This window comes from Pseudomonas sp. TWR1-1-4 (genome assembly GCF_049897165.1).
In the GTDB taxonomy this organism is placed as follows: domain Bacteria; phylum Pseudomonadota; class Gammaproteobacteria; order Pseudomonadales; family Pseudomonadaceae; genus Aquipseudomonas; species Aquipseudomonas canadensis.
In genome coordinates, this window is record NZ_JAFCVS010000003.1 from 450,556 (window position 1) to 789,594 (window position 339,039).

The window sequence follows — 339,039 nt, forward strand, 5'->3', positions numbered from 1 at the left end:
CGATGTTGTGCACGTCATTGGTCCACAGCGCAAAGATGCTGTAGCGCCCCCAGCGCCGGCCTTCGACTTTGGTGGGTGCCAAGTCCTTGTTGTGCAGGCGTGGGCTGAGCACCAGCGGGCCTGGCTCGATGGCTTCGGGCTTCAGGGAGGAGGGCAGATCCAGTGCGATGTTATTCGAGAGGCTTGTACGCATTCCGGCAGGCTCCAGCGCATCGGCAGCCAAGCCGCAGATGGCAAAGTGTATGTAGGTTTTGTATTTATTGTATACAAAGCGCATTTCACCTTAAGCCACTTGCGTGCCAGTTTTTGATCTATGAAAACTGTGGGTAATTTCGTTTTTATAGGCGAAGGAAATAACTAGCTGAATTCAAAGCGATATAAATTGACCGTTTGAACAGCTATTTATTTTGTTGGGTGAAGTGTGTGCAAAACAGCGAGGGTGTTGAGGCGGGGAAGAATGTAACTTTTCGGTGCGTAATTTTATAGGTGCACACAAGAATGGCACTAATGGTGACATTCTTGTGTACAGATCGAGGGTCATGCCTTGCTGATGATATTCCCCGCATGCAGCCCGCATTCCTTCTGGGTGGCTTCTTCCCACCACCAGCGGCCTTCGCGTTCGTGCTGGTTCGGCAGCACCGGGCGGGTGCAGGGTTCGCAGCCGATGCTGATAAAGCCGCGCTCATGCAGGCTGTTGTAGGGCAACTCCAGCATACGGATGTAACCCCAGACTTCCTCACTGGTCATCTGCGCCAGCGGGTTGAACTTGTACAGGGTGCGCTCCGGGGTGGAGAAGGCTGTGTCGATTTCCAGCGCCGCCACCTGGCTGCGGGTGCCCGGGCTCTGGTCACGGCGCTGGCCGGTGGCCCAGGCACTGACGCCGGAAAGTTTGCGGCGCAGCGGCTCGATCTTGCGTACGCCGCAGCATTCGCCATGGCCGTCCTTGTAGAAGCTGAACAGGCCCTTTTCTTTGACGAAGGGTTCCAGTTTGCTCTGGTCCGGCGAGATCAGTTCGATGTCGATTTTATAGAACTCACGCACCTGCTCGATAAACCGGTAGGTCTCCGGATGCAGGCGGCCGGTGTCGAGGCTGAACACCTTGACGTTCTTGTTCAGCTTCCAGGCCATGTCCACCAGCACCACGTCCTCGGCGCCGCTGAAGGAAATCCACAGGTCATCACCGAACTGGCTGAATGCCAGTTTGAGAATGTCTTGGGCAGATTTGTTGGCGTAAGTCGCGGCGAGTTCAGCGACGTCGAAGGCTTGGTTCATCAGGACGGTTCCTACAGGTCAGTGGCGCTGAGCGCTCTATAGGGGAGCGATGGTATCAAAATCCGCTCTGCGTTGCGGCGGCGAGCTTGAATCGCTAGAGTTCGGCAGTCCTTTTGCTCGCTCAACCGATAACATCAACAATGGGAGTGTCTTGTGGAAATTGCCTGTCTCGACCTGGAAGGGGTGCTGGTTCCGGAAATCTGGATCGCCTTCGCCGAAAAAACCGGTATTGAATCCCTGCGGGCCACCACTCGGGACATTCCCGACTACGACGTGCTGATGAAGCAGCGCCTGCGGATCCTCGATGAACACGGGCTCAAGCTCGCGGATATCCAGGCAGTGATCGCTACCCTCAAGCCGCTGGACGGCGCTGTCGAGTTCGTCAACTGGCTGCGCGAGCGCTTCCAGGTGGTGATCCTGTCGGACACCTTCTATGAGTTCTCCCAGCCGCTGATGCGTCAACTGGGTTTCCCGATCCTTCTGTGCCATCGCCTCATCACCGACGAAACCGACCGCGTGGTGAGTTACCAACTGCGCCAGAAAGACCCCAAGCGCCAATCGGTATTGGCCTTCAAGAGCCTGTACTACCGCGTGATTGCCGCGGGTGACTCCTACAACGACACCACCATGCTGGGCGAAGCCGACCGTGGGATTCTGTTCCATGCGCCGGAAAATGTGATCCGTGAATTCCCGCAGTTTCCAGCGGTGCATACGTTCGGGGATTTGAAGAAAGAATTTATCAAGGCGTCGAATCGGTCGTTGAGCCTGTAGGTTATCCGGCGCTACTGATAGCCTATTCGCGAGCAAGCCCGCTCCCACAAATGTGGGAGCGGGCTTGCTCGCGAAGGGGCCAGTAAAGTCACCGTATATATTCCAGTTAAACCCCTGCAAGCAAGCGCTCATAAGGAATACTCAGGCCTTCGTGCAAGCGCTTGATCATCGACAAGCTCAACTTGCGCTTGTGATTGAGCACTTCGGACGCCCGCCCGCTGGTGCCGATAAATGGCTCCAGGTCCCGGGCGGTCATGCCCAGTTGCTCCATGCGAAATTTGATCGCTTCCACAGGGTCCGAGGGCGGCATCGGAAAATGCTCTGCCTCGTACTTCTCAATGAGAACAGCAAGAATTTCCAGCTCGTCACCCTCAGGTGAGCCGATTTCCGCTCCCCATATCTGCTCCACGCGCGCAAGCGCAGCAGTTAGATCCTCATGGGAATGTATAGGTTTGATGTTCATCACACGGTCTCCGCGTTGATCTGATCGTACTGGGCATGAGTCCCCACGAAACGTATGAACCCAAGTTGTCGCTGATAGTCGATCGCCAGTATCACTCGATACTTGTTGCCGCCCACGTTGAAGACAACCCTGCCACTTTTAAGAATGCTTGCCGCTCTAAGCTCTGCTTTGAGCGCTTGCGGCGTTGGGTAATTCGCCTTTTGCATAGGGCGATACAGCTCGACAAGAGGCGCTTTGGCGTCGGAATAAGCTGAGTGGCTTTCCCAGAATATTCGCAAGGTAGAGAGAGCGATTATTCGCATCGCTGCCACCTCCCAATTTGGGAGGTAATGGGTGTGGTTGGGTCGAGATGCAATCTCGGAAATAATTTCTGACGAGTAAGCAGACGCTTCATGTGATCCCTCACAAACGGCGGGTGGACGGTCGGAGCTGGACGCTATCTTCCAGTTCACTCACCGTCCACACGCGTTCTGAATCAGGATCTTTCTTGCTGCCTGGCCCTATGTTACAGAGCCAGGAGGAGCTTGGGGGCTACAGGTTTTCCAAAGTTTGTAACAGCACCCGCACCTTGGTCAGCGACTCCTGATACTCCGCCTCCCACTGCGAATCCGCCACAATCCCGCCGCCGCCCCAGCAGCACACCTGCCCATCCTTGACCAACAAACTGCGAATGGCGATGGAGCTGTCCATCTCTCCCCGCACATCGAGATACACCAGCGACCCGCAGTACAACCCGCGTCGCGTCGGCTCAAGTTCGTCGATGATCTGCATCGCGCGGATCTTCGGCGCGCCAGTGATGGAGCCGCCGGGGAAGCTGCCGGCGATCAGGTCGAGGGCGTCTTTGCCATCGGCCAATTCGCCGATGACGCTGCTCACCAAGTGGTGCACGTTGGGGTAGCTCTCCAGGCTGAACAGCTCCGGCACGCTCACCGAGCCGGTACGGCAGGTGCGGCCAAGATCGTTGCGCAGCAGGTCGACGATCATCAGGTTTTCGGCGCGGTCCTTGGGGCTGGCCAGCAGTTCGGCGGCGTTGGCGGCGTCGTCTTCGGGCGTCAGGCCGCGGGGGCGGGTGCCTTTGATCGGCCGGGTTTCGACGCGGCGCTCGCTGATATGCACAAAGCGCTCGGGCGACAGGCTCAGCACCGCGCCGTCGTCCGGCAGGCTCTGGAATCCGGAGAACGGCGTCGGGCAGGCTTCGCGCAAGGCGCAGTAGGCAACCCAGGGATCGCCCGTGCACGACGCTCGGAAGCGCTGGGCAAAGTTGACCTGGTAGCAGTCGCCGGCCTGGATGTAGTCCTGGATGCGCACGATAGCCTGGCGATAGGCCTCGGCGCTGAGGTCCGGAGCCATGGGGCCTTTAAGCTTGAAGGTCGCCGCGTTGCTGGCTACCGGCTGGCCGAACAGAGTGATCAAGCGGTGTTGCTCGCTCTCGGCCAGTGCCGGATGAAACACAAGCTGGCTGGTCTGCGCCTGATGATCGCTGATCAATGCCCAGGCATATAGCCCGAAGCGCGCGTCCGGCAGGTGCAAATCGTCCGCGGCAAGGTGCGGCATGTGCTCAAGATGGCGACCAAAATCATAGCTCAGGTAGCCGATCAGCCCGCCCGCAAACGGCAGCTCATAGCCCGCGGGCAGATCCGCCTCGCCCAACTGCGTAAGGTTTTCCCGCAAGCGTTGCAGGAAATCACCACCGCTTTCGTCAGGTGAAACCGTCAATGTCGCTTGTGGCCAAGCGCTCAGCAGGTCATAACGCCCGCGCTCAGCTGCCGGTCGGCCGCTGTCCAGCAGCACCGCGCCAGGCGCATTGCGAATCGCCGCAAAATACGCAGCGGGGTTGGCCTGGTAAGGCAGTGGGTATACAGAGCAGGTCGACATGCGAGGCGAATCAGCTATGGGCATAGAAGGGGCGGCAATTGTACCGCATTCCACTGTAGGAACCGGCCTGCCGGCGATGCGATCTTCAGCCTTCCACAGGTGGAATATGCCCAAACATTTCCTGCACGAACTTCACGCGTTCTTCCGGGGTTTCCGTCACGCCGGCGGCTTTCAGCTCTTCTAGCCGGGCTTCCACTGCATGGGTGCGCAGGGTCAGGCCACAGTCGTTGGCGATCTGGATATTCAGCCCAGGCCGCGCATTCAGCTCCAGGATCAGCGGGCCTTTTTCTTGGTCGAGCACCATGTCCACGCCGATATAGCCCAAGCCGCACAGCTCATAGCAGCCCGCCGCAAGCTTCATGAAACCGTCCCAGTTGGGCAGTTGCACGCCATCCACCGCGTTGGTGGTGTCGGGGTGTTTGGTGATGATGTTGTTTAGCCAGGTGCCCCGCAGGGTCAGGCCGGTCGCGAGGTCGACACCCACGCCAATCGCCCCTTGGTGCAGGTTGGCCTTGCCGCCCGACTGACGGGTCGGCAAGCGCAGCATGGCCATCACCGGGTAGCCCATCAGCACGATGATGCGGATGTCCGGCACGCCTTCATAGCTGATGCTCTTGAAGATCTGGTCAGGCACCACGCGGTATTCGATCAACGCACGGTCGCGGTGGCCGCCCAGCGAGTACAGGCCGGTGAGGATGCTGGAGATCTGGTGCTCGATCTCTTCATGGCTGATGATCTTGCCGGACACCGTGCGATAGCGCCCTTCAAAGCGGTCTGCCACCACCAGGATGCCGTCACCGCCGGCGCCCTGGGCCGGCTTGATCACGAAGTCGCTGCGCCCGCCGATGATATCGTCGAGCTTGTCGATCTCCTTCTCGGTGGAAATCACCCCGTACATCTCCGGCACATGAATGCCGGCGGCCAGGGCGCGCTCCTTGGTGATGATCTTGTCATCCACGATCGGGTACAGGCTGCGCTTGTTGTACTTGAGCACGTAGTCGGCGTTACGCCGATTGATGCCCATGATTCCCCGCGCTTCCAGGGCTTTCCAGGTCTTCCAGAAACCGAACATTACTGGTCAGCCTTCAGGAAGGCCTTGAAACGCACCAGCTCGGTCAAGCGGTAGCCGCGATAACGACCCATGGCCAGCATGAAGCCCACCAGAATCAGCAGGATTGCCGGGAAGGTAAACACGAAGTACACCAACTCCGGCACGCTCATGATCAGGTGCGCCAGGGATGCGGCGAACAGCGTACCAATCGCCACTTTCAGCGCATGGTTGGCGCCGCGCTCTTCCCAGGTGATCGACAGGCGTTCGATGGTCATGGTCAAAATCACCATCGGGAACAGCGCCACCGACAACCCGCGCTCCAGCCCCAGTTTATGGCTGAACAGGCTGATCGCCGCGATCAGCACCACCACGAACGTCAGCACCACCGACAACCTCGGCAGCATCTGCAATTTCAGGTGTTCGAGGTACGACCTGAGGGACAGCCCCAGCGCCGTGATAATCGTAAACAGCACAATCCCGAAGCCCAGTTGTGTCTCGCGGAACGCCAGGGCGATCAGCACTGGCGTGAACGTGCCCAAGGTCTGCAGGCCGATCAAGTTGCGCAGGATCAAAATCACCAGCACGCCAATCGGGATCATCACCATGATCATGAAGGTCTGCTGGGTTTGCAGCGGCAGGCCGTACAGCGAATATTCGAGGAAGTTGGCGTCGGTGTTCTCGTCCGTCAGCTTGGCCAGGCGAATCGCGTTCATTTCGCTGTTGTTCAGGCTGAAGGTCACCATGGCCTTCTTGCCGCCATCGACGGTGATCAGGTTTTCATCACCGGTCCACCACAGCAGGCGGTCGGTGGGCAGGCCCTGTTCGCCGGTTTCCGGGTTGAAGTACAGCCAGTCATTGCCATTGAAGCTGCGCAGCCAGAGTTCAGGGGTTTGCGGCTGGTCGGCCACCAGGCGGATGGTGTGGACCTTTTCCACCGGTACGTGGGCGATGGACAGCAGCAACTCGACGATCTTGGCCTTGTGCGGGATGGAGGGGTCGCCCGCCAGCAGCAGCTTCACATTGTCGTCATTGAGGTTGTTGGTGCGCTTGATGGCTTCGCTGATAAAGGTCTCGACGTCGGCCGAGTGCTGGCGGATCGGCGCCAGCAGGGCTTCGGCGGCGATTTTTTCCGGGCCTTCCACGGCAATGCTGTCGCGGAAGGTCGGGCCCTTGACCTTGACCTTTTCACCGCTGTAACGCTTGGTGAGGACCAGGCGGTAATACAGGGTCTGGTTGCCCTTGGCGCGGCGTGCCGACCAGGTCACCTTGCGGTTGCCGTCGGTGCGGTTGACGCTCACGCCGTAGTTGTTCGAGATAAAGCTCTCGTTGAGGCTGACGAAGTCGCGGCTCAGGGGCGGCACGAACATCTGGATCTTCACCGGGTCTTTCGGGTTGGCGACGAACTCGACCTTGGCGTCGATGTTCCACAAGTCGTCGGTGGCGTCCTCGGTGACGGGGATCCCCAGCACGAAGATCTGGTAGGCGGTGACCGAAATACCCAACACCACCAGGATGGCGATGAGGATTTTCAGGTGCAGGGTCAGAGAGCGCATTCGGTTTACTCGGCGGTATGAGCGTCGGCGGCGCAGGCGGGTTTGCCTGCTGCGTATTTAAGACTGGGGTCGACCAGCGCATCAAAGCGTTTCAGCGCTTCGGAGCCGATCAGCAGCGGGTATTGGAATGCGCTGCGGTCAGTCAAGTTCACTTCGATGCTGCGTAAAGCGGTGCCCATGCAGATATCCAGAGCAATCACCGGACGGGCGGTGTAGTTCTTGTCCTCATCGGGGTCATAGTCACCGGCGCGGCGCTTGATCTTGCTGACGCGGGCCAGGGGGCGTTCAATGGGGTGGGAATGGGCGGTGTCGATGGCCAGGTAGAAACGCACCCAGGATTCACCGTTGCGCTTGAAGCGCTTGATATCACGGGCACTGAGGGAGGCGGTCTTGGCGCCGGTGTCCAGTTTGGCGGCGACTTCCAGGTCGATCCCGGCCAACTGGGCGTATTCGTTGAGGCCGTACACGGTCTTCTGGGCGGCGACGCCAAGGCCCGGTGCAGCCAGGAGGCAAATCAATAGAAGGAAGGGCTTGAGTCTCATAAATCCCGAGGCGGTGCAGTGCGATGTTCAATTCAAGGCGACTGGCATTACTGCGCAAGCTCCCTCGTGCGCCGTTTCATCTCGCGATGTCAGGCAAAAGTGGCGGGCATTCTAACATGATGCTTTTTTGGCGCCAGCGCTGGCAGGCGGCCATGCCCTGCAAGGGTGCATCGGCGGTTATTAGACGATTGTCGACAATATGGATTTATTCTTTGACTATCCAGGGCTGATTGGCTAGTTTTTGCGGCATTGCTTTTGAAGGTGTCGACAATATGTTGGATCAGCTGGAATCCCCAGTGGTGGCGCAAGACGATTCCCAGACCATGTCCGAGAACGTCTTCCGGCGTATCCAGGCCGCCATCGTCAAGGGTGAGATCGCTCCCGGCAGCAAGATCTCCGAGCCGGAACTGGCGCGCACCTATGGCATCAGCCGCGGCCCGCTGCGCGAGGCAATCCATCGGCTGGAAGGCCAGCGGCTGCTGGTGCGCGTGCCGCATGTCGGCGCGCGGGTGGTTTCATTGAGCCACGCCGAGCTGATCGAGCTCTATGAAATCCGCGAATCCCTCGAAGGCATGGCCTGCCGCCTGGCCGCCGAGCGCATGACCGATGCGGAAATCGAAGAGCTGCGCCAGGTGCTGCATACCCATGAGCGCGATGAAGCCTTCCAGGCCGGCCTTGGTTACTACCAGCAGGAGGGCGACTTCGATTTTCATTACCGGATCATTCAAGGTGCCGGCAACCGCACCCTGACCCAAATGCTCTGCGGCGAGCTGTACCAATTGGTGCGCATGTACCGCATCCAGTTCTCCGCCACCCCCAATCGTCCACGCCAGGCCTTTGCCGAGCACCATCGCATCCTTGACGCGATTGCCGATCGCGACGGTGAACTGGCCGAACTGTTGATGCGCCGGCATATCGGCGCATCCAAACGCAACATTGCCCGTCACTTCCCGGACGGCACTGCCCAATCACGAGGTGAATGATGAGTTCCAATAATAAGACGACTCCAGGCCAGCGTTTCCGTGACGCGGTCGCCAGCGAGCATCCTTTGCAGGTGGTCGGTGCGATCAATGCCAACCACGCGCTGCTGGCCAAGCGCGCCGGTTTCAAGGCGATCTACCTGTCGGGTGGCGGTGTGGCTGCCGGTTCTCTTGGCGTGCCGGATCTGGGGATTACTGGCCTGGATGACGTGCTGACTGACGTGCGCCGCATCACCGACGTCTGCGACCTGCCGCTGCTGGTGGACGTGGACACCGGTTTCGGCTCCTCGGCGTTCAACGTGGCGCGCACGGTCAAGTCGATGATCAAGTTCGGCGCGGCCGCGATCCATATCGAAGACCAGGTCGGCGCCAAGCGCTGCGGACACCGCCCGAACAAGGAAATCGTGTCCCAGCAGGAAATGGTCGACCGCATCAAAGCTGCCGTGGATGCGCGCACCGATGACAGCTTCGTGATCATGGCCCGCACCGATGCCCTGGCGGTGGAGGGGTTGGAGTCTGCGCTGGAGCGCGCCGCCGCTTGCATCGAAGCCGGCGCCGACATGGTGTTCCCGGAAGCCATCACTGAACTTGAGATGTACAAGCTCTTTGCGTCAAAGGTGAAGGCCCCGATCCTGGCCAACATCACCGAGTTCGGCGCCACGCCGCTGTACACCACCGAACAGTTGAAATCTGCCGATGTTTCCATCGTGCTGTACCCGCTCTCGGCCTTCCGCGCCATGAACAAGGCCGCCGAGAATGTCTATACCGCGATCCGTCGCGATGGCACCCAACAGAACGTGATCGACACCATGCAGACCCGCATGGAGCTTTACGATCGCATCGACTACCACACCTTCGAGCAGAAGCTCGACGCGCTGTTTGCCGCCAAGAAATAAATGCCTGACGAACAACTGTAGGAGCCGGCTTGCCGGCGATTGCGCCTTCGAACCTGGCGCAAGCCTCAAGGGCCTATCGCCGGCAAGCCGGCTCCTACAGGGCCGCGATTAACCAAGGCCTCCTTATAAATACAAGATTGGAGAAGAAAAATGGCTGAAGCAAAAGTATTGAGTGGCGCCGGCCTGCGTGGCCAGGTGGCCGGGCAGACTGCACTGTCCACCGTGGGCCAGGCCGGCGCCGGCCTGACTTATCGCGGCTACGACGTGCGCGAACTGGCCGCCGATGCGCAGTTTGAAGAAGTCGCTTACCTGCTGCTGTACGGCGAACTGCCGACCAAGGCCGAACTGGCCGCCTACAGCGCCAAGCTGAGCAAGCTGCGCGACCTGCCGCAAGCGCTGAAAGAAGTGCTGGAACGCATCCCCGCCGACGCTCACCCGATGGACGTGATGCGCACCGGTTGCTCGTTCCTGGGCAATATCGAGCCCGAGAAAGATTTTGGCGCGCAGCACGACGTCACTGACCGCCTGCTGGCCGCCTTCCCGGCGATCATGTGCTACTGGTATCGCTTCAGCCATGACGGCAAACGCATCGATTGCGTGACTGATGAACCCTCCATTGGCGGCCACTTCCTGCACCTGCTGCACGGCAAGAAACCGAGCGAGTTGCACGTCAAGGTCATGAACGTTTCGTTGATCCTCTACGCGGAACACGAATTCAACGCTTCGACCTTCACTGCGCGGGTGTGTGCGTCAACCCTGTCCGACCTGTATTCCTGCGTCACCGCCGCCATCGGCTCCCTGCGTGGCCCGCTGCATGGCGGCGCCAACGAAGCGGCGATGGAGATGATCGAGCGTTTCTCGTCCGCTGAAGAAGCGGTCGAAGGCACCCTCGGTATGCTGGCGCGCAAGGACAAGATCATGGGCTTCGGCCACGCGATCTACAAAGACAGCGACCCGCGTAATGAAGTGATCAAGGGCTGGTCGAAAAAACTCGCTGACGAAGTAGGTGACAAGGTGCTGTTCCCGGTCTCCGAAGCCATCGACAAGACCATGTGGGAGCAGAAGAAACTGTTCCCCAACGCCGACTTCTACCATGCCTCGGCGTACCACTTCATGGGCATCCCGACCAAGCTGTTCACGCCGATTTTCGTGTGCTCGCGCCTGACTGGCTGGGCTGCCCACGTGTTCGAGCAGCGTGCCAACAACCGCATCATCCGTCCAAGCGCCGAGTACACCGGCGTAGAGCAGCGCAAGTTCGTGCCAATCGAACGTCGCTGAATGGGAACACCTCGATCCCTGTAGGAGCCGGCTTGCCGGCGATGGCGGTCTCAAGGGCCTCATCGCCGGCAAGCCGGCTCCTACAGGGGAAGGGGCAACCCTGAAACCTACCGTGACCGAGTCCTGACCGATGAACACTGAATTCCGCAAACCGCTCCCCGGCAGCCGCCTGGACTACTTCGACGCCCGTGCGGCGGTCGAGGCAATCACCCCCGGCGCCTACGCTACCTTGCCTTACACCTCCCGCGTACTCGCGGAAAACCTGGTGCGTCGCTGCGATCCGGCCACCCTCAACGCTTCCCTCAGCCAACTGATCGAACGCAAGCGCGACCTCGACTTTCCGTGGTTCCCGGCGCGTGTGGTGTGCCATGACATTCTCGGCCAGACCGCGCTGGTTGACCTTGCCGGCCTGCGCGATGCCATCGCCCAGCAAGGCGGCGACCCGGCCCAGGTCAACCCGGTGGTGCCGACCCAACTGATCGTCGACCACTCCCTGGCCGTCGAAGCCGGTGGTTTCGACCCGGACGCGTTCGAGAAAAACCGGGCCATCGAAGACCGTCGCAATGAAGACCGTTTCCACTTTATCGAGTGGACCAAAAAGGCTTTCAAGAACGTCGACGTGATCCCGCCCGGCAACGGCATCATGCACCAGATCAACCTGGAGAAAATGTCTCCGGTGATCCAGGTGCGTGACGGTGTGGCATTCCCGGACACCTGCGTCGGCACCGACAGTCACACCCCTCACGTTGACGCGCTGGGCGTGATCGCCATTGGCGTCGGCGGCCTGGAAGCGGAAAGTGTGATGCTCGGCCGCGCTTCATGGATGCGCCTGCCGGAAAGCGTCGGCGTGGAACTCACCGGCAAGCTGCTGCCGGGCATCACCGCCACCGACATGGTGCTGGCGCTGACCGAGTTCCTGCGTAAGCAGAAAGTGGTCGGCGCCTGGCTGGAGTTCTTCGGTGAAGGCGCTTCGGCACTGACCCTGGGCGACCGAGCGACCATCTCTAACATGGCCCCGGAATACGGCGCCACCGCGGCGATGTTCTATATCGACCAGCAGACCATCGCCTACCTCAAGCTCACTGGCCGTGAAGACGAACAAGTCACCCTGGTTGAGCAATACGCCCGCCACACCGGCCTGTGGGCGGATGACCTGAAAGGCGCGCAATACGAGCGCGGCCTTACGTTCGATCTGTCCAGCGTCGTGCGTAACATGGCTGGCCCGAGCAACCCGCATGCCCGTGTTGCCACCAGCGACCTGGCGTCCAAGGGCATTTCCGGCCAGTGGGACCAAGTGCCGGGGCAAATGCCCGACGGCGCGGTGATTATCGCGGCCATCACCAGTTGCACCAACACCAGCAACCCGCGCAACGTGATTGCTGCAGGCCTCTTGGCGCGCAATGCCAACAAGCTGGGGCTGACGCGCAAACCATGGGTCAAATCGTCCCTGGCGCCCGGCTCGAAAACCGTGGCCATGTACCTGGAGGAAGCGGGTCTGGGCCACGAGCTGGAAAAACTCGGGTTTGGCGTGGTGGCGTTTGCCTGCACCACCTGCAACGGCATGTCCGGCGCGCTCGACCCAGTGATCCAGCAGGAAATCATCGACCGCGACCTGTACGCCACCGCCGTGCTTTCGGGCAACCGCAACTTCGACGGGCGTATCCACCCGTATGCCAAGCAGGCTTTCCTGGCGTCGCCGCCGCTGGTAGTGGCCTACGCGATTGCCGGCACCATCCGTTTCGACATCGAGAAAGACGTGCTTGGCCTGGACGCCCACGGCAAGGAAATCCGCCTGCAGGACATCTGGCCGAGCGACGAAGAGATCGACGCGGTGGTCAAGGCCTCGGTCAAGCCAGAGCAGTTCCGCGCGGTGTATATCCCGATGTTCGCCATCCACGAAGACACTGGCCCGAAAGTCGCGCCGCTGTACGACTGGCGCCCACAAAGCACTTACATCCGCCGCCCGCCTTACTGGGAAGGCGCGCTGGCCGGTGCTCGTCCACTCAAGGGCATGCGCCCGCTGGCGGTGCTGCCCGACAACATCACCACCGACCACCTGTCGCCGTCCAACGCAATCATGCTCGACAGCGCCGCCGGCGAATACCTGGCGAAAATGGGCTTGCCGGAGGTCGACTTCAACTCCTACGCGACTCACCGTGGCGACCACTTGACTGCGCAGCGCGCCACCTTCGCCAACCCGAAACTGTTCAACGAAATGGTGGTGGAAAACGGCAAGGTCAAGCAGGGTTCCCTGGCGCGTATCGAGCCTGAAGGCCAGGTCACGCGGATGTGGGAAGCCATCGAGACCTACATGGAGCGCAAGCAGCCGCTGATCATTATTGCCGGTGCCGACTACGGCCAGGGCTCGTCCCGCGACTGGGCGGCCAAGGGCGTGCGCCTGGCCGGTGTTGAAGCGATTGCCGCTGAAGGTTTCGAGCGCATCCACCGCACCAACCTGGTGGGCATGGGCGTGTTGCCGCTGGAGTTCCTGCCGGGCACCGACCGCAACACCCTGAAGATCGATGGCAGCGAAACCTATGACGTGGTCGGCGCACGCACCCCGCGTGCGCAGTTGACGCTGGTGATCAACCGCAAGAATGGCGAACGTGTCGAAGTGCCGGTGACCTGCCGCCTGGACACCGCCGAAGAAGTGTCGATCTACGAGGCGGGCGGCGTGTTGCAACGTTTCGCCCAGGACTTCCTGGAATCGGCGGCGACGGCCTGAGAGGACACCATGGCACACGTAGCGCAAATCAAGATTCCCGCCACCTACATGCGTGGCGGCACCAGCAAAGGCGTGTTTTTCAGCCTCAAGGACCTGCCCGAATCGGCGCAGGTGCCAGGTGCCGCGCGCGATGCCTTGCTGTTGCGGGTGATCGGTAGTCCCGATCCCTACGACAAACAAATCGACGGCATGGGTGGCGCCACCTCCAGCACCAGCAAGACGGTGATCCTGGCCAAAAGTACCCGCGCCGAGCATGACGTGGACTACCTGTTCGGCCAGGTCTCCATCGACAAGCCGTTCGTGGACTGGAGTGGCAACTGCGGCAACCTGTCGGCCGCTGTCGGCTCCTTTGCCATCAGCGCCGGCCTGGTCGACCCGGCCCGCGTCCCGCACAACGGCGTGGCCGTGGTGCGAGTGTGGCAGGCCAATATCGGCAAGACCATCATCGCTCATGTGCCAATCACCGACGGTGCGGTGCAGGAAACCGGTGATTTCGAACTGGACGGCGTGACCTTCCCAGCCGCCGAAGTGCAGTTGGAGTTCATGGACCCGGCGGCGGAAGAAGAGGGTGGCGGTGGTTCGATGTTCCCCACCGGCAACCTGGTCGACGAGCTGGAAGTGCCCGGCGTCGGCACCTTCAAGGCCACGCTGATCAACGCCGGCATTCCGACGATCTTCATCAACGCCGAAGACCTCGGCTATACCGGCACCGAGTTGCAAGGCGCGATAAATAGCGACCCGAAAGCCCTGGCGATGTTCGAGACGGTGCGAGCTTATGGCGCCTTGCGTATGGGCCTGATCAAGCACCTGGACGAAGCCGCCCAGCGCCAGCACACGCCGAAGGTGGCGTTTGTGGCCAAGCCTTTGGACTACGTGGCGTCGAGTGGCAAGGCGATCAAGGCCAGTGATGTGGACCTGCTGGTGCGTGCGCTGTCCATGGGCAAGTTGCACCACGCGATGATGGGCACCGCTGCGGTGGCGATTGGCACGGCGGCGGCAATTTCCGGGACTTTGGTCAACCTGGCGGCGGGTGGTGTTGAACGCAATGCAGTGCGCTTCGGGCACCCGTCCGGCACCTTGCGTGTGGGCGCAGAAGCCACCCAGGTAAACGGCGAATGGGTGGTGAAGAAAGCCATCATGAGCCGCAGCGCGCGAGTGCTGATGGAAGGTTTCGTCCGCGTCCCTGGTGACGCCTTCTAAGGTTCAATACTGGACCCGTGTGGGAGCGGGCTCGCTCGCGAATGCGGTGGAACAGTGACATTTCAGTGCCTGACACACCGCCTTCGCGAGCAAGCTCGCTCCCACAGGAGATATCTATTCCAAGGCAGGCATCCAAGATCTGCTTTTTGACAACCGTGAGCCCGAGGACTGATCCCAACCCTCTTCTTGGAGTACTGCCATGAGCGCCAACGTCGACCAGAACAACCGTCCGGACTACGATCAGGTCCTGCAGGATATTGCTGACTATGTCCTGAACTACCGGATCGACTCCCGGGATGCACTGGACACCGCCCGCAACTGCCTGATGGACACCTTGGGCTGCGGCCTGCTGGCCCTGCGTTTCCCCGAGTGCACCAAGCACCTGGGGCCGATTGTCGAGGGCACGGTGGTGCCGTTTGGCGCGCGGGTGCCGGGCACGTCGTTTCGGTTGGACCCTGTCAAGGCCGCGTGGGACATCGGCTGCATCGTGCGCTGGCTCGATTACAACGACACCTGGCTCGCCGCCGAATGGGGCCACCCCTCGGACAACCTCGGCGGCATCCTCGCCGTGGCCGATCACCTGTCGCAGAAACGCGTGGCCAATGGCGATGCGCCGCTAACCGTGCGCGCAGTGCTGGAAGCGATGATCATGGCCCACGAAATCCAAGGCGTGATTGCCCTCGAAAACTCCTTCAACCGCGTGGGCCTTGACCATGTGCTGTTGGTGAAAGTCGCCTCCACGGCGGTCACCGCCAAGCTGATGGGCGCCAACCGTGAGCAGTTGCTGGCGGCGCTGTCCCATGCGTTTGTCGATGGGCAGGCATTGCGTACGTACCGGCATGCACCGAATGCCGGCTCGCGCAAATCCTGGGCAGCGGGCGATGCCTCCAGTCGGGGCGTGCGCCTGGCGGATATCGCCATGCGTGGCGAGATGGGTATTCCGGGTGTCTTGAGCGCGCCGCAGTGGGGTTTCTATGACGTGCTGTTCAGCCACACCAACAAGGACCTAGCGCTCAAGCCGGAGGACAAACGCGCGTTCAGCCTGGCCCAATCCTACGGCACCTATGTGATGGAAAACGTGCTGTTCAAGATCAGCTTCCCCGCCGAATTCCACGCGCAAACCGCCTGCGAGGCTGCGGTGACGCTGCATCCGTTGGTGAAAGACCGCCTACAGGAAATCGAGCGCATCGTGATCACCACCCATGAATCGGCGATTCGTATCATTTCCAAAGTCGGCCAACTGGCCAACGCCGCTGACCGCGATCACTGCCTGCAATACATGACCGCCGTGCCGTTGGCATTCGGCAACCTGGTGGCCGAGCAGTACGAGGATGAATTCCACGCTGCCCACCCGATCATCGATCAGTTGCGCGACAAAATGGTCATCGTCGAAGACCCACGTTACAGCCGCGAATACCTGGAGGCCGACAAGCGCTCCATCGCCAATGCCGTGCAGGTGTTCTTCAAGGATGGCAGCAGCACCGAGCAGGTGGCGGTGGAGTACCCGATTGGCCATCGCCGGCGTCGGGTGGACGGCATTCCGTTGCTGGAAGACAAGTTCAAGGCCAATCTGGCCACACGGTTTACCGCGCAGCGCAGTGCCGAGATTTTTGCGCTGTGCAAGGATCAGGCACGGCTTGAAGCCACACCGGTCAATCGGTTTGTGGACCTGTTCGTGATCTAATTGGCATCACGTATTCCTCTGTCGGAACCCGATCAATGTGGGAGCGAGCAAGCCCGCTCCTACATTTTTTCACTACCAGTGCCATCGTGTCCGGGCCAGGCGTTATTCAAACCGCAGGATCACCCGGCGGTTGTGCTTACTTTTCTTCTCGATCTTCTCGCAAAACACCCGGCCGATTTCTTCGGTGTTGATCACATGGGTACCCCCACACGGCTGGATATCAATGCCGGCGATTTCAATCACCCGTACCGATCCCTGAATCACCGGCGGAGCCACTGCCTGTGTACGCGTGATCTGTAGCAGGGTCGAATATTCGGAAGCCGGCATCGACAAGGTTTTCACCGCGTGAGCCTGTTCGATCAGCGCATTGAGGTCGCGGGTGATGCTGTCTTTATCGAGCGTCATTTCGGGCAGGTCGAAATCCAGCCGGCCCTTGTCCGCACTGATGCTGCATCCGGTGACCGGCGCATCGATGATCGAACACAGCAGGTGCAGGCAGGTGTGCATTTTCATGTGCTGGTAGCGCCGGTCCCAATCGAGGCCGGCATCCACCTGTACCCCGGCGGTCAGTTGCGCGGGGCAGTGTTCCACTTGGTGCCAGATGATCGAGCGCAGCACCGGGTCGCGCACCGTGCCGGTCACTTCGACCCGCGTACCGTCGGCCAGTGTGAGGTGGCCCGTGTCGCCTGGCTGGCCGCCGCCCGTGGGGTAGAACAGCGTGTGCTCCAGGGCGATGCCGTGTTCGCTGATGGCAATCACTCGGGCGCTGAAGGCGTTCTGGTAGGGCGCGCTGTCGAACAGCGCCAGGGTTTCCATGGTGTGCACGGACATGTTCAACCTCCGACGATCAGTGGGCTGGCTTGCAGCAGGGAGCGCACCATTGCACTCAGGCCAGGGGGGGAGAGCAGGGTGATTTCGAATTCCGGCCCGCAGACTTTCAGGTTCAGCGGCAAGCGCGGCAATGGAGTGCCCGACTCGACACGGTGCAGACGAAATTGCAGGTGGTGGCGCTCCTTGACCGTGGGCTCTAGCATCAGCCCCGGCAGGGGGTGGAAATCGGCGTCCAGCACGGTCACCTTATGGCTGGCGTTGATTTCGCCCACCACATGCAATCGCTCATCCAGGGCGAAGGCTCCGAGGTAGTTGCTGTGGTCCGATTCATCGTTTTTTTGCAGCTGGATCTGGTTCACCACCTTCACTTTAGTGCCGGCGGGGACGTCCTGGGTGATCACGCAGGACGGGCTGATAAACACGTTGTCGCCAATCAGCACATAACCCAGCACGCGGGCACCGGAGCCGACCTCGACGTTGTTGCCCAGGCGTGGGTGACGCTTGCCGTCGGGGTTGTTGGCGATGCCTCGGGCGCCCAGAGTCACGCCGCAGAGGATGTAACAGTCGTTGCCAATTTCGCAGGTTTCGCCGATCACCGTGCCGTAGCCGTGGTCCAGCACGAAGCGTCGGCCGATGCGCGCCGCCGGGTGAATCTCGGCGCCGGAAAGCACCTTGCCCTGGTTGCTCAGCTTGAGGGCAATGCGCGAAAACACGCCGTTGGTCTGGTCGGGAAAATTCCATACAAGGTGCGCCAGGCGGTAATACAGCACCGCCTTGAACGAGGCGTAGGACTCCAGGATCAACTCACCGCGCCCGCGTGAAGCCGGATCACGGTAGGCGTAGGCGATCAGGTCTTCGGCTACTGCCTGGGCAGCATTCTGGATCAGGGGCGCCAGATGCGGTTCCAGCTGCTTCATCTGTAGGGGCGTAAGGGTTTTGATGAGGTGAGTGATCAACTCATCGTGCAACTGTTGCATGTCGATAAAACCGCCCATGGAGGCACCCCTGCATTCTGGTTGGCTGGAAACCCGTTTATTCGAAACTGGGCAGGTAGCTGTCGGCATTGTCGTAGACCATGGTCAGCACCACTGTTTCGGGCGGCAGTTCGGGGGCGAGCTTGGCAATGGCCACCATGTTGGCGGCGGAAGACAGGCCCAGGCTGATAGCGTCGGTGCGCATGATGCGTTTCATCATGTCGATGCAGTCCTGGCGCGAGACCTTGAGCATGCCGTCGATCACGTCCAGGTTGAGAATGCTCGGGATCAAACCGATCGACAGGCCCTGAATGTGATGCGGTGCGTGCTGGTTTTTCAGCAGGTCGCACTCCTCCGGTTCCACGCCCATGACGCGTAGTTGCGGCCAGGCGGATTTCAGGGTTTCACCGATGCCAGTGATATGCCCCCCGGTGCCGATGCCGCTGACAAAGTAGTCGGCGCGCAGCTCACCGAAGGCACGCAGGATTTCCGGTGCGGTGGTGTCGCGATGGGTCTGTGGGTTGGCGGCGTTGCGCTGCTGGTTGAGCATCACGTAGCTGGGGTTTTCCAGCTGCAGTTCCATGCACTTTTCGCCGTGAGAGTTGTTGCCCAGGCGGCTGTCCGACAGCACCACCTTGGCCCCGTATAAACGCAGCAGCTTCTGTTTTTCCGGGCTGTAGTTGTCGGGAATCACCAGCACCACTTTGTAGCCCAATACATTGCCCGCCATCACCAAGCCGATGCCGGTGTTACCGCCACTGGGCTCGATGATGGTCTGCCCGGAATCGCGGATCAGCACGCCTCGGCGCTCGGCGTCGAGGATCATGCCCAAGGCGATGCGAGCCTTGTGGCTGCCGCCTGGGTTGAGGGATTCGAGCTTGGCGTAGACCTCGATACCGAGGTCTTCGGAGAACTGCGCCAGACGCACGATCGGCGTCTGGCCGATCACGTCGAGGATGGAGTTATGCAACATCATTCAGCCCCCGGCTCAATACAACGGCATGTCGGGTTCGACGTCACGAACCCAATGTTTCATGCCGCCCTGCAGAACTTTGGTGTTGGCGAAACCAGCCGCCAGCAAGGTACTGGCGGCTTGCTCAGCACGGGTGCCGGCGTAGCAGATCAGGTAATGGGTATTGTCCCGGCTGAGGCTGTCGAGGTGGCCGTCCAGTTCGGCCAGGGGGATATGCACCACGCCCGGCAATTTGCACACTTCCAGTTCGCTGGCGTCGCGCACATCCAGCAGCACATCGGCGCTGCTGGGGTGTTCGAGTACTTGCTTGAGTACGTGCGGCTTGATGTAGCGTTCTTCGGCCAGCGACGGTTGGCTGGGCACGGCATCCGCGCAGGCGGTCGGTGCCAGGGTTTCGCTGTGGCGCGCCTCGGAGCAGCATGGGCAGTCGGCGCGGCGCTTGAAACGGATCTCGCTGAACTTCATCGCCAGCGCATCGAAGCGCATCAAGCGGCCTGACAGCGGTTCGCCGATGCCAATCAGCAACTTGATTGCCTCGGTGGCCTGGATCATCCCGACCACACCGGGCAGCACGCCGATCACGCCCCCGGCGCTGCAATTGGGCGCCAGCTCGGCGGGCGGCGCGCTCGGAAACAGGCAGCGGTAGCACGGCCCGCCTTTATAGTTGAGCACGCTGATCTGCCCGTCGAAGCGGTAGATGGCGCCGTACACCAAGGGCTTGCCCAGTTGCACGCAAGCGTCGTTGACCAGGTAGCGGGTGTCGAAATTGTCGGTGCCGTCGATCACCAGATCGTAGGCGCCTACCAGTTCCAGGGCGTTGTCGGCATTCAACGCGGTGTCGTGGGCGTTGATCTGGATATGGCGGTTGAGGTCTTGCAGGCGCTGCTTGGCGGATTCGACTTTGGGCATGCCGAGGGTGCTGTTGCCGTGGACGATCTGGCGTTGCAGGTTGCTGCTTTCCACCACATCAAAGTCCACCAGCCCCAGGGTGCCGACCCCGGCAGCCGCCAGATACAGGCTGATCGGCGAGCCCAGACCGCCGGTGCCGATGATCAGCACCTTGGCTTTCTTGAGGTTCAACTGACCTTCGCGACCCACACCGGGCAGGGTGATGTGGCGCACGTAGCGTTGTACTTCTTCATTGCTCAGCGCGTCGACGTCCATGCCGCCGGACGTGGCCAGCAGCACCTCGATTCTGGCTTTCTCGGGCAGTGGGTCATCCGCGCCAACCAGCTCTTCCTCGGCGGTAAACAGGAAGTGCTCCTTGAGCTGGTTGTTCTTCTCGTGAAACAGGTGCGGACGCAACTGTGGGTGACTGCTGCAGAGGTTTTCAATGACTTCGCGCAATGTCGATCCGGTGCCCTCGAGGGTCGATTCCGGCAGCTTGGCCACGCGGACCAGAATGTCGGGGAAAGAGACAGCGTTCATGGACAACTCCGTGTGCAGGTCGTTGAAAGGTTGAAGGGCGAAATGCTTGCCATCCCAGGCAAACAGCTTGGAACCAAGGGGCTGGCCCTGGCGAACGTCGACCACCAGGTAGCTGACGGGGTAGATCGGCTCGCCCATGAACAGCGCCTTGTCCTGGTCTTCGTCGCTGAAATAGGCACCTACATCCGGGTGCGAGTGGTAGATCACTACCACCGGGTTGTCGCTGCGAAACGCCTTGTTCATCAACAGGGTGTCGGCCACCGAGAAGGTGTAGCCGTTGGCAGCGCTGCGCGGATACATCTCGGGGTTCTTGTGGTGCAGTTCATTCTGGATATTGCTGCCCAGGTACACGCTGCCGTCGGCGAAGACAAAACCACAGCATTCTTCGGGGTAGCTGCGGCTGGCGTGGGCGTAGATCTGTTCCAGGGCTTTGGGGCGGAGGACGTCCATGTTTCTCTCGCGTGGTTGTAGAAGGGTCAATTTTTCTTGGCCAGGAGTTTTTCAACCGGCAACTTGGTGATCGCAAAGCCGGCCAGCAGGATGGCCGAATACAGCATCAGGTCGCGGGAAATCGACACGCCTTCGTACCAGGCGCCGATGATCACCGCGAACACCGGGAAGATGATGAACACGAATGACAGGATGATCGGGCTCAAGCGCTTGAGCAGCATGAAGTACACGATGAACCCGCCCACCGAAGCCACCAGGCCCAGGTAGAACAGCGCACCCCAGGAGCGCAGGGTGATGGCGTCGAAGGTCGGCGCTTCAAACCACAGCCCGGCGACGAACAGCATCAGCCCGGCAATGCCGATGGGCAGGGTGTTGTAGGTGATCACACTGATGGCGCTGCCTTTCTGCTTGGTAATGACATAGCACAAGGCATGCATGATCGCGGCGGTCAGAATCGCCAGCACCCCGAAGAACTCCGCGTGGTCCAGGTGCAGGCCCTGGCTCCTGATGATCATGTAGAGGCTGCCGAAGCCGATACCGATGCCAACCACCTGGGAAAAGTAGATGCGCTCACGCAGGAACAGCGCAGAGAAAATCAGGATGAACACCGGCATGCAGCTGAACAGCAGCGCGGTCAGGCCGGACGAGACATGCATCTCGCCGTAGTTGAGCAGGTAGTAGGGCACGCTGAAGTAGGACAGGGTCACGAACACGAAGAACCAGCGGCTCTCGCGGGGGAACAGGATCGGCTCGCGGCGCACCATGGCAAAACACAGGAACAGCGGGAAAGCGATCAGGAAACGCAGGCCCGCGGACGTCAGTGGCGGCACGCTCTCCACGGCAATCTTGATCCCCAGCCACGTGGTGCCCCAACTCAGACAGACGATCAGGAACATCACGCTGGTGATCAGCCCGGCCAACCACTGTTTTTGGGTTTTTGTCTTGGCGGTATTTTCGAGAACGGCGGACATTGGCATCGTTTATTGCTTCCCTGAGCCGAAATTGAACTCTATATTGAGCTTGTAATGAGTTGTAAAATCCGGCGATTGAACCCGTAAAAGCACACTATTAGGGCGAAAGATGGCTGTCAAAACAAATATTGACATGGTGTCAATTATGCGTGAGGGGTTGTCCAACGGGCAGGGCGTGAAGTACAAGCGCCTGTCCGATGTCATGGAACGGGGCATCCTCGAAGGCTTGATTGAACCAGGACGAAAACTGCCGCCCCATCGGGTGCTTTCCGACAATCTGGGTGTGACGATCGGCACCATCAGCCGGGCCTACGGCGAACTGGAGCGCCTGGGGTTGGTGGTGGCGCGGGTTGGTGACGGTACTTTCGTGCGCAAGCGTGGGATGGAGCGCCAGCGCGATGAGGGTTTTCGCAACTTCAGCGAAGAGCCGCGCCAGTACTTCGACATGAGCCGCAATATGCACATCCCCGGTCAGGAAACCGTGTTCCTGGCCCAGAGCTTCCAGACCCTGTCGACCAACGCCAAATTCCTCCAGGACATCAGCGCCTACACCCCGGACGCCGGCCTGCCGCGCTACCGTGAAGCGGGCGCGCAATGGCTGGTGCAGCGTGATTTTCATCCGATCCCCGAGCAGGTCATCTGCGTCAATGGCGGCCAGCACGGCTTGCTATGCTCAATGATGGCGCTGTTGCGGGCCGGCGATACGGTGGTCACCGAGCAACTGACGTATCCAGGCCTGATTACCGCCGCGCGGATGCTGGGTATCCGTTTGATCGGCCTGGAGATGGATGAAGAAGGCGTGCTGCCGGGCGCGCTGGATGAAGTCTGTCGAAATCACCGGGTTTCAGCGCTGTACTGCACACCGACGATCCAGAATCCGACCACGGCGGTACTTTCGGTGGCGCGCCGCGAAGCCTTGGTCAAAGTGTGTCGCGAGCACAACCTGCTGATTCTTGAGGACGAGGCCCACGGTGTACTGGTCGAGGACCGGCCGCCGCCCCTCAGCCATTTCGCCCCCGAGCGTACGATTTTGATCAGCAGCCTGAGCAAAGCCGTATCGGCCGGGCTGCGTGTGGGTTATGTGCACGCGCCACCGGCGTTGGTCAGCCGTATTTCGGCGGCGCTGCGTTCGACCTGCTGGATGGCTACGCCCGTCACCTTGGAGCTTGCTACCCAGTGGATCGAAAACGGTACGGCGGAGTACCTGCTGCGCCAGCAGATCAACGAAATCAGCCGGCGCAAGGCCCTGGTCCGTGACCTACTGATCGGCCTGGAGTACCGCACCCACCTCAACAGCCCGCACTTCTGGATTGAAGTACCGGAGCCGTGGCGGGCGTCGGAAATCGAGGCGGAGCTCAAGCAGAATAATTACCTGATCGCCACCGCCGAGGCGTTTGCGGTTGGGCAGACGGCGGTGCCGCAATTTATTCGGGCGAGTATCTGCAACACGTCGGGAGATGACCAGCTGTTGCGGGCGGGGTTTGATGCGTTGGCAACGGCGTTGGGGCAGGGGGGAGGGAGGTTTCAGTTGTAGGCCTTGATCCTTGTGGTGAGCGGGCTTGCCCCGCGCGAGGCAAGCTCGCTCACCACAAGGTAATAGGCAGACAACATTATTTGAAGCGCCGCTCCACGCCCTTCTCCACCAGAATCTTCGCCGAAATCTCTTCCACCGAAAAGTGCGTGGAATTGATGTGCGCAATATTCTCGCGACGGAACAGATTTTCTACTTCTCGCACTTCGAACTCGCACTGCGCATAGCTGGAATAGCGGCTGTTGGGCTTGCGTTCATTGCGAATCGCCGTCAGCCGATCCGGATCAATGGTCAGCCCGAACAGCTTGTGCGAATGCGCGCGCAGGGCGGCCGGCAGCGTCAAATGCTCCATGTCGTCCTCGGTCAGCGGATAGTTGGCCGCGCGGATGCCGAATTGCATGGCCATGTACAGACAGGTGGGCGTTTTGCCGCAGCGGGACACGCCCACCAGGATCAGGTCGGCCTTGTCGTAGTAGTGGGTGCGGGCGCCGTCGTCGTTGTCGAGGGCGAAGTTCACCGCCTCGATACGCTCCATATAGTTGGAGTTATGGCCAATGGAATGGGACTTTCCTACCGAGTACGACGAATGTTCACTCAGCTCTTGTTCCAGTGGCGCGAGGAACGTCGAGAAGATGTCGATCATGAAACCATTCGACGTTGCGAGAATCTCACGAATGTCTTGATTGACGATGGTGTCGAAAATGATCGGACGAAAACCGTCTTTTTCGGCCGCCAGATTGATTTGTTGTACCATGGCCCGCGCTTTATCCACGCTGTCGATGTACGGTCGCGTGAATTTGGCGAAGGTAATGTTTTCGAACTGCGCGAGCAGGCTTTGACCCAATGTTTCGGCTGTGATGCCGGTGCCGTCGGAGATAAAGAAAGCAGATCGTTTCATTTGAGCCCTGGGCCTTAAGCTGATGGCGAATCTTGGATATGATAGGCGCGATTTTGCCGTCCCGCAGTGGGCCGCATTCTCACTTATTTTCCAGGTCCAGGCCACAAGCGCTGGCACTCGCTCCTACTGAGCAGCCGGCGTCCTGAGCTTTTCCAACACAGTTAGTGGAGAGATCACCTTGGTAGAGTACGTAGTTTCCCTCGATAAGCTCGGCGTCCATGATGTAGAGCACGTGGGGGGCAAGAACGCATCCCTCGGCGAGATGATCAGTAATCTTGCAGGCGCTGGTGTGTCGGTGCCCGGTGGTTTCGCCACCACGGCCCAGGCTTACCGCGATTTCCTCGAACTGAGCGGGCTCAACGCTCAGATCCACGCCGCGCTGGACGCCCTGGACGTCGATGACGTCAATGCCCTGGCCAAGACAGGCGCCCAGATCCGCCAATGGATCATGGAAGCCGAGTTCCCTGAGAAGCTCAACGAAGAAATCCGCACCGCCTTCGCCGCGCTGTCGGCCGGTAACCCGGACGTCGCCGTTGCCGTACGCTCCTCTGCCACCGCCGAAGACTTGCCGGACGCTTCCTTCGCCGGCCAGCAAGAAACCTTCCTGAACATCCGCGGCGTTGAAAACGTGATCCGCGCGGCCAAGGAAGTGTTCGCCTCGCTGTTCAACGACCGCGCCATTTCCTACCGTGTGCACCAAGGTTTCGACCACAAGCTGGTGGCCCTGTCTGCCGGTGTGCAGCGCATGGTGCGTTCGGAAACCGGCACTGCTGGCGTGATGTTCACCCTCGATACCGAATCGGGCTTCCGTGACGTGGTGTTTATTACCGGCGCCTACGGCCTGGGCGAAACCGTCGTACAAGGCGCGGTCAACCCCGACGAATTCTACGTACATAAGCACACCCTTGAAGCCGGCCGCCCGGCCATCCTGCGCCGCAACCTGGGCAGCAAGGCCATCAAGATGATTTACGGCGACGAGGCCAAGGCCGGTCGCTCGGTGAAAACCGTTGAAGTCGACAAGGCCGAACGCGCGCGTTTCTGCCTGACCGACGCTGAAGTCAGCGAACTGGCCAAACAAGCGATGATCATCGAAAAGCACTACAAGTGCCCGATGGATATCGAGTGGGCCAAGGACGGTGACGACGGCAAGCTCTACATCGTGCAGGCCCGTCCGGAAACCGTGAAAAGCCGCACCTCGGCCAATGTCATGGAGCGCTACCTGCTCAAAGAAACCGGCACCGTGCTGGTGGAAGGCCGTGCCATCGGCCAGCGCATCGGCGCCGGCAAGGTGCGGATCATCAAGGACGTGTCCGAAATGGACAAAGTCCAGCCAGGTGACGTGCTGGTTTCCGACATGACCGACCCGGACTGGGAACCGGTGATGAAACGCGCCAGCGCCATCGTCACCAACCGTGGCGGGCGTACCTGCCACGCGGCGATCATCGCCCGTGAACTGGGCATCCCTGCAGTCGTGGGCTGCGGCAACGCGACCCAGCTGTTGAAAGACGGCCAAGGCGTCACTGTTTCCTGCGCCGAAGGCGACACCGGTTTCATCTTTGAAGGCGAGCTGGGCTTCGATATCAAGCAGAACTCCATCGACGCCATGCCGGACCTGCCGTTCAAGATCATGATGAACGTCGGCAACCCGGACCGCGCCTTTGACTTCGCGCAACTGCCAAACGCCGGTGTGGGCTTGGCCCGCCTGGAGTTCATCATCAATCGCATGATCGGCGTGCACCCCAAGGCTCTGTTGAACTACGACGGCCTGCCGTTGGATATCAAGGAAAGCGTCGACAAGCGTATCGCGGGCTACAACGACCCGGTGGGCTTCTACGTCGAGAAGCTGGTGGAAGGCATCAGCACCCTGGCGGCGGCGTTCTACCCGAAAAAGGTCATCGTGCGTCTGTCGGACTTCAAGTCCAACGAATACGCCAACCTGATCGGCGGCAAGCTTTACGAGCCGGAAGAAGAAAACCCGATGCTGGGCTTCCGTGGCGCCTCGCGCTACATCAGCGAAGCGTTCCGTGACTGCTTCGAACTCGAATGCCGCGCCCTCAAGCGCGTGCGCAACGAGATGGGCCTGACCAACGTCGAGATCATGGTGCCGTTCGTGCGCACCCTGGGCGAAGCGAGCCAGGTGGTGGACTTGCTGGCTGAGAACGGCCTGTCCCGTGGTGAGAACGGCCTGCGCGTGATCATGATGTGCGAGCTGCCGTCCAACGCCATCCTGGCCGAAGAATTCCTGGAGTTCTTCGACGGTTTCTCCATCGGCTCCAACGACCTGACCCAACTGACCCTGGGCCTGGACCGTGACTCCGGGATCATCGCTCACCTGTTTGACGAGCGAAATCCTGCGGTCAAGAAGCTGCTGGCCAACGCCATCCAGGCCTGCAACAAGGCCGGCAAGTACATCGGTATCTGCGGCCAAGGCCCTTCCGATCACCCGGACCTGGCCAAATGGCTGATGGAACAGGGCATCGAAAGCGTCTCGCTGAACCCCGATTCCGTGCTGGAAACCTGGTTCTTCCTGGCGGAAGGCCAAGCGTCCGCCTAAGATCGTCACGTCAAAAGTGCCGGTCACCCTTCGTGGGTGACCGGCATTCTTATCTGTACAGGGCGGGCATCCTCGCGGACGCCGCCCTTTTTTGTGCAAGAGCATTATGCAAAGCAGCAGCAACCTGTTTCCCGTCGCCCTGATAAGCGCTGAACGTCGTGGCGACCTGAGTGAAGACGTGTATCGCCTCAAACCCGGTAACAGCCCCGACGGCACCGTCGAGCTGGCGGTTACCCGTTTAGGCCTGGCCGACGTCCCGGAAAACCGGGGCATCCCAGTTATTTTATTGCACGGCAGTTTTTCCAACCGACGCTTCTGGTATTCGCCCAAGGGGATCGGTCTGGGCGCTTACTTGGCGCGCGAGGGGTTTGATGTCTGGATCCCGGAAATGCGCGGTCATGGCCTGTCCAAGCGCAATCATGACTACGCCCGCAACCGAGTCGCTGACTATGCGCGTTACGATTTGCCGGCCATCGGCGCATTCGTGCGTGAACAAAGCGAGCAGATTCCTCACTGGATTGGCCATTCCCTGGGTGGCACCAGCTTGGCAGCGGCGCTAGGCGGTCAGCACCTGGGCACGCCGGCCGTGGCTTCGGTGGCGCTGTTTGGTTGTCAGGTCAGTCGCACCCATTGGCCGTTGAAACTGCCGCCAGTGGAGTGGACCGGCCGCTTGCTGTTGAAGCGCTTTGGCGAAGTGTCCGGCTCGCGCCTGAAACGTGGTCCCGAGGACGAACCGGCGGGGGTGATGATCGAAGCCATGCGCTGGAATGGCCTGTTTGGTCGCTTTGGCGAAGGTAAAAACGATTGGTGGAAAGGCTTGGCAGAGGTCGATGTGCCGCTGTTGGCGGTCAGTGCAGCCGGGGATCATCAAGACCCCGACTGGGCCTGTCGCAAGCTGTTCGAGCAAGTCGGCTCCGAGCACCGTCAGTACCTGTGCCTGGGCCGACAGCAAGGCTTTACAGGGGATTTTGGGCATGTGGAAATGCTGGTGAGCAAAGCCGCCCAGGCCGAAGTGTGGCCATTGGTGGCGCAGTGGTTGAAAGATCCGCTCACACCATTGTCCGGTGCGCAGGCGCAGGTGTTGGCCACGGTTTGACGCAGCGCTCTGCCAAGGGCGTTTCGCTCGTGTGTGGTTGCGGCTAAGATATGACGCGTTAAACGCTTCTGGTCATATTCAGTCGCGCAGTGGCTATTGCGTTGCGGCGAGGCGAATGGGATGTTTCGCACCTGCTCTGGCTGGCGCTTCTTTCGAAAGACACCTCTTTGACGGAAAGGAATTTTTCAATGAACCATTACGTGACCCCCGATCTGTGCGACGCCTACCCGGACCTGGTGCAGGTGCTCGAACCGATGTTCAGCAACTTCGGCGGCCGGGATTCCTTCGGCGGCGAGATCGTCACCGTCAAATGCTTCGAAGATAACTCCCTGGTCAAGGAACAAGCCGATCAGCCGGGTGCCGGCAAGGTGCTGGTGGTCGACGGTGGCGGCTCCCTGCGTCGGGCGCTGCTGGGCGACATGATCGCCGAGAAAGCGGCGAAAAACGGTTGGGAAGGGCTGGTGATCTACGGTTGCATCCGCGATGTGGACGTCATTGCCCAGACCGATCTGGGTGTACAGGCCTTGGCCAGCCATCCGATGAAGACCGACAAGCGCGGTATTGGCGATTTGAACGTGGTTGTTACTTTCGCGGGTGTGACCTTTCGTCCGGGTGAATACATCTACGCCGATAACAATGGCGTGATCGTTTCTCCCAGCCCGCTGAAAATGCCCGAATAAGACAGGAGTAAGGATGTTCGAGGAAGAAAACGCGCAATGGGGCCTGGTGCATGCCCTGGTGCTGGACGGTAAAGGCGGTGCGCGTTCGATTGCCCGGACAGAGCTCGACGACTTGCAACTGCAGCCCCAGGAGAGCCTGTGGCTGCATTGGGATCGCAGCCATCCGCAAACCCAGACGTGGCTGCGCAAATCCAGCGGTTTGAGCGAATTTGCCTGTGACTTGTTGCTGGAAGAGAACACCCGTCCGCGCCTGTTGCCGCTGCCGGAATCGGAATTGCTGCTGTTCCTGCGCGGGGTCAACCTAAACCCCGGTGCGGAGCCGGAAGACATGGTCTCGGTACGCATCTTTGCTGCCGCCAGCCGCGTGATTTCCCTACGTCTGCGCCCGTTGCGCGCCACTGATGAACTGTTGGTGCAACTGGCGGACGGCAAGGGGCCTAAGACCGCGTCGGAACTCATCCTTTATATGGCGCAGTACCTGACCAATAAAGTGCAGGATCTGGTCTCCGACCTGTCTGAAATCGTCGATATCGAGGAAGAAAAACTCGATACCGACGAACGGTATACGCCGGAACATGGCAGCGTGTTGCAGATCCGTCGACGAGCGGCTGGGCTGAAGCGATTTTTGGCGCCGCAGCGGGATATTTTTGCCCAGCTCACGCGAATCAAATTGCCGTGGTTCTGTGACGACGATGCCGACTACTGGAACGAATTGAACAACAGCCTGACCCGCTACCTGGAAGAACTCGAATTGACCCGGGAGCGCGTGGGGCTTGTGCTGGAGGCCGAAGACCGGCGTTTGAGCGTGCGTATGAACCGCACCATGTATCGCTTCGGGATCATCACCGGAATCTTTCTTCCGATGAGTTTTTTGACTGGTCTGCTGGGGATCAATGTGGGCGGTATTCCGTTCTCCGCCAGCCCCTATGGATTCATGGTGGCGTGCCTGTTAATGGTCTCGGTTGCACTCGGACAATGGTGGCTTTTTCGACGATTGCGCTGGGTTTGAGCTGAATATGACCTGAACGTACGTACGGTCCTATGTGACCTCAAGAATTTTACCCTCGTCTTTTAAATCACTTGCGAGAGGTCTTTATGCACGATCCGTTCGAACAGTCTTTGCGTGACATGCTCAATGCCTCGCCGTCCAACCGCGACGACGATGCCTGCCTGGGCCGCGTGTTGAAAACCGCCAACCGCCAGGTCGGTGCGGGTGACCTGTTCGGTCTGCTCGGCCGCTGGCTGCCGGCGTTGATGATGGCCCTGAACAACGGTTCGGCCCATGTATCGCCGGTTTCCCGTCGTAAACCTCTTGCTCGCACTGCTGATAAGGCTGATTGAATATGGAACTTGATCTCTGGACTCAGAGCCTGGTCACCGCGATGACCGCATTGTGGACCAAGGTGGCGAACTTCATTCCCAACCTGTTTGGTGCTCTGGTCCTGGTATTGCTGGGCTTTGTCGTGGCCAAGCTGCTCGACACCCTGCTGTCCAAACTGCTCGCAAAACTGGGCCTCGATCGCCTGATGGCGGGCACCGGACTGACCAAGCTGCTGGGGCGTGCCGGGCTGCAAGTGCCGATCTCTACCTTGATTGGCAAGATCGTTTATTGGTTTGTTTTGCTGATTTTTCTGGTTTCTGCGGCTCAATCCCTTGGACTTGAGCGAGTTTCAGCTACGCTCGACATGCTGGCGCTGTATTTGCCGAAGGTTTTTGGCGGCGCGCTGGTGCTGCTGGTAGGCGTTTTGCTGGCGCAACTGGCCAATGGGCTGGTGCGCGGTGCCGCTGAAGGCGTGGGGCTGGACTATGCTGCGGGCCTGGGGAGAATTGCCCAGGGCCTGGTGATTATCATCAGTATTTCGGTCGCGATCAGCCAGTTGGAGGTCAAGACTGACCTGCTCAACCATGTGATTGTGATTGTTTTGATTACCGTTGGTCTGGCCGTTGCGCTGGCCATGGGCTTGGGAAGCCGGGAAATTGCCGGTCAGATTCTTGCGGGAATCTACGTGCGTGAGTTGTATCAAGTGGGGCAACAGGTGCGTGTGGGCGAGGTCGAAGGGCAAATCGAGGAGATCGGCACAGTCAAGACGACGGTGCTGACCGATGACGGCGACCTGGTGTCGCTGTCCAATCGGATTCTCCTGGAACAGCAGGTCAGTAGCCGCTAATCCGGCAAACCCTGCTAATGTACGCCGCCGCTGGCCCGGCTGACCGGGTTGTGGCGGACATTGACCTGACTGTCGGCACGACTTGTTTTGAATAAAGCCCAAACGCTGTCCACGCGCTATGACCCCCGTGAGCTCTCTGATGAGGAGTTGGTCGCGCGCGCGCACACGGAGCTGTTTCACGTAACTCGCGCGTACGAAGAATTGATGCGCAGATATCAACGCACTCTGTTCAACGTTTGTTCAAGGTATTTAGGGAACGATAGAGATGCGGATGATGTCTGTCAGGAAGTGATGCTCAAGGTGCTGTACGGCCTGAAGAACTTCGAGGGCAAATCGAAGTTCAAGACGTGGCTATACAGCATCACGTACAACGAGTGCATCACGCAGTATCGGAAGGAACGGCGAAAGCGTCGCTTGATGGACGCGTTGAGTCTGGACCCCCTTGAGGAAGCGTCTGAAGAGAAGGCGCCGGCACCCGAGGAGAAGGGCGGACTTGATCGCTGGTTGGTGTATGTGAACCCGATTGACCGGGAAATTCTGGTGCTACGATTTGTCGCAGAGCTGGAATTTCAGGAAATCGCTGACATCATGCACATGGGTTTGAGTGCTACAAAAATGCGTTACAAACGTGCTCTTGATAAATTACGTGAGAAATTTGCGGGCGAGACTGAAACTTAGTGCGTGGCAAATATCTCTTACGTGTAGGCAAGTTCTGTTAGACTTGTCGCCGAGTTGTCCCCCGGTTTGTGGGACTGCTTTACAATCACCAGATGGGGATTTAACGGATGAAACTGAAAAACACCTTGGGCTTGGCCATTGGTTCTCTTATTGCCGCTACTTCTTTCGGCGTTCTGGCACAAGGCCAAGGCGCAGTTGAAGGCGAGCTGTTCTACAAGAAGCAGTACAACGATAGCGTCAAGCACATCGAAGACGGCTTCAATCCTGGCGCTCGCATCGGTTACTTCCTGACCGACGACCTGTCCTTGAACCTGTCCTACGACAAGACCAACCACACCCGTTCGAACGACGGTACTGGTAACCAGAAGATCAAAGGCGATACCGGCAGCCTGGTTGCCCAGTATCACTTCGGTCAAGCTGGCGTAGACAGCCTGCGTCCATACGTTGAAGGCGGTTTCGGCCACCAGAGCCGTACTAACGTTCAAGCTGACGGCCACAGCGGTCGCGACCAGACTACCTTCGCTACCGTTGGTACTGGCGTGAAGTACTACTTCACCAACAACCTGTACGCTCGTGCCGGTGTTGAAGCTGACTACGGTCTGGACAACGGCAAGTGGGACTACTCCGCACTGGTCGGCCTGGGCGTAAACTTCGGCGGTAACGCTGGCGCAGTTGCTCCAGCTCCTACCCCAGCACCAGCTCCAGAGCCAACTCCAGAGCCAGAAGCTCCAGTTGCTCAGGTTGTTCGTGTTGAGCTGGACGTTAAGTTCGACTTCGACAAGTCGGTTGTTAAGCCTAACAGCTACGGCGACGTTAAAAACCTGGCCGACTTCATGGCTCAGTACCCAGCTACCAACGTAGAAGTTGCTGGTCACACTGACTCCGTCGGTCCAGACGCTTACAACCAGAAGCTGTCCCAGCGTCGTGCTGACGCTGTTAAGCAAGTCCTGGTTAAAGACGGCGTTGCTCCTAGCCGCATCACCGCGGTAGGTTACGGCGAATCCCGCCCAGTTGCTGACAACGCAACTGAAGCTGGTCGTGCTGTTAACCGTCGCGTAGAAGCGTCGGTAGAAGCTCAAGCTCAGTAATTACTGAGTGGTAGAAAAAAGCCCGGCTTAGGCCGGGCTTTTTTTCGCCTGGAATTTGCCTCAGGCAGTAGCTGCTGCGAGGTATGCGGCCTGTTCGCTGCCGGCGACACGGCCGATCACCAGGATTGCCGGGCTCTTCAAGGCAAATGCCTGTGCATCTTCATGCATACGCCATAGTTCGCTGCGGCATTCCCTTTGCTGGGGCAGCGATGCATTCTCGATCATCGCCACCGGCATATCCGCCGCCATTCCGCCGTCGAGCAGTTGCTGGCGGATTTCCTCCAGTTTCGCCACGCCCATGTACACCACCAACGTAGTCCCGCCCTCGGCCAGGGCGCGCCAATTCAGGCGGCTGTCGTCCTGGGTATGCGCCGTGACCAAGGTCACGCCACGACTCACCCCACGCAACGTCAACGGCACCGCGCAATTCGTCGCGCCCGCCAGGCCTGCGGTAATACCGTTGACCAATTCCACCTCGACACCCTGTTCACGCAGCCACATCGCCTCTTCGCCGCCGCGTCCGAAAATGCACGGGTCGCCGCCTTTGAGCCGCACCACGCATTTGCCCTGGCGCGCATAGCGCAGCATCAGGCGGTGGATAAAATCCTGCGGGGTCGACCGGCAGCCGCCGCGTTTGCCCACTGTGACCACGCGCGCGTCCGCGCAATGTTCCAGCACTGCCGGGTTGACCAAGTCATCGATCAGCACCACATCGGCCTCACGCAGGGCGCGCACCGCCTTGAGGGTCAGCAGTTCCGGGTCACCCGGACCCGCGCCTACCAGCCAGACTTTTGCATTCATAGGGTGTTCCTCGTCCAGGGATGACGTCAGCGGTGAAAGAGTGAGTACAACAGCACCAGATTGATCAATAACGAGAGCAGCGCCAGCGTGCGCCAGACCTTCATGGGCTCCCGCTCCAGCAAAGGCCGGGGGCGAATGCTCATTTCCTGGCGGTCAGCCTGTTCCAGTACGCGCAACCACTCTTCGGCGGTTTCATAGCGATGGGCGGGTTGGGCCGCCACGGCCCGTTCCAGGCTGAGGGGCAGCCAATCCGGCAGGTCGGGACGGTAGCGGCTGGCGCTGACAGGCTGAGTAAACCGGGGCCGTTGGAAGGCCTCGATTTCGCCGTAGGGGTAATGTCCGGTCAGCAGGTAATACAAGGTAACGCCGACGCCGTATAAATCCTGTTGGGCCGTAGGACGCTCGCCGTTGAAGGCTTCAGGTGCAATAAAGCTGGGCGTGCCTGGCAGCGCATGAGCGCCGTCTTCCGACAGGCCTGGGCAATACGCCAGGCCGAAATCCAGCACTCGCAACTCTCCGTCGTCTCCCAGCAGCAGGTTTTCCGGCTTGATATCGCGGTGCAGGATCTGCCGCCGATGCAGCATGCCCACAGCCCGCAGCAGACGCTCGGCAATCGACTGCCATTGCGCCAAGGGCAAAGGGCCTTGATGTAGGAACAGTTCGGCCAGGGTCTGGCCGGAATATTCACGCATCACGTAGTACAAATGCTGGCGCCCGCTGCCGGCATGGACTTCAGGGAATGCCCGCCCCGCAACCCGACGCAGAAACCATTCCTCCGACAGCAAGGCTTGGCCGGCATCGTGATCGTCGTCACGGCTCAACGGCAGGGTTTTCAACAGCCAGGGTTGTTGCTGGGCATCGCGCACCCGGTAAAGCAGTGACTGCCGGCTTTGCGCCAACACGCTCTCCACCTGCCAGCCTTCAAAGTGCTGCCCGGCTTTCAACAGCGGTGGCAGTGGCCATTGCTGCAACTGTACCAGCGCATCGCCGAGCGTGGCTGCGCCGAGGGCGTCGACACGTACCAACAGCGCGCTGGCATTGTCCTGGCTACCCGCAAGGTGTGCGGCGTTGACTAGGGTGTTGACCGCCACATCCAGGTTGGTTTGTTCGCGCAAAATCGCCTGGATACTGTGATCGCCCAGCGTTGCCCACACGCCATCACTGAGCAGTAGGAAACATTCGCCTTCACGCAACTGGCCATCGAGAAAATCCACCACCAGATGTTGATCCAGGCCAAGGGCGCGCTTGAGCACATGCTGCATGCCCGGTTGCTCCCAGACGTGATCCTCGGTGATGCGCTGCAATTGGCCGTCGAGCCAACGATACGCTCGGCAATCGCCGACATGCGCCAGGGTGAAGCGCTGGCCGCGAAACACCAGCGCACTCAGGGTGGTCAACAGAGGCTGACCACCACCATTGGCTTGCAACCAGCGATTCTGTGCCAGCAGCAAACGCTCCAGGGCCTGAGCCACGCCCCAGGTTTGCGGCGTGGCGTAGTAATCCAGGGCGAGGGCCTGCAAGGTCGAGCGCGCGGCCAGGCCGCCGTCGGCGCACTGGCTCACGCCGTCGGCGATGGCGCACAGGTAGCCCTTGCTCGCCGCCAGTTCGGCTACGGGTGTGACCACCCGCAACGCGTCCTGGTTTTCCGCCCGGGGGCCAGTGGCACTGGCTTGGGCGACGCTCAGTTGCAGGCTCATCAGACCCGCGCAGCCGTCACGGCAGCCGAGCCCCAGGTGGTTCTCCAGCGACGCTTCACGCCGTGCAGGCCGAACCAGGCCAATACGCCCAGGCTGGCGAACAACCACAACGCCATCTGATAGCTGCCGGTACTTTGTTTGATCGCGCCCATGCCGGCTGCCAGGGCAAAGCCGCCGATACCGCCAGCCATGCCGATCAGGCCGGTCATCACGCCGATCTCACGGCGGAAACGCTGCGGCACCAATTGGAACACTGCGCCATTTCCTGCGCCGAGACCCAGCATGGTGCAGACGAAAAGCGCCAGCGCTGCGTAGGAACTCGGCAGATTGAAACCCACCGCCGCGATGCAGATCGCCGCCACGCTGTACATGCCCAGCAAGGTTCGAATCCCGCCGAAGCGATCCGCCAACGCGCCACCCAGCGGGCGCATCAGGCTGCCGCCGAACACGCAGGCGGCGGTGTAGTAGCCGGCTGTCACCGGGCTCAGGCCGTATTGGTCATTGAAATAGCCGGGCAGGGCGCTTGCCAGGCCGATAAAGCCGCCGAAGGTCACGCTGTAGAAAAACATGAACCACCAACTGTCCCGGTCACCCAGGGCCTTGAAGTAGTCGGCCATGGACTTCGCCTTCGGGCGTTCCGGGGCATTGCGTGCCAGCCAGGCAAAGACGATCAGGGTCAGCACCAGGGGGATCAGCGCGAAGCCGAACACGTTGCTCCAGCCAAAGGCGGCCGCCAATACCGGTGCCAGCAACGCGGCGAACACGGTGCCGGAGTTACCCGCACCGGCGATACCCATCGCCTTGCCCTGATGTTCAGCCGGGTACCACTGGGAGGCCAGTGGCAGCGCGACGGCAAACGATGCACCGGCCATGCCGAGGAACACACCCAGCAACAGCGCTTGTTCGTAGCTATGGATCCCGAGTTTCCAGGCGCCGAACAGGGCGCAAATCACAATCACCTGGCCAATCAGGCCTGCCGTCTTGGGCGACAACTTGTCCGCCAGCATACCCATCAAAAAGCGCAAAATCGCACCCGCTAGGATCGGCGTTGCGACCATCAGGCCACGCTGCTGAGTGGTCAGGTGCAGGTCGGCGGCAATCTGTATCGCCAAGGGGCCCAGCAGGTACCAGACCATGAAGCTCAGGTCGAAATACAGGAACGCGGCAAACAAGGTCGGGGTGTGCCCGGATTTCCAGAAGCTTGATTTCATCACGCACCTCAACGGTTGGGAGTCTTGTAAGAAGGCCAAAACGAAAAAACGCCGCCACCGGGTTCGCGAGGGCAAACCGGGTGTGCGACGTCTTTGTCGGGGAGGGGCAACCGCCGTTGGCTACCTGTGGTGAATGCTTAGCAAGAGCTGCGCCAAATCAGCCGAGCAACTCGCTCATGGCGATAATCTGCTCCGCCACCTGGATCAGCTTCTGCTGGCGGCTCATGGCCTGGCGGCGCATCAGGGTGTAGGCCTCTTCCTCGTTGCAGTCCTTCATTTTCATCAGCATGCCCTTGGCCAACTCGATACGTTTGCGCTCGGCCAACTGCTGGTCGCGGGCTTGAAGCTGCGCGCGCAAGGCCTGATCGCTTTCGAAGCGGGCCATGGCCACATCAAGGATCGGCTGCAGGCGCTGGGCCTGGATGCCTTCGACGATGTAGGCGCTGACGCCGGACTTGATCGCCTGGCGCATCACGTTCGGGTCGTGTTCGTCGGTGAACATCACGATGGGCCGGGGTTGGTCACGGCTGACCAGCACCACTTGCTCCATCACATCGCGCCCCGGTGACTCGGTATCGATCAGGATCACATCCGGGCGCACCGTTTCGACGCGTGCGGGCAGGTCAATGGTCAGGCCGGACTCGTCGATCACGTCAAAACCGGCTTCGATCAGCGCAGTCTTGAGTCGGCCTACCTTGCGTGGGGTGTCGTTGATCAGCAGGATTCGCAACATGGAGGTCCTCCTGTCAGCGCAAGGCTTGGCGGTGGGTCGGATCGGCCAGCGCATGCAGCCGGAAGCTGCGGGCATAGCCGGCGGGGTCGGAACCGTCCCAGATTTTGCCGTCGATCAGTTGGCTGCTGCGCATGTCCTGGTCGTTCGTGGCGATCCCCAGTCCATCGGCGGCCTGGCGATACAGCGCCAGTTGCTGCACCTGGCGCGCAACACCGAGGTAGTCGGGGTCTTCGCGCAACAGACCCCAGCGCCGGAACTGGGTCATGAACCACATGCCGTCAGAGAGGTAGGGGAGGTTGACCTCGCCGTCGGCAAAAAAACGCAGCGCGTGGGGATCCTGCCACTGATTGCCCAGGCCGTCGTCATAGATCCCCAGCAGGCGTGGCTCGATGCAGTCGAGCGGGGCATCGAGGTATTCGCGGCCACTGAGCAGTTGTGCGGTGGAGCGGCGGTTTTCGCGGCTTTCTTCGATAAACCGACTGGCTTCCAGGATTGCCCTCACCAGCACGCGGGCCGTGTTCGGGTTTTGATCCACGAACGCCTGGGTGCAGCCGAGCACCTTTTCCGGATGATCCGGCCAGATAGCCTGGGTCGTCGCCAGGGTAAACCCTTGGTTCTGTTTGACCGCGCTGGCGCACCAGGGCTCGCCGACGCAAAACCCATCGATGCGCCCGGCTTGCAGGTGCGCAACCATTTGCGGTGGTGGGACCACTACGCTGTCCACATCCTGTAATGGATGAATGCCCTGGCTTGCCAGCCAGTAATACAGCCACATCGCATGGGTGCCTGTGGGAAATGTCTGGGCGAAGGTCAGTTTTGTTCGGCTTTGGTGCACGTGGCGATCCAGTGCCTCAGGAGTGATCACCCCCTGTTGTTGCAAACCGTGGGACAGGTTGATGCTTTGGCCGTTCTGGTTGAGCCCCATCAGCACGGCCATGTCGGTGGGCGCGACACCACCGATACCCAGGTGCACGGCGTAGATCAGCCCGTACAGGCTGTGGGCGGCGTCCAGTTCGCCGCTGACCAGTTTGTCGCGCAGGTTGGCCCAGGACGATTGGCGCTTGAGGTTCAAGGTCAGGCCATAGGGTTGCGCGAAGCCCTGGGTGGCCGCCACCACCATCGAGGCGCAGTCACTCAAGGCCATGAAGCCCAGGTCGAGGCTGCCTTTTTCCGGTGCATCACTGCCGTTGACCCAGGCCAGCGGGTCGTTCATCGGGCTGTTGCCCACCGAATCGTTCATCTACACCTACCTTTTCTTTCAAAAAAAAGCGTCGTTCCCTCAGATGGCGATGTAAGCCAATGCGGGTAACGACGCCTTTGTCCGTAAGCTCGCTCCGCCTTTGGTGCGTGCTCTGATACAGAGTTCATAGCAAGGCACATGCCACGGCCGAGTGGACCTGGAGACTCATCAACTTTCCATCAAGATTGAAAGCGGGCGGGCTCTCAGTATGGCGACTCTCCCACTGCCAGACCGCCGAGGAACGCCCACGGTGTACGCCGAAGTCCCAGCAACGATGCCTCGCCTCTGGCTATACCGTCGACTGTTGTTTGTCGCGCTGCTCTTGATCAACACGCGGGCCTGGGGCGAGCTTTACCAAGCGCAGGACCAAAGCCTGCATACCGTGTTCACTGCGCTGTCGGTGCCACTTGGGTTGCCCATCGTTGTGAGTCGCGAAGTCGCACGCAAACGGCTCAGCGCAGCACTGGATTTCGATGCGCCACAACAGGCTCTGGAGGCGCTTGCACTTGAGCAAGGGTTGATCTGGTACAGCGACGGGCAAGCGCTGCATGTCTATGACGCAGGCGAAGCAAAAAGTTCTGCGGTGACCTTGCGGCATATCTCGGTCGACAGGCTACGTAGCCTGATGCGCCGCTCCGGCCTCGATGAATCACGTTATCCATTGCGTGAAAGTGGAGCGCGCACGTTCTATGTGTCCGGACCACCGAATTATATCGACCAGGTACTGCGCCTGGCTCAGTTGATGGACCGCAAAAGGGCTGACTTGCGAGTGGGCGCTCAGTCCTTTGCCGTCGTCCAAGTGCTCAATACCGATGTGGTGGATCGACAGTACGGCACGCGCGACAACCCGGTCACCGTGCCGGGGATGGCGACGATGATCGAGACCCTGTTGGCCAGCGAGCAAAAGGGGTTGCTCTCGGACAAGAGCCTGGGCGTGATCGCGTACCCGGACAGCAACAGCCTGTTGATCAAGGGCAAGCCGGCCCAAGTGAGTTTCATCCAGAAACTGGTGGCGGAACTCGACGTGCCCAAGCGAGCGATCGAGGTCTCGCTTTGGCTGGTGGATGTTGAACGCGATGAATTGAAGAAACTGGGCCTGGACTCGGATGAAGAACCGAAGGCGTCGACCACGCGAGTCTTGGCCCCCTTGGACGATAGCCTCCTCATGGCAAAGGTCGCTGCATTGGAGCGTCGCCGACGAGCGAAGGTGGCGACGTTGCCGGTGATTCTCACCCAGGAGAATGTGCCGGCGGTGTTCCAGGACAACCACACGTTTTACATGCCGCCCCGCGGAGACAATCGCGCCGACTGGAAACCGCTGCGTTATGGCACCCAGGTCAGCGTGCTGCCACGTTTTGCGCAGGGTAACCAGATTGAAATGCGCCTTGAGGTGGACGAAGGGCGTCAGATGAGTGAGGCGGGGCAGCGTGAAAAAAACGCGGCGGTGGGGCGGGTGGGTATCAACAGCGTGGTCCGAGTGCCTCAGGGCAGACGCCTATGGCTAGGTGCGTTTCAGCGGGAATCTGAAGGGCGGGGGGCGGGTCGTCCAGCCCAAGTACGCCTGTTTGTGATCCAGGCCAGGGCGGTGGGCAGCGAGTTGAAGGGGTTGGAAGAGGCAGGAGGGCCACCACCCCTGACTGCGGCGCAATACGAGCGTGTCCAGCGTGCATTTGTGCGACCGCAGCGCGATGTCTCACCGTAAACAAGGTGTTAACTCATGCATCTGGAAATTCTTCTACAGGAACAACTGATCAGCCGCAGGCGGCTGGCTGCCTTTGCGCCCGGAAAGGTGTTGCCGCTGATGCCGGAGATCATCCACTGCGTGGAGGTTCGGGTGAATGGGCAGTTGTTGGCGTTGGGCGAGTTGGTGCAATTGGAAGACCGGCTAGGGGTTGAGTTGCATGAGGTATATCAGGCGTGGCTGCCTGTCGAAGAGGGATAGCGAAACGTCTTACAGCATGTTTTCAAAAGCCGCTGGATATATGGGTTTTTTCCTAGCGTGAGTCGTGAGCCGGTTTTTTATAGTCGTGACATGGGCACATGAGTCAGTGATTGAAATGAGGACGTCAATGTCAGCAGTTGGATGCCGAGGTAACCATGGCCGTCATGGATGATGGAGGGACGGCGGTTTCCCTGGTGTTTGCGCGTTGGACCCTGCATGACCACGGTCGCCTGACGGGCGAGGGGTCGGATGTCCAGTTACCCCCTAAGGAGTGGCAAGTATTACGGCTGCTGTTGGTCTCTGATGGTACGTTGATGACCAAGGATCGCTTGCTCGAACTGGGCTGGCCGCAGGGAGAGGTTGCCGAGGAGTCGTTGACGCGCTGCATCTACTCGCTGCGTAAATACCTCGGTGCAGATAAGGGGTTTATCAAGACGATCTACGGTCGGGGATATCGTTTTACCTGTCCGGTGAGCACGGTGTCGGGGCGTGCGCAACAGGTGTGTTCGGCCTGCGGCCAAGTCAGCCAGGGGTTGTTGAAGCGTGGTTAGGTTCTGGAGCACGGGCTGGGTGTTGGGTGCCATGATGGTCAGTCAGCAAGCGTTGGCCTACTGTTGGAAAGAGGCCGCGACGCAATACAACATCGAGCCGGAGTTGCTGCAAGCGATCGCGGTCGTGGAGTCGGGTAATCGTGCGCAAGTGATGAATCATGCCAACCGTAATGGCACCCGAGACATCGGCCTGATGCAGATCAACAGCATTCATCTGCCACGCTTGCTCAAGCAGGGCATTACCGAGGATCGCTTGATCAATGAGCCCTGCCTGTCGGTTGAGGTGGGGGCTTCGATCCTGGCCGAGTTCATCCAGCGCTTTGGCTACAACTGGACGGCAGTGGGTTCCTACAACGTGGGGACAGGCACCGGGCCCGAGCGCGAGGCGTTGCGCATGCAGTATGCGCAGAAAATATGGGCGTATTACGAGCAGTTGGTCGCGCACCGTCACTGACTATTGAGGTTCACGCCTCGCGCGCTACCTGTCACCCCGGCTATAATCGCCGCCACCTTTCGCCGCCACCGAGTCTAGCCCGCCCATGTATACCCTGGCCCGCCAGCTGTTGTTCAAACTTTCCCCGGAAACTTCCCACGATCTGTCCCTGGACCTGATCGGTGCCGGTGGACGCCTGGGGCTCAATGGCCTGGTATGCAAGGCACCGGCGAAAATGCCGGTCTCGGTGATGGGGCTCGACTTCCCCAACCCGGTCGGGCTGGCGGCCGGTCTGGATAAAAACGGTGCGGCCATCGATGGCTTTGCGCAGTTGGGTTTCGGTTTCGTCGAAATCGGCACCGTGACCCCACGACCACAGCCGGGCAACCCCAAGCCACGCATCTTCCGCCTGCCGGAAGCCGAGGCGATCATCAACCGTATGGGCTTCAACAACCTGGGCGTTGATCATCTGCTGTCGCGGGTTCAGGCGGCGAAGTACAAGGGCATCCTCGGTATCAATATCGGCAAGAACTTCGATACGCCGGTCGAGCGTGCCGTCGATGATTACTTGATCTGCCTGGACAAGGTCTACGCCCACGCCAGCTATGTCACGGTCAACGTCAGTTCGCCCAACACCCCGGGCCTGCGCAGCCTGCAGTTCGGTGATTCCCTCAAGCAATTGCTCGAAGCCCTGCGCCAGCGCCAGGAAGACCTGGCCGTGCGCCATGGCAAGCGCGTGCCGCTGGCGATCAAGATTGCCCCGGACATGAGCGACGAAGAAACCGTATTGGTCGCCCAAGCCCTGGTGGACGCTGGCATGGACGCGGTGATCGCGACCAACACCACCCTCAGCCGCGTAGGTGTCGAAGGCTTGGCCCATGGTGACGAGGCGGGTGGCCTGTCGGGCGCGCCGGTGCGTGAGCAGAGCACCCATATCGTCAAGGTGCTGGCCGCCGAGCTGGCTGGACGTTTGCCGATCATCGCCGCAGGAGGCGTCACCGAAGGCAAGCACGCAGCCGAGAAGATCGCCGCGGGTGCCAGCCTGGTGCAGTTGTACTCTGGGTTTATCTACAAGGGCCCGGCGTTGATCCGCCAGTCGGTGGACGCGATCGCAGCATTACCGAAACAGTAGGAGTCCGGCTTGCCGGCGATGGTGTATCCAAGATCAACGTCGATTCCTAAGGCCTCATCGCCGGCAAGCCGGCTCCTACAGGCCCATTAAAAAGGGCTCCATTAAGGAGCCCCCTGGGCCGAAGCCCGCCGCCCGGATAGGACGTGCGTGGTTAAGTCGTTACATCTTCATCGGTGGTGATGTCGGAATGAGTTGCCCTTGATTAGCCGACGGCGTGAAGTTCGTTGAGTCTGTGGATTCCCGCAGTGCCAGTCATACCGTCCCAGTTGTCGCCGCGTCCTTCTCGCCAGCCGTTGATCCAGGCTTGGCGTACCGACGGTAGAGTAAATGGGCAAAGCTCACGGGATTTGCCATGAACGCCATATTGATATCCGCGTAAAAATGCTCTTTCCAACGGATCACGCTTAAGTCTTCTCATAGGGTGTTTCCCTCACTTGTTGACTGTCTTGATATCCTTCGGCCCCGCGTAGGGCCGGGCAGAGTTTTTCTGCCGTTGGTGGGCTCGCTGCCGGCGTGGCGAGCCTGTGTGTCGGCGTCGTTACGGCGCCAACCTGTGTTGAGTTCTAACCAATAGGTCACATGGATTCAATGATCGTTTTGTCATAAGCACGTAACGATAACGATGCTATAGCCATAAGCTGGGATGGCTTTTCGCCCCATTTATCTGGCAAAGCCAGCTATGATGCACCCTGCAAAGAGGATGGGTTTAATCCTTTAGTGAGAATGTCCGCTCGTTGCAGTCGGTTATTATTCGACGAAGGGTCGGAATATTTCTTTTTGTTACAGCCAATTGTTTATCTGCCCTGTCAATAAACGCCCAAGGGCCTGTCGGACGGGGTGGGACGGCACATTCGTGCCACGCGAGCACTCTTCAAGAAAAGTGCTTGATTGAAAACCGAGCCGGCGATGCGTCGCCCGTTCATTTATTGCTGAAAAGCCTGGAATGCCCCATGTCGGACCGTTTTGAACTCTTCCTCACCTGCCCCAAGGGCCTCGAAGGCCTGCTGATCGAGGAAGCCGTCGGGCTTGGCCTTGAGGAAGCCCGCGAGCACACCTCGGCCGTGCGCGGCATGGCCGACATGGAAACCGCTTACCGCCTGTGCCTCTGGTCGCGCCTGGCCAACCGCGTGCTGCTGGTGCTCAAGCGCTTCCCGATGAAGGACGCCGAAGACCTTTACCACGGCGTGCTGGACATCGAGTGGGCCGACCACATGGTGCCGGACGGCACCCTGGCCGTTGAGTTCAGTGGTCACGGCTCGGGCATCGACAACACCCACTTCGGCGCGCTGAAGGTCAAGGATGCGATCGTCGACAAGCTGCGCACCCCGACCGGCGAACGCCCGTCCATCGACAAGATCAACCCGGACCTGCGCATCCACCTGCGCCTGGACCGTGGCGAAGCCATCCTGTCCCTCGACCTGTCCGGCCACAGTCTGCACCAGCGCGGTTACCGTCTGCAGCAGGGCGCGGCACCGTTGAAGGAAAACCTGGCCGCCGCGATCCTGATCCGTGCCGGCTGGCCGCGCATTGCGGCTGAAGGCGGCGCGCTGAGCGACCCGATGTGCGGCGTGGGCACCTTCCTGGTGGAAGGCGCGATGATCGCAGCCGACATGGCGCCCAACCTGAATCGTGAACTGTGGGGCTTCACCACCTGGCTGGGTCACGTCCCGGCGCTGTGGAAGAAGCTGCACACAGAAGCTACTGAACGTGCCGCCATCGGCATGAACAAGCCGCCACTGTGGATCCGAGGCTACGAAGCCGACCCACGGTTGATCCAACCCGCGCGCAACAACATCGAACGCGCAGGCCTGAGCCATTGGATCAAGGTGTACCAGGGCGAAGTCGGCACTTTCGAGCCGCGTCCGGACCAGAACCAGAAAGGCCTGGTCATCTGCAACCCGCCGTACGGCGAGCGTCTGGGTGACGAAGCCAGCCTGTTGTACCTCTACCAGAACCTCGGCGAGCGTCTGCGCCAGGCCTGCATGGGCTGGGAAGCGGCGGTGTTCACCGGTGCGCCGGACCTGGGCAAGCGCATGGGTATCCGCAGCCACAAACAGTATTCGTTCTGGAACGGCGCGTTGCCGTGCAAGCTGTTGCTGATCAAAGTCAATCCGGACCAGTTCGTCACCGGCGAGCGTCGTACCCCGGAACAGCGTCAGGCTGAGCGTGAGCAAGCCGCTTACGATCAAGCCCCGGCTGAGCCGCAAGAGCGCCAGTACAACAAGAACGGCAACCCGATCAAACCTGCTCCGGCCCCGGTGGTCGAGCAGGCGCGCCTGAGCGAAGGCGGGCAGATGTTCGCCAACCGCCTGCAGAAGAACCTCAAGTTGCTGGGCAAGTGGGCCAAGCGCGAAGGCGTGGATTGCTACCGTGTGTACGATGCTGACATGCCGGAATACTCCATGGCCATCGATCTATACCACGATTGGGTGCATGTGCAGGAGTACGCTGCGCCGAAATCCATCGACCCGGAAAAAGCCTCCGCGCGTATGTTCGATGCGCTGGCGGCGATTCCCCAGGCGCTGAACATCGACAAGAGCCGCGTGGTGGTCAAGCGTCGCGAGCGTCAGAGCGGCACCAAGCAGTACGAGCGCCAGAGCGCCCAAGGCAAGTTCACCGAAGTCAGCGAAGGCGGCGTGAAGTTGCTGGTCAACCTCACCGACTACCTGGACACCGGCCTGTTTCTCGACCACCGCCCAATGCGCATGCGCATCCAGAAAGAAGCCGCCGGCAAGCGCTTCCTCAACCTGTATTGCTACACCGCCACCGCCAGTGTGCACGCGGCCAAAGGCGGCGCGCGCAGCACCACCAGCGTCGATCTGTCCAAGACCTATCTGGACTGGGCGCGTCGCAACTTCTCCCTCAACGGTTTTTCCGACAAGAACCGCCTGGAGCAGGGTGATGTGATGGCGTGGCTGGAGGCCAGCCGCGATGAGTTCGACCTGATCTTCATCGACCCGCCGACCTTCTCCAACTCCAAGCGCATGGAAGGCATCTTCGACGTGCAGCGCGACCACGTGCAGTTGCTCGACCTGGCCATGGCGCGCCTGGCACCGGGCGGCGTACTGTATTTCTCGAACAACTTCCGCAAGTTCGCGCTGGAGGACAACCTCAGCGAACGTTATGCGGTCGAGGAAATCAGCGACAAGACCATCGACCCGGATTTTGCGCGCAACGCGAAGATCCATCGGGCGTGGAAAATCACCGCACGCTGATCGCTGCACCAAAAAGCCGCAAGCCTGGATTATTCCGGGCTTGCGGCTTTTTTACGCTGGTCAAACACAGGGCCGATGGCTATAACTTAAGGCCTAGCCAAAGTGACACCCCCCGCACGCTGGCGTTGTGAGTGTTGCCTATGCCGTTGCAAGCCGTACGCCCGAAAATCCTAGGCTTTATCAGTGAGCAGGCGTCGGCTTGGCTGGTGGCATTGGTGGTGTTACTGGCAGGGTTTGCCTTGACGGCGGTTGTCGCCTGGGCGGCCGCCGACCTCTATCAGCAACAGGTGCGCCAGCGCTTTCAATTGCTGGTCAATGAGCGCTACACCCGCCTGCAGGAACGTTTCGAAGACCAGGAGCAACGGCTGAACAGCCTGCGGCGCTTCTTCGTCAATTCCGATGATGTGTCCCGCGAAGAATTCGACGGTTTTGCCCAGCCTTTGTTGTTGCGCGCCCGTGCGTACTCATGGGCGCCACGGGTGTACCGCGAGCAGCGCAGCCAGTTTGAGCAGGACGTCTCCCGCCAGCGCGGCCTGCCTTTCGTGATCCGCGAACTGAATACAGCCGGTGAGCTGGCCCCTGCGCCCCAGCGTGAGGAATACGTGCCGGTGCTGTACAGCCAGACTCAAAGCCTGTTGGGCGCGCCCCTTGGCTTTGATCTTTTGGCCCAGCCCTTGCGGCGTTCAACCCTTGAGCGTGCGCAAAAGACCGGCAAGCTGGCGGTGTCCCAGCCTATGCAATTGGTGGGAGTGGAGCCGGCCTATGCCACCGGGGTTTTACTGGTCGCGCCGGTGAGTCAGCTGCCCACCTCCGATCAGTCGCAGAACGAGCCCTACGGCTATGTGATGGCAGTGATCAGCATGCGCCAGCTGGTGGCCGACGGTCTGCCCAAGCCCGAGCGGGACAACCTGGTGATGCAGATCATCGACACGTCCGACCTGCAGAAACGCGTGCTCTTCGAATCCAGCAATGACGTCGGCAGCAGCGACCTGGTCGGTGCGCGTCGTCTCACGCTGGGTGACCATGTGTACGCCTTGAAACTGCGCCCCAGCCAGGTGTTCGACCAGGCCAACCATTCCTCGCTGAACACCATCCTGACCATGGGCTGCCTGCTCAGCCTGCTGCTCAGTGCCTTGCTCTATGTGCTGGTAAGCCAGCGTCAGCGCGCCGTGAAGCTGGTGGAGCAGCGCACTGCCCAGTTGCGCCTGCGTGAACAGGAACTGCGCGGTGCCCATGGCCAATTGCGCAGCGTGCTGAACGCCGCGACTCAGGTGGCGATCATTGCCACCGACCTGCGCGGCGTCATTAATACCTTCAACGCCGGCGCCGAGCAGATGCTGGGTTTCAAGGCCGAGCACGTGGTAGGCACGCACACATTGGAGAGCCTGCACCTGGCGTCGGAGCTGGAAGCGCGCGCGGCCAGCCTGAGTGTGGCGTTGGGCAAGCGTATTCCCGCCAGCCAGGCGATGCTGGTGGAAAGCCCGGACACCCTGCACGAAGCCCGCGAATGGAGCTTGATCCGCGAAAACGGCACTCAGTTGACCGTGAACATGCTGGCCACGGTGTTGCTGGACGACCATGGTTTGTGGATCGGCCACTTGGCGATTTACCTGGACATCACCGAACAGAAACGTGCCTACGAGGCCTTGGCGGCCCGCGATCGCCTGCTCAAGAAGCTCAGCGCCCATGTGCCCGGCGGGATCTTCCAGTTCACCCTGGAGCCCCAGGACAACTGGAAATTCATCTACGCCAGTGACGGCATGCGTGACATCTATGAAATCGAACCCAAGGTATTGCAGCAGGATGCGAATAAAGTGTTCGAGCGCATCCACCCGTTGGATGCGGAGCGGGTGCGCGCTTCGATTCGCTTGTCAGCATTGCAGTTGAGCCATTGGCGCGAGGAATACCGCGTGTTGTTGCCGCAACGCGGCCTGCGTTGGATTCGTGGCGAGGCGACGCCGGAAGAGTTACCCGCAGGCGGTACGTTGTGGCATGGGTACGTGTCGGATATTTCCGATCTGAAGCGGGTGGAAGAAGAGCTGCGTGCGCTGTCCATCACAGACGCTTTGACTGGCATTCATAACCGCCGCTATTTCCAGGATCGTCTCAAGGCCGAAATGGTGAGGCTCAATCGCACCTCGGGTAACTTGTCCGTGATCATGCTGGATATCGATCACTTCAAACGCATCAACGACCAGCACGGGCATGCCGTGGGCGATGGGGTGCTGCAGGAACTGTGCAAGCGCATCAGCCAGCGCCTGCGCCGCACCGATGTGTTCTGCCGCCTGGGCGGCGAGGAGTTCATGGTGCTGTGCCCGCACACCGATGGTGCACAGGCCTACAGCCTGGCGGTGGAGTTGTGGACGGCGCTGCGCAGTGCGCCGATGGAACCGGTAGGCATCGTCACCGCCAGCTTTGGCGTGGCCAGTTGGCGGGTGGATGAGGGCATTGACGGGTTGCTGCTGCGCGCCGACTCGGCCGTGTATGTGGCCAAGCAGGCGGGCAGGGATCGGGTGGAAGTTGTGGCGAGGGAGCTTGCTCCCGTCGGACCGCGCAGCGGTCCCGTGCAATAAATCAGAGGACTGGAGCGGCCGCCACTGCCTTCGGCTGACGATACAAGTCCAGCAGCACCTGATCCAGCACCGACGAAGCACCCCATGGCTTCGGATCGTTGAGGATTGCCACCACGGCCCAGGTATTGCCGTTGTTGTCGCGGCTGAACCCGGCGATGGCACGTACGGTGTTCAAAGTACCTGTCTTGACGTGGGCTTCGCCGCGCATGGCAGTGGTCTTCAGGCGTTTGCGCATGGTGCCGTCGGTGCCGGCGATCGGCATCGAGCTGATGTATTCGGCGGCGTAAGGGCTTTTCCACGCAGCTTGCAGCATGGCCGCCATTTCGCGGGCGCTGACGCGTTCGGCACGCGACAGGCCAGAGCCGTTCTCCATTACCAGGTGCGGCGCGGTGATGCCTTTCTTCGCCAGCCACTGGCGCACCACACGTTGTGCCGCCTTGGCATCGTCGCCATCGGCGTCGTTACGGAACTGCGCGCCCAGGCTCAGGAACAGTTGCTGGGCCATGGTGTTGTTACTGTATTTGTTGATGTCGCGGATGATTTCCGCCAGGTCCGGTGAGAACGCCCGGGCCAGCACCTTGGCATCCTTGGGCACGGGTGCCTGGATGTCACGGCCCTGGATGGTACCGCCCAGTTCCTGCCAGATCGCCCGCACGGCGCCGGCGGTGTAGGTGGCGTGATCGAGCAAGGACAGATAAGTCTGCGAGCTGCAGCCATCGGCCAACTGGCCGCTGACCGTCACTGTCACGCTGCCATCGGCGGCGGTCACCGGGTTATAGCGTACATCGCCAGTGCACTGCTTGGCGTTGGACACCTTGACCTGATTGTCGATGCGGATGCTCGCAATCGGCGGCTCGACCGACACCAGCACGCGGCCGGAATCATTCCGCGTCACAAAACGCAGGGCTTTGAGGTTGACCAGCAGCGCGTCCGGCTTGACCAGGAACGGTTTGTTCTCGTCGTTGCCATCGTCATTGAATTCCGGCAACACCGGTTGGTTGAAGAAACTACGGTCCAGCACCAGGTCACCAGTCACTTGCTGCACGCCGTTGGCGCGCAGGTCGCGCATCAGCAGCCAGAGTTTTTCCATGTTCAGCTTGGGATCGCCGCCGCCCTTGAGGTAAAGGTTGCCGTGCAACACGCCACCGCTGAGGGTGCCGTCGGTGTAGAACTCGGTTTTCCACTGGTGATTGGGGCCGAGCATTTCCAGGGCCGCATAAGTGGTGACCAGCTTCATGGTCGACGCCGGGTTCACAGAAACGTCAGCGTTGAAGACAGTCGGCGTGCCCGGACCGTTCAGGGGGATCATTACCAAGGACAACGCAGTGTTTTGCAGCTTGGCTTTGGCCAGCGCCTGTTGAACATTGGGCGGCAGGGTGTTGTTGACGGGGGCGGCGGAGACGGAAAAGGCAAGTGGCAGAATAAGACCGGCGAAAAACACTGAACGCAAAGATTTGATCATAAGAAGTAAAACCCTACTGCTGAGGAGGGTGAAAAAGGCGAGGGGTAAATAAGAAAAATCCCTCAATGGTCATGAAAGTGTCGGCATTATGCCCCAAGGTGGATCCACTTGTAGCTGAACGATAGCTGGAATTCGGCGTTTTTTTACACGCAAAGTGCCGCCTGTCCCAGAGAGTCGGGCAATCGCCGCCTTAAACTGCTAAAGTGCCGCCCGTTATTACTTATGAGGATTGTTCCAATGGCGACTAACCGTTCCCAGCGTCTGCGCAAAAAACTGTGCGTTGATGAATTTCAAGAGCTGGGTTTCGAACTGAACCTGGACTTCAAAGAAGACCTGAGTGAAGAAGCTACCGACGCTTTCCTCGAAGCATTCATCAAAGAAGCCATGGAAGCCAACGGTCTGGGCTATGTTGGCGGCGATGACTTCGGTCTGGTTTGCCTGCAGAAGCGTGGCTCGGTCAACGAAGAACAGCGCGTAGCTGTTGAAAGCTGGCTCAAAGGCCGCAGCGAACTGAAAAGCGCTGAAGTCAGCCCACTGCTGGACGTGTGGTATCCGGAAAAGCCGATCAACGCGGCTAAGTGATACTAAAAAAACGGCGACCTCAGGGTCGCCGTTTTTTTATGCCTTGCGCCAGTTCAGAATCAGCAACGTCAACACCCCCGCCACGATTCCCCAGAACGCCGACCCGATGGAAAACAGCGTCAAGCCAGACGCGGTGACCATAAAGGTGATCAGCGCCGCTTCCCGTTCCTTCGGCTCATTCATGGCGATGCTCAAGCCATTGATGATCGAGCCAAACAGTGCCAATGCCGCAATCGACAGCACCAGTTCCTTGGGCAAGGCTGCGAACAACGCTGCCAAGGTCGCGCCGAACACCCCGGCAATCCCGTAGAACACTCCGCACCACACGGCGGCGGTGTAGCGTTTGTTACGGTCTTCATGAGCATGGGGCCCGGTGCAGATGGCCGCGCTGATCGCCGCCAGGTTGATGCCGTGGGAGCCGAAGGGCGACAGCACCAATGAGGCCAGGCCGGTGGCGGTGATCAGCGGCGAGGCGGGAACGTTGTAACCGTCGGCCCTGAGCACGGCGACGCCGGGCATGTTCTGGGATGTCATCGCCACGACGAATAGCGGGATGCCGATGCTGATGGTGGCAGCCAGCGAGAAGTGCGGCGTGGTCCACACCGGCGTCGCCACTTCCAGGTGAAAACCACTGAAGTCCAGCAGCCCCATCAATCCGGACAATACGGTGCCGATCACCAATGCCGCCAGCACTGCATAACGCGGCGACAGGCGCTTGATCACCAGATACGTGAAGAACATCCCCAGTACCAGCCCGGTGCGATGCTGCGCGGCGACGAAGATCTCGCTGCCGATCTTGAACAGAATCCCTGCCAGCAAAGCGGCCGCCAGCGAGGCCGGGATGCGCTTGACCAGTTTTTCAAAGCTGCCGGTCAACCCGCAAATTGTCACAAGGACGGCGCAGGTGATGTAGGCACCGATGGCCTCGCCATAACTCACACCGCCCAGGCTGGTGATCAGCAGTGCCGCGCCCGGCGTCGACCAGGCAATGGTGATCGGTGTGCGATAGCGCAGGGACAAGCCGATGCTGCACACCGCCATGCCGATGGAAATCGCCCAGATCCATGAAGAAATCTGCGCCGTGGTCAAACCGGCGGCTTGCCCGGCCTGAAACATCAGGACCAGGGAGCTGGTGTAGCCGGTCATCATGGCGATGAAGCCGGCGACAACGGCCGAGGGAGAAGTGTCGGCCAGCGGGCGCAAAGGCGCTTGGGTGGCGTCGTTCATGGAGAGGTGTTCCTTTTACCTGGATTTTTGCCGTTGTCGGCACGGATTCAAGCCTAAACTCAAACGTAACGACTCATTGCAATACAGCCGACGGCGCAAACAGCCGTACAGTGTGTTGGCGCATCCGGTTGTGTACAATGTGCCCTGATTTTAGGTGATACTTGCCAGCGACACGCTGTTGCCGTATTACCGTTAATTCGCCGCCGTTCTCCAAACCCGAGTGCCCATGAACGAACAGTTGCAACCTCTCAAGAAACAACCGCGTGCCGGCAAGGCCGGTCGCAGCGGAACCCAGGACGATATCGTCTACGCGCATATCTTCGAGGCGATCCTCGAACAACGCCTGGCACCCGGCACCAAATTGAGTGAAGAGGCACTGGGCGAAATCTTCGGCGTGAGCCGCACCATCATTCGCCGCGCCCTGTCGCGCCTGGCCCATGAAGGCGTGGTACTGCTGCGGCCCAATCGCGGTGCGGTGGTGGCCAGCCCGAGTGTCGAGGAAGCGCGTCAAGTGTTCCTTGCGCGGCGTCTGGTGGAGCGGGCGATCACCGAGTTGGCCGTGCAACACGCCACGGCTGAACAACTGGCCGAGCTGCGCCAGATGGTCAACGACGAGCGCGACAGCTTCTCCCGTGGCGATCGTGGCGCCGGTATCCGTCTCTCCGGCGAATTCCATCTCAAGCTGGCCGAAGCGGCGAAGAACGCGCCGCTGATCAGCTTCCAGCGCAGCCTGGTGTCCCAGACTTCATTGATCATCGCCCAGTACGAAAGCGGCAACCGCTCGCACTGTTCCTACGATGAGCACACCCAGTTGATCGATGCGATCGAAGCGCGGGATGCGGCGCTGGCGGTGAACTTGATGATGCATCACATGGACCATATCGACAGCAAGCTCAACCTCGATGAAGAGAGCGCGTCGGATGATTTGCATGCGGTGTTCTCACATCTGTTGCAGACCAAGAAGCCGGGGCGTTCCTCGATCAAACTCTGACCCTCTTCCTTGTAGGAGCCGGCTTGCCGGCGATGAGGCCCTCAAGTCCTGCGCCGAAGCTGATAACGCCATCGCCGGCAAGCCAGGCTCCTACAGAGAGGGTGCATATAAAAATCCCCGGTTGATAGCCGGGGATTTTTTTTGGGATTAGCGCTGGTGCACCAATTGCCCGGCCGCATAGGTCTGCAACACCGTCCGGTCATCCCCCAGCGTCATCAGTACAAACAACGTCTCGGCAATATTCTTCGCCTGCTTCAAGCGATAGCTCAGCAGCGGCGTGGCGTTGTAGTCCAATACCAGGAAGTCCGCATCGGTGCCCGGTTGCAACGTGCCGATCTTGTCTTCCAAGCGCAATGCACGCGCACCACCCAACGTCGCCAGGTACAGCGATTTGAACGGGCTCAACCGCGCGCCCTGCAATTGCATGACCTTGTACGCTTCGTTCAGGGTTTGCAGCAGCGAGAAACTGGTGCCGCCGCCCACGTCCGTGCCCAAGCCCACATTCAGTTTGTGCTTCTCAGCCATCGGCAGGTTGAACAAACCGCTGCCGAGGAAGAAGTTCGAGGTCGGGCAGAACGCGACAGCCGAACCGGTTTCCGCCAACCGCGCACATTCGTCATCACACAGGTGCACGCCATGGGCAAACACCGAGCGCTCGCCCAGCAGTTTGTAGTGGTCGTACACATCCAGATAGCCCTTGCGCTCCGGGAACAGTTCCTTCACCCACTCGACTTCCTGCTTGTTCTCACTGATGTGAGTCTGCATGTACAGGTCCGGGTATTCCCCCAACAGTTGCCCAGCCAGCGCCAGTTGCTCGGGTGTGCTGGTCGGTGCAAAACGTGGGGTGACCGCGTAGTGCAGGCGACCCTTGCCGTGCCAGCGTTCGATCAGTGCCTTGCTTTCCTGGTAGCCGGATTCGGCGGTGTCGGTCAGGTAGTCCGGCGCATTGCGGTCCATCATCACCTTGCCGGCGATCATGCGCAGGTCGAGTTTCTCGGCGGCTTCAAAGAACGAATTCACTGACTGCGGGTGTACGCTGCCAAACACCAGCGCGGTGGTGGTGCCATTGCGCAGCAGTTCCTTGATGAAAATATCCGCGACTTCTTCGGCGTGGGCCTTGTCGGCGAACTGGCTTTCGCACGGGAAGGTGTAGGTGTTGAGCCAGTCGAGCAACTGCTCGCCATAGGCGCCGACCATGCCGGTTTGCGGCAGGTGGATGTGGGTGTCGATCAGGCCGGGCGTGATCAGCGCGTCCTGGTAGTGGGTGATTTCGATGTCGGCAGGCAGGGTTGGCAGCAAATCGCTGGCATGGCCAAGGGCACTGATCTGACCGTTTTCGATCACCAGCAGGCCGTCTTCGAAATATTCGTAGGAGGCTTCTATCCCCACTTCAGCAGGGTCGGCGATGCTGTGCAGAAGGGCGGCACGGTAGGCTTTGCGAGTCAAAGGCATGGTGATCTCAATTCAAATGGCTTGGCTGCGACGTGAAGCCGGCAGCAGTTTGGCAATAGGTTCGGCGCTGGCGGTGTGCTGGCCGAAATTGGCGTTGTAGGTGGCGATGATTTCGCCTGCGATGGAGATGGCGATTTCCACCGGCAACTTGCCCTTCACCTCGGTGAGGCCCATGGGGCAGCGCATGCGTTGCAACTGCGCGGCATCGAAACCGCGATCACGCAGGCGGTGTTCGAACTTGACGCGTTTGGTCTTCGAACCGATCAGGCCGAAGTAGGCAAAGTCATTGCGTTTGAGCAGCGCGGCGGTGAGTTCCAGGTCCAGCGCGTGATTGTGGGTCATGACGATGCAGTAACTGCCCACCGGGAGGTCGGCAATTTCGTCGACTGGCTCTTCGCTGACGATTTTACGCACGCCCTGGGGGATATGTTCCGGAAACTCCTGATCCCGCGAATCGATCCAGCGCACCCGGCACGGCAGGCTCGCCAGCAATGGCACCAGCGCACGGCCGACATGGCCGGCGCCAAACACCGCGATCTGCGCTTGCACCTGGCCCATGGGTTCGAACAGCAGCACCGTTACGCCGCCGCAGCACTGGCCCAGGCTGGCGCCCAGGCTGAAGCGCTCCAGGTGGGTGTTCTGCTGACCGCGCACGAGCATCTCGCGGGCGATCTGCATCGCCTTGTATTCCAGGTGCCCGCCGCCGATGGTGTCGAAGGTCTGCGCGCCGCTTATCACCATCTTCGAACCGGCATTGCGCGGCGTGGAGCCGAGCTCTTCGATGATGGTCACCAGCACGCAGGGTTCACCCCGGTTTTGCAGGTCTGCGAGGGCGCTGATCCAGTTGTTCATAGTCACCTCTTGTGGTGTCTGTCAGGCCGTCATCGCTGGCAAGCCAGCTCCTACAGGGGGTGGGGTTGTTTGCAACTGCCGCATTTGTTCGCAGCCCCACAACACCCGTTCCGGCGTCGCTGGCGCATCGATCTTGGGTTGATGGCGATAGTCACCCAGGCTCGCTACCGCGTCCTTGATCGCGCACCACGAAGCAATCCCGAGCATGAACGGCGGTTCGCCCACGGCCTTGGAATGGAACACCGTGTCTTCCGGGTTCTTGCGGTTTTCCACCAGCTTCACCCGCAGGTCCAGCGGCATGTCGGCCACGGCCGGGATCTTGTAGCTGGCCGGGCCATTGGTCATCAGCTTGCCCTTGTTGTTCCACACCAGCTCTTCCATGGTCAGCCAGCCCATGCCCTGGATAAACCCGCCTTCTACCTGGCCAATGTCGATGGCCGGGTTCAGCGAGGCGCCGACGTCGTGGAGGATGTCGGTGCGTAGCATCTTGTATTCGCCGGTCAGGGTGTCGACGATCACTTCGCAGCACGCCGCACCGAACGCGAAGTAGTAGAACGGCCGACCACGGGACTGGCTGCGGTCATAGAAGATTTTCGGGGTCTTGTAGAAGCCGGTGCTCGACAGCGAGACCTGGGCAAAATACGCCTGTTGGATCAACGCTTCGAAGGTGAGGATCTGGTCACGCACGCGCACGTGGCCGTTGTGGAATTCCACATCCGCTTCACTCACGTCGTATTTGCGTGCGGCGAATTCCACCAAGCGTTGCTTGATGGTTTCGGCGGCGTTCTGCGCAGCCTTGCCGTTCAAGTCGGCACCGCTGGAAGCGGCGGTTGGCGAGGTGTTGGGCACCTTGTCAGTGTTGGTGGCGGTGATCTGTACACGGTCGATGTCCACTTGGAACACTTCGGCCACCACCTGCGCGACCTTGGTGTTCAAGCCTTGGCCCATCTCGGTGCCACCGTGGTTCAGGTGGATGCTGCCGTCGGTGTAGATATGGATCAACGCACCGGCCTGGTTGAGGAAGCTGGCGGTAAACGAAATGCCGAATTTCACCGGGGTCAGCGCCAGGCCTTTTTTCAGGATCGGGCTGTGGGCGTTGTACAGGCGAATCGCTTCGCGGCGCTCGGCGTACTGGCTGCTGGCTTCAAGCTCGGCGGTCATCTCTTCGAGCATGTTGTGCTCGACGGTCTGGTAGTAGTGGGTGACGTTGCGCTCGGTCTTGCCGTAGTAATTGACCTTGCGCACCGCCAGCGGATCGAGGGCCAGGTGGCGGGCGATGGCGTCCATCACTTCCTCGATGGCAACCATGCCTTGCGGGCCGCCGAAACCGCGATAAGCGGTGTTGGAGGCGGTGTTGGTCTTGCAGCGGTGGCCGTTGACCGTGGCATCGCCCAGGTAATACGAATTGTCGGCGTGGAACATCGCACGGTCGACAATCGAGTTGGACAGGTCCGGCGAACAGCCGCAGTTACCCGCCAGCTCCAGGTTGATCCCGTGCAGGCGGCCGCTGTCGTCGAAGCCCACGTCGTATTCGATATAGAAGGGGTGGCGCTTGCCGGTCATCAACATGTCTTCGACGCGCGGCAGGCGCATCTTGGTCGGCTGACCGGTCAGGCGCGCGACTACCGCGCACAGGCACGCCGGGCTGGCCGCCTGGGTTTCCTTGCCGCCGAAACCACCGCCCATGCGGCGCATGTCCACGACGATTTTGTTCATCGACACGTCCAGCACTTCGGCCACCAGCTTCTGCACTTCGGTGGGATTCTGCGTGGAGCAGTAGACAATCATGCCGCCGTCTTCGGTGGGCATTACCGAGGAAATCTGGGTTTCCAGGTAAAAGTGTTCCTGGCCGCCGATATGCAGCGTGCCTTGGATGCGGTTTTTTGCGGTGGCCAAGGCGCCGGCCGAATCGCCGCGTTGGTGAGTGTGGCTGTCCAGCACGAAATGCTTCTTGCGGAAGGCCTCGACCACGTCCAGCACCGGCTCCATGTCTTCGTATTCGATCACGGCGACCATCGCGGCCTTGCGTGCGGTTTCCAGGTCGCGGGCGGCGACCGCCAGTACGACCTGGCCGACGAACTGCACGGTGTCGATCGCCAGCAATGGATCGCCCGGCATCAATGGGCCGATGTCTTTTAGCCCCGGCACGTCTTCGTGGGTGATGACAATGCGCACGCCTTCAAAGGCATAGCAGGGCGTGGTGTCGATGCTGATGATGCGGGCGTGGGCACGGTCGGACATGCGCGCATACAGATGCAGCTGGTTAGGGAATTCCAGGCGATCATCGATGTACTGCGCTTCGCCGGACACGTGCTTGGCGGCGCTGTCATGCTTGACGCTGCGACCGACCCCGGAGGTGAGGTCCTTGGCGAACAGCTCGGCGAGTTCGGCCTGGGTTTTAACGACGGCGTGATGGTTAGACATAAGCGGTCACCCGAGTCTCGATGTGCGGCGTTTGCAGTTCGATGAAGTATTTGCGCAGCAGGTTCTGCGCGCTGAGCAGGCGGTATTCCTTGCTGGCGCGGAAGTCCGACAGCGGGGTGAAATCCTCGGCCAGGGCGGCGCAGGCCTTTTCCACGGTGGCGGAGTTCCAGGTGGCGCCAACCAACGCGGCTTCGCAGCTCTTGGCACGTTTTGGCGTGGCAGCCATGCCGCCGAACGCGACGCGGGCGTCGTTGATCACACCGTTTTCGATCTTCAGGTTGAATGCGGCGCACACGGCGGAGATATCATCGTCCAGGCGTTTGGAGACCTTGTAGGCGCGGAACAGCGTGTGGCCTTTCGGCACGATGATCTTCTCGATGAACTCGCTGTCCTGGCGCGCGGTGACGCGATAATCGATGAAGTAATCTTCCAGCGCCAAGGTGCGGCGGGTTTCGCCTTTGCACAACACGATCTGCGCGCCCAAGGCAATCAGCAGCGGTGGTGAGTCCCCAATCGGCGAGGCGTTGCCGATGTTGCCGCCCAAGGTGCCCTGGTTGCGGATCTGCAGGGAGGCGAAGCGGTGCAGCAGCTCGCCGAAGTCCGGGTACTCATGGTGCAGCGCGGTGTAGCAGTCGGAGAGGGCGGTGGCGGCGCCGATTTCCAGGCGGTCGTCGAAGTCGTCGACACGTTTCATTTCTTCAATATTGCCGACGTAGATCATCACCGGCAGCGTGCGGTGGAACTGGGTGACTTCCAGCGCCAGGTCGGTGCCGCCCGCCAACAAGCGAGCTTGTGGGTAGGCGTCATAGAGGTCGGCCAGGTCGGCGACGGTCAGCGGCACGAGGCAGCGTTTGTCGCCGCTGTTGAGTTCACCGGTTTGCGTCGGCGCGATGGCTTTGAGGCGGGCAATGGTCTCTGCCTGCCGGCTGTCGAACTGGTCCTGGGGCTTGTTGCAGCAGGCCTGTTCGGCGGCCGCAAGAATCGGGCGATAACCGGTGCAGCGGCACAGGTTGCCGGCCAGGGCTTCGTGGGCTTTTTGGCTGTCGGGCGCGTCACTGTTCTTTTGCAGGGCGAACAACGACATCACGAAGCCCGGGGTGCAAAAGCCGCATTGCGAGCCGTGGCATTCGACCATGGCTTGCTGGACGCTGTGCAGTTGGCCCTGGTGCTTGAGGTCTTCGACGCTGATCAGTTGCTTGCCGTGCAACGACGACACAAAGGTCAGGCACGAATTGAGACTGCGATAGCGAATCTGCTCGGCGCCTTGATCATCGGCGTGCAGTTCGCCGACCACCACGGTGCAGGCACCGCAATCGCCGCTGGCGCAGCCTTCCTTGGTGCCGGATTTGCCTAGATGCTCACGCAGATAGTTGAGCACCGTCAGGTTGGGGTCCAGGGCGTGCTCGCTACGGAGTTCCTGGTTAAGTAAAAACTGGATCACGGAAGGCCTCGCAGACTCATTATTATTGTTAACCGCTTTGCGCCGAATCTAGTCATGTCTGACTTTTCGGTCAACGATTTTCTGACCAGAAGGTCAAGAAAATGCAGTCACAACACTTTCAATTATGGTCCAGTCTTCTAGAACCGGTGTTTTTGGGGGCTTGTGGGTGTTCATTGCTGCTTATTCCGTGCCAAATTCTGAAAGGTGGGCGTAGCGCCATCAGCCAGCCAATGCGCTACACTGCCGCGCTTGTACCGATAGAAGATTTTGAAGGGAAAACATGACGTTCAAGGCGCCGGACAGTCTCGCCGAGCAAATTGCTCACCACCTCGCCGAACGCATCATTCGCGGCGATCTCAAGCCTGGGGAGCGGATCCAGGAGCAAAAGGTCACGCTGGCACTCAATGTCAGCCGTGGTTCCGTGCGCGAAGCCTTGCTGATCCTCGAACGCCGCCACCTGATCGCGATCCTGCCGCGCCGTGGCGCCCACGTCACAGAACTCACGGCGCACAAGGTGCAGAGCCTGTGCACCTTGATGGGCGAGCTGTATATCCTGCTCGGCAATGCGGTGGCTCAAGGCTGGCAGACCCAGGCCGACATGGCGCCGTTCATGCAGATCCAGCAGCGGCTGATCGCCAGCTTCGAGCGCCAAGACATCCGCGCCTTTGTCGAAGAAAGCTTCAATGTGATGCGCGCCGCCTATCCCTTCGCCAACAACCCGTACCTGCAGGAAACCGTCGAGAACCTGCAACCGGCGATGAACCGCGCCTACTACCTGGCGCTGGATCAACGCAAGGCGTCCATGAGCGAGTACCTGGCGCTGTTCGAACAACTGCTCGCCGCCGTACTGGCCCGTGACCTGCCGCAGATCCGCCAAGTGCTGTCGGCCTACGGCGAGCGCAGTTGCTCGCTGGTCATCGCTGCGTTGGCGGACGCCTAAACGTGCGGCTCAAGTGCATCAAACTGGCGGGGTTCAAATCCTTCGTCGACCCGACCACTGTGAACTTCCCCAGTAATATGGCGGCGGTGGTCGGGCCCAATGGTTGCGGCAAGTCGAACATCATCGACGCCGTCCGTTGGGTGATGGGCGAGAGCTCGGCTAAAAACCTGCGTGGCGAGTCGATGACCGACGTCATCTTCAACGGCTCAACCAGCCGCAAGCCGGTGAGCCAGGCCAGCATCGAACTGGTGTTCGATAACTCCGATGGCACCTTGATCGGCGAGTACGCGGCCTACGCGGAAATTTCCATTCGCCGCAAAGTGACCCGCGACAGCCAGAACAGCTATTTCCTCAACGGCACCAAGTGCCGCCGTCGCGACATTACCGATATTTTTCTCGGCACAGGTTTAGGCCCACGCAGCTACTCGATCATCGAGCAGGGCATGATCTCCAAGCTGATCGAAGCCAAGCCCGAAGACCTGCGTAACTTTATCGAAGAAGCGGCCGGCATCTCCAAGTACAAGGAGCGCCGCCGCGAGACCGAAAACCGTATTCGCCGCACCCATGAAAACCTCGCCCGCCTGACCGACCTGCGCGAAGAGCTGGAGCGCCAACTTGAACGCCTGCACCGCCAGGCCCAGGCCGCCGAGAAGTATCAGGAATACAAGGGCGAAGAACGCCAGCTCAAAGCGCAACTCTCGGCCCTGCGCTGGCAGGCGCTGAATGATCAGGTCGGCCAGCGCGAAGCAATCATCGGCACCCAGGAAATCAGCTTTGAGGCCCTGGTAGCCGAGCAGCGCAACGCCGACGCCAGCATCGAACGCCTGCGTGACGGTCACCATGACCTGTCCGAACGCTTCAATCTGGTGCAGGGCCGTTTCTATTCGGTGGGTGGCGACATTGCCCGCGTCGAGCAGAGCATCCAGCACGGCCAGCAGCGCCTGCGCCAATTGCAGGATGATTTGAAGGAAGCCGAACGCGCACGCCTGGAGACCGAATCCCACCTGGGCCACGACCGCACCTTGCTGCTGACCCTTGGCGAAGAGCTGGACATGCTCACCCCCGAACAGGAAATCACCAGCGCCGCCGCCGAAGAAGCCGCCGCCGCCCTGGAAGAATCCGAAACCACCATGCACGGCTGGCAGGAGCAGTGGGACACCTTCAACCTGAAGTCCGCCGAGCCACGCCGCCAGGCCGAGGTGCAGCAATCGCGCATCCAGCAGCTGGAAACCAGCATGGAGCGCCTGGCCGAGCGCCAGCGTCGAATGCAGGAAGAGCGCGCATTGCTGTCCGCCGACCCGGAAGACGCGGCGATCATGGAGCTGAGCGAGCAACTGGCCGAAAGCGAAATGACGCTGGAAGAGCTGGAAGCCAGTGAAGAACAACAAGTGGAGCGCCTGGAGCAATTGCGTCAGCAACTGCAACAGGCGACCCAGGCGCAGCAACAGGCCCAGGGCGATTTGCAGCGGCTCAATGGTCGGCTGGCTTCCCTTGAAGCCTTGCAGCAAGCCGCCTTGGACCCCGGTACCGGCACCGCCGAGTGGCTGCGTGACCAGCATCTGGCCGAGCGCCCGCGCTTGGCGGAAGGCTTGAAGGTAGAGGCAGGTTGGGAGTTGGCGGTTGAAACGGTCCTCGGTGCCGACCTTCAAGCCGTGCTGGTGGATGATTTTGGCGGTTTCGACCTGGCCGGTTTTGCCCAAGGCGATTTGCGTTTGCTCAGCCCAGCGGCGGACGGCACGCGGGTGCCGGGCAGTCTGCTGGATAAGGTTGAAGCGGCGATTGATCTGTCGCCGTGGCTGGGCCAGGTCAAACCGGTCGAATCCCTTGAGCAGGCGTTGGCCCAGCGCGGCCAGCTCGGCGCCGGTGAAAGCCTGATCAGCCGCGACGGTTACTGGGTCGGCCGCCATTTCCTGCGCGTACGTCGCGCCAGTGAAGCCGAAAGTGGCGTATTGGCCCGTGGCCAGGAAATCGTCAACCTGATCGCCGAGCGTGAAGAGCGCGAAGCCACCCTGGAAAGCCTGGAAACCGAACTGCAAACCCTGCGCGCCACCCAGCGCCAGCAAGAGACCGGTCGCGAACACCTGCGGCGCCTGTTGCAGGACGAAGCGCGCCAGCAAGGCGAATTGAAAGCCCAGCTTTCCGCGAGCAAAGCCAAGGTCGAGCAACTGACCCTGCGCCGCACCCGCCTCGACGAAGAAGTGGCAGAGATGGGCGAGCAACGCGCCCTCGAACACGAACAGATCGGCGAAGCGCGCCTGCAGCTGCAGGAGGCCCTCGACAGCATGGCGCTGGACACCGAACAGCGTGAACTGCTGCTGGCCCAGCGCGACAGCCTGCGCGAACGCCTCGACCGCGTGCGCCAGGAAGCCCGTCAGCACAAAGACCATGCCCACCAACTGGCGGTGCGCTTGGGTTCGCTGAAGGCCCAGCACGCGTCCACGTCCCAGGCCCTTGAACGCCTGGAGATGCAGTCCGAGCGCCTCACCGAAAAGCGCGAACAACTGAGCCTCAACCTGGAAGAGGGCGAGGCGCCGCTGGAAGAGCTGCGCCTCAAGCTGGAAGAATTGCTCGACAAGCGCATGACTGTCGACGAAGAGCTCAAGACCGCACAGATCGCCCTGGAAGACGCCGACCGCGAACTGCGTGATGCCGAAAAACGCCGGACCCAGGCCGAGCAGCAATCCCAGTTGATCCGCGGCCAGCTCGAACAACAGCGCATGGAATGGCAAGCCCTGACCGTGCGCCGCAAGACCTTGCAAGACCAGTTGCTGGAAGACGGCTACGACCTGCACGGCGTGCTCAATACCCTGACCGCCCAGGCCAACGAGAAAGACGCCGAAGAAGAACTTGAGCGGATTGCTGCGCGTATTCAGCGTCTGGGCGCGATCAACTTGGCGGCCATTGACGAATACCAGCAGCAATCCGAGCGTAAACGTTATCTGGATGCCCAGGACGCCGACTTGGTCGAAGCCCTGGACACCCTGGAAAACGTGATCCGCAAGATCGACAAGGAAACCCGCAACCGCTTCAAAGATACCTTTGATCAGATTAATGGCGGTTTACAGGCCTTATTCCCAAAAGTTTTCGGCGGTGGCAGCGCTTACTTGGAACTGACGGGCGAAGATCTACTCGATACAGGGGTGACGATCATGGCGCGGCCTCCGGGCAAGAAGAACAGCACCATCCATTTGTTGTCCGGCGGCGAGAAAGCCCTGACCGCATTGGCCCTGGTGTTTGCCATCTTCAAGTTGAACCCGGCGCCGTTCTGCATGCTCGACGAAGTTGACGCCCCGCTGGATGACGCTAACGTTGGACGGTACGCACGGTTGGTCAAAGAGATGTCCCAGACCGTGCAGTTCATCTATATCACCCACAACAAGATCGCCATGGAGATGGCGGATCAATTGATGGGCGTAACGATGCACGAACCGGGCTGTTCGCGTCTGGTGGCGGTGGATGTGGAAGAAGCGATGGCAATGGTGGAGTCTTGATCCATGCCGGGACAGAATTTTTATAGCGCGCTGTAAGACGCTTTACCGGTCTGGCGAAAGTGGCAAATGGACATATTTGTTCAAGGCATTTTGACAGACGGTGTAAAGTTATCTTTGGTCGTGCTAGTTTAATGTCAAATTTTCGTATGCGTGGGCAAAACGTCAGTCAGAACATAGAGTTGGCGCCACGTTTTAAAGCGGTTTGCACGTTGCTAAACCCCTTATTTTTCAGCATTTTTTATTAGAGGCACGGGATTACATGGAAATCGGTCTGCGCGAGTGGCTGATCGTCATCGGCATTATTGTCATTGCCGGTATTCTTTTTGATGGCTGGCGCCGTATGCGCGGTGGCAAGGGCAAGCTCAAATTCCGTCTGGACCGCAACCTGTCCAACTTACCCGACGACGACGGCGCCGCCGAGTTGCTGGGGCCGCCGCGTGTGCTGGATACGCATAAAGAGCCGCAACTGGACGAACACGACTTGCCGTCGATGAGCGCGCCGGTGCGTGAAGCCCGTGAGCCGTCCTCCAAGCGTGGCAAGCGTGCCAGTGCCGCCGTGGCTGAACCGCATCAGGGTGACCTGAACCTCGACGTAGATGAGGGCCCGAGCTTCAGCAGTCGCGACGATGATTTCCCGGATGAAAACCTGGGCAAGACTTCCGCCGCGCCGCGCCAATCGGTCAACGACCAGCCTGCCGCTGAAGAAGTGTTGGTGATCAGCGTGATCTGCCGCGACGCCGCCGGCTTCAAAGGCCCGGCTTTGTTGCAGAATATTCTGGAAAGCGGCCTGCGTTTCGGTGAGATGGATATTTTCCATCGCCACGAAAGCATGGCCGGCAACGGCGAAGTGCTGTTCTCCATGGCCAACGCGGTCAAGCCGGGCACCTTCGATCTGGACGATATCGACCTGTTCAGCACTCCGGCGGTGAGCTTCTTCCTCGGCCTGCCAGGTCCGCGTCACCCGAAACAAGCGTTCGACGTGATGGTGGCTGCAGCCCGCAAGCTATCGCAGGAACTGAATGGCGAACTCAAGGACGACCAACGCAGTGTCCTGACCGCCCAGACCATCGAGCATTACCGTCAGCGCATCGTCGAGTTCGAGCGTCGCGCCCTGACACAAAAACGCTGAGGATTGCTCCTCGGCGTTGTCGGATAGAATAAGCGCACTAACATATTGAGCAGCTTCGGCTGCTCTTTTGCTTTCTGAGAGAACACCCATGACCGCCGCCCACACCCGCATCCTCGAACTGCGCGCTGAACTGGATCAGCACAACTACCGTTACCACGTCCTCGACGAACCGAGCATTCCCGACGCCGAGTACGACCGGCTGTTCCATGAACTCAAGGCCCTCGAAGCCGAGCACCCAGAGCTGGTCACGCGCGATTCTCCGACGCAGCGGGTCGGCAGTGCGGCGTTGTCGGCGTTCACCCAGGTCAAGCATGAGATCCCCATGCTCAGCCTCGGCAACGCCTTTGACGAAACCACCATGCTGGAATTCGATCGCCGGGTCACCGAAGGACTCGACCTGCCGGCTGGCGATCTGTTTGGCGGTGGCGCGGTGGTGGAGTACAGCTGCGAACCTAAGCTGGATGGCCTGGCGGTCAGTCTGCTGTATCAGGACGGCGAACTGGTGCGTGGCGCCACCCGCGGCGACGGCACGACCGGCGAGGACATCAGCATCAACGTGCGCACCGTGCGCAATATTCCGTTGAAACTGCACGGCAGCGGCTGGCCGGCGACCCTGGAAGTGCGTGGCGAAGTGTTCATGTCCAAGGCCGGTTTCGAGCGGCTCAACGCCTCGCAACTGGAAGTCGGCGGCAAGACGTTCGCCAACCCGCGCAACGCCGCTGCCGGCAGCCTGCGTCAGTTGGATTCGAAGATCACCGCCAGCCGACCCTTGGAGTTCTGCTGCTACGGTGTAACCACCGACATCAGCGACACCCACATCGGCAACCTGCAACAGTTGCAGAAATGGGGCATGCCCATCAGTCACGAACTGAAGCTGGCCAAAGGCATTCAGGATTGCCTGGACTACTACCGCGATATCGGCGAGCGGCGCAACAGCCTGCCGTATGAGATCGACGGCGTGGTGTTCAAGGTCAACAGCATCGCTTCCCAACGAGAGCTGGGCTTCCGTGCCCGCGAACCGCGCTGGGCCATCGCGCATAAATTCCCGGCCCTGGAAGAGCTGACCGAATTGCTCGACGTGGAATTCCAGGTCGGGCGTACCGGCGCCGTTACGCCGGTGGCGCGGTTGAAGCCGGTCAAGGTCGCGGGTGTCACCGTGTCCAATGCCACCTTGCACAACATGGATGAAGTGGCGCGCCTGGGCGTGATGATCGGCGATACCGTGATCATTCGCCGCGCCGGGGATGTTATCCCGCAGGTGGTCTCGGTGGTGCTTGAGCGCCGTCCGGAAAACGCCCGTGCGGTGCCGATCCCCGAGAGCTGCCCCGTCTGCGGTTCCCACGTGGAGCGCACGCAACTGGTCAAGCGCAGCAAGGGCAAGGAAACCGTCAGCGAAGGCGCGGTGTACCGTTGCGTCGGGCGTCTGGCCTGTGGCGCGCAACTCAAGCAGGCGATCATCCATTTCGTCTCGCGCCGCGCCATGGACATTGATGGCCTGGGCGACAAAACCATCGAGCAACTGGTGGATGAAAAGCTGATTGGTTCGCCGGCCGACCTCTACAAGCTCAAGTACGAACAGATCATCGACCTGGAAGGCTTTGCCGACATTTCCAGCAAGAAGCTGATCACCGCCATCGAAAACAGCAAATCCCCGACCCTGGCGCGCTTTATCTACGCCCTGGGCATTCCCGACGTCGGCGAGGAGACCGCCAAGGTGCTGGCGCGCTCCCTGGCCTCCCTGGAGCGCGTGCAGAAGGCCTTGCCGGAAGTGCTGACGTACTTGCCGGACGTGGGCCTGGAAGTGGCGCATGAGATTCATAGTTTCTTTGAAGACAGCCATAACCAGGACGTGATCGGCGCGCTGCTGTCGCCGCAGGAATGCGGCCTGCAACTGCAGGATCAGGGCGACCTGAGTGCCGAATTCGCCGCCAGCGCCACCTTGGGCGGTTTGCTCGACAAGTTGCACGTACCGAGCGTCGGCCCCGGCGCGGCGCAGAAGCTGGCGGACAAATTCGTCACCCTTGAAGGCGTGATCAAGGCCGACTGGCTGGACATGCGCCAGGCCCTGCCCGAGAAACAAGCCAAGGCCGTGCGCGAGTTCTTCGATAACGCCGACAACGCGAGCCGCGCCCTGGCCATCGAGCAGCAGCTCAAAGACTTCGGCATGCATTGGAGCAGCGAGAAGAAGGTCGTCGAAGGCTTGCCTGAGGCTGGGCACACCTGGGTTCTCACTGGCTCCCTGGAACTGATGAGTCGCGACGTGGCCAAGGAAAAACTCGAAAGCCTCGGCGCCAAGGTGGCGGGTTCCGTGTCGGCGAAGACTCATTGCGTGGTGGCGGGGCCGGGGGCCGGTTCCAAACTGGCCAAGGCCAGCGAGTTGGGCCTGAAGGTATTGGACGAAGAGGCTTTCGTCGCCTTCTTGGCCAAGCACAACATCACTGTCTGATGTGGACTGTGGGGTAAACAAGCGTGTTGTGGTGAGCGGGCTTGCTGTGGTGAGCGGGCTTGCCCCGCGCTGGGTGGCGAAGCCGCCCCAACAAGGACGCCGAAGTGTTTCGGATAGACCGAAGTGCCGGGTTTGGGGCCGCTACGCAGCCCAGCGCGGGGCAAGCCCGCTCACTACAACAATGTGGAACGATTCTGAAGCGAAAGTGATCTAGTCTTGGGCACCCCAGGGAGAGATCGCCATGTTTCGCTACTTCGAGCAACTCAGTTCGCGCATTGCCGCACCGTTCGTGGCCGGCTCGTCTCGTGACAGCAAGGTCTGGCAGTGCCGTTGCGGCCAATCCCTGTTCTTTCGCAACAGCCAGTGCCTGGCCTGCCAGGCGCTGCTGGGCTACCAACCCCAACAAGCCCGGTTGGACTCCCTGCGGCCCGGCCCGGTGGAAGGCACCTGGCTGCAAGATGGCAGCCTCGACGCCGGCGCTTTCCGTCGCTGCGCCAACCTCGACACGCCGGCCGCCTGCAATTGGCTGATCCCGGCTCACAGCACCGCGCCGCTGTGCGTGGCCTGCAGCCTCAATCGCACCATCCCTGACCTGTCGATCGTAGAAAACCATGAGCGCTGGCGCAAAGTCGAAACCGCCAAGCGCCGCTTGGTCGCGCAATTGATCAGCCTTGGCCTGCAAGTGGTGCCCAAGAGTGTCGACGAAGACAACGGTCTGGCCTTCGACTTCGTCGGTATCGACCTGGAGGGCAACGCGCCGATGACGGGCCACGCGAACGGCTTGATCACCCTCGACATCAAGGAAGCCGACGACGCCCACCGTGAAAAGGTACGCGTACAAATGCGCGAACCCTACCGCACGCTGCTCGGTCACTTTCGCCATGAGGTTGGCCACTATTACTGGGATCGCCTGATCGCGAATACCCACTGGCTCGAACCGTTTCGCGCCCTGTTCGGCGACGAACGCGCCAGTTATGCCGATGCTCTCGACCAGCACTACCAGAACGGCCCACGACCGGACTGGCAGCAAACCTGCGTCAGTGCCTACGCCACCATGCACCCCTGGGAAGACTGGGCCGAAACCTGGGCGCACTACCTGCACATGATGGACGCCGTCGACACCGCCCTCGGCTTTGGCATGAGCGCCCGCGAGATGGACCTGGATTACCAGCCATTCCCGCTCACCACCCTCTACGACCCCGAACACCCCGGCGGCGTGGCGTTCCTGTCGTTCGTCAACGCCTGGATCGAGTTGGCCGGCATGCTCAATGAACTGTCGCGCAGCATGGGCCAGCCGGATTTCTATCCTTTCGTGCTGCCTCCGGCGGTAATCGCCAAGCTGCACTTCATCCACCTGGTGATCCAGGAGGAAGGTGGCCGAGCAGACGAAGCCGTCACCCTGTAGGAGCCGGCTTGCCGGCGATGGCCGCCCCGCGATAGACACAAGTGCTTGAACCATCGGATATTTTTAATCCGGCCCCAACGGTTGTAACTTCCGATGAGATCGGTACAATGGCCCCGCTTGCCGAGAGGCAGGCGTCGTTATGGTGACCCCATCGGTCCCCCCGCAACGATTACCCGTGAACCTGGTCAGAGCCGGAAGGCAGCAGCCACAGCGGGAACATTGTGTGCCGGGGTGTGGCTGGTGGGGTTGCCTCCATAACGCTCTTCCTTGCAACACCTCCTCAAATTCAATTCAAAAAAATGCTTTCAAGCCATCTGCCATCGTGCAGTCCATGGCGGCATACTCCAGTGCCTGGCATCCGGAGACAACACACGTGGAAAAAGTCGACGACCTCACGCGCGAAAAACTGCGGGAGTGGCAGATGCGGCGCCTGGAGATCAAGGACCGCATCCAATCCCATCCTGAACAGACCCTGGAATTGTCGCGGGTGCTGGACCTTATGGACGACGAGCACGCGGAAATCCTCAGCCAGGCGGAAATGATCCGGTCTGCGGACGTGGCCAATGAGCCCATGCCGCCGCCACTCACTGGCGCCTACACGCTGCAGTTGAATGTAGCCGCACAGAGTGCCGAGGACCTGCGCCGGCTGCTGGATATGGCGGTGTTCGAACTCCAGCAGCAGGTCAATGCGATGACCGCCACGGCTGACGCGGGTCCCCATCGCGGCAATATGTCGGGCTCCCTGGGGGAGTATCGGTTTGAACTGGGCGGTCATGGCAATGCCTGATTCCCTGGTGGCGAGGCACTATGCAACCGGAACACTTTGACTTATCCAGCCCTGTCTTCCTGCCTGTCACGGAGGAAACCTGCACGGCCCTGCTCGGCGCGGACGGCGCCAAGGCCCTGGTCGGTCTGACAGACCCAGAGCTGGCCGCCGTGCTGGTTATCCAGAACCTGGCCCAAGCGGCCGAAAAGGACCTGACCTGCGCGGGCGCCGAGCGCATCTTGGCCAAGTTGCTCGACTGGGCGGTCGATACCCGCGGAGCGGGCGCCGCCACGTTGTTGTCAGAAGCCCAGCGGCTGTTCGATCCACGCAAGTTGTACTTCGGCTTCAACGCCCTTAAAACGGTCAATCTGCGCCTGTTGTCGGTTGAAGAAGTCGCAGAGCGGAATTACCTGTTGCCTACTGGCAAATGGGATATCGGCTACAAGGTCCGCCATCTACGTAGCAATGATCCGTTCAGCCAGCAGATGGTCACGCCCCGGCACCGTGAGCGCTGGCTCAGCCCGGCGCAGGACAAGCTGGTGCGGACTTTCCGTGCCAACCTGAACGAAGACCTGCATGTCCAAGGCTACGCCGGCATTGGCAAGAGCCACCTGCTTGGCGCCTTGATGGAGTGCCTGCGGCCGGCCCAAACCCTGATACTGGCGCGCACCGGGGCAAAACTCGCGACCCTGCGTGAACGCATGGGACTGGCCAAGGACAGCAAGACCGGTTCGACCTTTGCTGCCTTCGCCAAGGCGCTGTTGCAGGGGCAACGACCCGCCGCGCAGGCCACGCCAACTCGGTTGCCCAGCAAACACGAAGTGTCGCAGACCCTGAATATCCACGGCTGGCGTGGTCACGATGGCGCGGCAACGCTCGATATCTGCCTGAAGGTGCTCGACAGCTACTGCCACTCCAACCATCACAGCCTGTCGGCCAGGCATTTGCCGCATTTCAAGCAAGCCTTGTCCAGCGTGGACGCCCAGGCGTTGCTGGAGTATTCCAGCCGGTTGTGGACGTATCTGGACGCCAACCCGCAGTGGGCCGGTCAGACGGCCTTCGCAGCCTTGTTGCTGATCAAGCGCGCGAGCCTCGATGGATGCGTGGTGCCGCCGCGGTACACCCATGTGCTGATCGATGAAAGCCAGGACATTCCACCCTCGTTGTTGCAGATTATCGAACGTGGCCGCCAGGTGCTGATCACCCTTGGCGATGAGTACCAATTGGCCAGCGGTGTAATGGTCAGGCGCAAGCGTGAAGTCCGGCACACCGATATCAATTACTCGGTGCGCTCGGGCCGCAACGTCGAGCGCCTGGTCAACCCGCTGATCAGCGTGCACTCGCAGAAGGGCAAGACGCCCTTCGAAGGCGCGCGGGATGCCGACGTTGGCATTGAGCATTACCCTCAGGGTTTCGTGCCACCCGAAGGCTGCGTGGTGTTGACTGCGTCCCTTTGGGACACCATGAAATGGGCCATTCAGTTGCAGCAGGCTAACTGCCCGTTTGGCTTCCTCGACAGTGGTGCGCAACAGGATTTGCAGCGCTTCATGATCAGCGTCATCGCGCTGTTCAAGCCAGAGTTCTACAGCAACGAGCACAACGACAACGGCCCCCATGCTTACTTCAGCGACATGGACGACTGGCAACAGGTGCGCGATGCCAGCCAGTACGACGAGTCGTTCCTGTGGGTCGAGAGCGAGCTGGAAAAAGGCTTCAACGTTGCCGATATCACGCGCTTGAACCGCCTGAGCGGCGTCCCCGGCAAGCGCTGCCTGCTGATGCTGGCGGAGGAGGCGGGCGGCATGGAGTTCGACCGGGTGCTGCTGACGCCCGAACTGCTGACCAACGTGAAGTTCAAGGACGCCTACGCGTTCGACCAGCGGCTGTGCGCGGTGTACATCGCCATTTCCCGAGCGCGGATGCAGCTTTACCTGCCTTACGACGTGGTCGAGTGGATTGATTTCCACACCTACCAGAAAACCCGTGAATTCCACGGTTACTGATTTATTTAATTCGGCTGTTTCACAACTTTCAGCGGTCGCTCTGGACAACCTAAAACCACCTTGTTAGTTTCCGCCAGCCACTTGTTTCAGAGTATGACAAGGGTGTGCGGTTGATATTGAAGTGCCATCACTTCTTTAACTAACAAGGATGTCTGTGATGAAAAGCCTGCAAGGGTTGCCCCGTCTTATCAGTGCTTCAGTAGGCGCGCCCGGTAAAGCCCGCAACTTGCCTTCCGATGTGCAGTGCATCCAATATTTATTCAATCTGATCATTCCCAAACTGGGCTTCCCACTGGCCGAAAACGGCAAGTGCGACGGTCAGTTGGTGCAGTGCATCAGCCAGTATCAGTTCCGTCATCTCAAATACGCGCACCCCGATGGTGTGATCGACCCGACCGGTAAAACCTTCAACAGCCTGATCGAAGAGGCGGTGAAGGTACCGGTGAAGGCCTTTCCGAGCATGCGCATTCCAAGCTTTCTGAATGCATTCGGTAACAACCAGGGTGACGCGGTGCAAGCCACCGTCAACGTGTACCTGGACCGTATGCGGGCAATGATCGAGGCTGAGCGGCGCAATCGCCAATTGATGCTCCAGGCCACGTGCGATGGCGGCATGACGCTCACCGATACGGATTTTCAGAATGCCGCCAAGCAGTTAGGCAACGGCATTTCGGTGAATGTCATCAGGGCCTTCGCCACGGTGGAGTCCGGTGGTCGCTCGGGATTCGGGCCGGCCAAGTTACCGATCATTGCGTTTGAAGGGCACCAATTTCGCAAGTACACCAAGCATATCTACGACCAGGCGCATCCGCTGCTTTCGTACATCTATGTGAGAAAGGCCGGGCCGCAGTGGCAGGTCAATAACAAGGATCAGGTCAAGGCCTGGGAAACCATGGCCACTGCATTCGCCCTGGACCAGGAAGCGGCGTTGATGTCGGCGTCGTGGGGCATGTTTCAGACCATGGGGTTCAACTACGCCTCATGCGGTTACAAAACGGTGTTTGAGTTTGCCGCGGCATTAAAAGTGAATGTCGGTAACCAACTGAAGGCGTTCCTCGCGTTTTGCGCTAACAGCCCGGCGTTGATGACGGCCATGAAAGCCAAGGATTTCACTTCGATGGCCCGTAACTATAACGGCAAGGACTACGGCAACTATGACGTCCTGATGAAAGAAGCCTACGAGAAACTTGAAGGAAAAAAATAAGATGATCCGTTTTCTAGCAGTGGGTGTGTTGTCGTTGTGCGCCGTTGGCCCCGCATTTGCCGGTTCGCCTGCATTGCATTCCGGAAAATACGAAGGGCTGATGCTGGCGGTGACGCCTGAGCATCAGGTGGAAGGCTATTACGCGGAAGAGATGGGCGAGGGCGTTACTCGCAGCTGCACGTTCTACCTGCAAGGCAAGCCCTCAGCGCTGACCACCTGGAACGACACTGCCTATCCCGGCAGCGTGGCGCCTTCTTCGGACGGCGTGACCCTCACCGTGGCAGAAGGCCGTCAGCATCCGGGTTGCCTCAATGTGCTGATGCCGGAAATTGCCACCGGCCTGGACCTGACCCAGACCGCCAGCAAAAAATGGATCGGCCTGGTCAAGGTCTCAGCCGACAAGGCTTACCTGCTGAAAAATCCAAGTGCCAAGGCGGCTAAACGTCCCTACATCGTCAAGAACGACGTGGTCGGTGTGCTGGCATTCAAGGATGGCTGGGCCCAGGTCGAGTTCATCAACGCAGAGGGTCGCTCGTTTACGGGGTGGATCAGCCAGGATCAATACGCGCGGTTGGCGGCCCCCAAAAGCTGATCTCGAAAACGGCAAAAATCTAGATGTGGGAGCGGGCTTGCTCGCGAATACGGAGTGTCAGTCGCTGGATGCAGTGACTGAGCCACCGCTTTCGCGAGCAAGCCCGCTCCCACATTTTGGATCTTCATCAACCGAATATTTCGCGGAGTAACCCGGCAAACGCATCCCGTGCCAGATGCCGCTGGGTGTCCTTGTGCCAGAACAGCAGGTTGTCCACCGCCTGCAGTTCATCGAACCGGTACGATGCCAGCTGATTGGCCTGCTCATAGCGGGCCAGGATGCCTTCCGGCGCCAGCGCCACGCCAATCCCGGCACTCACGCAACCAATGATCGTGCCCCAACTGGCATAGCTGGCAATGGTCGGCTTGAACGCATGGGGCTTGACCCAGTTCTCCAGCGCTGCCCGATAAGGGCAACCCGGTGGCCATACCAGCAAGGTGCGGCCGGCCAGGTCTTCGGCGCTGCGGATCGGTTCGCTGGAGGCGCTGGCGATCAGCACCAGGCGCTCGCTGTAGACCACGCTGTGTTCGAGCTTTGCGCGTTTGTTGCCAGCGGCCACCAGCGCCACATCCAGGCGATGGTGTTGCAGGTCATCGAGCAGCTCGCCCCAGGCGCCGGTCACCAGTTCCAGGCTGACATCCGGGTAGCGTCGGTGGTATTCCGCCAGCAGCGGCGGCAGACGGCCACTGGCGCTGGACTCCACTGCGCCGATGCGCAGGGTGCCACGGGGTATGGCGTTGGCGTCCACGGCGCGTTTGGATTCGTCCACCAAGGCCAGGATGCGTTCGCAGTATTCGAGGAAAATCTCCCCCGCCGCACTGATTGCCAGCCCACGCCCGGCTCGGATGAACAGCGGCGTGCCCAACTCGCTTTCCAGTTGCTTTATCCGCGTAGTGATGTTGGACGGCACGCAATGCAAGTGCACGGCGGCCTGGGCCACGCTGCCGGTTTGTGCCACGGCTCGCACCATTTTCAGTTGGGCCAGTTCCATTGCTCAGTTCCAGTGATTTCAGAAGTCAGAAACGGTTAATTGTCCTGCGTCTTGTGCGGGCCAAGACTGACGGTATTCCTTCTCTGTTTTCGGATGCCGTCGATGAACACCCCGTCACCCCTGAAGCTTACGCTAGTCATCGCCAGCGTCATCCTCTGTTGGGCCTATTCGCCGATTGGCGTGCACATGGGGCTGCACAGCTACAGCCCTGGCCAGTTGGCGTTGCTGCGGTTCTTGATTGCCTCGATGTTCATGGCGTGTGTGGCACTGGTGATGGGCATTGGCAGGCCGCGCCTGCGGGATCTGCCGTGGCTGCTGGTGTTGAGTTTTTTCGGGGTGTTCCTGCATCACACCAGCCTCAATTACGGACAGCAATTCGTGACGGCAGCGGCGTCCAGCGTGCTGGCGCAATCGGCGCCACTGTTCAGTGTGTTAATCGCGTTCTTCTGCTTGAAGGAGCGGATCAGCGTCTGGCGTTGGAGCTGTGTGTTGCTCGGCCTGCTGGGTGTGCTGGTGGTGATCTGGGGCGATCACGGCCTGGGCGATATCGATCCGCGCGGTTTGTTGATCCTGTTGGCGGCGGTGTCGTGGAGCCTGTACTTCGCCATCCAGAAACACTATGCCCATCGCTATAGCCCGTTGACCATGGCGTGTTACATGGTGTGGGCGGGCACCTTGATGCTCTGCGTGAATCTACCGGGCCTGCCCGCTGCCATGATGCAGGCGCCATTGCCGGAAAACCTCGCGGTGCTGGTGCTGGGGATCTTCCCCAGTGCCCTGGCGTACCTGGCCTGGGGTTATGTGTTGAAACATGTAGAGGTCAGCCGTGCCTCGGTGGCGATGTACCTGATCCCGCCCGTGGCCATGACGATGGCGGCGACGCTGCTGGGCGAGCATATCGCCCTGCAAGTGGTGCTGGGCGGTTTGATCGTGTTGGCCAGCGTGGCCGCCATCAGCCTGGAAGGGCGCTGGCGGTCACTCGCTCAGGCAAAACGCGCGCAGGCGGTGGCCGTCGAGGTCCTCGGCGACGAAGGTGTAGCCGAAATCTAGGGTGGTCGGTGACTGGATAATCGTTGCGCCGCGCTCTACCCACAGGTCGTGCAGGGCATCCACGGCGGCCTGGTCGGCCAGGGACAACCCCACTTCGCCGCCACCGCCCGTGAACTGCGCTGCCGGTTGCACGGTATGGCGTGACCACAGTCCCAGCTTCACGCCATTGTCGAGAATGAACAAGGCGAACGTCGGGTTGAGTTCCACCGGCGGCTTGTCCAGCAGGCGGCTATAGAAGTTGGCGCTGGTGGCCGGGCTGTCGACGTAGAGCAAAAAGTAATGGGCGACGGTGTGCATGCGGGCTCCTTGGAAGCGCGTGTGGTGAGGGAGCCGAGTCTATAAGGCAGTGCTGTCAGTTCCTGTCAGGAGTCTCTCCGGTGTACAGCTGGATGATCTGGTCGATCTCGCCCGACATCTTCATCCGCAACAAGGTACGCAGGATCAACTGCACCGGCACGTTCGGGTCATTGCGTACGGTGCAGCCCAGGTTCTGTTCATCGATCACCGCCACCTTGTGCAGGCGTTTGCCCACCGGCATCCGCTGGTTGAAGCGGTCGAGTATCCATTCATTGACCACTGCGAACTTGAAACGCCCGGCCACCAGTTTGTGCAGCACCTGCTCTTCGCTGCGCGCATCGTCGCGGCTGAGTTGGCCGCCGGCAAACAGCGGGTCGAGGGTGACGTAGCGGTAATTGAGCACGGTGCCGATGGCTTGCGGCGCGAGCTGGTCGATGTGTATGGGTTGCGGGGGAATGTGGGTGCTGACCAACAGGTTGCGCTGCACCATCAGCGGAATGCTCCAGGTGTAGTCGCCGGACTGGTCGTCGACCCAGGCCTGGGTGACATAACAGCGCACATCGATATCACCGTGTTCCATGGCGCTGGAGATGCGCGCCCGTGCCAGTACATGGAATTGCGCAGGGCGGCCGACCTGGGTGGCCAGGCTTAACATCACGTCATACCAAATGCCCTGGGTAGGCCGGCCATCTTCCAGTTGCACCATGGGCATCGCCCAACTGTCGGAAACCGAGAAGCGCAGCGGTGCGGGTGCTGCAAGGCTGGCCGTGGCAATCATCCATAAAACGCCCAGGACTGCGCGCATAAGCTCTCCGGGTTCAGGCCTTTTGGGGGCCAGTCACATGAGCTTAGTCAGATTAGGCAAGCGTGCCGGATGCAATTTCCCCCTTGCTCCGCTAGCATTACCGGCTTCTGTTTCCCAGTTGCGACGGTTTTCGATGAGTTATCAGGTTCTTGCACGTAAATGGCGTCCGCGCTCGTTCCGCGAAATGGTCGGCCAGACCCATGTGCTCAAGGCTCTGATCAATGCCTTGGACAGCCAGCGGCTGCACCACGCCTACCTGTTCACTGGTACGCGGGGGGTGGGCAAAACCACCATTGCGCGCATCATCGCCAAATGCCTGAACTGTGAAACCGGTATTACTTCGACGCCGTGCGGCACCTGTTCGGTGTGCAAGGAAATCGACGAAGGGCGTTTCGTCGACCTGATCGAGATCGACGCCGCGAGCCGCACCAAGGTCGAAGACACCCGCGAGCTGCTCGACAACGTGCAGTACGCGCCGAGTCGTGGCCGCTTCAAGGTCTACCTGATCGACGAAGTGCACATGCTCTCCAGCCATTCCTTCAACGCCCTGTTGAAAACCCTGGAAGAGCCGCCGCCCTACGTCAAATTCATCCTGGCCACCACGGACCCGCAGAAACTTCCTGCAACGATTCTGTCGCGGTGCTTGCAGTTCTCGCTGAAAAACATGACCCCCGAGCGGGTGGTCGAGCATTTGACCCACGTGCTGGGCGTCGAGAACGTACCGTTCGAAGACGACGCGCTGTGGCTGCTCGGCCGCGCTGCCGATGGCTCGATGCGTGATGCCATGAGCCTCACCGACCAGGCCATCGCCTTTGGTGAAGGCAAGGTCATGGCCGCTGATGTGCGCGCCATGCTTGGCACCCTCGACCACGGCCAGGTATTCGACGTGCTGCATGCGCTGATCGAAGGCGACGCCAAGGCGTTGCTCGAAGCTGTGCGTCACCTGTCGGAGCAAGGCCCGGACTGGAACGGCGTGCTCTCGGAAATCCTCAATGTGCTGCACCGCGTTGCCATCGCCCAGGCGCTGCCTGAGGGTGTCGACAACGGCCATGGCGACCGCGACCGTGTGTTGGCCCTGGCCCAGGCGTTGCCGGCCGAAGATGTACAGTTCTACTACCAGATGGGCCTGATTGGCCGCCGCGACCTGCCGCTGGCGCCTGACCCGCGTGGTGGCTTTGAAATGGTGCTGCTGCGGATGCTGGCGTTCCGGCCCGCCGATTCGGCCGATGCGCCGAGACAGCCGCTAAAGCCAGTGGGGATCAGCCAGGCCACAGTTGATTCCGCCAAACCAGTGGCTGGCGCGGCGGTGGTTGCGCCAGTGGTTGCTGCGCCTGCGCCGGTTGCTGCGGCGCCCGAGCCTGAGCCTGTGGTCGCTGCGCCGCCCGAGCCTGAGCCTGTGGTCGCTGCGCCGGTGATCGAGCCCGAATCCGTCGTCGAACCTGAACCGGTTGTAGACCTGCCTTGGAATGACCCGGTAGACGCTGAAGTCGAAGCCGAGCAAGCGCCCGCCGTGGAGCCCGTGCTGGAAACCATCGGCGAGCAGCCCGAGCTGACCCCGATGCCCACGCCGACCCCGGACAGTGTGGTGCCGGACGCGCCCGAATGGGTGTCGGCGCCGGTTCCCGAGCCGACCGTGGCCCAAGTGGAAGCCGCCACGCCGGGCATCGACCTCGACGACGAACCGCCGCTGGACGAAGACTACATCGAGCCGGACATGGATTCGGCCTACAGCTACTTGGACGATCTGGCCAGCGAACACACCGCCGAGCCGGCCCCCGAGCCTGAGGCGGAACCCGCTGCCGCGCCGGCCACCGGCCTGGCCCTGCAATGGCTGGAATTGTTTCCGAAGCTGCCGATTTCCGGCATGACCGGTAGCATCGCCGCCAACTGCACGCTGATTTCCATCGATGGCGATCACTGGCTGCTGCACCTGGACCCGGCCCACAGCGCCTTGTTCAACGCGACCCAGCAACGCCGCCTGAATGACGCACTGAACCAGTACCATGAGCGCACGCTGACCATTACCATCGAGCTGATCAAGCCGGAGCAGGAAACCCCGGCCCAGGCCGCGACCCGCCGGCGTATCAACCGTCAGCGTGAGGCCGAGGACTCGATCCACGGTGATCCGCTCATCCAGCAAATGATGCAACAGTTCGGTGCGGTCGTCCGTCACGATACTATTGAACCTGTCGAAGCCCCGGTGCCCCAGGCGTCCTGACACCGGGCTACTAACTTGATCCACGTACTTTGAGGTGATTCCCATGATGAAAGGTGGCATGGCCGGCCTGATGAAGCAGGCGCAGCAGATGCAGGAAAAAATGGCCAAGATGCAGGAAGAACTGGCCAACGCCGAAGTCACCGGTAAAGCCGGTGGCGATATGGTCAGCGTGGTGATGACCGGTCGTCACGACATCAAGCGCGTGAGTATCGACCCAAGCGTATTGCCAGGCGTCGGTGAAGATGACTTGGAAATGCTCGAAGCCTTGTTCGCTGCCGCCGTCAACGACGCCGTGCGCAAGATCGAAGCCAACAGCCAGGAAAAAATGGGCGGTGTGACCGCTGGCATGCAATTGCCACCGGGCATGAAGCTGCCGTTCTGATCCGGTAGCTTTAGCTAGACTCCAATGCCAGGCCTTGTGCCTGGCATTTTTGTTTGTGCCGAATCTGATCGAACCCTGGCACGGCACGCATGGTCTGCACCCTATACCGATGGATTCGATAAAGGAGCCCTTTCATGCCTCAAGAACCAACCCTGAACCAGCGCATTGTCCTGGTCTCACGCCCCCAAGGCGCACCGACCCCGGAAAATTTCCGCCTGGAGCGCGTGAATCTACCGGAGTTGGCAGACGGCCAAGTCCTGCTGAAGACGTTGTACCTGTCTTTGGACCCTTACATGCGTGGACGTATGAGCGACGCACCGTCCTACGCCGCTCCGGTGGAAATCGATGAAGTGATGACCGGTGGCGCTGTCAGCCGTATCGAGCAATCGCGCAGTCCGAAATTCGAAGTGGGTGACCTGGTAGTCGGTTCCACCGGCTGGCAGAGTCATAGTATTTCCGATGGCCGGAACCTGATGCCGGTGCCCAAGGGCCTGGCCAGCCCGTCCATGGCCCTGGGTGTGCTGGGCATGCCGGGCATGACCGCCTACATGGGCCTGATGGATATTGGCCAGCCCAAAACTGGGGAAACCCTGGTCGTCGCCGCAGCGTCCGGCGCAGTGGGCTCGGTGGTGGGGCAGGTGGCCAAGCTCAAGGGCTTGCGCGTGGTCGGGATCGCAGGGGGCGCGGACAAGTGCCGCTACGTGGTGGAGGAGTTGGGCTTCGATGCCTGCGTCGACCACAAAAGTGCACACTTCGCCGACGAATTGGCCCACGCCTGCTTCAAGGGCGTCGACATCTATTTCGAGAACGTCGGCGGCAAGGTATTCGACGCCGTGGTGCCCTTGCTCAATCCCAAGGCCCGGATTCCGCTGTGCGGGTTGATCGCCGGCTACAATGCCCATGAAGCACCCAGCGGACCCGACCGGTTGCCGGAGCTGCAGCGCACGCTGCTGACCAAGCGCGTGCGGATCCAGGGCTTTATCGTGTTCGATGATTACGGTGATCGCCAGCCCGAATTCCAAAGCGCCATGGCGCCGTGGGTGCGCGACGGCAAGATCAAGTTCCGCGAGGATGTGGTCGAGGGCCTGGAGCGGGCGCCCGAGGCCTTTATCGGTCTGTTGGAAGGGCGCAACTTCGGCAAGTTGGTCGTGCGCATTTGACGCTTATCCGGGGCGCGGGTATAAACCGCGTCTCGTTGTTTTGTCGGACCCTTCGCCCATGAGCTTCAGCCCCCTGATTCGCCAACTGATCGACGCCCTGCGCATTTTGCCGGGTGTCGGCCAGAAAACCGCCCAGCGTATGGCGCTGCAACTGCTGGAGCGTGATCGCAGCGGCGGCGCCCGGTTGGCCCAGGCCTTGAGCCAGGCCATGACCGGTGTCGGTCACTGTCGCCAGTGTCGCACCCTCACTGAAGAAGAACTCTGCCCGCAATGCGCCGACCCTCGCCGCGACGACACGCTGCTGTGCGTGGTAGAAGGGCCGATGGATGTGTACGCGGTGGAGCAGACCGGCTATCGCGGCCGTTACTTCGTACTCAAGGGCCACCTGTCGCCGCTGGACGGTCTGGGCCCGGAAGCCATCGGCATTCCGCAACTGGTGGCGCGCATTGAAGAACAGGGCACTTTCACTGAAGTGATCCTCGCCACCAACCCGACGGTGGAAGGTGAGGCGACCGCGCACTACATTGCGCAATTGCTGACCAACAAAGGCTTGATCACCTCGCGTATTGCCCATGGCGTACCGTTGGGTGGCGAGCTGGAGTTGGTGGACGGTGGAACGTTGGCGCATTCCTTCGCCGGCCGCAAACCCATCGCCCTCTAACGATGATCCTGTAGGAGCCGGCTTGCCGGCGATGCGGGCGACGCAGTTTTCCGCATAGGCCGTGGTGATGCTATCGCCGGCAAGCCGGCTCCTACACAGCGCCAGGCTTGAAAACCAAGCAAGCGCTTGGTAAGTTCGCTCCACCTCACCGTGGAGCTTGCCGATGTCTGCCTATCAGGACTACTTCGACCCCAGCCACCAATTGGTCCGCGACAGCGTGCGCCGTTTCGTCGAGCGCGAGATGTTGCCGGGCATCGAACAGTGGGAGGAGGCGGAAAGCTTTCCCCGCGAGCTGTACCTCAAGGCCGGCGCGGCGGGGATTCTTGGCATCGGCTACCCCGAAGCTCTCGGTGGCAGTCATGAAGGTGATCTGTTCGCCAAGGTGGCTGCCAGCGAAGAATTGATGCGTTGCGGCTCTGGCGGCGTCGTCGCAGGGTTGGGTTCATTGGATATTGGCTTGCCGCCTATCGTCAAATGGGCCCGGCCCGAGGTGCGCGAGCGCGTGGTGCCGCAGGTCCTGTCCGGTGAAAAGATCATCGCCCTGGCGGTCACCGAGCCGGGCGGCGGTTCGGATGTGGCCAGCCTGCAAACCCGTGCCGTTCGCGAGGGCGACCATTACCGCGTCAGCGGCAGCAAGACCTTCATCACCAGCGGCAGCCGCGCCGACTTCTACACCGTGGCCGTGCGCACGGGTGGACCGGGATTTGCCGGCATCAGCCTGCTGCTGATCGAAAAAGACACCCCCGGTTTTACCGTTGGCCAGCCTCTGAAGAAAATGGGCTGGTGGGCGTCGGACACCGCTGAATTGTTCTTCGACGATTGCCGCGTGCCCGTCGGCAACCTGATCGGCGCTGAAAACATGGGCTTTGCCTGCATTATGGGCAACTTCCAGAGCGAGCGCCTGGCCCTGGCGCTCATGGCCAACATGACCGCGCAGTTGGCCCTAGAGGAAAGCCTCAAATGGGCCGCCGAGCGCGAAGCCTTCGGCAAACCCATTGGCAAATTCCAGGTGATCAAGCATCGCCTGGCGGAAATGGCCACCGCCGTGGAAGTCTCCCGCGAATTCACCTACCGGCAGGCGGCAAAGATGGCCGCCGGTATCAGCGTGATCAAGGAAATTTCCATGGCCAAGAACCTTGCCACCGACACCGCCGACCGCGTCACCTACGACGCGGTGCAGATCCTCGGGGGCCAGGGTTACATGCGCGGTAGCCTGGTGGAGCGGCTATACCGCGACAACCGCATCCTGTCCATCGGTGGCGGTACCCGCGAAGTGATGAATGAAATCATCAGCAAGCAGATGGGACTTTGATCACTGTTCGGTCAGCGCAAATTGCGTCAAACAAAACGTCGGAATCCCCATGTCTTCCAGACGCTGCGACCCACCCAGTTCCGGCAGATCAATAATCGCCGCCGCTTCAAAGATCTTCGCGCCCATGCGCCGCACCAGGTTCGCCGCCGCGATCAGGGTGCCGCCAGTGGCTATCAGGTCATCGAACATCAATACCGAATCGCCCTCGCACAGGCTGTCGGCATGCACTTCGAGGAACGCTTCGCCGTACTCGGTCTGGTAACCCTCGGCCAGCACGTCAGCCGGCAGCTTGCCTTGCTTGCGGAACAGGATCAGCGGCTTGTTCAGTTGGTAGGCGATGATCGAACCGATCAGGAAACCCCGCGCATCCATCGCGCCGATATGCGTGAACTCGGCCTCGACATACCGATGGGCAAAGCTGTCCGCCACCAGGCGCAGGGCGCGGGGCGATTGGAACAATGGCGTGATGTCACGGAAGATCACCCCAGGCTTGGGGAAGTCGATGACGGGGCGGATCAGGGATTTGATGTCGAACGAATCGAAGGTCATCGTCGAAGAGTCCTGGGGCTGGAAACGGACTCGAAGTATACCTGCGGCCTTGCCGGTTGGCGCGGCCGCAAGTGTCTGCATCAACCTTCTAGCGAGCCACCGGCCAGCGCACACAACTGGATCGGGTCGAGGATATGCACTTCTTTACCTTCGGCGGCGATCAGTTCGTTTTGCTGGAAGCGGGTAAACACACGGGACACGGTTTCCACCGCGAGGCCCAGGTAGTTGCCGATTTCATTGCGCGACATGCTCAGGCGGAACTGGTTGGCCGAGAAACCACGGGCACGGAACCGCGCCGACAGGTTGACCAGGAAGGTCGCGATGCGCTCGTCGGCGGTTTTCTTCGACAGCAGCAGCATCATTTGCTGGTCGTCACGGATCTCGCGGCTCATCACACGCATCAACTGACGGCGCAGTTGTGGCAACTGCAGGGCCAGTTCGTCCAGGCGTTCGAAGGGGATTTCGCAAACGGATGTAGTCTCCAGCGCCTGGGCCGACACTGGATGAATCTCGGTGTCCATGCCCGACAAGCCCACCAGTTCGCTGGGCAGGTGGAAACCGGTGATCTGCTCTTCGCCACTGTCGCTCAGGCTGAACGTCTTCAACGCACCCGAACGTACTGCATAAACGGAATCGAACTTGTCGCCCTGGCGAAACAGGAACTCGCCTTTTTTCAGCGGGCGGCCACGTTTAACGATGTCGTCCAGCGCATCCATGTCTTCCAAATTCAACGAAAGTGGCAAGCAGAGGGGCGCCAGGCTGCAATCCTTGCAATGAGCCTGGCTGTGAGCGCGCAGTTTAACTGGCTCGGACATTTCTTAAATCCTTGTGGGAAAACACACATAAGACGTAAGGGTAACGCACTGGGGGGCGGTGAGGCCAGCCTGTACAAAAAACCGGCAGCGGTATAAAGGTTTTTGTATCGGGGCCGATACAGCAGGCATACCTATTGAGTCGGAGCTTGGATCATGTCTGTTATAGCTGCCTACAACCCTGCCATCCGCATTCCGACGGTGCCGGATGCAAAGCCAGCGGCTGAGGCCCAGGAAAAAGCACCTGAGGTTGAAACGACCACTGCACCCAAAGTGGTGGAAGGTGTGACGGTGACTATTTCCGCCGATGCATTCAAGGCCGCCGGTGCAGCCAAGAGCTCCAATGCGGATATCGATGAAAGTGGCCTGGACGACAACGTCAAACAGGTGCTGAAAATGATCCGTCAGTTGAAACAACAGATCGCCGAAAAACAGGCCGAGCTGGCGGCTGTTGCAGCGGCCACTAATCTTTCCCCTGAAGAGGCCCGCGCAAAGGCCAGCGCTTTGCAGAGCGAGATCAGTTCTCTGCAGGCGGGCCTGATGTCGGCCCAGACTTCACTCGCTAAGTCGATGAAAGGGATGAGTGCCGAGGATTCGATGAAGACTGCCTCGCTGTCGATGTAATCAAATCACCCGGGAAAATCGCTGCCTGTTCTGGTGCTCCAGATAGGCATCGAACACCATGCACACCGAACGCACCAGCAGTCGCCCGGCTGGCAACACGCGAATGCCTTGGGCGTCGAGTTCGATCAGGCCATCCTCGGCCATCGCCGTCAGTTGCGGCCAGATGTCGTCGAAATACCCGCGAAAGTCGATGTTGAAGGCCTGCTCGATCGTCTCGAATGCCAGGCTGAAATTGCAGATCAACTGCTGGATTACTTCCCGCCGCAACCGATCGTCCGTGGTGCAGACCAGGCCGCGACTGGTAGCCAGTTGCGCGCCGGCCAGGGTGTTCTGATAGCCGTTGAGGTCGCTGCTGTTCTGGCAGTACAGGTCACCGATCTGGCTGATCGCCGACACCCCGAGCCCGATCAAGTCGCAGTGGCCGTGGGTGGTGTAGCCCTGGAAGTTGCGTTGCAGGGTGCCTTCTTCCTGGGCAATGGCCAACTCGTCGTCGGGCAGGGCGAAATGGTCCATGCCGATGTAGCGGTAGCCGGCCTGGGTCAGTTGCTCGATGGTGGTTTGCAGCATCAAGAGCTTTGACGCAGGGGAGGGCAGTTCGTCGGTGCTGATACGCCGCTGGGGCATGAAACGCTCCGGCAGATGCGCGTAATTGAACACCGACAGACGGTCGGGTTGCAGCCTGATGACTTCTTCCACGGTGCGCGCAAAATTGATCGGTGTTTGCTTGGGCAAGCCGTAGATCAGGTCGATATTGATCGAGCGAAATTGCAGGGTGCGCGCCGCATCGATGACCGCACGGGTTTCCTCCAGGCTCTGCAGGCGATTCACTGCCCGTTGTACCTCGGGGTCAAGGTCTTGCAGGCCGATGCTCACGCGGTTGAAGCCAAGTTCACGCAGCAGGCCCATGGTCGCCCAGTCCGCTTCACGGGGGTCGATCTCGATGCCGTAGTCGCCGGAATCGTCATCCAGCAAATTGAAGTGCTGGCGCAGGCAGCCCATGACCTGGCGCAGTTCATCGTGGCTAAGAAAGGTCGGGGTGCCGCCGCCGAAGTGCAGTTGCTCAACCCGCTGTTTCGGATCGAGGTGGCAGGCCACCAGTTGGATCTCTTGCTCCAGGCGTTGCAGGTAGGCCTGGGCGCGGCCACGGTCCTTGGTGATGACCTTGTTGCAAGCGCAGTAGTAGCAGATGTTCGCGCAGAACGGCACATGCACATACAGCGACAACGGTCGCACGGCTTTGCGGCTGTCGCGCAGGGCGTGGAGCAGGTCGAAAGTGCCGACCTGGCTGTCGAATTGTACGGCGGTGGGGTAGGACGTGTAACGCGGTCCCGCCAGGTCGTAGCGGTGAATCAGATTGGTGTCCCAACGAATGGCGTCGAGCATGCGGGCGTTCCCCCGGATAGGCTAGTGGGCCGAGTCTAGGGGCGTGGCGGGGATGGCATCTTGATTTGCATCAACGGGGAGCGGCGCTATGCCACATGGCGCTTTAATGGCCCATCAACCAGTGCTGGTGCGGGCCGGGCAACGTCCAGATACCGAAGAGTATGACCAGCACGCCACCGGTCATCCGCACGCTGCGTTTGCGCAATAATGCAGTGACCCGTTCGGCGGCCAGGCCGGTAGCCAACAGAACCGGCCAGGTCCCCAGCCCGAACGCCAGCATCAGCAACCCGCTGTCCAGTGCATTGCCCTGGCTCGCTGCCCATAGCAGCGTGCTGTAGACCAATCCGCACGGCAACCAGCCCCACAGCGCGCCCAGCAGCAAGGCGCGCGGTACGCTGGACACCGGCAGCAAACGGTTGGCGACTGGCTGGATGTAGCGCCACAGGCCGCGTCCGAGGCTTTCGAGACGGGTGAGGCCGCTCCACCAGCCGGCCAGGTACAGGCCCATGCTGATCAACAACAACCCGGCCAGTACGCGCATGAACATCGCCGCCGGGCTGTTCGCCACTGCCCAACCGGCCAGGCCGATCAACACCCCGGCAGCGGTATAGCTGAAGATGCGCCCCAGGTTGTAGGCCAGCAGCAGTTTAAACCGGCGACCACGCTGCTCCTTGGGGATGGCCAGGGTCAGCGCGCCCATCAGGCCACCGCACATGCCCAGGCAATGGCCGCCGCCGAGCAGGCCGAGGATCAGCGCGGAGACCAGCAGTGGCGCCAGTTCAAGCATGGGGCGGGTCTTTCGGCGGTTGTTCGGAGTGGTTGGCCTCTTCGATGCCGGCCAGGTGGTTCGGGTCCTGGTCGTCGAACAGCACGCTATGGGCCGGGCCGTCGAGGTCGTCGTACTGACCGCTGTCCACCGCCCAGAAGAAGATGTAGATGGCCACGCCCACTAACAGCAGCGCCGCCGGAATCATCACGTATAAAGCTGGCATCTGCACTCCATGGTCGTGCGGCTCACACCGGCAGCGGGCGGGTTACTGAGGGGGCTCGGACCGTTGGCGCGCTCGGCAGGCGAGTCAGGCGCAGGGCATTGAGCACCACGGTCAACGAACTGAGGGACATGCCCACTGCGGCCCAGATCGGGGTGATCCAACCCAGGGCGGCGAACGGCAGCATAAGGCCATTGTACAGCCCGGCCCACAGCAGGTTCTCAATGATCACTCGGCGGGTGCGCCGCGCCAGGGTAAAGGCTTGTACGAGGGCGTCCAGGCGATTGGACAGCAAGACCGCGTCGGCGCTGGTCTTGGCCAGGTCGGTGGCCGTGCCCATGGCCACGCTGATATCGGCGGCGGCGAGGACGGGCACATCGTTGACCCCGTCGCCGAGCATCAGCACCTTGCGGCCTTCCTTGTGCAGTTGTTGCAGTACGTGCAGCTTGTCATCGGGGCGCAAGCCGCCGTGGGCTTCGTCGATCCCCAGTTCGGCGGCGACGCTGGCGACCATCGGCGAACTGTCGCCGGACAGCAACAGCGTGCGCCAGCCACGTGCCTTGCACGCGGCGAGCAGGGCCGGCGCGTCACTGCGCAGACGGTCATCGAGGACGAACCAGGCCAGGGCGCCTTCACGGTCGCCGAGCAGCAGCCATTGGCCCGAAACCTCAGGCGCGGCTGGGATCGGGCAACCACTGAGTTCACAGACAAAACCCGGTTGGCCAATGCGCAATACGCGCTCGCCGACACGCCCTTCAAGGCCCAGCCCTGGCGAACTGATGACTTCATCGGCGGCCAGTGGCGCACGGCCAAAGGCGCGGGCAATCGGGTGTTCGGAGCGGTTTTCCAGGGCAGCGGCGAGGCTCAGGCACAGGTCGGTGCTCAAGCTGCCCAGGGGGCGGATAGCCCTCAGCGCCAGGCGCCCTTCGGTGAGGGTGCCGGTCTTGTCGAAAATCACCGTGTCGATCTGATTCAAGCCTTCCAGCACATGCCCGCGGGTCAACAGCAGGCCGAGTTTGTGCAAGGTGCCGGTGGCGGCGGTGAGGGCGGTGGGGGTGGCGAGGGACAGCGCGCAGGGGCAGGTCGCCACCAGCATCGCCAGCACAATCCAGAACGCCCGCGACGAATCCAGTTCCCACCACAGCAGGCCGATCAACACTGCGGCGATCAACGAGCACAACAGGAACCACTGCGCGGCACGGTCGGCGATCTGCGCCAGGCGCGGTTTCTCGGCCTGGGCCCGCTCCAGCAGGCGAACGATGGCGGACAAGCGTGTGTCGTGGCCCAAGGCGCGTACTTCGACGGTCAGCGCGCCTTCGACATTGAGGGTGCCTGCGGTGACCGCGTCGCCGGTCTGGCGGGGCTGCGGCAGGTACTCGCCGGTGAGCAGGGATTCATCGACGCTCGATTGCCCATCTAGGATCACGCCATCGGCTGGCAGCACAGCGCCTGGATGCACCAGGACGCGATCGCCCAGTGCCAGTTCCGGGAGCAGGATGCGTTCACTCTGGCCATCGGCCTTGAGCCGCAGGCACGAGGCGGGCAACAGGTTCACCAGCTGTGCGGTGGCGGCGGCCGTGCGCTCGCGGGCGCGGCGCTCAAGGTAGCGACCGGCCAACAGGAACAGCGCAAACATGCCCACCGCATCGAAATACAGCTCGCCCACGCCGGTGATCGCGGTCCAGATCCCCGCCAGATAGGCGCCACCGATAGCCAATGACACCGAAACGTCCATGGTCAGGTGACGCGTGCGTACGTCGCGCATAGCGCCCTTGAAAAACGGTGCGCAGCTGTAGAACACGATGGGCGTTGTCAGAAACATTGCCACCCAGCGCAGGATCACGTGCAGCTCCGGGCTCAGATCGATATTGAATTCCGGCCAGGTGGCCATGGTTGCCATCATCGCCTGGAACCACAGCAGGCCGGCCACGCCCAGTTGGCGCAGGGCCAGACGGTTTTCGCTAGCCAGTTGCTCGGCGGCGCGGTCCGGCTGATAGGGGTGGGCGGCGTAGCCGATGTGGCGCAACTCGCTGAGCAGTTGGCTCAGCGGCAGTTGGCCGTCTGCCCAACGCACCTGCAGTCGATGGTTGGACAGGTTCAGCCGCGCCTCGGCCACGGCGGGCAGGCTGCGCAGGTGTTTTTCGATCAGCCAGCCGCAGGCCGCGCAGCTGATGCCTTCCATCAACAGGGTGGCTTCGGCGAGTTCGCCTTCGTGGAGCACAAAGGGTTTCTGCACATCGGCTCGGTCGTACAGCGCCAGCTCATCCACCAACTGCACCGGCAATGCCTCTGGGTTGGCCGAGGCTTCGCTACGGTGCTGGTAATAGCTTTCCAGGCCGCCGGCCACAATGGCTTCGGCCACCGCCTGGCAGCCTGGGCAACAAAGCTCGCGGCGTTCGCCGAGGATCACTGCGGTGAAGCGGCTGCCCGGCGGAACAGGCAGGGCGCAGTGGTAGCAGGGGATTGGGCTGGTCATGGGTATGAATCTTAGTCGGCTGGGAAGGCCTCATCGCCGGCAAGCCGGCTCCTACAGGTCTAACGCGGTCCCTTGTAAGAGCCGGCTTGCCGGCGATGCGCGAAGCGCAGGTGTTTATTTTTTCAGGTCTTCGGCACCCTGCAACGGTTCATCGCCCAGCAGCAAGTCCTTGTCGTGGCTGACCTGTTCTTCTTCGAACATGCGCCAGGTACGGTCGCCTTCCACACCCAACAACTCGACGAAGCGACGGCCTTCGACCTTGTCGGTGACCTGGCCGATGTAGCGACCGGGTTCGCTGTCGCTGCGGGCCAGGTTGATCTTGCGATCCTTCTCCGGCTGCGTCGGGGAAATCAGGTTCAATTCCAGGGTGGTCGGGTTGCTGTTGCCGGTGAGGTTCACTTCGACTTCACCGGTCAGTTCATCCAGGTGCACCTTGGCGCGCAGTTGCAGGGTCTGGGCCAGCAGTTCGCGGTCCAGGGAGCGGTTGATGCCTTTGCCGGCCTCGTAGTAGTTGTCGTTGACCAAGTTATCCGGGTTGTTCACCGCGATGGTCACCATGGACAGGGTCAACGTCACCGAACAGGCCAGGATCCCAATAATGATCCAGGGCCAGAGGTGCTTGTACCAGGGGCTTGCGGCAGTGGCTACGGACATTGTTCTGCTCTCTTCTAACGAACTTGTGGGCCGATGAATCGGCTCTTGGCTTCAATATGGACGCTGGCGTCATCGGCATCGGTGAGGATGAATTTCACCTCGTTGGTACTCGACGGCAACTGTTCTGGGGCACTCGAGAGCTCGACCGGCATGCTGACGATATCACCAGCAGCGACCTTGATTTCGCGGCGACCTTGCAGCTTGAGGTCTGGCAATCCGGACGCATCGAGCACGTAGGTGTGGTCGCGCTGGTCCTTGTTCATGATCTTCAGGCTGTAGACGTTTTCGATGCGGCCTTCGGCGTTTTCGCGATACAGCACACGGTCCTTGCTCACGTCGAAACCCACCAGCGAACGCATGAAGAATGCTGCCACCAACAGGCTGATCATCGCCAGCAGCACCAGTGCATAACCAATCAGGCGCGGGCGCAGCTTGTGGGTTTTCTGCCCTGACAGGTTGTGCTCGGTGGTGTAGCTGATCAGGCCGCGTGGGTAGTCCATCTTGTCCATGATGTTGTCGCAGGCGTCGATACAGGCGGCGCAGCCGATGCACTCGATCTGCAGGCCGTCGCGGATGTCGATACCGGTCGGGCACACCTGTACGCACATCGTGCAGTCGATGCAGTCCCCCAGGCCCTGGGCCTTGTAATCGATGCCTTTTTTGCGCGGGCCACGCAACTCTCCACGGCGCGGATCGTAGGAGACGATCAGGGTGTCCTTGTCGAACATCACGCTCTGGAAGCGTGCGTACGGGCACATGTAGATACACACCTGTTCGCGCAGCCAGCCGGCGTTGCCGTAGGTGGCGAGGGTGAAGAAACCGACCCAGAAATACGACCAGCCATCGGCCTGGCCCGTGAAGAAGTCGAACACCAGTTCGCGGATCGGTGAGAAGTAGCCGACAAAGGTCATGCCGGTGACAAAACCGATCAGCAGCCAGAGGGTGTGCTTACTGAACTTGCGCAGGAACTTGTTGGCGCCCATCGGCGCTTTGTCGAGTTTGATGCGCTGGTTGCGGTCGCCTTCGGTAACCTTTTCGCACCACATGAAGATCCACGTCCACACGCTTTGCGGGCAGGTATAGCCGCACCACACACGCCCGGCATACACGGTGATAAAGAACAGGCCAAATGCCGCGACGATAAGAATGCCCGAGAGCAGGATGAAATCCTGGGGCCAGAAGGTCGCGCCGAAAATAAAGAACTTACGCTCCGGCAGGTTCCACCACACGGCCTGGTGGCCACCCCAGTTCAGCCATACCGTGCCGAAGTAGAGCAGGAACAGTCCGGCACCGCCGAGCATGCGCAAATTGCGGAACAGGCCGGTGAAGGCGCGGGTGTAGATTTTCTCTCGCGAGGCGTAGAGGTCGACAGTTTTGGCAGGCGGGGTAACGTCATGTACCGGTATTTGGTTGCTCATCATTGCATCCCACGGCGGTGGAGATTTGCCTCGGCCAGTACGTGCCAACCGGGGTCAAATTAGGGGTGTTGCAGTGGCCTAATGATACGCCCCCGATGGTGTGCAAAGGGTGCGACCTTTGGTCGCGTTGGGGGAAATCAATTGATGGTGTACGTGATCTGGATCAATTGACTTGGTAAGTATGGACGGTTTTGGTGGGTAAGCAGGTCATTCGTCCCATGGATTGATCAGTGGAACGCCGCTGGCTTTGAAATCGCTGATGTTGCGCGTTACCACGGTCAGCCCGTGAACCAGAGCGGTAGCGGCGATCAGTGCATCACTTTCATTGGTCCGGTCAGGCACATGCAGATGTGCACAACGCAGGGCGACTGCGGTATCCACCGGCAGAATCCTGGAATCAAAAGCGGGCATTACATGGCGCTTCAGCCACGTTCTTAGCACCTTGCCTTGTGCCGGGTCTCGGCGCTCGATACGCAAGACCCCGGTCTCCAATTCTTTAAGCGTAATCGCAGAGATAAACATGCGTGGAGCGATGACACTTTTTGCCCATGCGACTACTTTTACGTCGGCGTGGGGTTTGCGAAGTTCAGAAATAACGTTGGTGTCGAGTAGATACATCAAGAGAGGTCCACAGGTCGATGAGTGATCACGGCGCGTTCGGTTTCGAAGTCGATATCGGCCGCTTCTGGCATCACTAGCAGATCAACGATGTCGGCATTGAGCCCTGTCAGTTTCTGGTAGTCCTCAATGCTTAGCAGTACATGGGCGGGCTTGCCGCGATCGGTGATAAAAACCGGCCCTTGGCGGGCGGCTTTTTTGGCACCACTTGTGTCTTGATTGAATTCGCGGCTGGAAATAGTCGTGATGGTCATGGGGTACTCCCCCTTAGTCAGGCTGGATGTAGTTACGTTACTACTTGGCTGTCAAAAACCGCAAGTATTAGGCTACAAGTGGTAGTGGGTTCCTGCTTACATAATCCCGAGAGCCAGAAAGAACAAAGCCCCGCCAGCTTTAGCTGCGCGGGGCTTTGATGTTTCAAGGGCTTACTGCTCTTCAGCCTTCTTATCCCCATGGGACAAGCTGTACACATACGCCGCCAGCAAATGCACCTTGTCATTGCCTTGCAGTTGTTCCTGCGCTGGCATCTGGCCCTGACGGCCCCAACGGATGGTCTGTTGCAGTTGCGCGAAGCTCGAACCGTAGATGAACGCACCTGGGTGGGTCAGGTCAGGCGCACCCATGGCAGGGGTGCCTTTGCCGGCCGGGCCGTGGCAGGCCACGCAGTTGGCGGCGAAGAGTTTCTCGCCGTTGGCCACATCGGCTTTCACGCCTTCGGGCAGCTTGCGGCCGTCAAGGTTGGTGACCACGAACGCGGCCACATCGCTGACGCCTTGTTCCTTGAGGATATCCAGCCAGGCCGGCATCACCGCATGGCGGCCCTTCATGATGGTTTCCTTGATGGTGGCTGGCTCGCCACCCCAGCGCCAGTCGGCGTCGGTCAGGTTGGGGAAGCCATAGGCGCCTTTGGCGTCGGAACCGTGGCACACCGAGCAGTTGGAGGCGAACAGGCGGCCGCCCATCTTCAAGGCTTGCGGGTCCTTGGCCACTTCCTCAATCGGCATCGACGCGAATTTGGCGAAGATCGGGCCGAACTTGGCATCCGACTTGGCCATTTCCTTTTCCCATTCGTGTACGCCTGTCCAGCCGGTCTGGCCGTTGGCGAAGGGGGTTTGTTTGTCGGTGTCGAGGTAGTTGTAGCCCGGCAGCAGGCCCTTCCAGTTACCCAGGCCGGGGTACAGCGCCAGGTAGCCGAGGGCGAAGATGATGGTGCCGACGAACAGCATGAACCACCATTTCGGCAATGGGTTGTCGTACTCCTCAATGCCGTCGAACGAGTGGCCGACGGTCTCGTCGGTTTGCTCGGCGCGCTGGCCCTTGCGGGTCGACAGCAGCAGCCAGGTCAGGGCGAAGATGGTACCCAGACTGAGGACTGTGACGTACAGACTCCAGAACGTAGTCATTCTTTGTTACTCCTAGAAGCTTGCTCGACGTGCTTGATGGCTTCGGGATCATCCGCAAAAGGCAGCAAGGTCGCGTCTTCAAACTCCGACTTGCGCTTGGGGCTGAACACCCACAACGCCAGGCCGATAAAGGCCACCATCACTACAACGGTGCCCAGGCCACGAATCATCCCGATATCCATGAAGAGTCACCGTTTGCTTTTGATGATGGTGCCCAGGCCTTGCAGGTAGGCCACCAATGCGTCCATTTCGGTCTTGCCCTTCACGGCTGCGGCTGCACCGGCGATGTCTTCGTCGGTGTAGGGCACGCCCAGGGTGCGCAAGACTTCCATCTTCTTCGCGGTGTCCTTGCCGTCGAGCTTGTTTTCCACGAGGAACGGATACGCCGGCATTTTCGACTCAGGCACCACGTTGCGCGGGTTGTACAAGTGCGCACGCTGCCAGTCATCGGAGTAACGTCCGCCGACACGGGCCAGGTCCGGGCCGGTACGCTTGGAACCCCACAGGAACGGGTGGTCCCACACGCTTTCGCCGGCGACCGAATAGTGGCCGTAGCGTTCGGTTTCGGCGCGGAACGGACGGATCATCTGCGAGTGGCAGCCGACACAACCGTTGGCGATGTAGACGTCGCGGCCTTCCAGTTCAAGCGCGGTGCGCGGCTTCATGCCCTCGACCGGCTTGTTGGTCACGTCCTGGAAGAACAGCGGAACGATCTGGGTCAGGCCGCCGATACTCACGGCGATGACCATGAAGAAGGCCAGCAGGCCGATATTCTTCTCGACTACTTCATGCTTCATCAGTGGGCTCCCACAACGGCGATCTTGGCGGCGGCTTCGGCTTCGGCAGGGTCCGAGGCACGCACGGTGCGCCAGACGTTGTAGGCCATGAACAGCATGCCGGCGGCAAAGAACGCACCGCCCAGGGCGCGGACGATGTAGCCCGGGTGGCTGGCTTGCAGCGCTTCGACGAAGGAGTAGGTGAGGGTGCCGTCATCGTTGATCGCACGCCACATCAGGCCCTGGGTGATGCCGTTGACCCACATCGAGGCGATGTAGAGCACGGTGCCGATGGTGGCCAGCCAGAAGTGGGTGTTGATCAGTGCGACGCTGTGCATCTGCACGCGGCCGAACAGTCGGGGGATCATGTGGTAGATCGCACCGATGGAAATCATCGCCACCCAGCCGAGAGCGCCGGCGTGTACGTGGCCGATGGTCCAGTCGGTGTAGTGGGACAGCGAGTTGACGGTCTTGATCGCCATCATCGGCCCTTCGAAGGTCGACATGCCGTAGAACGCCAGCGATACCACCAAAAAGCGCAGGATCGGGTCGGTGCGCAATTTATGCCAGGCGCCCGACAGGGTCATCATGCCGTTGATCATGCCGCCCCAGCTCGGGGCCAGCAGGATGATCGACATCGCCATGCCCAGCGACTGCGCCCAATCCGGCAGCGCGGTGTAGTGCAAATGGTGCGGACCGGCCCAGATGTACAGGGTGATCAGCGCCCAGAAGTGCACGATGGACAAACGGTACGAGTAAATAGGACGTTCGGCCTGTTTCGGCACGAAGTAGTACATCATCCCCAGGAAACCGGTGGTCAGGAAGAAACCCACAGCGTTGTGGCCGTACCACCATTGGATCATCGCATCCGTGGCCCCGGCGTAGGCCGAGTATGACTTGAACAGGTTCACCGGCAACGATGCATGGTTGACGATGTGCAGCATCGCCGTCACCAGGATGAACGCGCCGTAGAACCAGTTGCCCACGTAGATGTGCTTGGTCTTGCGCTTGACGATGGTGCCGAAGAACACCACGGCATAGGTCACCCACACGATGGCGAGCAAAATGGCGATCGGCCATTCCAGCTCGGCGTATTCCTTGGTGGTGGTGTACCCCAGCGGCAGGGTGACGATGGCGCTCACGATCACCGCTTGCCATCCCCAGAAGGTGAAGGCCGCGAGGCTGTCGGAGATCAGTCGCGTCTGGCAGGTTCGCTGCACGACATAGTAGGAGGTGGCAAACAATGCACATCCGCCGAAGGCGAAGATCACCAGGTTGGTGTGCAGCGGGCGCAGGCGGCCAAAGGTCGTCCATGGCAAACCGAAATTCAATTCCGGCCAAACCAGTTGCGAGGCGATGAACACCCCGAGCCCCATGCCAAGGATCCCCCAGACCACCGTCATGATGGCGAACTGGCGGACTACCTTATAGTTATAAGCAGTCGGACTGATTGCTGTGCTCATTCTAAGGTTCCACGGTTTAGGTTTTTTATAGGTAAAATCGGCCGCAAGTATGTAGAAAGCGAGGGGCCATTGCAACGCAATGGCTGACCTGTATCAATGCGTTCCACGCCAGATTCTGCGCCCTTTCCATGTTTCGCGTAGGGACAAAATCAGAAATCGAAAGCTGATCGAGTGGACAGGAAAATTTTGGGGTCGCAACGAATGTCGTTGCGTACGCCAGGATCGGTCCGCTGTGGGAACAAGCGTAGACCCGAAAGTGAGGGGGGGAAAGGTGTGCTTTGGAAGGGTGCGACACTTGGTCGCGCAGCTAGGTTGAGCTGCCGCCCCAGAGTGGGGCAGCAGCTCAGAGGCTACTCAGGTTGGCTGTCTGGCGTTGCACCATCAGCGGTGTGGGACAAGCTGTAAACATAGGCCGCCAACAAGTGCACCTTGTCATTGCCCTGCAGCACTTCCTGCGCGGGCATCTGGCCCTGGCGGCCATGGCGGATAGTCTGCTGCAACTGCGCAAGGCTGGTGCCGTAGATATAGCCGGCCGGTTTGGTCAGGTCGGGCGCGCCCATGGCTTCCATGCCGTGGCCTTCCGGACCGTGGCAGGCGACACAGGTAGTGCTGAACGCCGCCTGGCCTGCTGCCAGGTCTGCGGTGCTGTTGGCCGGCAAGGGCAGCTTGGCCACGTCGTGACGAACATAGGCCGCGACGTTTTTCACGCCTTCATCGCCAAGCATGTCACCCCACGCCGGCATCGCCGCGTGGCGGCCGTTCAGGATGGTGGTCTTGATCGCTTCGGCCGAGCCGCCCCAGCGCCAGATGTTGTCCGCCAGGTTCGGGAAGCCAAACGCGCCCTTGGCATCCGATCCGTGGCACACCGCGCAGTTGGAGGCAAACAGGCGACCGCCCATTTTCAGCGCCTGCGGGTCTTTGGCGACTTCTTCTACGGGCATGGCCGAGAATTTGGCGAAGATCGGCCCGAACTTGGCGTCGGCCTTGGCCATTTCCTTGTCCCATTCCTTGGTCTGGGTCCAGCCGTCTTCATAGCCCGGCAACACGCCTTTCCAGTTGCCCAGGCCCGGGTAGAGGATCAAATAGCCGACCGCAAACACCAGGGTGCCGGCGAACAGCATGAACCACCATTGGGGCAGCGGGTTGTCGTATTCCTCGATACCGTCGAAGGCGTGGCCCATGGTCTGGTCGACGCTGCCCTTGGTCTCGCCCTTGCGGGTGCCAATCAACAGCCAGGTCAGGCCGATCAGGCTGCCGAGTGTCAGTACGCAGATCCATGTACTCCAGAATAGGGTCATGGCCGAGTGCTCCTTATTGCAGGCTCTTCTTGAGCGTCGGATGGAGAAGGTTCATCGGCAAAGGGCAGCAGGCGGGCCTGCTCGAATTCCGCATTGCGCCGGTTGTTGAACACCCACAGCGACAGGCCGATAAAGGCGATGGCGACCACCAGCGTGCCAAGGCCGCGGATGGTGCCCGCATCGAATTCAAATCCCATGGCTCACCTCTTGCTCTTGATGGCAGTGCCGAGCACTTGCAGGTACGAGACCAGCGCGTCCATCTCGGTCTTGCCCTTGAGGCTGGCGACGGCGCCACTGATGTCGTCGTCGGTGTATGGCACGCCGAGGGTGCGCATCACTTTCAACTTGGTCTCGGTGTGGCTGCTGTCGACGGCGGCGGTGACCAGCCACGGGTAGGCCGGCATTTTCGACTCGGGCACCACGTTGCGCGGGTTGTACAAGTGCGCGCGGTGCCAGTCGTCCGAGTAGCGCGCGCCAACGCGGGCCAGGTCCGGGCCGGTACGCTTGGAGCCCCACAGGAACGGGTGGTCCCATACGCTTTCGCCGGCGACCGAGTAGTGGCCGTAGCGTTCGGTCTCGGCGCGGAACGGGCGGATCATCTGCGAGTGGCACTGTACGCAGCCTTCGCGGATGTAGATGTCACGGCCTTCCAGTTGCAGCGCGGTGTAGGGCTTCATGCCTTCCACCGGCTTGTTGGTCACGTCCTGGAAGAACAGCGGGACGATCTGGGTCAGGCCGCCGATGCTCACGGCGAGCACCATGAGCAACATCAGCAGGCCGACGTTCTTTTCAATCGTTTCGTGTTTCATCATCGACTCCTCAGGCCATCTGCGCGGCAGCGGTGACTTCGGCAGGTTGCGCCGAACGCACGGTGCGCCAAGTGTTGTAAGCCATCAGGAACATGCCGCTGAGGAAGATGGCGCCGCCCACCAGCCGCACGATGAAGCCTGGATGGCTGGCCACCAGGGTTTCGACGAAGGAGTAGGTCAAGGTGCCGTCTTCGTTGACCGCACGCCACATCAGGCCCTGGGCGATGCCGTTGACCCACATCGAGGCGATGTAGAGCACGGTGCCGATGGTGGCCAGCCAGAAATGCGCGTTGATCAGGCCGAGGCTGTACATCTGCTCGCGACCAAAGATTTTCGGGATCATGTGGTACAGCGCGCCGATGGAGATCATCGCCACCCAGCCGAGGGCGCCGGCGTGCACGTGGCCGATGGTCCAGTCGGTGTAGTGGGAGAGGGCGTTGACGGTCTTGATCGCCATCATCGGGCCTTCGAACGTCGACATGCCGTAGAACGCCAGCGACACCACCAGGAAGCGCAGGATCGGGTCGCTGCGCAACTTATGCCAGGCGCCCGACAAGGTCATCATGCCGTTGATCATGCCGCCCCAGCTCGGAGCCAGCAGGACCAGCGACATCACCATGCCCAGGGACTGTGCCCAGTCCGGCAGCGCGGTGTAGTGCAAGTGGTGCGGGCCGGCCCAGATGTACAGGGTGATCAGTGCCCAAAAGTGCACGATGGACAAGCGATACGAATACACCGGACGCTCGGCCTGCTTGGGCACGAAGTAGTACATCATCCCCAGGAAGCCGGCGGTGAGGAAAAAGCCTACCGCGTTGTGGCCATACCACCACTGCACCATGGCATCCGTCGCACCGCCGTAGAGGGAGTAGGACTTGGTCAGGCTGACCGGAATTTCCAGGTTGTTGACGATATGCAGGATGGCCACGGTGATGATGAACGCACCGAAGAACCAGTTACCGACGTAGATGTGCTTGGTGTTGCGCTTCATCACCGTGCCGAAGAACACGATGGCGTAGGCCACCCAGACGATGGTGATGAGGATGTCGATCGGCCATTCCAGCTCGGCGTATTCCTTGGAACTGGTGTAGCCCAGCGGCAAGGAGATCGCGGCCAACAGGATGACCAACTGCCAGCCCCAGAAGCAGAACGCGGCGATCTTCGGCGCGAACAGCTGTGTCTGGCAGGTGCGTTGCACCGAGTAGAAGGAGCTGGCGAACAGCGCACAGCCGCCGAAGGCGAAGATTACCGCGTTGGTGTGCAACGGGCGCAGGCGGCCGAAGCTGGTCCACGGCAAGTCGAAGTTGAGTGCAGGCCAGACCAATTGGGCTGCGAGAAAAACCCCGAGCCCCATGCCGACGATGCCCCACACCACCGTCATAATGGCGAATTGGCGGACCACCTTGTAGTTATAGGCGGTACTTAATGTAGTGTTCATGGTTCCCCATCCACGGTTCAACCCAAGCAAATGCGGCACTTGGGCTGGAGTTATAGGCAGACTAAAAAGCGAGGCAAGCATGGGCAAAGAGCACAAGGCCAGTATTGACGGGGATCAATGGGCGCAGTGTGTACAGGAACGCGGCTGGTTGTGGGATGTCGCGTCGAACGTTGCCGGACCTGAACCTGTGACGCTGATCCTGGCCCACGGCGCCGGTGCACCGATGGACTCATCCTTCATGAACGACATAGCTGCACGCCTTGCCGGGCATGGCGTCAACGTGTTGCGCTTCGAGTTTCCCTACATGGCCCAGCGCCGTGTGGACGGCGGCAAACGCCCGCCGAACCCGGCGCCGAAACTGCTGGACGCCTGGCGCGAGGTGGTGGCCGAGGTGCGACGTCATGTCGCTGGGAGGCTGGCCATTGGCGGCAAGTCCATGGGTGGGCGCATGGCCAGTTTGCTGGCGGATGAGTTGGCTGCCGATGGGCTGGTGTGCCTGGGCTATCCGTTCTATGCGGTGGGCAAACCGGCGAAACCACGAACTGAACATCTGGCCGAGTTGAAGACGCCGACCTTGATTGTGCAAGGCGAGCGGGATGCGCTGGGCAATCGGGCGGCGGTGGAGGGGTATGACTTGTCGCCGAGCATCGAGGTGATGTGGCTGGTGGCAGGGGATCATGACTTGAAGCCGTTGAAGGCTTCGGGGTTCAGTCATGAGCAGCATTTGGAGGCTGCGGCGGTGAACGTCGCCAGGTTTATTGGCGCCTGTTAGGGCTCTATCGCCGGCAAGCCGGCTCCTACAGGGGATTGCGTAACCTGTAGGAGCCGGCTTGCGGGCGATAGCGATTTACCGGTTAAAGCGCTCAACCAGCGAATACTGGGTATTCGCGGTGTGCGTCAGCTCTTCACTCAACTGCGCCGAGTTCAACGCCTGCTCTGACGTCTGGTCCGCCAACAGCGCAATGGTGCTGATATTGCGGCTGATCTCTTCGGCCACCGAGCTTTGCTCTTCAGTTGCCGCCGCGATCTGCGTGGTCATGTCGGTAATATGCGCCACCGCCTCACTGATGCCCACCAACGCCTGATCCGCCTCCATCACCCGCGCCACGCCTTCTTCGGCCTGGCGATGCCCTGCGTCCATGGTTTGCACGGCGGCGCTGGCGGTTTGCTGCAGCTTGGCAATCAGGGCGTGAATCTGCCCAGTGGATTCGGCGGTACGTTGCGCCAGTTGACGGACTTCGTCCGCGACCACCGCAAAACCACGACCCATTTCACCGGCACGCGCCGCTTCAATGGCCGCGTTCAGTGCCAGCAGGTTGGTCTGGTCGGCAATGCCCTTGATCACGTCGACTACGCCGCCGATCTCATCACTGTCCTTGGCCAGTTGGGTCACGGTCACGCCGGTCTCACCCACTGCAACAGACAGACGCTGAATCGCCTCGCGGGTTTCCCCGGCGATATCGCGGCCGCGACCGGTCAGGCGGTTAGCCTCTTGGGTCGCATCAGCGGTGCGCTGCACGTGGCTGGCGACTTCCTGGGTGGTGGCCGCCATCTGGTTGACGGCGGTCGCCACTTGCTCGGTCTCGACGCGCTGGCGTTCCAGGCCGCTGGAGCTGTTATGCGCCAGGGTGTTGGACTGCGCGGCTTGGTCGTTGAGGTGTTCGGCGGTGTCCTGCAAACGCGTAAGGCAGGTCTTCAGACGTGCCTCCTGGCTGAGGATCGACATTTCCAGGCGCGCCTGGGCGCCACGGCTGTCGGTGTACATCTGCGCGATCAGCGGGTCAGAGGTGGTCTGCTCGGCCAGGCGCAGCAAGCGCTTGAGGCCGCGCTGTTGCCAGCTCAGGCCCAGCAGGCCCAACGGCACCGACAGCCCCGCCGCCAAGGCAAAGCCCCATTGGGAGGTGAGGGTGGCGCCGATCATAAAGCTCAACTGGCTCACCAGGATAAACGGCAGCCAGTCCTGCAACACGGGCAGCCACTTGTCCCGCTGCGGGATCGCCGACTTGCCTTGGTTGATGCGGTGGTAGAGCGCTTCGGCACGGCGGATCTGCTCGGCGGTAGGCTTGATGCGCACCGATTCGTAGCCGACCACCTGGTTGCCTTCGAAAACCGGCGTCACGTAGGCGTTAACCCAATAGTGATCCCCGGTCTTGCAGCGATTCTTGACAATGCCCATCCATGGCAAGCCTTGTTTGAGCGTGGACCACATGTGTGCGAACACCGCCGCCGGTACGTCCGGGTGACGGACCAGGTTGTGCGGGGCACGCACCAGTTCGTCACGGGAGAACCCACTGATCTCGACGAAGGCGTCGTTGCAGTAGGTGATAACGCCTTTGGCATCTGTGGTGGAGATCAACCGTTGCTGAGCGGGGAAGGTACGTTCGCGCTGGGTAACGGGTTGGTTATTACGCATGGTTGTTCAATCCGCAAGGCTTTCAGGGGTTATCGGCAGCAGTAGGCCATTGTTGAGGGCGATTTTTCGAGAGGCGACACGCCAAGGGCTGGCGCGCAAAAGCGACAGTATCTGCCAAGGCTCTAGGTCAAGGGAGTGGAAGATTTTAGGCGAGATTTCGCTGAGCTTAAGAAATCTCATACAGAAAAGTGACAAGTTTTGCCTGAAGCACCCTTTTCCTTGAGATGAATAATGGCCGTGCCGACAGGAATATTCCGCCTTTTCCTAGACATAAATGACCGTTTGATAAAGAATGCACGGGACATTTTGTAAGAAAAATACCGTATTTTTCCCCCCAAAACGCCTCCGGCGTTTTGACTTTTTATAGCTGGAAGACTCTACGTCACTTTTCTTTCGAGCATGCTGCATCGAGGGTGCGAGGGCTGCAGCACAACTGTAGTGGCAATGCGTAAAGGAGTACAAAGTGACACTTGTTCCAGTCATTATCTGTGGCGGTTCGGGCAGCCGCCTCTGGCCGGTTTCACGTTCTGCGCATCCCAAACCGTTTATCGAATTGCCAGATGGTGGCAATTTGATTCGGAAAACATATAGCCGTGCCTTGGCGTTGGACGCGGTGAGTGAAGTATTGACGATTACTAACCGTGATCTCTACTTCAAGACGCTTGATGAATATGGTGCTCAGGCGCCTCAATTCACGAACTTGAGTTTTGTCCTGGAACCGTTCGGGCGTAATACAGCAGCAGCAGTAGCATTGGCTGCCCTGGAAGTTGCACGCACGCATGGGCAAGATGCCATCATGCTGGTACTGCCAGCCGACCACTTGATCGATAATCAGGCAGCCTTCGCCACCGCTGTTTCAAGTGCGTGCGAGCTGGCCAAAGATGGCTGGCTGGTCACGTTTGGTGTGAAGCCTGAGTATCCGGAAACCGGTTATGGCTATATCCAGAAAGATAGCGACAGCCCCTTGGGTAGCGGTTTCAAGGTCAAGCGTTTCGTAGAGAAACCGGACCTCGAAACTGCCCAGGGTTATCTGGCGTCGGGTGAGTACTTCTGGAACTCCGGTATGTTCTGCTTCCGCGCCGGAACGTTAATTGAACAAATGGCAGTGTGTGCACCGGACGTGTCCAGTGCCGTGGAGCTGTGCCTGGCGGGTTCTGGCACGATGACCGGCAGCAGTCATCGCAGCCTGCATCTGGAGCCCGAAAGCTTTGCCAACGTGCCTGATATCTCCATCGACTTCGCGCTAATGGAGCGTTCAAGCAAAGTGGCGACGGTGCCTTGTGACATTGGTTGGAGTGATATTGGCTCGTGGAATGCCATGAGCGAGTTGTCTGCGGCGGATGAGCAGGGCAACCGTGTCGAGGGTGAAGCCATTTTTCACGACGCGAGCAACAACTACGTACGCAGTCAGCGCCGCTTGGCTGCCCTGGTAGGTGTTGAGGACCTCATCATTGTCGATACGCCGGATGCCCTATTGGTTGCGCACAAAGATCATGCGCAGGACATCAAGGCGATCACGGCGCAATTGAAGAAAAATGGTCACCAATCACACTTGGACCACACCACAGTAAGTCGACCCTGGGGCGCTTACACCACGCTGGAAGAAGGGCTGCGGTTCAAGATCAAACGTATTGTCGTCAAGCCACAAGGGTCGTTGTCGCTGCAAATGCATCACCACCGTAGTGAACACTGGATTGTGGTGAGTGGTATGGCGCGTGTGGTTAACAATGATCGTGAGTTCTTGTTGAACACCAATGAATCGACCTTTATTCCTGCCGGGCACACCCATCGCTTGGAGAACCCAGGTGTTATCGATCTGGTATTGATCGAAGTGCAGAGTGGCGACTACCTGGGGGAGAACGACATCGTCAGGTTTCAAGACATTTATGGCAGGGCCGGAGGATGAACAGCGCGCCTGCTTGGGGAAGCGCTAAGGGTTGATCGTCGGTGCATGACGGGCGAGTCCGCAGTTTAGTGGTGCAATAAGTCAGGCATAGGCCTGGCTTTTTTCAGGAGTCAGCGATGTTGGGGTTGTTTAGAAGCCTTTGGGAGTACCGGGGTTTCGTCTGGTCATCCATTCGGAATGAGTTTGTTGCCCGTTTTGCCCGTAGCCGATTGGGTGGGCTGTGGATGATCATTAACCCGCTGGCGCAGGTGGCGATCTACGCGCTGGTGTTGTCCAACGTGTTGGCGGCGAAACTGCCCGGGATCGACAATAAGTATGCGTATGCACTTTATTTGATGGCCGGGATGCTGGCGTGGAGTTTGTTTTCCGAAATTATCAATCGTTGCCTGACCTTGTTTATCGATCAAGGCAACTTGATGAAGAAAATGCGTTTTCCGCGTATCACGTTGCCGGTGATTGTTGTCGGATCCTGTTTGCTCAACTACGTGTTGCTGTTTCTCGCTTTGCTGTTGGTTTTTGCATTGCTTGATCAGTTTCCAGGCCCTCAGATGTTCTGGATTATTCCATTGACGGCTACGGTCACAGCGTTGGCCGTTGGGATTGGCTTGATTCTGGGCGTTTTGAATGTGTTTGTGCGTGATATCGGCCAAGTCGTTCCTATTTTGATGCAGGTGTGGTTCTGGTTTACGCCCATTGTTTATCCCGTCACTATTATTCCTGAGCAATTCAAGAACGTAATGGACTTGAACCCGATGTTTCCGATAGTCAGTGCGTTTCACGACATTTTGGTATACGCCAAAACACCGGATCTGCAGGACGTTATGCTCACGGCACTGATCTCCCTGGGTTTAATGTTGCTCGGCTTGTTCATGTTTCGGCGCGCCGCTCCGGAAATGGTGGACGTATTATGAGCCTGCTGTCTGTTAAGAATCTGGGTAAGGCTTATCGTGTTTATGCGTCGGAGTTTCAGCGGATAGGCCGCTGGTTCGGTTTGCCCACGCGTCCCTCTGAAGAGCATTGGGTACTCAAGCACATCAACTTTTCCATCGAGCCTGGAGAAGCGATAGGGATCGTCGGCCAAAATGGTGCAGGTAAGTCGACCCTTCTTAAAATGATTACCGGCACGTTGCAGCCTACTGAGGGCACGGTAACGGTGAATGGACGAATTGCGGCCATTCTTGAGTTGGGCATGGGGTTCAGCCCTGAATTGACCGGCCGGCAAAATGTTTACCACGCCGCCGGGCTTATGGGTTTCAGCGCTGATCAGATTCACGAGGTAATCGATGACATCGAGGCATTTGCCGAAATTGGCGAATACTTCAATGAGCCGGTGCGTACTTATTCAAGTGGTATGCAGATGCGTGTCGCGTTTGCAGTGGCGACCGCGATTCGGCCCGAAATCCTCATCGTCGACGAAGCGTTGTCGGTGGGTGACAGTTACTTCCAGCATAAAAGCTTTGATCGGATTCGCGAATTTCAGCAACAGGGTACGACCTTGCTGATTGTTTCCCATGATCGTGGCTCGATCCAGGCCCTGTGTGATCGTGCGATTCTTCTCGAAAGCGGGACCGTCATCAAAGATGGCAAGCCTGAAGAAGTGATGGATTTCTACAACGCAATTATCGCCGAGAAAGAAAACGCTACCGTAAGCGTGCGGCAATTAGAGGATGGGAGTATCCAGACTCGCTCCGGGAGTGGTGAAGCCACTATCGAGTCGGTTTCCTTGCACGATGCAGCGGGACAGATGGTGGAGTATGTGCCGGTGGGCGAGCCGGTTACATTGCGTATCAAAACGCAGATCAACGTGGATATTCCTGAGTTGGTGGTCGGCTACCTCATTAAGGACCGCCTGGGCCAGCCCGTCTTTGGCACCAATACACATCACCTTGACTGTAAGCTGACTGATCTGTCAGCAGGTGAAAGCCCGGAGTACCGTTTTGACTTTTCTGCCAACCTTGGCGTGGGGTCTTACTCGGTAGCAGTGGCGCTGCATACCGCTGATACACACCTTGCCCGAAGCTACGAGTGGCTTGACCTGGCGATGGTGTTCAATATCGTGAATATCTCCAAAGATGAGTTTGTCGGGTTGGCCTGGATGCCGCCAAGTGTGGAGTGTGTGAGATGACCGTCCCTTTTTATCGCGCATTTGAGGATCGTCACAGGGGCTCTCGTGAGTTGATTGCTCAACGGCTTCAGGTTTACATGGCCTTTCTTGAGCCTTTGAAGAACCTATATCAGGATCTCGATGCACTGGACCTGGGCTGTGGTCGCGGAGAGTGGCTTGAACTGCTGGTCCAAAATGGCTTCGCGCCTTCAGGCGTAGACCTGGACAGTGGAATGCTAGAGGCATGCCAGTCTCGAGGTTTGCCTGCCGAGCAGGGGGATGCGCTGTCGGCGTTGCGAAGCCTGCCTGACGCCTGCAAGGTCGTTGTCTCCGGGTTTCATATCGCGGAACACATCCCGTTTGCCGATTTGAAGGTGCTGGTCGCTGAGGCATTGCGTGTTTTGCGCCCGGGAGGGCTGCTGGTTCTGGAAACGCCCAATGCGGAAAACCTGATGGTGGGCACCCAGAACTTCTACCTGGACCCGACACACGAGCGCCCGATTCCACACTTGCTGCTCAGCTTTTTGACCGAGTACACAGGTTTTGCTCGGTCCAAATTGCTCCGCCTGCAAGAGTCTGCGTCGCTGGTAGAGGGCTCCGCGGTTGATCTGATGAGCGTTCTCGGAGGCGTAAGCCCCGATTATGCGATCGTCGCTCAAAAAGCCGCCGAACCTGAGCAGTTGGAGCATTTTAACCCTGCGTTCGAGCGTGATTACGGGTTAGCGCTGGATACCCTTGCCAAGCGTTACGACGACCAGGCGGAAAAGCGCAGCCACAAGCTGGAGGTCCATACGGATCTGCTGCATCGTAATCTGACGCAGATCAGCACCCACGTTGAACATACTGAGCGGCATAGCAAGCATCTGGAAGCCTCGGTGCGTGAATTGCTGGGGCGCAATGCGAATGCCGAAGCTCGGCTTGATGGATTGGAAGCGGGCTCGAATCAGTTGCGCCACCAATTGCAGGACTTGAGCATTCGTAGTCGGTTGGCCGATGACCGCTATGAGCAAAGCGAGCGCATGGGGCGCGAGTTGAGCAGCCGTGCCAGCGAGGCGGAGGCGCGTTTGAGTGCCGCGCAAGCCATCAACGAGCTGCTTCAGACGCAACTGCTTTCAGAAAAGAATCAAGTGCTGCAATTGCAGACTCAGTCTGACTCTCTCAAAAGCGCCTTGGGGGAGCATGCTGACCGTAACAGGTCGTTGGAAGCAGAGCTGGCTGAACTCGAAGCGGCGTTTCAGGCGATAGCGCTGGAACAACTCGCCCCGCAACAGGAGGACCTGGCCCGTCGGATGCAACAGCTTGCCGATGCTCAGGATCGAGAGGAGTTGCTTGAAGCCCAGATTGACACGTTCAAACATGAAGCAACCAAGGCTGAGACTCACATAAGGCTGCTGGAAACCTCCTATTTCCAGGCCAGTGAACAAATCGAGCAGTTGCAACAAAGTCTGGCGCATGCCGAGGAAGAGGTCAGAAAGGCGCATGGCCAGACTGAGGTTGAATCCCTGAATGCCCGGATCAATGAGCTCAAGGCAGAGGCTGAACAGCTCAACAATCGTTTGAACGAATCCCTTGGAAATGCCCATCACTGGTGGGAGCGCGCCACGCATCTTGGGGACCGTTTGAATGAGTCCCTTGGCAACGCCCATCACTGGTGGGAGCGTGCGACAGCTCACGAAACGCGACTTGAGCAGGTGTTAAGCAGCAGTTCCTGGCGGATCACATCGCCACTGAGGGCACTGGTTCGGGCATTCAAATGGTTGATACGTCTACCGCTTCGTATCGCGCGCAGACTATTGAGGCCTGTCCTGGCCACTTCCATCAATATGGTGCTCAAGCGCCCCGGCTTACGCCAGCGTCTGGCCAGGGGAGTTCGCAGTGTGTCTCCAGCCTTGTTCAATCATCTTGAACGGTTCGCGCGGCATCGTGGCATTTTGTCCACGGGCACTGCGCATTCGCATGTGACAGGAGCTGCGCCGATCACCTCGACGCCCGTGGCTCACCTCAGCGTCGGTGCGCCGCGTCATGACGAGAGTCCGGAGGAGTCGGTCTCAAGTATGACGCCGGGCGCGCGTCGCATTTATACAGAAATGAAGAAAGCTTCAATGAACAAGGAAATTCATTAATGCGTATTGTCATCGACCTGCAGGGGGCGCAGGCCGAAAATCGCCATCGTGGCATCGGTCGATATGCACTTTCCGTAGCGCAGGCGATTGTCAGAAATCGTTCAGACCATGAAGTGCTTCTGGTCCTGAACGGCAGTTTCCCTGAAACGATCGAGCCTGTCCGTGCGGCCTTTGAAGGCCTGTTGCCGCAGGCTAACATCCACGTATGGCAGGCTGTCGGGCCGTTGAGCCATATTGATTCAACCAACAGTTGGCGTCGTAAATCCGCGGAGCTGGTGCGCGAGGCCTTCATCGCTCAACTTGACCCGTCGATCGTGCTGGTGACCAGTGTGTTCGAGGGGTTGGTCGATGACGCGGTGACGAGTGTCGGGACGTTGAGTCGAGCGATACCTACCGCAGCCATTCTTTACGATTTGATTCCTTTGATTCGGCGCAGCCCCTATCTCGATAACCCGGCCGTGGCCGCCTGGTACGAAAACAAGCTGGATCATCTTCGTCGCTGCGATTTGCTGTTGGCAATATCGGGGTCATCGCGAAATGAAGGTATTGATCATCTAGGGTTTGCCAAAAGTAGCATCACTAACATATCCACGGCCGTGGACGACGTCTTTAGGGTGACGCCACTGACGGACGATGAACGGGGTGACGTACAAAGTCGCCACGGTATCGTGCGTGATTTCATTATGTACACGGGTGGCATTGACTATCGGAAAAATATCGAGGGTTTGATCCGGGCCTATGCAAAGTTGCCTGTGGCGTTGCGACGAGCCCACCAGTTGGCTGTTGTCTGTTCCATCCAGCCTGCTGATCGTGAGCGCCTGCTCGCGTTGGCCAAGGCGCAGGGACTGGGCAAGGATGAACTGGTTCTGACCGGCTTCGTCTCAGAACACGACCTTGTTGCTCTTTATAACGGTTGCAAGGTGTTTGTTTTTCCATCTTTTCACGAGGGTTTTGGTCTTCCCGCGCTGGAGGCGATGGCCTGTGGACGCGCAGTGATTGCTGCCAATACTTCCAGCTTGCCTGAGGTCGTCGGGTTTCCTGAAGCCCTGTTTGACCCGTTCGACGATCGTTCGATAACGCAAAAACTGGAACAGGTCCTGACGGATGACACCTTTCGCACCCAGCTTGAGCGCCATAGCCTTGAGCAGGCAAAAACGTTTTCCTGGGATGCCAGTGCACTGGCCGCAATAGCGGCGCTGGAGGCCTACTACGCCCAGCACGTGGATGAACGATCCGCCAAGGCGGTCAGGCGCCCGCGCCTTGCATTTGTCTCTCCACTCCCTTCAGAGCGTAGCGGCATCAGTGACTACAGTGCGGAGCTTTTGCCCGAGCTGGCACGCCATTATGCAATTGAAGTCGTCGTCGCTCAGGACACCATCACCACTCCGTGGATTACCGCGAATTGCCCTGTGCGTTCCGTCGAATGGTTCAGGCAGCATGGAAGAGCGTTTGACCGGGTTATCTATCATTTTGGTAACTCGTCATTCCACGAGCACATGTTCTCGCTCCTGGAGCATATTCCCGGTGTGGTTGTGCTTCACGACTTCTTTGTCTCCGGTATCGTTGCGCATAAAGAGTGCCATGGCGCGGTTCCGAATTTCTGGTCCCAGGCGCTGTACTCCGGGCATGGCTACCACGCACTTCGTCAGCGTTTTCATGCCAAGGACACGGCCGACGTGGTGTGGGCGTACCCGTGCAACTATGACGTGCTGCGCAACGCCGAAGGCATCATCGTTCATTCGAATGACGCTTGCAGGTTGTCCCGCAAGTGGTATGGCCTCGAAGTGGGCGGCGAGTGGTCATGTATCCCGCTGCTGCGTACACCCTATTTTCCTACCCCGCAGAGTCGAAAGGTTGCACGTTCGACGCTAGGGCTTTCTGATAATGCCTTTGTTGTCTGCAGCTTCGGGCTGCTCGGCCCAAGCAAGCTGAATCACCGATTACTCAATGCCTGGGTCAACTCGGCCCTGGCCCGTGATGAAAACTGTGTGCTCGTTTTTGTGGGCGACTTGGCTGCGGGCGATTACGCGCGGGAACTGCAAGCAATCATCAAGAAAAGTGGTTCTCGCGCACGCATCAAAATTACTGGCTGGGCTGACGCCGGAGTTTTCGAACAGTACCTGGCGGCAGCCGATATCGGTGTGCAACTGCGTACCCTGTCTCGCGGTGAGACCTCTGCTGCGGTTCTAGATTGCATGAACTACGGCCTGGCAACCATCGTCAACTCTCACGGCAGCATGGCTGACCTCCCTGAGGAGTGCATCTGGCGGATGGACGATGAGTTCACCGACAGCCAGTTGGTCGAGGCCCTTGAGACGCTGTGGGGTGATGATCAGGCGCGCCGGGAGTTGGGTGACCGCGCGCAGTTGTCGATTCGCCAGCAGCATTCACCGCGGGCCTGTGCCGAGCAGTATTTCGAGGCCATCGAGCATTTTCACAACCGCGCATCGACGTCCATACCGGCGTTGGTCGAGGCGATCGCCCAGTTGGATGCGCCCGGCAATGGTGCTGAACTGATCGAGTTGGCGAGCGCCATCGATAGCTCGATGCCGGCTCGGTTCTCTCATCGACAATTGCTGGTCGATGTTTCGGAGCTGGTTCAGCGCGATGCCCGCAGCGGTATCCAGCGTGTAGTGCGTAGCATCCTGCGAGAGTGGTTGCTGAATCCGCCGGACGGGTACCGAGTTGAGCCGGTCTATGCGACGACTACCTCGCGCGGGTATCGTTACGCCCGGCAGTTCACCCTTGGTTTTCTGGAGTGCCCGTCAACGGTGTTGGCCGATGAACCCATCACCTACCGAGCCGGTGACGTGTTTGTGGGGCTGGATTTTCAACCGGAAGTTGTTCCCGCGCAGGCGGCTTGTTATGAAGCTATGCGCCGCAGCGGGGTGGGCGTGCACTTTGTTGTCTACGACCTGTTGCTGCTTGAATTGGCGCAGTACTTCCCTGAAGGTGCCGGTGCGTTGTTGGAGCGGTGGCTTGCAGTGGTAGCCCGTTCCGATGGCGCTGTGTGCATCTCCGGGGCGGTACGCGATCGATTGGCTGAGTGGCTGGAGCACAGCGGCGGCAAGCGTGAACGGCCCTTCAAGCTGGATTGGTTTCACTTGGGCGCTGATATCCAACAGTCTGTTCCCTCGACAGGTTTGCCTGCGCAGAGTCAGGGTGTCCTTGAGCGCCTGCGGGCGATGCCGGGATTCTTGATGGTGGGTACGGTTGAGCCGCGTAAAGGGCATTCGTTGATTTTGAGTGCTTTTGAGTTGCTATGGGCCAAGGGCAACGACGTCGTGCTGGTCATCGTCGGCAAGCAAGGCTGGATGGTTGAAGCACTTGTGGACAGAATACGAGCGCATCCAGAGCTTGGTAAGCGCCTGCTTTGGCTGGAGGGTATCAGTGATGAATACCTGGAAGCGGTTTACCGTTCGGTGAAGTGCTTGATCGCCGCTTCTGAAGGAGAGGGGTTCGGGCTGCCGTTGATTGAAGCGGCCCAGCATGATTTACCGATTATTGCTCGTGACCTTGCTGTTTTTCGTGAAGTCGCCCAAGGGCATGCGTTTTACTTCAGTGGAAAACAGCCAGAGACGGTGGCGCAGTCTCTGAGTGAATGGTTGAAATTGTTTGAAGAAGGCGCGCACCCGGTTTCCAAGGATATGCCTTGGCTGACCTGGGAGCAAAGCGCTCAACAATTAAAGTGCTCACTGTTTAAGTGATTTGTTTTTTACCAAGTTGGTAGTGGGAAGTTTATGGGGCGTCAATTGGAGTTGGGTAAGTTGGGTGGTTATGCATTGCTTGCATTCCTCTTTGCTGTTGTTTTTCTATTTATACCGACGGAGCTTTACTATCATAATATTTATGATTGGGGAGGAGACGCTTTTCTGCTGAAGAGCGCGGCGTGTGCCGGCCTGATCATTGCCTTGGTTGTTGGATTGGTGGCCATTTGTTTCAAGTGGTTCTCCGGTTGGGCGGTTGAGAAGGTGTGCTTCTGGTTTTTTATTGCGGGTGTCTATCTATTATTTGCAGACGTGTTTGCACCCTTGCAGTTGGCACGATTGGATGGTTCTGTCGGGCTCAGTGACGAGCCGTTGATGTATACCGCTATTGAAGCGGGGTTGCTGATAGGCATCGTTCTGTTTGCTCGACAACTTAAAACGCCAGCACAGCGAAAAGCCTGTAGCGCTGTAGCAACCGTATTGATCCTGTGCTTCGTGGGATACTTTGCTTATGCAGTGAAAGTAGACTTGCCACGCCAGGCCCGCGGAGTGCCAGCGGGAGGCGAGGCGATGGAGAGTGTCCGTAGGCCTAATGTCTATCATATTGTGCTGGACGAGATGGAAACGGATTACTTTCTCGAACTGCTCAAGCACCCCGAGCGAACCAAGGCGCTTAAAGGCTTTAGCTTGTTCAAGCATAACGTGAGCAACTATCCCTATACCGATGTGTCGGCCGCGAGTTATCTGACAGGAACTGGCTTTTATTCCGGGTCATTCTCTAAGTGGGTCGGTGAGTCGGATAACAGTTTGTTAAACCTTGCTGCCAAAAGTGGCTACAGCGTCAATGTATACGCGAAGCCTGCGCTCATTCATGCTAAAGCAGCCACGACCTACACCCAGCAAGACGAAGTCTTGAAACGATACTCCGAACTAAAACATCCCTTTATCAAAGAGTTCGTCAGGCTGTGGTTCGCCAGGGTTTCCCCTAACTTCATGACGAATGCGGCATTGGAATATGGCAGTGTATTGGGCGAGGCGGCCAGCAATGTCGTTGAGTCGAACGCAACAGTACAGCCAAAGACGATCGAAGAAGGTATCGAACCTTATGCCGGTGTCTTCATGTTTGATGACGCCCTACGCACAGAAAAGGATCGGCCTGACGTTTCAAGTTATCTCTATCTGCACGCCCTGTTGCCGCATGGCCCCTATGTATTGGACGAACAGTGCAGGTACGACCCGCAGCCAGGAGAAATTGCCAATCTTTACTTGCGACAAGCGGCGTGTGCGCTGAACAAGCTTGATGAGTTCCTTGCGGAGCTGGACAGGCTCGGGCGTTTGGATGACTCGATAGTTATCGTTCAGTCGGACCACGGTGCGGGGTGGGCGGGCTTTCTGGACGGCACTAAAGAGAGTGGGTTTTACAGTTCCACCGGTGTCGAGTCTGAAAACCCGCCCTTCGACGCCTCGATTACCCCTTGGAGCAGGCAGCAGCTGGAATCACGCTCCATGGCACTGTTGATGATCAAGCCTGCCCATGCCGATCACGCCCTTGTGACAGTGGACACTGAGTCGCAACTGCTGGATGTGTACCCGACGATCGCCGATCTGGCCGGAATTGACACCTCCGGTATTCGGCTGGATGGGTTGAGCCTGGTGAGTTGTCTGTCCCCCGACACGTGTAATATTCCGAGTGGTCGAGAGCGGTTTTTCAATTTCTTTTCTACTGACGAGATTATTGCGGGAAATTATTACAAGTTTAAAGTCAGCATCAATGGGCAGGGCCGACCCCATTTCGACAGTGTTGAAAATGCCAAGGTCAAAGTTTCAGACGTTGAGTTGGGCAGTATAATTTCCTTCTCGCAATCCGGTTTTTCCGACACGTTCATCGGTCATGGATGGAGTGGCCAGGAAGGGGATCATCGTTGGACGGATGGTGCGAAGGCCGACCTTAGTTTGCCAGTGAAGCTATCCGGTAAGGCGCGTGATCTTCTGTTGCGCGTGAAAGCCGGTGGTTTCCCTGGGCGCGGAGGTTCTCAGCAGGTTGATGTGCTGGTGAATGGTGTGAAAGTTGCAAACTGGACCTTGTCGGGAGTGGGTTGGTACGAGGCCCCGATTGCGAAGCGTGTGGTAGGGGATGGTGTGCTGGGTGTTGTTTTCAAGATCAAAGATCCCACAGCTCCCTGCGAGATAAGTGCCTCGCAAGATTGTCGAAAACTGGGCATGGCTGTCCTTGAAGTCAGTGTTGCCGAACAGGGAGTGGCTCAGTAATGCAACCCGCTTTCATTATTCTTGGCGCTGGTCGCCCACACTCAGGGGAGGAGCACGTAGCGCTTCGCAGTGCGTTGGGCCCGTCCAGAGTCCTGGACTGGTTGCTGCGCGCTGTTGGTCCGATTCAGCCTGTTGTTCACTTTGTGGGTGGGTATCAGGTCGAAACCATCGAGGCGCGCTACCCCGAGTTCACTTATTGGCTCAACGGCTCATGGCAAAGTACGCGCGCGGCCTATTCGTTTCTACAGGTTGATCTGCCTTCCTTCAGTGAATGCCTGGTGTCGTATTCCGACATTCTGATACGTAAGAGCCTGGTGCCGGCGTTGCGTGCGGTCGATGCCGACGTAGTCATTGCGGTGGACTCCCACTGGCGCAAGCGTTTCTCCGGGCGGACTCAAGACGACCTGGCCCGCTGTGAAAAAGTGTGCCTGCATGAGGCGTTGGTGACCCGTCTTGGTGCCGATATTGCGTCGGACGTCGCGTCGGCGGAGTTTGTGGGCTGCGTACGATTCGGGCCTAAAGTCATCGAGATGTTGATGGGGGAGAAGGCCAGTCTGCGCCAGCGGTTGCGGCAGGGGAATTTGTCGGACCTCATTGAAGTCTTGCGAATGCAAGGTTTCACCGTGCAGGCGGTCGATGTCCATGGCGACTGGGCGGAGTTGAATGAACCGCGAGATCTGGCGCATTTCGTGCTCGGCACCAAGGCCCAGACGCTGCAGCGCTTGTATGGCATGGTCACATTGAGTCGTATCGAGGACCAAGTCAGCTTCACCGTCGCTGAATGGCGTGACGAGCCAGAGGCTGTGCTGCTGACGATTCAACGCCATTTCCCTGATCAGAACCTGGTTATTCGAAGCAGTGCGTTATCGGAGGACGGGTTTGTAAACTCCAATGCGGGCGCCTATACCAGCCTGTTGAATATCCCGGGCAGTGATTTGGGCGCCCTGCGTCGTGCCGTGGAAGAGGTCGTTGCCTCCTACCCGGACTACAACCCCGAGGACCAGGTCCTAGTCCAGCCCATGCTGGATCAAGTCTTGGCCAGTGGCGTGGTTTTTACCCGCAGTCTGAGCAGTGGGGCACCTTATTACGTTGCCAACTACGACGATGTCAGTGGTAGCACCGAATCGATTACCAGCGGTAGCAGTCGCGAACATAAAACCCTGGTCATGCGCAGAGATGCGGAAGATCACAACCCGAACATCCCAGCTCATCTGCGTTCGCTGTTACCGGCAATACGCGAAATCGAAAGCCTGTTGGGGTACGACTCGCTGGATATCGAGTTTGCCGTCACTGCCAGCGGTGGCTTGCATATTCTCCAGGTGCGCCCGATTGCAGTCGACCACTCGGGATGGAGTGGAAATGACAGCGAACTGATGGCTTTGATCGAGGAAGCCCGTCATCGCTTTTGCCAGTTACAGACGCCATCGCCCTTCGTACTGGGACACAGCGGTGTATTTGGCATCATGCCGGACTGGAATCCCGCAGAGATCATCGGTACCAAGCCCGGTCTTCTGGCCTTCAGTTTGTATCGCTTCCTGATCATGGATCAGACGTGGGCGACCCAACGCGCCGAGTACGGCTACCGGGATGTTCGGCCACAGCCCTTGCTGGTGGCATTTGCCGGTCATCCTTATGTGGATGTCCGGGCCAGTTTCAACTCGTTCGTGCCCGCGGTACTGGATGATGGGTTGGCAACCCGGCTGGTCGACTTTTACCTGGAATGGCTCAAGCAACATCCGCACTTGCATGACAAGGTCGAATTCGACGTAGTGCCTACCTGTTTTGCCCTCGACTTCGAACGCTGGGAAACTCGCCTGATCGAGCAGGGCGGTTTTTCTGTCGAGGAGTTGAGAACATTACGCGTTGCATTGCGTGATATCAGCGCCCAAGCGATTGTGCGTAACGCTGATGATTTGGCTCAGATACAGAAACTCGAAGTGCGCTATGAGCGCCTGCGGGAGTCGGCGTTGCCTCCGCTTGAGAAGGTCTGGGCGCTGCTGCATGATTGTCGCAAGTACGGCACTTTGCCCTTTGCACATTTGGCTCGCAGTGCGTTTGTCGCGGTCACGTTGCTTCGCTCAGGCGTCAGCGTGGGTGTGTTGAGCGAGGCGCAGGTCGAGGATTTCCTTGGGACAATCCGTACCGTCAGCCATCAGTTGACACAGGATGCCAAGGCTTGTGCCGGGGGGGATCTGAGTTGGGAAGCGTTTGTCGATATGTATGGGCATTTACGCCCAGGTACTTACGACATCGCCTCCCTGAGTTACCGCGCCGACCCAGAGCATTACTTAAAACCCATTGTGACCAGTGCTGTGCAATTCAACACTGCGGGTTCCAGCCATGAGGCCGCGCCTGCCGGGACGTTATGGCATGAAGCCCGTCAACGGTTTGCCGACGCGTTAAACGCCCAAGGGCTGCAATGCACGGTTGAGAGCTTGGAAGCATTTTTGCGAGGCGCCATCGAAGGGCGTGAGTATGCAAAGTTTGCCTTCAGCCGCAATTTATCTCTGGCACTGGATGAGCTCGCACTCTGGGCAGAACCATTGGGTGTCTCCCGTGAAGCGCTGGCCCACGTCAATCTTGACGACATCCTCGCGTTGCGTACAGGGTCGGTAGCGACTGCAACACCGGGCGCCTGGCTCTTGCAGCGGGCAACGGAAGGCAAGGCAATGAACAGTCTGGCATCCGCTGCCGAACTGCCGCCGTTGTTGAGTCGTGAAGAAGACTTTTCGGTCTTTCTTTATCCCTCTACACAAGCCAACTTTATCGGCAGTACCAAGGTTACAGCGTCTTGTGTTGACCTGAGCAAGTGCGATGATGATGTCGAACTGATTGGGAAAATCGCGCTGATACCCCAGGCCGATCCTGGTTACGATTGGCTGTTCGGTCGCCAGATCGCTGGGTTGATCACCATGTATGGCGGTGCCAATTCACATATGGCCATTCGAGCGGCGGAGTTTGGATTGCCTGCGGCCATCGGCGTGGGCGAAACACAATACCAGGCCCTGTCGGGGGCTCGCGTACTGGAGCTCAATGCGGCCAACCGTCTGATCAGGATCATTCGGTGATGCGTATCGCGGTCACCCAGCGTGTCGAGTGGATAGAGGGTTACGGCGAGCGTCGTGACTGTCTTGACCAGCAATGGAGCGTCCTGCTGGAGTCTTTGGGGATTGATGTCGTCCCTGTGCCCAATTTGTTGACAGCGCCCCAGGCATGGCTTGAACGCCAACGGGTTGCCGGGATTATTTTGACGGGGGGCAATGATCTTGCCCATCTACCAGGCGCGGCCCGTTCCGCGCCTGAACGCGATGCCACAGAAATCGCATTGTTGTCCTCGGCCGCTCTCCAGCGTCTGCCCGTGCTGGGGGTTTGTCGAGGTATGCAAATGCTTAACCACTTTCTCGGAGGTGGACTGGCCCCCGTACCCAATCACATTGCCGTTCGACACGCGGTGCGTGCGCTGAATAATGACGGTTTCTTCAGTGGCTACCGTGAGGTCAACAGCTTCCATGGTTGGGGGATGCAGATCAGCGATCTGGCCCCCGAGGTGTCCGCGCAGGTCTGCGCTATCGACGGTACGGTCGAAGCGTTTACGCATGACCACCTACCCTGGGTCGGGCTGATGTGGCACCCGGAGCGCGAAGCGCCCTTCCACATCCTCGACACCGAACTCATTCGCAAGCTTTTTGAATCAGGGACTATTTAATGCGAGCCATCATTCTTGCCGCAGGCCAGGGCACTCGTTTGCGCCCCTATACCAATGATCGCCCCAAGTGCATGGTCGAGCTGCTCGGAAAGCCTCTGCTGCACCGCCAGCTTGAAGTGTTGCGGGCTGGGGGGGTGGACAAGGTCGCCCTGGTTGGGGGCTATTGTGCTTCGGGCTTACAGGCGGATGACATAGAAGTCGTGCTGAACCCTCGTTACGCGCAAACCAACATGGTATCGACGCTCTTTTGTGCCGAAGCCCTGATGCCGGAAGGTGAAGATTTACTGATTGCCTATGGCGATATTGTCTACGAGCCGCGAGTGCTCGAGGCGGTATTGCGCAGTGATGCGCAGTTGTCTGTCGCCGTGGATCGCCAGTGGCGTCGATTCTGGGAGATCCGTATGGAAAATCCCCTGGCCGATGCCGAAACGCTCAAGCTCGACGCGCACGCTTGCATCGTGGAACTGGGTAAAAAACCCAATGACTACAGTGAAATCCAAGGGCAATACATGGGATTGTTCAAGGTGCGAGGCGATCAGGTGGCTGCATTCCGTGCTGCTTGGCATGCCCTGGATCGTTCGGCGCTCTATGACGGTAAAGATGTCGACAACATGTACATGACCAGTTTTATCCAGCATCTGATTGATGGAGGTTGGGAGGCCAAGGCTGCATTTACCGACAACGGTTGGTTGGAAGTCGATACGGTTGAAGACCTGGATCAATACCACCAAATGCATGAAGCCGGACAGTTGGCCTCTTTTATTCAACTAGCGGTTTAAGCATGTTCAATTCACTGCGCAAAACTTACAGGGAATGGAAAGGCTTGCAGGCCTTCAAGCGGCTGCCACAGCACCAGAGGCAACTGGTTTTCTATTCGGAGGGTCGTGGCTATTGGACTTACTTTGAGTCGGTCTTTGAGGCCTTGCGGGCCGAGTATGCGCAATCGGTGATCTACGTGACATCGGCGGAGGACGATCCCATCTTGTTGAGCCCGCCAGAAGGGCTACTGGCCTTTTATGTGGGGGAGGGCAGCATGCGCACGTTGTTCTTCTCGACACTGGATGTTCAGGTCCTGATGATGACGATGCCGGATTTGCAGAGCTTTCATATCAAGCGATCGCCCTGTCCGGTGCACTACGTCTACCTGCACCACTCGATTGTCAGCACGCACATGATCTACCGCGAGGCGGCCTTCGATCATTTTGATTCGATCCTGTGTGTCGGCCCGCACCACGTCCAGGAAACGCGTGCTCGCGAGCAGATGGCAGCATTGCCGGAAAAAACACTGGTCGAACATGGCTACGGTCGTCTGGATGCGATTCTTCGAGAAGGTAACTGCGGATCGTTGGCGCGCTCACCCGGCCAACCTGCACAGGTGCTGGTAGCGCCGACTTGGGGCGACAATGGCCTGTTGGAGTTGCATGGAGTCGAAGTCATACAGCCGCTGATCCAGGCGGGCTTTCGTGTGGTGCTACGGCCCCATCCGCGTACTCGCAAACTGCGTCCGGACGTCCTGGAAGCCATTGTCAGTCATTTTCATGGCGAGCCACTGTTTCATCTGGATGAAGACGGGGATGCGCGCAAGTCGTTGATTGAGTCGGATTTAATGGTCAGCGATTGGTCGGGCGCTGCGCTTGAGTTTTCCCTTGGGCTAGAAAGACCCACCCTTTTTGTTGATGTTGCGCGTAAAATCCTCAATCCCGCGTATGAGGCAATTAGCCATGAACCGCTGGAAGCGGCTATCCGTGAACAGGTTGGTCTCATACTCTCAGAGCATGAGTTAGCCAGTCTGGGGTTGAAAGCAACTGAATTGATCCATAACGCACGCCAGTGGCAGATGGCTATCCGCACGGCACGCGAGCGTTGGGTTTTCAATTCGGGCAAAAGTGGCAGCGCTGCTGCAGCTCATCTGATTTCTTTGCTGAATTGATATGGAGTATCTATGAACACATCACGTTTCTCGCTGGTAGCTCTGGTTTGCCTGATCGTATTGCCGATCAACGCTTTTGCTTACCTGGATCCGGGTACCGGCAGCGCGGTACTGCAAGGCATCCTGGGGGCACTTGCCGCAATCGCCGTTGTGCTCAAGCTTTACTGGCACCGCTTCCTGCGCATGCTGGGGTTGCGCAAAGACACCGTGAAAAAACAAACTCGCGGCGATACCCCTACTGAGAAATGAAGCGTCGCCGGCAGGTGGATTCAAGTCCTTGTCATTAGGATGAATCGGGCCTTTTCCGTCGCAGGTTTCCATACGCATAGTGCACTCCGCCAACTCGTGTTGGCGGAGCTGATAATCAAAGTTGCCCAATGTCTATTCAGAAAAAGAGCATGCCGAGTGTGTTTTATCTCTGGCTGCTGATGTTCATGGCGCCGTTTGCATTCGCGACTGCCCCAGCTCAGGTCTCTCCCTCCCTTGCTGACTCCAATGTGCAATTGTCGCTCGACCTGACGGCGGGCACGGTCTCGCACTGGCGTTTGCCGCAGGTGATGAATGCGCAGGGCCAGCCACAGGACCTTGCGATGCCGGCTGGTCAATTGTTCGCGCTGAAGGGGCGTCTGCAAGGAAAAACACTCGAAGAGTGGACGACCCTCGCAGGTGGTTGGAAAACCGTAGCCGCCGACAGCGGCGCGGTAACCATTGCACTCGACAGCGCAGAGTTGCCGTTCGTAATCCGCAAGACATGGCGCCTGACCAACACACCCTCGCGCGTTCGATTTGAGCTGAGCCTTCAATCACGATGGCAAGCCAAGCAGGCGCAAGACGCTTTGTGGCTTGAACTCGGCCCTGGGCTCGGCGAGCAGCCGACACACGGACTGGGCATGGGCCAAGCGATTTACTCGTTCACTGAGGTGGTTTACCGAAACGCTGAAGGTGTTTCAACTCAGCGATTGGGGCATGACGACAACGTGCGGTTCAAGCCCCCGGCGGGTCAGGGCGTAACCGAGTGGGCGGGTTTGCAAAGTCGATACTTTGCGCTACTTCTGATCCCTGAAGGGAGTACCGAGGGGCACCTTGAATGGGAAGCGCAGGCGCCAGCGACAGGCGTCGAGTATCCGCAGCAACCTGACTTTGAAACCTTGCTCAGGATAAATATCCCCCTGCCTGAAGCTCACAGCGAGTCCTCCCAAATCTTGCGTTGGGATGTGTTTGGTGGCGGCAAGTCCTATGACGTCCTGTCTGCTCAGGAACCGACACTGACCAGCTTGTTGTTTGCGGGGTTGTGGGAATGGATGCGTGCACTGATCTTGGGCATCATGTATGTCCTGGCCTTTATCCACCAGGGTGTTGGCAACTGGGGCGTCTCGATTATTCTGCTATCGATCCTGGTTCGGCTGGTGATGTATCCCGTCGCGAAGAACGCTATGGCGGCGCAGAAAAAATTTGCAGCTATCCAGGAGCGTATCCAGCCAGAGTTGCAGGAGATTCGCCGCAACTATAAAGGCGGAGAGCAAAGTGAGCGTATCCTTGAGCTGTATGAGGCACATCAAGTCAGCCCCCTGGCCGGATTGAAACCTCTTTTGATCGTGCTAATACAGATACCGATTTTTGTGGCACTGTATCACCTGCTCGGCCAAGCGTTTGAGCTTCGTAACGAGCCTTTTTTGTGGATACAGACGCTCGCGCAGCCCGACCAGCTGTTCTCGTTCGGGGTTGATATTCCATTTTTTGGAGCCTACTTCAACCTGCTGCCGGTGCTGATGGCACTGAGTACTCTGCTGAGTATCAAGTTCTCCCAAACCGTTGCGGCTAATGCAAAAGAGGCATTTCGCCAGCAATTTTTTCTGTGGCTGATGGCGTTAGTATTCTTCCTGCTGTTTTACTCATTTCCTTCCGGCATGGTGCTTTACTGGACGATGGCTAATATTTTGCAGTTTGTTCATCAACAATTGGCATCGCGTAAATGATGGAGGGCCAGATGATCGATGGGTTGTTGTTCAAGGTCCTGCCTGAGCAGGTGCCAAATAGAAATGATGCTGTGCACTTTGATACGGTTTTCGAACTATATCAATTGGCCACTACTTCGCCGGTTGCCACCGAGCGGTTACGGTTGTTGAGCTTCCTGTGCATGCGGTTGGAAATTACAGGTCGTTTGTTTGACGCTTATGGTGTTGATGGTAAAAAAATCGGTAATCAGCTCATAGATTCAGCATGGGCCGAAGTTGCGCTTGTCCTGTTGCTATTGGATTTTGTGCAGATATATGAGGCCCCAGAGCAGGCTCCATTGGCGTTCAAACGTCTGAACGCGATGTTGAAACTGACAGACTTTATCGGTACTGGCCGGGATATAAACGTTGACCTGCGCAAAGCCATCGACGCCCATGCCGAGCGGTTTCTGAATCAACATTCAAGCGCTGATACGGTTGAAACCATTGCGCCTGCAGTTTCGCGCACTGTTCCAGAGCAACAGAAAGTCTTGCCCATCACCGTACTGTTCTGGGAAGGCCCCATTGCAAGGGCCTACCTTGCAACGCTTAAAAGCATGGGTTACCGACCTGAGAAAATCATTCATTTGATCTCGGCCGTAGACCTGGTGAGCAAAAAAGTTGTCGGGGGATACCTACCAGCCTTTATTCGCGAGGGGTATGCGGCGGTACGCCAGAAAAACAGCATCCATTACTGGGCATCGGCACTCCTCAAGAAAGAACGCGTCTTGTGCGACGCCATACGTATGGCCGTAGCGGATTCGCTGTGTTTTGAGCCGCATGTCCTTGACGATGCAGTGTCGTTGTCATCCTTGCGTGAATATTGTTCTGTCGTCGAAACACTGATGATCGATAATCTCGCGGATGATCGTTTGTTCGACTACCTTGCGAAATTGCCGGAAACTACCCTGTTGTTTACAGGAGGCGGTATTGTTCCTGCCCGGTGCCTGCAGTTGCCTGCGCTGAAATTCATTCATATTCACCCCGGGTATCTACCGGATGTGCGGGGAGCCGATTGCGTACTGTGGTCGCAATTGATCAAAGGACGTACCTCCGCCAGCTGTTTTTTCATGGCGCCGGGCATTGATGACGGGGATGTCATTCTTCCGTGCTACTTGCCGAAGGTGGAGATTGCATTCAACACGTCGGCATTGCCTTCGAAGATGTTGTACCGCGCTATATATGCCTTCTTTGATCCATGGGTGAGGGCGTATGTGTTGAGGGAGGCACTCGAGGTAATCGAGGGTCTTAAGTTTGATCAAGTATTCAGGCAGGATGACTCGCTAAGTACAACGTATCATTTCATGCATGAGAGAATTCAAACAGTTTCTTTGAATAGCATTTTTATAGACTAAGCACAGCTTGCTCAAGGAGTTACACGTGAAAAAGGCAATTATTACCGGCATTACCGGACAGGACGGCGCCTACCTTGCTCAGCTGTTGCTAGAAAAAGGCTACATCGTCTATGGCACTTATCGCCGTACCAGTTCGGTCAACTTCTGGCGAATGGATGAGTTGGGCGTCACTCAGCACCCGAACCTGCATCTTGTGGAATATGATCTGACCGACCTCTCGGCCAGCATCCGCCTGCTCCAAAGCACCGAGGCTACCGAGGTCTACAACCTTGCAGCTCAAAGCTTTGTCGGCGTGTCGTTCGATCAGCCGGTGACCACCGCTGAAATCACAGGCTTGGGCGCTGTCAATCTGCTGGAGGCAATTCGGATCGTGAATCCGAAGGTTCGTTATTACCAAGCCTCCACTTCTGAAATGTTTGGCAAGGTCCAAGCGATTCCGCAGATCGAGACCACGCCGTTTTACCCGCGCAGCCCCTATGGCGTGGCTAAGTTGTACGCCCACTGGATGACCATCAACTATCGTGAGTCCTACGGCATATTCGGGGCCAGCGGCATCCTGTTCAACCATGAGTCCCCGCTGCGTGGGCGCGAGTTTGTCACTCGCAAGATCACCGACTCCGTGGCCAAGATCACCCAGGGCAAGCTGGACGTCCTGGAGCTTGGAAACATGGACGCCAAGCGCGACTGGGGATTTGCCAAGGAATATGTGGAAGGCATGTGGCGTATGTTGCAGGTCGATGAGCCGGATACTTTCGTACTGGCGACCAATCGCACCGAGACCGTCCGTGACTTCGTCTCGCTGGCATTCAAGGCGGTCGATATCCATTTGGACTGGCGTGGCGATGGCGATCAAGAGCATGCGCTAAATGCTGCAACCGGCAAAGTCGCTGTACGGGTCAACCCGAAATTCTACCGCCCCGCGGAAGTTGAACTGTTGATTGGCGATCCTGCAAAGGCCAAGGAAAAGCTGGGTTGGGAGCCTGCAACCAATCTTGAAGAATTGTGCCGCATGATGGTGGAGGCTGATCTACGTCGAAACGAACAAGGCTTTTCGTTCTGAAGCTGACAGAGCGTGTGGTTTGCGCTCGGAGCGAGCGGGCTGTTTTTTGGCCCGTTCGTCCTACCTGTGTTGTCCAGTCTAAAGGTGAATAGCCGTGAAACATGTTCTGTTAACCGGAGCCAATGGCTTTGTTGGGAAAGTTCTGCTGGAGCAGTTGTTGGCGGCTGGCTACCGGGTAAGCTGCGCTTGCACCTCGCCTGGCGCATCGCTTCGAGCGGATGTTGAGCATGTATTGCTGGATATTCGTGATGCGCAGGCCTGCGCTGCGACACTTGAGCGGATCAAACCCACTCATGTTCTACATTTGGCCGCCGTTTCTCATGTGCCGACGAGCTTTCGTGATCCATTGCTGACCTGGAATACCAACGTCCTGGGGACCATGAATCTGCTGGAAGCGATAAAGCAGAAAGCACCTGATGCGTTTGTCGTCCTCGTCAGTTCTTCCGAAGTGTATGGCGAGGCATTCAAGGCGGGCGTTGCGCTAGATGAAAGCAGTCCTTGCTTGCCGATGAATCCCTATGCAGCCAGTAAATTAGCGGCTGAGTTGGCCGGCGAGCAGTATTTTCGGCAAGGCGTCCGAGGGGTAATTGCACGTCCGTTTAACCATATCGGCGCGGGGCAGTCACCCGACTTTGTCACTGCTTCGTTTGCCCGGCAAATTGCCCTGATCGAGAGCGGTAAACAAGCACCGGTCATACAGGTTGGTAACTTGGATGCCTACCGGGATTTCCTGGATGTGCGCGATGTCTGTTCGGCTTACCTGCAGTTGCTGACCCTCAGCGAGCAGTCGGGTTACCCACGTCTTTTCAATATTTCCTCCGCAAATGCCTGTCAAATTCGCAGCGTCCTGAACGAGCTTGTCGGTCAGAGCCGTCAGAGCATCGCTGTCGAGTTGGATCCTCAGCGCTTGCGCCCATCGGATATTCCATTTGCCGTTGGTAACAGTGATCGCATGCGTGATGTTCTGAACTGGCAGCCGACTATTTCGTTGAAGGACACACTGGCGTCGCTGTTAGTGGACTGGCGATCCCGTGTGGAAACCGAGCAGTGAACGTGCTGATGGGCGCCGAGTCGCTGCGTCCGCCCTTGACCGGGATAGGAAACTACACGCTTAACCTTTTGCGTGAGTATTCTAGGGTGCCTGATGTTGGGGCCACGTGTTGTTTTGACGGTCATCGGTTCTTACCTGCGGCAGATTTGTTGGCTGGGCTTGACTCAGCCTCTGCGCCCTCAGGTGGCACGCGCTCAGGCGTGTTGGGGTATCTGCGTAGAACGTTGCGTGCTGCACCGTTGGCCTATCAACTGAAGTCGATGGTCTCGAATACGCGATTCAAGCAAGGCGCTCAACGCTGCCGGAATTTCGTTTATCACGAACCTAACTTCATCTTGAGGCCCCATGATGGGCCCAGTGTCACAACGGTGCATGATCTCTCGTTTATTCGCCATCCCGAATTTCACCCGGCCGAGCGTGTGGCCTGGTTGAGTCGTCAGCTCCCGAAGACACTGGCTCGGGCGGACTTCGTCATTACCGATTCCGAAGTGGTGCGCCGTGAGCTTATTTCACAATTCAACATTCCGTCAGCCAGGGTCAGGGCCATTTATCTGGGGGCCGATGAGCGTTTCATGCCGCGTTCGGCACAACAGAGCGAGGCGGTACTGGCCAAGTATGGCTTGGTGCATGGTGCCTATCTGGCCTATGTAGGGACGATCGAGCCGCGCAAAGGGCTGTCGATTCTATTGGATGCGTGGCAGCGCCTGTCTGCGGATGTGCGCCGCGCCTGGCCTTTGGTTATCGCCGGTGCACCAGGTTGGCTCAATGCTGATTTGATGGCGCGCATTCAAGTACTGCGTGCCAAGGGGGAAGTGAAGTTTCTGCAATTTGTGAGCGCTCAGGATTTACCTTTTATATACGCCGGTGCCAAAACCTTTGTCTTTCCCTCTTTGTACGAGGGGTTTGGGCTGCCGGTGCTTGAGGCGATGGCGAGTGGCGTACCGGTTATTTGCGCTGGGGGTACCTCCATGGCTGAATTTGCCGAGGACGCCTGTACGCTATTCGAGGCCGGGGACGCCGAAGCCCTGGCGACAGCTATTTCCCGACTGCTTGAGGATTCAGGACTGCATGAAAGAATGGTGCAGGTGGGTCAGGCCAGGGCCAGCCAGTTTTCATGGGCGCGTTGTGCGCGAGAAACGCTACAGGTTTACTCAGAAGCCGCAGAAACATAGCCGTGAGCTGGGGGGGCATGATTAATGGATATTGTTTTAGCTGGAACGGCGCAGTCGGCTCAAGGGGTATAAGGTCAGGATGATGACGTTCAATGAACTGATCAAAGTGAAGTTTTTGAGATTTTTGCTCGTCGGACTGATGAACGCAGCATTTGGCTATGGATGCTTTGCGGGTTTTATTTATCTGGGCTTGCATTACAGTTTTGCACTGTTACTGGCAACCGTTTTAGGTGTGGCTTTCAATTTTAAAAGTACGGGTTCGTTGGTTTTCGGCTCTCATGACAATAAGCTGATTGTCAGGTTTGTACTGGGCTACGCAGTGGTTTATGGCGTGAATCTAGGTGGCGTGGCGGCGCTGGCGCTATTCGGAGTTGTACCTTACGTGTCCGGATTGATCTTGCTTCTGCCGATGGCCGTATTGTCGTTCCTCATTAATAATAGGTTTGTTTTCAATGACGCGTAAATTAATAAGTATTGTGACGCCTTGCTATAACGAAGAGGCGAATATTGATGAGCTGTGCCAGCGAATCAATGACGTCATGTCAAAGCTGGATTACGATTATGAACATGTGTTCATCGATAACTGTTCGACGGATGGAAGTATTCCAAAGTTGAGAGCGATCGCGGCGCAGGATAAACGCGTCAAGATTATCTTGAATGCCCGCAATTTTGGTCATATCCGTTCCCCCTACCATGCGCTGCTACAAGTCAAGGGCGATGCGTGCGTACTGATAGCCTCCGATCTTCAGGACCCACCGGAAATGATCGAAGAGTTTGTCAAGAAGTGGGAGGCCGGTTTCAAGACGGTCCTGGCAGTCAAGCCCGAGAGTGAAGAGTCGCCGGTCATGTTTTTCCTCAGGAAAACCTACTACCGATTCGTTTCTCGTATTTCTGAAGTGCCACTTGTTCAAAATGCCACGGGCGCAGGATTATTTGATCGCGCGGTGCTGGATATCCTGAAGAAGGTTGATGACCCGTATCCCTATTTTCGCGGTTTGTTGTGCGAGATTGGTTTTCCTATCGCCACTGTTCCCTTCAAGCAACCTCGGCGTCAACGCGGGATTACAAAAAATAATTTCTACACCTTGTATGACATCGCTATGTTGGGAATTACCAATCACTCGAAGGTTCCTCTTCGTTTGATGGTAATGGGAGGAGGGCTGCTTGCCCTGGTCAGCTTGTTGATGGCGTTCTGTTTTTTTGTGGCAAAAATCATATTCTGGGACTCATTCCAGATGGGTATTGCTCCGTTGTTGATTTCACTATTTTTCTTCAGTTCGGTTCAGATACTGTTCCTGGGCATGCTGGGGGAATACATAGGGTCGGTGCACACGCAGGTACGTAATATGCCTCTTGTGGTAGAGGCAGAGCGCGTCAACTTTGATTAATCTGGTAAGGGATATTGGACAGTGGCCTCAAGCATGACGCTCCAGGAAAGAACGGTTTTAAGTTCAGGGCAGCCACTCGCATCATTGTGGCAGGTATTTAAAAGTGACTGGGTAATAGTGCTTGGGGGCGCTTTCTTATCTTTTGTGTTGGCGAGCGTATTCATCAGTGGCTGGCCTTCGGGTCTGCTGCCTGATCTTTCTGCGCCTTATCGGTATGCGGGAGACAGTCTCTTTCATGCCTGGATGGCTCAACGGGTTTCTGAAGGATGGCTGTTTGAAAATATTCGCAGTGGGTATCCGTTTGGGTCAAATTTTCTAGATTATCCAGGTTCTGACTTTGGTAATCACCTTCTCATTAAGCTACTTGCAATCGTATCGGGGAGCAGCTTCAAAGCGACAAACCTGTTTCTTCTCCTGAGTTTTCCAGTAGGGTTTTCTGCGACGTTCGTCGTGGTTCGCGCTTTCGGCCTGTTCCGCTCATTTGCATTTGTGGCAGCCATGCTGTTCACGTTTTTGCCATTTCACTTGTTAAGAATGGACCATCTGTTTTACACCTGGTATTTCGTTGTTCCGTTCTTTTTCTACTTGTCGTATTCAATATTTCAATCTTCAACGGACGCTGATAGCCAAACGTTAAAAGGCTTTTCTTATCCGAAGGCTGTGGCCGTCGTGCTTGGGCTGCTGGTGCTGTCGTCATTCGGTGTGTATTACGCGTTGTTTGGCGTTATGTTGGTTGCGCTTGGGGGCGTATTGGGGTGGTGCAGAGCCCGTCGTGTCAGTGTGATTATTCGCACCCTGTGCGTGCTTTCGATATTGATGGGTGGGGTGTTGCTTAATGTGGCACCTAATATGCTCGCGAAAAACCAAGCGGGTCCCAACCTGGAGGTGGCGCAACGGTCCCCAATGGAGGCCGAGGTCTACGGTTTCAAGTTAATGCAACTCATCCTTCCGAGAGCGGATCACCGCATATCGTGGGTGGGGAAGTTTACAAGCCTGTATAACTCGACCTTTCCATTAATCAATGAGAACGCGACTTCTACACTGGGTGCAGTCGGCGCACTCGGCCTGTTATTAGCGTTCTGTGTGTTGCTACTGTCTCTCACGGGGCATTCTGTTGATCCGAAACTGGGGTTTCTGGTAGCGCTTGTTTTTGTGCTTTTTATGCTAGGTACTATTGGCGGGCTCGGCGCACTTTTTTCATCTTTTGTTTCCTCTTCAATCAGGGGGTGGAACAGAATCAGTGTTTTTGTTGGGTTCGGCGCATTATTGATTTTCTTTATAGTGCTGCAAACGTTGATGACGCGTTATTCATCAAGGCTTGCGGTCTATTCGACGGCGACTCTGGCCCTGCTGCTTGTCGTAGGGTTATATGATCAGACAGCGCCGGCCTGCCGGGCTTGTAATGCGAGCGCCAAGGCTGCTTTTGAGAATGACAGGGCGTTCGTGACTTCGATTGAAGCGGCGTTACCCGCTCAGGCAGCTGTTTATCAGCTTCCCTACATTGCCTTTCCAGAAATGCCTCCTGTCCACCGCCTGAATAACTACCAGTTGGGCGCGGGCGTGCTGCATTCCAAAACACTGCGCTGGAGCTTCGGTGGCATGAAGGGGCGGGAAGGCGATCTATTTTATCGAGCGCTTGCCCAAGAAACACCGGAAAAGCAGTTGGAAGTGATCAAAAATCTTGGTTTCAACGGGATTTATATTGATCGTCGCGGCTATGAGGATAATGCCCAGAGTGTGGTTCAACAGTTTACCGCGCTGCTGGGCAGCGGGCCCTCGATATCCAGCGTTGATGGGAATCTGGTTTTTTTCAATTTGAATAGGCCGAAGCCGGCTGATCTTTCGGGTCTGAGCTTTGCGCAGATCATGAAAAAATCCGGTTATTATGCTGACAAGTTGGGAGCCCGCTATCCCGGTAGTCTGGAAGACGGTATCGATTTTACGCGAGATGGCTGGCCGAATACGGTGAAAGGGGCCGAGGGGCTTTCTGGGAAAGAATCCTGGGGGCGCTGGTCCGATGCGAGACTTTCCAACACGGTGCGCATTGAATTCACAGCCCCGCTGCCACAAACATTCACGTTGGTGTTAGTCGCTCGGGCATTTGCACCTAACGTCAATAAACCCATCAAAGTGACAATAGGTAATCGCGAATATGAAGTCTTGCTGGGGGCTGAGCCATCTGAAGTCCGACTCTCGGTAGACCTTCAAGGTGACGATGCTGACAGCATTGTCTTCAGCCCACCTACCCCCGTTTCACCCCAACAGCTGGGCGTAGGGAACGATTCGCGTAAATTGGGGATTGGGTTCGTATCATTACGGCTTGAATAGTCGAACGCTTGCTATTTACAGCTACGCGGTGCTGTGAACTGAGGGCTGCCTGTTCGGAAAAATATAGAACTGTTCAAAAGGTTCTGTGTCTAAACGAAATGTGTAGGGTGGCCCGCAGTTTACTGACACATTCGAGGAGTAAAGCTGTCCGTAAGTCCCTGCTCGGTTATGTCCCGTTCAGGGCATCCGGCGCATCAGCGTGAGAGCTTGATGCGGCTTCTCGATTTTTTTGGAATAGGGGTTGATCTCAGGCAGAGACAGCCGATTTAAGTTAGTAATTTTCGTCGATGTATCAGCACGTACACACTGTACCAATCGATGAAAACTGGAAAAATCACTCACAAGGTAGTTATATGATGAAGTTAGGTAAATTGGCGGGCGTCATGGTTGGTATTGCAGCGTTGAGCGCTTGCGATGATGGTAAAGTGGAGAACGTCTTTTCTGCTCAATACAGTGCCTCCTCGTCGAGTTTAGATGTTGCCGCAGGCAGCAAGTTTGCAGTGCCGATTACCGTCAAGAACACCAGCAGTGGTACGTGGGATTCCAAGGCTTCGAAGGCCCCTGTCTTGGCCAGCTATCACTGGCTGAATGCGGACAAAACAGTGCTTTTGCTTGATGGGAACCGTACACCATTTGCACAACCGGTTAAGCCTGATTCAGAAGTGGCAGTGCAGTTGGGTGTAGTGGCACCTAAGGCGCCCGGGAACTATATCCTTCAAGTCAGCCTTGTCAAAGAAGGTGCAGGTTGGTTTGAGGCGAAGAATGTCAAACCGCTGGAGCTTGCTGTGAAAGTCAAATAAGTGTTTGTATTTTAATCAAATAGCCGTGAAGTTTGCTCGCTTGTCAGGCGGCAAGCTTCACCGTTTTAAAGTAGGTGTTATTTGAAAATTCTACACTTTTATAAAACCTTTGCCGCTGACCAGCATGGTGGCGTCGAAATGTTTATTCGCCATTTGACACATGTGAGCGCTCAGCAGGGTTGCGAAAATGTAGTGCTTTCGTTAGCCAAGGGTGAAGTGGCTAACGTCGAAGGCCCGAGTTATAAGTTGGTCCAGGCGAAAGAAGATTTCAATGTGGCCTCTACCGGCTTTTCTGTGTCTTCGTTCAAGCTGTTCGCGGAGTTGGCCAAGTCTGCCGATGTTGTGCACTATCACTTTCCTTGGCCATTTATGGACGTGGTTCATTTTGCAACCCGGATCCAGAAACCAACCGTCGTGACGTATCACTCGGATATTGTCCGTCAAAAAGTTCTTAAATGCTTATACAGTCCCTTGCAGCGCCTTTTTTTGAATGATGTCGATGCGATTGTGGCAACCAGTCCGAACTATCTTGAAAGCTCTCCCGTTTTAGCGCGTTATCGTCATAAGTCTACTTCGATTCCCATCGGGTTGGAGCAGTCAATGTACCCCGTTTCTGAGGCTGATAAGATTCAGGAACTTCGAGGTCGTTACGGGCGTTTTTTTCTTTTTGTTGGTGTGCTGCGCTATTATAAAGGGCTTGAGTTTTTACTCCGGGCCGTCGAAGGGACTGATTGGCCGTTGTTGATTGTTGGTGCTGGCCCCTTAGAGCAAGAACTAATGCGCGTTGCATCCGAGCGGCAACTGCACAATGTGCATTTCATCGGGCAAGTGACCGAGCAGGAAAAGGTCAATCTATTTGAGGCCTGTTATGCGGTAGTGTTTCCTTCGCATTTACGCTCAGAGGCGTTCGGTATCAGCCTGCTTGAAGCGGCAATGTTTGGTAAACCGATGGTATGCAGCGAAATTGGTACGGGAACCAGTTTTATTAACCAGCATGATGTATCTGGAATAGTAGTTCCCCCAGGCGATGCGCCCGCCATGCGCCGTGCCATGGCAGCATTGTGGGAGTCTCCTGAGTTGGCTGCACGTTATGGTGCTGCTGCAAGAGAACGATATTTGAAGGTGTTTACTTCTCACTCGATGGGTGAGGCTTACGTGAAGCTTTATCGTGATTTAATCAATCGCTAATAACGTCGTTTTAATTACGTGTGGCTACCAGAGACAGTATGAATATGCTGTATTTGGCGTGGTTTCGCCAAATACAGGCAGGGGTCATTAGAGGGTCGAACGAGACTGGAGTTGTGTATCCGGTATCGCTGGCTCCACTTTTCGCATCCGTTTGATAAGCGTCTTGGCGTAATTGATTGATGCATTTTCTATGGTGATGTGGAGAAGATAAGCAATCCCTATCACGGTTAGAACAGCCGTTGCCAGCGCCACATAGAAGGACGCATTGTTGTCCAGCATCACGCGCATTATCGAATAGCTGATCAAAGAATGTATGATGTAAAGCGGGTAGCTGATTTTGGCGATAAAGTCGAGTGGTGCAATGGGCCTGAAGTATTTCCTCAATGTATAAGCGAGCGTGAACACACCAAGCCCATAAAAATAGTTCAAGGGTGTATTAGGCATTCCTGGTGCCCATTCATTGTGAGTCCAGCACATGAGCACAAGGCTCAACAGAGCAGTGCTATAGATGACCAACTGGAGAGTACTTATCTTTTGGATGAAGTGAAAATGAAACAGAGTGCCGACGAACATGAAACATACAATCATCAGTTCGGCTTTTAGCGACTCCACCGAAAAGTTTACGTATTTAAGTGCGATGATGGATTTTGCAGTGGGGTAAAACTCAGTGAAACCCAGTACACCGATGGCCAATAACAGTATTGGCATGACGCTGGCTTTTCTCAGTGCGCTGAAGAGTAGGGCGGATATGATATAAAACTTTATCTCTATCGCCAGTGTCCAGTTGACTAAGTCAATGGTGCGAGTGTTCAGGTTGGAGTGCGTCAGGGTCAGGTTTAAGAACAGCTCTTTGAAGTTTATGCTAAACGTCTTTCCCCAATACAGGCTGGAAAGCCAGACCGCCGTGATCGCGAGAACGGATCCGATCAAGTAGGTTGGATAGATTCGAAGCGCTCGCGAAATCAAGAACTCAACCGGCGAAGATTTAGAAAGAGAAAAGGGTATGACGAAACCACTGATAAGAAAGAAGACAGCAACACCAAAGGGACCATAGTTTACTGTTCGCGGCGACAGCCACCCATATAAAGGTGGCGTAGGACCTTCTATGACGGGAGAGTAAATGTAAGTTGAAACAGTCTCTCGGGCCAGCCAGAAAATTCCACACAGGTGAACTATCATCACTGCGATAATAGCCAGAGCCCGTAGCTGGTTGGCAAATATGACTTTGTCATTGTATTGTTGCATTTACAGTGTCCATTTTGGCGTGTAGCCGGCTTAGGGTGACTTCTGGGTCAGTTCCGCGTTTTGAGACCTTGCGGGCTGCAAGATATGCCAGATATTAATAGGCTGTCTATTGTGTTTTTTTTTGTTAAAAACTTGACGCCTTGCCCCGCATCCATGAATTCCGGGTTTTGGCCTGTGCATTTTCTATGTTGGCGATGTCTTGTGCTGCTAGTTTGGGTTGATGAACACATGAAAAACTCAAATATGTGCTCCAGTTCACCTTCTTCTTTCTTGAGCGAGAGGCGCCTATTGATAGCAGGGTAGTAGGTTTTCATTGCGTGCGGGGAGTGAAGTTCAGGCCGCCATTGGATACACAAACAACCCGAAATGCACCAGATTTACCCCAAAATGGGTGACCACCGCCGCCCCCAACCCACCAAACCGATACGCCAACCCATACCCCACCCCTGCGATAGTTGCCAGTAACGTCCACTGCCACCCCGCACCCAGGTGCACCAGTCCAAACAGCAATGAAGCCAGTAACAACGCCAGGTTGTCGCCATACGACAAATGCTTTAATCGTCGGCTTATCCCGCCCTGTACGTAGCCCCGAAACAACGCCTCTTCCACCAGCGTGACCAACAGTAAGTTATTCAGCACCCATAACCACGCCTGTTCCGGCCACTTCGGCGCCCAGTGGGTGATCCCCAGTAGCACCGCGCCACCCAGCGCAACAACGGCAGTCAAGGTCAGTGCCAAAGCCGCGACGCAGATCGACAGCCGCAGCGGGCGCCGTGCCACAATCCACGGGCAGGCGAGCAACAGCCAGAAGCCAATCAGTGGTTTGTCCTGGTTCAGGTACATCGAGAAGGGCACTGCATCTTCGGTGAAACGTTGTGAGGCAATGCCACGCCCATTGTAGAAGCCCGGTAGCCAGTGCATCGCCAGACCCAGCGCCAGTACGATAAACAGGCCGTGACCCAGGTAGCGCGCCCACGGCGTGCGTTGTTGGCGTACCGCATAGCCGGCGATCAGCAGCAGGCCGACGGACACGCTTGCCAACAGCCCGAGTTGCCCGTAGATCAAGGCCAGCAGATAGCCGATGGAAAGAAGCGCCAGGTACAGCCAGGGCAATGCGATCATGGGGAATCCTTGGAAAAATCTGGGCGGCATTATAGCGAGCCATCTCGCAGGGCCCACATGAAAACTCCGCCATCCAGTGTGATTGCAAAACCTATCAACGGCTGGTTATAGTCCCAGCCTCTTCATCCCTTCACACAAGATCAGCCCATGCCAGCTTTCCAGCGCATAGCGGTAGTCGATTCAGCGGTCAACGCTGCGGTCGTGCCGTGCGGGAACAAGCAGCCTGCGCAGATCAGCCACTACCCCCACCTGTCCGTAGCACGCCGGTGTACGCAGTCGTATCACCGCCGGGTGTTGGCATTTCGGGTTGATCAGCTGATTGCTGTTCCCGTCTGCCCGCCTGAAAAAAACCTACTGAGTTTCAGCGTCTGCTGAATCGGCTTTTTTGCCTGATGACAGGTGGTATCCATGTCTGTTCTTTCGAAACAATCCGTGGCCGCGGCGGCCTCGACGAGTCTGTTTGTCCTGCTGTGGAGCAGCGGGGCGATCTTCTCCAAATGGGGCCTGGCCCACGCATCACCCTTCGCGTTTCTGTTGATCCGCTTTGCCATCGCCCTCGTGGGCTTGGTGATCCTGATACCGATCCTCAAACTCAAGCTACCGCGCCCCGGCAAACCCCTGCTGTACGCGGCGGCAACCGGGTTGGTGCTGCTGGGTGCCTACCAGATTTTCTATCTGCTGGCCCTGGACCTTAAGGTCACCCCCGGCGTGATGGCGACCATCATGGGCGTGCAGCCGATCCTTACCGTTGTGCTGATGGAGCGCCAGCGTTCGTTGAGCCGGCTGTTTGGCTTGGCGCTGGGGTTGGTGGGGCTGATCATGGTGGTCTACCAGGGTATCGGTTTGTCCGGCATGTCGTTGGCGGGGATGCTGTTCGGGTTATTGGCCCTGGCCAGCATGACCTTCGGCTCGATCATGCAGAAGCGCATCACCGACAACCCGCTGGGCACGCTGCCGGTGCAATACCTGGCGGGGTTGCTGCTGTGTTCGGTATTCGTGCCGTTCCAGCCGTTCCACTTCGAGCACAGCAGCGGTTTCTACCTGCCGGTGCTGTGGATGGGGTTGGTGGTGTCGTTGTTGGCCACCCTGTTGCTGTACCGCCTGATCGCCCGAGGTAACCTGGTGAATGTCACCAGCCTGTTTTACCTGGTGCCGGCGGTAACGGCAGTGATGGATTACCTGATCTTTGGCAACAGGCTCGCGATGTTGAGCCTGCTGGGGATGGGGTTGATCATCATCGGCCTGGTTTTCGTCTTCCGTAAGACCTGACACAACCGCACCCTGTAGGAGCCCGGCTTGCGGGCGATGGCGTCTAGAAGATCGCCATCGCCCGCAAGCGGGCTACTATAGGATTCTTTTCGGCCGCAACACCAACCACAACGCCCCCGCAATCAACACCCCGCCATACAGGTGCGCCATCGACAACGGCTCATCCAGCAACAACGCCCCCCATAACACCCCAAACGGAGGAATCATAAAAGTCACCGTCATCGACTTAACCGGCCCAATGGACGTCAGCAACCGGAAGTAAAGAATGTAGGCAAACGCCGTACACACCAGCCCCAAGCCCAGCAACGACAACCACACCTGCCACCCACCCCAACTGGCGGGCGGCTGGCTGATCGCGCTGTAGGCGAAGAAAGGCAACAGGAACAACGTCGCACCGAGCATGCTGCCCAGCGCCGATAGACGACTGTCCAAACCACCGCGCTGATCCAACCAGCGCCGCGCCAGGAACCCGGCAAAGCCATAACAGGTGGTGGCCAGCAAGCAGGCCAGCGCACCCATCAACAATTCCAGGTCAAACGCCACCGGCCCTGCGCGGGTCAGCACCCCCACGCCAAACAGGCCCAGGCACACGCCAGCAATTTTCGACGGCGTTAGACGTTCGCTGAAGAACAGCCCGCCAATCAATACGCCCATCAACGGCGTGGTGGCGTTGAAGATCGCCGAGTAACCCGCCGGCAGCACCTGGGCGGCGACCGAGTACATGGTCGCCGGGATCCCGGAGTTGATGACCCCCAATAGCAACACCGTCCTGAACTTGCCCTGGAAATCCCAGCTCACGCGCATCATCGCCAAAATCACCAGCAACCCGGCGGCGGCGATCGACACGCGGAAAAACGCGGTTGGCACTGTGCCGATCTCCGGCGCAATGATGCGCATGAACAGGAAACTCGCGCCCCAGATGGCGGCGAGTCCCAATAAATACAGGCTGTCGACAGGTCTCACACAACACTCCTACCTCAGTAAGCCCGCGAGTGTTGCATGACATTTCCAATGATTACAGGACAAACCGCGTCACCAGCCCATTCAGGTCCACCGCCAGGCGCGACAGTTCCTGGCTGGCCGCCGACGTCTGGGTGGCGCCAGCGGCGGTTTGGGTGGACAGGTCGCGGATGTTCACCAGGCTGCGGTCCACATCGCGTGCCACCAGCGCCTGCTGCTCGGCGGCGCTGGCGATCACCAGGTTGCGCTGGCTGATCTGCGAGATGGCCGCGGTGATTTTCTCCAGGGCACTGCCTGCGCTGTTGGCGCGTTGCAGGGTCTGACCGGCATGTTCGGCGCTGCTGTTCAGGGCTTCGACCGTGTCTTGGGTGCCCTGCTGGATACCGGTGATCATCTGTTCGATTTCTTCGGTGGAGTCCTGGGTGCGCTGCGCCAGGGAGCGCACTTCATCGGCCACCACCGCAAAACCCCGCCCGGCCTCGCCCGCGCGGGCCGCTTCAATGGCGGCGTTGAGCGCGAGCAGGTTGGTCTGCCCGGCGATGCCACGGATCACTTCCAGCACCTTGCTGATGTCCTGAGCCTGTACCGCCAGGCCTTCGGCTTTGTTTGAAGCGCCGAGCACTTCGTCCACCAGGTTCTGGATCGAGCTGATGGTTTCGCTGATCTGGTAATGGCCGTGCTTGCTGTCCTCGTCGGAGGCCTGGGACGCCTCGGCGCTGGACACCGCATTGCCCGCCACTTCATCCACGGCTGCGCTCATTTCGGTCACGGCAGTGGCGGCCTGTTCGATCTCGTCGTTCTGCGCCTGCAGGCCACGGGTACTTTGCTCCATCACCGAACTCATCTCTTCGGCAGCAGAAGCCAACTGCTGCGCCGACTCGCTGATCCCGCGAATGGTGCCTTGCAGTTGCGCCTGCATGGTGGCCAGGGCCGTGAGCAATTGGGCGGGTTCGTCGTTGCCGTTGACGGCGATTGGCTGGCTCAAGTCGCCGCGGGCAATGGTGCGGGCAACGATCAGGGCCTGACCGAGGGGAGCGGTGATGCTGCGGGTCAGCAGCCAGGCCAAGAGTAAGGTGACGATCAACGCGAGGACGATGATCGAGCCGACGACCCACTGCGCGCTGGAATAGGTCTGTGCGGCGGAGTCCACGGCGGTTTCCACGCCACTCTGGTTGAAGGTGATCATGTCCTCCAGGCTTTTGTTGAGAATCACGCCCTGTGGCGCGAGGCGGCTGTTGAGCAGATCGATGGCGTCCTGTTGCTGATCTTTGTCCACCAAGGCAACGATCTGCCCGACGAGGGTCAGGTAGGCGTTCACATTACCTTCGAGTTGCTTGAGCATCTCGCGCTCTTCATCGCCACTGAGCAGGGTTTTGTGATGATCGAGCAAGGTTTGCAGCTCGGTGCGCTGGCGGGTGATCAGGGCTTTGCTGTTGTCGCGGATCCGCGATTCGTCAGTGGTCGCCAGGCGCAACGCCTCTAGGCGGATGCTGGCCACGAAGGCCGCGCTGTCGTGGATGTTCTCGATACTCGGCATCCACGATTCTTCGATAACCAGTGCGCTCTGCCGCAACTTGGCCATCTGGCCCAGCCCAAACATCCCGACGATCACCAGCAAGCTGGCCAAAACCCCAAAACTCAGACTGGCACGCAGACCGATCCTCATGTTCCTCAATGACATCTCAATGCTCCTTGGGCGATTAGAACCTGTTCCCGAATCGGTCTTTTGACCTTGTTAGGGTGGGAGAGGGCGCGCTATATATCAAAGTGCCACTATCGTGGTAATCAGGGTTTCCCTTAGTTGGATCCAGAGCACTGCGCGCAGATCGCGGCCGGCGTTGCATAGGGATTTCCGGCATCAATCTGCCAAGCCCCGCCAATGCAGGCGTGCAGGTAAAACGCAGTGTGACTTTATGGTGCGTTTATTGACCGAATGGTCGAATTAAAGAAATTGAAAATAAATGTACGAAATGAGCGAAGTTGTACAAGGCAGGGCAAAAAATGACCCTTCTCGTGTTCTCGTACACTGGCTAAGCTCAGGGCTTCCAGATGCCCGTAGAGGTTTCCCGCATGTCGCAATCCGCCCTCGCAGTCGCCCAGATGATCCTCGATGGCTTCGACGATTACCGTGAGCACTTCCGCCAGATCACCGACGGCGCCCGCGAGCGTTTTGAGAAGGCCCAGTGGCAGCAGGGGCAGGCGGCGTCGGCGGCGCGGATCAACCTCTATGAAGAAAAGGTCAGTGAAGTGATTGCGCGTTTGCGCAGTAGCTTTGATGACGGAGCATTACTCGATGTTGACCAGTGGCCCGTGGTGAAAAGCGCCTACATCGGTCTGATCGATCTGCGTTTCGATGATGAACTCTCCGAGACCTGGTACAACTCGATCTTCTGCGGACTGTTCAGCCACGACCTGATCAGCGACGGCTGCATGTTTATCCACACCACCCGGCCCAGCCTGCGCCGGGCACGGGCCGCGCAGACGCGCACCTACACGCCCGCCGCAAAAATCCCGGAGATGCTCGCGCAGATCTTTGCCGACTACCGTTTCAGCGAACCCTACGCGGACCTGGCCGGCGACCTGCACCGCCTTGAAGCCCAACTGCGGGAAAACTTGCCGGACTGGGTGTGCAAGGATCCAGACCTCAAGGTCGAGCTGTTTTCCTCGGTGCTTTACCGCAATAAAGGCGCTTACCTGGTAGGACGCATCTACACCCGCGACGAACAATGGCCGCTGGTGATCCCCCTGTTGCATCGCGAAGGGCAAGGCATCCAGATCGACGCACTGATCACCGATGAAGCCGATGTGTCGATCATCTTTTCGTTCACCCGTTCCTACTTCATGGTGGATGTGCCGGTGCCGGCGGAATTCATCGGCTTTCTCAAGCGCATCCTGCCGGGCAAGCACGTCGCAGAGCTGTACACCTCCATTGGTTTCTACAAGCACGGCAAGTCGGAGTTCTACCGCGCTCTGATCAACCACCTGGCGACCACCGACGATCAATTCATCATGGCCCCTGGCGTGCGTGGCATGGTCATGAGCGTGTTCACCCTGCCGGGCTTCAACACCGTGTTCAAGATCATCAAGGACCGTTTCTCACCGTCGAAAAACGTCAACCGCGCCACGGTGATCGAGAAGTACCGCCTGGTCAAAAGCGTCGATCGGGTCGGACGCATGGCTGACACCCAGGAGTTCGCCGATTTCCGTTTTCCCCTGAGCAAATTCGAACCCGAATGCCTCGCCGAATTGCTGGAAGTCGCCGCTGGCACCGTCGAAGTCGAAGGCGACACGGTGTTGATCCGCCACTGCTGGACCGAACGGCGCATGACGCCGCTCAACCTCTACCTCGACAACGCCAACCCCGCCCAGGTGCGTGAAGCCTTGGAAGACTACGGCCTGGCGATCAAACAACTGGCGGCGGCCAACATCTTTCCCGGCGACATGCTGCTGAAGAACTTCGGCGTCACCCGCCACGGCCGCGTGGTGTTCTACGACTACGATGAAATTTGCTTTCTCACCGAAGCCAACTTCCGCCACATCCCCGCGCCGCGTACTCCCGAGGATGAGATGGCCTCGGAGCCCTGGTACTCCATTGGCCCGCTGGATGTATTCCCCGAGGAGTTCCCGCCGTTCCTGTTTGCGGATGCTGGCCAACGCAAGTTGTTCGATGAGCTGCATGGCGAGTTGTACAACGCCGATTACTGGAAAGGCCTGCAGGAGGCGATTCGTGCCGGTAAGGTGATTGATGTGTTTCCGTATCGGCGCAAATCGACGTAAAGCACCAAAACTCGAACGAGGCAACAGGCAAGCCGCTGCCCCGATGTGGCGAGTTAGCCTGGCAACCACTGGCGAATGAGCGGTGTGTCGTCGGCACCGTCGTTCTTGGCTTGCAAGTAGGCGCTATAGTTTTTCCTGACGGCGTCAGGTACGCCGACGACAGGTGTCTGCACCGGCGCTGCGCTGCCCCCTTCGGCCGTTGCCTTGGCCCTGAACGCCTGGTCATCCAGATGCCGCAGGTGCAAGACCTCATCAATGAAACGGCTGGCCGTGGCATTGCCGATGTTGGGGTATCGGTGGGCGATGCCTGCGCGCAGCATCGTGCGATCATCGGCGGTGAAGTTGTTTTCGCCTTGTGCCACGTAGGCCGGCATCAATCCTGAGAGTGCGGCGACGGAGGCTTTCACCGTACCCAACTGTGGAGAGACGATCACTGAAGGCACCTGGTTCAAGGTCTGGTTTTCCACTTCTTGCGCCACCCCACGCGGGCCTTTTTTCTGAGCTTGTTGTTGGAAGTACTCGCGGGCTGCCAGGTAGTCCGCGACCGAGTTGAGTAATGTCTGCATACGCGGTGTGCTTGGGGTGTCGGCCGCCCATGTCTGTATGTGTGCCTGGATGTCTTGGGTGTTTGCGTCCTCCACGATAAGACGTGAGAGTGCTTCGCCAGCGGCGCCTGGAAGCTTTTCCAGTTGTTGGAAAATTCGGTCGGCTGCATGGTCCAGGTAGCTGTGCTGGACAGTGGCTGCCAACTGCGCGACGGCGGCGCCGACAATGAGCAGGCCGCTATCGCTGTTGCTGCCGCGGGTTTGCAGGCCGAGAACGGTCTTGAAGGGCTGGTCGCTATAGACCTGATCGTAGTCGTAAACGGGTTCGAGCTTGCCAAACAAGTCGCCCAAGACGGCACCGGCGCTTCCCGGCTTGTGAATGTCCTGTCCGAGGGCATAGACGTAGTAGTCGGCGTCGAGGGTTTGACGAGGCGCCTGGCTCTCGCCGGTGGGCACACTGTACCTCAGTTGCAACGGCGCGCCACCAGGGGTGGGGTTCGGATGGATGTCGAGCGCGTCCACCGACACCAAGTGGTGGTTGGCCACCTGGGGTGCAAACTTCAGCTGGTGGCCGTCCAGCAGCACCGGCTTGGTACTGCGGATCAGCCAATTGACTTGTGCGCCCAGTTCTCCCGCGCGTTCGACCGCATCGATACCTGCGTTGGGGCCGTGCACCACCACCTTCTTGCCCGCGAACTGTTCAGGGCGGCTGTCGGTGGCCCGCATAAACTCATCCAGGTCCATGACGTTGCCCCGCAAGACCTCTTGCTGGTGCAGGCGGATATTGCCTAGACGTTTCTCCGCCAAAGTCTGTGCGCTGTCGTTGTTCCATACGCTGGTGTGCGGCCCGGCCCCCATGCCCAACACTACCTGCCGGCTTTCTATAGCCTGGCCGTTTTCCAGGCGAATCTGATAGCGACCGTCTTTCAGTTGGTTGATGCCTGTGACCTGCGCCGGTAGATATTCCGCCCCCAATGCCTGTGCCCGGTCCAACTGTTGTCGGTTCCGCGCTGCAAACTCGCCCCGGTCCGCGTAGCCAGGGTTATAGCAGGGTACCGTAGGGCCCCATTGGTCGATGATTTCACGTTGATGATTGATGTAGCCCTGGCCTCGCACACTGGGCAGCCAGGGATCTTCCTTGCCGATGATGCTGACTTTTCCGTGCAGAGGGGTTGCGTGACTATTCGTCGAAAACCGGTGGTTCAATTCGTTGACCAGATAAGCCACGCTGCTGCCGGTGCCGACAAATGTCAGGTCACGCACTCGGTGAGGGCTCAACGGTTTGTCGGCATCGCCAACGGCTTGGGTGCCGACCTGGGTTGCGGCCGGCTGTACAGCGTTCGCTCTTTGGGGCTGTGGTTCATGCAGCGATTTACCGAGTAGCATCAGGATAATCCTTTCAAAAGGCCTCATCCGCAGGCATTAAGAACTCGTCCTTGTTATTGGTGTGAAGCGGTCATGTGGTGAAGGGGCAGATTGTTTCTCAAATCAGTGTAGATATTGAATAAATCGGTAGTCAGTTCGGCAACTAACGCCCGCTGTTTATTGCTGTCTTTTAGCGGATTGATGGCGCCCAGTTTGACGTACGGTTTGCCTGTGGAATGAATCAATACCTTGAAGTCCAGCCGATGCTGGTCAGCGCAGGGTGTTCGATGAGCTGCATGGCGAGTTGTACAACGCCGATTACTGGAAAGGGCTGCAATTCGCGCCGGTAAGGTGATCGATGTGTTTCCGTACCGGCGCAAGGAGCGCGATCACTGCTCATGAACTTGATTTACGGATTGATCAATCTTCAGAAAATACCGAATTGGCTTTTGGTCGACTTCACGCCGATATTTTCCAAGTAATCCTGGGCGGGCCTCATATTCTCCTTTGTGGGTCGGTAGTGGCCCGAGGTATTGGATAAGTGAGTTCTCCCGGTCATGGTTTGCTTTAAGTAGCCGGCACTGACGATGTTATTCGACTGCCCGGCACCGACGCCCAGTTCGGCGGTGGCGGGGTGGGATATCATTTTTGGCGCTACGTTTTTACTGATGTTGGCGATCGCCATCTGTCCGTCTCCCGTCACGATAAACTTGGTAACCGTATTCGGTGTCTTCGCGATATTCAGATCCTCTGGCTTTTTTACGGGTGTCACCGTTGCCGTGGAGTTTCGGGGGTTTGTAGCCGCTCCCGCCAGATGCAGCTCAGCGCCCAAGTCTCTCGCCTTCGTATTGGGTAGCCTTGGATAGCTCTTGGAGGCATAGGAAGGTCCAGAGGGGTTTGAGGTCCAGGAACCGTTCGCCGGATCGGATACAGGTGCAATGTCCTGGTATTTGTTGGCGTAACTATGCAGGTTTTGGATGGATGCGTTGTAGTAGCGGCTGGCGTCAATGGGCATAAGAATTCCTCGGGCGTTAGAGGCGATATCAATCAGGTTTTTGCCGCTGAGTTACAGGCCGCTCATGAAATTCATGCCTCGTACTGCCTGAGTGGCCGTGTGGAAATTCGAGATTCGATTGGCCGTCAAATTAGTGGGCGGTGTCGAGGCGGTCTGCGGGGCTGCTTTGGACGACGGCTTTTCTGTGTAGGCGGGCGGGAACTCATATTTGGGCGGTGGTTGCGACGCTGCCGAGCGCGGTTGGGCCTGCAGGGATGCAGAGTAGCTGGGTAGATAAGGTTGGCTATTTGTCGAATCGATAGGCATAAAAGCTCCGGTTTCATAAGCGATACAGTGATCTGCCAGAGGTTTCTGGCGGGTTGATTTGATCCTGTGTACGGCACTCAAACCATCGGATTTGCACTGTGAAATGGTCGGATGAGCGACTTTCTCGTGTAAGAAATATGTTGATTAGGCGGCGTTATGCGGCCGGTCACTGACTGAGCGTCTCCAGGAATGTCGAAATCTGCGACAATCGCTCCTCTTTTCTACGTCCACAGTTATGCAGGCGTGCCCTGCCTCACCCAGAAGACCTTTGCCACCCTGATGACCGACCAAGCACCCACCATCGACCAACTGCTCAAAACCCTCGATCACGCCATGCTCGCCGACCGCCACCGCTTGCGGCGGCAACTGCTTGAGCTGCGCAAGAAGCCCGACGAGGAAAAGTTGGCGCAATGGGTTGCGCGCATGCAGGCTTCCTGCGCCCAAGTCACGGCGCGGCGTGCCAGCCTGCCGGTGATCCGTTATGACGACAGCCTGCCGATTGCGGCCAAGCGTGATGAGATCAAAGCCGCGCTGAACAAGCACCAGGTGCTGATCATTGCCGGTGAGACCGGTTCGGGTAAGACCACCCAGTTGCCGAAGATCTGCCTGGAAATCGGTCGTGGCCAGTTCGGCCTGATCGGTCATACCCAGCCACGCCGGATCGCGGCCCGCAGCGTCGCCAGCCGGGTCGCCGAAGAGTTGGCCACGCCGTTGGGCGCGTTGGTGGGCTATCAGGTGCGTTTTGAAGACCAGAGCGATTCCAACACCCTGATCAAACTGATGACCGACGGTATCCTGCTGGCGGAAACCCAGAACGATCGCTACCTGGAACGCTACGACACGATCATCGTCGACGAAGCCCACGAACGCAGCCTGAACATCGACTTCCTGCTGGGCTACCTGAAAACCCTGCTGCCGCGCCGTCCGGACCTGAAGGTCATCATCACCTCGGCGACCATCGACCTGGAGCGTTTTTCCAAGCATTTCGACGATGCGCCGATTGTCGAAGTCTCGGGTCGTACCTTCCCGGTGGACACCTGGTATCGCCCGCTGACCCTGGAACAGGATGAAGAGGGCAACCGCGTCGAGGACGACTTGACTGTTGACCAGGCGATCCTCGCCACCCTCGATGAAATCGCTGCTTATGAACGCAGCGAGCGACGCAGTCCTGGTGACGTATTGGTGTTCCTGCCCGGAGAGCGCGAGATTCGCGACGCCGCCGACATGCTGCGCAAGGCCCAGCTCAAGCACACCGAAATCCTGCCGCTGTACGCGCGCCTGTCGCCGGCTGAACAGCAGCGCATTTTCCAGTCCCACCCGGGGCGGCGCGTGGTGTTGGCGACCAACGTCGCGGAAACCTCGCTGACCGTGCCGGGCATTCGTTATGTGATCGACAGCGGCACCGCACGCATCAGCCGCTACAGCTACCGCGCCAAAGTGCAGCGCCTGCCGATCGAGGCGATCTCCCAGGCCAGCGCCAACCAGCGTAAGGGCCGTTGCGGCCGGGTCGAGCCGGGCATCTGCATCCGCTTGTACAGCGAAGAGGATTTTATCGGGCGTCCGGAATTTACCGACCCCGAGATCCTGCGCACCAACCTCGCCGCCGTGATCTTGCAGATGCTGCACCTGCGCCTCGGCGAGATCACCGATTTCCCGTTTATCGAGCCGCCGGACGGCAAGGCTATCAGCGACGGTTTCAACTTGCTGCAAGAGCTGTCGGCGGTGGACCGCAACAGTCAGCTCACGCCATTGGGCCGTCAGTTGGCTCGCCTGCCGGTGGACCCGCGCATGGGCCGCATGCTGCTGGAAGCCGCCAAGCTTGGCAGCTTGCAGGAAGTGCTGATCGTCGCCAGTGCCATGTCGATCCAGGACCCGCGCGAGCGTCCGCCGGAACGTCAGCAGGCTGCTGACCAAGCCCACGCGCAGTGGAAAGACCCGGATTCGGATTTCGCCGGCCTGGTCAATCTGTGGCGCGGTTTCGAAGAGCAGCGCCAGGAACTGACGGCCAGCCCGTTGCGCAATTGGTGTCGCAAGAACTTCCTCAACTACCTGCGCCTGCGCGAGTGGCGTGATTCCCATCGCCAGCTGAGCCTGATCTGCAGCGACATGCAGTTGACGGTCAACAAAGAGCCGGCGGACTTCCCGAAACTGCACAAGGCGGTGTTGTCCGGCCTGCTCAGCCAGATCGGCCAGAAGACCGAAGACGGCGATTACCTCGGCGCACGCCAGCGGCGGTTCTGGATCCACCCGTCCTCGGGCATCGGCAAGAAGCGTCCGCAATGGCTGATGACCGCCGAACTGGTGGAAACCACCAAGCTGTATGCGCGTATGGTCGCCAAGATCGACGCCGACTGGATCGAGCCGCTGGCTGGGCACTTGATCAAGAAAAACCACTTCGAGCCCCACTGGGAGAAGAAGCGCGGCCAGGTCGTGGCCTTTGAACAGATCACCCTGTTCGGGCTGATTGTGGTCGGACGCCGGCCGGTGCATTACGGGCCGATCGACCCGGTGGTGTCGCGCGAGTTGTTTATCCGCGAAGGCCTGGTGCGTGGCGAGATCCAGTCGCGGGCCAAGTGCCTTACCGCCAACCAGCAACTGCTGGAACAACTCGACGAACTGGAGGCCAAGGCGCGTCGTCGCGACATCCTGGCCGATGAAGAAACCCTGTTCGCCTTCTACGATGCGCGGTTGCCGGCGGAGATCCACCAGACCGCGACCTTCGACAGCTGGTACAAGGTCAACAGCCAGAAAGACCCGCAACTGCTGATCATGCGCGAAGAAGACGTGCTGGCTCGCGAAGCCAGTGAAGTCACCGCCGCGCATTACCCGGACACCCTGCACCTGGGCGACCTGGAACTGGCCTTGAGTTACCACTTCGAACCCAACCACCCGCGTGACGGCGTGACCCTGCGCGTTCCGGCGCCACTGCTGCCGGCGTTGCCGCCAGAGCGTCTGGAATGGCTGGTGCCGGGGGTGATCGAAGCCAAATGCATCGCCCTGGTGCGCAACCTGCCCAAGGCGCTGCGTAAGAATTTTGTGCCGGTGCCGGACTTCGTCAAAGCCGCGCTGCAACGCATCGAATTCGGCCAGGGCTCTTTGCCCCAGGCATTGGGCCGTGAGTTATTGCGCATGACAGGTGCGCGTGTCAGCGATGAAGCCTGGGCCGAAGCCGCGCAGCAGGTCGAAAGCCATCTGAAGATGAACCTGGAAGTAGTCGACGGCCAGGGCAAGTTCCTCGGCGAAGGCCGCGACCTGGCCGAACTGACCGCACGTTTTGCCGAGGCGAGCCAGGCCGCCCTGGCCGTGCCGCAAACCGCGAAAAGCCAACAACCGGTGGAAGCCAAGGTGTTTGCGGCGGTGGCGGAGAAGACCCAACAGAAGATCGCCGGTCTGTCGATGACGGTGTATCCAGCGTTGGTGGAAGAAAGCGGCACGGTCAAGGAAGGGCGTTTCTCCACGGCCGCCGAGGCGGAGTTCCAGCATCGCCGCGCCTTGCAGCGTTTGCTGATGCAACAACTGGCGGAACCGGCGAAATTCCTGCGCGGCAAATTGCCGGGCCTGACCGAGTTGGGCCTGATGTACCGCGAACTGGGGCGTATCGATGCGCTGGTGGAAGACATCCTGCTGGCCAGCCTCGACACCTGCGTGCTCGAAGGCGAAACCAGCCTGCCGCGTGATGGTGCTGGTCTGGCCGCTTTGGCCGAGCGCAAGCGCGGCAGTTGGACCGAGCACGCCGAGCGCTTGGCGCGCTTGACCCTGGATGTGTTGAAGCTGTGGCACGGCCTGCAAAAACGCTTCAAAGGCAAGATTGACCTCGCCCAGGCCGTGGCCCTGAACGACATCAAGCAGCAGCTGAGCAATTTGGTGTATCCCGGTTTCGTGCGGGAAACCCCGGCGCAGTGGTTCAAGGAGCTGCCGCGTTACCTCAAGGCCATCGAGTTACGCCTGGAAAAACTGCCGAGCCAGGTGCAAAAGGATCGGGTGTGGAGCGGCGAGCTGGCAGGCTTGTGGACGCAGTACGAGAATCGCCTGAAAAAACATGCCCAGGAAGGCAAGCGCGACCCCCAGCTAGAACTTTACCGCTGGTGGTTGGAGGAATACCGGGTGTCGTTGTTTGCCCAGCAACTGGGCACTAAAGTGCCGATTTCCGACAAGCGCTTGAGCAAGCAATGGAGCCAGGTAGAGCCCTGACCCCCCGTAGATCCTCTGTGGTGAGCGAGCTTGTTGTGGTGAGCGGGCTTGCCCCGCGCTGGGCTGCGAAGCGGCCCCTCTTACAGGCAATCAAGATATTGCTGAAACACCACAGGGCCTGGAATGGGGTCGCTTCGCGCCCCAGCGCGAGCAAGCTCGCTCACCACAGGGTTGTGTGTAAGCCTCTGATAAGGGTGTTTATCTGGCAGATAGCGCCAAATATCGGGGTTTGTGGCAAACTTCGCGCCTATAAATGCCGGGATCGTCGTGAAGGGATGCGACGCGAAGGAATAAAGCGATGCCAGTTTGGTGTCCGCGGTGCGGAATCGGACTACTTACAGTTTGGTACGACGGTACCAATATCTTCTGCCTGACAGATTTAGAGGAACGACCGTGCATAACGTCGTCATCAGCGGCACTGGCCTGTACACCCCGGCCAACAGCATCTCCAACGAAGAGCTGGTGCAGTCTTTCAATGCCTACGTGCATCAGTTCAACAGCGACAACGCCGCCGCCATCGAGCGCGGTGATGTGCAGCCGCTGACCGAATCCAGCGCAGCCTTCATCGAAAAGGCCTCCGGCATCAAGAGCCGCTTCGTGATGGACAAGGACGGCATTCTCGACCCGCAGCGCATGGCCCCGCGCCTGCCCGAGCGCAGCAACGACGAATGGTCTGTGCTCTGCCAGATGGCCGTCGGCGCTGCCGAACAAGCCTTGCAACGCGCCGGCAAAACCGCCGCCGATATCGACGGTGTTATCGTCGCTTGCTCCAACCTGCAGCGTGCCTACCCGGCCATCGCCATTGAAGTGCAGGAAGCCCTGGGTATCGAAGGTTTTGGTTTTGACATGAACGTGGCGTGTTCCTCGGCTACCTTCGGCATCCAGAACGCGGCCAACAGCATCCAGTTGGGCCAGGCGCGGGCGATTTTGATGGTCAACCCGGAAGTCTGCACCGGCCACCTGAATTTCCGCGACCGTGACAGCCACTTCATCTTTGGTGATGCGGCCACTGCCGTGGTGCTGGAGCGCGCCGACCTGGCGACTTCCGAGCACCAGTTCGACGTGGTGAGCACCAAGCTGCTGACCAAGTTCTCCAACAACATCCGCAACAACTTCGGCTTCCTCAACCGCACGGCGGAAGAAGGCATCGGCGCGCCCGACAAGCTGTTCGTACAGGAAGGCCGCAAGGTGTTCCGTGATGTGTGCCCGATGGTGGCCGAGCTGATCGGCGTGCATTTGCAAGAAAACCAGTTGAACGTAGCCGATGTGAAGCGCTTCTGGCTGCACCAGGCCAACTTGAGCATGAACCACCTGATCGTGAAGAAACTACTGGGTCGCGAAGCCTCGGTGGAAGAAGCGCCGGTGATCCTCGATACTTACGCCAATACCAGTTCGGCGGGCTCGGTGATTGCGTTCCACACGTATCAGGATGATTTGCCCAAGGGTTCCGTGGCGGTGCTCAGCTCGTTTGGTGCGGGTTATTCGATCGGCAGCGTGATTTTGCGCAAACGCTGATCTGCCTCGTTCCCTGTAGGAGCCGGCTTGCCGGCGATGATATCCCTGCGGTGTAAATGACGCACCGTGGCGCCTGCATCGCAGGAAAGCCAGCTCCCACAGGGATCGGGTTTCCAGAGTGAAATCGAGGTAAACGATGGCAGCAGCGGACGACACGCACCTGCTTGAACGCCTGCTCAAGGGTGAGCAGCGGGCCTACAAGGAATTGGTCACCACCTACCAAAGCGCCATGCGGGCGGTGGCCTATGCCATCGTCGGCCAGCGTCACGCCGACGAAGTCGTGCAAGACGCGTGGCTGTCGGTGGTGCGCAACCTGGCCAGGTTCGAAGGGCGTTCCAGCCTCAAGACCTGGCTGCTGACCATCACCGCCAACGCCGCCAAGGGGCGCTACAAGCAGAATCGTCGCGAAGTGTTGCTCGACGATCTGCCTTCGCCCCATGGCACCATTGGCGATGACCGTTTCTCCCCGGATGATGGCCACTGGGCTGTCGCCCCCTACGCCTGGCATCAGGACACCCCGGAAGCCTTGCTGACCGAGGATGAGCTGCGCAAGTGCCTGGAGCATACGTTGCTGAGTTTGTCTGAATTGCAAAGCAGCGTGCTGGTGCTACGTGAACGCCAGGGGCTGGAGTTGGAAGAGATCTGTAATCTTCTGACGCTGTCGCTCTCCAATGTCCGTGTGCTATTGCATCGAGCACGGCTTAAAGTCTTCGCCACGGTGGAGCATTTTGAGGAAACGGGCGAATGTTGACCTGTAAAGAACAAGTGGCACGTTCCAGTGACTATCTCGATGGGCAACTGACCTTTCGCGAGCGTCTGCTGGTGCGTCATCACCTGATGTTCTGCCCGAACTGTCGCCGGTTTATCCGCCAGATGCGCCTGATGCAGGCGACGCTGAAGATAATGCCGGATGAGCCGGTAGAGGGTGTGGAGGCCTTGGCGCAGCGCTTGGCTGAAGAACGACTCAAGGATCACAAAGGCGGGGATTAAGCAGGTTCACGTGGATGGATCGGACGGATGATGGGGACCGCTCCACCCACGCAAGACTGTTACAGCCACCCCGGGCCGTCCTGGCCCGAGGCTTTCAACACTGACTATTAGAACTTGGCTTCTGCGTCCAACTGCAGGGTGTTGGTGTTGGCGTCACGCTGGGTGCGGCTGGCGTAGTCGGCCTTGGTCAGGAAGTACGTGGCACCGAGGGCGAAGTTCTTGTCGATGTCGTAGCTGACCTTCATCTTGTGACCGCGCGAACCGGTGGTGCCGTTGGCGAAGTCCGAGTCGGTGAAGGCACCCACCACGGCATTACGCTGAATGTCGCGGTAGTTGTAGTCCAGGTTGAAACCGAACACTTTCGACTTGGCGCCGATCAGCCAGGCGGTGTCCTGGTCGGTCACGGCGTCGTTGTTTTTCACGTACTGGCCGTAGAACGCCAGCGGTACAGCCAGGCCGCCGATGTCGGCTTGGGCAAAGCCTTCATACAGGCGGAACTGGTTGTCGGCCGAGTTGCCGTTGACCGCCAGTGCGCAAGGCGTGGTGGTGGTTGTGCAACGGCTGTCCTTGTCATTCTGGTAGGCGTAGACGCTGCCGCCCAGGGTCATTTTCAGGTTGTCGGTGACCGAGAAGCGTGTGCCCAACTGGCCAGAGGTCAGGCGCAGGTCGTGACGGAACTGCACGCCGTCGCCGTCGACGTTGTCCTTGAGGTTGTAGTTGCCGAGGCTGCCGAACAGTTCGGCGCTGCTGCCCAGCGGGTATTTGTAGGTCAGGGCCAGGCCTTCAGGGTTGATGTCGCTATCCCAGATGACGTCGCCCATGTTCACCCACGGTTGCAGCATCTTGCCGCCGATCACGTGCAGGTTCTTGATCTGGTCCGGGTGGTAGTCGATGTAGCCAAGGTCCAGCCAGATCGACTTCTTGTCGAAATAGTTGTCCTGGTCCTGGTTGGTCGAGCGCGCATCGTCGCTGCTACCGGTGGCAATGCGGATACCGGTGTCGACTTGCGAGTTGATCTCGGTGTAGGCGCCCAGGCGGGCACGGATGCGCTGACGGTCTTTGTCGCGGCCGCCGTTGTTGGATTCTCCCTGGATTTTCACGGTTTCCTGACGGAAACGTACGTCACCCTTGAACTGAGTCTTGGCCGCCCAGGCCAGCTTCTGGTCAAAGCTGCTCAGCTCATTGGTTTTCTTCGCGGTGGCCGCGATCTGTTCGTTGGTCTCTTGTTGAGCTTGCCGTGCGATCTGCTGTTCTTTCTGGTCTTTGGCCAATTCGCTTTGCAGTTCAGTGTACTGCGCCGCGGTGATCTGGCCGTTGGCCTTGAGCATGTCGAGCAATTTAGCGTCGACTGCGGCGCTGGCCGGAACGCTCAGGGCCAGTAACAGGCCGCCGCACAGGACCGCCGCAGTTTTAGTGGAAGCAAGACGCATATCAATCTCCGAAGGTGAGGAGGGATGGCAAACCATCCAGGACACAACCGACCGATGACGGACGGAAAAATAGCCGCCGGGTAGAACCAGGCGCTCTAAAAACAGGCGTCAGTATCACGATCGTTTATGACGGAGCAGTGGCGAAGTGATGTCATCTAGATGACAAATTTTTCACGTTCGGAACTATTGGTTTAGAGCCTTGTCGCGCGAAACGGGGGTGTGCCAAGGCCGGCAATCAGCGATACTCGCCAGGCTTTCACGCCCCAAACCAGTGAGGATGCCGATGCCGTTGCAACGCCTGGACAGCCTGTCCGAGATCGCCCCGCAAGCCTGGGATGCGCTGGTGCCACAGGCCCAGCCGTTCGTACGGCACGCCTTCCTGAGCGCATTGGAAGGCAGCGCCAGCCTGGGCCCGCAATCGGGCTGGCAGCCGGAGCATTTGCTGCATTGGGAAGGTGATCGGCTGGTGGCGGCACTGCCCAGTTATCGCAAGTGGCATTCCTACGGCGAGTACGTGTTTGATCACGGCTGGGCGGATGCTTGCGAGCGGGCTGGCATTGAGTACTACCCTAAGCTGCTGACTGCCGTGCCGTTCAGCCCCGTCAGCGGGCCACGCCTGTTAGCGGCGAGTGCAGAGGAGGGGGTCGAACTGCTGAAAAGCCTGCCGGGTTACCTGGAAATCGAAGGGCTCTCCAGTGCCCACATCAACTTCACTGACGAACTGGCCGATATGGCACTGGCCCAACAACCGGGCTGGCTGCAGCGCCTGGGTTGTCAGTTTCACTGGCAGAACCGGGGTTATCGCGACTTCCAGGATTTCCTTGATGCCTTGAGTTCACGCAAGCGCAAACAGATGCGCAAAGAGCGCGAACAAGTGGCAGGGCAGGGCATCGACTTCGAGTGGCTGCAAGGCCATGAACTGAGCGAGGCCCAGTGGGATTTCGTCTACGCCTGCTACGCCAACACCTACGCGGTGCGCCGCCAATCACCCTACCTGACCCGCGCGTTCTTCAGCCTGCTGGCCGAGCGCATGCCCGAAGCGATTCGCGTGGTCCTGGCCAAACAAGGCACCCGCCCGGTGGCCATGGCCTTCAGCCTGATCGGCGGCGACAGCTTCTACGGTCGCTACTGGGGCTGTCTGGCGGAGTTCGACCGCCTGCATTTCGAAACCTGTTTCTACCAAGGCATGGACTACGCCATCGCCCACGGCCTGCAACGCTTCGACGCGGGGGCACAGGGCGAGCACAAATTGATTCGCGGGTTTGAACCGGTGATCACGCGGTCCTGGCACTACTTGCGCCATCCGGGATTGAAGAACGCCGTGGAAGATTTCCTCGAGCGCGAGCGGGTGGGGATCGTGGCGTATGCTGAGGAGGCGAGGGCAGCCCTGCCTTATCGGCAGGGCTGAACCCCTGTTGCGTCAGCCCGGCTCTTCCTTGCCCAGCCATCGATAGGTAGCCCCACCGATCCCCGCGCCAAGGATCGGCGCGAGCCAGAACATCCACAACTGCTGGATCGCCCACCCGCCGACGATCAGGGCCGGACCGGTGCTGCGGGCCGGGTTGACTGACGTGTTGGTGACGGGGATGGAGATCAGGTGGATGAGTGTCAGCGCCAGGCCGATGGCGATGGGCGCAAGGCCCGCTGGGGCACGGCGGTCGGTGGCGCCGAGGATAATCACCACGAACATGGCGGTCATTACCAGCTCACTCACAAACCCCGCCGCCATCGAATAGCCGCCGGGTGAATGCGCGCCATAACCGTTGGACGCCAGGCCCGACGCGAGTTCGAACCCCGGTTTGCCGCTGGCAATGAAATACAGCAACGCAGCGGCGATCGTACCGCCGACCACCTGCGCCACGATGTACGCTGGCAGTTCCCTGGCCGGAAACCGTCCGCCCACAACCAGCCCAACCGACACTGCCGGGTTGAGGTGACAGCCGCTGATATGCCCGATGGCGAACGCCATGGTCAGCACCGTGAGCCCGAATGCCAGGGACACGCCCAACAATCCAATCCCGACTGCAGGGAACGCTGCGGCAAGCACCGCACTCCCACAACCGCCCAACACCAACCAAAATGTACCTAGCCCCTCTGTGATTGAACGCTTGAACAAAGACATGCCGCCCGTCCTTGATAGATCGCTCTACCGGATCCGTAAATCAGTGATGCTCCCTGCAGATTTACTTCAGCGCCCTTCTGGGCACTGCACTGATTACAGCAGGGTTGCAGCAAAAGTGTAGGAGCGAGGGGTTAGTCGATACCGACAAAACCTCCAGTCTGGTGCTGCCACAACCGCGCATACAGCCCGCCATGGGCCAGCAACTCGGCGTGGCTGCCGCTCTCGGCAATCTGGCCTTTCTCCAGCACCACCAAGCGGTCCATCCGTGCAATGGTCGACAACCGGTGCGCGATCGCAATCACCGTCTTGCCCTGCATCAGGGTTTCCAGGCTCTCCTGGATGGCCGCTTCCACTTCCGAATCCAGCGCGGAGGTGGCTTCGTCCATGATCAGGATCGGCGCGTCCTTGAGCAGCACGCGGGCGATAGCGATGCGTTGACGCTGCCCGCCGGAGAGCTTCACCCCGCGCTCACCGACATGCGCATCCAGCCCGGTACGGCCTTCGGAATCCGACAGCAACGGGATGAACTCATCGGCACGCGCCTTGTGCACGGCGGCCCAGAGTTCTTCATCGGTGGCATCCGGCTTGCCGTACAGCAGGTTGTCGCGGATGGAGCGGTGCAGCAGCGAAGTGTCCTGGGTGATCATGCCGATCTGTTCGCGCAAGGATTCCTGGGCGACGTCGGCGATGTTCTGACCATCGATCAGGATGCGTCCGCCTTGCAGGTCGTACAGGCGCAGCAGCAGGTTGACCAACGTCGACTTACCGGCACCCGACGGCCCGATCAGGCCGATCTTTTCACCGGCCTTGATCTCAAGGTTCAGGCCGCCAATGATTCCGCTCTTCTTGCCGTAGTGGAAATCCACCTGTTCGAAACGCACTTCGCCCCGAGGTACGCTCAAGCGCGGGGCATTCTCGCGGTCGATCACGGCGAGTGGCTGGGCGATGGTCTTCAGACCGTCCTGCACCTGGCCGATGTTCTCGAAAATGCCGTTGACCACCCACATGATCCAGCCGGACATGTTGACGATACGGATCACCAAACCCGTGGCCAGGGCAATTGCGCCCACCGAGATCAGCGACTGCGTCCACAGCCACAACGCCAGGCCTGTGGTTGTGACGATCAGCAGGCCGTTCATGGTGGTGATCACGATGTCCATGCTGGTGACGACGCGGCTAGCCAACTGGGTTTTTTCGGTTTGTTCGATGATCGCTTCCTTGGCGTATTCCTGCTCATAGCGGGTATGGGCGAACAGCTTCAAGGTGGTGATGTTGGTGTAGCCGTCGACGATGCGGCCCATCAACTTGGAGCGCGCTTCGGAGGAAATCACCGAGCGCTCCTTCACCCGTGGCACGAAGAAGCGCAGCGCCAGGCTGTAGCAAATGATCCAGGTCACCAGCGGGATCATCAGGCGCCAATCAGCTTCGGCAAACAGCACCAGGGAACTGATGGCGTAGATCGCCACGTGCCAGATCGCATCCACTGCCGCCACGGCAGAGTCGCGCAAGGAGTTGCCGGTTTGCATGATGCGCTGGGCAATACGCCCGGCGAAGTCGTTCTGGAAGAAATTCAGGCTCTGCTTGAGCACGTAACTGTGGTTCTGCCAGCGGATCAGGCTGGTCATGCCGGGGCTGATGGTCTGGTGCACCAGCAAGTCATGCAGGGCGCCGAAGATCGGGCGCAGCAGTAGGGCGACCACGGCCATCCAGATCAGCTCGGTGCTATGCAACTGGAAGAAGTTGGCCGGCGGCGTGCCTTGGGCCAGGTCGATGATGCGGCTCAGGTAGCTGAACAGCGCCACTTCGATCAGCGCCCCGATCAGGCCCACCACCAGCAAGGCGGCGAAATGCGGCCACACTTGGCGCAGGTAGTAGAGGTAGAAGGGCAGGACGTTGTCGGGTGGGGCTTCGCTGGGGGCGTCGCGGAAAATATCGATCAGTTGTTCAAAACGACGATAGAGCATTAGGTATGACGCCCGCGGGGCGGGCTCTCCTTTCAAATGCGCGCGCGGCCTTGTGGGCTGCGCGCGGAGCTACCTGCTGACCTCAGTCGATGCGCTTGGCCGACTTGATCACAACAGGATCGATTGGCACGTTCTGCATGCCCTGCTTGGTGGTGGTCTGCGAGTTGACGATCACATCAACCACGTCCATGCCCTTGACCACTTTGGCGAATACGGCGTAACCGGCATCGCGGCCCGGGTCGAGGAAGGCATTGTCAGCGACGTTGATGAAGAATTGGCTGGTGGCCGAATTCGGGTCATTGGTGCGCGCCATCGACAGGGTGCCACGCACGTTATGCAGGCCGTTGCTGGCTTCGTTCTTGATCGGTGCTTCGGTCGGCTTCTGCGACATCTGTGCGGTAAACCCGCCGCCCTGGACCATGAAGCCTGGGATCACGCGGTGGAAAATCGTGTTGGTGTAGAAGCCCTTGTCGACATAGGCCAGGAAGTTCTTGGTGCTGATCGGCGCCTTGACCGGGTCCAGTTCGATCTCGATGTCGCCGTTGGTGGTGGTGATCAATACGTGGGGCGCCTTGGCGGGCTCGGCGGCCATCAGGTTGGCGGCGAACAGAACGGAACCGGCAAAGAAGGCGATTTTTTTCAACATGGGTCAGTGATCCTGGGTAGTGGTTTCGACTGTCTTTAGAAAATCGAGCAGGGTTGCGTTAAAGACTTCGGGTTGATCCAAGGGCGTGGCATGGCGGGAATCCTCGATCACCACCAGTCGCGCATCGGGCAGCAGTTTTACATAGTTTTCTTTCTGCGCCACGGGGGTGTAGTCGTGGTCGGCGCTGATGACCAGGGTTGGACAGGTGATTCTGGAAAGTCGTTCCTGCACGCCCCAGCCCACAATGGCATCGAAGCTGGCGAGATAAGCACGTTTGTCGTTTTTTGCCCAGCGTTCAGCCATCTTGCGGCGCAGGTCGGTTTGCTCCGGTTTGGGAAACAAACGGTCGCCCAGCGCCTTGCCGATAGTGGCCAGGCTGAGCACGCGCGCCAGGCTCCAACGTTTGGCCCATTGCCAGTAATCATCGGCACTGCGCACCTTCACCTCCGGCGCGCTGTTGACGATGCAGAGGCTCTTGACCTGTGCGGGTTCGTCCACTGCCAGTTGGAAGGCGATCATGCCGCCCATGGACAGGCCGACCACATGGGCGGGTGGCAGGTCCAAGTGTTCGATCAGCGCCAGCAGATCAAAGGTGAAGCCCTGGATGCTGTAGCGTTCGCGCGGTTTGTCCGAGCGCCCGTGGCCGCGAACATCCACCACGATCAGTCGGTAATGCCTGGCCAGCACCGGAATCTGCAGCTCCCAATCCTGGCTGCTGGAGCCCAGGCCGTGGATCAGGATCAGCGGCGTGCCGTGGCCGTATTCCTCGTAGTGCAGGCTGCATCCTTCGTGGTCGAACCAGGCCATGCGTGAACTCCGTTTCAGGCTTGCTGTGGGGCGGCGAAAGGCGCGTCCAACGGGGCGGTGTCAAAGGTGCGCAGCAGTTCCACGAGGATCTGCGTTGCCGGGCCCAAGGGTTTGTCTTTATTGGAATACAGAAAGAACGTGGGGTGACGGCTGCGGCCCTGTTCCAAGGGGAGTTGCTTGAGCACGCCTTCGGCGAGTTCGCGTTCGATCATGTGTCGGGGCAGCCACGCAAAGCCCAGGCCACTGCCCACAAACGCGGCGGCGGTAGCCAGGCTGCCGACGGTCCAGCGCTGTTCGGCGCCGAGCCAGCCCACATCCCTTGGTTGCTGGCGGCCGGAATCGCGGATCACCACTTGCATCTGGCTTTCCAGATCCTGGAAGCTCAACTCGCGATTCATGCGGTGCAAGGTATGCTCGGGGTGCGCCACGGCGACGAATTCCACATCGCTCATTTCTGTGCCCAAGTAACCTGGGATGCTGAAACCGCAAATCGCCAGGTCGGCCACGCCTTCCATCAGCAACTCTTCAACACCCGACAGCACTTCTTCACGCAGGCGCACACGGCAACCGCGGCTCTGCGGCATGAATGCGGTGAGCGCGCGTACCAGGCGAGCGTTTGGATAGGCCGCGTCCACCACCAGCCGCACCTCGGCTTCCCAGCCTTGTTCCATATGGTGGGCGAGGTCTTCCAACTGGCTGGCGTTTTTCACCAGTTGCCGGGAGCGGCGTAACAGCACTTCACCGGCGTCGGTGAGCACGGCCTTGCGCCCGTCAATGCGCAGCAGCGGCACGCCGAGCTGGTCTTGCATGCGGGCCACGGTGTAGCTCACCGAGGACTGCGAACGGTGCAGCGCTTCGGCCGCCTGGGCGAAGCCGCCATGGTCGACCACGGCTTGCAGCGTGCGCCATTGATCGAGGGTAACGCGGGGCGCTTTCAAGATGGGTTCCTCTTGTCCTAAGCTGACAGTCCTTATTGGAGACTGTTGAATGAGAAAATTCTGTTGTGTGTTGCTGGCGCTGCTGCCGCTGAGCGCGTTTGCGTACCCCATCGACGTGACGAAAAAGATCGACGGCGTCAGCATCGATTACACCGCCTCTGACGTGGACGGCGATATCAGCTCGATTCAACTCAATAACTACGGCACTCAAGACGCGGTCTGCTCGGTAACCTTCACCAACGGCCCGGAATCGCCGCGCCGCAGAACGGTCACGGTGCCGGCGGGCAAAAGCACCAACACCACGGTCAAGTTCAACCGCGCGATTATCAAGATGCGGATCGCCCTGGCTTGCGCACCGAAGTAACCCAGCAGCGGAGCACGCTCCGCTTATAAACAAATTTATAGATGGGTTATAGCAGTTTTTTGCGCTTTTTAATCGAATTGGCTCTGTTTAATCTCTACTCCATCGCCTTACAGCAATTTCAGATGGAGCCTACAAAGCCATGTCCAATGTTCTGATCATCGAAAGCAGCGCCCGCCAGCAGGATTCGATTTCCCGCCAACTGACCCAGCAGTTCATCAGCCAATGGCAGGCCGTTCACCCGGCCGATCAGATCACCGTGCGCGATGTGGCTCTCAACCCGGTTCCGCACCTGGACGCCAACCTGCTCGGCGGCTGGATGAAACCTGCGGATCAACGCAACGACAGCGAGCAGGCGTCCCTTGACCGCTCCGACGAATTGACCAATGAGTTGTTGGCTGCCGACGTTCTGGTGATGGCCGCGCCGATGTACAACTTCGCCATCCCCAGCACTCTCAAAGCCTGGCTGGATCACGTGTTGCGGGCCGGTGTGACCTTCAAGTACACCGCCACCGGGCCACAGGGCCTGCTGACTGGCAAACGCGCCATCGTGCTCACCGCTCGCGGCGGCATTCACACCGGGGCCAGTTCCGATCACCAGCAACCCTACCTGCGTCAGGTCATGGCTTTTATCGGAATTCACGACGTGACCTTCATTCACGCCGAAGGGGTGAACCTCAGTGGTGACTTCCAGGAGAAGGGCATCAACCACGCCAAGGCCCTGTTGGCCCAGGTCGCCTGATCCGTTAATCGCCAGATAATCCCGCGATGTTTATCTAGCCCCACGCAAGCCCTTCAAGTACGCGTAACAGACCTCCCTTTGCACTTTTGCTCCTGAGTGCTCCTGCCCGACTGCCGCTTTAGCGAGGTCGGGTTTTTTTTGCGCCGAGTTTCTTCAACCGTCGAAAACCTTTAATGTCCCGCCCATTCGAAACGAGGCGCGCATGGGCTACTTACTGGTTGTCACCCTGATTCAGGCATTTTCCTTCAGCTTGATCGGCGAATACCTCGCTGGTCACGTCGACAGCTATTTCGCCGTGCTGGTGCGCGTGTTGCTGGCCGGCTTGGTATTCATCCCGCTGACCCGCTGGCGCTCGGTGGAACCGGGCTTCATGCGCGGCTTGCTGGTGATCGGCGCGTTGCAGTTCGGCGTGACCTATGTGTGCCTGTACCTGAGCTTTCGCGTGCTCACGGTGCCCGAAGTGTTGCTGTTCACCATCCTCACGCCGTTGCACGTGACCCTCATCGAGGATGCACTCAATCGTCGCTTCAACCCCTGGGCGCTGATTGCCGCGCTGGTGGCGGTGGCGGGTGCGGCGGTGATCCGCTTCGACCAGATCACTCCGCACTTCCTGGGAGGCTTCCTGCTGCTGCAATTGGCCAACTTCACCTATGCTGCCGGGCAGGTGATGTACAAGCACTTGGTCAAACGTTATCCAAGTGACCTGCCGCATTACCGCCGCTTTGGTTTCTTCTACGTGGGCGCATTGCTGGTGGTACTGCCGGCGTTCCTGCTGTTCGGCAAGGCCAATTTCTTGCCCGATGCGCCACTGCAATGGGGCGTATTGGTGTTCCTCGGACTGGTCAGCACCGCGCTGGGCATGTACTGGTGGAACAAGGGCGCTTGCCTGGTGCAGGGCGGCACGTTGGCGGTGATGAACAACCTGCATGTGCCAGTGGGGTTGCTGCTGAACTTGCTGATCTGGAACCAGCATGAGCCGCTGGGGCGGTTGGCGTTGGGCGGGTTGGTGATTCTGGGGGCGGTGTGGATCAGTCGGTTGGGTGTGCGCAAGCAGGCTGTGATGAACTGAGCCAACATCATGCGCTAATTCGCGCCATGAAGTACGGGATTTTAAGTCAACAGTACAAGGATGAATGGTTTGAAGGACCTACGATTCGAGGCGGCCATGCCTGAAATGGTTGTCTATCTTAAATCACTGATTTTGGGATTTGTAGCTTCTGAGGTGTGGCGTTGTGCTTACCAAATAGGAATACCGCTGGCCAATAAACTGCACACAATGAATGCTCTTTGGTCACTTTTTCTGCAGGTTTTCTTTGCAGCTTTAATTATCGTGTATGCCTTCAGCAGAGGAGTGTGTGGGGCCGGTGTGCGATTGGGAAGAAGCAGGCGTATTGATCTACTGATCACGGTGGGCATAGGTGCTGCATGCGATTGGTTTTTGATAGACTCGGTAGCTATTACCTACTTGAAAAAAATTGATGATCAAGCGTTAGCGTGGTGTTGGGCGGCGGCCTTCCTATTACTCTCCGCGCTGGTGATGCTGACACCGCTTGTGAGTGCGTTGCGATTAAAACTACGGCGTGTTAGCGCGCAGTTGTATTTTATGAGTGATAAGGAAATCGATGATTCAGAGCGGGACTGTCTGTTTCAATTGGAGGATGCGCGCACGTTTGCCAAGACTGTACTTGCCAGCAATACGGGGTCTGGTCTGGTCTTTGGTGTTGAGGGGCCTTGGGGCGTCGGGAAGACCAGTTTTTTAAAGCTTGCGCAGGACTATTGGGAGTCGACGGCGTCAGCGTCAATCATTGTTTTCCGCTTTGAGCCTCTGCGGTATGCCGGTGAGCCGGATTTGACTGAACGGTTTATCAAAGAGTTATTAACGGTCGTCCAGAGTAAAGTGTTTGCTCCGGAATTCAAGATGGCACTTTCGCGTTACTCAAAAATGTTGAAGGGGAAGGCTGAATTTTCAGTATTTGGTTTGAAAATGTCTTTTGAACCGACCACTGAAACGGTTGATCAGTTGTTGAAAGATGTGGATTTGATACTGCAAAAAACCAATCGAAAGCTGATCGTGATTGTAGAAGATTTAGATCGCATTGAGCCAAAGGCGATCAGTAATGTTCTCTTTACTGTGCGTAGGACATTTGCATTGGCCCAAGCGACTTATATTCTTTGTTATGATACCGAGAATTTAATTGCCGAGACGGATGAGGGCGCGGTGTCGCGCGAGTTTCTCGAAAAATTTATAAATGTTAAGTTCAGTATCTTGCTCGACTCCGCCCTAATTATTGAATACCTCAAAAATGGTTGGAGGCGAGAGCATCAGTTTGTGCAGGCGCTGACGCCGGACAGGGAACCTATACTAGGAGAGTTGTTGAATGACTTGGCAGGTCTTTTAGGTGGCGCACATGCTGTTCAGTATATGCGGCTTGTCGGGAATTTGCGTAAAATTAAGCGTTTTATAAACGCAATTGTTTCTATGCAGTTGGAGAGGCTTGATATTTCCATTACTGACTTTTATCGCGGGGATGTAATTAATCTTGTTTTGCTGAATATGAACTATCCTGGCGTTTTTCGGCAAGTATATGCTGAAGAGACTGAAGGGCGAATGGGGATATTTTCGAAAGTCGTTAGCGGCGAAAGTAGTGCTCGAAACAATACATCGGCTTATCTAGAACTTGTTAAATCTCAAGAGGAGGGAGTGGGTTTTTTGTTGGAAGAGTTGTTTTCTATGCGGGTGAGAAGAAATGACTCTGCAAGGTGGAGGGTACGAGCGTTCTGTAATGATAGTGATATTAGATCGTTAGAAAAGTATCTCATGCTAATAGTGCGGCATGCGGTGCCTGATCCAGTGGGGACATTCAAGCTTTACCAAGACGCTGTCGATGCAGCGGTGAGGGGTGATCCTATTGAGGGAATTCTGGCGGGACGAGGATTTGAACTTTCTCGCGATGAAATTGCTCATGAAAAATTTTGGGTCAATCTCGTAGGGCGTTGCAATAATAATGGGGTGCTTGCCGCTAAAGTTCTTGATGCTGTTGTTGATACTATTCCACGTTATATGTTGTTTCGTGCTTCAGGTGGAAGTTTGCGGTGTGGTTTAGTGGTGGATGTCGCAAGGCTTCTGGATATTATCGCTTGGAACGCTCCTAGGGCCAGAAATGTAGAGTCGGATTTTAATGCGGCGGACCGAATTTTTGGAAAGAATAGCTATGCAGGGACAGGCATTGTCGAACGTATTATGAGCGCTGAGCGCGACGTGCTGAAGTGGTACGATGTACTAAGGTTTCGTATTGAGTGCTCGCCTGAGAAAAATAAGCGGTACAGTGAGATTTATAAATCGCTATGTGCGGGGCATGATGAAGGTTTGACAGGTAAAGATGATTCGGTCCTGGATGTGGATAGAGAATGTCTGCGAGTTTTTAGTCAGCATGTTTTTTCTCTGTTTTACCAAGAGTTTGTTCTTCCTGGTAAGAACTTCTTTGAAGAGGTTGCACAGCTTGGGGCGGATCGATTTTTGGGGGATGTGAGCGTTGAAAGTGTGACGAAGGCACTAAAAGGCTCAAAGCTGTCGTTGGACGGTAAAGTTGCGGCGGACAGGAATGCGTTTATTTCATTTGTTGTTGATAACTTGTCCAGTGCCTCTTTATACAGTGAAGAGGTACGTGGGTGTGGCTTTTATGATGTGGAGGGGGCTGATGACAAGCATGGAATAGCCTCGTTAATGAATGATTATCTATTTGATGTTTGCTTTTGTGTTGATGGTGGTGAGCGGAATTTGTTGTATTTTATAGATTTTTGCATGTGTAACTTTTTTCATAAAACGGTTGTTGAGAAAACCGATTCGTCGACTAGTGAGTCTGGAAGTAGCTTCTATGCAAGTAAGGTGATCTTGTCACTTGATCTTAAGCGCTTGACATCATATTGGAAGAAACAGCGCGGTAAAATTTTGAGTGGAAACTATCTTGAGAGGGAGCGTAAAGTCTTTACCCACGACTTTATCAGAAGTTACAAGGGTGATCTCCAGTCCGTTTGTGATGCCCTTGATGAATTTTGTGAGGCAACACCTTCGTTGCCTCATCAACCTCTAGTTACATAATACTGCGTTCAGGGGCCGGTAAATGACTAGCCCCCAACACCGCCGGCAACACCCCCGCACGCAAGTCATTGCCACTCGGCTGCTGATACAGGCTCAAGCCAAACTCCGGCAGTACCGCCAGCAGGTAATCAAAAATATCCCCCTGGATACGCTCGTAATCCGCCCACGCCGTGGTGCGGGTAAAGCAGTAGATCTCCAGCGGTACGCCCTGGGCGGTGGTTTGCATCTGGCGCACCATGCAGGTCATGTTCGGCTGGATGTCCGGGTGGCTTTTCAGGTAGGCCAGGGCGTAGGCGCGGAAGGTGCCGAGGTTGGTCATGCGGCGGCGGTTGGCCGAGAGTTGTGCGCTGTGGCCCTGGGCTTCGTTCCAAGCCTTGAGCTCGGCCTGCTTGCGCCCGATGTAGTCGGTGAGCAAGTGCACCTGGGTCATGCGCAGTTCTTCGTCGTCGCGCAGGAAGCGCACGCCGCTGGCGTCGATGAACAGGCTGCGCTTGATACGGCGCCCGCCGGAGGCCTGCATGCCACGCCATTATCACCGCTAGGAAAAACATACTATTAATTCTTTAAACCTTATGTTTTTCCCCCAGCGGGTAGAAATAAAACACTTTCTAAAGGGTCGTAGCATCGGTATATTTTACCTATATCAACATACTATGTACTGTGTACTAGGAGAGTGTGGTGCCTTATGTTTTAAAGGTAGTGACTGAGTATCGAGGGGATCACACTGGTAGAGAAGTGTTACTACCAGCTTTGCTCACTCAAAATGGTATTCTTCTGTCCCACATACGCTACCTAGCTGATATTAAATTCATCCATCGCAGCGCTTCTTGGCGCGAGCGAAGCGTTTTTGCACTAAAGCTATTAATCAAGTTCATTAATAGTAATGGTCAGGAGATTACTAAAGTAACCGATCTTTTAAGTGCTTTTGCTTTAGCGTTGGAGATTGGAACGATAAATGTCTCTACTCAGACCGACCCAAGTGGTCTGTATTGGTCGCCACGAAAGATAGATGATGCTAAAACCCTTTTGGGTCATATCACTAGCTATACAGATTGGTTAGCTGAGCAAGCTGACTATATGGCTGTTCGGGCAAATCCCTTTCGTGAGGCAACATATGTAGAGCAACAGTTAAATTGGTGCGCTTATTATCAGAAAGAATCTAACATATTTTTACGTCATCTCCGAAATTCGGATGATGCAGCGTCCAGTAATTCTCGTACCAGATCAGTGAAAACGTCAAATCCGTCTAAGTCTACGCGGCCAGCTACTAAGCGCTTTCCGGAGTCAGAAATCCACAACCTTCTGCAGAATGGTTGGGTGCGTCGCAATGGAAGTCCCGATGCGACTAAGCACGACTTCATTGACTATAAAGGTCGTGCTATAAATATCCTCATACATTATGGAGGGCTACGTAAAAGTGAGGTCTTTCATATGTTTTTGATTGATCTGATTCCGGACAAGAAAAAGAACGATGTGATAGTTAGGATTTATCACCCGTCTAATGGGCGTTTGCCGGACGATGTCGTTGGTTATACGAATCGGATGGACTATTTGAGCCGGCGTTACAGGATGTTGCCTCGAAACAAATATATTAAGTCGCACTCATTGCATGCGGGATGGAAAGAGCCACTTCTCTCAGAAGGAGCGGATGGGTACATTGAAGTTCATTTCTTTCCGATGAAGATGAGTAAAGAGTTTTTATATAACTACATGATGTATCTCAAGCATCAAAGAGTTGACCCCTTGCCTGGTGCAGACCATCCATACGCGTTTACCAATACTCAGGGTAGTCCTGAGACAGTTAAGAATTTCAATCGGCAGCACAGGGATGCTGTTAACAGAATTGGCTTAGTCCATGCGAAGCGTCTGGGTACTACAGAGCATGGCCACCGGCATGCCTACGGTCAACGGCTAACAAACGCTGGTCTAAATGAAGTGGTCATTCAGAAGGCAATGCATCACAAGAGCCTTGAGTCGCAGGAAGTGTACACGGGGCCTTCTGATGAGGACGTACGCAGAGAGCTTAGTAGGTCGGAAAGATCGGGGGGGTAACGCCTTAAGGAGCCTGCCGGCTCGTACTGACGATTAAAGAGTGGTACTTGACTGCGCTGCGCTGGGCAGCGTCATGGTGGTGGGTCTTTACTTGCCTCTGTAATCTGACATTCCAGTTAAAGCTTGACTCAGTCAGAGCGCGATATTGCCAATGATATGCGTGCGCTGATTGAGTCAGAGTTTATCCACCGGCTACGTGCGGCATGTCACAGTATGCTTGATCTATGGCATCGACCACGATTACAGATGTTTGAGAATCTTTTCTATCGCTTGCATTGTTCCTGGCTTGAAGACGGCCCTCCCTTGAAGGTCGAGAGCATCACCCTTATCCCCTTTTGTAAGCTTCCAAGTAAGATAAAAGTCATCAGATCTGAGATGCTCAATCGCTCGGCGCTCAATGTTGGTTAGCCTATAATCTGGAAGCGACTTGGAACGGTCGTCTATCTTGATGATGAGCCCAGGCGGTACAAACTCTTTGATGATTGTCTGAGCCTCGGAAAGCTCGCCCAAGAGCCGATAGACTAAAATCCGATGCTTAGGGTCTTTGATGTCATCTGCCCAAGCATCACTTGGTTTCGGTTTCGGCACTCGGGTTTTAGCGTCTTTGTCCCCCTCAAAGCTCTTGATCAGTGCCTGATAATTCTCACCAGTCTTATTTCTAATACTTTGAGCTTTCGGGACATTCAGGGCGCTGCCTAGGCGAGCGATTGCAGCATATGAAAAATCTGAGCTACCGGATTCGAGTTGTTTTTTACATACGTCATAGATCGCCTGAAGCGTTTTACTTTGCCTAGGTGCCTTTTTACAAAGGAAGTCGAGCATGTCTTCAGGTGTCATGTATGCCTCGGGTTTGTAAATCTGAATTAACGACTTTCATAAATTAGCTGGTAGGTACTCGGGATATGACTTTTTCCCAGTCGCTTCAAAATTTAATGCCAAAGGTTCGGAGGACAGCATTTCAGCAAACTCTTGTTTGGTGATTTTTACCCCGCCATCTAAGTCTTCCAAAAGCAGTGCTCCGCTGATAATGTTGTCAACAGTTTCCCATGATTTAAGTCGGCTAAAGAAAAACTCAGTGACCTGATTTCCTAGGATAAGCTGTTGTCTCTCTGACAAATTGAACATGACTGGGCGAATGTTGTTGAGCATTGTCATTCGATCAATCATCTGCGAGCGCCTAGGTGTGGCTAGTTCTGCGGTTGCTGAGTGATATATAGTCGCATTAGTGCATACCTCGTTGAGTTGATGGTAAAGAGACGTTTCCTCGAACGCAATTAGCATTTCGCTGTCCGCATGTTCAACGAGCATAAGGCTCGTGGGAGAGGTGGGGTCTTCCTTACTCGCCCCATCTTTATTGTTGAGCACCACTTGCGAGTCATTGATGAGTTTGGTCACGGCTTGCATATCACATAGCAACATGTCCATTTTTTTTGCTGCTAATTCCATATTGTTTAGGATCTGCCGAATCTCAGCCTCTATTCTGAGGCGCTCACGATCATCAAAGATTTCGCCAGACTCATCCATCTCGACTTCAAGGTAATCCAGTGTTTGTACCTTATCTTGCAAATCCTGAAGTTTCTCATCAAGCTCGTTATGATTTTCTGAGTATAGGTTCAAACGAAGAGATATTTCGTTCCAGAGTGAGACAAGTCCGCCCAAAAAAACTGGGCCTGATACGAGATGTCGGCATCGTGGACAGTTCTGCATTCCCAGATAGCCAGCAGGTACTGGAGCGAAAACTTGCGCATGAACTTTCACTCCGCCGTCTTCGCAACGGGCACCTGCGTAGGGGCAAATGCCAAAGTCGCGCACAAGTTGTGTGCCAGTCATTCCTGACATTAGCGCGGCCAAAGCTTCTTCGCTGTTTGCAACAAAACTGTTGGTTAGAGCGTCTAGACGGTTCTGCTCCAACATAAGCTGTACGTCAGACACCTGGCTTAGAAGTGCTCTCTTTTCACCCTCAGCCATTAGTTGTCTCATTTTTACATTATTGATTTTTACATAATAAATGCTCATTACGATTGAAGAGTGACCCACTATCTTCATTACGACTTCAACAGGCATCCCGAAGTCGACAATATAAGCGGTTATCAAACTTACACGCATGCTGTGCGGCGTGAAATGCGATGAATAACGACTTAGGATCGAGTGATCTCCAGGCTTATCACACGTCGCCAAATTCAATCCCGCTGGCTGGGTATGGTATAAGGCTGCAGCTAAGCGAGGGGACATTAAATTACTGAATACGGGCGGTTCCTCCTCCTTAAAAGCCCGAAATAGAAAACAGTTCGCACCCTTACGCTGTAGCTTTTTTTTGGTTAAGTTTGTGCGTCCTGCACATTCGACCCAGGGTTTTGGCTTTGTTATAGGGTTGTATTTGCTTTGCCAGTTACGAAGAACTGTAAGCCAATAAATCAACTTTTCCGGAATCCAAGGTACATCGTAACCCTCACCATCGTATCCGGTTTTGTTAGAAGTAAAATGCATTCCCCACTCGCCATCTACTGAGTGGGTTACGAACCCCTCTTGCAGGCCTTTCTGACGCAACGGATTCGGGTTTTCAACCCAGTGTGGCTTACCCTCTTTATACTCGACAATAAACTCATCCAGTTCGCCAGAGTCGTTGTACATGATTTGCCTGCCACGAGCAGGTACTGATACCAGCGCATATAGAGCCATCCAGTTTGCAGGGTACCACATGTAGTATTTACCCCCTGACGTGCGGTAAATGCAGTTGGGGTCATCGAAATCAATTAACTGCTCATCAACTAGGTGATAATCTCCGTCAAAGCGATGAATATTTTTAAGATCATCGAAGCTCATAGCGTCGTCTGGAATGATCCACTTTCTCATGGCTTCAACGTATTGATAAGCAAGTGCAGGTTTAACTGTTTCGCTGGGGCGCGCGCCCCTACCCGACACCTTAATTGCGGCAAATGGGTTAACTGCCCCGGCGATTCTGACAATCTCGCCAGTAATCTCGTCTTCATCAGTGAAATGACGAACGAGCGCATAATTTAGGTAGCCATTCAATTCATACCATGTGCGACGGACTGTATCTGGGTCTCCTTGACTTTCAATATATGTCTCACACATCTTAATGTTGATGGATGCTGAGGTCAGAAACTCTTGGACTGATGATCCATAATTGTTTGGTTCAATAAAATGTCTAAGAAACTTACAGAAAGTTTGTTCTCTTGAGCCCTTAGCGTCTAGTGTATCTAAGTATTTTTTCATATCTTCAACCCACCTGACGCTCTTAGCGGCAGCATAGGTAAAGCGTGCAGGTGGATCTTTTTGGACGAACTCATGCGTGCTCGTCCATTCACTATAAAACTTCCGAGGGTGCCGAGGCATGCGAGGGTCTTTTAGCTTTCGCCATAACGCAACATATTCGTCAACAGTCTTACAGTGGTGAAGCTCCATTAACTCCTGAATCTCATTGTAGGTATACGGACTCGGCAGACCCAAAGTTTCATACCAGTTAACCCATTCGACTTCAAAAAAAGCTTCAGGATTAATCGGGAGTTGTGGATATTTTTTGCAAAAATTTGAATATTGCTGTTCTGTTTTTACCTTAAGTATCTTGGCCGCCAGTTTAAGATCGTCCAAGCAGCTATAATTCGATGGCAGTAGGAAGTCCACCCATCCTGGAAAATCATCAAATCTTACACTTGGGTTACACGGCAAGCGATCATCGATTTGATATCCTTGAATATACTCGGTCGCGGTCGCGAATTTATATTGAAGGCAAACATCGCGTGCATCCTGCCAAGAGTTGCACCAGTACGACCTCCTGCCGGCCATCGCCCGAGTCCAGCCCTCCCATTCCTCATACGCTCTTTGGGGCGAGGCGGGCAACATAGGATCCTCACACACACGACTATAAAATTCTTTTTGGTTCTGAATGCCCAGTTTCCTGATTGCTTCTTTAAACTCCTCATACGTTTGGTATTTGCCAGCAAGACTTGGTCGGTTTTTTGGGCGCGGAGTGTAGTTCAAATAATTCGCCCAGCCGCCCCAATCCTTTTGGTAGTGCCTGGCCGGGTTCCGCGCAAGTTTTGGGTCTAAGTGGCGGATTCGGTGATAGTCATCTTTGCTTTTAACCCCGATTTTCATTGCTGCGGCAGATGCTTCCTCGTAACTTTTGTACGGCACATCAGCGAAGCCTAGAAATGCCTCATAGCCCGGGAAGTCTGGGTATATATCATGAGGGTCGCACGGTAGCCTTGGGTCTGCTTTCCGACGGGCCTTATAGTCAACTGAACCTGTAATCCCTAAAGCGCGAGCGCCCTCTTGGCACTCCCCTAATGTTTTGTAGAACTCCGGCTTGCCAAAAAATGTTTTCCAGCCTAGCCATTGCTCTCCATAATGTACAATTGGATCAATTGGTAGTTTTGAGAATTCTTTTCGTAATTCACTGTATCCAAGGATAGTATTTACCTTGCGCTCTTGAATAATACTGGACGCATCTTCATAAGAGAGGTGCTCTACGGCAATACGCAATGGCCGAGGTATACCGCCGCGTGACTTACGCTTCGAGTTTTTACTGGAGTTATGGTTTTTCTCTGATTGATTGTAAGGATTAATAGTCTCGATCCGCTCATCAGGTTGAATTGCATCTGTATCCCTATTCATAGTGGATCTCTTTTTTTAACAGCCTTTGGGTATCAATAGGCGGTTTAGCCAACCGATAACTTTGCTTGCGCAGCGCTGCATTTCACAAATTTTGACAGAGTCAGAACTGTGTGGATGAACTCGCTCGGACATGCGTGGGGGCACTAATAAAGTGTCTTCGGACTTTGAAGTCAAGAGCTTTTTTTGTGGTTTTGTTGTGTGTTGTTTGGGGCGATTATTTAAATAATATGTCAATTGTTGGTTAAATATTTTGAGTTGGCGGCTATTTGTTCGTAGCTTATGCACTATATCGTCGACGTTTGAGCGTATCGTATTAATCTAAGAGCTATGAGGGTAGGGCCGACGGTTACAGCGCATTACTGCCGAGAAAGACAATATTTTTTGATCCACACATCGTGTGCTTCGCGTTGTGAGGTGGAGGAGGGGGGTAATTGGCCACGCGCACTGAAGTCGCAGGATGCCTGCGCCGGATGTAGAGGCCGAATTTCAGGAGTTGATGCCCTCACGTTCGATGCCCCGCCGGAGGAAAGAAGTCTAATCAAACCGCCGCGATGCACTCCATGCAGCGGGTATGTTCCTTCAATATGCCCGCGATTCCCTGTCTTTCAGTATCGACAAAGAGATCGTCTGCCCTGGTGCTTTATTCGTGCAGCAGCAGGGGTCATCGTCTTTATTGGTCGCTTTACTCGCTCAGCTTAATGTGCCCAAATAGGGCCATTAAGCCTAAAAACGATGGATAATGTGCCGTATTAGGGACATTAACTTTGCAAGTCATAACCACGTAACGCCCAGCGGCTTGCCGGTCAAGCGATAGAATCTACGCGCAAGCACCTTGGCTTCTTTCAAGATCACTAGGATTTCATTCTGGATCAATGCAGCCTGCTGAGGTTCGTTGCCATGACTGAGTTCAGTCATCTGCAAACGCCTCGAGCGCAGTGAGCAGCTTGGCAAGCTCAGTCAGGTTGGCTGCCGTCACGATGTCATATTCTCCTCGACTACTCAGCCGATATACCTCTCGAGCCTTTTTGACTCGTTCCAGTAGAGGAACAACAATGCCGGACGCTCTTTCAAGAAATTCGTTAATGTCTGCCCGTGTTTGAGGGATCTTGTAGCCTTTGGCCGCGCTTGTGATGATGACGTCCGCATCGCGGAGTTTGGCAATGCCACTGGAGCGGATTCTCTGGCCGTTGACCTCTCCCAGTCCGCTGTCTTTTAGATGGGCTATGATCTCCGTAGTCAGCACGTAATCCTTGGTGACGAATTCGCTTTGAAATCTTAAGAACCGCAGGATACTCAATTGCAGGCGCTCATCCTCATCAGGGTGTTCACCAGCCCGCTCGCTAAAACGATCAGCCTGGCGGAGAGCTTCTTGGTGTACCTGGTAGTCTGCATACCCAGATTCGTCCGTCGGTGGTGGCAGAAGAGACTGGTACTTGGATGGCCACTCAAGCATTCCAAGAGTCAGGCCGCGCAGTATCTTCTTGTAGGCAAGAACTGCTTCTTCCGAAGCTTTCTCTTCGTAGATCTGAGCGACTGAGCCAGCAAAAAAATCTGCAACCTGAACCAAAACGTTGTCCTTACTGGCCATCGTCTGGAAGGCATCCTTATGGCCAAATAGGTCGTCCACGAATCGTTCTGCAACGTAGCTTTTGAGGCTCTCCTGAAATTCCTGGCCACCATGCTCGTCTACGATCATCTGGAGGTCAGGGTATGCGCGAAACAAACGTTCATAGAGCAACCCGTTCACATATTTTATGAACGAGGTCTTGATACGGAGGCCGCCGTCTTTGTGAATTCGGGACTTATCAACGACGGTGAAATAGAGCTTGAATGGCAGCTCAGCTAGCTCGTTGAGGATTCGGGCACGGCGATCTGAATCTTTGGGCTTCAGATTGCTAGATTTGATCTCGCCTGTTTGAAAATGACGCGTGCGGAGTGCTTCAGCTTGGGCATAAGCAGCTTCCAGATCTTTCTCTGCCACCAGAATGGAGCACACGATGAAGAAGCCCGAGCTTCCTCCCTTTGACGTATCAAGGTCGGAATTCCCGGACTCATCCACGAAAGCATATGTTCTGTCCATGAGCTTGCTCCATCAACAACGTACTGAGCGCAGTGGGTCGCCCAATGGCAAGGTGGCGAACTCAGTTCGTCGCAGTGGTAGTGCCTGGAGCGGGGCCTTCGCTGAACGTGTAGTTGATGACCACGTCATTTCGGATCAAGACGTCGAGAGTTTTCTGAGTGCCCGTAGTCGTCACCTTCATGGTGACCACGTAGCTTTGGGCATGGGCTGAGCCATTGGTGTAGGTGTAGATCCACTTCTCGTCAGTCTCGCTGACGGCGCTCTTGGCGTAGGGCTCACCAAGCAGGGACTTCAACTCAGTAGTCGTCGTTTTGCCTTTGGTGATGCTCGCTACACTGGCCGACGGAAAGTCTCGCCCTGCGGTGTAGTGGGACGTAGCGCAACCGCCAAGTGCGACACAGATCCCCATTACTGCGATGAGCTTTTTCATATCCATCCTTGATCGTAGAAAGCTCCAAATCTAGCTGGCATCGAGGCTAAAAGCCATCACCAAGGTGATCAGCTACTTTCGTGCGTTCGCAGATAATGCCTTGCACATGTAGCAAGCCGAGCCAGGGCAAAGCCCCATGAACTGCTCCGTCTGAGAAATCAGAGGCGGCGCAGAGACTCGTTGATTGACTGCATAGCCCTGCTGCTCAAAAAAGCCTGACGCAGTTGTTGTTGGGCACACATTTGTGTCGTCCGTCAGAGGCCGTTCTCGACCTTCTGCCTCAGGAGCAGAGCGGCGGTTCGTCAAGGAAGACGGACAAGTCGTCATTGATGAGAATGGCAACAGGGTTTGATCCCTCCCGAAGTACGTGGCCTTGGAGTGCAACTCGCACTCCGCTCGGCCCTCGTTTGCAGTCGCCCCGACAAACGATTGCATCTGATTTGACCAGCGCGCTCAGTCACCGTGACAGCAACGAGCGGCCATTAGCAAAGCGCTAGTCATCCCGCTCCGCCCTTCTTCCTATCTGAAACCAGTTTCAGCAAACAGCTGTTCATAAGCTTTCCGTCAAACGGCGCTTGCATAGGTATAGGGGGTATACCTATGATGCGCGTATGCACAGTCAGAGGGAGTTCTCCCATGGGCCATATAGCTTCAAACAAAGACGATCTTCTCAAGCGAGTAAAACGCATCGCGGGGCAAATCCAGGCCGTTGAGCGTGCGCTGGAATCGGATGCCGATTGCGCGAAAACATTGCATCTCGTAGCTGCCACACGTGGAGCTATCAACGGATTGATGGACGAAATTATTGAGGATCACGCCAGAGAGCATGTAGCGAGCCCAACGCTTAGCGATGAAGAGCGCAACAAAGGTGTCGAAGAGCTTCTTGAAGCCATTCGCCGCTACTCCAAATGAAAAATCCAGGTACATGCTCATGAGCAGCAGCCACAACATCGAAATTAACCACGTACATGACCACGTGTTCCTTGGGTCAGCACACGAAGAAAATGCTAAGCGTACCCTTTGGGTTGTGGCACTAACGGTGGTGATGATGGTTGGCGAAATCGTCGCCGGCTATATCACTGGCTCGATGGCTTTGCTTGCCGACGGCTTTCACATGGCAACCCATGCAGGCGCTTTGGGCATCGCTGCAGCTGCCTACGGTTACGCAAAACGCCACGCCTCCAGCAGCCGTTATAGCTTCGGTACGGGCAAGGTTGGAGATCTAGGTGGATTTGCATCGGCGCTCATTCTCGGCATGGTGTCCTTGGTAATCGCCGTAGAGTCGGTCATGCGCCTTTTGCAGCCGACGGAGGTTCAATTCGGAACCGCTACGCTCATTGCGATAGTGGGTTTGATCGTAAACATTGTGAGCGCGCTTCTGCTTGGCCACGGTCACAGTCATGGGCACGATGATCATCATGAGCATGGACATGGACATGGACATGGGCATGGCGATAACAACCTGAAATCAGCTTATGTCCATGTGATAGCGGACGCTCTGACCTCCGTCCTGGCAATTGCAGCACTGCTCGCTGGCCGGTATCTCGGATGGGTGTGGCTGGATCCGGTAATGGGCATTGTGGGTGCCATCGTTATTGCGCGTTGGGCATGGAGTTTGATGGGTGTCACCTCTGCTGTACTGCTGGATCAAACTGATGAGCACGTTGCAGATGAGATCCGCGAGCTGGTTGAGAAACCGGGTGATGCAACCATTACAGACCTGCATGTCTGGCGGGTCGGGCCAGAGGCACATGCGGCTATTGTCAGCGTCCTCGGCGAATCCACTGTGAACGCTGAAAGCATTCGTGAACGACTCAAGCCTGTCCACGAAGTCAGTCACCTGACGGTCGAGTTTCGATTGGTTTGATTCACCGACTCCTTAACCTCGGCTTCATAGGAACTCCCAATGTCACTAGGGAAACGTGAGCTTGCGCGTATCGAGCGTCGATTAATTACCACCCTCACTGAAGAGTGCGAAACAGCAAAAGGGCAGATCGAAGGATTTACGTGGCTCACCCATACCGCCGACCTGAATGCGCTGAGTAAAACCCTCAAGGTAGTCTGGGTATTCGAAACACTGGCTGACAAGGAGCTCGCCCAGGCTGAATCGAAAGCGCGCATTTTCGAGTTGACCTCCATCGCATTGAACGAGGCCGGCATCGATCTGAACCTTTCAGACCGCAATGTCTGCTTTGACTCTGAGGAGGAGTGCCAGCGCACGCATGGTGGCAACTGGAAAAATCGTCTTGCTCACTCAGGCGCGACCAAAGAGGACTGACAATGGCTAAAGAAATCGAAAATCCCTGTATCTCGACTTGCCAGCTGAGTGGTGATCTCTGTGCGAGTTGCGGGCGCAGCAAGGAAGACATCAGAAAGTGGAAACGCATGAAACGGCCTGAAAAAATGGCCGCAGTTCAAAGGGCGAATGTGCGATTGAAAGCACTGAAGAAAGCCCACGGATAGTCACTTGCACTCGTTCCCGCCCGAGCTGTGGTTAATCAGCTGCAAGGCCATCTCACTGCCGAGGTCTGATAGTCACAGCGCACAGCGAGTGAACCTACTGCGATGCAACCTCAAGCTTGGGGAAAAAGAATGGGTTCCAACGGAGGGGTTGCCTGGCACAGCCCAAGCCTCCAGTAACCGACGTCGTGCCATTTTCCAAGCTTGAAGCCCACCTCTGGATACGTCCCAATGTGTACGAATCCTAGCGACTCGTGCAGACCGACACTTCCTTCATTGGGCTGCGCAATTCCGGCGTAAGCTGCGCGAAACCTCTGCTTTTCAAGAATCGGGAGTAAAATTTCATAGAGTTCACGGCCAACGCCCTGACGGCGAGCCGATTCGGTTATGTACACCGTCACATCAACAGCCCATCGGTAAGCCGGACGAGCCCGATGCTGGCTTGCGTAGGCATAGCCCTTGATCTCCCCACCTTCTTCGGCCACCAAGTAAGGATATGTCAAAAGCGTTGTCGCTATTCGCTGAGCGATTTCCTCAGCGCTTGGCGGAATCTCTTCGAACGAGATGGCCGTTGTCGAAACGATGGGGGCGTAAATGCGCTGGATGGCTACAGCGTCTGCTACCGTCGCCGTACGGATTTTCAAAGTCATGTTGGTCATCCCTGATTCATTGACGACTATTACCCTTAGCTTAGTGTTTTCATAGCAATCACACTATCGGAACGAGGGACGTCTGCATCCCGCCGTAGCCATGGCAAACTGGATGAGGCGCTCATGCATGTCGGCGTAGTTCGCGTTTTAAGACGCGGCACGACCGTCATTTATGTTAACCATTGGCCCTTCGATTTCATCATCCCAGAGCACTTTCTCGAAGGCTCTGCATCGGACATCGTGAAGTGTTCGATACGTGAGGCATTTGGCTAATCGTTGCTTATGACCTACTCTGGCGCAACATATCCTTCTCAGGACGGTGCAGGTAGATGGCTGGCAGAACGGAGATAAATTCTGCCAACAAAAGGCGCCGTTTGAAGCGCTTACTCCTGATCAGGCGGATGTCCGTAGATTACCGGTCAAGCACTTGCCTTACTTTCAGCGCGAGCTCACGCAGCGTGAACGGCTTAGGAAGAAGAACTACCCCCTTGTCCAACGTCTCGTTGTGGACTATCGCGTTCCGCGTATACCCCGTGGTGTAGAGCACTGGCAGAGACGCCCATTTCGTGGATACCTCATCAGCCAGTTGCTTGCCGGTCATCTCTGGCATCACCACGTCAGTAAACAACAAGGAGACGTCGGAGTGAGTCTTAAGGATTTGCAGCGCAGCCTTGCCCGAGTCTGCCTCTAGAACCTCGTAGCCCAGTTCAATTAACGACTCGACGCTGATCAGCCTTACTATCGGATCATCCTCGACCACCAGCACTCTTTCGCCAAGCTTGGCACGAGGTACTTCATGTTCCTTGACGACAACACGCTCCAGCGGTTGATCGATGCCCGAGTAACGCGGCAGATAGAGCTTCACTGAAGTCCCGTGGTCGAGCTCTGAATAGAGCTTGAGATGGCCTTTGGATTGCTTCGCGAATCCGTAAACCTGGGCAAGACCAAGCCCGGTTCCTTTACCGACGTCCTTAGTTGTGAAGTAGGGTTCAAACACGCGAGCCATTACTTCATCCGGAATACCAGTTCCGGTGTCTGTGACTGCAACCATGACGTACTGACCAGGCGTTATCAGCTCTTGCGCCGCGTAGTTGTCATCTACGTAGACGTTACCGGTCTCAACTGTGATCCGGCCACCTTCGGTCATTGCATCACGTGCATTGACACAGAGGTTAAGAATTGATTGCTCTAGACTACTGAAGTCGGCAAAGGTAGGCCACAGTCCGGCATGACGAACAAACTCAAGCTTTATGTTACTACCCAACGACCTTTGCAGCAGATCCGACATACCACTGACGAGCCGGTTGAGGTCAACAGGTTCAGGAGATAGTGGCTGCTGTCTGGCGAATGCCAATAGGCGGTGAGTGAGTTGGGCTGCACGAGATGTTCCCTCAAGGGAGAGCTCGATAAACTTCTCGACGTCGTTCTCACCCCGTTCCAGGCGACTCTTTAGCAGGTACAGGCCGCCGATGATAATCGTCAACATATTGTTGAAATCGTGGGCTATCCCGCCTGTCAGCTGACCCACGGCTTCCATTTTCTGAAGCTGTCGTACCTGATCTTCTGCAGCTGCTCGTCCTGTATTGGCTTGCTTCAGCTCGAAATTGGAGCTTTGCAGCGCCGCATCCTGAATCGCAGCGTTAGCTCTCAGATTACCTGCATCGTGTTCAAAGTGGTCTGACTTGAGCTGCATGACATCGACGTCAGTGCAGGTCGAGAACCATTTGACGATATCGCCAGCTTCGTCGCGAATAGGTAACGCTCTGCAAAGGAACCAACTCTCCTTTCCGTTCCGATCCCGCATTTGGAAGGTATCTTCCCAAGGAAACTGCTCCGCTATAGCCTTGGCTCGATGACTGGCGATTCGATCACGAGTCTCGGCAGGAATGAACGCATGCCATGCATGGTCACGTAGCTGGTCGCTCGTACGACCACTAAATTCCAACCACTTGGGGTTGAAGTAGAGGTCATTCCCAGTGGCGTCAGATATCCACACCAGTTGGGGAATACTCTCGGCAATCTCCTGGAATTGCGTCTCTAGCTGTTTTGCGAAGAGTTGACGCTGTTTGTCGACCGCCATCTGGCTGGTTAGGTCACGCAGGATTTTTACGACGCCAATAAGATTGCCGTCTTGCAGCATGGGCATCATCACGCCACTTGCCCAGAAACGCTCTCCGTTTGAACGGAGATGCCAACGGTCATCATTTGCCCGGCCTTGGCTTACCGCTGAGCCTATCTCCCTTTCTGGGATGCCGTTTTCACAATCTTCAGGAGTGAAGATCTTGTGCAATGAGCTGCCAAGCATCTCCTCTTTTGCCCAACCCAGGATCCGACGCGCGCCTTCACTCCAGTCAGTTACACGACCGGATGCATCAGCAGTAATCACTGCATAATCCACAGCACTGTCGAGCACCAGACGATTGTAAGATTCGATGTGAGAGATGCGGGCGGTGAGCTTGGCGTTTTCCTGGCGAAGGATGTCCAGCTCAGAAGGAGGAATATTGGAGGGCAAATGCTATACCTGAATTGGCTTTGTCGATTCGAGCCAGAATACAGGAGCGTCAGAGTCATAAGAAATTAAGCAAACCGGCTTCGAACCCTTGCCCGACCGACGGTGCTTAATTTCGAGCATCCCGATGGCCTGCAGAACAGCCTAAAGAGGAAGGGCACGGGCACAGTTGCCTCAGTCAGCACTTCCAAGTATTCACGGGGCTTTGTAGCGTTCGCCACCTCGCTGGACAGCTGTACAGCTTAGTCATCCGCAAATGCTTCTAGCGCATCAAGAATGCTTGGCTAACTCAGCCAGGTGCCAAACTCTGGTTATCCGAGCGGGCCTAGCAACAGGCGTTTAGCAAGGTCAATTTTGGCAGCTACGTCGATTTAACGGATACTACTTCAACATATTTGTACTTCTTCCTTGCAGCCCTAACGGCGTCTTGCTCGGCAAGCAACGAGCTCAACGTATCAGCCTCGTGAATCAACTCGGTCATTTCCCCCTCAAACTCGTTCCCAACCCTGAGCGTTACCCGCAGTCTTGGCGTAAACGCTTTCGCCACTTTCTTCTTGGCTAGTGGAGCCTCTGCAGGCTTCGTGAAAACGATCTCTGGCACAGGCTCCTGCACTAGCGGAGTAGAAACTTGCTCCTCTTGCTGAGACGTACCAAAAAGGGCACGACGCATTTCTTCTTCGGTTAAATCAGCGTTCATAGAACATCTCAAGGGTGCGGTAATCAGCTCGACGAATTCTACTAGGATGGCTGCTCCAGTGCGTCCTCTGGAAGTATTTGCAACTCACGCGGTACTCGATCTACATTCCCAGATCAATCTCAAGCCTTACACCCTTCAAGCTGGGCGGCAGCTTTCCGACCGGCATGGCCTGCAACAACTTGCCGGCGAGATGCTCCGCATGAGCCGAATAAATCGCGATCCTGTCTGGCTCAAGCGGCCTGTAAGGTACTACCGCACCCACAGCTACTTGGGCAATTCTCAGTATATTCAGCAAGTCATTGCCAATGTGCAGACTTTCCAGGTACTCGACGGTTGGTCGGGCGGAAGGCCGTGCTTCTACCCATAAGCCGACCACGAGTTGATGCAATTCTGTGGCGCCGAGATGGCTCAGGGCTGTCTTCCACAGCAAACCTTCTTGGGACATTTTCAGCCTGGCGCTGGTCATTCAAAGATCACTGCTGTTCGGACTTGCTGGTCAAATACCTACGAATAGTAGTTTTAGACAGACCCAAAGCTTCCGATATCTCGGTCACTGAGACTCCCTCACTGTTGAGGCGATTTGCCTCTGCCGCTTTCTGCGCTGCCCCGGATCGCGCTGGTCGACCAGGAGGAAGCTTCCCTGCACTTACCAACGACTCCATCTCAATATCTACGCTGTCCTTCTTAATCCTATTTAGTTGCTTATTCAGACGCTTCAGCCCGTCCCTAAGCGGCTCGTTGGACTGTAGAGACGTCGCCATGAGAATCAATGAGGCCGGTTCAACCTCTAGCAGCGCTGCAAGACGAATGAGCAAATCAATCGTGATGTTCACCTCCCCACGCTCAATCCGGCCCCAATAGGAACGGTCAATAGTGATCAGGTTTTCTTGCGTAAGACCTTTTTTTCTACGCAGTGCTCGCACCACTACAGCTAGGGCTTCTGCGGCCTCCATGACATTTCCCCAAGCAAATCGAGGATAAGGCCATATTGCGACGCACCATAACACGGGCTATGATCCGTATTGCGGTGCTTTCAGCGTTTTTGAAGCCTGCTTTTCGATGCATATACATCCGTAAGCGGAGCTACGCACCTCGCTTGCGGGAGCCATCTGCTCAAGTGCGAGCGACAACAAGCGGGATTGAAATGTCAATTTCCCGGTTATTAATGAAAGGAAGCCCTATGGCTAGCGTCGAAGAACCTGACTTCATGAATGGGCCACGGACACCACTTGAGGGCCTGTCGAGCAGCTCTGAAGCTCGAGCCTTAGCAGTCGAGCGCTTTCCCAAAAAGGCTTACTGCCTAGTCCGAGACTGGACAATATTTCGAATTGAAGTCACCACCGACGAACTCGCCAAACTGCATGCAGCGGGCCAGCTCCCGATGATCCTGTTTGCTCACAACGTGGCCGAGGATAGCCAAGGTCGTTTCGAGAGGGGGGATTGGGTTCGTTCAAGCATGTGCACCGGTTTCCACGACGGGGTTGTGCTCGAAACCAGGAACACTGTCTACGTCTTGATTGGCCCTGGCCATGAACAGCCTGCCAGCCTGAAGGAAGTATTTTCCTTCTTCTAACATGCGCTTCGTAACGGAGCCCTTTGAGGCTCAGGAAATACAATGTTTAGAACACACGATGCCGACATGCGTGGCATGCCGGGGATGTTTGGTGAAGGCCAGTACCAATGGCATCAGGTATCCAAAGTGCTTCGTAATCACTGGTATCACGTAACTGTCCAGGCCATGTACGAGGACAGAACTTCAGAGGCGGTTCTGATGATCGACAGCGAACCACGGCTTCAGCAACTGCTGATTGCCCAAGACGCTGAGACGATCATTACAGAGGTACAAGTAGTCACTCCCGCCCACATGAATGGCACGGGAGCTTGGCGGATGGAGAAACTGACCAAGGTGACGCTTGGCGAAGACCAGCACGAGTGTGTTGTCTGCCTGCTGGAGGTCGAGACAGGCTCCAAATATCACAGCTCTCACCAACCTGGCTTCAACACTGATGCACTGAGCAACCTTCGTCCGATCTATCACGCGAACATGATTCGTACAGCCTGAGATTTACCAAGAATCCCACACGATATCAGCGCAGATGTTTCCGTGTGGATTTCCTGGTAACGCCATACGGGCTGCGAAAGGAGCGCAATTATGCTGAACACTCTGGATGTGAATTTTCATGGAAAACGACATACGGATTTCGATCTCGAACGAATCCTAAAAGCACAAGCGCAAGGCTTCGAAAAACCGATCACTGCCTATCTCTGCGGAGTATCCATAAAGGCTCGTGCTGGATTAGGCGTCGTGTTTGGTCACAACCGTAAAGACCAATATGGACGGTTCGGCGACGGTCACCTGATCCGGACTTCTGACGTGATTAAGGCGGAGCGCGAGGGCCGATTTTGGGTACTTACCACAGAGAATTCACGCTACGTGATCGCGACGTTTCAGCACGGTAATGGGCGTGCGAGCCTGCGCCATTTTCTGCGGTTGTCTCGTGGTCAGCATCATCTGTCCCCGCACCTTCTGCAATAGAGCGTACCGCCCATGACCGGCCCAGGTCTGAAGGCTCGAAGCATGTTCCTGAAAGCGGGCGAGCTGATCTGTATTGCATCGGGGGTCTATGAGGGGTATGACCGGACTGGCCCATTCGTCGTCACGCGGGAGTTCGATTTGGAGGCGTTTGTCCACCAAGCCAAGACTGCCCTGTCGGAGCCAGTGGACGTATCGGGGCTCATGTACGAAATACCCCGGATGCTTCTTGCTCAAGGCTTCATTTCCCAGATGCCGTGCCGAAAAATCTACTTAGGTGGGTTAAGTGAGTTTGAGCTGGGAGAGGAGAAGGATGAGTTTTGAATGTGTACCTTGGCAGAGTAGTTGGCCTTACCGTCGATGTTTCTGGAGAGAGCTTAGCTATGCGATCAATAAGGGTGGGATACTAGATACAGATCCCACCTTATCCGAAAAGTCAGGCCGTCATTGCGCGATTGGCGGCAACAATTTGCTCATGAGTAAACTGGCTGCCGGGAGTCATGAACTTAGCGATCAGTGCATCGCGGTTTTGAGGTGCCCGTGCCTTGTCTGCCGCTTTCAGTGCCAATTTGAGTTCCTGCAAGGTCAGTTCAGTGCAGTAAGCAGGTGTACCTGGTTGCTGGCGCCATGAATCTTCAAGGGGGCCTGAGGCAAGCGCGATAAAGCCCGTATCCTCAACAAGATCCTGCGCGATTGTTTCAGCTCTGGTATCTCCCCCAGCTACAGGTATGGCTATGCGCGCTGAAGAACCGGCTGGTTGACCTTTATCGGCAAGGGTCGCAGCCAGTACGGCGTTCCATGCCTTAACAACTGGGTGACCAATCTGTTCGCTTACCCAAACGCTCTCAGGCTTGCCGCCGTCAACTTCTTTGATTGCCCCGTCGCGTCCCGGATAATAATTGGACGTGTCAATGACGACGGTTGTCTCCGGCACATTGCTCAAGGTCTGTTTGAGATCAGGGTAGCTTGCGAAGGGGATCGAGAGGATAACGACGTCTACCTCAGACACCGCCTCTTCCTTAGTAACCGCATTTACGCCGATTTCATTGGCAAGACTCTGAATGCTCTGCGGGCCTTTCGAGTTTGCCAGTTTAACTTCGTGACCGCCCGCCGCGAGCTTACGGGCAAGGGTAGCCCCAATGTTACCTGCGCCGATAATTCCGATTTTCATTTAAATAACTCCTCGCATGTAAGCAAGATTGAAGTAATTACGTGAATGACTGCTACTGGCTCGCCTTAGCGTTCAGTTGCCAAACAGTTGTTGTGAAAACGCTGGCCATGTGTGAGAGATTGAAAACCCACCAAGTCGCTTTAGACTTTTAATAGTTCGCGCTTCACATTCTCTGTGTTCTTATAAAGCTTCGTCGAAGTGCTGTTATGACGACTACTTCATCCATATATCAACTTCGAAAGCTGAACAATGTAGTCGCGGCTTGGATTTGTTCCGATTGTGCCAAACCTTTCTTCATACACCGCGAAGAAAAGATCTTGACGCTTTCGAGCGCGCGCCAGATCCGCGTCTGTCAGTGCCTGCGGCAGGGACTCAAGCGTTACCTCAGTGCAATAGCAAGGAGTGCCGCACTGTTGTCTCCAGGATTCTGCTAACGAGCCAGCATGGTAGGCATCGAATCCGGAATCCTCGACCAGTGACATCGTCACGACACGGTCGTGATCACGATCCGCAGCGATAGGGACGGCAATGCGATCCGGGTCGCCAGCAGGCCTACCCGCTTCGTTTAATGACGCGGAGTAAATCGTGTTCCAAGCTTTTGCGAGTGGACGACCAATTTGTTCGGATGCCCAGACACTGTCAGGCTGGCCATTCTCGATGGCTTCCAATCGCTCGTCGCGCGCCGGTATATAGTTGGATGTGTCGATGATTACGCTTTCTTCAGGAAGCTCGGCAAGAAGCGTTTTAAGATCCGGAATGCGGATAAAAGGGATCGAAAGAATCACGACGTCGGCGCCAACCAAAGCTTCTTCTTTCGTGACCGCCAGCGCGCCCGTGGAAAGCACGTCAGCATTAACGGTATTTGGCCCACGGGAGTTAGCGACCCTTACTGTATGGCCGGCAGCGCTGAGCAGTTTTGCTAGTGTTCCCCCGATAAATCCGCTACCAATAATTCCGATGTTCATAGAGATTCCTCATCTTTGGAGCTTAGGTGTGCATGACATGTGGATCTGCGCGGGGAGCTTCTCGGCAAGGCATTCGCTTCGCTAACTCTTCTGCAAGCGCATCGCGGCTCTGTGCGCTTGTGTCTAATCTGCAACTGCCAACCCGCTGCTAAAGCTCTGCCGTTGCTAGCCGCTTCTAGGGCAGGTACTAAGTGGTAGCCGGTCGCGCCAGACCCTCAAGTGTGCACCGAAGCTCCTCAAGATCTTCTGACGTGAGCTGGCACGCAGTTCTGATCTTGTCGGTGATGCTGCGAAGCTCATCCTCCATGGCACGGCTAGGTTCTGTGAGATCAATAAGCACTCGACGTTCATCGGAGGAATCGCGTGTGCGTGTAATCACTCCAGCAGCTTCAAGCCTCTTTAGTAGCGGCGTAAGCGTGCCGGTCTCCATGTCGAGGCGATCACATAAATCGCTCACAGAAAGAGGCGACCCGTTCAAAAGCTCCAGCGTGACCAGGTACTGCGAGAAGGTGAGGCCAAGCGGTTCGAGAAACGGTTTGTGTAATCGAACCATCCGGTTCGCAGCTGCGTTGAGCGCGAAGGAGAGTTCTGTGGCTACGCTGCGTGGTGCCGAATTCATATATATCGTCTACTATTATGTAGTGTGCTACATAAATTATGCGTACACCCGCCGTGTGTCAACAGCTTCCGAGGTTGGCGGCTTTTTTTCAGATGAAGTACCACTGCGCGGCTACTTGATAATTCGTTCTAAGAGAAGACGAATCTGCGCGCGCGAGGACGTCGAGTAGCTTGAATCTGGTGCCATGCGCACGGATGGTTGGGTGAGTATGAGGCGGTGATCAGCGTGACGCGATTGAGTGACCAACTCTTTCTTAATTTCTCAGTACGTGCGTCTGAGCATGCCAAGCGAGACGCGGTTGCACCGCCAGGGGCGCAGATATGATCTGCCCCCCTGGATGGAATCAGGTGTACCCACGAGGTAAACGTTACGCTGCCGGTGGCTTGTATCCCGCGAGCATTTTCAACACTTCATCATGTGAACCGCTCGCTTCAGCGAACCGTAATGGCTTGGCGCGCTCAACAACGAGCTCTGGTGGGGTCGGAGAGATCTTGAGCAGTTCGAAGATTTCATCCAAAAACTCCTCCAACGGCATCGCGTGCTCGTCATTTTCCTGTCCAAGCAAGGTGGTACGCACACCCGGTGGCGCAAGCTCGATAACCTCGACTGATGAGGCTTCCAACTGAACTCGCAGGCTTTGAGTGAATGAATGCACTGCGGCCTTGGTTGCGCTGTAGGTAGGTGTTGCGGGCAGTGGGACGAATGCCAGAGCTGAGCTGACATTCACTATCGTTGCACTGGGTTGCTTGATCAGGTGGGGAGTAAATGCGTACACCATGCGAATCGTGCCAAGTAAGTTCGTCGTCACGATATCTTCGGCTGTGCTCAGGCTTTCCGGATCAGTCAGATCCTCCCAATGCATGATCCCTGCGTTGTTGATGAGAACGTTCAGGTTTGGATGACTGATCGCAAGCGCTTCGCTAGTGCGCTGGATGGATTGGGCATCGGAGACGTCCAGCAATACGGATTCAATGCCAGGGTGTTCCGACACGATTTTGTCGAGCAGAGCTTTGCGACGTCCCGCGATGATGACGTTGTTACCCGCCTTGTGAAGCCGCAGCGCCAGACCTAGGCCGATACCTGAGGTGCCGCCAGTAACCAGAATCGTATTGCCAGTGCTGTTCATAGTAAACTCCAGAAACGATGGATAAACGGACAAGTGTCCACTTGAAAACCGTACCGGACAATTGTCCGCTTAGCAATGCAGTAAAGGAAATTTTTGCTCATGACTGACGAGTTGGTTATGCGTTCTGACGCAAAGAAAAACCGGGAACGGATTCTGGAGATCGCGGTGGTGGAGCTGACTAGCGATCCTACTGTTCCGTTGAGCACTATTGCGAAGAAGGCTGGGGTGGGTCAGGGCACGTTCTATCGCCACTTCGCCACCAGAGAGAAGCTGGTATTCGAGGTTTATCAATTCGAGATGCAGCAGGTTGCATCGTTGGCTGAACAGCTCCTCGCGACGAAGCCTCCCAAGGAGGCGCTCAGAGAATGGATGGACTGTCTCGCTGAATACGCTATGACAAAGGCAGGACTCGCGACTGCGATACAACAAGCTGCGTCTATTTACGAGTTCCCAGGGAAGTCGGGATACGCTCCAGTCCAAGAAGCAGCCGAGTTGCTTTTGAGGGCCAATGAAAAGGCCGGGACGATTCGTAGTGGGATTACTAACGACGACTTTTTTCTAGCCATCGCTGGTATATGGCAAATGGATTCCCAGAGCGAATGGCGCACGCGTCTCGCCAGGTTGATGAGCTTGGTAATGGATGGTCTGTGCGCTGGCAGCCCCGAAAACCTGAAAAAGAATAATGCTTAGCATCAAGATCAGGACAAGCGTGGCGAGAACAGGAAACGGAGCGCGTCGGCAAATAGTCGATCTTGTTTAGAGCGGCTTAAGCTTGAGTAGGCGCCACAACGTATAAGCCGCGATCCATCCTGCGCGGAGGCCATACTGCCAGCGTCCTTGTCGTCACTGCGTCCATCTGTGTCCTAGCTCGTGAGTATTCACGAGGTCTCTCGGTCGCCGTCCTTCGAGACCCGTAAGCAAATTTTCCAGTGCACGCAGTGCCATCGCATTGCGTGTATCGCTTGTTGCAGAGCCGATATGAGGCACAGTGACAACATTCTCCAATTTGAAAAGACCTGAACTCACAAGCGGTTCTTTCACGTAAACATCTAAACCCGCTGCTCGTATCGTTTTCTCCTCAAGCGCTCGAAGGAGTGCGTCCTGATCAACCACAGGGCCGCGAGAAACGTTAATCAAAATACTCTCCGGGCCCATCAACGCTAGCTCCTTACGTCCGATGAGGTTTCTCGTGCCGTCCGTCAACGGCACTACCGGACAGACAAAATGAGACTCGCTTAAAAGCTTCTCTTGCGGGACGAACCGCGCACCGAGTTCTCTCTCAAGCTCCGGTTTACGATTGTTGCCGCTATAGAAGATGTTCATGCCAAAACCGAAACGCCCTCTACGCGCGATGGCCTCTCCAATTTTGCCTAAACCGATAATGCCCAAGGTCTTTCCATGCACATCGCATCCGAAGTGGGATGCTTCGATGGTCTTCGTCCAATTGCCGGCTTTCGTCCAAGCATCCAGCTCAGGGATGCGTCTCGCTGTGGCCAGGATCAGAGCGAAAGCTAGATCAGCTGTGGTTTCGTTCAAGACATCTGGCGTGTTGGTCAACATGATCCCTCGGCCATTTAGATAGCTGAGGTCATAGTTGTCGTAGCCAACCGATATGCTCGAAATGATCTCAAGGTTTTTAGCCGATGCGAGCTCAGCTTCACCCAGACGACGATTGCCGCCGATCAGTCCATGAGCACTGGGAATGGCATCTTCGAACTGGGCATCCATGTCACCAAGCTCGGGACGCATGACGATGATGTTGTACTTCTCTTTGTAAGGCTCAAGCAGCTTGGGTGAGACGCGGCTGAAGGCCAGGATTGTCTTTTTCATGACGCTTTATTTCACCTGTTTCAAACTCAATTCGAATCGTGTTCTGACTTCAAATAGGTCTTTGCCCACTCTCGGTAATTGTCCGAGAGCGTGTATTTAGAAAGCAGCTCAGGGAGGGATAACTCGCTCCCCTCTGTGCCGCTCTGTTCGCGCAGCGCCTCGTAAGTCGCTTTGATTGCGGACAGATAGGGTGCATGCCCATTGACCACAATCCGCACGTTTGCTGCACTCAGTTTCCCGAAATCGCTCAGAGCAGGATTTCCATAATTGATCAGCATGATCGGCACGCTGAGATGTGCTGTGAGTGCTTCCAAGTGTTGGAAGTCTTTCACTCCGGCGAGGCAAATCGCGTCGGCCCCGGCTTTTTCATAGGCCGTAGTGCGTGCAATGGAATCTTCCAAGGTGGTAACGGCCACATTCGTTCGGGCGATGATGCTGAGCGCATCATCTGAACGGGCAAACCGCGCAGCGTAAATCTTGGCGGCGGCTTCTTCCCTCTCGATAAGCACATGCGACTGCTCGTCGTACTTGGCCGGAAGATGGGTGTCTTCTAGGGTTAGGGCAGCGACACCGGCTTTCTGCAGCTCGGTCACTGTTCGCATTACATTCAGCGCGTTTCCGAATCCATGGTCAGCGTCACCAATGATTGGGATTTGGCTGGCCCGTCCGACTCTGGAAACCTGCTCGACATACTCATCCAGCGTAAGCAGTGCGATGTCCGGCGCCCCGAGTACCTGAAGCGAGGCGACGGAGCCGCCTTGAATGGCGACCTCAAAGCCAAGGTCGGAAGCCATACGAACCGAGATCGGGTCGAATACAGAAGCAGCAAATTTGCATACGGTTCCCTGGAGTAAATCACCAAACGCCTCGCGCAGTTCATGATGTGATCGCTCAATCATTTTTGGCTCCATCAAATTCTTACAAGTAATTTGTTGGTCTCATTCGATTTGAACGAAACCTGGAAGGCACTACCGGTCACAACCTTTTCTAAGGCGAGATGACCGGCTCCCTTTGCAGATTATTTCTGCGCCAGCAATGCCTTCCTGGCCGCTTTTTCGTGTTTCATGGCGGCGATTTCACGCTCGCAGGCCTCGACATCGAACGAGTTGTCCCACTTGGCAATGGCGATGGTGCCGATGCCGTTACCAATCAGGTTGGTCACGGCCCGTGCTTCGTTCAGGAATCGGTCAATGCCCAGTAGCAAGACGAGGCCCACCAGAGGAATGGAGTGGATGGTTGTTAGCGTTGCCGCAAGGGTTATGAACCCGGCACCTGCGACGCCAGCGGAGCCTTTTGAGGTCAGCAGGAAGACGCCCAACAGAATCATCTGATCCATAAACGTCAGTGGAGTATTGGTTGCCTGTGCGATAAAAATCGCCGCCATGGTGAGGTAAATGCAGGTGCCATCCGCATTGAAGGCATATCCAGTGGGTAGCACCATGCCCACCACTGACTTCTTGCAGCCCAGCTTTTCAAGTTTCACCATCATTCGCGGAAGCACGGCTTCGGTTGAACAGGTGCCAAGCGTGATGAGAATTTCATCTTTGAAATAACGAAGAAATTGCATCAGCGGCATGCCCGACCATCTGGCAACAGTGCCCAGCACCACCACGATGAAAATCAAGGTGGTGATGTAGAGCGCAACCAGCAGTTGGCCGAGTGAAAGCAAGGTTCCAATGCCGTACTTGCCTATAGTGAAAGCCATCCCGGCGCCGGCACCAAGGGGAGCCAGGCGCATCACCATTGCCACGATCTTGAACAGCCCTTGCAGAAATAAGTCGATGGTATTGATGAGCGGCTTGCTGGTTTCGCCCATCTGAACGAGGGCTACGCCCATCAACACCGAAATCAGAATGACCTGAAGCATAACGCCATTGGAGAATGCGCCAATGAAGGTGCTTGGGATGATGTTGAGAAAGAAATCGATAGTGCCGCCCTGTTCCGTGGCGGCTTGGCTGTACTTGGCGATAGCGCTGGCATCAAGCGTGGTAGCGTTGATATTCATCCCGGCGCCTGGCTTTGCGATGTTGACCACAATAAGGCCGATGACTAGCGCAATGGTTGAAAGGATTTCAAAGTAGAGCAGCGCTTTGACGCCGATCCGCCCAACCTCCTTGATGCTGCCCATCTTGGCGATACCAACCACGACGGTACCGAAAATAATAGGCGCCAACAGCATTTTGATGAGTTTGATAAAGCCATCGGCAAAAGGTTGAAGCTTGGCTCCGAATTGCGGTTCAAAGTGACCAATCGCAGCGCCGATGACGATGCCGATCAGCACCTGCACATATAGCTGGCTGTACCAGCGGGACTTGGAAATTTCCACGGAAGCACCTCATTTTATTTTTGTGATGGGCATGTGGTTTGGCGTCAGCGGATGACGCCTGAGTCTGCGGTCTCTTTGAAAGAAACCGCAGATCGAGCTTGATCAGCCTTCGCCTAGCTCGCGCATGACTGCGTACAAGGCAGACTTGGCTTCGAAGCCAACACCTGGGATATCTGGCAGGCCGACATAACCATTTTCCACCTTGATTCCATCGGCGAAGCCACCGAAAGGCTGGAACACGTCGGGGTAAGATTCGTTGCCGCCCAGGTGCAGACCGGCTGCGATGTTCAGGGACATCTGGTGACCACCGTGCGGAACTACGCGGCGGGAAGACCAGCCCATTTCTTCCATCACTTTCAGGGTGCGCATGTACTCCACGAGCCCATAGGACAGCGCACAGTCGAACTGTAGGAAGTCGCGATCCGGGCGCATGCCGCCGTGACGCAGCAAGTTACGAGCGTCTTGGTGGGAAAACAGGTTTTCCCCGGTCGCCATGGGCAATTCATAGTGATTGGCAAGCTCAGCTTGGAGTGCGTAATCGAGCGGGTCACCGATCTCCTCGTACCAGAACAGGTTGTACTTCTTGATGGCTTCCGCGTAAGCAATACCGGTCTGAAGATCGAAGCGCCCGTTGGCATCTACCGCCAGTCGACGACCGTCCCCAACCACTTCGAGTACCGCTTCGATGCGACGGATATCTTCGTCCAGTGGCACCGCACCGATCTTCATTTTGACAACGTCGTAGCCACGATCCAGGTAGCTTTGCATTTCTGCCTTGAGTTTGGTCTGGTCTTTGCCTGGGTAGTAGTAGCCACCTGCTGCGTAGACCCAGACCTTGTCATCGGCCACGCCGTTACGGTAACGATCAGCCAGCAGACGATAGAGAGGTTTGCCTTCGATCTTGGCGACGGCATCCCATACAGCCATGTCGATAGTGCCAACTGCTACTGAGCGCTCACCGTGACCCCCAGGCTTTTCGTTGGTCATCAGGGCTTTCCAGATGGCAAACGGATCCAGGTTATTGTTTTCATGGTCGACAAGCGTGTCTGGATCAGCTTCGGTAATACGCGCCAGGAAGCGATCACGCATCAAGGCACCTTGACCGTAGCGACCATTGGAGTTGAAACCGTAACCGATGACAGGCTTGCCATCGCGAATCACATCCGTGATGACAGCGACGACCGAGCAGGTCATCTTGGAGAAATCGATATAGGCGTTGGCAATTGGAGAGGCAATAGAAACAGTTTTTTCACGGATGTCTACGATGCGCATGACGGGTTCCTCTTGTTGTTTGTGGCCCCACGTTATGCTTTGCGATGTCACCCGCCCAATGCTATTAATGCCGCACCCTATGCACAGGAGGCATGGCCCATGGAACTCGTTTGGCTCGAAGATCTTTCAGCACTTGCGGAGTACGGCAGCTTCGTCCGCGCCGCTGAAGCACGCCATGTTACTCAGCCGGCCTTCAGCCGCAGAGTTCGTTCGCTGGAGAGTTGGATGGGGGTCGAGTTGTTTGTGCGTACACCACAAGGAGCAACCCTTACCGAGGCTGGAAGACAAATTTTGCCCAGCGCTCAGGAAGCAGCCAGACATTTGTACCGGATGCGCAACGAGGCTCAAGAGGTAGCAGGGATGGCAGCCAAGTCGCTGCAATTCGCGGCGACTCACTCCCTGTCGTTTACATTTTTTCCTAAGTGGCTTCGAAGCTCAGAAAATGGTGCACCCATTGAGGCCGTGAAGCTGCACTCAGACAGCATGGCTGTCTGTGAGCAGATGCTGATACATGGCCAGGTTCAGTTTCTGCTCTGCCACCGACATCCTGATGTTCCGCCTCTCCTAGCGCCCGATCAGTTCATCAGCAAAAAAGTTGGTGAGGACGTCCTCGTACCTCTCGCGAGCGCTGCCACTAACTTCGGCACCTCCCCAGCGGCATTGCCGTACCTCGCTTACACCCATGAGTCTGGCCTGGGACGTATCGTCGCCCACAGACTTCGAGGGAAGGAAGACTACCTTCACCTCAAGCCGCTGTTCAGCAGCCACCTTGCAGCGGTGTTAATGTCCATGGCCTTGGAAAGTAAGGGCGTGGCGTGGTTGCCCAAAAGCCTTACCGAGCAAGAAATCCTAGATGGGCGCTTAGTCAGAGCTCTCGACGAAAGCTGGGACATACCTTTAGAAATCCATCTGACCCGCCCAAAAGCGAGCCTCAGTCAGTCTGCTGAAGAGTTCTGGTTCAGGGCGGGCATTGACCAGGCGACTGGTATATGACGCGAGGCATGGGTCAGTCGGACGAAGCGGTGGTGAAGTGGACGAGAGATGGCAGGTAGTGCTGCCCCCGGCTCCACACCATGAGCTTGCGTTTGTGGCTCCCTTCCAGGGATCGATCAGAGTGTCGCTGGGGCGTTGGTAGCGGACGCGCATTAAGCTTGTCCCGACTCCATTCGGTTCGCGGTTACATCGATGTGAAAATTGAGGCGGCGGTGGGTTAAGCGCCGACATCGAAAAGGCTGATTGAGCTAAAGTGGCCGGCGCTGTGCATCGCTCGGCCACTACAAAGATACGACAACATCCGTATTACAACGACTTGTAGCGCTCTGCTGGCTCGGAGTTGCTAAAGCCAGATGCAAGTACGCCACGTGCGTGCTCGAAAGCCTCCCAAGCTGCCAATTCAGGTACAGGAGGAATCGTCACCAATTCTCGGCGATCAAAACCAACCAGAGCTGCATCCACCAGAGCCTCTACTTCCATTACATCTGGCACTTGGCTGATGTCACCACCTGCACGCTCATAAATTTCAGTGCGCGTTGCAGCAGGAAGTACAGCCTGCACATACACGCCCTTAGCGGAAACCTCAGCGGCCAAGCTCCGAGACAACGTCAGAACGTAGGCTTTGGTGGCTGCATAGATACCGTGTGAATACTCTGGTAGCAGGGCCAGCACTGACGCGATGTTGATAATTGAGCCGTTACCACGCGCCACCATTTTATCCACGACAGCAGAGGCAAGCAGAGTCGGTGCGACTACGTTTAGGGTCAGCAGGGATTGCATCTTTTCAGGCTCAGCGGTGGCAAAGTCACCGACCAATGCCGCCCCGGCGTTATTCACCAAGATATCGATCACCGGATCGGTACGAAGGCGCTCCACAACAGTTTCGAGTTGGCCAGCGTCGTGAGGTCTGCAGCGATGACCTCGACCGAAACGCCATGGGCATCGCGCAGCTCGGATGCGAGCGCATTTAGTCGATCAGTTGCGCGAGCGACAAGTACAAGGTCGTGGCCGCGTGCAGCCAAGCGGCGTGCATAGATTGCGCCGATACCACTTGAAGCACCTGTAACGAGGGCGGTAGTCATATAAATCCTACTTATCTAAAAAGTAAGCGGCAGGATTTGCCGCGAGAAATTTATCTCAATATTTTTGAAGAACGGTGCGAATAGCTGAGGCGTAGTACCTAACTTAGTCAGGGCCGCGCAGCCAGGCTTAACATAGTGTAGTGCTCGTAATGACCTACACCGTTTTTGACAACTGGATCTTGCGATGTCAATGCAACGACATCTTGATCATCAGCGAGTTGATAAAGTGAAACACCGTAACCACCGGTTTCGTCGATCACTGGGCCATGCGCGACGATCAACCCTTGACTGAGCAGATCATTCAGATACACGCCATGCTGTTTCATCCATTCCTTTTCATCAGCTGACATGGTTGCTAGAAAGTCAGAGCGAGGGGGGATGAATTTGCACAAGTAGTATTTCATCTATTGGTTCTCTTCAATTTATGATCAGCTTTTCAAGCTGAGTGCTACCGCCTGGTACGAATTGATATTTCAATTGCTTACTTTGCCGACGTCACGCTTTTCAGTATTGAGTTTTCAAAAAGCTTAGGTGCATAGCTCTGCAAGAACAGAATCATGCCGGTCATTTTGCCTACCGGATTACTGAACTTGGACTTCTTACCTTCAATAAGCTTGCTGATTGCTCCCACGACAATGCTAGGGTCTTCAGCATCATCGATTCCCTTTTGTGTTGCCGCATTCGCCTTCGTCCTGTAAGCGTCGTAGTCAGCAATACGGTTAGTCGTTGTGGAAATGGCATTGTGGCCCAGGTTAGTTTTAAACCAGACGGGCTCGATCATGTTTACCTTAATGTTGAATTGATCCAGTTCGAAGCGCAAAGATTTGAAGTAGCCTTGAACTGCGTGTTTAGAGGCTGAATAGAAAGAAAGATTCGGCGGGCCGATCAAGCCGACAATGGAACTGATGGTAATGATTTGCCCCTGCTTTTGACGGCGGAAATAAGGGAACAGGGCATTAGTGACTTTAACTGTGCCCCAAAAATTGGTTTCAAACTGTTGGCGACCAAGCTCAACCGAGGTCTCTTCAGCGATACCAGTCACCATGTAGCCGGCGTTATTCACCAGGACATCCAAATGCTTGATGTGCTGAAACAAGGTTTCCGTGAATCGTTTAATAGACGCGTCGTTGTCGACATCGAGTGCGAGCAGTTTGAACGGCAGTTGAGCCGCATACTTTTCGGGTGTACGGCTGGTACCGATAACATCAAAGCCTTGTTGATGAAGGCTTTTGGCTAACATCAACCCAAAGCCGGAGGATGCACCAGTGATCAGGACTGTCTTTTTCATATGTCTACCATTAATGGGAAGTTCATCCCGTCGAGTACGCGGTTGGTTCCGGTATGTTGAGACGTTGTCGCATCGATGACGGCATCAGACGGACACTGCTAAACCCGGATGACGTATAGATTGCTCGGATTAACACCATTAGGCACTCGCCTAACGCGCCGATATGACTGCAAAACACGCCAAGATCTCACGGGCCAAATTGGCGCGATCTGTCGTTGTTGTGGCGTGATCGGCGCCCTAGACTGGGGGCTGGATACTTAAAATCACCACCAAGTGAGAAATGAAATTTCATGGTAGGCAAACGCAGCTCCGCTTTGGACTTCTCTGTTTGGCCGGGATGGCGATTGCTGATGCATGATGCCGGCTTAGCCACTGCTCCTATTTTGCGGCGCGCAAAAATGCCTGGCGATTTGTTTACGCGGCAAAACGTACGTTTGGATTCCGCGAATTTTTTCAACCTGTGGCGGGCTATCGAAGCCGAGGCTGTCGCTGTTTGCCCGGAATTGCCCGCGCCCCTTCAGATCGCGAAAGTTATGTCCTCGGACTGGTTTGATCCGGAGCTATTCGCAGCACTATGCAGTACCAATTTAAGTGGCGCTCTCGAACGGATTGCCAAGTACGTGCGGCTAATTGCGCCTATGACGATTCGGATCGTGCGGACTGATGCGCACACGACGGTAACCATGGATTTTCTAGATCCTTCGGAGCCGCCGCCAGAGGTTTTTTTAGCATTCAAAATCGTGTTTTTCGTGCAACTAGCGAGGTTGGCTACTCGTAGTCCTGTGAAACCGCTGCAGGTGAGCCTGCCATCACTGGCTAATGAGCTGGATTCTGAGTCATATCAAGCTTTCTTCGGTATTCCGGTTACTCGAAGCCCCTTGGCCACCGTGGTATTTACCGCTCAAGACGTCGAGCGCCCCTTTCTGACAGAGAACCACAAGATGTGGTTGTTCTTCGAGCCTAGTTTGCGTCAGCGGTTGTCCGACCTGGAGAGGACTTCCGGCATGGCCGATAGAGTACGCAGTGTCCTGCTTGAATCCCTGCCGGCAGGAGAAGTCTCGATGGAGGCGGTGAGTCGAAAGCTCGCCGTCAGTACCCGTACGTTGCAGCGCAAGTTGCACGATGAAGGGACAACGTTCCAGCAGACATTAGACGCGCTGCGTGCTTCGTTGGCACGTCACTATCTGCGGAATACGGCGATGTCGAGCGCTGAGATTTCTTTCCTTCTAGGGTTTGATGACTCCAACTCTTTTGCTCGAGCATTTCAGTCCTGGAGCGGCATCACACCTGCCAAGGCGAGATCAGAGATGGCTGCTTCCAGTGAGCATCAGGTTCCATAGCAAGCATTGGGTAATAGCATCCTCCCAAGCCTACTATGGCTTTGCTCATTTCAGATTCTCGGTTGGTATCAAAACCTAAATCTATGTAGGAATTAAGGGCGGCTTGCCTCAACAAGAAAACTCTCAATCTGGGCGCCAGGCATCATTGCGTGCAAGCCTGCAATTAACTTGTCACCCGCTTCTGTTAGAGCCTCTATTGGCATCGGCGGTAAGCTCTCCAGGATGAACCACATGTGCTTGGCATCAGAGGTCAGGCGGGTGCGAATACCTTGGCGCCAATTCCAGCGCCGGCATGTGATACCGCGATCATCCCGCCAAACCACTTCACCTGGATCGGGGGATTCGTGCACGGGCGCGCCGTCCTTCATTGTGTCAAACAGCTCGGTTCCATCGGCAATTACAAGACGAGGGGAGCCGTCGTACGCTTCAACGTTCTCCCCCCCCACCGGTATCGCATATTGAATGCTGATAGCGTTATACAGATCTACCACGGGCTCAATACTGGCAAGGTTGCCGTCGCGGAAAACCCGCTTGCGAAGGGCTTCTGCGGAGCACGGCGTGCGTTGTGGTTTTGCACCAAAATTGCGGAAGACATCGGCCCACGCGTTGAGGTGAGCCTCAGCCCACACCGCATCCTTTGTAAGAACGATTTCGCACGCTGTGGCTAAGGCTTCCTTGCCAATGTCAGGATTGGTGATTGGGGCGGCTTCAACCAAGATGCTTAAGGCTCTGAAGCCAGGAGCAAGCCTCACCACTTCCTGGCTGATTGACGGCATTACGGATAGCATCAGAGAATCTCCAAATCCCTAAATTAGAATTTATGCTAGCTACCAATGACCAATAAAGTCAATATATCGACCGACCCAGGTGCTGACGTGCAGACAGTCAGTGAGGCAGTGTCACGCAGGCTGAAACGTGAGCGGCAGGATCAGAAACTCTCGCTGGATGAGTTGTCTCGTCGTTCCGGCGTGAGCAAGGGAATGGTGGTTGAAATAGAGAAATGCACCGCGAACCCTAGCATTGCCACGCTCTGCAAAATCGCTGCTGCTCTTGGGCTTTCTGTGGCAGATGTTGTGAATGTTGCCGACACTCCTGCTGCCCACGTTATCAAAAGCCAAGACATACCAACACTATGGAGTGGGCCATTAGGTGGATCCGCTAGGCTTCTCGCCGGGACGAGCGGCCCGAACATGATTGAGCTTTGGAGGTGGGAGCTTTTCCCGAGTGAGACGTTTGAATCGTCTGGGCATCCTCACGGCACGACTGAGCTGTTTTATGTGGAATCTGGAACACTTCATTTCACTGTGGGTGAAGCTGAGTTGGTTGTGTCAAAGGGATGTGCAGCAGTGGCAAAAACAGATGTACACCACGCATATTCGAACAAGGGAAAGTCCAAACTGGTGTTCACCATGTCGGTCACAGAGCTACACCGTCCTGCACGTTAACTTTGAGAATCAACGGGAGAAACCTGTGATCGACGTACACAACCTGCTGTTGGTATTCACCGCATACATCGTCGGAGCAGCAAGTCCGGGGCCCAGTAACATGCGGATAATGGGGGTTGCGATGCACCAAGGCAGGCGATCAGCGTTAATGCTTGCTGCAGGTGTAGTAAGCGGGTCGTTCTTCTGGGGATCGCTGGCAGCAACGGGCGTAACAGCGGTATTAACGCAGTACGCGCAAGCATTGGTAGTTCTGAAGGTTTTTGGGGGTATATATCTGCTTTTTTTGGCAATCAAGGCGGGACGATCAGCTTTCACGACTGATGAAGCACTGGCAGCTCAGACGGCGGCGTTTCCGAGCGTTTCTGGTTTCAGACTCTACCAACGCGGCCTGCTGATGCATCTGACAAACCCCAAAGCGTTGCTGGGATGGGTGGCCACAATGACTCTCGGGCTCGGGCCTGGGGCACCGCCAAGTACAGCCTCCATCATTCTGGCAGGGTGCGCGATGCTGAGCATTACGATCTTCTGCGGTTATGCTGTTGTCTTTTCTACTGCGCCCATGCTTAAGGGTTACCGCAAAGCCCGTCGGTGGATCGAGGGAGCACTCGCGACAATCTTTGGAGGCGCTGGGCTGAAGTTGCTCCTCTCTCGGAGCTGACTTTCACCCGAGCGGAGGAACGTATCTCGAGTTTCGTTTTGAGCATTTCTCGCTAACAATTGTGAAGATCAGTTTGCTCCTGAGCTGAGCCCAAATTCAGGTTTGCATACGTTGGATGTAAGAATACCTTCCCCCCTTAAGTGTCATCATCATGCGCGACCCAATGACGGGGATTGCGAGGGGATTGTCATATAAGTGGCAGCCGGTTTAATTATCCAAGGTGCGATGCCCAGAGGCGTCCCTCTAGCGCCTATGTCACTTTCCGTCGCATCAGCTCAGGTCATGAAGCTCTCGTTCCAGTGGGCGGATCAACGACCAATCTGAAAACCTGACTTTCAATCCTTGCCGCTGTGGTGTACAGCAGATCGGGCCTACCTGATAACTATCCGCTTTAGGGAAAGGTGCAAGCCTGAGCAAGGGCCAGCTCATGCCATCTGTTGAATACTGCACACGAAGCACGCCGTTGGCGACGGTCACGCGAAGCCAAAAGTCGCGCGGATCTCCAGAAAAGAAGCCAGGCGCCCAATCAGACTGACTCTGAGTGATGACGCTGCTGATCATCGCATTTCCGTCGTTAAACTCGATTCCCGCCTTGACCCAAGTTTGCTCGTCGATCCTGACCATGATTCCTGCTTGGTCATAGAGTTCGCGGAAGTCTGCGTTAACTCTGACCTGAGCGGTGAACCCACCCGTGGCTGTGAACCCTAGAAAATGTCCGCTATCGCGCACGAACCCATAGTAGGTTTCACGCCAGAAATCGGTTTTGTCGTCAGTCACCACCTCCAGTGACTGATCTTCCAGCACGCGGTGAAAGCCGGGCTCATTGAGCCACTCTGCAGCTTCCCAGATCGATTCTCCAGCATCATGATTCACGTCATCAGCAACCATCTCATCACCCATGATCGCCCCCAATTCGCTCCTCGCGCACCGAGGGACTGTAGTTTTACTTCTTAAGCTACTCCGAGAGCGCCACTGCGACGGATTCTGAGATCGGTGTGGTCTTCCGGCCAATCAGGCGGCTGAGCTCGTGAGAGTCGTCAAACAGCGCACCTTTTGCAGCAGCTGCATCCGAGTCGGCGAGCATTGAGGCAAGACCTTCAGGTAGGCCGATACTGACTAGGGCTGACTTATACTTCTCCTCAGAGAGATCCGTGTAGACAACAGCCTTGCCAGACTGCAGCGATACTTCAGCAGCCAACTCCACCAAGGAGTAACTCTCATCCCCAGCAAGCTCGTAGATCTTGCCTGCATGACCAGTGGTCGTCAGAACAACCGCAGCGGCATCAGCATAGTCTGCACGGGCAGCAGAAGAGATACGACCATCGCCAGCGCTACCCAAAATAGCGCCGTGCTCTACAGCAGGCTTCACGCCCGCTGTGTAGTTTTCGTTATACCAACCATTGCGGAGCAACACATGATTGAGACCTGACTCGGCAAGCGCCTGCTCAGTTTCCACATGTTCCGCAGCGAGGCCCAAACTCGATTTCCCCCCATGGAGAACGCTGGTGTAAGCCAGAAGCTTAACCCCAGCAGCCTTGGCTGAGTCAATAACGGCACGATGTTGCTGCGTACGCTGACCGACCTCACTGGATGAGATAAGCAACAGCTGATCTACACCGACCAGCGCGCTTTGAAGTGTGCCGGGCTGATCGTAATCAGCTTGCCGTACATCTAGACCTTTCTCCTTGAGGTCTTGCGCTTTGGCAGGGTCTCTAACAAGGGCAATCACGTTTTTTGGATTGACGCGTTTGAGCAGCGCATCGATTACAAGTCTACCCAATTGGCCGTTAGCACCGGTGATGGCAATCATAAAAGCACCTTGAACAAAATGTGATGAGGATTCATCCTAAGCGCCAAACTAACTAATAGTAAGTACGTACAAAAAGGTAAGTGTGATGATCAAGCAACAGCATCCTCCTCAAAACTTCACGGCGAAGGTGCGGCGCGGAGAGTTGATGGACGCTGATTGTCCGTCTCGGCAAGTGCTCAAGCACATGACCAGCCGCTGGGGGGTGCTGGTTTTGGTTGTCCTCATGGACGGAACGCATCGTTTTAGCGAGATACGTCGAAAGATAGGCGGGATCAGTGAAAAAATGCTTTCCCAAACCCTCCAAGCCTTGGAAGGTGATGGACTCGTCGAGCGTATTTCTCACCCAGTCGTGCCTCCTCATGTGGAATACAACCTGACCGACATGGGGAAACAGGCGGCCTCAAAGGTTGAGGCAATGGTCGAGTGGATCGAGGAAAATCTGCCCGAGATAATGCAATTTAAACGAGCGGCAGAGTTCGATGGGGGTAGCTGAAAGCCTCATTGCGAGGTCATTGTTTAGCCATCTCTAGGAGTGCCAAGCTTCGATTGTTTGGAGCCTGCCTAGGTCGAAAAACATTGCCAATGTGTCGAGCGCCTGACTGGCCTGGGAATCGCTAGCGATTAGGGGATCTTCAGCGCTAGCAATGCTTTCTGCATAGCGGAGTAAACAGAGTTGTTGGCCACGTAGATTGCGTCCCACCGCCACCACCATTCTGTACAAGACTACGCCGCTCGATCATCTCTCGGGGTTGAAATGGAACGGCTGACAGACGGTTTGGCCCATGATCAACAGAGCGTGGCATCAGATGAATGTGCACTTCATTCAAACGCTGCTCTCGCATGTCGGTATTCGTACGATGAAGGTGGTGCCTTGACTTTGGGTTGACGTCACATCAATCACGCCACCGTGAGAGGTTACGATTTCTGAGGCTATGAATAGTCCAAGGCCTAATCCTTCTGAGGGCCCGTGCTCTACAAATGAGTGCTGAGAAAATCGGCCCATTGGGTTAAATATGAATGGCAAGACGTCGTCAGGTATTGGCTCTCCGCTGTTGTGAACGGAAAAAACAGCGTCATTTTCCAAAACCGTTAGCTTCACTTCAATGGGGCGTTGTCCGTCGCCGTGTTGAACCGCGTTGCTAATGATATTTGAGAAGACCTGCTCCATTCGCGCACCGTCAAACATACCTGGAACTAGCGCCTTTTTTTCAAATTGAATATCTGTGCACGGGTGAAATGCTCGGATCTCATCAACAATGCGCTCGCAAATTGGTGCCAAATCTAAGGTCTCTTTTCTGACAGGAATACCTGGGCCCATCTGGCATCTTGTTAAATCTAAAAGGTCTCCTACGATCTGACTCGCTCGCTGGACGCTGGTGAATATCTGGGAGGAAATCTTGGTCACCCGGGCGTCAACGTTCTCCGAACGTCTCAATACATCGGCGCCGAGTAAAATCGCCCCCAATGGTGTGCGCAAGTCGTGACCCAAAATTCCGAGGAATACATTGCGAGATGCATCAACAGCCCGCGAGTAGCTAGCAATAGACTCTGACAGCGCCTGATCAATCGCCTCATGGAAGCGTGTCATATCGTCAATGTCCATGAGAGTGCCAGCTTTGATCTGCTTCAACCATTGACCGAGCACACTCGTCCTGAGCGCTCGATACTCCGATACCATTTGGTCGATTGTGAACCCGGCCATTAGTCGAGTGACAGCGTGGGTTTCAGCGGGCGTCTCAATGTCAGTAGTCGGTGCATTACCCTGTGCTTTGGCAATCTGTTCTCGCGCCGTCTGTTTGGTGCGCAGGTCAATGACAATGGCATTAAGCATTTGCTCGGCGTGATCTCGCAGCCCCTCGGCATCTAGCGGGGCGCCGGGGGTGTCAATCGTGCGCGCGAAATCTTCCCACGCCTGTAAAATTGGCTCAATGTTGGCGTCGATGAAGTCTGAGAGTCGCATGCCGGTATTCCAAATGAGGAGGGCGAATCCCTGGCAGGGGAGAGGGGAAGACGCAAAGGCGCAGTAGAACACGGAAACACCAACTCGCAGGGTCGGTGTAGCTACATTGTTCACGATTAGACGTTCATGTTGGCTGAGGATGGGCTCATGCTCATCAATTTGATGATGCCGTCCGTCTGTCAGTGAGAAATTTTTAAAACCTTAGGTGATTACGGAGTATAGGACGTAGCGCGAGCTGGACTACTGGTATGAGTATTTTGCATTGCCCGTATTAGCGTACGGGCTTTTTTTCGGGCAAAAAAAGGCCCAGCGCTGAGCTGGGCCTGCTTGTCGATCATGCTGCGAGACTTGGGTCTGAAAGCGATTTTTTATACGCTACTTTCATCTCCTCCATTTGCTGACCCAACTCATTAAGTTTCTCTTTGCCGAGAAGTTTGTTTGCCTGAGGAAACATTTCCGTCTCCTCTTCTTCGATATGGTGTTCCAAGAGTTCCTTGACGACCTTGACGCGCCCGGAAAACTCAGGAGTTCCAGGGTCAGTTGCTTTCAAATCTGGCAACACAAGGGAGTCAACAGTGCGATGTTCTTCCTTTGCTTCGTAGTACATCACCTCCTGTTCCTTGCCCCCAGCTTGCTTGAAAGCGGGATAGAGAATCTCTTCCTCTAACTTCGTGTGGATTGTTATCTCGTGCTCTAGCTTAGCCAGCAATTCAGTGCGTTTTTTGATGCCGCGCTCAGTTGATTCGCTGAGCTGAGTCAGAATCGCTTTGACGCGTTCGTGGTCTGCTTTCAAGAGGTCAATGGCGTTCATGTCGGATTCCTTCAGTAATCACAGTTAAACGCGCGTCGATTAGTGTGCCAACGCTACGCGAATAGCTGTAATGCACCGACTGTGCCAAATTAGAACTTCATCAATATCTAACAAAAACAATAAGTTATTGGGCGGTTAGTTTGGCTTTAGCCATGCGTTTTGCCCGAATCATTGATCCAGGTGTTGCAGATGGCCCAGTGGTTTCGGAAGCGAGGGCCTACATATAGTAGTGATTTGATATGAATTATAGTTATCAGAGAACACCTCAACGTCGCATAAGTGCATCAATCGGACAACGTCGCTTTAGCGTAATCGACCTCGAGCATTTTACTTACTAACTCTGCAAGCACTTGTAATGGAAAAGGCTTCGTCAGGAGCTCCATGTGAGGGCCCAGGAAGTTCTCACGGTTGGCTGCATTCTGTGCATACCCTGTCAGAAAGAGAACGGGTAAGTCCGGCCATCGCTGCTGAGCGATTTCAGCAAGTTGCCTTCCGTTCATACCTGGTAGTCCTACGTCGGTTACCAAAAGGTCAAGCTGAGGTAGCGACTCCATGATTTCTAACGCTTGGTGGGCATCGTTTGCGATCAGCACTTCGTACCCTAGTGCAAGGAGTACCTCAGAGTTCAGCATTCGCACAGACTCATCGTCTTCAACAAGAAGAATGGGTTGACCGATACCAGCGGTAACGGGCGTATGAGTGGCAATTTCAATCGATTCATGCGATTCGATAGCCGGCAGGTATATCGACACAGTAGTCCCATTACCTGGAGCACTATTTATGGTCAAGCGCCCACGGCTCTGCTTGGCGAACCCGTACACCATCGAAAGTCCTAGTCCTGTGCCTTGGCCCTGCGGCTTTGTGGTAAAAAACGGTTCGGTTACCTTGCTCAAAAATGCAGGAGGGATTCCCATCCCAGTGTCACATACGTCGATGCGGACGTAGGAGCCAGGTGTCAATGCGTCCGGGTCGGCAAGCTCCGTCGCGAAAGTCTCACTATGCGTTGAAATCGTGATGGCACCACCCTTCGGCATGGCGTCTCGTGCGTTGATCACCAGATTGAGCAGTGCGTTCTCTAGTTGGTTTGCATCTGACTGAACCCAAGGCGCTGAGTCGGCCAGATCTAGAATGATTTTGATCTGCTCGTTTACTGAGCGAGCTAACAGATCGTGAAGACTGACAACGAGCTCGTTCACCCCAAAGGGCTTTGTGTCTAATGACTGTCGCCGTGAAAACGCCAAGAGGCGCTGAGTTAAGGATGCTGCCCGTTGCGCAGAGGTCTGAGCGGCACTGATGTACCTCTCAACGCCCCCGATATTTGCTTTAGCCAGTCTCAGCTTAATGAGCTCCAGAGCACTTAGAACCCCAGTAAGCATATTATTGAAATCGTGGGCAATGCCCCCCGTGAGCTGGCCGACTGCTTCCATCTTGAGCGAGTGGCGTAATTTATCCTCAGCTAGCGCGCGCTCATTACTCTCAGTACGGAGTTGTTCCAAGGCCTTGGCCAACGCTTGAGTACGCGTTGCAACTTGTATCTCAAGCAATTCATTGAACTCTCGCAGAGTTAACTCTGCGCGCTTTTGATCAGTAATATCGACGATGACAAGGGCGGCGCCAATGATCTCGCCACTTGATTGCCTGAGCGGAACAGCGTTAATCCTCACCCATGAATCGGCGCCGTCTTCGGTGTAATGGCGAAATACAAGTCCATCGACGGAATCTCCACGAAGTGCCCTTACTCCTGGAAACATTTCCGGTGGAAGTCTCGTGGCGTCTTCCTCCTCCGAAAACCATGCCTGCTCACTCAAGTGGGGCGGTGTGAGGCCAGTGGGGAAGTAATGGTCGTAAAGTGGGTTGCTAACGAGGGATGCACCAGTCACATCGACGAAGCAGACGCCGACGGGGATGTTTTCAAGCAATATCCGTAATCGCTCACGCTCCTCAGCCAATTCAGCGAGCTTGTCGCGCATTTCGAACTGACGCGCTCGAGATTGCCAGGCTGCTGCAATAGCGCTCTGCAGTGAGGAAGAGCTCATAGGTCGCTCAAGTACCACTACGTTAGCGGTGTTGCTCGGAAGGCGTCTTCGAGCAGCATCGTTATCCCGTCCTGCTCGAGAGTGGTTTGAGGCCAATAGAACGATTGGAATATCTGACCAGTGGGGTTGAAGTGCGAGAGCCGCTCCGAGTTGGGAAGCGCCCGCAGCGAGCGCCTCCTCAGTCAGGAGGATCACGGCGGTATTAGGGCCGACGCATTCAGATAGGGAGGAAATATCCGAAAACACTTGAGTTTGGTAGCGCTCCCCTAGCACCTTTTGAAGGGTCGCGGCGTCCCCTTTAAACGGGGCCGATATCAGGACAGTGCGACCATACTCTTCCAATTCACTTACCCCCACTTCGCTCATCTAACAGCGGAGCGCCCGCACCGTGGTACGCAGGCGTGCCCGTGAGTACCCCGCTGAAATCCGCTAGTGGCTCTCCGATACGTAATCCACGGTCGTCGATCTTCAGTTCGCGAATAGTGTCCTCGTGCGCTCCGCCACGGTTTTTCAGTACCGATATCGCCTTGCGTAAACGACCTTGCGACTCAAAGAACCGAATCAAAATTACCGTGTCGGCGACGTAAGAAATATTCAAACTCGTCGTCATCGTTCCGACTAGGCCAGTTTGTGGGTTGATGAGAAACGTGACTACGCCCAACTGAGATAAGTACGAAAGCATCTCATGCATTTGAAGAATTAGCTGTTGCTCCTGAGGCATGGCAGCAAGGTAGCCATTGAGACTATCGACGACAATCAATCTGCTGTTACGGTTTTCTACCTCATTGCGCACCCGCCAAGAAAACTCTCCAGGGGAGATCTCGGCAGGATCTATTTGCTCAACCAACAGCAAGCCTTCTGCGATGTAGCGCTTCAAGGGCATGCCCATGCTTTCCGCGCGACTCAGGAGTGTGGCGATTCTCTCATCGAATTCATAAATGGTGCAGTTTTCACCCCGCTCACAAGCGGCGGCTAGATATGACAATGCCACTAAAGTTTTGCCAGAGCCCGCTGGGCCGGTGATCAGCGTGCTGGTGCCTCTGAGCGGGCCTCCCATCATGAGATCATCAAGTTCGTTGACGCCGCTATCGATTGCCTCCGCTTTAAATTCAACGTGATGCCTCGCAGCGATCATACGAGGGAATACTTGGAGGCCGCCTTTTGCGATTGCAAAGTCGTGATAACCGGCAGTGAAGTCAACTCCACGAAGTTTTTGTACCTGCAACCTACGTCTTGCGGCTCCAAAATCTAATGTCAATCGCTCCAAGGTAATCACGCCATGGCAGATGCTATGGAGATGATTATCCCGCTCACCATTGGCGGCAGTGAGGTCATCTACCAGTAGTACGGTGATATCGCGCCCCGCGAAATACTGCTTGAGTGCTAAAACCTGGCGTCGATATCTAAGCGGATCTTGGGCGAGCAGACGCATCTCTGAAAGGCTGTCAAAGACAAGGCGTCGAGGCATTAGGGACTCAACGCGATCCTGAATGAGCTTGATTGTATCGCCTAGCTCCGCTTCCCAAGGGTGGAGGATCGACTGCTCCCCTGCGGCTCCGAATATCTCTTCAGTAGCTGACAGCTCAAACAGCTCAATTCCGGAGATGTCCCAGCCGTGGGAGCGGGCCACGCTTTCTAATTCTTCACTGGTTTCTGAAAGAGTGATGTACAGCACCGGCTCATTCGCCGCGACACCGTTCAGCAAAAATTGCAAACCCAAGGTGGTTTTGCCCGCACCTGGAGTGCCCTCAACTAAATAGAGACGGTTTCGGGGCAAGCCACCCTTGAGGATGAGATCTAAGCCCTCATTGCCTGTGGATAGCGGATTGGGTTGAATCCTCGCGTCGAAGACGCCAGTGGATGAGTTGAGAAGTCTTAGGAGCGAATTCTTTAGCCTTCTAGAACCTCCAGTCCTGGACATGCTTTGAAATCTTCGACGCGAATAATTTGTTGATACACATCAGACGTAAGGCAGCGGCGCTCTCCAAACGTTCAAACCCTGAAAGATGTTCGATTGTGTTTCGCAGCCTACGTTGACCGTCCGAGTCATGGACAATATCGCGAAGTCCGTGTCTTCGCCTATCTTGTGAATAGGTCAGCCGCTTCCCGAAAGCTCTGCGTCCGTTGAGCTCATTTCTTGTCCAGCTGCTATCACCGTCCTGTTGCTCGGCCTTCAGGCCAAAGAAGTCGCCCTGGGTGGTATATTTGTCCTGAGCGTCAGTATTGGTTTTGCCCTCACATTGGTAGGTGCAGCCGCCGCTATTGGTGCGAAACAAGCTTCCAACCGCTGGCCATGGCTGGGCACTGTTGCACGACGTGCGTCCCACTTTTCAAGCGTGCTGATTATCGTTGTTGGCCCTAACGTTGGATATTATGGCCGGGTCGGCATGAACGCATGACCATCGCGACTTGAAGCAATGGAAGACAGAACATCAGACACCGTCGAGTTTTGTCTGACCAAGTAATCTAGGGGTCAATACAAACGGGCCGGCGATGGCCATTTTTTGTTTCAGCTTTTACTTCTCCGGCAGCGCTCAGAGCAATAACGAACTTCCTCCCAGCAGCGAGCCCATTTCTTCCGCCACGCGAAGGGCAGGCCGCAGGTTACGCAGGTTTTGATTGGAAGCTCACTCTTTTTCAAATTGTCCTGCCTTCATCCAGTTCTGCAAGTAACCACTGGCCACGCTGCCAGAGTGCTTGCTGCTTGGATTCATCCATGCGGTCGAGGTTTTTATAAATCATGGCCATGCGCTGATTGCCACGAAGGCGGTCGCCGTGACGCATCAGGAAGTGCCAATAGAGCGAGTTAAAAGGGCAGGCGTCATCGCTGGTGCTTTCGCTTACCTTGTAGGTGCAACCACGGCAATAATCAGACATTCGCTTGATGTATTGACCGCTCGCGCAGTAGGGCTTGGAACCTAGATACCCGCCGTCGGCATGCATGACCATGCCGAGTGTATTGGGCAGCTCCACCCAATCGAAAGCGTCCATGTAGATCGCCAGATACCACTCACATATCTGACTCGGTGCGATACCTGCCAGCAGTGCGAAGTTGCCAGTCACCATGAGCCTTTGGATGTGGTGAGCGTAGCCATGCTCAAGGCTCTGGTTGATGGCTTGGCGCATGCAATTCATCCGCGTATCGCCCGTCCAGTAGAACTCTGGGAGCGACCGCGAATTACCGAATGCGTTGCCGTCGGCATAGTCAGGCATCTTCAGCCAGTAGACGCCTCGGACATACTCCCGCCAGCCGATCAGTTGTCGAATAAAACCTTCGGCAGCGTTCAGCGCAATGATGCCCGACAGGTACGCCGATTCAACATCGCTGCACAGCTGACGAAGATCCAGCAGTCCAATATTCAGCGCGGCGCTTATTCGGGCATGAAACAGGAACGGCTCGTTACTGGCCATCGCGTCTTGGTAGTCGCCGAAGGCTGCCAAGCCCCAGTCGAGAAAGTAATCCCAGAGGGCCTGAGCTTCCGCATGGGTTACCGGGTAGTCGAATGTGTCGAGCGTACCGTAGTGGCTTGTGAAATTTTTGCCAACTAACGCAAGAACATCTCGCGTAATTGCGTCAGGAGTAAAACGTGCGGGAGATGGAGGCCTTACGCCCTTGGGTAATGACTTTCTGTTTTCCGCATCAAAGTTCCAGGCGCCTCCGACCGGGCTGCCGTCGCCATTGAGTAATAATCGGCTCTTACGGCGCATCTCGCGGTAGAAGAACTCCATGCGCAGCTGCTTTTTACCATTCGCCCAGGTAGAGAACTCGGCACGGGAGCAGAGAAAGCGAGAATCCGAATGCCACGTTATCGCCAAGCCACAGTCCTTTATCGATTGCTCCAACCGCCAGTCACCGCACTCAGTGATGTGGATTTCATCTGGTTGCCAGAGTGCGTGCCACCGCTGTAACTCGCGCGGCACCGATCCAGTATTTTCTGGGTCATCGAGCTTTACGTACTGCACCTTGACTCCCCGTTGCTGTAGCGCCTCGGTGAAGTGGCGCATAGCGCTGAAGATCAAGGTGATCTTTTGCGGATGATGAGGAACATAGCTGGCTTCCTCCATCACCTCGACCATGAGCACGATATCGAACTCGATATCAACGCCCTGCAGTGCGGCAAGGTCGAACGACAGCTGATCACCCAAGACTAGGCACAGGCGCTTAACGTTTTTCATCAACACCTCTAACAGCCGACATCTGGCTACAAGGGGCGCGTTGGGTGTCTGTCACCGCACAGCGCTCATCGCGACACCGAACGCTGCCATCAGGATGGGGCAGCCATGCTAAATGCGGACGCAACCAGCAAAACAGGCGATACCCAAAGTTTAGAAGTGGCCTGGTCGACCGCCATGATAACGGCGCGGCCCAGATACCGAGACCCGCTGCTCGCCAGCTCCAAAGCGTAGCGTCCAACCCAGTGACCCAGGTTCCATCGCCAAACCTTGCGTGCAGTGACGACTGCATTTCAACGAGCGTGAACTCGAGATATTCAGCGTTGAAGGTTGCCGCGCTGATATCGACAAATAGAAGACGATCAGGCGTGGCCCTCGCCCTTAGGAGCTTGATTTCTCGCGCGCAGAGCGGGCACTGACCGTCAAAATAAAGCGTCAGAGGCCATTTCTCGTTCTTGTACAATGCGGTGAACCTTGTATAAGTTTTTTACAAGATATGCTCAAAAAACTTTGATGACAACGGGCTCCAACCTCCACCAAGAAATTAGGTTTTTAAGACGCCCCCTCGACAGTTTTTAGGTTTGCTATCTGAGACACAGTTTGGGCTATGTGAGCTCACAGACCATCGGTAAACATAAAAACTGAGTTGTGGAGTCATTGGGCGAACTGCATAGACTAACGACTATCAGAACTTACGGCCTAGCAGCGATTTCCTCTAAATGTCGTAACAGGTCTTGAGGATCCTCGTAAACTCTCAGAGCTCCTGCTCTTTCCAGCTCGCTAATATCGTAGCCGCCTGATAGCAAGCCAACACCTGTTGCTTTACATCGTCGTGCTGCAAGCATGTCCCATATCGCGTCTCCAACCACGACGCAGTCTTCGATGGGTACCTTGAGTTTTTTGGCTGCTGCAAGGAAAAGATCTGGATCAGGTTTGCCGTATTTAACATCGTCACGTGTGATGATATTGATATTATTAATATCTAGGCCAAGAACCTTCAAGTTGATCTTCGCAGTGGACGACCCACCACTGGTAGCAATACACCACCGTATTTTTTCGTCCGTAAGCGTCTGCAGCAGTTCGACTGAACCTGGAAGTGCAGAGATTTGTCCCTTAAGCGCTTGATATGCAGCTGCATGCTTTTTAGTTAATACTTCTCCTTGCTTATCAGTAATTGTCACGCCGGTTTCGCGTGACAAAGTTTTCAGCATTAGGCCTCCACTCATTCCTATCTTTCGATGAATGCGCCACATTGCGAGCGGAATTCCCTCTGAATTCAGCGCCTCTTTCCAAGCCGCAACGTTTTGATAAACGCTGTCGGTCAGTGTGCCATCAAGGTCAAATATAAATGTGGTCTGAGGTCGCATGAAAATCCTCCTGGTTATAGATGGGGTATGTAGTGCATCATTGCATCTGTAGCTTGAAAGCTAGGTTTTATTTGGTTTGGGAAGTTCTCTCAATATCGGCGGGGCCCGGTGTGACGCGACCTCCATTCGCTATTTCATCATCTTCTCGGCTGGCTCTCTCGTCGTCTGAAAGACCCGCGTGTTGTAGGTCGATTTGCGTAGGCGGCGTGGTGGTATCTTTACTTGGTATGACGCTGTTATCTGAATCAATGTGCTTATTCATTTTATATTTCTCCATAATTAAGTATTAACCACATACAGTTCAGAGACCAAAGGTAGACACGCGTTCATTATTTCGGAGGAGATGATGTTTTTGAGTTGAATGATGGTCATTGCTACAGGTGGGATCTTGGATCTGTATGACGTTGCCCCTCGCCCACGCGTCCGCCCCTTTTGCCACCTCAGGCTTTCAAGTCGGGCAAGGTCATAGTGAATTACGGGGGTAGTGGCGTTTCGGAATCGAAAACACGTCATCTTCACCAAGACTGGGTTTCGTCGCGATATCGATGATTTACCTCAGTGATAGTTTTAATAATCTCTCAGATTGACGACGACCGGTGAGAATAACGTTATTTACCGCCGCTGGTCAGTACAGCCGGATGTTTATTAAATTAATTGAGGGGCAGCCCTTCAGATACCTGTGGACGCCGCATTTGGTAAGTCATCGAATGAGCAGCGACGTCTTATGGTCTGAGGAGATCTATCATGTTTCTACATAACAAACGTCTTCAATATACCGTGCGTGTTGCGCAGCCTAATCCAGGTTTAGCGAATCTTTTACTTGAGCAGTTTGGCGGAGCAAATGGAGAACTGGCCGCCGCGTCCCGATATTTCACACAAGCATTGGCCGAAGATGATCCAGGACGGAAAGATCTGCTTATGGACATCGCAACCGAAGAGCTGAGCCATTTGGAGATCGTTGGTTCGATCATCGTGATGCTAAACAAAGGCGCCAAGGGGCGTATGGCCGAAGGCGTTGAGGAAGAGGGTGAGCTGTATCGCTCCATGAACGGCGCCGGTAATGATTCGCACATTACGAGCTTGTTGTATGGCGCTGGTGCACCGCTAACCAACTCCGCTGGTGTGCCTTGGTCAGCTGCCTACGTAGACACCATCGGCGAGCCCACCGCAGATTTTCGTTCTAACATCGCCGCCGAGGCGCGGGCCAAGATCGTGTATGAGCGGCTGATGAACGTCACGGACGACCCTGGGGTGAAAGAAGCCCTAGGCTTTTTGATGACGCGCGAAATAGCGCATCAACTCTCCTTTGAAAAAGCTCTGCACGCGATCCAGCCTAACTTTCCCCAAGGGAAACTACCCGGCATGCCTGAGTTTACCAATGTCTATTTCAACATGTCCCAAGGCGCAGAGAGCACTCGAGGGCCATGGAATCAGGGTGATGACTGGGAGTATGTAGAGCAGCCGGGGCCGGCTGTGGATGGTGGGGACGGTACCGCAAGCGTTCAATTGAGCCCAGAGGACGAGTCCATTCTTATGGACTTGAAGGCCCGGACTATGTCCGATCCAGACTCTAATCCTGTCACAGGGGCTGACCTTGGATCTGGAGCGCAGATAAAGCCGAATGCCTAAATCCCTTTCGCCGCGCGTTTCATTGGCGTGCGGCGACTACACCAATTTTGCGAGCTGAATATCTTAGCTCGTGGTACTTCCGAGATAACCACTGAGACCATTGAAACGGTCATGAAATGCCTGCAACGCTGAGATTGGTGCGCGGGTTTGGAGTAATGATGTTTTGGATACCGCTCTAGGAGAGTAGTAGGGCGTCTGTCTTCGATTTCCACCTGCTCTCTACTGAAGATTCGTAATTCGAATCTTTAAACCTTCGATTAGAGAGCGGTGTCGGATATAGCAGAGCCACTTCGCCTATTCGAGGGAACGTCAATGATCGGTGTTGTGATACCCGCGCACAACGAAGAAAGGTGCATTTCAGCCTGCCTTGCGTCCATTCTGGAATCCGCATGTCACCCAGATATCAAAGATCAGGTGGTCAAAATCGTCGTGGTGCTAGACGCTTGTTCGGATGACACAAGGGCCCTAGTGTCGATGCATGAGGTGTCGCAGCTTAGCGTTTCGTTCAAGAACGTAGGGAAGGCGCGAGCGGTAGGTTCACAATGCCTACTAGATGACGGGGCATTGTGGCTCGCATTCACTGACGCGGACACGGTTGTTCCCGCCGACTGGCTGGCTCGCCAGATTGCATTCAAGGCTGACGCAGTGTGCGGTACGGTTGAAGTGGACAACTGGAGCGAATACAGCGATTTGGCACGTGCAAAATATCTTGAGCTGTACCAATTCACTGAGAACCATCGACACGTTCATGGCGCCAATCTTGGGATGAGCGCGCATGCCTATGAGCGCGCGGGAGGGTTTAAGCACCTAAGCGCACACGAAGATGTTCGCATGGTTGCCGACCTTGAGAGCGCCGGAGCACGTATCGTCTGGACAGCTTCTAACCCGGTGATTACGAGCGCTCGTAAGGACTTCAAATGTCAGGGCGGCTTTGGCGAGTACCTTGCCGGCTTGGAGCGTTCCGCATACAAGTCGTTAGAAGAGTTGAAGCTTCAACAAGGCGCTTTTTCTTGAATATCGAGGGCTAAGAAGTTCTCAGTTGCGGGAGGGTGTACCTGAAACAAACATCAGCTACGGGTGGGCATCGTTAAAACACCAAGCCTCATTCAGATGATTAATAAACTGAACTGCCGGAAAACACGCTTACCTAATGATTAGCTTGTGAGGAATTGCACAAGCAATTTGCCAATAACGGCATACTCCGAGAGGTGGTCAACGTGGCTAAAGACGACAAGAAAGGCAAAAGCGAAGCTTCGAAAGCCAGCAAGGACTTGAAAGACAAAAAGTCCTCACCAGCAAAAAAAACTGCAGCTGCATCGGCGCTGTCAAAATCTGCCGAAAAGAAAGACAAGAAAAAAGATGCCGAACCAAAGAAATCCGTAAAAAAAGCTGATAGCAAGCCAGACAAGGCGAAGAAATCAGAGAAGGCAGAGAAGCCTGCGAAAAAGAAAAAGTAAGATACGCTAGGGCTTAACGCCCTAGCTTCTTCACTCGGAATCCGTTGCCCTCGTTCGGCTCGCTCCATGCGGCTGCTCTTCATGGTGCGATGACGTCTTTGTAGCGAGCTCAGCCACTGCCGCCTAGTGCGAAGCTTTCAGGCTTCGGTAAAGGTGGCAGCTATTTAAATAACGTAGTGCTCGCGTGAGGCGCATTTGAGATCAAAATCAAATAGCTTTTGAATCATGTGAGCTTGCTGAGACGCGCCAAGCCCTGTTTTATGTGTCCGGCGTTATCGCCGATTGTCTCCAGGGCTCCACGGACGTTATTCCCTACATCTGCATATCCATGAGCTTCCACATGAAGCGTCAGTTCCATCAGGGCTGCCTCTAGGGCGAGTTGGTTTTGGTACATCCTTTCCAGCAAGTCCGGCAATGAGTATTCACTGGGCATTTGTGGGCTCCATAGGGAAACTCAGCATAGCCCAATCAAGGGCGTGGGCTAGCGGTTTGCGGATAGCTCCTGAGCCTCATCAACTTTGAACTTTTCATAACGGTCATCCCCCTAACGCTGTGCAGATGGCCGCTGGCTCAGGCTGCCCTTGGAAAATTAATTGACGCAAAGGTTTGGTGATTTATGAAGAGTGAACAAGTCGAAGGTGTAGCTGAAAAGGTTGCTGGAAAGGCTCAGAGCGTCGTTGGGAAGTTGTTAGGAGACTCGAAGCTGGAAGCTGAAGGCGCTGGCCGCCAAGCTGCCGGTCAGCTGACTCAAACCTATGGCGATGCACTGAACAGCGTATCTACGTTCGTTAAAGAGAAACCGGTCGCCGCGATTGCAATCGGTGCGGTAGCCCTCTTGGTTCTAGACAGACTCTTTCGCCGCTGAGTCGGGAAGAAAGGGGCTCTCGCAACGAAGTTCCTTTTCCTCTCTATCGTGCCCCTGTTTTCCCAAAAGCTGTCGACGTGGTAACTCAGGGGGCGAGCAGTGCGCCTCCGCGTAATCTTCCTGCATGGGCTTCGCTAGCTCATAGCCGTCGGTAGTTTTGAACGCACAAATCAACCCCGTTACAGACTGACCGGCTCTATAGCCGACGGTGTTATGACCATTAATAGGGCATCTCCCGACTTCACGTTGATCGTGGTCGAACTGGACTTGAAGCTCGTGCAATTGGCAACAGGTTGAACCTCTAAAAAATGCTTTCCGAACGTCGTTCCAAAATAGGAAATTTCCCCTGGATGGAAGTCAGCGGCACGCCTCCCATCTATCAACAAACTGACCTTACAAAACCCTTCAAGTCGCGGCTTGAGCAACATGACTAGCTGGGCATCAGATTTTTTTGAGTTACTGTAAATTCGGGCTGCTGGTACCGGGTCAGCGCGCTCATGCGGTGTCTGGATGGAGGTGCAGCCAAATATCGAGGCAAGCGCCACAAGGAAAATGAATTTCTTCATTCTGTTCCCTCATGTGATTTTTATTGTCATCCCTTAGGACAAACCCAAAGTCAGTGCCTTGAGTCTTTTCTCAGTCGCGAGGTCAAAATACTCGTACAGCGCCTCGCCCTGGTCTGCGGTTATCCCTCCTGCACACACCAACCCCAGCACAAACCCATTAGCTCGCGCACCACTTTTGACGGCCAGAATCATTGATCCAGCGCACTCAATATCGGACATGATTTTCTTGACCTGCCGTCGGACGACCTCAGGTAAATCGTTGGTATCGTCGTTCATAGTCGGCTCCGCTTGCTTTGCTACCGCACTCCTTCGGCGGTTTTAGTTTGAATTTCATTTGAAATACATGACCGGGAGCGCGGCGCAGAGGTTCAAAAACTTTGCCAATGGCCCTACGCATCTAGCTCATAAGGTATGAAGCGTCTGCCGCGCGAGGTATCTTTCCGCCTATGGATGTTGAGAGTTTGCCTGGGATTCACCGTATTTTTTTTAAAAATTCCTGCGTGTAGCCAACGGCAGCAATGCACAACTCACTATCCTCCAAGCGGGGGGGATAAATCACGATGAGGATATTGGCCTACAACACTCATAGATCGGTGAAGGAGGAACTGTGGCAAGCGGAGCGCGCAGGCGGGGGATGGAAGCCCAAAGGGCCAAGACTCGGCAACTCGAGGCTTGGTTCACGACAGCCGCCCTCGTAGAGGCCCGCTCGACCTTGGCTCCCTAGAGCGCTTTTAGAAGACGTTCAAGCGTCTGGTGCTCCCAAGTGCTGAGTAACGCAATGGGATCTGTTCCAAATCGATCCCCTGCGCCAAACGACCATCGCCGTCCTTCTGGACTCACGCATTCTTCGCAGTAGTCGAGCGTGCCACAGTCGTTGTAAATCGATATCCGCCAACCCTCGATGCTCACCACGAAATGGCCCGCATGAATCTGATCCCAAGACGTCTGGCTCACCTTTGTCATCGCCCGTCGCTCGAAGGTGGCCTCTCGCAATACCTGGCATACCTCTCTCGCAGAGAGTTCACCCCCAGTGCTTTCGCTCATGCTACCTGCCAGGGATGAACGCGCTGCCGCTCTGGCCTGTTTCAGCCTTTCCTCGGCGTACATAGCCGTATCAGTATCTGCCGTTGGATAGCCTGCCGCTGAGAGAGCCTCAGCGCGCTCTTCAATGAGCAGGCGCTCAGGATCACGAGCGACTTGATAGGCTCTGCCTGGTACTCGCCAAGTTGCATCCATTCGTGATTCCTTAGGGGCTGACCGGCTCACTCTCCAACCGGCTTCGTCGGGATCTTTCGAAAGCAGGCACTCACCACAATTGGGCACGTGGTTCGCGATTTCATACTCACGCCAGTCCACCATAGCTCCGCCATCAATTTGCTGTGGCTGGAGCTCGATCAGCCAAGCAACAGCGTTAATGAACTGGCCATGAGAGTACGCAACGATGTCTTGGGCGGGATGTTCAGCAAGACGTTTAAGGAAAGACTGGGCTCGAGATATAAAGTCTAGGAATGACTCTGCGCCTTCACCATCTGTGAAACCAAGATCTGCTTTGGCCCAATACGCCTCCACCCATTCGCGCCGATCAGCGATGGTTGTGCTAGTGCACCGCGCGGGTTCAAGGTAAGTGAATTCTTGGATGGGCCAAGTTTCAAAAGGGATATGAGGAAACACCGCTGCGGTCGCCATAGCGGTTGAATGCGCTCGGGTGAAAGGCGAGGCAACTATCAGAGCCGGAGGATGGTTGAACGACAGGGCCACCAGGTGCGCTTGCTCGAATCCTTTCGGAGTCAGAGGAATGGTCGAGTGATCTAAAGTGGCTTGACCCGCGTTCGCAGCGCTCTCTCCATGTCGTATTAGTCTCACATGCTTCATTTACGAACTACTCGCACAGATTCGGCCATCATTTCTCTTAGATCCCCTAGGTCACTGGTACTAAACCTTCAATCAAGAAGTCTCGACAGCAATCCCTCTATCTGGGTGCCTGCATGCTTGATTTTCAGCTCTTCGAGCTTAGCAACCCTTCGTTCGCCGGTGAGCAAGCTTAGTCCGTGAAGCGTGTTAAGTAACTTCTGGACTTCGCTAATTTCCGAACGCAAGGTCAGCCAGGTAGTGTTTACTCGACGAGCTAACTCGTCGGCCTCATGGCTCAAGCGTTGTGAATCAATTAGCTTGTTAGCGTTGGTGGTGGTCTTAAGATGACCTAAAGCCTGCTCAAGTTCGTCCAGTAGCTCGGTAACAGCCTCTGACTGGTCAAGCGACACGGCGCGCCCCTCCACATAAATCGTGTCCGCCTGAACGCAATAGACAGCGAGTGGCCCTTCACCCCCTCCGGTGCAATCAAGTGCAAGAACATTCCCTAGCCGAACAGGCTCTGGAATCCAGGTGTGCCCCGTGCAGACACGCCAGACCCCTTTGACACCTTCTCGATGGTGCTTTTTGATCCGCTCGCGCCCCCACAGCGCGATCTCTTCTACAGCAGGGATCGATATGTCTCGAGTGAACTCGACCCATGACATCCCGGCAGGGACATCAGCATGAACAACGCCAACCAAACCGCGAGGGGACTCGATTTCTATGACTGTGGGAAGGCTCTCGAGCTTCCCAATGACCATCTCTTTCGATTCGTCAGCGATGGTCGACCACCAGCCTGCACCATGAGCTACATAACGAGCGCTGGGGCTTTCCCTGTAAGCGTTGATAAGCATCTGCTCATGGTTACCTTGAACGGTGAAGAACCACGGCTCACCAAGAAGCTTCAGACCGTCGAGGACTCCAGGCCCTCGATCTATGAGATCACCAACCCCAATGACTCGGTCGATAGCTTTGTCGAAACCGAGCTTCAATAATCCTTTGTAGAGATCAATCGTCTTGAAGTGGATGTCACCGACGACGAAGTCGCGACCGACCTCGTTCCGGGGAAGCCTCAGGACTTTCTGACTCATGCGCGGGGTTCCTTCCTCAATGGCGAGCTACCAGGTGGCCAAACCCGTATTGTCCACCCAGCGACTGCACCTTACCAACAGAAATATGGACAGGCAGGATGACTACACACCATTGCGCAGGGCTGAGGTATACCGAGTTTCTCTCGTCGATGAAAATTACTAGAGCAAGCGGAGCGCGCAGGCCAGCAAGGCCGGAGGCGCGAGGATGGAAGCCCATAGGGCCATGACTTGGCGTGAGCCATGGCATGGTTTACGACAGCCGACCCGATAGGGCGCGCCATAAACCGCGATTTGCTTAGATTGCAGGATTGCTGATGTTCTGCAGGCTTATGTATTCCAATATTTTTGGACTGTGCTTCTGGCAATGCCGAGCTTTTCAGCGATTGTTTTTCTGTCGAGACCTTGCGTTTTCAGGGCTCGAATGTAATTCGCATTAACGGGCCGCTTTGGCTTGCCTTGGGAGCGCTTGATGAGCTTTCCGTCACTGAATTGCTCCTCCACCAACTGCCACCCTCCAGACATCTCGAATTCCCTGACTTGCAAGGCAGTACGCTGCAAAGCCTCAGAAGGGAGTTCTTCACCCTGTGCAGCAATGACGAGAGTGACCATAGTCAAAAGATCGAGGCCTAGGTACTCAGCGATCTCGTCCAGTTTCTCCAACGTCGCATTCGCTCGGGCTTGCTCAAGCTTCCCCACGTACGTTCTGTGCGTTGCCCCTGCCAACTCTTCGTAATTCAACCCCTGATGAGCACGAGCTCCACGCAACGCCCCTGCCAACGCTTCTTTCAGATGCATGAGACGGATCCTCAAAAGCGAGGATAGAGCCACGCGGAGCGTGTTCCGATAAACAGATCATAGTGATATTATCGTGGCATTAGGTTCGTCAGGCGGTCGTCGATCAAGGCGTCACGGTGTCAGGAGCGATAGTTTGATGATGGTGGCATGGCTCGGGGGCCTCGATGCTAGCCGCTTCATAGAGCGTGCATTGAGTAGCTTCCGCGTGCCCACCTGCAACCATCATAGAAGGGCTCCTGGCATGAACTGAATGCGGTTTTTTAAGCGAAGGCAGGGATAGGTAGTAATGAAATTTGATTGCGTGAAGTTTTCTGGGAAAGTCGATTACGTTCGGCATACGGATCGTATAAGTGGAGGGTACAAGGCTAATGTCAGCATTAATGGGGCCGTGATACCAAAACTACAGCTGACGAATAAGTTTTACGAAGAACTGGAGGCTGGCGAAAATGTGACCATGTACGGCGTTTTTAAAAATAAAAGAAAAAAAGAAGAAAACGAAGGCTTTATATATGGACTTCAGAAAGAGAGCGGCGAAAAAATGTTCGCGACTCACTATAGATATCAAGTTCCTATTTTTATGGCATTTACGGCTGCTATAGCTTTTTGCCTGACATTCGTTGCAGGCTGGTTTGCATCGATATTTCCAGTGCTGATGCTTTTTGGCAAAGATGATCCGAACTACATGTATAACACTACTGTATTTGCGACAATTGAAGCGAGTATGGTCGCTGCTTTTTTTCTGTGGCGGGCCTGGCTAATGTTCAGCATTACGGCGGATCCAGAAAGCTGGGAAACCATTGAGCCAGCAACTCTTTCGAGCCGCTTCAGTAAGTTTTATAAGTAAAGAGGATGGCAGTGGGTGGGGTATGCGCAACTCTTGCCACCTCGCCAGAGAGCGCAGTCAGAATCAAGGTTTGCTGCGCAGGACTATCCTTACCGTGCAGTTCAGAAGGCAAGCGGAGCGCGCAGGCGTGTGGGATGAGCGCCCAACGGGCTGAGACGCGGCGCAGCCGTGGCTCAGTTCTCGCCAGCCTTCCGCCGCAGGCGGCACGCCATGGCTACTGCCCGATATCAAATCAACAAGGATGCGGCTGAAATGACCCACGATGAACTCCGTCAGCTTGAGGGCGCTAGGCGAAGAACTCTGTGGGCACTTGCCAGCCTCCGTCCTGGTGATCCCAACGCATCCGACCTCCTTGCCATCCTCGATGGTCTCGACGACCAAGAGCGAAACGACACCCCCTGTAGCGATAAGCTACTCGACCTCATTGAGGTTCGTAACTCTGTGTCGGTGATGCGCCACTACTCCGGAATCGACATCATTTTGGAGCGGACTATTCCGCAACCCTGGAGAGAGCGTTTCCACCAGGCAAGCATCGGGTCGACCAGGTTGATTGATGGGCCGTACGCTTCAGACTGGGATAAATTCCTGAATGAATGGGAGCGTGAGATGCAGCATCTGCAAACTCACCGAGTTGCACAGGCTGCTAACAGCAAGAACGGCTAGTTCGAGCGATGGCTGCGCAAACACACAAGCAGTCGGTGGAGCCGCTGAAAAATCGCAGCCTTCAAGCAGGAGCAGCAAGGTGAAACGTCCTTCGTTTTTTATTGATTTTGAATCCTCTGGAATAGCTCCTGATAGCTATCCTATCGAGGTCGCCGTCGTGTCGAGTGAGACCTCCTTCAGCTCGCTTATCAAGCCAGTCCGGTACTGGACGCACTGGTCGTTCGATGCGCAAGACATGCATGGCCTCACTCAGGATCATTTGCTTCAGGAAGGTGATACCCCAGACGCTGTAGCGAGAAATATGAATCAGCTGTTTTCAGGCCAGGTGCTTTGCAGCGACTCACCTCAAGACGTGTTTTGGTTCGACGTCCTTTATGAAGCAGCAGATCTGAGACCTACCTTCGAGTTGAAGCCTTTGGAGGTGTTCGTGGGTCGGCAGGCTGCCAGCAACATTTATCGACTACTGCCGACAACCAGGCACCACCGAGCTTCAAATGACGCAACTGCTTTGATGAACGCCTGCCGTGTTTTTTTCGAAGCTTGAACAATGAGCACATTGAACTTTGGATGTAGCCTCTCTGCGTCTGTAGGGTCGGCACTCTTGAGCACTAACCAACGATTGCGGTAAATGAGCAACCCATCACTTAAAAGAGTAGTGTCAATATATTAATAAAAGATTGAGTATGTATTGACAGGCAGTGTTTTCCGACGCTTGCAACTTGATTTTTTTTGATTATGATGACTGAAAGGAAACGACCAGCGAGCGTTGGCCAGCATGAATTACACAGTGTACCCCGCACAAGAAGTCGACAAACTCCTTACCGCAAGAGTTGCAATTATACACTTGGGTGATCATCTCCAAGCTTTCTTGAATGCAAATAACATTTCAAACTGGGCGCCTTCGGATGATTACGTGCTCAGAGAGGACAGGTTAGCTGATGTACTGGTTTGTCTTGGTACAGCTAAAGGAATGAGTATTGCGCAAATTAAATACCATGCAAGAAAGCTCCTAAAGTTGGTTAGGGCTGCTGGCAACCCGATGAAACTAAACTTTGCTTATAATCTTGTCGCCAATTGCCTTGGATACAAGGCCTATCGACTTGCATACATGTGCCGTTCGATTGATCATCATGTCGAAAATCTGTGGCCCCTAGACATGATAAACAATGGGCACCTGTTCAACGAGGGTGAGGTATTGATGTGGCCATCCTCATCGACGTCTGCGATGCTACGGGAACGGATGCAATTCAATAGGCATCGAGATGATGTTTTTAACGAAATTAAGCGGCGAAGTAAAAAAGAAAGGACGCAAAGGGAAAGTGAATATTTACAAGTGAGAAATAAGGCGTTGACGCGTAGAGCCCTCCAGCCAATTGACTCTCGCGGATAGCGGTTTGAGTCAGGGTGTATCATTTAAAGCCTAAAATGAGACCCGAAGCTATCGGCTCCAAGCCGTGTACTGGTGCGAGACGCGTTTGAGATCAAAGTCGACCTGAGGCTGTTTCATTTCAGCTGCCCTATGCGAGCCATGGGTTTGGTGTCGTTCCTGAGCAAAGCTGGAAGAACAAATGTCACCATTGGGTCGCGAGATGCTGAATATCTAGGCGGCTAAAGCATTGCTGGCTCAGAGCCTAGTAATTATGGCATATAGCCGCTATAGAAGATGGCGCCGGCCTAGCTGGTGCTCAATTACTTTGCAGATACCCAAGCCTGAAGGTATGGGTGTCTAGTGCCAGGATTGCCTATGTCACACGGACTGTCAGCCAGTATCAAACTAAATTATGCCGCTTTTTTGGTTGCTGCTAAAGAAGGGATCCGCATCTTCCAGTCTCTGTGCTCCGCATCTTCGTCGCCAGGTTCTTTTGAGCCACTCACACCAGTCCTCATCGATAGTGACCACTTTGATCGCTATGAGCGCGAATTGCTTGGCGCACTGGGAAAGGATGAGGTTCTGAACATCGCACTTACCGGTGGATATGGAGCAGGTAAGAGCAGTGTCCTCAAGACCTTTTTTGAGCGGCATCCAGAGTTTCAAACGGCTTATGTTTCACTAGCAACCTTCAGCAAAGATGCACCTCCACCGTTGCCGGTTTCGGACGCTGAACGCTCTGAGACCTCAGCCAGAAGCTCCCAGCCAGTTCAGGGTTCCGGCGAGAGTAATACCTCAAGCGATTTGATCGCAAGGATCGAGGAAACGATTGTCCAGCAGCTCCTTTACGCCGTGCCAACTGCACGCGTACCCAAAACCCGGCTCAAGCGAATTGTCCAGACATCAGGGCGTAGCATCGCTAGGCGCACGATTTTTTGGGGAGTAATGCTCATTGCGTGCCTGCGGCTTTATGTCCCTACATTGAAGGAAGTACCTACGTTAGATCCTGCTTGGTTGCTGACGAGCCTGTTAATGATCCCGGGTTGGCTGGCAGTCTCGGTAACAGGGCTGGGTGGTTTGTATCTTCTTTATTCGGGACTCAAATTTCTATCTATGTTCAGTATCGACGGCTTAACCTTAAAGGGTGGAAAGCTCGAGGCAGTGAATCACGGATCCGTACTCCACAAGAACGTAGATGAAATTATTTATTGCTTTGAACGAAGCGATGTCCGCGTCGTGGTGATTGAGGATCTGGATCGTTTCGGAACGCAGGAAATATTTTTTCGCTTGCGCGAGATCAACTTCACTATCCGGCACTCGCCCCAAATAACTCGACCTGTTCACTTCATTTACGCTATTCGTGACGAGCTGTTTACCGTCACCGACAAGACGAAATTTTTTGATCTGATTATCCCGGTGATCCCTGTCGTCAATTCTGAAAACTCAAGGGAGAAGCTTCAAGAACTCATGATGAATCGGGTTGTTGATGGCAAAAAGCTGGGTACTGATCTTGACCCAATTCTCGTGGAGACCGTCTGTTATTACATAGATGAGATGCGGCTGATCAAGAATATCGTCAATGAGTACGATATTTTTGCCAGCCTGCTGTCCCACGGCGGTCTCAACCTGGATCAAAACAAACTGTTTGCTATCGTGGTGATCAGGAACCTCTACCCGGAAGAGTTTGCAGAGCTGGGTAAGAGGCGTGGGAGGGTGTACGGCTCGCTCACCGGGCTTTCCGCTTGGGCTAGCCAGCCATCGCAGGCAGTCGCTGAGCTCAATCGACTAACCGAGGAAAAGGCGCAGCGCGAACAACACGGGGAAGAGCGACTAATCGATCTGAGGTTAAGTGTATGGTTCGAGGTGTTGAAAGCTAGCGGAATTGACAGCGCGAATTACGTTCTAGTTGACGGTAATCAGCGAGTAACCCTCAACGAATTTTTACAGGACGACGTCTTTACTCGAGTCTGTGAGGCCGAGCAACTCAAAGGTATGCTCTTTTCGCAGTGGGCGAATCACAACCCAGTTGGAAATATTGTTCGTCCAAATGACGCGCTTACACAGGCATCCTATCGTACCCGTCTCGCATGGATTCATCAGTCCATGAAGTCAATGGATGAGGCCATTGGGGCGGCAGAGAGGAAGCTCACCGAGATCAAGACGATTTCCTTCCGTGAAGCTGCTCGTGGTGATTATGGAGCAATCATTGACCAGCGGCTGACAGGAATGGAGATCGTCGTTTACCTAATGCGCGCTGGCTACCTCGACACCGATTACACAGATTATCTTGGATTTTTCTACGAAGGCTCGCTGACTCGCGACGATCAGAATCTGATTCTCGCACTCAGGCGCCGTGCCACCCTCGACGTCGCCTCGCCAGTCCGGAATCCTGAGCGAGTGGTCGGCAAATTGGAGCATGAGGCTCTCGGGGATGGCAAAGGCATTATCGCTGACCTAATTGTTCAACTCTCACTATCGGCGCCACTGACTGAGCTGTCCGACACAAGAACGCAAAAGCTGGACGTCATCCTGCAAAGCGGCCATCAGAATGCGGGCCGATTGGCTGAGGCTGTATCTATCATCCTTGCAGGGGATGCTAGGTTACCGCTCGTTCGCGCTGTGTATGCACTCGCCCCCGAGTTGTTCACCGTGATCTTGAGCACTGAGCGATTCAAGGAGGCTGACGCTCGACAGGCTTTGGTGTGCGGGATCATGGACGCGTTGTCTCAACAACAACTTGAGGGTATGGCTCATCGGCAGCCGTTGCTTGAAGTTATTGCCAGTCTCACAAGTGTTAACTACCTGATCACAGGTATGGCCTCGAACATCGATGGCTGGGCGTGGCTTCGCCGCGAGCCTGTTCGCTTCAATAATCTCTCCGCAGAGGTCGGTGCGAGTGCGCTGGGGCAATTGATTGGCTGGGGCTGCTTGCAACTGAGTCTCCCGATGATGGCATTGATCCTGAAAACGTTTGCGGACGAGGGGGGAGATGTCTCTTACAAGCGCCTTCGAGCGTTAAGTCTCGCAGGACTTGATTCATTGATTGAGATTGCTCCTGAAGACTTCATCTTCGAGCTGATGAAGCAACAAGGTAAGCTCCAGGAAGATACTGAGTCCCTTAGGTACATTCTCGGCCTAGTCGAGGATGATCTAGAAGTGCAGGAGAATTTGTTCCAGCACACCGAATGTTTGATTGATGACTTGGAAGGGTTCACCGATAACATTTGGGAGAAAGCTCTTGAGCTAGACCGTGTGACCTCCGTCCCAAGTGCTGCGTGGAGCTACTATCTCGGCATGATTGTAAGGCCAACAGAGACTCCATCTGAATCGATTGACAAGGAAGAACAGGATCGTATCCGAGACATCTTCACAGCATTCCTTGCTAGGAACGCCCGTGAAGCTCAGCGGCTTTGGGATGATGCGAGAGATGATGCGGATGACCTGAAAGCCTATTTGCTGGCTTCGGAGATTGACGATGACTCGCTGGATGAAATTTTCGGGAGTACCACTGTCGGCCCTGAGTCTCTCGTAGGGCTGAAAATATCGGCTGACCGATGGGCGTTTCTGGCCCAGGCTCATTTCGTGCCCTTCGATGGTGAGGTTCTGGAGGAAATTGGCAACAATGATCCAAACGCAGAGGCGGCGTATCTGATCAGGTGCTGGGCTGATGCCCGTGACTACGTCGACCTACGAAAGCTCGATCCGAAGACTGTCGGTTTGATCAGCGCCGCGCGCAGTGTGCCCATTGGTGACATTGCCGAGATGTGGGAGGGTTTGGTTGAGCGAGAAGAGGCTAGCCAAGTTACTGTAGTCGGGAAACTTGCACTGGTATGCGCCAGGGCTAATGCCGAGAATTTCGTCATGCCCCGGAATTGCAGAAGCATTATTGCGTCGCGGGCGTGCGATGCCAGTCTTTCGCAACGTGAAAAGCAGGAGCTACTGCATCAGGCTCTCAAGCTGCATGTCGATTGGGCTACGACTTCGTCGATGCTGGCTTCGCTCTCCGATGGATATGCTGAGTTGCTGGGGGGTAAACGGACTGTGCGGTTGCCGAATTCGGAGCTTGATGTTCGTCTTTGTCAGGCACTCAATGATCGTGGTTTTGTAGGTAAGATCAAGCCGGAGAAAGATTATATAACGGTCTATACCAAGCGAGTTGGCAGGCTCTAGGCAGGGGATTTCAACCTGTCGAGAATAGATAGCCTGCCAAGCCGCAAGGTGGTGCACTCCACAGCAGGTAAATAACCTCAGCCCTCTTACCGGCCAGCTAGCTGCGAGAGGAGGTCATAGGATTTCGATCTCCTCTGGCTGGAGCCATCCTGCTTCAATCACTCGCTGTTTCGCCGTCGCCGGCTGAGTGGTGTAAACCACAATCGCGAGACTTTCTTCGGCCCGGCTGCAAGTGACGTACAGCAGGCGACGAGTGCGAGCCAAGGAGTCATCTTTGCCCTCGCGTTGATTTTTTACATCGCTGTCAGAAGCAGGCTTGACCCCCAAGAGCTTGTCGTAACTGAAAAGGAAACCACCTGCTTCCTCGTCGTTGAGGATAACCATGACTCTAGGGAACTCTAGTCCCTTCACACCTTGGTGAGTGTCAAAAGGGGATAGTCCCTCGGTATAGCCAGCGAACGCAGCCATTTCCGAGAAGGGGCGCGCCAGTAAGGTCTGGTATGCATGGGTTTCTAATGCATCACGATCCGATGTGTCGGGAGGATCATCACTTGTGGCGCCCAGCAATAGAGCTGTCACAAGTCGATCAGGGAGATCTAGTAGGGCTGTTTCGAACAGAACATGAGCCACCTCACCGATCAGGGGATCGTTGGCATTGAATAGTTCGCATAACGACTCAGTTGCTGCTCTTGCTTTATCAAGCAAGGCTAACTGGTCAGACGCGTCTTTTATAGATTTAGTATCGAGAAGCGGAGACTGAAGCCGAACAGCCTCCATGAGGCTGAAACTGTTCGCCTTGGCAGCTCGAAGAATAGGGGCTACCCGATCAAAGAACAGTTTCAAGATTGGCAGTGTTCCATCCAGTAGCCCCGTTCGCAGGTGCTCAACTCCATACAACGGTGTGAACACACCCTCGAACCCCATTCGGCGTCCGGCCATCTTGTGTTCAAGAATCAGGGATTTTCTTCCGTCTTTACCAGTTGCCCACTGAGCGTCGCCGGTGATGGCTGCCATGCGGTGTGCGATTTCTTCCTCCAACTCGAAACCTTGACCTGGTATCTGTTGGGTGCAAAACATTCGAACCGTGCCTTCTATAGCGTCAGGCTTTGGCTTCTGCTGATGGCTGTCTGCGCTCGCACGAATTACGTTGATCAGATCAACGACCCGCGTTGGGCACCGACGGTTCATACGTTTTTCGGGCACAGCCCAGTCTCTAGGGATCGCTTCCTCCAAGCGCACCTTCCCATCGTTGTAGATACGCTGCATCGTATCGCCGAGAAGCCCGAGACAAAAACGGTCAGGGATGAGGGATTGTGCTTGCAGAAAAGCGTCCATGAGAGGCCCATAAGTATCTTGGCTCTCATCGATCAAAAGTACCGGATGCAGATCCGCCATAACGTTCAGCAATGGAGGCTGCTGGATAAAAGCAGCGGCCATTTGAATGACTTCACTATGGTTTAGGGATTGCCTACCGCGATTGTCGCCGGTAGGGCTGTATATGAATGTTGATATCTCATCCAGGGAATCGAGGCGACGAGCTTTGCTATCCCTCGAAGCTTGATTTGCTAGAAATGTCTTGTTTTGCCCTCGAGCCTTTCCGAGCTTCTCATTAAGCTCGCCAATATCTTGAGTGAGCTTGACCCGAAGCCACTCACGAATATCATCATTGAAGCCCTGAATCATCCGCCAAGAAAACGCGTGAATGGTTGACACAACCACCAGTGGGTCGTGTTCAAGGCGGCGGGTAATTTCCTCGGACGCCGCTTTGGTATAGGTGATGATCGCGATTTGGCGTCCTTCAAAAGTCAGTCGTTGCCGTTCCCTATCCTTTAGAGTTTTCACGGCTTCGACTAACGAATGGGTTTTTCCAGAGCCAGCGCCGGCGTATAGGAAAAAACTCTTCGGATGGTCGAGATTCAGACAGTCTTGAATGATCTGATCGGCATCTGGAACATCATCCATAGCAGCTTCCGGCTGCCGGCTCATGGTGTCACCTCGAGAATCGCTGAAGGGATGATCAGCAGCTCTTTGCTTTTTCTTTCGAGCTTGGACTGCAACCACGCCAAGCCTTCATGGATGTAAGTAGGCACCTTCAACTTGGCGAAATCAGAATCGCCTAGAACGTGTAGTGCGAACTCAGCCTTATCACCATCCTTGAGCTTAGTGAATAGCTCTGTGCCAAGCTCTAAGGAGGTTTCTGCTTCACGTAGCGCCTTGGCAAAGGATCGCATCAGCCCGCGCCCCGCTTTGTTAGCAAAATGCTCTGTATTGCTCAAGACGAGGCTGTCTTCAAAGGTATTTGGTAATGCTTCGACATCTAGCCCAGTTTTGGGTAAGCGGACAGTAATGGGCGTCTGATAAGCGATCCTGATCGAAAACAGATCGTCAATTTGCTGGGCTTTACTGTCAAAGGTCAGATCCAGTAATGAGTCCACATCATGTCCAAGGCCTGCCGCTCGCATCCAATGGCGCACGGTTGGGTTATTAGTAGTTTGGCCTCTCTTCCGTTCTACAGGTTTGCCGACCTGTAGGAGACCCGCGTCCAAGTCAGTTATCACCAGAGTGACAATGCCCAATGCGTCGATCAGGGGCCGGAGCCGATGCGCGTGACTTCCCCCAATATCCAAAATGGTTATGTAGCATTGGTCTAGGAAACGAAAGTGTTGCCTCAAAAAATGAGGAAGCATCATGCGCTCAGCGGCTCCCTCGACAAGGATCACCGCATCCGCAAAGAACAGGTCGGCATGTTGGGCCCGAAGGTAACGGGTAACGAATTCCTTCGTTTGATTGGACTCGCCGAACACTGCACTTAGGTTCGAGACGGTAGAGACTGGGATTGGTATCCCTGCCATGCCGGACGGAAGCCTGCGGAAGTATCTCAAGTTTTCGTAGTCAATTTCATGAGCTACGTGGCTGGAGTGGGAACTGACCATCAGCTGTGTCCTGAGGTTCGGATACTTCGCTAACAATGGGTCGCTGCAAAGCACATGGTAGGCGTGTTTTATGAACGCTTGCTGAACCTGGACGTGCAGGTGGGCCTCCGGCTCTTCGATTAGAACCAAATGTATGGGCTCAACACCAGTAGCACTTTGCTCTTCAGGACTTCTGTACTTCTTCAGCCATTCATCTCGAAATGCCATCAATCGGAATATCATTGAGATGAGGTTCTGGTAGCCGAGCCCGTTGGACGTCTCCGGAAGCCTAAGAGGCGGTGCCCCAGGGGCTCCTCCAACGGAATCCAATTCAAACAGCACAGCTGCTTCGTGGTTCATCCCGTCCGTAGGGGCGAGGCGAGTGGAAACTCGGATGGACGGGTCGGAGTTATTCGGATAGCCCAAGCCGGCGACTTCCTTGAGTGCAGGCGCAAAGCTCATGCTCAAGCGTGTGTCAAAGGCAGTTTGAGCTGCCTCAATTGCTCTGAGTGCCTCCAAATCTGAAATATCTGGGCTATCGCCTGGATCGAGATGCCTGCTGTAGTAAGCTCGCAATTGTTCCGAGAGCTTCCTGCCCGATCCATGTACTCCCTCTAGGACGCCTTCGTCAGCGCTGTCACCAAAGCCGCGTTGAGCATTGATCTCGTGGACTCGAATCAGGTCTGTTAGGGGATTGCGCTCGAGTGGTGTTGCTGTGGCCGCAAGCGGTTGCTGGTTAGCTTTACGAGTTGCAGGATCAGGAGCTCGTAGCTGGCCTGGATCAAGTCGGTACCATCGGATCTTGAAGGTTTTACCGATTCGACGATTCAGGTAGTCATGCAAACTCTGCGGCCAGAGCGGAAGCGATGGTGGCTGCGTACCTAGCGCTGCCTGTTTTTGAATTTCCTGCTGAAGCTCCCTCACTCGTGCTCGCTCTTTGCGGTAATCGACAAACAGCGTTGACATATCGTCTGGCTCCAGCCGGAACCGCATACCGACATGGCCGCCTTTCCAGGCGAAGTTCGGTATGAGATCTCGGATGTGATGAAGCTCGCCCTGAGCTGCTTCAAGCCAAATATCTAGCGTTGGCAACCAGTCAGCCCATTCATTTGCGACTGGGATGGGGAAGCTATCATCTGCAGCCTCCCAAGCTTCACCAATGGCGTCGATTGTGGCGAGATGGCTCAGAGTAAGATCTTGCAATCTGAAAATCGATGCTTTCGAAAGTAGGAACTTGCGCAAGGCCAGCATCGCAGATGATTTGCCACTGTTGTTGGCTCCGACGAGGAGTGTGGTCTCGGCTGAGAGGTCGACCCGTACGGATAGGAGCTTGCGGAAGTTCGCGATTTCCAGATGCTGAATTTGCATAGTCTCTTCCCTGATGACTGCTCAGCAACGGAGCGTCCGGCTGATAGATGATGGAACTCTAGCTTAGCCGGCGCGACACTCCAATCACTGTGATGGGGTTTCGCCATCATTGATGCGTCTGTGTGCGGTAGAAACAAGCTCGTGGACTGAGTGATGGCACTGAGCTATGGTCGCTAGCAGCGATGTGCGTGATTGCGCGCGATGACTTGAGAAGGAGCGAAAACGATGATTTATCAATGCAATGGATGCAACAGGACTACCTTCGAGACCGCATGCCCCTGGTGCATGGGTTCTCAAGTTTCGCCGTCATCAGAGCTCACGTTGCGACACCTCACGCCACTGGATCCTTCGTTTTATCCCGACTTTCAATACAGATCCAAAGGTTTGATTCAGGACTTCTTCGGGAAGAAGAAGGAGCAAGCCCAGCTTAATGATCTTTTGAATAACGTCTTGAGAAAGTACGCGGAGCTGAAGCAGCCATACTTCACGAACTTCATTCACACAACTCGCGAAAGCGCAGGTAGCAGCGATGACGCGGGCGTACCTGGGCCACGATTGGATGGTGTGTACAGCGAGAGGGAACTGTTTAGGGAAGTCTTGATTCGCAAAGGCTTTGACGAGCTTGAAGGGCTTCCATCTCTCTTGGACAAGCTGTTGCAGACCACCGCCTTCAACTCTGCCTATCTGGGCTTCTCCAGAGAGTTGACCAGGCACATTCGAACTGACCTTGCCGACACATTACGTTCTTGGATTGAAGAGGCTGGGACAACATTCAGGTCTGACTTGGCTTTGTTCTATTATTACCTGTGGGAAAATGACGTCGCGTTCCCAAATGTGCAATTCAATCCTCAAGCGGCTTCGACATCTGGTGTGCCACTCCTCCCGATACAGGTTTTCCGGAATGGCCTAAGCCTCTGTGAGGAGATTTATTTCGATATTCTCGTCGAACGGCTGGGATCTCAGCTGGAGCATTTCAATCCGAACCAGTTCATCACCATGTACCTAGTGGATGCCATGGATGGGTTTCAATTCGAAGCCTTCCTTGTTGAGATTTTCCAGACCATTGGATATGACGTTAAAGAGACCAAGAAGACGGCTGACCAAGGTGCTGATCTATTTGTAAGCCGCTTCGGCAAAAACATGGTGATCCAGGCAAAGAACTACTCGGGCTCCGTAGGCAATGCGGCTGTGCAGCAAGCCATCTCCGCAAAAGCCTTTTATGGGTGCGACGAGGCCATGGTAGTCACGAACTCCTACTACACGAAATCAGCGAAGGAGTTGGCCAGCACGGCGGGCGTGCGGCTAATCGACCGTGATGGGCTTCAGAGCTACCTGGATGACTACAATCAGAAGCTTATCGAGGTCTTCCAGGCCGAGGAAGAAACCGTCTAGGCCTGCCCCGGCCACTGTTCTAGACGGCAATCGCCAAGGCAACATAATGCGTACAGATCTGAAGGGGGCGGGATATGTCAGGGACACGACAGCACTTCATTCCAAGGTTTTTGCAGAAAGGGTTCAGAACTCCGGGTAAGGGCAAAATCGTCCGGTGCTGGGTATACGAACAGAATAAGCCCCCCAGATCTGCAAATATTCAAGATGTAGGACTTGAAAGGCATTTTTATGCTATCGACGGCGAGCCGGATCTGGACGATAAAATCACCGACGAGGAGCGTGACGTTTACGTACCTTTGGTAGACAGCCTACGTGCTGGCAACCTGAGCGAGGCGGTGGTCGAGGGGATTCCAGCGCTGTTAGCTCACCTAGAAATCAGAAGCCGCCATGTTCGTCAGAATATGCAGTCGATGGTTGATGAGTGTGCCACTGGCATTCTTGGGTATCTCTCAGATCCCGATACCCTCCGTGCGTTGACTCAAGATCATTTCAGACCAGGATCCCTTGTCTTTGACAGTGCCCTGGCACAGCACGATGTTAGCCCGAAGCAGCTTCAGGCTTTGCTCACTATAGATGAATCACTCCTCGACCAAATCATCGAGCCGCTCGTTGCGATGTTTGCAGCCCAGATGCCTGCCCTGTTGATGCGGATTAAGTGTTCAATACCCGACATGATAAAAGCCAGTCATGTCCGCATTCTCAACGAGTCTGTATCGCCAGCCGCCCGCGCCCAGCGTTTCAGCGCACTCCATTATTCGGTTCAAAGATTTGAGTCAGGCGATCTGCCTCTGGGGGATTCAGTCGTACTGTTCCATGTGAGAAGCGAGCGCTCTTTCAAGCCCTTCATGGATAAGGATGATGAGCTTGTCCACGTAATTCTGCCGCTGTCGTCGGATCTGTACCTTCTTGGGGAGACGGATATCTCTCAGCCATCGCTTTCCCAAAACCTGCCGCTTGAAATCGCCAGATGCTCTATGAGGTATTTCATCTGCTCCCACCAGAGTGACTGTGCTGTCGATCTTCAGGCGCAGATAGGACTCAACGCTAGCTGGCTTTCGGCACGAGAAATGAGCGTATTACTCGGAGAAGTGCTTTCGGGGCTAATGGGGCAGAAGCTAACTTAATGCGGAACGCGTCAAGGCGAGGTTACGCAGAGGGATCTTCTTGAAGGTTCGTCGAGATGTAACCCTCATCACAATGCCTTCAGAAGGCGCTCTAGTGTCTGATGCTCCCACGTGCTAACCGAAACATAGCTGCGGATTCCGGATGAGGTTGCTACGACCTTGAGCGCGAAAGGTTTATCTGGGCGACAAGATCAAATCTTTGTGTAAGCAGGCGGGGGAGGCAGACCAGTTTTCGGAAAGCCGCCTAGCTGTTCCTGCCGTGGTATGGCTTTAGGTCGTGGACGTTTTGTAGCTGACTCGCGGGCCTTTATCTGCACCGTTTGGTGGTTGATCCTTAGCGAAAGCTATTTCTTAACCAAACCTTTATACAGCTTTCGGGCGGCAACAATCTGGTCTCGAATCTCTTCAGGGTCAATCCTCATGCCACCACGAGGCGTGACCTGAAGCGTCTTTAAGCGGTTCGCAGCCTTGATGAATTCCCGCTCTTCCGCCTGAACCCACTCGGGGCGCTTGTCTTTCCAAAATAGCCAACCCATTTGCCCGGCCTCATCTTTGATCGGATGCTCAGCAGTATGTGGGAGCGGTAGCCAATGTCCAAGTAAGAAGGTGAGTCGGATCGCTCTGCAAGCGGAGCGCGCAGGCCAGGATGGTCGAAGAGCGTAAGGATGGAAGCCCGAAGGGCCGAGACCCAGCGTAGCGGGACTCGGTTTACGACAGCCGCTCCCGAAGGGATACGCCCGACCGCCTTGATTAAAAGGTTACCGAACAGCTCGTTGATCAAATGACCGAGGCACTACGCCCAGCGCGCAAAGATCATATGTCCCGCGCAATGCCGCCTCGTCACCAGACGATACCCTGACATGGGTAAAGATCGTCGACAGAAAGCGTTTCCTTTCACCGTTGCCGAGCTCAGACCAAATCCTTGGCTGTCCTTGTGCATCAGGAATTGCCAAACGGTCGAGGAAATACTCTTCCAGACTGTGAAGCCGTTGCCGGCCATCAATCAAAATTTCACTGTTTTCGGCCAATGCCCTGCCACCGCTCTCTGATTCGTACCAGTCATTCGTGAGGTAGCTCCCCAGATCCCCGCCCGACCATACTGCAGAGATGAAGCGAGACTTCTGACCGAGGTTCCACTCCAGCCCGCGCGCCCACGATGGAACGGGCATGCCCATAACGAAGCGCGCTGCCCATGGAAAATGTTCATGAGCGGAGGAGGGGTCTACGAGATACTTTTCCCAATGGCCCACTAAGACCTCGAGGGGACAATGACTGACGGTCGTGGGCAGAAGACGCTGCGGCATATTGATGAGCAGGTCGGATGTTCCGCCGTCAGCGTAGCGTTTAAAAAAGGAAGTCATGGTTTTCTTGGGTGGCTCAGGTTGGTCGAAGTATTCGTGTAAGTACGGGCGCATCGCCAGGCGTCGACCGTTTCGATGATCAACAGATCTCGTTCGATAGAAACGTGGATCTGGTCGCTATCGACAAGCGCGTGCACATAGCCTTCGACGTGGGATGCTGCCTTATCGAATGCGGAAGGTGAGTCGGATGACTCAATGTAACTAATCAGTCGTTCCAAGGTTCTCCGCTGAAGGTTGCCCAGGATCGTCTCGGGAAACGATATCGCTCCCCGCAGAATTTGAATTGATGAAGACATTGATTGGATCAAGGTTGGTTTCTCACCGTGTACATACAATTGAAAACGGTGTGTTTTGGTGAAACTTGAGCTGAAAGGAGGATTTTTTTGCGAGCGTCGAGAAGAAGAGCTTAGCCCATCCAGCAATGGAGTCATGCGAAGCAGACTCTGTCGTCTATGCACTACCGAGTCGTGCTACGTGATCTCCGATCTAACAAGCCAGAGCGAGAGTTCTTCCACAAAAAAGATGATAGTGATCTGCAGTTGAAAGATGTGGAAAACGTGAAGCAGGCAAACAAGTTACGGAAGCCGATGGTCTATGAAGGCGCATCATTTCTTTCTTATTAGGAGAAAGTGCATCACTAGACATCTACCTAACTTCAAAATCCAATCGCTCTAGGCGCTTATAAGAGTGATAACTCGTCAGATCAGGCTATTTAAGCAATTACGGTTATTTCGGCTTTCAAAATTGTGCTGATTTTTCAGGAGACGCGCTTTGAGTTCTGTGTCGCAAGGGGGGGGCGAATTGCATAGCGCTACTACGAGGAGTGGCGCTCGATACGAACCTTTCACGGAAGGTCTGATTTTTCAGGTCATGGGATGAGACGAGTTTTTGGTTCTGAATAGTATGGCGCTTGGTAGTACAGATACTATAAATGGGTATTGGTCAGGCTGGCACTGCGGGCAGATAGTATGTTTTGTGAGGTGCCTGTAGATAGTTCTTGAACGACTCCGACATCAGGCGCCAGGTGGGGATGGAGACGATGGTCTTGTCGAAGTTCTGCACCTTGACCGTGTGCAGGGTGATGTCCACCACGTCGCCATCCGCGCCGACCTGGGGCATTTCGATCCAGTCGCCGACCCGTAGCATGTCGTTGCTGGTCAACTGCACGCTGGCGACGAACGACAACAGCGTGTCCTTGTATACCAACAGGATTACCGCCGACATGGCGCCAAGCCCTGACAGCAGCAACAGGGGGGAGCGGTCAATCAGGGTGGCGACGATGATGATCGCGCCAAACACGAACAGCACCATCTTCGCCAACTGCACGTAGCCCTTGATCGAGCGGGTGCGCGCGTGTTCGGTGCGGGCGTAGATGTCCAGCAGGGCATTGAGCAGCGCGCTGGTGGCCAGCACCAGGAACAGGATGGTGATTGCCAGGGCCACGTTGCCGATGAACAGGATGGCGGTCTTGCTCAGGTCTGGCACCAGGTACAGGCCGAACTGGATCACCAAGGACGGCGTCATCTGCGCCAGGCGATGGAAGACCTTGTTGTGCCGCAGGTCGTTGAGCCAGTGCAGCGCCGGTTGCCGGCCGAGCAGTTTGACGGCGTGGAGGATGAGGTAACGTGCCACTCGTCCGAGCAACAGGGCCACCACCAGCAACACCAGCAAGCCAAGGCTGGCATGCAGAAGCGGGTGTTCGTCGAGGGTGCCCCAAAGGTCTTGGACGTTGAGCCAGAGCTGTTTGATATCCATGGGTGAAACCGATTCTTCTATAAGACAACACGGGGCGATTAGAGCATTTAAGTGCAACAAAGTTGATGTCATGGACAAATGCCCTGACAAAAAAGCAGCCGATTCGCACTGTTCGCGTAAAGAAACTCGGTTTGGACGCCCGAAACCGGTAACCTATGCAGCTGATTTTTTGTATTTCTTCGAGGTAGCACCCGTGTTTTCCCAATTCGCCCTGCACGAACGCCTGCTCAAAGCCGTGGCCGAGCTTAAATTTGTCGAGCCTACGCCTGTGCAAGCAGCGGCCATCCCGCTCGCGCTCGAAGGGCGTGACCTGCGGGTGACAGCTCAAACCGGTAGCGGCAAGACCGCCGCCTTCGTCCTGCCGGTGCTGAACCGCCTGATCGGCCCGGCCAAGGTTCGCGTCAGCATCAAGACCCTGATCCTGCTGCCGACTCGCGAGCTGGCCCAGCAGACCCTGAAGGAAGTCGAGCGTTTCTCGCAGTTCACCTTCATCAAGTCCGGCATCATCACCGGCGGTGAAGACTTCAAGGTCCAGGCCGCCATGCTGCGCAAGGTGCCGGACATCCTGATCGGCACCCCAGGTCGCATGATCGAGCAACTCAACGCCGGCAACCTCGACCTCAAGGAAGTCGAAGTGCTGGTGCTGGACGAAGCCGACCGCATGCTCGATATGGGCTTTGCCGACGACGTGCAGCGTCTGGTGGGCGAATGCGTCAACCGTCAGCAGACCATGCTGTTCTCCGCCACCACCGGTGGTTCGACCCTGCGCGACATGGTCGCCAAGGTACTGAACAACCCTGAGCACCTGCAGGTCAACAACGTCAGCGACCTGAACGCGACCACGCGCCAGCAGATCGTCACCGCCGACCACAATGTGCACAAAGAGCAGATCCTCAACTGGCTGCTGGCCAACGAGACCTATCAGAAAGCCATCGTGTTCACCAACACCCGCGCCGCCGCCGACCGTATCTATGGCCGCCTGGTGGCCCAGGAATACAAGGCGTTCGTGCTGCACGGCGAGAAAGACCAGAAGGACCGCAAGCTGGCCATCGACCGCCTCAAGGCTGGCGGCGTGAAGATCCTGGTCGCCACCGACGTCGCCGCCCGTGGCTTGGACGTTGACGGCCTGGACCTGGTGATCAACTTCGACATGCCGCGCAGTGGCGACGAATACGTGCACCGTATTGGGCGTACCGGGCGTGCCGGCAATGACGGCCTGGCCATCTCGCTGATCTGCCACGGCGACTGGAACCTGATGTCGAGCATCGAGCGCTACCTCAAGCAATCGTTCGAGCGCCGCACCATCAAGGAAGTCAAAGGCACCTACACCGGGCCGAAGAAGGTCAAGGCGTCGGGCAAGGCTGTTGGCGTGAAGAAAAAAAAGACCGACGCCAAGGGTGACAAGAAGAAAACCGGCGCCAAGTCGCCGACCAAGCGCAAGATCGCCAATCGGCCGAAGACCGACAACCTGTCGCTCGTCAGCAAGGACGGCATGGCGCCGCTCAAGCGCCGCAAGCCGGAAGCCCCGGCTGCCGAATAAGGCGCAGGTAATGTGAAAAAACCGGACGATTGTCCGGTTTTTTTATGCCGTCAGTTTTTGGCCTTGGTGGCTGCTTCCTTGAGCTCTTTCAGGCGAGCATCGATCAACTGGCACTTGTCGGGGAATTCTGCGCTTTCGGTATCCAAGTCCATCTTTTGCAGCTCGTCGTTTATCTCCTTGGCCTTGGTCGGGTTCTGCTCGGTCAGCTTGGCCACTTCCTGAGCCAGTTGCTCGCGCTTGGCGGTAGCCTCGTCTGGCGTACAGGCCCAGGCGGGCAGGGCGGTCAACAATGCGGCGGCGATGGCCAGGTTCATCAGGGTTTTCATGGGGGGACCTCCTTGGCAGGGATATTCAGTTGAGGTCGCGGGCACCTGGAAAGTTCACGCCAATGACGCTCGTCTCCTGGGCTGAACGGCCAGTGGCGCGGCGGGTCACACCTTTAACGGGCTACTTTCCACTCGCCCGCAGGAGGAATCAGGATGACGACTTACAACTGGGATTTGATCGAACGTCTGCTGCATGAAGTGCAGAACGGCGAGGGCAGCTTCGCCCCGCGCAAATACGCCGAGCAGGAAGCGGCCGAGAAGGCCACGGCGGGCGAGTCCACCGGCAACCTGGACGCGCTCAAGAAGACTGCTGCGGATTATGAAGCGCTGCTGTTCAAGCGCGGTTTTATCGAATCGCGCCCCGAAGATGAGGGCGGGAATGGCGAGAATTTCATCCTGACCCCGCTGGGCGCGCAGTTGCTGGCGCTGATCGACAGTTCGATTCCGGGCAACGATCATCCACGGCAGGTGCTGGATGAGCAATCCGACGCGCTGGACCCGACGACCTTCGCCGAGGTCGCCTCCAAGGCCCAGATCGCCTGATATCCATTACGCCCCGGCATGCTCGTAACGCCGGGGCGAAACTGTCAGATCGGTAATCTGCCGCTAAGCTGGCTGACAGCCGACCCTGCCTACTCTGCTGCCATTCAACTCATGGAATTGAATCGGCATGCACTCCAATACCTCCCGACGAACCTTCGTCAAAGGCTTGGCCGCCGGCGGCTTGCTGGGCGGGCTCGGCCTCTGGCGCAGCCCGGTCTGGGCCTTGACCAGCCCCGGCCAGCCCACGGTGCTGGCCGGCACCGAGTTTGATCTGTTCATCGACCAGACCCCCGTCAACCTCACCGGCCGCCACCGCACGGCGCTGACCATCAATGGCGGCTTGCCCGGCCCGCTGCTGCGCTGGCGCGAAGGCGACACCGTGACCTTGCGCGTGAAGAACCGCTTGGCCGGACCGACGTCGATCCACTGGCACGGCATTCTCCTGCCGTCGAACATGGACGGCGTACCGGGCTTGAGCTTCAAGGGCATCGAGCCGGGTGGCGTGTTTGTCTACCAATTCACGGTCAAGCAGCACGGCACTTACTGGTACCACAGCCATTCCGGGTTCCAGGAACAGCAGGGCGTGTATGGCCCGCTGGTGATCGACCCGAGAGAGCCCGAGCCCTACACCTACCAGCGCGACTACGTGGTGATGCTGTCGGACTGGACCGACGAAGACCCGGTCGCCTTGATGAAAACCCTCAAGAAACAGTCCGATTACTACAATCTGCACAAGCCCACCGTGGGCGACTTCGTGCGGGATGTGGGCAAGCAAGGCTGGTCGGCCACGATTGCCGATCGCCTGATGTGGGCGCAGATGAAAATGAACCCCACGGACTTGGCCGATGTCAGCGGCGAGACCTACACCTACCTGCTCAACGGCCAACCGCCGGAGCGCAACTGGACCGGTGTGTTTCAGGCTGGCGAGACGATCCGGTTGCGCGTTATCAACGGCTCGGCAATGAGCTACTTCGATGTGCGCATTCCGGGGCTGAAGATGATCGTGATTGCCGCCGATGGCCAGCCAGTGCAGCCGGTGAGCGTGGACGAGTTCCGTATCGCCGTGGCGGAGACCTTCGATGTGCTGGTCGAGCCGACGGCCGAGGCTTACACGCTGTTCGCCCAGTCAATGGACCGCAGTGGTTATGCCCGCGGCACGCTTGCCCGACAAACCGGGGCGACGGCCCCCGTACCGGCACTGGACCCGCGCCCCTGGATCACCATGGACGACATGGGCATGGGTGGCATGGACCACGGTGCCATGGCGGATATGCCGGGCATGGATCACAGTGCCATGTCGATGCAGGCCCATCCTGCCAGCGAGCAAGACAACCCGCTGGTGGATATGCAGGCCATGAGCCCGGTGCCCAAGCTCGACGATCCCGGTATCGGCCTGCGCAACAACGGCCGGCGCGTCCTGACGTATGCCGACTTGCGCAGCACCTTTGAAGACCCCGACGGGCGCGATCCCAGCCGCACCATTGAACTGCACCTCACCGGACATATGGAGAAGTTCGCCTGGTCGTTCAATGGCGTGAAGTTTTCCGATGCCGAGCCCTTGCAGCTGGCCTACGGCGAGCGAGTTCGGCTGGTGCTGGTCAACGACACCATGATGAGTCATCCCATCCACCTGCACGGCCTGTGGAGTGACTTGGAAGACGAAAACGGCCAGTTCCAGGTGCGCAAGCACACCATCGACATGCCGCCGGGCTCACGGCGCAGCTACCGAGTGACTGCCGATGCGTTGGGGCGTTGGGCCTATCACTGCCATCTGCTGTACCACATGGAAATGGGCATGTTCCGTGAGGTACGCGTGCATGAATGAGGACGCGAGCATGAGCCGTGTTTTAACTGTCCTGATCGGGCTGGCGTTCGCTCCATCGGCGCTGGCCGACGAATTCCAGGGCATGAGCCCGGCGACACCGGCGCTCACCGAGAGTCGCACACCGATTCCCGTGTTGACTGCCGCCGATCGCGCTGCGGTCTACAACGCGGCTGGTGGGCACAGGGTCCACGACAGTGGCATCAATTCCCTGCTGCTGATCAACCAGTTGGAATGGCAGGGCGGCGAGGGCGACGGCGCGCTGAATTGGGATATCAAGGGGTGGGTCGGTGGCGATATCGATCGCCTGTGGCTACGCAGTGAAGGCGAGCGCAGTGCCGGTCGCACCGAAAGCGCCGAAGCCCAGGCGTTGTGGGGGCATGCCATCACACCCTGGTGGGACTTGGTGGGTGGTGTGCGCCAGGACTTCAAGCCAGGGGACGGCCAGACCTGGGCGGCGTTCGGGGCCCAGGGCATGGCTCTTTACAACTTTGAAGCCGAAGCCACGGTTTTTGTCGGTGAAGCAGGGCGTACTGCTGCGAGATTGGAGGGCGATTACGACATTCTGCTGACCCATCGGCTGATCCTGCAGCCCACCGCCGAACTCAACTTCTATGGGCGCAACGATCCGCAGCGCGGCGTTGGTTCGGGCCTGTCGGACAGTGAGCTGGGCCTGAGGCTGCGTTACGAAGTGCGCCGCGAATTTGCGCCCTATGTGGGCGTGACATGGAATCGCAGCTACGGCCAAACCGCGCAATACGCCCGAGATGACGGCGAAGACACGAACCAGGTGCGCTGGGTCGTGGGTGTGCGCCTGTGGTTCTGACGTTTCTATTTTTCCTATAACTCGCCGCCACGAGCGGCCTGGAGCCTTGCATGTCGAATTTTAAAACCGCCCTGGCGGGCGTTGTGCTGTGCGCCGGAGTGATCGCCAGCCTGGCGGCCTCGGCCCATCCGAAGTTGTTGTCGTCCACGCCAGCGTCCGGTGCCCAGGGCGCGGCACCGGCAGTCATTGAACTGCGGTTCTCGGAAAACCTGTTGACGCAGTTTTCCGGCGCCAAGCTGATCATGACCGATATGCCCGGCATGCCCAATTCGCCGATGCCGGTCAAGGCCAGTGTCGCGGCCAGTAGTGATCCTAAGGTGATGTTGATCAAGCCGGCCTCCACACTGATGACCGGGACCTATCGGGTCGATTGGCGGGCCGTGTCTTCCGACACGCACCCGATCCTTGGCAACGTGGTGTTCAGCGTCCAGCCATGAGTGAACTGGTCCCGGTGTTACTGCGTTTCGCGCTGTATCTGGACTTGATGCTGGTATTCGGCCTGGGGCTGTTTGGCCTGTATGCAGACAGCAAGTTGCTGAATCTGAAACCGCTGCTGCGCAGGTTGGCGGCGCTGGGTTTGCTGCTGTCGTTGGCGTCGCTGCTGTCCATGACCCAGGCCATGAGCGGCGCCGAGGATTGGCCGACACTGTGGACGCACCTGCAGATGATGCTCTGGCAGACCGAGCTGGGCTGGACGTGGTGGTTGCGCATTGCGGCGCTGGTGCTGGTTGCGCTCAGTACCCGATTGGCCACCGTGTTCGGCGGTGTCGCGTTGGTGACGCTGGCGTGGGTCGGGCATGGCGTGATGCATGAGGGCTCGTTGGGGCAGTGGCATCTGCTAAGCGACAGTGCGCATCTGCTGGCAGCGGCGGGCTGGGTCGGGGCATTGGCGGCGTTCGGGCTGATGCTGGCGAATGCGTCTGAGCAGGCGGTGCAGGTGCTGGCACACGCCTTGGCGGGCTTCGAGCGTGTTGGTGTGGTCTTCGTCGCGGTACTGATCGGCACGGGCGTGGCGAATTATCTGTTTGTGGTCGGGCCGAACCTGGACGGCATCACCGGCGGTGTCTACGCAATCCTGTTGTGCTTGAAGTTGGGGGTGTTCGGCTTGATGTTGGGGCTGGCGGCGCTCAATCGCTCGCACTTGACGCCCCTGCTTCAGCGCTCTCTCGCGGCGGGTGACCACAGAGCGGCGCGTAATGCCTTGCGTCGCAGCATCACCCTGGAGTTCGGGGCGGTGGTGCTGATCCTGGGGCTTGTGGCCTGGCTGGGGACCTTGGCACCCAGCTAGGGCTGCACGCTCTTCAGGCATTTAAGCGCCTGGAAATCGCTGCGCACCTTGTCGATTTTCTGGGTGAGTTTCTGCCGTTGCTGCACAGTGCTTTCGGCCATCACGTCGACAATCAGGCTGCGGGCCGCGGCTTCCGTCTGTGCATAGGCGGTGCGATATTGCGGGGTCCACAGGTTTTCGCGGTCCACCAGCAACTGCTGCATTTTCTGCGGGAAGTCGGCGTTTTTGCGCTGTTGCACGGCGTCGATAAATTGCGCCTGCCAGCGGGCGCGGTTGCCGATCCATTCATGGTTCTGCTCGCCCAGCGCGATGGACCAGGCGGTCACCCGGTTCTGCTGGCTGGCGCTGAGCGGGCCGATCCAGGCGTCCAGGCGTTTGCTCATGCGCTCGGCGCGGTCCTTGATCTGCTGGGCCAGGGGCGGCTTGAGGTATTCGTCCTGGCGCTTGCGCAGGTCCTTGGCCAGGGCGTCGCTCATTTCCTTGACCTGCTGGTCGTCCAGGCCTTGGAGCAGTTCGATGGCGGAGGGCGTGATCTCACGGGCGACTTCGTCGATGGCCTGTTTGGCCTCGGTGGTCCGGGCCTGGAGCGCGGCGTCGGTCACCTGGTTGTCGTTGGCCATCTGTTGCAGGCGGTCCAGCCAATCCAGGTAACCCGGCAATTGCGTGGTGCAATGCCAGGCCAGGTGTTCCTTGAGCTTGTCGTTGAACCAACTCTTCTGCCCGGCATTCATGTCCAGGTAGTCATTGAGGGTCCAGGGAATGATCACGTCGAGGTTGCGATAGGCCAGGCCCACGCGATTGCAACCGGTGAGCACCAGGCTCAGGGTCAGCAGTACCACCAGTAGTTTGAGCCGACGCAGCATGGGCGGGTCCTTCGCAGAGTGGGTTATCACATGTGAACCCGCGCCGGGTGCGACAGTTCAGCCCCTCAATAAAACGACCGTGCGGCCTTCAACGTCAACAGGCCATCGCATTGCGAGTTGTGTCCGGAATAGGCCGAGCAATCCCCGCCGCTGAGGCTGGAATCGCTGTAGATCAGGTTCAAGTCCACGCCCATCCACTGTCGGGAGAATTGCACCGACCAGTCGCTGAAGGTCCGAATGGAGCCTCCGTCCACCGCGACCGGGGTGCCCAACTGATGAGTGGTGTATTTCATGCTGACGCCGATGCCGAACGGCTGGGTGCCGCCGAGGTCGGCAAACAGGGTGCTGTCCTGGCGGTCCGGGTCGTTGCTGAAGGAGGCGCCGAAGCGATTGCCCAGCAGGTTCAGGCCGCCGTAGAACTCCTGGCTGTCGAGGGGGCTGAGCGTGGGGTAGCTGTAGTGGATCAGGCCCACTTCGTAGCCCAACGTCTGGTCGAAGGGGTGCTTGAAGCCCATGTAGGAATCGACTTCGAGGTTGCTGGACGAAGACAGGCCCATGTTCGGTGAAAACTGGCCGAAGTACAGGCCGCTGTCGTGGCTCAGGTCCAGCCCACCATGGAATGAATCGCTGCCGGGAGACGTTGGCTTGACCAGGCCCTGGGCCATGCTGCGGCTGGGCGTCGTGCCCAATTTCAAGTCGAAGTCACCCAATTCACGCTGGAAGATCTGGGCTTCGGCGAGAGGGCTGGCAATCAGGGCGCCGACCAGGAATATGCAGGGTTTGAACATGCTTCACTCCATGAAAAGCGAGGAGCAGTAACGGAGAAAATCGGGCAGATGCCCGTGCTAGACGTGTGCAAGCATACCGGCGAATGCCAGGCGGTGAGGCCCGTTCGTCGATTAGCGCGATGATGAAGGTCAGCAGAGGGTATTTCGGGCTCTAGTCCTAGCGCCTTGATGGCAAGACGCTTAGGGACCAGGTGTGTTGCGCGGTATTACTTTTTACCCAGGCTGATCTGCTTGGATGGGCCGAAAGTCTGGCCGCTCACGCCCTTGGCAATCTGCTGGATTTCGCCGCCGGACTTGAGGAATGCAGCAATCTGGCTGTTGATCGATTCGCTGGTTTCAACGGCGGGAGCTGGCTTTGCTTTGCTGTTGGATGCTTTTACGCGCATGGCGGCCACTAACCTGTAGAAAATTAACTTGGCCAGGCATCGTACAGGAAATACTTGACAATTGCTTGGCAAATATCCCCTGGGAATAAGTGGCGCGATGGGGAATAGCCGAAGTTCATCGTTGAAATAATCCTCTAACTTACTGTTTTAGCTCGAAACCATGGAGCTATCCATGACCGACTGCGCGGAAAAAATGGGTCGATTGATCAGACGAGCGGGGCGGAGCCATGACAACCCGCGATTTTTCAGGCGCGCGCGCGTGGCGCGCACAACTCGGGTAGAATGCCGCCCACGTAATGAGGGTATTGAAAATGGCTTTGGTCGGGCGCTACAACAGCTTGCAAGTGGTTAAACACACTAACTTTGGTTTGTACCTGGACGGTGCGCAAGATGGCGAAATCCTCTTGCCTAATCGGTATATCCCCAAAGATATTCCTAGTGAAGATGAAGACTGGCTTAACGTTTTCATTTATCTGGACAGCGATGACAAACTTATCGCCACGACTGAAAAGCCCAAAGTTCAAGTGGGTGAATTCGCCAGTTTGAAAGTGGTGGAAGTCAACAGCATTGGCGTGTTCCTCGACTGGGGTTTGCCCAAGGACCTGTTGCTGCCGTATTCGGAAGAAAAGCGCCAGTTGACCGCAGGCGAATACTGCGTGGTGCATGTCTACCTCGACAAACACACCAAGCGCATCACCGCCACTGCACGCCTGGATCGCTACCTGGACAAGACCCCTGCCAACTACCAGGTGGGCCAGGAGGTCGACCTGCTGGTGGCCGAAGCCACTGACATGGGCTTTAAGGCGATCATCAACAACAAGCACTGGGGCCTGATCCACAAGAACGAAGTGTTCAAGTTCCTGCGCCCAGGGAAAGAAGAGAAGGGCTTTATCAAAGAGATCCGCGCCGATGGCAACATCAGCCTGAGCCTGCAGCCGGTCGGCCAGGAAGCGGCCTCCAGTCTCAACTCGAAGATCCTCGCCAAGTTGCGTGAAAACAACGGCAGCTTGCCGGTCAGCGACAAGAGTGATCCGGCGGTGATCAGCAACTTGTTCGGCGTGAGCAAGGGCAACTTCAAGAAGGCCATTGGTGCGTTGTACAAGCAGGGCCAGATTGTGATTCACGCGGATCGCATTGAACTAAGCTGACCACGCTTTGCTCTTCTGTAGACGCTCGTCGGCGTCTACAGAGGCTGCACCAATGACCAAGAAATCGCTGCTCGCCTACCTCGGCACGTTGCTCGCCTTCCTAGTGCTGGACGGTCTCTGGCTCGGTGTCCTCATGGGCCCCACCTACAAATCCCTGCTGGGTCCACTGATGCTGGACCAGCCCCGTCTGTTGCCCGCCACATTCTTCTATCTCCTTTACGTGCTCGGTTGCGTGGTGTTAGTGGTCTTGCCCAGCGCAAGCTGGCAACGCGCAGCACGCCTGGGTGCCTTATTGGGCCTGGTCGCCTACGGCACCTATGACTTGAGCAACTGGGCCACGCTGAAAGCATGGTCTGCGCAGTTGGCGGTCATGGACATGGCGTGGGGCACCTTCTTGACCGCAGCCTGCTGCACGGTGGGCTATCTGTGTGCACATCGAGTGCAGCGCTGATTGTGTACAGGATTATTGTGCACCGTTGCTGAGCGTAGGCCCTGTGTCCACGCCTGCTCCCCTCCCTTTGGAACACCGTTCCAGAGGGGTTGCGTTCAATTGGCACGCATTCTGCTGAACACCTCGTATACAAACCATGCCGCCTCCCGTATGCATCCCCGTGACGGAAGCGCAGGCCGGTATTTCGAGGAGCCCCGCGATGACCGAACAATTGCCCAAAGGCTACAGCCCGCGCCTGTACAACCAGGACCTGGGCCCGCTGCCGCAAAAGTGGAACTGGTACAACATCTTTGCTTTCTGGATGAGCGACGTGCACAGCGTCGGCGGTTATGTGTTTGCCGCCAGCCTGTTCGCCTTGGGCTTGGCCAGTTGGCAAGTACTCATCGCCTTGCTCGCCGGTATCTGCATTGTGCAACTGATCGCCAACCTGGTGGCCAAGCCGAGTCAGCAAGCCGCTGTGCCTTATCCCGTGATCTGTCGCCTGGCGTTTGGTGTGTTCGGCGCGAATATTCCTGCGGTGATTCGCGGCTTGATCGCCGTGGCCTGGTACGGGATTCAGACGTACCTGGCGTCGAGCGCCTTGATCATCGTGGTGCTGCGTTTCTTCCCACAGATGGCGGTGTACGCGGAGCCGCATTTTGCGGGCTTGTCTTACCTTGGCTGGTTTGGTTTCCTCAGCCTGTGGCTGTTGCAAGCGGCGGTGTTCTGGGCCGGCATGGAGTCCATCCGCCGTTTTATCGATTGGGCCGGGCCGGTGGTCTATGCGGTGATGTTCGCCCTGGCGGGTTGGATCGTGTGGAAGGCGGGCTGGTCGAACATCAGCTTCACCCTGGCGGAAAAATCCCTGTCGGGCTGGCAGGCATTCGGTCAGGTGATCGTGGCGACGGCGTTGGTGGTGTCGTACTTCTCCGGGCCGACCCTGAACTTCGGCGACTTCAGCCGCTACTGCCGCAGCATGCAGGACGTACGGCGCGGCAACTTCTGGGGGCTGCCGGTGAATTTCCTGGCATTTTCCCTGGTCACCGTGGTGATAGTCTCGGGCACCTTGCCGGTGTTTGGCGAAATGCTGCATGACCCGATCGCCACGGTTTCGCGCATCGATAACAGCATGGCGGTGTTGCTGGGCGCCTTTGCTTTTGTCACCGCAACCATCGGCATCAATATCGTCGCCAACTTCGTGTCCCCAGCCTTTGACTTCGCCAACGTCGCGCCGAGCAAAATCAGCTGGCGCGCGGGCGGGATGATCGCCGCCGTGGCGTCGATCTTCATCACACCGTGGAACCTGTTCAATAACCCGTTGATGATCCACTACACCCTGGATATTCTCGCGGCCTTCATTGGGCCACTGTTCGGCATTCTGCTGGTGGATTTCTACCTGATCAAAAAACAGCAGATCGATGTGGACGCGTTGTTCGATGACAGCCCCAGCGGGCGCTACTACTTCGACGGCGGCGTGAACTGGACGGCGGTCAAGGCGCTGGTGCCCGCGACGCTGGTGGGCGTCGCGATCACCTTTATCCCGGCGTTGCAGGGCATGGCCAACTTCGCCTGGTTTACCGGCTGCTTCCTGGGTGGGCTGTTTTTCCTGGTGTTGGCGCGGCGTGAACAGCTGCGCGTGCCTGCGCCGCTGGTTGCCGGCTGACCAGAATCGAGCCCGCCACCAGTAATCCGGCGCCGGCGACTACCAGTGCCGGTTGCAGCCCGCCACTCAGATGGCTGCTGACCGAGGCCAGTAACGGGCCGCTCAATTGGCCGATGGCGAAGCTGGCGGTCAGCAGTCCGGTGCTGCGCTGATAGCCGTGGGGGGCAACGTCCCGCAGGCGGGCCATCACCAACTGCATGCAAGCCAGGAACGGTCCGCCGCACAGCAACACCCCCAGTGCCAGGCCCCAGCCATTGCCCAGCAAGCAGGCAAACACCCCGGCCGCTTGCAGCCACAATGTAGTCATCAGCCAGCGGCGAGTGGTGTCTGGGTCCTTGCGGCGCAGGGTCGCCACTACCACGCCAATCGCGGCGGCCAAGCCAAAGCACGGCCAGAACAGATCAGCTTGCCAGGCACCCTTGAATTGCGCGCTGGCCATCTGCGACAGGAACGTCGCCGGAATGATGTAGCCAAGACCATACAGCACATAGATCCAGCACAAGTGCGCGATGCTGCCGTTGCTGCCACCATCGGTCTGGCCGACAACGGGCGTGCCGCTGGCGGAGGGCTTCGGCAGGAAAGGCAAGATGGCCAGCAACATCACCAGCGCCACCCCGCCATACACCAGCCACAATGTGCCCGAATTTTGCCCCATCAGGTTCGATCCCAACGCCAGTAAGCCAGTCAACAAAATCCCCAGCCCCGGTCCGGCAAAGACCAAGGCACCCATGCGCGCACGCCCGGCGGCAATCGCCAGCGGCTGGCTCAGGCTGGTGATCATCACCAGGGCCCAGGCACTCGCGACCCCGGTGCCAAAGCGCAGCAACAGGTGCGGCCAGAACCCGTGGGCCCAGTACGACGCGAGCGTCAGCAGTACACACAACCACAACCCGCCATATAAGCGCCCACGGACATGGTGGTGGCTGCGTGCGAAGATCGAATCCACCGCGCCGACGAAGTAGCCCAGGTAGTTGGCGGCGGCGATCAGGCCGGCGCCGGTCAGGTCGATCTGCCCTTCACTGAGCAGATGGGGCATTTGGGGGGTGAGGGCGAAGCGGCCAATCCCCATCGCCATCATCAGGGCGACAAAGCTGGCGAGTAAGCGGACTAATGGAGACATGGTCAGTTTTCCTGCGGGTAAACGAATACCCTCAGGCTAAAGCGGATTGACTTTCTGTAAAAATGAATAATAGTGAGTAACTTGTTCAGTTTTGGAGAAAGGTATGGAGTTCAGTCAATTGCGCATTTTCCAGGCGGTGGCGGAAGAGGGCTCCATCACGCGCGCGGCGGACCGCTTGCATCGAGTGCCGTCTAACCTGTCGACACGCCTCAAGCAAATGGAGGAGCAGCTCGGTGTAGAGCTGTTTGTGCGCGAGCGTCAGCGCTTGCAGCTGTCTCCGGCCGGCAAGGTGTTGCTGGACTACAGCACCCGTCTGCTGGCCCTGCATGATGAAGCCCACGGCGCGGTGCAAGGCGGGCAACCGGCCGGCGATTTTGTGGTAGGCAGCATGTACAGCACGGCGGCGGTGCATTTGCCGAAGCTGCTGGCGGGCTATCACAAGGCTTACCCGATGGTGAATCTGCAGGTGCAATCGGCGCCCAGCGGTGAGTTGCTCGAAGGCCTGATTACTGGCCGTCTGGATGCGGCATTTGTGGACGGCCCCATTACCATCGCTTCCCTGGACGGTGTGCCTCTGTGTGAAGAGCGCCTGGTGCTTATTTGCGAGGCCGACCACCCGCCTGTGCGAGGGCCCCAGGATGTTGCGGGACGCTCGGTGTTCACCTTCCGTCGTAGTTGCGCCTATCGCACGCGCCTGGAAACCTGGTTTTCCCACGAGCGCGTGGCCATGGGGCGGGCAATTGAGATCGAGTCTTATCAGGGCATGCTGGCGTGCGTGATCGCTGGCTCCGGGGTGGCGTTGATGTCCGAATCCATGCTTGAGAGCCTGCCAGGCAAGGACAGCGTGTCCGTTCATCCGCTGACAGGGCCTTTTGCCACTGCGACCACCTGGCTCATGTGGCGAAAGGGTATGCTCGGCGCTAACCTCAACGCATGGATCGACCTGCAGCAAGCCAGCAAGACTGCGGTCCTGCAAGACACCCGCGCCATTGCTTGAACGATCCGTCAGGATTTTGATGAATTCAGTAATAGTTCGTTGTGGTTTCGTTCAAGCATTACGTAGGACTTAGGGCTACTATCAGTGTAGGAAAGGGCGACAGAACTTGCGCCTACCAGCATTACCCTCAAAGGGGGCAACCATGAAAGAGAAAATTCAAAACTGGCTCCATGATCTGGGTGTTGCACTGGGCTTGATCGAGCCCCCACTGCAACCCGTGCCGATTCGCACCGATGACGAGCAACGTCGCCCACGTCGCAGGTAAGTCCTGGAAGCGCTCACGTGATTGAATCGCGCGGGCGCTGTTATCTCGGGTCGTTCTTCAGGGCGTGTTCGGTCCCTGTCATCAGGCTGTATTCGCCGTAAATTTCTTAGTGTCCGCAATTGCCTGACGAGGCATGCCTCATTGTCAGAACCTTCTTCTTATTTTGTCATCCGTGCCCTTTTCCAGGTTCGTCCTTCTATATTTTTGCCTTCACATGGATGAATGGGCATTGGAATGTCGAGCATTGATAGCGAAGGCATGTTGATTTCCGACAGAGTCGAACTCCGTCGGTTTCCAACGATTGAGCATGGGGATTTGCGTAGCGTGAGCGCTTTGGTAGTCCACCAGACGGACGCTTCGACGGCGCAACACACCTTTAATGCTTACGTTGCCAAGGGCAATGGAGCGCACTTTCTCATCGAGAAAAATGGCGTGATCTATCAGACGGCGAGCCTCAAAAAACGCTGTTACCACGTTGGGCGTTACCTGCGCTCCAAGTGCCTGGCAACGGATAAGGCGACGTGCGATACCGCTCAAATCCAACCTATCCAGGCACTCACTTGGACCTTGCAGATTCGAGCGCTGGACCGCTATGAGCGCACCAAGGACTACCCTGAGCGATACCCGATGAACGCGGACTCTTTGGGAATTGAACTGGTCGGCAAGCATCTGGATGCTGCCCGTTACGAGGACGTGACCGCTATACAGAATCAATCCCTGCGGTGGTTGGTGGCTGAGTTGTATGGCCATTTCCGCCTGACACCGGAGGACGTCTACACGCATCCGCAAATCTCCTACAAACATCCGGGTGAAGCCAGCAGCGCGGTGTGGCAATGAACCTGCGGCGAGGGTTGTTGGGCATGTGGGGGATACTCGCCGGGTGCGCGGCTTCCGCTCCAGATATCGACAACATCGCTATCTCGGGTTTTCACTCCGAAGAACCGGAGCGCTGTCGACCCAGCGACGTTACGTTGGATGAGCGACAAGTCGCGTCCTTCTTCAAGCGCGCTGAACCTATTGACGCACGCACGCTGCATGACGAGTACGACTGGGCACCTTGTTACCTTGAAGGCACGCTAAAGTCTCGCGGCAAAGTGTGTACTTGGCGGGTGAGGGCGGGGGCGACAGGGGAAATCGAATGCCCTATAACCGAGCAGTATTTTGGCTGTAAATCTTGCGCAGATTTGTTTGAAGAAGCCAGCCGGAATGCTGAGTAAAAAAACGGGCACGACATCCGACGTCGCGCCCGCTGAAGAAACCGCTCTAAACCTCTTTGTATCTTAAACCGCGTTGGCCGCCACACCCTCTGGCCGGCGCGACAGCAAACTCACCACCACAAAACTCACCAGCCCAATCGCCAGGCTGTAATAGATCGGCGTGTTCGCATCCAAGCCATCCTTGATCATGAACACCAACGCCGTCACAAAGCCGAGGGTCATGGACGTAATGGCGCCCGAGGTGGTCGCGCGTTTCCAGAAGATCGCGCCGATCAGCGGGATCAACATACCGCCCACCAACAGGTTGTAGGCCAGGGTCAAGGCGCTGATCACATCGCTCACCACCAGTGCGATACCTAGCACGGCAATACCGGTCAGCATCGTGAACAGGCGGTTGATGGCCAGGCTCGACTGCTTGCCGCCACGCAGGCGCGGCAGCAGGTCTTCGGTCAGTACGGTGGAGGCGGCGAGCAAGCCGGCGCTGGCGGTGGACATCATCGCGGCCAGTGCCGCGGCAATCACCAGGCCGCGGATGCCGTCCGGCAGCGACACTTTCACAATAGCGGCAAACGCATTGTTGACGTTATCCAGGTCCGGGATCAGCACATGCGCGGCCATGCCGATCAATGCACAGGCCAGGCCGTAGAGGATGCAGTAGAAACCGGCGAAAGTGCCTGCGTACTTGGCGACCTTTTCGTCACGGGCGGTGAACACCCGTTGCCAGATGTCCTGGCCGATCAGGATGCCGAAGAAGTAGATCATGAAGTAGGTGATGATCGTGTCCCAACCGATCGCGGTGAAGCTGAAGCTCGATGCGGGCAGCTTGGCCACCAGTTCGTCCCAGCCGCCGACGCGGTACAGGCAGATCGGCAGCAGGATGAACATCAGGCCGACGGTCTTGATCACGAACTGCACGATGTCAGTGAGGGTCAGCGACCACATGCCGCCGATGGTGGAGTACACCACCACCACGCCACCGCCGAGCAGTACCGAGATCCAGAACGGCAGGCCGAACAGCACCTGCAGCACGGTGCCGATGGCGAGGATCGAGGTCACGCCGATCATCAGCGCGTAGGCCAGCATGATCACGGCGCTGGCCTGGCGGGCCATCGGGTTGTAGCGTTTTTCCAGCACCTGGGTCACGGTGAAGATCTTCAGTTTCAACAGTGGCTTGGCCAGGAACAGGTTCAGCGCGATGATGCCCATGCCCAGCGCGGCACACAGCCAGAAGCCGGAGATGCCATGCACGTAGCCCAGCCGCACGGTGCCGACGGTGGACGCACCGCCCAATACCGTGGCGGCCATGGTGCCCATGTACAACGACGGGCCCAGGTTGCGCCCGGCCACCAGGTAGTCTTCGTGGGTCTTGGCGCGGCGCATGCCGTAGTAGCCGAGCACGAGCATGCCGGCGGCGTAGATGAGTACGACGAATAAATCCAAAGCCATGACGGCGGTTCTCCGATTATCTTTTTTATGAGGATCAGGCGGCTTGTTGCAGCGCCGGTTTAACGCGCGCATCCGTGCGCTTGCTGCGAGAGTCGGCCGGCCCATAAACAGCCGCCGGTTCCGGGAACACCCGAAGCAAGGTCAGGTACACCACCGAGGCCAGCCCCAGCGTCACCGGCAGGCTGATATCAATGCCGTCCGCCAGATTGCCCAGCGGCCCGACAAACTGCCCCGGCAGGTTGACGAAGCACAGGCCCACCAGCGCACTCGGGATCCAGGCCCCCAGCCCGCGCCAGTTCCAGCCATGGCTGAACCAGTAGCGGCCGCCGGTTTCTCCACGCGTGAACACCTGCAGGTCATCCGGGCAATAGAAGCCGCGACGCACGATCAGGCCGATGATCATCATCACCATCCACGGCGTGGTGCAGGTGATGATCAGCACGGCGAAGGTCGACACGCTTTGCACGAGGTTGGCGGCGAAACGTCCGATAAAGATGAAGGCAATCGACATCACCCCGATCAGCAACGTGGCCTTGACCCGCGACAGCAGGCGTGGAAACACGCTGGACATGTCCAACCCGGTGCCATACAGCGAAGTAGTGCCGGTAGACATACCGCCGATCACGGCGATCAGGCACACCGGCAGAAAGAACCAGCTCGGTGCCACCGCCAGCAAACCGCCGACATAGTTGTTGGCTGCGATGTAGTCCGGTGCCTTGATCGCCACGATGGTCGCGGTGGCCAAGCCGAACAGGAAGGGGATCAAGGTCGCGATTTGCGCCAGGATCACCGCCAGCATGATGCGTATTTTCGGCGTCTCACGCGGGATGTAGCGCGACCAGTCACCCAAGAACGCGCCGAAGGAAATCGGGTTGCTCATGGCGACCAATGCAGCGCCGATGAACGCCGCCCAGAAGCCGGTCTGACCCAGGGCGACAGTGCCGGCGAAGTGGCTGTCGAAGGCCGGCGCGAACGCGAAGATCCCCAGCAGGAACAGCAGGCTCGCGGCCCACACCGCAATGCGATTGACCCACAGCATGAAGCGAAAACCGTAGATGCACACGGTCAGCACCAGGATCGCGAACACCCCGTAGGCCAGGCCCAGGCTCAGGTCGGTTTCCGGCAAGCCAATCAGGCGTTTCGCACCGCCCACCAGCGCGTCGCCTGAACTCCACACCGACAGTGAGAAGAAGGCAATCGCCGTCAGCAGCGAGAGAAACGAGCCGACAATCCGCCCGTGCACGCCAAAGTGCGCACCTGAAGACACGGCGTTGTTGGTGCCATTGATCGGCCCGAACAGGCCCATGGGCGCCAGGATCAGCGCACCCACCAGCACGCCCAGCACAATCGCCCAGACACCCGCCTGGAACGACAAACCGAACAGTACGGGGAAAGAACCCAGCACGGCGGTGGCAAAGGTATTGGCACCGCCGAAGATCAGTCGGAACAGATCCTTGGGGCCGGCGGTACGCTCGTGGTCCGGGATCTGCTCGACCCCGTTGGTTTCTATCTTGCGAATACTTTTATCGTTGTTTTTATTATTCATGATCTGCTCCGATCACATTGGCTAAGGGGGCGGCAGCCCTTCCGGCATAGCGGACAAATGTTCGTGACAGGCCAGCCACAGGCCTTCTTGTTGTTCTGCGCCAAGCCCTTGCCGTTTGAAGACAATGGTCTCGCGTTCCTGGCTTTTGAATTGCTCCCCGTTCATGCGCAGCTCGGTGGCCACGTCATGCATGAAAATCGCCACGTCACCTTGCAGGCTGACAAAGGCGTTGCTCGAGGTGCAGGACAGCACCTCGAACCCCTCATCCCGGCGCCAGCTGTCCCACAACGCCTGGTAGGCGTCGCGACTGAGCAGCGGCTGGGGCAGGGTGTAGAACACGAAGCTGGCGTCCGCCGTGAACGCGCCGAAGTAGGCGGCGCGGTCATTGCGGGCGAAGGCCGCCACCAGGTCGGCGGCGGCTTGCAGTACTTCGTGGGCGCTCATCAGCGATGTGCCACGCCAGGCAGCACGCAGAGCATCTCGTACAGCAAGTTGGCGCCCAATAGCGAGGTGTTGCCGGTGGTGTCGTAAGGCGGCGAAACTTCTACCAAGTCGCAACCAATCAGGTCGAGGCCCTGGCAGCCACGGATGATTTCGATCGCCTGGATGGTGGTCAGCCCTCCGATTTCCGGAGTGCCGGTGCCCGGAGCCCAGGCGGGGTCGATGCCGTCGATGTCAAAGCTCAGGTACACCGGGCCGCCGCCGACTTTTTCACGCACTTCGGCCATCAACGGCGCGAGGGAGTGGTGCCAGCATTCTTCTGCCTGAACCACACGGAAGCCCTGTTTACGGCTCCAGTTGAAGTCTTCGGCGGTGTAGCCCTGGGCGCGCAGGCCGATCTGTACCACACGGTCGCAATCGAGCAAACCTTCTTCTACCGCGCGGCGGAAGGTGGTGCCGTGGGCGATTTTCTCGCCGAACATATGGTCGTTGACGTCGGCGTGGGCATCGATGTGCACCAGCCCGACCTTGCCGTGTTTCTTGTGGATCGCCCGCAGGATCGGCAGCGTGATGGTGTGGTCGCCGCCCAGGGTCAGCGGGATCACGTCGTGTTCGAGAATCTCGTCGTAGGCTTCTTCGATGATGCGCACGGCGTCGAGCAGGTTGAAGGTGTTGATCGCCACGTCGCCGATGTCGGCCACCGACAGCGAGTCGAACGGCGCGGCGCCGGTGGCCATGTTGTAAGGGCGGATCATCACGGATTCGGCGCGGATTTCACGCGGCCCGAAGCGGGTGCCGGCGCGCAGCGAGGTGCCGATGTCCAGGGGCACGCCGACAAAGGCGGCGTCCAGGCCCTTGGCCGTTTGCAGGTGGGGAAGACGCATCATGGTGGCGATGCCGGCGAAGCGCGGCATTTCGTTGCCGCCCAGTGGTTGGTGGAAAATCTTGTCCACGGGAGTGCCTCATCGTTGTTTTGTTTGTTAGGGGCCGATTCTGCGAAATACATGGAAACGAAAGAATCGGCAGGGGCAAATACTTAGTTCAGATTTTTCTAAACTATTGCCTGAGGTAAACTGGTCCCAACCTTTGTAGGAGCGAGCTTGCTCGCGAAAACCGTCAACGATGACGCAGCGCATCTGGTTCTACACGGCGCTCTCAGGTTTTTCGCGAGCAAGCTCGCTCCTACAATTACCGCGTTTTTGGAGGCCTCATGGCCAACGCCTTGCCCGACCTGAAACTCCTGCGCATCTTCGTCAGCGTCGTGCGGCATCAGGGGTTTGCCAATGCCCAGCACGAACTCAACCTGTCCACATCGGCCATCAGCACGTACATGAGCCAGCTGGAAGCGGCGTTGGGCCTGGTGCTGTGTCATCGCGGGCGTGGCGGGTTCAGCCTCACCAGCAAAGGCGAATTGTTTCATCAAGAGACCTTGCGTCTGCTGGGCGAGCTGGAAGGTTTCGAGCAATACGCCGCCGCGTTGAAGGGCGAGTTGCGCGGCACGCTGAAACTGGGTGTGCTGGACTCCACGGTCAGCGACAAAGCGTTGCCCTTCGCCGAAGTGATCGGCGCCTACAGCCTGGAACACCCGGCGGTGCACTTGCATCTGTCGGTGATGAGCCCTTATGAGCTGCAACTGGGCGTGCAGGACAACCGCCTGGACTTGGCCATCGGCGCGTTTTCCAACCGCATGAGCGGGCTGATCTACATGCCGTTGTACCGCGAGCAGCACTGGCTGTATTGCAGCACGCGGCATCCTTTATTCAATGAACGGCGCATTCCCGAGCAGGTGATCACGCAGCAACGGATGGTCGGTCGCGGCTATTGGAGCCAGGCCGAGTTGGCACGCCACGGCTTCAAGCACAGCGCAGCCACCGTGGAGAGTATGGAGGCGCAGCTGATCCTGGTGCTGTCCGGCGCCTACATCGGCTACCTGCCCGAGCACTATGCCCAGGCCTGGGCCGATAAGGGCGACCTGCGTGTGTTGCTGCCGGCGACCTTCGGCTATCAGGCGCCGTTCTCGATGATCATGCGTCGAGGCCGCAGCCGCGAACCGCTGATCCAGACCTTCCGCGACTTACTCAAAGCCCAGCTAAACCAGGCCTGATAAACCATGTCCAGACCCCAATGTTCCCGTTGCCTCAGGCCTGTCGCCCACTGTCTGTGCGCGTTGATCCCCAATCTCGACAGTCGCACGCGGGTGTTGCTGTTGCAGCACCCGAGCGAGGTCAACCATGCGTTGAATACCGCACGGCTGGCGGCGTTGGGTTTGAACAACGCGCAGTTGGTAGTAGGGGAGGTGTTTGAAGACTTGCCGACGTTGTTGAACGTGCCCGGCTACCAGGCTCGGTTGCTGTTTCCGGCTGACGACGCCCAGCCATTAAAGGTGTACGCGCCCGAAGATCAGCCGCTGCTGCTGGTGGTTCCCGACGGCACTTGGCGCAAGGCGCGCAAGCTTTTGCACCTCAACCCGCTATTGGCGGCGTTGCCAAGGGTCGCGTTGGCCGACAGTGCGGTGTCCCGTTATCGGTTGCGCAAGGCCCCCGGCCCCGGTGCGCTGTCGACAGTGGAGGCGATTGTGCAGGCGCTGGAGGTCCTGGAATCGCCAGCTTCGTTTGCACCCTTGCTCAAACCCTTCGATGCGTTGATCGACGGCCAGATTGCGGCGATGGGGCCTGACGTGTTCCAGCGCAACCATGGACAGCGGTGACCATTCGGTGGCTTATTCCTTTTAGCCATAAGGTCCGCACTTTGCGTGATATGGCCCGCCGGCCTTTCCCGGTATGATGTTCGCCCCCGCAGTCTGGATTGCGAATACGCCATGACCTTGCAGTACCCTACAATCGCCGATTGCGTCGGCAACACGCCCCTGGTCCGCTTGCAACGCATGGCGGGTGAAACCAGCAATACCCTGTTGCTCAAGCTCGAAGGGAACAACCCGGCCGGTTCCGTAAAGGACCGCCCGGCGCTGTCGATGATCACCCGCGCCGAGCTGCGCGGGCAGATCAAGCCCGGCGACACCCTGATCGAAGCCACTTCGGGTAACACCGGGATCGCCTTGGCCATGGCCGCCGCGATCAAGGGCTACAAGATGATCCTGATCATGCCCGACAACGGCAGCGCCGAACGCAAGGCGGCGATGACCGCCTACGGCGCCCAGCTGATCCTGGTGACCCAGGAAGAGGGCATGGAAGGCGCACGGGACCTGGCCGAGCGCATGGCCGCCGAAGGCCGTGGCCTGGTGCTGGATCAGTTCGCCAACGGTGACAACCCGGAGGCGCACTACACCACCACCGGCCCGGAAATCTGGCGCCAGACCCAGGGTACGATCACCCATTTCGTCAGCTCCATGGGCACCACCGGCACCATCATGGGCAACTCCCGCTACCTGAAGGAGCAGAACCCGGCGATCCAGATCGTCGGCCTGCAACCGATGGAAGGCTCGGCCATTCCCGGTATTCGCCGCTGGCCCGAAGAGTATCTGCCGAAGATTTACAATTCGACTCGCGTGGACCGCATCATCGACATGGCTCAGCGTGAAGCCGAAGACACCACCCGCCGCCTGGCCCGTGAAGAAGGTATTTTCTGCGGCGTGTCGTCCGGGGGCGCGGTGGCCGGCATGTTGCGCTTGTCCCAAGAAGTGGAAAACGCGGTGATCGTCGCGATCATCTGTGACCGAGGCGACCGCTACCTGTCGACCGGCATCTTCGACGAACCCAACTGATGGCCAAGCACGAGAGAGGCCTGCGCTTCCAACCGACGGGCGGCAGCCGGGCCCCGCAAATCCCTGTGGGCAAGAAACAACGCCTGACCATCGAGCGCCTGGCCAATGACGGCAGGGGCATTGTGTTCTTTGAAGGCCGCACCTGGTTCGTGAATGGCGCGCTGGCCGGCGAAGAAGTTGAAGCGCGAGTGTTGGGGGCTCACGGCAAGATCGTCGAGGCGCGCACCGAGCGCGTGCTCAAGGCCAGCGAACTGCGCCGCCCGGCGCCGTGCGCCCATGTTGGCCGCTGCGGCGGTTGCAGCGTGCAGCATTTGCCCCACGGCGAACAACTTGCCCTGAAACAGCGCATGCTCGCCGAGCAACTGTCCCGTGTGGCCGGTGTCGAACCGCAAGAGTGGGCCGCACCGTTGAGTGGGCCGGAGTTCGGCTACCGTCGCCGAGCCCGCGTCGCCGTGCGCTGGGATGCCAAGGCGAAACAGCTGGAAGTAGGTTTTCGCGCCGTGGCCAGCCAGGACATCGTCGCCATCGACGATTGCCCCGTGCTGGTACAGGCCTTGCAACCGATCATGCAGCGCCTGCCGAATATGTTGCGGCGCTTGAGCAAACCGCAGGCCTTGGGGCATGTGGAGTTGTTCAGCGGTACGTCGATCGCCGTGTTGCTGCGGCACATGGCGCCGTTATCGGAAGCGGATCTGCAGGTGTTGAAGGAATTCTGCGCCTTCCATGAAGCCCAATTGTGGCTGCATGGCGAGGGTCAACCTGAGCCGGTCGAAGTCGATTCAGTCTTGGGTTTTCGATTGGAACAGTGGGGGCTGGAGCTGGCATACCGACCTGGCGATTTTGTGCAGGTCAACGCCGGCGTCAACGAGGCTATGGTCGCCCAGGCCCTGGATTGGCTGGCGCCACAACCCGACGAACGGGTGCTGGACCTGTTTTGCGGCCTGGGCAACTTTGCCCTGCCACTGGCGCGCCAAGTGCGTGAAGTGGTGGCGGTGGAAGGCGTGCAGACCATGGTGGACCGCGCGGCCGTCAACGCTGTCAGCAACGATTTGCATAATGCGCAGTTTTTTCAGGCCGATTTGTCCCAGCCTTTGACTGACGCGGAATGGGCCAAACAGGGCTTTTCTGCGGTACTCTTGGACCCACCCCGTGATGGTGCCCTGGAGGTTGTGCGCAAGCTCGCGACCCTGGGAGCCAAGCGTCTGGTGTATGTGTCCTGCAACCCGGCCACGCTGGCGCGGGATACAGTTGAGTTGGTCAAGCAAGGCTACCGGCTAAAACGTGCCGGGATCCTCGACATGTTTCCGCAAACCGCGCATGTCGAGGCGATGGCGTTATTTGAAGCGGGCTAGGATGCCCGTTTAATCCGACCGGCCTGTCGTCTCCAGGGCCTGTGATCTGCCAGGGAGCAGTAGAAGGTCGGCGATGAATTCTGGCGCATCAAAGGTGCGTCGTAGGGAAGGTAAGCAAGATGGTACAGGTGAGAGCACACCAGCCGATCAACACCGACGGCAGTATCAATCTCGAGGCATGGCTGGATCATGCCATCAGTGTCGACCCGGCACTGGACCGTGAAGCCTTGAAAGCAGCCTGCGAGTTCGCTCGCGAGTCTGAGCAGCAAGACAATGCGGCCAAGAACCTGTGGGCAGAAGGCACTTCGAGCTTTCGCACCGGGTTGGAAATCGCCGAGATCCTCGCCGATCTCAAGCTGGACCAGGATTCACTGATCGCCGCCGTGCTCTATCGCGGCGTGCGTGAAGGGCACATCCCGTTGCCCACCGTCAGCCAGCGTTTCGGCGCCGTGGTAGCCAAGTTGATCGACGGCGTGCTGCGCATGGCCGCCATCAGCGCCAGCCTCAGCCCGCGCCAGTCCATGGTGCTGGGCACCCAGGGCCAGGTCGAGAACCTGCGCAAGATGCTGGTGGCGATGGTCGACGACGTGCGTGTCGCCCTGATCAAGCTGGCCGAGCGTACCTGTGCGATCCGTGCGGTGAAGACTGCCGACGACGAGAAGCGCAACCGCGTTGCCCGCGAAGTCTTCGATATCTATGCGCCGCTGGCGCACCGCCTGGGTATCGGCCATATCAAGTGGGAGCTGGAGGACTTGTCCTTCCGCTACCTCGAACCCGATCAATACAAACAGATCGCCACGCTGCTGCACGAGCGGCGGCTGGACCGCGAGCGCTTCATTACCGACGTGATGGGCCAGTTGCGTTCCGAGTTGCAGGCCACCGGCGTCGATGCCGACATCAGCGGTCGTGCCAAGCACATCTATTCCATCTGGCGCAAAATGCAGCGCAAGGGCCTGGCCTTCAGCCAGATCTACGACGTACGGGCCGTGCGCGTGCTGGTACCGGAAATGCGCGACTGCTACACCGCGCTCGGTATTGTCCACACCTTGTGGCGGCACATTCCCAAGGAGTTTGACGACTACATCGCCAACCCCAAGGAAAACGGCTACCGCTCGTTGCACACCGCGGTGATCGGCCCCGAGGGCAAGGTGCTGGAAGTGCAGATCCGCACCCACGCCATGCACGAAGAGGCCGAACTGGGGGTGTGTGCGCACTGGCGCTACAAGGGCACTGACGTCAAGGCCGGGTCCAACCAGTACGAAGAGAAGATCTCCTGGCTGCGCCAAGTGCTGGAATGGCACGAAGAACTCGGCGATATCGGCGGCCTGGCCGAACAGCTGCGCGTGGATATCGAGCCTGACCGGGTCTACATCTTCACCCCGGACGGTCACGCCATCGACTTGCCCAAGGGTGCGACGCCGCTGGACTTTGCCTACCGTGTGCATACCGAGATCGGCCACAACTGCCGGGGCGCCAAGATCAACGGGCGCATCGTGCCGCTCAACTACAGCCTGCAGACCGGTGAACAGGTCGAGATCATCACCAGCAAGCACGGCACGCCGAGCCGCGACTGGCTGAACCCGAACCTGGGCTACATCACCACGTCGCGGGCACGGGCGAAGATCGTCCACTGGTTCAAATTGCAGGCGCGCGACCAAAACGTCGCCGCCGGTAAAACCTTGCTTGAACGCGAACTGGGGCGCCTCGGTTTGCCCCAGGTAGACTTCGACAAGTTGGCCGAAAAAGCCAACATGAAGATCGCCGAAGACATGTTCGCCGCCCTTGGTGCCGGCGATCTGCGCCTGGCCCAACTGGTCAACCTGGCCCAGCAACTGGTCGAGCCGGAGCGCGGCAGCGAACAGCTGGAGCTGATCCCACGCAAGGCCACCGGCTACAAACCCGGCAAGCGCGGCGATATCCAGATCCAGGGCGTGGGCAACCTGATGACCCAAATCGCCGGCTGCTGCCAGCCGTTGCCGGGTGACGCCATCGTCGGCTACATCACCCAGGGCCGTGGCGTGAGCATTCACCGCCAGGACTGCGCCTCGGTGCTGCAACTGGGCGGCCGTGAGCCGGAGCGGATCATCCAGGTCAGCTGGGGCCCGGTGCCGGTGCTCACCTACCCGGTGGACATCATTATTCGCGCCTACGACCGTTCCGGCTTGCTGCGTGACGTGTCGCAAGTGCTGCTCAACGAGCGGATCAACGTGCTGGCGGTCAACACCCGCTCGAACAAAGAGGACAACACCGCGTTGATGTCCCTGACGATCGAGATTCCGGGGTTGGACGCATTGGGGCGGTTGCTGGGGCGGATTTCCCAGTTGCCGAACATCATTGAGACACGCCGTAACCGTACCCCATGAGTGAGTCGATGTATTCGCTGGAAGACCTGCTACACCTGATGAATCGCCTGCGGGACCCGCAATACGGGTGCCCGTGGGACATCAAGCAAACCTACGCGACCATCGTCCCGCACACCCTGGAAGAAGCCTATGAAGTGGCCGACGCCATCGAGCGCGGCGACTTCGATCATCTGCAAGGCGAGCTGGGCGACCTGCTGTTCCAGGTGGTGTATTACAGCCAGTTGGCGCGCGAAGAAGGGCGCTTCGAATTCGCCGGTGTGATCGACAGCATCACGCGCAAGCTGATCCGGCGTCATCCGCACGTGTTTCCTACCGGCGATCTGTATGCACCGCTGGATATCCCGCAGCTGAGTGAAGAACAGGTCAAGGAACGCTGGGAGCAGATCAAGGCCGAGGAGCGTGCGGAAAAATCCGATGCGCCGGAGCAGCTCTCCCTGCTGGACGATGTGCCCACGGCGCTGCCGTCCCTGTCTCGTGCCGCCAAATTGCAGAAGCGCGCCAGCCAGGTCGGCTTCGACTGGCCGTCGGCCCTGCCGGTGGTGGATAACGTGCGCGAAGAGCTGGATGAGGTGCTCGAAGCCATGGCCGACAACGATTCGGTGGCCATTGCCGATGAGGTCGGTGATCTGCTGTTCGCGGCGGTCAACCTGGCCCGTCACCTCAAGGTCGACCCGGAAACCGCGCTGCGTGGCGCCAATGCCAAGTTCGAACGACGCTTCCGATTTATCGAACAGGCATTGCGCGATACGCACCAATCCATAGAAGATTGCACCCTCGAAACGATGGACGCCCTGTGGGGCGAAGCCAAACGTCAGGAAAAGAATGTGTCCAGCTGCGGTTGAGCAGTTGCCTAAGTGAGTAAGCACCATGAGCCTTTCCCTTCGCGACCAGTTGCTCAAAGCAGGTCTGGTCAACCAAAAGCAGGCCAAGCAGGTCGGCAAAGAGAAACAGAAGCAGCAGCGCCTGGTCCACAAAGGCCAAATCGAGGCGGATGACACCCAGGCCCGCCTGGCGGCCGAGGCGCACGCCGAGAAGGTCAAGCGCGACCAGGAACTGAACCGCCAGCAGCAGGAAAAAGCCGAGGCCAAGGCCCGCACCGCCCAGGTCAAGCAACTGATCGAGACTTCGCGGCTGCCCAAGCTGACCACTGAGGACTACTACAACTTCGTGGATGACAAGAAGGTCAAGCGCCTGTCGGTCAACACCCTGATGCGCAACAAGCTGAGCAACGGCTCCCTGGCTATCGTGCACCACGGCGGCGGCTACGAGGTGATCCCGCGCGAGGCGGCGCTGAAGATCCAGGAGCGCGCACCGGAGCGTATCGTGCAGCTCAATATCCTGACGGAGAGCCAGGTGCCGGACGAGGATGATCCGTACGCGGCCTACCAGATCCCGGATGATCTGATGTGGTAAGGCTGTAGAAGCAACAAACCCCGCTCAAAAGGCGGGGTTTTTGTTTGCAGGCAATCCAACTGCTGTGTGGGGCTGGATGCCTGCCGAATTTCAGAGTCTCAGGAGCCTTGTGCCTGGCGTCTCATCTCAAGGGCTTCGAGCTCGTTTTTATAATTATGAGCGTCGCTCTCGTTGTGAAACATGCCGACCAACAGGTCTTGTTGGTGTACATCCCAGATGTGAATCCCATGGCCCAGTGCTTCGTGGGACATATGTTCGTCGTCGCGTTCAGTTACTTTTACAGTCATCTGCTTGCTCCAATCTCTGGTGGATCTGCGGCAAGTCGTCGCAGGCCTTTGTTATATGATTTGTTAGCTTGCTAAGTAAACCGACTTTTCGCGCAACAATTCATTGCAGCAAATGCAACAGTCCTGCAGGCCGCGTAAATCGCGACATTGCCTCGCAGGGCGCTGAGTTTTATGACAAAAGTTTCATGTTCGCGTCAGGGTGGAACCCAATCGACAGGCGAAAAAAAGCCCCGCATTCGCGAGGCTCTTTGTTCCAGTTACCTATCAGCTACCTTTGACAGCCTTACCGTCAACGGTACCGTCCTGCAGCATGATGTTGTATTCCTTGCCATCGGTTTCCACCTGACGCAGGGCAACCAGGATGCCGCCCTGGTCCTTGGCAAACCACATCTGGGTGATGCGCTTGCTCTGAGTCGGGTCACGCACGCGCTCGACCTTGATCGCGTCGATGGAGCCCACCTTGGTCTGGACCTTTTCCGGGCCAATCACGCGGAAGTCGTAGGTGTCGACGTCGGTGCCTTCCACCACGTTGTAGCTCATGCTCTTCTTGCCGGCCGCCACATCGCGCTGCAGGGCCAACTGGTAGGTCGACTTGTCGAGCATACCGCTTTGCAGGGGCACGTTGACCGCGTCCTTGTTTTCAAAGCCGGTGACTTTCTTGGCGGTCTGGTCGAAGTCCAGGTTGATCTTCTTCGCCTTGCCCAGGCCACCGCGCTCGAAGGTGTAGCTCTTCGGTTGCAGGGCGTCCTTGTCAAACAGGATCACGCTGGTTTCGGTGAGGCTGGCGATCATCATGGAAGCCTTGAAGTTCAAGGTCCAGGTGCCATCGCCATTCTTGGCCAGGCTGCGTTCAGCCGAGCCACTCATGGGCAACTGTTTCCAGTCGGCGGTGTAGCTGACGGAGAAAGGGTGAAGGTCTGCTGCTTGCACCGTTGGCAAGGCGAACAGCGCAAAAGCGAAGAGCAAAGCGCGACGCATAAAATCTCCTAGGTTCGAATCAAGTGGCCGCTGGCCGCGAGTAACTGACCGTCCAATAATGCACCCTGGTCGCCAAGAATCAACCGCCCCTCGGCAAACCAGCGCACCGCCAGCGGGTAAATCCTGTGTTCCTGGGTGTGAACCCGTTGCGCAAGCGTCTGCGCCGAGTCGTCAGACTCTACCGGAACCACTGCCTGTACGACCAGAGGCCCGCCATCGAGTTCCTCGGTGACAAAGTGCACGCTGCAGCCGTGCTCGCTGTCGCCGGCATCGAGCGCACGCTGGTGCGTGTGCATGCCTTTGTATTTGGGCAGCAGGGAAGGGTGGATATTGAGCAGGCGCCCTGCGTAATGCCGCACGAAGTCAGCGCTGAGGATGCGCATGAAACCGGCGAGTACCACGAGTTTGGGGTTGAAGGCGTCGATCAGTTCGATCAAGGCGCTGTCGAAGGCCTCGCGACCGTCGAAAGCCTTGTGATCCAGCGAGCGGGTGTCGATGCCCGCGTCCCTGGCGCGTTGCAGGCCGTAGGCGTCGCTGCGGTTGGAGATCACCGCAGCAATGCGCACCGGGCTGTCGCCGGTGTGCGTGCTGTCGATCAGGGCCTGCAAGTTACTGCCGGTGCCGGAAAGCAGCACCACGACATCACAGGTCTCAGGCATCAGTGAGCCTTGAGGTTCTTCAGTTCGACCTGGGCCGCGCCTTCGGCGGCAGTGGCGATCTGACCGATGACCCAAGGCTGCTCGCCAGCTTCACGCAGGACGTTCAGCGCGGTTTCAACGTGCTCTTGCGCCACGCAGATGACCATGCCTACGCCGCAGTTCAGCACGCGGTGCATCTCGGTTTCGTCGACGTTGCCTTTCTCTTGCAGCCAGTCGAATACTGCCGGACGCTGCCAGCTGGCCACGTCAACGATGGCCTGGGCGCCTTTTGGCAGCACGCGCGGGATGTTGTCCAGCAGGCCGCCGCCGGTGATGTGGGCCATGGCCTTGACGGCGCCAGTGTCCTTGATCAGCTTGAGCAGAGGCTTGACGTAGATGCGGGTCGGGGCCATCAGCAGGTCGGTCAGCGGCTTGCCGTCGAGTTGGGTGTTCTCGATCTCGGCGCCGGACACTTCGATGATCTTGCGGATCAGCGAGTAACCGTTGGAGTGCGGGCCGGAAGAAGGCAGGGCCAGCAGGGCGTCACCGGCGGCAACCTTGGAGCCGTCGATGATTTCGGCTTTTTCCACGACGCCGACGCAGAAGCCGGCCAGGTCGTAGTCTTCGCCTTCGTACATGCCTGGCATTTCAGCGGTTTCGCCGCCGACCAGGGAGCAACCCGACAGCTCGCAGCCAGCGCCGATACCGGTCACCACTTGTGCAGCGGTGTCCACGTTCAGCTTGCCGGTGGCGTAGTAGTCCAGGAAGAACAGCGGCTCTGCGCCGCACACCACCAGGTCATTGACGCACATGGCAACCAGGTCGATACCAATGGTGTCGTGCTTGTTCAGGTTCAGTGCCAGGCGCAGCTTGGTGCCCACGCCGTCGGTGCCGGACACCAGGACAGGCTGCTTGTAGCCGGCCGGGATTTCGCAGAGGGCGCCAAAACCGCCCAGGCCGCCCATGACTTCGGGGCGCGCAGTGCGCTTGGCGACGCTCTTGATGCGTTCGACCAATGCTTCACCGGCGTCGATGTCTACACCGGCGTCCTTGTAGCTCAGGGAGGGTTGCTTGCTCATGATCCAGGCCTTTAGGGGGGATTCAGGGGTAACGACCGAGCGGGCGGGGGCTTTTATAAAGGCCACGCCGTTGACGGTCTGCGAAGGCGCGCGATTTTATCAGGCTTGAGGGGCAGCGGCCATCCTCGGGCCGACGGGCAGGGGCATATGGCGTTAAAAAAATGCTAATCGGGTCTGCTTTGGCGCGTATTAAGGTATAGCCTTTACTGCGCTAGCGTTGTGACAGTACGAAAACTTACCAAGACCCTGTGAATGTTTTATCGGTCGCCGTGGTCACAGCCTTGGCAAACCGAGTTCACGCGGTCTGTTCCAGCCGCTAAATTTGTCGTTCGGGAATCTTCCATGCGTCTGTGTAAATTCTTCTTTGTAGGCTGCTTGTCGTTGGTCAGCCTGGCGAGTCATGCCGAAACCCTCAATGGCCTTTATCAAGTACTCGAACCCGTCAGCAGCCAGTCGCCCCAAGAGCGCGACCAGGCCACCCAGCGTGCAGTGCAGACCCTGGTGATCCGCCTGACCGGCGACGCCAAGGCCGCCGAGGGCCCAGGTTTGGCGGCCGTTCGTAAAGATCCGCAACAAATCATCAGCCAGTACGGCTACGACGCCGGCCCGCCGGAAAGCCTGCAAGTGGATTTCGACCCGGTAAGCACTGATCGCGTCCTGCGCGAAGCGGGCTTGTCGATCTGGGGCAGCAATCGGCCGTCGATCCTTGGCTGGTGGCTGAACGACTCCACCGAAGGCAGCAGCCTGGTGGGTGATGGCCAGACCGTCGCCCAGGCGCTGCGCCGTGCCGCGCAACACCGTGGCTTGCCGCTGCGCCTGCCGCTGGGCGACCTGGATGAGCAGGTGGTCGCCACCGCACCGAACCTGGAAAGTGCTGACGCCACACCGTTGCGCGCCGCCTCCGAGCGTTACGGCGCCGACGCTTTGCTGGCCGTGCATGCGCGCCAGGAAGGCAGCCAATGGCAAGCCAAATGGCGCCTGTGGCTGGGCGACAAGAGCGAGCAGGGCACCGCGCAAGGGGCCGACACCGGCGCTGTGGCCGACGCGGTGATGCTGGCGGTCAGCCAAAAGCTCGCGCCACGCTTTGCGGTCAAACCCGGCGTGAGCACCGAACAATTGCTGGAAGTGCAGGGCATGACCTTGGAGCGTTATGCCGCACTGGGTCATCTGCTGGAGCCGTTTGGCGGTCAGCCGCAGTTAGTGGATGGCAATCGCATCGTGTACCGCGTCAATGGCAGTGCTGATCAATTGCGTACCCAGTTGAGCCTGGCCAAATTGCAGGAGATTCCCGCAGGTGAAGCGCCGGTCCAGCAGCCTGTAGTAGACGGCACTCAGCCTGCGGTTGCTCCCGAACCTCAGGCGCAACTGCGTTTTCGTTGGTAGCAGTTTTCTTCTTTATATAGGTGGAGTGGTTTATGGCCGATACGCGTCGTTGGGTGTGGCTTGGCGGGATTGTCCTGCTGTGCGCGTTTGTGTTCCTGCTGCATTCGATCCTGACGCCGTTCCTGGTTGCGTTGCTGCTGGCCTATCTGTTCGATCCGGTGGTGGATCGCCTGGAAAAAGCCGGGTTGTCGCGAACCTGGGGCGTAGTGGCAGTGTTCGCCCTGTTTACCTTGATCATCACGGCGTTGGTGCTGGTGCTGGTGCCGATGCTGGCCAAGCAACTGTTCCGCCTGTATGAGCTGGCACCGCAGATGCTCGATTGGTTGCAGCACACAGCGATGCCGTGGGCGCAGGCGAAATTGGGGTTGTCGGATGGCTTCTGGAAGTTCGACAAGGTCAAGGCGGCCATCAGCGAGCATATGGGGCAGACCACCGATATCGTCGGTGTGGTCCTCAGTCAGGCCACGGCGTCGAGCCTGGCGTTGATCGGCTGGCTGACCAACCTGGTGCTGATCCCGGTAGTGGCGTTCTACCTGCTGCGCGACTGGGACATCATGATGGCCAAGATTCGCAGCCTGCTGCCGCGTAATCGCGAAGAGCGCATCGTGTCTCTGGCCGAGGAGTGTCATGAAGTGCTTGGCGCCTTTGTGCGCGGCCAATTGCTGGTGATGCTGGCCCTGGGGATCATCTACGCCGCTGGCTTGATGGCCATCGGCCTGGAGCTGGGCCTGTTAATCGGCCTGATTGCCGGCCTTGCCGCAATCGTGCCGTATATGGGCTTTGTGATCGGTATCGGCGCGGCATTGGTGGCGGGGCTGTTCCAGTTTGGCGGCGACCTCTACCCGATGCTGGGGATCGTGGCGGTGTTCATGGTCGGCCAGGCCCTCGAAGGCATGGTGCTGACGCCGTTGCTGGTGGGTGATCGAATCGGCCTGCACCCGGTGGCAGTGATCTTTGCGATCCTGGCGGGCGGTGAGCTGTTTGGCTTTACGGGTATCTTGCTGGCGCTGCCGGTGGCGGCGGTGATCATGGTACTGGTGCGCCATGTACACGATTTGTATAAGGATTCGGATGTGTATACGGGGGTTGAAGACCCCGATCTGTAATGCAGTCGTCAAAAAAAATCGGAATCCGCTAAGGATTCCGATTTTTTTATGCGTGGGGCTCTGAACCCCTTCGCAGCTCAGAACGTCGTCGAGCCACAGTTTTCACGCTTTCAGCCAGGCGTTTCTCCACGCCACTAGGTGGTCTTCCTTGAGTACCCAGTTCTGGAGCACCGCGCTACGCAGGGCGTCTCCGGCTTGAGCGCTGGCGTCGGGTTCCGCAAGGTGCTCGCGAATGGCAGCAATCCAGTCTTTAGGTGTGTTTCTGACCCGGGTCACCGGCAGCTCACCGTTGTAACAACGAATATCCGAGCAAATGACCGGGAAACCACAGGCGCCATATTCCAATAACCGCAAATTGCTTTTGCAGGCATTGAAAAAGTTATCTTCCAGCGGCGCCAAAGCCAGGTCCAGATTCAAGCCGGCCAATCGTGACGGGTACTTTTCGATTGTTACACCTTGGTGGAATTCGTGGATATAGGGGCGCAGTTCCGGTGGGCACATGCCCATGAATACCCATTCCACCTCATGCGCCAGCGCGCGAACTACTTCGGCGATAACGTGCAGGTCGCCGCCGTGACTTGAGCCACCTGCCCAGCCGACTCGTGGCTTGCGGCCTTGCTGGCGATGGCTGGTCAGGCCGTTCCACCATGCGCCTGGCAGGCGATTTTCCATCACGCGGATGTCGGCATTGAAGTGTTCCAGCGCTTCGGCCAGCGGCTGGGTCGACACCACCAGCCTGTCGCAGAGGCCGATAGCGTGTTTCAGTCGTTTTGCGGTGTCTTTGGGAAAAAGTTGGCGACTGGCGTTGCCGGCAGGTACATCGAGAATATAGTCATCCAGTTCATAGACCTTGAATGCCCTGGAGAAGGCTTTGGTGTTCTCGATGATCTCCAGTTGAGGCGTAGTGAATTGCCGCTGGAAAATGATCGTATCCGGCGCATGGCGCTCCACTTCTACGGGTTGGAGCAGCCAGTCGCTGACCGCACCCTCGATCAGCCCCGCTGCTTTGAGGGCAGCAAAAGGTTGGCGCACACGATAGTGCCCACTGCCAAAAAAGTCGCCGGGGTAGCAAAGGGCGTAAGGCAATTGGTGGCTGGCGAACGGATGCCAGCCTGCATCGCTGCGACATTCGTAAGCAAAACCGCGGCCTTCCAGTGTCAGGTTGCGGTTATAGGCTGGATCATTGGCGAGTTGCGGCAGCCAGCGCTGGTACATCACCGATTGCTCGCGTTTGAAGCGCTCGCGCTTGGCGTCCAGTCTGGTCGTGTCGACCTTGTCCTGACTGACGTTGGCTTCGTGCATAAGCAATGCATAAGGTGTCCAGACGATCAGTTGCCCGGCCTGGCCCACTTTCAGGCAGAGGTCTACGTCGTTGAATGAGACCCCCAGGCTGGTCTCGTCCATTCCGCCCACCTGGTGGTACAGGTCGGTGCGAATCATCAGGCAGGCGGCGGTAACCGCGCTGTAGTTCTGGTCAACTTGCAAGCGATGAAGGTAGCCGTTGGACTGCATGGGGTCGCCGACAAATGGATGGTCAGCTACGCCGTGCAAGCCGAGCACCACGCCCCCGTGCTGAATCGTCCCGTTGAGTAACAACAACTTGGCACCGACTATCCCCACTTCCGGCCGCTGGGCGTGATGGAGCATTGCGCCGAGCCAGTCGCCATCAATGACTGCAGTGTCGTTGTTGAGCAGCACCAGGTATTCGCCACGGGCTTGGCTGACGGCGTAGTTATTGATGGCTGAATAGTTGAACGGATGCGGGTAGCGCAGTATGCGTACCTTGGCGTCGTTCAACTGCTCCATGCCGGCGAACCACTCCCGGGCCTGGGCCGTTTCACTATTGTTGTCGATGATGATCAGTTCGTAGTTCGTGTAGCGGGTTTTCTCCATTACGCTTTCGATGCAGCGCATCAGCATCGGCAGTTGGTCCTTGGTCGGGATCACGATGGACACCAAGGGTTGCCCGGCGTGCTGGTAAATCACGCGATTGACCATCGGCAAAGGCCCCGCACGCATTTCATGAGCCACGCCCAAGCGCTGCAAATGCGCTTGGACTATCGCTGCTGAGTGTGCAATGACCTGGGGCTCGCCGAGCCACTGACCGAAATTGATCAACTGGTGCACGAGTACATCCGCGAGGTGTCCGACGGTGCCCAGCCCGTGGGTTTCAATCAGCCGATAGAGCAGGTCATGGGGCGCGAGCTCGGCGAAGGTGGGATCGAAGCCATTGAGACTCAGCGCTGACTCGCGACTGAATGCCAAGGCTCGGCCAACATAGGGATAACTGCGCAGCAGGTCCAGGTTCAGGTCAGGCTTGAAGACCGGGTCTTGGTAACCGGTTGCCGTCAGTGAATCTTCATCGGTGTAGCACAGGCTGATGCCAGGGTTAAGGGCGATGCCCTCTGCAAGCAATAGCAGTGCGTGCGGATCAAGTCGGTCGCCGCCACGTAACAGGTAGCACCAGTCGACCTGGACGGCATGAAGCAGTTCATTGAGCTGGCTGGGCCAGGACTCCGCTCGCGGTAGCCAGACCAGGTTATCGGCCGGTGTCACCCCGGTCGGCTCGGCGTTTGACAGCACCACGATGGCCGCCGCCTTGTAGAGTTGGCGGTCGATGCTTTCCAGGCTGGCGCGTAGCTGTGCGATATCACCGGTTGTATCGGTCAACACCACCAATACGTCGGTGTGCTGTGGCCAGCCAGCCAGCCGTGTTGGCAAACCTTCGAAGTCTGTGGCAGACAGCTGTCGGGTATCCAGCCAGCGCCGATATTGGTCGATATTGCGCTGGTGTTTGCCTGCATTCGCCAGCACGCCGAAGAAGCGCTCGAGGGTGTGTGCCAGCGTGCCGGTAAGTTGTCCGCGTTCGGTTTCGAAGTCTTTGCCGGTGAGGTTCATCCGTTCCAAGGGAGCCAACGCTTCAGTGCGTACAAAGAACATGGAACCGGCAAAAAAATCCGCATCGTCGATTCGTTGTGAATCAATCCCGGCGCGTTCGGCCAGGGCCAGCAGGCGCTGACGGTCGCCTTCTTCAAGGTCCTGAGTGACTGGCACGCGGTACGGCTCTGTGCCGAGCAGTGGATGGTGCGACGGGGCGGCAAGATATTCTACCGACTGCCGGAATCGGACAGGGCTGAGCAAGTCATCGAAAAGGTCATGCGCCCAAGAGCTTTCGGTGCCCCTATGTGCCGAGCGCTTGGTGTGCAACTTGACCAGGGTGTTGATGTTGTCGGCACGCAAGTACGCCAGAACATTTAGGAATGGCAGGGCATCCCTACCGTGATCAGGCACCCGATAGAGCGAATATTTCAGCCCGCTCGCCGCAAGGTGGCTGTTTACGGTGTCTTCCAGGCCGGCTACGCACGTTACGTATAGGTGCAAGCGTTCATGCAGCAGGACCAGGCGGCGCATAATGTCTTGCAGCACGCCGGGAAGATACACATGGATCACCACGCCAATGGGAGGCTCGCCGTCTTCGAGAACGGGCTGTTCGGCGACAAGCACTTCGCACTCGCCGACCAGCGGGGTGGCACTGTGTGAGGTAATGAGTGGCTGGAAATCGCAAGCCAGGTAAGCGCCCTGCAAATGAAACAGCTCAAAGGCTTCAGGGGTTGACAAGTGAGCACGCCGTACCTGCGATGCAGGCTGCGGGTGGTAAAGCCCCAGTGCGTGGATCTGCTGGGTGAAATTGGCGAGGCCCTGATCGAACAGCGCCTGCATATCCGGCTGGTTCTGGCGTTGCTCGGCATGCCGGCGAAAGAGTGACAGGGACTCCTGTATAAAAGCGAGGTGGCCGTGTTGCAGCAGATTCACAAATAAGGCCAGGTCGTTAATGGCACGAATAACGACGCCGCCCAAAGCGCAGATGTGCGGCGCTTGGTCGATCAGTTGGGCGCGGCGAAACATCACCGTGCTGGGTTCGCCAATGAAATTGACAGGCCAGTCGCACAGTAGAGAAATGAGATCTGCGCCATGCAGGCAGGCATCTGCGTCAAACACTTCGCATGTCTGGAGGATGTCAGGCAGCGGCTCATCCTCGGTGCCTATCAGACGACGACGCGAAGTGACCAGCGAGATATCGTTACGTGCCTCAAGCACAGCAGCAAGGCGCTCGACGCAGTGGGGCAGCAGCAGGTCGTCGTCATTCAGAAACTTGATGTATTCGCCCCGGGATTCCTCCAGGCAGCGACTGAGGTTGAGCTGTCCACCCAACTGCTGTTCATTGTGCAGGTAGCGCACCGGCACCACCGTCTGTGCAGCAAGACGCTCGGTGATCAGGCGGATGCCGTCACCACGACAATCGTCGGTGATCACTATTTCCAGATTCGCATAGCTCTGGTTCAGGGCGCTGTTCAGTGCGGCCTCAAAGAACCGCGGGTTATAGGCAGGTATCGCAATGCTGACCAGCGGCAAGCGGCCGGTCGCGAGGGTATTGGTCATGCTCACACCAACTTGAACAGGGGGCGAAGGTAGAACTCGCTGAGGCCGCCTTCACGGCCTAGGCGATCACAGGTTTCAGCTTGGGCGAGGGCGCCGGGGCTATCGAACAGCTCGATTTTGCGTGTGTGGGGGTCCAATACCAACCCGATGTGTTCGATCCTCCAGCCGGTGCCTGTAAGTGCTGCATCGACGTAAGCGAGTTTTTCGGCCAGTACGTTGCGACCCGCCACGGGTTGCGCTGTGTCGCCGCCCCAATTGAAACCCATCTGGTAGAGGAGGCAGTCGGCTGACGGGCGAAGCGCCTTCAGGAAACCCTGGATATACCCTTGCAGGGCATGTCTGTCGGGCACTAGCGCGGCATCGAAATCGACGCCGGCATGATGTAATACGTTGAACAGCAACAACGTATGGAAATGCCCCGGCATCGCCTGCGCGACTGCGTAGTCGAGAGCTTGCTGCACGACCTCGACGTTGCCCAAATCAAACTCGACGCTCAAGGCGCGAATAAAGTTTGCGCTGGTCTCGTCCAGCTCCCAGGCAACACATTGGCTGCTGGGGTAAGCATGAGCGAGGGTGGTGCTGAACAGTCCGGTATTGGCGCCGACGTCCAGAAGCCGTTGGCCGCTGAAGTCGAAGTGTGCTTGCAGGTATTCCAGGCGGCCGTGGTCGGCTCGCCAGCGCGGATTTACCGGTACGTCAAAGCCTAGTCGCTCGGTTACGAAAGCAGGCAGCGGTTGGTAACAGGCGTGTTTACCGGAGTGCATGTACAGCGCCAGTAATTGTTCTTTGGTCATTGGCGTTTGCCTGAACGAAGGAATTCGAAGAAGAACAGCCTGAGGCTGTCAGTAGCGAACCAGATGTCATAGCGCGGCAGCCAACAGCAGGCGTTGATCAGCCAACTGCGAGCCCCGGCGAAAAAGCGCATGTCACTGCGTGGCTGTCCGACAAAACCGCCAAGCCAGAGGTACTTGTCCCGTTGCCAGATGCCTAAAAAACGCTGCTGCGCGGCCATCTGCGGCGCCTGGTGCCGATCTTGCACCAACCAGCTGGCGCGAAAGCCATTTTCAAGCGCCAGTTGCATCGGCCCCCAAAGGCGTGGGTTTGCCTCGATGATGAAGTGTTGACCAGCGCTTTCCATCACTTCAAACATGATGAAGCCACAATATTGATGCTGTTCAAGCAATGCCCGCAGGCGCTGGTCGGTATCTGCATCGGGGCAGCGCACCAGCTCGGCGGCAACCATCGATTTGCCTGCCGCCTGTTGGGCGATGTTGCGTTGATAGAGCGCGACGACACCCGCATCGTTGCGGAAATAGAGGTAGTAAAAACTTTGCCCGTCTATATAACGTTGAATGAGGTAGTGTGCGGCATCGTAGTGGCTCGCATGTTCAGCGTACTCCGCAGCATTACGTACCAGTAGTGGGTAAAGGCGCTGGCCATGGGGGCCGCTTTCGACCCTGGGCTTGAGTACAAGGGGCAATTGACGTTCAGACAATTGCTCGATTTGCGCGGGTATTTCCAGGCCAACGACTTTTGCCGCCGCCAGGAGTTTTTCCTTATCGGAAAACAGATGGTAAATCTGCGGGCTGACAGATATTCCCCGGATACCTTCCTGGCATAACCAGTCCTGCATGCCCATCAGCAGGCGGTTTATCGACTCTGCGCTCGGGGCTATGGTCAGCGGTCGTGTGGGGTGGTGAGCCTTGATGTCGAGCAGTAGGCGCTTGAATTCATTTTCATCCAGGGCATCCTGAGTGCGTTGTGCAAACAAGTGGCGGCGAAGGCGGGTGCGATATAGCGCATCTTGAGCGTTGCGTGTGATCAAGACGAAGTCGATGTGGTCGCGCTCGAGGGAGCGACAAAAAGCGCCGACTGCGCGCTCGTTGGCCCCGGTGAACAGGATCACCAAAGGCTTTTCAGCGGGTGTCATCGTCATCGCGCGGCCAATTGTTCAGCAAGCAAGTCGGCCAGGCAGTCTATGACTCTATCGACGCATTGATCGGTGAGTGAAAGGTGAAACGGCAATCCCAGCAAACGCTCCGCCAACTGGTCAACCGCTGGCAGCGGGCCAGCCGTATACGCTTGAAAAGCTGGGTGGCCGTGCAGCGGAGGGCAGTACCAGCGGCGGGTTTCGATGTCTTTACCTAGCAGACGCAACTGAATGTCTACACCGCGCAACCCCGCGGGCAACATTATGGGCATCAGGCTGTACACGCCATCAACGGGCTTGGACTGGAGTTTCAGTGCAGGGATTTTTTCCTTCAGGCGTTCGACGTAGCGTTGATGCAGAGTGCGTCGTGCTTCTGCGACAGTTGGCCAATTGTCCATCGCGGCCAGTGCAACGGCGGCGTGGTATTCGCTCATCTTGCCGTTCTCGCCCGCCTCGAACACCAAGCCTCCACTCTGTGCGTCGATGCCGAAGTTACTTAACGCTCGCATACTTTGGGCATAGGCATGGTGGCGCGAAGCCACGAAACCGCCTTCACCTCCCCCGAGTGCCTTGGTGGCGTGCAGGCTGAAGGCAACCTTGGTCGTCAGTCCAATCTGTTGGTTACCCCAAGCGCCAGCGGCGTCGACGACCACAGGAATTCCGGTTTCGGCACTGAACAGATCCCAACCAGCGACATCTTGAGCGCAACCGTACGTTGACACAGGCATCACGGCATCAAACGGCATTTCGGCGAGCACCGCGCGTGCTATGGCGGGGGTCAGCAACCAATTGTCGGGATCGACGTCGCTGATAAGCGGTGTGAGTCCGGCCCGAATGATTGCGGTTGCCGTGGCAACGAACGTCAATCCGGGAACCAATACGCGCCCGCTCTTACGTAGCTTCAGGGCTTCCAAGGCAATTTGCAGCGCACACGTACCATTCGCCATAGACACAACATGGACTTGCGCGGGCTCGCGACTAAAAGAGCGCGATAACCGGCCCTCTAGCTCATTCACCAGCGGGCCGAAGTTGGTGTACCAGCGGTTTTCATCGATTTGCTTCCAGTAGGCAAGAATCTGCTCGACTTTGGGCATTTCCGGAACGAGCAGTTTGATGATGTTTTTCATGGTACGCACAACCGTCAATGAAATGTCGTTCTAGGCTATATGACGAGGCAAAGCAGGAAACATACCAATGTAGAAACGGGTCGGCCTGGTGGGTTTACGGCCTGACAGGTGATCGGCGGCATCAAACAATCTGCGTAAATCCAACAAGTTAACGCAAACCTTTGATTTTGCTTGGGGTCTGTTGCATTGTGCGCCCGGCGTCACGGGTATAAACTTTGCAAACTTTACACAGAGGCCACTAACGGTTCGTTTGGAGCCGTTCAGTCAGCATGAAACCGATTCAGCTGCCCTTGGGTGTGCGTCTGCGTGACGACGCCACCTTTATCAACTACTACCCAGGCGCCAATGCCGCTGCACTCGGCTATGTCGAGCGGCTCTGCGAAGCCGACGCCGGGTGGACCGAAAGCCTGATCTATCTGTGGGGCAAGCACGGCGTAGGGCGTACCCACCTGTTACAGGCCGCGTGCTTGCGTTTCGAGCAGATGGGCGAACCGGCGGTTTACCTGCCCTTGGCTGAGCTGATGGATCGCGGAATCGGCATCTTCGACCATCTTGAGCAGTACGAGTTGGTGTGCCTGGACGATCTGCAAGCCATCGCTGGCAAGGCAGAGTGGGAAGAGGCGCTTTTTCACTTATTCAACCGCTTGCGTGACAGTGGCCGGCGCCTGCTGATTGCCGCGTCCACCTCGCCGCGCGAGTTGCCGATCAAGCTGGCCGACCTCAAGTCGCGCATGACTCTGGCGCTGATCTTCCAAATGCGCCCGCTGTCCGACGAAGACAAATTGCGTGCCTTGCAACTGCGTGCATCCCGTCGCGGCCTGCACCTCACCGACGAAGTCGGGCATTTTATTCTCACCCGCGGTACGCGCAGCATGAGCGCGTTGTTCGACCTGCTCGAACAGCTCGATCAGGCTTCCTTGCAGGCCCAGCGCAAGCTGACGATTCCCTTCTTGAAAGAAACCTTGGGTTGGTAGCCAGCCAGCTGTTTTCACGGCTTTCGGCAAATTCCAGGCGCCAGAAAACCTGCGTTTGAGCCGGTTTGGCTACGCAAAAGGCAGATATAGGGTGTTAAGGGCTTAGATGTCATAGTCCAAACAAGAAGTCACATAGATCACGATTGAATTTGCAAATCGATGTGATAGAGGGCATAGTCTCGTCTTCTTTACATATCAGCCACGGTCGTGCCCATGCTAAATCGCTTCGCACCCCTCGTGCCCCTCGCACTCGTTACCCTGTTGTTTGGTTGCGCCTCCCACCCTCAACAGGTGGCAGAACAGCAAAAACCACAGGTTCAAAATCAGGCAAAATTCGTTGCTGCACAGTCTGCTTCTGTTTATGAAGAAGAGCTGGCAACGGAAAAAGAACTGGCCAATTTCTCCGGTAGCAAGCCTTACCAGCTTCCAGTTCTTGCCGACAGCATCCTCGAACGCGGCATGTCCCTGATCGGTACCCGTTACCGTTTCGGCGGCACCTCTGAAGCCGGTTTCGACTGCAGCGGTTTTATCGGCTACCTGTTTCGCGAAGAAGCGGGCATGAATCTGCCGCGCTCCACCCGCGAAATGATCAACGTGGATGCACCGTTGGTCGCGCGCAACAACCTCAAGCCGGGTGATCTGCTTTTCTTCAGTACAGCGGGTCGTGGTCGTGTAAGCCATGCCGGTATTTACCTGGGCGATAACCAGTTTATCCACTCCAGCAGCCGTCGCAGTGGCGGTGTCCGAGTCGACAACCTGGGTGACAGCTACTGGAGCAAAACCTTCATCGAAGCCAAGCGCGCACTCGCCATGGCCCCGACGACGGTTACCGCTAGCAAGTAAACTTAAAGTGATACTTGAAGTTTGACGTGTAAGCGCTAGAATCCCTGGACATTGTTGTAATCCGTTCGCGCGAGCTTTGCTTGCGCGTTCTGGTTTTCAGCGTTCGGCAGCGAAAGCCGCATCCAGACCAGGATTGTTCTGCCCATGTCGACCTCGGCCCGCCTGATCCTTATTCTTTGCGCCGCGCTGCTCAGCGCCTGCGCAAGTCGTCCACCGCCCGCGCCTGTAGCGGTTAAACCCAAGCCGGTGTTCAACTATTCCACCCAGAATTTCTCGCCTGCGGCTGAAGACGTACTCTTCCGCGCGCTGGGCCTGGTCGGCACGCCTTACCGTTGGGGTGGCAATACACCGGACTCCGGGTTTGATTGCAGCGGCCTGATCGGGTTTGTCTTCCGCGATGCTGCTGGCATCTCCCTGCCGCGTACCACCCGTGAACTGATCGTGATGCGCGCGCAGGATGTCAGCGAGCAAAATCTGCAGACTGGCGACTTGCTGTTCTTCGCCACAGGCGGCGGTTCACAGGTCAGTCACGCCGGCATCTACGTCGGTGAAGGCCGCTTTGTGCACGCGCCGCAAACCGGCGGTACGGTGAAGTTGGACACCTTGTCCAAGGCGTATTGGCAGAATGCCTACCTGAGCGCCAAGCGCGTATTACCGGGGAATCTGGCGCGGAATCCCTGAATTGGCAGAGATCCAAATGTGGGAGCGGGCTTGCTCGCGAATGCGGTCTGTCAGTTTGTTAATGTGCTGACTGACACACCGCATTCGCGAGCAAGCCCGCTCCCACATTGGTTTTGTGGTGGGTTTAATTGACGCTCCACCCCCAACCCACTAACCTTCGCCGCTTGTTCCAGGTGCTCTGTGACCCATGGGTCGACGGAGTGAAACAGGGAAGCCGGTGAGTGAGCGCACTTGTACACAGTGCTGCCGCGATTCCGGCGCTGCCCCCGCAACGGTAAATGAGTCAAGACGCTGCCTTTTGCCACTGTATCGCTCGCGATATGGGAAGGCGCAGCGTCGGTCAGCGTGTCTATAAGACGTGCGTCACTCATGAGCCCGGAGACCGGCCTGCAACATCCAACAGCATCACGGTGGGCGATGCTTGGCTGTCTGTTTTTCTTTTTCCTGCCCGCCGTTTTTGTCCAGCCCCAACGGAGAGCTGCCATGACCGATTCCCCCGACCGCGACGAACGCCACCTGGCGCGCATGCTGCGCAAAAAAGCCGTGATCGATGAACGCATCGCCAATTCCCCGAACGAGTGCGGCCTGCTGCTGGTGTTGACCGGCAACGGCAAAGGCAAGAGCAGTTCCGCGTTCGGCATGCTGGCCCGGGCCATGGGCCACGGCATGCAGTGCGGCGTGGTGCAGTTCATCAAGGGGCGTAACAGCACCGGTGAAGAGTTGTTCTTCCGCCGCTTCCCGGAGCAAGTGCGTTTTCATGTCATGGGTGAAGGCTTCACCTGGGAAACCCAGGACCGCCAGCGCGATATCGCCGCTGCCGAAGCCGCCTGGGCGGTTTCCCGCGAGCTGCTGCAGGACCCTTCTATTGGTCTTGTCGTACTTGATGAGCTGAACATCGCCCTCAAGCACGGCTACCTCGACCTGGACCAGGTACTCAGCGACCTGCAAGCCCGCCCGCCGATGCAACACGTGGTGGTCACCGGCCGTGGCGCCAAGCCTGAGCTGATCGAAATGGGCGACACCGTCACCGAAATGGGCATGCTCAAGCACGCGTTCCAGGCCGGTATCAAGGCACAGAAGGGCGTCGAACTTTGAATCAGCCCCGTCATTGCCCGGCCGTCTTGATCGCCGCACCGGCGTCCGGCCAGGGCAAAACCACTGTCACCGCCGCGCTGGCCCGTTTGCACCGCAACCTGGGGCGCAAGGTGCGCGTGTTCAAATGTGGTCCGGATTTCCTTGACCCGATGATCCACGAACGCGCCAGCGGTGCGCCGGTGTATCAGTTGGACATGTGGATGGTGGGCGAGCAGGAAAGTCGCCGCTTGCTGTGGGAAGCGGCAGGGGAGGCGGACCTGATCCTGATCGAAGGCGTGATGGGCCTGTTTGACGGCACGCCGTCCAGCGCCGACCTGGCGCGACACTTCGGCGTGCCTGTCTTGGGCGTGATTGACGGCACCGCCATGGCCCAGACCTTTGGCGCGTTGGCCCTGGGCCTGGCGCGTTATCAGCCAGATTTGCCGTTCGCCGGCGTGCTGGCCAACCGCGTTGGCACCCTGCGCCATGCGCAATTGCTCGAAGGCAGCCTCACCGAAGGCCTGCGCTGGTACGGCGCGTTGTCTCGCGAGACCGGTATCGAACTGCCTAGCCGTCACTTGGGTCTGGTGCAGGCGAGCGAACTGAATGACCTCGATGTACGTCTCGATGCCGCCGCCCAAGCGCTGGGCAGCAGTTGCGAAGTCGCCTTGCCGCCGCCGGTCACTTTTGCCGCGCCTGAAGTGATCGACGCCGAGCCACTGCTTAATGGCGTGCGCATCGCCGTGGCCCGCGACGAAGCCTTCGCGTTCACCTATGGCGCCAGCCTTGACCTGTTGCGGGCAATGGGCGCCGAGCTGAAGTTTTTCTCGCCGATCCACGATCGGCAATTGCCTGACGCCGACAGCCTCTACCTGCCCGGTGGTTACCCGGAACTGCACCACCAGGCGCTGTCGGAAAATACCCCGATGCTCGACGCCATCCGCGCTCATCATGCCGCCGGTAAACCGCTGCTCGCCGAATGCGGCGGCATGCTCTACCTGCTGGACTCGCTGACCGATGTCGACGGCACTCGCGCCGAACTGGTGGGTTTGCTGCAAGGCGATGCAGTGATGCAGAAGAAACTCGCGGCCTTGGCGCTGCAAAATGTCGACTTGCCTGAAGGCACGCTGCGCGGCCATACCTATCACCATTCGCTGACCACCACCGAGTGGCAACCGATTGCACGTGGCCTGAGCCCCAATGGCGGGCGCGGCGCCGAGGCGGTTTATCGCCAGGGGCGGATGACGGCGTCCTACGTACATTTCTATTTCCCCTCGAATCCCCAGGCGGTGGCTGCATTGTTCGCGCCCGATCTTGTAGGAGCCGGCTTGCCGGCGATGAGGCCATGACCGACAACGCCTTTCCCGAGGCCGACCGCCAAGCTGTTTACCGCGCCATCGCCGAACGTCGTGACATGCGCCACTTCAGCGGCGGCACCGTCGCCCCCGAATTACTCCACCGCCTGCTCCAGGCCGCGCACCAGGCACCCAGCGTCGGCCTGATGCAGCCCTGGCGTTTTATCCGCATCAGCGACCGCCAACTGCGTGGGCAGATTCAACAGTTGGTGGAAGAAGAGCGCGTACGTACCGCCGAAGCCTTGGGTGAGCGCTCCGATGAGTTCATGAAGCTCAAGGTCGAAGGCATCCACGACTGCGCCGAAGTGCTGGTGGCGGCCTTGATGGATGATCGCGAACGCCACATCTTTGGCCGGCGCACCTTGCCGGAAATGGACATGGCGTCATTGTCCTGTGCTATCCAGAATCTGTGGCTGGCGGCCCGAGTAGAAGGGCTGGGCATGGGCTGGGTCTCGCTGTTCGAACCCCAGGCCCTGGCCGATCTGCTGGGGTTGCCGCCCGGCGCGAAACCGTTGGCCGTGCTATGCCTGGGGCCGGTGGCCGAATTTTACCCGGCACCGATGTTGCAGCTCGAAGGCTGGACCGAGCCTCGGCCGCTGAGTGACATGGTGTACGAAAATGGGTGGGGAGTGAGTCAATGAGTGTGGCTTTGCTGTGTGTCGCTGCAGTCGCGCTGGATGCGCTGCTGGGCGAACCCAGGCGCTGGCATCCGCTGGTGGCGTTCGGCAATTTCGCCGGGCGCATCGAGCAACGTTTCAATACCGGTGGCCGCGGCTGGCGCAGCCATGGCGTGACTGCATGGTTTATCGCCGTGGTGCCGCTGACCCTGCTGGCGACCGCTTTATCGTGGGCACCTTACATCGGCTGGGTATTGGAGATTCTGGCGCTGTATTGCGCCCTCGGCATGCGCAGCCTCGGCGAACATGTGATCCCAGTGGCCCAGGCCTTGCGCAGTGATGACCTCGAGGAAGCGCGCAAACGCGTCAGCTACTTGGTGAGCCGTCAGACCAGTGAGCTGGACAGCACTGAAATCGCCCGCGCCGCCACCGAGTCAGTGTTGGAAAACGGCAGCGATGCCGTGTTTGCTGCGATTTTCTGGTTTGTCGTCGCGGGCGTGCCGGGTGTGGTGCTTTACCGCCTCAGCAACACCCTCGATGCGATGTGGGGCTATCGCAACGAACGCTTCGAACGCTTCGGTTGGGCTGCGGCCAAGATCGACGACGTGCTGAACTACATTCCTGCACGCTTGGTGGCCTTGACCTACGCCGTACTGGGCAAGACGCGCCTGGCGCTCAAATGCTGGCGCACCCAAGGCCCGACTTGGGACAGCCCTAACGCTGGCCCGGTCATGGCGGCTGGTGCTGGCGCCCTGGGCGTGGAGTTGGGCGGTGCCGCGATCTATCACGGTGAAGTGCACCAGCGTCCGCAATTGGGCGAGGGCCCGGCGGCGGATGCCGATTCCATCGAGCGGGGCTGGCAACTGGTGCAGCGCGGCGTATGGTTGTGGCTGCTGATCCTATGCGCGGGGGCGCAATTCTATGCTTGAGCACGGTGGCCGGTTGCGCAAGGCGGCGATTCAATACGGAATAGCCGAGGCCGATTGGCTTGATCTGTCCAGCGGCCTCGCGCCCTGGCCCTGGCCGATCCCCGAGATCCCGCTGCGGGCCTGGGCGCGCCTGCCGGAAACCGACGATGGCCTGGAGCAGGCGGCCAGCGAATACTACGGCGCTGCGCACCTGTTGCCAGTGCCCGGTTCCCAGGCCGCCATCCAGTTGCTGCCTCGCCTGCGCCGCGCCGGCAAAGTCGGCGTGCTGTCGCCGTGTTATGCCGAGCACGCCGAAGCCTGGCGCCGCGCCGGCTATGTGGTGCGCGAAGTGCAGGAGCAGGAAGTCGACTTCTTTCTCGATGGCCTCGACGTGCTGGTGGTGGTCAACCCCAACAACCCCACCGGCCTGAGCCTGACCCCGCAACGCCTGCTGGACTGGCATTCGCGGCTGGCCCAGCGCGGCGGTTGGCTGGTGGTGGACGAAGCGTTCATGGACGTCACCCCTCAACTGAGCCTGGCGGGCCAGGCCCACCAGGTCGGCCTGATCGTGTTGCGCTCATTCGGTAAGTTCTTCGGCCTGGCCGGGGTGCGGCTGGGCTTTGTGTTGGCCGAGCGCAAGCTGCTCAAGTTGCTGGCCGAGCAGGTCGGCCCCTGGGCGGTCAGCGGACCGACGCGCGTGTTGGGCCAGGTGTGCTTACGCGACACGGCCGGGCATGTGCGCCAGCGCACGCGTTGCATCGAGGCGGGCCAGCGTCTGTTTGCCTTGCTCGAGCGCCACGGCTTCCAACCCCAGGGCGGCTGCGCCTTGTTTCAATGGCTGATCACGCCCCACGCCGAACGTATGCACGAATTCATGGCCCAGCGCGGCATCTTGCTCCGGCTGTTTGTCCACGACAGCAGCCTGCGCTTTGGCCTGCCCGACACCGAGGCTGACTGGCTGCGCCTGGACCAAGCCCTGGTCGCCTATAAGGACGCCACATGAGTACGCTGATGGTGCAAGGCACCACCTCCGACGCCGGCAAAAGTACCTTGGTGACGGCGCTGTGCCGCTGGCTGGTGCGCCAGGGCGTGGCGGTGGCGCCGTTCAAGCCGCAGAACATGGCGCTCAACAGCGCCGTGACCGCCGAAGGCGGCGAAATCGGCCGCGCCCAGGCCGTGCAGGCTCAGGCCGCCCACCTGGCGCCGCACACCGACATGAATCCGGTGTTGCTCAAGCCAAACAGCGACACCGGCTCCCAAGTGATCATCCATGGTCGCGCCGTCACCACCATGAACGCGGTGGCCTATCACGATTACAAAGCCATCGCGATGCAGGCGGTGCTGGCCTCCCACGCACGCTTGAGCCAAGCCTACTCGGTGGTGATGGTGGAAGGCGCGGGCTCCCCGGCGGAGATCAACCTGCGCGCCAATGACATCGCCAACATGGGCTTCGCCGAAGCCGTGGATTGCCCGGTGTTGCTGATCGCCGATATCAATCGCGGCGGGGTGTTTGCCCATTTGGTCGGCACCCTGGAACTGCTGTCGCCCACGGAGCAGGCGCGGGTCAAAGGTTTCATCATCAACCGTTTTCGCGGTGACATCGCGCTGCTGCAGCCCGGCCTGGACTGGCTGGAAGCGCGCACCGGCAAGCCGGTGGTGGGCGTGTTGCCCTACGTGATGGACCTGCACCTGGAAGCCGAAGACGGTATTGATCAGCGCCAGATCGACAAGGCGGCCCAGGTACTCAAGGTGGTGGTGCCCGTGCTGCCGCGCATCAGCAACCACACGGATTTCGACCCGCTGCGCCTGCATCCCCAAGTGGATCTGCAATTCGTCGGGCCTGGCCAGGCGATCCCGGCTGCCGACCTTATCATCCTCCCCGGCTCGAAAAGCGTGCGCAGCGACTTGGCCTATCTGCGCGCCAACGGCTGGGACACCGCCGTTGCGCGGCACTTGCGCTATGGCGGCAAGGTGCTGGGTATTTGTGGGGGGTTGCAGATGCTTGGCGAGCAGGTGCATGACCCGTTGGGCCTGGAAGGGGCTGCCGGTTCCAGCGATGGCCTGGGGTTGCTGGCGTTCAGCACCACGCTCGAAGAAGAGAAGCAGTTGCGCAATGTGCGTGGGCGTTTGGTGTTGGAGGATGCCGACGTCAGTGGTTATGAGATTCATGCGGGCGTGACGACGGGTGATGCGTTGTCGAATGCTGCTGTGGTCCTGGAAGACGGTCGCTGTGATGGCGCGCAAAGTGCCGATGGGCAAATTCTTGGGACCTACCTGCATGGTTTGTTTGAAAGCCCGGCGGCGTGTAGCGCCTTGCTGCGCTGGGCGGGTTTGCAGGATGTGCAGGACGTGGATTATCACGCGTTGCGGGAGCGCGATATCGAGCGTTTGGCGGACCTGGTGGAGAACCACTTGGATACCGAGTTGTTACGCAAGCTGTGTGGGGTTTGACGGTGAGTACGCGGTCCCAATGTGGGAGCGGGCTTGCTCGCGAAGGCGGCCTGATGGCCGATACATTTCAGCCAACCCAAGGTGCCATCCCATGCTTCAACTGATCCTCGGCGGCGCCCGCTCCGGTAAAAGCCGCCTTGCCGAAAAACTCGCCAGCGACAGTGGTTTGACCGTCACGTACATCGCCACCAGCCAACCGCTGGATGGTGAGATGAATGAACGCGTCGCCTTGCATCGCCAGCGTCGCCCCGAGCATTGGGGCCTCATCGAAGAACCCGTCGAACTGGCTCGCGTGCTGCGCGAAAACGCGGCACCTGCGCAGTGCCTGCTGGTGGACTGCCTGACCCTGTGGCTGACTAATCTGCTGATGCTCGAAGCCCCGAATCGTCTGGCCGCTGAGCGCGATCAATTGCTGGAAACCCTGGCCACGCTGCCGGGTGAAATCATTTTTGTCAGCAACGAGACCGGTCTGGGTGTCGTGCCGCTGGGCGAATTGACTCGCCGCTATGTGGATGAAGCCGGTTGGCTGCACCAAGCCTTGGCCGAGCGCTGTCAGCGTGTTGTCCTGACGGTTGCCGGCCTGCCCCTGACTTTGAAAGGTACTGCGTTATGACTGACACCTGGTGGTTCAACCCTTGTAAGGCGATCGACGTGCAAGCGTATGAACACGCTCTGGCACGCCAGCAGCAATTGACCAAGCCGGCCGGCTCCCTCGGCCAGCTGGAGGCGCTGGCGGTGCAATTGGCGGGCATGCAGGGCCAGGTCAAACCTTTGGTGGATCACGTGTGGATTGCCATCTTCGCCGGTGACCACGGCGTAGTCGCGGAAGGCGTGTCGGCGTTTCCTCAGGAAGTCACCGGGCAGATGCTGCTCAACTTTGTCAGCGGTGGTGCGGCCATCAGTGTGTTGGCGCGGCAGCTGGACGCACAGCTGGAAGTGGTCGACCTCGGCACGGTCACGCCGTCTCTGGACCTGCCCGGTGTGCGTCACCTGAATATCGGCGCGGGCACCGCCAATTTCGTCAACGGTCCGGCGATGACCGAGGCACAGGGGCAGCTCGCCCTGCAAGCCGGCCGCGACAGTGTGCGACGTGCATTGGCGAGCGGGGCGCAGCTGTTTCTCGGCGGTGAGATGGGCATCGGCAACACCACCGCCGCCAGTGCGCTGGCGTGTGCTTTGCTCGATTGTCAGGTCAGTGATCTCACGGGGCCCGGTACGGGTTTGAATGCCCAAGGCGTCAGCCACAAGGTGGCCGTGATCGAGCGTGCCCTGGCGCTGCACGCCGGTCAGCGTGCTGATGCGTTGCAGACGCTGTTCAATCTGGGCGGCTTTGAAATTGCTGCGCTGGTGGGCGCATACCTGGCCTGCGCCCAGGACGGCATCGTGGTGCTGGTGGATGGCTTTATCTGCACCGTTGCGGCGCTGGTCGCGACACGCTTGAACCCGGCATGCCGTGAATGGCTGCTGTTCGGTCATCGTGGCGCCGAGCCGGGTCATCGCCATGTGTTGCAAAGCCTCGACGCGCAGCCGCTGCTGGAACTGGGCCTGCGCTTGGGCGAAGGCAGTGGCGCGGCGTTGGCGGTTCCGGTGGTGCGTCTGGCGTGTGCATTGCACGGGCAGATGGCGACCTTCGCCGAAGCCGCCGTGGCAGACCGCCCGGCATGACCCTGCGCCTGGACCTGCTGCGTCACGGCGAAACCGAGCTGGGCGGCGGCCTGCGCGGCAGTCTAGACGATGCACTCACCGCCAACGGCTGGGCGCAGATGCGCGCGGCCGTGATGGAACAGGGGCCGTGGGATCGACTGGTCAGCTCGCCGCTGCAACGCTGCGCGCGGTTTGCCGAGGAATTAGGGGCTCGGCTGAAGCTGCCGGTGACCCTGGAAAAGGATCTGCAAGAGTTGCACTTCGGTGCCTGGGAAGGGCAGAGCGCGGCGGCCTTGATGGAGACCGACGCCGAAGGGCTTGGGTTGTTCTGGGCTGATCCCTACCGCTTTACACCACCGGAGGGGGAGCCGGTCAGCGCTTTTTCCGACCGGGTCCTGGGCGCTGTCGCACGCTTGCATCAGGCCTATGCCGGTGAGCGTGTGTTGTTGATCAGTCATGGCGGTGTCATGCGTCTGCTACTGGCGCAAGCACGTGGTTTGCCGAGGGAGCAATTGCTGAACGTCGAAGTGGGCCATGGCGGGTTGTTCAGTCTGTACGTCGCCGCTGACGGCGCCCTGAAGGAAGGGGATTAGACATGTTGCCCTTCTGGATCGCCCTGCAGTTTCTCAGCAGTTTGCCGATTCGCTTGCCGGGTATGCCGCAGCCTCAGGAATTGGGGCGTTCACTGCTGTTTTATCCGGTCGTGGGTGTGTTGTTCGGTGTGCTGTTGTGGGGCTTGAATTCGGTATTGATGGGCGCGCCGTTGTTGCTGCATGCCGCATTGCTGCTGGCGGCCTGGGTGTTGCTCAGTGGTGGCCTGCACCTGGACGGATTGGCGGACAGTGCCGATGCCTGGCTCGGCGGTTTTGGCGACCGCGAGCGTACGCTGACAATCATGAAGGACCCACGTAGCGGGCCGATTGCCGTAGTCACCCTCGGGTTGGTGCTGCTGCTCAAGTTCACTGCGTTGGTAGCCTTGATTGAGCAACACAACGGCGCGGCACTGATCCTGGCGCCGCTGATCGGCCGCGCCTCGATGCTGGCACTGTTTCTCACCACGCGTTATGTGCGTGCCGGTGGATTGGGCCAGGCATTGTCGGATCATTTACCGAGAATTGTCGGTCAACAGGTACTGATCCTCAGTGGTCTGGCCTGCATCCTCATCGGCGGCTTCAGTGGCGGGATGGCTGTACTACTCGCCGTGATCTGCTTCCTGGGGCTGCGCCAACTGATGGTCAATCGTCTGGGTGGCACCACGGGCGATACCGCAGGCGCCTTGCTGGAGCTGCTGGAAGTCGCGGTTCTGGTCGGCCTGGCGCTGTAACACTTTCTTGCATTTCCTTAATCGCGGGTATATACACCTTCCATGCTTGCCTCCCAATGTTTATGTACCAACCTGCGACGTGCCGCCCGTGGCGTCAGCAGGCATTACGACGGCGCCCTGGATGGCTTCGGGATCAACGTCGCCCAGTATTCTTTGCTGTGTAACTTGCAGCGCCTCGATCAGCCGAGCATTTCCAGCCTGGCGGAAGCCATGGGCCTGGATCGCAGCACCTTGGGGCGCAACCTGCGGGTGCTGGAAGGCGAGGGCCTGGTGCGGTTGGTGGAAGGCGATGACCTGCGCAACCGCCTGGTGATGTTGACCGAGGACGGTGTAGCTCGGCTGGCCGCGGCATTACCCGCCTGGGAAGCGGCGCAGCAGAAATTGATCGATCAACTTGGCGCGGAAAAACGCGAAACCTTGTTGGCCTTGCTGGACGAACTCGCCTGAGCGCGGATTTGTTCGAATACAAGCGGGTATATACCCGCGAGCGGAGAATAAGAAATGACCTCGATGTGGCGCACCAGTGGATGGATTCTTGTAGGGAGTGCGCTGATCCTGGCGTTGTCGTTGGGCGTGCGGCACGGTTTCGGCCTGTTCCTGGCACCGATGAGCAGCGAATTCGGCTGGGGCCGTGAGACCTTCGCCTTTGCCATCGCCTTGCAGAATCTGATCTGGGGCCTGGCGCAACCGTTCACCGGCGCCCTGGCTGACCGCTTTGGCGCGACTAAAGCGGTGTTCGTCGGCGGCGTCCTGTACGCGGCGGGCCTGGTGTTGATGGGCATGTCCGATTCGGCGTGGTCGTTGTCCTTAAGTGCTGGCTTGCTGATTGGTATCGGCCTGTCCGGCACCTCGTTCTCGGTGATTCTGGGTGTAGTCGGCCGGGCTGTGGCGCCGGAAAAACGCAGCATGGCGATGGGCATCGCGAGTGCTGCCGGTTCGTTCGGTCAGTTCGCCATGGTGCCGGGCACCTTGGGCTTGATCAGCTGGTTGGGCTGGTCTGCGGCACTGCTGGCACTGGGCCTGATGGTGGCGCTGATCCTGCCTCTGGTGAGCATGCTCAAGGACCGACCACTGGCGGTGGTGGCGGGTCAGCAAACCTTGCGCGAAGCCTTGAAGGAGGCCTGTTCCCATTCCGGTTTCTGGCTGTTGGCCTTCGGCTTTTTTGTCTGCGGTTTCCAGGTGGTGTTTATCGGCGTGCATTTGCCGGCCTACCTGGTGGATCAGCACTTGCCGGCCACTGTCGGTACCACGGTGTTGGCGCTGATTGGCCTATTCAATATTTTCGGCACCTACACCGCCGGCTGGCTCGGTGGGCGCATGTCCAAGCCGCGCTTGTTGACTGCTTTGTACCTGCTGCGTGCGGTGGTGATCGTGCTGTTCCTGTGGGCGCCGGTCACTGAAGTCACCGCCTATCTGTTTGGCATGGCGATGGGCTTCCTGTGGCTGTCTACCGTTCCGCTGACCAACGGCACCGTCGCCACATTGTTCGGCGTACGAAACCTCTCCATGCTCGGTGGGATCGTGTTCCTGTTCCACCAACTCGGTTCGTTCCTGGGTGGTTGGCTGGGAGGGGTGGTCTATGATCGAACCGGCAACTACGATTTGATCTGGCAGGTCGCGATCCTGCTGAGCCTGCTCGCCGCGGCCCTGAATTGGCCGGTACGCGAGCGGCCAGTGGCGCGATTGCAGGCGCAGATGGAGGCGGCATGAGCATAGCGATACGCGGGTTGATACTCGCCGCGGTGTTGTTCTTGATGTTGCTGGCCTGGTGGGGCTGGCAAAACGGCGGGCTGGCGTTGATGCAACTGGGTATGTCGATCTGTTAAGTTCGTGGTTTGACAACTTTCAAGGACACACGACATGCAGATGCGTTGGCTTGCTGTACCCGTCCTGATGGCTATTGGCAGCGTTGCGCTGGCTGCCAGCTGCCCGCCGCTGCTGGAAGGCCAATTGCCCAAGCTGCGCGCCAAGGAATCCATCGACCTGTGCCAGCGCTTTGCCGGCAAGCCCCTGGTCATCGTCAACACCGCCAGCTTCTGCGGGTTCGCCCCACAGTTCAAAGGCCTTGAAGCGTTGTACCAACGCTACAAGGGCCAAGGGCTCGAAGTGATCGGCGTGCCATCGGATGACTTCAAGCAGGAAGCCAAGACCGGCGAAGAAACCGCCAAGGTCTGCTACGTGAATTACGGCGTGACCTTCACCATGACCGAGCCACAGAAGGTCAAGGGGCCGGACGCGGTGCATCTATTCAAGGTGTTGGCGCAGCAGACCGACGCGCCGCCGAAGTGGAATTTCTACAAATACGTGGTGGATCGGCAGGGCAAGGTGATCGCCAACTTTTCCAGCCTCACCAAGCCGGACAGTCCGGACATGATCAAGGCAGTGGAGGAGGCGATAGCGTCCAAGCCTTGATCGTCAGCCATTAAAAAGCCCCGCCTCCTTTGCAGGAGAGCGGGGCTTTTTTATAGGGTGTCAGGTCAGAACTTGTAAGTTACGCCCAGGCCGAAACCGTTGGCGCTGTTTTCGTACTTAGCATTGTAGGACTGGCCCAATGCGTTGGCGCGAGCGACCTTGACTGGTTCTTCCTTGAGGTAGGAGTAAGCCAGGTCAACGGTCATATTCGGCATTACATCGTAACCAAGGCCGAGACTGAAGATAGTCCGGTCACCGGTTGGGATACGCGGCGAACGGTCTTTGTTGTTGGTAGGCGACTGGTCGAAGGTCAGGCCGGTACGCAGCACCACTTGCTTGGTGACACGATACGAGGTACCCAAGGCATAGGCCCAAGTGTCGTGCCAGTTCTGGTCTTCTTTGATGGTGCCGACAATTTGCGGCGCCAAAACACCGCTACCGGCTGCGGCCGATACACCTTCGTTGTTGACGGTAATGTCTTTCAAGCGGCTCCAACGGGTCCAAGTAGCGCCGGCGTAGAGTTTCCACGCGTCGCTCATGTCTTGAGTAACCGAGAAGTCCCAGGATTCAGGCGTGTCGATCTTCAGCGACGCGTCGTAGCGGCCATTGTTCAGCAGCGCAGCCGGAACGTTGGTGCCTTTGGTCACTTCAGTATGGCCTTCGAGCTTGTACTTCACCTTCGAGTGGTAGGTCAGGCCCACGCGAGTTGTATCAGTGGCTTGAACCAGCAGGCCGGCATTGAAGCCGACGGCGGTGTCATCTCCCTTGATCTTGATGTTGTTGGAGCCGGTACCAGCGATTGGCAGGTTGATATCGGACTCAAGCGTACCAGCGATACGGTTGATGGTCGGGCCAAAACCAATGGAAACCCGATCGTTGAAGGCGTAGCTCACCGTAGGCTGGAAGGTGATGACCGTCACTTCGCTTTTGCTGCCAAAAGCTTTGCCTTGGAAGCCACTTTCGTAGTCTGTCACGAGACCAAACGGAGCATAGACGCCGAAACCTACAGCCCATTGTTCGTTAAGTTTATTGGTGTAGAAACCGAAAGGAACGGCAGTGAAAGGCACCATATCGCCTTTGTTCGTGCCTGTGGAGCGGCCGCTGACATCCTTGATGTTGCTTGAGGCATCAATCGCTGCAACACCGCCAGTGACTTGCTGGCCTTCAAGGCGAGCCATACCGGCAGGGTTACCATAAACGGTACTTGCATTTTCGGCAGAAGAAGAGCGGCCTGCGAAACCCGTTCCCATTCCTGCGACGTCTTGTTCGTTAAGGGCAAAGCCACTTGCGAATACGTGGGAAGAGGCCATGGCAACGGCGAGGCTAAGTGTGGTCTTGAGCATTACTTTTTTCATTATTAGAACTCCGTGGTGATCACCGCTGCGGAAAGTAACAATAATTTTAAGATCGCGCTATAGGCTGTAATGTAGGAGATAGAGCGGTTTTGTAGGACAATCCGACCAAATTCCCGGGTTTTTGGCGAATCTTGCAAATTGCCCGGTCAGCAAGCCACGTGATTCATGGGTGAAACACAGGTTTGCCAGGCTTGAGTGAAATCGCGCAGCCGTCCTTGTGGGTGAAAAATTTCTTTCCAGATACGTGCCATTGCCAGCACATCACCGGGCGGAGGCAGTGCGGGGGTGTGTTGTTCGACCAAAAGCCAGGCGATGGCCGTGGCGTAACGCAGGTTGACGGTGAGTTCCAGTTGCGGCGCGCTGAGGAAGGCGTGCTGGCTCGCGAGCCCACGTACCAGGCTGGCGCGCTCGGGGTCCAGCGCCAGGTAGTCATCCCACAAGGCGCGGTGGCGCGGTTCGGTGATGCTGTACAGGCCATGCCCACGGCGGTCGTGCAGTGCGGAACCGAGTTCCGACTGGCTGGCGGCAATGCCCAGCAGCAGAGACTCGGCCGTTGGGTTGTGGCGGCCCAGGTACATCAAGGTCGGCCGGATCACATAACGACACAATTCGCTGGCAGCGATACCCATACAAGCCTCAATCCGTGAAAGTGGTCGACGAAGCCTGAGAAGGTGTGGGGGCTTGGCAGCAGTGGATCGGATCTCAGGCTCGCCGGAAGCGGATCATGCCGCTTGAGTTGAAGTGTAGTGTCATATTTGTGATGTAAAGGACTGTTTTTAAAACATCTTCTTCATTTAGTTATAACGTTTATATCTATTTGAACTTAGTGCAAAAGCTCAATTGGCAAATTCAGGGCAATAAAAAACCCTGCTTTTTAAACAGGGTTTTTGTGTTTCAGCGACTCGGGTCGATCAGGCAGTCAGTGCCTGACGGGTACGCTCGATCACGGCCTGCAGCGGTTCTGCGCTGGAGTATTGATCGGGGTACAGGCGTTCGCTGTGACGAGCGATGCCGTGTTCGTTGACCAGGGTGAAGCTGAAGCAGCCTTTGCGAGCGGCCATGATCAGGCAGTTCATTGGAGCAAAAGCGTTGGTGAGGGTGCGAATGGCATCCTGAGTATGGATTTGAGCGTTCATATTATTGGTGTTCCTACAAATGACACAGATAAGAACCGTGCCGTATTAAAACGTTCCAGCGACGTTGACCACGATTGATCGAACGAAGAAACCGACTGGAACAAAGCAGCCAGTTTGAAGCGCTGATAAGTTAGGCGCGCTTGGGCTGGCAGGTAGGTACTTAGGAGGGCAGGCAACACAACAGGGGCAAAGGTTCTGGGCCCGGGGTGAAGATCCTGATCAATTTGCAGGTTGGTTCGGTCAGCGTATGGAAACTTCGCGCCACCCTTTGCTTCTTCAAAGGCAGTGTCGTCGCAAGTGATACCTGGAAACCATCGAGGTGGTCGATCCCGTGTTGGACAAGGGAGTTGTTCGACCAGAATTGACTTTCAGCTTGGTACTAACGCCGCGGATAGTAACGGATTGAAACCGGTAAGGGAAGTATGTCAGTCAAAAAACTTTCATCAGCCGCCCAGCAGGCCTCGATAGACCAGCACCGTAGTCGCTGCCGCCAGTGAACAGCCCAGCCCGTAGGCGGCAAGGGTCAGACGTAAGGATTGGCCGGTCTCGACCACTTTCATCACGTCGCCCATGTCGTTTATCCGCCCTTCGCCCAGTTCGATGCACAGGCTCACGGCAGTGAACGCCGCCGACAGCAGGATCGCAATGGCGAACAGCGCCCCATCCGGTGACGGCAGTGCTGCATTGATCCCCAAGGAAACGGCGCAGATCGCCAGCAGCAATACGGCGAATAACAGAATCCCTTTCATCAACCCACCCATTGTTGCGTTGTAGGTCGGGGAGTGTGGCGAGCCGGGAAAGATTTGAGAAGTCCCTGATTTGTCCCTGCGGTAACATTTTTGTAGCGAGTGGCTTCAAAAAACACCGGTGATATAACCATCGGATGGGTACTTGTGCACATTGGTTGCGGCGTGTGTAACCGCACTGTCAACTGCACTGCGAGGCCGCCATTTGCCTGCAATGAAAATTTAAGTCAATGAAAAATCTGGCTTTTTTTTATTGGTGAAAAAATCGTCAGTTTGACTGCGGCCCCCATTCCATGGGGCTTTGCGCGAGTTAAAGGAGGGTTGTCCACTGAGTTATCCACAGCTTCTGTGGATTGTCCCGAGCGCTTGCTCTAGAACGGGCGTGCAGAGTTTTTTCAGCTTTACCTGTGCGAAAAAAAGAGTAGAGTGGCGCGCCTTCCGTTCTGTCCCACAGTGCTTTATGAAGTTTCGCTCAGTATCACCTTCTGTTACCGACACTCCTCAAACTGTTACCGCCCCCAAGCGCTTCTCCTTGAAAGTTGCCTTGTGGTTGCTCGACAGTCCTCGCCTGGGCCACAACACCAACGTCAAGCATTTCGCCGGGCGTTTGCTCAAGCAGCCAGCCCGGGAAGGTGTGGTCGCTGCACAGAGCCGCCTGGGCCAACTGATGTGCCGCGAATGCGGGAATGCCCGCGACCGCCGCATCGGCCACGACCTGCTACGCCTGGCCGCCCGTGCCGGTGACCGCCGCGCCCAGCGCGAATTGGGCCAGGTCGAAGACTGAGCTGTCCTCAGGCCCTGTGCTCCGCTAACCTTGTTTTTTTTCGGTGATGGCAGACATGTCTATGGTTTTTGACTGGACCAGTATTGCCCTGGGCCTGGCTGGCGCTGCCGTGCCTTTACTGGCCGTGTGCTGGCAGCTCCAGCGACGGTTGACCGCACGCATGACTGGCTGGGAGTTGCTCGAGGAGCGCTTGGCCACTGCACAGCTGGCCCAGGAAGGCCTGGCCGCACAGCTGGATGCCAGCCGCGATGAAATCAGCGACTTGAGCCAGGCCAACGCCGCCAAGCAAGCCGATCTCGCAGCAGTACGCCGCGAGGTCGAGTTGCTGCAAATCGATCGTGACAACGCCCGCGATGCTGCCCACGCCTGGAACCTTGATCGCAGCGCCAAGGAAACCGAGCTGCGTCGCCTCGATGCATTGTCGGCCGCCTTGCGCGCCGAATTGCGTGAACAGCAGGACAGCCATCAACAACGCCTCACCGACCTGCAAGGCTCGCGCGATGAGCTGCGTGCGCAATTCGCCGAGCTGGCCGGCAAGATCTTCGATGAGCGCGAACAGCGCTTCGCCGAAACCAGCCAGGAACGCCTGGGCCAATTGCTCGATCCGCTGAAGGAGCGCATCCAGTCCTTCGAAAAACGCGTGGAAGAAAGCTATCAGAACGAGGCGCGCGAGCGTTTTTCCCTAGCTAAAGAGCTGGAGCGCCTACAGCAACTCAACCTGCGTCTGTCGGACGAGGCGACCAACCTGACTCGCGCGCTCAAGGGCCAGAAAACCCAAGGTAACTGGGGAGAGCTGATCCTTGAACGGGTGCTGGAACATGCAGGCCTGGAGAAGGGCCGTGAATACCAGACCCAGGTCAGCCTCAAAGGCCCGGATGGCGAGCGGTTCCAGCCCGATGTATTGATCATGTTGCCCGGCGACAAGCAGGTGGTGGTGGACTCCAAGGTCAGTCTCACTGCGTATCAACAGTACGTGGCGGCGGAGGATGAAGTCATCGGCCAGGCAGCCCTGAAGCAGCATGTGCTATCGCTGCGAAACCACGTCAAAGGCTTGGCCGGTAAGGATTACAAACGCCTCGAAGGCTTGCACAGCCTGGATTTCGTGTTGCTGTTCGTGCCCATCGAGGCGGCGTTTTCTGCTGCATTGCAGGCCGAGCCCAACCTGTTCCAGGAAGCGTTTGACCGCCACATCGTGATCGTCAGCCCGACCACCTTGCTCGCGACCCTACGCGTGATCGATAGCTTGTGGAAGCAGGAACGTCAGAGCCAGAACGCGCGGGAAATCGCCGAACGCGCCGGGTGGCTGTACGACAAGTTCGTACTGTTCATCCAGGACCTGGACGAAGTGGGCAACCGCTTGCAGCAGTTGGATAAGGCTTACAGCGCGGCGCGAAACAAGCTGACAGATGGACGCGGAAATCTGGTCAGCCGCACCGAGCAATTGCGCTTGCTGGGTGCTCGGGCGAGTAAAAGCCTGCCGGCTGATTTGCTGGAGCGGGCGATGACGGATTCAGATGGCGTGGCCCATCTGCCTGAATAAACGATCGCCTTTTGTAGGAGCGAGCTTGCTCGCGAAAAACGTCAACGATAACGCGGGCATTTTGAATGACCGTGTTGCCTGTGCGTTCTTCGCGAGCAAGCTCGCTCCTACAGAGGTAGGTGTCTGCTTAAAAGTGCCCGCAACGCTGCAGGCTTCACCGGCTTGGCCAGGTAATCCAACCCCGCCGCATGCACCTCGGCCACCATCTCCGGTCGGCCGTCGGCGCTGATCACAACGCCGGGAATCGGCTCGGCCAATTGCGCGCGCAACCAGCCCATCAGCTCAGTGCCGGTTTCGCCATGGTCCAGGTGGTAGTCCACCAGTGCCAGTTGCGGGCGCACACCGTCGGCGAGCAACGCCGCGCATTGCGCCTGGTCGGTGGCGGTCCACACTTCACAGCCCCAGCGCGTCAACAGGCTGCGCATGCCGATCAGGATGCTCTCTTCATTATCCACACACAGCACCTGTGCACCGCTCAACGGCAGTCCGGTTTCCTGTGGCGTCTTGACCTGTGGGCTGGCCTGGTTGCGCGCCAACGGCACACGCACGCTGAACACGCTGCCTTTGCCTGGCCATGAACGCACGCTCAACCGATGGCCGAGCACCCGACACAAGCCGTCGGCGATTGCCAGGCCCAGCCCCAGACCTTTCTCCGCGCGGGTCTGGTGGCTGTCCAGGCGCTTGAATTCTTCGAAGATCACCTTCTGTTTATCCAGCGGGATACCGGGGCCACGGTCCCATACTTCCAGGCACAGCTCGCCCTTGCGTCGGCGTACGCCAAGCAGCACTGGGCCGTCGGCATAACGGAAAGCGTTGGTGAGAAAATTCTGCAGGATGCGCCGCAGCAACTTGATGTCGCTGTCGACGCGCAAGCGACTGCCGCGCAGGCGGAAACGCAAGCCTTGCTCTTGGGCCAGCGCTTTAAACTCTGCGCCCAAGGTGTCGAACAGTTCGTTGAGTACAAACGGCTGGCGCTGCGGATTGATCTTGCCGTTTTCCAGGCGTGAGATATCCAGCAGGTCGCTGATCAGGTCTTCGGCAGAGCGCAGTGAGCTGTCCAGGTGCTGCACCAATTGCCGGGCTTCGCTGGACAGTCCGTCGTTCTGGTGGGAGAGGGCAGCGGAAAACAGCCGTGCGGCATTCAAGGGTTGCATCAGGTCATGGCTGACGGCCGCCAGGAAACGCGTCTTCGACTGGCTGGCGGACTCGGCCACGCCCTTGGCATCGGTGAGCGCCACATTGAGTTGCGACAGTTCATGGGTACGCTCGGTCACCCGTTGTTCCAAACCTTCGTTGGCCTCGGTGAGTGCCTGCTCGGCTTCGCGGAACGCGGTAATGTCGGTGAAACTCATAACAAAACCGCCCCCGGGCATCGGGTTGCCGATCAGCTCGATCACCCGACCATTGGGGAACAAGCGCTCGGAGGTGTGCGCACGGCCTTGGCGCATCCAATGCAGGCGTCGCGCCACATGCACTTCGGCCTCGCCCGGCCCGCACAGCCCGCGTTCGGCGTTGTAGCGGATGATGTCGGCAATCGGTCGGCCGACGCTGATCAGCCCGTCCGGGTAATTGAACAGCTCAAGATAACGCCGGTTCCAGGCCACCAGTTTGAGGGACTGGTCGACTACGCTGATGCCCTGGGTGATGTTCTCGATGGCGCCTTGTAGCAGCGCGCGGTTGAATTGCAGCACTTCCGACGCTTCGTCGGCGATGCGGACTACGTCTTCCAGCTGCATTTCCCGCCCTTCGATAGCAGCTTTTACGACGGCACGTGTCGAAGATGCCCCCAGCACGCCAGCCAATAGCCGCTCGGTGTGGGCGATCCAATCATTGTCGGCATTCTGGTTAGGGTTGAAGCCTTTGCCTTGGCGATAGGCGAAGCGGATAAAGCTTTGCTGGGCGCGCTCTTCACCGACAAAGCGCGCCGCCAGGCTGAGCAAGTCGCTGATTTGCACCGACAACATCGAGCGAGCGCTGGCGCGTTGGCTGATTTCCTGACCGATGAAACGTCCGGCTTGCCAGTGCTCGGAAACCCGCGTGCGCGACAGCATCGACACCCACACAAACAGCGTGAAGTTACCCGCCAGGGAGAACACGGTGCCCAAGGTCAACGACGTGACGGACAGGCCCAGCGGGTGGGAATGCATCCACGTCAGCCCAGGGAAAAGGCTGAGGGACCAGCCCAGGCTTTTCGCCGTCACCGGTAGGACCAAGGTGTAGAACCACAGGAAAGTACCGGCTGCCAGCCCGGCGAACACCCCGCGTCGGTTGGCCTGTTTCCAATACAGCGCACCGAGCATGGCCGGAGCCAGTTGGGTCACTGCGGCAAAGGCGATCTGGCCGATGGTCGCCAGGCTCGCGGTGGAGCCCAGCAAGCGATAGCTGACGTAGGCCAGCAACAGAATGATCACGATGCTCACGCGGCGTACCGACAGCATCCAGTGGCGGAACACTTCGAACGGCCGCTCGGCGCTGGAACGACGCAGCAGCCAGGGCAGCAGCATGTCGTTGGACACCATGGTCGACAAGGCGATGCTCGCCACGATGACCATGCCGGTGGCGGCTGATGCGCCACCGATAAATGCCAGCACGGCCAGCGCGGGATGGGCTTCGGCCATCGGCAGGCTGATCACGTAGGAGTCCGGCAGTACCGAGCTGGGCAGCATCATCTTGCCGCCCAAGGCGATCGGTACTACAAACAGTGCGGCAAGAATCAGATAGGCGGGAAACACCCACTTAGCCAGGCGCAGGTCCTGGGGGTCGATGTTCTCCACCACCGTGACGTGGAATTGTCGGGGCAGGCAGATGATCGCCATCATGGCCACGCCGGTCTGCACCACCATGGAGGGCCAGTTGACGGTCTCTTTCCAGTATTCCTCCAGCCGTGGCGCGAGCATGGCCTGGCTGAACAGGTCGCCGAAACCGTCGTACAGGCCGTAGGTCACAAACGCGCCGACCGCCAGGAACGCAAACAGCTTGACCAGCGATTCAAAGGCAATCGCCAGCACCATGCCACGGTGGTGTTCCGTGGCATCGAGATTGCGCGTACCAAACACAATGGTGAACAGTGCCAGCACTAGCGACACGATCAGCGCGGTGTCCTGGGCGCGGGTGCCCGTGGTGTCGGCCCCGGCACCGATCAGCAGGTTGACCCCCAGCACGATGCCTTTGAGTTGTAGGGCAATATAAGGCAGCACGCCGACCAGGCAGATCAGTGCAACCACCACGGCCAAGGATTGGGACTTGCCGTAGCGCGCGGCAATAAAGTCAGCAATGGAGGTGATGTTTTCCTGCTTGCTGATCAGAATCATCTTCTGCAGCACCCAAGGGGCCAGCACCAGCAACAGTACCGGTCCCAGGTAGATCGGTAAAAATGCCCACAGCTGCTCGGCAGCCTGACCTACAGCGCCGAAGAATGTCCAACTGGTGCAGTAAACAGCCAGCGACAGGCTGTACACCCAGGCGCGCATGCGCGGCGGCAATGGCGCGCGGCGGCGGTCACCGTAGAAGGCGATGGCAAACATAATGGCCATATAGGCCAGGGCAACGGCGGCGATCAGCCCGCTGGACAACGTCATGGTAACTCCGCACATAAGAACACCCAGGCATTCCAGGCCCGGTTGGACAGTCTCGCAGAATGCCTGGGGTTAGTCAGTGTCGACCAAGGTCGTGTGGGTTCTTATGTCGCAGGGTCTTTTGGCGCAGGATATAGACCGTCACCAGCACCGCGCTGGTCAGCATGAACCCGCGCGCCCACGGCAGTGGCACCAGGTAGCAGGACACGCCAATGCTCAGCCACATCAAACCGATGGCGTAGACCTTGCCTTTGAGGGGAATACCATTGCCATCCAGGTAGTCACGGATCCACGGCCCCAAGCGCGGGTGTTGCACCAGCCAATGGTAGAAACGCGGGGAGCTACGGGCGAAGCAGGCGGCTGCGAGCAGCAGGAAGGGCGTAGTCGGCAATACCGGTAGGAAAATGCCGATCACGCCCAACGCTACACTGAGCCAGCCGATGGTCAGGAGCAGGTAGCGCAGGAGCAGAGAGCGATTGCCCATGGGTGTCACGGGCAAGCGAATCAGTGGTGACGTGGCTTGAGGATCGCCGGTTTTTCGTCAGGTGCGTTGCACAGCAGGTACAGCGCGGTCAGGGCTTCCGGGATCTGAACGATCATGTCGTCCATCAGGTTGGCGTCGGCAGCGATGTCGGCGAACTCAGGCTGGTCGTCGAACAAGCCCGAACCGACCATGATCGGCAGCAGCATTTCGCTGACTTCTTCCTCGGCGGTTTCAAACCAGGCGGCTTCGCGCAGGAACACGCCTTCCATGAAGCCGATGCACCAGCCGCGCAGATCGGAATCATCCGGTTCTTCGCCCAGGTCCAGTTCGCATGGCAGCTCGAATTCCTCGTCGGAGGCCAGTTGGCGACCGATGTGGGCCTTGAGGGCCAGCAGGGTGGATTCGATTTCTTCGCGTTGGGCAGCATCGGCGTAGTGCGGCTCTTCGGCGAACAGTGCATCGATCCATTCACGGTCGGGGACGACGTCGGAGCAGATCGACAGGGCGGTCAGGTAGCCGTGGGCGGCCACGTAGTCCAGCGCCTCGTCATGCAGCTCATCGGCGTCGAGGAAGGCTTGCAGGCGGGTTAGTTGCTCAGCGAAGGACATTGAAGGACTACCTTGGGAATAAACGATGCTGAATTCTAGGCTTTCTTGAGCGCACAGGCCAGCCACACTGCATATTTGCAAGGTTTTAGATAGCGCCCGCTATTCGTCAGTGGCGCCCTTTGGCGGGTAACGCTCGGGTATACTGCCGCGTTTTGTGATGCCCTTGCAGGCCAAGCCCAGTGCGCGAAAACTTCGCTTACGGATTATTTCCCGTGAAAGCGGTTTTTTTCGGCCAGCCTGTACAGAGGGATTTCGGCACTATTTTGGAGTTTTACATGCTCGAGCAGGCACAACGCGTCCTCAAGGACATCTTCGGCTACGACAGTTTTCGTGGCCGCCAGGGTGCGATCATTGAGCGCGTGGCCAGTGGCGGTGACGCACTGGTACTGATGCCTACCGGCGGCGGTAAATCGTTGTGCTTCCAGGTGCCGGCGCTGTTGCGCAATGGCCTGGCCGTGGTGGTGTCGCCTTTGATTGCATTGATGGACGACCAGGTGGCAACCCTGGAAGAGCTGGGTGTCGCCGCCGCATCGTTGAACTCCACCCTCAGTGCCGAACAGCAGCGTGACCTCGCCGCTCGCATCAAGCGCGGTGAAGTGAAGATGCTGTACCTGGCGCCCGAGCGTCTGGTGCAGCCGCGCATGCTGGCGTTTTTACAGAGCCTGGAAATCGCCCTGTTCGCCATCGATGAAGCCCACTGCGTCTCCCAATGGGGTCATGACTTCCGCCGCGAGTATTTGCAGCTCGGCCAATTGGCGGAGCTGTTTCCCGATGTGCCGCGTATTGCGCTGACCGCCACTGCCGACAAGCGTACCCGCGAAGAAATCGTCGAGCGCCTGCACCTGCAGAACGCCGAGCGCTTCCTGTCGAGCTTCGACCGACCGAACATTTTCTATCGCATCGTGCCCAAGGAGCAGCCGCGCAAACAGTTGCTGGCGTTCCTTTCCGAGCGACGCAGCGATGCGGGCATCGTCTATTGCCTGTCGCGCAAGAAGGTCGATGAAGTGGCTGCGTTTCTCTGCGAGCAAGGCTACCCGGCGCTGCCCTATCACGCCGGCCTGCCCAACGACACGCGTTCGGCTCACCAGAAGCGCTTCCTCAACGAGGAAGGCCTGATCATGGTCGCCACCATCGCGTTCGGCATGGGCATCGACAAATCCAACGTGCGCTTCGTTGCGCACATGGACCTGCCCAAATCCCTTGAGGCGTACTACCAGGAAACCGGGCGTGCCGGCCGTGACGGTTTGCCGGCGGATGCGTGGATGGTCTACGGCCTGCAAGACGTGGTGATGCTTAAGCAGATGTTGCAGAACTCCGAGGGCGACGAGCGCCACAAGCGCCTGGAGCAGCACAAACTCGACGCCATGCTCTCGCTGTGCGAAGAGACTCGCTGCCGCCGCCAGACCTTGCTGGCGTATTTCGACGAAGACATGCCCGAACCCTGTGGCCACTGTGATAACTGCACCGACGGCGTGCAGACCTGGGACGCCACCGAGCCGGCACGCCAGGGTTTGTCCGCCATCTATCGCACCGGCCAGCGTTATGGCGTCGGTCACTTGGTGGATGTGTTGCTGGGCAAGGACAACGAGAAAGTACGCAGCTTCGGCCATGAAAAACTCTCGGTCTACGGCGTCGGCAAGGCCCGCGCCGAAGGCGAGTGGCGCTCGCTGTTCCGGCAGATGGTGGCGCGCGGCCTGGTGGATATCGACATCGAAGGGTACGGCGGCCTCCGCTTGAACGACAGTTGTCGTCCGCTGCTCAAGGGGGAAGTGACGCTGGAGCTGCGCCGCGACCTCAAGCCGCAGACTACCGCCAAGACCAGCACCAGCCAGGCCAGTCAGCTTGTACGTGGCGAAGAACGCGAACAGTGGGAAGCCCTGCGCACCCTGCGCCGCAAACTGGCCCAGGAACACAGCGTGCCGCCGTACGTTATTTTCCCCGACTCGACGCTGTTGGAGATGTTGCGCGAGCAACCTACGACTATGTCGGAAATGGCCAGGGTCAGCGGCGTCGGTGCACGCAAGCTGGAGCGCTACGGCCAGGCGTTCCTCGAAGTGCTCGGCGGCCAGGCCGAAGCACCGAAGGAAGTCGCCGATATTCGCCACGAACTAATCAGCCTGGCACGCGCTGGCATGACCCCGATCCAGATCGCCGGCCAGTTGCAATGCTCGGAGAAGAACGTCTACACCTTGCTTGCCGAATCCATTGGCAAGCAGCAGTTGTCGTTGGAGCAGGCGCTTGATTTGCCAGAGGATCTGCTCGGCGAAATCCAGGATGCGTTCCTGGACGGAGAGGGCGAATTGCCACCTGTGGCGGAGATTGCACCGCTGTTTACGGGGCGTGTTCCTGAAGGTGTCTTGTACTGCGTGCGGGCGGCTTTGCAGTCGGAATTCGAGATTTAGTGCGCCAATTACGACAATGTAACGAATCAGTACATAGCAACTCTTGCCTATGGGCAAAGCTCATGCTTAGCTGACTAATAATTAGCCACACTTTATTTTCAGTCTTAAACATGAGTTTTTTATGCCGTTAACCGATCAACACCGATTTGGCATGCAACTGGCGCAAATGTCCCGTGGTTGGCGCGCCGAGCTGGATCGCCGGCTGGCGGGGCTTGGCCTGTCCCAGGCGCGCTGGCTGGTGCTGCTGCACCTCGCTCGTTTTGAAGAAGCACCCACCCAGCGTGAGCTGGCGCAAAGCGTCGGCGTCGAAGGGCCAACCCTGGCCCGCCTGCTGGACAGCCTTGAAGGCCAGGGCCTGGTGCAACGCCAAGCCGTGGTGGAAGACCGCCGTGCCAAGCGCATCCTGCTGTGCGATACCGCCCGGCCGCTGATCGAACAAATCGAAACCATCGCTACCGCGCTACGGCATGAGCTGTTCGTGGGAGTGGATGAAGCTGATTTGAGCGTGTGCATGCGCGTGCATGGGCACATCCTGGCGAATCTGGAGAAATCCTGAGGAATACCCGGCGCGCTGCTTGCTGTGGCATGCGGGCTTCGTCTGGTGAGCGGGCTGTTGTGGTGAGCGGGCTTGCCCCGCGCTGGGGCGCGAAGCGGCCCCAAGAACAGGCGACTAATTTCTCACGGAAAAAACGCGGTGACCGCAATGGGGCTGCTTCGCAGCCCAGCGCGGGGCAAGCCCGCTCACCACATCAAGCGCGTTTAGCCGTCGGGTTCAGCGTAAGACGTTTAGAATGTCTGCCCCAGGTTCAGATACACCGCCTTCTGATTATCATCATTGAACCCATAACTGAAATTCAGCGGCCCCAACGGTGTATCAAAGCCCAGGAAAATACTCGCCGCGTTGATGTAGCCGCTGTCGAATTCATTGTCGTTGTTCCACGCCCGGCCGCGTTCCAGTGACGCACCCAGGTACAGCGGGAAATCCAGCGGCAGGTACGAACGCGGTGTGAGCCTGCGGTAGTACACCGCGCGCATCAGGCTGATGTTCTGGCCCGAGATCGCGTCCTGGCGGAAGCCCGACAACTGCCGCGCACCGCCCAGCAGGAAGCTGGAAATCACCACGTCCGAATCATCCAGGGTGCGCCCGTAACGTCCGCCCAGCACCAGCGTATCCGGGCCGTGGCTCATGGCTTTGTCGAGCTTGAACTCCCACTGGCGGTAGCGCTGGTCCGAGCCCAGGCCGGGTTCGAACTCTCGGTAGGCCAGGCCGATGTCTTCGCCAGTATGGGGAAAGTACACGTTGTCCAGGGAGTCGAAGGAGTACTTCAGTTCATAGAAGCCTTCGCTGAAACTCACGCTGGGCAAATCCCTGTCACCGATGCGCACATCCGCCTTGCCCCAGGCTTCGCCGACGCCGAAGCGGATCTCGCCGCTGTTGCCGATCTGCCGTCCGACGTTCAAGCCGAAACCGTAGCGTTCCAGGCGATATTCGGAGATGGGGTCGTTGTCCAGGATCAGCTCGACGTTCTGTGCCTGGGCGCTGATGTACGGCGCGACAAAGTAACGCGAGCCGGTGTCCATCGGCTGATAGAACTCGCTGTACAGCTCTTGGCGATCACCTATCTGCACCCGCGTCAGCCATTCGGCACCGAGGCGGTTGATACCGTTCATGCGGTAGCTGGCGCCGAGGTTGAAGGCGCTGTCGCCACGCATGTCATCTGACAGGTTCAGGCCGAGGCGCAGGTAGTCGGTGCCGCTGCGTTTGCCGCGCGCGCTGATGACCAAGGTATTGTCCTGGCCCTTTTTCACCACGCGGTATTGCACCTGCTCGAAGTAATCCAGGCCGTACAAGGTGCCCATGTCCGATTGCAGGCGGCCCAGGTTCAGCGGCTCGCCCAGGGGTTGGCGGATGTAGTAGCGGATCACGTCGTCGCTGACTTTCGAGTCGTTTTCCACGTTGATGGCGGTGATGACCGGCGTGCGTTCGCCGGGTGTGCGGGCGGCTACCAGTTGCGGGTCGATCGGCTCTGCGGGGCGCAGGTGGGCCAGGCGCGCGTCGAGGGCGCGGGTAGCGCGGTAACCGGCATCGATCATGTCCTTGGCGCGGCCGAAATCAGTTACGCCATAGGCGGCGAGGGGCGGCTGGATCAGCACGTCCTTGGGGTGCAGGTCTTTGAGCTGCTCTTCGGAGTTGCGCCGGGTCATCAGGGTGATCGATTGGTTGAGCACGTCCACCACCGTCGCCAGTTGTTTGCGTGAACGCAGCGGGGTGCCGATGTCGACGACGATAGCGATATCCACGCCCATTTCCCGCGCCACATCCAGCGGGATGTTATCGGTCATGCCGCCGTCCACCAGCAGCCGGCCGTCCAGCTCCACTGGCGCGAAGACCGCCGGGATCGACATGCTGGCGCGGATCACTTGGGGCAGATGACCCTTGCGGAACACCACTTTCTCGCCGGTGGTGATATCGGTCGCCACCGCGCGAAAGGGGATCGGCAGCTTGTCGAAGTTACGCGTGTTGCTGCTGTGGGCGAACATGCTTTCCAGCAGCAACGCCAGGTTCTGGCCTTGGATTACGCCCAGTGGCAGGCCCAGGCTGCCATCGTCGCGAAAGCTGAGTTTCTGTTTGACCAGGAAATCCCGGTCATCCTGCTTGCGCCGGAACGGCACGTCTTCCCGAGGCGGTGCGTCGGACAGTGCCTGTTGCCAGTCGATGCTCAGCGCCAGTTTTTCCAACTCATCGATCTTGTAGCCCGAGGCGTACAGCCCGCCAATCACCGCGCCCATGCTGGTGCCGGCAATCGCATCGATCTGTATACCTTGCTCCTCAAGCGCCTTGAGCACGCCGATATGCGCCAGCCCACGGGCGGCACCGCCAGACAGCACCAGGCCGATTTTCGGGCGTGGCGGTTCAACGGCGTCGGCGATAAGGGGGAGCAGGCACAGAAACAGGCAGGACAGCAGGCGGCGCATCATGAATCTCGAGGCTGGGCGATAAAGGCCGCTATTATAGCCACTCGATCCGCCGAGCCCGTTACGCCTGGAGCCTCTCAAATTATGTCTTCGATCAAACCCGAGATCGTCATCACCTATTGCACCCAGTGCCAATGGCTACTGCGCGCCGCGTGGTTGGCGCAGGAACTGCTGAGCACGTTTGCCGATGATTTGGGCAAAGTGGCGCTGGAACCGGCCACCGGCGGCGCGTTTCGTATCACGTGTGATGGCGTGCAGATTTGGGAGCGCAAGGCGGACGGCGGTTTTCCCGAGGCCAAGGTGCTCAAGCAGCGCGTACGTGACCAGATCGACCCGCAGCGTGACCTGGGGCATAACGACCGCACCCAGTGAAAATCACCGCCCCGTGGGGCGGTGACACGGTGGTTATTTGGCCGCCATCTTTTGCTTGATAAAGCCAATCACCCACGTCAGCACCAGCCCGCCGACACCACCGCCGACAATGTTGCTGCCCACTGCCGCCACGTCCAGGGCTTCGCCGCCCGAGGTGCCCGTGAGTGCCGCGACGACTTGGCCGATCACCAGCCCGCCGGCACCGCCGATCAGGGTATTGAGCCCGGTCCCGAGGCTCTGTTTGGTCATGCCGGCGATGTTGCCGCCGACGGCGCCGCTGATGATCTGCACTAACAAATTGATGAGCATTTCCATGGTAAAGCTCCCGCATCGCGTTGAGGTTGTGACCACTCGCGTGCAGCAACTTCAGAAAATACCCAGGCTGTCATCGAGCTGTCGGTTATCCGTTGAACCACTGCAGACTGTTGCGGATATTCAAAGTATAGATCAGGCCGTCGCCGCAGGCTGTTTGGCCTGGCTTGCACCGCCCATCAACCCGGAAAGCACGATTGCGACGATGATCAACGCGCCGCCCAACAGCATGCGCAACGTCGGGGTTTCGGCAAACAGCAGCCAGGCCGCGGTGATGCCGTAGACCGGTTCCATGGCAAACACCACCGAAGCGGTGCGCGCCTTGATCACCGCGAGGCTTGCGACAAACAGGCTGTGGGCCAGGCCGGTACAGAACACCCCGAGCAAACCGATCCACAGCCAGTCAATTGCTCGCACCTCTGTCAGACCGGGCGCCGCCACGGGCAACAGGCACACGGCGACCACCACGTTCTGGCACAGCGCTGCCTGCACCGCCGGGATACGTCCGGAACTGGCGCGGTTGTTCAGTGACAGCAGGGAAAACAGCAACCCCGAGGCGATTCCCCAGAGCAATCCGCCAGTGGCCTCGCTGGCAAGGTTGAAGTCGGGGGTAACCAACACCAGGCCGACGCTGACCAGTACGACCAGCACCACTTCGTTGGCGCGAATGCGTTCGCGGAAAATCAGCCCTTCGAGGATCACGGTAAAGGCCGGAAATGCGGTGAAGCCCAAGGTTGCAACCGCCACGCCGGCTACTTTCACGGCAATGAAGAAGGTCACCCAGTGCGCTGCCAGCAACACGCCGCTGATCAGCAGCCGGCGCCAGTCGCGCAGTTCCAGGGTTTTCCAGGCGGTGCTGCTGGCAAACCGTGCGAATACCGCCAGTGCTACTACGGCAAACACGGCGCGACCAAAGACGATGATGGCCGGGGAGGCGGCCGCCAGTTTGCCGAATACGCCGGTGAGGCCAAACATCAATGCGCCGATATGCAGGGCGCCGAGGGCTGAACGGGGAGTCATTGCGATCCTTGAGTCATGGGGGTGACAGAAACGCAGTCTAGTGGGGCGCCCGCGTGGGTGTCTGTCGCCCGGCTCGCGGTGTTTATCGCGAAACTCTTCCTACGGGTTGCGACGCAAAGCGCCCGGCGAGGCGCCAAACTCTCGCAGCATCGCGGCGGCGAAGGCGCTTTGCGAGGCGTAACCGACGCGATCGGCAATTTCACCGATGGGCAGAGGTGTCTTGCGCAACAGGTCCAAGGCCATGTGCAGGCGACGGCTGCGGATGTAGTCCATCGGTGTTTGCCCGCATTCCGCCATAAAACGTGCGTGCAGGCGTGCCACCGACAGATCGGCGATACGCGCCAGGTCGGCCACCTGCAGTGGGTGCGCAACATGCCGTTCGATATGTGCATTGAACGCCGCATACGGAAGGCGCCGGCCTGGCAGTGGTTGAGCCAGCGGATGATTGAGGCTGGCCAGTAACAGCACCGCGCCCTGCTGGACGATCAGCGGGTCATCCACCGGGCTCTGCGCCAGCCAGTGCACCAACTGGCTTTGCCGCGTGTCCAGGGCCAACCGCGTGGGTTGGTCGAGCAGACGGCGACTGGCCTCGGCATGCTCGCCCAACGATTGCAGCACCCAATGCTCAGTGGGCACATCCAGCACCAGGCAGCGGCTACCATCGCGACTGCCGCACGCATGGTGGGCGGAGAAGGGCAGCACCATCACGCTGCTTTCGCGCACTTGGCTGCCACGGCCGTCCACTTCCAGGTCCAGGTGCCCGGACAGGCCGAATACCAGCTGCGCATGGTCATGGCTGTGGGCGAGGGGCGCTTCGACGTAGTGGCGTAGGGCGAGGGTGGGTCCCATTGCGGTCTCCTGGGCGGCAAGCTGGCAGTCTACAACGGTTTGCGGGCCCTGAGCGCTGTCATCAGACTGACGCACAGTTGTCATGGGCTATTAATCGCCAGGGCGCAAGCTCGCGAAAACACCGTCGAGGGATGCCCATGACCAGTGCCGAGTTCGCCAAGCCCAGCCGCAAGCAACGGGTTCGTACCCTGTGGATTTCCGATGTGCACCTGGGCACCCGGGATTGCCAGGCCGAACATTTATCGCAGTTCCTCAAGGGCTATCACGCGGACAAGGTCTACCTGGTCGGTGACATCATCGACGGCTGGAAACTGCGTGGCGGCATGTATTGGCCCCAGGCCCATACCAACGTGATCCGCCGCCTGCTGACCATGGCCAAGCGCGGCACCGAGGTGATCTATGTCACCGGCAACCATGACGAGTTCCTGCGCCGTTATTCCAAGTTGATCCTGGGCAATATCCAACTGGTGGACGAAGCGGTGCACGTGACTGCCGATGGCCGGCATCTGTTGGTGATTCATGGCGATCAGTTCGACGTGATCACCCGCTACCACCGCTGGCTGGCGTTCCTGGGTGACTCGGCCTACGAGTTCACCCTCACGCTGAACCGCTGGCTGAACCACTGGCGTGCGCGCTACGGCTATGGCTATTGGTCGCTGTCGGCGTACCTCAAGCACAAGGTCAAGACGGCCGTGAACTTCATCAGCGATTTTGAAGAAGCCATCGCCCATGAGGTGACCAAGCGCGAGTTGCATGGTGTGGTGTGCGGGCATATCCACCATGCGGAGATTCGCAAGGTGGGCGAGGTGGATTACCTCAACTGCGGAGATTGGGTGGAGTCGTGCACAGCGTTGATCGAGCACTGGGATGGGAGTATCGAGTTATATCGGTTGGCGGATGCGCAGGCCAAGGAGGCGCAGCTCAAAGCCGAAATGGTTGCTGGCTGAAACACAACCTCCCTCGTAGGAGCCGGCTTGCCGGCGATGGCAATGTTGAGGGCGCCATCGCCGGCAAGCCGGCTCCTACAGGGTGAGGTGTCAGTCGCGGCAAACGTCGGCGATGGCTTCGGCAAGTAGCGTCAACCGCGTGGCATCAGCCCCCGCCACGTTAGCCCGCCCCGAACTCACCATGTATACGCTGTGTTTCTCGCGCAGTTGCTTGACCTGTTCGGCACTCAAGCCGGTGTAGGAGAACATCCCACGCTGCGCCCCGATATGCGCAAACCGCTCCGACAGACCGTGTGGCGCCAACGCCTCAACCAAGCCCGAACGCAGGTGTGCGATCCGCGAGCGCATGGCTTCGACCTCGTCGCTCCATAGCGTTTTCAGCTCGGCATCGCCCAGGATGGTCGCCACTACCGCAGCACCATGGTCCGGGGGCGTCGACCACAGGTTGCGCGCCGTGTTGGCCAGTTGGCTGCGCACATCCGTCAGTTTCTCGGCATCCGCCGCGCACACGATCAACGCGCCGACACGGTCGCTGTACAGGCCGAAGTTCTTCGAGCACGAACTGGTGACCAGCACTTCCGGCAACTCGGCCGCAAACAGCCGCACCGCCCAGGCATCCTGCTCCAAACCATCGCCAAAGCCTTGGTAGGCGAAGTCGATCAGTGGCAGCAACTGGCGCTCGCGCACGATCTGCAGCACCTGGCGCCAGTCGTCCTGGGACAGGTCGAAACCGGTCGGGTTATGGCAGCAGGCGTGCAGCAGCACCACGTCGCCCTTGGGCACGCTGGACAGGGTGGCGAGCATCGCCGCCACATCCAGGCGGTTGTCAGCGCCCACGTAAGGGTAATGACTCACCGGGATCCCGGCCTTGGCAAAGATCGTTTCGTGGATTGGCCAGGTCGGGTTGCTCAGCCACACGCCGCGACCAGGCAGGTTGTGCGCGATGAAGTCGGCGCTCAGGCGCAGGGCGCCGGTGCCGCCTGGGGTCTGGGTGGCGCCGGCACGTCGCTCGCGGATCAGCGCGGAGTCCGCGCCGAGTACCAGCTCGCTGATCAGCTTTCCGAACGCGGCGTTGCCGTGGCCGCCGATGTAGGTCTTGGTGGTTTGTGTGTCCACCAGGCGCTGTTCGGCCAGTTTCACCGAGTGTGGAATTGGCGTCAGGCCTTGGTCGTCCTTATAGACACCCACGCCGAGGTCGAATTTATTCGGGTTGGCATCCTGGGCGTACAGGTCCATCAGCCCGAGGATTGGGTCGCCGGGTACGCGGCCAATGGCATCGAAATGCATTACTTGCGGCCCTCGGCGTCCTTGGCCACTTCGTCGGTGCGCGCGGCCATGATGAAGTCGTTGCGGTGCAGGCCCTTGATGGAATGGCTCCACCAAGTCACGGTGACCTTGCCCCACTCGGTGAGCAGGCCTGGGTGATGGCCTTCGGCTTCGGAGATTTCACCCATGGCGTTGGTGAAGGCCAGGGCGAATTTGAAGTTCTTGAACAGGAAGACCTTCTCCAGTTGCATCACACCGTCACGGACTTCGATGTTCCAGTCGGGGATCTGCTTGAGCAGTACCGGCAGTTCTTCGTCGCTGACTTGAGGGGCATCGGCACGGCAGGCTTCGCAGTGGGCTTGGTTCAAGGTGGTCATGATGGTGTCCTGAATTCGAGTGTTTGAAGATCAGTAGCGTCACCCTAAAGCAACGCGCGGCCAGGGAACAGACTCACCTGGCCTCAAGATGTAAGGTTCACGCAGCTTTGGGTTTTGGGGGAAACTTCGGGGCATGCAAACCCAGCTGCATCCCGCGCTCCACCATGCCCATGATGTCTTCCTGGGCCACTTCGAACAGGCGCTTGAGGTTGGGGAGGACGAAGTACAGCGGTTGCAGGATGTCGATGCGATACGGCGTGCGCATCGCCTCCAGTGGATCGAACACCTGGTGTTCGGGCTCGGACGACAGGCTGTACACCGTCTCCTTGGGCGACGACAGAATGCCGCCACCGTAGATGCGCCGACCTTCGGGCGTGTCCACCAGGCCGAACTCGATGGTCATCCAGTACAGGCGCGCCAGGTACACGCGTTGCTCCTTGGTGGCCGCCAGGCCGAGCTTGCCGTAGGTGTGGGTGAATTCGGCGAACCAAGGATTGGTCAGCAGCGGGCAGTGGCCGAAGATCTCATGGAAAATGTCCGGCTCTTGCAGGTAGTCCAGTTCTTCGCGGGTGCGGATAAACGTCGCCACTGGAAACTGCTTGTTGGCCAGCAACTCGAAGAACGTCTGGAAGGGGATCAGCGCCGGCACACGGGCGACTTGCCAGCCGGTGGTTTCGGCCAGCACCTGGTTGATCTCGCCCAATTGCGGGATGCGGTCATGGGGCAGGCCGAGCTTGTCGATGCCATCCAGGTATTCCTGGCAGGCGCGACCCTCGATCACTTTCAACTGGCGAGTGATCAGGGTGTTCCACACCGCATGTTCTTCCGGCGAGTAGTGGATAAAACCTTGCGCATCGGGCTCGCGGGCCACGTACTGCGTCTGCTTCATACGGCTCTCCTGCTAGGCATTCGTTCTTGTTATGTCCTGCGATGAGCTTATTGATAACCCGTGCGCGGCCGGATTCCACTCGTTTAAAACGGCGCTGCGTAGGAAAACTTACCATTTTTCGTAAAGTATTCGTTACGCTTGTGAGGCTGGCCGCTGCATTGGGCTGGGAAAAGCCTGCAAGCTGTCACATAATCTTGACGACTATCTGCGCCCAGCGACAAAAAGACGCGGCGCCCCCCCACTTTTCGGGCCTCTTCATGCGTATCAAAGTGCACTGCCAGAACCGCATCGGCATCCTGCGGGACATCCTCAACCTGTTGGTGGAATACGGTGTCAACGTCGCCAAGGGCGAGGTCGGCGGTGAGCATGGCAATGCCATCTACCTGTTTTGCCCGAATCTGGTGAACATGCAGTTCCAGGCGCTGCGCCCGCAGTTCGAGGCGATTGCCGGAGTGTTCGGCGTCAAAAGGGTAGGGCTGATGCCCAGTGAGCGTCGGCATATGGAGCTCAATGCACTGCTCGGCGCGCTGGAGTTCCCGGTACTGTCCATCGATATGGGCGGCTCTATCGTCGCCGCCAACCGCGCGGCGGCGCAGTTGCTCGGGGTACGGGTGGATGAGGTGCCGGGCATTCCGTTGTCGCGGTATGCCGAGGACTTCGACTTGCCGGAACTGGTGCGCGCGAGCAAATCGCGGATCAACGGTCTGCGGGTCAAGGTCAAGGGCGACGTGTTCTTGGCGGACATCGCGCCGCTGCAATCCTCCGAGCATGATGACAGCGAGGCCATGGCCGGTGCCGTGCTGACCCTGCACCGCGCCGACCGCGTCGGTGAGCGCATCTACAACGTGCGCAAGCAGGAGCTGCGTGGCTTTGACAGCATCTTCCAAAGCTCCAAAGTCATGGCCGCCGTGGTGCGCGAAGCCCGACGCATGGCGCCGCTGGATGCGCCTCTATTAATAGAAGGCGAAACCGGCACCGGCAAGGAACTGCTGGCGCGCGCCTGTCACTTGGCCAGCCCGCGTGGGCAATCGCCGTTGATGGCGCTTAATTGCGCGGGCTTGCCAGAGTCGATGGCCGAGACCGAGCTGTTCGGCTACGGTCCCGGCGCATTCGAAGGCGCACGGGCCGAAGGCAAGTTGGGGCTATTGGAACTGACGGCGGGCGGTACGTTGTTTCTCGATGGTGTCGGGGAGATGAGCGCGCGGCTACAGGTGAAGTTGCTGCGTTTTTTGCAGGATGGATGCTTCCGACGCGTAGGCAGCGATGAAGAGGTGTACCTGGACGTGCGCGTGATCTGCGCGACCCAGGTGGACTTGTCCGAGCTGTGTGCCCGTGGCGAATTCCGCCAGGACCTTTATCACCGCCTCAACGTGCTGTCGCTACATATTCCACCGCTGCGCGAATGCCTCGATGGTTTGGCGCCGCTGGTTGATCACTTTCTCGACCAGGCCAGTCGCCAGATCGGCTGCCCGTTGCCCAAGCTGGCGCCAGCAGCCATGGATCGCCTGAGCCACTACCACTGGCCGGGCAACGTACGGCAGTTGGAAAACGTGTTGTTCCAGGCGGTGTCGTTATGTGACGGCGGGACTGTCAAGGCCGAACATATCCGGTTGCCGGATTACGGCGTGCGTCAGCCGCTTGGCGATTTCTCGCTGGAGGGTGGCCTGGATGACATCGTCGGGCGGTTTGAGAAGGCGGTGTTGGAAGTCTTGTACGCTGAGCATTCCAGCAGCCGGCAGTTGGGTAGGCGACTGGGGGTATCCCACACCACCATCGCCAATAAACTGCGCGATTACGAAATCCTGAAGACCGATAAATAATTCGCGGACACTACGCGGTCAAAATGCGGGAGCGGGCTTGCTCGCGAATGCGGTGTGTCATTCATCACATGAGTGAGTGAACCACCGCATTCGTGAGCAAGCCCGCTCCCAAATCGGATCTTCGTCGTTTTCCAGACATGTGTTTGCCGCAGGCGGCAGTAGTCCGCCGTTTTTTCGACTCGCGCTCAATCCAGAAATCTCTCCACCTCACGGCAAACCCCCGCCCCGCCTGTACTTCACCTTCTTTTCAAAAGTTGGTTCGCAAATTGCTTAAGCCTCATCAGTACAGCGGTGGGCGGCAAGCGTCCGTCAGAAAGAGGAAAGAGCGTGGACAAGTACCTTTATGTGGCAATGACCGGCGCCAGCCAGAATGCTCTGGCGCAGAAGGCCCATGCCAACAACCTGGCGAACATTTCCACCAATGGTTTCCAACGTGACCTGGAGCAGGCACGTTCGATGCCGGTGTTCGGTGACAGCTTTCCGGCGCGGGCGTTTGCCTTGACTGAGCGCCCGGGCACTGACTTTTCTCCTGGCGCGATGATCGAGACCGGCCGTGACCTGGACGTCGCCGTCAGCGGTAATGGCTGGATGGCCGTGCAGACCCCGGACGGCAGCGAAGCCTACGTGCGCAGCGCGAGCATGAACGTCGATGCATTGGGCGTGCTGCGCGCCGGCAACGGCATGCCGATCATGGGCAATGGTGGTCCGATTGCCGTGCCGCCCCAGCAGAAAATTGAAGTGGGTGCCGACGGCACCATCAGCATTCGTGCCATGGGTGAAGGCCCGCGCGTGATGGCTGAAGTGGACCGCATCAAGCTGGTCCAACCGGACCTGAAGAACATGAATAAAGGCCTCGACGGCACTATCCACACCAAGGATGGCCAGCCGGCCCAGGCTGACGCGACGGTCACGCTGACCTCGGGCTTCCTGCAGGCGAGCAACGTCAACGCGGTGGAAGAAATGACCGCGGTGCTGGCGCTTTCCAAGCAGTTCGAGCTGCACATCAAGATGATGAACAGCGCCAAGGAAGACGACCAAGCCATGACGCGCGTCATGCAGATGAGCTGATTGCAGCCCACCCACTAATTTTGCGATGCAGCGCCAACAAACAGGCGCACGAAGGAGAACAGCATGCTTCCGGCTCTATGGGTTGCCAAAACAGGTTTGTCCGCCCAGGACACCAACCTGACCACTATTTCCAACAACTTGGCCAACGTGTCGACCACGGGCTTCAAACGTGACCGTGCCGAGTTCCAGGACTTGCTCTATCAGATCAAGAAGCAGCCGGGCGCCCAGTCGACCCAGGACAGCGAACTGCCGTCGGGCCTGCAATTGGGTACCGGTGTGCAGATCGTCGGCACCCAGAAGAACTTCAGCGCCGGTAACCTGCAACAGACCGGCCAGCCGCTGGACATGGCCATCAATGGCCGTGGTTTCTTCCAGATCCTGCAACCGGATGGCACCACGTCCTACACCCGTGACGGTACGTTCCACCTGGATTCCAACGGCCAGATCGTCACCGCCAACGGCTTTGCCCTGGAACCGGCCGTGGTCGTCCCCGCAGACGCCAAGACCTTCACCGTCGGCAACGACGGCACCGTGTCCATCACCGTGGCCGGCAACCCCGCGTCGCAAGTGATCGGCAACCTGCAGACCGCCGACTTCATCAACCCGGCCGGCCTGCAAGCCATGGGCAACAACCTGTTCCTGGAAACCGCCTCCAGCGGCGCGCCGCAAATCGGCACCCCTGGCTTGAACGGTTTCGGCACCACGCTGCAAAGCACCCTGGAAACCTCCAACGTGAGCACGGTCGAGGAGATGGTCAACATGATCACCACCCAGCGCGCCTACGAGATGAACTCCAAGGTGATCTCCACCGCCGACCAGATGCTTTCGTTCGTAACGCAGAATCTGTAATCAAGTCTATGGGGCGCTCTTGAGGCGCCTGCAACACCGTGAGGTAAGGGTCATGAATCGCTATGTTTCTGTTCTGGCATTGAGTGGGATTGCCGTGCTCGCGGGCTGTGTCGCCCCGACGCCAAAACCCAATGACCCGTACTACGCGCCGGTGTTGCCACGCACGCCGTTGCCAGCGGCCGCCAACAATGGCTCGATTTACCAGGCCGGTTTCGAACAGAACCTGTACAGCGACCGTAAGGCGTTTCGGGTCGGTGACATCATCACCATCACCCTGAACGAGCGCACCCAGGCCAGCAAGAACGCTAACTCGCAGATCGGCAAGACCAGCAAGGCCAACCTCGGCCTGACCTCGTTGTTCGGCGCGGTGCCCAACACCAATAATCCATTGGGTGACGGCGACCTCAGCCTCAGCGCCGGCTACAGCGGCGATCGTGCCACCAACGGCAAGAGCGCGGCAGGGCAGGGCAACAGCCTGACCGGTTCGATCACCGTGACCGTGGCCGACGTATTGCCCAACGGCATCATCGCCGTGCGCGGTGAAAAGTGGATGACCCTCAACACCGGCGACGAGCTGGTGCGCATTGCCGGCATGGTCCGCGCCGATGACATCTCCACTGACAACACGGTGCCGTCGACGCGGATTGCCGATGCGCGCATCACCTACTCGGGTACAGGTTCGTTCGCTGATGCAAGCCAGCCGGGCTGGTTCGACCGTTTCTTCCTTAGCCCGCTGTTCCCTTTCTAGGTGGCCACTTTGAACTTCAAACAGCTGATGGCGGCCGCACTCCTGCTTTCCTTGAGCGCTGTCGCCCAGGCCGAACGCCTGAAGGACATCGCCAGCATCTCCGGCGTGCGTTCCAACCAGTTGATCGGATACGGCCTGGTGGTGGGGCTCAACGGTACGGGTGACCAGACCACGCAGACCCCGTTCACCTTGCAGACCTTCAACAACATGCTCTCGCAGTTCGGCATCAAGGTGCCGGCGGGTTCGGGCAACGTGCAGTTGAAAAACGTCGCGGCGGTGTCGATCAGTGCTGACTTGCCGGCGTTCTCCAAGCCGGGCCAGGTGGTGGATATCACTGTGTCGTCCATCGGTAACTCGAAGAGCCTGCGCGGCGGCACCTTGCTGATGACGCCCCTCAAGGGTATCGACGGCAACGTCTACGCCATTGCCCAGGGCAACCTGGTGGTGGGCGGTTTTGACGCCGAAGGTCGCGACGGTTCGAAGATCACCGTCAACGTGCCGTCGGCCGGTCGAATCCCGGGTGGTGCCACCGTTGAGCGCACCGTGCCAAGCGGTTTCAACCAAGGCAACAGCCTGACCCTGAACCTCAACCGCTCCGACTTCACCACCGCCAAGCGCGTGGTCGACAAGATCAACGACATGCTTGGCCCTGGCGTGGCCCAGGCCATCGACGGCGGCTCGATCCGTGTGACCGCGCCGCTGGACCCAAGCCAGCGCGTCGATTACCTGTCGATCCTGGAAAACCTTGAAGTCGACCCAGGCCAGGCCGTGGCCAAAGTCATCATCAACTCGCGTACTGGCACCATCGTGATCGGTCAGAACGTCAAGGTATCGCCAGCAGCGGTGACCCACGGCAGCCTGACCGTGACCATCACCGAAGACCCGATCGTCAGCCAGCCTGGGCCATTGTCCAACGGCCAGACGGCGGTGGTGCCGCGTTCGCGCGTCAACGCCCAGCAAGAAGCCAAGCCTATGTTCAAGTTCGGCCCCGGCACCACCCTGGATGAGATTGTCCGCGCGGTGAACCAGGTGGGCGCAGCGCCCGGCGACTTGATGGCGATTCTTGAAGCACTGAAGCAGGCCGGCGCCTTACAAGCCGACCTGATCGTGATCTGAGGCCATGGCCATGGATATGCGCAAGAGCGGCATCAGCAGCACGGCGGACTCGGGGTCTTACTCCGATTTGAACCGGCTTAACCAGCTCAAGGTCGGTGCCGACAAGAACAGCGAAGGCAACATGCGCAAGGTGGCGCAGGAGTTCGAATCGCTGTTCCTGAGCGAGATGCTCAAGTCCATGCGTTCGGCCACCGAGGCGTTGGGCAAGGACAACCCGATGAACACGCCCGCCGCCAAGCAGTACCAGGAAATGTACGACCAGCAGCTGGCGGTCTCGATGTCCCGCGAAGGCGGTGGTATCGGCTTGGCCGACGTGCTGATGCGCCAGATGCAGAAGAACAAACCGGTGGAGGCCCAGGCCGCCACCCTGCAAGGCCCGGCGGCGGCTGAGCCTGTGAAGAAAGTTGATGTGCCGACAGAAATTGCCGCGGGCACCCAGGCTGACGGGCCTTTGGGTCGCTCCAATGGCCAGCGTCCGCTGTGGGCTTACCGCGTGGCTGAGCCACAGGCGGGTGCCCCGTCGGCCCATAGCAATGACATGGAATTGATGAATCAGCGGCGCATCGCCTTACCGAGCAAGCTGACTGATCGCCTGCTTGCCGGCATTGTGCCAAGCACCCAGGTGACCGGCGAAGCCAAGGCCGCGCCATTGCGTAACAGCGCCGCTGACGACAACGTCGTCAACAGTGCGGCGCGCACCTTCGCCGTGCCGAGCGGGCGCATGCAGGTCTACGGCCGCGCCGTGGCCCAGCCACCGTTGGCACCGGCGAAGAAAGCCTTCAGTTCGCAGGATGAATTTGTCGCCACCATGTTGCCGATGGCCAAGGCAGCCGCCGCGCGTATTGGTGTCGATCCGAAGTACCTGGTGGCCCAGGCTGCCCTGGAAACCGGCTGGGGTAAATCGGTGATGCGCGCCGAGGACGGCAGCAGCAGCCACAACCTGTTCGGCATCAAGGCCGGCCAGAGTTGGCAGGGCGGCCAGGCGCGTGCGATCACCAGCGAGTTCCGTGATGGAGCGATGGTCAAGGAGACGGCACAGTTCCGTTCCTACGACTCCTATCAGGACAGCTTCCATGACCTGGTGACGTTGCTGCAAAGCAATGATCGCTATAAAGAAGTTGTGAAGTCGGCCGACAACCCGGAACAGTTTGTGCGCGAGTTGCAAAAAGCCGGTTACGCCACCGACCCGGCCTATGCCAGCAAGATTTCGCAGATCGCCAAAACGATGGACAGTTACCAGAATTACGCTGCCGCTGGCGCAACCACACATTTATAAGGTCTGAACCATGAGTTTGCTCAGTATCGGGATGTCAGGACTCAATTCCGCTCAAGGATCGTTGTCGGTCTTGAGTAACAACATTGCCAACGCCAATACCTCGGGATACTCGCGCCAGCAGACCACTCAGAATGCGAGTGCGTCAAACCCGTACGGTGGCGTTTTCATCGGCAGCGGTACGACCTTGGCTGACGTGCGCCGGGTCTATAACGAATTCCTCGACGCGGCCTACCAGAACAGCACGGCGCTCAACAATGATGCCAAGGCTTATTCGAGCCAGGCCAGCGCCATCGACAAAACCCTGTCGGATAAGACCACCGGCATGTCTTCGGTACTCAGTGCGTTCTTCGCTGCGGTGCAGACCTCTGCGGCAAATCCCAGCGATGTTTCCGCGCGGCAGGTGTTGCTGACCAGTGCCCAGACGTTGAGCAATCGTTTCAACTCGATTTCGACCCAACTGAACCAGCAAAAAGAGTCGATCAACGGTCAGTTGAAGACCATGAGCGATCAGGTCAACCAGTTGACCTCTTCGATTGCCTCCCTGAACAAGCAGATCACCCAGGCACAAGGCTCAAGCAACAGCGCTCCAGCCAACTTGCTGGATGCGCGTAATGAGGCAGTACGCTCGCTGAATGAGCTGGTGGGCGTCACTGCCGTCGAGAAGAACGGCGTATTCAGTGTCAGTACCGGCACAGGCCAGTCCCTGGTGCTGGGCGATCAATCCAACAGCATTTCAGCAGTGCCGAGTTCGAGCGACCCGAGCCAGTACACCATCCAGCTCAATGCGGGCGGTGGGACCTCGGTGGATCTGGGCAATGTACTCAGCGGCGGCAGTATTGGCGGCTTGCTGCGTTATCGCAGCGATGTCTTGATGCCTGCCATCAATGACCTGGGGCGTATCGCAATTGTTACTGCGGACACGATCAACAGCCAGCTGGGTCAGGGCGTTGACCTGAATGGCGACTTTGGTTCGTCGTTGTTCACGGACATCAACAGCGCCGCTGCCATTGCGCAGCGTAGCGTGGGCGCGGCGGGTAACAGTGCGGGCTCCGGTAACCTGAATGTGAGCATCAGCGATACCAGCAAGCTGACTCCCTACGACTATAAAGTTACGTTCACCAGCGGCAACAACTACACCGTCACGCGTTCCGACGGCAAATCCATGGGCGCGTTCGACACCAATACCACGCCGCCGCCGGTGATTGATGGTTTTACCCTGGCCCTGGACGGTAAGGGGCCGATGGCCGCGGGCGACAGCTTTAAGGTCAGCCCTACCGCCAACGGCGCCACCAACATCGGCACGGATTTGAAGGATGCGAATAAAATCGCGTTCGCCGGGCCGTTGCTGGGTGAGGGCAGCAAGACCAACCAGGGTACCGGCACCTTCACGCCGCCAACCCTGACGGTGCCTATCGATATTCATGGTGGCGCCAATACGGCTCAGCTGCGGACCGGCATTGAGCACTCGATGCCGGTAAAAATGGTGTTTGGTAAACCCGCAGCCGACGGCACCCAGACCTACACGGTCAACGACGCCCAAGGTAACCCGATCGGCACGGGCAGCATCATTCCAGGCCAAACCAACAAGATCACCATTGATGTGCCGATGCGTGACGCCAACGGTGCACTGGTGGTGCCGGCCAAGAGCTTCAAGTTCGATACCGCTGTCAGTGGAGCGCCCGCCGATGGCGACAGCACGACTTTTTCTTTCAATGCTTCGGGCAAGTCGGATAACCGTAACGCCCAGGCGCTGCTTGACCTGCAGACCAAGGCCACCGTCGGCCTGGCAGATGGTAGCGGCGGCGGTGTGAGCCTGGTGGCGGCTAACAGCCGGTTGGTATCGACCGTCGGTGCCAAGGCTGCTTCGGGCATTACCGACACCACCGCTACGGGCGCACTGCTCAAGGCCAACCAGGACGCACGCAACTCGGTATCCCAGGTCAACCTGGATGAAGAAGCGGGCGACATGATCAAGTTCCAGCAGTACTACACCGCGTCGTCGCAGATCATCAAAGCTGCGCAAGAAACCTTCAGTACGCTGATCAATAGTCTTTAAGGGAGCCAGGGACGATGCGCATTTCCACAGCACAATACTTCGAAACCACTTCCGCCAAGTATTCGGATAACTACTCAAGCGTCGTGAAGGCCCAGAACCAGGCCAGTACGGGTGTGCGTGTGGAAACCGCCGCTGATGATCCCGTGGCGGCTGCGCGTCTGTTGATGCTGCAGCAACAGAAAGACATGTTGGGCCAGTTCAACGGCAACATCACCAGCTTGAAGAACTCGCTGACCAACGAAGAAAGCGTGCTCGGTTCGATCAACGACGCGCTGCAGAAAGCCAGTGAGCTGGCCTTGCGTGCGGGCGGCTCGCTGAGCGATGCCGATCGCAAGTCAATTGCCGGTGAAATCGGTGCGATAGAGGATCAGGTGCTGGGCTTGCTCAACAGCAAGGATGCGTCGGGCAACTATCTGTTCTCCGGGTCCAAGACGGCGACCCCACCTTATAGCCGCAACAGCGATGGCACCTATAGTTATCAAGGGGACGAGACTGCGCTCAGCCTGCAGGTTTCGGATACGCTGAAGATCCAGGCGGGCGATACCGGCAAGAGCATCATTGGGGGGGCGGCGAATTCGGGGCGCACCCAGGCTACCTGGATAGCACCACCGATCGTCCCGCCTGCGACGGCGCCAGTGCCGAACGACAATAAAGTCTCATTGTCGGCAGGCTTGGTGACATCGGGCACTGAATACACCAAGCAATTTGCCGACGGCCAACCTTACAAGTTGACCTTTACCAGCAGCACGCAATACAAGGTCTCCGATAAGAACGGTAACGACATTACCTCGGAAATACCGGGTAATGGTACGTTCGACTCCACCAAGGAAGGCGGTGCCAGCGTGAACCTGCGTGGCGTGAAGTTCGATATCACGTTGGACCTCAAGGATGTTGCGCCGGGGCCGAACGCGGATGCAATGGTCAAGGACCGTTCTTTCAGCCTGGCCGCCAAGCCGGACACATTCAGTGTGTCGCGTACCCCAAGTAACCCATCCACTGCGCAGTTGACCAATGCCTCGGTGACCAATCAGGCGGCGTATGCCAGCACATTCCCGGCGAACAGCGGTGCGGTGATCAAATTCACCTCCGGTACTGCGTACGAGGTATATGCCCAGCCCTACACGGCTGACAGTAAAGCCATTGCCACAGGTGATACGGGCGGCGGCACGACGGTCACGGCTGCCGGGGTGACGTTTGATGTCAGCGGTACACCTCAAAGCGGAGATCAGTTTGCAGTCGCTGCAACGACGCAGAAGACTCAGAATGCGCTGGATACCCTCAGCCAATTGCGTCATGCCCTGGAGCAACCGGCCGACGGTAATCCGGCGGCGATGGTCAAGCTCAAGGATGCCCTGGATGCTTCCATCGCCAACTTTGGCAATACCCGTACACAGGTCGACAATGTGCGTGGATCCATTGGCGCCCGGCAGAATGCACTGGATATTCAGACCAGCGAGAACACCAGTATCGGCCTGGCTAACACCAGCACCATGAGTGATCTGGGCAATATCGATACAGCTCAAGCCGCGATCAACTTGACCTTGCAGCAAACCATGCTGCAGGCGTCCCAGTTGGCCTTCGTGAAAATCTCGCAGTTGAGCCTGTTCAACAAGATGTAAATAGCTTTACGTCAAGCGGCCCGCCCTGGAAACAGGGCGGGCCGTTGTCGTTTCCGGGATTTAATTGTTTGAAGGTTTTGCATAAAGCACACAAAATTGAGTGACCTGTGAGTCATAAAGCGCATCTTCACTGTATCGTGTGAAAAGGATAAGTCGTCACAGGGTCCTTGCGAGACGGCTTTCAGCGAGATTTTTATGGGGTTATCCCCTTTATTGTCAGCACTCCGGGCGTGGCCCAGGGGTGTTCTCCAGCTATTTAGTATTGGGAAGCCACAATGATTGGCATAAAAAGCATCGCCAGTTACGTGCCGGCAGACGGGATCGATAACTACGCCCAGGGTGCCAAATTCGCCAAGGATGAAGAATTCATCATTGGCAAGATCGGTTCGGCGTTCCTGCCGCGCAAGGAAGCCGCGCAGGAAACCTCCGATCTGTGTGTCGAGGCGGTCAACGCTTTGTTTGCCAACAACCCGGATTTGAAACGCGAATCCATTGACGCGCTGATCGTCGTCACCCAGAACGGTGATGAAGAGGGCTTGCCCCACACGGCGGCCATCGTCCAGGACAAGCTCGGCCTGCCGACCCACGTCGCGGCCTTTGATATCTCCCTGGGTTGTTCCGGTTACGTCTACGGCATCTATGCGCTGAAGGGCTTCATGGAAGCCGCGGGCCTGAAAAACGGCCTGCTGATCACCGCTGACCCGTACTCCAAGATCGTCGACCCGGAAGATCGCAACACCACCATGCTGTTTGGCGATGCTGCTACTGCCACCTGGATGGGCGAAGATGCGCCGTGGTTGCTGGGCAAGTCGAAGTTCGGCACCGACGGTTCCGGTGCGCCGCACCTGAAGGTCAGTGATGGCGTGTTCTTCATGAACGGCCGCCAGGTATTCAACTTCGCCCTGCTCAAGGTGCCGGCGCATTTGCATGAGCTGCTCAATGAGTCGGATCTCAAGGCCGATGAGATCGATGCGTTCTGCATCCACCAGGGCAGTGCGGCGATTGTCGACGCTGTGGCGCGTCGTTTTGAAGATGCACCGGTGGACAAGTTCATCAAGGACATGGTCGAGACTGGTAATACTGTGTCGTCGAGTATTCCGCTGCTGCTGGAAAAGCACGTGATGGACGCTACCTGGAAGCGCGTAGCAATCAGCGGTTTTGGTGTGGGCCTGTCGTGGGGCTCGGCGATTCTCTATCGCCCTTGATGCCTTGATAGCTTCAATAAAAAACGCCGAGGTTCGAAAGAGCCTCGGCGTTTTTTATTTGGCGCCAGAAAACCCAATGAAAACGGGGTTTGGGGCCCGCGTAAACCCTTGAATTGCAAGGGGTGGCACGGCGCCAGTAAAAAAATCAAAAAAAATCCTCAAGCAACCGGCTAGCACGACGATAACTATTACGTAGGTTCTCAGGCCACACCCGGCGGTTGCCAGGGCCGGAAGCCGCAGTATCCATCCAACGAGGATTTCGTCATGGCTTTAACAGTAAACACTAACATTGCTTCCATCACTACCCAGAACGGCCTTGGCAAAGCGGCCAACTCGCTGCAAACCTCCATGCAGCGTCTGTCCACTGGTCTGAGCATCAACAGCGCTAAAGACAACGCTTCGGGCCTGCAGATCTCCAACCGCTTGACCAGCCAGATCAACGGCCTGGGCCAGGCAGTCAAGAACGCCAACGATGGCATCTCCATCGCGCAAACCGCTGAAGGCGCAATGCAGGCATCGACCGACATCCTGCAAAAAATGCGTACCCTGGCTCTGTCCTCGGCTACCGGCTCCCTGAGCGACGCTGACCGTACTTCCAACCAGGAAGAATACCAAGCGCTGACTTCGGAACTGACCCGTATCTCGCAGACCACTACTTTCGGTGGCCAGAAACTGCTGGACGGTTCGTACGGCACCAAAGCTATCCAGGTTGGCGCCAACGCTAACGAAACCATCAACCTGTCCCTGGACAACGTTGCAGCCAACAACATTGGTTCGCAGCAAATCAAGAGCGTTGGTGTTGCACCTAGCGCTTCGGGTGTTGCTGGCGGCGTGATCGGTATCACCGGTAACGGCCAGACCAACAGCGTAACCGTAGCTGCCGGCAGCTCGGCTAAAACGATTGCCAGCCAATTGAACGGCGCTGTAGGTGGCCTGAGCGCTTCCGCTAGCACTGAAGCTCAGTTTGTAGTCGGCGCTGCTGCCAAGACTGCACCGGCCACTTTCTCGATGACCGTTGGTGGCCAAACCACCACCTTCACCGGCGTGACCGATACCGCTAGCCTGGCTGACCAACTGAAGTCTAACGCTGCCAAACTGGGTATTAGCGTTAACTTTGACGAAGCCAAGCAAAGCCTGTCGGTTAAATCCGACTCCGGTGAAAACCTCGAGTTCAGCGCTGCAACCGCCGCTGGTTCGATCACTGTTGCTACCAAAGATGGTAGCGGTGCCTACGGTAGCGCCGTCGCCATTGCCAACGGCTTGAAAGCCACTGGCGCGGTGAACCTGGATTCGTCCAAAGGCTACGCTCTGAACGGCGCTGGTGTAACCGGTCTGTTCGCTGCTACCGGCACTGCCGCTGCTTCGGCCAAGACCTCTGTCGCTCAAACCGATGTGACCAGTGCCTTCAACGCACAGTCCGCCATCGCTGTAATCGACAAAGCCATCGGCGGCATCGACAGCGTACGTTCGGGCCTGGGTGCTGTTCAGAACCGTCTGACCACAACTGTAGACAACCTGACCAACATTCAGAAGAACTCCACCGCTGCACGTTCTACTGTACAAGACACAGACTTCGCTGCTGAAACAGCCGAGCTGACCAAGCAACAAACCCTGCAGTCGGCTGCTACCGCGATCCTGTCGCAAGCCAACCAACTGCCATCCGCTGTACTGAAGCTGCTTCAGTAATAACAGCGCTTGGTCACTGACGGAAGGGCGCGTTTACGTGCCCTTTCGTTTTTTCGGTTTTAGAGGAGATTGGACATGGATATGAGTGTAAAGCTGGCCTCGTCTTATCCACCGGTTGCACCTCAAAGCGCACCCGCCCCGGCTGTTGCGGACAATGACAAAACCAGGGTCGAAGCGATTGCGCCGACCGCCGGTGAGCCTGAGCGGGCTGACCTGGAAAAAGCAGTCACGGATATTCGAGAATTCGTACAGGCGGCCCAGCGCAAACTGGATTTTTCCATTGATGATTCCACCCATCGGGTTGTGGTCAAGGTTATCGCCACTGAGAGTGGTGAGGTGATCCGCCAGATCCCGTCGGAAACTGCCTTGAAGTTGGCACAGAGCCTGGCGACTGCCAGCCACGTGTTGTTCGACGAAAAGGTCTGAGCTGGCATGAAACTTGTTGCGCTGACGGCTTGAAGTGTTGTTCGTCAAGAAAGCGACAACAATCGAATTAGGAGAAAGACGATGGCGAGTACGACGGTTAACGGTGTTGGTTCGGGTATCGACATTCAGGGTATTGTGAAGTCGCTGGTGGACGCTGACCGTGCGCCCAAGCAGACCCAGATCAACACTCAGTCACAGAAAGCAACTACTCAGCTGTCGTCGATCGGCAAGATTCAGTCGGCTTTGGATGCTTTCCGAGGCGCCATCAAAAGCATGACTGATGACAATAGCTTCAGTGGTTTGACGGGGACGTCGTCGAACGAGAAGGTCGCCACCATGACGACGGGGAAGGGGGCGGCCAATGGCAGCTTCAACCTGGTGGTCAACCAGTTGGCCCAGCCTTCCAAGCTGTCGACTACAACGCTTACGGGTGGTGCCTCTACGGTGGTCAACAAGGGGGATACGGCCACGACATTGTCCATCTCCCAGTCGGGCAAGAAGTTCGACGTGAGTGTTCCGCCGGGTGCAACCTTGCAGCAGGTGCGTGACTCGATCAACTCGCAGTTTGGCACCTCCGGCCTGAGTGCCAACATCGTGACGGATGCCAGTGGTTCACGCATGGTATTGACTTCTACCACCGGCGGTGTGGGGTCGGATCTTACTCTTTCGGGCAACTCGGGTATCGATACCGGTTACAAGGTGATCGATGAGCCAAAGAATGCCGAGTACACAATTGACGGTGTTGCCTATACGGCCAAGACCAACAATATTACGGATGCGGTCAGTGGTGTCAGTATCAAGCTGCTCTCGGTATCGCCACCAGTCAGCAGCACCGACCCGACCAAAGCGGTCACTACTATTTCTGTTTCGACCAGCACCGCAGCGCTTAAGTCCGGGGTCAAGGGTTTCGTCGATAGCTACAATGCCCTGCTCAAGGCGATGAATGCTGAAACCAAGGTGACGAAGGATGCTGCGGGTAACTCCGTGTCGGCGACTCTGACCGGTGATGCGAACATGCGCTCTCTGCAGAGCGCCTTGCGTACCGAGTTCAATGCCTTGTCGGGGAATGGCCAGTTCAAATCCCTGGCGCAATTTGGTATCGGCACTGATTCCAATACCGGTCTGTTGACCATGGATGACAAGGCCTTTGACAAGGCCGCATTGACCAACGCTGCTGACATTAACAGTATGCTGGGCGGTAAGGATGGCTTGTTGGCGCGCATGACCGCTGCAACCGACGGCTATGCAAAACCGACCACTGGGGTCTTTGCGACCCGCTCAAGCGCGCTCTCCGACAGCCTCAAGAAGCTGACCAAGGATCAGTCCGACCTCGACGCCCACGTCCAGGACCTGACCGACAGCCTGACCCGCAAATACGCGGCGATGGACTCCCTGGTTGCCCAACTGCGCCAGCAGAGTAACAACATCATGGGTACCCTTAACGCGCTGAACAACCAGAAAAACAGTTGATCGCGCGCCCATGAAAAAGCCCAGGTCCGTTGACCTGGGCTTTGTTCTTAAGAAGACCATCGGGTTAAAGTTTTTTGCGACCCAGTCGACATAATGGTTACTGAAATCCTTTTCGCTGTTACCTGTCACGAGGTAGAACCATGAATCCCATGAGAGCCCTTCGCCAATACCAGAAGGTCAATTCCCATGCCCAGATCTCCGAAGCCAGCCCGCATCGCCTGGTGCAAATGCTGATGGAAGGCGGGCTCGACCGCATGGCACAGGCTAAAGGTGCACTGGCTCGTGGGGATATCGCACAAAAGGGCCTGATGCTCGGTAAGGCGGTAGACATCATCATCGGCCTGCGTGATGGCCTGGACGCGGAGAAGAGCGAAGATCCGGCTTACGTCCAGCAATTGGAAAGTCTATACGCGTACATGACCAACCGTTTGATGGAAGCCAATCTGCACAACGATGTCAGCATGATCGACGAAGTCGCTCGCTTGCTGATTACCGTGAAAGAAGGCTGGGATGCCATTGCAACACCACAAGGTGCCGCACAATAAGGCCATGGGCCTTGAGGAACACATCATGAGCCACGCACTGCAACGCATCGATGAAACCCGCGAAGCCCTGATCGGCGCGCTGGCAGAACGGAACTGGGACGCTATTGGCGAACTCGACCTGGGCTGCCGCAATGTGATCGAGGAAGTGCTTAGCGAAGCGCCAGTGAACGAGGACGTGCTGCGAGAGAAGTTGGAAAGCTTGCTGAAGGTGTATCAGCAGTTGCTTGAGGTGACGACCGGCGAGCGCCAGGCGATTTTTGAAGAGATGTCGCTGATCAACCGAGCGAAAAATGCGTCAAAGGTTTACCATCTGTTCGGCTGAATGGGCTCAGTTAGTCCGAACGGTGCGTCATATATTTGACTGTGCCAGCATTTTTGACTTAACTAGTGCTGTTTTCAGATTTCAGACGTCTAGTAAGGTACAAAGTCTTACAGGCGTCTCGATTGCCCTCACTCCGGGGCAGGAAGTTTTACTAGGGAAGTTGCTATTGCATGTGGCGTGAAACCAAAATTCTGCTGATTGATGACGATAGCGTCCGCCGCCGCGATTTAGCGGTGATTTTGAATTTTCTTGGCGAAGAAAATCTGCCCTGCGGCAGCCATGATTGGCAGCAGGCGGTCAGCTCATTGTCATCGAGCCGTGAAGTCATTTGTGTGCTGATCGGGACGGTAAACGCTCCTGGCGCTGTTTTGGGCTTGTTAAAGACACTGTCAACCTGGGATGAGTTCCTTCCCGTGTTGCTAATGGGCGATATTTCTTCCGTCGACCTGCCCGAAGACCAGCGCCGCCGGGTGCTTTCCACGCTGGAAATGCCCCCCAGCTACAGCAAATTGCTCGATTCCCTGCACCGTGCCCAGGTCTATCGCGAGATGTACGACCAGGCCCGCGAGCGCGGCCGTCACCGCGAGCCCAACCTGTTCCGCAGCCTGGTCGGCACCAGCCGCGCCATCCAGCACGTGCGCCAGATGATGCAGCAAGTGGCCGACACCGACGCCAGCGTGCTGATCCTTGGCGAGTCCGGCACCGGCAAGGAAGTGGTTGCGCGCAACCTGCACTATCACTCCAAGCGCCGCGACGGGCCTTTCGTGCCGGTCAACTGCGGGGCGATCCCGGCAGAACTGCTTGAAAGCGAATTGTTCGGCCACGAAAAGGGCGCCTTTACCGGCGCGATCACCAGCCGTGCCGGGCGTTTCGAGTTGGCTAACGGCGGCACGCTGTTCCTCGACGAAATCGGCGACATGCCGCTGCCGATGCAGGTCAAGCTGCTGCGCGTATTGCAGGAACGTACCTTCGAGCGCGTGGGCAGCAACAAGACCCAGAGCGTCGACGTGCGCATCATCGCGGCGACCCACAAGAACCTCGAAAGCATGATCGAGGTCGGCAGCTTCCGCGAAGACCTGTACTACCGCCTCAACGTATTCCCGATCGAGATGGCCCCGCTGCGTGAGCGCGTGGAAGACATCCCGTTGCTGATGAACGAGTTGATCTCGCGCATGGAGCACGAGAAGCGTGGTTCGATCCGCTTCAACTCCGCCGCGATCATGTCCCTGTGCCGCCACGGCTGGCCGGGCAACGTGCGCGAGCTGGCCAACCTGGTGGAGCGCATGGCGATCATGCACCCCTACGGCGTGATCGGCGTGGTCGAGCTGCCGAAGAAATTCCGCTACGTCGACGACGAAGACGAGCAACTGGTCGACAGCCTGCGCAGCGACATGGAAGAGCGCGTCGCCATCAATGGCCATACGCCAGACTTTGGCAACACCGCGATGCTGCCGCCCGAAGGCCTGGACCTGAAGGACTACCTCGGCAACCTGGAACAAGGTCTGATCCAGCAGGCCCTTGACGACGCCAACGGCATCGTCGCCCGTGCCGCCGAGCGCCTGCGCATCCGTCGCACCACCCTGGTGGAGAAGATGCGCAAGTACGGCATGAGCCGCAAAGAAGGTGATGAACAGGCGGATGATTGACGCCTGTTTTTTAAATCACTGAAACTTCAGTGGTTTTTTTTCGGCACGGGTATTGCTACAGCCCTCGCAACGTTCCGTTTAACTGACGGTCAGCCAAGCGAGAGAGCATGATGCCCCACGCCGCCCAACATTCTTCCGGTCCTGCGATTGCAGGGCTGGTTCCCTCTGTAGAACAGCAAAGCCGCCAGGGCCTGGAACAGGCTTTTTCGCTGTTCAACCAGATGTCCAGCCAATTGACTGATTCCTACAGCCTGCTCGAAGCCCGGGTTTCTGAGCTCAAAGGCGAGTTGGCGGTGGTCAGTGCCCAGCGCATGGAAGAGCTGGCCGAGAAAGAACGCTTGGCCAACCGCCTGCAAAACCTGCTGTCGCTGCTGCCCGGCGGTGTGATTGTCATCGACGAAGAAGGCCGTGTGCGCGAAGCCAACCCGGCGGCCTGCGACATGCTTGGCCTGCCGTTGGAAGGCGAACTGTGGCGGCATGTCATCACCCGCTGCTTTGCGCCGCGTGAAGACGACGGTCACGAAATTTCCCTGAAAGACGGCCGCCGCTTGTCCATTGCCACTCGTTCCCTGGACGCAGAGCCAGGCCAACTGGTGTTGCTCAATGACCTGACTGAAACCCGTCACCTGCAAGACCAGTTGGCGCGCCATGAGCGTTTGTCATCCCTGGGGCGCATGGTCGCTTCTTTGGCGCATCAGATCCGCACGCCGCTGTCGGCTGCCCTGATCTACGCCAGTCATTTGACTGATGAGCAATTGCCCACCGCCACCCACCAGCGTTTTGCCGGTCGCCTCAAGGAGCGTCTGCATGAGTTGGAGCATCAGGTGCGCGACATGCTGGTGTTCGCTCGCGGCGAATTGCCGCTGACCGACCGCATCACGCCGGCCGAGTTGATGCAGGCCCTGCAAGCGGCGGCCGCCGCCCATATTCAAGACGTCCAGGTGCGCTGGCAGTGCGACAGCCACCTCGGTGAGCTGCTGTGCAACCGCGACACGCTGGTGGGTTCGCTGCTCAACCTGATCGAAAACGCCACACAGGCCAGCGGCTCCGGTGCGCGGCTCAAGGTGCACCTGTACAACCGTGGGCAAAACCTGCGCCTGTGCATCAGCGACAGCGGCAGTGGCATCGAGCCCGCTGTGTTGCGGCGCCTGGGCGAACCCTTTTTCACCACCAAGACCAACGGTACCGGCCTGGGCCTGACCGTGGTCAAGGCAGTGGCACGTGCCCATCAGGGAGAATTGCAACTGCATTCCCGTGTTGGGCGTGGCACCTGTGCATTGATGACCTTGCCGCTGTTTTCCAGCGCGGCAAGCGCGGAGTAGAAAGGTTATGGCTATCAAGGTTCTGTTGGTGGAAGACGATCGCGCCCTGCGTGAAGCATTGGCTGACACGCTGCTGTTGGCGGGCCATGACTATCGGGCGGTCGGGTCTGCCGAGGACGCCTTGGAGGCGGTGGAGCAGGAGTCCTTCAGCCTGGTGGTCAGCGACGTCAACATGCCCGGCATGGACGGCCACCAGTTGCTCAGCCTGCTGCGTGCGCGCCAGCCGCAGTTGCCGGTGCTGCTGATGACCGCCCATGGCGCCGTCGAGCGTGCGGTCGACGCCATGCGCCAGGGCGCGGCGGATTACTTGGTCAAACCCTTCGAACCTAAAGCCTTGATCGAGCTGGTCGCGCGGCATGCCTTGGGCGTGATTTCGGCCAGTGAAGGCGAAGGCCCGATTGCCTTCGAGCCGGCCAGTGCGCAATTGCTGGAACTGGCGGCCCGCGTGGCGCGCAGCGATTCCACGGTGCTGATTTCCGGCGAGTCCGGCACGGGCAAAGAGGTGCTGGCACGTTACATCCACCAGCAATCGACCCGCGCCAAGCAGCCGTTTATCGCAATCAACTGCGCGGCGATCCCAGACAACATGCTCGAAGCCACACTGTTCGGACACGAAAAGGGCTCCTTCACCGGCGCCATCGCGGCCCAGGCGGGCAAGTTCGAGCAGGCTGACGGCGGCACCATCCTGCTCGACGAAATCTCGGAAATGCCCCTGGGCCTGCAAGCCAAGTTGCTGCGGGTGCTGCAGGAGCGTGAAGTGGAGCGTGTCGGCGCGCGCAAGCCGATCCAGCTGGATATCCGCGTAGTCGCCACCACCAACCGCGACCTGGCGGGCGAAGTGGCGGCGGGGCGCTTCCGTGAAGACTTGTTCTACCGGCTTTCGGTATTCCCGCTCGCCTGGCGCCCGTTGCGCGAACGCCCGGCGGATATCATTCCCCTGGCCGAGCGTCTGCTGAACAACCACGTCAAAAAAATGAAGCACGCCCAGGCGCGCCTGTCGGCCGAGGCCCAAGCCTGCCTGATCGCCTATCCATGGCCGGGCAATGTGCGGGAACTGGACAACGCCATCCAGCGCGCGCTGATCCTGCAACAGGGCGGCCTGATCCAGCCTCAGGATTTTTGCCTGGCCATGGGCAGCGGTGCGGCGTCGCTGCCAACCCTGGCCCCTGCGCCTATGGTTGCCGAAATCGAAACGGCCGGTGCGCTGGGCGACGATCTGCGTCGCCGTGAATTCCAGATGATCATCGACACCCTGCGCTCCGAGCGCGGCCGTCGCAAAGAGGCTGCCGAGCGTCTGGGCATCAGCCCGCGGACGTTGCGCTACAAGCTGGCGCAGATGCGCGATGCAGGGATGGATGTGGAAGCGTATCTGTTCGCAACATAATCGGTAACAAGGTCGACAAGGTTTGTCGCCTTTTCTTACGAGTTGAACCAGAGCTGGCACCCTTGTTGCTACCTCCCCTAGTAATTGCGGCGTAGCGTCAAAAAACATGCGGGTTGTCGGAGAGAGAAGTTCATGAGCCAGGGTATTGAGTTCAATCGGTTGATGTTGGATATGCGCTCCATGCAAATGGATGCCATGGCTCAACCGAAATCCGTCGCGCCAGCGCCGGAATTGGGCCAAAGCAGCTTCGCCGACATGCTCGGCCAGGCCATCAACAAAGTCAGTGACACCCAGCAAGCCTCCAGCCAGTTGGCCAACGCGTTCGAGATCGGCAAAAGCGGCGTGGACCTCACCGACGTGATGGTCGCCTCGCAAAAGGCCAGCGTTTCGTTCCAGGCGTTGACCCAGGTGCGTAACAAGTTGGTTCAGGCTTACCAAGACATCATGCAGATGCCGGTTTAAGGACGAGATTTAAGTCATGGCAGAAGCAGTCGTGGACAACGCACCCGCCAAGGCAGACGGCAAGCCGCCGCTGTTTGGCCTGTCGTTCCTGGAAAACCTCTCCGAAATGACCATGTTGCGTCAGGTGGGCCTGATGGTCGGCCTGGCTGCCAGCGTGGCGATTGGTTTTGCCGTGGTGCTGTGGTCGCAGCAACCCGATTACCGGCCGCTGTATGGCAGCCTGGCGGGCATGGATTCCAAGCAGATCATGGAAACCCTGGCCGCCGCCGACATCGCCTACACCGTAGAGCCCAACTCCGGGGCGCTGCTGGTCAAGGCCGACGATGTGGCCCGTGCGCGCATGAAACTCGCCGCCGCCGGCGTGACCCCGTCCGACAGCAACATCGGTTTTGAGATCCTCGACAAGGACCAGGGCCTGGGCACCAGTCAGTTCATGGAAGCCACCCGCTACCGTCGCGGCCTGGAAGGCGAACTGGCGCGCACCATCTCCAGCCTGAACAACGTCAAGGGTGCCCGCGTGCACCTGGCCATTCCGAAAAGCTCGGTGTTTGTGCGCGACGAGCGCAAGCCAAGTGCCTCGGTCTTGGTAGAACTGTTTGCGGGCCGCTCCCTGGAGCCTGGCCAGGTCCTGGCGATCGTCAATCTGGTCGCCACCAGTGTGCCTGAGCTGAGCAAGTCGCAGATCACTGTGGTCGACCAGAAGGGCAACCTGCTGTCCGACCAGGGCGAAAACTCCGCGCTGACTCAAGCCGGCAAGCAGTTCGACTACAGCCGCCGCGTCGAAAGCATGCTCACCCAGCGCGTGCACAACATCCTGCAACCGGTGCTGGGCAACGACCGCTACAAGGCTGAAGTGTCGGCCGATGTGGACTTCAGCGCCGTCGAGTCGACCTCCGAGCAATTCAACCCGGACCAGCCTGCCTTGCGCAGCGAGCAGTCCACCAGCGAACAACGCACCGCCGCCAATGGCCCGCCGCAAGGTGTGCCGGGCGCATTGAGCAACCAGCCGCCAGCCCCGGCTTCGGCGCCGCAAACCACCGGTGGCGCTACTGCCAGCGCTGGCGCGATTCAGCCAGGCCAGCCACTGCTGGATGCCAACGGCCAGCAAATCATGGACCCGGCCACTGGCCAGCCGATGCTCGCCCCGTACCCGGCGGACAAACGTAACCAGTCCACCAAGAACTTCGAGCTTGACCGTTCCATCAGCCACACCAAGCAGCAACAGGGTCGCGTCAATCGCCTGTCGGTCTCGGTGGTGGTGGATGACCAAGTCAAGGTCAATGCCGCTGACGGCGCCGTTACCCGTGCTCCATGGACCGCCGACGAATTGGCGCGCTTCACTCGCCTGGTGCAGGACGCCGTCGGTTTTGACGCCAGCCGTGGTGACAGTGTCAGCGTGATCAACATGCCGTTCTCTGCCGAGCGTGGCGAGGTGATCGCTGAACCGTCGTTCTACTCGCAGCCGTGGTTCTGGGACATCGTCAAGCAAGTGCTGGGTGTGTTGTTCATCCTAGTGCTGGTATTTGGTGTGCTGCGCCCAGTCCTCAACAACATCACCGGCAACGGCAAGAAACAGCTTGCACTTGCAGGTGGCGACGTGGAATTGGGTGGCATGGGCGGCCTCGACGGCGAACTGGCCAACGACCGCGTCAGCCTCGGCGGCCCGCAAAGCATCCTGTTGCCAAGCCCGAGCGAGGGTTACGACGCTCAGCTGAATGCAATCAAGAGTCTGGTAGCAGAAGACCCGGGCCGTGTGGCCCAGGTCGTGAAAGAGTGGATCAACGCAGATGAGTGATAATCGAGCCGCTGTTGCCAAGCTCACCAAGGTCGACAAAGCCGCAGTCCTGCTGCTGTCCCTCGGTGAAACCGACGCCGCCCAAGTGCTGCGCCACATGGGCCCCAAAGAGGTTCAGCGTGTCGGCGTGGCCATGGCGCAGATGCGCAATGTGCACCGCGAGCAAGTCGAGCAGGTGATGAGCGAGTTCGTCGAGATCGTCGGCGACCAGACCAGCCTGGGCGTTGGCTCCGACAGCTACATCCGCAAGATGCTCACCTCGGCCCTGGGCGAAGACAAGGCCAACGGCCTGATCGACCGTATCCTGCTCGGTGGCAACACCAGCGGCCTCGACAGCCTCAAATGGATGGAGCCGCGCGCCGTTGCCGACGTGATCCGCTACGAGCACCCGCAGATCCAGGCGATCGTGGTGGCCTACCTCGACCCGGACCAGGCCGGTGAAGTGCTCGGCCACTTCGACCATAAAGTGCGCCTGGACATCATCCTGCGCGTGTCGTCGCTGAACACCGTGCAGCCGGCGGCCCTGAAAGAACTCAACACGATTCTGGAGAAGCAGTTCTCTGGCAACTCGAATGCCTCGCGTACCACCCTGGGCGGTATCAAGCGCGCGGCCGACATCATGAACTTCCTCGACAGCTCGGTCGAAGGCCAGTTGATGGACTCGATCCGCGAGATCGACGACACCCTGTCCGGCCAGATCGAAGACCTCATGTTCGTGTTCAACAACCTCTCCGATGTCGACGACCGTGGCATCCAGGCGTTGCTGCGCGAAGTGTCCTCCGACGTGCTGGTGCTGGCCCTCAAGGGCTCGGACGAAAACGTCAAAGAGAAGATCTTCAAGAACATGTCCAAGCGCGCCTCGGAACTGTTGCGCGACGACCTGGAGGCCAAAGGCCCGGTGCGCGTCAGCGACGTGGAAACCGCGCAGAAAGAAATCCTCACCATTGCCCGCCGTATGGCCGAAGCCGGAGAAATCGTTCTCGGCGGGAAGGGCGGCGAAGAAATGATCTAAGGCGCCTTTCATGTCGAACAAAGATGAGGCGCCCAGCGATCTGATTCGCGCGCGGGACGTCGGTGGGTTCGACATCTGGTCGTTGCCCAGCTTCGATCCGCATGTGCCGGAGCCTGAACCGGAGCCAGTAATCGAGCCGCCGGCGGAGATGGAAGAAGTGCCGCTGGACGAAGTCCAGCCACTGACCTTGGAAGAATTGGAAGCTATCCGCCAGGAGGCCTACAACGAGGGCTTCGCGGCGGGTGAAAAAGATGGTTTTCGCAGCACCACCCTCAAGGTCCGCCAGGAAGCCGAGGAGGCGCTGAGCGTCAGACTGGCCAGCCTGGAACGCTTGATGGGCGGGCTGTTCGACCCCATCGCCGAGCAGGATGCGCAAATCGAAAAAGCCATGGTCGAGCTGGTGCAGCACATCGCTCGCCAAGTGATCCAGCGCGAATTGGTGCTGGACTCCAGCCATATCGAAAGCGTGATGCGCGAAGCCCTCAAGCTGCTGCCCCTGGGTGTCGGCAATGTACGGCTGTACATCAATCCTCAGGATTTCGAACAGGTCAAAGCCCTGCGCGAGCGCCATGAAGAAACCTGGCGGATCGTCGAGGACGCTTCGCTGCAGCCCGGTGGTTGCCGCGTCGAGACCGAACACAGTCGCATCGATGCCACGGTGGAAACCCGCATCAGCCAGATCATGGCCAAGCTGCTGGACCAAGCCCACGAGCAGGTGCTGAACCCTGCCGAGCCGGACCTCAGCCTGGACCTGGACGCCCCCGATGCGCCTTGATCGCACCAGCTTCGCCAAGCGCTTGAGCGGTTATACCGAAGCCGCCGAGTTGCCTGGCCAGCCGATCCTTGAAGGTCGCCTGCTGCGCATGGTCGGCCTGACCCTCGAAGCCGAAGGCCTGCGCGCCGCCATGGGTAGTCGCTGCATGGTGATCAACGACGACAGCTACCACCCGGTGCAGGTCGAAGCCGAAGTGATGGGGTTTTCGGGCAACAAGATTTTCCTGATGCCCGTGGGCAGCCTGGCGGGCATTGCCCCTGGCGCCCGTGTGGTGCCCTTGGCCGACACCGGCCGCCTGCCGATGGGCATGAGCATGCTCGGCCGCGTACTCGACGGCGCCGGCCGCGCGCTGGATGGCAAGGGCGGCATGAAGGCTGAAGACTGGGTGCCGATGGACGGCCCCACCATCAACCCGCTCAACCGTAACCCCATCAGCGTGCCGCTGGACGTGGGCATTCGCAGCATCAACGGATTATTGACGGTCGGCCGTGGCCAGCGTCTGGGCCTGTTTGCCGGTACCGGCGTGGGTAAGTCGGTGTTGCTGGGCATGATGACGCGCTTTACCGAGGCTGACATCATCGTGGTCGGGCTGATCGGCGAACGGGGCCGCGAGGTGAAGGAATTCATCGAGCACAGCCTCGGTGAAGAAGGCCTCAAGCGCTCGGTCGTCGTCGCGTCCCCGGCGGACGATGCACCGCTGATGCGCCTGCGCGCCGCCATGTACTGCACGCGCATCGCCGAATACTTCCGTGACAAGGGCAAGAACGTCCTGTTGCTGATGGACTCGCTCACGCGTTTCGCCCAGGCCCAGCGGGAAATCGCCCTGGCCATCGGCGAACCGCCGGCCACCAAAGGCTATCCGCCGTCGGTGTTCGCCAAGCTGCCCAAGCTGGTGGAGCGTGCCGGTAACGCCGAAGCCGGTGGTGGCTCGATCACCGCGTTCTATACCGTGCTGTCCGAAGGCGATGACCAGCAGGACCCGATTGCCGACTCGGCGCGGGGTGTACTTGACGGTCACATCGTGCTGTCGCGGCGACTGGCCGAAGAGGGGCATTACCCGGCTATCGATATCGAAGCGTCCATCAGCCGGGTGATGCCGGCAGTGGTGACGCCGGAACACATGATCCGCGCGCAACAATTCAAGCAATTGTGGTCGCGCTATCAACAGAGCCGCGACCTGATCAGCGTCGGCGCCTACGTGGCTGGCGGCGATCGCGACACCGACCTGGCCATCGCCCTGCAACCGCAGTTGGTGACCTACCTGCGCCAGGGCCTCAACGACAAGATCAGCATGGGCGAAAGCGAAGCGCACCTGCAATCGATCTTCGCCCCGGCGCCGGGTGGTTAAGCCATGGCCAACAGCCGCGCCGCACGCCTGGCTCCGGTGGTGGACATGGCCGAAAAGGCCGAGAAAACCGCCGTGCAGCGCCTGGGTTATTTCCAGGGGCAAGTCCGTTTGGCGGAGAGCAAGCTGGGCGACTTGGAGCGCTTTCGCGGCGAGTACCAGCAGCAGTGGATCGAGCGGGGCAGCAAAGGCGTCTCGGGCCAGTGGTTGATGGGCTACCAGGGCTTTCTCAATCAGTTGGAAACGGCCGTCGGCCAGCAGCGCCAGAGCCTGGCCTGGCACCAGAACAACCTCGATAAAGCCCGCGAGAGCTGGCAAGCAGCGTTTGCCCGGGTCGAAGGTTTGCGCAAGCTGGTGCAGCGCTACATCGACGAGGCGCGGGCGCTTGAAGACAAGCGAGAGCAGAAATTGCTCGACGAACTGTCCCAGCGCTTGCCGCGCCAGTCCCAGTTCTAAATGTGGGAGCGGGCTTGCTCGCGAATGCGGTGGATCAGTCAACTCATGTATGGCTGACACGCCGTATTCGCGAGCAAGCCCGCTCCCGCATTTGATCTGCGGTGTTGCCCACATCCGGTACACCTGCTAAACCTTGTGTCATTGCCAATGACAAGGAAGCAGTCGCATGTCAGTCGAGTCAGAAGTATCCCTGGATGGGAAGAAGTTGATGATCGCGGTCAAGGGCCGGTTTGATTTCGGCAGCCATCAGGCGTTTCGCGATGCCTACGAGCGTTTCTACAAAGTGCCCGAGTTGTACGTCGTCGACTTGAAGGAGGCCACCTACATGGACAGCTCCGCCCTGGGCATGCTCCTGCTGTTGCGTGACCATGCCGGTGGCGATAATGCTGAAGTCCAGGTAATCAACAGCAACTCCGACGTACGCAAGATCCTCGCCATCTCCAACTTCGACAAACTGTTCGACATCAGTTGAGCGCCCTGGCCCCGGTCCTCGAACCGCTGACGATCCTGATCGCCGAAGACAGCGCCGCCGATTTGCTGTTGCTGTCGACCATCGTGCGGCGCCAGGGTCACCAGGTACTTACGGCCACCAATGGCGCTGAAGCGGTCGAGGTGTTTACCCGCGAGCGCCCGCAACTGGTGTTGATGGATGCGCTGATGCCGGTGATGGACGGCTTTGAGGCAGCACGGCGAATCAAGCAGTTGGCGGGCGAAGAGCTGGTGCCGCTGATTTTCCTCACTTCCCTGCGCGAGAGCGAAGCGCTGGCCCAGTGCCTGGATGCCGGCGGCGATGACTTCCTGCCAAAACCCTACAACCAGCTGATTCTCGCGGCGAAAATCAACGCCATGGACCGCCTGCGCCGGTTGCAGGCCACGGTCCTGCAACAGCGCGACCTGATCGCCAAGCATCACGACTACCTCCTGCATGAGCAGCGGGTGGCCAAGGCGGTGTTCGATAAGGTCGCGCATTCGGGCTGCATCAATGCCGCGCCGAATATCCGCTACCTGCAATCGCCCTATGCGCTGTTCAACGGCGACCTGCTGTTGGCGGCCTATACGCCGTCCGGCGACATGCACGTGCTGCTCGGCGACTTCACTGGTCATGGCCTGCCGGCGGCGGTGGGGGCCATGCCCCTGGCGGAAGTCTTCTACGGCATGACCGCCAAGGGTTACGGCCTGGCACAAACCCTGCGCGAGATGAACGCCAAGCTCAAACGCATCCTGCCGGTGGACATGTTCTGCTGCGCCACCCTGTTGTGCCTGAGCACGCAGCGGCGGGTGGTGGAGGTGTGGAGCGGCGGCATGCCCGAAGGCTACGTGCATGAAATTGCCACCGGCAAACGCACGCCGCTGGAATCGCGGCATTTGCCGTTGGGGGTGCTGTCGGCTGAGGCCTTTGATGATCGCACTGAAGTCTGGCCCATGGCCCTGGGTGATCGGGTGTTCCTGTTGTCCGATGGGGTGCTGGATACCGCAGATGCCAACGACCAATTGTTCGGCGCCGAACGTTTACAGCAGGTGTTTGCTGCCAATCGCGAGCCTGATCGTTTATTTGAAGATATAGAACAGGCACTGGCGGCGTTTCGCGGTGAAGTGCGCGATGACGTGAGCATGGTGGAAATCACCCTGCAGCCTGGCCAGCAACTGCGTGCCTCGGGGCCGTTGTATGCGGACAGCGGGCAATCGTGTCCGTTGGATTGGTCGGTGAGTTTCGAGTTTCGCGCTGAAACCTTGAAGCGTTACAACCCGTTGCCCTATCTGCTGCAACTGTTGTTGGAGATCCATGGCCTGCGCGAGCAGAGCGGGGCGCTCTACAGTGTGATGGCGGAGCTGTATTCGAATGCGCTGGAGCATGGGGTGCTGGGGCTGGATTCGCGTCTCAAGTGTGATGCTCAAGGGTTTGCCGAGTATTACCGTCAGCGTAATGACCGCCTGGCGCAACTGAACAGTGGGTATATACGGGTGCATGTGCAGGTGGTGCCGGTTGGGGCGGGTGGGAAGATGACCCTGCGCATTGAGGATAGCGGTCTGGGGTTTGATGTGGAGCAGGTGCTGGCGCGGCCGCTGGATATGGACCGTCTGTCTGGCCGGGGTTTGAGCCTGGTGCGGCAATTGAGCAGCGATGTAGGCTGGTCGGATGGCGGGCGTAGTGTCTGCGTGGAGTTTTGCTGGGAGGCTCTGGCATAATCCGCCGATTCTTGATCAAGGAGCGAGCAAGTGGTTGATCTACATCTGGACCCGGCGGTGTTGTCGGGGTTGCAGGAAGTCATGGAAGGCGAGTATCCGAAGTTGCTTGATACCTTTCTTGATGATTCCCAGAAACGTGTCGAGGCGCTGCGCAAGGCTAGGGATGATGCGAAGGCGTTGGGGCGGATTGCGCATAGTTTCAAGGGGAGTAGTGGGAACCTTGGGGCGGTGAGGTTGGCGCAGTTGTGTCAGCGGTTGGAGGTGGAGTCTGTTGGGCCTGTGGTTGGGGATCTGGGGGAGTTGGTGGATCAGATTGATCGGGAGTTTGCGTTGGTTAAGCCGTTGTATGAGACGGAGCGGCAGCGGTTTCAGATTTGATTGAGTACATATCCGTTGCTGCGGTAACGGCTGGTATTGGTTCCGCCCTTACGGCGGCTCACTTTTGGAAAGACCCAAAAGTAAGCAAAAGGTCTTCGCCCCAACACTCGGCACC

The 339,039-nt window shown here is 57.8% G+C and carries 301 protein-coding genes, 1 other RNA gene, 8 pseudogenes and 1 riboswitch (1 of these 311 only partly in view); of the genes and pseudogenes, 173 read left to right on the forward strand and 137 right to left on the reverse strand.

From position 1 onward, the window contains the following. Both ACP7C6_RS10510 and ACP7C6_RS10515 read right to left on the reverse strand, forming a co-directional pair. Positions 1–193 carry the 5' portion of an NCS1 family nucleobase:cation symporter-1 gene (locus ACP7C6_RS10510; protein WP_028617532.1) on the reverse strand. Its footprint begins 1,334 nt before the window's first position, so the window shows 193 of its 1,527 coding nt (coding positions 1–193); its start codon is at positions 191–193; its stop codon lies beyond the left edge, outside the window. 344 nt (positions 194–537) lie between these two features. Beyond that, positions 538–1,272, reverse strand: a complete 735-nt coding sequence (locus ACP7C6_RS10515) for a phosphoadenylyl-sulfate reductase (protein ID WP_003214958.1) — start codon at positions 1,270–1,272, stop codon at positions 538–540. Between the two features lie 153 nt (positions 1,273–1,425). On the opposite strand from ACP7C6_RS10515, the gene thrH reads away from it, so the two are divergent. Beyond that, a complete protein-coding gene (gene thrH / locus ACP7C6_RS10520) occupies positions 1,426–2,043 on the forward strand; it encodes a bifunctional phosphoserine phosphatase/homoserine phosphotransferase ThrH (RefSeq protein WP_426108674.1) in 618 nt (205 codons plus the stop codon). Positions 2,044–2,149: 106 nt separating this feature from the next. On the opposite strand, the gene ACP7C6_RS10525 is transcribed toward thrH, so the two are convergent. The 6 genes from ACP7C6_RS10525 to ACP7C6_RS10550 all read right to left on the reverse strand — a co-directional run bounded on the left by ACP7C6_RS10525 (position 2,150) and on the right by ACP7C6_RS10550 (position 7,527). Continuing rightward, complete coding sequence (locus ACP7C6_RS10525; protein ID WP_426108675.1) at positions 2,150–2,506, reverse strand: helix-turn-helix domain-containing protein; 357 nt, start codon at positions 2,504–2,506, stop codon at positions 2,150–2,152. Further along, positions 2,506–2,808 (reverse strand): type II toxin-antitoxin system HigB family toxin, encoded by a 303-nt coding sequence (locus ACP7C6_RS10530; protein ID WP_122687255.1) that lies wholly within the window; start codon positions 2,806–2,808, stop codon positions 2,506–2,508. Before ACP7C6_RS10530 ends, ACP7C6_RS10525 begins: the two co-directional genes overlap by 1 nt. Before the next feature lie 229 nt (positions 2,809–3,037). Then, a complete protein-coding gene (gene pabB, locus ACP7C6_RS10535; protein ID WP_426108676.1) occupies positions 3,038–4,381 on the reverse strand; it encodes an aminodeoxychorismate synthase component I in 1,344 nt (447 codons plus the stop codon). Positions 4,382–4,466: 85 nt separating this feature from the next. Then, positions 4,467–5,453, reverse strand: a complete 987-nt coding sequence (locus ACP7C6_RS10540) for an alpha-L-glutamate ligase-like protein (RefSeq protein WP_016979244.1) — start codon at positions 5,451–5,453, stop codon at positions 4,467–4,469. Continuing rightward, complete coding sequence (locus ACP7C6_RS10545) at positions 5,453–6,985, reverse strand: inactive transglutaminase family protein (RefSeq protein ID WP_028617526.1); 1,533 nt, start codon at positions 6,983–6,985, stop codon at positions 5,453–5,455. Before ACP7C6_RS10545 ends, ACP7C6_RS10540 begins: the two co-directional genes overlap by 1 nt. Positions 6,986–6,990: 5 nt before the next feature. Then, the gene (locus ACP7C6_RS10550) at positions 6,991–7,527 is read right to left on the reverse strand and encodes an ATP-dependent zinc protease (RefSeq protein ID WP_426108677.1); all 537 of its coding nucleotides are present in this window, start codon (positions 7,525–7,527) and stop codon (positions 6,991–6,993) included. Positions 7,528–7,799: 272 nt separating this feature from the next. Here ACP7C6_RS10550 and ACP7C6_RS10555 point away from each other — a divergent pair, with 272 nt between their 5' ends. From ACP7C6_RS10555 to prpD, 6 genes are all read left to right on the forward strand, one after another. After that, positions 7,800–8,510, forward strand: coding sequence for a GntR family transcriptional regulator (locus ACP7C6_RS10555; protein WP_016979247.1), 711 nt, complete (start codon positions 7,800–7,802; stop codon positions 8,508–8,510). Further along, positions 8,510–9,403, forward strand: coding sequence for a methylisocitrate lyase (gene prpB / locus ACP7C6_RS10560; RefSeq protein ID WP_028617524.1), 894 nt, complete (start codon positions 8,510–8,512; stop codon positions 9,401–9,403). Before ACP7C6_RS10555 ends, prpB begins: the two co-directional genes overlap by 1 nt. 150 nt (positions 9,404–9,553) lie before the next feature. Continuing rightward, a complete protein-coding gene (gene prpC / locus ACP7C6_RS10565; protein ID WP_068935377.1) occupies positions 9,554–10,681 on the forward strand; it encodes a bifunctional 2-methylcitrate synthase/citrate synthase in 1,128 nt (375 codons plus the stop codon). A gap of 130 nt (positions 10,682–10,811) precedes the next feature. Then, positions 10,812–13,406, forward strand: coding sequence for a Fe/S-dependent 2-methylisocitrate dehydratase AcnD (gene acnD / locus ACP7C6_RS10570; protein ID WP_028617522.1), 2,595 nt, complete (start codon positions 10,812–10,814; stop codon positions 13,404–13,406). 9 nt (positions 13,407–13,415) lie between these two features. Continuing rightward, the gene (prpF, locus tag ACP7C6_RS10575) at positions 13,416–14,606 is read left to right on the forward strand and encodes a 2-methylaconitate cis-trans isomerase PrpF (protein WP_426108678.1); all 1,191 of its coding nucleotides are present in this window, start codon (positions 13,416–13,418) and stop codon (positions 14,604–14,606) included. A 199-nt stretch (positions 14,607–14,805) separates the two neighbouring features. Further along, positions 14,806–16,290, forward strand: coding sequence for a 2-methylcitrate dehydratase (prpD, locus tag ACP7C6_RS10580; RefSeq protein WP_426108679.1), 1,485 nt, complete (start codon positions 14,806–14,808; stop codon positions 16,288–16,290). Between the two features lie 102 nt (positions 16,291–16,392). Here the strand turns inward: prpD and ACP7C6_RS10585 are convergent, their stop codons facing one another. Genes ACP7C6_RS10585 through ACP7C6_RS10605 form a run of 5 tightly spaced genes read right to left on the reverse strand, consistent with a single transcriptional unit; the run spans position 16,393 to position 21,866 of the window. Then, complete coding sequence (locus ACP7C6_RS10585; RefSeq protein ID WP_028617519.1) at positions 16,393–17,121, reverse strand: alanyl-tRNA editing protein; 729 nt, start codon at positions 17,119–17,121, stop codon at positions 16,393–16,395. A gap of 2 nt (positions 17,122–17,123) precedes the next feature. After that, positions 17,124–18,116, reverse strand: coding sequence for a serine O-acetyltransferase (locus ACP7C6_RS10590; protein WP_028617518.1), 993 nt, complete (start codon positions 18,114–18,116; stop codon positions 17,124–17,126). 37 nt (positions 18,117–18,153) lie between these two features. After that, positions 18,154–19,068, reverse strand: coding sequence for a PLP-dependent cysteine synthase family protein (locus ACP7C6_RS10595; RefSeq protein ID WP_426108784.1), 915 nt, complete (start codon positions 19,066–19,068; stop codon positions 18,154–18,156). A 15-nt stretch (positions 19,069–19,083) separates the two neighbouring features. Beyond that, on the reverse strand, positions 19,084–20,946 hold the full coding sequence (gene moeB / locus ACP7C6_RS10600) for a molybdopterin-synthase adenylyltransferase MoeB (RefSeq protein ID WP_426108680.1): 1,863 nt from the start codon (positions 20,944–20,946) through the stop codon (positions 19,084–19,086). Between the two features lie 26 nt (positions 20,947–20,972). After that, on the reverse strand, positions 20,973–21,866 hold the full coding sequence (locus ACP7C6_RS10605) for a DMT family transporter (RefSeq protein ID WP_164673174.1): 894 nt from the start codon (positions 21,864–21,866) through the stop codon (positions 20,973–20,975). Between the two features lie 160 nt (positions 21,867–22,026). Here ACP7C6_RS10605 and ACP7C6_RS10610 point away from each other — a divergent pair, with 160 nt between their 5' ends. After that, positions 22,027–23,451 carry a PLP-dependent aminotransferase family protein gene (locus ACP7C6_RS10610; RefSeq protein WP_016979259.1) on the forward strand — a complete coding sequence of 475 codons (1,425 nt, stop codon included), beginning with the start codon at positions 22,027–22,029 and terminating at the stop codon, positions 23,449–23,451. Between the two features lie 76 nt (positions 23,452–23,527). Here ACP7C6_RS10610 and ppsR read toward each other — a convergent pair whose 3' ends face one another. Continuing rightward, a complete protein-coding gene (ppsR, locus tag ACP7C6_RS10615) occupies positions 23,528–24,346 on the reverse strand; it encodes a posphoenolpyruvate synthetase regulatory kinase/phosphorylase PpsR (protein WP_003193298.1) in 819 nt (272 codons plus the stop codon). A 178-nt stretch (positions 24,347–24,524) separates the two neighbouring features. Here ppsR and ppsA point away from each other — a divergent pair, with 178 nt between their 5' ends. The 8 genes from ppsA (at position 24,525) to ACP7C6_RS10655 (ending at position 32,610) form a co-directional block, all read left to right on the forward strand. Next, complete coding sequence (gene ppsA / locus ACP7C6_RS10620; protein WP_028617515.1) at positions 24,525–26,900, forward strand: phosphoenolpyruvate synthase; 2,376 nt, start codon at positions 24,525–24,527, stop codon at positions 26,898–26,900. Positions 26,901–27,006: 106 nt separating this feature from the next. Further along, positions 27,007–27,996: an alpha/beta fold hydrolase gene (locus ACP7C6_RS10625; RefSeq protein WP_236320833.1), complete on the forward strand. Its 990-nt coding sequence runs from the start codon at positions 27,007–27,009 to the stop codon at positions 27,994–27,996. 188 nt (positions 27,997–28,184) lie between these two features. Then, positions 28,185–28,676: a ribonuclease E activity regulator RraA gene (gene rraA, locus ACP7C6_RS10630; protein WP_028617513.1), complete on the forward strand. Its 492-nt coding sequence runs from the start codon at positions 28,185–28,187 to the stop codon at positions 28,674–28,676. 13 nt (positions 28,677–28,689) lie between these two features. Next, the gene (locus ACP7C6_RS10635) at positions 28,690–29,685 is read left to right on the forward strand and encodes a zinc transporter ZntB (RefSeq protein ID WP_028617512.1); all 996 of its coding nucleotides are present in this window, start codon (positions 28,690–28,692) and stop codon (positions 29,683–29,685) included. Positions 29,686–29,771: 86 nt separating this feature from the next. After that, on the forward strand, positions 29,772–30,017 hold the full coding sequence (locus tag ACP7C6_RS10640; protein WP_005790375.1) for a hypothetical protein: 246 nt from the start codon (positions 29,772–29,774) through the stop codon (positions 30,015–30,017). A 2-nt stretch (positions 30,018–30,019) separates the two neighbouring features. After that, the gene (locus ACP7C6_RS10645) at positions 30,020–30,844 is read left to right on the forward strand and encodes a mechanosensitive ion channel family protein (protein WP_003175519.1); all 825 of its coding nucleotides are present in this window, start codon (positions 30,020–30,022) and stop codon (positions 30,842–30,844) included. Positions 30,845–30,931: 87 nt separating this feature from the next. After that, complete coding sequence (gene sigX, locus ACP7C6_RS10650; RefSeq protein ID WP_003175518.1) at positions 30,932–31,522, forward strand: RNA polymerase sigma factor SigX; 591 nt, start codon at positions 30,932–30,934, stop codon at positions 31,520–31,522. A gap of 107 nt (positions 31,523–31,629) precedes the next feature. Further along, positions 31,630–32,610 carry an OmpA family protein gene (locus ACP7C6_RS10655; RefSeq protein WP_010208496.1) on the forward strand — a complete coding sequence of 327 codons (981 nt, stop codon included), beginning with the start codon at positions 31,630–31,632 and terminating at the stop codon, positions 32,608–32,610. A gap of 60 nt (positions 32,611–32,670) precedes the next feature. Here the strand turns inward: ACP7C6_RS10655 and cobA are convergent, their stop codons facing one another. From cobA to ACP7C6_RS10680, 5 genes are all read right to left on the reverse strand, one after another. After that, a complete protein-coding gene (cobA, locus tag ACP7C6_RS10660; protein ID WP_028617511.1) occupies positions 32,671–33,411 on the reverse strand; it encodes a uroporphyrinogen-III C-methyltransferase in 741 nt (246 codons plus the stop codon). Between the two features lie 26 nt (positions 33,412–33,437). Continuing rightward, entirely contained in the window at positions 33,438–35,108 is a 1,671-nt protein-coding gene (locus ACP7C6_RS10665; protein ID WP_426108681.1) for a protein kinase domain-containing protein, read from the reverse strand. Then, a complete protein-coding gene (locus ACP7C6_RS10670; RefSeq protein ID WP_016979267.1) occupies positions 35,108–36,319 on the reverse strand; it encodes a nitrate/nitrite transporter in 1,212 nt (403 codons plus the stop codon). The genes ACP7C6_RS10665 and ACP7C6_RS10670 overlap by 1 nt, the downstream gene beginning before the upstream one ends. A 157-nt stretch (positions 36,320–36,476) precedes the next feature. Continuing rightward, positions 36,477–37,052 (reverse strand): ANTAR domain-containing response regulator, encoded by a 576-nt coding sequence (locus ACP7C6_RS10675; protein ID WP_028617509.1) that lies wholly within the window; start codon positions 37,050–37,052, stop codon positions 36,477–36,479. A 13-nt stretch (positions 37,053–37,065) separates the two neighbouring features. Further along, positions 37,066–38,292 (reverse strand): CmpA/NrtA family ABC transporter substrate-binding protein, encoded by a 1,227-nt coding sequence (locus ACP7C6_RS10680; protein ID WP_028617508.1) that lies wholly within the window; start codon positions 38,290–38,292, stop codon positions 37,066–37,068. Positions 38,293–38,566: 274 nt separating this feature from the next. On the opposite strand from ACP7C6_RS10680, the gene sctC reads away from it, so the two are divergent. From sctC to ACP7C6_RS10705, 5 genes are all read left to right on the forward strand, one after another. After that, on the forward strand, positions 38,567–39,994 hold the full coding sequence (gene sctC, locus ACP7C6_RS10685) for a type III secretion system outer membrane ring subunit SctC (protein WP_426108682.1): 1,428 nt from the start codon (positions 38,567–38,569) through the stop codon (positions 39,992–39,994). A gap of 15 nt (positions 39,995–40,009) precedes the next feature. Further along, positions 40,010–40,234 carry a FliM/FliN family flagellar motor switch protein gene (locus ACP7C6_RS10690; RefSeq protein ID WP_028617506.1) on the forward strand — a complete coding sequence of 75 codons (225 nt, stop codon included), beginning with the start codon at positions 40,010–40,012 and terminating at the stop codon, positions 40,232–40,234. A gap of 155 nt (positions 40,235–40,389) precedes the next feature. Then, positions 40,390–40,785, forward strand: coding sequence for a winged helix-turn-helix domain-containing protein (locus tag ACP7C6_RS10695; protein ID WP_028617505.1), 396 nt, complete (start codon positions 40,390–40,392; stop codon positions 40,783–40,785). Positions 40,786–40,816: 31 nt separating this feature from the next. Continuing rightward, positions 40,817–41,239 (forward strand): transglycosylase SLT domain-containing protein, encoded by a 423-nt coding sequence (locus ACP7C6_RS10700; RefSeq protein WP_426108683.1) that lies wholly within the window; start codon positions 40,817–40,819, stop codon positions 41,237–41,239. A gap of 85 nt (positions 41,240–41,324) precedes the next feature. Then, positions 41,325–42,350, forward strand: a complete 1,026-nt coding sequence (locus ACP7C6_RS10705) for a quinone-dependent dihydroorotate dehydrogenase (RefSeq protein ID WP_028617503.1) — start codon at positions 41,325–41,327, stop codon at positions 42,348–42,350. Positions 42,351–42,552: 202 nt separating this feature from the next. Here ACP7C6_RS10705 and rmf read toward each other — a convergent pair whose 3' ends face one another. Then, positions 42,553–42,768, reverse strand: a complete 216-nt coding sequence (gene rmf, locus ACP7C6_RS10710; RefSeq protein WP_002553055.1) for a ribosome modulation factor — start codon at positions 42,766–42,768, stop codon at positions 42,553–42,555. A gap of 532 nt (positions 42,769–43,300) precedes the next feature. Here rmf and rlmKL point away from each other — a divergent pair. Both rlmKL and ACP7C6_RS10720 read left to right on the forward strand, forming a co-directional pair. Then, positions 43,301–45,565, forward strand: a complete 2,265-nt coding sequence (gene rlmKL / locus ACP7C6_RS10715; protein WP_028617502.1) for a bifunctional 23S rRNA (guanine(2069)-N(7))-methyltransferase RlmK/23S rRNA (guanine(2445)-N(2))-methyltransferase RlmL — start codon at positions 43,301–43,303, stop codon at positions 45,563–45,565. A 140-nt stretch (positions 45,566–45,705) separates the two neighbouring features. Then, complete coding sequence (locus tag ACP7C6_RS10720; protein WP_122687265.1) at positions 45,706–48,138, forward strand: sensor domain-containing diguanylate cyclase; 2,433 nt, start codon at positions 45,706–45,708, stop codon at positions 48,136–48,138. Position 48,139: 1 nt separating this feature from the next. On the opposite strand, the gene dacB is transcribed toward ACP7C6_RS10720, so the two are convergent. Continuing rightward, positions 48,140–49,600 carry a D-alanyl-D-alanine carboxypeptidase/D-alanyl-D-alanine endopeptidase gene (gene dacB, locus ACP7C6_RS10725; RefSeq protein ID WP_353632262.1) on the reverse strand — a complete coding sequence of 487 codons (1,461 nt, stop codon included), beginning with the start codon at positions 49,598–49,600 and terminating at the stop codon, positions 48,140–48,142. A gap of 237 nt (positions 49,601–49,837) precedes the next feature. Between dacB and ACP7C6_RS10730 the strand changes: the two genes are divergently transcribed. Further along, positions 49,838–50,182 carry a YggL family protein gene (locus ACP7C6_RS10730; protein WP_033900540.1) on the forward strand — a complete coding sequence of 115 codons (345 nt, stop codon included), beginning with the start codon at positions 49,838–49,840 and terminating at the stop codon, positions 50,180–50,182. Positions 50,183–50,218: 36 nt separating this feature from the next. Here the strand turns inward: ACP7C6_RS10730 and ACP7C6_RS10735 are convergent, their stop codons facing one another. Beyond that, positions 50,219–51,409, reverse strand: coding sequence for a benzoate/H(+) symporter BenE family transporter (locus tag ACP7C6_RS10735; RefSeq protein WP_028617498.1), 1,191 nt, complete (start codon positions 51,407–51,409; stop codon positions 50,219–50,221). A gap of 226 nt (positions 51,410–51,635) precedes the next feature. Between ACP7C6_RS10735 and ACP7C6_RS10740 the strand changes: the two genes are divergently transcribed. Continuing rightward, complete coding sequence (locus tag ACP7C6_RS10740; RefSeq protein ID WP_015885332.1) at positions 51,636–52,400, forward strand: GntR family transcriptional regulator; 765 nt, start codon at positions 51,636–51,638, stop codon at positions 52,398–52,400. A 147-nt stretch (positions 52,401–52,547) separates the two neighbouring features. Here the strand turns inward: ACP7C6_RS10740 and guaD are convergent, their stop codons facing one another. From guaD to xdhA, 4 genes are read right to left on the reverse strand one after another with little or no spacing between them, the layout of a single operon-like run. Beyond that, entirely contained in the window at positions 52,548–53,852 is a 1,305-nt protein-coding gene (gene guaD, locus ACP7C6_RS10745) for a guanine deaminase (RefSeq protein ID WP_236320294.1), read from the reverse strand. Positions 53,853–53,864: 12 nt separating this feature from the next. Further along, on the reverse strand, positions 53,865–54,704 hold the full coding sequence (xdhC, locus tag ACP7C6_RS10750) for a xanthine dehydrogenase accessory protein XdhC (RefSeq protein ID WP_122687266.1): 840 nt from the start codon (positions 54,702–54,704) through the stop codon (positions 53,865–53,867). A gap of 21 nt (positions 54,705–54,725) precedes the next feature. Next, positions 54,726–57,128, reverse strand: a complete 2,403-nt coding sequence (gene xdhB / locus ACP7C6_RS10755) for a xanthine dehydrogenase molybdopterin binding subunit (RefSeq protein WP_426108684.1) — start codon at positions 57,126–57,128, stop codon at positions 54,726–54,728. Continuing rightward, a complete protein-coding gene (xdhA, locus tag ACP7C6_RS10760; protein WP_426108685.1) occupies positions 57,121–58,569 on the reverse strand; it encodes a xanthine dehydrogenase small subunit in 1,449 nt (482 codons plus the stop codon). Before xdhA ends, xdhB begins: the two co-directional genes overlap by 8 nt. 280 nt (positions 58,570–58,849) lie before the next feature. Between xdhA and ACP7C6_RS10765 the strand changes: the two genes are divergently transcribed. The 10 genes from ACP7C6_RS10765 to ACP7C6_RS10810 all read left to right on the forward strand — a co-directional run bounded on the left by ACP7C6_RS10765 (position 58,850) and on the right by ACP7C6_RS10810 (position 72,545). Further along, positions 58,850–59,509, forward strand: coding sequence for a GntR family transcriptional regulator (locus ACP7C6_RS10765; RefSeq protein WP_028617494.1), 660 nt, complete (start codon positions 58,850–58,852; stop codon positions 59,507–59,509). Between the two features lie 2 nt (positions 59,510–59,511). Further along, positions 59,512–63,000 carry a chromosome segregation protein SMC gene (gene smc / locus ACP7C6_RS10770; RefSeq protein WP_122687268.1) on the forward strand — a complete coding sequence of 1,163 codons (3,489 nt, stop codon included), beginning with the start codon at positions 59,512–59,514 and terminating at the stop codon, positions 62,998–63,000. Between the two features lie 259 nt (positions 63,001–63,259). Beyond that, entirely contained in the window at positions 63,260–64,129 is an 870-nt protein-coding gene (gene zipA, locus ACP7C6_RS10775) for a cell division protein ZipA (RefSeq protein ID WP_308907853.1), read from the forward strand. Positions 64,130–64,217: 88 nt separating this feature from the next. Further along, the gene (gene ligA, locus ACP7C6_RS10780) at positions 64,218–66,575 is read left to right on the forward strand and encodes an NAD-dependent DNA ligase LigA (RefSeq protein WP_426108686.1); all 2,358 of its coding nucleotides are present in this window, start codon (positions 64,218–64,220) and stop codon (positions 66,573–66,575) included. Between the two features lie 241 nt (positions 66,576–66,816). Further along, the gene (locus ACP7C6_RS10785; protein WP_426108687.1) at positions 66,817–67,980 is read left to right on the forward strand and encodes a zinc-binding metallopeptidase family protein; all 1,164 of its coding nucleotides are present in this window, start codon (positions 66,817–66,819) and stop codon (positions 67,978–67,980) included. A 149-nt stretch (positions 67,981–68,129) separates the two neighbouring features. Then, positions 68,130–68,226: signal recognition particle sRNA small type (gene ffs, locus ACP7C6_RS10790), an RNA gene on the forward strand. A 127-nt stretch (positions 68,227–68,353) separates the two neighbouring features. Further along, entirely contained in the window at positions 68,354–68,767 is a 414-nt protein-coding gene (locus tag ACP7C6_RS10795) for a hypothetical protein (RefSeq protein ID WP_028617489.1), read from the forward strand. A gap of 20 nt (positions 68,768–68,787) precedes the next feature. Beyond that, positions 68,788–70,749, forward strand: a complete 1,962-nt coding sequence (locus ACP7C6_RS10800) for a hypothetical protein (RefSeq protein WP_426108688.1) — start codon at positions 68,788–68,790, stop codon at positions 70,747–70,749. A 157-nt stretch (positions 70,750–70,906) separates the two neighbouring features. Further along, complete coding sequence (locus tag ACP7C6_RS10805) at positions 70,907–71,953, forward strand: N-acetylmuramidase family protein (protein WP_028617487.1); 1,047 nt, start codon at positions 70,907–70,909, stop codon at positions 71,951–71,953. Between the two features lies 1 nt (position 71,954). Next, on the forward strand, positions 71,955–72,545 hold the full coding sequence (locus tag ACP7C6_RS10810) for a hypothetical protein (RefSeq protein ID WP_426108689.1): 591 nt from the start codon (positions 71,955–71,957) through the stop codon (positions 72,543–72,545). A gap of 127 nt (positions 72,546–72,672) precedes the next feature. On the opposite strand, the gene ACP7C6_RS10815 is transcribed toward ACP7C6_RS10810, so the two are convergent. Further along, positions 72,673–73,536: a LysR family transcriptional regulator gene (locus tag ACP7C6_RS10815; RefSeq protein WP_028617485.1), complete on the reverse strand. Its 864-nt coding sequence runs from the start codon at positions 73,534–73,536 to the stop codon at positions 72,673–72,675. 102 nt (positions 73,537–73,638) lie between these two features. On the opposite strand from ACP7C6_RS10815, the gene ACP7C6_RS10820 reads away from it, so the two are divergent. Continuing rightward, on the forward strand, positions 73,639–74,586 hold the full coding sequence (locus ACP7C6_RS10820; protein WP_028617484.1) for a DMT family transporter: 948 nt from the start codon (positions 73,639–73,641) through the stop codon (positions 74,584–74,586). Here ACP7C6_RS10820 and ACP7C6_RS10825 read toward each other — a convergent pair. Together ACP7C6_RS10825 and ACP7C6_RS10830 are read right to left on the reverse strand one after the other, a co-directional pair. After that, positions 74,512–74,883, reverse strand: coding sequence for a VOC family protein (locus tag ACP7C6_RS10825; protein ID WP_323987147.1), 372 nt, complete (start codon positions 74,881–74,883; stop codon positions 74,512–74,514). The two genes, ACP7C6_RS10820 and ACP7C6_RS10825, sit on opposite strands and share 75 nt — an antisense overlap. 55 nt (positions 74,884–74,938) lie before the next feature. Further along, positions 74,939–75,688 carry a substrate-binding periplasmic protein gene (locus ACP7C6_RS10830; RefSeq protein WP_236318631.1) on the reverse strand — a complete coding sequence of 250 codons (750 nt, stop codon included), beginning with the start codon at positions 75,686–75,688 and terminating at the stop codon, positions 74,939–74,941. 133 nt (positions 75,689–75,821) lie between these two features. On the opposite strand from ACP7C6_RS10830, the gene dnaX reads away from it, so the two are divergent. The 5 genes from dnaX to ACP7C6_RS10855 all read left to right on the forward strand — a co-directional run bounded on the left by dnaX (position 75,822) and on the right by ACP7C6_RS10855 (position 81,421). Further along, a complete protein-coding gene (dnaX, locus tag ACP7C6_RS10835; protein ID WP_426108690.1) occupies positions 75,822–77,906 on the forward strand; it encodes a DNA polymerase III subunit gamma/tau in 2,085 nt (694 codons plus the stop codon). A 43-nt stretch (positions 77,907–77,949) separates the two neighbouring features. Further along, a complete protein-coding gene (locus ACP7C6_RS10840) occupies positions 77,950–78,288 on the forward strand; it encodes a YbaB/EbfC family nucleoid-associated protein (RefSeq protein WP_003175481.1) in 339 nt (112 codons plus the stop codon). Positions 78,289–78,422: 134 nt separating this feature from the next. Beyond that, the gene (locus ACP7C6_RS10845; protein WP_426108691.1) at positions 78,423–79,448 is read left to right on the forward strand and encodes an NADP-dependent oxidoreductase; all 1,026 of its coding nucleotides are present in this window, start codon (positions 78,423–78,425) and stop codon (positions 79,446–79,448) included. 58 nt (positions 79,449–79,506) lie between these two features. Beyond that, positions 79,507–80,109 carry a recombination mediator RecR gene (gene recR / locus ACP7C6_RS10850; protein WP_028617479.1) on the forward strand — a complete coding sequence of 201 codons (603 nt, stop codon included), beginning with the start codon at positions 79,507–79,509 and terminating at the stop codon, positions 80,107–80,109. Between the two features lie 163 nt (positions 80,110–80,272). Next, positions 80,273–81,421 (forward strand): acyl-CoA dehydrogenase family protein, encoded by a 1,149-nt coding sequence (locus tag ACP7C6_RS10855; protein ID WP_028617478.1) that lies wholly within the window; start codon positions 80,273–80,275, stop codon positions 81,419–81,421. On the opposite strand, the gene ACP7C6_RS10860 is transcribed toward ACP7C6_RS10855, so the two are convergent. Next, positions 81,422–81,970 (reverse strand): adenine phosphoribosyltransferase, encoded by a 549-nt coding sequence (locus ACP7C6_RS10860; RefSeq protein WP_028617477.1) that lies wholly within the window; start codon positions 81,968–81,970, stop codon positions 81,422–81,424. Positions 81,971–82,050: 80 nt separating this feature from the next. Then, complete coding sequence (fnr, locus tag ACP7C6_RS10865; protein WP_016979302.1) at positions 82,051–82,785, reverse strand: fumarate/nitrate reduction transcriptional regulator Fnr; 735 nt, start codon at positions 82,783–82,785, stop codon at positions 82,051–82,053. Positions 82,786–82,938: 153 nt separating this feature from the next. On the opposite strand from fnr, the gene ACP7C6_RS10870 reads away from it, so the two are divergent. Next, a complete protein-coding gene (locus tag ACP7C6_RS10870; RefSeq protein WP_084651060.1) occupies positions 82,939–83,406 on the forward strand; it encodes a hypothetical protein in 468 nt (155 codons plus the stop codon). Here ACP7C6_RS10870 and hemN read toward each other — a convergent pair whose 3' ends face one another. From hemN to ccoN (ACP7C6_RS10950), 16 genes are all read right to left on the reverse strand, one after another. Next, positions 83,407–84,789, reverse strand: a complete 1,383-nt coding sequence (hemN, locus tag ACP7C6_RS10875; protein ID WP_028617475.1) for an oxygen-independent coproporphyrinogen III oxidase — start codon at positions 84,787–84,789, stop codon at positions 83,407–83,409. A gap of 103 nt (positions 84,790–84,892) precedes the next feature. Further along, positions 84,893–85,576: a sulfite exporter TauE/SafE family protein gene (locus tag ACP7C6_RS10880; protein ID WP_426108692.1), complete on the reverse strand. Its 684-nt coding sequence runs from the start codon at positions 85,574–85,576 to the stop codon at positions 84,893–84,895. Beyond that, the gene (gene ccoS, locus ACP7C6_RS10885) at positions 85,569–85,781 is read right to left on the reverse strand and encodes a cbb3-type cytochrome oxidase assembly protein CcoS (protein ID WP_028617473.1); all 213 of its coding nucleotides are present in this window, start codon (positions 85,779–85,781) and stop codon (positions 85,569–85,571) included. The genes ACP7C6_RS10880 and ccoS overlap by 8 nt, the downstream gene beginning before the upstream one ends. 22 nt (positions 85,782–85,803) lie before the next feature. Beyond that, positions 85,804–88,254 carry a heavy metal translocating P-type ATPase gene (locus ACP7C6_RS10890; RefSeq protein ID WP_426108693.1) on the reverse strand — a complete coding sequence of 817 codons (2,451 nt, stop codon included), beginning with the start codon at positions 88,252–88,254 and terminating at the stop codon, positions 85,804–85,806. A gap of 114 nt (positions 88,255–88,368) precedes the next feature. Continuing rightward, a complete protein-coding gene (locus ACP7C6_RS10895) occupies positions 88,369–88,908 on the reverse strand; it encodes a FixH family protein (RefSeq protein WP_015885303.1) in 540 nt (179 codons plus the stop codon). Positions 88,909–88,922: 14 nt separating this feature from the next. Then, entirely contained in the window at positions 88,923–90,326 is a 1,404-nt protein-coding gene (gene ccoG, locus ACP7C6_RS10900; protein WP_122726600.1) for a cytochrome c oxidase accessory protein CcoG, read from the reverse strand. Positions 90,327–90,533: 207 nt separating this feature from the next. After that, positions 90,534–90,944, reverse strand: coding sequence for a type II toxin-antitoxin system VapC family toxin (locus ACP7C6_RS10905; RefSeq protein WP_426108694.1), 411 nt, complete (start codon positions 90,942–90,944; stop codon positions 90,534–90,536). Then, positions 90,944–91,198 carry a type II toxin-antitoxin system Phd/YefM family antitoxin gene (locus ACP7C6_RS10910; protein ID WP_010208555.1) on the reverse strand — a complete coding sequence of 85 codons (255 nt, stop codon included), beginning with the start codon at positions 91,196–91,198 and terminating at the stop codon, positions 90,944–90,946. Before ACP7C6_RS10910 ends, ACP7C6_RS10905 begins: the two co-directional genes overlap by 1 nt. Positions 91,199–91,369: 171 nt before the next feature. After that, positions 91,370–92,347: a cytochrome-c oxidase, cbb3-type subunit III gene (ccoP, locus tag ACP7C6_RS10915; RefSeq protein WP_028617469.1), complete on the reverse strand. Its 978-nt coding sequence runs from the start codon at positions 92,345–92,347 to the stop codon at positions 91,370–91,372. Then, positions 92,344–92,529, reverse strand: coding sequence for a CcoQ/FixQ family Cbb3-type cytochrome c oxidase assembly chaperone (locus ACP7C6_RS10920; RefSeq protein WP_003175465.1), 186 nt, complete (start codon positions 92,527–92,529; stop codon positions 92,344–92,346). The genes ccoP (ACP7C6_RS10915) and ACP7C6_RS10920 overlap by 4 nt, the downstream gene beginning before the upstream one ends. Before the next feature lie 6 nt (positions 92,530–92,535). Next, positions 92,536–93,144 carry a cytochrome-c oxidase, cbb3-type subunit II gene (gene ccoO, locus ACP7C6_RS10925; protein WP_003193167.1) on the reverse strand — a complete coding sequence of 203 codons (609 nt, stop codon included), beginning with the start codon at positions 93,142–93,144 and terminating at the stop codon, positions 92,536–92,538. Continuing rightward, positions 93,144–94,586: a cytochrome-c oxidase, cbb3-type subunit I gene (gene ccoN / locus ACP7C6_RS10930; RefSeq protein ID WP_028617468.1), complete on the reverse strand. Its 1,443-nt coding sequence runs from the start codon at positions 94,584–94,586 to the stop codon at positions 93,144–93,146. The genes ccoO (ACP7C6_RS10925) and ccoN (ACP7C6_RS10930) overlap by 1 nt, the downstream gene beginning before the upstream one ends. Positions 94,587–94,936: 350 nt before the next feature. Next, entirely contained in the window at positions 94,937–95,884 is a 948-nt protein-coding gene (gene ccoP / locus ACP7C6_RS10935; RefSeq protein ID WP_028617467.1) for a cytochrome-c oxidase, cbb3-type subunit III, read from the reverse strand. Beyond that, positions 95,881–96,081: a cbb3-type cytochrome oxidase subunit 3 gene (locus ACP7C6_RS10940; RefSeq protein WP_010208563.1), complete on the reverse strand. Its 201-nt coding sequence runs from the start codon at positions 96,079–96,081 to the stop codon at positions 95,881–95,883. The genes ccoP (ACP7C6_RS10935) and ACP7C6_RS10940 overlap by 4 nt, the downstream gene beginning before the upstream one ends. Positions 96,082–96,084: 3 nt before the next feature. Next, positions 96,085–96,693: a cytochrome-c oxidase, cbb3-type subunit II gene (ccoO, locus tag ACP7C6_RS10945; protein WP_017735321.1), complete on the reverse strand. Its 609-nt coding sequence runs from the start codon at positions 96,691–96,693 to the stop codon at positions 96,085–96,087. A gap of 10 nt (positions 96,694–96,703) precedes the next feature. Further along, a complete protein-coding gene (gene ccoN, locus ACP7C6_RS10950; protein ID WP_099493583.1) occupies positions 96,704–98,128 on the reverse strand; it encodes a cytochrome-c oxidase, cbb3-type subunit I in 1,425 nt (474 codons plus the stop codon). 79 nt (positions 98,129–98,207) lie between these two features. Here ccoN (ACP7C6_RS10950) and ACP7C6_RS10955 point away from each other — a divergent pair, with 79 nt between their 5' ends. Continuing rightward, positions 98,208–98,900 carry an alpha/beta family hydrolase gene (locus ACP7C6_RS10955; protein WP_426108695.1) on the forward strand — a complete coding sequence of 231 codons (693 nt, stop codon included), beginning with the start codon at positions 98,208–98,210 and terminating at the stop codon, positions 98,898–98,900. A gap of 75 nt (positions 98,901–98,975) precedes the next feature. Here ACP7C6_RS10955 and ACP7C6_RS10960 read toward each other — a convergent pair whose 3' ends face one another. Further along, on the reverse strand, positions 98,976–100,541 hold the full coding sequence (locus ACP7C6_RS10960; RefSeq protein WP_028617464.1) for a methyl-accepting chemotaxis protein: 1,566 nt from the start codon (positions 100,539–100,541) through the stop codon (positions 98,976–98,978). A gap of 463 nt (positions 100,542–101,004) precedes the next feature. On the opposite strand from ACP7C6_RS10960, the gene ACP7C6_RS10965 reads away from it, so the two are divergent. From ACP7C6_RS10965 to ACP7C6_RS11065, 21 genes are all read left to right on the forward strand, one after another. Continuing rightward, positions 101,005–102,447, forward strand: coding sequence for a mannose-1-phosphate guanylyltransferase/mannose-6-phosphate isomerase (locus ACP7C6_RS10965; RefSeq protein WP_028617463.1), 1,443 nt, complete (start codon positions 101,005–101,007; stop codon positions 102,445–102,447). A 116-nt stretch (positions 102,448–102,563) separates the two neighbouring features. Then, positions 102,564–103,358: an ABC transporter permease gene (locus ACP7C6_RS10970; RefSeq protein ID WP_122687283.1), complete on the forward strand. Its 795-nt coding sequence runs from the start codon at positions 102,564–102,566 to the stop codon at positions 103,356–103,358. Continuing rightward, complete coding sequence (locus ACP7C6_RS10975; RefSeq protein ID WP_311893367.1) at positions 103,355–104,572, forward strand: ABC transporter ATP-binding protein; 1,218 nt, start codon at positions 103,355–103,357, stop codon at positions 104,570–104,572. Before ACP7C6_RS10970 ends, ACP7C6_RS10975 begins: the two co-directional genes overlap by 4 nt. Next, positions 104,569–106,674, forward strand: coding sequence for a methyltransferase domain-containing protein (locus tag ACP7C6_RS10980; RefSeq protein WP_426108696.1), 2,106 nt, complete (start codon positions 104,569–104,571; stop codon positions 106,672–106,674). Before ACP7C6_RS10975 ends, ACP7C6_RS10980 begins: the two co-directional genes overlap by 4 nt. Next, complete coding sequence (locus ACP7C6_RS10985) at positions 106,674–110,381, forward strand: glycosyltransferase (protein WP_426108697.1); 3,708 nt, start codon at positions 106,674–106,676, stop codon at positions 110,379–110,381. The genes ACP7C6_RS10980 and ACP7C6_RS10985 overlap by 1 nt, the downstream gene beginning before the upstream one ends. 33 nt (positions 110,382–110,414) lie before the next feature. After that, positions 110,415–112,649, forward strand: a complete 2,235-nt coding sequence (locus tag ACP7C6_RS10990) for a sulfatase-like hydrolase/transferase (protein WP_426108698.1) — start codon at positions 110,415–110,417, stop codon at positions 112,647–112,649. Next, positions 112,649–115,717 (forward strand): PEP-utilizing enzyme, encoded by a 3,069-nt coding sequence (locus tag ACP7C6_RS10995; RefSeq protein WP_426108699.1) that lies wholly within the window; start codon positions 112,649–112,651, stop codon positions 115,715–115,717. The genes ACP7C6_RS10990 and ACP7C6_RS10995 overlap by 1 nt, the downstream gene beginning before the upstream one ends. Next, a complete protein-coding gene (locus ACP7C6_RS11000) occupies positions 115,717–116,355 on the forward strand; it encodes a gamma-glutamyl-gamma-aminobutyrate hydrolase family protein (protein WP_028617456.1) in 639 nt (212 codons plus the stop codon). Before ACP7C6_RS10995 ends, ACP7C6_RS11000 begins: the two co-directional genes overlap by 1 nt. Next, a complete protein-coding gene (locus ACP7C6_RS11005; RefSeq protein WP_122687286.1) occupies positions 116,355–117,134 on the forward strand; it encodes an NTP transferase domain-containing protein in 780 nt (259 codons plus the stop codon). The genes ACP7C6_RS11000 and ACP7C6_RS11005 overlap by 1 nt, the downstream gene beginning before the upstream one ends. Before the next feature lie 2 nt (positions 117,135–117,136). Further along, positions 117,137–118,285 carry a CDP-glycerol glycerophosphotransferase family protein gene (locus tag ACP7C6_RS11010; RefSeq protein WP_122687287.1) on the forward strand — a complete coding sequence of 383 codons (1,149 nt, stop codon included), beginning with the start codon at positions 117,137–117,139 and terminating at the stop codon, positions 118,283–118,285. Positions 118,286–118,297: 12 nt separating this feature from the next. Next, the gene (locus ACP7C6_RS11015; RefSeq protein WP_122687288.1) at positions 118,298–118,534 is read left to right on the forward strand and encodes a hypothetical protein; all 237 of its coding nucleotides are present in this window, start codon (positions 118,298–118,300) and stop codon (positions 118,532–118,534) included. A gap of 128 nt (positions 118,535–118,662) precedes the next feature. Further along, a complete protein-coding gene (gene yidC / locus ACP7C6_RS11020) occupies positions 118,663–120,261 on the forward strand; it encodes a membrane protein insertase YidC (protein ID WP_028617454.1) in 1,599 nt (532 codons plus the stop codon). A gap of 11 nt (positions 120,262–120,272) precedes the next feature. Continuing rightward, positions 120,273–121,634 (forward strand): hypothetical protein, encoded by a 1,362-nt coding sequence (locus ACP7C6_RS11025; protein WP_028617453.1) that lies wholly within the window; start codon positions 120,273–120,275, stop codon positions 121,632–121,634. Between the two features lie 25 nt (positions 121,635–121,659). After that, positions 121,660–122,694, forward strand: a complete 1,035-nt coding sequence (gene gmd, locus ACP7C6_RS11030; protein ID WP_028617452.1) for a GDP-mannose 4,6-dehydratase — start codon at positions 121,660–121,662, stop codon at positions 122,692–122,694. A 94-nt stretch (positions 122,695–122,788) separates the two neighbouring features. Beyond that, entirely contained in the window at positions 122,789–123,745 is a 957-nt protein-coding gene (locus ACP7C6_RS11035; protein ID WP_126570595.1) for a GDP-mannose 4,6-dehydratase, read from the forward strand. Further along, positions 123,742–124,917 (forward strand): glycosyltransferase family 4 protein, encoded by a 1,176-nt coding sequence (locus ACP7C6_RS11040; protein WP_311893360.1) that lies wholly within the window; start codon positions 123,742–123,744, stop codon positions 124,915–124,917. Before ACP7C6_RS11035 ends, ACP7C6_RS11040 begins: the two co-directional genes overlap by 4 nt. Positions 124,918–124,999: 82 nt before the next feature. Further along, the gene (locus ACP7C6_RS11045; RefSeq protein ID WP_028617449.1) at positions 125,000–125,380 is read left to right on the forward strand and encodes a GtrA family protein; all 381 of its coding nucleotides are present in this window, start codon (positions 125,000–125,002) and stop codon (positions 125,378–125,380) included. Further along, on the forward strand, positions 125,370–126,305 hold the full coding sequence (locus tag ACP7C6_RS11050) for a glycosyltransferase family 2 protein (RefSeq protein WP_032864229.1): 936 nt from the start codon (positions 125,370–125,372) through the stop codon (positions 126,303–126,305). Before ACP7C6_RS11045 ends, ACP7C6_RS11050 begins: the two co-directional genes overlap by 11 nt. A gap of 33 nt (positions 126,306–126,338) precedes the next feature. Continuing rightward, a complete protein-coding gene (locus ACP7C6_RS11055) occupies positions 126,339–128,633 on the forward strand; it encodes a DUF7024 domain-containing protein (RefSeq protein ID WP_426108700.1) in 2,295 nt (764 codons plus the stop codon). Positions 128,634–128,986: 353 nt separating this feature from the next. Further along, positions 128,987–129,433: a hypothetical protein gene (locus ACP7C6_RS11060; protein WP_028617446.1), complete on the forward strand. Its 447-nt coding sequence runs from the start codon at positions 128,987–128,989 to the stop codon at positions 129,431–129,433. Positions 129,434–129,514: 81 nt separating this feature from the next. Continuing rightward, the gene (locus tag ACP7C6_RS11065) at positions 129,515–130,621 is read left to right on the forward strand and encodes a glycosyltransferase (RefSeq protein ID WP_028617445.1); all 1,107 of its coding nucleotides are present in this window, start codon (positions 129,515–129,517) and stop codon (positions 130,619–130,621) included. A gap of 87 nt (positions 130,622–130,708) precedes the next feature. On the opposite strand, the gene ACP7C6_RS11070 is transcribed toward ACP7C6_RS11065, so the two are convergent. Together ACP7C6_RS11070 and ACP7C6_RS11075 are read right to left on the reverse strand one after the other, a co-directional pair. After that, the gene (locus ACP7C6_RS11070) at positions 130,709–131,866 is read right to left on the reverse strand and encodes an acyltransferase family protein (RefSeq protein ID WP_028617444.1); all 1,158 of its coding nucleotides are present in this window, start codon (positions 131,864–131,866) and stop codon (positions 130,709–130,711) included. 333 nt (positions 131,867–132,199) lie between these two features. Continuing rightward, a complete protein-coding gene (locus tag ACP7C6_RS11075) occupies positions 132,200–132,988 on the reverse strand; it encodes a CPBP family intramembrane glutamic endopeptidase (protein WP_028617443.1) in 789 nt (262 codons plus the stop codon). Between the two features lie 408 nt (positions 132,989–133,396). Here ACP7C6_RS11075 and ACP7C6_RS11080 point away from each other — a divergent pair, with 408 nt between their 5' ends. Next, positions 133,397–134,257 carry a DMT family transporter gene (locus ACP7C6_RS11080; RefSeq protein WP_305382253.1) on the forward strand — a complete coding sequence of 287 codons (861 nt, stop codon included), beginning with the start codon at positions 133,397–133,399 and terminating at the stop codon, positions 134,255–134,257. Between the two features lie 75 nt (positions 134,258–134,332). Here ACP7C6_RS11080 and ACP7C6_RS11085 read toward each other — a convergent pair whose 3' ends face one another. Then, positions 134,333–135,220, reverse strand: coding sequence for a DMT family transporter (locus tag ACP7C6_RS11085; protein WP_426108701.1), 888 nt, complete (start codon positions 135,218–135,220; stop codon positions 134,333–134,335). Between the two features lie 52 nt (positions 135,221–135,272). Further along, entirely contained in the window at positions 135,273–136,898 is a 1,626-nt protein-coding gene (locus tag ACP7C6_RS11090) for a methyl-accepting chemotaxis protein (protein ID WP_426108702.1), read from the reverse strand. Between the two features lie 389 nt (positions 136,899–137,287). Here ACP7C6_RS11090 and aceK point away from each other — a divergent pair, with 389 nt between their 5' ends. Continuing rightward, positions 137,288–138,994 (forward strand): bifunctional isocitrate dehydrogenase kinase/phosphatase, encoded by a 1,707-nt coding sequence (aceK, locus tag ACP7C6_RS11095; protein ID WP_028617439.1) that lies wholly within the window; start codon positions 137,288–137,290, stop codon positions 138,992–138,994. Between the two features lie 53 nt (positions 138,995–139,047). Here the strand turns inward: aceK and ACP7C6_RS11100 are convergent, their stop codons facing one another. Next, entirely contained in the window at positions 139,048–140,925 is a 1,878-nt protein-coding gene (locus ACP7C6_RS11100; RefSeq protein ID WP_426108703.1) for a restriction endonuclease, read from the reverse strand. Positions 140,926–141,163: 238 nt separating this feature from the next. Here ACP7C6_RS11100 and ACP7C6_RS11105 point away from each other — a divergent pair. Next, a pseudogene (locus ACP7C6_RS11105) lies at positions 141,164–141,306 on the forward strand (hypothetical protein); the annotation flags it as partial. Positions 141,307–141,331: 25 nt separating this feature from the next. Here the strand turns inward: ACP7C6_RS11105 and ACP7C6_RS11110 are convergent. Beyond that, a complete protein-coding gene (locus ACP7C6_RS11110; protein WP_068937136.1) occupies positions 141,332–141,919 on the reverse strand; it encodes a hypothetical protein in 588 nt (195 codons plus the stop codon). 585 nt (positions 141,920–142,504) lie between these two features. Here ACP7C6_RS11110 and hrpA point away from each other — a divergent pair. From hrpA to ACP7C6_RS11130, 4 genes are all read left to right on the forward strand, one after another. Continuing rightward, the gene (gene hrpA, locus ACP7C6_RS11115) at positions 142,505–146,416 is read left to right on the forward strand and encodes an ATP-dependent RNA helicase HrpA (protein ID WP_426108785.1); all 3,912 of its coding nucleotides are present in this window, start codon (positions 142,505–142,507) and stop codon (positions 146,414–146,416) included. A 393-nt stretch (positions 146,417–146,809) separates the two neighbouring features. Continuing rightward, positions 146,810–147,931 carry a beta-ketoacyl-ACP synthase III gene (locus ACP7C6_RS11120; RefSeq protein ID WP_028617435.1) on the forward strand — a complete coding sequence of 374 codons (1,122 nt, stop codon included), beginning with the start codon at positions 146,810–146,812 and terminating at the stop codon, positions 147,929–147,931. 136 nt (positions 147,932–148,067) lie between these two features. Next, positions 148,068–148,682, forward strand: a complete 615-nt coding sequence (locus ACP7C6_RS11125; RefSeq protein ID WP_028617434.1) for an RNA polymerase sigma factor — start codon at positions 148,068–148,070, stop codon at positions 148,680–148,682. Then, positions 148,676–148,921 (forward strand): anti-sigma factor family protein, encoded by a 246-nt coding sequence (locus ACP7C6_RS11130; protein WP_028617433.1) that lies wholly within the window; start codon positions 148,676–148,678, stop codon positions 148,919–148,921. The genes ACP7C6_RS11125 and ACP7C6_RS11130 overlap by 7 nt, the downstream gene beginning before the upstream one ends. A 107-nt stretch (positions 148,922–149,028) precedes the next feature. Here ACP7C6_RS11130 and ACP7C6_RS11135 read toward each other — a convergent pair whose 3' ends face one another. Beyond that, complete coding sequence (locus tag ACP7C6_RS11135) at positions 149,029–150,351, reverse strand: putative porin (RefSeq protein WP_028617432.1); 1,323 nt, start codon at positions 150,349–150,351, stop codon at positions 149,029–149,031. Between the two features lie 283 nt (positions 150,352–150,634). Between ACP7C6_RS11135 and ACP7C6_RS11140 the strand changes: the two genes are divergently transcribed. Further along, a complete protein-coding gene (locus tag ACP7C6_RS11140) occupies positions 150,635–151,759 on the forward strand; it encodes a GNAT family N-acetyltransferase (RefSeq protein WP_426108704.1) in 1,125 nt (374 codons plus the stop codon). A 12-nt stretch (positions 151,760–151,771) separates the two neighbouring features. On the opposite strand, the gene aqpZ is transcribed toward ACP7C6_RS11140, so the two are convergent. From aqpZ to ACP7C6_RS11165, 5 genes are all read right to left on the reverse strand, one after another. After that, complete coding sequence (aqpZ, locus tag ACP7C6_RS11145; RefSeq protein ID WP_068937134.1) at positions 151,772–152,473, reverse strand: aquaporin Z; 702 nt, start codon at positions 152,471–152,473, stop codon at positions 151,772–151,774. Between the two features lie 131 nt (positions 152,474–152,604). After that, positions 152,605–154,437 (reverse strand): ABC transporter ATP-binding protein, encoded by a 1,833-nt coding sequence (locus tag ACP7C6_RS11150; RefSeq protein ID WP_068937133.1) that lies wholly within the window; start codon positions 154,435–154,437, stop codon positions 152,605–152,607. Positions 154,438–154,519: 82 nt separating this feature from the next. Then, complete coding sequence (locus ACP7C6_RS11155) at positions 154,520–155,083, reverse strand: peptidylprolyl isomerase A (RefSeq protein WP_016979352.1); 564 nt, start codon at positions 155,081–155,083, stop codon at positions 154,520–154,522. 3 nt (positions 155,084–155,086) lie between these two features. Beyond that, positions 155,087–155,890, reverse strand: coding sequence for an alpha/beta fold hydrolase (locus ACP7C6_RS11160; protein ID WP_028617428.1), 804 nt, complete (start codon positions 155,888–155,890; stop codon positions 155,087–155,089). Positions 155,891–155,904: 14 nt separating this feature from the next. Next, the gene (locus ACP7C6_RS11165) at positions 155,905–156,828 is read right to left on the reverse strand and encodes a LysR family transcriptional regulator (protein ID WP_305382236.1); all 924 of its coding nucleotides are present in this window, start codon (positions 156,826–156,828) and stop codon (positions 155,905–155,907) included. 49 nt (positions 156,829–156,877) lie between these two features. On the opposite strand from ACP7C6_RS11165, the gene ACP7C6_RS11170 reads away from it, so the two are divergent. From ACP7C6_RS11170 to ACP7C6_RS11185, 4 genes are all read left to right on the forward strand, one after another. Then, on the forward strand, positions 156,878–157,192 hold the full coding sequence (locus ACP7C6_RS11170; RefSeq protein WP_033900621.1) for a hypothetical protein: 315 nt from the start codon (positions 156,878–156,880) through the stop codon (positions 157,190–157,192). A 139-nt stretch (positions 157,193–157,331) separates the two neighbouring features. Further along, on the forward strand, positions 157,332–157,931 hold the full coding sequence (locus ACP7C6_RS11175) for an FMN-dependent NADH-azoreductase (protein WP_426108705.1): 600 nt from the start codon (positions 157,332–157,334) through the stop codon (positions 157,929–157,931). 202 nt (positions 157,932–158,133) lie between these two features. Next, on the forward strand, positions 158,134–159,000 hold the full coding sequence (locus ACP7C6_RS11180; RefSeq protein WP_339496416.1) for a carboxylate/amino acid/amine transporter: 867 nt from the start codon (positions 158,134–158,136) through the stop codon (positions 158,998–159,000). Positions 159,001–159,096: 96 nt separating this feature from the next. After that, complete coding sequence (locus ACP7C6_RS11185; protein ID WP_426108706.1) at positions 159,097–162,030, forward strand: P-loop NTPase fold protein; 2,934 nt, start codon at positions 159,097–159,099, stop codon at positions 162,028–162,030. Here the strand turns inward: ACP7C6_RS11185 and ACP7C6_RS11190 are convergent. Beyond that, positions 162,023–162,559 (reverse strand): annotated as a pseudogene (locus ACP7C6_RS11190) (mechanosensitive ion channel family protein); the annotation flags it as partial. The gene ACP7C6_RS11185 and the pseudogene ACP7C6_RS11190 sit on opposite strands and share 8 nt — an antisense overlap. A 149-nt stretch (positions 162,560–162,708) precedes the next feature. Between ACP7C6_RS11190 and gmtY the strand changes: the two are divergent. After that, entirely contained in the window at positions 162,709–164,082 is a 1,374-nt protein-coding gene (gene gmtY / locus ACP7C6_RS11195) for a gamma-mobile-trio recombinase GmtY (protein ID WP_426108707.1), read from the forward strand. A gap of 240 nt (positions 164,083–164,322) precedes the next feature. On the opposite strand, the gene gmtX is transcribed toward gmtY, so the two are convergent. The 5 genes from gmtX to ACP7C6_RS11220 all read right to left on the reverse strand — a co-directional run bounded on the left by gmtX (position 164,323) and on the right by ACP7C6_RS11220 (position 171,230). Further along, positions 164,323–164,919, reverse strand: coding sequence for a gamma-mobile-trio protein GmtX (gene gmtX / locus ACP7C6_RS11200; RefSeq protein ID WP_426108708.1), 597 nt, complete (start codon positions 164,917–164,919; stop codon positions 164,323–164,325). A 36-nt stretch (positions 164,920–164,955) separates the two neighbouring features. Further along, positions 164,956–168,720 (reverse strand): gamma-mobile-trio integrase GmtZ, encoded by a 3,765-nt coding sequence (gmtZ, locus tag ACP7C6_RS11205; protein WP_426108709.1) that lies wholly within the window; start codon positions 168,718–168,720, stop codon positions 164,956–164,958. Between the two features lie 771 nt (positions 168,721–169,491). Further along, on the reverse strand, positions 169,492–169,635 hold the full coding sequence (locus ACP7C6_RS11210) for a hypothetical protein (RefSeq protein ID WP_426108710.1): 144 nt from the start codon (positions 169,633–169,635) through the stop codon (positions 169,492–169,494). Continuing rightward, positions 169,628–170,800 (reverse strand): DUF3800 domain-containing protein, encoded by a 1,173-nt coding sequence (locus ACP7C6_RS11215; RefSeq protein ID WP_426108711.1) that lies wholly within the window; start codon positions 170,798–170,800, stop codon positions 169,628–169,630. The genes ACP7C6_RS11210 and ACP7C6_RS11215 overlap by 8 nt, the downstream gene beginning before the upstream one ends. 61 nt (positions 170,801–170,861) lie before the next feature. After that, positions 170,862–171,230 (reverse strand): hypothetical protein, encoded by a 369-nt coding sequence (locus ACP7C6_RS11220; RefSeq protein ID WP_426108712.1) that lies wholly within the window; start codon positions 171,228–171,230, stop codon positions 170,862–170,864. A 230-nt stretch (positions 171,231–171,460) separates the two neighbouring features. Here ACP7C6_RS11220 and ACP7C6_RS11225 point away from each other — a divergent pair. The 5 genes and pseudogenes from ACP7C6_RS11225 to ACP7C6_RS11245 form a co-directional block, all read left to right on the forward strand. Continuing rightward, a pseudogene (locus ACP7C6_RS11225) lies at positions 171,461–171,582 on the forward strand (arsenate reductase); the annotation flags it as partial. A 284-nt stretch (positions 171,583–171,866) separates the two neighbouring features. Next, the gene (locus ACP7C6_RS11230; protein WP_080725266.1) at positions 171,867–172,142 is read left to right on the forward strand and encodes a metal/formaldehyde-sensitive transcriptional repressor; all 276 of its coding nucleotides are present in this window, start codon (positions 171,867–171,869) and stop codon (positions 172,140–172,142) included. A 19-nt stretch (positions 172,143–172,161) separates the two neighbouring features. After that, complete coding sequence (gene dmeF, locus ACP7C6_RS11235) at positions 172,162–173,097, forward strand: CDF family Co(II)/Ni(II) efflux transporter DmeF (RefSeq protein WP_426108713.1); 936 nt, start codon at positions 172,162–172,164, stop codon at positions 173,095–173,097. A gap of 39 nt (positions 173,098–173,136) precedes the next feature. After that, on the forward strand, positions 173,137–173,508 hold the full coding sequence (locus ACP7C6_RS11240) for a hypothetical protein (RefSeq protein ID WP_426108714.1): 372 nt from the start codon (positions 173,137–173,139) through the stop codon (positions 173,506–173,508). A gap of 2 nt (positions 173,509–173,510) precedes the next feature. Continuing rightward, the gene (locus ACP7C6_RS11245) at positions 173,511–173,693 is read left to right on the forward strand and encodes a DUF1289 domain-containing protein (RefSeq protein ID WP_426108715.1); all 183 of its coding nucleotides are present in this window, start codon (positions 173,511–173,513) and stop codon (positions 173,691–173,693) included. A gap of 110 nt (positions 173,694–173,803) precedes the next feature. Here the strand turns inward: ACP7C6_RS11245 and ACP7C6_RS11250 are convergent, their stop codons facing one another. The 5 genes from ACP7C6_RS11250 to ACP7C6_RS11270 all read right to left on the reverse strand — a co-directional run bounded on the left by ACP7C6_RS11250 (position 173,804) and on the right by ACP7C6_RS11270 (position 178,499). Further along, positions 173,804–174,340, reverse strand: a complete 537-nt coding sequence (locus ACP7C6_RS11250) for an arsinothricin resistance N-acetyltransferase ArsN1 family B (protein WP_426108786.1) — start codon at positions 174,338–174,340, stop codon at positions 173,804–173,806. A 412-nt stretch (positions 174,341–174,752) separates the two neighbouring features. Beyond that, positions 174,753–176,852, reverse strand: coding sequence for a PAS domain S-box protein (locus ACP7C6_RS11255; protein WP_426108716.1), 2,100 nt, complete (start codon positions 176,850–176,852; stop codon positions 174,753–174,755). Positions 176,853–177,210: 358 nt separating this feature from the next. Beyond that, positions 177,211–177,546, reverse strand: coding sequence for a hypothetical protein (locus tag ACP7C6_RS11260; protein ID WP_426108717.1), 336 nt, complete (start codon positions 177,544–177,546; stop codon positions 177,211–177,213). 100 nt (positions 177,547–177,646) lie between these two features. Further along, positions 177,647–178,012, reverse strand: a complete 366-nt coding sequence (locus ACP7C6_RS11265) for a hypothetical protein (protein WP_426108718.1) — start codon at positions 178,010–178,012, stop codon at positions 177,647–177,649. Between the two features lie 7 nt (positions 178,013–178,019). Then, positions 178,020–178,499 carry a helix-turn-helix domain-containing protein gene (locus ACP7C6_RS11270; RefSeq protein WP_426108719.1) on the reverse strand — a complete coding sequence of 160 codons (480 nt, stop codon included), beginning with the start codon at positions 178,497–178,499 and terminating at the stop codon, positions 178,020–178,022. A 227-nt stretch (positions 178,500–178,726) separates the two neighbouring features. Here ACP7C6_RS11270 and ACP7C6_RS11275 point away from each other — a divergent pair, with 227 nt between their 5' ends. The 4 genes from ACP7C6_RS11275 (at position 178,727) to ACP7C6_RS11290 (ending at position 180,403) form a co-directional block, all read left to right on the forward strand. After that, the gene (locus ACP7C6_RS11275; protein WP_426108720.1) at positions 178,727–179,119 is read left to right on the forward strand and encodes a DUF6957 family protein; all 393 of its coding nucleotides are present in this window, start codon (positions 178,727–178,729) and stop codon (positions 179,117–179,119) included. Positions 179,120–179,161: 42 nt separating this feature from the next. Next, positions 179,162–179,608 (forward strand): hypothetical protein, encoded by a 447-nt coding sequence (locus ACP7C6_RS11280; protein WP_426108721.1) that lies wholly within the window; start codon positions 179,162–179,164, stop codon positions 179,606–179,608. A gap of 90 nt (positions 179,609–179,698) precedes the next feature. Then, on the forward strand, positions 179,699–180,082 hold the full coding sequence (locus ACP7C6_RS11285; RefSeq protein WP_426108722.1) for a hypothetical protein: 384 nt from the start codon (positions 179,699–179,701) through the stop codon (positions 180,080–180,082). 42 nt (positions 180,083–180,124) lie between these two features. Continuing rightward, complete coding sequence (locus tag ACP7C6_RS11290) at positions 180,125–180,403, forward strand: hypothetical protein (RefSeq protein WP_426108723.1); 279 nt, start codon at positions 180,125–180,127, stop codon at positions 180,401–180,403. Positions 180,404–180,515: 112 nt separating this feature from the next. Here ACP7C6_RS11290 and ACP7C6_RS11295 read toward each other — a convergent pair whose 3' ends face one another. The 4 genes from ACP7C6_RS11295 to ACP7C6_RS11310 all read right to left on the reverse strand — a co-directional run bounded on the left by ACP7C6_RS11295 (position 180,516) and on the right by ACP7C6_RS11310 (position 183,960). After that, positions 180,516–181,250, reverse strand: a complete 735-nt coding sequence (locus ACP7C6_RS11295; protein ID WP_426108724.1) for an NADPH-dependent F420 reductase — start codon at positions 181,248–181,250, stop codon at positions 180,516–180,518. Between the two features lie 218 nt (positions 181,251–181,468). Beyond that, positions 181,469–182,215: an NADPH-dependent F420 reductase gene (locus ACP7C6_RS11300; protein WP_109784874.1), complete on the reverse strand. Its 747-nt coding sequence runs from the start codon at positions 182,213–182,215 to the stop codon at positions 181,469–181,471. A 187-nt stretch (positions 182,216–182,402) separates the two neighbouring features. Further along, a complete protein-coding gene (locus tag ACP7C6_RS11305; RefSeq protein ID WP_122687203.1) occupies positions 182,403–182,834 on the reverse strand; it encodes a MarR family winged helix-turn-helix transcriptional regulator in 432 nt (143 codons plus the stop codon). 367 nt (positions 182,835–183,201) lie between these two features. Then, positions 183,202–183,960 (reverse strand): SDR family oxidoreductase, encoded by a 759-nt coding sequence (locus ACP7C6_RS11310; protein WP_426108725.1) that lies wholly within the window; start codon positions 183,958–183,960, stop codon positions 183,202–183,204. 99 nt (positions 183,961–184,059) lie between these two features. On the opposite strand from ACP7C6_RS11310, the gene ACP7C6_RS11315 reads away from it, so the two are divergent. Then, on the forward strand, positions 184,060–184,650 hold the full coding sequence (locus ACP7C6_RS11315; RefSeq protein ID WP_426108726.1) for a TetR/AcrR family transcriptional regulator: 591 nt from the start codon (positions 184,060–184,062) through the stop codon (positions 184,648–184,650). Positions 184,651–184,803: 153 nt separating this feature from the next. Here the strand turns inward: ACP7C6_RS11315 and ACP7C6_RS11320 are convergent, their stop codons facing one another. The 4 genes from ACP7C6_RS11320 to ACP7C6_RS11335 all read right to left on the reverse strand — a co-directional run bounded on the left by ACP7C6_RS11320 (position 184,804) and on the right by ACP7C6_RS11335 (position 189,388). Beyond that, complete coding sequence (locus tag ACP7C6_RS11320; RefSeq protein WP_426108727.1) at positions 184,804–185,790, reverse strand: 2-hydroxyacid dehydrogenase; 987 nt, start codon at positions 185,788–185,790, stop codon at positions 184,804–184,806. 26 nt (positions 185,791–185,816) lie between these two features. Continuing rightward, positions 185,817–186,689 carry an isocitrate lyase/PEP mutase family protein gene (locus ACP7C6_RS11325; RefSeq protein WP_426108728.1) on the reverse strand — a complete coding sequence of 291 codons (873 nt, stop codon included), beginning with the start codon at positions 186,687–186,689 and terminating at the stop codon, positions 185,817–185,819. A gap of 119 nt (positions 186,690–186,808) precedes the next feature. Further along, the gene (gene dctA / locus ACP7C6_RS11330) at positions 186,809–188,116 is read right to left on the reverse strand and encodes a C4-dicarboxylate transporter DctA (RefSeq protein ID WP_122590618.1); all 1,308 of its coding nucleotides are present in this window, start codon (positions 188,114–188,116) and stop codon (positions 186,809–186,811) included. A gap of 102 nt (positions 188,117–188,218) precedes the next feature. Continuing rightward, positions 188,219–189,388, reverse strand: coding sequence for a mandelate racemase/muconate lactonizing enzyme family protein (locus tag ACP7C6_RS11335; RefSeq protein ID WP_053123197.1), 1,170 nt, complete (start codon positions 189,386–189,388; stop codon positions 188,219–188,221). A gap of 99 nt (positions 189,389–189,487) precedes the next feature. On the opposite strand from ACP7C6_RS11335, the gene ACP7C6_RS11340 reads away from it, so the two are divergent. Further along, positions 189,488–190,381, forward strand: a complete 894-nt coding sequence (locus tag ACP7C6_RS11340) for a LysR family transcriptional regulator (protein ID WP_426108729.1) — start codon at positions 189,488–189,490, stop codon at positions 190,379–190,381. Between the two features lie 306 nt (positions 190,382–190,687). On the opposite strand, the pseudogene ACP7C6_RS11345 reads toward ACP7C6_RS11340, so the two are convergent. The 3 genes and pseudogenes from ACP7C6_RS11345 to ACP7C6_RS11355 all read right to left on the reverse strand — a co-directional run bounded on the left by ACP7C6_RS11345 (position 190,688) and on the right by ACP7C6_RS11355 (position 192,751). Then, positions 190,688–191,463, reverse strand: a pseudogene (locus tag ACP7C6_RS11345) (SDR family NAD(P)-dependent oxidoreductase). 107 nt (positions 191,464–191,570) lie between these two features. Beyond that, positions 191,571–191,867, reverse strand: a complete 297-nt coding sequence (locus ACP7C6_RS11350; protein ID WP_426108730.1) for a YciI family protein — start codon at positions 191,865–191,867, stop codon at positions 191,571–191,573. Positions 191,868–191,944: 77 nt separating this feature from the next. Next, positions 191,945–192,751 (reverse strand): SDR family NAD(P)-dependent oxidoreductase, encoded by an 807-nt coding sequence (locus ACP7C6_RS11355; protein WP_426108731.1) that lies wholly within the window; start codon positions 192,749–192,751, stop codon positions 191,945–191,947. Positions 192,752–193,101: 350 nt separating this feature from the next. Here ACP7C6_RS11355 and ACP7C6_RS11360 point away from each other — a divergent pair, with 350 nt between their 5' ends. Beyond that, complete coding sequence (locus ACP7C6_RS11360) at positions 193,102–194,091, forward strand: AraC family transcriptional regulator ligand-binding domain-containing protein (RefSeq protein WP_426108787.1); 990 nt, start codon at positions 193,102–193,104, stop codon at positions 194,089–194,091. Positions 194,092–194,183: 92 nt separating this feature from the next. Here the strand turns inward: ACP7C6_RS11360 and ACP7C6_RS11365 are convergent, their stop codons facing one another. Then, a complete protein-coding gene (locus tag ACP7C6_RS11365; RefSeq protein ID WP_426108732.1) occupies positions 194,184–194,879 on the reverse strand; it encodes a B3/B4 domain-containing protein in 696 nt (231 codons plus the stop codon). 45 nt (positions 194,880–194,924) lie between these two features. On the opposite strand from ACP7C6_RS11365, the gene ACP7C6_RS11370 reads away from it, so the two are divergent. Then, complete coding sequence (locus tag ACP7C6_RS11370; protein WP_426108733.1) at positions 194,925–195,536, forward strand: helix-turn-helix domain-containing protein; 612 nt, start codon at positions 194,925–194,927, stop codon at positions 195,534–195,536. A 25-nt stretch (positions 195,537–195,561) separates the two neighbouring features. Then, complete coding sequence (locus ACP7C6_RS11375; protein WP_426108734.1) at positions 195,562–196,194, forward strand: LysE family translocator; 633 nt, start codon at positions 195,562–195,564, stop codon at positions 196,192–196,194. Positions 196,195–196,464: 270 nt separating this feature from the next. On the opposite strand, the gene ACP7C6_RS11380 is transcribed toward ACP7C6_RS11375, so the two are convergent. Both ACP7C6_RS11380 and ACP7C6_RS11385 read right to left on the reverse strand, forming a co-directional pair. Next, positions 196,465–197,043, reverse strand: coding sequence for a DUF1349 domain-containing protein (locus ACP7C6_RS11380; RefSeq protein ID WP_426108788.1), 579 nt, complete (start codon positions 197,041–197,043; stop codon positions 196,465–196,467). A gap of 106 nt (positions 197,044–197,149) precedes the next feature. After that, entirely contained in the window at positions 197,150–198,004 is an 855-nt protein-coding gene (locus ACP7C6_RS11385) for an SDR family oxidoreductase (RefSeq protein WP_426108735.1), read from the reverse strand. Positions 198,005–198,089: 85 nt separating this feature from the next. On the opposite strand from ACP7C6_RS11385, the gene ACP7C6_RS11390 reads away from it, so the two are divergent. Continuing rightward, positions 198,090–198,497, forward strand: a complete 408-nt coding sequence (locus ACP7C6_RS11390; protein WP_426108736.1) for a winged helix-turn-helix transcriptional regulator — start codon at positions 198,090–198,092, stop codon at positions 198,495–198,497. A 330-nt stretch (positions 198,498–198,827) separates the two neighbouring features. On the opposite strand, the gene ACP7C6_RS11395 is transcribed toward ACP7C6_RS11390, so the two are convergent. The 4 genes from ACP7C6_RS11395 to ACP7C6_RS11410 all read right to left on the reverse strand — a co-directional run bounded on the left by ACP7C6_RS11395 (position 198,828) and on the right by ACP7C6_RS11410 (position 204,732). After that, on the reverse strand, positions 198,828–199,964 hold the full coding sequence (locus tag ACP7C6_RS11395; protein ID WP_426108737.1) for an ATP-binding protein: 1,137 nt from the start codon (positions 199,962–199,964) through the stop codon (positions 198,828–198,830). Positions 199,965–200,298: 334 nt separating this feature from the next. Further along, positions 200,299–200,775 carry a hemerythrin domain-containing protein gene (locus ACP7C6_RS11400; RefSeq protein ID WP_426108738.1) on the reverse strand — a complete coding sequence of 159 codons (477 nt, stop codon included), beginning with the start codon at positions 200,773–200,775 and terminating at the stop codon, positions 200,299–200,301. 284 nt (positions 200,776–201,059) lie between these two features. After that, positions 201,060–202,811, reverse strand: a complete 1,752-nt coding sequence (locus ACP7C6_RS11405; protein ID WP_426108739.1) for an ATP-binding protein — start codon at positions 202,809–202,811, stop codon at positions 201,060–201,062. A 343-nt stretch (positions 202,812–203,154) separates the two neighbouring features. Continuing rightward, complete coding sequence (locus ACP7C6_RS11410) at positions 203,155–204,732, reverse strand: ATPase domain-containing protein (RefSeq protein WP_426108740.1); 1,578 nt, start codon at positions 204,730–204,732, stop codon at positions 203,155–203,157. 208 nt (positions 204,733–204,940) lie between these two features. On the opposite strand from ACP7C6_RS11410, the pseudogene ACP7C6_RS11415 reads away from it, so the two are divergent. Then, a pseudogene (locus ACP7C6_RS11415) lies at positions 204,941–205,210 on the forward strand (nickel/cobalt efflux protein RcnA); the annotation flags it as partial. A 110-nt stretch (positions 205,211–205,320) separates the two neighbouring features. On the opposite strand, the gene ACP7C6_RS11420 reads toward ACP7C6_RS11415, so the two are convergent. The 4 genes from ACP7C6_RS11420 to ACP7C6_RS11435 all read right to left on the reverse strand — a co-directional run bounded on the left by ACP7C6_RS11420 (position 205,321) and on the right by ACP7C6_RS11435 (position 208,351). Further along, on the reverse strand, positions 205,321–205,452 hold the full coding sequence (locus tag ACP7C6_RS11420; protein ID WP_426108741.1) for a DUF2256 domain-containing protein: 132 nt from the start codon (positions 205,450–205,452) through the stop codon (positions 205,321–205,323). Next, positions 205,449–206,987, reverse strand: coding sequence for a cryptochrome/photolyase family protein (locus ACP7C6_RS11425; RefSeq protein ID WP_426108742.1), 1,539 nt, complete (start codon positions 206,985–206,987; stop codon positions 205,449–205,451). The genes ACP7C6_RS11420 and ACP7C6_RS11425 overlap by 4 nt, the downstream gene beginning before the upstream one ends. Further along, positions 206,974–207,447 (reverse strand): thiol-disulfide oxidoreductase DCC family protein, encoded by a 474-nt coding sequence (locus tag ACP7C6_RS11430; protein WP_426108743.1) that lies wholly within the window; start codon positions 207,445–207,447, stop codon positions 206,974–206,976. The genes ACP7C6_RS11425 and ACP7C6_RS11430 overlap by 14 nt, the downstream gene beginning before the upstream one ends. A gap of 229 nt (positions 207,448–207,676) precedes the next feature. After that, positions 207,677–208,351 carry an HAD family hydrolase gene (locus tag ACP7C6_RS11435; RefSeq protein WP_426108744.1) on the reverse strand — a complete coding sequence of 225 codons (675 nt, stop codon included), beginning with the start codon at positions 208,349–208,351 and terminating at the stop codon, positions 207,677–207,679. A 744-nt stretch (positions 208,352–209,095) separates the two neighbouring features. On the opposite strand from ACP7C6_RS11435, the gene ACP7C6_RS11440 reads away from it, so the two are divergent. The 3 genes from ACP7C6_RS11440 to ACP7C6_RS11450 all read left to right on the forward strand — a co-directional run bounded on the left by ACP7C6_RS11440 (position 209,096) and on the right by ACP7C6_RS11450 (position 211,437). Next, the gene (locus tag ACP7C6_RS11440) at positions 209,096–209,980 is read left to right on the forward strand and encodes a manganese catalase family protein (protein WP_426108745.1); all 885 of its coding nucleotides are present in this window, start codon (positions 209,096–209,098) and stop codon (positions 209,978–209,980) included. A 312-nt stretch (positions 209,981–210,292) separates the two neighbouring features. Continuing rightward, the gene (locus tag ACP7C6_RS11445) at positions 210,293–210,994 is read left to right on the forward strand and encodes a glycosyltransferase (protein ID WP_426108746.1); all 702 of its coding nucleotides are present in this window, start codon (positions 210,293–210,295) and stop codon (positions 210,992–210,994) included. A gap of 194 nt (positions 210,995–211,188) precedes the next feature. Beyond that, positions 211,189–211,437 carry a hypothetical protein gene (locus tag ACP7C6_RS11450; RefSeq protein WP_426108789.1) on the forward strand — a complete coding sequence of 83 codons (249 nt, stop codon included), beginning with the start codon at positions 211,189–211,191 and terminating at the stop codon, positions 211,435–211,437. Between the two features lie 223 nt (positions 211,438–211,660). Here ACP7C6_RS11450 and ACP7C6_RS11455 read toward each other — a convergent pair whose 3' ends face one another. Continuing rightward, positions 211,661–211,870, reverse strand: a complete 210-nt coding sequence (locus ACP7C6_RS11455) for a hypothetical protein (RefSeq protein ID WP_426108747.1) — start codon at positions 211,868–211,870, stop codon at positions 211,661–211,663. A gap of 183 nt (positions 211,871–212,053) precedes the next feature. On the opposite strand from ACP7C6_RS11455, the gene ACP7C6_RS11460 reads away from it, so the two are divergent. Then, positions 212,054–212,302: a CsbD family protein gene (locus tag ACP7C6_RS11460; protein WP_426108748.1), complete on the forward strand. Its 249-nt coding sequence runs from the start codon at positions 212,054–212,056 to the stop codon at positions 212,300–212,302. A 179-nt stretch (positions 212,303–212,481) separates the two neighbouring features. On the opposite strand, the gene ACP7C6_RS11465 is transcribed toward ACP7C6_RS11460, so the two are convergent. The 6 genes and pseudogenes from ACP7C6_RS11465 to ACP7C6_RS11490 all read right to left on the reverse strand — a co-directional run bounded on the left by ACP7C6_RS11465 (position 212,482) and on the right by ACP7C6_RS11490 (position 216,605). Next, positions 212,482–212,868, reverse strand: a complete 387-nt coding sequence (locus ACP7C6_RS11465) for a hypothetical protein (RefSeq protein ID WP_426108749.1) — start codon at positions 212,866–212,868, stop codon at positions 212,482–212,484. A gap of 33 nt (positions 212,869–212,901) precedes the next feature. After that, positions 212,902–213,144 carry a hypothetical protein gene (locus ACP7C6_RS11470; protein ID WP_426108750.1) on the reverse strand — a complete coding sequence of 81 codons (243 nt, stop codon included), beginning with the start codon at positions 213,142–213,144 and terminating at the stop codon, positions 212,902–212,904. Positions 213,145–213,588: 444 nt separating this feature from the next. Beyond that, on the reverse strand, positions 213,589–214,104 hold the full coding sequence (locus tag ACP7C6_RS11475; RefSeq protein WP_426108790.1) for a DUF7693 family protein: 516 nt from the start codon (positions 214,102–214,104) through the stop codon (positions 213,589–213,591). 27 nt (positions 214,105–214,131) lie between these two features. After that, positions 214,132–214,740, reverse strand: a pseudogene (locus tag ACP7C6_RS11480) (histidine phosphatase family protein); the annotation flags it as partial. A 68-nt stretch (positions 214,741–214,808) separates the two neighbouring features. Continuing rightward, complete coding sequence (locus tag ACP7C6_RS11485) at positions 214,809–215,810, reverse strand: metallophosphoesterase (protein WP_426108751.1); 1,002 nt, start codon at positions 215,808–215,810, stop codon at positions 214,809–214,811. A gap of 327 nt (positions 215,811–216,137) precedes the next feature. Beyond that, the gene (locus tag ACP7C6_RS11490) at positions 216,138–216,605 is read right to left on the reverse strand and encodes a helix-turn-helix domain-containing protein (RefSeq protein ID WP_426108752.1); all 468 of its coding nucleotides are present in this window, start codon (positions 216,603–216,605) and stop codon (positions 216,138–216,140) included. Between the two features lie 286 nt (positions 216,606–216,891). On the opposite strand from ACP7C6_RS11490, the gene ACP7C6_RS11495 reads away from it, so the two are divergent. From ACP7C6_RS11495 to ACP7C6_RS11510, 4 genes are all read left to right on the forward strand, one after another. After that, complete coding sequence (locus ACP7C6_RS11495; protein ID WP_426108753.1) at positions 216,892–217,449, forward strand: hypothetical protein; 558 nt, start codon at positions 216,892–216,894, stop codon at positions 217,447–217,449. Positions 217,450–217,701: 252 nt separating this feature from the next. Beyond that, positions 217,702–218,112, forward strand: coding sequence for a hypothetical protein (locus ACP7C6_RS11500; protein ID WP_426108791.1), 411 nt, complete (start codon positions 217,702–217,704; stop codon positions 218,110–218,112). A 79-nt stretch (positions 218,113–218,191) separates the two neighbouring features. After that, positions 218,192–218,656, forward strand: a complete 465-nt coding sequence (locus tag ACP7C6_RS11505; protein ID WP_426108754.1) for a hypothetical protein — start codon at positions 218,192–218,194, stop codon at positions 218,654–218,656. A gap of 1,200 nt (positions 218,657–219,856) precedes the next feature. Next, positions 219,857–223,651 (forward strand): hypothetical protein, encoded by a 3,795-nt coding sequence (locus tag ACP7C6_RS11510; RefSeq protein ID WP_426108755.1) that lies wholly within the window; start codon positions 219,857–219,859, stop codon positions 223,649–223,651. Positions 223,652–223,765: 114 nt separating this feature from the next. On the opposite strand, the gene ACP7C6_RS11515 is transcribed toward ACP7C6_RS11510, so the two are convergent. Continuing rightward, positions 223,766–225,637 carry a UvrD-helicase domain-containing protein gene (locus tag ACP7C6_RS11515; RefSeq protein ID WP_426108756.1) on the reverse strand — a complete coding sequence of 624 codons (1,872 nt, stop codon included), beginning with the start codon at positions 225,635–225,637 and terminating at the stop codon, positions 223,766–223,768. After that, positions 225,634–227,931: an AAA family ATPase gene (locus ACP7C6_RS11520; protein ID WP_426108757.1), complete on the reverse strand. Its 2,298-nt coding sequence runs from the start codon at positions 227,929–227,931 to the stop codon at positions 225,634–225,636. Before ACP7C6_RS11520 ends, ACP7C6_RS11515 begins: the two co-directional genes overlap by 4 nt. Before the next feature lie 225 nt (positions 227,932–228,156). Between ACP7C6_RS11520 and ACP7C6_RS11525 the strand changes: the two genes are divergently transcribed. Both ACP7C6_RS11525 and ACP7C6_RS11530 read left to right on the forward strand, forming a co-directional pair. Then, positions 228,157–229,323: a restriction endonuclease gene (locus ACP7C6_RS11525; RefSeq protein ID WP_426108758.1), complete on the forward strand. Its 1,167-nt coding sequence runs from the start codon at positions 228,157–228,159 to the stop codon at positions 229,321–229,323. 74 nt (positions 229,324–229,397) lie between these two features. Continuing rightward, on the forward strand, positions 229,398–230,447 hold the full coding sequence (locus ACP7C6_RS11530) for a DUF4238 domain-containing protein (RefSeq protein WP_426108759.1): 1,050 nt from the start codon (positions 229,398–229,400) through the stop codon (positions 230,445–230,447). Between the two features lie 344 nt (positions 230,448–230,791). Here the strand turns inward: ACP7C6_RS11530 and ACP7C6_RS11535 are convergent, their stop codons facing one another. The 4 genes and pseudogenes from ACP7C6_RS11535 to ACP7C6_RS11550 form a co-directional block, all read right to left on the reverse strand. Continuing rightward, the gene (locus tag ACP7C6_RS11535) at positions 230,792–230,983 is read right to left on the reverse strand and encodes a hypothetical protein (RefSeq protein WP_426108760.1); all 192 of its coding nucleotides are present in this window, start codon (positions 230,981–230,983) and stop codon (positions 230,792–230,794) included. Positions 230,984–231,205: 222 nt separating this feature from the next. After that, positions 231,206–231,808: a hypothetical protein gene (locus tag ACP7C6_RS11540; protein WP_426108761.1), complete on the reverse strand. Its 603-nt coding sequence runs from the start codon at positions 231,806–231,808 to the stop codon at positions 231,206–231,208. After that, on the reverse strand, positions 231,805–232,239 hold the full coding sequence (locus ACP7C6_RS11545) for a hypothetical protein (RefSeq protein ID WP_426108762.1): 435 nt from the start codon (positions 232,237–232,239) through the stop codon (positions 231,805–231,807). Before ACP7C6_RS11545 ends, ACP7C6_RS11540 begins: the two co-directional genes overlap by 4 nt. A 559-nt stretch (positions 232,240–232,798) precedes the next feature. After that, positions 232,799–233,563: pseudogene (locus ACP7C6_RS11550) on the reverse strand (mechanosensitive ion channel family protein); the annotation flags it as partial. Positions 233,564–233,756: 193 nt separating this feature from the next. Between ACP7C6_RS11550 and ACP7C6_RS11555 the strand changes: the two are divergent. Further along, positions 233,757–235,103: a DEAD/DEAH box helicase gene (locus ACP7C6_RS11555; RefSeq protein ID WP_016979359.1), complete on the forward strand. Its 1,347-nt coding sequence runs from the start codon at positions 233,757–233,759 to the stop codon at positions 235,101–235,103. A gap of 50 nt (positions 235,104–235,153) precedes the next feature. On the opposite strand, the gene ACP7C6_RS11560 is transcribed toward ACP7C6_RS11555, so the two are convergent. Continuing rightward, the gene (locus tag ACP7C6_RS11560) at positions 235,154–235,429 is read right to left on the reverse strand and encodes a hypothetical protein (RefSeq protein ID WP_305382227.1); all 276 of its coding nucleotides are present in this window, start codon (positions 235,427–235,429) and stop codon (positions 235,154–235,156) included. 153 nt (positions 235,430–235,582) lie between these two features. Between ACP7C6_RS11560 and ACP7C6_RS11565 the strand changes: the two genes are divergently transcribed. The 5 genes from ACP7C6_RS11565 to copD all read left to right on the forward strand — a co-directional run bounded on the left by ACP7C6_RS11565 (position 235,583) and on the right by copD (position 239,908). Further along, on the forward strand, positions 235,583–235,972 hold the full coding sequence (locus ACP7C6_RS11565; protein WP_028617398.1) for a hypothetical protein: 390 nt from the start codon (positions 235,583–235,585) through the stop codon (positions 235,970–235,972). Positions 235,973–236,099: 127 nt separating this feature from the next. Further along, a complete protein-coding gene (locus ACP7C6_RS11570; protein WP_426108763.1) occupies positions 236,100–237,797 on the forward strand; it encodes a copper resistance system multicopper oxidase in 1,698 nt (565 codons plus the stop codon). A gap of 10 nt (positions 237,798–237,807) precedes the next feature. Then, positions 237,808–238,620 (forward strand): copper resistance protein B, encoded by an 813-nt coding sequence (locus ACP7C6_RS11575; RefSeq protein WP_426108764.1) that lies wholly within the window; start codon positions 237,808–237,810, stop codon positions 238,618–238,620. A 50-nt stretch (positions 238,621–238,670) separates the two neighbouring features. Next, positions 238,671–239,057, forward strand: a complete 387-nt coding sequence (gene copC, locus ACP7C6_RS11580; RefSeq protein WP_426108765.1) for a copper homeostasis periplasmic binding protein CopC — start codon at positions 238,671–238,673, stop codon at positions 239,055–239,057. Further along, on the forward strand, positions 239,054–239,908 hold the full coding sequence (copD, locus tag ACP7C6_RS11585) for a copper homeostasis membrane protein CopD (RefSeq protein WP_028617394.1): 855 nt from the start codon (positions 239,054–239,056) through the stop codon (positions 239,906–239,908). Before copC ends, copD begins: the two co-directional genes overlap by 4 nt. Here the strand turns inward: copD and ACP7C6_RS11590 are convergent. From ACP7C6_RS11590 to ACP7C6_RS11600, 3 genes are all read right to left on the reverse strand, one after another. After that, positions 239,905–240,771 carry a DUF6279 family lipoprotein gene (locus tag ACP7C6_RS11590; RefSeq protein WP_028617393.1) on the reverse strand — a complete coding sequence of 289 codons (867 nt, stop codon included), beginning with the start codon at positions 240,769–240,771 and terminating at the stop codon, positions 239,905–239,907. The genes copD and ACP7C6_RS11590 overlap by 4 nt on opposite strands. A gap of 65 nt (positions 240,772–240,836) precedes the next feature. After that, positions 240,837–241,559: a TorF family putative porin gene (locus tag ACP7C6_RS11595; protein WP_028617392.1), complete on the reverse strand. Its 723-nt coding sequence runs from the start codon at positions 241,557–241,559 to the stop codon at positions 240,837–240,839. Positions 241,560–241,765: 206 nt separating this feature from the next. Further along, on the reverse strand, positions 241,766–241,945 hold the full coding sequence (locus ACP7C6_RS11600) for a hypothetical protein (RefSeq protein ID WP_003193095.1): 180 nt from the start codon (positions 241,943–241,945) through the stop codon (positions 241,766–241,768). Positions 241,946–242,256: 311 nt separating this feature from the next. On the opposite strand from ACP7C6_RS11600, the gene ACP7C6_RS11605 reads away from it, so the two are divergent. The 3 genes from ACP7C6_RS11605 (at position 242,257) to ACP7C6_RS11615 (ending at position 245,186) form a co-directional block, all read left to right on the forward strand. Next, on the forward strand, positions 242,257–243,093 hold the full coding sequence (locus tag ACP7C6_RS11605) for a CvfB family protein (protein WP_028617391.1): 837 nt from the start codon (positions 242,257–242,259) through the stop codon (positions 243,091–243,093). 52 nt (positions 243,094–243,145) lie between these two features. Beyond that, entirely contained in the window at positions 243,146–243,544 is a 399-nt protein-coding gene (locus tag ACP7C6_RS11610; RefSeq protein ID WP_028617390.1) for a DUF2177 family protein, read from the forward strand. A 199-nt stretch (positions 243,545–243,743) separates the two neighbouring features. Further along, positions 243,744–245,186, forward strand: coding sequence for an NCS1 family nucleobase:cation symporter-1 (locus ACP7C6_RS11615; protein ID WP_028617389.1), 1,443 nt, complete (start codon positions 243,744–243,746; stop codon positions 245,184–245,186). Here the strand turns inward: ACP7C6_RS11615 and ACP7C6_RS11620 are convergent. Next, on the reverse strand, positions 245,098–246,306 hold the full coding sequence (locus ACP7C6_RS11620; protein ID WP_028617388.1) for an MFS transporter: 1,209 nt from the start codon (positions 246,304–246,306) through the stop codon (positions 245,098–245,100). The two genes, ACP7C6_RS11615 and ACP7C6_RS11620, sit on opposite strands and share 89 nt — an antisense overlap. Before the next feature lie 103 nt (positions 246,307–246,409). On the opposite strand from ACP7C6_RS11620, the gene ptrR reads away from it, so the two are divergent. The 3 genes from ptrR to ACP7C6_RS11635 all read left to right on the forward strand — a co-directional run bounded on the left by ptrR (position 246,410) and on the right by ACP7C6_RS11635 (position 248,405). Continuing rightward, positions 246,410–247,303, forward strand: a complete 894-nt coding sequence (ptrR, locus tag ACP7C6_RS11625; RefSeq protein ID WP_122687305.1) for a putrescine utilization regulator PtrR — start codon at positions 246,410–246,412, stop codon at positions 247,301–247,303. A 142-nt stretch (positions 247,304–247,445) separates the two neighbouring features. Further along, the gene (locus ACP7C6_RS11630; RefSeq protein ID WP_003193089.1) at positions 247,446–247,568 is read left to right on the forward strand and encodes a PA1414 family protein; all 123 of its coding nucleotides are present in this window, start codon (positions 247,446–247,448) and stop codon (positions 247,566–247,568) included. A 234-nt stretch (positions 247,569–247,802) separates the two neighbouring features. Next, positions 247,803–248,405 carry a peptidoglycan recognition protein family protein gene (locus ACP7C6_RS11635; RefSeq protein ID WP_028617386.1) on the forward strand — a complete coding sequence of 201 codons (603 nt, stop codon included), beginning with the start codon at positions 247,803–247,805 and terminating at the stop codon, positions 248,403–248,405. Between the two features lie 443 nt (positions 248,406–248,848). Here the strand turns inward: ACP7C6_RS11635 and ACP7C6_RS11640 are convergent, their stop codons facing one another. Genes ACP7C6_RS11640 through speB form a run of 4 tightly spaced genes read right to left on the reverse strand, consistent with a single transcriptional unit; the run spans position 248,849 to position 253,171 of the window. Further along, positions 248,849–250,231, reverse strand: coding sequence for a sodium:solute symporter (locus ACP7C6_RS11640; protein ID WP_028617385.1), 1,383 nt, complete (start codon positions 250,229–250,231; stop codon positions 248,849–248,851). 34 nt (positions 250,232–250,265) lie between these two features. After that, positions 250,266–251,777, reverse strand: a complete 1,512-nt coding sequence (locus tag ACP7C6_RS11645; protein WP_028617384.1) for a purine-cytosine permease family protein — start codon at positions 251,775–251,777, stop codon at positions 250,266–250,268. A 21-nt stretch (positions 251,778–251,798) separates the two neighbouring features. Beyond that, entirely contained in the window at positions 251,799–252,221 is a 423-nt protein-coding gene (locus tag ACP7C6_RS11650) for a YybH family protein (protein ID WP_305382206.1), read from the reverse strand. After that, a complete protein-coding gene (speB, locus tag ACP7C6_RS11655) occupies positions 252,221–253,171 on the reverse strand; it encodes an agmatinase (protein ID WP_065909690.1) in 951 nt (316 codons plus the stop codon). Before speB ends, ACP7C6_RS11650 begins: the two co-directional genes overlap by 1 nt. Before the next feature lie 147 nt (positions 253,172–253,318). Here speB and ACP7C6_RS11660 point away from each other — a divergent pair. The 8 genes and pseudogenes from ACP7C6_RS11660 to ACP7C6_RS11695 form a co-directional block, all read left to right on the forward strand. After that, positions 253,319–253,420 (forward strand): annotated as a pseudogene (locus ACP7C6_RS11660) (outer membrane lipoprotein carrier protein LolA); the annotation flags it as partial. An 8-nt stretch (positions 253,421–253,428) separates the two neighbouring features. Further along, complete coding sequence (locus ACP7C6_RS11665; protein ID WP_028617381.1) at positions 253,429–254,322, forward strand: LysR family transcriptional regulator; 894 nt, start codon at positions 253,429–253,431, stop codon at positions 254,320–254,322. 6 nt (positions 254,323–254,328) lie between these two features. Beyond that, positions 254,329–254,925: a tRNA-uridine aminocarboxypropyltransferase gene (locus ACP7C6_RS11670; protein WP_028617380.1), complete on the forward strand. Its 597-nt coding sequence runs from the start codon at positions 254,329–254,331 to the stop codon at positions 254,923–254,925. A gap of 111 nt (positions 254,926–255,036) precedes the next feature. Further along, the gene (cysM, locus tag ACP7C6_RS11675) at positions 255,037–255,939 is read left to right on the forward strand and encodes a cysteine synthase CysM (protein ID WP_028617379.1); all 903 of its coding nucleotides are present in this window, start codon (positions 255,037–255,039) and stop codon (positions 255,937–255,939) included. Next, positions 255,939–257,291: a 23S rRNA (uracil(1939)-C(5))-methyltransferase RlmD gene (gene rlmD, locus ACP7C6_RS11680; RefSeq protein WP_426108766.1), complete on the forward strand. Its 1,353-nt coding sequence runs from the start codon at positions 255,939–255,941 to the stop codon at positions 257,289–257,291. Before cysM ends, rlmD begins: the two co-directional genes overlap by 1 nt. 119 nt (positions 257,292–257,410) lie before the next feature. Beyond that, positions 257,411–259,654 carry a GTP diphosphokinase gene (gene relA / locus ACP7C6_RS11685; RefSeq protein ID WP_028617377.1) on the forward strand — a complete coding sequence of 748 codons (2,244 nt, stop codon included), beginning with the start codon at positions 257,411–257,413 and terminating at the stop codon, positions 259,652–259,654. An 8-nt stretch (positions 259,655–259,662) separates the two neighbouring features. Continuing rightward, positions 259,663–260,496, forward strand: a complete 834-nt coding sequence (mazG, locus tag ACP7C6_RS11690; protein ID WP_028617376.1) for a nucleoside triphosphate pyrophosphohydrolase — start codon at positions 259,663–259,665, stop codon at positions 260,494–260,496. Positions 260,497–260,521: 25 nt separating this feature from the next. Beyond that, positions 260,522–261,067, forward strand: coding sequence for a DUF2058 domain-containing protein (locus ACP7C6_RS11695; RefSeq protein WP_028617375.1), 546 nt, complete (start codon positions 260,522–260,524; stop codon positions 261,065–261,067). Positions 261,068–261,165: 98 nt separating this feature from the next. On the opposite strand, the gene ACP7C6_RS11700 is transcribed toward ACP7C6_RS11695, so the two are convergent. The 4 genes from ACP7C6_RS11700 to purM all read right to left on the reverse strand — a co-directional run bounded on the left by ACP7C6_RS11700 (position 261,166) and on the right by purM (position 264,049). Then, positions 261,166–261,354, reverse strand: a complete 189-nt coding sequence (locus tag ACP7C6_RS11700) for a hypothetical protein (RefSeq protein ID WP_010208657.1) — start codon at positions 261,352–261,354, stop codon at positions 261,166–261,168. A 264-nt stretch (positions 261,355–261,618) separates the two neighbouring features. Then, a complete protein-coding gene (locus ACP7C6_RS11705; RefSeq protein ID WP_028617374.1) occupies positions 261,619–262,332 on the reverse strand; it encodes a DUF3108 domain-containing protein in 714 nt (237 codons plus the stop codon). A gap of 8 nt (positions 262,333–262,340) precedes the next feature. Beyond that, complete coding sequence (gene purN / locus ACP7C6_RS11710; protein WP_426108767.1) at positions 262,341–262,991, reverse strand: phosphoribosylglycinamide formyltransferase; 651 nt, start codon at positions 262,989–262,991, stop codon at positions 262,341–262,343. Then, complete coding sequence (gene purM, locus ACP7C6_RS11715) at positions 262,991–264,049, reverse strand: phosphoribosylformylglycinamidine cyclo-ligase (RefSeq protein WP_016976515.1); 1,059 nt, start codon at positions 264,047–264,049, stop codon at positions 262,991–262,993. Before purM ends, purN begins: the two co-directional genes overlap by 1 nt. Before the next feature lie 342 nt (positions 264,050–264,391). Between purM and ACP7C6_RS11720 the strand changes: the two genes are divergently transcribed. Then, positions 264,392–265,432, forward strand: coding sequence for a DUF2066 domain-containing protein (locus ACP7C6_RS11720; protein WP_426108768.1), 1,041 nt, complete (start codon positions 264,392–264,394; stop codon positions 265,430–265,432). A gap of 32 nt (positions 265,433–265,464) precedes the next feature. Continuing rightward, on the forward strand, positions 265,465–266,538 hold the full coding sequence (locus ACP7C6_RS11725) for an AI-2E family transporter (protein WP_028617371.1): 1,074 nt from the start codon (positions 265,465–265,467) through the stop codon (positions 266,536–266,538). A gap of 102 nt (positions 266,539–266,640) precedes the next feature. Here the strand turns inward: ACP7C6_RS11725 and ACP7C6_RS11730 are convergent, their stop codons facing one another. Genes ACP7C6_RS11730 through ACP7C6_RS11745 form a run of 4 tightly spaced genes read right to left on the reverse strand, consistent with a single transcriptional unit; the run spans position 266,641 to position 274,035 of the window. After that, on the reverse strand, positions 266,641–270,978 hold the full coding sequence (locus tag ACP7C6_RS11730) for a glycosyltransferase (RefSeq protein ID WP_426108769.1): 4,338 nt from the start codon (positions 270,976–270,978) through the stop codon (positions 266,641–266,643). Between the two features lie 2 nt (positions 270,979–270,980). Next, positions 270,981–271,772, reverse strand: a complete 792-nt coding sequence (locus ACP7C6_RS11735; RefSeq protein WP_311893337.1) for a class I SAM-dependent methyltransferase — start codon at positions 271,770–271,772, stop codon at positions 270,981–270,983. Further along, a complete protein-coding gene (locus tag ACP7C6_RS11740) occupies positions 271,769–272,914 on the reverse strand; it encodes a hypothetical protein (RefSeq protein WP_222540201.1) in 1,146 nt (381 codons plus the stop codon). Before ACP7C6_RS11740 ends, ACP7C6_RS11735 begins: the two co-directional genes overlap by 4 nt. Further along, positions 272,911–274,035: a DegT/DnrJ/EryC1/StrS family aminotransferase gene (locus ACP7C6_RS11745; protein WP_222540200.1), complete on the reverse strand. Its 1,125-nt coding sequence runs from the start codon at positions 274,033–274,035 to the stop codon at positions 272,911–272,913. Before ACP7C6_RS11745 ends, ACP7C6_RS11740 begins: the two co-directional genes overlap by 4 nt. A gap of 269 nt (positions 274,036–274,304) precedes the next feature. Between ACP7C6_RS11745 and hda the strand changes: the two genes are divergently transcribed. The 16 genes from hda to ACP7C6_RS11825 all read left to right on the forward strand — a co-directional run bounded on the left by hda (position 274,305) and on the right by ACP7C6_RS11825 (position 288,318). Next, a complete protein-coding gene (hda, locus tag ACP7C6_RS11750) occupies positions 274,305–275,009 on the forward strand; it encodes a DnaA regulatory inactivator Hda (protein WP_010208669.1) in 705 nt (234 codons plus the stop codon). 213 nt (positions 275,010–275,222) lie between these two features. Next, a complete protein-coding gene (locus ACP7C6_RS11755; RefSeq protein ID WP_016976518.1) occupies positions 275,223–275,852 on the forward strand; it encodes a C40 family peptidase in 630 nt (209 codons plus the stop codon). Positions 275,853–275,996: 144 nt separating this feature from the next. Beyond that, positions 275,997–276,533, forward strand: coding sequence for a C40 family peptidase (locus tag ACP7C6_RS11760; RefSeq protein ID WP_028617370.1), 537 nt, complete (start codon positions 275,997–275,999; stop codon positions 276,531–276,533). A gap of 154 nt (positions 276,534–276,687) precedes the next feature. Next, positions 276,688–276,938: riboswitch (cobalamin riboswitch) on the forward strand. Positions 276,939–277,016: 78 nt separating this feature from the next. Then, positions 277,017–277,628 carry a cob(I)yrinic acid a,c-diamide adenosyltransferase gene (cobO, locus tag ACP7C6_RS11765; protein ID WP_010208674.1) on the forward strand — a complete coding sequence of 204 codons (612 nt, stop codon included), beginning with the start codon at positions 277,017–277,019 and terminating at the stop codon, positions 277,626–277,628. Then, a complete protein-coding gene (locus ACP7C6_RS11770; protein WP_028617368.1) occupies positions 277,625–278,956 on the forward strand; it encodes a cobyrinate a,c-diamide synthase in 1,332 nt (443 codons plus the stop codon). The genes cobO and ACP7C6_RS11770 overlap by 4 nt, the downstream gene beginning before the upstream one ends. After that, the gene (bluB, locus tag ACP7C6_RS11775; RefSeq protein ID WP_068937115.1) at positions 278,953–279,603 is read left to right on the forward strand and encodes a 5,6-dimethylbenzimidazole synthase; all 651 of its coding nucleotides are present in this window, start codon (positions 278,953–278,955) and stop codon (positions 279,601–279,603) included. Before ACP7C6_RS11770 ends, bluB begins: the two co-directional genes overlap by 4 nt. Then, positions 279,600–280,508, forward strand: coding sequence for an adenosylcobinamide-phosphate synthase CbiB (gene cbiB / locus ACP7C6_RS11780; protein ID WP_426108770.1), 909 nt, complete (start codon positions 279,600–279,602; stop codon positions 280,506–280,508). The genes bluB and cbiB overlap by 4 nt, the downstream gene beginning before the upstream one ends. Then, positions 280,501–281,490, forward strand: a complete 990-nt coding sequence (gene cobD, locus ACP7C6_RS11785; RefSeq protein ID WP_028617366.1) for a threonine-phosphate decarboxylase CobD — start codon at positions 280,501–280,503, stop codon at positions 281,488–281,490. Before cbiB ends, cobD begins: the two co-directional genes overlap by 8 nt. Beyond that, on the forward strand, positions 281,487–282,938 hold the full coding sequence (locus ACP7C6_RS11790) for a cobyric acid synthase (protein WP_236318669.1): 1,452 nt from the start codon (positions 281,487–281,489) through the stop codon (positions 282,936–282,938). Before cobD ends, ACP7C6_RS11790 begins: the two co-directional genes overlap by 4 nt. A 91-nt stretch (positions 282,939–283,029) precedes the next feature. Continuing rightward, positions 283,030–283,551 (forward strand): bifunctional adenosylcobinamide kinase/adenosylcobinamide-phosphate guanylyltransferase, encoded by a 522-nt coding sequence (gene cobU, locus ACP7C6_RS11795; RefSeq protein ID WP_028617364.1) that lies wholly within the window; start codon positions 283,030–283,032, stop codon positions 283,549–283,551. Continuing rightward, positions 283,548–284,603 (forward strand): nicotinate-nucleotide--dimethylbenzimidazole phosphoribosyltransferase, encoded by a 1,056-nt coding sequence (gene cobT, locus ACP7C6_RS11800; protein WP_426108771.1) that lies wholly within the window; start codon positions 283,548–283,550, stop codon positions 284,601–284,603. The genes cobU and cobT overlap by 4 nt, the downstream gene beginning before the upstream one ends. Then, positions 284,600–285,175 (forward strand): alpha-ribazole phosphatase family protein, encoded by a 576-nt coding sequence (gene cobC, locus ACP7C6_RS11805; RefSeq protein WP_426108772.1) that lies wholly within the window; start codon positions 284,600–284,602, stop codon positions 285,173–285,175. Before cobT ends, cobC begins: the two co-directional genes overlap by 4 nt. Positions 285,176–285,177: 2 nt before the next feature. Continuing rightward, positions 285,178–285,906 carry an adenosylcobinamide-GDP ribazoletransferase gene (locus ACP7C6_RS11810; RefSeq protein ID WP_028617361.1) on the forward strand — a complete coding sequence of 243 codons (729 nt, stop codon included), beginning with the start codon at positions 285,178–285,180 and terminating at the stop codon, positions 285,904–285,906. 42 nt (positions 285,907–285,948) lie between these two features. Continuing rightward, complete coding sequence (locus tag ACP7C6_RS11815) at positions 285,949–286,353, forward strand: MarR family winged helix-turn-helix transcriptional regulator (protein WP_016976530.1); 405 nt, start codon at positions 285,949–285,951, stop codon at positions 286,351–286,353. 63 nt (positions 286,354–286,416) lie between these two features. Beyond that, on the forward strand, positions 286,417–287,616 hold the full coding sequence (locus ACP7C6_RS11820; RefSeq protein WP_163002072.1) for an MFS transporter: 1,200 nt from the start codon (positions 286,417–286,419) through the stop codon (positions 287,614–287,616). Positions 287,617–287,766: 150 nt separating this feature from the next. Continuing rightward, positions 287,767–288,318 carry a glutathione peroxidase gene (locus ACP7C6_RS11825; RefSeq protein ID WP_068937110.1) on the forward strand — a complete coding sequence of 184 codons (552 nt, stop codon included), beginning with the start codon at positions 287,767–287,769 and terminating at the stop codon, positions 288,316–288,318. A 65-nt stretch (positions 288,319–288,383) separates the two neighbouring features. On the opposite strand, the gene ACP7C6_RS11830 is transcribed toward ACP7C6_RS11825, so the two are convergent. From ACP7C6_RS11830 to ACP7C6_RS11845, 4 genes are all read right to left on the reverse strand, one after another. Then, complete coding sequence (locus ACP7C6_RS11830; protein WP_028617358.1) at positions 288,384–289,673, reverse strand: OmpP1/FadL family transporter; 1,290 nt, start codon at positions 289,671–289,673, stop codon at positions 288,384–288,386. A 146-nt stretch (positions 289,674–289,819) separates the two neighbouring features. Further along, complete coding sequence (locus ACP7C6_RS11835) at positions 289,820–290,302, reverse strand: hypothetical protein (RefSeq protein ID WP_068937108.1); 483 nt, start codon at positions 290,300–290,302, stop codon at positions 289,820–289,822. A 282-nt stretch (positions 290,303–290,584) separates the two neighbouring features. After that, the gene (locus ACP7C6_RS11840) at positions 290,585–290,809 is read right to left on the reverse strand and encodes a hypothetical protein (RefSeq protein ID WP_005790139.1); all 225 of its coding nucleotides are present in this window, start codon (positions 290,807–290,809) and stop codon (positions 290,585–290,587) included. 443 nt (positions 290,810–291,252) lie between these two features. Next, positions 291,253–291,558 (reverse strand): hypothetical protein, encoded by a 306-nt coding sequence (locus ACP7C6_RS11845; RefSeq protein ID WP_028617356.1) that lies wholly within the window; start codon positions 291,556–291,558, stop codon positions 291,253–291,255. 457 nt (positions 291,559–292,015) lie between these two features. Here ACP7C6_RS11845 and ACP7C6_RS11850 point away from each other — a divergent pair, with 457 nt between their 5' ends. Beyond that, positions 292,016–292,339, forward strand: coding sequence for a hypothetical protein (locus ACP7C6_RS11850; protein ID WP_025855837.1), 324 nt, complete (start codon positions 292,016–292,018; stop codon positions 292,337–292,339). A gap of 175 nt (positions 292,340–292,514) precedes the next feature. Further along, positions 292,515–293,879, forward strand: a complete 1,365-nt coding sequence (rmuC, locus tag ACP7C6_RS11855; RefSeq protein ID WP_174890966.1) for a DNA recombination protein RmuC — start codon at positions 292,515–292,517, stop codon at positions 293,877–293,879. 107 nt (positions 293,880–293,986) lie between these two features. On the opposite strand, the gene ACP7C6_RS11860 is transcribed toward rmuC, so the two are convergent. The 3 genes from ACP7C6_RS11860 to ACP7C6_RS11870 form a co-directional block, all read right to left on the reverse strand. Continuing rightward, positions 293,987–297,457, reverse strand: coding sequence for a hybrid sensor histidine kinase/response regulator (locus ACP7C6_RS11860; RefSeq protein ID WP_122726708.1), 3,471 nt, complete (start codon positions 297,455–297,457; stop codon positions 293,987–293,989). 73 nt (positions 297,458–297,530) lie between these two features. After that, positions 297,531–297,938 carry a YbaN family protein gene (locus ACP7C6_RS11865; RefSeq protein ID WP_311893335.1) on the reverse strand — a complete coding sequence of 136 codons (408 nt, stop codon included), beginning with the start codon at positions 297,936–297,938 and terminating at the stop codon, positions 297,531–297,533. A 20-nt stretch (positions 297,939–297,958) separates the two neighbouring features. Next, positions 297,959–298,546 (reverse strand): YecA family protein, encoded by a 588-nt coding sequence (locus ACP7C6_RS11870; RefSeq protein WP_028617351.1) that lies wholly within the window; start codon positions 298,544–298,546, stop codon positions 297,959–297,961. Between the two features lie 275 nt (positions 298,547–298,821). On the opposite strand from ACP7C6_RS11870, the gene recQ reads away from it, so the two are divergent. Beyond that, the gene (gene recQ / locus ACP7C6_RS11875; RefSeq protein WP_016976542.1) at positions 298,822–300,948 is read left to right on the forward strand and encodes a DNA helicase RecQ; all 2,127 of its coding nucleotides are present in this window, start codon (positions 298,822–298,824) and stop codon (positions 300,946–300,948) included. Between the two features lie 121 nt (positions 300,949–301,069). Continuing rightward, the gene (locus ACP7C6_RS11880) at positions 301,070–301,504 is read left to right on the forward strand and encodes a MarR family transcriptional regulator (RefSeq protein ID WP_028617350.1); all 435 of its coding nucleotides are present in this window, start codon (positions 301,070–301,072) and stop codon (positions 301,502–301,504) included. 230 nt (positions 301,505–301,734) lie between these two features. Here ACP7C6_RS11880 and ACP7C6_RS11885 read toward each other — a convergent pair whose 3' ends face one another. Next, positions 301,735–303,924 carry a patatin-like phospholipase family protein gene (locus ACP7C6_RS11885; RefSeq protein ID WP_068937104.1) on the reverse strand — a complete coding sequence of 730 codons (2,190 nt, stop codon included), beginning with the start codon at positions 303,922–303,924 and terminating at the stop codon, positions 301,735–301,737. Between the two features lie 84 nt (positions 303,925–304,008). Here ACP7C6_RS11885 and ACP7C6_RS11890 point away from each other — a divergent pair, with 84 nt between their 5' ends. Continuing rightward, entirely contained in the window at positions 304,009–304,296 is a 288-nt protein-coding gene (locus ACP7C6_RS11890) for a SelT/SelW/SelH family protein (RefSeq protein WP_028617348.1), read from the forward strand. A gap of 33 nt (positions 304,297–304,329) precedes the next feature. On the opposite strand, the gene ACP7C6_RS11895 is transcribed toward ACP7C6_RS11890, so the two are convergent. The 3 genes from ACP7C6_RS11895 to ACP7C6_RS11905 form a co-directional block, all read right to left on the reverse strand. Next, positions 304,330–304,611, reverse strand: coding sequence for a hypothetical protein (locus ACP7C6_RS11895; protein WP_311893332.1), 282 nt, complete (start codon positions 304,609–304,611; stop codon positions 304,330–304,332). A gap of 132 nt (positions 304,612–304,743) precedes the next feature. Then, on the reverse strand, positions 304,744–305,628 hold the full coding sequence (locus ACP7C6_RS11900; protein ID WP_426108773.1) for a DMT family transporter: 885 nt from the start codon (positions 305,626–305,628) through the stop codon (positions 304,744–304,746). Between the two features lie 99 nt (positions 305,629–305,727). Next, entirely contained in the window at positions 305,728–306,477 is a 750-nt protein-coding gene (locus ACP7C6_RS11905) for an AraC family transcriptional regulator (RefSeq protein WP_028617346.1), read from the reverse strand. A 137-nt stretch (positions 306,478–306,614) separates the two neighbouring features. On the opposite strand from ACP7C6_RS11905, the gene ACP7C6_RS11910 reads away from it, so the two are divergent. Continuing rightward, positions 306,615–307,424, forward strand: a complete 810-nt coding sequence (locus ACP7C6_RS11910) for a UDP-2,3-diacylglucosamine diphosphatase (RefSeq protein ID WP_068937101.1) — start codon at positions 306,615–306,617, stop codon at positions 307,422–307,424. A 90-nt stretch (positions 307,425–307,514) separates the two neighbouring features. On the opposite strand, the gene ACP7C6_RS11915 is transcribed toward ACP7C6_RS11910, so the two are convergent. From ACP7C6_RS11915 to phhA, 3 genes are all read right to left on the reverse strand, one after another. Continuing rightward, a complete protein-coding gene (locus ACP7C6_RS11915) occupies positions 307,515–308,711 on the reverse strand; it encodes an amino acid aminotransferase (protein ID WP_426108774.1) in 1,197 nt (398 codons plus the stop codon). After that, a complete protein-coding gene (locus tag ACP7C6_RS11920) occupies positions 308,711–309,067 on the reverse strand; it encodes a 4a-hydroxytetrahydrobiopterin dehydratase (protein ID WP_010208721.1) in 357 nt (118 codons plus the stop codon). The genes ACP7C6_RS11915 and ACP7C6_RS11920 overlap by 1 nt, the downstream gene beginning before the upstream one ends. Before the next feature lie 97 nt (positions 309,068–309,164). Then, positions 309,165–309,956 (reverse strand): phenylalanine 4-monooxygenase, encoded by a 792-nt coding sequence (phhA, locus tag ACP7C6_RS11925; RefSeq protein WP_028617343.1) that lies wholly within the window; start codon positions 309,954–309,956, stop codon positions 309,165–309,167. A 257-nt stretch (positions 309,957–310,213) separates the two neighbouring features. On the opposite strand from phhA, the gene ACP7C6_RS11930 reads away from it, so the two are divergent. The 26 genes from ACP7C6_RS11930 to ACP7C6_RS12055 all read left to right on the forward strand — a co-directional run bounded on the left by ACP7C6_RS11930 (position 310,214) and on the right by ACP7C6_RS12055 (position 338,924). Next, complete coding sequence (locus tag ACP7C6_RS11930; protein WP_068937099.1) at positions 310,214–311,776, forward strand: sigma-54-dependent transcriptional regulator; 1,563 nt, start codon at positions 310,214–310,216, stop codon at positions 311,774–311,776. Between the two features lie 327 nt (positions 311,777–312,103). After that, positions 312,104–312,844, forward strand: coding sequence for a flagellar basal body rod protein FlgF (locus tag ACP7C6_RS11935; RefSeq protein WP_015885209.1), 741 nt, complete (start codon positions 312,104–312,106; stop codon positions 312,842–312,844). Positions 312,845–312,907: 63 nt separating this feature from the next. Further along, positions 312,908–313,693, forward strand: a complete 786-nt coding sequence (gene flgG / locus ACP7C6_RS11940; RefSeq protein ID WP_005790105.1) for a flagellar basal-body rod protein FlgG — start codon at positions 312,908–312,910, stop codon at positions 313,691–313,693. Positions 313,694–313,745: 52 nt separating this feature from the next. Then, a complete protein-coding gene (gene flgH, locus ACP7C6_RS11945; RefSeq protein WP_028617341.1) occupies positions 313,746–314,441 on the forward strand; it encodes a flagellar basal body L-ring protein FlgH in 696 nt (231 codons plus the stop codon). A gap of 27 nt (positions 314,442–314,468) precedes the next feature. Then, positions 314,469–315,557 carry a flagellar basal body P-ring protein FlgI gene (locus ACP7C6_RS11950; RefSeq protein ID WP_033901075.1) on the forward strand — a complete coding sequence of 363 codons (1,089 nt, stop codon included), beginning with the start codon at positions 314,469–314,471 and terminating at the stop codon, positions 315,555–315,557. 4 nt (positions 315,558–315,561) lie between these two features. Beyond that, positions 315,562–316,833, forward strand: coding sequence for a flagellar assembly peptidoglycan hydrolase FlgJ (gene flgJ, locus ACP7C6_RS11955; RefSeq protein WP_061449189.1), 1,272 nt, complete (start codon positions 315,562–315,564; stop codon positions 316,831–316,833). A gap of 10 nt (positions 316,834–316,843) precedes the next feature. Continuing rightward, on the forward strand, positions 316,844–318,889 hold the full coding sequence (flgK, locus tag ACP7C6_RS11960) for a flagellar hook-associated protein FlgK (RefSeq protein ID WP_311893325.1): 2,046 nt from the start codon (positions 316,844–316,846) through the stop codon (positions 318,887–318,889). A 14-nt stretch (positions 318,890–318,903) separates the two neighbouring features. Then, on the forward strand, positions 318,904–320,508 hold the full coding sequence (locus ACP7C6_RS11965) for a flagellar hook-associated protein 3 (RefSeq protein ID WP_222540188.1): 1,605 nt from the start codon (positions 318,904–318,906) through the stop codon (positions 320,506–320,508). Between the two features lie 275 nt (positions 320,509–320,783). Next, entirely contained in the window at positions 320,784–321,713 is a 930-nt protein-coding gene (locus tag ACP7C6_RS11970) for a ketoacyl-ACP synthase III (RefSeq protein WP_426108775.1), read from the forward strand. A gap of 264 nt (positions 321,714–321,977) precedes the next feature. Continuing rightward, positions 321,978–323,399 (forward strand): flagellin, encoded by a 1,422-nt coding sequence (locus tag ACP7C6_RS11975; RefSeq protein WP_222540187.1) that lies wholly within the window; start codon positions 321,978–321,980, stop codon positions 323,397–323,399. A gap of 75 nt (positions 323,400–323,474) precedes the next feature. Beyond that, entirely contained in the window at positions 323,475–323,825 is a 351-nt protein-coding gene (locus ACP7C6_RS11980; RefSeq protein ID WP_426108776.1) for a flagellar protein FlaG, read from the forward strand. Positions 323,826–323,906: 81 nt separating this feature from the next. Next, entirely contained in the window at positions 323,907–325,295 is a 1,389-nt protein-coding gene (gene fliD / locus ACP7C6_RS11985) for a flagellar filament capping protein FliD (RefSeq protein WP_222540185.1), read from the forward strand. Between the two features lie 140 nt (positions 325,296–325,435). Beyond that, a complete protein-coding gene (gene fliS, locus ACP7C6_RS11990) occupies positions 325,436–325,840 on the forward strand; it encodes a flagellar export chaperone FliS (RefSeq protein WP_222540184.1) in 405 nt (134 codons plus the stop codon). A 25-nt stretch (positions 325,841–325,865) separates the two neighbouring features. Beyond that, positions 325,866–326,162 (forward strand): flagellar protein FliT, encoded by a 297-nt coding sequence (locus ACP7C6_RS11995; RefSeq protein ID WP_222540183.1) that lies wholly within the window; start codon positions 325,866–325,868, stop codon positions 326,160–326,162. A gap of 170 nt (positions 326,163–326,332) precedes the next feature. Continuing rightward, the gene (locus ACP7C6_RS12000; protein ID WP_028617331.1) at positions 326,333–327,808 is read left to right on the forward strand and encodes a sigma-54 dependent transcriptional regulator; all 1,476 of its coding nucleotides are present in this window, start codon (positions 326,333–326,335) and stop codon (positions 327,806–327,808) included. A gap of 110 nt (positions 327,809–327,918) precedes the next feature. Beyond that, complete coding sequence (locus ACP7C6_RS12005; protein ID WP_308908894.1) at positions 327,919–329,130, forward strand: sensor histidine kinase; 1,212 nt, start codon at positions 327,919–327,921, stop codon at positions 329,128–329,130. Positions 329,131–329,137: 7 nt separating this feature from the next. Next, a complete protein-coding gene (locus tag ACP7C6_RS12010) occupies positions 329,138–330,514 on the forward strand; it encodes a sigma-54-dependent transcriptional regulator (RefSeq protein ID WP_426108777.1) in 1,377 nt (458 codons plus the stop codon). A 132-nt stretch (positions 330,515–330,646) separates the two neighbouring features. Then, positions 330,647–330,976: a flagellar hook-basal body complex protein FliE gene (gene fliE, locus ACP7C6_RS12015; RefSeq protein WP_015885194.1), complete on the forward strand. Its 330-nt coding sequence runs from the start codon at positions 330,647–330,649 to the stop codon at positions 330,974–330,976. Positions 330,977–330,992: 16 nt separating this feature from the next. Next, positions 330,993–332,771 (forward strand): flagellar basal-body MS-ring/collar protein FliF, encoded by a 1,779-nt coding sequence (fliF, locus tag ACP7C6_RS12020; protein WP_028617328.1) that lies wholly within the window; start codon positions 330,993–330,995, stop codon positions 332,769–332,771. Next, complete coding sequence (fliG, locus tag ACP7C6_RS12025; protein WP_010208743.1) at positions 332,764–333,783, forward strand: flagellar motor switch protein FliG; 1,020 nt, start codon at positions 332,764–332,766, stop codon at positions 333,781–333,783. Before fliF ends, fliG begins: the two co-directional genes overlap by 8 nt. Positions 333,784–333,793: 10 nt before the next feature. Then, positions 333,794–334,558 carry a flagellar assembly protein FliH gene (gene fliH, locus ACP7C6_RS12030; protein ID WP_308907814.1) on the forward strand — a complete coding sequence of 255 codons (765 nt, stop codon included), beginning with the start codon at positions 333,794–333,796 and terminating at the stop codon, positions 334,556–334,558. Next, on the forward strand, positions 334,548–335,906 hold the full coding sequence (gene fliI, locus ACP7C6_RS12035) for a flagellar protein export ATPase FliI (RefSeq protein ID WP_068937092.1): 1,359 nt from the start codon (positions 334,548–334,550) through the stop codon (positions 335,904–335,906). The genes fliH and fliI overlap by 11 nt, the downstream gene beginning before the upstream one ends. 3 nt (positions 335,907–335,909) lie before the next feature. Beyond that, the gene (gene fliJ / locus ACP7C6_RS12040) at positions 335,910–336,359 is read left to right on the forward strand and encodes a flagellar export protein FliJ (RefSeq protein WP_028617325.1); all 450 of its coding nucleotides are present in this window, start codon (positions 335,910–335,912) and stop codon (positions 336,357–336,359) included. Positions 336,360–336,525: 166 nt separating this feature from the next. Next, entirely contained in the window at positions 336,526–336,831 is a 306-nt protein-coding gene (locus ACP7C6_RS12045) for an STAS domain-containing protein (RefSeq protein WP_028617324.1), read from the forward strand. Then, the gene (locus tag ACP7C6_RS12050) at positions 336,828–338,546 is read left to right on the forward strand and encodes an ATP-binding SpoIIE family protein phosphatase (RefSeq protein ID WP_426108778.1); all 1,719 of its coding nucleotides are present in this window, start codon (positions 336,828–336,830) and stop codon (positions 338,544–338,546) included. The genes ACP7C6_RS12045 and ACP7C6_RS12050 overlap by 4 nt, the downstream gene beginning before the upstream one ends. 30 nt (positions 338,547–338,576) lie before the next feature. Continuing rightward, entirely contained in the window at positions 338,577–338,924 is a 348-nt protein-coding gene (locus ACP7C6_RS12055; RefSeq protein ID WP_353632300.1) for an Hpt domain-containing protein, read from the forward strand. The last annotated feature ends 115 nt before the right edge of the window (positions 338,925–339,039 follow it).

Excerpts from the sequence above, each read along its gene's own strand:
- ACP7C6_RS10785 (WP_426108687.1), top strand. The coding sequence starts at position 66,817 with ATGTTTCGCTACTTCGAGCAACTCAGTTCGCGCATTGCCGCACCGTTC.
- prpB (WP_028617524.1), top strand. The coding sequence starts at position 8,510 with ATGAGTTCCAATAATAAGACGACTCCAGGCCAGCGTTTCCGTGACGCG.
- ACP7C6_RS11000 (WP_028617456.1), top strand. The coding sequence starts at position 115,717 with ATGCGTATCGCGGTCACCCAGCGTGTCGAGTGGATAGAGGGTTACGGC.
- ACP7C6_RS11815 (WP_016976530.1), top strand. The coding sequence starts at position 285,949 with ATGCTTGCCTCCCAATGTTTATGTACCAACCTGCGACGTGCCGCCCGT.
- ACP7C6_RS10695 (WP_028617505.1), top strand. The coding sequence starts at position 40,390 with ATGGCCGTCATGGATGATGGAGGGACGGCGGTTTCCCTGGTGTTTGCG.
- ACP7C6_RS10595 (WP_426108784.1), bottom strand. The coding sequence starts at position 19,068 with ATGTTGCATAACTCCATCCTCGACGTGATCGGCCAGACGCCGATCGTG.
- cobT (WP_426108771.1), top strand. The coding sequence starts at position 283,548 with ATGACTGACACCTGGTGGTTCAACCCTTGTAAGGCGATCGACGTGCAA.
- fliE (WP_015885194.1), top strand. The coding sequence starts at position 330,647 with ATGAGCCAGGGTATTGAGTTCAATCGGTTGATGTTGGATATGCGCTCC.
- ACP7C6_RS11210 (WP_426108710.1), bottom strand. The coding sequence starts at position 169,635 with ATGACTGAACTCAGTCATGGCAACGAACCTCAGCAGGCTGCATTGATC.
- ACP7C6_RS11630 (WP_003193089.1), top strand. The coding sequence starts at position 247,446 with ATGAAAGAGAAAATTCAAAACTGGCTCCATGATCTGGGTGTTGCACTG.
- ACP7C6_RS10960 (WP_028617464.1), bottom strand. The coding sequence starts at position 100,541 with ATGCGTAATAACCAACCCGTTACCCAGCGCGAACGTACCTTCCCCGCT.
- ACP7C6_RS11045 (WP_028617449.1), top strand. The coding sequence starts at position 125,000 with ATGACGTTCAATGAACTGATCAAAGTGAAGTTTTTGAGATTTTTGCTC.
- ACP7C6_RS11885 (WP_068937104.1), bottom strand. The coding sequence starts at position 303,924 with ATGCGCCGCCTGCTGTCCTGCCTGTTTCTGTGCCTGCTCCCCCTTATC.
- cysM (WP_028617379.1), top strand. The coding sequence starts at position 255,037 with ATGACCTTGCAGTACCCTACAATCGCCGATTGCGTCGGCAACACGCCC.
- ACP7C6_RS10530 (WP_122687255.1), bottom strand. The coding sequence starts at position 2,808 with ATGCGAATAATCGCTCTCTCTACCTTGCGAATATTCTGGGAAAGCCAC.
- ACP7C6_RS11615 (WP_028617389.1), top strand. The coding sequence starts at position 243,744 with ATGACCGAACAATTGCCCAAAGGCTACAGCCCGCGCCTGTACAACCAG.
- ACP7C6_RS11140 (WP_426108704.1), top strand. The coding sequence starts at position 150,635 with ATGCCGTTGCAACGCCTGGACAGCCTGTCCGAGATCGCCCCGCAAGCC.
- hda (WP_010208669.1), top strand. The coding sequence starts at position 274,305 with ATGAAACCGATTCAGCTGCCCTTGGGTGTGCGTCTGCGTGACGACGCC.
- ligA (WP_426108686.1), top strand. The coding sequence starts at position 64,218 with ATGACCGCCGCCCACACCCGCATCCTCGAACTGCGCGCTGAACTGGAT.
- ACP7C6_RS10880 (WP_426108692.1), bottom strand. The coding sequence starts at position 85,576 with ATGCTTGAACTGGCGCCACTGCTGGTCTCCGCGCTGATCCTCGGCCTG.
- ACP7C6_RS11840 (WP_005790139.1), bottom strand. The coding sequence starts at position 290,809 with ATGAACGCTCAAATCCATACTCAGGATGCCATTCGCACCCTCACCAAC.
- fliG (WP_010208743.1), top strand. The coding sequence starts at position 332,764 with ATGAGTGATAATCGAGCCGCTGTTGCCAAGCTCACCAAGGTCGACAAA.
- ACP7C6_RS11670 (WP_028617380.1), top strand. The coding sequence starts at position 254,329 with ATGTCCAGACCCCAATGTTCCCGTTGCCTCAGGCCTGTCGCCCACTGT.
- ACP7C6_RS11465 (WP_426108749.1), bottom strand. The coding sequence starts at position 212,868 with ATGAAGAAATTCATTTTCCTTGTGGCGCTTGCCTCGATATTTGGCTGC.
- ACP7C6_RS11090 (WP_426108702.1), bottom strand. The coding sequence starts at position 136,898 with ATGTCATTGAGGAACATGAGGATCGGTCTGCGTGCCAGTCTGAGTTTT.
- ACP7C6_RS11500 (WP_426108791.1), top strand. The coding sequence starts at position 217,702 with ATGACCCACGATGAACTCCGTCAGCTTGAGGGCGCTAGGCGAAGAACT.
- cobU (WP_028617364.1), top strand. The coding sequence starts at position 283,030 with ATGCTTCAACTGATCCTCGGCGGCGCCCGCTCCGGTAAAAGCCGCCTT.
- ACP7C6_RS11605 (WP_028617391.1), top strand. The coding sequence starts at position 242,257 with ATGGCTTTGGTCGGGCGCTACAACAGCTTGCAAGTGGTTAAACACACT.
- ACP7C6_RS11760 (WP_028617370.1), top strand. The coding sequence starts at position 275,997 with ATGTCGACCTCGGCCCGCCTGATCCTTATTCTTTGCGCCGCGCTGCTC.
- ACP7C6_RS11110 (WP_068937136.1), bottom strand. The coding sequence starts at position 141,919 with ATGCCCATTGACGCCAGCCGCTACTACAACGCATCCATCCAAAACCTG.
- ACP7C6_RS11385 (WP_426108735.1), bottom strand. The coding sequence starts at position 198,004 with ATGATTGCCATCACCGGTGCTAACGGCCAATTGGGTAGACTTGTAATC.
- purN (WP_426108767.1), bottom strand. The coding sequence starts at position 262,991 with ATGCCTGAGACCTGTGATGTCGTGGTGCTGCTTTCCGGCACCGGCAGT.
- ACP7C6_RS11275 (WP_426108720.1), top strand. The coding sequence starts at position 178,727 with ATGGCTAGCGTCGAAGAACCTGACTTCATGAATGGGCCACGGACACCA.
- ACP7C6_RS11010 (WP_122687287.1), top strand. The coding sequence starts at position 117,137 with ATGTTCAATTCACTGCGCAAAACTTACAGGGAATGGAAAGGCTTGCAG.
- ACP7C6_RS10810 (WP_426108689.1), top strand. The coding sequence starts at position 71,955 with ATGATCCGTTTTCTAGCAGTGGGTGTGTTGTCGTTGTGCGCCGTTGGC.
- ACP7C6_RS11880 (WP_028617350.1), top strand. The coding sequence starts at position 301,070 with ATGCCGTTAACCGATCAACACCGATTTGGCATGCAACTGGCGCAAATG.
- fliH (WP_308907814.1), top strand. The coding sequence starts at position 333,794 with ATGTCGAACAAAGATGAGGCGCCCAGCGATCTGATTCGCGCGCGGGAC.
- fliI (WP_068937092.1), top strand. The coding sequence starts at position 334,548 with ATGCGCCTTGATCGCACCAGCTTCGCCAAGCGCTTGAGCGGTTATACC.
- rmf (WP_002553055.1), bottom strand. The coding sequence starts at position 42,768 with ATGAGAAGACTTAAGCGTGATCCGTTGGAAAGAGCATTTTTACGCGGA.
- yidC (WP_028617454.1), top strand. The coding sequence starts at position 118,663 with ATGTCTATTCAGAAAAAGAGCATGCCGAGTGTGTTTTATCTCTGGCTG.
- ACP7C6_RS11905 (WP_028617346.1), bottom strand. The coding sequence starts at position 306,477 with ATGGGACCCACCCTCGCCCTACGCCACTACGTCGAAGCGCCCCTCGCC.
- ACP7C6_RS11835 (WP_068937108.1), bottom strand. The coding sequence starts at position 290,302 with ATGGGTATCGCTGCCAGCGAATTGTGTCGTTATGTGATCCGGCCGACC.
- recQ (WP_016976542.1), top strand. The coding sequence starts at position 298,822 with ATGCTCGAGCAGGCACAACGCGTCCTCAAGGACATCTTCGGCTACGAC.
- ACP7C6_RS11970 (WP_426108775.1), top strand. The coding sequence starts at position 320,784 with ATGATTGGCATAAAAAGCATCGCCAGTTACGTGCCGGCAGACGGGATC.
- ACP7C6_RS11025 (WP_028617453.1), top strand. The coding sequence starts at position 120,273 with ATGATCGATGGGTTGTTGTTCAAGGTCCTGCCTGAGCAGGTGCCAAAT.
- cobD (WP_028617366.1), top strand. The coding sequence starts at position 280,501 with ATGCTTGAGCACGGTGGCCGGTTGCGCAAGGCGGCGATTCAATACGGA.
- ACP7C6_RS10845 (WP_426108691.1), top strand. The coding sequence starts at position 78,423 with ATGCCTCAAGAACCAACCCTGAACCAGCGCATTGTCCTGGTCTCACGC.
- ACP7C6_RS11185 (WP_426108706.1), top strand. The coding sequence starts at position 159,097 with ATGCCTGAAATGGTTGTCTATCTTAAATCACTGATTTTGGGATTTGTA.
- ACP7C6_RS11160 (WP_028617428.1), bottom strand. The coding sequence starts at position 155,890 with ATGGCCTGGTTCGACCACGAAGGATGCAGCCTGCACTACGAGGAATAC.
- ACP7C6_RS11695 (WP_028617375.1), top strand. The coding sequence starts at position 260,522 with ATGAGCCTTTCCCTTCGCGACCAGTTGCTCAAAGCAGGTCTGGTCAAC.
- ACP7C6_RS11155 (WP_016979352.1), bottom strand. The coding sequence starts at position 155,083 with ATGTTGAAAAAAATCGCCTTCTTTGCCGGTTCCGTTCTGTTCGCCGCC.
- ACP7C6_RS10550 (WP_426108677.1), bottom strand. The coding sequence starts at position 7,527 with ATGAGACTCAAGCCCTTCCTTCTATTGATTTGCCTCCTGGCTGCACCG.
- ACP7C6_RS10800 (WP_426108688.1), top strand. The coding sequence starts at position 68,788 with ATGCAACCGGAACACTTTGACTTATCCAGCCCTGTCTTCCTGCCTGTC.
- ACP7C6_RS11265 (WP_426108718.1), bottom strand. The coding sequence starts at position 178,012 with ATGACCAGCGCCAGGCTGAAAATGTCCCAAGAAGGTTTGCTGTGGAAG.
- ccoP (WP_028617467.1), bottom strand. The coding sequence starts at position 95,884 with ATGACCCTATTCTGGAGTACATGGATCTGCGTACTGACACTCGGCAGC.
- ACP7C6_RS11410 (WP_426108740.1), bottom strand. The coding sequence starts at position 204,732 with ATGTCCAGGACTGGAGGTTCTAGAAGGCTAAAGAATTCGCTCCTAAGA.
- ccoN (WP_028617468.1), bottom strand. The coding sequence starts at position 94,586 with ATGAGCACAGCAATCAGTCCGACTGCTTATAACTATAAGGTAGTCCGC.
- ACP7C6_RS10840 (WP_003175481.1), top strand. The coding sequence starts at position 77,950 with ATGATGAAAGGTGGCATGGCCGGCCTGATGAAGCAGGCGCAGCAGATG.
- aceK (WP_028617439.1), top strand. The coding sequence starts at position 137,288 with ATGTCGCAATCCGCCCTCGCAGTCGCCCAGATGATCCTCGATGGCTTC.
- ACP7C6_RS11700 (WP_010208657.1), bottom strand. The coding sequence starts at position 261,354 with ATGACTGTAAAAGTAACTGAACGCGACGACGAACATATGTCCCACGAA.
- ACP7C6_RS11995 (WP_222540183.1), top strand. The coding sequence starts at position 325,866 with ATGAGCCACGCACTGCAACGCATCGATGAAACCCGCGAAGCCCTGATC.
- ACP7C6_RS11495 (WP_426108753.1), top strand. The coding sequence starts at position 216,892 with ATGAAATTTGATTGCGTGAAGTTTTCTGGGAAAGTCGATTACGTTCGG.
- ACP7C6_RS10985 (WP_426108697.1), top strand. The coding sequence starts at position 106,674 with ATGCGTATTGTCATCGACCTGCAGGGGGCGCAGGCCGAAAATCGCCAT.
- aqpZ (WP_068937134.1), bottom strand. The coding sequence starts at position 152,473 with ATGTCTTTGTTCAAGCGTTCAATCACAGAGGGGCTAGGTACATTTTGG.
- ACP7C6_RS11915 (WP_426108774.1), bottom strand. The coding sequence starts at position 308,711 with ATGCATTTCGATGCCATTGGCCGCGTACCCGGCGACCCAATCCTCGGG.
- ACP7C6_RS10655 (WP_010208496.1), top strand. The coding sequence starts at position 31,630 with ATGAAACTGAAAAACACCTTGGGCTTGGCCATTGGTTCTCTTATTGCC.
- hrpA (WP_426108785.1), top strand. The coding sequence starts at position 142,505 with ATGACCGACCAAGCACCCACCATCGACCAACTGCTCAAAACCCTCGAT.
- ACP7C6_RS11175 (WP_426108705.1), top strand. The coding sequence starts at position 157,332 with ATGTCCAATGTTCTGATCATCGAAAGCAGCGCCCGCCAGCAGGATTCG.
- ACP7C6_RS10765 (WP_028617494.1), top strand. The coding sequence starts at position 58,850 with ATGACGTTCAAGGCGCCGGACAGTCTCGCCGAGCAAATTGCTCACCAC.
- hemN (WP_028617475.1), bottom strand. The coding sequence starts at position 84,789 with ATGCTCGACGCCATTCGTTGGGACACCAATCTGATTCACCGCTACGAC.
- ACP7C6_RS10720 (WP_122687265.1), top strand. The coding sequence starts at position 45,706 with ATGCCGTTGCAAGCCGTACGCCCGAAAATCCTAGGCTTTATCAGTGAG.
- ACP7C6_RS11280 (WP_426108721.1), top strand. The coding sequence starts at position 179,162 with ATGTTTAGAACACACGATGCCGACATGCGTGGCATGCCGGGGATGTTT.
- ACP7C6_RS11055 (WP_426108700.1), top strand. The coding sequence starts at position 126,339 with ATGACGCTCCAGGAAAGAACGGTTTTAAGTTCAGGGCAGCCACTCGCA.
- ptrR (WP_122687305.1), top strand. The coding sequence starts at position 246,410 with ATGGAGTTCAGTCAATTGCGCATTTTCCAGGCGGTGGCGGAAGAGGGC.
- ACP7C6_RS11070 (WP_028617444.1), bottom strand. The coding sequence starts at position 131,866 with ATGCAACAATACAATGACAAAGTCATATTTGCCAACCAGCTACGGGCT.
- ACP7C6_RS11460 (WP_426108748.1), top strand. The coding sequence starts at position 212,054 with ATGAAGAGTGAACAAGTCGAAGGTGTAGCTGAAAAGGTTGCTGGAAAG.
- dacB (WP_353632262.1), bottom strand. The coding sequence starts at position 49,600 with ATGATCAAATCTTTGCGTTCAGTGTTTTTCGCCGGTCTTATTCTGCCA.
- ACP7C6_RS10940 (WP_010208563.1), bottom strand. The coding sequence starts at position 96,081 with ATGGGATTTGAATTCGATGCGGGCACCATCCGCGGCCTTGGCACGCTG.
- ACP7C6_RS11890 (WP_028617348.1), top strand. The coding sequence starts at position 304,009 with ATGTCTTCGATCAAACCCGAGATCGTCATCACCTATTGCACCCAGTGC.
- ACP7C6_RS11445 (WP_426108746.1), top strand. The coding sequence starts at position 210,293 with ATGATCGGTGTTGTGATACCCGCGCACAACGAAGAAAGGTGCATTTCA.
- ACP7C6_RS10860 (WP_028617477.1), bottom strand. The coding sequence starts at position 81,970 with ATGACCTTCGATTCGTTCGACATCAAATCCCTGATCCGCCCCGTCATC.
- sctC (WP_426108682.1), top strand. The coding sequence starts at position 38,567 with ATGCCTCGCCTCTGGCTATACCGTCGACTGTTGTTTGTCGCGCTGCTC.
- ACP7C6_RS11470 (WP_426108750.1), bottom strand. The coding sequence starts at position 213,144 with ATGAACGACGATACCAACGATTTACCTGAGGTCGTCCGACGGCAGGTC.
- ACP7C6_RS11530 (WP_426108759.1), top strand. The coding sequence starts at position 229,398 with ATGTCAGGGACACGACAGCACTTCATTCCAAGGTTTTTGCAGAAAGGG.
- xdhB (WP_426108684.1), bottom strand. The coding sequence starts at position 57,128 with ATGTCTAACCATCACGCCGTCGTTAAAACCCAGGCCGAACTCGCCGAG.
- ACP7C6_RS11870 (WP_028617351.1), bottom strand. The coding sequence starts at position 298,546 with ATGTCCTTCGCTGAGCAACTAACCCGCCTGCAAGCCTTCCTCGACGCC.
- ACP7C6_RS11355 (WP_426108731.1), bottom strand. The coding sequence starts at position 192,751 with ATGAAAAAGACAGTCCTGATCACTGGTGCATCCTCCGGCTTTGGGTTG.
- ACP7C6_RS11845 (WP_028617356.1), bottom strand. The coding sequence starts at position 291,558 with ATGAAAGGGATTCTGTTATTCGCCGTATTGCTGCTGGCGATCTGCGCC.
- flgG (WP_005790105.1), top strand. The coding sequence starts at position 312,908 with ATGCTTCCGGCTCTATGGGTTGCCAAAACAGGTTTGTCCGCCCAGGAC.
- ACP7C6_RS11435 (WP_426108744.1), bottom strand. The coding sequence starts at position 208,351 with ATGCGACCTCAGACCACATTTATATTTGACCTTGATGGCACACTGACC.
- ACP7C6_RS11170 (WP_033900621.1), top strand. The coding sequence starts at position 156,878 with ATGAGAAAATTCTGTTGTGTGTTGCTGGCGCTGCTGCCGCTGAGCGCG.
- dnaX (WP_426108690.1), top strand. The coding sequence starts at position 75,822 with ATGAGTTATCAGGTTCTTGCACGTAAATGGCGTCCGCGCTCGTTCCGC.
- ACP7C6_RS10990 (WP_426108698.1), top strand. The coding sequence starts at position 110,415 with ATGGGGCGTCAATTGGAGTTGGGTAAGTTGGGTGGTTATGCATTGCTT.
- bluB (WP_068937115.1), top strand. The coding sequence starts at position 278,953 with ATGACCGACAACGCCTTTCCCGAGGCCGACCGCCAAGCTGTTTACCGC.
- gmtZ (WP_426108709.1), bottom strand. The coding sequence starts at position 168,720 with ATGAATAGGGATACAGATGCAATTCAACCTGATGAGCGGATCGAGACT.
- flgJ (WP_061449189.1), top strand. The coding sequence starts at position 315,562 with ATGGCCATGGATATGCGCAAGAGCGGCATCAGCAGCACGGCGGACTCG.
- ccoO (WP_003193167.1), bottom strand. The coding sequence starts at position 93,144 with ATGAAGCATGAAGTAGTCGAGAAGAATATCGGCCTGCTGGCCTTCTTC.
- recR (WP_028617479.1), top strand. The coding sequence starts at position 79,507 with ATGAGCTTCAGCCCCCTGATTCGCCAACTGATCGACGCCCTGCGCATT.
- ACP7C6_RS11370 (WP_426108733.1), top strand. The coding sequence starts at position 194,925 with ATGACCAATAAAGTCAATATATCGACCGACCCAGGTGCTGACGTGCAG.
- ACP7C6_RS11620 (WP_028617388.1), bottom strand. The coding sequence starts at position 246,306 with ATGTCTCCATTAGTCCGCTTACTCGCCAGCTTTGTCGCCCTGATGATG.
- ACP7C6_RS11230 (WP_080725266.1), top strand. The coding sequence starts at position 171,867 with ATGGGCCATATAGCTTCAAACAAAGACGATCTTCTCAAGCGAGTAAAA.
- ACP7C6_RS10515 (WP_003214958.1), bottom strand. The coding sequence starts at position 1,272 with ATGAACCAAGCCTTCGACGTCGCTGAACTCGCCGCGACTTACGCCAAC.
- flgK (WP_311893325.1), top strand. The coding sequence starts at position 316,844 with ATGAGTTTGCTCAGTATCGGGATGTCAGGACTCAATTCCGCTCAAGGA.
- ACP7C6_RS12000 (WP_028617331.1), top strand. The coding sequence starts at position 326,333 with ATGTGGCGTGAAACCAAAATTCTGCTGATTGATGACGATAGCGTCCGC.
- fliF (WP_028617328.1), top strand. The coding sequence starts at position 330,993 with ATGGCAGAAGCAGTCGTGGACAACGCACCCGCCAAGGCAGACGGCAAG.
- ACP7C6_RS10970 (WP_122687283.1), top strand. The coding sequence starts at position 102,564 with ATGTTGGGGTTGTTTAGAAGCCTTTGGGAGTACCGGGGTTTCGTCTGG.
- ACP7C6_RS11535 (WP_426108760.1), bottom strand. The coding sequence starts at position 230,983 with ATGGGTTGGCTATTTTGGAAAGACAAGCGCCCCGAGTGGGTTCAGGCG.
- ACP7C6_RS11735 (WP_311893337.1), bottom strand. The coding sequence starts at position 271,772 with ATGACCAAAGAACAATTACTGGCGCTGTACATGCACTCCGGTAAACAC.
- ACP7C6_RS11490 (WP_426108752.1), bottom strand. The coding sequence starts at position 216,605 with ATGCATCTGAAAGAAGCGTTGGCAGGGGCGTTGCGTGGAGCTCGTGCT.
- ACP7C6_RS10825 (WP_323987147.1), bottom strand. The coding sequence starts at position 74,883 with ATGCACACCGTCGCCCATTACTTTTTGCTCTACGTCGACAGCCCGGCC.
- ACP7C6_RS11950 (WP_033901075.1), top strand. The coding sequence starts at position 314,469 with ATGGCGGCCGCACTCCTGCTTTCCTTGAGCGCTGTCGCCCAGGCCGAA.
- ACP7C6_RS11150 (WP_068937133.1), bottom strand. The coding sequence starts at position 154,437 with ATGCTCTATCGTCGTTTTGAACAACTGATCGATATTTTCCGCGACGCC.
- ACP7C6_RS11810 (WP_028617361.1), top strand. The coding sequence starts at position 285,178 with ATGTTGCCCTTCTGGATCGCCCTGCAGTTTCTCAGCAGTTTGCCGATT.
- ACP7C6_RS10625 (WP_236320833.1), top strand. The coding sequence starts at position 27,007 with ATGCAAAGCAGCAGCAACCTGTTTCCCGTCGCCCTGATAAGCGCTGAA.
- ACP7C6_RS11485 (WP_426108751.1), bottom strand. The coding sequence starts at position 215,810 with ATGAGTCAGAAAGTCCTGAGGCTTCCCCGGAACGAGGTCGGTCGCGAC.
- ACP7C6_RS10895 (WP_015885303.1), bottom strand. The coding sequence starts at position 88,908 with ATGTCCGTAGCCACTGCCGCAAGCCCCTGGTACAAGCACCTCTGGCCC.
- ACP7C6_RS12045 (WP_028617324.1), top strand. The coding sequence starts at position 336,526 with ATGTCAGTCGAGTCAGAAGTATCCCTGGATGGGAAGAAGTTGATGATC.
- ACP7C6_RS12005 (WP_308908894.1), top strand. The coding sequence starts at position 327,919 with ATGCCCCACGCCGCCCAACATTCTTCCGGTCCTGCGATTGCAGGGCTG.
- fliD (WP_222540185.1), top strand. The coding sequence starts at position 323,907 with ATGGCGAGTACGACGGTTAACGGTGTTGGTTCGGGTATCGACATTCAG.
- ACP7C6_RS11220 (WP_426108712.1), bottom strand. The coding sequence starts at position 171,230 with ATGAAAAAGCTCATCGCAGTAATGGGGATCTGTGTCGCACTTGGCGGT.
- rlmKL (WP_028617502.1), top strand. The coding sequence starts at position 43,301 with ATGTCGGACCGTTTTGAACTCTTCCTCACCTGCCCCAAGGGCCTCGAA.
- ACP7C6_RS11725 (WP_028617371.1), top strand. The coding sequence starts at position 265,465 with ATGGCCGATACGCGTCGTTGGGTGTGGCTTGGCGGGATTGTCCTGCTG.
- ACP7C6_RS10675 (WP_028617509.1), bottom strand. The coding sequence starts at position 37,052 with ATGTTGCGAATCCTGCTGATCAACGACACCCCACGCAAGGTAGGCCGA.
- dmeF (WP_426108713.1), top strand. The coding sequence starts at position 172,162 with ATGAGCAGCAGCCACAACATCGAAATTAACCACGTACATGACCACGTG.
- ACP7C6_RS11595 (WP_028617392.1), bottom strand. The coding sequence starts at position 241,559 with ATGTTCAAACCCTGCATATTCCTGGTCGGCGCCCTGATTGCCAGCCCT.
- rraA (WP_028617513.1), top strand. The coding sequence starts at position 28,185 with ATGAACCATTACGTGACCCCCGATCTGTGCGACGCCTACCCGGACCTG.
- ACP7C6_RS11325 (WP_426108728.1), bottom strand. The coding sequence starts at position 186,689 with ATGATTGAGCGATCACATCATGAACTGCGCGAGGCGTTTGGTGATTTA.
- ACP7C6_RS11565 (WP_028617398.1), top strand. The coding sequence starts at position 235,583 with ATGACGACTTACAACTGGGATTTGATCGAACGTCTGCTGCATGAAGTG.
- ACP7C6_RS11180 (WP_339496416.1), top strand. The coding sequence starts at position 158,134 with ATGGGCTACTTACTGGTTGTCACCCTGATTCAGGCATTTTCCTTCAGC.
- fliS (WP_222540184.1), top strand. The coding sequence starts at position 325,436 with ATGAATCCCATGAGAGCCCTTCGCCAATACCAGAAGGTCAATTCCCAT.
- ACP7C6_RS11575 (WP_426108764.1), top strand. The coding sequence starts at position 237,808 with ATGAGCCGTGTTTTAACTGTCCTGATCGGGCTGGCGTTCGCTCCATCG.
- ACP7C6_RS11320 (WP_426108727.1), bottom strand. The coding sequence starts at position 185,790 with ATGAAAAAGACAATCCTGGCCTTCAGCCGCGTCTCACCCAAGCTGCTT.
- ACP7C6_RS11540 (WP_426108761.1), bottom strand. The coding sequence starts at position 231,808 with ATGACTTCCTTTTTTAAACGCTACGCTGACGGCGGAACATCCGACCTG.
- ACP7C6_RS11820 (WP_163002072.1), top strand. The coding sequence starts at position 286,417 with ATGTGGCGCACCAGTGGATGGATTCTTGTAGGGAGTGCGCTGATCCTG.
- ACP7C6_RS11745 (WP_222540200.1), bottom strand. The coding sequence starts at position 274,035 with ATGAAAAACATCATCAAACTGCTCGTTCCGGAAATGCCCAAAGTCGAG.
- ACP7C6_RS11390 (WP_426108736.1), top strand. The coding sequence starts at position 198,090 with ATGATCAAGCAACAGCATCCTCCTCAAAACTTCACGGCGAAGGTGCGG.
- zipA (WP_308907853.1), top strand. The coding sequence starts at position 63,260 with ATGGAAATCGGTCTGCGCGAGTGGCTGATCGTCATCGGCATTATTGTC.
- ACP7C6_RS11240 (WP_426108714.1), top strand. The coding sequence starts at position 173,137 with ATGTCACTAGGGAAACGTGAGCTTGCGCGTATCGAGCGTCGATTAATT.
- ACP7C6_RS10555 (WP_016979247.1), top strand. The coding sequence starts at position 7,800 with ATGTTGGATCAGCTGGAATCCCCAGTGGTGGCGCAAGACGATTCCCAG.
- ACP7C6_RS10645 (WP_003175519.1), top strand. The coding sequence starts at position 30,020 with ATGGAACTTGATCTCTGGACTCAGAGCCTGGTCACCGCGATGACCGCA.
- ACP7C6_RS11520 (WP_426108757.1), bottom strand. The coding sequence starts at position 227,931 with ATGCAAATTCAGCATCTGGAAATCGCGAACTTCCGCAAGCTCCTATCC.
- ACP7C6_RS11245 (WP_426108715.1), top strand. The coding sequence starts at position 173,511 with ATGGCTAAAGAAATCGAAAATCCCTGTATCTCGACTTGCCAGCTGAGT.
- ACP7C6_RS11510 (WP_426108755.1), top strand. The coding sequence starts at position 219,857 with ATGTCACACGGACTGTCAGCCAGTATCAAACTAAATTATGCCGCTTTT.
- ACP7C6_RS11525 (WP_426108758.1), top strand. The coding sequence starts at position 228,157 with ATGATTTATCAATGCAATGGATGCAACAGGACTACCTTCGAGACCGCA.
- ACP7C6_RS10890 (WP_426108693.1), bottom strand. The coding sequence starts at position 88,254 with ATGACCAGCCCAATCCCCTGCTACCACTGCGCCCTGCCTGTTCCGCCG.
- ACP7C6_RS11395 (WP_426108737.1), bottom strand. The coding sequence starts at position 199,964 with ATGCGACTCTCAGACTTCATCGACGCCAACATTGAGCCAATTTTACAG.
- ACP7C6_RS11665 (WP_028617381.1), top strand. The coding sequence starts at position 253,429 with ATGGCCAACGCCTTGCCCGACCTGAAACTCCTGCGCATCTTCGTCAGC.
- ACP7C6_RS11405 (WP_426108739.1), bottom strand. The coding sequence starts at position 202,811 with ATGAGCTCTTCCTCACTGCAGAGCGCTATTGCAGCAGCCTGGCAATCT.
- ACP7C6_RS11790 (WP_236318669.1), top strand. The coding sequence starts at position 281,487 with ATGAGTACGCTGATGGTGCAAGGCACCACCTCCGACGCCGGCAAAAGT.
- ACP7C6_RS11295 (WP_426108724.1), bottom strand. The coding sequence starts at position 181,250 with ATGAAAATCGGAATTATCGGCGCAGGTAACATTGGGGCTACCCTTGCC.
- ACP7C6_RS11270 (WP_426108719.1), bottom strand. The coding sequence starts at position 178,499 with ATGGAGGCCGCAGAAGCCCTAGCTGTAGTGGTGCGAGCACTGCGTAGA.
- ACP7C6_RS11705 (WP_028617374.1), bottom strand. The coding sequence starts at position 262,332 with ATGCGTCGCGCTTTGCTCTTCGCTTTTGCGCTGTTCGCCTTGCCAACG.
- ccoS (WP_028617473.1), bottom strand. The coding sequence starts at position 85,781 with ATGCCAGCTTTATACGTGATGATTCCGGCGGCGCTGCTGTTAGTGGGC.
- ACP7C6_RS12010 (WP_426108777.1), top strand. The coding sequence starts at position 329,138 with ATGGCTATCAAGGTTCTGTTGGTGGAAGACGATCGCGCCCTGCGTGAA.
- ACP7C6_RS11930 (WP_068937099.1), top strand. The coding sequence starts at position 310,214 with ATGCGTATCAAAGTGCACTGCCAGAACCGCATCGGCATCCTGCGGGAC.
- ACP7C6_RS11060 (WP_028617446.1), top strand. The coding sequence starts at position 128,987 with ATGATGAAGTTAGGTAAATTGGCGGGCGTCATGGTTGGTATTGCAGCG.
- ACP7C6_RS11650 (WP_305382206.1), bottom strand. The coding sequence starts at position 252,221 with ATGAGCGCCCACGAAGTACTGCAAGCCGCCGCCGACCTGGTGGCGGCC.
- ACP7C6_RS11250 (WP_426108786.1), bottom strand. The coding sequence starts at position 174,340 with ATGACTTTGAAAATCCGTACGGCGACGGTAGCAGACGCTGTAGCCATC.
- ACP7C6_RS11075 (WP_028617443.1), bottom strand. The coding sequence starts at position 132,988 with ATGATCGCATTGCCCTGGCTGTACCTGGCGCTTCTTTCCATCGGCTAT.
- ACP7C6_RS11740 (WP_222540201.1), bottom strand. The coding sequence starts at position 272,914 with ATGACGATGACACCCGCTGAAAAGCCTTTGGTGATCCTGTTCACCGGG.
- ACP7C6_RS11635 (WP_028617386.1), top strand. The coding sequence starts at position 247,803 with ATGTCGAGCATTGATAGCGAAGGCATGTTGATTTCCGACAGAGTCGAA.
- ACP7C6_RS11545 (WP_426108762.1), bottom strand. The coding sequence starts at position 232,239 with ATGACTCCATTGCTGGATGGGCTAAGCTCTTCTTCTCGACGCTCGCAA.
- ACP7C6_RS10610 (WP_016979259.1), top strand. The coding sequence starts at position 22,027 with ATGGCTGTCAAAACAAATATTGACATGGTGTCAATTATGCGTGAGGGG.
- ACP7C6_RS11100 (WP_426108703.1), bottom strand. The coding sequence starts at position 140,925 with ATGCTACTCGGTAAATCGCTGCATGAACCACAGCCCCAAAGAGCGAAC.
- ACP7C6_RS11015 (WP_122687288.1), top strand. The coding sequence starts at position 118,298 with ATGAACACATCACGTTTCTCGCTGGTAGCTCTGGTTTGCCTGATCGTA.
- ACP7C6_RS11900 (WP_426108773.1), bottom strand. The coding sequence starts at position 305,628 with ATGACTCCCCGTTCAGCCCTCGGCGCCCTGCATATCGGCGCATTGATG.
- ACP7C6_RS10955 (WP_426108695.1), top strand. The coding sequence starts at position 98,208 with ATGGGCAAAGAGCACAAGGCCAGTATTGACGGGGATCAATGGGCGCAG.
- phhA (WP_028617343.1), bottom strand. The coding sequence starts at position 309,956 with ATGAAGCAGACGCAGTACGTGGCCCGCGAGCCCGATGCGCAAGGTTTT.
- gmtX (WP_426108708.1), bottom strand. The coding sequence starts at position 164,919 with ATGACACCTGAAGACATGCTCGACTTCCTTTGTAAAAAGGCACCTAGG.
- ACP7C6_RS11720 (WP_426108768.1), top strand. The coding sequence starts at position 264,392 with ATGCGTCTGTGTAAATTCTTCTTTGTAGGCTGCTTGTCGTTGGTCAGC.
- ACP7C6_RS10540 (WP_016979244.1), bottom strand. The coding sequence starts at position 5,453 with ATGTTCGGTTTCTGGAAGACCTGGAAAGCCCTGGAAGCGCGGGGAATC.
- relA (WP_028617377.1), top strand. The coding sequence starts at position 257,411 with ATGGTACAGGTGAGAGCACACCAGCCGATCAACACCGACGGCAGTATC.
- ACP7C6_RS11640 (WP_028617385.1), bottom strand. The coding sequence starts at position 250,231 with ATGGCTTTGGATTTATTCGTCGTACTCATCTACGCCGCCGGCATGCTC.
- xdhC (WP_122687266.1), bottom strand. The coding sequence starts at position 54,704 with ATGAACAACTGGATCAGCGCCCTCGCAGACCTGCAAAACCGGGGTGAA.
- ACP7C6_RS11590 (WP_028617393.1), bottom strand. The coding sequence starts at position 240,771 with ATGCTGCGTCGGCTCAAACTACTGGTGGTACTGCTGACCCTGAGCCTG.
- prpD (WP_426108679.1), top strand. The coding sequence starts at position 14,806 with ATGAGCGCCAACGTCGACCAGAACAACCGTCCGGACTACGATCAGGTC.
- ACP7C6_RS11515 (WP_426108756.1), bottom strand. The coding sequence starts at position 225,637 with ATGAGCCGGCAGCCGGAAGCTGCTATGGATGATGTTCCAGATGCCGAT.
- ACP7C6_RS11610 (WP_028617390.1), top strand. The coding sequence starts at position 243,146 with ATGACCAAGAAATCGCTGCTCGCCTACCTCGGCACGTTGCTCGCCTTC.
- ACP7C6_RS11910 (WP_068937101.1), top strand. The coding sequence starts at position 306,615 with ATGACCAGTGCCGAGTTCGCCAAGCCCAGCCGCAAGCAACGGGTTCGT.
- ACP7C6_RS11980 (WP_426108776.1), top strand. The coding sequence starts at position 323,475 with ATGGATATGAGTGTAAAGCTGGCCTCGTCTTATCCACCGGTTGCACCT.
- ACP7C6_RS10975 (WP_311893367.1), top strand. The coding sequence starts at position 103,355 with ATGAGCCTGCTGTCTGTTAAGAATCTGGGTAAGGCTTATCGTGTTTAT.
- pabB (WP_426108676.1), bottom strand. The coding sequence starts at position 4,381 with ATGTCGACCTGCTCTGTATACCCACTGCCTTACCAGGCCAACCCCGCT.
- ACP7C6_RS11400 (WP_426108738.1), bottom strand. The coding sequence starts at position 200,775 with ATGAACGCCATTGACCTCTTGAAAGCAGACCACGAACGCGTCAAAGCG.
- ACP7C6_RS11600 (WP_003193095.1), bottom strand. The coding sequence starts at position 241,945 with ATGCGCGTAAAAGCATCCAACAGCAAAGCAAAGCCAGCTCCCGCCGTT.
- prpC (WP_068935377.1), top strand. The coding sequence starts at position 9,554 with ATGGCTGAAGCAAAAGTATTGAGTGGCGCCGGCCTGCGTGGCCAGGTG.
- ACP7C6_RS10670 (WP_016979267.1), bottom strand. The coding sequence starts at position 36,319 with ATGAAATCAAGCTTCTGGAAATCCGGGCACACCCCGACCTTGTTTGCC.
- ACP7C6_RS10680 (WP_028617508.1), bottom strand. The coding sequence starts at position 38,292 with ATGAACGATTCGGTGGGCAACAGCCCGATGAACGACCCGCTGGCCTGG.
- ACP7C6_RS11305 (WP_122687203.1), bottom strand. The coding sequence starts at position 182,834 with ATGAATTCGGCACCACGCAGCGTAGCCACAGAACTCTCCTTCGCGCTC.
- acnD (WP_028617522.1), top strand. The coding sequence starts at position 10,812 with ATGAACACTGAATTCCGCAAACCGCTCCCCGGCAGCCGCCTGGACTAC.
- ACP7C6_RS10700 (WP_426108683.1), top strand. The coding sequence starts at position 40,817 with ATGATGGTCAGTCAGCAAGCGTTGGCCTACTGTTGGAAAGAGGCCGCG.
- ACP7C6_RS11260 (WP_426108717.1), bottom strand. The coding sequence starts at position 177,546 with ATGAACGCTGATTTAACCGAAGAAGAAATGCGTCGTGCCCTTTTTGGT.
- cobA (WP_028617511.1), bottom strand. The coding sequence starts at position 33,411 with ATGAATGCAAAAGTCTGGCTGGTAGGCGCGGGTCCGGGTGACCCGGAA.
- ACP7C6_RS10855 (WP_028617478.1), top strand. The coding sequence starts at position 80,273 with ATGTCTGCCTATCAGGACTACTTCGACCCCAGCCACCAATTGGTCCGC.
- ACP7C6_RS11080 (WP_305382253.1), top strand. The coding sequence starts at position 133,397 with ATGTCTGTTCTTTCGAAACAATCCGTGGCCGCGGCGGCCTCGACGAGT.
- ACP7C6_RS11005 (WP_122687286.1), top strand. The coding sequence starts at position 116,355 with ATGCGAGCCATCATTCTTGCCGCAGGCCAGGGCACTCGTTTGCGCCCC.
- ACP7C6_RS10740 (WP_015885332.1), top strand. The coding sequence starts at position 51,636 with ATGAACGAACAGTTGCAACCTCTCAAGAAACAACCGCGTGCCGGCAAG.
- ACP7C6_RS10830 (WP_236318631.1), bottom strand. The coding sequence starts at position 75,688 with ATGCGCGCAGTCCTGGGCGTTTTATGGATGATTGCCACGGCCAGCCTT.
- ACP7C6_RS10910 (WP_010208555.1), bottom strand. The coding sequence starts at position 91,198 with ATGACCATCACGACTATTTCCAGCCGCGAATTCAATCAAGACACAAGT.
- ACP7C6_RS10705 (WP_028617503.1), top strand. The coding sequence starts at position 41,325 with ATGTATACCCTGGCCCGCCAGCTGTTGTTCAAACTTTCCCCGGAAACT.
- ACP7C6_RS11440 (WP_426108745.1), top strand. The coding sequence starts at position 209,096 with ATGTTTCTACATAACAAACGTCTTCAATATACCGTGCGTGTTGCGCAG.
- ACP7C6_RS11825 (WP_068937110.1), top strand. The coding sequence starts at position 287,767 with ATGCAGATGCGTTGGCTTGCTGTACCCGTCCTGATGGCTATTGGCAGC.
- ACP7C6_RS11755 (WP_016976518.1), top strand. The coding sequence starts at position 275,223 with ATGCTAAATCGCTTCGCACCCCTCGTGCCCCTCGCACTCGTTACCCTG.
- ACP7C6_RS11130 (WP_028617433.1), top strand. The coding sequence starts at position 148,676 with ATGTTGACCTGTAAAGAACAAGTGGCACGTTCCAGTGACTATCTCGAT.
- ACP7C6_RS10735 (WP_028617498.1), bottom strand. The coding sequence starts at position 51,409 with ATGAACGACGCCACCCAAGCGCCTTTGCGCCCGCTGGCCGACACTTCT.
- ACP7C6_RS10640 (WP_005790375.1), top strand. The coding sequence starts at position 29,772 with ATGCACGATCCGTTCGAACAGTCTTTGCGTGACATGCTCAATGCCTCG.
- ccoO (WP_017735321.1), bottom strand. The coding sequence starts at position 96,693 with ATGAAACACGAAACGATTGAAAAGAACGTCGGCCTGCTGATGTTGCTC.
- copC (WP_426108765.1), top strand. The coding sequence starts at position 238,671 with ATGTCGAATTTTAAAACCGCCCTGGCGGGCGTTGTGCTGTGCGCCGGA.
- ccoN (WP_099493583.1), bottom strand. The coding sequence starts at position 98,128 with ATGAACACTACATTAAGTACCGCCTATAACTACAAGGTGGTCCGCCAA.
- ACP7C6_RS11310 (WP_426108725.1), bottom strand. The coding sequence starts at position 183,960 with ATGAACAGCACTGGCAATACGATTCTGGTTACTGGCGGCACCTCAGGT.
- ACP7C6_RS11425 (WP_426108742.1), bottom strand. The coding sequence starts at position 206,987 with ATGAAAAACGTTAAGCGCCTGTGCCTAGTCTTGGGTGATCAGCTGTCG.
- moeB (WP_426108680.1), bottom strand. The coding sequence starts at position 20,946 with ATGGACGTCCTCCGCCCCAAAGCCCTGGAACAGATCTACGCCCACGCC.
- ACP7C6_RS10525 (WP_426108675.1), bottom strand. The coding sequence starts at position 2,506 with ATGAACATCAAACCTATACATTCCCATGAGGATCTAACTGCTGCGCTT.
- ACP7C6_RS10980 (WP_426108696.1), top strand. The coding sequence starts at position 104,569 with ATGACCGTCCCTTTTTATCGCGCATTTGAGGATCGTCACAGGGGCTCT.
- ACP7C6_RS11975 (WP_222540187.1), top strand. The coding sequence starts at position 321,978 with ATGGCTTTAACAGTAAACACTAACATTGCTTCCATCACTACCCAGAAC.
- ACP7C6_RS10905 (WP_426108694.1), bottom strand. The coding sequence starts at position 90,944 with ATGTATCTACTCGACACCAACGTTATTTCTGAACTTCGCAAACCCCAC.
- ACP7C6_RS11290 (WP_426108723.1), top strand. The coding sequence starts at position 180,125 with ATGTTCCTGAAAGCGGGCGAGCTGATCTGTATTGCATCGGGGGTCTAT.
- ACP7C6_RS11455 (WP_426108747.1), bottom strand. The coding sequence starts at position 211,870 with ATGCCCAGTGAATACTCATTGCCGGACTTGCTGGAAAGGATGTACCAA.
- ACP7C6_RS10820 (WP_028617484.1), top strand. The coding sequence starts at position 73,639 with ATGAACACCCCGTCACCCCTGAAGCTTACGCTAGTCATCGCCAGCGTC.
- ACP7C6_RS11860 (WP_122726708.1), bottom strand. The coding sequence starts at position 297,457 with ATGACGTTGTCCAGCGGGCTGATCGCCGCCGTTGCCCTGGCCTATATG.
- ACP7C6_RS11570 (WP_426108763.1), top strand. The coding sequence starts at position 236,100 with ATGCACTCCAATACCTCCCGACGAACCTTCGTCAAAGGCTTGGCCGCC.
- ACP7C6_RS11050 (WP_032864229.1), top strand. The coding sequence starts at position 125,370 with ATGACGCGTAAATTAATAAGTATTGTGACGCCTTGCTATAACGAAGAG.
- ACP7C6_RS11365 (WP_426108732.1), bottom strand. The coding sequence starts at position 194,879 with ATGCTATCCGTAATGCCGTCAATCAGCCAGGAAGTGGTGAGGCTTGCT.
- ACP7C6_RS11965 (WP_222540188.1), top strand. The coding sequence starts at position 318,904 with ATGCGCATTTCCACAGCACAATACTTCGAAACCACTTCCGCCAAGTAT.
- ACP7C6_RS10920 (WP_003175465.1), bottom strand. The coding sequence starts at position 92,529 with ATGGATATCGGGATGATTCGTGGCCTGGGCACCGTTGTAGTGATGGTG.
- ACP7C6_RS11830 (WP_028617358.1), bottom strand. The coding sequence starts at position 289,673 with ATGAAAAAAGTAATGCTCAAGACCACACTTAGCCTCGCCGTTGCCATG.
- guaD (WP_236320294.1), bottom strand. The coding sequence starts at position 53,852 with ATGCCTTTGACTCGCAAAGCCTACCGTGCCGCCCTTCTGCACAGCATC.
- flgH (WP_028617341.1), top strand. The coding sequence starts at position 313,746 with ATGAATCGCTATGTTTCTGTTCTGGCATTGAGTGGGATTGCCGTGCTC.
- ACP7C6_RS10870 (WP_084651060.1), top strand. The coding sequence starts at position 82,939 with ATGTCTGTTATAGCTGCCTACAACCCTGCCATCCGCATTCCGACGGTG.
- ACP7C6_RS10545 (WP_028617526.1), bottom strand. The coding sequence starts at position 6,985 with ATGCGCTCTCTGACCCTGCACCTGAAAATCCTCATCGCCATCCTGGTG.
- ACP7C6_RS10585 (WP_028617519.1), bottom strand. The coding sequence starts at position 17,121 with ATGTCCGTGCACACCATGGAAACCCTGGCGCTGTTCGACAGCGCGCCC.
- ACP7C6_RS11350 (WP_426108730.1), bottom strand. The coding sequence starts at position 191,867 with ATGAAATACTACTTGTGCAAATTCATCCCCCCTCGCTCTGACTTTCTA.
- prpF (WP_426108678.1), top strand. The coding sequence starts at position 13,416 with ATGGCACACGTAGCGCAAATCAAGATTCCCGCCACCTACATGCGTGGC.
- ACP7C6_RS11135 (WP_028617432.1), bottom strand. The coding sequence starts at position 150,351 with ATGCGTCTTGCTTCCACTAAAACTGCGGCGGTCCTGTGCGGCGGCCTG.
- ACP7C6_RS11285 (WP_426108722.1), top strand. The coding sequence starts at position 179,699 with ATGCTGAACACTCTGGATGTGAATTTTCATGGAAAACGACATACGGAT.
- ACP7C6_RS11730 (WP_426108769.1), bottom strand. The coding sequence starts at position 270,978 with ATGACCAATACCCTCGCGACCGGCCGCTTGCCGCTGGTCAGCATTGCG.
- ACP7C6_RS10815 (WP_028617485.1), bottom strand. The coding sequence starts at position 73,536 with ATGGAACTGGCCCAACTGAAAATGGTGCGAGCCGTGGCACAAACCGGC.
- ACP7C6_RS11300 (WP_109784874.1), bottom strand. The coding sequence starts at position 182,215 with ATGAACATCGGAATTATTGGTAGCGGATTTATCGGGGGAACACTAGCA.
- ACP7C6_RS10635 (WP_028617512.1), top strand. The coding sequence starts at position 28,690 with ATGTTCGAGGAAGAAAACGCGCAATGGGGCCTGGTGCATGCCCTGGTG.
- ppsR (WP_003193298.1), bottom strand. The coding sequence starts at position 24,346 with ATGAAACGATCTGCTTTCTTTATCTCCGACGGCACCGGCATCACAGCC.
- ACP7C6_RS11645 (WP_028617384.1), bottom strand. The coding sequence starts at position 251,777 with ATGAATAATAAAAACAACGATAAAAGTATTCGCAAGATAGAAACCAAC.
- ACP7C6_RS11560 (WP_305382227.1), bottom strand. The coding sequence starts at position 235,429 with ATGAAAACCCTGATGAACCTGGCCATCGCCGCCGCATTGTTGACCGCC.
- ACP7C6_RS10995 (WP_426108699.1), top strand. The coding sequence starts at position 112,649 with ATGCAACCCGCTTTCATTATTCTTGGCGCTGGTCGCCCACACTCAGGG.
- ACP7C6_RS11125 (WP_028617434.1), top strand. The coding sequence starts at position 148,068 with ATGGCAGCAGCGGACGACACGCACCTGCTTGAACGCCTGCTCAAGGGT.
- ACP7C6_RS11920 (WP_010208721.1), bottom strand. The coding sequence starts at position 309,067 with ATGACCACCTTGAACCAAGCCCACTGCGAAGCCTGCCGTGCCGATGCC.
- ACP7C6_RS11895 (WP_311893332.1), bottom strand. The coding sequence starts at position 304,611 with ATGGAAATGCTCATCAATTTGTTAGTGCAGATCATCAGCGGCGCCGTC.
- ACP7C6_RS10590 (WP_028617518.1), bottom strand. The coding sequence starts at position 18,116 with ATGGGCGGTTTTATCGACATGCAACAGTTGCACGATGAGTTGATCACT.
- purM (WP_016976515.1), bottom strand. The coding sequence starts at position 264,049 with ATGAGCAAGCAACCCTCCCTGAGCTACAAGGACGCCGGTGTAGACATC.
- ACP7C6_RS11340 (WP_426108729.1), top strand. The coding sequence starts at position 189,488 with ATGGAACTCGTTTGGCTCGAAGATCTTTCAGCACTTGCGGAGTACGGC.
- rlmD (WP_426108766.1), top strand. The coding sequence starts at position 255,939 with ATGGCCAAGCACGAGAGAGGCCTGCGCTTCCAACCGACGGGCGGCAGC.
- cobC (WP_426108772.1), top strand. The coding sequence starts at position 284,600 with ATGACCCTGCGCCTGGACCTGCTGCGTCACGGCGAAACCGAGCTGGGC.
- cbiB (WP_426108770.1), top strand. The coding sequence starts at position 279,600 with ATGAGTGTGGCTTTGCTGTGTGTCGCTGCAGTCGCGCTGGATGCGCTG.
- ACP7C6_RS11335 (WP_053123197.1), bottom strand. The coding sequence starts at position 189,388 with ATGCGCATCGTAGACATCCGTGAAAAAACTGTTTCTATTGCCTCTCCA.
- ACP7C6_RS11215 (WP_426108711.1), bottom strand. The coding sequence starts at position 170,800 with ATGGACAGAACATATGCTTTCGTGGATGAGTCCGGGAATTCCGACCTT.
- mazG (WP_028617376.1), top strand. The coding sequence starts at position 259,663 with ATGTATTCGCTGGAAGACCTGCTACACCTGATGAATCGCCTGCGGGAC.
- fliJ (WP_028617325.1), top strand. The coding sequence starts at position 335,910 with ATGGCCAACAGCCGCGCCGCACGCCTGGCTCCGGTGGTGGACATGGCC.
- ccoP (WP_028617469.1), bottom strand. The coding sequence starts at position 92,347 with ATGACTACGTTCTGGAGTCTGTACGTCACAGTCCTCAGTCTGGGTACC.
- copD (WP_028617394.1), top strand. The coding sequence starts at position 239,054 with ATGAGTGAACTGGTCCCGGTGTTACTGCGTTTCGCGCTGTATCTGGAC.
- ACP7C6_RS10805 (WP_028617487.1), top strand. The coding sequence starts at position 70,907 with ATGAAAAGCCTGCAAGGGTTGCCCCGTCTTATCAGTGCTTCAGTAGGC.
- cobO (WP_010208674.1), top strand. The coding sequence starts at position 277,017 with ATGACCGATTCCCCCGACCGCGACGAACGCCACCTGGCGCGCATGCTG.
- fnr (WP_016979302.1), bottom strand. The coding sequence starts at position 82,785 with ATGTCCGAGCCAGTTAAACTGCGCGCTCACAGCCAGGCTCATTGCAAG.
- ACP7C6_RS11360 (WP_426108787.1), top strand. The coding sequence starts at position 193,102 with ATGCATGATGCCGGCTTAGCCACTGCTCCTATTTTGCGGCGCGCAAAA.
- ACP7C6_RS11865 (WP_311893335.1), bottom strand. The coding sequence starts at position 297,938 with ATGGGCAATCGCTCTCTGCTCCTGCGCTACCTGCTCCTGACCATCGGC.
- ACP7C6_RS11850 (WP_025855837.1), top strand. The coding sequence starts at position 292,016 with ATGAAGTTTCGCTCAGTATCACCTTCTGTTACCGACACTCCTCAAACT.
- ACP7C6_RS10665 (WP_426108681.1), bottom strand. The coding sequence starts at position 35,108 with ATGAGCCTGCAACTGAGCGTCGCCCAAGCCAGTGCCACTGGCCCCCGG.
- ACP7C6_RS11475 (WP_426108790.1), bottom strand. The coding sequence starts at position 214,104 with ATGGATGCAACTTGGCGAGTACCAGGCAGAGCCTATCAAGTCGCTCGT.
- ACP7C6_RS10730 (WP_033900540.1), top strand. The coding sequence starts at position 49,838 with ATGGCGACTAACCGTTCCCAGCGTCTGCGCAAAAAACTGTGCGTTGAT.
- ACP7C6_RS10690 (WP_028617506.1), top strand. The coding sequence starts at position 40,010 with ATGCATCTGGAAATTCTTCTACAGGAACAACTGATCAGCCGCAGGCGG.
- ccoG (WP_122726600.1), bottom strand. The coding sequence starts at position 90,326 with ATGAGCAACCAAATACCGGTACATGACGTTACCCCGCCTGCCAAAACT.
- ACP7C6_RS11315 (WP_426108726.1), top strand. The coding sequence starts at position 184,060 with ATGACTGACGAGTTGGTTATGCGTTCTGACGCAAAGAAAAACCGGGAA.